The 461,373-nt window shown below is 53.6% G+C and carries 401 protein-coding genes, 2 tRNA genes, 3 rRNA genes, 1 other RNA gene and 12 pseudogenes (2 of these 419 only partly in view); 198 read left to right on the forward strand and 221 right to left on the reverse strand.

The genetic code is table 11. The features are described 5' to 3' along the window. The 3 genes in view from nirB to cysG are tightly spaced (at most 14 nt apart) and all read left to right on the forward strand, a layout consistent with a single transcriptional unit that may run on beyond the window. A protein-coding gene (gene nirB, locus V2154_RS20190; RefSeq protein WP_353503592.1) for a nitrite reductase large subunit NirB crosses the window boundary here: on the forward strand, window positions 1–562 show its 3' portion. Its footprint begins 1,991 nt before the window's first position; 562 of the gene's 2,553 nt are visible here — the last part of the coding sequence; its start codon lies beyond the left edge, outside the window; it ends in the stop codon at window positions 560–562. After that, window positions 559–885 carry a nitrite reductase small subunit NirD gene (nirD, locus tag V2154_RS20195; RefSeq protein WP_278877117.1) on the forward strand — a complete coding sequence of 109 codons (327 nt, stop codon included), beginning with the start codon at window positions 559–561 and terminating at the stop codon, window positions 883–885. The genes nirB and nirD overlap by 4 nt, the downstream gene beginning before the upstream one ends. A gap of 14 nt (window positions 886–899) precedes the next feature. After that, window positions 900–2,282 carry a siroheme synthase CysG gene (cysG, locus tag V2154_RS20200; protein ID WP_353503593.1) on the forward strand — a complete coding sequence of 461 codons (1,383 nt, stop codon included), beginning with the start codon at window positions 900–902 and terminating at the stop codon, window positions 2,280–2,282. 82 nt (window positions 2,283–2,364) lie between these two features. Here the strand turns inward: cysG and trpS are convergent, their stop codons facing one another. The 10 genes and pseudogenes from trpS to pilM all read right to left on the reverse strand — a co-directional run bounded on the left by trpS (window position 2,365) and on the right by pilM (window position 12,199). After that, on the reverse strand, window positions 2,365–3,378 hold the full coding sequence (gene trpS, locus V2154_RS20205; RefSeq protein ID WP_353503594.1) for a tryptophan--tRNA ligase: 1,014 nt from the start codon (window positions 3,376–3,378) through the stop codon (window positions 2,365–2,367). 2 nt (window positions 3,379–3,380) lie between these two features. Beyond that, window positions 3,381–4,093, reverse strand: a pseudogene (locus V2154_RS20210) (phosphoglycolate phosphatase). Next, complete coding sequence (gene rpe / locus V2154_RS20215) at window positions 4,086–4,775, reverse strand: ribulose-phosphate 3-epimerase (protein WP_100936412.1); 690 nt, start codon at window positions 4,773–4,775, stop codon at window positions 4,086–4,088. The pseudogene V2154_RS20210 and the gene rpe overlap by 8 nt, the downstream one beginning before the upstream one ends. Before the next feature lie 61 nt (window positions 4,776–4,836). After that, the gene (dam, locus tag V2154_RS20220; protein WP_353503596.1) at window positions 4,837–5,649 is read right to left on the reverse strand and encodes an adenine-specific DNA-methyltransferase; all 813 of its coding nucleotides are present in this window, start codon (window positions 5,647–5,649) and stop codon (window positions 4,837–4,839) included. Window positions 5,650–5,729: 80 nt separating this feature from the next. After that, entirely contained in the window at window positions 5,730–6,755 is a 1,026-nt protein-coding gene (locus V2154_RS20225) for an SPOR domain-containing protein (RefSeq protein WP_353503597.1), read from the reverse strand. 141 nt (window positions 6,756–6,896) lie between these two features. Next, the gene (gene aroB, locus V2154_RS20230; protein WP_034793819.1) at window positions 6,897–7,979 is read right to left on the reverse strand and encodes a 3-dehydroquinate synthase; all 1,083 of its coding nucleotides are present in this window, start codon (window positions 7,977–7,979) and stop codon (window positions 6,897–6,899) included. A 57-nt stretch (window positions 7,980–8,036) separates the two neighbouring features. After that, window positions 8,037–8,558 carry a shikimate kinase AroK gene (gene aroK / locus V2154_RS20235; protein ID WP_034793822.1) on the reverse strand — a complete coding sequence of 174 codons (522 nt, stop codon included), beginning with the start codon at window positions 8,556–8,558 and terminating at the stop codon, window positions 8,037–8,039. Between the two features lie 344 nt (window positions 8,559–8,902). Beyond that, window positions 8,903–10,174 (reverse strand): DNA uptake porin HofQ, encoded by a 1,272-nt coding sequence (gene hofQ / locus V2154_RS20240; protein WP_437342014.1) that lies wholly within the window; start codon window positions 10,172–10,174, stop codon window positions 8,903–8,905. A gap of 37 nt (window positions 10,175–10,211) precedes the next feature. After that, the gene (locus V2154_RS20245; RefSeq protein WP_353503598.1) at window positions 10,212–11,351 is read right to left on the reverse strand and encodes a PilN domain-containing protein; all 1,140 of its coding nucleotides are present in this window, start codon (window positions 11,349–11,351) and stop codon (window positions 10,212–10,214) included. Beyond that, on the reverse strand, window positions 11,339–12,199 hold the full coding sequence (gene pilM / locus V2154_RS20250; protein ID WP_353503599.1) for a pilus assembly protein PilM: 861 nt from the start codon (window positions 12,197–12,199) through the stop codon (window positions 11,339–11,341). Before pilM ends, V2154_RS20245 begins: the two co-directional genes overlap by 13 nt. A 121-nt stretch (window positions 12,200–12,320) precedes the next feature. Between pilM and mrcA the strand changes: the two genes are divergently transcribed. Beyond that, window positions 12,321–14,876, forward strand: a complete 2,556-nt coding sequence (mrcA, locus tag V2154_RS20255; RefSeq protein WP_353503600.1) for a peptidoglycan glycosyltransferase/peptidoglycan DD-transpeptidase MrcA — start codon at window positions 12,321–12,323, stop codon at window positions 14,874–14,876. A 99-nt stretch (window positions 14,877–14,975) separates the two neighbouring features. On the opposite strand, the gene nudE is transcribed toward mrcA, so the two are convergent. Then, window positions 14,976–15,533, reverse strand: coding sequence for an ADP compounds hydrolase NudE (nudE, locus tag V2154_RS20260; RefSeq protein WP_353503601.1), 558 nt, complete (start codon window positions 15,531–15,533; stop codon window positions 14,976–14,978). Window positions 15,534–16,007: 474 nt separating this feature from the next. Here nudE and V2154_RS20265 point away from each other — a divergent pair, with 474 nt between their 5' ends. The 5 genes from V2154_RS20265 to pckA all read left to right on the forward strand — a co-directional run bounded on the left by V2154_RS20265 (window position 16,008) and on the right by pckA (window position 22,210). Continuing rightward, entirely contained in the window at window positions 16,008–18,155 is a 2,148-nt protein-coding gene (locus tag V2154_RS20265; protein WP_353503602.1) for an intracellular growth attenuator family protein, read from the forward strand. Between the two features lie 154 nt (window positions 18,156–18,309). Then, complete coding sequence (yrfG, locus tag V2154_RS20270) at window positions 18,310–19,014, forward strand: GMP/IMP nucleotidase (protein WP_353503603.1); 705 nt, start codon at window positions 18,310–18,312, stop codon at window positions 19,012–19,014. A 9-nt stretch (window positions 19,015–19,023) separates the two neighbouring features. Next, complete coding sequence (gene hslR, locus V2154_RS20275; RefSeq protein ID WP_353503604.1) at window positions 19,024–19,428, forward strand: ribosome-associated heat shock protein Hsp15; 405 nt, start codon at window positions 19,024–19,026, stop codon at window positions 19,426–19,428. Window positions 19,429–19,458: 30 nt separating this feature from the next. After that, window positions 19,459–20,343 carry an Hsp33 family molecular chaperone HslO gene (hslO, locus tag V2154_RS20280; protein ID WP_353503605.1) on the forward strand — a complete coding sequence of 295 codons (885 nt, stop codon included), beginning with the start codon at window positions 19,459–19,461 and terminating at the stop codon, window positions 20,341–20,343. Window positions 20,344–20,590: 247 nt separating this feature from the next. Beyond that, window positions 20,591–22,210: a phosphoenolpyruvate carboxykinase (ATP) gene (pckA, locus tag V2154_RS20285; RefSeq protein WP_353503606.1), complete on the forward strand. Its 1,620-nt coding sequence runs from the start codon at window positions 20,591–20,593 to the stop codon at window positions 22,208–22,210. Between the two features lie 689 nt (window positions 22,211–22,899). Here the strand turns inward: pckA and envZ are convergent. Both envZ and ompR read right to left on the reverse strand, forming a co-directional pair. Then, the gene (gene envZ, locus V2154_RS20290; RefSeq protein WP_353503607.1) at window positions 22,900–24,261 is read right to left on the reverse strand and encodes a two-component system sensor histidine kinase EnvZ; all 1,362 of its coding nucleotides are present in this window, start codon (window positions 24,259–24,261) and stop codon (window positions 22,900–22,902) included. Next, a complete protein-coding gene (gene ompR, locus V2154_RS20295) occupies window positions 24,258–24,977 on the reverse strand; it encodes an osmolarity response regulator transcription factor OmpR (protein ID WP_009635740.1) in 720 nt (239 codons plus the stop codon). The genes envZ and ompR overlap by 4 nt, the downstream gene beginning before the upstream one ends. Window positions 24,978–25,261: 284 nt before the next feature. Here ompR and greB point away from each other — a divergent pair, with 284 nt between their 5' ends. From greB to V2154_RS20320, 5 genes are all read left to right on the forward strand, one after another. Continuing rightward, window positions 25,262–25,750, forward strand: coding sequence for a transcription elongation factor GreB (greB, locus tag V2154_RS20300; RefSeq protein WP_353503608.1), 489 nt, complete (start codon window positions 25,262–25,264; stop codon window positions 25,748–25,750). Window positions 25,751–25,863: 113 nt separating this feature from the next. After that, window positions 25,864–28,209 (forward strand): Tex family protein, encoded by a 2,346-nt coding sequence (locus V2154_RS20305; protein ID WP_353503609.1) that lies wholly within the window; start codon window positions 25,864–25,866, stop codon window positions 28,207–28,209. Between the two features lie 384 nt (window positions 28,210–28,593). After that, window positions 28,594–28,818 (forward strand): ferrous iron transporter A, encoded by a 225-nt coding sequence (gene feoA, locus V2154_RS20310; RefSeq protein WP_353503610.1) that lies wholly within the window; start codon window positions 28,594–28,596, stop codon window positions 28,816–28,818. 72 nt (window positions 28,819–28,890) lie between these two features. Continuing rightward, the gene (gene feoB, locus V2154_RS20315; RefSeq protein ID WP_353503611.1) at window positions 28,891–31,206 is read left to right on the forward strand and encodes a Fe(2+) transporter permease subunit FeoB; all 2,316 of its coding nucleotides are present in this window, start codon (window positions 28,891–28,893) and stop codon (window positions 31,204–31,206) included. Window positions 31,207–31,215: 9 nt separating this feature from the next. Further along, window positions 31,216–31,455 (forward strand): FeoC-like transcriptional regulator, encoded by a 240-nt coding sequence (locus V2154_RS20320; protein ID WP_353503612.1) that lies wholly within the window; start codon window positions 31,216–31,218, stop codon window positions 31,453–31,455. On the opposite strand, the gene V2154_RS20325 is transcribed toward V2154_RS20320, so the two are convergent. From V2154_RS20325 to bioH, 3 genes are all read right to left on the reverse strand, one after another. Beyond that, window positions 31,452–32,072, reverse strand: a complete 621-nt coding sequence (locus V2154_RS20325; RefSeq protein ID WP_353503613.1) for a malonate decarboxylase holo-ACP synthase — start codon at window positions 32,070–32,072, stop codon at window positions 31,452–31,454. The genes V2154_RS20320 and V2154_RS20325 overlap by 4 nt on opposite strands. Window positions 32,073–32,242: 170 nt before the next feature. Then, window positions 32,243–32,518: a YdgH/BhsA/McbA-like domain containing protein gene (locus V2154_RS20330; RefSeq protein ID WP_034793855.1), complete on the reverse strand. Its 276-nt coding sequence runs from the start codon at window positions 32,516–32,518 to the stop codon at window positions 32,243–32,245. Window positions 32,519–32,748: 230 nt separating this feature from the next. Continuing rightward, complete coding sequence (bioH, locus tag V2154_RS20335) at window positions 32,749–33,519, reverse strand: pimeloyl-ACP methyl ester esterase BioH (RefSeq protein ID WP_353503614.1); 771 nt, start codon at window positions 33,517–33,519, stop codon at window positions 32,749–32,751. Window positions 33,520–33,563: 44 nt separating this feature from the next. On the opposite strand from bioH, the gene gntX reads away from it, so the two are divergent. Both gntX and nfuA read left to right on the forward strand, forming a co-directional pair. Further along, a complete protein-coding gene (gntX, locus tag V2154_RS20340; protein WP_353503615.1) occupies window positions 33,564–34,253 on the forward strand; it encodes a DNA utilization protein GntX in 690 nt (229 codons plus the stop codon). Window positions 34,254–34,312: 59 nt separating this feature from the next. Continuing rightward, on the forward strand, window positions 34,313–34,888 hold the full coding sequence (gene nfuA / locus V2154_RS20345) for a Fe-S biogenesis protein NfuA (protein WP_353503616.1): 576 nt from the start codon (window positions 34,313–34,315) through the stop codon (window positions 34,886–34,888). Between the two features lie 57 nt (window positions 34,889–34,945). On the opposite strand, the gene malQ is transcribed toward nfuA, so the two are convergent. From malQ to ulaA, 8 genes are all read right to left on the reverse strand, one after another. Next, the gene (gene malQ, locus V2154_RS20350; protein ID WP_353503617.1) at window positions 34,946–37,024 is read right to left on the reverse strand and encodes a 4-alpha-glucanotransferase; all 2,079 of its coding nucleotides are present in this window, start codon (window positions 37,022–37,024) and stop codon (window positions 34,946–34,948) included. 8 nt (window positions 37,025–37,032) lie between these two features. After that, the gene (gene malP / locus V2154_RS20355) at window positions 37,033–39,453 is read right to left on the reverse strand and encodes a maltodextrin phosphorylase (protein ID WP_353503618.1); all 2,421 of its coding nucleotides are present in this window, start codon (window positions 39,451–39,453) and stop codon (window positions 37,033–37,035) included. 182 nt (window positions 39,454–39,635) lie between these two features. Beyond that, window positions 39,636–40,325: an L-ribulose-5-phosphate 4-epimerase gene (locus tag V2154_RS20360; RefSeq protein WP_185689053.1), complete on the reverse strand. Its 690-nt coding sequence runs from the start codon at window positions 40,323–40,325 to the stop codon at window positions 39,636–39,638. Beyond that, window positions 40,319–41,182, reverse strand: a complete 864-nt coding sequence (locus V2154_RS20365) for an L-ribulose-5-phosphate 3-epimerase (protein WP_353503619.1) — start codon at window positions 41,180–41,182, stop codon at window positions 40,319–40,321. Before V2154_RS20365 ends, V2154_RS20360 begins: the two co-directional genes overlap by 7 nt. A 10-nt stretch (window positions 41,183–41,192) precedes the next feature. Continuing rightward, window positions 41,193–41,849 carry a 3-keto-L-gulonate-6-phosphate decarboxylase UlaD gene (locus V2154_RS20370; protein ID WP_034793873.1) on the reverse strand — a complete coding sequence of 219 codons (657 nt, stop codon included), beginning with the start codon at window positions 41,847–41,849 and terminating at the stop codon, window positions 41,193–41,195. A gap of 18 nt (window positions 41,850–41,867) precedes the next feature. Further along, window positions 41,868–42,350, reverse strand: coding sequence for a PTS ascorbate transporter subunit IIA (gene ulaC, locus V2154_RS20375; RefSeq protein WP_353503620.1), 483 nt, complete (start codon window positions 42,348–42,350; stop codon window positions 41,868–41,870). Window positions 42,351–42,360: 10 nt separating this feature from the next. Continuing rightward, window positions 42,361–42,669 (reverse strand): PTS ascorbate transporter subunit IIB, encoded by a 309-nt coding sequence (ulaB, locus tag V2154_RS20380; protein ID WP_353503621.1) that lies wholly within the window; start codon window positions 42,667–42,669, stop codon window positions 42,361–42,363. Between the two features lie 47 nt (window positions 42,670–42,716). Beyond that, window positions 42,717–44,120: a PTS ascorbate transporter subunit IIC gene (gene ulaA, locus V2154_RS20385; RefSeq protein WP_353503622.1), complete on the reverse strand. Its 1,404-nt coding sequence runs from the start codon at window positions 44,118–44,120 to the stop codon at window positions 42,717–42,719. 418 nt (window positions 44,121–44,538) lie between these two features. On the opposite strand from ulaA, the gene ulaG reads away from it, so the two are divergent. The 4 genes from ulaG to V2154_RS20405 all read left to right on the forward strand — a co-directional run bounded on the left by ulaG (window position 44,539) and on the right by V2154_RS20405 (window position 48,309). Further along, the gene (gene ulaG / locus V2154_RS20390) at window positions 44,539–45,603 is read left to right on the forward strand and encodes an L-ascorbate 6-phosphate lactonase (RefSeq protein ID WP_353503623.1); all 1,065 of its coding nucleotides are present in this window, start codon (window positions 44,539–44,541) and stop codon (window positions 45,601–45,603) included. Between the two features lie 131 nt (window positions 45,604–45,734). After that, window positions 45,735–46,490 (forward strand): HTH-type transcriptional regulator UlaR, encoded by a 756-nt coding sequence (gene ulaR, locus V2154_RS20395; protein WP_353503624.1) that lies wholly within the window; start codon window positions 45,735–45,737, stop codon window positions 46,488–46,490. A gap of 84 nt (window positions 46,491–46,574) precedes the next feature. Further along, window positions 46,575–46,895, forward strand: a complete 321-nt coding sequence (glpE, locus tag V2154_RS20400; RefSeq protein ID WP_034793888.1) for a thiosulfate sulfurtransferase GlpE — start codon at window positions 46,575–46,577, stop codon at window positions 46,893–46,895. Window positions 46,896–47,118: 223 nt separating this feature from the next. Then, complete coding sequence (locus V2154_RS20405; protein ID WP_353503625.1) at window positions 47,119–48,309, forward strand: trans-sulfuration enzyme family protein; 1,191 nt, start codon at window positions 47,119–47,121, stop codon at window positions 48,307–48,309. Between the two features lie 6 nt (window positions 48,310–48,315). On the opposite strand, the gene V2154_RS20410 is transcribed toward V2154_RS20405, so the two are convergent. After that, entirely contained in the window at window positions 48,316–49,221 is a 906-nt protein-coding gene (locus tag V2154_RS20410; protein WP_353503626.1) for a LysR family transcriptional regulator, read from the reverse strand. Between the two features lie 137 nt (window positions 49,222–49,358). Here V2154_RS20410 and V2154_RS20415 point away from each other — a divergent pair, with 137 nt between their 5' ends. The 5 genes from V2154_RS20415 (at window position 49,359) to glpD (ending at window position 54,529) form a co-directional block, all read left to right on the forward strand. Continuing rightward, window positions 49,359–50,228, forward strand: a complete 870-nt coding sequence (locus tag V2154_RS20415; RefSeq protein WP_353504040.1) for a pirin family protein — start codon at window positions 49,359–49,361, stop codon at window positions 50,226–50,228. 90 nt (window positions 50,229–50,318) lie between these two features. Then, a complete protein-coding gene (ycaC, locus tag V2154_RS20420; protein ID WP_353503627.1) occupies window positions 50,319–50,945 on the forward strand; it encodes an isochorismate family cysteine hydrolase YcaC in 627 nt (208 codons plus the stop codon). Between the two features lie 192 nt (window positions 50,946–51,137). Continuing rightward, complete coding sequence (gene glpG, locus V2154_RS20425) at window positions 51,138–51,974, forward strand: rhomboid family intramembrane serine protease GlpG (RefSeq protein WP_353503628.1); 837 nt, start codon at window positions 51,138–51,140, stop codon at window positions 51,972–51,974. 9 nt (window positions 51,975–51,983) lie between these two features. Continuing rightward, window positions 51,984–52,742 carry a DeoR/GlpR family transcriptional regulator gene (locus V2154_RS20430; protein WP_034793903.1) on the forward strand — a complete coding sequence of 253 codons (759 nt, stop codon included), beginning with the start codon at window positions 51,984–51,986 and terminating at the stop codon, window positions 52,740–52,742. Between the two features lie 275 nt (window positions 52,743–53,017). Then, the gene (glpD, locus tag V2154_RS20435) at window positions 53,018–54,529 is read left to right on the forward strand and encodes a glycerol-3-phosphate dehydrogenase (protein ID WP_353503629.1); all 1,512 of its coding nucleotides are present in this window, start codon (window positions 53,018–53,020) and stop codon (window positions 54,527–54,529) included. A 63-nt stretch (window positions 54,530–54,592) separates the two neighbouring features. Here glpD and V2154_RS20440 read toward each other — a convergent pair whose 3' ends face one another. The 7 genes from V2154_RS20440 to asd form a co-directional block, all read right to left on the reverse strand. Next, complete coding sequence (locus tag V2154_RS20440) at window positions 54,593–55,393, reverse strand: NYN domain-containing protein (RefSeq protein WP_353503630.1); 801 nt, start codon at window positions 55,391–55,393, stop codon at window positions 54,593–54,595. A gap of 233 nt (window positions 55,394–55,626) precedes the next feature. Next, window positions 55,627–58,074 carry a glycogen phosphorylase gene (glgP, locus tag V2154_RS20445; RefSeq protein ID WP_353503631.1) on the reverse strand — a complete coding sequence of 816 codons (2,448 nt, stop codon included), beginning with the start codon at window positions 58,072–58,074 and terminating at the stop codon, window positions 55,627–55,629. Between the two features lie 40 nt (window positions 58,075–58,114). Beyond that, window positions 58,115–59,551: a glycogen synthase GlgA gene (gene glgA, locus V2154_RS20450; protein WP_353503632.1), complete on the reverse strand. Its 1,437-nt coding sequence runs from the start codon at window positions 59,549–59,551 to the stop codon at window positions 58,115–58,117. A 178-nt stretch (window positions 59,552–59,729) separates the two neighbouring features. Then, window positions 59,730–61,007, reverse strand: coding sequence for a glucose-1-phosphate adenylyltransferase (glgC, locus tag V2154_RS20455; RefSeq protein WP_353503633.1), 1,278 nt, complete (start codon window positions 61,005–61,007; stop codon window positions 59,730–59,732). Between the two features lie 74 nt (window positions 61,008–61,081). After that, window positions 61,082–63,073: a glycogen debranching protein GlgX gene (glgX, locus tag V2154_RS20460; RefSeq protein ID WP_353503634.1), complete on the reverse strand. Its 1,992-nt coding sequence runs from the start codon at window positions 63,071–63,073 to the stop codon at window positions 61,082–61,084. Then, window positions 63,070–65,256 (reverse strand): 1,4-alpha-glucan branching protein GlgB, encoded by a 2,187-nt coding sequence (gene glgB, locus V2154_RS20465; protein ID WP_353503635.1) that lies wholly within the window; start codon window positions 65,254–65,256, stop codon window positions 63,070–63,072. The genes glgX and glgB overlap by 4 nt, the downstream gene beginning before the upstream one ends. Before the next feature lie 384 nt (window positions 65,257–65,640). After that, window positions 65,641–66,744: an aspartate-semialdehyde dehydrogenase gene (gene asd / locus V2154_RS20470; RefSeq protein WP_353503636.1), complete on the reverse strand. Its 1,104-nt coding sequence runs from the start codon at window positions 66,742–66,744 to the stop codon at window positions 65,641–65,643. 291 nt (window positions 66,745–67,035) lie between these two features. Here asd and V2154_RS20475 point away from each other — a divergent pair, with 291 nt between their 5' ends. Then, the gene (locus tag V2154_RS20475) at window positions 67,036–67,629 is read left to right on the forward strand and encodes a YhgN family NAAT transporter (RefSeq protein ID WP_034793928.1); all 594 of its coding nucleotides are present in this window, start codon (window positions 67,036–67,038) and stop codon (window positions 67,627–67,629) included. A 32-nt stretch (window positions 67,630–67,661) separates the two neighbouring features. After that, window positions 67,662–67,985 carry a helix-turn-helix domain-containing protein gene (locus V2154_RS20480; protein WP_154145695.1) on the forward strand — a complete coding sequence of 108 codons (324 nt, stop codon included), beginning with the start codon at window positions 67,662–67,664 and terminating at the stop codon, window positions 67,983–67,985. Between the two features lie 73 nt (window positions 67,986–68,058). Here the strand turns inward: V2154_RS20480 and V2154_RS20485 are convergent, their stop codons facing one another. Further along, window positions 68,059–68,193: a hypothetical protein gene (locus V2154_RS20485; RefSeq protein ID WP_353503637.1), complete on the reverse strand. Its 135-nt coding sequence runs from the start codon at window positions 68,191–68,193 to the stop codon at window positions 68,059–68,061. Window positions 68,194–68,336: 143 nt separating this feature from the next. Continuing rightward, on the reverse strand, window positions 68,337–69,653 hold the full coding sequence (gene gntT, locus V2154_RS20490; RefSeq protein WP_353503638.1) for a gluconate transporter: 1,317 nt from the start codon (window positions 69,651–69,653) through the stop codon (window positions 68,337–68,339). A 246-nt stretch (window positions 69,654–69,899) separates the two neighbouring features. Here gntT and V2154_RS20495 point away from each other — a divergent pair, with 246 nt between their 5' ends. Next, complete coding sequence (locus V2154_RS20495; RefSeq protein ID WP_353503639.1) at window positions 69,900–70,418, forward strand: gluconokinase; 519 nt, start codon at window positions 69,900–69,902, stop codon at window positions 70,416–70,418. Window positions 70,419–70,539: 121 nt separating this feature from the next. Here V2154_RS20495 and licT read toward each other — a convergent pair whose 3' ends face one another. The 5 genes from licT to V2154_RS20520 form a co-directional block, all read right to left on the reverse strand. Further along, window positions 70,540–71,367, reverse strand: a complete 828-nt coding sequence (gene licT, locus V2154_RS20500) for a BglG family transcription antiterminator LicT (RefSeq protein WP_353503640.1) — start codon at window positions 71,365–71,367, stop codon at window positions 70,540–70,542. Window positions 71,368–71,519: 152 nt separating this feature from the next. Next, a complete protein-coding gene (locus tag V2154_RS20505) occupies window positions 71,520–72,929 on the reverse strand; it encodes a glycoside hydrolase family 1 protein (protein ID WP_353503641.1) in 1,410 nt (469 codons plus the stop codon). Window positions 72,930–72,948: 19 nt separating this feature from the next. After that, window positions 72,949–74,832: a beta-glucoside-specific PTS transporter subunit IIABC gene (locus V2154_RS20510; RefSeq protein ID WP_353503642.1), complete on the reverse strand. Its 1,884-nt coding sequence runs from the start codon at window positions 74,830–74,832 to the stop codon at window positions 72,949–72,951. 371 nt (window positions 74,833–75,203) lie between these two features. Further along, window positions 75,204–76,202 carry a gluconate operon transcriptional repressor GntR gene (gntR, locus tag V2154_RS20515; protein WP_353504041.1) on the reverse strand — a complete coding sequence of 333 codons (999 nt, stop codon included), beginning with the start codon at window positions 76,200–76,202 and terminating at the stop codon, window positions 75,204–75,206. Between the two features lie 204 nt (window positions 76,203–76,406). Next, window positions 76,407–77,102, reverse strand: coding sequence for a pirin family protein (locus tag V2154_RS20520; protein ID WP_353503643.1), 696 nt, complete (start codon window positions 77,100–77,102; stop codon window positions 76,407–76,409). A gap of 539 nt (window positions 77,103–77,641) precedes the next feature. Here V2154_RS20520 and V2154_RS20525 point away from each other — a divergent pair. Continuing rightward, window positions 77,642–78,169 (forward strand): GNAT family N-acetyltransferase, encoded by a 528-nt coding sequence (locus tag V2154_RS20525; RefSeq protein WP_353503644.1) that lies wholly within the window; start codon window positions 77,642–77,644, stop codon window positions 78,167–78,169. Between the two features lie 51 nt (window positions 78,170–78,220). Here V2154_RS20525 and V2154_RS20530 read toward each other — a convergent pair whose 3' ends face one another. Then, window positions 78,221–79,201, reverse strand: coding sequence for an alpha/beta hydrolase (locus tag V2154_RS20530; RefSeq protein WP_353503645.1), 981 nt, complete (start codon window positions 79,199–79,201; stop codon window positions 78,221–78,223). Between the two features lie 164 nt (window positions 79,202–79,365). On the opposite strand from V2154_RS20530, the gene olsF reads away from it, so the two are divergent. Then, window positions 79,366–81,081, forward strand: a complete 1,716-nt coding sequence (gene olsF, locus V2154_RS20535) for a bifunctional ornithine lipid synthase OlsF (protein WP_353503646.1) — start codon at window positions 79,366–79,368, stop codon at window positions 81,079–81,081. A 621-nt stretch (window positions 81,082–81,702) separates the two neighbouring features. On the opposite strand, the gene V2154_RS20540 is transcribed toward olsF, so the two are convergent. After that, window positions 81,703–83,076 carry a hypothetical protein gene (locus tag V2154_RS20540; RefSeq protein WP_353503647.1) on the reverse strand — a complete coding sequence of 458 codons (1,374 nt, stop codon included), beginning with the start codon at window positions 83,074–83,076 and terminating at the stop codon, window positions 81,703–81,705. Window positions 83,077–83,382: 306 nt separating this feature from the next. Next, window positions 83,383–84,300, reverse strand: a complete 918-nt coding sequence (locus V2154_RS20545) for a LysR family transcriptional regulator (protein WP_353503648.1) — start codon at window positions 84,298–84,300, stop codon at window positions 83,383–83,385. Window positions 84,301–84,792: 492 nt separating this feature from the next. Here V2154_RS20545 and V2154_RS20550 point away from each other — a divergent pair, with 492 nt between their 5' ends. Then, on the forward strand, window positions 84,793–86,001 hold the full coding sequence (locus V2154_RS20550) for an MFS transporter (RefSeq protein WP_353503649.1): 1,209 nt from the start codon (window positions 84,793–84,795) through the stop codon (window positions 85,999–86,001). A gap of 97 nt (window positions 86,002–86,098) precedes the next feature. Here the strand turns inward: V2154_RS20550 and V2154_RS20555 are convergent, their stop codons facing one another. Then, a complete protein-coding gene (locus V2154_RS20555; RefSeq protein ID WP_353503650.1) occupies window positions 86,099–87,295 on the reverse strand; it encodes a BaiN/RdsA family NAD(P)/FAD-dependent oxidoreductase in 1,197 nt (398 codons plus the stop codon). Between the two features lie 346 nt (window positions 87,296–87,641). Here V2154_RS20555 and pitA point away from each other — a divergent pair, with 346 nt between their 5' ends. Beyond that, window positions 87,642–89,156, forward strand: a complete 1,515-nt coding sequence (pitA, locus tag V2154_RS20560; protein WP_353503651.1) for an inorganic phosphate transporter PitA — start codon at window positions 87,642–87,644, stop codon at window positions 89,154–89,156. Window positions 89,157–89,279: 123 nt separating this feature from the next. On the opposite strand, the gene uspB is transcribed toward pitA, so the two are convergent. Beyond that, window positions 89,280–89,615, reverse strand: a complete 336-nt coding sequence (uspB, locus tag V2154_RS20565) for a universal stress protein UspB (RefSeq protein ID WP_034793963.1) — start codon at window positions 89,613–89,615, stop codon at window positions 89,280–89,282. A 348-nt stretch (window positions 89,616–89,963) separates the two neighbouring features. On the opposite strand from uspB, the gene uspA reads away from it, so the two are divergent. Next, window positions 89,964–90,413, forward strand: a complete 450-nt coding sequence (gene uspA / locus V2154_RS20570; protein ID WP_353503652.1) for a universal stress protein UspA — start codon at window positions 89,964–89,966, stop codon at window positions 90,411–90,413. A gap of 81 nt (window positions 90,414–90,494) precedes the next feature. Here the strand turns inward: uspA and rsmJ are convergent, their stop codons facing one another. Further along, window positions 90,495–91,241 carry a 16S rRNA (guanine(1516)-N(2))-methyltransferase RsmJ gene (gene rsmJ / locus V2154_RS20575; protein WP_353503653.1) on the reverse strand — a complete coding sequence of 249 codons (747 nt, stop codon included), beginning with the start codon at window positions 91,239–91,241 and terminating at the stop codon, window positions 90,495–90,497. Beyond that, window positions 91,238–93,313 carry an oligopeptidase A gene (prlC, locus tag V2154_RS20580; protein WP_353503654.1) on the reverse strand — a complete coding sequence of 692 codons (2,076 nt, stop codon included), beginning with the start codon at window positions 93,311–93,313 and terminating at the stop codon, window positions 91,238–91,240. The genes rsmJ and prlC overlap by 4 nt, the downstream gene beginning before the upstream one ends. Before the next feature lie 287 nt (window positions 93,314–93,600). On the opposite strand from prlC, the gene V2154_RS20585 reads away from it, so the two are divergent. From V2154_RS20585 to V2154_RS20615, 7 genes are all read left to right on the forward strand, one after another. After that, a complete protein-coding gene (locus V2154_RS20585) occupies window positions 93,601–94,203 on the forward strand; it encodes a histidine phosphatase family protein (protein WP_353503655.1) in 603 nt (200 codons plus the stop codon). 185 nt (window positions 94,204–94,388) lie between these two features. Continuing rightward, window positions 94,389–95,231 carry a 23S rRNA (adenine(2030)-N(6))-methyltransferase RlmJ gene (locus tag V2154_RS20590; protein WP_100936460.1) on the forward strand — a complete coding sequence of 281 codons (843 nt, stop codon included), beginning with the start codon at window positions 94,389–94,391 and terminating at the stop codon, window positions 95,229–95,231. 193 nt (window positions 95,232–95,424) lie between these two features. After that, on the forward strand, window positions 95,425–96,777 hold the full coding sequence (gene gorA, locus V2154_RS20595) for a glutathione-disulfide reductase (protein WP_353503656.1): 1,353 nt from the start codon (window positions 95,425–95,427) through the stop codon (window positions 96,775–96,777). A 271-nt stretch (window positions 96,778–97,048) separates the two neighbouring features. After that, on the forward strand, window positions 97,049–97,498 hold the full coding sequence (locus V2154_RS20600; RefSeq protein WP_353503657.1) for a GyrI-like domain-containing protein: 450 nt from the start codon (window positions 97,049–97,051) through the stop codon (window positions 97,496–97,498). A gap of 200 nt (window positions 97,499–97,698) precedes the next feature. Further along, window positions 97,699–98,010 (forward strand): type II toxin-antitoxin system HigB family toxin, encoded by a 312-nt coding sequence (locus V2154_RS20605; protein WP_034793981.1) that lies wholly within the window; start codon window positions 97,699–97,701, stop codon window positions 98,008–98,010. Next, complete coding sequence (locus tag V2154_RS20610) at window positions 98,007–98,426, forward strand: helix-turn-helix domain-containing protein (RefSeq protein ID WP_034793985.1); 420 nt, start codon at window positions 98,007–98,009, stop codon at window positions 98,424–98,426. Before V2154_RS20605 ends, V2154_RS20610 begins: the two co-directional genes overlap by 4 nt. 295 nt (window positions 98,427–98,721) lie before the next feature. Further along, window positions 98,722–99,744 (forward strand): DapH/DapD/GlmU-related protein, encoded by a 1,023-nt coding sequence (locus V2154_RS20615; protein ID WP_353503658.1) that lies wholly within the window; start codon window positions 98,722–98,724, stop codon window positions 99,742–99,744. 61 nt (window positions 99,745–99,805) lie between these two features. Here the strand turns inward: V2154_RS20615 and folC are convergent, their stop codons facing one another. Together folC and msrA are read right to left on the reverse strand one after the other, a co-directional pair. Next, window positions 99,806–101,071 (reverse strand): bifunctional tetrahydrofolate synthase/dihydrofolate synthase, encoded by a 1,266-nt coding sequence (folC, locus tag V2154_RS20620; RefSeq protein ID WP_353503659.1) that lies wholly within the window; start codon window positions 101,069–101,071, stop codon window positions 99,806–99,808. Between the two features lie 203 nt (window positions 101,072–101,274). After that, window positions 101,275–101,820 carry a peptide-methionine (S)-S-oxide reductase MsrA gene (gene msrA / locus V2154_RS20625; RefSeq protein WP_353503660.1) on the reverse strand — a complete coding sequence of 182 codons (546 nt, stop codon included), beginning with the start codon at window positions 101,818–101,820 and terminating at the stop codon, window positions 101,275–101,277. 322 nt (window positions 101,821–102,142) lie between these two features. On the opposite strand from msrA, the gene V2154_RS20630 reads away from it, so the two are divergent. Then, window positions 102,143–102,778 (forward strand): carbonic anhydrase, encoded by a 636-nt coding sequence (locus tag V2154_RS20630; protein WP_353504042.1) that lies wholly within the window; start codon window positions 102,143–102,145, stop codon window positions 102,776–102,778. A 50-nt stretch (window positions 102,779–102,828) separates the two neighbouring features. Here V2154_RS20630 and V2154_RS20635 read toward each other — a convergent pair whose 3' ends face one another. Further along, the gene (locus V2154_RS20635; protein WP_353503661.1) at window positions 102,829–103,584 is read right to left on the reverse strand and encodes a metallophosphoesterase family protein; all 756 of its coding nucleotides are present in this window, start codon (window positions 103,582–103,584) and stop codon (window positions 102,829–102,831) included. A 115-nt stretch (window positions 103,585–103,699) separates the two neighbouring features. On the opposite strand from V2154_RS20635, the gene V2154_RS20640 reads away from it, so the two are divergent. Then, window positions 103,700–104,617 (forward strand): LysR substrate-binding domain-containing protein, encoded by a 918-nt coding sequence (locus V2154_RS20640; protein WP_353503662.1) that lies wholly within the window; start codon window positions 103,700–103,702, stop codon window positions 104,615–104,617. Between the two features lie 27 nt (window positions 104,618–104,644). Beyond that, the gene (locus V2154_RS20645) at window positions 104,645–105,766 is read left to right on the forward strand and encodes a GNAT family N-acetyltransferase (RefSeq protein WP_353503663.1); all 1,122 of its coding nucleotides are present in this window, start codon (window positions 104,645–104,647) and stop codon (window positions 105,764–105,766) included. Window positions 105,767–105,787: 21 nt separating this feature from the next. Here the strand turns inward: V2154_RS20645 and V2154_RS20650 are convergent, their stop codons facing one another. After that, on the reverse strand, window positions 105,788–107,620 hold the full coding sequence (locus tag V2154_RS20650; RefSeq protein WP_353503664.1) for an ABC transporter ATP-binding protein: 1,833 nt from the start codon (window positions 107,618–107,620) through the stop codon (window positions 105,788–105,790). A 179-nt stretch (window positions 107,621–107,799) separates the two neighbouring features. Between V2154_RS20650 and V2154_RS20655 the strand changes: the two genes are divergently transcribed. Beyond that, window positions 107,800–108,612, forward strand: coding sequence for a Cof-type HAD-IIB family hydrolase (locus tag V2154_RS20655; protein WP_353503665.1), 813 nt, complete (start codon window positions 107,800–107,802; stop codon window positions 108,610–108,612). Between the two features lie 62 nt (window positions 108,613–108,674). Here V2154_RS20655 and V2154_RS20660 read toward each other — a convergent pair whose 3' ends face one another. Continuing rightward, window positions 108,675–110,213: an MDR family MFS transporter gene (locus V2154_RS20660; protein ID WP_353503666.1), complete on the reverse strand. Its 1,539-nt coding sequence runs from the start codon at window positions 110,211–110,213 to the stop codon at window positions 108,675–108,677. Between the two features lie 148 nt (window positions 110,214–110,361). Here V2154_RS20660 and V2154_RS20665 point away from each other — a divergent pair, with 148 nt between their 5' ends. Then, window positions 110,362–111,015, forward strand: a complete 654-nt coding sequence (locus tag V2154_RS20665) for a TetR/AcrR family transcriptional regulator (protein ID WP_353503667.1) — start codon at window positions 110,362–110,364, stop codon at window positions 111,013–111,015. A gap of 122 nt (window positions 111,016–111,137) precedes the next feature. Beyond that, window positions 111,138–112,340 (forward strand): MFS transporter, encoded by a 1,203-nt coding sequence (locus tag V2154_RS20670; RefSeq protein ID WP_353504043.1) that lies wholly within the window; start codon window positions 111,138–111,140, stop codon window positions 112,338–112,340. Window positions 112,341–112,439: 99 nt separating this feature from the next. On the opposite strand, the gene dcp is transcribed toward V2154_RS20670, so the two are convergent. Beyond that, entirely contained in the window at window positions 112,440–114,602 is a 2,163-nt protein-coding gene (gene dcp / locus V2154_RS20675) for a peptidyl-dipeptidase Dcp (RefSeq protein ID WP_353503668.1), read from the reverse strand. A gap of 139 nt (window positions 114,603–114,741) precedes the next feature. Here dcp and V2154_RS20680 point away from each other — a divergent pair, with 139 nt between their 5' ends. Together V2154_RS20680 and cytX are read left to right on the forward strand one after the other, a co-directional pair. Next, a complete protein-coding gene (locus V2154_RS20680; RefSeq protein ID WP_353503669.1) occupies window positions 114,742–115,398 on the forward strand; it encodes a Qnr family pentapeptide repeat protein in 657 nt (218 codons plus the stop codon). A 220-nt stretch (window positions 115,399–115,618) separates the two neighbouring features. Further along, a complete protein-coding gene (gene cytX / locus V2154_RS20685; RefSeq protein WP_353503670.1) occupies window positions 115,619–116,872 on the forward strand; it encodes a putative hydroxymethylpyrimidine transporter CytX in 1,254 nt (417 codons plus the stop codon). Between the two features lie 54 nt (window positions 116,873–116,926). On the opposite strand, the gene mqo is transcribed toward cytX, so the two are convergent. From mqo to V2154_RS20725, 8 genes are all read right to left on the reverse strand, one after another. Continuing rightward, on the reverse strand, window positions 116,927–118,594 hold the full coding sequence (gene mqo / locus V2154_RS20690; protein WP_353503671.1) for a malate dehydrogenase (quinone): 1,668 nt from the start codon (window positions 118,592–118,594) through the stop codon (window positions 116,927–116,929). A 359-nt stretch (window positions 118,595–118,953) separates the two neighbouring features. Continuing rightward, window positions 118,954–121,515, reverse strand: coding sequence for an SPM autocatalytic domain-containing protein (locus V2154_RS20695; RefSeq protein ID WP_353503672.1), 2,562 nt, complete (start codon window positions 121,513–121,515; stop codon window positions 118,954–118,956). Window positions 121,516–121,694: 179 nt separating this feature from the next. Continuing rightward, window positions 121,695–122,276, reverse strand: coding sequence for a hypothetical protein (locus V2154_RS20700; RefSeq protein WP_353503673.1), 582 nt, complete (start codon window positions 122,274–122,276; stop codon window positions 121,695–121,697). Further along, complete coding sequence (locus V2154_RS20705) at window positions 122,276–122,485, reverse strand: hypothetical protein (protein WP_353503674.1); 210 nt, start codon at window positions 122,483–122,485, stop codon at window positions 122,276–122,278. Before V2154_RS20705 ends, V2154_RS20700 begins: the two co-directional genes overlap by 1 nt. A gap of 268 nt (window positions 122,486–122,753) precedes the next feature. Beyond that, entirely contained in the window at window positions 122,754–123,551 is a 798-nt protein-coding gene (locus V2154_RS20710; RefSeq protein ID WP_353503675.1) for an anti-sigma factor family protein, read from the reverse strand. After that, the gene (locus V2154_RS20715) at window positions 123,548–124,003 is read right to left on the reverse strand and encodes a sigma-70 family RNA polymerase sigma factor (protein WP_353503676.1); all 456 of its coding nucleotides are present in this window, start codon (window positions 124,001–124,003) and stop codon (window positions 123,548–123,550) included. Before V2154_RS20715 ends, V2154_RS20710 begins: the two co-directional genes overlap by 4 nt. Window positions 124,004–124,093: 90 nt before the next feature. Beyond that, window positions 124,094–124,630, reverse strand: coding sequence for a tetratricopeptide repeat protein (locus V2154_RS20720; protein ID WP_396131812.1), 537 nt, complete (start codon window positions 124,628–124,630; stop codon window positions 124,094–124,096). A 37-nt stretch (window positions 124,631–124,667) separates the two neighbouring features. Beyond that, on the reverse strand, window positions 124,668–125,249 hold the full coding sequence (locus tag V2154_RS20725; protein ID WP_353503677.1) for a cytochrome b: 582 nt from the start codon (window positions 125,247–125,249) through the stop codon (window positions 124,668–124,670). Window positions 125,250–125,472: 223 nt separating this feature from the next. Here V2154_RS20725 and V2154_RS20730 point away from each other — a divergent pair, with 223 nt between their 5' ends. Continuing rightward, the gene (locus V2154_RS20730) at window positions 125,473–126,216 is read left to right on the forward strand and encodes a flagellar brake protein (protein ID WP_353503678.1); all 744 of its coding nucleotides are present in this window, start codon (window positions 125,473–125,475) and stop codon (window positions 126,214–126,216) included. Between the two features lie 14 nt (window positions 126,217–126,230). Here the strand turns inward: V2154_RS20730 and V2154_RS20735 are convergent, their stop codons facing one another. Next, a complete protein-coding gene (locus V2154_RS20735) occupies window positions 126,231–126,989 on the reverse strand; it encodes an SDR family NAD(P)-dependent oxidoreductase (protein WP_353503679.1) in 759 nt (252 codons plus the stop codon). 126 nt (window positions 126,990–127,115) lie between these two features. On the opposite strand from V2154_RS20735, the gene V2154_RS20740 reads away from it, so the two are divergent. From V2154_RS20740 to V2154_RS20755, 4 genes are all read left to right on the forward strand, one after another. Beyond that, window positions 127,116–128,015 (forward strand): LysR family transcriptional regulator, encoded by a 900-nt coding sequence (locus tag V2154_RS20740; protein WP_353503680.1) that lies wholly within the window; start codon window positions 127,116–127,118, stop codon window positions 128,013–128,015. Window positions 128,016–128,128: 113 nt separating this feature from the next. Continuing rightward, complete coding sequence (yhjD, locus tag V2154_RS20745) at window positions 128,129–129,145, forward strand: inner membrane protein YhjD (protein WP_353503681.1); 1,017 nt, start codon at window positions 128,129–128,131, stop codon at window positions 129,143–129,145. Between the two features lie 270 nt (window positions 129,146–129,415). Further along, the gene (locus V2154_RS20750; RefSeq protein ID WP_353503682.1) at window positions 129,416–130,738 is read left to right on the forward strand and encodes an MFS transporter; all 1,323 of its coding nucleotides are present in this window, start codon (window positions 129,416–129,418) and stop codon (window positions 130,736–130,738) included. Window positions 130,739–130,789: 51 nt separating this feature from the next. Next, window positions 130,790–131,563, forward strand: a complete 774-nt coding sequence (locus V2154_RS20755; protein WP_353503683.1) for a CDP-diacylglycerol diphosphatase — start codon at window positions 130,790–130,792, stop codon at window positions 131,561–131,563. A 5-nt stretch (window positions 131,564–131,568) separates the two neighbouring features. Here V2154_RS20755 and V2154_RS20760 read toward each other — a convergent pair whose 3' ends face one another. The 3 genes from V2154_RS20760 to pdeH all read right to left on the reverse strand — a co-directional run bounded on the left by V2154_RS20760 (window position 131,569) and on the right by pdeH (window position 135,073). After that, window positions 131,569–131,979, reverse strand: a complete 411-nt coding sequence (locus tag V2154_RS20760; RefSeq protein WP_353503684.1) for a helix-turn-helix domain-containing protein — start codon at window positions 131,977–131,979, stop codon at window positions 131,569–131,571. A 147-nt stretch (window positions 131,980–132,126) separates the two neighbouring features. Continuing rightward, window positions 132,127–134,190, reverse strand: coding sequence for an AsmA family protein (locus V2154_RS20765; protein ID WP_353503685.1), 2,064 nt, complete (start codon window positions 134,188–134,190; stop codon window positions 132,127–132,129). A gap of 106 nt (window positions 134,191–134,296) precedes the next feature. After that, complete coding sequence (gene pdeH / locus V2154_RS20770) at window positions 134,297–135,073, reverse strand: cyclic-guanylate-specific phosphodiesterase (RefSeq protein WP_353503686.1); 777 nt, start codon at window positions 135,071–135,073, stop codon at window positions 134,297–134,299. A gap of 229 nt (window positions 135,074–135,302) precedes the next feature. On the opposite strand from pdeH, the gene V2154_RS20775 reads away from it, so the two are divergent. Further along, complete coding sequence (locus tag V2154_RS20775; protein ID WP_485903062.1) at window positions 135,303–135,545, forward strand: 2-hydroxymuconate tautomerase family protein; 243 nt, start codon at window positions 135,303–135,305, stop codon at window positions 135,543–135,545. Window positions 135,546–135,761: 216 nt separating this feature from the next. Further along, the gene (gene kdgK, locus V2154_RS20780; RefSeq protein ID WP_353503687.1) at window positions 135,762–136,688 is read left to right on the forward strand and encodes a 2-dehydro-3-deoxygluconokinase; all 927 of its coding nucleotides are present in this window, start codon (window positions 135,762–135,764) and stop codon (window positions 136,686–136,688) included. A gap of 726 nt (window positions 136,689–137,414) precedes the next feature. On the opposite strand, the gene V2154_RS20785 is transcribed toward kdgK, so the two are convergent. The 4 genes from V2154_RS20785 to V2154_RS20800 form a co-directional block, all read right to left on the reverse strand. Then, the gene (locus V2154_RS20785; protein WP_353503688.1) at window positions 137,415–138,938 is read right to left on the reverse strand and encodes a M16 family metallopeptidase; all 1,524 of its coding nucleotides are present in this window, start codon (window positions 138,936–138,938) and stop codon (window positions 137,415–137,417) included. A 335-nt stretch (window positions 138,939–139,273) separates the two neighbouring features. Beyond that, a complete protein-coding gene (locus V2154_RS20790; protein ID WP_353503689.1) occupies window positions 139,274–140,557 on the reverse strand; it encodes a dicarboxylate/amino acid:cation symporter in 1,284 nt (427 codons plus the stop codon). 306 nt (window positions 140,558–140,863) lie between these two features. After that, complete coding sequence (gene hmsP, locus V2154_RS20795; protein WP_353503690.1) at window positions 140,864–142,843, reverse strand: biofilm formation regulator HmsP; 1,980 nt, start codon at window positions 142,841–142,843, stop codon at window positions 140,864–140,866. Window positions 142,844–143,417: 574 nt separating this feature from the next. Further along, window positions 143,418–144,115 (reverse strand): IS1-like element IS1A family transposase gene (locus V2154_RS20800; RefSeq protein WP_103215986.1). Its coding sequence is split into 2 segments (ribosomal slippage): window positions 143,418–143,866 and window positions 143,866–144,115, totalling 699 coding nucleotides; the frame shifts between segments, so codons are not numbered across the junction. Window positions 144,116–144,206: 91 nt separating this feature from the next. Between V2154_RS20800 and bcsO the strand changes: the two genes are divergently transcribed. The 7 genes from bcsO (at window position 144,207) to V2154_RS20835 (ending at window position 155,618) form a co-directional block, all read left to right on the forward strand. After that, window positions 144,207–144,812 carry a cellulose biosynthesis protein BcsO gene (bcsO, locus tag V2154_RS20805; protein ID WP_353503691.1) on the forward strand — a complete coding sequence of 202 codons (606 nt, stop codon included), beginning with the start codon at window positions 144,207–144,209 and terminating at the stop codon, window positions 144,810–144,812. Next, on the forward strand, window positions 144,803–145,606 hold the full coding sequence (bcsQ, locus tag V2154_RS20810) for a cellulose biosynthesis protein BcsQ (protein WP_353503692.1): 804 nt from the start codon (window positions 144,803–144,805) through the stop codon (window positions 145,604–145,606). The genes bcsO and bcsQ overlap by 10 nt, the downstream gene beginning before the upstream one ends. A gap of 30 nt (window positions 145,607–145,636) precedes the next feature. Next, a complete protein-coding gene (gene bcsA / locus V2154_RS20815; protein WP_353503693.1) occupies window positions 145,637–147,736 on the forward strand; it encodes a UDP-forming cellulose synthase catalytic subunit in 2,100 nt (699 codons plus the stop codon). Then, window positions 147,733–150,177 (forward strand): cellulose biosynthesis cyclic di-GMP-binding regulatory protein BcsB, encoded by a 2,445-nt coding sequence (gene bcsB, locus V2154_RS20820; RefSeq protein WP_353503694.1) that lies wholly within the window; start codon window positions 147,733–147,735, stop codon window positions 150,175–150,177. Before bcsA ends, bcsB begins: the two co-directional genes overlap by 4 nt. 48 nt (window positions 150,178–150,225) lie before the next feature. Continuing rightward, window positions 150,226–154,062, forward strand: coding sequence for a cellulose biosynthesis protein BcsC (locus V2154_RS20825; protein ID WP_353503695.1), 3,837 nt, complete (start codon window positions 150,226–150,228; stop codon window positions 154,060–154,062). A gap of 20 nt (window positions 154,063–154,082) precedes the next feature. Continuing rightward, window positions 154,083–154,562: a cellulose biosynthesis protein BcsD gene (gene bcsD / locus V2154_RS20830; RefSeq protein WP_353503696.1), complete on the forward strand. Its 480-nt coding sequence runs from the start codon at window positions 154,083–154,085 to the stop codon at window positions 154,560–154,562. 96 nt (window positions 154,563–154,658) lie between these two features. Further along, the gene (locus V2154_RS20835) at window positions 154,659–155,618 is read left to right on the forward strand and encodes a family 8 glycosyl hydrolase (protein ID WP_437342044.1); all 960 of its coding nucleotides are present in this window, start codon (window positions 154,659–154,661) and stop codon (window positions 155,616–155,618) included. A gap of 116 nt (window positions 155,619–155,734) precedes the next feature. Here V2154_RS20835 and dppF read toward each other — a convergent pair whose 3' ends face one another. From dppF to dppA, 5 genes are all read right to left on the reverse strand, one after another. Continuing rightward, window positions 155,735–156,751, reverse strand: coding sequence for a dipeptide ABC transporter ATP-binding subunit DppF (dppF, locus tag V2154_RS20840; protein ID WP_034794069.1), 1,017 nt, complete (start codon window positions 156,749–156,751; stop codon window positions 155,735–155,737). Further along, entirely contained in the window at window positions 156,741–157,766 is a 1,026-nt protein-coding gene (gene dppD, locus V2154_RS20845; RefSeq protein WP_353503698.1) for a dipeptide ABC transporter ATP-binding protein, read from the reverse strand. The genes dppF and dppD overlap by 11 nt, the downstream gene beginning before the upstream one ends. Before the next feature lie 10 nt (window positions 157,767–157,776). Further along, window positions 157,777–158,691 (reverse strand): dipeptide ABC transporter permease DppC, encoded by a 915-nt coding sequence (gene dppC, locus V2154_RS20850; protein WP_185688992.1) that lies wholly within the window; start codon window positions 158,689–158,691, stop codon window positions 157,777–157,779. Between the two features lie 10 nt (window positions 158,692–158,701). Then, window positions 158,702–159,721 carry a dipeptide ABC transporter permease DppB gene (gene dppB, locus V2154_RS20855; RefSeq protein WP_353503699.1) on the reverse strand — a complete coding sequence of 340 codons (1,020 nt, stop codon included), beginning with the start codon at window positions 159,719–159,721 and terminating at the stop codon, window positions 158,702–158,704. 207 nt (window positions 159,722–159,928) lie between these two features. Then, window positions 159,929–161,536: a dipeptide ABC transporter periplasmic-binding protein DppA gene (dppA, locus tag V2154_RS20860; protein ID WP_353503700.1), complete on the reverse strand. Its 1,608-nt coding sequence runs from the start codon at window positions 161,534–161,536 to the stop codon at window positions 159,929–159,931. A gap of 698 nt (window positions 161,537–162,234) precedes the next feature. On the opposite strand from dppA, the gene V2154_RS20865 reads away from it, so the two are divergent. Further along, entirely contained in the window at window positions 162,235–162,471 is a 237-nt protein-coding gene (locus V2154_RS20865; protein WP_034794079.1) for a ParD-like family protein, read from the forward strand. Next, complete coding sequence (locus V2154_RS20870; RefSeq protein ID WP_353503701.1) at window positions 162,440–162,769, forward strand: type II toxin-antitoxin system RelE/ParE family toxin; 330 nt, start codon at window positions 162,440–162,442, stop codon at window positions 162,767–162,769. The genes V2154_RS20865 and V2154_RS20870 overlap by 32 nt, the downstream gene beginning before the upstream one ends. An 82-nt stretch (window positions 162,770–162,851) precedes the next feature. Here V2154_RS20870 and V2154_RS20875 read toward each other — a convergent pair. The 9 genes from V2154_RS20875 to V2154_RS20915 form a co-directional block, all read right to left on the reverse strand. After that, window positions 162,852–162,980: non-coding RNA, RtT sRNA (locus V2154_RS20875), on the reverse strand. A 35-nt stretch (window positions 162,981–163,015) separates the two neighbouring features. Beyond that, window positions 163,016–163,092: transfer RNA gene (locus tag V2154_RS20880), tRNA-Pro, on the reverse strand. Between the two features lie 101 nt (window positions 163,093–163,193). Further along, entirely contained in the window at window positions 163,194–164,879 is a 1,686-nt protein-coding gene (eptB, locus tag V2154_RS20885) for a kdo(2)-lipid A phosphoethanolamine 7''-transferase (RefSeq protein WP_353503702.1), read from the reverse strand. A 223-nt stretch (window positions 164,880–165,102) separates the two neighbouring features. Continuing rightward, the gene (locus V2154_RS20890; protein WP_034794086.1) at window positions 165,103–165,525 is read right to left on the reverse strand and encodes an organic hydroperoxide resistance protein; all 423 of its coding nucleotides are present in this window, start codon (window positions 165,523–165,525) and stop codon (window positions 165,103–165,105) included. Between the two features lie 155 nt (window positions 165,526–165,680). Next, the gene (locus V2154_RS20895; protein ID WP_353503703.1) at window positions 165,681–166,145 is read right to left on the reverse strand and encodes a MarR family winged helix-turn-helix transcriptional regulator; all 465 of its coding nucleotides are present in this window, start codon (window positions 166,143–166,145) and stop codon (window positions 165,681–165,683) included. A gap of 190 nt (window positions 166,146–166,335) precedes the next feature. Next, window positions 166,336–166,668, reverse strand: coding sequence for a type II toxin-antitoxin system RelB/DinJ family antitoxin (locus V2154_RS20900; RefSeq protein ID WP_353503704.1), 333 nt, complete (start codon window positions 166,666–166,668; stop codon window positions 166,336–166,338). Between the two features lie 15 nt (window positions 166,669–166,683). Then, window positions 166,684–168,126, reverse strand: a complete 1,443-nt coding sequence (locus V2154_RS20905) for an alpha/beta hydrolase (RefSeq protein WP_353503705.1) — start codon at window positions 168,124–168,126, stop codon at window positions 166,684–166,686. A gap of 14 nt (window positions 168,127–168,140) precedes the next feature. Then, window positions 168,141–168,413 carry a type II toxin-antitoxin system RelE/ParE family toxin gene (locus V2154_RS20910; RefSeq protein ID WP_353503706.1) on the reverse strand — a complete coding sequence of 91 codons (273 nt, stop codon included), beginning with the start codon at window positions 168,411–168,413 and terminating at the stop codon, window positions 168,141–168,143. Window positions 168,414–168,428: 15 nt separating this feature from the next. Then, complete coding sequence (locus V2154_RS20915; protein ID WP_353503707.1) at window positions 168,429–168,875, reverse strand: antitoxin PaaA2 family protein; 447 nt, start codon at window positions 168,873–168,875, stop codon at window positions 168,429–168,431. A 270-nt stretch (window positions 168,876–169,145) separates the two neighbouring features. Here V2154_RS20915 and atzF point away from each other — a divergent pair, with 270 nt between their 5' ends. From atzF to V2154_RS20965, 10 genes are all read left to right on the forward strand, one after another. After that, window positions 169,146–170,993, forward strand: a complete 1,848-nt coding sequence (atzF, locus tag V2154_RS20920) for an allophanate hydrolase (protein ID WP_353503708.1) — start codon at window positions 169,146–169,148, stop codon at window positions 170,991–170,993. 11 nt (window positions 170,994–171,004) lie between these two features. Continuing rightward, the gene (gene uca, locus V2154_RS20925) at window positions 171,005–174,643 is read left to right on the forward strand and encodes an urea carboxylase (protein WP_353503709.1); all 3,639 of its coding nucleotides are present in this window, start codon (window positions 171,005–171,007) and stop codon (window positions 174,641–174,643) included. 23 nt (window positions 174,644–174,666) lie between these two features. Further along, entirely contained in the window at window positions 174,667–175,404 is a 738-nt protein-coding gene (locus V2154_RS20930) for a GntR family transcriptional regulator (RefSeq protein ID WP_353503710.1), read from the forward strand. A 41-nt stretch (window positions 175,405–175,445) separates the two neighbouring features. Continuing rightward, on the forward strand, window positions 175,446–176,714 hold the full coding sequence (gene urtA / locus V2154_RS20935) for an urea ABC transporter substrate-binding protein (RefSeq protein ID WP_353503711.1): 1,269 nt from the start codon (window positions 175,446–175,448) through the stop codon (window positions 176,712–176,714). 171 nt (window positions 176,715–176,885) lie between these two features. After that, window positions 176,886–178,463 (forward strand): urea ABC transporter permease subunit UrtB, encoded by a 1,578-nt coding sequence (urtB, locus tag V2154_RS20940; RefSeq protein ID WP_353503712.1) that lies wholly within the window; start codon window positions 176,886–176,888, stop codon window positions 178,461–178,463. After that, window positions 178,463–179,539 carry an urea ABC transporter permease subunit UrtC gene (gene urtC, locus V2154_RS20945; RefSeq protein WP_353503713.1) on the forward strand — a complete coding sequence of 359 codons (1,077 nt, stop codon included), beginning with the start codon at window positions 178,463–178,465 and terminating at the stop codon, window positions 179,537–179,539. Before urtB ends, urtC begins: the two co-directional genes overlap by 1 nt. Before the next feature lie 5 nt (window positions 179,540–179,544). Continuing rightward, on the forward strand, window positions 179,545–180,342 hold the full coding sequence (gene urtD, locus V2154_RS20950; protein WP_423784202.1) for an urea ABC transporter ATP-binding protein UrtD: 798 nt from the start codon (window positions 179,545–179,547) through the stop codon (window positions 180,340–180,342). Window positions 180,343–180,357: 15 nt separating this feature from the next. Next, a complete protein-coding gene (gene urtE, locus V2154_RS20955) occupies window positions 180,358–181,056 on the forward strand; it encodes an urea ABC transporter ATP-binding subunit UrtE (protein ID WP_353503714.1) in 699 nt (232 codons plus the stop codon). Between the two features lie 103 nt (window positions 181,057–181,159). Then, window positions 181,160–181,420 carry a type II toxin-antitoxin system Phd/YefM family antitoxin gene (locus V2154_RS20960; RefSeq protein WP_100936506.1) on the forward strand — a complete coding sequence of 87 codons (261 nt, stop codon included), beginning with the start codon at window positions 181,160–181,162 and terminating at the stop codon, window positions 181,418–181,420. 1 nt (window position 181,421) lies between these two features. Continuing rightward, entirely contained in the window at window positions 181,422–181,760 is a 339-nt protein-coding gene (locus V2154_RS20965) for a type II toxin-antitoxin system RelE/ParE family toxin (protein ID WP_353503715.1), read from the forward strand. Between the two features lie 49 nt (window positions 181,761–181,809). Here V2154_RS20965 and mazF read toward each other — a convergent pair whose 3' ends face one another. The 3 genes from mazF to V2154_RS20980 all read right to left on the reverse strand — a co-directional run bounded on the left by mazF (window position 181,810) and on the right by V2154_RS20980 (window position 182,811). Then, complete coding sequence (gene mazF / locus V2154_RS20970; RefSeq protein ID WP_353503716.1) at window positions 181,810–182,145, reverse strand: endoribonuclease MazF; 336 nt, start codon at window positions 182,143–182,145, stop codon at window positions 181,810–181,812. Window position 182,146: 1 nt separating this feature from the next. Further along, entirely contained in the window at window positions 182,147–182,392 is a 246-nt protein-coding gene (locus V2154_RS20975; RefSeq protein ID WP_034794194.1) for an AbrB/MazE/SpoVT family DNA-binding domain-containing protein, read from the reverse strand. Between the two features lie 170 nt (window positions 182,393–182,562). Beyond that, window positions 182,563–182,811, reverse strand: a complete 249-nt coding sequence (locus V2154_RS20980; protein ID WP_185688980.1) for a GlsB/YeaQ/YmgE family stress response membrane protein — start codon at window positions 182,809–182,811, stop codon at window positions 182,563–182,565. Window positions 182,812–183,219: 408 nt separating this feature from the next. Here V2154_RS20980 and bhsA point away from each other — a divergent pair, with 408 nt between their 5' ends. The 4 genes from bhsA (at window position 183,220) to V2154_RS21000 (ending at window position 185,231) form a co-directional block, all read left to right on the forward strand. Then, window positions 183,220–183,477 (forward strand): multiple stress resistance protein BhsA, encoded by a 258-nt coding sequence (bhsA, locus tag V2154_RS20985; protein ID WP_353503717.1) that lies wholly within the window; start codon window positions 183,220–183,222, stop codon window positions 183,475–183,477. 197 nt (window positions 183,478–183,674) lie between these two features. Further along, window positions 183,675–184,127 (forward strand): GNAT family N-acetyltransferase, encoded by a 453-nt coding sequence (locus V2154_RS20990; RefSeq protein ID WP_353503718.1) that lies wholly within the window; start codon window positions 183,675–183,677, stop codon window positions 184,125–184,127. 10 nt (window positions 184,128–184,137) lie between these two features. Then, window positions 184,138–184,770, forward strand: a complete 633-nt coding sequence (locus V2154_RS20995; RefSeq protein WP_353503719.1) for a LysE family translocator — start codon at window positions 184,138–184,140, stop codon at window positions 184,768–184,770. A 14-nt stretch (window positions 184,771–184,784) separates the two neighbouring features. Further along, on the forward strand, window positions 184,785–185,231 hold the full coding sequence (locus tag V2154_RS21000) for a GNAT family N-acetyltransferase (protein ID WP_353503720.1): 447 nt from the start codon (window positions 184,785–184,787) through the stop codon (window positions 185,229–185,231). A 60-nt stretch (window positions 185,232–185,291) separates the two neighbouring features. Here the strand turns inward: V2154_RS21000 and yfcF are convergent, their stop codons facing one another. Then, a complete protein-coding gene (gene yfcF / locus V2154_RS21005; protein WP_353503721.1) occupies window positions 185,292–185,924 on the reverse strand; it encodes a glutathione transferase in 633 nt (210 codons plus the stop codon). A 196-nt stretch (window positions 185,925–186,120) separates the two neighbouring features. Between yfcF and V2154_RS21010 the strand changes: the two genes are divergently transcribed. Together V2154_RS21010 and V2154_RS21015 are read left to right on the forward strand one after the other, a co-directional pair. After that, on the forward strand, window positions 186,121–186,678 hold the full coding sequence (locus tag V2154_RS21010; protein WP_353503722.1) for a hypothetical protein: 558 nt from the start codon (window positions 186,121–186,123) through the stop codon (window positions 186,676–186,678). 5 nt (window positions 186,679–186,683) lie between these two features. Next, window positions 186,684–187,157, forward strand: coding sequence for a GNAT family N-acetyltransferase (locus tag V2154_RS21015; RefSeq protein ID WP_353503723.1), 474 nt, complete (start codon window positions 186,684–186,686; stop codon window positions 187,155–187,157). Between the two features lie 10 nt (window positions 187,158–187,167). Here the strand turns inward: V2154_RS21015 and V2154_RS21020 are convergent, their stop codons facing one another. After that, on the reverse strand, window positions 187,168–187,620 hold the full coding sequence (locus tag V2154_RS21020) for a GNAT family N-acetyltransferase (RefSeq protein ID WP_353503724.1): 453 nt from the start codon (window positions 187,618–187,620) through the stop codon (window positions 187,168–187,170). A gap of 71 nt (window positions 187,621–187,691) precedes the next feature. On the opposite strand from V2154_RS21020, the gene V2154_RS21025 reads away from it, so the two are divergent. Continuing rightward, a complete protein-coding gene (locus tag V2154_RS21025; RefSeq protein WP_353503725.1) occupies window positions 187,692–188,876 on the forward strand; it encodes a benzoate/H(+) symporter BenE family transporter in 1,185 nt (394 codons plus the stop codon). 152 nt (window positions 188,877–189,028) lie between these two features. Then, a complete protein-coding gene (idnD, locus tag V2154_RS21030; protein WP_353504045.1) occupies window positions 189,029–190,060 on the forward strand; it encodes an L-idonate 5-dehydrogenase in 1,032 nt (343 codons plus the stop codon). 69 nt (window positions 190,061–190,129) lie between these two features. On the opposite strand, the gene V2154_RS21035 is transcribed toward idnD, so the two are convergent. Then, window positions 190,130–190,354 carry a hypothetical protein gene (locus tag V2154_RS21035; protein ID WP_353503726.1) on the reverse strand — a complete coding sequence of 75 codons (225 nt, stop codon included), beginning with the start codon at window positions 190,352–190,354 and terminating at the stop codon, window positions 190,130–190,132. Between the two features lie 282 nt (window positions 190,355–190,636). Between V2154_RS21035 and V2154_RS21040 the strand changes: the two genes are divergently transcribed. Beyond that, complete coding sequence (locus tag V2154_RS21040; RefSeq protein ID WP_353503727.1) at window positions 190,637–191,191, forward strand: cysteine hydrolase family protein; 555 nt, start codon at window positions 190,637–190,639, stop codon at window positions 191,189–191,191. A gap of 42 nt (window positions 191,192–191,233) precedes the next feature. Beyond that, a complete protein-coding gene (locus V2154_RS21045) occupies window positions 191,234–192,154 on the forward strand; it encodes a GlxA family transcriptional regulator (RefSeq protein ID WP_353503728.1) in 921 nt (306 codons plus the stop codon). On the opposite strand, the gene V2154_RS21050 is transcribed toward V2154_RS21045, so the two are convergent. Then, the gene (locus V2154_RS21050) at window positions 192,151–193,146 is read right to left on the reverse strand and encodes an acyltransferase (protein WP_353503729.1); all 996 of its coding nucleotides are present in this window, start codon (window positions 193,144–193,146) and stop codon (window positions 192,151–192,153) included. The genes V2154_RS21045 and V2154_RS21050 overlap by 4 nt on opposite strands. Window positions 193,147–193,391: 245 nt before the next feature. Here V2154_RS21050 and V2154_RS21055 point away from each other — a divergent pair, with 245 nt between their 5' ends. Continuing rightward, on the forward strand, window positions 193,392–194,630 hold the full coding sequence (locus tag V2154_RS21055) for an MFS transporter (protein WP_353503730.1): 1,239 nt from the start codon (window positions 193,392–193,394) through the stop codon (window positions 194,628–194,630). A 37-nt stretch (window positions 194,631–194,667) separates the two neighbouring features. Here V2154_RS21055 and exaC read toward each other — a convergent pair whose 3' ends face one another. Continuing rightward, entirely contained in the window at window positions 194,668–196,206 is a 1,539-nt protein-coding gene (gene exaC, locus V2154_RS21060) for an acetaldehyde dehydrogenase ExaC (protein WP_353503731.1), read from the reverse strand. Between the two features lie 178 nt (window positions 196,207–196,384). Then, window positions 196,385–196,990, reverse strand: coding sequence for a glutathione S-transferase (locus tag V2154_RS21065; protein WP_353504046.1), 606 nt, complete (start codon window positions 196,988–196,990; stop codon window positions 196,385–196,387). Between the two features lie 225 nt (window positions 196,991–197,215). On the opposite strand from V2154_RS21065, the gene fdhD reads away from it, so the two are divergent. From fdhD to yiiM, 4 genes are all read left to right on the forward strand, one after another. Continuing rightward, complete coding sequence (gene fdhD / locus V2154_RS21070) at window positions 197,216–198,061, forward strand: formate dehydrogenase accessory sulfurtransferase FdhD (RefSeq protein ID WP_353503732.1); 846 nt, start codon at window positions 197,216–197,218, stop codon at window positions 198,059–198,061. A 228-nt stretch (window positions 198,062–198,289) separates the two neighbouring features. Beyond that, complete coding sequence (gene sodA / locus V2154_RS21075; protein WP_034794232.1) at window positions 198,290–198,913, forward strand: superoxide dismutase [Mn]; 624 nt, start codon at window positions 198,290–198,292, stop codon at window positions 198,911–198,913. Between the two features lie 225 nt (window positions 198,914–199,138). Next, window positions 199,139–201,079, forward strand: coding sequence for a methyl-accepting chemotaxis protein (locus V2154_RS21080; RefSeq protein WP_353503733.1), 1,941 nt, complete (start codon window positions 199,139–199,141; stop codon window positions 201,077–201,079). Between the two features lie 116 nt (window positions 201,080–201,195). Further along, on the forward strand, window positions 201,196–201,876 hold the full coding sequence (gene yiiM, locus V2154_RS21085; RefSeq protein ID WP_353503734.1) for a 6-hydroxyaminopurine reductase: 681 nt from the start codon (window positions 201,196–201,198) through the stop codon (window positions 201,874–201,876). Window positions 201,877–201,998: 122 nt separating this feature from the next. Here the strand turns inward: yiiM and V2154_RS21090 are convergent, their stop codons facing one another. Together V2154_RS21090 and V2154_RS21095 are read right to left on the reverse strand one after the other, a co-directional pair. Continuing rightward, window positions 201,999–202,724: a winged helix-turn-helix domain-containing protein gene (locus V2154_RS21090; protein ID WP_353503735.1), complete on the reverse strand. Its 726-nt coding sequence runs from the start codon at window positions 202,722–202,724 to the stop codon at window positions 201,999–202,001. 238 nt (window positions 202,725–202,962) lie between these two features. After that, window positions 202,963–203,280 carry a phage holin, lambda family gene (locus V2154_RS21095; RefSeq protein WP_353503736.1) on the reverse strand — a complete coding sequence of 106 codons (318 nt, stop codon included), beginning with the start codon at window positions 203,278–203,280 and terminating at the stop codon, window positions 202,963–202,965. A gap of 346 nt (window positions 203,281–203,626) precedes the next feature. Here V2154_RS21095 and V2154_RS21100 point away from each other — a divergent pair, with 346 nt between their 5' ends. After that, window positions 203,627–204,220 carry a lytic polysaccharide monooxygenase gene (locus tag V2154_RS21100; protein ID WP_353503737.1) on the forward strand — a complete coding sequence of 198 codons (594 nt, stop codon included), beginning with the start codon at window positions 203,627–203,629 and terminating at the stop codon, window positions 204,218–204,220. A gap of 125 nt (window positions 204,221–204,345) precedes the next feature. Here the strand turns inward: V2154_RS21100 and V2154_RS21105 are convergent, their stop codons facing one another. Next, complete coding sequence (locus tag V2154_RS21105; protein WP_353503738.1) at window positions 204,346–205,989, reverse strand: BBE domain-containing protein; 1,644 nt, start codon at window positions 205,987–205,989, stop codon at window positions 204,346–204,348. Between the two features lie 404 nt (window positions 205,990–206,393). Here V2154_RS21105 and V2154_RS21110 point away from each other — a divergent pair, with 404 nt between their 5' ends. Next, the gene (locus tag V2154_RS21110) at window positions 206,394–208,232 is read left to right on the forward strand and encodes a fibronectin type III domain-containing protein (RefSeq protein WP_353503739.1); all 1,839 of its coding nucleotides are present in this window, start codon (window positions 206,394–206,396) and stop codon (window positions 208,230–208,232) included. Window positions 208,233–208,301: 69 nt separating this feature from the next. Here the strand turns inward: V2154_RS21110 and V2154_RS21115 are convergent, their stop codons facing one another. Both V2154_RS21115 and V2154_RS21120 read right to left on the reverse strand, forming a co-directional pair. Beyond that, window positions 208,302–208,664: a YibL family ribosome-associated protein gene (locus tag V2154_RS21115; RefSeq protein WP_034794235.1), complete on the reverse strand. Its 363-nt coding sequence runs from the start codon at window positions 208,662–208,664 to the stop codon at window positions 208,302–208,304. A 65-nt stretch (window positions 208,665–208,729) separates the two neighbouring features. Then, a complete protein-coding gene (locus tag V2154_RS21120; protein ID WP_353504047.1) occupies window positions 208,730–210,241 on the reverse strand; it encodes an aminotransferase-like domain-containing protein in 1,512 nt (503 codons plus the stop codon). A gap of 150 nt (window positions 210,242–210,391) precedes the next feature. Here V2154_RS21120 and V2154_RS21125 point away from each other — a divergent pair, with 150 nt between their 5' ends. Continuing rightward, the gene (locus V2154_RS21125) at window positions 210,392–211,000 is read left to right on the forward strand and encodes a LysE family translocator (RefSeq protein WP_353503740.1); all 609 of its coding nucleotides are present in this window, start codon (window positions 210,392–210,394) and stop codon (window positions 210,998–211,000) included. 24 nt (window positions 211,001–211,024) lie between these two features. On the opposite strand, the gene V2154_RS21130 is transcribed toward V2154_RS21125, so the two are convergent. The 6 genes from V2154_RS21130 to V2154_RS21155 form a co-directional block, all read right to left on the reverse strand. After that, entirely contained in the window at window positions 211,025–211,573 is a 549-nt protein-coding gene (locus V2154_RS21130; RefSeq protein WP_034794420.1) for an MltR family transcriptional regulator, read from the reverse strand. Between the two features lie 139 nt (window positions 211,574–211,712). Continuing rightward, the gene (locus V2154_RS21135; protein WP_034794239.1) at window positions 211,713–212,861 is read right to left on the reverse strand and encodes a mannitol-1-phosphate 5-dehydrogenase; all 1,149 of its coding nucleotides are present in this window, start codon (window positions 212,859–212,861) and stop codon (window positions 211,713–211,715) included. Window positions 212,862–212,948: 87 nt separating this feature from the next. Further along, complete coding sequence (locus V2154_RS21140) at window positions 212,949–214,862, reverse strand: PTS mannitol transporter subunit IICBA (RefSeq protein ID WP_353503741.1); 1,914 nt, start codon at window positions 214,860–214,862, stop codon at window positions 212,949–212,951. A 549-nt stretch (window positions 214,863–215,411) separates the two neighbouring features. Then, window positions 215,412–216,203: a DsbA family protein gene (locus V2154_RS21145; protein WP_353503742.1), complete on the reverse strand. Its 792-nt coding sequence runs from the start codon at window positions 216,201–216,203 to the stop codon at window positions 215,412–215,414. 199 nt (window positions 216,204–216,402) lie between these two features. Then, window positions 216,403–217,125, reverse strand: a complete 723-nt coding sequence (locus V2154_RS21150) for a DUF3053 domain-containing protein (RefSeq protein ID WP_034794254.1) — start codon at window positions 217,123–217,125, stop codon at window positions 216,403–216,405. Window positions 217,126–217,374: 249 nt separating this feature from the next. Further along, entirely contained in the window at window positions 217,375–217,698 is a 324-nt protein-coding gene (locus tag V2154_RS21155; protein WP_353503743.1) for a hypothetical protein, read from the reverse strand. A 435-nt stretch (window positions 217,699–218,133) separates the two neighbouring features. Here V2154_RS21155 and V2154_RS21160 point away from each other — a divergent pair, with 435 nt between their 5' ends. Continuing rightward, complete coding sequence (locus tag V2154_RS21160; protein WP_353503744.1) at window positions 218,134–219,063, forward strand: hypothetical protein; 930 nt, start codon at window positions 218,134–218,136, stop codon at window positions 219,061–219,063. 10 nt (window positions 219,064–219,073) lie between these two features. Here V2154_RS21160 and V2154_RS21165 read toward each other — a convergent pair. Continuing rightward, window positions 219,074–219,771 (reverse strand): IS1 family transposase gene (locus V2154_RS21165; RefSeq protein ID WP_230964523.1). Its coding sequence is split into 2 segments (ribosomal slippage): window positions 219,074–219,522 and window positions 219,522–219,771, totalling 699 coding nucleotides; the frame shifts between segments, so codons are not numbered across the junction. A gap of 159 nt (window positions 219,772–219,930) precedes the next feature. Between V2154_RS21165 and V2154_RS21170 the strand changes: the two genes are divergently transcribed. Genes V2154_RS21170 through V2154_RS21180 form a run of 3 tightly spaced genes read left to right on the forward strand, consistent with a single transcriptional unit; the run spans window position 219,931 to window position 221,599 of the window. Then, complete coding sequence (locus tag V2154_RS21170; RefSeq protein ID WP_353503745.1) at window positions 219,931–220,281, forward strand: hypothetical protein; 351 nt, start codon at window positions 219,931–219,933, stop codon at window positions 220,279–220,281. After that, the gene (locus V2154_RS21175; protein WP_353503746.1) at window positions 220,278–221,264 is read left to right on the forward strand and encodes a glycosyltransferase family 2 protein; all 987 of its coding nucleotides are present in this window, start codon (window positions 220,278–220,280) and stop codon (window positions 221,262–221,264) included. The genes V2154_RS21170 and V2154_RS21175 overlap by 4 nt, the downstream gene beginning before the upstream one ends. Next, the gene (locus V2154_RS21180; protein ID WP_353503747.1) at window positions 221,261–221,599 is read left to right on the forward strand and encodes a DMT family transporter; all 339 of its coding nucleotides are present in this window, start codon (window positions 221,261–221,263) and stop codon (window positions 221,597–221,599) included. The genes V2154_RS21175 and V2154_RS21180 overlap by 4 nt, the downstream gene beginning before the upstream one ends. 88 nt (window positions 221,600–221,687) lie before the next feature. Here the strand turns inward: V2154_RS21180 and glyS are convergent, their stop codons facing one another. The 5 genes from glyS to V2154_RS21205 form a co-directional block, all read right to left on the reverse strand. Continuing rightward, window positions 221,688–223,757, reverse strand: a complete 2,070-nt coding sequence (gene glyS / locus V2154_RS21185; RefSeq protein ID WP_353503748.1) for a glycine--tRNA ligase subunit beta — start codon at window positions 223,755–223,757, stop codon at window positions 221,688–221,690. A gap of 9 nt (window positions 223,758–223,766) precedes the next feature. Continuing rightward, window positions 223,767–224,681: a glycine--tRNA ligase subunit alpha gene (gene glyQ, locus V2154_RS21190; RefSeq protein WP_034794259.1), complete on the reverse strand. Its 915-nt coding sequence runs from the start codon at window positions 224,679–224,681 to the stop codon at window positions 223,767–223,769. 120 nt (window positions 224,682–224,801) lie between these two features. Beyond that, the gene (locus V2154_RS21195; RefSeq protein ID WP_353503749.1) at window positions 224,802–225,086 is read right to left on the reverse strand and encodes a type II toxin-antitoxin system RelE family toxin; all 285 of its coding nucleotides are present in this window, start codon (window positions 225,084–225,086) and stop codon (window positions 224,802–224,804) included. Further along, on the reverse strand, window positions 225,076–225,324 hold the full coding sequence (locus tag V2154_RS21200) for a type II toxin-antitoxin system Phd/YefM family antitoxin (RefSeq protein ID WP_353503750.1): 249 nt from the start codon (window positions 225,322–225,324) through the stop codon (window positions 225,076–225,078). The genes V2154_RS21195 and V2154_RS21200 overlap by 11 nt, the downstream gene beginning before the upstream one ends. Window positions 225,325–225,398: 74 nt before the next feature. Next, a complete protein-coding gene (locus V2154_RS21205) occupies window positions 225,399–227,408 on the reverse strand; it encodes an autotransporter outer membrane beta-barrel domain-containing protein (protein WP_353504048.1) in 2,010 nt (669 codons plus the stop codon). 203 nt (window positions 227,409–227,611) lie between these two features. Between V2154_RS21205 and V2154_RS21210 the strand changes: the two genes are divergently transcribed. The 4 genes from V2154_RS21210 to V2154_RS21225 all read left to right on the forward strand — a co-directional run bounded on the left by V2154_RS21210 (window position 227,612) and on the right by V2154_RS21225 (window position 230,642). Then, on the forward strand, window positions 227,612–228,178 hold the full coding sequence (locus V2154_RS21210) for a DNA-3-methyladenine glycosylase I (RefSeq protein WP_353503751.1): 567 nt from the start codon (window positions 227,612–227,614) through the stop codon (window positions 228,176–228,178). Beyond that, entirely contained in the window at window positions 228,175–228,618 is a 444-nt protein-coding gene (locus V2154_RS21215; RefSeq protein ID WP_353503752.1) for an N-acetyltransferase, read from the forward strand. Before V2154_RS21210 ends, V2154_RS21215 begins: the two co-directional genes overlap by 4 nt. 238 nt (window positions 228,619–228,856) lie before the next feature. Then, complete coding sequence (locus tag V2154_RS21220; RefSeq protein WP_353503753.1) at window positions 228,857–229,519, forward strand: OmpA family lipoprotein; 663 nt, start codon at window positions 228,857–228,859, stop codon at window positions 229,517–229,519. Between the two features lie 85 nt (window positions 229,520–229,604). Continuing rightward, a complete protein-coding gene (locus V2154_RS21225) occupies window positions 229,605–230,642 on the forward strand; it encodes a LacI family DNA-binding transcriptional regulator (protein WP_353503754.1) in 1,038 nt (345 codons plus the stop codon). Between the two features lie 34 nt (window positions 230,643–230,676). Here the strand turns inward: V2154_RS21225 and V2154_RS21230 are convergent, their stop codons facing one another. Then, the gene (locus V2154_RS21230; RefSeq protein ID WP_353503755.1) at window positions 230,677–230,898 is read right to left on the reverse strand and encodes a type II toxin-antitoxin system RelB/DinJ family antitoxin; all 222 of its coding nucleotides are present in this window, start codon (window positions 230,896–230,898) and stop codon (window positions 230,677–230,679) included. 263 nt (window positions 230,899–231,161) lie between these two features. Between V2154_RS21230 and V2154_RS21235 the strand changes: the two genes are divergently transcribed. The 5 genes from V2154_RS21235 (at window position 231,162) to V2154_RS21255 (ending at window position 236,718) form a co-directional block, all read left to right on the forward strand. After that, complete coding sequence (locus tag V2154_RS21235; protein WP_353503756.1) at window positions 231,162–231,911, forward strand: sugar phosphate isomerase/epimerase family protein; 750 nt, start codon at window positions 231,162–231,164, stop codon at window positions 231,909–231,911. Window positions 231,912–231,927: 16 nt separating this feature from the next. Further along, complete coding sequence (locus V2154_RS21240) at window positions 231,928–232,884, forward strand: sugar kinase (RefSeq protein ID WP_353503757.1); 957 nt, start codon at window positions 231,928–231,930, stop codon at window positions 232,882–232,884. A gap of 82 nt (window positions 232,885–232,966) precedes the next feature. After that, window positions 232,967–234,235 (forward strand): MFS transporter, encoded by a 1,269-nt coding sequence (locus tag V2154_RS21245; RefSeq protein ID WP_353503758.1) that lies wholly within the window; start codon window positions 232,967–232,969, stop codon window positions 234,233–234,235. An 88-nt stretch (window positions 234,236–234,323) separates the two neighbouring features. Further along, window positions 234,324–235,301: a glyoxylate/hydroxypyruvate reductase GhrB gene (gene ghrB, locus V2154_RS21250; RefSeq protein ID WP_100936533.1), complete on the forward strand. Its 978-nt coding sequence runs from the start codon at window positions 234,324–234,326 to the stop codon at window positions 235,299–235,301. A gap of 157 nt (window positions 235,302–235,458) precedes the next feature. Next, window positions 235,459–236,718, forward strand: coding sequence for a valine--pyruvate transaminase (locus tag V2154_RS21255; RefSeq protein WP_353503759.1), 1,260 nt, complete (start codon window positions 235,459–235,461; stop codon window positions 236,716–236,718). Window positions 236,719–236,787: 69 nt separating this feature from the next. Here V2154_RS21255 and ibpB read toward each other — a convergent pair whose 3' ends face one another. Next, window positions 236,788–237,225, reverse strand: coding sequence for a small heat shock chaperone IbpB (ibpB, locus tag V2154_RS21260; protein WP_353503760.1), 438 nt, complete (start codon window positions 237,223–237,225; stop codon window positions 236,788–236,790). A 121-nt stretch (window positions 237,226–237,346) separates the two neighbouring features. Further along, window positions 237,347–237,757, reverse strand: coding sequence for a small heat shock chaperone IbpA (gene ibpA, locus V2154_RS21265; protein WP_140475544.1), 411 nt, complete (start codon window positions 237,755–237,757; stop codon window positions 237,347–237,349). A 481-nt stretch (window positions 237,758–238,238) separates the two neighbouring features. Between ibpA and V2154_RS21270 the strand changes: the two genes are divergently transcribed. Beyond that, complete coding sequence (locus V2154_RS21270) at window positions 238,239–238,607, forward strand: YceK/YidQ family lipoprotein (RefSeq protein WP_353504049.1); 369 nt, start codon at window positions 238,239–238,241, stop codon at window positions 238,605–238,607. An 89-nt stretch (window positions 238,608–238,696) separates the two neighbouring features. Here the strand turns inward: V2154_RS21270 and V2154_RS21275 are convergent, their stop codons facing one another. Beyond that, window positions 238,697–239,977 (reverse strand): YidR family protein, encoded by a 1,281-nt coding sequence (locus V2154_RS21275; RefSeq protein WP_353503761.1) that lies wholly within the window; start codon window positions 239,975–239,977, stop codon window positions 238,697–238,699. A 70-nt stretch (window positions 239,978–240,047) separates the two neighbouring features. Then, a pseudogene (locus V2154_RS21280) lies at window positions 240,048–240,539 on the reverse strand (MFS transporter); the annotation flags it as partial. A gap of 55 nt (window positions 240,540–240,594) precedes the next feature. Here V2154_RS21280 and V2154_RS21285 point away from each other — a divergent pair. Further along, window positions 240,595–241,063 (forward strand): annotated as a pseudogene (locus V2154_RS21285) (IS1 family transposase). 10 nt (window positions 241,064–241,073) lie between these two features. Here the strand turns inward: V2154_RS21285 and V2154_RS21290 are convergent. Then, the gene (locus V2154_RS21290; protein ID WP_000861580.1) at window positions 241,074–241,265 is read right to left on the reverse strand and encodes a hypothetical protein; all 192 of its coding nucleotides are present in this window, start codon (window positions 241,263–241,265) and stop codon (window positions 241,074–241,076) included. 8 nt (window positions 241,266–241,273) lie between these two features. After that, on the reverse strand, window positions 241,274–241,660 hold the full coding sequence (stbA, locus tag V2154_RS21295; RefSeq protein ID WP_006796897.1) for a plasmid stabilization protein StbA: 387 nt from the start codon (window positions 241,658–241,660) through the stop codon (window positions 241,274–241,276). Window positions 241,661–242,240: 580 nt separating this feature from the next. Here stbA and V2154_RS21300 point away from each other — a divergent pair. From V2154_RS21300 to V2154_RS21345, 10 genes and pseudogenes are all read left to right on the forward strand, one after another. Next, window positions 242,241–242,597 (forward strand): annotated as a pseudogene (locus tag V2154_RS21300) (transposase); the annotation flags it as partial. Window positions 242,598–242,889: 292 nt separating this feature from the next. Beyond that, window positions 242,890–244,103 (forward strand): IS3-like element ISCfr6 family transposase gene (locus V2154_RS21305; protein WP_096221650.1). Its coding sequence is split into 2 segments (ribosomal slippage): window positions 242,890–243,184 and window positions 243,184–244,103, totalling 1,215 coding nucleotides; the frame shifts between segments, so codons are not numbered across the junction. A gap of 8 nt (window positions 244,104–244,111) precedes the next feature. Next, window positions 244,112–244,732: pseudogene (locus V2154_RS21310) on the forward strand (ABC transporter substrate-binding protein); the annotation flags it as partial. An 11-nt stretch (window positions 244,733–244,743) separates the two neighbouring features. After that, entirely contained in the window at window positions 244,744–245,625 is an 882-nt protein-coding gene (locus tag V2154_RS21315; RefSeq protein WP_001087990.1) for an ABC transporter permease, read from the forward strand. Next, window positions 245,625–246,410: an ABC transporter ATP-binding protein gene (locus V2154_RS21320; protein WP_016240370.1), complete on the forward strand. Its 786-nt coding sequence runs from the start codon at window positions 245,625–245,627 to the stop codon at window positions 246,408–246,410. Before V2154_RS21315 ends, V2154_RS21320 begins: the two co-directional genes overlap by 1 nt. A 114-nt stretch (window positions 246,411–246,524) precedes the next feature. Beyond that, on the forward strand, window positions 246,525–248,075 hold the full coding sequence (hutH, locus tag V2154_RS21325; protein WP_000741484.1) for a histidine ammonia-lyase: 1,551 nt from the start codon (window positions 246,525–246,527) through the stop codon (window positions 248,073–248,075). Between the two features lie 43 nt (window positions 248,076–248,118). Beyond that, the gene (hutU, locus tag V2154_RS21330; RefSeq protein ID WP_250298260.1) at window positions 248,119–249,801 is read left to right on the forward strand and encodes a urocanate hydratase; all 1,683 of its coding nucleotides are present in this window, start codon (window positions 248,119–248,121) and stop codon (window positions 249,799–249,801) included. A 58-nt stretch (window positions 249,802–249,859) separates the two neighbouring features. Next, window positions 249,860–251,026 (forward strand): histidinol-phosphate transaminase, encoded by a 1,167-nt coding sequence (gene hisC, locus V2154_RS21335; protein WP_000135555.1) that lies wholly within the window; start codon window positions 249,860–249,862, stop codon window positions 251,024–251,026. Beyond that, window positions 251,023–252,180: an alpha-hydroxy acid oxidase gene (locus V2154_RS21340; protein ID WP_000217345.1), complete on the forward strand. Its 1,158-nt coding sequence runs from the start codon at window positions 251,023–251,025 to the stop codon at window positions 252,178–252,180. The genes hisC and V2154_RS21340 overlap by 4 nt, the downstream gene beginning before the upstream one ends. A 33-nt stretch (window positions 252,181–252,213) precedes the next feature. Continuing rightward, a complete protein-coding gene (locus V2154_RS21345; protein WP_250298258.1) occupies window positions 252,214–253,299 on the forward strand; it encodes an iron-containing alcohol dehydrogenase family protein in 1,086 nt (361 codons plus the stop codon). Between the two features lie 89 nt (window positions 253,300–253,388). Here the strand turns inward: V2154_RS21345 and V2154_RS21350 are convergent, their stop codons facing one another. After that, complete coding sequence (locus V2154_RS21350; RefSeq protein WP_024191312.1) at window positions 253,389–253,700, reverse strand: hypothetical protein; 312 nt, start codon at window positions 253,698–253,700, stop codon at window positions 253,389–253,391. 53 nt (window positions 253,701–253,753) lie between these two features. On the opposite strand from V2154_RS21350, the pseudogene V2154_RS21355 reads away from it, so the two are divergent. The 3 genes and pseudogenes from V2154_RS21355 to V2154_RS21365 form a co-directional block, all read left to right on the forward strand. Beyond that, window positions 253,754–254,383 (forward strand): annotated as a pseudogene (locus V2154_RS21355) (IS5-like element ISKpn26 family transposase); the annotation flags it as partial. 63 nt (window positions 254,384–254,446) lie between these two features. Continuing rightward, window positions 254,447–255,151: an IS6-like element IS26 family transposase gene (locus V2154_RS21360; protein WP_001067855.1), complete on the forward strand. Its 705-nt coding sequence runs from the start codon at window positions 254,447–254,449 to the stop codon at window positions 255,149–255,151. 47 nt (window positions 255,152–255,198) lie between these two features. After that, window positions 255,199–256,008, forward strand: a pseudogene (locus tag V2154_RS21365) (Tn3 family transposase); the annotation flags it as partial. A gap of 32 nt (window positions 256,009–256,040) precedes the next feature. Here V2154_RS21365 and V2154_RS21370 read toward each other — a convergent pair. Continuing rightward, window positions 256,041–256,547 (reverse strand): annotated as a pseudogene (locus V2154_RS21370) (IS5 family transposase); the annotation flags it as partial. A 60-nt stretch (window positions 256,548–256,607) separates the two neighbouring features. Here V2154_RS21370 and V2154_RS21375 point away from each other — a divergent pair. After that, window positions 256,608–257,588 (forward strand): IS5-like element IS5 family transposase, encoded by a 981-nt coding sequence (locus tag V2154_RS21375; protein WP_000019402.1) that lies wholly within the window; start codon window positions 256,608–256,610, stop codon window positions 257,586–257,588. A 196-nt stretch (window positions 257,589–257,784) separates the two neighbouring features. On the opposite strand, the gene V2154_RS21380 is transcribed toward V2154_RS21375, so the two are convergent. The 7 genes from V2154_RS21380 to ltrA all read right to left on the reverse strand — a co-directional run bounded on the left by V2154_RS21380 (window position 257,785) and on the right by ltrA (window position 266,452). After that, window positions 257,785–258,482, reverse strand: a protein-coding gene (locus V2154_RS21380; RefSeq protein WP_225865976.1) for an IS1 family transposase whose coding sequence is annotated in 2 segments (ribosomal slippage) — window positions 257,785–258,233 and window positions 258,233–258,482 — 699 coding nt in all. Because the reading frame shifts where the segments join, the coding sequence is not laid out codon by codon here. Between the two features lie 343 nt (window positions 258,483–258,825). Further along, on the reverse strand, window positions 258,826–260,064 hold the full coding sequence (gene codA / locus V2154_RS21385) for a cytosine deaminase (RefSeq protein WP_016240391.1): 1,239 nt from the start codon (window positions 260,062–260,064) through the stop codon (window positions 258,826–258,828). Further along, complete coding sequence (locus tag V2154_RS21390) at window positions 260,061–261,296, reverse strand: PucR family transcriptional regulator (RefSeq protein WP_032676105.1); 1,236 nt, start codon at window positions 261,294–261,296, stop codon at window positions 260,061–260,063. Before V2154_RS21390 ends, codA begins: the two co-directional genes overlap by 4 nt. 2 nt (window positions 261,297–261,298) lie before the next feature. Beyond that, window positions 261,299–262,561 (reverse strand): cytosine permease, encoded by a 1,263-nt coding sequence (gene codB / locus V2154_RS21395; protein WP_016240393.1) that lies wholly within the window; start codon window positions 262,559–262,561, stop codon window positions 261,299–261,301. A 460-nt stretch (window positions 262,562–263,021) separates the two neighbouring features. Beyond that, window positions 263,022–263,930 carry a LysR family transcriptional regulator gene (locus V2154_RS21400; RefSeq protein WP_024195824.1) on the reverse strand — a complete coding sequence of 303 codons (909 nt, stop codon included), beginning with the start codon at window positions 263,928–263,930 and terminating at the stop codon, window positions 263,022–263,024. Between the two features lie 196 nt (window positions 263,931–264,126). Continuing rightward, window positions 264,127–264,824, reverse strand: a protein-coding gene (locus V2154_RS21405) for an IS1 family transposase (protein ID WP_230964523.1) whose coding sequence is annotated in 2 segments (ribosomal slippage) — window positions 264,127–264,575 and window positions 264,575–264,824 — 699 coding nt in all. Because the reading frame shifts where the segments join, the coding sequence is not laid out codon by codon here. 140 nt (window positions 264,825–264,964) lie between these two features. Continuing rightward, complete coding sequence (ltrA, locus tag V2154_RS21410; protein WP_162181324.1) at window positions 264,965–266,452, reverse strand: group II intron reverse transcriptase/maturase; 1,488 nt, start codon at window positions 266,450–266,452, stop codon at window positions 264,965–264,967. Between the two features lie 405 nt (window positions 266,453–266,857). On the opposite strand from ltrA, the gene umuD reads away from it, so the two are divergent. Both umuD and V2154_RS21420 read left to right on the forward strand, forming a co-directional pair. Continuing rightward, window positions 266,858–267,289, forward strand: coding sequence for a translesion error-prone DNA polymerase V autoproteolytic subunit (gene umuD / locus V2154_RS21415; protein WP_006796638.1), 432 nt, complete (start codon window positions 266,858–266,860; stop codon window positions 267,287–267,289). After that, on the forward strand, window positions 267,289–268,560 hold the full coding sequence (locus V2154_RS21420; RefSeq protein WP_032627083.1) for a Y-family DNA polymerase: 1,272 nt from the start codon (window positions 267,289–267,291) through the stop codon (window positions 268,558–268,560). The genes umuD and V2154_RS21420 overlap by 1 nt, the downstream gene beginning before the upstream one ends. Window positions 268,561–268,641: 81 nt before the next feature. Here V2154_RS21420 and V2154_RS21425 read toward each other — a convergent pair whose 3' ends face one another. After that, window positions 268,642–269,616, reverse strand: a complete 975-nt coding sequence (locus tag V2154_RS21425; RefSeq protein WP_000064119.1) for a ParB family protein — start codon at window positions 269,614–269,616, stop codon at window positions 268,642–268,644. After that, the gene (locus V2154_RS21430) at window positions 269,616–270,821 is read right to left on the reverse strand and encodes an AAA family ATPase (protein ID WP_006797591.1); all 1,206 of its coding nucleotides are present in this window, start codon (window positions 270,819–270,821) and stop codon (window positions 269,616–269,618) included. Before V2154_RS21430 ends, V2154_RS21425 begins: the two co-directional genes overlap by 1 nt. A gap of 129 nt (window positions 270,822–270,950) precedes the next feature. On the opposite strand from V2154_RS21430, the pseudogene V2154_RS21435 reads away from it, so the two are divergent. Then, a pseudogene (locus tag V2154_RS21435) lies at window positions 270,951–271,026 on the forward strand (hypothetical protein); the annotation flags it as partial. A gap of 83 nt (window positions 271,027–271,109) precedes the next feature. Here V2154_RS21435 and V2154_RS21440 read toward each other — a convergent pair. Further along, complete coding sequence (locus V2154_RS21440; protein WP_251867116.1) at window positions 271,110–271,700, reverse strand: hypothetical protein; 591 nt, start codon at window positions 271,698–271,700, stop codon at window positions 271,110–271,112. A gap of 137 nt (window positions 271,701–271,837) precedes the next feature. On the opposite strand from V2154_RS21440, the gene vapB reads away from it, so the two are divergent. Both vapB and V2154_RS21450 read left to right on the forward strand, forming a co-directional pair. After that, on the forward strand, window positions 271,838–272,068 hold the full coding sequence (gene vapB, locus V2154_RS21445; RefSeq protein WP_023293777.1) for a type II toxin-antitoxin system VapB family antitoxin: 231 nt from the start codon (window positions 271,838–271,840) through the stop codon (window positions 272,066–272,068). After that, window positions 272,065–272,481 carry a type II toxin-antitoxin system VapC family toxin gene (locus V2154_RS21450; RefSeq protein WP_251867114.1) on the forward strand — a complete coding sequence of 139 codons (417 nt, stop codon included), beginning with the start codon at window positions 272,065–272,067 and terminating at the stop codon, window positions 272,479–272,481. Before vapB ends, V2154_RS21450 begins: the two co-directional genes overlap by 4 nt. Before the next feature lie 350 nt (window positions 272,482–272,831). Here V2154_RS21450 and V2154_RS21455 read toward each other — a convergent pair whose 3' ends face one another. Then, complete coding sequence (locus V2154_RS21455) at window positions 272,832–273,800, reverse strand: IS5-like element IS903B family transposase (protein WP_084832609.1); 969 nt, start codon at window positions 273,798–273,800, stop codon at window positions 272,832–272,834. 74 nt (window positions 273,801–273,874) lie between these two features. Here V2154_RS21455 and V2154_RS21460 point away from each other — a divergent pair, with 74 nt between their 5' ends. Together V2154_RS21460 and V2154_RS21465 are read left to right on the forward strand one after the other, a co-directional pair. Then, a complete protein-coding gene (locus V2154_RS21460; RefSeq protein ID WP_228262889.1) occupies window positions 273,875–273,988 on the forward strand; it encodes a helix-turn-helix domain-containing protein in 114 nt (37 codons plus the stop codon). Between the two features lie 23 nt (window positions 273,989–274,011). After that, window positions 274,012–274,098 (forward strand): annotated as a pseudogene (locus tag V2154_RS21465) (hypothetical protein); the annotation flags it as partial. A gap of 322 nt (window positions 274,099–274,420) precedes the next feature. Here V2154_RS21465 and V2154_RS21470 read toward each other — a convergent pair. After that, a complete protein-coding gene (locus tag V2154_RS21470; protein WP_022652281.1) occupies window positions 274,421–275,401 on the reverse strand; it encodes an IS5-like element ISKpn26 family transposase in 981 nt (326 codons plus the stop codon). Window positions 275,402–275,463: 62 nt separating this feature from the next. On the opposite strand from V2154_RS21470, the pseudogene V2154_RS21475 reads away from it, so the two are divergent. Then, window positions 275,464–275,925 (forward strand): annotated as a pseudogene (locus V2154_RS21475) (EAL domain-containing protein); the annotation flags it as partial. A 152-nt stretch (window positions 275,926–276,077) separates the two neighbouring features. Here the strand turns inward: V2154_RS21475 and V2154_RS21480 are convergent. The 3 genes from V2154_RS21480 to V2154_RS21490 are packed head-to-tail and all read right to left on the reverse strand — an operon-like array spanning window position 276,078 to window position 286,583. Next, window positions 276,078–285,416, reverse strand: a complete 9,339-nt coding sequence (locus V2154_RS21480; protein WP_045620771.1) for an autotransporter outer membrane beta-barrel domain-containing protein — start codon at window positions 285,414–285,416, stop codon at window positions 276,078–276,080. 13 nt (window positions 285,417–285,429) lie between these two features. Then, window positions 285,430–285,621, reverse strand: coding sequence for a hypothetical protein (locus V2154_RS21485; RefSeq protein ID WP_311764714.1), 192 nt, complete (start codon window positions 285,619–285,621; stop codon window positions 285,430–285,432). Further along, window positions 285,603–286,583 carry an IS5-like element ISKpn26 family transposase gene (locus V2154_RS21490; protein WP_000019450.1) on the reverse strand — a complete coding sequence of 327 codons (981 nt, stop codon included), beginning with the start codon at window positions 286,581–286,583 and terminating at the stop codon, window positions 285,603–285,605. Before V2154_RS21490 ends, V2154_RS21485 begins: the two co-directional genes overlap by 19 nt. A 570-nt stretch (window positions 286,584–287,153) precedes the next feature. Here V2154_RS21490 and V2154_RS21495 point away from each other — a divergent pair. Next, window positions 287,154–287,851, forward strand: a protein-coding gene (locus V2154_RS21495; protein ID WP_226683650.1) for an IS1 family transposase whose coding sequence is annotated in 2 segments (ribosomal slippage) — window positions 287,154–287,403 and window positions 287,403–287,851 — 699 coding nt in all. Because the reading frame shifts where the segments join, the coding sequence is not laid out codon by codon here. Window positions 287,852–287,866: 15 nt separating this feature from the next. Here the strand turns inward: V2154_RS21495 and V2154_RS21500 are convergent. From V2154_RS21500 to dnaA, 10 genes and pseudogenes are all read right to left on the reverse strand, one after another. Beyond that, window positions 287,867–288,700: pseudogene (locus tag V2154_RS21500) on the reverse strand (MFS transporter); the annotation flags it as partial. 168 nt (window positions 288,701–288,868) lie between these two features. Then, window positions 288,869–290,017 (reverse strand): galactonate dehydratase, encoded by a 1,149-nt coding sequence (gene dgoD, locus V2154_RS21505; RefSeq protein ID WP_353503762.1) that lies wholly within the window; start codon window positions 290,015–290,017, stop codon window positions 288,869–288,871. Further along, window positions 290,014–290,649: a 2-dehydro-3-deoxy-6-phosphogalactonate aldolase gene (locus tag V2154_RS21510; RefSeq protein WP_353503763.1), complete on the reverse strand. Its 636-nt coding sequence runs from the start codon at window positions 290,647–290,649 to the stop codon at window positions 290,014–290,016. The genes dgoD and V2154_RS21510 overlap by 4 nt, the downstream gene beginning before the upstream one ends. Continuing rightward, window positions 290,633–291,532 (reverse strand): 2-dehydro-3-deoxygalactonokinase, encoded by a 900-nt coding sequence (locus V2154_RS21515; protein WP_353503764.1) that lies wholly within the window; start codon window positions 291,530–291,532, stop codon window positions 290,633–290,635. The genes V2154_RS21510 and V2154_RS21515 overlap by 17 nt, the downstream gene beginning before the upstream one ends. Next, window positions 291,529–292,242, reverse strand: coding sequence for a FadR/GntR family transcriptional regulator (locus V2154_RS21520; protein ID WP_353503765.1), 714 nt, complete (start codon window positions 292,240–292,242; stop codon window positions 291,529–291,531). The genes V2154_RS21515 and V2154_RS21520 overlap by 4 nt, the downstream gene beginning before the upstream one ends. A 181-nt stretch (window positions 292,243–292,423) precedes the next feature. Beyond that, window positions 292,424–293,239 carry a sugar-phosphatase gene (yidA, locus tag V2154_RS21525; protein WP_353503766.1) on the reverse strand — a complete coding sequence of 272 codons (816 nt, stop codon included), beginning with the start codon at window positions 293,237–293,239 and terminating at the stop codon, window positions 292,424–292,426. Window positions 293,240–293,424: 185 nt separating this feature from the next. Further along, window positions 293,425–295,839, reverse strand: a complete 2,415-nt coding sequence (gene gyrB / locus V2154_RS21530) for a DNA topoisomerase (ATP-hydrolyzing) subunit B (RefSeq protein WP_353503767.1) — start codon at window positions 295,837–295,839, stop codon at window positions 293,425–293,427. Between the two features lie 19 nt (window positions 295,840–295,858). After that, complete coding sequence (gene recF, locus V2154_RS21535; protein WP_353503768.1) at window positions 295,859–296,947, reverse strand: DNA replication/repair protein RecF; 1,089 nt, start codon at window positions 296,945–296,947, stop codon at window positions 295,859–295,861. Window positions 296,948–296,956: 9 nt separating this feature from the next. Further along, window positions 296,957–298,057: a DNA polymerase III subunit beta gene (gene dnaN, locus V2154_RS21540; protein ID WP_034794306.1), complete on the reverse strand. Its 1,101-nt coding sequence runs from the start codon at window positions 298,055–298,057 to the stop codon at window positions 296,957–296,959. 4 nt (window positions 298,058–298,061) lie between these two features. Next, on the reverse strand, window positions 298,062–299,453 hold the full coding sequence (dnaA, locus tag V2154_RS21545; RefSeq protein ID WP_353503769.1) for a chromosomal replication initiator protein DnaA: 1,392 nt from the start codon (window positions 299,451–299,453) through the stop codon (window positions 298,062–298,064). A 675-nt stretch (window positions 299,454–300,128) separates the two neighbouring features. On the opposite strand from dnaA, the gene rpmH reads away from it, so the two are divergent. The 5 genes from rpmH (at window position 300,129) to mnmE (ending at window position 303,992) form a co-directional block, all read left to right on the forward strand. Further along, on the forward strand, window positions 300,129–300,269 hold the full coding sequence (rpmH, locus tag V2154_RS21550; RefSeq protein WP_009637487.1) for a 50S ribosomal protein L34: 141 nt from the start codon (window positions 300,129–300,131) through the stop codon (window positions 300,267–300,269). A gap of 18 nt (window positions 300,270–300,287) precedes the next feature. Beyond that, window positions 300,288–300,647 carry a ribonuclease P protein component gene (gene rnpA / locus V2154_RS21555; protein WP_034794314.1) on the forward strand — a complete coding sequence of 120 codons (360 nt, stop codon included), beginning with the start codon at window positions 300,288–300,290 and terminating at the stop codon, window positions 300,645–300,647. Next, complete coding sequence (gene yidD, locus V2154_RS21560; protein WP_072009927.1) at window positions 300,611–300,868, forward strand: membrane protein insertion efficiency factor YidD; 258 nt, start codon at window positions 300,611–300,613, stop codon at window positions 300,866–300,868. Before rnpA ends, yidD begins: the two co-directional genes overlap by 37 nt. A 2-nt stretch (window positions 300,869–300,870) precedes the next feature. Beyond that, window positions 300,871–302,505 (forward strand): membrane protein insertase YidC, encoded by a 1,635-nt coding sequence (gene yidC, locus V2154_RS21565; protein WP_353503770.1) that lies wholly within the window; start codon window positions 300,871–300,873, stop codon window positions 302,503–302,505. 122 nt (window positions 302,506–302,627) lie between these two features. After that, window positions 302,628–303,992 (forward strand): tRNA uridine-5-carboxymethylaminomethyl(34) synthesis GTPase MnmE, encoded by a 1,365-nt coding sequence (mnmE, locus tag V2154_RS21570; RefSeq protein ID WP_353503771.1) that lies wholly within the window; start codon window positions 302,628–302,630, stop codon window positions 303,990–303,992. Between the two features lie 292 nt (window positions 303,993–304,284). Here the strand turns inward: mnmE and V2154_RS21575 are convergent, their stop codons facing one another. Then, window positions 304,285–305,571, reverse strand: a complete 1,287-nt coding sequence (locus V2154_RS21575) for a c-type cytochrome (RefSeq protein WP_437342015.1) — start codon at window positions 305,569–305,571, stop codon at window positions 304,285–304,287. A gap of 179 nt (window positions 305,572–305,750) precedes the next feature. After that, window positions 305,751–307,646 (reverse strand): methyl-accepting chemotaxis protein, encoded by a 1,896-nt coding sequence (locus V2154_RS21580; protein WP_353503772.1) that lies wholly within the window; start codon window positions 307,644–307,646, stop codon window positions 305,751–305,753. 323 nt (window positions 307,647–307,969) lie between these two features. Between V2154_RS21580 and V2154_RS21585 the strand changes: the two genes are divergently transcribed. Together V2154_RS21585 and V2154_RS21590 are read left to right on the forward strand one after the other, a co-directional pair. Beyond that, window positions 307,970–308,695 (forward strand): 4'-phosphopantetheinyl transferase family protein, encoded by a 726-nt coding sequence (locus V2154_RS21585; protein WP_353503773.1) that lies wholly within the window; start codon window positions 307,970–307,972, stop codon window positions 308,693–308,695. Between the two features lie 105 nt (window positions 308,696–308,800). Further along, on the forward strand, window positions 308,801–309,373 hold the full coding sequence (locus V2154_RS21590) for an NADPH-dependent FMN reductase (protein WP_353503774.1): 573 nt from the start codon (window positions 308,801–308,803) through the stop codon (window positions 309,371–309,373). Between the two features lie 75 nt (window positions 309,374–309,448). Here V2154_RS21590 and V2154_RS21595 read toward each other — a convergent pair whose 3' ends face one another. Continuing rightward, on the reverse strand, window positions 309,449–310,786 hold the full coding sequence (locus V2154_RS21595; RefSeq protein WP_353503775.1) for an NCS2 family permease: 1,338 nt from the start codon (window positions 310,784–310,786) through the stop codon (window positions 309,449–309,451). Window positions 310,787–310,973: 187 nt separating this feature from the next. On the opposite strand from V2154_RS21595, the gene yieH reads away from it, so the two are divergent. Further along, window positions 310,974–311,675, forward strand: a complete 702-nt coding sequence (yieH, locus tag V2154_RS21600; protein WP_353503776.1) for a 6-phosphogluconate phosphatase — start codon at window positions 310,974–310,976, stop codon at window positions 311,673–311,675. Window positions 311,676–311,736: 61 nt separating this feature from the next. Here yieH and phoU read toward each other — a convergent pair whose 3' ends face one another. The 20 genes from phoU to asnC form a co-directional block, all read right to left on the reverse strand. Next, window positions 311,737–312,471 carry a phosphate signaling complex protein PhoU gene (gene phoU / locus V2154_RS21605; RefSeq protein WP_034794334.1) on the reverse strand — a complete coding sequence of 245 codons (735 nt, stop codon included), beginning with the start codon at window positions 312,469–312,471 and terminating at the stop codon, window positions 311,737–311,739. 10 nt (window positions 312,472–312,481) lie between these two features. Further along, entirely contained in the window at window positions 312,482–313,249 is a 768-nt protein-coding gene (gene pstB / locus V2154_RS21610) for a phosphate ABC transporter ATP-binding protein PstB (RefSeq protein ID WP_017490418.1), read from the reverse strand. 109 nt (window positions 313,250–313,358) lie between these two features. Further along, on the reverse strand, window positions 313,359–314,246 hold the full coding sequence (pstA, locus tag V2154_RS21615; RefSeq protein WP_034794340.1) for a phosphate ABC transporter permease PstA: 888 nt from the start codon (window positions 314,244–314,246) through the stop codon (window positions 313,359–313,361). Beyond that, entirely contained in the window at window positions 314,247–315,203 is a 957-nt protein-coding gene (gene pstC / locus V2154_RS21620; RefSeq protein WP_353503777.1) for a phosphate ABC transporter permease PstC, read from the reverse strand. Between the two features lie 134 nt (window positions 315,204–315,337). Then, a complete protein-coding gene (pstS, locus tag V2154_RS21625) occupies window positions 315,338–316,378 on the reverse strand; it encodes a phosphate ABC transporter substrate-binding protein PstS (RefSeq protein WP_034794345.1) in 1,041 nt (346 codons plus the stop codon). A gap of 273 nt (window positions 316,379–316,651) precedes the next feature. Then, window positions 316,652–318,481 carry a glutamine--fructose-6-phosphate transaminase (isomerizing) gene (gene glmS / locus V2154_RS21630; protein ID WP_353503778.1) on the reverse strand — a complete coding sequence of 610 codons (1,830 nt, stop codon included), beginning with the start codon at window positions 318,479–318,481 and terminating at the stop codon, window positions 316,652–316,654. Window positions 318,482–318,701: 220 nt separating this feature from the next. Further along, window positions 318,702–320,072: a bifunctional UDP-N-acetylglucosamine diphosphorylase/glucosamine-1-phosphate N-acetyltransferase GlmU gene (glmU, locus tag V2154_RS21635; protein WP_353503779.1), complete on the reverse strand. Its 1,371-nt coding sequence runs from the start codon at window positions 320,070–320,072 to the stop codon at window positions 318,702–318,704. A 288-nt stretch (window positions 320,073–320,360) separates the two neighbouring features. Next, the gene (locus V2154_RS21640; protein WP_034794353.1) at window positions 320,361–320,783 is read right to left on the reverse strand and encodes a F0F1 ATP synthase subunit epsilon; all 423 of its coding nucleotides are present in this window, start codon (window positions 320,781–320,783) and stop codon (window positions 320,361–320,363) included. Window positions 320,784–320,810: 27 nt separating this feature from the next. Continuing rightward, window positions 320,811–322,193: a F0F1 ATP synthase subunit beta gene (gene atpD / locus V2154_RS21645; RefSeq protein ID WP_034794356.1), complete on the reverse strand. Its 1,383-nt coding sequence runs from the start codon at window positions 322,191–322,193 to the stop codon at window positions 320,811–320,813. 32 nt (window positions 322,194–322,225) lie between these two features. Further along, window positions 322,226–323,089: a F0F1 ATP synthase subunit gamma gene (gene atpG / locus V2154_RS21650; protein ID WP_034794358.1), complete on the reverse strand. Its 864-nt coding sequence runs from the start codon at window positions 323,087–323,089 to the stop codon at window positions 322,226–322,228. A 70-nt stretch (window positions 323,090–323,159) separates the two neighbouring features. Next, window positions 323,160–324,701, reverse strand: a complete 1,542-nt coding sequence (gene atpA, locus V2154_RS21655; RefSeq protein ID WP_034794361.1) for a F0F1 ATP synthase subunit alpha — start codon at window positions 324,699–324,701, stop codon at window positions 323,160–323,162. 12 nt (window positions 324,702–324,713) lie between these two features. Beyond that, window positions 324,714–325,247, reverse strand: a complete 534-nt coding sequence (gene atpH / locus V2154_RS21660) for a F0F1 ATP synthase subunit delta (RefSeq protein ID WP_034794363.1) — start codon at window positions 325,245–325,247, stop codon at window positions 324,714–324,716. A gap of 14 nt (window positions 325,248–325,261) precedes the next feature. After that, window positions 325,262–325,732, reverse strand: coding sequence for a F0F1 ATP synthase subunit B (gene atpF, locus V2154_RS21665; RefSeq protein WP_034794365.1), 471 nt, complete (start codon window positions 325,730–325,732; stop codon window positions 325,262–325,264). 65 nt (window positions 325,733–325,797) lie between these two features. Further along, entirely contained in the window at window positions 325,798–326,037 is a 240-nt protein-coding gene (gene atpE / locus V2154_RS21670; protein ID WP_034794367.1) for a F0F1 ATP synthase subunit C, read from the reverse strand. Window positions 326,038–326,086: 49 nt separating this feature from the next. Then, window positions 326,087–326,869 carry a F0F1 ATP synthase subunit A gene (gene atpB, locus V2154_RS21675; RefSeq protein ID WP_154145800.1) on the reverse strand — a complete coding sequence of 261 codons (783 nt, stop codon included), beginning with the start codon at window positions 326,867–326,869 and terminating at the stop codon, window positions 326,087–326,089. A 22-nt stretch (window positions 326,870–326,891) separates the two neighbouring features. Then, window positions 326,892–327,290: a F0F1 ATP synthase subunit I gene (gene atpI, locus V2154_RS21680; protein WP_034794371.1), complete on the reverse strand. Its 399-nt coding sequence runs from the start codon at window positions 327,288–327,290 to the stop codon at window positions 326,892–326,894. A 650-nt stretch (window positions 327,291–327,940) separates the two neighbouring features. Continuing rightward, window positions 327,941–328,561, reverse strand: a complete 621-nt coding sequence (rsmG, locus tag V2154_RS21685; RefSeq protein ID WP_353503780.1) for a 16S rRNA (guanine(527)-N(7))-methyltransferase RsmG — start codon at window positions 328,559–328,561, stop codon at window positions 327,941–327,943. Window positions 328,562–328,688: 127 nt separating this feature from the next. Further along, window positions 328,689–330,578 (reverse strand): tRNA uridine-5-carboxymethylaminomethyl(34) synthesis enzyme MnmG, encoded by a 1,890-nt coding sequence (mnmG, locus tag V2154_RS21690; protein ID WP_353503781.1) that lies wholly within the window; start codon window positions 330,576–330,578, stop codon window positions 328,689–328,691. Window positions 330,579–330,957: 379 nt separating this feature from the next. Continuing rightward, the gene (gene mioC, locus V2154_RS21695) at window positions 330,958–331,401 is read right to left on the reverse strand and encodes an FMN-binding protein MioC (protein ID WP_353503782.1); all 444 of its coding nucleotides are present in this window, start codon (window positions 331,399–331,401) and stop codon (window positions 330,958–330,960) included. Between the two features lie 89 nt (window positions 331,402–331,490). Beyond that, window positions 331,491–331,952 (reverse strand): transcriptional regulator AsnC, encoded by a 462-nt coding sequence (gene asnC, locus V2154_RS21700; RefSeq protein ID WP_100936558.1) that lies wholly within the window; start codon window positions 331,950–331,952, stop codon window positions 331,491–331,493. A gap of 154 nt (window positions 331,953–332,106) precedes the next feature. Here asnC and asnA point away from each other — a divergent pair, with 154 nt between their 5' ends. Beyond that, window positions 332,107–333,099 (forward strand): aspartate--ammonia ligase, encoded by a 993-nt coding sequence (gene asnA, locus V2154_RS21705; protein WP_353503783.1) that lies wholly within the window; start codon window positions 332,107–332,109, stop codon window positions 333,097–333,099. A 9-nt stretch (window positions 333,100–333,108) separates the two neighbouring features. Here the strand turns inward: asnA and viaA are convergent, their stop codons facing one another. Beyond that, window positions 333,109–334,578, reverse strand: a complete 1,470-nt coding sequence (viaA, locus tag V2154_RS21710; protein WP_353503784.1) for an ATPase RavA stimulator ViaA — start codon at window positions 334,576–334,578, stop codon at window positions 333,109–333,111. 3 nt (window positions 334,579–334,581) lie between these two features. Beyond that, window positions 334,582–336,090 carry an ATPase RavA gene (ravA, locus tag V2154_RS21715; protein WP_353503785.1) on the reverse strand — a complete coding sequence of 503 codons (1,509 nt, stop codon included), beginning with the start codon at window positions 336,088–336,090 and terminating at the stop codon, window positions 334,582–334,584. A 301-nt stretch (window positions 336,091–336,391) separates the two neighbouring features. Here ravA and kup point away from each other — a divergent pair, with 301 nt between their 5' ends. From kup to rbsR, 7 genes are all read left to right on the forward strand, one after another. Then, a complete protein-coding gene (gene kup, locus V2154_RS21720) occupies window positions 336,392–338,260 on the forward strand; it encodes a low affinity potassium transporter Kup (protein WP_353503786.1) in 1,869 nt (622 codons plus the stop codon). A 210-nt stretch (window positions 338,261–338,470) separates the two neighbouring features. Next, window positions 338,471–338,890 (forward strand): D-ribose pyranase, encoded by a 420-nt coding sequence (gene rbsD, locus V2154_RS21725; RefSeq protein ID WP_353503787.1) that lies wholly within the window; start codon window positions 338,471–338,473, stop codon window positions 338,888–338,890. A 7-nt stretch (window positions 338,891–338,897) separates the two neighbouring features. Continuing rightward, the gene (rbsA, locus tag V2154_RS21730) at window positions 338,898–340,403 is read left to right on the forward strand and encodes a ribose ABC transporter ATP-binding protein RbsA (protein ID WP_353503788.1); all 1,506 of its coding nucleotides are present in this window, start codon (window positions 338,898–338,900) and stop codon (window positions 340,401–340,403) included. A 6-nt stretch (window positions 340,404–340,409) separates the two neighbouring features. After that, the gene (gene rbsC, locus V2154_RS21735; RefSeq protein WP_034794402.1) at window positions 340,410–341,381 is read left to right on the forward strand and encodes a ribose ABC transporter permease; all 972 of its coding nucleotides are present in this window, start codon (window positions 340,410–340,412) and stop codon (window positions 341,379–341,381) included. A 23-nt stretch (window positions 341,382–341,404) separates the two neighbouring features. Beyond that, entirely contained in the window at window positions 341,405–342,295 is an 891-nt protein-coding gene (gene rbsB / locus V2154_RS21740; RefSeq protein WP_034794404.1) for a ribose ABC transporter substrate-binding protein RbsB, read from the forward strand. Between the two features lie 56 nt (window positions 342,296–342,351). After that, window positions 342,352–343,281 carry a ribokinase gene (gene rbsK, locus V2154_RS21745; RefSeq protein ID WP_353503789.1) on the forward strand — a complete coding sequence of 310 codons (930 nt, stop codon included), beginning with the start codon at window positions 342,352–342,354 and terminating at the stop codon, window positions 343,279–343,281. Then, window positions 343,282–344,289 carry a ribose operon transcriptional repressor RbsR gene (gene rbsR, locus V2154_RS21750; RefSeq protein WP_353503790.1) on the forward strand — a complete coding sequence of 336 codons (1,008 nt, stop codon included), beginning with the start codon at window positions 343,282–343,284 and terminating at the stop codon, window positions 344,287–344,289. It abuts the gene before it with no gap. On the opposite strand, the gene V2154_RS21755 is transcribed toward rbsR, so the two are convergent. Further along, entirely contained in the window at window positions 344,275–344,964 is a 690-nt protein-coding gene (locus tag V2154_RS21755) for a FadR/GntR family transcriptional regulator (protein ID WP_353503791.1), read from the reverse strand. The genes rbsR and V2154_RS21755 overlap by 15 nt on opposite strands. Before the next feature lie 512 nt (window positions 344,965–345,476). On the opposite strand from V2154_RS21755, the gene V2154_RS21760 reads away from it, so the two are divergent. From V2154_RS21760 to rrf, 4 genes are all read left to right on the forward strand, one after another. After that, a 16S ribosomal RNA gene (locus tag V2154_RS21760) occupies window positions 345,477–347,019 on the forward strand. 201 nt (window positions 347,020–347,220) lie between these two features. Beyond that, a tRNA-Glu gene (locus V2154_RS21765) sits at window positions 347,221–347,296 on the forward strand. A gap of 230 nt (window positions 347,297–347,526) precedes the next feature. After that, window positions 347,527–350,433: ribosomal RNA gene (locus V2154_RS21770) — 23S ribosomal RNA — on the forward strand. Between the two features lie 121 nt (window positions 350,434–350,554). Next, window positions 350,555–350,670: ribosomal RNA gene (gene rrf / locus V2154_RS21775) — 5S ribosomal RNA — on the forward strand. The 16S, 23S and 5S rRNA genes sit together here with 1 tRNA gene alongside, the layout of an rRNA operon. 129 nt (window positions 350,671–350,799) lie before the next feature. On the opposite strand, the gene mobB is transcribed toward rrf, so the two are convergent. Together mobB and mobA are read right to left on the reverse strand one after the other, a co-directional pair. Continuing rightward, the gene (mobB, locus tag V2154_RS21780; RefSeq protein WP_353503792.1) at window positions 350,800–351,321 is read right to left on the reverse strand and encodes a molybdopterin-guanine dinucleotide biosynthesis protein MobB; all 522 of its coding nucleotides are present in this window, start codon (window positions 351,319–351,321) and stop codon (window positions 350,800–350,802) included. Further along, window positions 351,318–351,902: a molybdenum cofactor guanylyltransferase MobA gene (gene mobA / locus V2154_RS21785; RefSeq protein ID WP_353503793.1), complete on the reverse strand. Its 585-nt coding sequence runs from the start codon at window positions 351,900–351,902 to the stop codon at window positions 351,318–351,320. Before mobA ends, mobB begins: the two co-directional genes overlap by 4 nt. 149 nt (window positions 351,903–352,051) lie before the next feature. Between mobA and V2154_RS21790 the strand changes: the two genes are divergently transcribed. The 5 genes from V2154_RS21790 (at window position 352,052) to spfP (ending at window position 357,466) form a co-directional block, all read left to right on the forward strand. Then, window positions 352,052–352,321, forward strand: a complete 270-nt coding sequence (locus V2154_RS21790) for a YihD family protein (RefSeq protein ID WP_034794454.1) — start codon at window positions 352,052–352,054, stop codon at window positions 352,319–352,321. Window positions 352,322–352,413: 92 nt separating this feature from the next. Further along, window positions 352,414–353,400: a serine/threonine protein kinase gene (locus V2154_RS21795; RefSeq protein ID WP_353503794.1), complete on the forward strand. Its 987-nt coding sequence runs from the start codon at window positions 352,414–352,416 to the stop codon at window positions 353,398–353,400. 47 nt (window positions 353,401–353,447) lie between these two features. After that, a complete protein-coding gene (gene dsbA, locus V2154_RS21800; RefSeq protein ID WP_353503795.1) occupies window positions 353,448–354,071 on the forward strand; it encodes a thiol:disulfide interchange protein DsbA in 624 nt (207 codons plus the stop codon). A gap of 378 nt (window positions 354,072–354,449) precedes the next feature. Then, a complete protein-coding gene (polA, locus tag V2154_RS21805; protein ID WP_353503796.1) occupies window positions 354,450–357,254 on the forward strand; it encodes a DNA polymerase I in 2,805 nt (934 codons plus the stop codon). Between the two features lie 164 nt (window positions 357,255–357,418). Beyond that, window positions 357,419–357,466 (forward strand): small protein SpfP, encoded by a 48-nt coding sequence (spfP, locus tag V2154_RS24975; protein WP_071892919.1) that lies wholly within the window; start codon window positions 357,419–357,421, stop codon window positions 357,464–357,466. A gap of 143 nt (window positions 357,467–357,609) precedes the next feature. Here spfP and yihA read toward each other — a convergent pair whose 3' ends face one another. After that, window positions 357,610–358,254, reverse strand: coding sequence for a ribosome biogenesis GTP-binding protein YihA/YsxC (gene yihA / locus V2154_RS21810; RefSeq protein ID WP_353503797.1), 645 nt, complete (start codon window positions 358,252–358,254; stop codon window positions 357,610–357,612). Window positions 358,255–358,832: 578 nt separating this feature from the next. Between yihA and yihI the strand changes: the two genes are divergently transcribed. Both yihI and hemN read left to right on the forward strand, forming a co-directional pair. After that, window positions 358,833–359,390, forward strand: a complete 558-nt coding sequence (gene yihI, locus V2154_RS21815; protein WP_353503798.1) for a Der GTPase-activating protein YihI — start codon at window positions 358,833–358,835, stop codon at window positions 359,388–359,390. Between the two features lie 188 nt (window positions 359,391–359,578). Beyond that, window positions 359,579–360,985, forward strand: a complete 1,407-nt coding sequence (hemN, locus tag V2154_RS21820; protein WP_353503799.1) for an oxygen-independent coproporphyrinogen III oxidase — start codon at window positions 359,579–359,581, stop codon at window positions 360,983–360,985. 77 nt (window positions 360,986–361,062) lie between these two features. Here the strand turns inward: hemN and glnG are convergent, their stop codons facing one another. The 3 genes from glnG to glnA all read right to left on the reverse strand — a co-directional run bounded on the left by glnG (window position 361,063) and on the right by glnA (window position 365,175). Continuing rightward, on the reverse strand, window positions 361,063–362,475 hold the full coding sequence (glnG, locus tag V2154_RS21825; protein WP_034794464.1) for a nitrogen regulation protein NR(I): 1,413 nt from the start codon (window positions 362,473–362,475) through the stop codon (window positions 361,063–361,065). Between the two features lie 7 nt (window positions 362,476–362,482). Then, the gene (gene glnL / locus V2154_RS21830; protein ID WP_034794669.1) at window positions 362,483–363,532 is read right to left on the reverse strand and encodes a nitrogen regulation protein NR(II); all 1,050 of its coding nucleotides are present in this window, start codon (window positions 363,530–363,532) and stop codon (window positions 362,483–362,485) included. 233 nt (window positions 363,533–363,765) lie between these two features. After that, a complete protein-coding gene (glnA, locus tag V2154_RS21835) occupies window positions 363,766–365,175 on the reverse strand; it encodes a glutamate--ammonia ligase (protein ID WP_034794466.1) in 1,410 nt (469 codons plus the stop codon). Window positions 365,176–365,670: 495 nt separating this feature from the next. Here glnA and typA point away from each other — a divergent pair, with 495 nt between their 5' ends. The 5 genes from typA to fabY all read left to right on the forward strand — a co-directional run bounded on the left by typA (window position 365,671) and on the right by fabY (window position 370,564). Next, window positions 365,671–367,494 (forward strand): ribosome-dependent GTPase TypA, encoded by a 1,824-nt coding sequence (gene typA / locus V2154_RS21840; RefSeq protein ID WP_353503800.1) that lies wholly within the window; start codon window positions 365,671–365,673, stop codon window positions 367,492–367,494. A 165-nt stretch (window positions 367,495–367,659) separates the two neighbouring features. Next, window positions 367,660–368,262 carry a glucose-1-phosphatase gene (yihX, locus tag V2154_RS21845; RefSeq protein ID WP_353503801.1) on the forward strand — a complete coding sequence of 201 codons (603 nt, stop codon included), beginning with the start codon at window positions 367,660–367,662 and terminating at the stop codon, window positions 368,260–368,262. Then, window positions 368,259–369,137, forward strand: coding sequence for a virulence factor BrkB family protein (locus V2154_RS21850; RefSeq protein ID WP_353503802.1), 879 nt, complete (start codon window positions 368,259–368,261; stop codon window positions 369,135–369,137). The genes yihX and V2154_RS21850 overlap by 4 nt, the downstream gene beginning before the upstream one ends. 23 nt (window positions 369,138–369,160) lie before the next feature. After that, window positions 369,161–369,598, forward strand: coding sequence for a D-aminoacyl-tRNA deacylase (gene dtd, locus V2154_RS21855; RefSeq protein ID WP_034794473.1), 438 nt, complete (start codon window positions 369,161–369,163; stop codon window positions 369,596–369,598). 33 nt (window positions 369,599–369,631) lie between these two features. Beyond that, the gene (gene fabY, locus V2154_RS21860) at window positions 369,632–370,564 is read left to right on the forward strand and encodes a fatty acid biosynthesis protein FabY (protein ID WP_353503803.1); all 933 of its coding nucleotides are present in this window, start codon (window positions 369,632–369,634) and stop codon (window positions 370,562–370,564) included. Between the two features lie 81 nt (window positions 370,565–370,645). On the opposite strand, the gene V2154_RS21865 is transcribed toward fabY, so the two are convergent. Both V2154_RS21865 and V2154_RS21870 read right to left on the reverse strand, forming a co-directional pair. Then, window positions 370,646–372,331, reverse strand: a complete 1,686-nt coding sequence (locus V2154_RS21865) for an AsmA family protein (RefSeq protein ID WP_353503804.1) — start codon at window positions 372,329–372,331, stop codon at window positions 370,646–370,648. 154 nt (window positions 372,332–372,485) lie between these two features. Then, window positions 372,486–373,877, reverse strand: coding sequence for a nucleobase:cation symporter-2 family protein (locus V2154_RS21870; RefSeq protein WP_353503805.1), 1,392 nt, complete (start codon window positions 373,875–373,877; stop codon window positions 372,486–372,488). A 238-nt stretch (window positions 373,878–374,115) separates the two neighbouring features. Between V2154_RS21870 and gltS the strand changes: the two genes are divergently transcribed. Continuing rightward, on the forward strand, window positions 374,116–375,327 hold the full coding sequence (gltS, locus tag V2154_RS21875; protein ID WP_353503806.1) for a sodium/glutamate symporter: 1,212 nt from the start codon (window positions 374,116–374,118) through the stop codon (window positions 375,325–375,327). A 34-nt stretch (window positions 375,328–375,361) separates the two neighbouring features. Here the strand turns inward: gltS and recG are convergent, their stop codons facing one another. The 5 genes from recG to gmk are packed head-to-tail and all read right to left on the reverse strand — an operon-like array spanning window position 375,362 to window position 381,222. After that, window positions 375,362–377,443 (reverse strand): ATP-dependent DNA helicase RecG, encoded by a 2,082-nt coding sequence (recG, locus tag V2154_RS21880; RefSeq protein ID WP_353503807.1) that lies wholly within the window; start codon window positions 377,441–377,443, stop codon window positions 375,362–375,364. Then, window positions 377,440–378,138 (reverse strand): tRNA (guanosine(18)-2'-O)-methyltransferase TrmH, encoded by a 699-nt coding sequence (gene trmH / locus V2154_RS21885; protein WP_353503808.1) that lies wholly within the window; start codon window positions 378,136–378,138, stop codon window positions 377,440–377,442. Before trmH ends, recG begins: the two co-directional genes overlap by 4 nt. A gap of 5 nt (window positions 378,139–378,143) precedes the next feature. Continuing rightward, window positions 378,144–380,249 (reverse strand): bifunctional GTP diphosphokinase/guanosine-3',5'-bis pyrophosphate 3'-pyrophosphohydrolase, encoded by a 2,106-nt coding sequence (spoT, locus tag V2154_RS21890; protein ID WP_034794480.1) that lies wholly within the window; start codon window positions 380,247–380,249, stop codon window positions 378,144–378,146. A gap of 19 nt (window positions 380,250–380,268) precedes the next feature. After that, window positions 380,269–380,544, reverse strand: coding sequence for a DNA-directed RNA polymerase subunit omega (gene rpoZ / locus V2154_RS21895; protein ID WP_034794481.1), 276 nt, complete (start codon window positions 380,542–380,544; stop codon window positions 380,269–380,271). Between the two features lie 54 nt (window positions 380,545–380,598). Further along, window positions 380,599–381,222 (reverse strand): guanylate kinase, encoded by a 624-nt coding sequence (gmk, locus tag V2154_RS21900; RefSeq protein ID WP_353503809.1) that lies wholly within the window; start codon window positions 381,220–381,222, stop codon window positions 380,599–380,601. 292 nt (window positions 381,223–381,514) lie between these two features. Between gmk and ligB the strand changes: the two genes are divergently transcribed. Then, window positions 381,515–383,227: an NAD-dependent DNA ligase LigB gene (gene ligB / locus V2154_RS21905; protein WP_353503810.1), complete on the forward strand. Its 1,713-nt coding sequence runs from the start codon at window positions 381,515–381,517 to the stop codon at window positions 383,225–383,227. A 17-nt stretch (window positions 383,228–383,244) separates the two neighbouring features. On the opposite strand, the gene V2154_RS21910 is transcribed toward ligB, so the two are convergent. Beyond that, window positions 383,245–383,862 (reverse strand): trimeric intracellular cation channel family protein, encoded by a 618-nt coding sequence (locus V2154_RS21910; RefSeq protein ID WP_034794484.1) that lies wholly within the window; start codon window positions 383,860–383,862, stop codon window positions 383,245–383,247. A gap of 369 nt (window positions 383,863–384,231) precedes the next feature. Here V2154_RS21910 and V2154_RS21915 point away from each other — a divergent pair, with 369 nt between their 5' ends. Further along, the gene (locus V2154_RS21915) at window positions 384,232–384,852 is read left to right on the forward strand and encodes a TetR/AcrR family transcriptional regulator (RefSeq protein WP_353503811.1); all 621 of its coding nucleotides are present in this window, start codon (window positions 384,232–384,234) and stop codon (window positions 384,850–384,852) included. Window positions 384,853–385,003: 151 nt separating this feature from the next. Beyond that, the gene (fabF, locus tag V2154_RS21920; RefSeq protein ID WP_353503812.1) at window positions 385,004–386,278 is read left to right on the forward strand and encodes a beta-ketoacyl-ACP synthase II; all 1,275 of its coding nucleotides are present in this window, start codon (window positions 385,004–385,006) and stop codon (window positions 386,276–386,278) included. A gap of 72 nt (window positions 386,279–386,350) precedes the next feature. Here the strand turns inward: fabF and V2154_RS21925 are convergent, their stop codons facing one another. After that, window positions 386,351–387,214 (reverse strand): YicC/YloC family endoribonuclease, encoded by an 864-nt coding sequence (locus V2154_RS21925; RefSeq protein WP_034794491.1) that lies wholly within the window; start codon window positions 387,212–387,214, stop codon window positions 386,351–386,353. Window positions 387,215–387,419: 205 nt separating this feature from the next. Between V2154_RS21925 and rph the strand changes: the two genes are divergently transcribed. The 4 genes from rph to V2154_RS21945 all read left to right on the forward strand — a co-directional run bounded on the left by rph (window position 387,420) and on the right by V2154_RS21945 (window position 391,632). After that, entirely contained in the window at window positions 387,420–388,136 is a 717-nt protein-coding gene (rph, locus tag V2154_RS21930) for a ribonuclease PH (protein ID WP_100935162.1), read from the forward strand. Between the two features lie 82 nt (window positions 388,137–388,218). Beyond that, window positions 388,219–388,860: an orotate phosphoribosyltransferase gene (gene pyrE, locus V2154_RS21935; protein WP_353503813.1), complete on the forward strand. Its 642-nt coding sequence runs from the start codon at window positions 388,219–388,221 to the stop codon at window positions 388,858–388,860. Between the two features lie 35 nt (window positions 388,861–388,895). After that, entirely contained in the window at window positions 388,896–391,109 is a 2,214-nt protein-coding gene (locus tag V2154_RS21940) for a DUF4401 domain-containing protein (protein WP_353503814.1), read from the forward strand. Continuing rightward, window positions 391,099–391,632: a GDYXXLXY domain-containing protein gene (locus tag V2154_RS21945; RefSeq protein WP_353503815.1), complete on the forward strand. Its 534-nt coding sequence runs from the start codon at window positions 391,099–391,101 to the stop codon at window positions 391,630–391,632. Before V2154_RS21940 ends, V2154_RS21945 begins: the two co-directional genes overlap by 11 nt. A gap of 78 nt (window positions 391,633–391,710) precedes the next feature. Here V2154_RS21945 and slmA read toward each other — a convergent pair whose 3' ends face one another. The 3 genes from slmA to coaBC all read right to left on the reverse strand — a co-directional run bounded on the left by slmA (window position 391,711) and on the right by coaBC (window position 394,190). Beyond that, on the reverse strand, window positions 391,711–392,307 hold the full coding sequence (gene slmA / locus V2154_RS21950) for a nucleoid occlusion factor SlmA (RefSeq protein WP_353503816.1): 597 nt from the start codon (window positions 392,305–392,307) through the stop codon (window positions 391,711–391,713). Between the two features lie 214 nt (window positions 392,308–392,521). Next, window positions 392,522–392,995, reverse strand: a complete 474-nt coding sequence (gene dut / locus V2154_RS21955) for a dUTP diphosphatase (RefSeq protein ID WP_353503817.1) — start codon at window positions 392,993–392,995, stop codon at window positions 392,522–392,524. Next, complete coding sequence (gene coaBC, locus V2154_RS21960; protein ID WP_353503818.1) at window positions 392,982–394,190, reverse strand: bifunctional phosphopantothenoylcysteine decarboxylase/phosphopantothenate--cysteine ligase CoaBC; 1,209 nt, start codon at window positions 394,188–394,190, stop codon at window positions 392,982–392,984. Before coaBC ends, dut begins: the two co-directional genes overlap by 14 nt. 179 nt (window positions 394,191–394,369) lie before the next feature. Here coaBC and radC point away from each other — a divergent pair, with 179 nt between their 5' ends. The 4 genes from radC (at window position 394,370) to mutM (ending at window position 396,669) form a co-directional block, all read left to right on the forward strand. Beyond that, a complete protein-coding gene (gene radC, locus V2154_RS21965; protein WP_353503819.1) occupies window positions 394,370–395,050 on the forward strand; it encodes a RadC family protein in 681 nt (226 codons plus the stop codon). Window positions 395,051–395,317: 267 nt separating this feature from the next. Further along, entirely contained in the window at window positions 395,318–395,554 is a 237-nt protein-coding gene (rpmB, locus tag V2154_RS21970; protein WP_004931195.1) for a 50S ribosomal protein L28, read from the forward strand. An 11-nt stretch (window positions 395,555–395,565) separates the two neighbouring features. Continuing rightward, window positions 395,566–395,733, forward strand: coding sequence for a 50S ribosomal protein L33 (gene rpmG / locus V2154_RS21975; protein ID WP_004392084.1), 168 nt, complete (start codon window positions 395,566–395,568; stop codon window positions 395,731–395,733). A 126-nt stretch (window positions 395,734–395,859) separates the two neighbouring features. Continuing rightward, window positions 395,860–396,669 carry a bifunctional DNA-formamidopyrimidine glycosylase/DNA-(apurinic or apyrimidinic site) lyase gene (mutM, locus tag V2154_RS21980; protein ID WP_353503820.1) on the forward strand — a complete coding sequence of 270 codons (810 nt, stop codon included), beginning with the start codon at window positions 395,860–395,862 and terminating at the stop codon, window positions 396,667–396,669. An 11-nt stretch (window positions 396,670–396,680) separates the two neighbouring features. On the opposite strand, the gene coaD is transcribed toward mutM, so the two are convergent. Genes coaD through waaA form a run of 3 tightly spaced genes read right to left on the reverse strand, consistent with a single transcriptional unit; the run spans window position 396,681 to window position 399,220 of the window. Beyond that, on the reverse strand, window positions 396,681–397,166 hold the full coding sequence (gene coaD, locus V2154_RS21985) for a pantetheine-phosphate adenylyltransferase (protein WP_353503821.1): 486 nt from the start codon (window positions 397,164–397,166) through the stop codon (window positions 396,681–396,683). Between the two features lie 6 nt (window positions 397,167–397,172). After that, complete coding sequence (locus V2154_RS21990; RefSeq protein ID WP_353503822.1) at window positions 397,173–397,943, reverse strand: glycosyltransferase family 2 protein; 771 nt, start codon at window positions 397,941–397,943, stop codon at window positions 397,173–397,175. Next, on the reverse strand, window positions 397,943–399,220 hold the full coding sequence (gene waaA / locus V2154_RS21995; RefSeq protein WP_353503823.1) for a lipid IV(A) 3-deoxy-D-manno-octulosonic acid transferase: 1,278 nt from the start codon (window positions 399,218–399,220) through the stop codon (window positions 397,943–397,945). The genes V2154_RS21990 and waaA overlap by 1 nt, the downstream gene beginning before the upstream one ends. Window positions 399,221–399,343: 123 nt before the next feature. Between waaA and V2154_RS22000 the strand changes: the two genes are divergently transcribed. After that, a complete protein-coding gene (locus V2154_RS22000) occupies window positions 399,344–400,360 on the forward strand; it encodes a glycosyltransferase family 9 protein (protein WP_353503824.1) in 1,017 nt (338 codons plus the stop codon). Window positions 400,361–400,386: 26 nt separating this feature from the next. On the opposite strand, the gene V2154_RS22005 is transcribed toward V2154_RS22000, so the two are convergent. Genes V2154_RS22005 through rfaQ form a run of 3 tightly spaced genes read right to left on the reverse strand, consistent with a single transcriptional unit; the run spans window position 400,387 to window position 403,696 of the window. After that, a complete protein-coding gene (locus V2154_RS22005; RefSeq protein ID WP_353503825.1) occupies window positions 400,387–401,487 on the reverse strand; it encodes a glycosyltransferase in 1,101 nt (366 codons plus the stop codon). A gap of 2 nt (window positions 401,488–401,489) precedes the next feature. After that, the gene (locus V2154_RS22010) at window positions 401,490–402,617 is read right to left on the reverse strand and encodes a glycosyltransferase family 4 protein (protein ID WP_353503826.1); all 1,128 of its coding nucleotides are present in this window, start codon (window positions 402,615–402,617) and stop codon (window positions 401,490–401,492) included. Then, window positions 402,614–403,696 (reverse strand): putative lipopolysaccharide heptosyltransferase III, encoded by a 1,083-nt coding sequence (rfaQ, locus tag V2154_RS22015; protein WP_353503827.1) that lies wholly within the window; start codon window positions 403,694–403,696, stop codon window positions 402,614–402,616. The genes V2154_RS22010 and rfaQ overlap by 4 nt, the downstream gene beginning before the upstream one ends. Window positions 403,697–403,911: 215 nt before the next feature. Here rfaQ and V2154_RS22020 point away from each other — a divergent pair, with 215 nt between their 5' ends. Together V2154_RS22020 and V2154_RS22025 are read left to right on the forward strand one after the other, a co-directional pair. Further along, complete coding sequence (locus V2154_RS22020) at window positions 403,912–404,877, forward strand: polysaccharide deacetylase family protein (protein ID WP_353503828.1); 966 nt, start codon at window positions 403,912–403,914, stop codon at window positions 404,875–404,877. Continuing rightward, window positions 404,870–405,970 carry a glycosyltransferase family 9 protein gene (locus V2154_RS22025; RefSeq protein ID WP_353503829.1) on the forward strand — a complete coding sequence of 367 codons (1,101 nt, stop codon included), beginning with the start codon at window positions 404,870–404,872 and terminating at the stop codon, window positions 405,968–405,970. The genes V2154_RS22020 and V2154_RS22025 overlap by 8 nt, the downstream gene beginning before the upstream one ends. 6 nt (window positions 405,971–405,976) lie before the next feature. On the opposite strand, the gene V2154_RS22030 is transcribed toward V2154_RS22025, so the two are convergent. The 6 genes from V2154_RS22030 to rfaD are packed head-to-tail and all read right to left on the reverse strand — an operon-like array spanning window position 405,977 to window position 412,381. Continuing rightward, window positions 405,977–406,960, reverse strand: coding sequence for a glycosyltransferase family 2 protein (locus V2154_RS22030; protein ID WP_353503830.1), 984 nt, complete (start codon window positions 406,958–406,960; stop codon window positions 405,977–405,979). Next, window positions 406,953–408,215 carry an O-antigen ligase family protein gene (locus tag V2154_RS22035; RefSeq protein ID WP_353503831.1) on the reverse strand — a complete coding sequence of 421 codons (1,263 nt, stop codon included), beginning with the start codon at window positions 408,213–408,215 and terminating at the stop codon, window positions 406,953–406,955. The genes V2154_RS22030 and V2154_RS22035 overlap by 8 nt, the downstream gene beginning before the upstream one ends. Before the next feature lie 20 nt (window positions 408,216–408,235). Beyond that, window positions 408,236–409,405 carry a glycosyltransferase gene (locus V2154_RS22040; RefSeq protein ID WP_353503832.1) on the reverse strand — a complete coding sequence of 390 codons (1,170 nt, stop codon included), beginning with the start codon at window positions 409,403–409,405 and terminating at the stop codon, window positions 408,236–408,238. Then, complete coding sequence (gene rfaC / locus V2154_RS22045) at window positions 409,405–410,367, reverse strand: lipopolysaccharide heptosyltransferase RfaC (protein WP_353503833.1); 963 nt, start codon at window positions 410,365–410,367, stop codon at window positions 409,405–409,407. Before rfaC ends, V2154_RS22040 begins: the two co-directional genes overlap by 1 nt. Beyond that, window positions 410,367–411,416, reverse strand: a complete 1,050-nt coding sequence (gene rfaF / locus V2154_RS22050; RefSeq protein ID WP_353503834.1) for an ADP-heptose--LPS heptosyltransferase RfaF — start codon at window positions 411,414–411,416, stop codon at window positions 410,367–410,369. Before rfaF ends, rfaC begins: the two co-directional genes overlap by 1 nt. Window positions 411,417–411,448: 32 nt before the next feature. Continuing rightward, complete coding sequence (gene rfaD / locus V2154_RS22055) at window positions 411,449–412,381, reverse strand: ADP-glyceromanno-heptose 6-epimerase (RefSeq protein WP_353503835.1); 933 nt, start codon at window positions 412,379–412,381, stop codon at window positions 411,449–411,451. Window positions 412,382–412,624: 243 nt separating this feature from the next. Between rfaD and V2154_RS22060 the strand changes: the two genes are divergently transcribed. Both V2154_RS22060 and tdh read left to right on the forward strand, forming a co-directional pair. After that, a complete protein-coding gene (locus V2154_RS22060; RefSeq protein WP_353503836.1) occupies window positions 412,625–413,821 on the forward strand; it encodes a glycine C-acetyltransferase in 1,197 nt (398 codons plus the stop codon). Window positions 413,822–413,830: 9 nt separating this feature from the next. Further along, window positions 413,831–414,856 (forward strand): L-threonine 3-dehydrogenase, encoded by a 1,026-nt coding sequence (gene tdh, locus V2154_RS22065; protein WP_034794554.1) that lies wholly within the window; start codon window positions 413,831–413,833, stop codon window positions 414,854–414,856. Window positions 414,857–414,922: 66 nt separating this feature from the next. On the opposite strand, the gene V2154_RS22070 is transcribed toward tdh, so the two are convergent. The 3 genes from V2154_RS22070 to gpmM form a co-directional block, all read right to left on the reverse strand. After that, window positions 414,923–415,873: a divergent polysaccharide deacetylase family protein gene (locus V2154_RS22070; protein WP_353503837.1), complete on the reverse strand. Its 951-nt coding sequence runs from the start codon at window positions 415,871–415,873 to the stop codon at window positions 414,923–414,925. 2 nt (window positions 415,874–415,875) lie between these two features. Then, window positions 415,876–417,141: a murein hydrolase activator EnvC gene (gene envC / locus V2154_RS22075; protein WP_353504051.1), complete on the reverse strand. Its 1,266-nt coding sequence runs from the start codon at window positions 417,139–417,141 to the stop codon at window positions 415,876–415,878. A gap of 226 nt (window positions 417,142–417,367) precedes the next feature. Beyond that, a complete protein-coding gene (gene gpmM, locus V2154_RS22080; protein WP_353503838.1) occupies window positions 417,368–418,912 on the reverse strand; it encodes a 2,3-bisphosphoglycerate-independent phosphoglycerate mutase in 1,545 nt (514 codons plus the stop codon). 303 nt (window positions 418,913–419,215) lie between these two features. On the opposite strand from gpmM, the gene V2154_RS22085 reads away from it, so the two are divergent. The 5 genes from V2154_RS22085 (at window position 419,216) to cysE (ending at window position 422,410) form a co-directional block, all read left to right on the forward strand. Continuing rightward, entirely contained in the window at window positions 419,216–419,647 is a 432-nt protein-coding gene (locus tag V2154_RS22085; protein ID WP_353503839.1) for a rhodanese-like domain-containing protein, read from the forward strand. Between the two features lie 49 nt (window positions 419,648–419,696). Continuing rightward, window positions 419,697–419,948, forward strand: a complete 252-nt coding sequence (gene grxC, locus V2154_RS22090; RefSeq protein WP_034794565.1) for a glutaredoxin 3 — start codon at window positions 419,697–419,699, stop codon at window positions 419,946–419,948. A 68-nt stretch (window positions 419,949–420,016) separates the two neighbouring features. Beyond that, entirely contained in the window at window positions 420,017–420,487 is a 471-nt protein-coding gene (gene secB, locus V2154_RS22095) for a protein-export chaperone SecB (protein WP_034794567.1), read from the forward strand. Continuing rightward, window positions 420,487–421,506, forward strand: coding sequence for an NAD(P)H-dependent glycerol-3-phosphate dehydrogenase (gene gpsA, locus V2154_RS22100; RefSeq protein WP_353503840.1), 1,020 nt, complete (start codon window positions 420,487–420,489; stop codon window positions 421,504–421,506). Before secB ends, gpsA begins: the two co-directional genes overlap by 1 nt. An 82-nt stretch (window positions 421,507–421,588) precedes the next feature. Beyond that, the gene (gene cysE, locus V2154_RS22105) at window positions 421,589–422,410 is read left to right on the forward strand and encodes a serine O-acetyltransferase (protein ID WP_034794571.1); all 822 of its coding nucleotides are present in this window, start codon (window positions 421,589–421,591) and stop codon (window positions 422,408–422,410) included. 63 nt (window positions 422,411–422,473) lie between these two features. Here the strand turns inward: cysE and trmL are convergent, their stop codons facing one another. From trmL to cpxR, 3 genes are read right to left on the reverse strand one after another with little or no spacing between them, the layout of a single operon-like run. Beyond that, window positions 422,474–422,947 (reverse strand): tRNA (uridine(34)/cytosine(34)/5-carboxymethylaminomethyluridine(34)-2'-O)-methyltransferase TrmL, encoded by a 474-nt coding sequence (gene trmL, locus V2154_RS22110; protein WP_353503841.1) that lies wholly within the window; start codon window positions 422,945–422,947, stop codon window positions 422,474–422,476. A gap of 36 nt (window positions 422,948–422,983) precedes the next feature. Further along, window positions 422,984–424,354 (reverse strand): envelope stress sensor histidine kinase CpxA, encoded by a 1,371-nt coding sequence (gene cpxA, locus V2154_RS22115; protein WP_353503842.1) that lies wholly within the window; start codon window positions 424,352–424,354, stop codon window positions 422,984–422,986. Further along, window positions 424,351–425,052 carry an envelope stress response regulator transcription factor CpxR gene (cpxR, locus tag V2154_RS22120; protein WP_034794579.1) on the reverse strand — a complete coding sequence of 234 codons (702 nt, stop codon included), beginning with the start codon at window positions 425,050–425,052 and terminating at the stop codon, window positions 424,351–424,353. Before cpxR ends, cpxA begins: the two co-directional genes overlap by 4 nt. A 151-nt stretch (window positions 425,053–425,203) precedes the next feature. Here cpxR and cpxP point away from each other — a divergent pair, with 151 nt between their 5' ends. From cpxP to V2154_RS22135, 3 genes are all read left to right on the forward strand, one after another. Continuing rightward, on the forward strand, window positions 425,204–425,710 hold the full coding sequence (cpxP, locus tag V2154_RS22125) for a cell-envelope stress modulator CpxP (RefSeq protein WP_353504052.1): 507 nt from the start codon (window positions 425,204–425,206) through the stop codon (window positions 425,708–425,710). 530 nt (window positions 425,711–426,240) lie between these two features. Further along, window positions 426,241–427,227 (forward strand): 6-phosphofructokinase, encoded by a 987-nt coding sequence (gene pfkA, locus V2154_RS22130; protein WP_353503843.1) that lies wholly within the window; start codon window positions 426,241–426,243, stop codon window positions 427,225–427,227. A 186-nt stretch (window positions 427,228–427,413) separates the two neighbouring features. Next, window positions 427,414–428,403 (forward strand): sulfate ABC transporter substrate-binding protein, encoded by a 990-nt coding sequence (locus tag V2154_RS22135; protein ID WP_353503844.1) that lies wholly within the window; start codon window positions 427,414–427,416, stop codon window positions 428,401–428,403. Between the two features lie 146 nt (window positions 428,404–428,549). On the opposite strand, the gene tpiA is transcribed toward V2154_RS22135, so the two are convergent. After that, window positions 428,550–429,317: a triose-phosphate isomerase gene (tpiA, locus tag V2154_RS22140; protein ID WP_034794587.1), complete on the reverse strand. Its 768-nt coding sequence runs from the start codon at window positions 429,315–429,317 to the stop codon at window positions 428,550–428,552. Between the two features lie 133 nt (window positions 429,318–429,450). Then, a complete protein-coding gene (locus V2154_RS22145; protein WP_353503845.1) occupies window positions 429,451–430,050 on the reverse strand; it encodes a DUF1454 family protein in 600 nt (199 codons plus the stop codon). A 149-nt stretch (window positions 430,051–430,199) separates the two neighbouring features. Here V2154_RS22145 and V2154_RS22150 point away from each other — a divergent pair, with 149 nt between their 5' ends. Then, window positions 430,200–430,619 carry a DUF805 domain-containing protein gene (locus V2154_RS22150; protein ID WP_353503846.1) on the forward strand — a complete coding sequence of 140 codons (420 nt, stop codon included), beginning with the start codon at window positions 430,200–430,202 and terminating at the stop codon, window positions 430,617–430,619. A 21-nt stretch (window positions 430,620–430,640) separates the two neighbouring features. Here the strand turns inward: V2154_RS22150 and fpr are convergent, their stop codons facing one another. After that, the gene (gene fpr / locus V2154_RS22155) at window positions 430,641–431,387 is read right to left on the reverse strand and encodes a ferredoxin--NADP(+) reductase (RefSeq protein ID WP_353503847.1); all 747 of its coding nucleotides are present in this window, start codon (window positions 431,385–431,387) and stop codon (window positions 430,641–430,643) included. A 316-nt stretch (window positions 431,388–431,703) separates the two neighbouring features. Here fpr and emrD point away from each other — a divergent pair, with 316 nt between their 5' ends. After that, window positions 431,704–432,888, forward strand: a complete 1,185-nt coding sequence (gene emrD / locus V2154_RS22160; RefSeq protein ID WP_353503848.1) for a multidrug efflux MFS transporter EmrD — start codon at window positions 431,704–431,706, stop codon at window positions 432,886–432,888. 78 nt (window positions 432,889–432,966) lie between these two features. Here the strand turns inward: emrD and glpX are convergent, their stop codons facing one another. The 3 genes from glpX to V2154_RS22175 form a co-directional block, all read right to left on the reverse strand. Further along, the gene (glpX, locus tag V2154_RS22165; RefSeq protein ID WP_353503849.1) at window positions 432,967–433,977 is read right to left on the reverse strand and encodes a class II fructose-bisphosphatase; all 1,011 of its coding nucleotides are present in this window, start codon (window positions 433,975–433,977) and stop codon (window positions 432,967–432,969) included. A 168-nt stretch (window positions 433,978–434,145) separates the two neighbouring features. Continuing rightward, a complete protein-coding gene (gene glpK, locus V2154_RS22170) occupies window positions 434,146–435,669 on the reverse strand; it encodes a glycerol kinase GlpK (protein ID WP_034794600.1) in 1,524 nt (507 codons plus the stop codon). Between the two features lie 44 nt (window positions 435,670–435,713). Then, window positions 435,714–436,565, reverse strand: coding sequence for an MIP/aquaporin family protein (locus V2154_RS22175; RefSeq protein WP_100935182.1), 852 nt, complete (start codon window positions 436,563–436,565; stop codon window positions 435,714–435,716). Between the two features lie 622 nt (window positions 436,566–437,187). Between V2154_RS22175 and zapB the strand changes: the two genes are divergently transcribed. Further along, entirely contained in the window at window positions 437,188–437,427 is a 240-nt protein-coding gene (zapB, locus tag V2154_RS22180) for a cell division protein ZapB (protein ID WP_100935183.1), read from the forward strand. Window positions 437,428–437,512: 85 nt separating this feature from the next. On the opposite strand, the gene rraA is transcribed toward zapB, so the two are convergent. From rraA to priA, 7 genes are all read right to left on the reverse strand, one after another. After that, window positions 437,513–437,998 carry a ribonuclease E activity regulator RraA gene (gene rraA, locus V2154_RS22185; RefSeq protein WP_034794610.1) on the reverse strand — a complete coding sequence of 162 codons (486 nt, stop codon included), beginning with the start codon at window positions 437,996–437,998 and terminating at the stop codon, window positions 437,513–437,515. 109 nt (window positions 437,999–438,107) lie between these two features. Beyond that, window positions 438,108–439,034, reverse strand: a complete 927-nt coding sequence (locus tag V2154_RS22190) for a 1,4-dihydroxy-2-naphthoate polyprenyltransferase (protein ID WP_353503850.1) — start codon at window positions 439,032–439,034, stop codon at window positions 438,108–438,110. A 94-nt stretch (window positions 439,035–439,128) separates the two neighbouring features. Further along, a complete protein-coding gene (hslU, locus tag V2154_RS22195) occupies window positions 439,129–440,463 on the reverse strand; it encodes an ATP-dependent protease ATPase subunit HslU (RefSeq protein WP_353503851.1) in 1,335 nt (444 codons plus the stop codon). Window positions 440,464–440,474: 11 nt separating this feature from the next. After that, window positions 440,475–441,005, reverse strand: coding sequence for an ATP-dependent protease subunit HslV (gene hslV / locus V2154_RS22200; RefSeq protein WP_353503852.1), 531 nt, complete (start codon window positions 441,003–441,005; stop codon window positions 440,475–440,477). A 113-nt stretch (window positions 441,006–441,118) separates the two neighbouring features. Beyond that, window positions 441,119–442,114: a cell division protein FtsN gene (ftsN, locus tag V2154_RS22205; protein ID WP_353503853.1), complete on the reverse strand. Its 996-nt coding sequence runs from the start codon at window positions 442,112–442,114 to the stop codon at window positions 441,119–441,121. A gap of 98 nt (window positions 442,115–442,212) precedes the next feature. Next, a complete protein-coding gene (gene cytR, locus V2154_RS22210) occupies window positions 442,213–443,283 on the reverse strand; it encodes a DNA-binding transcriptional regulator CytR (protein WP_437342016.1) in 1,071 nt (356 codons plus the stop codon). Between the two features lie 173 nt (window positions 443,284–443,456). Beyond that, window positions 443,457–445,652, reverse strand: a complete 2,196-nt coding sequence (priA, locus tag V2154_RS22215) for a primosomal protein N' (protein WP_353503854.1) — start codon at window positions 445,650–445,652, stop codon at window positions 443,457–443,459. Between the two features lie 203 nt (window positions 445,653–445,855). Here priA and rpmE point away from each other — a divergent pair, with 203 nt between their 5' ends. Continuing rightward, window positions 445,856–446,068 carry a 50S ribosomal protein L31 gene (rpmE, locus tag V2154_RS22220; RefSeq protein ID WP_353503855.1) on the forward strand — a complete coding sequence of 71 codons (213 nt, stop codon included), beginning with the start codon at window positions 445,856–445,858 and terminating at the stop codon, window positions 446,066–446,068. 236 nt (window positions 446,069–446,304) lie between these two features. Here rpmE and metJ read toward each other — a convergent pair whose 3' ends face one another. Further along, on the reverse strand, window positions 446,305–446,622 hold the full coding sequence (metJ, locus tag V2154_RS22225) for a met regulon transcriptional regulator MetJ (RefSeq protein ID WP_034794630.1): 318 nt from the start codon (window positions 446,620–446,622) through the stop codon (window positions 446,305–446,307). A 333-nt stretch (window positions 446,623–446,955) separates the two neighbouring features. Between metJ and metB the strand changes: the two genes are divergently transcribed. The 3 genes from metB to metF all read left to right on the forward strand — a co-directional run bounded on the left by metB (window position 446,956) and on the right by metF (window position 451,724). Beyond that, window positions 446,956–448,116, forward strand: coding sequence for a cystathionine gamma-synthase (gene metB, locus V2154_RS22230; RefSeq protein ID WP_353503856.1), 1,161 nt, complete (start codon window positions 446,956–446,958; stop codon window positions 448,114–448,116). A 2-nt stretch (window positions 448,117–448,118) separates the two neighbouring features. Then, window positions 448,119–450,554, forward strand: coding sequence for a bifunctional aspartate kinase/homoserine dehydrogenase II (locus tag V2154_RS22235; RefSeq protein ID WP_353503857.1), 2,436 nt, complete (start codon window positions 448,119–448,121; stop codon window positions 450,552–450,554). A gap of 255 nt (window positions 450,555–450,809) precedes the next feature. Beyond that, window positions 450,810–451,724 carry a methylenetetrahydrofolate reductase gene (gene metF, locus V2154_RS22240; RefSeq protein ID WP_353503858.1) on the forward strand — a complete coding sequence of 305 codons (915 nt, stop codon included), beginning with the start codon at window positions 450,810–450,812 and terminating at the stop codon, window positions 451,722–451,724. A gap of 75 nt (window positions 451,725–451,799) precedes the next feature. On the opposite strand, the gene ppc is transcribed toward metF, so the two are convergent. Together ppc and argE are read right to left on the reverse strand one after the other, a co-directional pair. Next, window positions 451,800–454,448, reverse strand: a complete 2,649-nt coding sequence (ppc, locus tag V2154_RS22245) for a phosphoenolpyruvate carboxylase (protein ID WP_353503859.1) — start codon at window positions 454,446–454,448, stop codon at window positions 451,800–451,802. Between the two features lie 277 nt (window positions 454,449–454,725). Then, the gene (gene argE / locus V2154_RS22250; protein ID WP_353503860.1) at window positions 454,726–455,880 is read right to left on the reverse strand and encodes an acetylornithine deacetylase; all 1,155 of its coding nucleotides are present in this window, start codon (window positions 455,878–455,880) and stop codon (window positions 454,726–454,728) included. Window positions 455,881–456,105: 225 nt separating this feature from the next. Between argE and argC the strand changes: the two genes are divergently transcribed. From argC to argH, 4 genes are all read left to right on the forward strand, one after another. Next, window positions 456,106–457,110, forward strand: a complete 1,005-nt coding sequence (gene argC, locus V2154_RS22255) for an N-acetyl-gamma-glutamyl-phosphate reductase (protein WP_034794648.1) — start codon at window positions 456,106–456,108, stop codon at window positions 457,108–457,110. A 55-nt stretch (window positions 457,111–457,165) separates the two neighbouring features. Next, window positions 457,166–457,939 carry an acetylglutamate kinase gene (argB, locus tag V2154_RS22260; RefSeq protein ID WP_185688876.1) on the forward strand — a complete coding sequence of 258 codons (774 nt, stop codon included), beginning with the start codon at window positions 457,166–457,168 and terminating at the stop codon, window positions 457,937–457,939. Between the two features lie 61 nt (window positions 457,940–458,000). Next, window positions 458,001–459,221: an argininosuccinate synthase gene (locus V2154_RS22265; protein WP_353503861.1), complete on the forward strand. Its 1,221-nt coding sequence runs from the start codon at window positions 458,001–458,003 to the stop codon at window positions 459,219–459,221. A gap of 69 nt (window positions 459,222–459,290) precedes the next feature. Continuing rightward, window positions 459,291–460,667 (forward strand): argininosuccinate lyase, encoded by a 1,377-nt coding sequence (gene argH / locus V2154_RS22270; protein WP_353503862.1) that lies wholly within the window; start codon window positions 459,291–459,293, stop codon window positions 460,665–460,667. A gap of 206 nt (window positions 460,668–460,873) precedes the next feature. Here the strand turns inward: argH and V2154_RS22275 are convergent, their stop codons facing one another. After that, window positions 460,874–461,373, reverse strand: the 3' portion of a protein-coding gene (locus tag V2154_RS22275) for a glutathione peroxidase (RefSeq protein WP_353503863.1). It continues 259 nt past the right edge of the window; the window shows 500 of its 759 coding nt (coding positions 260–759); its start codon lies beyond the right edge, outside the window; it ends in the stop codon at window positions 460,874–460,876.

Here is a 461,373-nt window from a genome sequence, read left to right on the forward strand (position 1 = left end):
CTACAAGGGCATCCGCACCCCGCACAAAATGAAATTCGGCGTTTCGGGCTGTACCCGTGAATGCTCAGAAGCTCAGGGCAAAGACGTGGGGATCATTGCCACCGAAAACGGCTGGAACCTGTATGTCTGCGGCAACGGCGGCATGAAGCCACGTCACGGCGATTTGCTGGCGGCGGATTTGGACAACGACCAACTGCTGCAATACCTCGACCGCTTCATGATGTTCTACATCCGCACCGCCGATAAGCTGCAACGCACCTCGGTCTGGCTGGAGAGCCTCGAAGGTGGCATTGATTACCTGCGCAAAGTGATCATTGACGACAAGCTTGGCCTGAATGAGCAGTTGGAAGCGGAACTCGCCCGCCTGCGCGACTCGGCGGTCTGCGAATGGCAGGAAACGCTGAACGACCCGGCGGCGCAAACCCGCTTCACCCACTTTATCAATAGCGCCCAGCGTGACCCGAACGTGCAGTTTGTCGGCGAGCGCCAGCAACACCGCCCTGCGCGGCCTGAAGAACGTATTCCCGTTAACCTGATTGACGCCGGGGAGGAAGTATTATGAGCCAGTGGCTAACCCTTTGTTCTGTTGAACAAATTTTGCCGGGCTGCGGCGTTTGTGCGCTGGCCGGTGAACAGCAAGTGGCGCTATTCCGCCCGCGCGCCGATGAGCAGGTTTTTGCTTTATCGAATATTGACCCTTTCGCCCAAGCCAGCGTATTGTCGCGCGGCATCATCGCCGAACATCAGGGCGAGCTGTGGGTCGCCAGCCCGCTGAAAAAGCAGCATTTCCGCCTGACGGACGGACTGTGCATGGAAGATGAGAGTCACTCGATCACCGCCTACCCGACGCGAGTTCGCGACGGCAACGTGCAAATTAATCTTTAGGAGCGCCGCGCGCGATGGACTATTTCCCGCTGTTTTGCCAGTTACACAACAAAGCCTGTCTGCTGGTGGGGGCGGGAGACGTCGCGGAGCGCAAGGCGCGTCTGCTGCTCGACGCCGGGGCTGACCTGTGGGTGAACGCCACGAGCTTTAGCGCGCAGTTCGACGTCTGGCAAGCTGAAGGGAAAGTGCGCCTGCTGCGCGGGCCTTTCTCTCCCCTGCTGGTGGATGAAAAGTGGCTGGTGATCACCGCGACGGATTCCGAAGCGGTTAATCAGCAAGTCAGCCAAGCCGCCGAACAGCGCCGGGTGTTCTGCAACGTGGTGGACGCGCCGGAAAGCGCCAGCTTCATCATGCCGTCGATCATCGACCGTTCTCCGCTGATGATTGCCGTCTCCTCCGGCGGCAATGCTCCGGTGCTCGCCCGCCTGCTGCGCGAACGGCTGGAGGCGATTCTGCCTCAGCATCTTGGCAAACTGGCCGACACCGCCGGGCAGCTGCGCCAGCGGGTGAAAACCCATTTTCAGGATATGTCGCAGCGCCGCCGCTGGTGGGAAAAGCTGTTTAATCATCATCGTCTGGCGCAGTCATTGGCCAACAATGACATCCAACAGAGCGACGCCTACATCGAAGAGCTATTTAGCCAGCCGGTGGAGCATCATGGCGAAGTGGTGCTGGTAGGCGCGGGGCCGGGAGACGCCGGTTTACTGACGCTAAAAGGTTTGCAACAGATGCAGCTGGCCGACGTGGTGGTGTATGACCGGCTGGTGTCTGACGCCGTGCTGAATCTGGTCCGCCGCGACGCCGAGCGGATTTTTGTCGGCAAGCGCGCTGGGCACCACTGCGTGCCGCAAGAGAGAATCAACGATATTTTGCTCGAGCAGGCCAGGCTGGGTAAACGCGTGGTGCGGCTAAAAGGCGGTGACCCCTTTATCTTCGGGCGCGGCGGCGAAGAGCTGGAAGCGCTGAAAGCCGAAGGCATTGCTTTCTCAGTGGTGCCGGGCATTACGGCGGCCTCCGGCTGCTCGGCCTACAGCGGTATTCCGCTGACTCACCGTGACCACGCGCAAAGTGTCCGGCTGATAACCGGCCACGCCAAGCAGGATGGCAAGCTCGACTGGGCCTGTCTGGCGCAGGGCCAGCAGACGCTGGTGTTCTACATGGGGCTGACGCAGGCGGCAGATATTCAGGCCAACCTGCTGAAAAACGGCCTCGCGGCCACCACGCCGGTCGCGCTAGTGGAAAATGGCACCACTCAGCGCCAACGGGTGATCACCGGCGAATTGTCCTCCCTCAGCCAGCTTGCCAAGCAGGTGGAAAGCCCAAGTTTAATTATCGTTGGCTCAGTGGTCAGTTTGCGTAAGCAGTTGAATTGGTTTGCCAGCGAGACTGTCAGTTAACCATTTAGACCAAACCGCGGCTGATTGACTGACATAAAAAAACCACGCCGAGGCGTGGTTTTTTATTGCTCGAGCCTAATGCTTACGGCGCGGCAACAAAGCCAATGGCTTCATACACTTTTGCCAGCGTAGACTTGGCGCGGGCGCGGGCTTTTTCAGCACCGTCACGCATGATCTGCTGCAATAAGGCTTCATCATTACGGAAATGGTGATAACGCTCTTGCAGCTCGGTCAGCATACCTGAAACGGCTTCAGCCACCGCGCCTTTCAGATGACCATACATCTGGCCTTCGAACTCAGCTTCCAGCTCTGGGATGCTTTTGCCGGTCACGCCAGAGAGGATATCCAGCAGGTTAGAAACACCCGCTTTCGTCGTCAGGTCATAACGCACTACAGGCGGCTCTTCGGAGTCCGTCATCGCGCGTTTGATTTTTTTGGTCACTGCCTTCGGATCTTCCAGCAGGCCGATAACGTTGTTGCGGTTATCGTCAGACTTGGACATCTTCTTGGTCGGCTCTTGCAGAGACATCACGCGCGCGCCGGACTTAGGAATAAACGGTTCTGGAACGGTGAACACGTCGCCGTACAGCGCGTTAAAACGGTTGGCAATATCGCGGCTCAGCTCCAGATGCTGTTTCTGGTCTTCCCCTACTGGCACCTGATTGGTCTGGTACAACAGGATATCGGCGGCCATCAACACCGGATAATCGAACAAACCTGCCGTGATACTGGCATTTTCATTCTCATAACGGGTTGATTTATCTTTAAATTGAGTCATACGACCCAGTTCACCGAAGTAGGTATAGCAGTTAAGTGCCCAACTCAGCTGCGTGTGCTCAGGAACGTGGGATTGCACAAAAATGGTACTTTTTTGCGGGTCAATGCCGCAGGCCAAGTACAGCGCTAACGTGTCGAGCGTCGCCTTGCGCAGCTGCGCAGGGTCTTGACGCACGGTGATCGCATGCAAGTCGACGATGCAGTAGATGCACTCGTAATCGTCCTGCAACTTAACCCACTGACGCAGCGCACCCATGTAGTTGCCAATGGTCAGTTCACCTGAGGGCTGTGCACCACTAAATACGATGGGTTTACTCATTTTTATGCTTCCTGATCTTTTAAGATAACAGCCCAAAAGTGGGCAAGAGGTCGGCGAAATGGTCCAACACGCTGTCGGGCTTGCTCAGCGCGATGCTTTCACCGTAGTTGTAGCCGTACGTCAAACCAACGCAGCGGCAACCGGCGGCCTGTGCCGCCTGAATATCATTACGCGAATCCCCGACAAAAACCAGTTCGCTGGCACGTAAACCAAGCTGCGCGAGCATCAGGTAAATCGGCACGGGGTGCGGTTTCTTTTGTACAACATCATCACCGCCGATCACCACCGAAAAATAGCTTTCGATGCCCAGCGATGCCAGCAGTGGCGCGACAAACGGCGTCGGCTTGTTGGTGATAAGACCCAACGGCAGGCCCTGCGCGTGCAAGGCGGCCAGCGTCTCTTTAACCTGTGGGTAGAGGCGGCTGCCACCGGCGGCGGTGTCGGCGTAGTAATGGTCGAATTTATCCCGCACCCGCTGCAAAGCCGCAGGAGACATATCCCCTTCGGCCCAGCGCACGGCGCGTTCAACCATGACATCAGCGCCGTTGCCAATCCAGGTGCTGATACGCTCAACGCCTGCTGCCGGTAAACCCATATCTTTCAGGGCCATATCTACCGCATCTGCCAGTCCCGGCGCGCTATCTACCAAGGTGCCGTCGAGATCAAAAGCGGCACCTTTAAGTGTCATAACGCCTGCGGGCAGAGAATCAGTCATGGGAAACCTTCGCCAGTTCGCTGCGCATATGGTCAATGACCGTGCGGTAGTCAGGCTGGTTAAAGATGGCAGAACCGGCGACAAACATGTCAGCGCCCGCTGCGGCAATCTCACCAATGTTTTCAGCTTTCACGCCACCGTCAATTTCCAAACGGATGTCATAGCCGCTGTCGTCGATCAGTTTGCGCACCTGGCGCAGTTTGTCGAGGGTGCCCGGAATAAACGACTGGCCGCCGAAGCCTGGGTTGACGGACATCAGCAGGATCACGTCGAGTTTGTCCATCACGTAATCGAGGTAGCTCAGAGAGGTCGCCGGGTTGAACACCAGACCGGCTTTACAGCCGTGCTCTTTGATCAGCTGGATAGTGCGGTCGACGTGCTCAGACGCTTCCGGATGGAAAGAGATATAAGTGGCACCGGCCGCGGCAAAGTCAGGGATCAGGCGATCAACTGGCTTAACCATCAGGTGAACATCAATTGGCGCGTTGATGCCGGATTTCTGTAGGTAATTATGCAGCGACTGGCAGACCAAAGGTCCGATGGTCAGGTTAGGCACGTAGTGGTTATCCATGACGTCAAAGTGAACGACGTCACCGCCAGCTTCCAGTGCTTTCACAGTGTCTTCGCCCAAACGCGCAAAGTCAGCCGAAAGAATAGATGGGGCAATTAAAAACTTTTTCATCCGCTTCTCCAAACTACTTATAGGTTTACAGAAATAATCGGTTTTATATCAACGAGAAAGATCAGCGATAAAGCGCTAACAGCTCATTCACTTTACTGCGTTGCGATACATTGCTGCTGATAGTCCGGCGGGCAGAAACCCGATGCAGCTTCGCTCCGGCGTACCACTCCAACGTGAGTGGCGTTTCATGGTTGGAGATCAACACCGGCACGTCGCGCTCTGAAGATAACTGATGCGCCAGACGGGCCAGATTCTGCTGATCTGCCATGCTGAAACTGTTGGTATGGTAAGCCGTAAAATTAGCCGTGGCCGATAACGGCGCGTACGGAGGGTCACAATACACCACCGATCCGGAAACCGCCTTCAGCAGAGTTTGCTGGTAATGCTCGCAAACAAACTGTGCATTCTGTGCTTTTTCGGCAAACCAGTAGAGTTCCGCTTCCGGGAAATAGGGCTTCTTATAACGACCAAAAGGCACATTGAACGCACCGCTAAGATTATAGCGACACAGCCCGTTGTAACAATGGCGGTTGAGATACAGGAACAACACCGAGCGACGGTAGATATCACTCGTCAGGTTGAATTCTTCTCTCAAGGCGTAGAAACGTTCTGATTGGTTGAATTCAGGAGAGAAAAGCACGCGAGCATCGCGCACGAATTCTGCGGTACGCGATTTAACAATGTTGTAGAGGTTAATCAGGTCGCTGTTGATGTCAGCCAGAATGTACGATTTATAGTCGGTGTTAAGAAACACCGACCCCGCACCAACAAAAGGCTCTATTAAACAATCACCTGCTGGAAGATGACGTTTGATGTCATCGACCAGCGGGTATTTGCCACCAGCCCATTTCAAAAAAGCGCGGTTTTTCTTCATGCCGTCAGTTAGCTACTTATACAATTCACAGCCGCGGATTGTACCCTGTTTTTAGACAGCAAATCGCGTTGAGATCAGATTCATTTTTTCAGGTCTTGCTGTACTTGATGTACAGGCTTAACCCACGGTTTTTTGGCTTGAACTTCAGCTGGCAAACGAGAAATTGCGCTCTTAGCTTCTGCAGAAGAAGCATAGTTGCCGCTCACCAGAACATACCAAGGCTTACCATCACGCGAAGTCTGATAAACCAGATAGTTTTTCAGGCCCTGCTGTTTAGCGAAGGCGTTCAGGGAGTTCGACTGAGAAGCCCCACTCAGCTGCAACGTGAAATGGCTGCCCGGTGCGGATTTAATCGCTCCGCCGCTGCCTGACGTTGGTGCACTCCCCGTAGCAACTGGCTTAGTCGTTTCTTTCGCCGGATGAGACGCTGTCGCTGCTGGCTTGGTAGCCGCAGGCTTATTGGCGTGCGCTGGGGCAGTGTGCGTGGCTTTCGGCTGCGCGGCTTTGTGCGTAGTCTGCTGCTGCGTGTTACGCGGCGCGACTGGCGCAGTGCCTTTGGCAGCACCATCAACGGTGGCTGGCGCGGTCGGCAATGAAGTCAGCGACTGTGCTCCGGCGTTAATGCCATCCTGCGCGGCAGAGTTAACCTGACCTTGCTGAGAAGAGAGCGCGTCAGACATATCTCCCGGCAAATCAACACGCTCTTTGGCCTGGCCGTTATCGGGCTGAGGCTGAGCTTCAGTTGGCGTAGAGGAAATAGGAGGCAGGCCGATACTTTTCGGCTGTGCGTCACCGCTCGCGGAGGCTGCATTTTGTTGAGCTTGCTCAGTAGGCTGAGTCGGCGCCGCTGCGTCATTGCCTGAACCCGACAAGTTGATGTCTTTCGGTCCATTATTGACTTGCGAAGCTTCATGCTTGGTTGGGGCTTTGAGGGCAGAACCAATACCGACAATCAGTAACAGCAGTACCAGAATGCCGACACCAATCATCACATGTTGGCGTGATACGGCAAGTTTAGGTCCAGAAGAAGGCGGTTTGCGTGAGCGCGTTGGGCGGCGATCGCTTGTGTCTGGCTTGAGATCGTCTTCCGGTGTTAAATCATCCATCTAAAACCTCCAACCCGGCTAAAGGCCAGCAAATGCGACCTTATGCGGAGCAACTATCCTGACTGATAAATATAACGCTTTGCTGGCAAAGGGGTAAAGGGTAGGCGCAAGCCTGTGACACGCAGCACACAGGCAGAGGCGTTACCGACAATCCTCAATCGATGCCAGCACCATTTCATGAGACACACCGGAGCGAACTTCAGACTGACCAATCGCTTTCGGCAACACCAGACGCAGCTCACCTGCCAAGACTTTCTTGTCGCGCATCATGTGCGGCAAATAGGCTTCAGCAGGCATTTCCTGAGGACCGGTAACCGGCAGTCCGGCACGCACGAGCAGATTTTTCACTCGGGCAATGTCAGCCAGAGTAAATTGGCCTAAACGATGCGCGGTATAACACGCCATGACCATGCCAGCCGCGACGGCTTCACCGTGCAACCAGTTGCCGTAACCCATTTCAGCTTCAATCGCATGCCCGTAAGTATGGCCAAGATTGAGCAAAGCGCGCATACCACTTTCGCGCTCGTCGGCGGCAACCACGTCAGCTTTGATCTCGCAGCAACGACGGATACAGTAAGCCAGCGCGTTCATATCCAGCGCTAACAGGGCATCCATATTGTCTTCAAGCCAATCGAAGAAGTCGGCATCAAGAATAATGCCGTATTTTATGACCTCAGCCAGACCGGAGGACATCTCACGGGCAGGCAGGGTGCGCAGGCAGTCGAGATCGACCACAACCGAAGCGGGTTGATAGAACGCGCCGATCATGTTTTTGCCCAGCGGATGGTTGACGGCAGTTTTGCCACCAACGGAAGAATCGACCTGAGATAGCAACGTGGTAGGCACCTGTATAAAGCGTACCCCACGCTGATAACTGGCGGCAGCAAAGCCGGTCAAGTCGCCCACCACGCCGCCACCAAGGGCAATAAGCGTGGTATCGCGACCATGAGGTTTTTCCAGCAGGGCTGAGAAAACATCATTAAGAACAGACAGGGATTTGTATTGTTCACCATCAGGCAGTATCACCTGATCAACACGAACGCCTGCCTGCTCCAGCACTGAACGAACAGAGTCCAGATAGAGAGGTGCCAGAGTCTGGTTTGTCACCAGCATGACCTGATCACCTGCCTTTACAGGCATAAAAGAAGCCGGATCGTGGAACAATCCGGCAGCAATCGTAATTGGGTAGCTACGCTCCCCTAAGGTTACGGTAATCCTCTCCATTTCGCGCTCAGTGACCTTCTTAACTTACACCTTCAGGCAATAACAGAATGCCAAAAATTAATTGCTTTCCAACATGTTAATGATTTGGTTAGCAACGACCTTGGCGCTTTGATCATCAGTACGGATAGTCACATCCGCAATTTCTTCGTACAGTGGGTTACGTTCTTTCGCCAGTGCTTCAAGCACTTCGCGTGGAGGTGAACTCACCTGTAACAATGGACGTTTTTTGTCGCGTTGTGTACGCGCCAATTGTTTTTCGATGGTAGTTTCAAGATAGACGACAACGCCACGCGCTGATAAACGGTTGCGGGTTTCGCGTGATTTAACAGAACCCCCACCGGTCGCCAGAACGATGCCTTGTTTTTCTGTGAGTTCGTTGATCACTTTTTCTTCGCGGTCGCGGAATCCGTCTTCGCCTTCTAAATCAAATACCCAGCCTACATCAGCCCCGGTACGTCGCTCAATTTCGTGATCGGAGTCGAAAAACTCCATATTGAGTTGCTGAGCTAACTGTCGACCAATAGTGCTTTTGCCGGCACCCATAGGCCCAACCAGAAAGATATTGCGTTTCTCTGCCATGTTTTTCGGTATTACTAAGACAATTCGTTGATGATAACCCGCCCCGCCAATCAAATTAGCGGCGGGACCTAAACTGAAACCTCATGAGCGATAGTGCGAGATCAGACAAAAATTATCTCAACACTCTTGGTAGTTTGGCAACCGAATAAATCGCATCGCGCGCCGCGGGAGGGAAACCGTACGTTTTTTATCGGCGTGTCAGCAGTCATTAAAAATCACGGTGCTCAATTCGGTAACCCTTGTAAGCTAAATCGACGGCAGCGTCAAACTCAGAAGCCTTTCAGGACGCAAAAAGTTGTATAAGCTCAGCACTATTTCTCTGTTTTTATTATAGCAACGGGTACCTATTGGCTGTTAATTAAGGTGGGAGTAATAAAAATCACCAGTTCGCGTCGTTTCTGGTTTTTTGCCTGATGTTTGAATAAAGAGCCCACCACCGGGATGTCGCCAAGCAGAGGAACTTTGTTTTGCGCGCTCTGATTGTGTCGTTGGAAAATGCCCCCCAGCACCACGGTTTCGCCGTCTTTAACAGTGACTTGAGTTTTTATCTCTTGTTTATCAATGGCCAGCGCCTCACCCTCGGCCTGTTTCACCGTTTTGCCCGGCATATTTTGGCTGATGTGTAAGGCCAGAGTGATATTGCCGTTGCGCTGAATTTTAGGCGTCACCTCCATGCCCAACACGGCCTCTTTGAATTCAATAGACGTGCGCCCCCGGCCGCCGCTGGAGACTTGGTATGGGATCTCACTTCCCTGCTTGATGCTGGCGGTTTGCATGTGGGCTGTCAGCAGGCGCGGGCTGGCGATGATATCCACCTGATTTTCCTGCTCCAGCGCGGTCAGCTCCAAATCCAGTATCCGGCCGCTGATGTGCGCCAGATTGAACCCCGCAGTAAAGGCCGGATTATCCACCGGCAGCCCCATATTGAAGCTATTCATCCTGACCGACTTGGTGACGGCAGCGTCGCCGCTAAACCCCCAGCGCACCCCGAGTTCGCGCAGGCTTTCGCTGTTCATGGTGACAATGTGCGCCGCCAGCTGCACCTGCTGCAAAGGCAAATCCATCTCCCTGACCCAGGGTGCGACGGTGTCCAGCGCTTGCTGGGTGTCGCGAATCAATATCGTGTTGGTGCGAATATCCGCCGATGCCCGGCCCCTTTCTGTGAGCAGCGAGCCTTTCTGCGCATTCAGGCTCGCCGCCGTCTCCGTCGCGTCGGCATAATGAAGAGGCAGCGTCATGCTGATGAGCGGCCTTTGGCGCAGCTCATTTTCGCTCTCTTCTTCCCTCTTGAGGCGCAGCAGCGCGGGATCGGGAGTAGGTGTAACCATCAACACGTTTCCCTGCCGATGGCTGCTGACCTTGCCCATCTGCAAAATAATATCCAGCGCCTGCTGCCAGGGGACGTCGGCCAGCCTGACGCTTAAATTCCCCTGCACACCCGGCGCAGTGACCAGATTCATTTGCTGATGATCTGCCAACGCTTGCAGGATGACGGTCAGTGGTGCGTTTTGAAATTCCAGCGTAATGGGCGCAGCGGCACTCGCCCGGCTCCACAAACTGATAAATAGCGCGAAACAGAGGAATGTCATTCCAAGAACGCCTTTTACTCGATTCATTATTATTCCTTTCCTTGGCATAGAATGAGCGGCAGCTTTACTGGCTGCCTAACTGAAGCTTAAATCGTTGTATGGCGCAGGGCGGATGGTCTAAATCAAACAGCACGCTGCCCGGCGTGACAGCATCCACCTGCCAGCCCGACGCGCCGTCGCGCCATCCTGGCGAAGCCTTTTGCCAACCCGCGCCCGGCCACATTAGCCATCCCTGGCGCTGCTCGCCGCTGCCGATAATCCCCGCCAGCAGCACCCCCTTAAAGCTGTGAACCGGGTCCGGGCAGGAGGCTGATGTCGCGGCAGCGAAGGGATCGCGAACGATGTTCTCCCAGCTCTTCATCCCTGTTAGCGCCTTGGGTTTAAAACTTTCTGCGGTTAAAGAGAACCTGACATCCAGTTGCCCGCTCCCTGCCCGCAGATTTAACTGATCCAAGCTCGGCGAGTTTGGACCATCGGCCAGCTCACTCATCAGCCTCATTAGATCAGTAAAGCTGGCCTTCACCGACAAACTGCCCCGTTCCGCCTCGGGTTCATCTTGCGGGGGGGAAACGCCACTCTCCTCTGGCAGCCATTTAACTAAGGTGCTTTTCGACTCACGCAGTGGCGCGGTTATCTGCTCTAACAGGGTAATAGGTTGAAACTCGCGGCTGGCAAGAAGCGGCCTTTGTTGCTGCAAAAGCACCGCCAGCGCGGGCTGAGTCAGCAAGTTGGTCTGTTGCTGTAAGATTGCCTGCTGTAAGTCAGCGTTTTGCTGTTGCCCTTCCTGGCGTTGCTGCAAAGAGGAGCTCAACAGCAAGAAGTAGAGGAGTGCGCCGCTCGCGCCCTCGTTAAGCTGAGTGAGCCACAGGCCGTCGGGAATATGCTGCGACAATAGCCCGAGCAGTTGCAGATAAGAGGCACTCTTCTCGTAGCGCTGCTGGCGCTGGCTGGCGGTTAGCTGTAGCGACTGTAATTGCAGCCGGGCCACATCCACCTTCTTAAGCTGGGTGCCTAAACGTTTTTGCCACTCACTCAACTGTTGCGCCGCCACCCTCTGCTCAGCCAGATCACGCTGAACAAGCCACCACCCCACTGCCGCCACCAGCAGAGTCAACATCAGGGTCAGCACCGTGAGGAAGAGCCAAAAGCGTTGTTGCTGTTGCCTCTGTTGGGCGCGCCATGGCAGTAAATTTACCTGCAACATCCGTTATCCCTCGCTCTAAGGGCTAAGCCCATCGCCAGCGCGAATGCCGCAGGATTAGCGGGCAGCGGCGGGGAAAACTGGGTCAATGCGCGAAAAGGCGACCAAGAGCCGACACCTTGCGGCAACTCTTCAACCCTCGGACTGCTGAACAGCAGCTGTTCATCGCAGAGTTTTGCGGCCCGGTACTGCTCTTTTGCCAGACTAGCGAGTTGGCTGATGTCTTTGACTTCCTGCGCGTCAAACACACCAAATTGGAAAGGCAGCCCGTGTGGCGACGCCCACAGCCAGCCTTCATCAAGCCGGTGCAGCAGCAGTTTTTCCGCGCTTTCCCCCGCGACGCTTGCCGCCAATTGCAGAGCACAGGGCGCCAGCTCCACCACTTCCGGCGTGAGATGAGATGCAGCCAGAAAACGCTGCCACTGCTGCAGCTCTTCGCGGCGGGCCGCCGTGACAATGATGTTTTGCGCGTCCATCGGCGCGGCGCGGTAGTCCATCACCAGTTGCTCAACGCTGAGCGGGAAGTGTTTTGCTCCACTGGCAAAGATAAAAGCGCTGCGGGCGGCGCCAGACAGCCGGACATCAGGCTGGGGGAGGCTGTGCTGCATAACCCGATGAGCAGGAAGGCAAATTCGCAACGAAATTTTTACAGGAAGGGTGCTGCGCCAATTCGATAAAATAGCTGAAAGCGCCGTGGTCTCATGTAAAATCCCCCCGCGTAAAGAAAGTGGGGGCAGAGGATGCTCCCACCACTGCCTCAGTTGCCAACCGTAATGTCGCCGTTGGACGGCGATCGCTCGGGCAAAACCAGCTTGAATATCCAGGCCTACCTGCCATGCTTGTGATCGCATTTGCGTCTGATCTCCATATCGTCAAGTTCATAAAAGAACGTATCCATGTCGTAGGCTTGCCTTTATACTACCGCGCGGTTGTTTATAAACTGCCCAATTGCCACTAAATGGGAAATCTCAGGTGAAGTTCGTAAAGTATTTTTTGATTCTTGCAGTGTGTTGCATTTTGCTGGGAGCAGCCTCGATATTTGGCTTGTACAAATATATCGAGCCACAGCTTCCTGACGTTGCCACGCTTAAAGACGTGCGCTTGCAAACACCTATGCAGGTTTATAGTGCTGACGGCGATTTGATCGCCCAGTACGGTGAAAAACGTCGTATCCCGCTGAAACTCGACCAGATCCCACCGGAGCTGGTGCATGCCTTTATTGCGACGGAGGACAGCCGTTTCTACGAGCACCATGGCGTTGACCCTATCGGTATTTTCCGTGCGGCTTCCGTGGCGCTGGTCTCCGGCCATGCGTCCCAAGGTGCGAGTACCATTACTCAGCAGCTGGCGCGTAACTTCTTCTTAAGCCCTGAACGCACCTTGACCCGTAAAATCAAAGAAGCGTTTCTGGCTATCCGCATTGAACAAATGATGAACAAGGATGAGATCCTTGAGCTTTATTTGAACAAGATTTATCTGGGCTATCGCGCTTACGGCGTGGGCGCTGCGGCACAGGTCTATTTTGGCAAAGAGGTGAATCAGCTGACGTTGAGTGAGATGGCAGTGATTGCCGGTCTGCCAAAAGCGCCATCAACCTTCAACCCGCTCTATTCTCACGATCGCTCGTTGGCCCGTCGTAATACCGTTCTGGCCCGTATGCTGGATGAGAAATACATCACGCAGGCCCAGTACGATCAGGCTCGCGCTGAGCCACTGGTTGCCAATTACCACGCCCCGCACATTGAGTTTTCAGCCCCTTACCTGACCGAGATGGTTCGTCAGGAAATGGTGAAACGTTATGGCGACAACGCCTATAACGACGGCTACATGGTCTACACCACCATCACCAAGAAAACCCAGTTGGCGGCGCAAGAGGCCGTGCGCACCAACGTGCTGAACTATGACATGCGCCACGGCTATCGCGGGCCATCGAACCAATTGTGGAAAGTGGGTGAAACGCCGTGGGATGAGCAGAAAATCGTTCAGTCGCTGAAAACCCTGCCAGTCTACGGCCCGCTGTTCCCAGCCGTGGTGACTCAGGTTGACGGCGAGCAGGCAACGGCGACCATGGCCAACCGCGCGGTGATTTCTCTGCCGTTTAGCGGCATGCGCTGGGCGCGCCCTTACCGTACTGACAACAGCCAAGGCCCGACGCCGAAGAAAGTCTCTGACGTGGTGCAGCCGGGCCAGCAGATTTGGGTGCGTAAAGTCGGTGACGTTTGGTGGTTGGCGCAGGTTCCTGATGTCAACTCGGCGCTGGTCTCCCTCAACCCGAATACCGGTGCTGTTGAAGCGCTGGTCGGCGGTTTTGATTTCAACCAGAGCAAGTTCAACCGTGCGACGCAGGCTCTGCGCCAGTTAGGTTCGAACATCAAGCCGTTCCTGTATACCGCGGCGATGGACAAGGGCCTGACGCTGGCAACCATTCTTAACGACATGCCTATCACTCGTTGGGATGCCGGTGCCGGTCAAGATTGGCGTCCGAAGAACTCCCCTCCAACCTATGCTGGGCCGATCCGCCTGCGTCAGGGTCTGGGAGAGTCTAAGAACGTGGTCATGGTGCGTGCGATGCGTGCGATGGGCGTAGACTACGCGGCGGAATACCTGCTGCGCTTTGGGTTCCCAGCGGCCAACATCGTTCACTCCGAGTCGCTGGCGCTGGGTTCTGCTTCCTTCACTCCGTTGCAGGTGGTTCGTGGCTATGCGGCTCTGACCAACGGCGGTTATCTGGTTGACCCTTACTTCATCACCAAAATCGTTGATGAGTCAGGTCAGGTCCAGTTTGAAGCGAAACCAAAAATTGCCTGCCGCACCTGTAATATTCCGGTGATTTACGGCGACACGCAGAAATCAGCCGTGCTATCTGACGACAACGTCGAAAACGTGGCGGTTTCCAGCGAAGGCAATAACAACAACAGCGTGCCGATGCCAAAACTGGAGCAAGTCCCAGCAGGCCAACAGCCTGCGGGTGAAGACCAGTATGCGCCGCACGTGATCAGCACCCCGCTCTCCTTCCTGATCAGCGATGCGCTGAACACCAATATCTTTGGTGAACCAGGTTGGATGGGCACCGGCTGGCGCGCGGGTCGTGACCTGAAGCGTAACGACATTGGCGGTAAAACCGGTACAACCAACAGCTCGAAAGATGCCTGGTTCTCTGGCTATGGCCCGGATGTTGTAACCTCAGTGTGGATTGGTTTTGACGATCACCGTCGCGACCTCGGCCGCACCACGGCTTCTGGCGCGATTCCTGACCAGATCTCAGGGGCGGAAGGCGGCGCGAAGAGTGCTCAGCCAGCGTGGGATGACTACATGAAAGCCGTGCTGGAAGGCGTACCTGTGCAGAAGCAGACGCCTCCGCCGGGTATCGTGACCGTCACTATCGACAAGCAGACGGGCAAACTGTCTGATGGCGGCGGTGCCAGCCGTCCTGAGTACTTTATCGAAGGAACCCAGCCAACCGAGCACGCCGTGCACGAGGTGGGGACAACGATCATGGACAACGGTCAGGAACACGAGCTGTTCTAATGGCCTAACGCCTGAAACAAAAAAGCCGGTCTGCATCATGCATGACCGGCTTTTTTTATGTCTATTGCTGGGAGAAAGCGGCTAAGTAAAGTCAGCGGCTTACATCGCGTTTCGCGTCAGGAAATCGTGAGCGAGGAACAGCGCGCTGACGTTACGCGCTTCATTGAAGTCAGGCTCTTTCAGCAGTTCCAGCATGCGGGCAATCGGCCAGCGCGTTTGCGGCAAAGGCTCCGGCTCATCGCCTTCCAAACTTTGCGGGTACAACCCTTTGGCAATCACGATATTCATCCGGCTGGAGAAATAAGAGGGTGCCATGGTCAGCTTCGAGAGAAACTCTAACTGATTAGCCCCGTAGCCCACCTCTTCCATCAGCTCACGGTTGGCGGCTTCAAATACCGTTTCGCCCGGATCAATCAGTCCTTTTGGAAAACCCAGCTCATAGCTGTCGATACCCACGGCGTACTCGTGAATCAGCAGCAGATCATCGCCGATAACCGGCACAATCAGCACTGCTTCGCGATTAGAGGGGCGCATACGCTCATACACGCGCTGCACGCCATTACTGAAGGAGAGATCGACGGATTCGATAGTAAATAAGCGAGAGCTGGCAACAGTCTCCACTTTTAGAATCTCAGGTTTTTGCAGGTGCTTATCCATGGTTTCCCCAATTTATTGTTCACCTGACACGGTGTCGCAATGGGTTTCAGTTCATTGTCACTTGATGGCATTGTGCGTTAATGCGAACCTTCATCGCAATATTTGTGCAACATAAATTCGGCAACCTCAACAAAGCTGAACAATTTCGCAGAAATAACTAGGTGATTTACGTCGCAATTTATATAAACACCCATTAACAAAAAGCACGACGCATAAAAATAGGATTATACCGATACCCGCTTCGTTAAGAATATTGGTATGATCCAAAGTGGCTGTTTTTACGTGATAAGTAGGCGGTATACGCCACATTCGGCTCACAAAAGAGAGCCGCTAAAAACAACCCATGAATTAATCCTTCCCAGCACAGTTTAAATCGTGCTGATGGATTTCATTGTTAAATCTTTGTTTTGATAGACTATTTGCACTTATGAATTCACAGCGTGTTGATACAAATCATCTTAATCAGGGGATCGGATGAGCACAGTAATCGTGACACTATTCTTATTGTGTATCACCGCAATTGCCGCAGGCGTATTCTTCTGGTTTATCGTCCGACGTCGCAATACTGCATCTTCAACCGTGCATTTCAGCAAACCCAATCAGCGCAAGCTTACGCAGCATGAAAGAGATGCCGTTGAGCAATATTTGCGTCAACACGAAAAACTGAGCCAAACGCCAATTACTCATCGCAGTAACCTGATGGTTTTGCGAGATAAACTGACGCTCACCGCCAAAAGTGAAAACGTCTACGCGGTCACGCGGGCGATCACCCGTTACGGCGTCGCCAGCGAAGATCCCAATAAATGGCGATATTTCCTCGAAACGACCGAAGTGCATCTGCCGCCGTTTTGGGAACAGTACATCGCGCAGGAAAACCACGTTGAGCTGATTAAAACCCAGACCGTCCCCCTGGTTATCTCGCTCAACGGCCATTCACTGGTCAATCATATTTACGAACGCTCGGCCCCGGCCCCTTCCGTTATCCCGACTCCTCCGCAAAACGCCTCGATTCGCCATGAAGAGAGTGAACACATTCAGTTGGTCAAAGTTCGCCATGAAACCCGCGAAGAGCACGCCCTGACGCGCTCCAACGGCGTGCGCGAAGCCATTGCTATCTCGGCCATTATGCTGCTGCTGTTTATTACTCTGGTAGGACCGGCGGTGATCCTGCCGTGGACGCTGGCTCTGGCGGTAGTGCTGGCGGGTTGGGTAAGCTGGCGCTACTTGGCTGAACGCCTGGGCAAGCATCGCAAAGAGATCCACTGTCTGCGCGGCCAGCCTAAGCGCTGGGGCCTGTTTGGCGAGTCGAAACAGGGTGATATCAGCAATATTTCTTTGGGCGCGGTAGACCTGATCTATCCGCCGCACTGGCAGCCGTTCATTGCCCGCGATCTGGGTCAGCCGACCGATGTTGAAGTCTATATGAACAGCCAAGTGGTGCGTCAGGGCAGTTACCTGTCGCTGCATGACGAAGTGAAAAATTTCCCGCTGCAACAGTGGGGTAAGAATCTGGTGCTGGCTGCCAGTGCCTTGGTGCTACTGCTGGTTTTGCTGATTTATGTCCCACTCGGATTACCTCTGAAACTCAGCGTCGCGTGGCTGCAAGGCGCGCAGAGCACCCAGGTTAACAGCGTGCAAGCGCTGGAGAAAACGCCGCTGCGGGTTGGCGACACGCTAAAAGTTCAGGGCACCGGCATGTGCTATGTGCCGCCAGAGAGCGCCCGCGCCGCGCCGACCAGCTTCATGCCATTTGACTGCTCTGGCATTTACTGGAACGAAGCCGCGCCGCTGCCAATACCGGAATCAGAATCCATCGACGCTGCCACCGCGCTGCTCACCACGGTGAATACTCAGCTGCATCCAAACGACAGTGGCACCGAGCAGAACATCAACCCACAGCTCGCCACCGCGATTGAAAAATCGGGCATGATCCTGCTGGACGACTTCTCAGATATCGTGTTGAAAACGCAGACATTGTGCAGTAACAGCGATGATTGTGTGCGGCTGAAAAACGCGCTGGTTAATCTGGGCAATGCCGACAACTGGGCAACGCTGGTTAAGCGCGCCAAATCTGGCACCCTGAAAGGCATGAACGTGTTACTACGCCCGGTAAGCGCCCAGTCGCTGAGCGAACTGGTCAATACCGCCACTTCGTCATTCTTCGCGCTGGAAACACGCCGCGCGGCACAGGCGCTCAATAGCCCACCGCCGGGCGGCTTCTTAATCAGCAATGATGAAGGCAAACAGTTGGTCGACCAGCCTGCCCCGCCGGTTTCCCTCTATGCCTATAGCCCGTTAAACCAGTGGAAACAGTTGCAGAATCTCTCTTCCATGCTGCTGCATACGCCATTCACTGCCCAAGGAGTGATCACCAGCATCAACGTTGACGCCAACGGCACGCGGCATATTTCACTGCACAGCGAGCCGGATATCTCGACGCTATGGCGCTATTTGGGCACCAGCTTGTTGTTGATTCTGTTAGTGGTTTGCTTAGTGGTGAACGCAGTGCTGTTGGCAAAACGCATGTTGAAAGACAAACATCGGATGAATGACATCCAGCATTACTACAACAACTGCTTCAATCCGACCATCGTCACGCCCGCGCCTCACACGCTGAATTAATCTTTTCTGGTTACAATGAACACCTGACTTCCCTCACGCCAGCCTCGGCGGCGTGAGGGAAGGATGTGCTACCCTGCCGCTTCCTCTGCCCTTTATGATATTTCTCTCCCAGCAACGGCACTCAAGTCGTTCACCGTGGAGATATGGAGCCTGTATGCCACCGGAGTTTGACTGGAATAACATTGATACCCTGCTGCTGGACATGGACGGCACGCTGTTGGATCTCGCCTTCGACAGCCAGTTTTGGCTGCAAGATGTCCCGCAGGCGCTGAGCCAACAGCGCAGCCTGAGCTTCGAAGAGGCGCGGCAATATATTCACGCCGAATACCTCGCCGTCCAGCACACCATGAACTGGTACTGCTTTGACTATTGGTGCAACAAGCTGGATCTGGATATTTACCAGATGACCACCGAGGTCGGCCACAGGGCGCGCCTGCGCGACGACACCCTGCCCTTTTTGCAGCATTTACGCGCCAGCGGCCGCCAGACCATTTTGCTGACCAACGCCCATCCGCACAGCCTTGAGGTCAAGTGCCAGCACACCGGTTTGGACCAGCACCTTGATTTATTACTTTCCACCCACACATTTGGTTATCCAAAGGAAGATCAGCGTTTGTGGCAGGCGGTGCAGCAGAAAACCGGTTTTGATCCACAGCGCACCCTGTTTGTGGATGATGGAGAACCCATCCTCAATGCGGCAAAAACCTTTGGTATCCGCTATTGTCTGGGTATAGAAAATCCCGACTCTACGCTGGCGAACAAAGCGTTTGAGGCCCATCCTTCGATCACTGACTACCTGAGCCTGCTGCCGTCCATTCAGCCCGTGACAGGCCGGGAAAGCCGATCGTTGCTGACCTAGGGGAGAAATATGAAAGGCAAAACGCCAGAGGATGACAACGGGGTTCGCCTCGACAAATGGCTGTGGGCCGCGCGGTTTTACAAAACGCGAGCCTTAGCGCGTGAGATGATTGATGGCGGCAAAGTGCATTACAACGGCCAGCGCGGCAAGCCGAGTAAGCTGGTTGAAGTGAATGCCGAAATCAAACTGCGTCAGGGAAATGATGAAAAAACCGTCGTGGTTCTGGACCTGACAACCCAGCGGCGAAGCGCCGAAGAGGCGCAAAAGCTTTATCAGGAAACTGAACTAAGCATTACCAGCCGAGAGAAAATCTCTGAGGCGCGTAAAATGAATGCCATGCCACATCCTGATCGGCGCCCTGATAAGAAGGAGCGCCGCAACCTGATTAAATTTAAATATGGCGATGCCGAATAAACGGAAAGTCGCTTAAGTAGAGAGAACAGTATGTCCAATCATGACCAATTACACCGCTACCTGTTCACAAACCACGCTGTGCGCGGTGAACTGGTTTCCCTCAGCGAGACGTTTGAGCAAATCGTCGCTGGCCACGACTATCCGGCAGAAGTTCGCACCTTGCTGGGTGAGATGTTGGTGGCGACCAGCCTGCTGACCGCCACGCTGAAGTTTGATGGCGACATCACCGTACAACTTCAGGGCGATGGCCCACTGAAGCTGGCGGTTATTAACGGCAACAACAAGCAAGAGATGCGCGGCGTGGCCCGTCTGCAAGGCGATATCGCCGCCGATAGCTCGCTGAAGCAGATGATTGGCAACGGCTACATGGTGATCACCATTTCCCCAACGGAAGGTGAGCGCTATCAGGGCGTGGTTGATTTAGAAGGCGAAACGCTGGCGGAATGTCTCGAAAACTACTTCCTGCGTTCAGAGCAGCTGCCAACGCGCATCTTTATCCGTACCGGCGAGTCCGAGGGTAAAGCCGCGGCGGGCGGCCTGCTGCTGCAAGTGCTGCCTGCGCAAGAGACTGACCCGGAAGAGTTCAGCCACCTGTCACAGCTGACCACCACCATCAAAGCGGAAGAGCTGTTCACCCTGCCAGCCACCGAAGTGCTGTACCGCCTGTATCATCAGGAAGAAGTGACGGTCTACGAACCGCAAGACGTCTGCTTCCGCTGCACCTGCTCCCGCGAGCGTTGTGCAGATGCCCTGATGACCCTGCCGGGCGAAGAAGTGCTCGAGATGCTGGAAGAAGATGGCAAAATCGAAATGCACTGTGATTACTGTGGCAGCGATTACGCGTTCGACGCCATGGACCTGGCAACCTACAAAGCCAGCGGCAATCTGCCGGACGCCGACAGCGCCGTTCACTAAACGCCATAAACACCATCAAATACGGAGCAATGTCTGACATTGCTCCGGCTTCATTCAATTACTTTACTTTCGTTACACCGTCTTCGTGCACTGTCTCTCAGAACTGCCAAAAAACCCGCCATAGATGCCATTCTTTGAAGAAAACCGCAGATAAAAAGCCATAAATCTTTACAATTGCAGTGCATTTCATTTTACATGGCGGCCACAAAGCCGTTCAGATTTGACCATCCGATCTAGGAGCAGGGACATGCCGACCCACCATCTCAGCAAAGAAAAACTGGCCACCTACGGTATCAAGGATACCCGCGAAATTGTTTATAACCCGGATTACGACCTGCTCTTCAAAGAAGAGACAGCACCCGGTCTGCAAGGTTTTGAGCGTGGTCAAGTCACTGAGCTGGGCGCGGTGAATGTTGATACCGGAATCTTTACCGGTCGTTCGCCAAAAGATAAGTACATTGTGCGCGATGACACCACTCGAGACACCGTCTGGTGGGCCGATCAGGGCAAAGGGAAGAATGACAATAAGCCGCTCAGCCAGGAAGTGTGGAGCGAGCTGAAAGCGCTGGTGACTCAGCAACTCTCTTCTAAACGCCTGTTCATCATCGACGCCTTCTGCGGCGCGAACGCTGATTCACGTCTGAAAGTCCGCTTTATTACCGAAGTGGCTTGGCAGGCGCATTTCGTGAAAAACATGTTCATCCGCCCAACGGACGCCGAGCTGGAAAACTTCGAGCCGGATTTCATCGTGATGAACGGCGCGAAATGCACCAATCCGAACTGGCAGCAGCAAGGTCTGAACTCTGAGAACTTTGTGGCGTTCAACCTGACCGAGCGCATTCAGCTGATTGGCGGCTCATGGTACGGCGGCGAGATGAAAAAAGGCATGTTCTCGGTGATGAACTACCTGCTGCCGCTGCAAGGTATTGCCTCCATGCACTGTTCCGCCAACGTCGGCGAAAAAGGCGACGTGGCGGTATTCTTCGGCCTGTCCGGCACCGGCAAAACCACTCTCTCCACCGACCCGAAACGCCAGCTGATTGGCGACGACGAGCACGGCTGGGATGACGACGGCGTGTTCAACTTTGAAGGTGGCTGCTACGCCAAAACCATCAAGCTGAGTAAAGAAGCCGAGCCAGACATTTATGGCGCCATCACCCGCGACGCGCTGTTGGAAAACGTGGTGGTAGATGCCGCCGGTAAAATCGACTTCGACGATAACTCGAAAACCGAGAACACCCGCGTTTCCTACCCGATTTACCATATCCAAAACATCGTCAAGCCAGTGTCGAAAGCGGGCCACGCGACCAAGGTGATTTTCCTGACCGCAGACGCGTTCGGCGTTCTGCCGCCGGTATCACGCCTGACTGCCGATCAGACCCAATATCACTTCCTCTCTGGCTTCACCGCCAAGCTGGCAGGGACCGAGCGCGGCGTCACCGAGCCCACCCCAACCTTCTCCGCCTGTTTCGGCGCAGCCTTCTTGATGCTGCACCCGACACAGTACGCCGAAGTGCTGGTAAAACGTATGGAAGCTGCCGGAGCTCAAGCCTATCTGGTGAACACCGGCTGGAACGGCACGGGCAAACGCATTTCTATCCAGAACACCCGCGCCATCATCGACGCCATCCTGAATGGCACCATCGATGACGCCGAAACCTTCACTCTGCCAGTCTTCAACCTCGCCGTGCCAACCGCACTGCCGGGCGTAGACACCCACATCCTCGACCCGCGCAACACCTACGGTTCCGCCGAGCAGTGGCAAGAGAAGGCGCACGACCTCGCACAGCAGTTTGTGACTAACTTTGATAAGTACACGGATACCGAGGCGGGAGCGCGGTTGGTCGCGGCGGGGCCAAAGCTTTAAAAAGCTTTTGCAAATTTTGAAGGTCAAGGTCGTGGGCACCGGCCCACACCGGCCTTAAGGTCAAGGTCGTGCGCTGCCGCCACACCGGCCTTAAGGTCAAGGTCGTGCGCTGCCGCCACACCGGCCTCAAGGGGCGCCTATCGCCGCGCCCCTTGAGAATCCCCGGCTCTTTTACTGCGCGCTTCGCTTGTTGGAGGGACATGTTTCAGTCACTTCAGTTCACACCGCAAAATGTCGCCGCTTAGGCGGTGCCTTCGCTTCAGGCTTCGAGCCTTTAGTCTCGAACCGTTCGCTCAGCGCCATTTTTGAGCGCGGTTTTGAGGCTTTTCAATCGTCCCTTTTCAGTAGGTTTAGGTTTGTTTTGCGAATTGAATGAAAAGGTTCGGTGTAAATGCCAGTAGGTCGCGTTCAGAAGTGACGCCGAGCAAGAGGTGGAAAACCGCGTGTCTTTTTACGCGGGTTGGAATCCCGCAGTGAGGGGACCGCCTAAGCGGCGGCACTTCGCGACGATCGCTGCGGCCGCTGAAACACGGCCATTCCGACCTTGCGCAGCCTCGATCTTACAGCAATAAAAAACGCAGGGTTCCAAGGGAGGCGCGTTTACGCCTCCCTTGGTCGGTGTGGGCCGATGCCCACGGTTTTGAATTTGAACTTAAGGCTGGGTTCACAGGAGACACATGCCCCTTACATTAAACCGTCTTCTGCGGAAGGGCTGTCGCTACAGCCTTCTCCACCGGCAAAGGAAGATATGCCCGAATGCGGAGTCCACCGCGCGGGCTGCGGCCGATATCTAGCGAACCGGCGTGGGCATCGATGATGCGCTGCACAATCGCTAAACCTAGTCCGGTGCCGCTGGTAGTACGGGCGCTGTCGCCGCGAACAAATGGCTGGAACAGGTGCTTCAGCTGGCTTGGTTCAATGCCGGGGCCGTCGTCTTCAACCTGGAACCAACCGCGCTGCAACTCCTTGCCGCTGCTAACTTTTATCCAGCCGTTGCCGTAGCGGGCGGCGTTCACCACCATATTCACCACGGCGCGTTTGATAGACAGCGGATGCACATTGACCAGCACTTCGCCGCTGACCAAATCGCTATCGATTTCACGCTCGTATCCACTTTCGGCGGCAATCACTTCGCCGAGAATCGAGTTGAGATCGCACTCTTCGGTCTGCAACTCCTGCCCGGTGCGCAGATAATCGATGAACTGCTCAATAATGGCATTGCACTCTTCGATGTCCTTGTTGATGGACTCCGCGAGGTAGCCATCGCCGTCGCTCATCATCTCCGTCGCTAAACGAATACGGGTCAACGGCGTGCGCAGGTCGTGGCTGACACCGGCCATCAGCAAGGTTCGGTCGTCGGCAAGCTGCTTCACGCCGGCGGCCATCTGGTTGAACGCGCGGGTCACCGAACGCACCTCAGACGCGCCGTACTCGCGCAGCGGGGCCGGGATTATCCCCTTACCCACCTGCAATGCGGCGTGTTCGAGTTCCACCAAGGGTCGGTTTTGAATACGGATAAACAGCCATGCGCCGCCTATGGCTAACAGCATAATCGCCAAGGTGTAGCGGAACAGCGGGGAGAAGTCGCCTTGATGAATTTCGGTCAACGGTACGCGCACCCAGATGTCAGGCGACAGCCAGGTTTTCAGCCACACGACCGGGGTATTCTTGTTCACTTCGACGCGAACATCGGTTGGGCCACCGAGCTGCTGCGCCATTTGCTGACTGAGGAATTCGTAATGTTGCGCCCAACGCAGCCCGCTCTCTTCAGCGGCAGAGTTGGTATAGAGGGAAATCCCCAGCTCGCGGTAGATTTCGCGGCGGAATGCCGGAGGAACGGCCAGCAGCGTGCCATCTTCCAGCTGCAACTGATCGGTCATGAGCATACGCACTTCGTAAGCCAAGACCTTATTGAACTGTTGCAGACTCGGCAGAATGGCGAAATTCAGCACGACCAAATAGGTCGTCACCAAGCTGACGAACAGCAAGGTGACGATCAACAGCAGGGTTCGGGCAAACGAGCTACGCGGTGAAAAGCGTATTCGTCTCATGCCTTACTGCCGTCCGGTACAAAGACATAACCCAAGCCCCAAACGGTTTGGATGTAACGTGGGTGTGCCGGATCTTCTTCCACCATGCGACGCAGGCGGGAGATTTGCACGTCGATGGAACGTTCCATGGCGCTGTATTCGCGGCCACGAGCCAAGTTCATCAATTTGTCGCGAGATAGCGGCTCACGCGGATGGCTAACCAAGGCTTTCAACACGGCAAACTCGCCGCTGGTCAATGGCATAGGCTCATCTTCACGGAACATCTCGCGGGTGCCGAGGTTCAGTTTGAACTTACCGAAGGAGATCACCGCTTCTTCTTGAGAAGGCGCGCCCGGCAGTTCATTAGCCTGACGGCGCAGCACGGCGCGGATACGGGCCAGCAGTTCACGCGGGTTAAATGGCTTAGGAATATAGTCATCGGCGCCGATTTCCAGACCAACGATACGGTCAACTTCTTCACCTTTGGCGGTAACCATAATGATTGGCATCGGGTTACTTTGGCTGCGCAGGCGGCGGCAAATGGACAGGCCGTCTTCGCCAGGAAGCATTAAATCCAGCACCATCAGGTGGAATGATTCACGAGTCAGCAAGCGATCCATCTGTTCGGCGTTCGCTACGCTGCGTACCTGAAAACCTTGTTCGGTCAGGTAACGTTCTAAAAGAGCCCGCAGGCGCATATCGTCATCAACAACCAGAATCTTATGATTCTCTTGCATTTTTATTACTCCCAAAGGCATGAATACCCGAAGTCTGTATTGTTAGAAATTCGTGCTAAAACAGACAGCTATTAATGGTATATATTCTAGTCGAAATTGTTACAAAGATTATGCTTTTCCTAATTTATCAACAATTTTCAGCGGCTACTCACGCCCCCGGTAACATAAATCAGCATGATTGCCACTTTACCTCTTTCCGGCTAATTTGCTCTAGCAATCTTGAGCCTGCAACCCGGCTATGAAAATATCCCCCTTTGGCGCACAGACTCACTCGTGAACAGAATATGAAAACCAAACTGATTACCCGCGAAGGTTATAACAAACTTAAGCAAGAGCTGGACTTCCTCTGGCGCGAAGAGCGGCCCGAAGTGACCAAGAAAGTCACCTGGGCTGCCAGCCTTGGCGACCGCAGTGAAAACGCCGATTACCAATATAATAAGAAGCGCCTGCGCGAGATTGACCGCCGGGTGCGCTATCTGACCAAGTGCCTTGAGCAACTGCGCATTGTCGATTACTCGCCGCAGCAAAAAGGCAAAGTGTTCTTTGGGGCCTGGGTTGATATCGAAAATGACGACGGCGACACCAAGCGTTTTCGCATCGTCGGCTATGACGAAATTTTTGGCCGCAAAGATTACATTTCTATCGACTCGCCGATGGCCCGCGCCCTGCTGAAGAAAGAGGTGGGCGACAGCGCCGTGGTGCAAACCCCGGTGGGCGAAGCCATGTGGTATGTGAATGAAATCAACTATGATGAACAAGCGCCGAGTTCGTAAACCTTCCATGACTCTCAAAACGCCGGTGAGAAGGGCCAGATAACTGGCATTTTTCACCCCCAAAACGTATAACTGTCCCCCAGTTTTTATGTCACTCAACGAATGAAAAGCCTATGAATGATCAACTGAGCCGCATTATCGCAACTGAATTGCAGGTTCGCCCGGAGCAGGTTGCTTCCGTGGTGCGTCTGCTGGATGAAGGTAATACCGTGCCATTTATTGCGCGGTATCGTAAGGAAGTCACCGGTGGGTTGGATGATACCCAACTGCGTCAGTTGGACAGCCGTCTGGGCTATCTGCGTGAACTTGAAGATCGCCGCCAAACCATTCTCAAATCCATTGAGGAGCAGGGCAAACTGAGCGATGACCTCGCCAAAGCGATTAACACCACGCTGAGTAAAACCGAGCTGGAAGATTTATACCTGCCGTATAAACCTAAGCGCCGGACTCGCGGGCAAATCGCCATTGAAGCTGGCCTCGAGCCGCTGGCCGACCTGCTGTGGAATGAGCCGCAAAACGAGCCGGACGCCACCGCAGCCAAATTCGTTGATGCAGAAAAAGGCGTCGCCGACACCAAAGCCGCCCTTGACGGTGCGCGCTACATCTTAATGGAGCGTTTCGCCGAAGATGCCAGCTTGTTGGCCAAAGTTCGCGACTACCTGTGGAAGAATGCCCACTTAGTCTCTCGCGTGGTCGATGGCAAAGAGCAGGAAGGCGCGAAATTTAGCGACTACTTCGACCATCACGAACCGATTTCCAAAGTCCCTTCTCACCGCGCGCTGGCGATGTTCCGTGGTCGCAACGAAGGCGTGCTGCAACTGGCGCTGAACGCCGATCCGCAGCATGACGAAGCGCCAAAAGAGAGCTATGCCGAGCAGCTGATCATTGAGCACCTCGGGCTGCGCCTGAACAATGCGCCAGCCGACGTTTGGCGTCGCGCGGTGGTCAACTGGACATGGCGCATCAAAGTGCTGTTGCACCTTGAAACCGAGCTGATGAGCACGGTGCGCGAGCGCGCCGAAGACGAAGCGATTAACGTCTTCGCCCGCAACATGCACGACCTGCTGATGGCCGCTCCGGCCGGAATGCGCGCCACCATGGGCCTCGACCCCGGCCTGCGCACCGGCGTGAAAGTGGCGGTAGTCGACAACACCGGCAAGCTGGTCGGCATTGACACCGTTTACCCACACACCGGTCAGGCGGCGAAAGCGGCCCAGCAGGTTGCGGCGCTGTGCATCAAACACAATGTTGAACTGGTGGCTATCGGCAACGGCACGGCTTCTCGCGAAACCGAGCGTTTCTTCCTCGACCTGCAAAAACAGTTCCCGGAAGTGAAAGCGCAGAAAGTGATTGTCAGCGAGGCGGGCGCGTCGGTCTATTCAGCCTCTGAGCTGGCGGCGCAGGAGTTCCCCGACCTCGACGTGTCTATTCGTGGCGCGGTTTCTATTGCCCGCCGCCTGCAAGACCCGCTGGCCGAGCTGGTGAAAATTGATCCGAAATCCATTGGTGTCGGCCAGTACCAGCATGACGTCAGCCAGACCCAATTGGCGAAGAAACTCGATGCCGTGGTGGAAGACTGCGTGAACGCCGTGGGCGTTGACCTCAATACCGCATCGGTGCCGTTGTTGACTCGCGTCGCGGGCCTGACGCGCATGATGGCGCAGAATATTGTTAGCTGGCGCGACGAAAACGGCCAGTTCCGCAACCGTGAGCAGCTGTTGAAAGTGAGCCGCCTAGGGCCAAAAGCCTTTGAACAGTGCGCGGGCTTCCTGCGTATCAACCACGGCGATAACCCTCTGGATGCCTCAACCGTTCACCCGGAAACTTACCCGGTGGTGCAGCGCATTTTGGCGGCCACCAATCTGGCGCTGAAAGAGCTGATGGGCGACTCCAACGCCCTGCGCGGCCTGAAAGCCAGCGAGTTCACCGACGAGCAGTTCGGCGTGCCGACGGTGACCGACATCATCAAAGAGCTGGAAAAGCCGGGGCACGATCCGCGCCCTGAGTTCAAAACCGCGACCTTTGCTGACGGCGTTGAAACCATGAATGACCTGCTGCCGGGCATGGTGCTGGAAGGTTCGGTGACTAACGTGACCAACTTCGGCGCCTTCGTGGATATCGGCGTACATCAGGACGGTCTGGTGCACATCTCTTCGCTGGCGAATAAGTTTGTCGATGACCCACACACCGTGGTCAAAGCGGGCGATATCGTTAAAGTGAAAGTGATGGAAGTGGACTTGCAGCGTAAGCGTATCGCCCTGACCATGCGTCTTGACGAGCAGCCGGGCGAAACCTCGGCTCGTCGCGGTGGCGGTTCGGCGGCACCTGCAGGTGGCAACGGCCGTGACGCGCAAAAGCGCGGTGCGCCGAACAAACCGGCCGGACGCGCGGCGTCTACGCCTGCGGGCAACAGCGCGATGGGCGACGCCCTCGCCGCCGCCTTTGGTAAAAAGCACTAAAAGCGCCAATTTCTGCTCTTACTCAAAGCCGCTGAATTTCAGCGGCTTTTTTATTATTCCCGCCAATACCCCTACTTCTTGAATGATTACTAATCACGTAATCACTGAGTTAAATCAATAAATCTGCCCCAACAGAGGAATAGGATAGCCCCATCGCGAAGGGAGTCTTTTAGGGAATGTCCCTTTTTTAACTCTCTTCGTGCGTACTAATTATGATAACTATTCGCATTTTTACTTCTAAAAGTAATTAGTCTGGCAAGGCTTCGTCGGACACCAACCAGACCCTATTTCGCAACGATTTACCCCAGTCAGGGGGTAATAACCGGGCAAGGAAGCACGGCGCTATCGCCGTCCCCATTCCGCCTGAACGCTTCGCGAGGACCTATGCAACTACTCTCTCAACGTGCTTATAAAATTACCGGCTTTTCACATGAAATCAGCCCGGCTTATCGGCAGAAACTGCTGTCACTGGGCATGCTGCCCGGCTCTCTGTTTAATATTATCCGCGTAGCGCCCATGGGTGATCCGGTACAAATCGAAACCCGTCGCACCAGTCTGGTCGTGCGCAAAAAAGACCTCGACCTGTTAAAGCTGGAAATTCAGGCCTGATGATTTTTTCAGCGCGGGCTCGCTTTAATTTAATGCCCGCGCCGCTCTCTTCTCTCACGTAGAAATCAACGTATGAAAGCACTGACTATTGGCTTAATTGGTAATCCGAACTCCGGCAAAACCACCCTTTTCAACCAATTAACTGGCGCACGTCAACGCGTGGGGAATTGGGCAGGCGTCACCGTCGAGCGCAAAGAAGGCCAGTTCTCCACGGCCGGGCATCAGGTCACGCTGGTTGATTTACCCGGCACCTACTCGCTCACCACCATCTCCGAGCAAACCTCGCTCGACGAGCAAATTGCCTGCCACTACATTCTCAGCGGCGACGCCGACCTGATAATCAACGTGGTGGATGCCTCGAATCTGGAGCGAAACCTCTACTTAACGCTGCAACTGCTGGAGCTTGGCATTCCCTGCATTGTGGCGCTGAATATGCTGGATATTGCCCAGACCCAGAACATCACTATTGATATTTCTGCTCTGGAAAAACGGCTGGGTTGCCCGGTCATTGCGCTGATTTCTACCCGCGCCAGCGGCATCAGCGAGCTGAAAAAATGCATTGATAGCCGCCCTGCCGCCTCTGACCTCTCTCGGGTGATTTACCCGCCGATTTTACAGCAGGAAGTGGACGCCATGGCCGACGCCATGCCCGACACTCTGCCATTACAACAGCGCCGCTGGCTGGCCTTGCAGATGCTGGAAGGCGACATTTATAGCCAGACTCACGCCCCGCAAGCCGCCGCGCTATTGCCCGCCGTGCGCCAAAGGCTGGTCAGCCAGCAGCATGAAGACCCGGCGCTGCTGATCGCCGATGCGCGCTATCAGAGCATCGTCAATCTGTGCGAGGCGGTAAGTAATTCACACCTGACCGCGCCGAATCGCATGACGCAACTTCTCGACCGGGTGATCCTCAACCGTTTCCTCGGCGTGCCGATTTTCCTGCTGGTGATGTACCTGATGTTCCTGCTGGCGATTAACATCGGTGGCGCGCTGCAGCCGATTTTCGATATCGGCTCGGCGGCTGTCTTCATTCAGGGCATGCAGTGGGTTGGCTTCACCCTGCACTTCCCGCAGTGGCTGACGATTTTCCTCGCGCAGGGGATTGGCGGCGGTATCAACACCGTGCTGCCCCTGGTGCCGCAAATTGGCATGATGTACCTGTTCCTCTCCTTCCTCGAAGACTCCGGCTACATGGCGCGAGCCGCGTTCGTGATGGACCGACTGATGCAGGCCTTGGGGCTGCCGGGCAAATCCTTCGTGCCGCTGATCGTCGGCTTCGGCTGCAATGTGCCTTCGATTATGGGCGCGCGCACCTTGGACGCGCCGCGCGAAAGGCTGATGACCGTCATGATGGCGCCCTTTATGTCCTGCGGCGCGCGTCTGGCGATTTTTGCCGTATTCTCCGCCGCGTTCTTTGGCCAGAGCGGCGCCTCCGTGGTGTTCTCGCTCTATCTGCTCGGCATTGTGGTCGCCATTCTCACCGGCTTGGTGCTGAAATACACCATCATGCGCGGTGAAGCTTCTCCCTTCGTGATGGAACTGCCGGTTTACCACATTCCGCATCTGAAAAGCCTGCTGCTGCAAACCTGGCAGCGCCTGAAAGGTTTTGTGCTGCGCGCGGGTAAAGTCATTGTTATCGCAAGTATTTGTATCGGCGCGCTGAACAGTTTCTCCTTTAGCGGCAAGGCGGTGGACAACATTAATGACTCGGCGCTGGCCAGCGTCAGTAAAGTGCTAACCCCGCTGCTGAAACCGATGGGCGTTCACGAAGACAACTGGCAGGCGACGGTTGGGCTAGTAACCGGCGCGATGGCGAAAGAAGTGGTGGTCGGCACGCTCAACACCTTATATACCGCCGAGCACATCACCACGCAGGAGTTTGATGCCGCCAACTTCAACCTGTTGGATGAACTGAATGGCGCGGTACACGAAACTTGGCAGGGTTTGAAAGACACCTTCAGCCTGAGCGTGCTGTCGAACCCGATTGAAGCCAGCAAGGGCGACGGCGAAATGGCTGCCACCTCGATGGGCGTGATGAGCAGTAAATTTGGCACGGCGATTTCAGCTTATAGCTACCTGATCTTTGTGCTGCTGTATGTGCCTTGCGTGTCGGTCATGGGGGCCATCGCTCGCGAAACCAGCCGTGGATGGATGTCCTTCTCCATCGCCTGGGGGCTGAACGTGGCCTATTCGCTGGCAACCCTGTTCTTCCAGACCGCCACCTTTAGCCAGCATCCGGCCAGCAGTCTGGGCATCATTCTCACCGTGATTGCTTTTAATGCGCTGGTGTTGGTGGCGCTGAGGAAAATGCGCAGCCGCGTGACCGTCACGCTGAAACCGCGCAACGTCGCCGCCTGCTGCCAGCCGGCAGTTAACGATTGCCATTAAGGAGTTGAGATGACTTCTCTGATAGCCGTTCGCGATAACGTCGCACTGGCCGGAATGGCCGATGCACGCCAGCTGAGCCTGCAACTGAAAGCGCCGCAGCCGCTGGTGCAGGCGATGCTCGACAAACTGGTAGCGATGAGAAAGCTGGAGGCCGTTGAACCTGATAACAGCTGCCTCAGCGGCAGCTGCAAAAGTTGTGCAGACGGCAAAAAATGTCTGACCGTCAGCTACCGGCTGATCCCCTCTTAACTCAGCGATTGCCACGGATCGCGGACTTGCACCAAGCCCGCGTCCGTTTCTAATTCCACCTCACCGCCCTGCAACCACTCGCCGAGGGCAAAGTCGCCCTGCGGCGTCACGATTTGTACATCGGTGCGGCACGGCAGCTGCTGCAAAGTATTGCTCAACTCACGGAACGCCTCTGGCGATACCGGCTGGTCACAGCGGATCAGCAAGTCGAGATTGCTGTCGGCGTGCATCGCCGGGATATCACTGGCCATAGTGTAGGCGCAGCTACCGATCACACCCCATGTCCACGGCCATTTCAGGCTGGCAAAGGTGATCAGCGACTGCATTGGAGGCAGGGAAATAAAGCGTGAATGCAGTAATGACACCGGATTGGCGACTAGCGATTCCGGCGTCACGGTACGCACGATGGAGGAAGGTGCCACCCAGGCCGTCGCCCGCTGAGTGCGCGTCATACCACGAATTCCCACGGCGATTGCGCCATCAGCACGCTGCCCCCGACGCACCACCAGCGGTAAATGCGTCCGCCAGTGGCTTACCCACTCGGGCAAGGCTTGATCACTTTCCAGCGCCGAACGGTCGGCAATCCAAATCAGGTCATGGGCACGCGGCAAACTCATCGTTTAGCTTCCTTATTATTCAAAGCAGCAAAAACCCCACTGCAATAAAGGGTAGTCAGCTAATGATACACAACCCGCCCGCGAACTTAACCTGAAGAATGCTCCATAAAAAAGGGCGCCCTTAGGCACCCTTCTCGTGAAGACCGTAAAACTTATTTGCCGTTAAAAACTTATTTGTCTTTAAAGACTTCAGCCGTTGCGCTGATTTTCTTCTTCTCTTGACCACCGATGATCACGAAGTATTTGCCGCCTTTCTCATCAGCCTGCTTGGACAGCTCTTCGCGCGCGTCCATTGGTGCAGTGTATTCATTGCTGGTCGTGATGGTACCCAGGCTAACCAAACCTTTCTCTTGTGCCACTTCTTTAGTGATCAACTCTGCCGCCATTGCGCTGGTTGAGAATACGCCTGCCAGAACGACTGCTGCCATAATTTTATAAGATTTCATGAAGTTACCTCTAAGAGTGATTATTTTGATAAAGCTCCCATGACAATACCGACGATGAAACCCGCGCTGGCGTAACCTTCCTGGCCTGACACCAAAATCCCCCAGAAACGCGGCGTGATGTCACCGAGCCATAGGCTGGCCCGACAATCACTGTTCGGTATTATCTGCCTAAGTATTAGTCACGCCCAAAAAATATCCAGTAGAAATGTATAAAATATTTACATGAAATTTCAATGTGTGACAGCGAACTGCTTTATCTGCTCACAAAAGGCTTCTGGGTGAGAAATAAAAGGCGCATGGGCCGATTTTTCAATGATATGCGACTCGCTTTCCGGCCACAGGGCATCCAATAACGGCACAATTTTGCGCGGCACCAGACCGTCGAGCGCGCCATAAATTCGCAGCATCGGCACGCTGAGTTGGCACATAGCCTGACGCAAATCCACCTGCCGCAAAATCTCTAATCCACCATTGAGCACCTCTACCGACGGCATCGGCTGGCCCAGCACAACCGACTTCAACATGCGGGCATCCTGACGGGCGCTGTCGCTGCCCAGCGTTTGCAGGGCCAGAAAACGCTCCACCGTGCGCTGGAAATCCTCACTCAGCTGGTGCTGGAAACCGTGCAGCACTTCGGACTTAATCCCCGGCCACTCGTCGTGGGCGGCAAAACAGGGGGAAGAGGCCACGGTGATCAGCTTTTCGACGCGCGCTGGCGCACTCAGGGCAATCTGGCTGGCGACCAGCCCGCCCAGCGACCAGCCTAGCCACACGGCTTTTTCTGGCGCGGCGGCGAGCACGGTGTCGGCCATCTCCTCAATACTCATCGGCCCAAAACCTTCACTGCGGCCATAGCCCGGCAGGTCCACCAGGTGCAGCCGAAAATGCGGCGCGAGTCGCTCGGCGGTGTAACGCCAGACTTCCGCATTCAGCCCCCATCCGTGAAGCAGCACAAGATCGAGATCGCCTTCACCAAAGGTCTGCCAGTAGAGCTTATTCATAGGGTAATGTCCGTTGGGTTTCGAAATCCACTGAGGGAAAAGTGATGTTAAGGATAACAATTCAGGCGCAGTGCTGGCTATGCCAACAGCCGCTGCATCTTGCGCGGCACGGCATCTGTAGCGTTTGCGTCAAATACCTCCCCGTGCCGCCGCCCTGCTGCCCGCGCTGCGGCCTATCCAGCAGCCACGCCAAACTCGACTGCGGGCGCTGCCTGCGCAAGCCGCCGCCGTGGGACGCCTTGGTGCAAGTGAGTGACTACATTGCGCCACTCAGCGGCTTAGTGATGCGTCTGAAATTCGCCAAACAGCCCGAGCTGGCCATACCGCTCGCCAGGCTGCTGCTGTTTCGCTGGCTGGCGCGGTTTCGGGCCGGCGAGTTGGTTCGCCCGGATATTTTGCTCAGCGTGCCTTTGCATCGCCGACGCTACTTTGGACGTGGCTATAACCAGAGCGAATTGCTGGCCGCGCCGTTGGCTCACTGGTTGCAATGCCAATTTCACCCCTATGCTTTGCAGCGAATTCGCGCCACGCCGCCGCAGCAACGGCTTTCCGAATCAGCACGAAAAATGAATCTACGCCGAGCCTTTATTTGCCGCGAAAACTTCCACGGCAAGCATGTTGCGCTGCTTGATGATGTTGTTACAACGGGGAGCACATTATGTGAAATCAGTAAGTTACTGAGAAATCAGGGGATTGCCTCGCTACAGATTTGGTGCGTTTGTCGCACCTTGTAGTCGGCTAAGTAAAGGGCGTATTATAACCAACTGGAGTAGTCAACTATTGAGCCAATGTTATGATTCTTATTACCGATGCTGCCCAAGCGCACTTTGCCAAACTGTTGGCAAGCCAAGAAGAAGGCACCCAGATCCGCGTATTCGTGATCAACCCCGGTACGCCGACCGCGGAGTGCGGTGTGTCCTACTGCCCACCTGACGCGGTGGAAGCAACGGATACTGAATTGAAATTCGAAAAGCTGTCCGCTTACATCGACGAGCTGAGCAAGCCTTATCTGGCTGATGCTGAAATCGACTTTGTTACCGACCAGCTTGGCTCACAGCTCACGCTGAAAGCCCCTAATGCGAAAATGCGTAAAGTTTCTGACGACGCGCCGCTGATGGAACGCGTTGAATATCAACTGCAATCTCGTATCAACCCACAGCTTGCCAGCCACGGCGGCCGCGTCTCTCTGATGGAAATCACCGATGACGGCATCGCGGTTCTGCAATTCGGCGGCGGCTGTAACGGCTGTTCAATGATTGATGTCACCCTGAAAGACGGCATCGAGAAAGAACTGCTGGAAAACTTCCCAGAGCTGAAAGGCGTTCGTGACCTGACCGAACACCAGCGCGGCGAGCACTCGTTCTACTAATAGAACAGCTTGCCAAGGCTAGAAAACAGAAGGGTTCAGCTAAGTTGAACCCTTTTTTCATGCCTTTTTGCGTCTTCGGTCCAAATCCTTTATCAGCCGATTGACCCACTCGTCGCTAAACATCTCCTCGAGACTGTGAGTCAGTTTGCGCTGCCAGTTGGGGTATTCCGTATTGGTGCCGGGCACGTTGACCGGCGTCGCCATGTCCAGCCAATCTTCAGGTTGCAGGCCCAGTAAGGCGCTGGCGCTGCCCGCCAGATATCGCTGCAAACCGCGATTTAACGCTGGGGTCATCGACATCCGGCTGGCCTGTTTTCCGACGCTTTTCGCTACGCAGCCCTGACGATGCAGCGCATCCAGCAGGTTCTGCTTATTGGTTTCCCGCTCGGCGCGCAGCCGCGCCAGCACGCTGGCATCCGGGTAAATCCCCAGCTTCTCACCGAGCGTGAGATCGCCCCCTTCCCAATAGCCGCGCAGAGTCGGTAAATCATGAGTGGTTACCGTGGCCATCGCCTGCGTGATGTACTCTCCCGGCGCGCGATAAACGCCTTTTTTCTCCTGCTCGAAATAGAGCACTTTGTAGGAGTAAACGCCGCTGTCGCGCAGGCTGGCGACAATCTCTTGCGGCACGATACCCAAATCTTCGCCAATCACCATGCACCGGTGGCGCTGGCTTTCTAAGGCCAGCACGCCGAGCAGGTCTTGCAGGGGATAACGCACATAAGCCCCTTTCGCCGCATGTTCGTGGGCGGGGATCCACCACAGCCGCAGCAGCCCCATCACGTGATCGATGCGCAGCGCACCGCACTGCGACATATTGGCGCGCAGTAAATCGATAAATGGCTGATAGGCGCGATCTTGCATTACGTGGGGATCTATCGGCGGAAGCCCCCAGTTCTGCCCCTGCGGCCCGAGCAGGTCCGGCGGCGCGCCGACCGTCGCCCGCAAACAGTAGAGGTTGGGGTCAGACCAGGTTTCAGCCCCGCCCTCGGCCACGCCAACGGCCAAATCGCGGTATAAACCTATGGGCATTCCCAGCTCAACGCTGGTTTCATAACAGTCAGAAAATTGCTCGTGGGCTAACCACTGCAACCATAAATAGAACTCTACTTCGTCGGCGTAGCGCTCGCGAAAAGCCACCACGTCGGGGCTGTTAATGTCGCGGTAGGTTTCCGGCCACACAGGCCAGCCCCACAGGCCCAAGTCCAAATCCCGCAGATGAATATGCAGGGCGTCGAAAACAGCAAGCTGATACAGACTTTCGCCACCCAAATGAACAAAACTGCGAAAGTCACGCTTGCGCTGACTGGCCTCCGGCGTGTCGACGAAGGTCTTCCACGCCAGTTTTAGCCCGTCAAATTTCAGCTTCATCACTTGCGCATAGTCGACATATTCCCGGCTGCGCGCCTGATGCAGCGCATCGCGGGTTTCCGGTTCTCGCCACCAGCCCTGGGCTTCTTCGCTTTCAATAAATTCAGGCACTTGGCTAACATCAATGTAAGTGACGTTCAGCCAGCGCCGCGACGATGGGCTGTAGGGGCTGGCGCTAAGCGGGTTGGCCGGATAGAGCGCATGAATCGGGTTGAGGCCAATAAATGCCCCGCCGCGCAGGGCGACCTGCTCCAGCATCTGCTTGAGGTCGCCGAAATCCCCCACGCCCCAGTTCTTTTCTGACCTGAGGGTGTAAAGCTGAACCGTCGCGCCCCAAAGCTTCTCGCCATTGAGTACGGCCTGCGGCTCGTAACAGCGAGACGGCGCGATAATGATGCGACAGCCCCACTGTTTCTTGCCGTGGCTGAGGGTTAACTGGTGATACCCCGTCGGCAGGTTTTTCGGCAAGCTTAGCGGCTGCTTGGCGAAACGCTCCCCGGAGGAAACATCGCCATTTTCCAAGGTTAGCTGCCAGTGCAAATCCGACGAATATTGCGGTGCTAACTCCACCGGCTGGTGCTCATGAAACACCAGCACGGCGGGCAGTGGCGACGCCGAGCCAAGATCCTGCTCGGCGCGCCCCATGGCGGAGAGCAGCGCCTGCTTGGTTTCATCAGAAACTGACTGCACTTCATCCTGCATATTGATAAAACTGTCTATAATACCTGCCTGCTGTGCCGCGTGTTCGAGTTGCTTGCCCTCCATTCCTGCTCCTACCGTTTGGCCTGCCAGATGCGTTGCTGATAATCGTGAATCGAGCGGTCGGCGCTAAACATGCCGACGCGAGCCGTGTTGAGAATAGCGCGGCGGGTCCACTCGTCGGCGTCGCGGTAAAGTGCATCGACGTTTTTCTGCGCCTCGCAATAGGCAGCAAAATCGGCCAGTACCAGATAAGGGTCGCCGCCCTCTTTGAAGCTATTAAGCATCAAATCAAAAGCGTGTTTATCCCCTTTGGTGAAGAAGCCGTTGGCGAGTTCGTCGAGAATGGCTTTGAGATGTTTATCCTTTTTCACCACGCTCTGCGGTTTATAGCCTTTCTTTTGCAGCGCCTTAACGCCATCAACGTCCAGACCAAAGATAAAGATATTCTCATCCCCCACCTGCTCGGCAATCTCAACATTGGCGCCGTCCAGCGTGCCGATCGTCAGCGCACCGTTGAGCGCCAGCTTCATGTTGCCGGTGCCCGACGCCTCTTTACCGGCGGTGGAAATCTGCTCTGAGACATCGGCGGCCGGGATCATCAACTCCGCCACCGACACAGAATAGTCGGGGATAAACACCACTTTCAGGCGATCGCCGACGATCGGATCGTTGTTGATCGCCTCGGCAACTTGATTGATGGCATAGATGATGTTTTTCGCCAAGTAGTAGCCCGGAGCGGCTTTCGCGCCGAACAGGAAAACGCGGGGGACGATATCCAGTTTTGGATTCTCGCGAATTTGCTTATACAGCGACAAGATGTGCAGCAGATTCAGATGCTGGCGTTTGTACTCATGCAGGCGCTTAATCTGCACGTCAAAGATGGCGTTCGGATTGAGTTTGATCCCCAGCCGCTGCCAGACGTACTCGGCAAGGCGCACTTTATTGTCATGCTTTATCTTGCGGTACTCTTTGCAGAATTTTTTGTCTTTTACGCCGCTTTCCAGCTGCTTTAGCAAGCTGAGATCGGTCACCCACGCGTCCGTCTCAAGACGCTTATCGATCAGCGCCGAAAGCGCCGGATTACACTGTTTAATCCAGCGGCGCGGCGTGATGCCGTTGGTGACATTGTGGAATTTTTCCGGCCACAGCTGGTGATACTCGGGGAACAGGTCTTTCACCACTAAATCAGAATGCAGCGCGGCGACGCCGTTGACGGCAAACCCGGCCACCACGCACAGGTTCGCCATGCGCACCTGCTTGTCATGATGAACCGCCAGTTTGGCCCACACCTGTTCGTCGCCCGGCCACTGTTTGTCGACCACTTTCTTAAAGTTGGCGTTGATCTGTTTGATTATCTGGAAGTGTCGCGGCAGCAGGCTGCGCACCAGCTTTTCATCCCAGGTTTCTAGCGCTTCTGGCATCAATGTGTGGTTGGTATAAGCAAAGGTGCGGCTGGTGATGTGCCAGGCATCATCCCAGCTAAGCTGGTGCTCATCGATCAGCACCCGCAGCATTTCGGGGATGGCGATGGTCGGGTGGGTGTCGTTGAGCTGAATCACCTCATAGTCCGGCAGCTCGGCAATTTTCCGCCCAAGGAAGTGGTGGCGGCGCAGAATATCGGCCACCGAGCAGGCGCACTGGAAATATTGCTGCATCAGACGCAGGCGTTTGCCCGCCTGATGGTTGTCATTGGGGTACAGCACCTTGGTTAACTTGGCGGCATCAACGCCCTGCTGCTCAGCTTTAAGGAACTCGCCGTCGTTGAATTTCTCCAAATCAAAGGGGTGCGGGTGGGTGGCTTCCCACAGGCGCAGCGGCTGGGTGACGCCGTTGCGATAGCCAATCACCGGCAAGTCCCAAGCCTCGCCACGCAGGGTAAACTCCGGCTCCCAGCGGCTAACGCCGGCATCGTTCTTGACGATTTTCCCGCCGATACCCACGCTGACGGCCAGCGAGCTGTTGTGGCGGAACCACGGATATTGGTTGCGATGCCAATCGTCCGGCGACTCTTTCTGCTGCCCATCGACAAAGCGTTGGCGGAACAAACCGTATTGATAGTTCAACCCATAGCCAATCGCAGGCTGGCCGACGGAGGCCATGGCGTCGAGGTAGCAGGCGGCCAATCGCCCCAAGCCCCCGTTGCCCAGAGCCGGGTCAATTTCCTCTTCCAGCAAGTCGCTTAGGTTAATATCAAACTGCTTCAGCACGTCAGCGACGGTGTCGAACCAACCTAGGTTAATCAGGTTGTTACCCGTCAAACGCCCCACCAGAAACTCCATGGAGATGTAGTTCACATGGCGCGTTATCTTCTGGCGCTTTTTGCTGGCGGGGACGGTATCATTTTGGGGAGGAAGCTGTTCGGCGACGGCGGCGCTAACGGCATGCCACCATTGATGTAAAGTCATGTCCTTGGCGGAAGTGAGCCCGAAGGCTTGCCATTGGCGGGTTAGCGCCGCCAAAAAAACGTCCTGCTTGAGAGTGGGCTTGGTCATAAGGCAGCTCTTTCCTTTTCGTTACACTACGGGAGAAGAAGTCTGTTCTGCATGAAAGCGAAATCTGTGATCTGGGATCAACTATAGGTATAAACCCAATAGGACAAAAAAGCTCATCGCGAGGGCGCGATAAGCTTAGGGATTTGTTGGTAAATATTACGGCTGGAGGCCAAGCAACAGCGCTAATTCTGGCCGTAATAAGCGTCCGGGCCATGTTTGCGAGTAAAATGTTTGTTCAGAAGATAGTCATCCATCGGCGGTAATTGCCGGTTAAGGGTGCCGGTTATCCACGCCATTTTTGCCACTTCTTCCAGCACCACGGCATTGTGTACCGCCATTTCAGGCGTGGTTCCCCAGCAGAAGGGGCCATGCTGCGAAACCAGAATGCCGGGCATATGCAAGGGGTCAGCGTCCCCCAGCGTTTCGGCAATCACGTGGCCCGTTTCCAGCTCATATTCACCCGTCACTTCAGCTCGGCTGAGTGGTCGAGTACAGGGGATCGCCCCCGCGAAGTAGTCAGCATGAGTGGTACCCAGCGCGGGAATAGGTGCATTGGCCTGCGCCCATGAAGTGGCATAGGTTGAGTGCGTGTGAACAATGCCGCCCAGCTCTGGGTAACGGGCATAGAGCGCGAGATGGGTTGCCGTGTCAGAAGAAGGTTTGAAATGCCCTTCGACCACATCACCCAGCATATTCACCACTACCATGTCGTCGGCACTCATCACTTCATACTCTACGCCGCTGGGTTTGATCACCATCAGGCCGGAGGTCCGGTCGATGCCGCTGACATTGCCCCAAGTAAAGGTGACTAAACCCCGTGCTGGCAGCGCCATATTGGCGTCGAAAACCTGTCTTTTCAGTTGCTCTAACATACTGCGGCCTCCACGTTTAACCCGGCTTTCTGCATTTTATCTACCACCCATGCGCGAGCTTCGCGCACCTCTTTGACAGGGTCAGCAGCGGTTTCACTCCACATTTCAATCAAATAGGGACCGCAATAGCCCGTGTCGAGCAGCGTTTTAAAGCAGCGTTCGAACTCCACCACTCCTTGGCCAAAAGGCACATTTTTAAATACGCCCTGCTGGGTATCTTTGACGTGTACCGCCACGATATGCCCTGCGCCACTCGCCAATTCCATTTGCACGTCGTTATCCCATGCCGATAAGTTGCCGATGTCTGGATAGAGCTGGAACCAGGGGTTATTGAGGTAATGGGCATAGCCCAAAGCTTTGCTGATGGAGTTCATCAGCGGGTAATCCATGATTTCCATCGCCAGCGTGACCTGCGCGCGACTTGCCATCTCCACGGCCTCCTTCAGGCCAGCGCGAAAACGCTCACGCGTATGGTCATTGGCATCTTGGTAATAGACGTCATAGCCCGCAAGCTGAATAACCCGAATACCAAGGTCTTGCGCCAGCACAATGGCTTTACGCATCACCTCCAGCCCCTGCGCGCGGGTGGCATCATCTTCGGACCCAAGTGGGAAACGGCGATGCGCACTGAGGCACATGGAAGGAATGCGAACACCGGTGCGGGCAACGGCATCTACCACCGCCATTCGCTGTTCGCGACTCCAGTCCAGCCGCGCCAATCGGTGATCGCTTTCATCGACCGACATTTCGACGAAATCAAAGCCTAGCTCTTTGGCCATTTTCAGGCGTGCGAACCAGTCTTCCCCCGCAGGCAGGGCCTTTTCATAAATACCGAGTGGAACGGCTTTGTGCATCATTGCGCTGTCCTTAGCCCCAAAGCTGGCTGATTGATTTTTTGAACTGGCGAGCGGCCTCGACCGGGTCTTTCGCATCACGAATACTGCGACCAGCGATAAAGACGTGCACCGGGATATCTTTAAACAGCGGCAGATCTTCCAGCGCCAGACCACCGGTGATGGTGACTTTAAAGCCCATGCTGGACAGGCGTTGAATTGCCGTAATATCGGCATCGCTCCAGGCTACGCCGGCGGCCTGTGCGTCACGGCTGCGGTGATACACCACTTGCTGAATTCCGGCAGCGCGCCACTCCTGAGCCTGTTCCCACGTCCAGTAGCCTGTCAGTTCAATTTGCACGTCGCCGCCAAACTCTTTTGCGACTTCCAACGCGCCCTTGGTGGTATTGATGTCAGCACAGCAGATAACCGTCACCCAATCGGCATTGGCTTCAAAGCACATGCGCGACAAAATTTTCCCTGCGTCAGCAATTTTGGCATCGGCTAATACGATTTTTTCTGGATACAGTGCTTTCAAATCACGGACGGCGCGAACCCCTTCCGCCACGCACAAAATGGTACCCACTTCGATAATGTCAACTTCATTAGCTATCAGGCGCGTGGTTTTGTAGGCGTCGTCCATCGACTGGTTATCAAGCGCAACCTGCAACATCGGTAATGTTTTAGACATGCTATGTTCCCTTTACGTTTAGTCAGTCAACGCAGCGTCAGAAGCTGCTGAGGTTTTATCTATTAAATCCAGCACTTGCTGAGCCGTGGTACAGGCGCGCAAGCGATCAAAGTTCTCTTCATCTTCAAACAGGTTCACCACCTGCATGATGCCCACCTCTTGATGGGCATTGGCATCGACCGCCGCCAGGGTGATCAGGATGTCCACCGGGTCGTTATCTTCATGGTTGAAGACCAAAGGTTTTTTCAAAGTGACCAGCGCAAACCCCGTTTTGAGCACCCCCTCTTCCGGGCGGCCGTGTGGCATCGCCAGACCGGGAGCAATCACGAAATAAGGACCGAAGCGCTCGACGCCATCGAGGATCGCCTGGTAGTAGCGCGGTTCAACCACGCCCGCCGCTACCAGCATATCCACCCCGATTTTCACCGCCTCCTGCCAGGTTTCAGCCTCGGCATTCAGGCGAATAGAGTCATTTTCAGCCAGAGAATGACGTAATTTCATGGCGTTATCCTTACTTCTTCAGATCGCTAGCGAAGTGCGCGTTAATCACTTCCATCACTTTCGGGCCAAAATCTGCCGCAGAAAGCATATTGCGCACGCCAACGACGTATTTATTGCCGCTCACGGTGATTTCATCCGCTACGTGGGTTGAAGCCACGATGATATCTGCCCCGCCGAGTTCAGATTTGTATTCCCCTACTGCGCAGCTGTTCATGGTGTGATCAACACCCTCTTGGGTGAGAAACTGGCCAATTTTCATTTTCATGATCATTGAACTGCCTTGCCCGCAACCGCATACCGCTAGAATTCGTACTGTCATGTGAAAATCTCCGGTCAATGTGAAATAGATAAATAAGAGTGAGTGACTTAGTGAGAAGCAGGCTGGCTAAGCGCCTGTTTTTCAGCATCTTCTTCGGCACGCAGGCTGCGACCGGCGAAGTACATATAAAGCAGCGCGATGACGACGATGACGCCCATAAAGGCCATGCCGATACTGAAGAAGCCCTGCATCAGTGGTGGTGCCAGAATCGACCAGTCGGCCATGCCCATCCAGGCACTCAGGCCTGTCAGCTTGATAGCCCAGACGCAGCCGAAGATCTCCAGCATGCCCATCACCAGACAGATTTTGAGCGCCGCGCGCCAGCCGCCAAAGTGGTTGGCGAACACGCCAATGGTGGCGTTGGAGAAGAACATCGGAATAAAGCCGGGAATGATCATGATGGAAGAACCGAGTGCGAACAGAATGCCCACGGCGATCAGTTGCCCGATGGTGCCCCACATAAAGCCCCAGACCACGGCGTTCGGCGCGAAGCTGTAAATCGCCGCACAGTCGATAGCTAAAACCGCACCGGGAATTAAGCGTTGGGAGATGCCGTTAAAGGCTTCGGTTAATTCAGCGACGAACATGCGCACGCCCTGAATAATGATGAAAATAGCGACCGCAAACATCAGGCCCGTTTGCAGGATATAGATAGTCCAGTGGGTTTTACCGGCCATCAGTTGCAAGGTATCAAGCCCAAACGAGCAGAGGATGATGCCGAAGAAAATCGTCATCACGATGGCCGTCGAGACGATATTGTCATGGAAGATATTCAACCAGCCCGGCAGCTTGAGGTTCTCGACGCTGTCTTCTTTTTTACCCAGATAAGGGGCGATTTTATAAGCAATCCATGAGGCGAATTGCTGCTGGTGCCCAATCGAGAAGCCGCTGTTTTCCGTCACGGCCTGAGTGGGTTTGTACATCATGTTGGAGGTAATGCCCCAGTAGAGCGAGACCAGAAACGCCGTCGCCCAAATGGTGGTCCACATCGGGTAGCCCATCACAAAGAAGAACACGGCGATAAGCCCGGCCTGTTGGAACATGATGTGGCCGGTCAGCATGATGGTGCGAATGCCCGTAATACGGCGGAAAACGACATACAGAATGTTGAGAGCCAGGGCGATTAGTACGGCATAGCCCACCCAGCTGTAGGCTTCACCCATTCTTTCAACCGTTGCCATCATTGAGGCGTAGGTGTCAGAAATGGCGCCATTAATGCCATACACTTCAGAAAGCTTGGCAACCACGGGTTTGAACGTGCTGGTCAAAATCCCCGAGCCGGCCTGTAGCAACATAAAACCGATGATGGTTTTGATGGTGCCCTTGATGACGACACTCACGCTTTTCCTAAGCAGGATGTAGCCCAGCATGGTGACAATACCCAGCAGCAGCGGGGCATTGGTCATGACTTGATTAAAAAATACGGTGAATACGGTGTAGAGGAATTCCATAAGACTCTCCGTTAACCTTCGAGAGACACGCTTTGAGAAGATCACGCAAAGCGATAGTCACAAATACTGTAAGGACGGATGCACAGTAACGCTCACAATAAATCATTAAAAGATTGAAGATGATTATTTGTGATACTCCTCGCAAGATATCCGCTTCAAGAATATCCACGATAAAACAAAAATTACATTTAAAGCTTTAAATTCATAAAGATATAACAATAACCAGCAATTACCTCAGTCAGTTAACTCTTGGCTTTCAAGCTCAAAGGTTGGCTCGACCAACAGATAAACTCTCAAAACCCATCTTGTATCGATGATTTATTGGTGCTAAGTTCGGCGCATAGCAATCATATGTAATCACCAAAAATCATTCAGACTAAAAATATCGACACATTGGTGTCATGAAGAGGGTCAAACCATGAGTAAAGTTCAAAGCATTACCCGCGAGTCGTGGATACTGAATACTTTCCCAGAGTGGGGAACCTGGCTTAATGAAGAGATTGAGCAAGAGCGCGTCGCGCCGGGGACCTTCGCGATGTGGTGGCTCGGCTGTACCGGGATCTGGTTGAAATCAGAGGGTGGGGCGAATATTTGCGTCGATTTATGGTGCGGCGTGGGCAAGCAAAATCACAGCAGCCCGCTGATGAAAACCGGCCATCAGATGCAGCGTATGGCGGGGGTGAAAAAGCTCCAGCCGAACCTGCGCACCACGCCATTTGTGCTTGATCCCTTTGCTATTAGAGAGATCGACGCCGTGCTCTCTACCCACGATCATAACGATCACATTGACGTTAACGTCGCCGCCGCCGTCATGCAGAATTGCTCATCAGACGTGCCGTTTATCGGCCCACAGACCTGCGTGGATCTCTGGATGAGCTGGGGCGTACCGGCTGAACGCTGCATCGTGATGACCCCGGGCAAAGTGGTGAAAATCAAAGATGTGGAAATCCACGCGCTGGACTCCTTCGACCGCACCGTGCTAATCACGCTGCCAGCAGACCAAAAAGCCGAAGGCGTGTTGCCAGATATGATGGACAAACGCGCGGTGAACTACCTGTTCAAAACGCCAGGCGGCAATCTGTACCATAGCGGCGACTCCCACTATTCCAACTATTTCGCCAAACATGGCAATGAGCATCAGGTGGACGTAGCGCTCGGCTCTTATGGCGAAAACCCGCGTGGCGTAACGGATAAAATGACCAGCGTTGATATTTTGCGCATGGCAGAATCTCTTAAAACTCAGGTAGTTATCCCCTTCCACCATGATATTTGGTCAAACTTCCAGGCTGACCCGCAAGAAATCCGCATGCTGTGGAATATGAAAAAAGACCGACTGAAATATGACTTTAAGCCATTTATTTGGCAGGTTGGCGGCAAATTTACTTATCCAAATGATAAAGATAATTTCGAATACCACTACCCGCGTGGCTTCGATGACTGCTTCACTTCTGAAACAGATTTACCTTTCAAATCATTCCTTTAATCATATTGGATACAGGCAGGGGCGACCTCCCTGCCTTTTCCAACAAAGAGGTGTAACAAAACTAAGGGTGTATGAATGATTGAATCACTCGATTATAATCACGCAATAATCATTTCCCTTGCGGAGCAATCATGACTGAACCCCAACGTCACAACGCGATCCTTAACCTCTTACAACGTAAGGGCCAGATCTCTGTCTCCGATGTGATCGACAGCTTCGATATTTCTCCGGCCACCGCGCGCCGTGATATCACCAAACTCAATGAGCTGGGGAAATTGCGCAAAGTTCGCAACGGTGCCGAAGCCGTCAGTTCGCCACGGGAGAACTGGACGCCGCTCAATATCCACCAGACTCACAATCTCGATGAGAAAAAACGCATCGCTCAGGCGGCAGCGCAGCTCTGCGAACCGGGTGAAAGTGTAGTGATCAACTGTGGCTCGACGGCATTTCTGCTGGGCCGCGAAATGTGTGGCAAAGATATTCAGGTGATCACCAACTATCTGCCGCTGGCTAACTACCTGATTGAGCAAGAGCACGAAAGCGTGGTCATCATGGGTGGGCAGTACAACAAGAGTCAGTCCATCACCCTCGCGCCACAAGATGGCGATGCGAGCCTGTATGCCGGGCACTGGATGTTCACCAGCGGCGCGGGCCTGACCACCGACGGCCTGTATAAAACCGACATGCTGACCGCCATGGCCGAACAGAAAATGCTCAATTACGTCGGCAAGCTGGCAGTTCTGGTTGATAGCAGCAAAGTCGGCCAGCGCGCGGGAATGCTATTTAGCCGCACCGAGCAAATCGATGTGCTGATCACCGGCAAGGAGGCGGACGTTGAAATCCTTGAACAATTGCGTCAAAAAGGCGTGAGAGTGATTCTGGTTTAAGTCTTAACCCTGTGGTTTGTCTGGTCTTGGTGAGCAAATAATTAGGTAGAATATGCCGATAACTGATTATTGAGGCTCGCCAGAATGGAACAATTTGAATCGATCAGCGTTGAACAAGCGCACACCCGCCTGAAACAGGGCGACGCGGTCATGGTAGATATCCGCGACCCGCAAAGCTTTGGCGCGGCCCATGCTCCGGGGGCATTCCACCTCAGCAATGAAAGCATGCTGGCGTTTATGGAACGCGCCGACACCAAAACCCCAGTGATGGTGATGTGCTATCACGGCATTAGCAGCCGCGGCGCCGCGCAATACCTGCTGACTCAGGGTTTTGAATCGGTTTATAGCATCGACGGCGGTTTCGAAGCCTGGTCAAACACCTTCCCTCAGGATGTAGAAGCCTAATCTCCCCTGCTTCCCCATTCGGCTGAGTCGCCGGTCACCCCAAATATTCCCCCAGTTTAAGTCGCTGCCAATATGGCGGCGGCTTCTCTACATATAACGAACACGTGTGGCGCTGGGGATATATCGTTTGGTTTGGTCCTGAGTGCCAAATGTTCTTAAGCGAAAACAGCTACTGCTTATAAGTATTGATATAATTTATCCCTGATATTTACAGGATATGAAGATGAAACATCTGGAAAACACCCGCCAATTGGGCATGCGTACGCTTGCTGTGCACGCGGGTCAACAGCCTGACCCTTTAACTGGCGCGATCACTACGCCAATCACCGCGACCTCTTCTTTCTCTTACGATGACTTTGACAGCGGCGCGCGTCGCTTCAGCGGCGAAGAGCCGGGCTACTCTTATAGCCGTTTCGCTAACCCAACCGTGGCGGTTGTTGAGCAGAAAATGGCGGCACTGGAAGGCGGCGAAAGTGCCGTGGCCTGTGCCAGCGGCATGGCGGCCATCAGCGCCGTGCTGTTTGCCCTGCTGTCGCCGGGCGATGAGATCATCCACGTGGGTACGCTGTATGGCGGCACCGAGGGTGTGATCCGCAACCTGTTGCCGCGCTACGGCATCAAACCGATTTACGTGGCGGACACCAAAGATCTGCAAGCCGCCCTGACGCCGCAGACCAAAATGGTGTTTGTGGAAACCCCAGCCAACCCCGTTTTGGGTATTGCCGATATTGCAGAAATTGCCCGTATCGCCAAGCAGGCTGGTGCTGTCAGCGTGGTGGATAACACCTTCGCCACCCCTTACCTGACCCGTCCGTTAGATATGGGGATCGACATCTCCCTGCACTCCGCCACCAAATATATCAGCGGTCACGGCGACGCCACCGGCGGTATCGTGGTGGGTAGCAAAGCGCTGATCGACCCAATTCGCGTGCTGTGTCTGAAGCAGTTCGGCGGCTGTTTAAGCCCGTTCGAAGCCGCTTTATTGATCCGTGGTTTGAAAACGCTGCCACTGCGCGTTGAAGCCAGCTCCGTCGGCGCGGCGCATATTGCCGAAGTACTGCATGCGCATCCGGCGGTGTCGCAGGTGTTCTATCCGGGGCTGAAAAGCCATCCGGGCCATGAGATTGCAGCGCGTCAGATGAAACTGTTCGGCGGCATCATGGCAATTGAACTGCGCGGCGGCCGTGAAGCAGCGCGCACCTTCCTCGACAAGCTGACGCTGATCACTCAGGCCGTTTCCGTCGGCGATACCGACTCTCTGGCATGTCACCCGGCAACCACTACGCACAGCGCGGTTTCGCCAGAAGTCCGCCGTCTGAGCGGCATCACTGACGGCTTGGTGCGCATCAGTATTGGCATCGAAGATGTGGAAGATCTGGTGGCAGACCTTGAGCAGGCGCTCGAAGGTCTGTAACAGGCTTTAGTCTTCTTTCAGGTTCGAAAAACGCTCGGCCAGCAGGTCGAGCAGTGCCCTGACGGAAGGCAAAAGTCCTCGTCGTGACGCGAAAACCGCATGAATAATTTCGCGTCGCGGCTGCCAACCCTGCAGCACCTGTATCAGCTCCCCTCGGGCAATCTGCTCCGTCAGCATCATGGTCGGCAACTGCACAATCCCTACGCCAGCCACCGCCGCAGCCCGCAATGCAGGCATACTGCGCGTCACTAAACGCGGCTGATGGCGAATCGCCGCCTGCTCGCCGTCCGGCCCATTCAACGTCCAAACGTGGTCGTTTTGCGGCACGCCCAAATCCAAGCTTGGCCAACCGATAAGATCAGCGGGAGTCAAGGGTAATCCCTGTTTTTCCAATAGCTTGGGGCTGGCCACTAAGCACTGCGCACGGTCCGCCAATACGCGCATCACCAGATCACTGTCTTCCAGCGGCGGCGGCCGAACTCGGATCGCTACGTCAATGCCTTCACCCACCACGTCAACTCGCCGATTGGTAGCTTCCAAATGCACATCCACCAGCGGATATTCGACCATAAATTCTGCCAGCATCTCCGCCACTCGCGCTTCTAGAAGCGCCACGGGGCAGGTGACTCGCACCACGCCGCGCGGTTCGGCGTAGCGCAGTGCAATAGCTTCGTCCGCCGCCTCGGCCTCAATCAGCATTGCGCGGCAGTGCTGGTAATAAACCTGCCCCACCTCGGTCACGGTAAAGCGCCGCGTGGAGCGCTGAATGAGCCGCGTCCCCAGCCTCTCCTCTAGTAGCGCAATGCGGCGGCTGAGCTTGGATTTCGGCATACCCAAGGCGCGCCCGGCCGGCGAGAAACCTCGATGATTCACCACTTCGACAAAATAATAGAGATCGTTCAAATCGCGCATCGCGCTCTCCATATCGTTCTATTAATAGAACACTGCGGACAATTTTAGCATCTACCGGACCAATCGTTGCAGATCTATCATCTTTCCATCAGCCAAGGCAACGTCGTTTTGGCCCCCTTTTTTGACTGGAGATGATGATGAAGAAAATCCTCGGCACGTATAGCGCACCGCGCCAGCACTGGGTTGGCGATGGCTTCCCGGTCCGTTCAATGTTCAGTTACGGCAGTCACGGCAAGCACGTCAGTCCGTTCCTGCTGCTCGACTACGCGGGTCCGGCGCAGTTCGCCCCAAATGATGGCCAGCCGCGCGGCGTCGGGCAGCACCCGCACCGTGGCTTTGAGACGGTCACCATCGTCTATCAGGGTGAAGTGCAGCATCGCGACTCCACCGGCGCGGGCGGCGTTATCGGCCCTGGCGACGTACAGTGGATGACCGCCGGTTCGGGCATTTTGCACGAAGAGTTCCATTCCGAGGCCTTCTCCCGCCAGGGCGGTGGGCTGGAAATGGTGCAGCTGTGGGTCAATTTGCCCGCCAAAGACAAAATGACCCAGCCCGGCTACCAGACGCTGACCGACAAACACATTCCGGCGGTTAATTTGCCGGATAACGCCGGGTATCTGCGGGTGATTGCCGGGGAATTCGACGGCCAACGCGGCCCGGCGCATACCTTTTCGCCGCTGGACGTATGGGACGTGCGGATGACGCAAAACGGTAAGGCGCGTTTCGATATTCCAGCAGGCAGAACCCTAATGCTGGTGATGCTGCACGGCACCTTGCTCATCAACGGCAATGACGTGGTACGCGAAGCGCAGTTGGTGCAGTTCGACCCGCAGGGCAGCAGCATTGAGCTGGAAGCCAATACCGACGCGGTGTTCTTGCTGCTCAGCGGCGAGCCAATTGATGAGCCAATCGTGGGGCACGGGCCTTTCGTGATGAACACGCAGGAGGAGATCAGAGAAGCCATCGACGATTTCAACAGTGGCCGATTTGGTCAGATGCATTCCTAACCTGATGAGTGGCGCTGGCAGCTTAACGCTGGCGCCCCTTCGCGGGTTGGCTTAACGCCTTCGGGCATTTTAACCTTAAAGGAGTTCCCCATGACTGTAGCTTACAAGCGTTTGAACAAAGATGATGTCGCCGTGCTGTTGGTCGATCACCAAACCGGCCTGCTCTCTCTGGTGCGCGATATCGACCCGGATAAATTCAAAAATAACGTGCTGGCCTTGGCCGATATCGCCAGCTACTTCAAGCTGCCGACCATCTTAACCACCAGTTTTGAAGAGGGTCCAAACGGCCCGCTGGTGCCTGAGCTGAAAAGCCAGTTCCCAGATGCGCCCTATATCGCACGCCCTGGGCAGATTAATGCGTGGGATAACGAAGATTTCGTCAAAGCCATCAAAGCCACGGGCAAGAAACAGCTGCTGATCGCCGGCGTAGTCACCGAAGTGTGCGTGGCCTTCCCGGCGCTGTCCGCCATTGAGGAAGGCTTCGAGGTCTTCGTGGTCACCGATGCTTCCGGCACTTTCAATGAAATGACTCGCCATTCGGCATGGGATCGCATGTCCAATGCGGGCGCACAGCTGATGACCTGGTTCGGCGTGGCCTGTGAGCTACACCGCGACTGGCGTAACGATGTGGAAGGGCTGGGCGCGCTGTTCTCCAACCACATTCCTGATTATCGCAACCTGATGACCAGCTACAGCAAACTGACTCAAAACAGCTGATTTTGCGACTTATCAACTTTCCCGCAGGGACGCGGGAATTTTCTTCACTCTGTTATCCCTCCTGCATAATTTGATTTTTCGACAACAACCTTGTCCGCTGACGTTATAATCGACTCTCTAAACGCTGGCAGAAAAGGTTTACCCTACAAATGTCTTTTAAAAATCAAACTACTACAGGACCAGCTGAATAATATGGTGCGCATTCTCAGCCTGAACAACCCCCGCCTGGCGCTGGCCTTTGTCGATTACATGGCAACTCAAGGGATAAAACTGCAGGTCAAAAATGAAAGTCAGGAAGTGCAGATCTGGCTGGAAGATGAAGCCCGGCTACCGGAAGTCGAGCAGCAATTAGCCCTCTTTCTAGAAGACCCGCTGCATCCGCGCTATCAGGCGGCCAGCTGGCAGACCGGCAACACCGGCGCTAACCTCAGCTATCAGCATTACTCCTACTGGCAGCGCATTCGCAGTCAGGCAGGCCCGCTGACCATGGTGATGATATTCTTGTGCATCGCGGTCTATATTCTGCAACAGATTTATGGCGACGAAAATGTCATGCGCACGCTGGCATGGCCGATGGACAGCAGCCAATATCTCGAGATTTGGCGCTGGTTCAGCCCGGCGCTGCTGCACTTCTCCCTGCTGCATATTCTGTTTAACCTGCTGTGGTGGTGGTACCTCGGCGGCCCGGTGGAAAAGCGTCTGGGCACTGGCAAACTGTTCACTATTACCCTGGTTTCGGCACTGGTCAGCGGCTGGGGACAGTCACTTTTCAGCGGGATCTGGTTTGGCGGCTTATCCGGCGTAGTATATGCCCTGATGGGGTATGTCTGGCTGACCGGCGAGTTAAAACCGGAACGCGGTATTTCTCTGCCACGCGGACTAATGGTATTTTCCATTGCCTGGTTGGTGCTGGGCTATTTCAACGTGATGGGGCTGGCTATCGCCAATGCCGCGCACGTTTTCGGTCTGGTGCTTGGCCTGCTCATGGCCTTTGTTGACACCCGTACGTCACATAAAAAACAGAATTAGGGGATTTCGGTGAAACAGACACAACGCCATGATGCCATTATTGAACTGGTGCGCCAGCAGGGTTATGTGAGTACGGAAGAGCTGGTTGAGCACTTTGCCGTCAGCCCGCAGACCATTCGCCGCGACCTGAATGACCTCGCCGAGCAGAACAAAATTCATCGCCACCACGGCGGTGCTGCCCTGCCTTCCAGCTCGGTGAATGCCGCCTATCACGACCGTAAAATCATGTGGTCGGAAGAGAAAGCGCGCATCGCCCAGCGCGTCGCGGCGCAAATCCCCGACGGCGCGACGCTGTTTATTGATATCGGCACCACGCCGGAAGCCGTGGCCCACGCGCTGTTGAATCACAAAAACCTGCGCGTAGTGACCAACAACCTCAACGTTGCCACCCTGCTCACCGCCAAAGAGGATTTTCGTTTGATCCTCGCCGGTGGCGAAGTGCGCACCCGCGATGGCGGCATTATGGGCGAAGCGACGCTGGACTTTATCTCCCAGTTTCGTCTCGACTACGGCATTTTGGGCATCAGCGGCATCGACATGGATGGCTCACTGCTGGAGTTCGACTATCACGAAGTGCGCACCAAGCGCGCCATCATTGAGAATTCGCGCTGCGTAATGCTAGTGACCGACCACTCGAAATTTGGCCGTAACGCCATGGTAAACCTCGGCAACATGAGTCTGATTGACTATATGTTTACCGATCAGAAGCCGCCAGAAAGCGTGATGAAGCTGATTGAGAAGTACGACGTCCAGCTCGAACTCTGCTAAATCCGCCCTATCCGGACGTGCGCCCTGCGCGTCCGGCTCCCCGTTCCCCCTTCTTTATCGTCTTAAACGAGCAATTACGAAAAGCACCGCGCGAATTCCTGCCATCTTTGTCTATTCTTTAATCTGATTGCGCTAAATCGCCAAAATTATGTTACCTGCATCACGCCTAAATGTTTTTATTTGGTTAACGCTTGGCTTGTTTGCTGTTTCTCGATTACAATCATGAGCGAAAACGAACATAAAAGAGCTATTACGAACATCTGGAGGAAGATGACGTGGAAACCAAAGACTTGATCGTAATCGGTGGCGGTATCAATGGTACTGGCATCGCTACGGATGCGGCTGGCCGCGGGCTGTCCGTTCTGCTGCTGGAAGCGCAAGACTTGGCCTGCGCAACCTCTTCAGCTAGCTCAAAACTGATTCACGGTGGCCTGCGCTACCTCGAACATTATGAATTCCGCCTGGTCAGTGAAGCACTGGCCGAGCGCGAAGTGCTGCTGCGCCTTGCGCCACACATTGCATTCCCAATGCGCTTCCGCCTGCCACACCAGCCTCACCTGCGCCCGGCCTGGATGATCCGCATCGGCCTGTTTATGTACGACCATTTGGGCAAACGTACCAGCCTGCCGTCCAGTAAAGGGCTGAAGTTTGGCGCGGATTCCGTGCTCAAGCCGGAGCTAACCAAAGGTTTCGAATACTCTGACTGCTGGGTTGATGATGCGCGTTTAGTCGTACTTAACGCTCAGGAAGTGGAAGAACGCGGCGGCGAAGTTCGTACTCGCACCCGAGTTACTCGCGCATGGCGCGAAGACGGCATGTGGATGGTGGAAGCCGAAGAAGTCGATACCGGCAAAACCTTCACCTGGCGCGCCAAAGGTCTGGTCAACGCGACTGGCCCTTGGGTGAAACACTTCTTCGACGACGGCCTGAAACTGAAATCGCCATACGGCATCCGCCTGATCAAAGGTAGCCATATCGTGGTGCCACGTGCGCACAATCAGCCGCAGGCCTATATTCTGCAAAACGAAGACCACCGTATTGTGTTCGTTATTCCATGGCTGGACGAGTTCTCGATCATCGGCACCACCGACGTGGAGTACCACGGCGATCCGAAAGACGTGCAGATCGACGAGAAAGAGACCAGCTATCTGCTGAAAGTGTATAACGACCACTTTAAGAAACAGCTGACCACCGAAGATATCGTCTGGAGCTACTCCGGCGTTCGCCCGCTGTGCGACGACGAATCAGATTCTCCACAGGCCGTGACTCGCGATTACACGTTGGACGTTCACGACCAAAACGGCAAAGCCCCGCTGCTGTCGGTGTTTGGCGGCAAACTCACCACTTACCGTAAGCTGGCTGAGCACGCGATGGAGAAACTGGGTAAATACTATCCGAAAGCAGGCCCGGCGTGGACCAAAAACGCCGTGCTGCCGGGTGGTAAACTCGGCGGTGACCGTGAAACTTACGCCGCCAATTTGCGTAACCGTTTCAAATGGTTGCCTGAATCACTGGCCCGCCGCTATACCCACACTTACGGCAGTCAGACCGAGTTGTTTATCGCCGACGCTACCAGCCTTGAATCACTGGGCGAAGATTTCGGTCACGGTCTGTACGAAGCCGAGCTGCGCTATCTGGTTGAGAAAGAGTGGGTTTGCGAACTCGACGACGCCATCTGGCGCCGTACCAAGCTCGGCATGTGGCTGGACAAAGCCCAACAGGCGCGCGTCGCCGAGTGGCTGGCAGCCAATAAGCAGCAGAAGAAAGACATCTCGCTTGCCTCCTAATCACTGGGGCTAGCAAGCAAAAAGGCATCCAGATGGATGCCTTTTTTATCTCTGAGACAACAGCTAACTCGCCCGCTGGCTACGTTTCTCTCTTCTACGATCAACATGTGCTTCCCACCATTCGGGTTTATGGGTTGGTTGAATCTTACAGATATCCGCAATAGCGACAACGATGTTGCTAGACTGAACACCATCAACATGTTCCGATAATGATGCAGATACCTTCTGATGCATTGGATCAAGAATAAAATCCACGCCTTTGATTCGAGCATGCTTTGCAGCAGGAACAAAATCAGCATCTCCTGCAAGCAGGATAATGACATCCACCAGTTTTTCATGGGCCAAAATAGTGATATCCATCCCTAACTTTATATCGACGGCTTTTTGCTTATATTCATAATAGAAATCATCGTTGGTGAGTTCATTCCAACTTACTTCATTATTGATAAGTTGCTTCAACCTTCTTTCTTTTACCTGCCACTGGCCCGTTGTAGATAACACTCCCATTCTTAAAGCAGTTTTGCGATTAAGCCTTAATTCTTCATGTAATTCATTGCGTAAAACATTTGGAGCATGGGCTTTAAAGTTTTTCGTAGAAGGTGTTTTATGGCCTTCAAGAGGAAGTGGAAATTTAATCTGCTTATCAAGAGGTGGGCAGTCATAATAATAGATACGATAAAGCGCGAGAGGCTCTAGCTCGGCATGTCTGCCGTGTGGGGAGTCCAAGTGAAATCTAACGATACGCCAAATGATTTTTACTAGCTGTGCCGCATCGATTGTCATTCCAGAAAAATGCTTTCTCAAAAAATAATCTATGCGGCGAATAAAATACCCGCCGTCGATCATAACTGCCGTTTTTTTCATTCTTATCAGTTCCTTTGATATGAAAAAGCCCAGAACCGTTGAGTAGATCCTAACTATTATCTACGAACAGTGCTGGGCTGCTGTGTGAAAATTAAGCTTTTATTCAGAGGCCGTCAATACAATTTAATCTTAATTTAATGGCTTTTAGATAAGCCTCGAAATAATAAAAGACACATTTTCATGTGCCTTTTATTCATCCAGCTAAGTTGTTCCGATAATTACCAATTACCTCATCACAACTTAATCGGCTTAATGTTCCAGATCTCATCCGCGTATTCTTGGATGGTGCGGTCGGAGGAAAAATAGCCCATGTTGGCGATGTTCAGCAGGGTGCGGCGGGTCCACTCTTCGGGCTGTTTGTAGAGTTCATCCACTTTATCTTGGGTATCGACATAGCTGCGATAGTCCGCCAATACCTGATAATGGTCGCCAAGGTTAACCAGCGTGTCGAACAGATTGCTGTAGCGTTTTGGCTCATTAGGGCTGAAGACGCCGGTGGCAATCTGAGTTAGCACCTGATGCAACTCAGCGTCCTGCTCATAGTAGCTGTGCGGGTTGTAGCCGTCGCGGCGCAGCTGCTCGACCTGCGGGGTAGTGTTGCCGAAGATAAAGATATTCTCTTCGCCGACGTGCTCCAGCATTTCGACATTGGCGCCATCCAGCGTGCCGATGGTTAGCGCGCCGTTGAGCGCAAACTTCATATTACTGGTGCCGGACGCCTCGGTGCCCGCCAGCGAGATCTGTTCAGAGAGATCCGCCGCCGGAATGATGATCTGTGCCAAACTCACGCTGTAGTTCGGAATGAACACTACTTTGAGTTTGTCGCGCACGCGGGGATCTTCATTGATCACCGCGGCTACGTCGTTGATCAGGCGAATAATTTGCTTGGCCGCGTAGTACGCAGAGGCCGCTTTCCCGGCAAAAATCACCGTGCGCGGCACCCAGCCAGCATCGGGATCTTCGATAATCCGGTTATAACGGGTGATGACGTGCAGCACGTTCATCAGCTGGCGTTTGTACTCGTGAATGCGCTTAATCTGCACGTCGAACAGGCTTTTCGGGTCCACCACCACGTCGAGCTTCTGAGCGATATACAGCGCCAGCCGCTTTTTGTTCTCCAGCTTGGCCTTGCGCAGCGCCTCGAGGAAGCTTGGGTAGTCGATATTCTGTTTCAGCTCTTCCAGCTGGCTGAGGTCCGTACGCCAGTTATGGCCGATGGCGTCATCCAGCACTTTCGACAGCGGCTTGTTGGCCAGCCCCAGCCAGCGGCGCGGGGTCACGCCATTGGTTTTATTGCAGAAACGGTCTGGATAGATGTGGGCGAAGTCGACAAACAGCGACTGCACCATCAACTCCGAGTGCAGCGCCGACACGCCGTTCACTTTATGGCTGGCAATCACCGCCAGCCACGCCATGCGTACACGGCGGCCGTTGCCTTCATCAATAATCGACACGCGGGAGAGAATGCCGCTGTCATCCGGCACTTTCACCGCCACCTCTTTGAGGAAGTGGTCGTTAATCTGGAAGATAATTTCCAGATGGCGCGGCAGGATTTTGCCAATCATATCCACCGGCCAGGTTTCCAACGCTTCGCTCATTAGGGTGTGGTTGGTGTAGGAGAAGACCTGCGTCACTGTCCCCCACGCCTGCTCCCACGTGAATTTATGCTCGTCAATCAGCAGACGCATTAGCTCAGGGATGGAGAGCACCGGGTGAGTGTCATTGAGGTGGATGGCGATTTTGTCCGCCAGATTCTCGTAAGTGTGGTGCGTGACGTAGTGGCGGTTGAGGATGTCCTGCACGGTAGCCGACACCAAAAAGTACTCTTGGCGCAGGCGCAGCTCGCGGCCCGAGTAGGTGGAGTCATCCGGGTAGAGCACCCGCGACACGTTTTCCGAGTGGTTTTTATCTTCCACCGCCGCAAAGTAGTCGCCCTGATTGAATTTGCCAAGGTTGATTTCGTTACTGGCCTGCGCACCCCACAGGCGCAGCGTGTTGGTAGCGTCGGTGTCGAAACCGGGGATAACCTGATCATAAGCCAGCGCAATAACTTCTTCGGTTTCTAGCCAGCGGGTTTTGCTGCCTTCATGCTGCAAACGCCCGCCGAAACGCACCTTGTAGCGGGTGCTGTGGCGCTGGAATTCCCACGGGTTGCCGTACTCCAGCCAATAGTCTGGGGACTCCATCTGCTGACCATTAATGATATTTTGCGCGAACATGCCGTATTCATAGCGAATGCCGTAGCCACGGCCCGGCAGCGCCAGCGTCGCCAGTGAATCAAGGAAACAGGCCGCCAAACGCCCCAACCCGCCATTGCCCAAGCCGGGGTCATTCTCTTCGCCGATCAGCTCCTCAAGGTCAAAGCCCATTTCATCCAGCGCCTGCTTGATGTCATCGTAGATGCCCATCGACAGCAGCGCGTTAGACAAGGTGCGGCCAATCAAAAACTCCATCGACAGATAATAAACCTGACGCACATCCTGCGACGTTTGCGCGCGGTTGGAGCGCAGCCAGCGTTCTACCATGCGGTCGCGCACGGCAAACAGCGTGGCGTTCAGCCAGTCGTGTTGGGTGGCGATAGAGGGGTCTTTGCCGATGATAAACATCAACTTATAGGCAATAGAGTGTTTCAGCGCTTCAACACTGACAGTAGGCGATGTGTAATTAAACGGTGAGGTCATAGCGTTGCGTTCCCAATCAAGTCATGCCGCTGCGCGGCCATTATGACAACAGGCGTTGATAAAGAGACAGATAGGCCTGAGCCGCTACCTGCCAGCCGAAGTCGATTCCCATGGCATGATGCTGCACGTGCCGCCAATGCTTTGGCCGGCTCCAGAGAACAAAGGCCCGACGAATAGCGTTACCCAATGACTTGCCGTTCGCCTCTTCGAAAACAAAACCGCTGGCGGTGCCGTCGGCCAGATTCTCCAGCGCGCAGTCCACCACGGTATCAGCCAGCCCGCCGGTGCGACGCACCAGCGGCAGCGTGCCGTACTTTAGGCCGTAGAGCTGAGTCAGGCCGCAAGGCTCGAAACGGCTCGGCACCATGATCACATCAGCGCCGCCAATAATGCGGTGCGAGAACGCTTCGTGATAACCCAGCTGAACGCCAACCTGCCCCGGATTGTCCGCCGCCGCCGCCAAAAATGCCTGCTGCAACACGGCATCGCCCGCGCCGAGCAGCGCCAATTGGCCGCCGCGTTCCAGCAGATCGGGCAGCGCTTCCAGCACCAGATCCAACCCTTTTTGACTGGTCAGGCGGCTGACCACGGCGAACACCAGCCGCGAGTCATCGACGTCCAGCCCCATCGCCCGCTGCAAATAGGCTTTGTTGATGGCTTTGGAGCGCAGGTCGTCGGCGTCGTAACGCGCAGACAGCAGCACATCATTGCGCGGCTGCCAGATAGCATCGTCTACGCCGTTGAGAATACCGGTGAGACGCCCTTCGCGCTCCAGCTCCAGCAGTAGCGACTCCATGCCGTAACCAAACTCCGGCCGGGTGATCTCCTTGGCGTAGGTTGGGCTGACGGTGGTGACGTGGTCGGAGTAATACAGCCCGGCCTTGAGGTAAGAAATCTGGCCGAAGAACTCCAAGCCGTGCATCTGGAAGAATTCTTGCGGGATTTGCAGCTGCTGCAAATGGTGGCTTTCGAACAGCCCCTGAAATGCCAGATTGTGCACCGTAAACACGGTTTTCACCGGCAGATTACGTGCGCGCACGTAGGCGGACGTCAGCCCGGCGTGCCAGTCATGGGATTGCAGAATATCCGGCTGCCAAGACGGATCGAACCCGGCACCCAGCTCCGCCGCCATCCAGCCCAGCAGGGCAAAGCGCAGATGGTTATCCGGGTAAGCATATAAAGATTGATCGTGATACGGACTGCCGGGACGGTCATACAAAATGGGCACGTCAATTATATAAATTCCCACGCCCTGATAGACGCCGTAGCGCAGCGTCACCTGCCCCGCAAAAGTATCAAGTTGCCCCACGACCTGCGTCTCGCCCAGCCCGCGTTTGATATCAGGGAACGCCGGAATCAAGACGCGAACGTCAGTCCCCCCTTCAATTTGTGCGGCGGGAAGCGCACCCGCGACGTCAGCCAGTCCGCCCGTTTTCAACAGGGGGAACAGCTCTGAACAAACATGTAAAACCTGCATTCGCGCTCCTGAGTCATCACCGCCATCACGGGATAAGGGCCGAAATGGCGAGCAAATATTATCGGGGCAGACGTCAATATTCTCCCTCTTGACCGTCCCGGACCACGTTCATTTCATCTAATCAGCTTTTCACTTCTTACCGGCCGACCCAACGCGTTGGGCTGCAAAATGCCGGGTATTACAATTTCGCGAGCATCGCCCTGGTGACGAGCACGACCCCGCCCTCTGAACGATAAAAACGTTTACTGTCTTCGTCGGCGTTTTCGCCAATCACCATGCCCTCAGGAATATGACAGGCACGGTCGATCACGCATTTACGCAAACGACAGGAGCGACCGACGTTGACGTCCGGTAGCAAGACTGTCGAATCAATATTGCAAAACGAGTTCACCCGCACGCGCGGGAACAGCACGGCGTTGACCACCACCGAGCCAGAGACAATGCAGCCCCCGGCTACCAGAGAGTTCATGGTCATGCCGTGGCTGCCCGACCTGTCTTGCACAAACTTGGCCGGCGGCAGCGGCTCCATATGGGTGCGGATAGGCCACGAGCGGTCATACATATCCAGCTCAGGCGTCACCGACGCTAAATCCAGATTGGCTTTCCAGTAAGCGTCCAGCGTACCGACGTCGCGCCAGTACGGTGGCTGCTCGCTGTTTTGCGTCACGCAGGAGAGGCTGAAGGGATGGGCCCAGGCCGCGCCCTGACGCGTAATTTTCGGAATAAGATCTTTACCAAAGTCGTGGCTGGACTCTTCGCTCGCCATGTCCTCTTCGAGCAGACGGAAAAGGTAATCCGCATTAAAAATGTAGACCCCCATGCTGGCCAGCGCCATGTCCGGCTGGCCCGGTATTGAGGGCGGATCCTGCGGTTTTTCGAGGAAGCTCTTGATTTGATAGTCTTCGCTGACGTCCATCACGCCAAATTCACTGGCTTCCGCCAGCGGCACGGCCAGACAGGCCACGGTGCAATCGCCGCCTTTTTCCACGTGGTCCACCAGCATGCGCGAGTAGTCCATTTTGTAGATGTGGTCCCCGGCCAGAATCACCACGTACTCCGCCTCATAGCGGCGAATAATGTCCAGATTCTGATACACCGCGTCGGCGGTACCTTTGTACCAATGCTCGGTGCTCTGGCGCTGCTGGGCGGGGAGTAAATCGACGAACTCGTTCATCTCCTCATTGAGAAACGACCAGCCGCGCTGAATATGCTGAACAAGGGTATGTGATTGATATTGCGTGATTACGCCGATGCGACGAATGCCCGAGTTCAGGCAGTTCGACAGGGCAAAATCGATGATGCGGAATTTGCCACCAAAGTGCACCGCAGGCTTGGCCCGCGTGGCGGTTAAATCTTTCAAGCGCGAACCGCGTCCTCCGGCCAAAATTAGCGCCACGGACTTGAGCGGCAGCTGTCTTGCCAGCATGACCGGGTCTCGATGTTCTGTTTTACTCATGATGAACTCCTTGCATCACTCTGCTGACGTTGCGCTGTGCCGAAGGTGTTGCCCGACGATTGGTTGTTAATCACTTATTCGCCGCTCTCCAGTACAGATAGGGTTTTCGCTTGCGCACACCACATTCCGCCCTCCCTGACCGGCGGTGCTCCCTCAGCGAATGGCGCAACCAGGCGCCAGTTCCCTGCGGGCAATTGCATATCAACATCGTTAAGCGATGCGTTGAGAACCACCAGCCAGCGCCGCGAAAGGCGGATTTGCAGCCACTGCTGCGGGCCATGCTCCCAACCCTCATTGCTCATCGGCTGGCCTTGCTGGTCCAGCCATTCAACGTCATCGCCCCCGGCCTGCCACCACGTAGAACGCGACAGCGCGGGGATCTTCTTGCGCAGCGCAATCAGCGCCGCCACGTAGGCCGTGAGGCTTTCATCGGCGTGATGCCAGTCGAGCCAGGTCAGCGCGTTATCCTGACAGTAGGCGTTATTGTTGCCCTGCTGGCTGTGGCCCTGCTCATCGCCTGCCAGCAGCATCGGCGTACCCTGCGACAGCAACAGCGTCGCCAACAGGGCGCGCTGGCTCAGCCCGCGCTGATGCTGCACCGCAGGCGAGGCGTTCAGCCCTTCTTCGCCATGGTTCTGGCTGTAATTCTCATTGTGGCCGTCGCGGTTATCTTCGCCGTTGGCCTGATTGTGCTTGTCGTTAAAGCTCACGAGGTCGCGCAGCGTGAAGCCGTCGTGAGCGGTAAGCATGTTCACGCTGGAATAAGGCGCGCGATCGTCATGATTGAACAGGTCGGCGGAGGCGGCAAAGCGCTGGGCGAACTGCCCCAGCGGCAGGTTGCCGTGCAGCCAGAATTTGCGCATGTCATCGCGCCACAGGTCGCTCCACTCGGCGAAAGGCGCGGGGAAATGCCCCAGTTGGTAGCCGCCGGGGCCGATGTCCCAGGGTTCGGCAATCAGCTTGCAGCCCGATAGCACGTCGTCGGCCTGAATTGCGGCAAACAGCGGCGATTGGGTGTCGAAGGTCGGCGTTCTGCCAAGCACCGTGGCTAAATCAAAGCGGAAACCGTCGACGTGGCACTCCCGCACCCAATAGCGCAGGCAGTCCACCGTCCAGGCAATGGTTTCGTCATCCACCAGACGCAGCGCGTTGCCGCAGCCGGTCACGTTGTCGTCACTGCCGTCTTCGCGCAGCCAGTACCAGCTGGCGTTATCGATGCCACGGAAGGAGATAAATGGCCCGTCGACGTCCAGCTCCGCGCTGTGGTTGAACACCACGTCGAGGATCACTTCGATTCCCGCCTGATGCAGCGCTTTGACCGCTGCTTTAAATTCGTTCAATGCCGATAGGTTTTTGTGGCGGCTGGCGTAGCGTGGTTCCACCGCGCAAGGGGCCAGCACGTTATAGCCCCAGTAATTGCTCAGCCCAAGCCGCTGTAGGCGCGGCTCGTCGGCGTGATGCTGCACCGGCAATAATTCAATGGCGGTAATGCCCAGATGCTGCAGATATTGCAGCATCACCGGATGCGCCAGCCCGGCATAAGTGCCGCGCAGCGCCGCCGGAATGCCCGGATGCTGGCGAGTCAAACCGCGAACGTGCGCCTCATAAATCACCGTTTCGCTCCACGGCGTGGCGGGCGGCGCGTCATCCCCCCAGTCAAAGGCGTCATTGACCACTACTGACTTTGGCGCGGCCACCGCGCTGTCTTTGTCATCCGGCGCGTCAATGCCGCCGGCGAGCCGCGCGTTGTCCCGCAGCTCTCCTTCTAGCGCCCGAGCGGCTGGATCGATCAACAGCTTTTTAGGATTGAAACGTAACCCCCGCGCCGGTTCAAACGGCCCGTAAACCCGATAACCGTAGCGCTGCCCTGCCTTGGCGTTTGGCAGAAAGCCGTGCCAGAGGTTGCCGGTTCTCCCCGGCAAGGTTAAGCGCTGCTCGCTGCCTGCTTCATCAAACAGGCACAACTCGACCTTCTCCGCGTGGGCGGAAAACAGGCTGAAGTTGACGCCATCTGGCTGCAACGTGGCACCAAAAGGCTGCGATTTACCGGGCTGGAGCTTATTCATAGATCCTCCCGCCTGAGATAGAGAGTCGCCAGCGGAGGAATGGTCAGCGATATGGAGTGATCGCGCTGATGGTGGTGGTGGGCATGGCTGTAAATATCACCGCCGTTGCCGACATTGCTGCCGCGATAGAAGTGCGAATCGGTATTCAGCACTTCGTGGTAGCGCCCCGGACGCCCGACGCCGATGCGGTAATCGTAGCGCGGCACCGGCGTGAAGTTGCTGACCACGATGATTTCGTTGCCGTGCTCGTCGCGACGAGCAAAGGCAAACACCGAGTTTTCATGGTCATCCACCACCAGCCATTCAAAGCCGCGCGGGTTGAAATCCAGCTCATACAGCGGCGACTGCTGGCGATAAACGTGGTTTAAATCGCGCACTAAATGCTGCACGCCGCTGTGCCAGCCATTTTGGTCATCCAGCAGGTGCCAGTCGAGGCTGTTGTTGAAATCCCATTCGCGCCCTTGGGCAAACTCACAGCCCATAAACAGCAGTTTCTTGCCCGGATGCGCCCACATAAAGCCGTAATAGGCCCGCAGGTTGGCAAACTTCTGCCAGGTGTCGCCCGGCATTCTGTCGAGCAGCGAGCCTTTGCCGTGCACCACTTCATCGTGCGACAGCGGCAAAATGAAGTTCTCGCTGTAGGCATAAAGCACGCCAAAGGTCATGAGGTGGTGGTGATATTTGCGGTGAACCGGGTCAAGCTGCATGTAATTGAGGGAGTCATGCATCCAGCCCATATTCCACTTGTAGTGGAAGCCGAGGCCGTTGGCGTCCGGCGGCATGGTGACGCCGGGGTAGTCGGTGGACTCTTCCGCCAGCGTCACTGCCCCGTCCAGCTCGCGGCCAATGGTCTGGTTGGTGTAGCGCAGGAAGGAGATCGCTTCGAGATTTTCCCGCCCGCCATAGTGATTAGGCACCCACTCTCCCGGCTTGCGGCTGTAGTCGCGGTAGATCATCGACGCCACGGCATCGACGCGCAAACCATCAATGCCGTAGCGCTCAATCCAGTAAAAACCGTTACCCGCCAGATAGTTGCGCACTTCGTGGCGGCCATAGTTGTAAATCAGCGTGTTCCAGTCCTGATGATAACCTTCGCGCGGATCGGCATATTCGTACAGCGCGGTGCCGTCGAACTGCGCCAGCCCGTGGGCGTCGCTCGGGAAATGGCCCGGCACCCAGTCGAGGATCACGTTCAGCCCGGCGTCGTGGGCGGCGTCGATAAAGGCTTTGAACTCTTGCGGCGTGCCGTAGCGACGGGTCGGGGCATACATGCCGAGCGGCTGATAGCCCCAGCTACCGTCGAACGGATGCTCGTTAATTGGCATCAGTTCAATATGGGTGAAGCCCATCCATTTGGCGTAGGAGACCAGCTGCTCGGCCAGCTCACCATAGCTCAGCCAGAAATTATCATCGGTATGGCGACGCCACGAGCCGAGATGCACCTCGTAAACGGAGATGGGCTGGTTAAAGGCATTGGCTTTCTTGCGTTCGGCGGAAAACGGCACCTTTTCAGGCAGTTGGCGCACCAGAGAAGCCGTCTCCGGGCGCATCTGGGCTTCAAAAGCATAAGGGTCGGCGCGCAGCGAAACATGGCCACGGCAATCAATAATTTCATATTTGTAGAGCTGGCCCTGCTTAACGGCGGGGATAAACAGCTCCCAAATGCCGTTTTCGCGGCGCTGGCGCATCGGGTGGCGCCGGCCATCCCAGTAATTGAACTCACCCACTACGGAGATCCGCGTGGCATTCGGCGCCCAGACGGCGAAACTCACGCCTTCGACGCCATCCAGCACCTGCGGGTGCGCGCCCAGTTGTTCATAAGGGCGGAGGTGCGTGCCCTCGGCCAACAGCCAGATATCCAGCTCCTGCAACAGAGTGCCGAAGCGATAAGGGTCGTCGAGGCGATGGGTATTTTCGCCCCAACGCACGTCCAACTGATAGCGAAACGGGTTCTTGCGCCGTGGTATTAACCCGACAAAAAAACCGCGATCGTCATAGCGGCGCAGCTCACACACCTGCGTACCCTTGTCGGCGTCCACCACCCACACTTGATCAGCGTCTGGCAGCAGAGCGCGAACTTCAATACCTGCCGCGACGGTGTGCATCCCCAGTAAGGAAAAAGGATCAGCGTAGTGTCCAGAAATAAGCTGATTAATAACGTGCTGATCGGGAAGTACTGACATGAATTTCGTCCTATGATTAATTAAATCAATAAATTCAATGACATCAGGCAGATGATTAATGTTATTTCTCAAATAAATTGTGCGCCCGTTTTCTCATGCGCCCTGTGATGCGCGTGCCGTTATTTTTTGCTTAAACGTGCTCGACGACGCTCATGTTCACAGTTTCTAAAAATGTGCTATTTCCCCCTTCTCAAATTCTAATGGGTCATCTACTAAGCATAGACAAAGGTCGTTAAAAGGCAGGGTGGATAAGCAGAGGAATTTTGGGTGTCTTGAAATTCAGGGGAAAGCGCTAGGAGGAGAGACAGGAACAGGGTGAAGTGCTTGATAAAAGGAGTTAAAACGGGACACCGTGCTGGTGCCCCGAGGGAGGATTATCAGGAGTTACAGCAAGATGCGCAGCATGCGGCGCAGAGGCTCAGCGGCCCCCCACAGCAGCTGGTCGCCCACGGTGAAGGCGGAGAGATACTGTGGGCCCATGTTCAGCTTACGCAGACGCCCAACCGGGGTGTTCATGGTGCCGGTGACCGCGGCCGGAGTCAGTTCACGCATCGACATTTCACGGTCATTCGGGATCACGCGAACCCAGTCATTGTGGGTAGCCAGCATCTGTTCGATTTCTGGAATCGACACGTCTTTTTTTAGTTTCAGGGTGAAAGCCTGGCTGTGGCAGCGCAGCGCGCCGATGCGCACGCACAGGCCATCCACTGGGATCACGCTTGAAGTACCAAGGATTTTGTTGGTTTCAGCCTGACCTTTCCACTCTTCTTTGGTCTGGCCGTTGTCGAGCTGCTTGTCAATCCAAGGGATCAGACCGCCCGCTAAAGGAACGCCGAAGTTGTCGGTTGGCAGAGTACCGCTGCGGGTCAGCGCAGTGACTTTGCGTTCGATATCCAGAATGGCCGAAGCCGGATCTTGCAGCTCTTTCGCCACGTTGTTGTGCAGCATGCCCATTTGGGTCAGCAATTCGCGCATGTGACGCGCGCCGCCGCCAGATGCCGCCTGATAAGTGGCGACAGAGGCCCACTCAATCAGGTCATTGGCAAACAGGCCGCCGAGTGACATCAGCATCAGGCTGACGGTGCAGTTACCGCCGGCAAAGGTCTTAATACCTTTGTCGATACCCTGATGAATTACTGCGCTGTTGACCGGGTCCAGAATAATGATCGCGTCATCGTTCATTCTTAAAGAGGATGCTGCGTCGATCCAGTAGCCATTCCAACCGATTTGACGCAGCTTCGGATAGATTTCATTGGTATAATCGCCGCCCTGACAGGTAATGATAATGTCCAACGCACTCAGTGCGTCGAGATCATAAGCATCCTGCAATGTGCCCTGCTGCCCGGTAAATGACGGAGCGGCCTGGCCGTGTTGCGAGGTGGAGAAGAATACCGGGCGGATGGCGTCAAAATCGCGTTCTTCAATCATGCGTTGCATGAGTACAGAACCGACCATACCGCGCCAGCCAATGAAACCTACATTTTTCATAATTACTGTCCTGACCTGAAAGGTGATAGCTGCGTAATGAGTTTGATTTTTTAGCGCTGACGACCCTGTCAACACAAAGGATTTGTCCCGGAAACCGTTCGGGCGACAGGCAAAAGACAGTACCTATTCGAAACAAACGAAGACGGGTATACCACCTTACAAAATGGTGTAGAAGTGGCAAGTGAATTTAATCGATAGTGCGGGCTTTTTTAGCAGCACAACTTATATAACAGGTAAAAATAATCCCTATATACCCACGGGTATAGGGGGTAACTCTCTTCTGAGGTAGTCATGACCGAAATGATTTCAGCAACTATTTTGCTGTTTTTAATTATGGACCCACTAGGTAACCTGCCGATCTTTATGTCGGTGCTCAAACATTTAGATCCTAAGCGTCGTCGGGTGGTGCTGATCCGCGAGATGTTGATCGCGCTGATCCTGATGCTTATTTTCCTGTTTGCCGGTGAGAAGATCCTCTCCTTCCTCAATCTGCGCACAGAAACGGTGTCGATTTCCGGCGGTATTATTCTGTTCCTGATCGCCATCAAGATGATTTTCCCTTCAGAAGAGAAAAGCAGCACCGGCTTACCGGCGGGTGAAGAACCCTTCCTGGTGCCGATGGCAATCCCACTGGTGGCCGGCCCGTCGATTCTGGCAACGCTGATGCTGCTCTCGCATCAATATCCGAATCAGATGTCGCACCTGACGCTGGCACTGTTCATCGCCTGGGGCCTGTCGATGTGCATCCTGTTGCTGTCAAACCTGTTCCTGCGCCTGCTCGGCGACAAAGGCGTCAGCGCCCTCGAACGCCTGATGGGTCTGGTGCTGATCATGCTTTCCACCCAGATGTTCCTTGATGGAGTTAGGGCGTATTTGAAGATTTAGTGAAAAGAGGCTCATGCAAAAGGAGATGCAAAATGAATGACCATATTGACGTCGAAGCAAGCAGCGGCAATGTTTACGCCGACATTGGTTTGCCTAATGCGGAAGAGATGTTAGTAAAAGCTCAGTTGGCACAAAAGATTGGCGAAATCATGAAAAGCAGACGTTTGACTCAAGTCGCAGCCGCCGAGCTTTTTGGCATGAGCCAGCCTAAGTTATCAGGCTTATTACGCGGTCAGTTCAGAGGTATTAGCGAAGCTAAAATGCTCGATTGCTTGAGCCGTCTGGGCCGAGATGTACAAATCGTCGTCGCTAAATCCAAACAAACCACCGGCACAATTAAAGTCGTCTTTGCATAAGCTTCTCACTCCGTACCAACAAAAAACGGCGAGTATATGGCTCGCCTTTTTTATTCCAATTCTTCTGATCTTATCAGGCTTTTAAAGGCTTTTTCCCCACTAGAGGCATCAGCACACGAGTGACATGCGTAGGTGCCATCGCGCCCTTACGGATCGCCACCATTTCCTCAGCTGATTGCCGAAGTTGTTCGAATAGTTGTTTATTCATGTTCATCTCCATTGAACCGCAACTTTACTCTCACAAGGTAAGAGTTCAACGCGAGTTTTTTGTCTTCCCCATAAAAAAACGGCGAGCACATGGCTCGCCGTTTTTATTGATAACCTGTTGTTTTTACTTCAACAGATAACGTTTTACACCACCATCGACAGCAGCAAACATCCGCCCAAGCCGCAGAGGGAGATGATGGTTTCCAGCACCGACCATGACTTGAAGGTCTCGACGATAGTCAGGTTGAAATACTCTTTGAACAGCCAGAAGCCTGGGTCATTAACGTGAGAGAAAATCAGGCTGCCGGAACCTACGGAAATAACCATCAGCTCAGGGCTAACGCCGGTGGTGGCAATCAGCGGAGCCGCAATGCCGCCAGCGGTAATGGCCGCCACGGTTGCCGAACCCAGCGCGATACGCAGCACTGCCGCAATCGACCATGCCAGCAGAATTGGCGACAGGTGGCTGCCGTTCATGATGTTAGCGATGTATGGCTCGATGCCGCTGTCTACCAGTACCTGTTTGAACGCACCGCCACCGCCGATGATCAACAGCATCATAGCGATGATTTTGATGGAGTCAGTCACGGTATCCATCACTTCTGTCATGGTACGGCCACGGTTCAGACCAAAGGTGAAGATAGCAATCAGCACGGCAATCAGGGTTGCCATCACCGGGTCACCGAAGAATTCTGCGTAAGGCAGGATAGCGTGGCCCTTCGGCAGCACCATCTCACACACCGCGCGGAAAGCCATCAGGATCACCGGCACCAGCGACGTCGCGACGCTCACGCCGAAGCTTGGCATCTCTTCTTCAGTAAAGGTTTTCGGGTTGAATAAGCCTTCTGGCACCGGCTTGTCGATTCCTTTGAGGAAGCGCGCAAACAGCGGCCCGGCGATGATAACCGTCGGTACGGCCAGCAATGAGCCATAGAGCAGGGTTTTACCCATATCTGCATGGAAGATGGTGGCAATCGCCGTTGGACCTGGGTGTGGTGGCAGGAAGCCGTGGGTCACGGACAGCGCAGCCGCCATCGGCACGCCGACATATAGCAGCGGCAGGCGCGCGGCGGCGGCGATGGTAAATACCAGCGGCAGCATCAGTACGAAACCCACTTCATAGAACAGCGCAAAGCCGACGATAAAGCCAGTCAGCACCACGGCCCATTGAATGTACTCTTTACCAAACTTCTTAATCAGCGTGGTGGCAATACGCTGCGCACCCCCGCAGTCAGCCAGCATTTTACCGAGCATGGCACCAAAGCCCATGATCAGCGCCAGACTTCCCAGCGTGCCGCCAACCCCGTTTTTAATCGAAGTGATAACTTTATCGACCGGCATACCCTGCATGATGCCGACCGCCAGCGCGACCAGAATCAGTGCGATAAACCCGTTGAGTTTGAATCGGATCATAAGCAACAGCAGTAGCGCGACGCCTACGGCTACAATAACTAATGGCATATCTTTTCCCCTTAATGCTTTCTCCAGCGCAGGTGATCAAACGCCGGTACATTATTTTTGATTTTCAATAAGTTGTAGGAGTTAACAGTGCAACGGGTACAGGTCGCGACCGCTAAATCAGCAGTGCATTCCTTTGTGATATTAATCACATCTCCATTTGTTACCGGTATCATGATACCGGTAACATGCTAATATTAGGACTCACTCCGCAGTCGAAATTTTCATTTTGGGATAGAGATCATACTTATGGCAGGACAAAGCATCATTCTGATGGGCGTGTCAGGCAGCGGTAAATCCACCGTAGGCGCAGCACTGGCGCGTGAAATCAACGCTAAATTTATTGACGGTGATGACCTTCATCCCCGCGCCAATATCCAGAAAATGGCCAGCGGCCACCCACTGAACGATGACGACCGCGCGCCGTGGCTCAAACGCCTGAACGACGCGGCCTATAGCCTGTACCATAAAAACGAAACCGGCATTATTGTCTGCTCCGCGCTCAAACGTCGCTATCGCGACGCGCTGCGTGATGACAATCAGGGCGTGGTTTTCTTGTATTTAAAAGGTAGCGTTGACGTTATTTCGGAACGCCTGAAAGCCCGCGCCGGGCATTTCATGCCGCTGGATTTGCTGAAAAGCCAATTCGAAGCCTTGGAAGAGCCGGGCGAAGACGAGCCAGATGTGCTGCGCGTGAATATCGACCACAAATTCGACGGCGTGGTAGATCGCTGCGTAGCGGCATTGCAGAAGCTGAATGCGAAATAGGAAAAAGGTTTGCTCCTTCTCCTCTCAGAGGAGAAGGCTGGGATGAGGAGTGGTTTAATTCCGCGCTCAATACAGCCAACCCCAACCCTCCCCTAAATAATGGAGGGACAAAAACAAAACATCAATCCGGCTTCAAGCGATTGATATGAATGGTTAAAAACATGATTTCATCCGTGGTCAGCTGACAGCGGTGATTCTTCAGCACGTAATCATTTATCTTTAACGCGCACTGATAAGCCACGGGCATGGCGTCCTGAATTCCGGCGTAAATACTTTTATCGTCATGATTCACTTCGGTGCGGTTTAATAAACGCAGCGAGAAGAATTTCAGGTGAGTGATAATGCGCTGATAGTCGATAGACTTTTCATCGTAATTGATGCGTAAATCATATTTGATGATGTTAAGAATATCTTTAATCATGCTGGCACTCTGCATGGTGCTTTGCATATTGTTGGTGGTCGCATTCGCCAGATGCAGAGCAATAAAACCGGCTTCATCCTCGGGCAGTTCACAATGTAATTTTTGGTTAATCATCGCCAAAGCCTCGAGGGCAACGGCAAACTCCGCCTGATAAAACTGCTTAATATCCCAGAGTAGGATGTTCTTTATCTCAATGCCTTTTTTATAGCGCTCAACGGCAAAACTAATATGGTCGCTTAGCGCGAAGAACAGCGTCTCCTGCGCCTCGATGTTGAGACGGCTTTTAGCTAACTTGATAATTTCCTGAGTAATAAATAAGCATTCCGTGGGGATAGCCGCCGTCAGTTGCGCCAGAATATCCGTCATGCCACTGGCCTTTTTCACAAACTGGCTCTCGATATCCGCGGTATTCAGACTGTCTCCCACCTGCTTGCCAAAACCAATACCACGGCCAATCGCCACCACTTCTTGTTGATCATCTTCCGTGGCAATCACCGCATTATTACTGAGTATTTTTAAGACTCTCATCCCAGTTTTCTCATGCCGGATAGATCCTTACTTTAGCGAGGGTTTTAAAAGGGTTATTGCCTATAAAAGCATTAAGGCGATAACGCGAAATGCGCTATCACCTTATTGGCAACAACAGACAGCTTATGGCGTTTATACGCCTTTAATCGCGCTTATAGCGCATTATTTTTAATCACATCCGCATACCAGTAAGAGCTTAACTTACGAATACGCTTCAGATCTTTTAAATCAAATTCGTCACGATTAACATAAATTAATCCATAGCGCTTAGAACAGCCCTGATGGGTGGAAATTAGATCCAACGCCGACCACGGCGTATAGCCAAATACCTCAACGCCGTCGGTGATGGCCAGCTGCATTTGCTCCAGATGGCGGCGTAAATAATCGATACGGTAGTCGTCGTTTATTTCCCCATTCTCATCCAGCTTATCGAAGGCCCCCAGGCCATTTTCGGTAATTAATAGCGGCAGGTGGTAGCGATCGTAGATTTCACGCAGCGTGTTGCGAAAACCTACCGGGTCAATTTCAGTGCCAAACTGGGTGCGCGGCAGGTGGTCATTCGCCGCGCCGCGATGCACGCCATCTTCCCCTGATTTCAACAGCTTATTGCCACCGCGAATCACTTCGTCGGTGCCGTCGCCCCGGCTGGCTTCCACCGCCTGGGTGGTGTAGTAGTTGAAGGCGATGAAGTCCGGCTTGCCGCTGCGCAAGATCTCCATATCCCCCGGCAAAATCTCCGGCGCATAGCCCTTCTCTTCCATATATCGCCAAGCCAGCGTGTTGTATTCGCCGCGCGCCGCCATATCCAGATAGAGCCAGTTGCGGATGGCGTTGTAGTTGAACGCCGCCAGAATATCTTCCGGTTTGGATGTCGCAGGGTAAATCACCGCAATGTTCGGCGCAGGGCCAATTTTCGCTCCCGGGACCTTATTGTGCAGTGAATTCATCACCTTGGCCTGCGCCACCAGCATATTGTGGTTTTGCTGGTAGAGGTTTTTCTTCTGATTCACCAGCTTTTCATCCAGCGTGCCCAGCGCCGCGCCCTGCAAAATCATCAGGTTTTGCTCGTTGATGGTCAGCCAATATTTCACTTTACTGCCGTATTCATCAAACAGCACGTCGGCGTAGCGGGCGAAGGCATCCACGGTTTCACGGTTGTACCAGCCGCCTTTTTCTTGCAGCGCCTGCGGCAGATCAAAGTGGTACATGGTGACGATCGGCACAATGCCGTGGCTGAGGATCTCGTCGATCAGCCGATGGTAGAAGTCGATCCCGGCCGGGTTAATTTCGCCACTGCCGTCGGGGATAATTCGCGTCCAGGCGATGGAAAAACGGTACGACTTCAGGCCAATTTCGGCGAACATCGCAATGTCTTCTTTGTAGCGATGATAGTGATCGCTGGCAACTTTAAAGTCGGTGGTGCCTTCCGGGTATTCGCGGCGGGCGTCGATAACCGACGGCCCTTTGCCATCTTCATCCCATGCGCCTTCCACCTGATAAGCCGAGGTGGAAGCGCCCCATAAAAAGTCTGTCGGGAAAGGTTTAAGTTCCGAATATTTCACATTTTTTCTCCTTTGAGCATCAAGACAGCGTCAACAAGACATCCCCGGTATTGGCGGCAGGCCGACGCGTTTTATGGAAGGTTTGATAGCGGTCTGAATTAGCGATGATCACCGGCGTGATGGTGTCAAAACCGGCTTTTTCGATAGCGGCAAGGTCGAAGTCGATCAGTAAATCTCCGCGCTTCACGCTCTGATTCTCCTTCACGTGCATGGCGTAGTGCTGGCCGTTGAGCTGGACGGTATCCAGCCCAATGTGGATCAGGATTTCAGCCCCGTTGTCGGACAAAATATGCAGCGCGTGGCCAGAATCAAATGTGGCGGTCACGACTCCATCGACCGGGGAATAGACCTTGCCCTCGGTGGGCTGGATCGCGATGCCATCCCCCACCACGCCGCTGGAGAATACTTTGTCGTTGACCTGTTCAAGCGCCACCACGCGCCCGGTGACGGGCACCATAATGTCTTCAGCAATATTGGCAGATATGGCGGTAACTGGCTGAGTTTTAGCATTTTTCCCAAGTGAAGCGCTGGGTGACGGCGCAGGAGCTGACTCATCAATCGGGTCTTCAAAGCCGACGATGTAGGTCAGTACCGCCGCCATCACGAAGGAGATCACGATGCCGAGGATCAGCCCGCCGAAGCCTTCGCCGTAGAAAATCGGCAGGGTCAGCAAGCTTGGAATACCGGTAGAAATCGCCGCGCTGTTGGAGTAACCCACCACGCCGCCGCCGACCGCAGCGGCAATTACCGCGCAGACAAAGGGCTTCTTCAGTTTTAGGGTTACGCCGTAAACCGCAGGCTCGGTAATGCCAAACAGCGCGGTGATAAAGGTACTTCCCGCCAGCGCTTTCATCTTTTTATTACGCGTTTTGCACATTACGCCGAGCACGGCCCCGGCCTGAGCAAATACCGCCGGTACCGTCGAGGCTTTTAAGGTGCTGCGCCCCAGCACGGTAATGTCGTTGATGATCACGGGCGTAAAGGCCCAGTGCATGCCGAAGATGACGAACACCTGCCACAGCGCGGCGAATAGCGCGCTGGCAATAATCGGGTTATAGCTGAAGATGGCAACGAAAACGCCCGCCGCCGCCTCGCTGGTGTAAATCCCCACCGGCCCCAGCGTGACTAGCGTCAGCGGCACCATCACCACCAGCAGCAGGAACGGCGTGATGATGTTGCGCACGGTTTCGTGAATGAATTTATTCAGCAGTCGCTCTAAGTGACACATGACGTAAACCGACAGAATGATCGGCACCACCGTCGAGGTGTACTTCATCATCACCACCGGAATGCCGAAGAAGGTTACCTCCACCTGACGGGTGAACAGGTCAATCATCGACGGATAAATCAGCGCCCCGGCAATCGACACCGCCACAAAGACGTTGCCCTGAAAACGCCGCGCCGAGGTAATGGCCAGCATGATTGGCAGGAAGTAGAAAAGGCTGTCGGAGGCGGCTTGCAGGATGATGTAAGTGGATTCGGTTTTATCCAGCCAGCCTTGGGAAGTGGCGATGTTCAGCAAGCCTTTCAGCACGCCAGCGGCGGCCATGGCCCCCAGCAGCGGGGTGAAAATCGCCGACACAATGTCAATCAGCTGCCCAATCCGGCTGCCGCTGCGTTTGGTCGGTTTTTCGCGGCTTTTGGTGTTGTCATCCAGCACGGAGGAGATCTCCCCCAGCTCGCGATACACCTCGGCTACCCGATTACCAATCACTATCTGGAACTGGCCGGAGCCGCTCACGGTAGTGATCACGCCGTCCAGCTGTTCTATCGCGGCGGTGTCGGCTTTTTCGTTGTCACGCAGGGAAAACCGCAGGCGCGTCGCACAGTGCACCACCGTCTCGACGTTACTTTCACCGCCGACTAGCCTTAATAAATTTTCTGCCAGAGATTTGATATTCATCGTTTTTATCCTAATCAGCGAACTGACTTGCCAAATTTCGGCCAAAAAAAAACCTGATTCGAAGGCTGCCAGTTAAGACAGACTTCGAATCAGGTTTCGCTCAGGGCACTGCTCTGATAACGTCCCGGAAGCTCGTTTATAGCGTTGTCTAAATCTTCAAACAACAGCAGAAATAGCGTTCTGTGATAAGGCTCATAGAATGAAATTTGTGCAACAGCACAAATTTTAGCTCAACAGATGCAAAGATGGGCCGTCAGTGGCGCAGCCAATTTGGATTCGGACTGCGCGCAAGAACCCGAGCGTACACGTAGTACGTGAGGGTTATGAGCACAGCGCGGATTCAAAGTGGCAAGCAAACTAGGCCCAAAGGACTAAATGCTACCACCAGCGGAGATGGTGAAACCTACATCCACCATCTTCGGCGTCACCGCCTCGCCGCGCAGCCTCGCCAGCATTCTCTCGGCGGTAATTTGCCCCATGCGTTCGCGCGGCGTCAGCACGCTGGCGAGCTGTGGCTCCATCGCCTGCCCCATGTTGTGGCCGTGGAAACCGGCAATCGCCATTTGCGAAGGGATATGCAGACCCTGACGCTGGCATTCGAAAAACGCCCCGGCCGCCAAGTCATCATTGGTACAAAAAATACTGTCGATTTGCGGCCAGTCCTGCTGCGCCTGCTTTAGCAGCTCGGCCCCGGCGGAATAACTCGACGAGCGGCTGGTCATCACGCTGTAAGGCACCAGCCCCGATTCGCGCATCGCCTGTTCGTAACCCTGCTGCTTAATCAGCGTTCGCTCATCCTGACGCGCGCCGAAATAGACCACGTGGCGATGCCCGCGAGCAATAATCTGCTGGGTCATTTGCCGCGCCGCTTCATAGTTGTTGAAGCCGACGGCTAAATCGACGCAGGGCGAGACGCAATCCATCATTTCCACTACTGGGATGCCCGCCACTTCAATCATCTTCAGGGTGCGCGGGGTGTGGTTGCGCTCTGACAAGATAAGCCCGTCGATATTGTAAGAGAGCAGCGACGTCAGCCGCTGTTCCTCGCGCTCCGGGCTGTAGCCGTAGTGCGCTAGCATGGTCTGATAGCCATGAATATCGGTGACGCTTTCAATGCCACGCAGCACTTCGGCGAACACTTGGTTAGTCAGTGAAGGCAGCAGCACGCCGATGGCGCGGCTCTTGGCGTTGGAAAGAATGTCAGGGGCGCGGTTCGGGATATAACCCAGTTCATCAAGCGCCGCGGAGATTTTCTCTTGCAGCACGGCAGAAACCTGCTCAGGGTTGCGCAAATAACGGCTGACCGTCATTTTGGTGATGCCCACTTTGTCGGCAACGTCCTGCAGCACTGGCCGTTTTTTCTTGGATATTTTCAATTAGATAAAGCCAATGAACGGGTTAAGGGTTGATGCCGTGATCTTAGCAAAGTTTCCACCTGACGGATAACTGTACGTCGCGGCAATCAGAGGCGGGTCAACAAAAGAAAGGGGGGCGAGCAATAAAAAAGCGACACCTAAGTGCCGCTTTTCGTTAGTTATCAGCGCTACTGGCACTGATTTCAGCTTACGTTGCCGTCACACCGGCGGCAGGTCAAACAGCAGGATTTCGCTGTCAACGTCGGCGTGAATCGACAGCGCGGTTTCATCCCAGATAGCAAAGGCGTCGCTGGTTGAAGCTTTCTGGCCGTTAATCTCAACGGTGCCTTTGACCACTTGGATCCACACGCGGCGCTCAGCCGAAATCTGATACACCGACTGCTCGTCTTTCTTTAGCGCCCAGCGAGAAAGCTCCATATCCTGGAACACTTTCAGCGAGCCGTCGCGCGCATCTGGCGACAGCACCAGCTGGCGGCCCTGAGGCGCATCGAACAGGCGTTGCTCATAACGTGGCGCAATGCCTGTTTTTTCAGGAATGATCCAAATCTGGTACAGGTGCAGCTTCTTATCTGCGCTGCCGTTGTACTCCGAGTGCGTCACGCCGGTACCGGCACTCATAATCTGGAATTCACCCGCGTGGATCTGCTCTTTGTTGCCCATGCTGTCCTGATGCTCCACGGTGCCTTCCAGCACGTAGGTCAGAATTTCCATGTCTTTATGCGGGTGCTTGCCAAAGCCTTGGCCAGCATCGATAAAATCTTCGTTAATCACCCGCAGCGCGGAGAAACCCATAAAGTTCGCATCATAATAATCGGCGAAGGAGAACGTATGCCAGCTATCAAGCCAGCCATGGTTTGCGTGACCGCGTTCTTGTGCTTTGCGTAAGTAGATCATGTTCAACTCTCCTCAATGTTTTCTCTAGTCTAGTCAACGCCGGAGAATAAGAAAGCGTAAAAATCTCACTCCTCTGTTCAAATAATATGAACAAGTGTAGACAGCTAAATTCAAAGGATTTGTTGGTGTTGAGAAGTAGGAGAGTGTGAAGAAAGATAACTATTTTTTCCTAAATAGTTTGAGTTGTGGGAAGGCGGCAAGGTTGCGAGTCCCCAGAAGCATACATTGGTATGTGACTGGGGTGAGCAACCGCAGCCAACGCATCCACAGCTCAAAATATGACGGAAAAAAAAAGCCAGCACCCGGCTGGCTAAGAAACACTGGAAGCAATGTGAGCAATGTCGTGCATTCTGGAGACCCGTTTGACCATGGTGTGTGGCCATCTCCGGAACACATGACAATAATAATCATTATCATTCGCACTTGTAAAGCACTTTTTTTCGCCAAACTATTGATTGACTCTTTTTTAAAGACGGATAAATTCAGAGGTTATTCAAGCAGTAAACACCACATCCACTCTAAAAAAAAAGGAAGTTGCTATGAGCGAGAACGAGTCCGGCAAATCGAGTCAGTTCAGCGTCCGTCATTCATTACCAAGCGATGCTGCGCAGCTTAATCATCTTTATGCCCAGACTCAGCTCTACAGCGACACCCTGCAACTCCCTCTGCCGACCCTCGCCCGCTGGGAAGAGCGGCTAGCCGACACCTCCCCTAGCCTTTTCAGCTATGTGGCGTGCGACGGCGATCGGATCGTGGGGCAGATAACCTTAAGAATTGAGCCAAACCTGCGCCGCCGCCACGTTGCTTCTTTCGGCATGGGCGTTGACGCGAGTTATCACGGCCAAGGCGTCGGCAGCCTGCTGCTGAAAACCATCACCGACCTTTGCGATAACTGGATTAACGTGCGGCGCATCGAGCTGACCGTGTTTGTCGACAACCAGGCGGCGCTGGCGCTGTATCAAAAGTTTGGGTTTGAAATCGAAGGCACCAGTCCCTGCTATGCCGTTCGCGACGGAAAATTCGTGGATGCGCACCATATGGGGCGAGTAACGACTGGCGCTGTTTGATGGTTTTTAGGTTTTGCTCCTCCCTCTTGTCAGGGGGAGGAGCAAAAGGCCCTACTCCAGATAATGCCTCAACGCGCCGGCGGCCTGGGCCAGCGCGACTTTCACGGCGGGAATTTCAGCCAGCGGGTTGAGCAGCCCATAGTCATGAATCAGCCCGTCATACCTGACCAGAGTGACCTCCACCCCGGCTTCATTGAGCTTGCGGCCATAAGCTTCCCCTTCATCGCGTAAAACATCATATTCGGCGACTTGGATCAGGGCTGGAGGCAGGCCCGCGAGCTGTTCGGGTTTGGCTTGAAGCGGCGAGGCGTGCAGCTCTTGGCGTTTTCCGGCGTCGGTGGTGTAAGCGTCCCAAAACCACTTCATCATATTACGGGTCAGGAAGAAGCCTTCAGGGTAACGCTGGTAGGATTCTGTCTCGAAATTGGCGTCAGTGACCGGCCAAAGCAGCAGCTGGAAGGCGATATGCGGCGCGCCTTTTTCTTTCGCCATCAGGGCCACGGCGGCGGACATATTCCCCCCGACGCTATTACCGGCCACTGCCAGCCGCGAACTGTCGACGTTGATTTCATCTCCGTGCTCCGCCACCCATTTAGTCGCGGCGTAAGCCTCGTTGATCGCCACCGGATACTGCGCCTCGGGGGATGGCGTGTAGTTAACGAATACCGCCACCGCGCCGCTGCCGACCACTAAATCACGGACCAAACGCTTATGGGTTGGGAAGTCACCGAGGATCCAGCCACCGCCGTGAAAGAACATAAACGCCGGAAGCTTTTTGCTATGACCAATCGGGCGAACGATGGACAGCGTCACCGAGTGATCATCAACAATAATCACTTTTTCGCTGGTTTCGATGCCACTGAGGTTCACTTCCACCGACTTTTGCGCATCCACCAGCACCTGCCGCGCTTCTTTTGGCTCCAGCTGCTCCATCGGTTTCCCTCCGGCGCTGTTGAGTTGGGTCAGGAAATCTTCAATATGCCGATTGGTAGCGGCGTTTTCGGGCGATAAGGCTTTTTGAACTTGGCTCATCTCTGCTCCTCGGTATTTCCAGAATTCAGTGAGTGAGGAGTAAGTATAGAAGTGGATGACCGCCCTTGCAGAAAGGGCAAACTTCCCCGTTCTGTCACTTACCTGCCATTTTACTGTCATCCGCGCTGCTTATGTTCTGATTAACTTCACCGGAGGACAAGCCTATGTTTAGCATGGACACCGTACTTCAGGATCTCGACCCGCAGCGTAAAACCCCGTCATGGCAGCTTAGCCTGCTGAAAACTCTGTTCCACGAGAAAGACTTCCACCAGCTTGCCGACCAGCATCGCCACCTAAAAGGCATGGATATGGTCGAGCAGGTGCTAGAATATTTCGATATTCGCTGTGAACTGGCCGAACGCGATTTGGAGCAGATCCCAAGCTACGGTCCGGTGGTGGTGATTGCGAATCACCCGATTGGCACATTAGACGGTCTGGCATTGCTGCATGCCGTGGCCTCGGTGCGTCCGGATGTCAAAGTGATGGCCAACCGCCTGTTATCGCGCGTGGAGTCCATCAGCAGCCTGATGATTCCGGTGGATAATATGGGCAATCGCACACAGCGCTCGCAGGTCTCCGCGATGCAAGAGCATTTGGAAAACCAGGGCGTGCTGGTTGTCTTCCCGGCGGGCGAGGTGTCGCGCCTGAGTTCGAAAGGGGTGCGCGACGGCCGCTGGCATACCGGTTTTATTCGCATGGCCGCCAAGGTGCGCGCGCCCATTGTGCCGGTGCACATCAGTGGCAATAACAGCGCGCTGTTCTATCTCAGCTCGCTGGTTTATCGCCCGCTCTCTTCGCTGCTGCTGGTGCGGGAAATGTTCCGCCAGCGCGGCAACAGTTTGAAATTGCAGATTGGCGCGCGGATTCCTTATGCCAGTTGGCACGACGGACACACCCACGCCAATGATTTAGCCGAGCGTTTTCGTCGCCACGTTTATCGCCTTGGGCAAGGCAAAGAGGGGCTGTTCCAGTCAGAGTCGGCCATTGCCCGCGCCGAAGACCGCGCCGTGCTGAAACGGGCGCTTGAAGGCAGTGAAAAGCTGGGGCAGACGCCGGACGGCAAGCTTATCTATCTTTATCGCCGCAACGGCGAGGACTATGTGCCGATCCTGCGCGAGCTGGGGCGTCTGCGCGAAATCGCCTTCCGCGCGGTGGGTGAAGGCAGTGGCCGTCGCCGCGACCTCGACAGCTATGACGACAGCTATTATCACCTGGTGTTGTGGGATCCGCAGGATTTGGAAATCGTTGGCGCCTACCGTTTTATGCCGACCGCGGATCACGTGCAGGAGCACGGCATCGACACTATTTATAGCCAGAGCCTGTTCCATTACGGCCATCAGATGGACCCGATTTTAGCCCAGGGCATTGAGCTTGGCCGCAGCTTTATCCAACCCGCCTACTGGGGGAAACGCGGCCTCGACTACCTGTGGCTGGGCATTGGGGCCTATCTGGCGAAGTATCCGCAAACCCGCTATCTGTTTGGCCCGGTGTCGATTTCCGGCGGCCTGCCTCTGGCGGCTCGCGACCTGCTGATTGCCTTCTACCGGATTTACTTTGCTCCGACCCTGCCGCTGGCGACTTCGCGCCGCCCTTATCCGGCTTCGCTGCCCGACGTGCTGGCGCAGTTCTCCGGCGAGGACTATGCCGAAGACCTTCAGCGCCTGAAAAGAATGTTGAGTAATCTGGGCTGCGCCATTCCGCCGCTGTACAAGCAGTACACCGAGCTGTGCGAGGCGGGCGGCGTGCAGTTTATCGACTTCGGCTCAGACCCGGCGTTCAATAACTGCATTGACGGACTGGTCTTGGTGGATTTGAGCCAACTCAAAACTGCCAAGTTTGAGCGTTACATTGGCGTGCATCAGTGTCAGAAATCCGCCTAAACGGCACTTTCCTACCGATTTATCATCCTTTTCCTTATCTTCAGATGCGTCCTACAAGCAGGTAGGACGCGCCTGACTGCCGACGTTATCTCCATTCTCTATATTGCGTGACAGCACCACTCAGTACGCCAGCTTCGCGGCGCGCCGGGTGTTTTCATCCCACATTCCGCGTGGTGGTCAATGGCAGTAATGCGAAGGTATCTTAATCAGCAGCGGGGCCAATCCCTGGCGCTCAAAAATATGCTAGTTTCCGATGATAACGCGGCCGTCACTGCGATGGCTGGCTCAGGGCTTGATCTGACAGCCGATGGCTCATCATTGCCAGGGTCGGGGTGAAGGTTAGTTTCTAGAAGCGAGTAGAGTCAACATCACGCCAGAGGCGCAGGAAACTGCGCCTTTTTTATTTCACTTCGCAACTGTTCCCTTTTCTCTGCAATGCGTTGTTGGCTTTCGGGCGACTGCTTCGCCACGAGTTGTTTGAAGTTCCCCATTTTCCTCTCCCTATAAGTCTCATATGCCTAAAATATGACCTATCAGCTATAGTTTCAATACTCATACAAGTAGTTAGGGGATGATAAATGGCGAAAAAGGCAGCTTCCCCATCGCGAAGCTGCCCTGTTGTTAAGCCCGCAATCTCACGTTGGCGTCCATTCCCATGCTGCGCAGACGCGAGTCGAGGGCTTTCATGCATTTGTCATAGCCGCCGGGGCCTTGCAGCGGATCGGGGAGGTCCGCCAGATAGCCAAGTTTTCTGCCGATCATCAGGGTTTCCATAACGCTGTGATGTCCGGAAAGCGTCATCAGCGCGGCGTACATTATCAGGATTTTTTCCCGGCTTTGCTTCTCTTGCGACGAACACTGGGCGAAGGGCTTCGACATCTCCAGATGCTGAATAACAAACTGCCCCGTCCCCGACGCACCGGCGATAAATGGCGTGCCGCTGACCTTAAAGCGCTTGGCCGTGTCAGAGGTTGGGATGCGCTCATTGCTCGATTTTGCATGGTTGATGCGCTGCGGGAAAAAGTTCTCCGTGGAGGGGCGTCGGTTCAACGTGTCGACAATCCCCGCGTGGCGGTTTTCGCGACTGCTGCTGCGCACCTGGTCGGAACGAATCTTCTGCCTGCCGCGATCGGTAAACACCGATTGGGAGCGAATTTGCTGGGAGACGGCGGGCTTGTAGTAGTTCATCGCGCTACCCAGCACGTCGATGGTTTGCTTGATGGAGCCCTGCAAACGGTTAGCCAGCACGGCGCTGCTTTCGCCTGAACGCGACCAATCTTTTAATTCGCGCTCCAGCTCCCCGGCCTTCCTTAAACCCCGGTGCAAATCGGCCACCGTCGCTTTGTCCATGCCCGCAGTGAATTCGCTGAAACGGCTTTCGCACGAGCGCAGGGTGCCAATCATCTGGTGCATATGGTTGACCAATAGGCTGGTCTGACTGCTGCTCATATTGCTCCATAAATGTACTGCCCAGCGCGACTCCCGCTGCGTGGCGGCGACATCATTGCCGCGCACGTCAAACTTCGGCGGCGTGGCGGCAAGGGTGTTGGCGCGAGGGCGCGAGCTGCTTTGCGCCGGTGGAGCAGCAGGCGGTCGGCTGGTGGAAGGTAGCGGATTGCGCCTGACTTCCTGCTGGGCCAGCGGATGTAAATTATTCTGGCGCGGCGGCTCATAGGCAGGCAGCGGAATGATTTTCGGGTGCGGCGGCGGTGGCATCGGCACATAGTCGTACTGCCGATGATTGCTGGTCGACGCATAGAGACTGTTAATCGGCGGTGGTGGCATCGGCACATGCACCGGCGGCAGCGGCACATTCCCTGGACGCGGTGCGGCCGGCATCGGTCCCCAATTACCATTATTAGGTTGTTGATAAATCTGCTGATTATTCGGCAGCGCAGGCTGCTGATAAATATAATTTTGCGGATGAGCAGGCGGTTCGGGCGGCCGATAAATGTAATTATTATTCGGCATTCCGTAGTTATATGGGTTTGGCATGGTGAGTATCCATTCGATTCGATGATGAATATCAAAGTTGTCTTCAGATGACGAAGATTTGAGTGGATAATCGTTTGGGTTAGTTCCGCCCGCTGTGCAGATGTTAATCAGCCTACCCAATAATGAGCCAAATCGCCGTACTCGGCCTTGGCGCAGGATCTCGGTCAGGAAAATATGACCAGCTTCGTGAAGCTGTTTAGTTAAAACCAGTCAGTGCGCTAACCAAAAGCCGCGAAACGGCAGCCTTTTTATTTTTACTGAGCGCGGCGCATATTCCGAATAAGGTCTAAAAGAAATTTCGGTTATTTATTCCAGCCATTTTGGCTCGAACATCGCTGGGTTGGCACGCACTTCATTAATAATGAAGTCTACAAAAGCCCGGACCTTGGGAGACAGATGCCGATTAGAGGGCCAAATAAGTGATAATGAACCAAGGGGAACCATAAACTCGGTGAGTATCGGTTGCAGAAGTTTATTTTTTATCGCGCTTTCCGCAACATAAACAGGTAAATGGGCAATACCGAGTCCATCAATGGCAGCGCGTAACCCGGCATCCGTATTATTAAAGATAAGATTACGGGGAAGACTTAAGTGTGTATTAGGCGCTGAAAACGACCATTGGGCGAGGAGACCATTTGAGGGATATTTAAAATGGATACAATTATGTTTGACGAGATCGGTAGGGTCCTGGGGAGTACCCTGTTTTTCTAAATAACTTTTAGAACCACAAACAACAAAATGCTGCTCCCCTAGCCGATGACCAATCAATCGCGTATCCCTGAGCTCCCCACTTCTCACCGCAATATCTATCCCTTCGCCAATTATATCAATCACACGATCCTCAAAATCGATATCGAGTTCGATTTCTGGATACACCTTTAGGAACTCAGGTAGCAATGGCATAAGCAGATTGTGGCCGAAGATCTGCGGCACGCTCACACGCAGTCTGCCCTTAGGACGCGACCGCGTGGACGAAATCATCGCCTGTGCGTCGTAAATATCATCCAGTATATGCTTACAACGCTCATAAAAAATCGCACCTTCTTCCGTTAGCCCAATACTGCGGGTTGTTCTGTAGAAAAGCCTAACCCCCAGCTCGTTCTCAAGTCTGGCTACACTTTTAGCAATGGCGGAAGAAGAGACACCCAGAACTCGGCCCGCACCTGCATAACTGAGAAGCTCAGCGGCAGAAACGAACGCGGTCATCCCCTTAAGGCTTTCCATAATGACCTTATACGCATTAAAGACATTTTTTCTTTAGTGTAAGGTCGGTTAGAGGGATTTACAAATCATTACGTTGAATTTATTCTCCAATTACCATTTATCATCGGTCATACCTTGATAGAAAATTAAATTAACAGTACTGCATATCAATAATGGAATAGTTAACAAGGAGACTCAGCGTTATTCTTGTTGCAAAGAAAAAACGCATCTAATACACAGCGCGTTATTTCAGGCACACATTCCGCATATGCAAATTAAATATAACGGTAAATAATATAACTCAACGAGAAGTTCTCGGCTTTATACTATGGGTATCAACAAGGCCTATTATTGATCAGGAACCCGTCAGAATAGCGAATGGAATGACTGAGAGTGACCTGAAAGAAGCGATTCTTCTGGCCGAAAAAAAGATGATCTATCGGGCTGTCCGGGCATTTCTTGAAGGCCGAATAACGCTTAACGAGGACAAGGTCATTTACGAGGAAAATAGTCATGTATAAGATAAAGAATAATATTATTGCTGCGAGCTGCGTCGCGAGCATTCTTTTTATCGCTATAACAACACTTGGATTATCCCTCGCGACATTGCCTCTATATATTAATGAGTCCTTGGGGTATTCCGCTTTTTATGTTGGTCTGGTTGTCGCCACTGAATCATTATCAACACTGTTTTCTCGAGCAGCCGCTGGTCGATATTCTGACAATCATGGACCACGAAAAGGTATGGTGCTGGGACTGTCCCTCACCTTGCTGGCGGGGCTATTATGTTTATTTTCATTCGGTTTTATTGATTCAGCTAAAGTCGCTTTATCTGTCATTATTTTTTCGCGAATACTCATGGGTATTGGCGAAAGCTTAATTTTTACTTGCAGTGGCACATGGCCTATTGGCCTCGTCGGTCGAGAACATGCCGGGAAAATTATGTCTTGGGTGGGTATTGCCATGTTCCTGGGCTTAGCGCTGGGTAATTATGCAGGTACATGGTCGTATTACCACACTGGTATTACTATTTCTGCTATTGCTATGACGGTTCTACCTGCGTTTGGTCTTTTGCTCGTCGCCATCATTAAACCTGTGGCAACGCATCCCGAAAAAAATCACGCGAAACTTTCCTATGCGATCCAAAGAATATGGAAAGCGGGATCGGGATTCTCGCTGGCCAATATAGGTTATGCCTCTATTACGACGTTTCTCGTGCTCTATTTTATTAAAAATGGATGGGGAAGTCAGGCAGCCGTCGCCTTAGCTCTATTTGGCGTAGGTTATGTTGTTTCAAGACTAACCTTGGGGTGGAAAGCAGACAGTTCAGGTTTAAAACTGACACTGTTTTCAATTGCCATTGAAGCCATTGGTTTATTATTGATTGCACTTTCATCTCATCCCTACGAGGCAATGCTGGGCTCTTTCTTAACAGGATTCGGCCTGTCAATGATTTACCCCTTGCTTGCCCTTCCGGCATTAAAAAGTATGCCTGATGAAAATATCGGTCTGGCGCTGAGTACCTATGAGTCTTGTTTTGATATAGGGATCTTAATTGCAGGACTGGTGGGCGGAGGCATTGTGTCACTATTTGGCTATCCCGCCGTATTTCTCTTTGCCTTCGTCTGCTGCCTGTTAGCCTCTTTTTCATCGGTATTGGCTTACAAGCAAATATCCAACGAAGACCCCAAGCTGATGCGTGAAAAGGCCACTCTTAACTAAAAATAAGAGTGCCACTCAGTCCAGCACGTCGTGGAGTTGATTAGATGAGCGACCCAATCGACGTTCTGGGCTGAGCTACCTCAGTGCGATTTTATGATCATCCGGCGCGCACCAGCTCCTGCGCGCAGGCCCACGCCGAGCTCCAGGCCCACTGGAAATTGTAGCCGCCGAGCCAGCCGGTGACGTCAACCACTTCGCCGATGAAGTACAGGCCGGATACCTTGGTGGCGCCCATGGTTTTGGATGACAGCTCTTTGGTGTCGACGCCGCCGAGGGTGACTTCCGCCGTGCGATAGCCTTCGGTACCGTTCGGCTGAACGCGCCAGTTTTGTAGCTGTTCGACTAATTCTGCCTGCTGCGGCACGTTGAGCTGCTTGAGGGTGACATCGGGAATTTGGCCGAGGGTTTGCAGACACTCAACCAGACGCTTCGGCAGCTGCATCGCCAGCGTATTTTTCAGGCTTTGGTTAGGGTGCTGCTGGCGCTGATCGTTCAAAAAGCCGGCTAAATCTAGCTCAGGAAGTAAGTTAACGCTCACAAACTCGCCTGGCTGCCAGTAGCTGGAAAGCTGTAAAACCGCCGGGCCGGACATGCCGCGATGGGTGAACAGGATGCTTTCGCGAAACACCGTGCCGTCTTCGGCAGTCAAAACCGACGGCACCGAAACGCCGGACAGGGTCTGCAGATGGTCCAACAGCGGCTTATGCAGCGTAAAGGGCACCAAGCCGGCTCGGGTTGGTAGCACTTTCAGGCCAAATTGCTCCGCCAGGCGATATCCCCATGGCGATGCGCCGAGGCCCGGCATGGATAATCCGCCGCTCGCCACAACAAGTGAGTGAGTACTTACAGTTGAGCCGTTCACATTGATTTCAAAGCCAGTTTCGGTTTTCACCACCGAGGTGATTTCGCTGCGCAGGCGGATTTCCACCTTGCCCTTCGCGCATTCACTCTCCAGCATAGCGACGATTTGCTGCGCCGAGTCATCGCAGAACAGCTGGCCGAGGGTTTTCTCATGCCACGCGATGCCATGGCGGTTAACCATGTCGATGAAATCCCACTGGGTGTAGCGCGCCAGCGCCGATTTGCAGAAATGCGGATTGTTGGAAAGATAAGCCGCCGGTTCGGCATACAGATTGGTGAAGTTACAGCGCCCACCCCCTGACATGAGGATTTTTCGGCCCGCTTTTTTGCCGTTGTCGAGCAGCACAACGCGGCGGCCACCCTGACCCGCCAGCGCGGCACAAAACATGCCCGCAGCGCCTGCGCCAACCACGACTACATCAACCTGTTCCACATCGGCCTCACTTTTTTCTGATCTTCAACTACGTTTAAAGTTGTACTGATTGCTGTACTTTTTTTGACAGAAAAGCAGGCTAAATAGTCGCCAGAAACCTGTCACGGGCGGCGATTGTAAGGTGCGGAAGGAGCTGATGCCAGCCGGGAAAGTAAATAGATGGCGCTGGTAACGAAATGTGTCATGAAAGACGGAGGAGTAACCTTCTGATTTGAAAAGAGTTACTTCGAACAAGCTACAAAATCAACCTGCTTTTAGTCAAAAAAATGTCATATTTTCCTTTTACCGTCGCCCCGTTCTCGCAGATAATGCGCGGCGTTCATGACCACAAACTGGCGTAACAATTATGCTGCATTTATTTGCCGGGTTAGACATCCATACCGGTTCGTTGTTGATCCTCGCGTTACTGTTTGTGCTGTTCTACGAAGCTATCAACGGCTTCCATGATACGGCTAACGCAGTAGCTACCGTCATCTATACCCGTGCAATGCGCTCGCAACTTGCGGTCGTTATGGCTGGGGTATTTAACTTCTTAGGCGTTATTCTCGGCGGATTGAGTGTGGCTTATGCCATCGTTCACCTCTTGCCGACTGACCTGCTACTGAATGTCGGTTCCACCCACGGTCTGGCCATGGTGTTCTCCATGCTGCTCGCCGCCATCATCTGGAACCTCGGCACTTGGTATTTTGGCCTTCCGGCCTCCAGCTCCCATACCCTGATTGGTGCCATCATCGGCGTCGGTTTGACTAATGCATTAGTGACTCACAGCTCGGTGGTCGATGCGTTAAACATTCCCAAAATGATAGGTATTTTCGCGTCGCTGATTGTCTCTCCACTGGTGGGGATGATTATGGCGGGGGCGATGATCTTCATTTTGCGTCGCTACTGGAGCGGCACCAAGAAACACGCGCGTATTCACCTGACGCCTGCTGAGCGTGAAAAGAAAGACGGCAAGAAGAAGCCGCCATTCTGGACCCGTATCGGCCTGATCCTGTCTGCTATCGGCGTGAGCTTCTCACACGGTGCGAACGACGGTCAGAAAGGCATTGGTCTGATTATGCTGGTGTTGATTGGTGTTGCGCCTGCGGGCTTCGTGCTGAATATGAATGCCACCGGTTACGACATCGCGCGTACCCGTGACGCAGTGACTCACTTGCAGCAATATTATCAGCAGCACAGCGACGCCCTGCCGCACGTGGTGGCGCTGACGCCGCTGGTGCCAACGCCGGACGAAGCGGCGGCTGATGCCGCAGATACGCAGAAAGAGAAAGTGTTCCACTGCGATAGCTCACACGCGCTGGACGCTATCGATCGCGCGCAATCACTGCTGGCGAATCTGCAATCTTACAGCGACCTGTCGCCAGAGCAGCGCAGTCACATGCGCCGCCTGCTGATGTGCGTGGCCGATACCGCAGACAAAGCCGCGAAGTTGGAAGAAACCTCTTCAGCCGATAAACGCTTCCTGGGCAACCTGAAAGGCGACATTCTGCAAACGGTAGAGTACGCGCCGCTATGGATCATTATTGCCGTCGCACTGGCCTTGGCGCTGGGTACGATGATTGGCTGGAAGCGCGTTGCGACCACCATCGGCGAGAAGATTGGCAAGAAAGGTATGACCTACGCGCAGGGCCTGTCAGCCCAGCTGACCGCCGCACTGTCGATTGGCGTGGCAAGTTATACCGGTATGCCGGTATCCACCACCCACGTACTCTCTTCAGCGGTTGCCGGTACCATGCTGGTTGACGGCGGCGGCGTGCAGAGCAAAACCGTGAAAAGCATCGCCATGGCATGGATCTTAACCCTGCCGGTGTCGATTGTGCTTTCAGGTAGCCTGTACTGGATCGCGCTGAAACTTATCTAATTTGATAAGTTGATTTGAGTTAGGTTAATAAATGCAAAAGGCGACTTGTTAATAGCAAGTCGCCTTTTTTATTGGCTGGAAAAGCAAAACCCCCTCCCTTAGCTGAACAATAAAACCTGTAGATTAGAACCAAATGAGCATCGCTAACATACTGACGAGGATTAGCCCGCACAGCGCCGTGGTTAACATAAACTGACCGCGCACTCGCTCACAACGGCGAATAAACTCAGGGTCGTGATGATCGGTATAGCGCTGAGCATAGATGTAGCTCACCAGTCTAATTTGCTTACTCGGCTGCCCGTGGGTGGTGAAGAATCCCCGCCCATCGACGTACTGATAAAGCAGCGGATCGCAGTCACGCAGCACCACCAGTAGCGCCCGCAAAGAAGAGTAATAGCGCAGCATATTCACGACGAAGACAAAACATAAAGCCCAAAACAGCGCAACGGGACTGATCATAATTCCCCCTCAAGACGGGTTCATCACGCAGACAACCATCAGAAAAACGGGCTGTCCTTAGTGATGACGCTTTGCGACCCCGCCCAACCTCTTATGACATCACACCCCCCGGGCAACCTCTCGCCCGCCCTCCTAACTCGTGCAGAAACTCGGGGGCGCAGGCATATTGCGTCGGCCCCCTAATATTGAGTGTAGGAAACGATATAAAAAAGTGGGGAAGTATTTATCTCTTGCCAGAAACGCGGGCGATGCGCTTGATTTATCTGTCCGTTTTAGCGCTATACTTAAGACATGGAACTCGCATGATGCTGAAATGGTTATTAACTGACTTATGGAAGGAGTTTTCTCATGTCTTACAAACACATACTCATTGCGGTTGATCTTTCCCCTGAAAGCAAAGTACTGGTAGAGAAAGCGGTTTCTATGGCGCGTCCTTATAACGCCAAAGTGTCACTCATTCATGTTGACGTAAATTATTCCGACCTGTACACCGGCCTGATTGACGTGAATTTGGGAGACATGCAGAAACGCATTTCTGAAGAGACTCACCACGCGTTGAACGAGCTGTCCCAGAATGCCGGCTATCCGATTTCAGAAACCCTGAGCGGCAGCGGTGATTTAGCCCAGGTGCTGGTTGATGCTATTAAGAAATATGACGTCGATTTGGTGCTGTGCGGCCATCATCAGGACTTCTGGAGCAAGCTGATGTCCTCCGCGCGCCAGCTGATCAACACCGTACACATCGATATGCTGATCGTCCCTCTGCGTGACGAAGAAGACGAAGCCGCCATCGACTAATCCCGCCGGTCCCGCGTTACATGAAGAAAAGGAGATGCTTAGCATCTCCTTTTTTATGGTGTCGCAGAACACGATGAAGGCTCAAAGCGGCGTATAAATATCAAACCGGTGGCTTTTGGTGACTACCGCGGCCTGCGCGGCAATGTCCGCCATCGGCGGGGCGTAGTCTGGCCGTTTCACCACGATACGCTTGGTTGCCAGACGGCGCGCCGGTTCCAGCAGGCCATCGGCATCTTCGTCCGGCCCCACCAGCCCCTGAAAGACGCGCATCTCTTTCTTCACCAGTGCGCTTTTCTGCTTATGTGGATACATCGGGTCGAGGTAGACCACTTCCGGCTTCGGCGTCAGCTCCGACAAGGCGGTCAGGCTCGACGCGTGCAGCAGCGTCATGCGCTCGCGCAGCCACGGGCCGATTTCAGCATCGCGATAGCCTCTTTCCAGACCGTCATCGAGCAGCGCCGCGACCACCGGATTACGCTCCAGCATGCGCACGTGGCAGCCCAGTGACGCCAGCACGAACGCGTCGCGTCCGAGGCCTGCTGTGGCATCCACCACATTTGGCAAATAGCTGCCTTTGACGCCGACGGCTTTCGCCACCGCTTCGCCCCGCCCGCCGCCGAACTTGCGGCGGTGCGCCATGGTCCCGCCGACGAAATCGACGAAAATCGCCCCCAGCTTTGGCTCGTCCAGCTTGCGCAGTTCGAGACGCTCAGGGGTGAGCACCAGCGCCATATTGGCGTCGGGGACAGAGGTCAGGTTCCAGCGCTCGGCCAGAATAGATAAGGCGCCCTGAGAGGCGCCTTCTTCACAGATTAAACAGACGCTCACGAGGTGACGCTTTCCTTAATTCCATAATGGCGCAGCATAGCATCTAGCTGAGGCTCGCGCCCACGGAAGCGTTTGAACAGCTCCATTGGCTCTTCAGAACCGCCGCGCGACAGAATGTTGTCGAGGAAAGACTGGCCGGTTTCGCGGTTGAAAATCCCCTCTTCTTCGAAGCGCGAGTAAGCATCGGCAGACAGCACTTCGGCCCACAGATAGCTGTAGTAACCCGCCGCGTAGCCACCGGCGAAAATGTGGCTGAAAGCATGTGGGAAGCGGCCCCAGCTTGGTGAAGGCACAACCGCCACCTGCTTTTTGATTTCCGCGAGGGTTGGCAGGATCTGCGCGCCCTTGGCCGGGTCATACTCGGCGTGCATGCGGAAGTCGAACAGGCCGAACTCCAGCTGACGCAGGATAAACAGCGCCGCCTGATAGTTCTTGGCTGCCAGCATTTTATCCAGCATGTCGGTCGGCAATGGCTCGCCGGTTTCGAAATGGCCGGAGATAAACGCCAGCGCTTCCGGCTCCCAGCACCAGTTTTCCATAAACTGGCTTGGCAGTTCGACGGCGTCCCACGGTACCCCGCTGATCCCCGCGACGCCCGAGACGTCGATTTTGGTCAGCATATGGTGCAGGCCGTGGCCGAACTCATGGAACAGCGTGGTGACTTCATTGTGAGTAAACAGCGCCGGGCCGTTACCCACCGGGCGGTTGAAGTTACAGGTCAGGTAGGCCACCGGCTTCTGCACTTCGCCGTTGGCTTTGCGCAGGCTGCCCGCGCAGTCGTTCATCCATGCGCCGCCGCGTTTGTGTTCGCGAGCATAGAGGTCGAGGTAGAAGCTGCCGCGCAGTTCGCCGCTGTCGTCAAACAGGTCGAAGAAACGCACGTCTTTGTGCCACGTGTCCACGTCTTTGCGCTCTTTGGCGGTGATGCCATAAATGCGTTTCACCACCTCGAACAAGCCTTCCAGCGCACGCTGCTCAGGGAAGTACGGGCGCAGCTGTTCGTCATTGATAGAGAACAGGTGCTGTTTCTGTTTTTCACCGTAGAACGGCAGGTCCCAGGCTTCCATCTCATCCACGCCGTAATGCTGTTTGGCGAAGGCGCGAAGCTGGGCCAGCTCTTGCTCGGCCTGCGGACGGGCGCGCTTTGCCAGACCATTAAGGAAGTCGATCACCTGAGACGGGCTTTCGGCCATTTTAGTGGCCAGAGACTGGTCGGCAAAGGATGTAAAGCCCAGCAGCTCGGCCAGTTCGTGGCGCAGCGCCAGCTCATCGGCCATCACTTGGCTGTTGTCCCACTTACCGGCGTTCGGGCCTTGATCCGAGGCGCGGGTCAGGAAGGCGCGATACATCTCTTCGCGCAATTCCCGGTTTTCCGCATAGGTCATCACCGGCAGGTAGCTCGGGATATCCAGCGTCAACAGCCAGCCTTCTTGCTCTTTCGACTCTGCCAGCGCTTTGGCAGCGGCCAGCGCGCTCTCCGGCAAGCCTTTCAAATCCTTCACATCGGTGATCAACTTGCTCCAGCCCATGGTGGCGTCGAGCACATTGTTGCTGTAGGTCGAACCCAGCTCGGACAGGCGAGCCGAGATTTCGCCGTAGCGCTTTTGCTTCTCTGGAGATAAACCGATACCGGACAGCTCAAAATCACGCAGCGCATTATCGACAGATTTTTTCTGCGCCAGCGTCAGTTGGTCGAAGTTCGCGCCCTCTTTCAGCTCGCGATAAGCCTGATAAAGCCCCGCGTGCTGGCCCATCCAAGTGCTGAATTCAGAAATCAGCGGCAGACATTGCTCATAGGCTTCGCGCAGCTCTGGGCTGTTTTTTACCGCGTTCAGGTGGCCGACCGGCGACCAGATACGGCTAAAACGATCGTCACTTTCCGCCAGCGGCTGGCACAGGTTTTCCCAGCTAAAAGGCCCGGATTGCGCCACAACCTCTTCCACCGTCTGGCGGTAATCTTCAATCACGGATTTGATGGCAGGGACAATGTGTTCAGGACGGATCGCAGAAAACGGCGGCAGGACAAAAGGTTTCAGAAGCGGGTTGTTCGACAGATTTTGCTGTTCAGTCATAGGGGCCAGTCCTTTTTGTGTCGCTAAGGGCGATAGCGTCGTGCGCTTATCGCCTTGGGTCTGATGCGCGGCGCGGTATTTGGCGTCTTCGCGCGTCAGTCATAAATTCGAATTGCAATAAAAATGGCGTAATTTCTAACATGAGGCCAGTTTCGGCGAAAATCAATGGCTGGAAGAGATGTAGGCTGTTTCAACCGGTAACGAAAATTAAGCCAGCTGGCATTCGCGCCGGCTTTGGGCCCGGGTTAGGATGTGCTCAAATCAACAAAAACAGAGCAAAGGATAAAATGATGAAAGCGATGAAGTTAGGAATGTTGGCCGCTGGCCTGCTCTCGCTGGTGATGACCAGTCAGATGGCCAGCGCGCAAGAAACGCTGATTTTTGTCCGTCACGGCGAAAAACCGGCGAGCAGTAGCGGCCAGTTGACCTGCAAAGGGCTGAACCGCGCGCTGGCGCTGCCGGGCGTGTTATTGCCGCGCTATGGCAATCCTGACCACATTTTTGCCGCAGGCCCGAAAGAGCAAAAGCTGGGTAACTCGCTGCGCCCGCTTTCCACCATCATGCCGACCGCCGTGCGCCTCAACCAGCCAATCAATATTCATTTTCACGCCGACGACGTTGACGGCGTAACCAAAGAGTTGCAGGACGATAAGTACAAAGACGCGAAGATTTTTGTCTCCTGGGAGCACAAGAACCTCGACAAAATCGTGAAAAATATCGTCAAAGAGAACGGCGGTGACCCAAGCGTGGTGCCGGAGTGGCCGGGCAAGGATTTCGACAGCATCTTTATCCTGACCTTAGATAAGTCCGCCGCGACGCCAAAAGTGACCTTTAAAATCGAGCAGGAAAACCTGAACGGCGTGTCCGACACCTGCCCGAACGCCTCCTAATCTGTCCAAGCCGCTGGCGATGAGGTAAGGCTTTTGCCAATTTCTTCGCCAGACAGTTTATACTAAGCCCCATTCAAGGCGCGTCGCGACAGCTGGCCGCCTTCTTCATATTCCCAGTACAGTATAAACTTTCGGTAACCCACTGATTTTACTGTCTACATTCATTATTCGGAAACGTAAAACCTATGTTGAGTTACCGCCACAGCTTTCACGCTGGCAACCACGCCGACGTCCTGAAACACACTGTTCAGAGTCTGATCATCGAATCTCTGAAAGAAAAAGAGAAACCTTTCCTGTATCTCGACACCCACGCGGGTGCAGGTCGCTACCTGCTGAGTGGCGAACACGCCGAACGCACCGGCGAATATTTGGAAGGCATCGCGCGTATTTGGCAGCGTGAAGATCAGCCTGCGGAACTGGCGGCCTATATGTCGGCCATCAAGCATTTCAACCGCAACGAGAGCCTGCGCTACTACCCAGGCTCGCCGCTGATTGCCCGCCAGCTGCTGCGTGAAGAGGACAAACTGCACCTGACCGAACTGCACCCGAGCGACTTCCCGCTGCTGCGCAGTGAGTTCCAGAAAGACAACCGCGCCCGCGTCGTGCGTGAAGACGGCTACCAGCAGTTGAAGGCCCAACTTCCACCACAGTCACGCCGTGGTTTGATTTTGATGGACCCGCCTTACGAGCTGAAAACCGATTATCAGGACGTGGTGAAAGGCATTCAGGAAGGTTACAAACGCTTCGCGACCGGCACCTACGCGCTGTGGTATCCAGTAGTCATGCGTCAGCAAATCAAGAAGATGCTGCGCGACCTCGAAGCCACCGGCATTCGCCGCATTCTGCAAATCGAGCTGGGTGTGCGCCCGGACAGTGACCAGCGCGGTATGACCGCCTCGGGCATGATCGTGATTAACCCGCCGTGGAAGCTGGAACAGCAGATGAACAACGTGCTGCCGTGGCTGCTGGAAACGCTGGTGCCATCGGGCACGGGCCACCAGTTGGTGAAATGGGTGGTGCCAGAGTAAATTCTGCCAGCCTCACTCTCCCCTGGCCAGAGCCGCCTCCCCCAAGGCTCTGGCTATCAAAACGTTCCACACCTATTACAATCATTGATGCAACCTTTGCGACAAAGCGAATTCTCACGTTAAACTCTTAGGCAATTTTTTAAGATTCATGACGCCCATTGAGGCCCATTCACTTTCTCTAACGGACTAACCGATGACTAAACATTATGACTATCTGGCAATTGGCGGCGGCAGCGGCGGTATCGCATCAATTAACCGTGCCGCCATGCATGGGCAAAAATGTGCGCTGATCGAAGCAAAAGAGCTTGGCGGCACCTGTGTCAACGTAGGTTGCGTTCCTAAGAAAGTCATGTGGCACGCGGCGCAGATTGCTGAAGCAATCCGTAACTACGGCCCAGATTATGGCTTCGATACCACGGTCAACAGTTTCAACTGGAAGACGTTGGTCGCTAACCGTACTGCCTACATCGACCGTATTCACACCTCGTACGACAACGTGCTGGGTAAAAATAAAGTGGATGTGATCCGCGGCTTTGCTCGCTTCATCGACGATCACACTGTGGAAGTTAACGGCGAGAAGATCACTGCCGATCACATCCTGATCGCCACCGGCGGCCGCCCTAGCCACCCGAACATTCCGGGTGCGGAATACGGTATCGACTCAGACGGTTTCTTTGACCTGACTGAAATGCCAAAACGCGTTGCGGTTGTGGGCGCAGGCTATATCGCGGTTGAGATTGCTGGCGTGATGAACGCGCTGGGTGCAGAAACTCACCTGTTCGTGCGTAAACACGCGCCGCTGCGTACTTTCGATCCACTGATCGTTGAAACGCTGGTTGAAGTGATGAACACCGAAGGCCCGGCGCTGCATACCGAGTCGATTCCAAAAGAAGTGGTCAAAAATGCCGACGGCAGCCTGACCCTGAAACTGGAAAATGGCAAAGAGTTTGAAGTCGACAGCCTGGTGTGGGCGATTGGCCGTGAGCCAGAGACTGACAACTTCAATCTGAAAGCCACTGGCGTGAAAACTAACGACAAAGGCTACATCATCGTCGATAAGTTCCAGAACACCAGTGTTAAAGGCATTTACGCGGTGGGTGATAACACCGGTGCCGTCGAGCTAACGCCAGTCGCCGTTGCGGCGGGCCGTCGTCTCTCCGAGCGCCTGTTCAACAACAAGCCGGACGAGCATCTGGACTACAGCAACATCGCGACCGTGGTCTTCAGCCACCCTGCCATCGGCACCGTGGGCCTGACCGAGCCGGAAGCTATTGAGAAATTCGGCGCGGACAATGTGAAAGTGTACAAATCTGCTTTCACCGCGATGTACACCGCCGTCACCCAGCACCGCCAGCCATGCCGCATGAAGTTGGTCTGCGTGGGTAAAGAAGAGAAAATCGTTGGCCTGCACGGCATCGGTTACGGCATGGACGAAATGCTGCAAGGCTTCGCGGTAGCCATCAAAATGGGCGCCACCAAGAAAGACTTCGATAACACTGTCGCAATTCACCCAACAGGTGCTGAAGAGTTCGTGACCATGCGTTAATTACTCAATCTGGAATTAATTAAAAGCCGCAGGTTTATCTCTGCGGCTTTTTTGTTTTTGGGATATCGAGAATAAAAAAGCCCGCCGACAGGGCGGGCAAAACACAGCAAGCAGCTTCTATATTATTCTTAAGATAATGGGAAAGAATGGGACAAATCGACGGCGGCTGTAGGCCGTGGCCCACAACGCTCTACCCACTTCCTTTCCATAATTTTAAAAGTCATCATCTGCTTTTGGTTTCACTTTATCTCCGTGCAATAAAGGAATGAATATGCAGACCCAACAGATTGAAAAATTTACGGTATTTGGTTTTAAGACACGGACAAAAAATCAGGATGAGAGGGAGGCTGAAACCGCAAAAATCGGCCCGCTGTGGCAGCAGTTTTTCGCGCAGGCTGCACCTCGCTTGCAACCCACATCGAAAGTTTATGGGGTTTACTCGGGGTATGAGTCAGATTTCAATGGCAGCTTTGATGTCTATGCCGCAGCGAATACGCTTTCCACACAAGACGACTCTGAGTTGGAAGCCGTAGAGATTCAAGAGGGTAATTATCTGGTCTTCTCTGCCGAAGGTGAATTGCCGCAAGCCTGTATCGATTTATGGGGCGAAGTCTGGCGTTATTTCCAGAGCGAAGAAGCTCAATATCAGCGGGCTTATACTACTGACTTTGAATATTACTCGGGTGAACAAAGTATTAGTATTTATATTGCGGTGAAATAGGTGCCATAAATAATTATCCCCGATGTGTTGGGGATTATTATTTGCTCGCAGAAAACCCACGTATTTGTAGACTTTGTAAAAGAGGATTGAGGACGAGATTTGCGTAGCAACGTGAGGCGTCGCTCAGCCACACATGTTCCAACTTGGAAACGTATAAAAAGTGCGCTATCATGTTTCCAAGTTGGAACAGGGAGTGAGCCATGCACGTTGTATCAAAGGGACCATTTGATGAAGCAGCACAAAAGTTTCCCAACGATGCTAAAGCGCTAAATGATGTCTACAGAGCGTTCAAGCGAGGAAATTTTAGTGATCCAGATGAGATGAGGGAGGTTTTTCCCAGTCTGGATAGGATGAAGTACAGAGATAAGTGGTGGGTAGTTGATGTAGGCGGCAATAACCTCAGGTTAATGTTCTTCGCTGACTTTGAATACGGGCGGTTGTTCATCAAATCAATATCCACTCACGCTGAATACGATAAGTTAGTGAAGAAATATCGGGAGAACCCAGCATGATTAGCGAAGCAATCAAAGCCTCACAACAGTTGGTTAGCATTGTACCTCTCTTAGGAGGCAGCACGTCTAAGGCTGACTATAAAGAAGCCGTTGAGCTTGCTGAGTACCTTGTAGAATTTGATCCAAGCAACCCGCTCATTGAGATGTTAACGGCCAAAATCGATCGTTATGAAAATGAGTCGCCCGATTTTGCTGAATTTAACGCTTTGCTGGCGGCCACGCCTCCGGGCGTTTCCATGTTACGCGTTTTAATGGATCAGTATGGACTCACGCAGAGCGATTTTGAGAATGAAATTGGCCAACGCTCATTAGTCAGTCGCATTTTGAATGGCGACAGGAATTTAACGGTGGAGCACATGAAAGCGCTGGCAAAACGCTTCAATCTGCCTGTTTCGATATTCGTCAACGAAGACTAAAAAATGCCCCTGCTTCTTAGCGGGGGTTTTTATTGGCGAGCAAATTAAAGGGGGTAGCTAATTCGTAAAGCTAATCTGCTCTTATAAGGCAAAAATCAACTTTACCGCCCCCAACCGTTAAAATCATTAAAATGGTGGCGAAAGCGTGGCGAAAAATCGTTTTTAGTTCCCTTTTTTGATAAAAATCCGTGTCTCACATCCGATTACATAATTCTTTAATCGCGCCCTATTCTCTCTTTGTGACGAACCTGCCATTTTGTGAATTCCGTTATCCTTACCAAAAGAACAAGAACACATGACAGACAATTATGTTGCTCAAGGGGCCAGTGGACACGGCCTGGCAACGGTTGCCGAGAATGGAGTCGTACTGGATAGTTGGTTTGCCGAAACAACCTTGCAGTCGGTGACAGAAATTTCAGAAACACGTTATCTTTCCGCCAGTGAAGCACAAACACAATTCCAATTAGCAACGCCGGACCACGACACAATGCGTCGGGTGCGAAGCATTGCCATCCACACCACCATTGCTGATTTACGTCAGCCACCCCGCGACCTGCATGACCTGTATCTGCGCCTGCATTTGCTGAGCCAGCGCAAGATTAAGCCGTGGCAGGCCAACCTCGCCGGTTTTACCGAACTGCTGATCGATGTGGCCTGGACATCTCACGGCCCCTGCCTGCCGCAACAGCTGAAAGAGTTGCAAAAAGTCAGTAGAAATACGCCGGGCAGGCCGACGGTGTATAGCGTTTTCAGGCTGCCGCGCATGGTCGATTATGTGCCAGCCACCGACGTCTACCTACTCGATCCCAACAAAATCATGCTCGGGGCTTATCTAGCGCCGGGTACTTTTGTCTCTTCGGCGGGTTTTTGCAACATGAACTCCGGCACCCTCGGGCCTTGCATGGTCGAAGGGCGCATCAGCCTTGGCGCCACTATTCAGGGCGGTTCGCACATCGGCGGCGGTGCCTCGATTATGGGCAGCACCTCGGGTGGCGGGAAGCACGTGGTGTCGATTGGCGCCAACTGTCTATTGGGCGCCAACTCCGGGGTGGGTATTTCGTTGGGAGATAACTGCGCGGTGGAAGCCGGTCTGTATATCACCGCTGGCCTGCCGGTAACCAAAGCCGACGGCAGCACGGTGAAAGCCATTACGCTGGCCGGCAAGTCAAACTTGCTGTTCCGCAGAAACGCGACCACGGGGACGGTTGAAGTGGTAGATCGCCCCGGAGAGCAAAGCCTGTTATTACCGACATTGCATCGCTCGGGGCAGAACCCGACCTATGTTCCAGATGATGTTTGGCAGACATTCGCTGAGTGATTAGAAACAAAAACGCCCGCAGGCATCGTAACCTGCGGGCGTTTTTATTTAGGCAGCCGGTTTATTTAGATTCAGCATTCAACGCGTTCAACACCGGCGCGACGGAGAAGAATGACCCACAGACCACAATAACATCCCCTTCTTGCACATCGCGTTTTGCGGCTTCCCAGCCCGCCAAAATATCGGCGAATTTTTGCGCCTGAGGTAAATATTGCGCGACATCTTCCGGCTTAGTGCTTCGCGGCCCGGCCTGCACCCCGCAGCAATACCATTTATCAGATAAAGTTTTTAAATGGTCGACGGTACCTTTGATATCTTTATTAATAAGCATGCCGATAACAAAACGGTAATTTCCCTTAATTGGGAATTTGCGTAATCTTTCCGCTAAATAAGCCGCCGCGTGTGGGTTATGCGCGACATCTAAAATAGTGGTTGGGCTATTGCCAATAATTTGGAAGCGACCCGGTAAATTGGCGTGAAGAATAACCTCTTGCAGAGCGGCAGGCGTGAAATTTAATCCGCTGGCGCGCAGAGCGGCAATTGCGGTCGCCACGTTTTCTAGCGGCATTTTTGGAATCGCTAAGTCAGTCAGTTCACCAGTGGCATCGCTGAATGACCACTGGTTTTCCTGCACATCCAGTTGCCAATTGGCTTCGCGCTGATAAGTCAGCGCACCAATTTTCTGAGCGTAGGCCAGCAGCGAGGCGGGCGCACGCGCCTGCCCAATGATGGCCGGTTTACCGGCGCGGAAAATACCGGCTTTGATCTCGCCGATGGCCTCGGTGTCTTTGCCCAACCAGTCTTCGTGGTCCAGCGCAACGTTGGTTATCACCGAAATGTCTGGCTCGATGATATTGGTCGCGTCATCACGCCCGCCCATACCAACTTCGATAATCGCCACATCCACCTGCGCCTGCTTCATCAGCCAGAAAGCACCTAAGGTGTTGAATTCAAATGGCGTGAGCGTAGTGTCTTGACGGGCATGGTTAATGGCAACAAAGGCGGCAACGTGCTCGCTTCCGGCCAGCTCTTTACCCTGAATGCGCACGGTTTCGGTGTAATTGATCATGTGAGGCGAGCTAAACACCCCCACTTTATAGCCGGAGAGTTGCAGCGTTTTTTCCAGCGTATGGCAGGTGGTGCCTTTGCCATTGGTGCCACCCACTAAAAAAATAAATGGCGCAGGTTTTAATACCTCTAAAGTATTAGCCACCGCTTTAATTCTATTAAGACTCATATCTATAACTTGCGAGTGGAGACTATCAATATAGGACAGCCAGTCATGCAAATCGGAAGTTGCCTGTGGAACACCGACTCTTTCACTCATGTTATATTTTCCTCGGATAAGTAATCTTCAATTTTTATATTTTATAAACCCTGTAGAGCAGAAAGTTTATACAACATGTCCCCCTGCCCAACAACATGAGTGAAATGTTTTCTCACAATGAAAAAACGCGCCGGTTGGTTTCCCCACGGGCGCGCTAATAAATTTAACATTAAGGCTTTTTCTCGCCATTAGGCGAAGAAAATTCACGGCTGTTGCAGAGATTTCACCTTGGCCGCATAGCTCTTACGCAGCTTTTGCAATTTCGGAGGGATCACTGCCAGACAGTAACCATTGCGCTGGCCCGCGCCGTCCCAGTAGTTCTGGTGGTAATCTTCGGCGACATAGACTTCACCCAGTGGCTCGATGGTGGTGACCACCGGCTGGCTGTTGTCGGCCTGGGCGCGCTGAATAGCAGCCTCGGCTTCGGCCTGCTGGTGCTGATCTGCCGGGAATAAAACCGAGCGATACTGCGTGCCGATGTCGTTGCCTTGACGGTTCAACTGGGTCGGATCATGGGTCACGAAATGGATATCCAGCAGGTCGCCGTAGCTCAGTTTCTCTGGGTCAAAGCCAACGCGAATGGCTTCTGCGTGACCCGTCGCGCCGCTGCATACCTGCTCGTAAGTTGGGTTTGGACGGCGGCCACCGGTGTAGACACTCTCAACCGATTCGACACCAATCACGTCTTTAAAAACGGCTTCGGTACACCAGAAACACCCACCACCGAAGACGGCATATTCGATTGTCATACAGACTCCTTCACATTGGGATACGACCTCTTATGTCATAAGACTAGTCGTTCAGCGTTCATAAAGGAATAACAACAGAAAAAGGGCGGAATGGCTGCGCGAAAAGTGCCGCGAGCATTGCGCAAACCCTGCTGCAAGCTATACCGCAAATAAGCCACAACCTTCTTATGGATAATAATAGAGTAAAATATCAGGAAAATCCTGATATTAATCGGCGACGGGCCATGCAGTTAATGACATATAATTACACATATTCGCCACTGATTGATTTGCCCTGTTTTTCGTGGCAACATCGCTGCAATTAATATATATGGAATTCATGATGAAAGACGTAATTGAAGGTTTTTTAAGATTCCAAAAAGACGCATTCCCACAGCGTTCTAAGCTTTTCAAAAAGCTCGCATCTAATCAAAACCCTAAGACCCTTTTTATATCCTGCTCCGACAGCCGTTTAGTTCCGGAATTAGTCACCCAGCGTGAGCCCGGCGAACTGTTTGTTATTCGTAACGCAGGTAACATCGTGCCACCTTTTGGGCCTGAGCCTGGCGGCGTGTCCGCCACCGTCGAATACGCCGTGATGGCGCTCGGCATTCGCGATATCGTGGTGTGCGGTCACTCAGACTGCGGCGCAATGACCGCCGTGGCAAACTGCTCCTGCCTCGACCACATGCCTGCCGTGGCCCACTGGCTGCGCTATGCGGATGCGGCGAAAGCCATCAATGACTCCGCCGGGCATGAAACTTCCCAAGCGCGCGTTAACGGCATGGTGCATGAAAACGTCATCGCCCAGTTGGGTAACTTGCGCACCCACCCTTGCGTGGCGCTGGCATTAGCCAAGGGCCAAATGAACCTGCACGGCTGGGTTTATGATATCGAGTCTGGCTCGATTGAAGCATTCGACAGCAAGACCAAGACCTTTATCTCACTGTCTGACAATCCTGAAGCGACGGCGACCTAATTCGCCATTTAATAAGTCACCTTGCAAGGTGACTTATTATTTCAGCAGGTTCAACCGAGGGAGTGAGTTATTAACTCCCTCGCGTAGAAATCAGGGATTGGGCTATGAATAATGGCCGATGCCGTTTCCACCACGTTATATTCCACTGCCACAATCTCTGCTGAAATATCACCCTCTTCCCAAGTACAGGTCATATAGGTTGCCAAAGGCTGCCCCAATTTTATTCGCCCGGTGGCGCCGGTATTGCCAATTAATACGCTTTTCCCACTCGCCGTCGCGAGCTGCCGGAGATAGGCACAATGCGTGTGGCCCATTAGTATGCCGTCGGCATGATTGGCCGCGCACATCTCGGCTAACGCGCTTGGACTATGATCTTGATAGATATATTCGTGAATGGCGTTAGCACTGGCATGCACCAACAGCAGGCTTTTTGCCTTATCTCCCTCCCCCAGCACTACCTGCCGCTTAAAGGGTAAATCGCGCAGGTAGGCCATATTTTCGGCGCTAATCGTCGCTTTACTCAGCGCGATAGCTTCTACTCGCGCCTCGCGCTCTTGCGGCGAGTGCTTTGCCATTGGCGTCACCGGGCGGTCAAATGCCACACGGTCATCATGATTGCCCATCACCGTGGGAATTTGGCGCTGGCGCAGCAGCTCAATCACCTCGTTCGGCCAAGGGGCAAAATCTACCAAGTCGCCAAGGCAGTAAATCTCAGCGATATGTCGCGCATCAATGTCCTCAAGCACGGCCTTTAACGCCGGCAAGTTGGCGTGTACATCACTAAAAACGGCAATTTGCCTGATCATTTTTTGTTTCCATTTTTCTCAAACTATCGCAATACGATGCGATCGTAGACTGTTAACTTCAATCATCAGGATCGTTAGAATAATTAGGTAAAGACTAATTATTAGGAGGAATGCCGTGGAGCTGAGACATTTGCGCTACTTTATGGCGGTGGCCGACCAGCTGCATTTCGCCGCGGCGGCTGAGAGTCTGAATATCGCGGCCCCCACGCTGTCAGTGCAAATCAAGCAACTGGAAGAGATGGTCGGCACGCCGCTGTTCGTGCGCACAAAACGCGCTGTTCATCTGACCCAAGCTGGGGAATTATTTCGTCACGAAGCTGCCGCCACTCTGCTGCAAGCACAGCGCACGCTGGACACCGGACTGCGCGCCGCGCGGGGTGAGATTGGGCAGGTAGCGCTGGGCTACGTGGGTTCAGCTTTGTGGTCAGGCTTGCTCGGCCAGCTGGTGTGCGAATACAAGCAGCAGCGGCCGCAAGTCGCGCTACTGACCCGCGAGAGGCCGATGGCGTCGCTGCCGCAGGACGTGCTCGACGGCTCGCTGGACGTCGCGCTGGTCCGTGGCCCAACGCCGCTGCCGGACGGCCTGCAAATGCGCGCCCTCCAGCGAGATAATTTCTGCCTCGCGCTCCCCGCCTCTCACCCGCTGGCGGACGCTGTCGAGCCCATTGCTCCTCTGCAGTTGGCAGGAGAAGCCTTCGTGATGGCCGAACAGACCTCAGGGATGCACGAAGTGGCGCGGCGCGGCGGCTTTTCGATTCGCCAGCAGTATCCGTCGGGTGGCTTGGTGGACGTACTGGCGCAGGTGGCCTTTAACGTCGGCATCGCCGTGATCCCGGCCAGCCTGTCGCGAGTGATCTCCCTGCCCGGCGTGGTCTACCGGTCGATTCAGCCGCCGGAGATCCCCTCGTGCATTGTGATGCTGTTCCGCCAGTGGGAACGGACCCCGGCGATTGTCAATTTCATTCGTTTTGTCGAGTCGATGCAGTTTGATGACGCCCTGATTGACCCGCAGGGCCACCCGATAAAACCTTAATTCGCTACCAAGACAGAGAGAATTGCCATGCCCATTACCGCGTTGAACCGTCTGGCCGATTTCCCCGCCGAGCAGTGGGACGCCATGGTGCCCGCCGGTCAGCCCTTCCAGCGTCACGCCTTTCTTTCTGCTTTGGAGGAGAGCGGCAGCATCACGCCGCGCACGGGCTGGCAGACGGAACACCTGCTGTGGATGGAGGGCGAACGCTGTCTGGCGGCCATTCCCGGCTATCGCAAAATGCACTCTGCCGGAGAATATGTCTTCGATCAGGGATGGGCGGAAGCCAGCGAGCGGGCGGGAATTCGCTATTACCCCAAGTGGCTCGGCGCGGTGCCTTTTAGCCCAGTGACCGGCGCCCGCCTGCTGGGCGACCCCGCCGCCGCCGCGCAACTGCTCGACCAACTGCCGGACTATTTAGCCCAGCAGCAGCTCTCCGGCGGGCATATCAACTTTACCGACGCGGGCAATCATGGGCTGTTTGCTGGCCGAGGCGAATGGCTACAGCGCACCGGCTTGCAGTATCACTGGCACAATTGCGGTTATCGCGACTTTCAGGATTTCCTCGACACGCTGGCTTCGCGCAAACGCAAACAGATGCGCAAAGAGCGCGAACTGGTGGCGGCTCAGGGCTTTGAATTTGCATGGCTGGAGGGCGCGCAGGTCACTGAAGCGCAGTGGGATTTCGTCTACACCTGCTATGCCAATACCTATCTGGTGCGCGGCCGCGCGCCTTATCTGACGCGGGAATTCTTCAGCCTGCTGGCCGAACGTATGCCGCAGAACCTGCGTGTCGTCCTCACCACCCTCAGCGGCCAGCCGGTGGCGATGGCCTTTAGTCTGGTGGACGGCGATACCTTTTATGGCCGCTACTGGGGCTGTCTGGCGGAGTTCGACCGGCTGCATTTCGAAACCTGTTTCTATCAGGGGATGGACTACGCGATTGCCAAAGGGCTGGCGCGGTTTGACGCCGGGGCGCAGGGCGAACACAAGCTGCTGCGCGGCTTTGAGCCGGTGATCACCCATTCGTGGCACCATTTACGCCACGGCGGGTTACAGGCTGCGGTGGAGAATTTCTTGCAAGAGGAGCGCGCGGCGGTGTTGCAGTGGGAAGAGGAAGCGCGTCAGGCTCTGCCTTATCGCAAAGCCTGACGTGTAGATTTCAAACCAATATTAATCGGTGCCGACAAAGCCCCCGGTCTGATGCTGCCACAGGCGGGCATACAGGCCGTTGTGGGCCAGCAGCTCGGCGTGGGTGCCGGCTTCGACAATTTTGCCTTTCTCCAGCACCACCAGACGGTCCATTTTGACGATGGTCGACAGGCGGTGAGCAATGGCGATCACCGTTTTGCCCTGCATCAGATCTTCGAAACTTTCCTGAATCGCCGCCTCGACCTCGGAATCCAGCGCCGAAGTGGCTTCATCCAGAATCAGAATCGGCGCGTTTTTCAGCAGCACGCGGGCAATGGCAATACGCTGGCGCTGGCCGCCGGAGAGCTTCACGCCGCGTTCGCCGACGTGAGCATCCAAACCCGAACGACCCTGCGGGTCATACAGCTCGGGGATAAACTCATCGGCGCGGGCGCGGTGAATCGCCTGCCAAATCTCCTCATCCGTGGCGTCCGGGCGACCATACAGCAGGTTGTCGCGAATTGAGCGGTGCAGCAGCGACGTGTCCTGGGTGATCATGCCAATTTGCGCCCGCAGGCTCTCCTGCGTGACCTGCGAAATATCCTGCTGATCGATAGAAATCCGCCCACCGTCAATGTCATACAGTCTCAGCAGCAGGTTCACCAATGTCGATTTACCGGCACCCGACGGCCCAATTAGGCCAATTTTTTCGCCCGGACGAATATTCAGATTCAGCCCGCCAATCACTTGACGCTCTTTGCCGTAGTTGAAATTCACCTGATCGAAACGAATCTCTCCGCTGTGAACGTCCAGCTGTTTTGCGTCCGGCTTATCACTCACTTTGATCGGCTGGGCGATGGTCTTCAGCCCGTCCTGAACCATGCCGATATTTTCGAAAATGCCGTTCACCACCCACATGATCCAGCTGGACATGTTAACAATGCGGATCACCAGCCCGGTCGCCAGGGCAATAGCCCCGACGCTAATCAGCGACTGGGTCCACAACCACACCGCCAGACCCGTAGTCCCAACAATTAGCAGGCCGTTCATGGTGGTGATGGCTACGTCCATGCTGGTCACCACGCGGCTGGCCATCTGAGTTTTATGGGTCTGCTCAGTAATGGCATCGCGGGCGTATTGCTGCTCGAGGTCGGTATGTGCAAACAGCTTGAGCGTGGTGATATTGGTGTAGCCGTCGACAATGCAGCCCATCAGTTTAGAACGCGCCTCGGAGGACTCCACCGAGCGAGCCTTCACGCGCGGCACGAAATAGTAGAGGCAGGCAATATAGCCCAGAATCCAGATAATCAGCGGGATCATCAGCCGCCAGTCGGCTTCGGCGAACAGCACCAGGGCGCTGGCCGCGTAAATCAGCACGTGCCAGATGGCGTCCACTGCCTGCACCGCCGAGTCACGCAATGAGTTACCGGTTTGCATAATGCGTTGCGCGATACGCCCGGCAAAATCGTTCTGGAAGAAGTTCAGGCTTTGGCGCAGCACGTAGTTGTGGTTTTGCCAGCGGATCATGCTGGTCATGCCCGGACTGATCGTCTGATGCACCAGCAGGTCATGTAGCCCGAAGAAGACCGGACGCAGGATCAGCGCCACCGCCGCCATCCACAGCAGCTCCGGCCCGTGCAAGCTGAAGAACTGCGCCGGAGGCGTGCTATTAGTTAAATCGATAATACGGCTGAGATAGCTGAACAGTGCCACTTCGATTAATGACGCCACCAGCCCGACCACCAGCAGCGCGGCGAACATCGGCCAAACCTGACGCAAATAATAGAGATAGAAAGCGCCCACTTTGTCGGGTGGCGAGTCCGCAGGCGCTTTGCGGAAGATATCGATAATTCGTTCAAAACGGCGGTACAACATAGAGAACCTCTAAAGTTATTTAGTCAGAGCTGTCCTGCCCTGATATTTCGCCGGTGAATTGGCAGTGGTGACGTGCAACAAGCTATAAGAGTAGACCCTTTTTGGTGGCCTTTTCGTTTGACCTTTATACGATAGCTTTTATGATGAAAGTTACATTTTGAGCGCAACGAGAGGGATTTATGTCAGTAAAGTTAATCGCAGTGGATATGGACGGCACGTTTCTCGATGATGATAAAAAATACAACAAAACGCGTTTTTTGTCGCAATATACCCAATTAAAACAGCAGGGTATTAAATTCGTCGTCGCCAGCGGTAACCAATATTTCCAGCTTAAATCCTTCTTCCCTGAAATCGCCTCTGAGATTGCCTTTGTCGCCGAGAACGGCGCTTATATTGTAAATGAAGGGCAGGACGTGTCAGTGGCGGAAATCCCTGCCGAGTCCGTCGAGAAAATCCTCAATTTCCTGCATGAAATTCCCGGCGTGCGCACGGTAATTTGCGGCAAGAACAGCGCCTATATTCACGCGTCCCGCCCTGAAGATTTTTACCAGAAGATGAAACGTTTTTACCATCACCTGATTCAAATCGACAGCACCAGCGAAATCAACGACACCATTTTCAAATTCGCCCTGAATATTTCCGACGAGCATCTGGCGGAGCTGATGACTTCCATTGACCGCGAGCTGGGCCATATTGTCACCCCGGTTTCCAGCGGCCACGGCTCTGCCGACCTGATCATTCCCGGCCGCCATAAAGCCAACGGGCTGCGCATTTTGCAGGAGCTGTGGGGCATCGACGATAGCGAAGTCGTCACCTTCGGCGACGGCGGCAATGACATCGAAATGCTGCAACAGGCCGGGTTTGGCTTCTCAATGTCGAACGCCATGGCCTCGGCAACCGCCGCCGCCAATTACGTCGCTGGGTCGAACAATGAGGAAGGGGTGTTGGATGTGATTGATAAGATTATCAAGCACGAGAAACCTTTTGCCTGATTGAGGAAGTGTGGCGGTTCTGGGTTTGATACCTCCCCTTTCAGGGGAGGTGCAGCACAGTTTTATCTCGACACTTTCCCGCGCAGCGGCACGTCCTTCATCATCAACGCCAGCCCGAACCCGACAATCATCACCGCCGCGGCGATGTGATACACCGAGTGGATCGCCGAGCCAAAGGCTTGGAAATAGTCCTCGCGGATGGTCGGTGGCAGCTCGTGCACTGTCTTCGCTCCTAACGCGCGGGGCAGCTGGGTGCCCGCCGGGATCAGCGCTTCCAACTTGTTTTGCAGCACATGGGTGAAGACCGCGCCAAAACCGGCGACGCCAATCGAGCCGCCAATTGAGCGGAAAAGCGTGGTGCTCGAAGTCGCAACACCAATCATCTTCAGCTCGACGCTGTTCTGCGCGGCGAGGATCAGCACTTGCATCACCATCCCGATCCCCAGACCCACCATCGCCATATAGAGATAAAGCGTATACAGCGGCGCGTCGAGCTTCATGGACCCCAGCAGCATCATGCCGATAAAGGCCAGCAAGGTGCCGACTGGCGGGAAAATACGGTACTTGCCGGTCTTACTGATAATCCGCCCGCTAAGAATCGAACTAAAAATAATCCCGCCCATCAGCGGCAGCATCTGCATCCCCGCTTCGGACGGCGTCGAGTCTTTCACCACCTGCAAATAGAGCGGCAGGAAAGTCACCGAGCCGAACAGCGCCATACCAATGATGAAGCTAATCAAGCAGCTCAGCATAAAGGTGCGCTGGCGGAATAAATGCAGTGGGATGATGGGTTCAATCGCCAGCCGCTCTTCGTAAATAAAGCCGCCCACCGAGACTAACCCGAAGGCCAAAATGCACCACAGTTGGCCGTCTGACCATGACAGCACGGTGCCGCCTTCGCTGGTGAACAGAATGATGCAGGTCAGCGCGGTCGCCAAATACGCCGCGCCAATGTAGTCAATCTCATGCTTAACGCGCTCTACCCGCGACTGGAATGCCGCACCGATAATTAACAGCGCCATAACCCCCAACGGCAGGTTGATGTAGAAAATCCAGCGCCAGCTGAAGTGCTCCACTAGGAAGCCACCGAGCAGCGGACCGATCACCGTTGCCAGCCCAAATATCGCCCCGAAGAAGCCCTGATATTTGCCGCGTTCGGCAGGAGAAACAATGTCCCCCACTGCCGCCATCGCCACCACCATCAGGCCGCCGCCGCCCAAGCCTTGCAAGGCGCGCATCAGGATGAGTTCGGTCATGTTCTGCGCCAAACCACAGAGCGCCGAGCCGACCAAAAACACAATGATCGCCGTTTGCAGCACGATTTTGCGGCCAAACAGGTCGCCGAATTTGCCGTACAGCGGCACTACGATGGTCGATGCCAGCAGGTAAGCCGTGACCACCCAAGACAAGTCGGACAGACCGCCCAGCTCGCCGACAATGGTGGGCAGCGCGGTAGAAACGATAGTCTGATCTAACGCCGCCAGCAGCATCACCATCATCAGCGCGAAGAAGACAATGCGGAAAGAGGGTTGGCTCTGCGCCACCGGGGCTTTCTCTGCTTGTCCATTGCCGATCAGGCTGGATTGATTCTCTAGTGTCATAAAAGGAGTCTGACTTGTAATTAATTAACTGGATAATTAATATATGAGAAACTCAATCATCTGGTCAATGGATCAAAGTGAATATATCGCCGTCAAAAAGTGGTAAAACGTCTTAATCAGAATCCACCTACACCTCTCAGGGAAAGTCATGACAGAGAAACAACCGCGTCGTCCGGGCCGACCGGCAGGCACCAGTAAAAGCGCCGATAAGCGCGATCTTTTGTTGGATACCGCCCTGAAAATGTTTGCCCAGCAAGGCATTGCCGAGACCCCACTGAGCGCCATTGCCCGCGAGGCTGGCGTCACCTCCGCCATGCTGCATTACTACTTCAATACCCGCGAACAGCTGCTGGACGTGCTGATCGACGAGCGTTTTCTCCCCGCTCGCGCCTCGGTCGGTAGCCTTTTTGAAGCGCACCCGAATGACCCTGTGGCAGCCATTACCGCGCTGGCCCAGCGTTTTATCGACATTTCCGTCAAGCACTCTTGGTTTGCGCCGCTGTGGATACGCGAAGTGCTCAGCGAGAGCGGTTTGCTGAAAGAGCGGATGGATGCGCGTTTTGGCGACAATGAAAAAAAAGCGGTTCACCAGTGCATGTTGGGCTGGCAAAAACAGGGTTATTTGAACCCAGACATTGAGCCGGAGCTGGTCTTTCTCTCCCTGTTTGGCCTGACGCTGCTGCCGATTGCCGCCATGCAAAACCAGCGTATCGCGGGGAAAACCAAGCTGACGGCCGAGGATTTATCCCGCCACGTCGCTGCCTTATTACTTCGTGGCATTGCACCCCAAAATAAGGAATAAACGCAGCATTTTATATGCGTAATACCTTCATTTTTAACTTTTTTACGACACAAAAAATGCTCGAGATGAGAGTAGAGTGTTTGGTCTGGATGTTAAAAATTTGAAGGATGAACGTTAAAAAAATGAAGGGAATGCCGCCGATTATTCTTGCTTTACTCGCCAGTTCATTGGTCCTGACCATTGGGCGTGGTATTACGCTACCCTTCATTACCATCTATCTCACCGAGCATTACCATCTGCTGCCCAAAAGCGTCGGCGTGATAATGGGGGCTAGTCTGGCCCTGGGCATCCTCAGCAGCCTGTACGGCGGCTATCTGGTGGATAAATTTAACCATCGAACGCTGATCGCCGCCTCGATAAGCTTCTTCTCACTCAGCTTTTTCCTGCTGCCGGTCCTGCCCTCTATCACTGGCGTGCTAGTGGTACTGGCGCTGCTCAACTCCTCCTATGCGCTGCTGAGCATCACCCTAAAAGCCTGTATTGCCAGCTGGTTACCCGTGGATAAGCGTGTGAAAGCCTTTTCAATGAACTACACGCTGATTAACGTCGGCTGGGCGGTCGGCTCTTCCCTTGGCGTATGGCTGGCAGGTTTTAGCCCAATGCTGCCGTTTTTGATCTCCGGCGGATTGGCACTGGTCACGGTGATCACCCTGAGCTGGGGCATTCGCAATATCCCCAATCGCCCGGCACAGGCGGAAATCGAACAGAAGCCGCTACCGAAGCCGAACTTGCGCCAAACCCTGAGCATTTTGGCCCACGACCGCCGCCTGATTTACTTCACCCTTGGCAGCACGCTGGGTTCGATCGTCTTCGGCCAGTTCACCGGCTACCTCTCGCAATACCTGATTTTGACCTCCGACGCCGTGTTCGCCTACAAGGTGATCGGTGCGGTGATGATCACTAACGCCCTGATTGTGATTGTTTTTCAGTATGCCCTTAGCAGCCGCATGCGCCAGGCCACCCTGCTCAGATGGCTGTTCCTCGGCACAGTATTTTTCATGATTGGACTGGCAGGCTTTATGCTGGCTGGGTCGTCGGTACTGATTTGGGTGATTGCGATGGCGATTTTCAGCTTCGGCGAGCTAATCGTCATTCCGGCGGAATATATGTTCATCGACTTTATTGCGCCGGACAATATGAAAGGCAGCTATTACGGCATGCAAAACCTGAGCAACCTCGGCGGGGCCATCAACCCCGTCCTCTGTGGTTTCCTGCTCAGTTACGCAGCCCCGCCGGTGATGTTTATCGTCCTCATCGCCTCCGCCGCCGCCGGCCTGCTGTTCTTCTGGCTGGGGCATAGATTGGCGGTGCGGGAGGCGGTTTAATAAAGTCTCGCCGCCGCAGATTAAAGAAACAATCTTTTGATTTTATTGTTTTTTCAAGATCAAAAAAAGGCCCAGAAATAACTCCGGGCCTTCCATCCATTACTCCTCCTTCAACCCACGATTTATCAGCATTGGCTCAATGGATGGAGCCTTGCCGCGCCAGGTTTCATAGAGCTTTTCGAGGTCTTCGCTGTTGCCGCGAGACAGGATTTGGTCACGGAACTTCTGTCCGTTTTCGCGGGTCAGCCCGCCCTGCTCTTCGATACCCGCGAAGGCATCATCGGCCAGCATTTCGGTCCACAGATAGGCGTAATAACCGGCGGCGTAGCCATTGCCCCAGATGTGTTGGAAGTAGCTGGAACGGTAGCGCGGCGGCACATAGGCTAGATCGATATTGTCTTTTTTCAGCGAAGCCGCTTCGAATTTATCCACGTCCTGCTCTGGCTCACTGGCGCTCAGGCTGTGCCAGTGCATATCGAGCAGCGCAGCGGCCAACAACTCGGTCATCTCATAGCCTTTATTGAACTTGCTGGCTTTCTCGATTTTGTCGCGCAGCGCCTGCGGCATGGCCTCGCCGGTTTGGTAATTCTTGGCGAAGTGAGAGAAGACTTTCGGATCACTCGCCCAGTGCTCGTTGAACTGGGATGGGAATTCAACGAAGTCACGCGGGGTCGCGGTTCCGGAGAGACTTGGATACTGCTGGTCGGCGAACAGGCCGTGCAGCGCGTGGCCGAACTCGTGGAACATGGTGATCACGTCGTCCCATGACAGCAGCGCGGGCTTGCCCTCTGCCGGTTTTTGGAAGTTGGCGACGTTATAGATCACCGGCTTGGTGCCAAACAGGTTGGACTGATCGACGAAATTGCTCATCCACGCACCACCGCCTTTGTTATCGCGCTGGTAATAATCGGCGTAGAACAGCGCCATGGATTGGCCATCTTTGTCGAACACCTCGAACACCCGCACGTCAGGGTTATAAACCGGCAGGTCATGGCGCTCTTTGAAAGTCACCCCGTAGAGCAGGTTGGCAGCATAAAACACGCCGTTTTCCAGCACATTGTTCAGCTCGAAATAGGGTTTGATCTGCGCGTCGTCGAGGTCATATTTCTCTTTGCGCACCTGCTCGGAATAGTGCTGCCAGTCCCATGCCGCCAGCTTGAAGCCGCCTTTTTGCTTATCAATTAGCGCCTGAATGTCCTGTGCTTCTCGTTCAGCGCGAGCAGTAGCGGCTGGAACAATTTTATGCATGAAGTCGAGCGCGGCCTGCGGCGTTTTCGCCATCTGGTTTTGCAATTTCCATGCAGCATAAGAAGGGAAACCCAGGATCTGCGCCTGCTCGGCGCGGACCTTCGCCAGCTTGGAAATCAGCTGGCGCGTGTCGTTAGCATCGCCGTGTTCAGCACGATTAATCGACGCCTCATACAGGGCTTTGCGCATGTCACGGTCTTCCAGTGGCTGAAGCAACGGCTGCTGGGTGGTGTTCTGCAACACCAGCAACCACGCGTCGGTCAGCTTGCGGTCTTTTGCCGCCTGAGACGCGGCGGAAAGCTCGGCTTCACTCAGACCAGCCAGCTGTTTTTGGTCTTTCACCGTCAGCCCGCCCGCCTTGCTGGCCGCCAGCAGCTTATTGGTGAATTGAGTGCTGAGCGTCGCCGCCTGCTGATTCAGGGCTTTGAGTTTTTCTTTGTCGGCATCAGACAGGTTGGCACCCGCCAGCTCGAAATCTTTATAAGTGACTTCAATCAGACGCTGGGATTCAGCATCTAATTTTAAGGAGTTACGCTGCTCATAAACCGTTTTCAGGCGATCAAACAGCTTGCTGTTGAGATGAATGCTGTCGGACATGGCGGCCAGTTTTGGCGAAGTGTCTTCGTCAATTTTCTGCAAACCGTCAGTGGTGTTCGACGAGGTCATCGCATCAAACACGCTCAACACGCGAGTCAGCAGCACGCCGGACTTCTCCAGCGCCACGTAGGTATTCTCAAAGGTTGGCGCAGCCGAGTCGTTGGCGATTTTATCGACCTCAGCCAGCTTCTGCTTAATACCTTCGGCAATCGCCGGGGCGTAATCACTCTCTTTATATTTGTCGAACTGCGGAGCCTGATAAATCAACGGGCTGCGTTCAAAGAAAGGGTTTACCGTTTGTTCGGGACTGTTCATGACATTTTCCTGCTTTGAGGTCGCCGTGGAAGGGGTCTCCGCCACTGCCACGTACGAGCTGCATGCCAAACTGATAGCCAAAAAGAGGTTTGAAAGACGCATTGAAGGATTCCTTTGCCTAATTTCCGTTAAGTCCTTGAGCATAGTAACAGCTCGCTGGATCAGCAAAATCGTGATGAGATTATTGTGAATTCTGCTGTTCATAGGTTATAACACCTGTAAATAATTACAGGTAACTCTCATGATAAAAAATCAGATCTTCATTCAGAAACGCATCAGCCAGTTGCAATTCACCGGTGAAATTTTAGAGGATTGCCGCTTTCTGCAATGCCGTTTTGACGGCGCAGATCTGAGCGACACCGCCTTCCTCAATTGCAGCTTTTATGATGATGAGAACCAGAAAGGCTGCTCTTTCCAGAACGCCCAAATGAAAGATGCCAGCTTTAAACACTGCGATTTGACCATGGCGGATTTCAAATATATTCAGGCGTTAGGCCTGGAAATGCGCGAATGCAAAGCGACCGGCGCAGACTTTGCCGGGGCTAATTTCATGAATATGATCACCCCTCGCAGCTGGTTTTGCAGCGCCTTTCTCACCAAAAACAACTTCAGCTACACCAATTTCAGCAAGGTGGTGCTGGAGAAATGCGAACTGTGGGAAAACCGCTGGAGCGGCGCCAATCTGCGCGGCGCAAACCTCAGTGGCTCCGACCTTTCCGGCGGCGAATTCACCGAATTCAACTGGAATGACATTAACGTCACCCACTGCGACCTGACCAACTCAGACCTCGGCGAACTCAACCTGCGCATGGTGGATCTCGACGGCGCGAAAATCGACGACTGGCAGCAAAGCCATTTGCTGGAGAAGCTCGGGGTGATTGTGATTCATTCTAAGTAGGGGGTGGGGGGAATGGTCAAGACAATGCATAAAGCTGGGTTAAGTACTCTTTTCCGTCCATCGCAGTTGTCAACTTACGGTTGACAACTGCCTCCTCAGACAACTCTTCCTTAGAGAATATGCTAATAGCACCGAAAAGTGCGTTTCCTCCCCCTCTGTCATCTGAACCCACAGCAGATATGCTATAACAGCCGTTCGCTGTGATAACGAAATTAACCTCATGAAAGATAATAGTATTTACTCGCCTCAAACGTCGATTCCTGAGAAGTCTCGGGTGCTCGGCTGGTCTGATTTATTCTCGCTGTGGTTCTCGCTCGGCATGGGTCTGATGGTGCTGCAGGCGGGCGCGATTCTGGCGCCGGGCCTTGGGCTGGCGGGTTCGCTGGCGGCCATTTTGCTTGGCAGCGCGGTGGGCGTGGCGCTATTGGCGCTGGTCGGCGTGATTGGCGGGCAGACCGGGCTGTCGTCGATGGCCTCGCTGCGGCTGACCCTCGGCAAGCGCGGCGTTGCCCTGCCGGTGCTGTTTAACCTGATACAGCTGGTCGGCTGGGGCGCGTTTGAAATCGTGGTGATGCGCGATGCAGCAAGCCTGCTGGCCCAGCGAGCTTGGGGAAGCGGCACGCCTTGGGCGAATTCGACCCTGTGGACCTTTATTTTTGGCGCGGTGGCGACACTGCTGGCGGCCAGCGGCCCTCTGGCATTTATTCGCGTAGTACTACGCCGCTGGGGTATCTGGCTGCTGATGGCAAGCTGCGCGTGGCTGACGGTTTATCTATTCCAGCACGCTGACCTCGCCGCCCTGTGGCACAAAGCCGGAGACGGTTCGATGCCGTTCGCGCTGGCCTGCGATATCGTGGTGTCGATGGCCTTTTCGTGGCTGCCGCTGGTGTCGGATTACACCCGCTTTGGCAAATCGGCGCGGCAGAACTTCTGGGGAACTGCCTGCGGGTATTTCCTTGGCAGCTGCTGGATGATGTCGCTCGGCGTGGCCTACACGCTGGCTTTCGTCACCAACTCGGCTGACGCCAATGCCCTTCTGCTGGCCCTTTCGGGCGTCGCCTTGGGCATTCCTCTATTGCTGATTTTGGTCGACGAACATGAAAATGCCTTCGCGGATATTCACTCGGCGGCCGTGTCTGCCGGCACCTCGCTGCCTATTAGCATAGGCAAACTGACGCTAGGCATTGGCCTGCTGTGCACGCTAATCGCCTGGAGCGTGCCGCTGACCCAGTATGAAAACTTCCTGCTGCTGATTGGCTCGGTGTTTGCGCCACTGTTTGGCGTGGTGTTGACCCATCACTTCATTTTGCGCCGCCACGCTCACCACGACCTGAATATGCGCTCGCTTGCAGCTTGGGTAATAGGTATCGCGGTGTATCACCTGATGGCGCATTTCCTGCCCGACGTCGGGGCTACGCTACCGTCACTGTTGGTTGCCGCACTGGTCTGCTGGGGGCTGGGGCGTAAAGCGTAAGCATAAAAAAACCGCCCCTAAAGGCGGTTTTCATGCATCAGAATAGAACGTAACTTACAGCGCGATATCGGCTGGTTGTTTCTGTTCTTTCTTCTCGGTATTGCCCTGTGGAGCCGGAGCAGCTTCTGCCGCCGGTGCCTGCTCAGCAGGTTGCGCTGCTGGCGTTGGGTTGTCGAGTTGCAGAACGCGGCTGGTGTAGCCCAATTCTTTCTCGGTCGCTTCCACGTTGCCGTTCAGTTTGGTGCCGTATGAAGGAATGATCTGCTTCAGTTTGGTCTGCCATTCTGGGGTAGCAACTTTATCTTTAAACACGGTTTCCATCAGGTGCAGCATGATTGGAGCCGCAGTTGATGCGCCCGGTGATGCGCCTAACAGCGCCGCGATGCTGCCATCTTTAGAGCTAACCACTTCGGTACCCAGACGCAGCACGCCGCCTTCTTTCGGGTCTTTCTTGATGATCTGAACACGTTGGCCCGCAGTCCACAGTCTCCAGTCTTCTTTCTTCGCGTCTGGGAAGTACTCTTTCAGCGCTTCGTAACGGTCGTTGTCGCTCAACATAACTTGGCTAATCAGGTATTTAACCAGATCGAAGTTGTTGATACCGACGTCAGTCATCGGGCCGATGTTAGAGAAGTTCACGGAACCGAACAGATCCCACAGAGAACCATTTTTCAGGAACTTGCTGGAGAAAGTCGCGAACGGTCCGAACAGCAGAACGCGTTTACCGTTGAAAACACGAGTATCCAAGTGTGGAACGGACATCGGAGGCGCGCCAACAGAGGCTTTGCCATACACTTTCGCCAAGTGACGGTTTACGATTTCTGGGTTTTCAGTCACCAGGAATTGGCCGCCAACCGGGAAGCCGCCGTAGTTGTCAGCTTCTGGAATACCGGATTTTTGCAGCAGGGTCAGAGACGCGCCGCCCGCACCGATAAACACGAATTTCGCCTTCACAACGCTCTCTTTGCCGTTGTTTTTCAAGTCAGCAACGGTCACGTTCCAGCTGTTGTCTGGGTTACGTTTGATATCGCGAACTTCGTGGCCAAGGCTCAGGGAGAAGTTTTGATTTTTTTGCAGCGATGCCACTAACTGGTGGGTGATTTCACCAAAGTTAACGTCAGTACCAATTGGAATGCGGGTCGCAGCAATTTTCTGATTAGGATCACGACCTTCCATGACCAGTGGGATCCACTCTTTAATTTTGGTTGGATCCTGAGAGTATTCCATGCCACGGAACAGGGTGCTTTTTTGCAGAGCCAAGTAGCGTTTGTGCAAGAAGTCGACGTTGGCGTCGCCCCATACAAAGCTCATGTGCGGCACGCTGTTGATGAATGAACGTGGGTTGTGCAGCACGCCATTCTCAACTTGATAAGACCAGAACTGGCGGGAAATCTGGAAACCTTCGTTGACTTCGACTGCCTTGGAGATATCGATTGAACCGTCGGCTTTTTCCGGCGTGTAGTTCATCTCAGCCAATGCCGAGTGGCCCGTACCGGCGTTGTTCCAGCCGTTAGAACTCTCTTCGGCAACGCCATCAAGACGCTCGACCATGTTGATCGACCAGTCTGGCTCAAGTTCCTGGAGGTAAGTACCCAGAGTGGCACTCATGATTCCTCCGCCGATCAGTAACACATCGACGGATTTTTCTTCTTCTGCTGCAAACGCGCGCGGGGTTAGCGCCATAGCGTTAAGGCAGAGGATCATGACGAGTAACTTTCTCATGACGTCTGTATCTCTTAAGTTTAGTTTTGTCTTTCAGGTGAAAAATGCCCAGATTTCATTGTAGTTGGTGAAATCAATAACCTGATGCGTACAGAGATAAGCGATTATCCCTGACAGAATGAAAGGGTTTTATTTACTGCGGAATGTGTTAACAAATTAAACACACATTGTTGTTGCTAGATATTCCAAATATCGACCTTTCGCAACCAATGTAACATTAACGCTACGTCAGCTAAAAATAACTTTAATTATTAAACTAATTCAGCAAAGTAGTTTTGCAGGTAAATTAGTTATATATCGTCGATTAAGAATTCGCTTGTGAACACTCCTCACGAGGGTGAGAAGGGTTCACTTCATCTTTAGTTAAAGGAGATTCCTCGCCCCGCAAGATCTGCCTCGGTTAGAATCGCGTCGTCGAAGACAAAATTGATCTCCCGATAAGCCTCGTGGGTCAGATAATAACTGACCGTCACCAGATCATCACCGCCGTAGGCTCTGACTAATAAATGGCCATCCTGGGATGAGAACTTCGCGTCATTAGCCTTCGCGCCTTCAAAACGCAGGGTGTTTTTAGCGCTCTCTTCTGGCCGGGCATATTCATAAACAATGTCCTGCCCATGCCCGCGCTGGAATATATAGATATCGGCATTGTCACCGCCGTGCAGCTCGTCATTACCGGCGCCGCCATCGAGCAGGTCGCAGCCCGCTTCGCCGTATAGCCTTTCGTCACCACTATCGGCTATTAATAAATCAGATTTACTGGTACCTGCTAATAAATGGGATTGCTCATCACCGAAGATATAATTTACTTCTGAAAAGAAGTCCAAGTCTCGTCGAAATGCTACATCATCTAACAAATTTTTATCCCGATAGATATCAATATATCTACGCAACCTTTTAATTAATGGCAATATATGAGCAGATGTACAATCCAGAGAAATTAAATCAATAAGATCAAATGTAGTATTATTCGGATTACTAGAAAAATTTCGATCAAATAATGCCAGTGTTCCTTGCAAGTCAAGTTTAACATTATCATCGCCAATCACAATTTTCACACTTTTTAAGTAAGGCTTCATGCGAGTTTGCACCAACAATGACTTATAAATAAAAAATGCCAACCCATCATAGGTAGCGAGCGTTTTTTGACATAACGACTTTACATCCTCTTCCGAGGTGTAATACAAATTGCTCCCCGACATACCTGAAAATGAATTAATAATGGCAATCAGAGGCTTGAGCTGATTCATTTGGTCAGTTATTTCTGAGGATATTTCTATTGTATCGGGCCGTAAAAAAGCATCCATAGATGTCAAACCAACCCCACTTCCCTCTGAATCAGTTTGTTGGAACGCAGGCAGTATCTCATTTTTATCATTGAATTTAGGGTCTGTTTTTGCCCAAGCGAGAATTAAGGCAGGAAGAAGCTCTCGTTGCTGATTTTTAGTATTGGCACGCGAATATTCAGCCACGATCTGATTTAACTCTGTCGATAATAAAGCAGCTTCGCGAAGATCTCTTAAATACCCCATACCCGCTATATTGATTACTTTTTTCTGCTCTGAAGTCAGTAAAATCACTTCAGTAAATAATCGGGATGCTGAATCAAAGCTAAAATTAACATCCCCCATTATACCGGTCGATTTATCAGCTTTTTCATAGCTACCTAAGGCAGCAAGCGTATTGCCACCATCAAGGTTAGTATTAACTTGTTGATGTTCCAAATTTAGTTGAGCAATCTGTAACTCAGTGAGGATAAATAACTCATCTGGCTGGCTGATACCATCTTGATTAAGATCCCGCCACACTTTTATTTTTTCAAAATGAGTATCATTTTTATTAATTACACCATCGTGATTACTGTCAAACTCTCTCAATGCACTATAACCATCAGCTAACCGGCTACCATTTTGTGATAGTCCCTGATCACCAAATAACTCGGAACCGTCATTGATCATGCCATCTTGATTCAGGTCGGAAACTAACAAGCCATCATCAGATTTAAGCCAGCCAGTACTGGTTCTGATTCCATCACCGTCGTGATCAAATAAGGCTCCAGCATAACCGTTAGTAGCTGTGGTTTCGATTCCGTCACCATCAAGGTCCAAACACAATGGATCATAGACATAGGTAAAGTATGTGCCATTACGGTTTTCACGCTTCCAGTCATTCAGTCTTTTGGCTAAATCATCAAACCCGAACAAACTGGCCAAAGGAGCAAAAAATGACTGGCCAGGATACATCCCAATCAATTCACCAAGATTAAGTTTGTCCCATAAGTAACTCATCAAAGCACCTCCAGCCACACCTGCGATAATAGGAATTAATCCTCCTATTATTGGGGCAGTAGCCCACGCCCCCATAAATAACACTCCTGCAACCATTCCCGCACCAAGCGCAGTGGCTGTCTTCATAATGTCATTTTGATCATCTTTTGCATAAGCGTTAGCGAGTTGAAGTAAGCTAAGAATAGACCCCGTATTTTTAAGGGTATTGTAGGCCGCATTTGCTGTAGCGCTAGATAGACCCTTTAAATTTGAGGTATATTTATTAATATTAGCATCGTTCTTTTTAATATCATTCAACGCGGAATTATATTTGGCCCTTTCATTTTCATATAAAGTCGACTCTACCCCTCCGTTTGAGGGTGAATACTTATTCATTTCGGCCTGATAGCGCGTTGCCTTCGCTGCATTTATCTCTCTATCAAGGATCTCCATATGAAGTTTTGATGCCATGCTACTTTTTGCACTTTCAAGATCGTTAGCACCATAATTATCTTTTATAAACTCATCAATACTGGACTTAATAGTTCCTGTATATAAAGTAGTGCTGTCTGTTGCTATAGAATTGTCAACATACTCCCTGATAAGGGTGCCTATTTCGGCCAAATCATTTTTTTGCTTTTCACTAAATATCATTATTTTACATCCTTATAAAATTGAAATTAATGTTACTGTTAAAAGACATACAAACAAATACGGTGCATGACTCTTTGGAAATCAACCATCTCATTATTAATCCACAACCAATATATAATAAAACCCTCTCCTAAATATTTAACCCCTGATTACAACACATCAAACTTAAGTCCATATGATTACTCTGCTTTGTTAACAAAATCGGGAAGAGTAAAGAATGGGGCCATAAAAGAAATAACTCCAATTTGTAACATGCTAAACATTAGAGTATGTAGGAAATAATTATTATCATCAGATATAAAAAGTGAAGAAAAACAACGATAACCGCATGTGATATCTTCAGAAAGTGCAAGGTAGAATCCTAATAATGAAAGCACCACAATAATAAAACAACATATGTTACGCTTTAGCATTTTAAATCTTATCTTAAATGAATAATTGACTTTTATAACAACCTTAGGTTTGTTATAAAAAAATACAGCAATTGACGATATGCTTATCAGAATAAAGCTATAATACAACAACCACATATTAGCATTCTGCGAAATGCGGCCGCTAAAGCCAAATCTCTCGAGTATATCCCTGTAAGTTGGTGAAAACCCCTCAAAATAATCGAATGCCATCGGATTAGATAAAATAAATGACAAACAAAGTCCAATAACCAAAGGGACTATAAAAAAGCACTTTGCTATTAATTTACCATTTTCATCTGAAATAATTACATTTAACTCACGAACAGATTTCTCATCGTTAAGGTCCATTAAATCCACTCTCCTTTCATTAAGAATGGCGGGAGAAAAAAACATTCAAATGCCATTTGGTTTGATAAAATAATAGATAAAAATACCACAGTGACTACAGGGATTTTAAAGAGATATCGATAAGAAAGTTTCTCATTCTTTTCTGCAAATGAAATATTCTGCCTTACACTTTGTTGCCTAGGGTCCAGCTTCTTATCATTGACATCCATGCCTTGCCCTCCCTGTTAACTGATAGCCATTCTCAATAAGCTATAACTAAAAACAAGGCGGCACCAACATTTTTTATAATTATTTATCCTCTAGCCATAATTATTAATATTGATATGGATTTAAAAGTTAACTTAAATTAAAACATTCACAATAGTTATAAATAATGATCTTATTTAGCACTCTCCCCGCTTAATATAACTCATTAAATTAACCACTAAGTTATTATGGGTTCCCCATAATACTAAAGAAAAATATAACATCTCACACTCAACTCAGCGCACTCAACAATATTTGTCCACGCAAGGCCATTTGGTCGGCAGGATTATGTCCAATTAACATGTAGTTAAAACCTTTGGCGCGCCAATAAATAACATTCATACCCCGGCGGATTTCACTTTGCTGGGAGGTGTCGCCGCGCTGGGATGAGCGAGTGATACACAGGGCCATCGGGCCGTGGGTGGCGTCGAGATAGGTGATCTGCGCGATATTGTACTGGTCATAATTGAGCAGGCGGGCATTTTTCAGCGTCGCCCCCTGTAGAGCGAGTCTATCGGGGGTCAGGGTGGTACCCAGCGAGGCATTCACTCGCTGCAATTCTTGTTGCTGCTGCTCTGGAGATTCATGGATATCAGCCAGCGTGTCGGCGGAATAGAGCGACATATATTCTGCGACCAGATTGCGCCAGCCGAGATCTTGCTGAGGCTCGGCAAAAGGCACGGCGTAGCGCCCGACGGCAATCCCTACTGCAAGGAAACTCACCGCGGCGGCCAGCAGGTGGCGACGACTAACGCCCTGTTTATTCGCAACTTTTGGCGCACTAACGGGATCTGGAATGGCATCCAGCCGGGCCTGCAAGCTGGCAATTGGCGCTTCGGACAGCAAAGGCTCATAGGCTTCATGGAAAGGCAGATTGCTGTAAGAGAGCTGATTGAGGCGATCGGCCAAAACTTCGTCACTCTGTAATCGCTGAGCAACCTGTTCGCGCTGGGCTTCGCTCAGTTGATTGTCGAGCCAGGCCACCAGCACTTCATCAGGGAAAGGGATCGGCAGACGTTCTTGCGTCATTTTTTCTCTCCCTGTTGTGGTTGGAAAGGCGTCACGGCGGATTTCGCCAAGGTTTGTCTGGCGGTTGCCAGCCGACTCATGATGGTTCCCACCGGCACAGCCAGCGTATTGGCGGCCTCTTGATAGGTAAAACCTTCGACATACACCAGAAAAACCGCGTTTCTCTGGGCTTCGGGTAAGCCGCCGACCTGCTGCATCACCTGCAATTGCCAGCGGCGGCTTTCAAAATCACCGGACTCACTTGAGGTGCTCACGTCATCAATATCCACAAATCCCTGTCCCTGACGAACTTGCTGCGCCCTAAGCTCGTTGATCCAAATCGAATGCAAAATCGAAAATAACCAGCGATCGATGCGCGTCCCCTCTTCGAACTGCGCGCTGCGCTCAAGCGCCCGCACGCAGGTCGATTGCACTAAATCATCAGCCACATCGCGTTTTCGCGACAACACCATGCCGTAACGCCAAAGACGCGCCAGACAGAGGCTTAATTCATGCCGGATCTCGGTGGATGTGATTTTTCACTACCTCGTGGTCAATCGATTTTATGATTCCGGGTGGCCCTCGATCGCGGCATTCAGGTCGCGATACTCTTCACAGCCGGTGCCGCAAATCCCTTTAATCGTGGCGAGCTGCGCCTTAGCCAAGTCCGGACGGCCTTTGATCATGTACGCTTCGCCAAGGTATTCACGCACTTTGGCGTAATGCCCGTCGAGCGCGATGGAACGCTGATAATAGCCGATCCCTTCATCCGTGCGCCCCAATTTACGCGTGGCATAGCCGCGATAATTCCAGGCTTCGCGGGTGTTGGGCTGTTGCAGCGTATCGAGCAAATTTAAGGCTTCCTGGAAGCGACCGGTTTTTGCCAGATGATAAGCATATTGGGTCTTATCCTGATCGGAAATCTTACTGCCTTTTTCTACCATACAGCTTTTGGTTTTACTGTCATAAACCTGACCTTTCGGGCAGTCCGGCGTTTTCTCCGAGTCATCGCCCATGGCGTGGGCCGCGATTGAGAACATCGACAGGCCCGCGCACAGGCACAGGGCGGAGAGCGTGGTGAGATTATTATTTTTTTTCATTGTAGGGTCCTGAGTAGCAAGGTGTTGGCTTTGTTTCTTATGAGCGGCCGTGGCTGCCCGGTAGCATGCGACGCAGCGTGCCGTCGCGTAAGACGTAATGGTGGAATAGCGCCGCCAGAGCATGCACCCCGGCCACAATAATCAGTGCCCACGCCACGTTGTTATGCAGCATGCCGAAGGTGCGCGGCATCACGCTGTCGAAATCGAAAACGTCGGGGATCGGGAATAAACCGAAGAAGTAGAACGGCTCGGCCTGCGCCCAGCGGAATAAAAAGCCGAGCACTATTTGCGAAATCAGCAGCAGATAGAGCACCAGATGGGTCAGGTGCGACGCGGCTTTCATCGCCGTCGGCATGGCAATAGGTTCCTGCTTGCTGCGGCCGGTGCTCACGGTGAATAAGCGCCACAGCAAACGTCCGATAATGATCACCGCCAGCAGGATGCCCACGGAGATATGCACGGATTGCAGCCCTTTGCGCAGCGGGGTGCCGCGATCCAGCAATTCCCAAATATGCGCGCTGGCAAACATGAAGATAACAATGAGCGCGGTGGCCCAGTGCAGAGTGATCGTCAGGCCGTCATAGCGACGGCGCAGCGTTGGAGCTGAAGTGTTTTGCATAAAGAAAGGCCCATAAGTGTCCGATTTGTCAGTAAACACTTGAGTGGTGATTTTTATTCGATGGTTTTAGAAATTTTTTTCGATTTTTGTATTGGCGGCGATTTCGCAATAAAGAGAAAAAAGCATCAAGCTTCCATCAGGCCTGCCGATAACCGTTATGCACATCCTTTAAGTCAAATTAAAACCATTACAATCATAAAAACTGTCAGGTGGGGTATCGCTGGTGAACGAAGCATCTAAAGAGCAGTTTGTCCGTCGCAATAAGTTGGGTATTTTGGCCGTCCTGCGTGATTTGAAGAAGAACAACACGCTGGTCATGGTGTCCCACGGGCGCGGGCAATTTATCAGCAAAATTCTGGACGTTTTGCCGGATACCAACCAATTGCTGTTTGATCTGGGCAGTGGTGATTACGACAACCAGCTGGCAAAAGAGGCGCAAACCCTGAATTTCGTGGCGGAACCGGCAGGAGCGAAAGTCGAGTTCACCTCGGGACAGGCGCAGGAAATCAGCTGGCAAAATCTGCCGACCTTTAGCTGCGAAATCCCGCCGGAGCTCTATTTCATTCAGCGCCGCGAGTATTTCCGCGTCAATATTCCGCTGCAACCGACTTATGTCTGTCGCGGCAAATTCCCCGACACCAGTGATTTCAGCTTTCGCCTGAAAGATATCTCGCTGGGAGGCATCGGCCTGCACGTCGACAAAGTGATGCCACTGGCGATTGAAGCTGGCACGGTGATTAAAGACTCTCTGGTGGAATTAGCCGAGTTTGGCTCTTTCAAACTGGATTTGGAGTTTATCAGCGCGATGGACCGGCAAACGGTAAGCAGTAAAGGAGAAACGGTCACCAGCCAGCGGCTCAGTTTCCGTTTTCCTTATTTATCCCCCGCGCAGGAGCGCGACCTGCAACGGGCGATATTTGAGCTGGAAAAGCAGCAGCATCAGAAAGCGAAACGCTTCCGCGATTAATGACTCAATCAGTCTTATAAGAACATGCCGCCCGATGCTTCCACGCGTTGGGCGTTCATCCAGCCACCCGCGTCACTGAGCATCAGCGCCACCATGTGGCCGATATCATCCGGCAGGCCGACGCGCCCCAGCGCGGTGTTGGATGCCACAAATTTATTCACGTCAGGATTATCTCGTACTATACCGCCGCTGAAGTCAGTGGCAATCGCTCCCGGAGCCAAAACGTTGGCCGTTATCCCACGTGCGCCCAGCTCTTTAGCCTGATAACGCGTCAAGACCTCAATACCGCCTTTCATCATGGCGTAGGCTGAAGAACCCGGCAGAGCAAAACGCGCTAGCCCACTGGAAATATTCAATATACGGCCACCATCAGCCATCAAAGGCAGCAGTTTTTGCGTCAGGAAAAACGGCCCTTTAAGATGAATATTCATCATTAAATCAAACTGTTCTTCGGTTGTTTCACTGAACAGAGAATGGTTGCCAACGCCTGCGTTATTCACCAGAAAATCAAAGCTTTCGCGCTGCCAGGTATCCGCCAGCAGGGTCTTCACCTGCGCGGCAAACGCGATAAAAGATGTGCTGTCGCCGACATCCAGCTGCAACGCCGCGGCTTTGCCTCCTTTGGCCTGCACGGCGCGGACAATGCTGTCGGCTTCTTCACGCTGGCTGTGATAAGTCAAAATCACATCCACGCCCTGATCTGCCAGTTTTTCTACTGCATTCTTGCCCAAACCACGGCTTGCGCCGGTAACGATCGCGATTTTATTGCTCATAGTAGACTCCGCAGTGAATATCGTGGGTACACGTTGTATGAAATAGAGTCTATTGGCAGAATGGATAACGATAAACAAGGGTAAATGAGTTTCACTGTTCCATATAAAACAACAATGGATGGAAATGTGGATAAAATTCAATCGATGCAGGTGTTTGTTCGCGTCGCAGAGCTGAACAGTTTTACTCGCGCCGCCGAAAGTTTGAGTCTTCCCAAGGCCAGCGTCTCGCGGCTAATTCAGCAATTGGAAAGCCAACTTGCCGTGCGCCTGCTGCATCGCTCCACCCGCCGGGTGCAACTGACGCAGGACGGTCAGGTCTATTACGACCGCTGCAAAGAGCTGCTGGCCAGCGTCGAGGAGATGGAAACCCTGTTTCAGGCTAACCCTGCGACCATCAGCGGCCGCCTGCGGGTAGATATGTCGGTCGCCATGGCGCGCGATTTTGTGCTGCCAAAGCTGGGCGAATTCCTCAACCGCTACCCGGCCATCGAGATTGAACTCAGCAGCACCGACCACCGGGTTGATGTCATTCGCGAAGGTTTTGACTGCGTGATCCGCGTCGGCACGCTGAAGGATTCGGGGCTGATCGCTCGCCCGCTCGGGCAACTCAACATGATAAATTGCGCCAGCCCGGCTTATCTCCAACGCCACGGCACGCCGCTGCATCCGGACGATTTATCCCAGCACGCCATGGTGCATTACGAGCAGACGCTGGGCGCGCGGACTTCCAGCTTTGAATATTTAGAAGGCAAAACGCTGCGTTCTGTGAAGACCGGCGGCGCGGTGACGGTCAACAGCACCCAGACTTACTCCAGCGCCTGTCTGGCGGGTTTAGGCATTATTCAGGTGCCGCTGATGGGGATGCGCGAGTACCTTGAGACGGGCCAATTAGTCAAAATCTTGCCGCAGTACAACGCGCCGCCAATGCCTATCTCACTGGTTTATCCCCATCGGCTGAATCTTTCCAGGCGAGCCAAAGTGTTCATGGATTGGCTGACCGAAATCACCCATGCCCATCTCAAATAGGGCCGGCCTCTTGAGCAGTGGCTGAGCAATCAGCCATTGGCCCGGCAGCGGGCGCGATTGAGCAGCTATACTAAACTGATGGAAAATCTCAAAAATAAGGACTCCGTGGATTAATGCCAACCACCAATAAACCAGAAACGCTCGAACAGGAAGACGCTAAGCCACTGATTAATATCAAAACCGGCAATCACGCTGTGGACAAAAATATTACCCGGGCTTCGAAGCTGGTGACGCGCATCCAGTCATGGGGCTGGGTCGCCCATTTGCTGCGGGCCACGGAGCGATTCAACGATCGCCTCGGCAGCCAGTTCGGCGCGGCTATTACCTATTTCTCCTTTTTGTCGCTGATCCCGATTTTGATGGTGTCCTTTGCCGCCGTGGGTTTCATTCTGGCCTCCAACCCCGACCTGCTGGCGCGACTGATTGGCAAAATCGTCAACAGCATCAGCGATCCCAACCTTGCCAGCACGCTGAAAAACACCGTCAACACGGCAATTCAGCAGCGCACGGCGGTGGGGCTATCCGGTTTGCTGATTGCACTTTATTCCGGGATTAGCTGGATGGGGAATCTGCGCGAAGCGATCCGCGCCCAGTCCCGCGACGTGTGGGAGCGCAATCCGCAGGATAAAGAGGTGATTTACAAGCGCTATATTCGCGACTTCATCTCGCTGACCGGCCTGGTGCTGGCGCTGATCATCACACTGTCGCTAACCTCGATTGCCGGTTCGGCGCAGAAATCGATTGTTGATGCTTTAGGCCTTGGCGGCATTGAGTGGCTTCGCCCGGTGATGACCTCGGTCACGCTGGTGATTTCCATTGCGGCTAACTATTTATTGTTCCTGTGGATATTTTGGATGCTGCCGCGCCACAAGCCGCGTAAAAAAGCCCTGCTGCGCGGCACTTTGCTGGCAGCTATCGGCTTTGAAGTGATCAAGTTCGTCATGACCATGACCTTGCCACGGCTGGCAAGCTCGCCCTCCGGCGCGGCTTTCGGCTCGGTTATCGGCCTGATGGCCTTCTTCTACTTCTTCGCCCGGCTAACGCTGTTTGTCGCCGCCTGGATCGCCACCGCGCAATACAAAGGGGATAAGGAAATCGAGCAGCCTGAGACTCATAACGCCGCTCAATAAGTGCCCTGATTTATATCGTGCCAGACAATATTCGTTGTCTGGCATTTTATTTGGCCATTTACCAGTGAGTTGTTCTAACCTTTATCCATTTATTGAACAGATAAACCTGATATCACTTCAGATGGAAAACATTCCCCCATTTGGTGCAATTGCGCCGTTCTCCCTCCGCCCTCTGGCGTTGAAAACGTCACATTCCCTGCTTAATATGCCTTTAGCAAACATTTCTTTACATAACATCCATCCTTTCAATCACAATAAGAATCATCGCTTATGCAAGCCTCAGTCACACCAGAATTAGCAGCTGACGCCCACCTGGTCAGCCAAAACTCCCGCGGCAAAGTCATCGTTGCGTCGCTGATCGGCACGGCCATCGAATTTTTCGACTTCTATATCTACGCCACGGCGGCGGTGATCGTTTTCCCGCATATCTTCTTCCCGCAGGGTGACCCAACGGCGGCAACGCTACAGTCTCTGGCGACCTTCGCCATTGCCTTTATCGCTCGCCCAATTGGCTCGGCGCTGTTCGGCCACTTCGGCGACCGCGTTGGCCGTAAAGCCACGCTGGTTGCCTCGCTGCTCACCATGGGGATTTCAACCGTGGTGATCGGCCTGCTGCCAACCTACGCCAGCATCGGCGTTTTCGCTCCTCTGCTGCTGGCACTGGCGCGTTTTGGTCAGGGCCTGGGTCTGGGTGGTGAATGGGGCGGCGCGGCGCTGCTGGCGACAGAGAATGCGCCAGCCAAGAAGCGCGCGCTTTACGGCTCTTTCCCGCAGCTTGGCGCGCCGATTGGCTTCTTCTTCGCCAACGGCATGTTCCTGCTGCTGTCGTGGTTACTGACTGAACAGCAATTTATCGACTGGGGTTGGCGCGTGCCTTTCCTGCTCTCCGCCGTGCTGGTACTGATTGGCCTGTATGTCCGCGTTTCTCTGCATGAAACGCCGGTGTTCGCTAAAATTGCTAAGGCCGGAAAACAGGTTCGCATCCCTATCGGCACCCTGTTTAGCAAGCACCTGAAAGCCACCGTACTGGGCATGTTCATCATGGTGGCGACTTACACCCTGTTTTACATTATGACTGTCTATTCATTGAGTTACGGCACGCAGCCGAAGCCGCTGGGCTTGGGCATTACCCGTAATGACTTCCTGCTGATGCTGATGATTGGCGTGGTTGGTTTTGGCGTGATGGTGCCGATTGCCGGCCAGCTGGCGGACTCCTTTGGCCGTCGCAGAACCATGATTTGCATTACTCTGCTGATGATTGTCTTTGCCCTGCTGTTCCCTTCCCTGCTGGGTTCGGGTTCACAGACGCTGGTAATGATTTTCCTGCTGTGCGGCTTTGTGATGATGGGGCTGACCTTCGGCCCGATGGGCGCCCTGCTGCCAGAACTCTTCCCGACCGAAGTTCGCTATACCGGCGCGTCATTCTCTTATAATGTGGCATCGATTCTTGGTGCATCGGTTGCGCCTTACATCGCGACCTGGCTGGCAACCCGCTACGGCCTGTTCTATGTCGGCGTCTATTTGGCTTCCATGGCGCTGATCACCCTGATCGCGCTGCTGCTGTCGAAAGAGACTCGCGACCAGTCACTCTGATTGATTCCCCCGCATCACTCGGTGCGGGGATTTTCTAAGGACTTATCCCTCATGCGTTTGACTCGCCGTTCCCTCATTCCGCTGGTGATTTTGGCCGTCATTATCGCCGCCGGTTTATGGTTTTTCCTGCCCAATAAATCCAACCCAAATGCCCTGTGGAACATCATTAGCCAGAAGTGTGTGCCCAACCAGCGCGCCAACGGGCAGCCCGCTCCCTGCTCTCAGGTAGATGAAAAGCAAGGCTTTGTGGTGATGAAGGACAGAAACGGCCCGCTGCAATTCCTGCTGATGCCGACGGCTAAAGTCACCGGCATGGAAAGCCCGGCGCTGCTGGAAGACGCCACGCCGAACTACTTCAGCCAGGCGTGGGAAGCGCGGCACTATATGGCGGATAAATACGGTAAACCTATTGATGACAGCAATGTCTCGCTCGCCATTAACTCGCAGTATGGCCGCACCCAAAACCAGCTGCATATCCATATCTCCTGCCTGCTGCCAGAGGTGAAAAACACGCTGGTGAAAGACGCCGGGCAGATAGGTTATCGCTGGCAAGAGCTGCCGGATCAGCTGATTGGCCACACCTACTTAGTGCGCAAAGTCGCGCCTGCCGAGTTGAATCAAAAAGGAGCTTTCCGCCTGCTGGCCGAGGGTGTTCCGGAAGCCCGCGAGAAGATGGGGCATTTCGGTATGGCGATGGTGAGCCTGTCTGGCGGGGATTTCCTGCTGCTGGCGAACCAGCGTAACCTGCTCAAAATGAACAACGCCTCGACCGAAGAGATTCAGGACCACGATTGCGCAGTCCTGAATCCGGTGCCGAAGTCTTGATCACGTCAGATAAACAGAGCGGGTGAGATTTCAAACCGTTTTGCCAGTTTATCAATGTGGTCAACGGTGAGCTGACGTTGACCACTCAGGATACGAGAGACGAGGGATTTGCCTCCAATCTCGTCCTGAAAATCGGTCTGTTTCAGACCATATTGCTCCATTAACGTCGCCAACACGGCAACCCCGCTCGGCAGCGCTTCAATCTCAGCCCGGAAGGCAACCACCTCTGGCAGACTATTTTCATATTCGCGGATTTTATTGCTGACAATATCCAACAGCGGGCTGTGTGGGTTATTCATCAATAAATACTCCACCAGCTCCAACGCTTCTCGATAGTCCTTTTCGCTGGCGTGCTGCCCGAGCAAAGGTACCGCGTTAACCAATTCTTCAGTCGCTTTGATGGCGTCGCTAATCATTTCTTTTTACCTCGATGTAAATGGGTAAAGCAATCCGTGGCATTTGTAGATCACAACGAGCCATAAAATAAACAATTTGCATGATTTTTGCACTGATTAAACCCTCTCCTATAAGAGAGGGTTTAGAAGGGCATGCCAGTGTTGCTGTTACTTCTCTTTCATCTTCTGCAAGATTGGGCCGCACTGGTTTTGCTCATTATCACTTGGGGAAATCAGCGCCAGCAGGGCGGCGGCTGGGGCAACGACCGCGCCGAGGGCGACGGCGGCGGCACCGCGAGCAATCAGCGGGCCGGGTTTCACACCGGCATCCGGGCTTTTATAGGTACCGCGCACGTAGAGCGGCGAGCGCAGGGTCAGCACGCGAACTCCCTTACTCTCAGGATCGATGGTTAAATCGAGACGCTCGGTTGCCATGTTGGTGGTGCCGGTAATGTTGATCACCGCATTTTCCGTGTCGAAGACGAACAGCCGTGGCGAAACCAAACCATTTTTGATATTCACATTGGCCGCCGCGCAGTTGATAGCCACTTCGTCATCGCCGAAGATTTTACCCACTACGTAGTTACCGACGTTCAGGCCGACGATCTCCATCAGGCTGCGGCTGATGACCCCGTCATTGATCAATAGCTTCATGTCGCCGTTACTGCTGCCCAGCAGCGCGGCTACCGAGTTGCCGGTGCCCGACAAAGTAGCATCACCATTCAAATCACCCAGACTGCGCTCCATCGACTGGACGTTCGGCAGCAGCTGTTTCAGCTTCAAGCCGCGCGCATGCATATCCACCCGGCCGCGCATTGGCGACTTGTCCCCCTCCAGTCGCACGGTGGAGTTGAGATTGCCGCCCGCCACGCCAAAGCGCAGCGGATCCATCAGGATAACGCCGTTGTTGAGTTTAAGATGGGTGCTCAGGTCGCTCAGCGGCAGCGACTTACCGTGTTCAATGCGTTTGGCGCTGAACTTCACGTCAGCATCCATCACGTCCCAACTCTTGGTATCAAACTTCTCAACCGGCAGCACTTTGTCTGAAGGCTGACGGGTTGTTTCGCCACGCTTGACCTTGTCTTTGTTGGAATCAGCACCAACCAGCGGCGCGAGGTCAGCAAAGCGCAGCTGCTTGGATTCCACACTGCCGCTCAGGCTAGGGCGAGGTTTACTGGCGCGATAGGTCAGCGAGCCGTGAATATCACTGTCACCAATCTGGCCATTGAAGTTCTGATAGCGATAAACCGCGCCATCTTTGTCGTGCAGCGTCGCGGTTAAATGGCCGTCGGTGGAATAGGAAGGAGTCTGCGGCAAGAGCACGCCCGTCAGGCCGTAGAGGTCGGATAGCGTCTGGCCGGAGAATTTAAGGCGCAAATCCAGAGCGCCAAGGTTCATCGGGTCGGTCAGTGTCCCGGCGACGGAAACGCGGGTGTTGCCCGAACGCACATCAGCCTGCAGCGGGAAGCGGGAGTCTGGATCTTTCAGCGCCAGCATGCCGCCGATTTTGCCGCTACCCGACAGTGGCTCGCCGTTGTACTTACCGTCCACTTTCCAGCCGAAAACGTAATCTGGCGTTTTGCCTTTATCCGCCGTCTTCTTGTCGCCCTTCTCGCCGACCACTTCGGTGAAAGGCAGCGGTTTGCCTAGGGGATCAATCACCGCGCGGAAATCCGCCTTGAGCGGCGCGTCTTTGTAATCAATCTGCCCACGGTCAAACACGATGTCATTAAGGGTGAAGGACCACGGCGAGGCGGGCTGGTCTTTATCTTTGGTGTCGCTGTTCGCCAGATTAAACGTCCAGTTATTTTTACCGTTGGCGAGGCGGATCAGCGAAGCATTCGGCTGTTTGAGCCAAATACGCGGAATAAGCACTTCTTTATGCAGCAGGGCCAGCGGCGCCAGACTGGCGTCTACGCGGGCCAGCGTGACCATTTGTGCATCTTTGGTGGCGCCCGGTACGTCTTCAGGATTTCCTAAGACAATATCTTCGGCATGCACGTGCGGCCAGGGCACCCAGGCCCGCCAACCTGCTTCATCTTTTTGACGCGACCAGTCGACGCCGAGGTTTCCGCGTATCGCAAAGCTGCGGTTTAATTCGGCAGAGACGTTCTGATTGATGGTGGGTTTCAGGCGATTCCAGTCAAACAGCGAGATGAAAATCACGATGGCAATCAATAAAATAACGATGATCCCCACCACCCAGCTAACCACTTTACCTGTGCGCGTCATTAGTCTATTCCTATCAGAGAGTTAACTGATTCATAGACCTAACCATAGTTGAGTTTGCCGCAGCTTGCATAATCGGCACGGGAGGGAAAAACGTGACAGAACGTGATTATTCTGGGAAATGTATAGGCAGTTTATCGAGTTGATCGAAGGTTTTCGGCCGCGATAAGTAGTATCCCTGAGCCGCCAGCGCATCAGATTCACGCACCATCGCCCACTCTTGCGCCGTCTCGACACCTTCGATAATCACCCCTTTACTGTAGCGATTCATCAGCGTGACAAGGGTGAAAAATAGCCTCGACCCCTCTTCACTCTGGCGCAGCAGAATAAACAGGTCGCGCGCGATTTTGATGTATTCGTAATGCCAGGTGGTAAAGGAAGAGAAGTTAGCGATGCCCTGACCGAAATCATCGAGCCACAGGCGGTCTGATTGCTCAATTTTGGAAAGTGGGATGCTCAGCGCGTGTTCAGCGCTTTCGACTAACTCGAAGCGCACGTAGGGCATGGTATTGATCTGCCGCTTCAGGGCGCTATCGGACTGCAAAGCCTCCAGCACTTGCCCATCAACGTTAATGGAAGCAAGCAGGCCGTGCTCGATAAACAGTTGCTGCCATTGCTGCAATAAATCGAGTTGTTCTTGAACGATTTGTACACGTTTGCCTATCGCAACGGCGACAAAGTACTCTTCTGGCGAGACAAATTTCTGTGGTGCCGACGGATGGAAAATCCCGGTAAGTAATTCAATACCCAGTAACTTTCCAGACGTGCGGTAAATGGGCTGAAAGCGATACACCCTCTGACATTGGCGCCAGTAGGACTGTGCCCTGACGCGTTCGATGACAGAAAATGTTGGCATCATCAGACCTAACATCATCTTCGTTATCATATTTTTATGCCGCCATACTTTCTGTTGCCAGAAATAAAAATCATCCAATCAGGTCACATGCGGCAACATGCTTTGCGTGGCTCTACGGACAGCCCGCCCCCCTGCTTCCACTTCGTAGTGATAACTATCGGCGTCGCCGGAGGAAACTTTAATCACCTTGCCCGCTACCGCGCGCAGCAGCACAAAATAGCCCGCTATCAGGCTAGACGTCTCCCCTCTCAGGCTCTACATTGATGACTTAACAACGCTTATAAATATGGAGAAAGCCATGCCTTACGTGAATATTAAAATTACCCGCGATGGTGCCACCGCTGAGCAAAAAAAGGCGCTAATTGAAGGCGTTACCCAATTATTGGTGGATACCCTCGATAAAAACCCAGCCACCACCACGGTCATCATCGACGAGATCGACACTGACAACTGGGGCATTGGCGGGCAGAGCGTGACCGAGCGTCGCAACGCAGCCAAATAAGCTTCACTTCTCGTCACCAAGATAACGGCGAAAGCTCTCCGGCTTTCGCTTTTTTAATGGCTATTTTTCACTTCTTCGAGACGCCTCGAAAAAAAGTAAAACTGCGTTTTAATAGTATTGACTGCCCCCTCGTCAGCGAAGAGACTACGTGCATGATTTCGCCAGCTTGATTGCGCCAAACAGTCGCTTCCATCTCTTAAGACAAGGCCCGTTTCAATGACCAGAAAAATTGCCGTTATCGGCGAGTGCATGATTGAACTGTCTCAGAAAGGCTCCTCCCTGCATCGCGGCTTTGGCGGCGACACGCTCAACACCTCGGTTTATATCGCCCGCCAGGTTCCCGCAGACGCGCTGGAAGTGCAGTACGTCACGGCATTGGGCACGGACAGTTTCAGCAATGAGATGCTGTCAGCATGGCAGCAGGAAGGGGTGAAAACTGATTTGACCCAGCGTCTCGATAACAAACTACCGGGTTTATATGTGATTGAAACTGATGAAACGGGCGAGCGTACCTTCTATTACTGGCGTAATGACGCCGCCGCGCGTTACTGGCTCGACAGCCCGAAGTCCGCCGAGATCTGTCAGCAACTGGCTGAATTTGATTACATTTACCTCAGCGGCATCAGCCTCGCTATTCTTAACGATAAAAGCCGCGAGCGACTGATGACTTTATTGCAAGCTTGCCGCTCACGCGGCGGCAAAGTCATTTTCGATAACAATTACCGCCCACGCCTGTGGGCCAGCAAAGAGCAAACCCAGTCAGCTTATAACGCGATGCTCTCTTGCACCGACATCGCCTTCCTGACGCTGGATGACGAAGACATGCTGTGGGGCGCGAAGCCGTATGACGAAGTTATCGCCCGCACTCACGCGCTCGGCGTCAGCGAAGTGGTGATCAAGCGCGGCGCAGAGAGCTGCATCGTCTCCGCCTCCGACGGCAAGCTGTATGACGTGCCGGCGGTGAAGCTGCCAAAAGAGAAAGTCATCGACACCACCGCCGCCGGAGACTCCTTCAGCGCCGGCTATCTCGCCGTCCGCCTGAACGGCGGCAGCCCAGAAGAAGCCGCCATTCGCGGCCACAAGACGGCCAGCACGGTTATCCAATATCGCGGGGCTATTATTCCGGGGGATGTGGCTTTTTGAAAAAAGCTGGGTAAAAAGTTTTAGGGGAAGGTTAAAACCTTGCGTTGCCACGCAAACTGGCCTTTAAGGTCAAAACCGTGCGCTGCCGCCACACCGCCAAAACCTTGCGTTGCCACGCAAACTGGCCCAGAAGGCGCGTAAGCGCGCGCCCTCTGGACTCCCGCGCTTTTGTTGCTGTGTTACCGAGGCTGCGCAGGGTTGGAATGGACCTGTTTCAGCCGCCCCAGTGATCGCCACGAAATGCCGCCGCTTAGGCGGTTCCCTCAGTTCGGGCTTCGAGCCATAGGTCTCGAACCACTCCCTCGGCGTCACTTCTGAACGTGGCTTACTGGCATTTACGCCGTGCCGTTTCATTGGGTTTTGACTTGCTCCCTCCCCTAATTAGGGGGAGGAACAGAGCAGCACTTCAATGAAACGGCACGGTTGAAATACCTCAAAACCGCAGTCAAAAATGGCGCTGAGCGAACGGTTCGAGACCTAGGGCTCGAAGCCTGAAGCGAAGGCACCGCCTAAGCGGCGACATTTTGCGGTGGATAACGGAAGTACCTGAAACATGTCCGCCCAGCGAGCGGAGCGTGCAGTAAAGAGCCGGGGATTCTCAAGGGGCGCGGCGATAGGCGCCCCTTGAGGCCGGTGTGGCGGCAGCGCACGGTTTTGACCTTAAGGCCAGTGTGGGCGGCGAGCCCACGGTTTTGGGGAACAGGGGCCGAAGCCCCCTCTAAAACTTTATTGCCCCTGCACCGCCCCCGCGGCATTACTCGCCGCATCGGCAGGTGCCGCCTCAGGGGCTACAGCAGGAACCATGATTTGATCGTAGGTTTCCTGCAACAGCTTGACGCTCATCTCTGGCTCGCCTTTCGGCTGGACCAGCAACAAGGCCGGGTCGCGAGAAAGCTGCTGTTTCAGCTCCTGATTCAATACCGGCAGGGTCAGGGAAGAGAGGAACTCCTGACGCAGTTTCTGATATTGCTCTGGAGCGATATCCACCACGCCATTCTGCTGGGAACGCAGGCGTTGGCTCATGAGCACGTCAGTGTCGGTGCGGGCATAAGTCGCAAACAGCTTGCTGAGCTGATCGTTCTTCTGCGCAATCAAGGCATCAAACTCGGCCTGTGACAGTCCGGTATCGCGCACTTTGAGCAGCTCTTGTGACAGGTGCTTCAGCGAATCAAGCATCTTGTCTTGGGCGGCGTCCATGCGGATTGCACACTGGGCGCGCTGGTATTGCACGCGGCAGTCGAAACTTAAGTTAGGCACCGGCATATCGGCGCTGGCTTTTGACTCTTTACCGTCAGGCGAGGTTTTCAACGCCTGCTGTAAATGCCAGAACAAGGCTTCCCGCGCTAAATCGCTGCGCCAGTAAGTGCTCAATGCCTGTGAGTCTTGGATCGGCTGCCACGGCGTATCCCACAATAGCGACAGCTTATCCTGCGTGATGGAGTCATCCATCAGCGTCATGGCTTTTGGCGGCAGGCTGGCGAGCGTTGGTAGTGTCTGCGGCGTCTCGCGAGTGCCCTTCAGCTTGGAGAAGGTTTTATTGATCTGCTCGCTGAGGTTGCGGCTGCTATCAACATTCCCCACCACGTACAGCGTCATGGCGTCCGGGGTGTACCACTGATGATAGAACTGGCTCAGCGCCTTGGCATCGACCGGATGTGCCGGAGGCTGGCTTGGGTCATGACCTAATAATGTTGAACCTTTCAGGCGATAACGCCACCAGGCATCCTGAGTATCCATCGGGATCGAGCCCACGGGATCAGGGGAAATGCGCGCGCCGTCGCTAACAGTATCTGGAGTGATAGGCAACTGACCGGCGGTTGACGCCAACCATGACAGGGCTTCTTTCAGCAGATCAGCACGGCCGTTTGGCAAGCTGATGTTGTACATGGTGAAATCATAAGAAGAGACGGCTGGCGGAAGAGGTCTTACGGTGCTGATAGCCTGTTGCCAGAAAGACTGTAATTGTGCGCTGGTAAACCCTTCGGAATGCGTTAAGGCGATACGAGGAAGGAAATGCGCGAAGCCAGTTTGCTGGCTTGATTCGGCTAAAGAGCCGGTACGGACAATAAGACGTAATTCAATGCGATCGCTTGGGCGTTGCGGCGTTGCCAGCATCTGCCAGGTAAAACCATTGTCTAATTTACCCTGTTGCCAGGCTGGGTCGGGTTGTAGCGCCTCAGCCTGAACATTGCTTGCGGCAACTGCCAGCAGCAATCCACCAACGAGTAAACGAATTTTGGTGCCCTGCATGTGAACCCCTACGTAATGACAATCCAATTTTCAATTTGTCTGTCCTGCCGGTGTCTGACGACTGGCCCACAGGATATCGATGTGTTGAAACGAAGACGGCAAAGTTTAGCACTGTGTTAGACCGCACGTTTTCGCCGATGTCACCGTTCACATGAAAATTTTTAAGAAAAAACTGCCGCAGGGACATCGGGGATGCACATTATGAAGATAATCTTAGGGTTACATCAAGCAACCGTTGGATTTATAGGGAAATTAAGCATGAAAAAGGCAGGTTTGGAGTGATCCAACCTGCCTTTTTACAACTTCTAATCAACTTTTAAGAAGAACGGATCCGATTAGACCGTTTTCCCCGCCGCAAGCTCGTTATTTTTACCGGACAGCTCGGCGTTCAATTGACCTTCATCCAGTTGGTCACACCATTTGGCGACCACGATAGTGGCAACACCGTTACCCACCAGATTGGTCAAGGCGCGCGCTTCGGACATGAAACGGTCGATACCCAGAATCAGCGCCAGGCCGGCAACCGGTAGGTGGCCGACTGCTGACAGGGTTGCTGCCAGAACAATGAAGCCACTGCCGGTCACGCCCGCCGCACCTTTAGAGGAGAGCAGCAGCACCACCAACAGGGTGATTTGGTGCCAGATATCCATGTGGGTATTGGTTGCCTGAGCAATAAACACCGCCGCCATGGTCAGGTAAATCGAGGTGCCATCAAGGTTGAAGGAGTAGCCGGTTGGGATAACCAGACCCACCACTGACTTCTTACAGCCAAGGCGCTCCATTTTATTCAACATGCGTGGCAGAACGGATTCAGACGAGGAGGTGCCGAGAACGATCAGCAACTCTTCTTTTATATAGCTGATAAATTTGAAGATGCTAAAGCCGGTGAAGCGCGCAATCAGCCCCAGCACCACTACCACAAACAGCACGCAGGTCAGGTAGAAGCAGAGAATAAGCTGGCCCAGCTGCACCAGAGAGCCAACGCCATATTTACCAATGGTAAAGGCCATCGCGCCGAATGCACCCAGTGGAGCAAGGCGCATGATCATGTTGATGATGCCGAAAATGACTTTTGAGAAGCTGTCGATGAAGTTGAAGACCAGTTGGCCTTTGTCACCCAGACGGTGCAGCGCGAAGCCGAACAGTACAGCAAACATCAGCACTTGCAGGATGTTACCGCTGGCAAAGGCACCAATCACGCTACCCGGAATAATGTCTAACAGGAAAGGAATGATCCCCTGACTCTGCGCTTGTTCCGCGTACACCGCGACGGCTTTGGCGTCCAGCGCGGCGGGATCAACGTTCATGCCCGCGCCCGGCTGGACGATGTTGACGATCACCAGACCAATAATCAGCGCGATGGTGCTGACGATTTCGAAATAGAGCAGAGCAATGGCGCCAGTGCGGCCCACGGCTTTCATGCTTTCCATTCCGGCAATGCCGGTCACCACGGTACAGAAAATCACCGGAGCGATGATCATCTTGATTAATTTAACAAAGCCGTCACCTAACGGCTTCATCTGTGCGCCTAGATCCGGATAGAAATGCCCAAGCAACACGCCCAGCGTAATTGCCGTTAATACCTGGAAATAGAGGCTTTTAAAGAGACTTTTTTTCATTTATTGCCCACCCTGTATAGATACAACAGCCGTGATAAATACCAAGGCTACCGCTCAAAATTGATAGGCGGAAAAATAACACCGCCATAACAAGATGGAAATAACTTGTTCCGCTTTGTAATTATCTTTGTTTTAAAATAAGAGCTGAAACGATTCAGTTAAAAAGTAATAGGCGAGAAAATACATAAGAACTGTTGCCCCACGGGGGGAAGTCACTAAAACCTTAACGCTATTTTTGCTATTAAAAGAAGGGAGGCATTTATTGGAGATAAATAACTCGCGCTAACTTTAGTTTTAAAACTAAAGTTATTTCCCGCAAAACTTACTTTCGAATTCAGCTTGCGGCAATGGGGGAGAGAAATAATAACCCTGACCAAAGATAATATTGTTTTCCAGCAGCCATTGGCGCTGCTCGTTGGTTTCGACGCCTTCGGCAATCAGTTGAATATCCATGGCTTTACCGATGGAAGCCACAATGTTCACCATCACATCATCCTCTGGCAGCACGTTGATAAAGCTGCGGTCGATTTTGATGACATCAATTGGCAAGCTGCGCAGGCGATTAAGATACTCCAGCCCGGAATAGCCCAGGCCAAAATCATCCAGCTCAATAGAGACGCCGGCGGCGCGCAATTCACTTAACAGGATTAAAGCGCGATCCAAATCCTCAATGCGCGCCGTTTCGGTGATTTCTAACACCAGTTGGCCCGGATTGATTTTATAACGGCTGAGCAAACTGCGCAGTTCAGGTAAGAAATTTCGCTGCTGGATTTGAATTCCAGACAGGTTAACCGACAGCGGCAGAGTAATTCCCCTCTGCTGCCAATCCGCCAAAATGCCGCAGCCTAATTCCAGCACTTTATAACCCAACAGCCCCATCACGCCTATTTCTTCCGCCAGCACGATGAAATCACTCTCCAGCCCATAACTGCCGTCCACCATTCTGCGCCGCAGCAGGGCTTCGGCCCCCATCACTTTGCCGGTCTGCATATTGAACTGGGGCTGAATAAACAGGATGAAGTCGTTTTGGCCGACGGCGTGCAGGATTTCGTTTTCCTGTAATAGCCGTTTTTGAATTCGGTCGGTCAGCTCTGGCTCGAAGAACAGAATCTGATTTTTGCCTTGTTGGTAGGCGGAAACGCGCGCCGCGCGGGCATTCGCCATCAACTGCGTGGCGGTCACTGGCGCTTCACCATCATAATGCACAATGCCGATACTGCCCGTCGGGTGCAGCGCCAGCGGCGTGACATCGCTCTGCTGCGGGGCATTGATGCGCTCCATAATATGGCGCGCCAGCCGCATCGCCATAAAAGGGCGGGGAATGTCACTCGCCAGCAAGGCCAGCTCGTTGTAACTCAGCCTTGCCAGCACGCAGTTGGCAGGCAGCACGTCAATAATAGCGTTAATCAGCGGGCAGCTCAGATGGCCATCGTCGCGCAGGCTTTCAATACCAATCAGCAGCAGATGGAAATCTTTCTCCTTCGTCGTGGCGTTCAGCCGCATCTGCAATTGCGCCATAAACTGCGCTTCATTGTTTAACGAGCTGTCGGTCGTCGAGGTGATGTCCTGCATCTTCTGCTGCATTTTAAGCAGATGCTGCTGATTGCGGTTATAACTGCGGATCAGCATACCAAACTCATCATCCTCGTGGCGTGGGGGCAGAGCCAGCTGATGGCTGCAAATTTCGTTTTCAGGCAGGGATTCCAACTCTCGCGCAATGGCCCGCAAGGGTTTTACCACCAGACGATTCACGCACCAGCTCACAGAAATAGTCAAAATCAGCGCCAGCAAGAGATAAGTCGTCAGCATGGTGGAGAGCGCGCTGATGATGAACTGGTACATCCGATAGGAGTCGGCTTGCAGCACTAAATACGCTAAAGGTTTGGGATCTTTCGGGCTGGCCGCCGCCGAATAGAGCGGCACGGAAATCTTCACCGGCAGGTTAAAACCGCGAGTGATCCATTCAGGCACGGGGCGGCCCGCGGGGAAATTAGTATGCAGCGCGGCAATTTCATTGGGCATCACCACGTCAGCGCGGCTGAGAATACCTACCGGACGCAGGGTATTGAGAATGTCTTGTGTTTCATTCAGGTTGACATCAAGCACCGCCTGAGAAAGCGGCTTTCTCACTGAATGCGCAATATTTTCAAGCTGTTGGGCGTAATCCTCCCTCCGCTGCTGCACAAAGTGAAACAGTTGGATGAGGATAAAAATACAGATAGTGATCACCGCAACGGTGGATACCGCCGCCATCTGTTTAATGGTTAATGAACGCCTGACCCGCAACCTAATTCTCCATGACTTGCCAACCTGATCAACCCGCCTATCCTAACAGTGCAAACGGGGGAACAATAGCTTGGCGCAGTATACCTGATAAGCCCCCTTTCTCATGCCTTAAGCGAGGGTTTTATGCATTAAAATTCTCTTTTTATATCAAAGAATAATAGTGACTTAATCCCTGAAGGGTTCATGGTATCCCTATTATAAATAGTTAATATTAATCGCCTTAGCCATGCGGCGGCTAATAACGTGAGCAAAATCGGCTATTAGTCTAACGCGGGGGATACCAAAGGGGTTAGTGTGCTATATAGGCAGTGAAAAACGAGATGAATGAATGGTTCAGCAGCAAACAATAGCAGAACACGCCTAACTCACTGTTTAACATTGAGTTACTTTGAAATCGACATGTTTGAGGCAGATGCATATTTTTCGTAAATACTGGTTCAAACTGTACGATAACTGTTACATTAAGATTATTCCTACGTCATAAATAATCTAGATTTTAACTAAGACATTCTGAAAATAGTGGCTTTAAGCAGGGAAGTCTTACGCCTAATACCTCTTAGGTAATGACTCCAACTTATTGATAGTGTTTTATGTTCAGATAATGCCCGATGACTTTGTCATGCAGCTCCACCGATTTTGAGAACGACAGCGACTTCCGTCCCAGCCGTGCCAGGTGCTGCCTCAGATTCAGGTTATGCCGCTCAATTCGCTGCGTATATCGCTTGCTGATTACGTGCAGCTTTCCCTTCAGGCGGGATTCATACAGCGGCCAGCCATCCGTCATCCATATCACCACGTCAAAGGGTGACAGCAGGCTCATAAGACGCCCCAGCGTCGCCATAGTGCGTTCACCGAATACGTGCGCAACAACCGTCTTCCGGAGCCTGTCATACGCGTAAAACAGCCAGCGCTGGCGCGATTTAGCCCCGACATAGCCCCACTGTTCGTCCATTTCCGCGCAGACGATGACGTCACTGCCCGGCTGTATGCGCGAGGTTACCGACTGCGGCCTGAGTTTTTTAAGTGACGTAAAATCGTGTTGAGGCCAACGCCCATAATGCGGGCAGTTGCCCGGCATCCAACGCCATTCATGGCCATATCAATGATTTTCTGGTGCGTGCCGGGTTGAGAAGCGGTGTAAGTGAACTGCAGTTGCCATGTTTTACGGCAGTGAGAGCAGAGATAGCGCTGATGTCCGGCGGTGCTTTTGCCGTTACGCACCACCCCGTCAGTAGCTGAACAGGAGGGACAGCTGATAGAAACAGAAGCCACTGGAGCACCTCAAAAACACCATCATACACTAAATCAGTAAGTTGGCAGCATCACCTACCTCTTATAACAAAATTCCTATCAGGCAAAATATATGAATAATTATGACGACATTAAGCGTTTCATGGAAAAATCAAAAACAGAAGACATTGATTATAAAGAAATAAATGCAAAGTCGATGGGCAATGGCATTACCAGCTCGATGAATAAATGGACATTGATTAAGCAGATTTCCTCTGGCGATGAGCCTCAGGGGGCGCTGGACAATGGCCGAACCACCCAGCCCACGCCACAGCCGGTGAACCGGGAAGAGTTCAAAAACCTTGCACCCGCCGCGCATAAAACCGAGATCCCGTCTCCGATCTCCGTGAGCATTACCAATGCTAAAACCGAGCCTAAAAATGTCTCGCCCGACATCGTTAGCTCGTCGATTGTCCCCGCAGAAATGAATATTCTGGACACGCTGCGCGCCGCCCTGCCGGAGCCTGATGCCGCGCCGCCGGTCGCGCAACCGCTTGCACCTCAGGCCGCCTCACCTTTCGCTGCCAGCCAAGCCCCTGCGGCTGCCACACAGCATAAAGAGGCAGGCAGCCAATTTCGCCAAATGTTTAAACAAAAAGCGCCGCAGCGCGAGGAGAACACTCTGCCTCGCGACACGCCGCTTCAACCCTTGTTAGAGATGATTGCCTCATGCCGTTAGTTTGTGTGTGTTCCCCAAAAGGCGGGGTCGGTAAAACCACGGTCGCGTCGAATCTGGCGTATTCACTTGCTCGCAGCGGCAGCAAAGTGCTGGTTATCGATTTCGACGTACAGAACGCCCTGCGCCTGCACTTTGGCGTGCCCATCTCTGACACACGCGGCTTTGTCGCTGGCTCAGGGAATGAATCCGACTGGAGCCAGTTTATCCTCAAAGCCGGTTCAAACACTTTCGTGCTGCCTTACGGAGAAGTCACCGAAGAGCAGCGGATGGAGTTCGAGCAGCAGTTAACCCTCGATCCCCACTTCCTGCAGCGCGGTCTGAATACCGTGCTGAACTATCCAGGCTTGGTGATTATTGCTGATTTCCCTCCCGGCCCAAGCCCGGCGTTGAAAGCCGTGCAGGCGCTGGCCGATCTCCACGTGGTGGTGATGCTGGCGGACACGGCGTCGCTGTCGTTATTACCTTTGATGGAAAAAAATCGGCTGATTGGCACACCTTTGAATAATAAAAAAGGTGAGTATTACGTTGTGAATCAAAGTGACAATCGCCGGACACTAAGCCGCGACGTCACCCAATTCTTCGAGCAGCGTTTGAATGAACGCTTGTTAGGCACCATCCACAGGGATGAATGCGTGCCAGAGGCCAATGCCTCGCAGCGATCGATTATTGATTTCAGCCCGGTATCGGCTTCGGCCTTTGATATTGAACTGATCAGCAAAAAAGTCGCCGCTATTTTAGGGATCAAAGTCGGTGATGGGGAATTACATGCCTCTCCAAAACCAGATAATTATTAATAGCTCCAGCAGAAAGCGATCCTAAAAGCGATGAATAAATTCCTATTCTCCCTGCTCGTACTTCTTTTACTGCCCGTTGCGGCAGTTATTATCATTACCCCTATGGATAGCCAGAAACAGTATATTTTTGGCTTAATCAGTATCGGCCTGTTATTTATTCTGGGTCGAATCAAACACCGCCGCATTTCTATTGTGCTGGTCATTCTGTCGGTACTGATGTCCACCCGATATATCTACTATCGGGCCACTGAAACCCTGCATTTCAACTCCACTATTGAAACCATTTTGGGCCTGGGCCTATTCCTAGCGGATATTTATGTCTGGGTGGTCTTAATGCTGGCCTATTTACAGACCATGTGGCCATTAAATCGCCCCATCGAACCTCTGCCTGCCGACATGTCGTTATGGCCGACGGTGGATATTTATATCCCGAGTTATAACGAAAGTTTGGACGTGGTGCGCGATACCGTGCTGGCGGCACAATGCATTGATTATCCACAGGATAAGCTGAAAATTTATCTTTTGGATGACGGCAAGCGCGATGAATTTGCGGTGTTCGCCGCCGACGTCGGCGTGGGTTATATCACCCGTAATAATAATGCCCATGCCAAAGCCGGCAATTTAAATAATGCGATGAAATTAACCCGTGGCGAGCTTATTTGTATTTTCGACTGCGACCACGTGGCGACCCGGGTCTTTTTACAGGCCACCGTGGGCGGTTTCCTGAAAGACGAAAAATTGGCGCTGGTGCAGACTCCGCACTATTTCTACTCCCCCGACCCTTTCGAGCGCAACCTGTCAATTGGCCGCAATATTCCCAAAGAAGGCTCGCTGTTTTACGGCCCAATTCAGAAAGGAAATGACAACTGGAACGCCACCTTCTTCTGCGGCTCCTGCGCGGTTATTCGCCGCAGCGCGCTGGATGAAATTGGCGGCTTTGCCGTAGAAACCGTCACCGAAGATGCCCATACCGCGCTGAAAATGCAGCGTCTGGGCTGGAAGTCGGCCTTCTTGGCTATTCCGCTGGCCGCTGGCTTAGCCACCGAGCGACTGGGCCTGCACGTCATCCAGCGTACCCGCTGGGCGCGCGGCATGACGCAAATCCTGCGCATGGATAATCCATTGTTTGGTCGCGGGCTGACCTTCCCACAGCGCCTGTGCTACCTGAACGCGATGATAAGCTTCCAGTCCGGTTTGCCGCGCGTGGTGTTCCTGACCGCGCCGATCGCCTTCCTGCTGTTCAACCTAAATATCATTGCCTCTTCTTCGAGCCTGATTTTTGCCTACGCCCTGCCGCATTTGGTGATGTCGATTTATATGAACTCGCGGCTTAACGGCAAATTCCGCTACTCCTTCTGGGGCGAGGTGTATGACACCGTCATGGCCTTCCACCTGATTATCCCTACCCTGCTGACGCTGGTTTCGCCGAAAAGAGGCAAATTCAACGTAACGGACAAAGGCGGGCTGCTCGACAACGGCTTCTTCGATTTCCACATCGTTAAGCCGCACATCATCGCGCTGACTCTGATGCTGATGGGCATCGGCTGGGGGCTTATTCGCGTGGTGTTCCACAACTATTTTGATGTCGATCCGAGCGTCATCGCGCTTAACGTGGCGTGGGGCAGCTTTAGCGTGCTGATCCTGCTGGCGGCCATCGCCGTGGCGAAAGAGACGCGTCAGGTGCGCAAAACCATTCGCGTCGAAGCCGCCATTCCGGCCATTATTCACTACGCCAATGGCATCTCCCTGCGCACCCAAACCATTGATATGTCGATGGGCGGCGTGCAGTTGGTGACGCCGGACGAGCGTTATATCAATGAAGAGATTGAAGAGGTGGAAATCCAGCTGGCCTCGGGCGCAGAGAGCTTCCCGGTCAGCCAAATCAGCGCCAATAAAGACCGTATCCGCCTGCAATTTGAAAATCTGCCGCTGGACAAACGCCGTGAGCTGGTGCGCGTGGTGCTGTCGCGCGCCGATGCGTGGATTGGCGATGAATACCCGCAAGACCGCCCACTGCACTCGCTATTTGGCATTGTGCGTTGCGTCTTTGACCTGTTCTTCGGCACCTGGCGCGAGCGCCGCGCCAAAAACAAGCTGCAAAAATCAGCCACTAAGAGTGAGGCAGCATGAAGTCATTACCTCATAAATCAACAGCTTCTGGGTTCTATCGCCGAGTATCTCAAGGCGTGCTGCTGGCCTTAGGCATGCTGCCGCTGGCCCAAACCAACGCGGAAGAGGCCCCGCCGGCCGCCAACGCTGACGCCAGCGCCCTGCCTGCGGCCCCCTCGTGGATGCCACCCGCACCGGCGGCATCCGCCGTGGAAACCGCGACGCCGCTGCCGGACGTCCCTGCACCTGTTGAAACCGCTCCTGCGCCCGTCGAAGTCACGCCAGCTCAGGTAGAAACAGCGCCTGCGGCCATGGTTCAGCCCTTCGCCAACAGCATCAGCGTGGCCGATATGGGCCAGAAAAACGGCTTAACCCTGAGCGGCGGTCAGCTACAGTCGGGGATTATTTTCACCCTGCCGACCGATCAGGTGATAACCAACGCCAAGCTTTCACTGGCTTTGAAAATCTCCCCGGCGCTGATTGCCCGCAATACCACGCTAGAGCTGATGCTCAACGGCCAGCCGCTGGGCAGCCTGCCGCTGAGTGAAGAGAGCAGCGCCGGCGACCTGTTCGAGCTGGATATTCCGTCAGCCATGGTGGTGTCGCGCAACAACCTCAGCTTCCGCGTGCATGACAACAACACCATGGCCTGTGAGAAGGACCAGTCGGACAAGTATTGGGTCCAAGTGCTGCCTACCTCGCATCTCAATCTGGAAGGCCAGCAGCTGAATATCGGCCGCGACCTCGGCAAGTTCCCGCGCCCGTTCTTCGACGCCCTGCAGATGCAAGAATCCATCGTGCCGATGGCTTTCACCTCGTCGCTACAGCCGCAGGATGTCAGCGCGGCGGCGATGGTCGCCTCCTATTTGGGCGTGTTGTCAGACTATCGCGGCGTGGATTTTCCGGTGGTGCTGAATGATTTACCCCAGCAAAGTGGCATTATCTTTGGCAAGCCGGGGGATAAAATCGGCTCGCTAACGCTGCCTGTCAGTCAGGGGCCGCGCATTCAACTAATTGATAACCCAAACAATCCGGTCTACAAACTGCTGCTGATCACCGGCAATGACGAAAACCAACTGCGCCAGGCCGCCTATCGTCTGATTAGCGCCCCGCTTCCGGCCAATACCGAATATCTCGACGTCACCCAGCAGACCATTCCGGCGCGCCAGCCTTACGATGCGCCGCACTGGATTGACACCACGCGCCCGGTCACGCTGGGCGAACTGGTTGCCCGTGACCAAAATCCGCTGACCGCCACCGGCATTTACCATAATGAAATCCACGTTCCGTTCCGCGCCGCGCCGGACCTCTTTATGTGGGATGGGCACACCATTCCGGTGAAAATCGATTACCGTTTCCCAACGGAAAACTGGATTGATGAAGATAACTCGCAGCTCAATGTGTCGATTAACGGCACCTTCCTGCGCAATCTGACGGTGAATAAAGTCGGCCTGCTGGAGAACGTCTGGCGGCGCATTGGCTTCGACAGTCGCCAGGAGAGCTACAACCTACAGCTTCAGCCGTACCTGATTTACGGTGATAACCAGCTGGCGTTCTACTTCGACATTCAGCCGAAAAAAGACGCGCCGTGCAGCATCACGAGCAGCGACAACATTAAGAGCCGCATCGACCCCAACTCTTACATCGATCTGAGCAACAGCTACCACTTTGCCCAGCTGCCGAACCTCTCTTACTTCGTCGGCGCGTCCTTCCCTTTCTCCAAACAGGCTGACTTCGCCGACACGCTGATGCTGCTGCCAGAAACGCCGTCGGCCGGGGAGGTTCATACCCTGCTGAACATGGCGGCGCGCGCGGGCAATGCCACGGGCGTGCCGGTAAATCACGTGGAAGTGGCTTTTGGTTTGAAAGGCAATGAGCAGGATAACCCACTGTTTGATAGAAATATTTTGGCTATTAGTACGCTGGGAGATTCGCCGTTTAATCAGCAATTGCTGCACGACTCGCCGTTTGTCATCAACAACAGTTCGCTAAGTGTGAAAACGCCGAGCCAGTGGCAAAGCGTGCTCGATGCCCTGACCGGCGACTGGTATCGCCAGCCTCTGGATGCTGACCGTTATCTCTCTTCAACGGGCGCGTGGCGCGGCTTTGCCAGTTATCGCTCGCCCTGGTCGCCGTCCCACGTGGTGGTGGTTGCCACCGGCACCGATGACCAGCAGCTGCTGAAAATCCACAGTGACCTTAAATCCTCGAAGATTAACGCCGGGGTGCGCGGCGATTTAGCCATTGTTACGGATGAAAACGGCATTCGCAGCTTCACCGTCGGCAAGCAGTTCCCGGCCGGGCAGATGCCGTGGTACATGATGGTCATCTGGTACGCCAGCTCGCATATCGTGATCTTGTCGCTTATCACCGTGGGTATCTCCCTGCTGCTTGGCCTCAGCCTGTATGTCCTGCTGGCAAGGCACGCGGCGAAGCGTCTGGGTAAGAAGCCGACGCAATGAACATAACAATAACGATGATATCTGACTCGGCGATCACCGGAGTTAACCATGAAAAACAATAAGCTATCTCTGGCGGTGTTCAGGGCGATTTATCTGGTAGGGATCGCCGGACTGGGAAGTGCTGTGCTGGCGGCTCAAGCGGCGGACACCTCAAATCCGGCGTTGAAAGCCTTGTTCGATCAGGCGGCCTATTGGCACGATCGCGCCCACGACGATTTAGCCAAAGACGCGCTGAACAAAGTGCTGCTGGTTGACCCGAATAACGCGCAGGCGCTCTATTTGATGTCGCTCTATTCCCTGCAAAGTGGTGACAAGGCCACCGCCAACCAGTGGCGGGACAAGCTGAGCGCCGTGTCGCCGCAGGATCCGCGTCTTGCCTCGCTAAGCAATGCGAAAGCCGTGCAATCTATTCCCCCGGCCCAGCTGGCCGCCGCACGGCAGATGGCGACGCAGGGCAATATCAGCGGCGCGCTGACGGCGTACCGCACGCTGTTCAATGGCGATCAGCCGCTGGACAGTCTGGCGAACGAATATTACCTGACCATGGCGGGCGACAAGTCACTGCAACCTCAGGCGATTCAGGGTCTGCAACAGCGCGTGGCCCAGCATCCTGAAGACGCCACGGCGCGCCTCGCGCTCGGCAAAGTGCTGACTTATCAAGAGTCTACCCGCCGCGACGGCATTAATCTGCTCGGCAGCATGGCGGCCAATAGCCCGGAGGCCGATCGCTCGTTGCGTCAGGCGTTATTGTGGATGGTGCCGCGCGAAAGCGACCGCGAGCTGTATCAGGGTTATCAGGCGCGTCACCCCAATGACACCAGCGTGATGGCCTACTTCCAGAAGAATATTGGCGGCGCGGCGAAAAGTCAGGGGTTCGATGAGCTGAATAGTGGCAATGTTAATGATGCCAAAACCCGGTTCGAGACCGTCTTAAATGGCAATCCAAACGATGCCGATGCCCTCGCCGGGCTGGGTTATATCGCGCAGCGCAATGGCGATTTTGCGGCGGCGGCGGATTACCTCTCCCGCGCGGCGCAACAGGGCGGCACCAACAGCGCCCAGTTGGCGACACAGGCGCAGGACTCGCAGTTTTATGCCCAACTGAGCAAAGCCAAAAATGACGCCGGAGCGGGCAATTTCGACGCCGCGCTGGCCAGCCTCACGCCGCTGACCCAGGCCGGTGGCGACAAAGGGCTGTCCGCCAGCCTGCTGCGCGCCGACATTTTGCGCCGCAAAGGGGATCTGGCCGCCGCCGAGCAGCAGTACAGCCAGCTGGGTGACAATCCCGATGCCCGCGCGGGGCTGTACTACGTTTTACGCCAGCAGAATAAAACCGCCGAGGCCAATCAGGTACTGCAAACCCTGCCGACCGCGCTGCGCAATAAGCTGCAACCTCCGGCGGTGGCTGACGTCATCGAGCCAATGCGCCGTCAGGCCGCGCAGGCCGTCGCCAACAACGACCCGCAGCGCGCCCTGATGATTCTGCAACAGGCGCGCGAGAGGCAGCCGAACAACGTCTGGGTGAAGCTGGACATAGCGCGCATTCTGCAAAAACAGGGGCAAACCGCGCAGGCGCAGTCACTGATGGCGGGCGCGAATCAGCCGGGCGCGGGGGCCACCGAGCTATATGCCGCTGCCCTGTTCGCTTCAGAAACCCAAAACTGGTCCAGCGCCAGCGCCCTGTTGGCGCGCATTCCGCGAGCCAGCCAGACCACCGCCATGCGTGAACTGGGCCAGCGGGCGAATTTCAATCAGCAGATGGCTTCGGCAGAAACCTACTTACGCCAAGGGGATAGCGCCGCTGCCGCCAACACCCTGCGCGCCTTAGCGCAGAACCCGCCATCGGCTCCTGCCGATGCGGGCGTGCTGGCGAAGAACTTAGCCGCCACCGGGCAAATTCCGCTGGCGGTGCAGGTTGTGCGCCAGAATATGCGTCAGGGCGTGCAGGGCAATGCCGGAGACTATGCCGACCAAATCACCGTGCTGAATCAGGCGGGGCTGAGCGGCGAGGCGCAGGCATTCCTGCAAAACCCTCAGATTCAGGCCAGCTCGACACCAACGGAAATGGCCGGTATGCGCAACGGCTTTGTGATTAATCAGGCCGACGACCTGCGCGAGCAGGGCCAGTACGCGGCGGCTTACGACAAGCTGGTTGTCGCCCTGCAGGCCGATCCGCAAAACCGCGACCTGATGCTGGCGATGGCCCGTCTGTACCAGTCCGGCAAAATGAATAAACAGGCCGGTCAGGTTTATAACTACCTGATGAGCAACGACACGCCGACGCAGGACGCCAGGGTGGGTGCGATTAACATCGCGCTGGCAGAAGGCGATACCTCGCGGGCGCAGCAATTGATGAACGGTTTGACCGGCCCGCGCACCCCAGAGCGACTGCTGCTGGCGGCGCGAGTGGCCGAAGCCGAAGGCGACCATCAGCAGGCGCTGGCGCTGCTGCGTTCGGCGAAAGGCAAGATGATTGGGCTGGAAGGCGCTGACGGCGGCTCGTCGCAGATCGCCGGTTTGCAACTGAGCGACAACCCGTTCATCAACCGTTCTACCCGCACCTCGCGCAGCACCACGCAGTCGGTGTATGGCACGGTGATGCCGTGGCAGCAGCCGGATCAAGTCTCCTCCACCAGCACCGTGCCTCTGCCGGGCGCAGCGCCGACCGCCGTGGTTCAGCGCAACGCTACTGAAAAGCAGATCGACGACATGCTCGACCAGCTGCAAGACAGAACCGCCAACTGGGTACAGGGCGAACTGTCGGTGCGCGGGCGCGATGGTGAAAGCGGCCTGAGCCAGTTGACCGAGGCCAAAGCGCCGATGAGCTTCTCCTTCGTGCCGTTCGACTCGTCGCGCGTCACGCTGGGGGTCACGCCGGTCACGCTGGACGCCGGTTCAAGCAGCGACAGCGCTAATAATCGCTTTGGTACTGGCGCGCTGCACGGCGAGCTCAGCCCGCTGGCTCAGGCGCAGCAAAATGCTTCCAACACTCCGGCCTCGCCGTCGCAGTACATTGCCAAAGAGTCTTCGGGTTCGCAGAGCGAATCCGGCGTCGAGCTGAACGCCGCGCTGAGTGGCGATAACTACAAAGTGGACGTCGGCTCCACGCCGCTGGGTCAGGATTTAACTTCACTGGTCGGTGGCGCGCAGTGGGCACCTAAGCTCGGCGACTTCACCACCCTGACCGTGACCGCCGAGCGCCGCGCCGTTAACGACAGCCTGCTCTCTTACGTCGGCACCCGAGATGCCTACACCGGCGACAAGTGGGGGCAAGTCACCAAAAACGGCGGCAGCGTCAATTTATCCTATGACGATGGCGACGCCGGTTTCTATGCCGGTGGCGGATACTACAGCTATCTGGGCGACCACGTCACCTCGAACAAGGCGGTTAACGCCAACGTCGGTTTATATATCCGACCTTATCGTTATGACGACCGCGAGCTGAAAACCGGGGTAAACGTCGGCTATATGAATTTCGACAAAAACCTCAGCTACTTCAGCTATGGTCAGGGTGGCTACTTCAGCCCGCAAAACTACGTCAGTGTGTCATTCCCGGTGGAATACACCCAGAAATATAACGACTGGGACCTGAAACTCAGCGGCTCGGTCGGCTATCAGTCTTACACTCAGGACGAAAGCCCGTACTTCCCGGAAGACGCAAACCTGCAAAGCCAGTTGGAACAGCTGGTTGCCGACGGCAAAGCGCAGGAAGCCTTCTACTCCGGCGGCTCGAAAAACGGCATCGGCTGGAACGCGGGTGTCGGCGGCAACTACCACCTGAACAAAAATATGCAGATTGGCGGGCAAGTGGGCTATGACACTTTCGGCGACTACAATGAAAGCAAAGCTCAGCTCTACTTCCGCTATCTTATGGGCCAGAATTGATCTCAGTGATGGAAAAAACCATGCAACAACAAGACTATACACGGGTCGAGCAGCAGTATTATCGCCAGCGTAAACAGACGTCTGGCTGGCAAAATCTGGTGCAGGTGCTGTTCTCAGGGATCCTTTCCTCAGCGGATGATGAAGACGGGCGACGCTTTCTGGCACTGATGGGCAGCAATTTAGCCAGGCAGTATCCTCTCGCTGCGGCCGCAACCTTGGGCGAGTTGGAAGACCAGCTCAATCAGCTGCTCGGCCAGTTCGACTGGGGCGTGGTGAAGATTGAGGCGACCAACCAGCAGCTGACGCTGGCCCATATCGCCTGGCCTGCGGCCCCGCAGGGCAGTGATGAGGCCCTGTGGCAAATCGCGCTGGTTGCGGTACTGGAAGGGGCATATGGCGAATGGCTACTGGCCCAGGGCGGGCAGGCTTCGGTATCACTCCGCTGGCAGGAAAGCGGCCGTGAAGGTGTGCTGCTTTTCCGTTATCAAAATGGATTGTAAGGAATTTTTATGTTGTCAGTTCGGGCACGTCGCCTGCTGTTGTGGCTTGGCGTTTTCTGCTCGCTGGTTTCAGCGACGCTGTTTTCAACGGCTGTAATGGCACAGAACAGTGGCTGGTCGCAGAGCAATGGCTGGTTAGAGTATAAAAGCCGATTTCTGCTGGCCGACGGGCGTATCACCGACACCGCCAACAAAGGCGTGAGTCACACCGAGGGGCAGGGTTTCAGCATGCTGCTGGCGGTGTACAACAATGATCAGGGGACCTTCGACCAGCTGTGGCAATGGGCCAATAAGAACCTGTATCGCAAGGATATTGGCCTCTATTCGTGGCGCTACGACCCGAATGCCACTCCCAAAGTAGCGGACAAGAATAACGCCTCTGATGGCGATACCTTAATGGCCTGGGCGCTACTGCTGGCGGGCGATCGCTGGCATGACCCGCGCTACACGCAGGCTTCGGACAAGCTCCAGTCGGCGCTCATCAAGAAAACGGTGATCGACTACGCCGGATATAAAGTGATGCTGCCGGGCGTTTCGGGCTTTAACCAGACCAGCTCGATAACCCTCAACCCGTCCTATTTCCTGTTCCCCGCGTGGCAGGCGTTTTACCAGCACAGTCATTTGAAAGTGTGGAAAGATCTCGATGAAAGCGGCGTCGCGCTGCTCGGCAAGATGACCTTTGGCGAACTGCGTTTGCCGACCGACTGGGTGACGCTGCAAGCCGACGGCACTCTGCTACCCTCGAGCAAATGGCCGCCGCGCTTTAGCTACGACGCGGTGCGCATCCCGCTCTACCTCGGCTGGGCACACGCTGGTAGCCCTGGGCTCGCGCCTTATATCCAGTGGTGGCAGAAATCACCACGCGACGCCACGCCTGCCTGGGTTGACGTCATGACCGGCACCAAGGCGGAGTACAATATGTCCCCCGGCCTGCTGGCAATCCGCGATTTCACCATGGCAAATCGCAGCGCCATCAGCCCCGACCTCGCACCAAAAGATGACTACTACTCCTCGACCCTGCAACTGCTGGCTTGGTGGGCGAGTCAGGGGAAATAATTGTATAAATGCAATGGATTGGCTGAGTATCCATTGCATATTTAATATGATTTGGACGAAAAAAAGCCCGCAATCGCGGGCTTTTTGATTTTCAGCAAAGGAGTCGAAGCCGGTTGTTAGGCCACGGTTTGCGTCTGGCCGTTTTCGTCTTGGTCGACGGCGAAGCAGGCCACCAGCTGGTCGCCGTACTGTTTGAGCTGCGGCTGGAACTGCTTGCAGGTGCTGAAGGCGCGGCGGCAGCGGGCGTTGAACGCGCAACCGGCCGGTGGGTTCAGCGGGCTTGGCAGTTCGCCGGTCAGCTTGATGCGCTCGCGGCGTTCATCCGGATTCAGGCGCGGCGTGGCGGAGAGCAGCGCTTGGGTGTACGGATGGCGCGGATTGTTGAAGATGGCGTCTTTCGAGCCTTTCTCCACGCAACGGCCGAGGTACATCACCATCACTTCGTCGGCGATATGCTCTACCACCGACAGGTCATGCGAAATGAAGACGTAAGACAGACCGAGGTCTTTCTGCAAGTCCATCATCAAGTTCAGTACCTGCGCGCGCACCGAGACGTCCAATGCAGAAACAGGCTCATCGGCAATCACCACGTCTGGGTCTAACATCAGCCCGCGGGCAATGGCGATACGCTGACGCTGGCCGCCGGAGAACATGTGCGGATAGCGGTCGTAATGCTCGGTTTTCAGGCCCACTTTGGCCATCATTTCGAGGGCTTTTTCGCGGCGCTCTTTGGCTGACAGCTTGGTGTTGATCAGCAGCGGCTCTTCGAGGATCTGCCCGACTTTCTTACGCGGGTTCAGCGATCCGTAAGGATTCTGGAACACGATTTGGATCTTCTGGCGGCGCAGCTTTTCGGCCGTGGCGTCTGGCTTGAGCAAATCCTGACCGCGATAGTAAAGCTCACCGCCGGTGGGGATTTCAATCATGGTCAGCAGGCGGCCCAGCGTGGACTTACCACAGCCAGACTCGCCCACCACTGCCAGCGTTTTGCCGCGTTCGAGGTCAAAAGAGACGCCGTCGAGGGCTTTCACCGTGCGCTCAGGAGCAAACAGCCCCTTCTTCACCGGATAGTGTTTCTTCAGGTCAATCGCCTGCAGCAGCGGCTCTGACTTCACAGAATTATCATGACTCATAGGTTGGTCTCCCGGCATCATCGAGCGGGTAGTGGCACTTCGACTGGCGTCCATTGCTCAAGTCGCGCAGTGCAGGTTCTTCTTTACGGCAGCGATCGTTAGCATACGGGCAGCGCGGGTTGAGCAGGCAGCCGTTCGGGCGGTCATATTTACCCGGCACGACGCCCGGTAATGACTGCAAACGGGCCTTGTCCGCCGCAAATTCCGGCAGGGAACGCAACAGGGCTTGGGTGTACGGGTGGCGCGGCGCGCGGAAAATTTCCGAGGCGCGGGCTGATTCCACCACCTGCCCGGCGTACATCACGATGATGTGCTGCGCGGCCTCGGCAACCAGTGCCAGGTCGTGCGTGATCAGCATCAGCGCCATGTTCTCTTTCTGTTGCAGCTCCAGCAGCAGCTCAATGATCTGCGCCTGAATGGTCACGTCGAGCGCGGTGGTCGGCTCATCGGCAATCAACAGTTTTGGACGGCAAGCAATCGCCATGGCAATCATCACGCGCTGGCTCATGCCGCCCGAAAGCTGGTGCGGATAAACATCAAGGCGTGAAGCGGGATCAGGAATGCCCACCAGCGTCAGCAGGTCAATAGTGCGCTGACGACGCGTTTTGCGGTTGCCGCCCTGATGCACCTTGATGGCTTCCATGATCTGGAACCCTACGGTGTAGCACGGGTTGAGGCTGGTCATCGGGTCCTGGAAAATCATCGCGACTTCGGCACCGACAATCTGACGACGCTCTTTTTCGCTCATTTTTTGCAGGTCGCGACCACCAAACTCAAGCGTCTCAGCCATCACTTTGCCGGGGAAGTCGATCAACCCCATCAGCGCCAGTGAACTGACGGATTTACCCGAGCCGGACTCGCCAACAATGCCGACCACTTCGCCCTGTTTAACGCTGTAGCTGATACGGTCAACCGCGCGGAACGGCGTGCCTTCGTCACCAAAGTGAACGGAAAGCTTATCTACGGTCAGCAGGGTTTTGCCAACCGGTACATCTTTAATCAATGTGGTTTCCATCTCTCGTCCCTTACTGCTTGAGTTTAGGGTCAAGGGCGTCGCGCAGACCGTCACCCATCAGGTTAAATGCCAGTACCGTCAACAGAATGATCACGCCCGGGAAGGTCACCACCCACCACGCGCTCTGAGCAAACTGCAATACGTCGGACAGCATAGTGCCCCACTCAGGCGTTGGCGGCTGTGCGCCCATGCCGAGGAAGCCGAGAGCCGCCATATCCAGAATGGCGTTGGAGAAGCCGAGCGAGGCCTGAACAATCAGCGGCGCTAAGCAGTTAGGTAAAATGTTCACAAACATCTGGCGTGCGGAACCTGCACCCGCCACGCGAGAAGCCGTCACGTAGTCACGGTTCACTTCGACCAACACCGCAGCGCGGGTCAAACGCACATAGTGCGGCAGGGCGACGAAGGTCAGAGCCAGCGAGGCATTGACTATAGACGGGCCAAAAATCGCCACCAGTACCAATGCTAACAGCAAGCTTGGCAGCGCCAGCATGATGTCAACAATACGCATGATAGTGGCGTCAACCACGCCGCCGTAGTAACCGGCGAACAGGCCGAAAATCACGCCGAGGATCAGCGACAGTACTACCACCAGACAGCCCACCAGCAGCGACAGGCGCGCGCCGTACATCAGGCGAGACAAGATATCGCGGCCCACGTCGTCGGTGCCTAACAGGAACTTCCAGCTGCCGCCTTCCTGCCAGACCGGCGGGCGCAGCAGCGCATCACGGAACTGTTCCGCTGGGCCGTGGGGTGCAATCACGTTAGCGCCAATGGCGATAACCAGCATGATGATGATGTAAACCAGGCCGGTCACGGCCCCTTTGTTGCGCTTAAAGTAGTGCCAGAATTCGCGCATTGGCGGCATCGGCGTCGGCGCTGCCGTCACTATTTCGTTAGCAACGGGCTCTGTAACTTGAGACATAGTGAGCCCCTTATTTTCTGTGGCGAATACGCGGGTTGACCACGCCGTAGAGCACGTCTACCAGCAGGTTAACCACGATAATCAGAATGGCGACCAGCAAGACACCGCCCTGCACGACCGGATAGTCGCGGCGTTGTAATGCATCAATCAACCAGCGGCCGAGTCCTGGCCAAGAGAAGATGGTTTCGGTCAGGATGGCACCGCCAAGCAGCGTACCGACCTGCAAACCAATGATGGTCACGACCGGCAGCAGCGCATTGCGCAGTGCGTGGACCACGATGACGCGCATACGGCTCACGCCTTTGGCACGCGCGGTGCGGATGTAGTCTTCGCCCAGCACTTCCAACATGGAAGAGCGGGTCATACGCACGATAACCGCCAGCGGGATAGTCCCGAGCACGATGGCAGGGAGGATCATGTGCATCACGGCGTCTTTGAAGTCACCCGGCTCGCCCCAGATTAAGGAGTCGATCAGCATGAAGCCGGTCAGCGGCTGGCTGTCATCAAGGAACACGGTGTCGCTTATTCGCCCCGACACGGGCGTGAGATTAAGATGCACCGAGACCAGCATCACCAGCATGATGCCCCACCAGAAGATAGGCATTGAGTATCCCGTCAATGAGATACCTACAGCGGTGTGGTCAAAGATGGAGCCGCGCTTCACCGCCGCCAATACCCCCACGGGTATACCGACGATCACCGCGAAAATCATGGCGCAAATGCCTAATTCCAGCGTGGCTTTGAAACGTGGCACAAACTCCTGCCAAACAGGGACGCGGCTTTTTAACGAGACGCCAAGGTCGCCGTGCAGCACCCCTGTCACATAGTGGAAGTATTGTTGATACAGCGGCTTGTCGAGGCCCATTTCGGCCATCAGCTGTGCGTGGCGCTCAGCAGAAATACCGCGTTCTCCGGCCATGATGGTCACCGGGTCGCCTGGAATCATGTGCACGAAGGCAAAAGTCAGCAAAGTGATGCCGATAAACGTTGGGATAACTAACCCCAGACGTCGGAGTATGAACTGAAACATATCCCGTACTCTCTTGTATAAAATGCCCGGAGAACCGTAGCTCGCCGGGCTTATTGTTAGCTCACATTTATTTCTTTACTAATGGATTCAAGGCTGTAGTGAATGGCCCGCGAACAAGGCGGAGGAGCACAGCAATCAAGACATACCATTAGGTAGGCGAAGATTGCGAGCACCGCACAACGCGGTTCCCGGGTCATTCAGTAAGCTTTACTCCACAGAAACGTTTTCGAAGTGGTGCTTGCCCAGTGGATCTACCACATAGCCTTTGACTTCTTTACGCACTGGCTCATAAACGGTGGAGTGAGCCACGATCAGCGCAGGCGCTTGGTCATGCATCACAACCTGAGCCTGTTGGTACAGCGCAGCACGTTTGGCGTGATCGGATTCAGCACGAGCTGGCTGGATCAGGTCTTCAAACGGCTTGTAGCACCAGCGAGAGTAGTTAGAGCCGTCTTTCGCCGCTGCACAGCTGAACAGGGTGGCGAAGAAGTTGTCTGGATCCCCATTGTCGCCGGTCCAGCCCATCATCACTGCCTGATGCTCACCCGCTTTGGCGCGTTTCAGATACTCGCCCCACTCGTAAGTCACGATGTTGGCTTTCACGCCCACTTTCGCCCAGTCAGCCTGAATCATCTCAGCCATGCGGCGAGCGTTCGGGTTGTATGGACGCTGAACAGGCATTGCCCACAGGTCGATGGTGAAGCCGTCAGCGTGGCCAGACTCTTTCAGCAGCTCTTTGGCTTTAACTGGATCGTATGGGTAATCAACGATGTCTTTGTTGTAGCCCCACATAGTTGGTGGGATCAGGTTCTTAGCAGCAGAGCCAGCACCCTGATAAACCGCGTCGATGATGGCTTGTTTGTTCACAGCCATGGTCAGTGCTTGGCGCACTTTCACGTCATCCAGCGGTTTTTTCTCAACGTTGAAGGAGACATAACCCACGTTCAGACCCGGTTGTTGCATCAGGTTGATGGTTTTGTCTTTCTTCATTGCCGCGATGTCAGCTGGGTTAGGGAACGGCATAACCTGACATTCGTTTTTCTGCAATTTGGCATAACGCACAGAAGCGTCAGGCGTGATGGAGAAGACTAAACGGTCGATCTGCGGCTTGGTGCCCCAGTATCCTGGGAAGGCTTTGTACAGGATGCGGGAGTCTTTCTGGTATTGCAGCAGCTGGAATGGACCAGTACCGATTGGGTTCAGGTCAACTTTCTCCGGCGTACCGGCTTTCAGCATGTTAGCCGCATATTCGCCAGACAGGATTGACGCGAAGTCCATACCCAGGTCAGCCAGGAATGGCGCTTCAGGGCGGTTCAGCACGAACTGCACGGTGTAATCGTCAACTTTGACGATTTTGCTGATCAGGTCAGGCATGCCCATGCCTTCGAAGTATTCATAGCTGCCGCCAGAAACGCCGTGGTATGGGTTGTTTTTGTCTAACTGACGCTCAAAGGAGTAAACCACGTCATCCGCGTTGAAATCGCGAGTAGGTTTGAAATCTTTGCTGTCTTGCCACTTCACGCCTTTGCGCAGGTGGAAGGTGTAGGTTTTGCCATCTGGGGAGATGTCCCACTTCTCAGCCAGACCCGGCTGCAATTCAGTGGTACCAATTTTGAACTCTACCAAACGGTTGTAGATAGGCACGGAGCTGGCATCGTAAGTCGTACCAGAGGTGAACAGCTGTGGGTTAAAGCCTTCAGGCGAGCCTTCAGAACAATAAACTAAAGTTTTGGCTTGGACGCTGGCGGCCACGGTCAGCGCTATCAGGCCCATACTGAATTTCAGTAGCCCTGCTTTACCCAAGGAGATTTTCATCGCTTGTGCTCCATCTATTAATGGTGATGTGGATGTGTGTGTTGTATTTGCAGCTCACGCCTCCCTTTATTTTTTATAGACGGGAGGCTGTGTTGCCCAATTCGCTGCGGAAAGTCTTTCCAGAAAAAGGGAGGAACGCCGAGGAGGCGTTTTCTCAGGCAAAACTCGTAAACTTAGCGTTACAAAAAATTACCGGAAAAATCTTCTGGTCTTACTTCGGGCTATCAATTTGGCAACTCTGATGGATGACGTCAATATAACCAATAGGCATTTACAAAGACTGTGAGTAACAGCAAACAAACATAAAAAAACCTTTCTTTAACATATGCAGGATGAAAGTTCAGTTATATGGCAGAAAGTCAACACATTCACCTACCTAACAGAATCATCTCAGCGCTTTACCCCGTTTTCTTTCGAAAAAAATTTCTTGCCAAATGATGATTATATGAACGGTTATTGGTGTGATCGGGCCATAAGCCAGCGGAAAATGCTGAGGACGGATGAGATAATTTGCCGCGAACGCGCCAGAAAAGGGTGCAGATGGACGCCAAAATAGGGCCTGCGCTCTATTTTGGTGCAGAGGGGGAAATAGTGATTGTTTCCGAGTGAAAGAATTTTATTTGCGACATTTTGTTGCATATAGCGACATTATACCGCAACCTGAGTCTCAGCATGCACACATGAAAAAAGGTGAAATTATGGCAACCAGCATCAGGCTTGATGATGATTTTGTCAGTGAAGTAAAAATCCACGCAGAAGCCACCCATCGCAGTATTCCAAAGCAGATCGAGCATTGGGCGAAAATAGGCCGGATTGCCGAAGATAACCCTGACCTTACCTATCGATTTATTATGGAAACCCTCTTAGCCAAAAGTGAAATTGATAACCACAAGGTAACGCGTTATGTCAGAAGGACAGAGCGGTCAAAGGATTGATACGTTTGAGTCTCATCGTTTCTCAAAGGCATTAAATCGCTTACCGCAACAGCAGCAAGCCGTGGTGGAGGATGAGATTGAGCGCATACAGGACAACCCGACTATCGGCGAGTTAAAGAAAGGGGATTTAAATTACCTGCGGGTGCACAAATTCCAACTCAACAACCAGCTCGCGCTAATAGGCTACAGCTGGGTAGAAGATAAAATTGCACTGTATTTGCTGAGTCTGGATTCTCATGAAAACTTCTATCAGGATCAGAAGAATCATCGGAAGGCTGATTTAAAGCTAATGAAATAGCTCCCAACCTCCTTCGGAGGTTCTCATCCTCATAAACTCCAGACGAAAAAAAACCTGCTTTAAAAAGCAGGTTTTTCAAATGTGGTCGGCGAGAGAGGATTACGCGCATCTGCGATGCTTGCCCTGCGGGCCGTTGCTAAAGCAACGTGGTCTCGCTGCGCTCGGCTCAAACCTCCTTCGGAGGTTCTCATCCTCATAAACTCCAGACGAAAAAAAACCTGCTTTAAAAAGCAGGTTTTTCAAATGTGGTCGGCGAGAGAGGATTCGAACCTCCGACCCACTGGTCCCAAACCAGTTGCGCTACCAAGCTGCGCTACTCGCCGAATTGGGCCGCATGTTACTGCTGCTGATTCAGAGCGTCAACGCCTTTTTATGACAACTCTGCTGACTGCTTAGAAATTCAGCGGAACCGGCATTTTCAGCCTTAAATACTGTCAGCAGACTGAGGTTTAGCACACCAATTATTGGCGGGATTGATACCACCGTCGGGCGAGGTATATCCCAGACAACCCAGAATTGAGTCGAATAACTCCTCGTGGCGTTTTTTACCCCCCACGCGCTGCTGGGCTTTTAACCTGTCGAAAGCTTCCTGATGGTCCGGCTGGGCGAGGAAGCTGTCGGACGCCCAGGCAATCATAGGTACGCGGAATTGCTCGTCAGGAGCCATCTGGCGCGGCGTGCCGTGCAGGTGGGAATTCTCATCAATCGACTCGCCGTGGTCGGCGGCATAGAACACCACGGCCTTTTTATCGCGCAGTGAGTCAATTACGTTGCCGATGAAGGTGTCGGTATACAGGACGCTATTATCAAAGGCGTTAATTAGCTGCGCCTTTGAACAGGAGCGATCTACGCCCATGCACTCGGGCGTGTAGCGCGCAAAGCTGCGCGGATAGCGCTGCGAATACTGATAGTGCGAACCTTTGGTGTGCAGAATGACTAAGTGTTTGCCCTGCGGATGGTTTTTCACCGACTCTTGCAATTCGTTCACCAGCAGCATGTCATCTACCGGCTTGCCGTCATTGCGCTTTTCCGAGGCGATGATTTCGCGGAAAGAGTAATTGTCAGTATTGGTGTTGTTGTAGAACCACACTTCACTTTGCATCGCGAACAGCTCAGAGCTGAATCCCAGCGACTTAAGCACAGAAAACACATTCTTCTCTTTCAAAGTTCGCTGTGGATTATCTTCCGCCCCGCCTTCCCGCACGAACATACAGCGCAGGGAGAGCTTAGTGGCGGTGTCGCACGAGGTACCACGGAAAGCCACCAGATTCTCTTCTTGCGACAAACGCGGCGTGGTATCGCGCTCGTAGCCGAGGATGCCCATGTGGTCCCAGCGGGTGGTCTCGCCGATGATAAACACGACATAAGTGTCATCAATGCCCGCCGGCGGAATGTAGGTAAACTTTTTCGCCGGGTCTAACAAGTTACTGGCGTCATTGCTTTCATCCACCTGCGTATAGGCAAAAAGCCCCAGCGCAGCCAGCCAGTTAGAGGGTAAATAAGAGTGCGCGACCACGCCGCCGTAGCTCGGCAAGTCAATGTTGGTCAGTTTTTCATTCAAACTCTGCTGGCGATCCAGCATGCGCAGCGGCAGCCATACCAGCGCCACCACGGCGAGCAAAATAGCCAGCGGGAGCAGGCGCTGACCCGGCGTTTTCATCTGCTCAATCAGCGTTAGCCGCAGGTCATTTTTCCAAATAAGTATCAAAGGAATGATGCTGACAACGGCCATCCACAAGAAGAAATACCAGCCAATCACTTCTTTACTCAGGTCAATGTCGGTGGTCATGACCGAGGCAATAATGCCGTAGCCAATGACGACGTTGAACATCACCATGTAGTAGCTGGCGGCCACCGATATCAGCAGCAAAAAGCTGGCAATGATGCGGAAAAACAGGCGCCCGCCCAGTGATAACAGGCGCAGCAAGAAGAAGGTGAACAGCACGATGGCAACCACTTCTGTGAAGGCTTGAACCACTTCAGTCAGATTGAGGTTATGGGCCATCGGTGCAAAGCGGCGGTAAAACACGGAGACATTGAGGAAAATGCCGATGTAAATCGCTAACAAGAAGGAGAGATTTTGCTGCGATAGAGTCTTCACTCTATTCATGTAATGTGGTTTTCCAGACAGTTTTAGAAAGATTCTGAATCATTGTGACATGTTTGTTGGCCGGTGGTTCACCCATATTGGTTAGAAACGAGATTTGGCTAGGATTTCCAGAATGATCTGCATTAGGCGAAGCCCCAAACGAGAAAAGGAGGCCGAAGCCTCCTTTGTGGGTAACCTGGTGTGGCAAACGCGTGACTAATAGGTTTCCACTGATGCCATTATTTTATTTTACGTTCAGAGTGACATCAATGTTGCCGCGAGTGGCATTAGAGTAAGGGCAGACATGGTGCGCTTTCTCAACCAGAGCTTCGGCTTCGCTGCGTTCGATACCTGGCAGAGTGATATCCAGCTGCACTTCTAAGCCATAGCCACCAGGGATTTCACCAATACCCACGGTCGCTTCGATTTTAGCGTCGGCAGGGATTTTCACTTTTTCTTTCGCGCCAACGGCTTTCAGAGCACCGAGGAAACAGGCTGAATAACCCGCGCCAAACAGCTGCTCAGGGTTCGTTGCACCACCCAATCCCCCCATCTCTTTCGGCAGGCCCAGTTTGACATCCAGCAGGCCATCGTCAGAAACCGCACGGCCATCACGACCACCGGTGGAAGAGACATGAGCGCGGTACATTACTTTTTCGATAGACATATTTCATTCCTTTAAGACAGGTTGGGTTTAGGGTAAGAATTAATATCGCTATTTAATAGCGCACGACTTGTTAATCATTCGCAGACAAACTCGAAGCTCTACTCCGGACTTGTCTGCTGACTACAAAGAATTTCTCGCTGCCTGATATTCAGCAATCAGGACTTATCTTTCAGCCTTTCACGCAGGGACTCAAGCTGGCCCTTCAAGGCTGACATTTCATCGATATCACATTCAGTGGCGCACATAATCGCCTCCGGGATACCTTTTGCTTTTTCTTTCAGCGCCTTGCCGGCATCGGTCAGGGTAATAATCACCTGGCGCTCATCGGTTTTAGCCCGATTACGAACCAGCAGACCGGCAGTTTCCAAACGCTTTAACAGCGGCGTCAGGGTCGCGGAATCAAGGAATAGCTTTTCGCCAATTTCCGATACGATCACGTCATCACGCTGCCACAGCACCAGCATCACCAGATATTGCGGATAGGTCAGGTCAAGCTCACCCAGCAGCTTACGGTAGACTTTATGCAGTGCCAGATTCGCGGAATACAGTGCAAAACACATCTGTTGATCCAGATGGAGCAGAGCATTGGTCGATATTGGTGATTCAGTTTTCGTCTTCATGGGCCTCAATATATATAGTGCGCGATTTTATCGCAAGCATTTTTTGACGGCATTTTGCTCGAAAGCTATTCGGGCCATTGCCGTGCGCTGTGTAAAACACGCAATATCTTGATCTTGTTAGGAGTTGATGGAAGAACAGCATAGACCACAATGAAGTGTGTTTCCGGAACAATCAGTTCGCGGGTTTCCGCTAAACGATCTTTTCTTCCCTGCGCTTGGCGAAATACGCCTCCACCTCTTTATGAGGTATGCCCGGCGTGTCGTCTTCCAGGGACTCCCGAACTTTAGCCTTAAACCATATATCGTAAGCTTTTGAATCCGAGACAAACCCGGCTGGCAACCCTCCTTCATTGGCGACTCGCGTCAATAAAATCCTCACAACATCAGAGAGGGTCAAACCAAGACTTTCAAGCACTACGCTTGCTTTGTCCTTAATTTCTGAATCGATACGCGCCTGAACCAGAGCATTTGGCATCATGTTTTCCTCATTGGGCATTAAGCCCTTATTGTCATTCATTTGCATGACAACACCCACCCTTCATTGCGCAATTCTTTGCAGCATGTAGGGATAGAAGGGGTTCGATGACACGCGCATTAACTGATCCATACTGACCACCAGCGCCCCACTTTCACCTCGCGCGGCTAAGCGCCCAAGATGAATACCGTATTGTGGTGCGCCTTGCGGATTTCGCCCGTACAGCGAGTCGTCCAGCGGGAAAGGCAGCGCCACGTGGGATAGGGAATAAAACTCCGCAGGATAATCGATGCCGAGCGCCGTAGTGATTGTCTGAGTCTGCCCCGCCTCGGTGATTTGTGCCACCGTCGCTGCCTGTTCTGGCGACGCGTTGGTGATAACCGTGGTTTGATAGTGTCGCGGCCCGGCGGGCAACAGCCGCTCAATGGCCGTTTCACTGGAGGTACGTAACAACGGCCCGACATAGGCATTGCGGTTAATATCAATGAGCACCAGCTGGCTGCCATTGGGGGGTAACAGATTAAACAGGTGCGTGACCACCGCGCGAGTGCTGACGGTGGAATCCAGCACGGACTGGAAAGCCAGAATCGGCGGCAGTTGCGCCAGTTTGCCTGATTTAGCATCGGCGCCGACCTGCTTTTGCAAGGCGCGGGTCAATAGATAGGACTGTCGCGCGCCGTTCACCGGAAATGAGTTGTATTTGAATGGATTGAACTCCGGCAAAATATTTAACCACGCCGTTTTGGCAAAGGCGGGGAAAATCGCCGGCCAGCCCGCGATACCGGCAAAGCGCGCAAAGCTAGTGACGCCGATCATCGGCGAGATAAGCACTAAACGCGCAGGCTGCTCAAGCGATGCATCCTCCAGCGCATCCAGCGTGTACTTCACCGCCAGCGCCCCGCCGTTAGAGAAACCGACCATTTGCAGCGGGACATCGGGACCCGCTGCGCGGCGGGCTTCGCGCACGGCGAGCCTTGTCGCGGCTAGCCACTGCGGCCAATCAACATTGGTCAGCCCGCCCGGCACGGTGCCATGGCCTGGCAGACGAATGCCCACCGCCACGAAACCGCGCCGCTGATAATCCTGAGCGATGTGCCGCAGGCTATAAGGCGAGTCGGTCAGGCCATGCAGCAGCACCACTGCGCCTCGGGGCTTCCCCTCGGGCATCAGCTCGTAAGACCGATTCCAGTCAGTGGCAAAATGCTCGGGATAAATCGGGCTACGGTTGTAATAGCGATTCAAAGGAATGCGATCTTCAGGTTCCAGCTTATCCGTAACCTGCTGTTTTACCTCTTCAAATGCGCGCTGTTCTGCCTTGAGATAATCCGCCCAGGTGCTTTTATCAAGCTGCACCTCGGTCAGTTCTTCCGGCACTAAACGATGCCACGGCTCCAGCGGTGCTCCTTGAAGGGAGTCATAAGCACGGACGCCAAACAGGGTTAGCGCCACCAGCAACAGGGCAAATAGCGCTCTTTTCAAACGGCGCGACAATTTTCGAAAGTGCATGAAGTCAGTATTCCCTAGGGCCAGCGCTGGGCAGTGTGAATGATTCTAACGATATGAAGTTCAACGTCCCGTATCTGATAAATCATAATGTAATTTGGCCGAATCACTGCCTCACGCAAACCCGCGACTCTACACTCTCTATAAATTAGCGGGTCGATACAGACCCGCTCAGAAAAGAGGTCAAACTCATCATCAAGCGCTATCGCAGCCTGCACATTCTGGGCTGATAACCAGTCAAAAATGCGTTCACGGTCCTCGAGTGCCATTGGTTTCCATACCAGTTGCATAGTTTTCCTTAACGTTTATTCACTCTCTTTTTTATTCAGCACGGCTTTACGGGCTGCGAAGTAAGCTTTGACGTCTTCATGAGCAAGGGTTGGCCGCGGGTCATCAAGTGATTCTTGGACCTGTTCGCGCAGCCAAGCATCAAGAGCCGCTGCCTCGTGGGCGCGTTTGAGGGCTTCGGAACGATCCGGGCGGATTACTCCTCCACCGTTTGCGGGGTCAAAGTCGGTAATATCCACTTCAAAGCGATTGATACCGAACTCTTTTAAGTAGGCGGCGAGCGTCTCAAACCGTTTGAAAACGCGCACCTTACCACTGCGTTGGGCCATAAGGGCCGCCTGACTTGCGCCATATTTAATCATTACTGTCCATCCTCCATGTTGGGCTATCACACTTACCTGACTCACTACGCCCGCCTCGTTCAAACGGGTAAGTAATGCGTGGTCAATCATCTCTTGTGCCATAGGTCAGCTCACTTTCCTGTAATCTACAATAAATCATCCATGCAATTATCTATACATCGCAGGGAATAGGAAGCCGATTTTATCTGTTTTGTGCGTGGCAACTCGCAAAATTCCCGCGCCATTTTCGGTCATTTGCATTGCAACGTTGGTGCAACATTTGTGCAGTAGGGATCTAACCTCTTACAAAGTCCTTTAAAATCAGAAAGTAAAAATATGGCACAGCCTTTGCTTTGTTGAATTCAATCTTGTGTACCAGATGGAATTCAACCAATGAACGACAGCAAAAGCTCGGTAACTCCCCCTTTTCATGCCTTCACGTTATCTGACTGGCAACGGCACTACCTTTCTGCACCGGACAGTTTGCGCACTTCGCTGTCAATGGTTGTAGCCAGCCTGAACCCGCAAGACACCGCCTGGCTCTATCTGGCGACGCCCGCCCAGCTTGAGGCACAGTTTGCTCATCTGGAGCAGCTGCGCCGCGACGCCAATGGCTCGCTGGCTTCCCTGCCGCTGTTTGGCGTGCCTTTCGCGGTTAAAGACAACATCGACGTCGGCGGTTGGCCCACCAGCGCCGCCTGCCCTGAATTCACCTACGTCGCCCAAGACGACGCCACCGTGGTCGCCAATCTGCGCGCCAAAGGGGCGATCGTGGTCGGCAAAACTAACCTCGACCAATTCGCCACCGGCCTGGTGGGCACTCGCTCTCCGCGCGGGGCGGTGCGCAACACGTTCAACCCGGATTACGTTAGCGGCGGCTCAAGCTCCGGCTCGGCCTCGGTGCTGGCACGCGGGCTGGTCGCGTTCTCTTTAGGCACGGACACAGCAGGCTCTGGCCGCGTACCGGCCGGTTTTAACAATATTGTGGGCCTGAAACCGACCAAAGGCTGGCTGTCGAATAAAGGCGTGGTTCCGGCCTGCCGTTTGAACGATGCCGTCTCCGTTTTCGCCCTCACCGTGGAAGATGCCCAAGCCGTGGCGCACGCCGCCGGCGGGTATGACGCCGCCGACGCCTATTCGCGCGCCAACCCGCACACCGCGCCAGCCGCCATGTCGGCCCATCCGCGCTTCGCCGTGCCGAACAGTTTGGAATTCTTCGGCGACGCGCTGGCGGAGTTTGAATTTGACCAGGCCCTTGAGCGCCTGTCGGCCAGCGGCGTGACGCTGGTACCTATCGACTTCACGCCGTTCCGCGAACTGGCGGAGCAGCTCTATTACGGCGCGTGGGTGGCCGAGCGCACAGTGGCAGTGGGCAAAATCTTTGAAGAAACGCCAGAAGTGATGGACCCCACGGTGCGCGGCATTGTGGCGAATGGCCTGAATTACAGCGCCTGCGATGCGTGGCGGGCCGAATACCTGCGGGCCGAGCTGGCGCGCAAAATCAATCTGGCGCTCGAAGGTTTCGACGCGCTGATCGTCCCGACTTCCCCGACCATTCGCACGCTGGAAGAGATGGCGCAGGAGCCAGTACGCTACAACTCACAGTTCGGCACCTATACCAACTTCACCAATTTGGCGGACCTTTCAGCGCTGGCGCTGCCTGCCAGCATTCGCGCCGACGGCCTGCCGTCCGGCATCACGCTGATTGCTCCAGCATGGCACGACGACGCGTTAGCTGCCTTTGGTCGCCAGTGGCAGCGCAGCCTTTCTCTGCCTCTCGGCGCAACCGGTCGCGAGCTGAGCGCCAACGCGCTTATGCACGCCATTCCGGTCAGTAAAGGTCACGTGCGCGTCGCCGTGGTGGGTGCCCATCTGACCGGCATGCCGCTGAACTTCCAGCTGACCCAGCGCAAAGCCGTGCGGGTCGAGCAGACCACCACCGCCGCCAACTACAAGCTGTTTGCGCTGGCCAACACCCAGCCGCCAAAACCCGGCCTGGTGCGAGCCGAGGGCGGCAGCGCCATCATCGTCGAGCTGTGGGACATCCCGCTGGCGCGCTTCGGCGAGTTCGTGGCGGAGATCCCCGCCCCGCTGGGCATTGGCTCGCTGCAACTGGCCGACGGCCGCACGGTGAAAGGCTTTATCTGCGAGCCGTGGGCGATTTCCGACGCCACCGACATCACCCATTTTGGCGGCTGGAGAAGCTACATCTCCCACCTCGCCTCCCTGAATCACGCCTGAGGATCACGACAATGCTGACTACCGTACTAGTGGCAAATCGCGGTGAAATCGCCTGCCGCGCAATTCGCACCCTTAAACGCCTTGGCGTGACCAGCGTGGCGGTCTATTCCGACGCCGATCGCAATGCGCCACACGTCACCGACGCCGATATCGCCATTGCGCTGGGCGGTGAGAAAGCCAGCGACAGCTATTTGGTGATCGACAAGATTCTGGCCGCCGCCAAAGAGACCGGCGCGCAGGCGATTTATCCGGGCTACGGCTTCCTGTCCGAAAGCGCCGAGTTCGCCGACGCCTGCGAGGCAGCGGGCATTGCCTTTATTGGCCCGAGCGCGGCGCAAATCCGCGAGTTTGGCCTTAAACACCGGGCGCGAGAGCTGGCGGGGGCCGCCAATGTGCCAATGACGCCGGGCACCGGCCTGTTGGATAGCATTGAAGAAGCAGTGAGCGCGGCGGCGGAAATTGGCTACCCGATTATGTTGAAAAGCACTGCGGGCGGTGGCGGTATCGGCCTGACTCGCTGTGACGACGAAGCCGCTCTGCGCGCCGCGTGGGACAGCGTGAAACGCCTCGGCGAGCACTTCTTCCGCGACGCGGGGGTGTTTTTAGAACGCTTTGTGGATCGCGCGCGCCATGTAGAAGTGCAAATTTTTGGCGACGGTAAGGGCCGCGTGGTGGCCCTCGGCGAACGTGACTGTTCGCTGCAACGTCGCAACCAAAAAGTGGTTGAGGAGACGCCAGCGCCCAATCTGCCGCAGGCCACGCGCGAAGCCTTGCACCGCGCCGCCGTGCAGCTCGGGGAGTCGGTCAGCTATCGCAGCGCGGGCACCGTGGAGTTCATCTTCGACCCGGCGCGCAACGAATTTTACTTCCTCGAAGTGAACACCCGCCTGCAAGTTGAGCATCCGGTTACCGAAATGGTCACCGGGCTGGACCTGATTGAGTGCATGCTGCGCGTGGCCGCCGACCAGCCGCTGGACTGGGCCGCGATGGAAAAAGCCCCGCAGGGCGCCTCGATGGAAGTGCGTATTTACGCTGAAGACCCGCTGAAAAACTTCCAGCCAAGCCCCGGCGTGCTGACGGAAGTGGTGTTCCCTGACGACGTGCGCGTCGACGGCTGGGTCTCTACCGGCAGTGAAGTTTCAGCATTTTATGACCCGATGATCGCCAAGCTTATCGTTCACGGCAAAGACCGCGAAGAGGCTCTTGAGAAGATGTCCCGCGCACTGGCCGCCACCCGCTTGCACGGCATCAGCAGCAACATTGATTATCTGCGCCAGGTGGTCGCCACGCCGGTGTTCCATCAGGGCGAGATGTGGACGCGGATGCTCGACAGCTTCGAGTACGCGCCGCAGGCCGTCGAAGTGATTGCGCCCGGCACCTACAGCAGCATTCAGGATTACCCCGGCCGCCTCGGCTATTGGGATATCGGCGTGCCACCTTCCGGCCCGATGGACGATTTTGCCTTCCGTCTGGCTAACCGCATCGTGGGCAACCACCTCGACGCCGCCGGGCTGGAATTCACCCTGCAAGGCCCGACCCTGCGTTTCCACTGCGACGCCACCATCGCGCTGACCGGCGCACTCTGCCCGGCAGACCTTGATGGCGAAGCCGTGAGCTATTGGCAGCCGGTGCAGGTCAAAGCCGGGCAGATATTAACCCTCGGCCGCGCCACTCAGGGCTGCCGCACCTATCTGGCGGTGCGCAACGGCTTCGACGTGCCGGTCTACCTTGGCAGCCGCTCGACCTTCGCCCTCGGCCAGTTTGGCGGTCACGCGGGCCGCACGCTGCGCGTCGCCGATATGCTCACCGTTTCCCAGCCTGAGCTTGAGGCCTGCACCACCCCCGCGCCGGTAGATTTGCCGCAGGCCGCCGCGCCGCACGTGGTGCCGACTTACGGCAATATTTGGAATATTGGCGTGCTTTACGGGCCGCACGGCGCGCCGGACTTCTTCACCAAAGAGTCCATCCACGCCTTCTTCGAGGCCGAGTGGCAAGTGCATTACAACTCCAACCGCCTCGGCGTGCGCCTGACCGGACCAAAGCCGCAGTGGGCGCGGCTGGACGGCGGCGAAGCGGGGTTGCACCCGTCCAACGTCCATGACTGCGAATACGCCATTGGCGCGATCAACTTTACCGGCGACTTCCCGGTGATTTTGACCCGCGACGGGCCGAGCCTCGGCGGTTTCGTCTGCCCGGTGACCATCGCCAAAGCCGAGCTGTGGAAAGTCGGTCAGGTGAAACCGGGGGATAAAATTCGCTTCCACCCTATCAGCTTTGAGCAAGCGCAGGCGCTGGAGCTGGCCCAGCAGGGCACCATCGACTCATTAATGCCGGTCGAGGCCATGGCGCTGGCCACGCCGTCTCTGCTACCTGACACCACGGCGTCCGCCACCGTGCTGGCTGAACTTCCGGTCAGTGCCGAGCGCCCGTCGGTGCAATATCGTCAGGCCGGTGACGGCTACATTCTGATCGAGTACGGCGACAACGTGCTGGATTTGGCCCTGCGCCTGCGCCTTTATCTGCTGATGAAGGCCATTCGCGAAGCCGCCGAGCCGGGCATTGAGGAGCTGTCACCGGGCGTGCGCTCGCTGCAAATTCGCTATGACAGCCGGGTGATTCACCAGTCGCGCCTGCTTCAGCACCTGTTGACGCTGGAGCACGACTTGGCCGACGTCAGCCAGCTAAAAATTCCTACCCGCATCGTGCATATGCCGATGGCGTTCGAAGACTCCGCCACCCTTGGCGCGGTGGAGCGCTACCAGCAAACCGTGCGCGCCGAAGCGCCGTGGTTGCCGAACAACGTCGACTTTATCCAGCGCACCAACGGGCTGGCGAGCCGTCAGGAAGTGAAAGACATCATCTTCAACGCCAGCTACCTGATCCTCGGGCTGGGAGATGTCTACCTCGGCGCGCCGTGCGCCGTGCCTGTCGACCCGCGTCATCGCCTGCTGAGTTCCAAATATAACCCAGCGCGCACTTACACCGCCGAGGGCACCGTCGGCATTGGCGGCATGTACATGTGCATCTACGGCATGGACTCGCCGGGGGGCTACCAGTTGGTGGGCCGCACCCTGCCGATTTGGAACAAGTATCTGAAGAACGCCCAGTTCAAAAACGGCGAGCCGTGGCTGCTGCACTTCTTCGATCAGGTGCGTTTCTATGAAGTGACCGAAGAAGAACTGGACGCCCAGCGCGACGCCTTCCGCGAAGGCCGCGCGCAGGTGCGGATTGAAGAAACCGAGTTTGATTTCGCCCAATACACCCAGTTCCTGGCGGATAACGCGGAGGATATCGCCGACTTCCGTTCGCGCCAGTCCGCCGCCTTCACCGCCGAAGTCGCCCACTGGGCCGCGCAGGAGAGTGCCGCCGTGGAAGCCGCCGCCAACGCGGTGCAAGTGGTTGAAGACCAAAGCGAACAGGACGGCCATCTGGTGAGCGCCGACCTGAATGGCAACGTGTGGAAGATTCTGGTCGAGCCGGGCCAGCAGGTGGAAGAGGGTCAGGCGCTGATCGTGGTGGAAGCGATGAAAATGGAGCTGTCGGTCTACGCCCCTTGCGCGGGCCGGGTGAGCAAAATCAGCTGCCAGCAAGGCCGTCCGGTAGGCCCCGGCGACGCACTGCTGTGGCTAGACGTCGCGCAATCGGCCTAAGCCCCGAAGAAGTAGGAGCCAAGATGCAACTGACTGATTCACGCAACGCTGCGGATAAAAAACGCACCAAAATCCGCCCGGAAGGGCTGGCCGAGCGCATTTATTTGCAGCTCAAGGACGACATTTTCAACTTTCGCCTGCTGCCGGGCGACAGGTTCAGTGAGAACGATGTTGCAGACCGCATGGAGACCAGCCGCACGCCGGTGCGTCAGGCACTGTTTTGGCTGGAGCGCGAAGGCTATGTCGAGGTGTTTTTCCGCAGCGGTTGGCAGGTCAGGCCGTTCGACTTCGACTATTTCGAGCAGCTTTACGACCTGCGCATCGTGCTGGAGCTGGAGGCGGTGAAACGCCTGTGCGCCCTGCCTGCGGGCTTGCAGCCGGTGCAACTCGGCCAGCTAAAAGCGTTCTGGGTAGACGCGCCGCGCCTCGAGGACGGGCAGGAAGTTTCGCGCTATGACGAGGCTTTCCACATGACGCTGGTCGAGGCGGTGGGCAATGCCGAAATGGCACGCATTCACCGCGACCTGACGGAGAAAATCCGCATCATCCGCCGCCTCGATTTCACCAAAGGCTCGCGCATTGATGCCACGTATCACGAACACGCGAGCATCCTGCTCGCCATCTTGCACCAGCAAACCGAGGAGGCTCAGCGCCAACTTCACGACCATATCTCGGTCAGTAAGGCCGAGGTACGCAAAATCACGCTGCACATGCTGCATCAGGCTCGAAATGATGAGGGCAACCCATCAGGACTTTTATAAAAATTTTTCGACTTAAACCAATAACTAACAGGGGTTTTACTATGCATCGTCGACATTTTATTAAAGCTTTTGCTCTCTCTGCGACCGTGGTCAGCATGGGTCTGGCCTGGGGCGCGCAGGCCGCCGACACCATCAAGGTTGGGATCATGCACTCGCTCTCCGGCACCATGGCGATTTCTGAAACGCCTTTAAAAGACGTGGCGCTGATGACCATTGACGACATCAACGCCCACGGCGGCGTGCTGGGCAAAAAACTCGAGCCGGTGGTGGTTGACCCAGCGTCCAACTGGCCGCTGTTCGCCGAAAAAGCCCGTCAGTTGCTGACGCAAGACAAGGTGGCAGCGGTGTTCGGCTGCTGGACATCGGTGTCGCGTAAATCAGTGTTGCCGGTGTTCGAAGAGCTGAACGGCCTGCTGTTCTACCCGGTGCAGTACGAAGGGGAAGAGATGTCGCCAAACGTGTTCTACACCGGCGCAGCGCCAAACCAGCAGGCTATTCCGGCGGTGGAATACCTGATGAGCGAAGACGGCGGCGGTGCCAAACGCTTCTTCCTGCTGGGTACTGACTATGTTTACCCGCGCACCACCAACAAAATTCTGCGCGCCTTCCTGCACTCTAAAGGGGTGAAAGACAGCGATATTCAGGAAGTCTATACGCCGTTCGGCTACAGCGATTACCAGACTATTGTCTCCGACATTAAGAAATTCTCCGCCGGGGGCAAAACCGCGGTGATCTCCACCATCAACGGCGACTCAAACGTACCGTTCTACAAAGAGCTGGCGAATCAGGGCGTTAAAGCGACCGACGTGCCGGTTGTCGCTTTCTCCGTGGGGGAAGAAGAGCTGCGCGGTATCGACACCAAGCCGCTGGTTGGCGACCTCGCCGCGTGGAACTACTTCGAATCCGTGGATAACCCGGTGAACAAGAAATTCGTCGCCGAGTGGAAGGCTTACGCCAAGGCCCACAAGCTGCCGAACGCCGATACAGCCGTCACTAATGACCCGATGGAAGCCACCTACGTGGGTATCCATATGTGGGCGCAGGCGGTGGAAAAGGCCGGGACGACGGATGTCGATAAAGTCCGCGCCGCCATGGCCGGGCAGACCTTCGCCGCGCCGTCTGGCTTCACGCTGACCATGGATGCCACCAACCACCACCTGCACAAACCGGTGATGATTGGCGAGATTGAGTCCAACGGCCAGTTCAACGTGGTATGGCAGACCGACAAACCTATCCGCGCCCAGCCGTGGAGCCCGTATATCGCCGGTAACGACAAAAAGCCTGACACTCCGGTGAAAAGCACTAACTGATTGGATTGCTCCTTCTCCCTTCACGGGGAGAAGGCTGGGATGAGGGGTGGTTTTGGGCGCCGAGTCGCCTAAATACCCCACCCCAGCCCTCCCCTTACCAGGGGAGGGAGCAGATCGGTGCTCCACTTTACGAAGTAGCCAGAAATACACTTTGGGCAACGGGAAAACACCATGACGACCAGCTTAATGAACTTCAGGCCACTGCTTTTCCTGCTTTGTTGCCTGCCGTTTTTGGCTCAGGCCGGGGCGGCGAATGACTTTGCGGCGGCGAATCGCAGCCAGCAAGCCACTCTGTTACAGCAGTGGGCCGCCGACCCGCAGCCGGAGCGTTTGCCGCTGCTGGAAGCGCTGAAGCAGGAAAACGTGATGATCGACGACGCCAAACACGCCTTTGTGCAACAGGGCGACGCGCTGACCCCGCTAGATGGCGATGCCAAGCCGCAGGGCGACACCAAAAAGGTTTGGCTCAACAACCGCTTACGCATTTTGATTGCCAACGCGCTGTCGGCGCATCGTCTGGTCAGCACTGACAGCAATGTGCGGCTACAGGCGGCCAAATCCTTGCAGCGCGAGGCGCAGGCCGACCAGTTGCCGCTGCTGACCCATCGTCTGGCGCTGGAAAAAGACCCGGCGGTGCATGATGCCCTGAATATCGCGCTGGCGAATTTGCAGCTCGCCGATGCTAACCCGCAGGTGCGGCTGAAAGCCGTCGAGCTGCTGGGTGCCTCGGGAGATCCCGACACGCAGGGCCGCCTTCAGGCGCTGACTGACCCGAAAACCGAAGCCGACGCCGATGTGCGCAAAGCTGCGCAGGCCAGCCTGAAAGCCGTTGAGCACCGTTTGCTGATCGGCGACCTGATTGGTCAGGCGTTTACCGGCCTGTCGCTCGGCTCGATTTTGCTGCTGGCGGCGCTGGGTCTGGCGATCACCTACGGCCTGCTGGGGGTGATCAACATGGCCCATGGCGAAATGCTGATGCTCGGCTCCTACTCCACTTATATGGTTCAGTCGCTGTTCCAGCACTACGCGCCGGGCCTGCTGGCGCTCTACCCACTGGTCGCGCTGCCGGTGGCCTTCTTTATTACTGCTGGAATTGGCATGGCGCTAGAGCGCACGGTGATCCGCCATTTATACGGCCGCCCGCTGGAAACCCTGCTGGCAACCTGGGGCATCAGCCTGATTTTGATTCAGGCAGTGCGGGTGCTCTTTGGGGCGCAAAACGTCGAAGTCGCCAACCCCGGCTGGCTGTCGGGCGGTATCCAGCTGCTGCCGAATCTGGTGCTGCCGTATAACCGCATCGCGGTGATCATCTTCGTGCTGCTGGTGCTGGCCCTGACCTGGCTGCTGCTGAACAAAACCCGTCTGGGGATGAATGTGCGCGCCGTGACGCAAAACCGCGCCATGGCGGCCTGCTGCGGCGTGCCCACGGGCCGCGTAGACATGCTGGCCTTCGGCCTCGGCTCCGGCATTGCCGGGCTGGGCGGCGTGGCGCTGTCGCAGCTGAGCAACGTCGGCCCGGAGTTGGGTCAGGGCTACATCATCGACTCATTCTTAGTGGTGGTGCTCGGTGGCGTGGGCCAATTGGCAGGCACGGTGGTCGCCGCCTTTGGTCTGGGCATTGTGAACAAAATTCTTGAGCCGGAAATCGGCGCGGTTCTGGGGAAAATCCTGATCCTCGCGCTGATTATTCTGTTTATTCAAAAACGTCCGCAGGGACTCTTCGCCTTCAAAGGCAGGGTGATCGACTGATGAATCAACCGCTCACTGTTTCTGGCGTACAAAAAGCGCCGAAAGCCGCCCTGACGATTGGCGCACTGGTGTTTATTGCGCTGATTGTCATGCCTTTTCTGGCATTACTGCCAGCGACTAACCCGCTGGCGGTCTCCACCTACACGCTGACATTAGTCGGCAAGATCCTCTGTTACGCGATCGTCGCGATCGCCCTCGATCTGGTGTGGGGCTATGCCGGTTTGCTCTCCCTCGGTCACGGCCTGTTTTTCGCCCTCGGCGGCTACGCCATGGGCATGTACCTGATGCGTCAGGCGGCGGGCAGCGGCCTGCCAGACTTTATGTCATTCCTCTCGTGGAGCGAGCTGCCGTGGTTTTGGGCCGGAACCCAGCATTTTGCCTGGGCGCTGTGCTTGATTGTATTAGTGCCGGGCGCGCTGGCATTTGTCTTCGGCTACTTCGCTTTTCGCTCGAAAATCAAAGGCGTCTACTTCTCGATCATGACGCAGGCGCTGACCTACGCGGGCATGCTGCTGTTCTTTCGCAATGAAACCGGGTTTGGCGGCAACAACGGCTTCACCGGTTTCACTACCCTGCTCGGCTTTCAGGTCACGGCAACCGGCACGCGCATCGGCCTATTTTTGATGACCGTTATCGTGCTCGCCGCCAGTCTGGCACTGGGTTTCGCCCTGGCGCGCAGCAAATATGGCCGAGTGCTGACCGCCGTGCGCGACGCCGAAAATCGATTGATCTTCTGCGGCTATGACCCGAAGGGCTTCAAGCTGTTCGTCTGGACGGTTTCCGCCATGCTGTGTGGCATCGCCGGGGCGCTGTACGTGCCGCAAGTGGGCATTATCAACCCCAGCGAGATGTCGCCGACTAACTCAATCGAGGCGGCAATCTGGGTGGCCCTCGGCGGGCGCGGCACGCTGATCGGCCCTATTCTCGGCGCTGGCATCGTCAATGGCGCGAAAAGCTGGTTCACCGTCGCAATTCCCGAGTATTGGCAATTTATCCTCGGTGGCATGTTTATTCTGGTGACGCTGTTCCTGCCGCAAGGCGTGATTGGGTTGCTGCGTAAGAGAAAATCCTCATGAATTCAATGACTATGACCGAAGAGCTGTTCACGCAATCCTATCCGTCTGACCGTTTTCGCCAGCAGACCGACCCGGTTTTGCTGCTGGAAAATATCAATGTCAGTTTCGACGGCTTTAAGGCGCTGACCAACCTGTCATTGCGCATCGGCGTGGGCGAGCTGCGCTGCGTAATTGGCCCTAACGGCGCGGGGAAAACCACCCTGATGGACGTGATCACCGGCAAAACTAAGCCGCAGAGTGGCCGGGTATTTTACGACCAGACCACTGACCTTACCCAGCTTGATCCAGTGCGGATTGCGCAATCAGGCATTGGGCGGAAATTTCAGAAACCGACGGTGTTTGAAGCACTAACCGTGTTCGAGAACCTTGAGATCGCCCAGAAAACCAATAAGTCGGTGTGGGCCTGCCTGCGCGCCAAACTGAACAGCGAACAGCGCGACAGAATCGACGAAATGCTGGTGACGCTGCGCCTTGCCGGTGAGCGCCATCGGCTGGCGGGGTTGCTGTCTCACGGCCAGAAGCAGTTTCTGGAAATCGGCATGCTGCTGGTGCAGGAGCCGCACCTGCTGCTGCTCGACGAGCCCGCCGCCGGGATGACCGACGCCGAAACCGAATACACCGCCGAGCTGTTCAAGCAGCTGGCGGGCAAGCACTCGCTGATGGTGGTCGAGCACGACATGGGGTTCGTGGAGAGCATCGCCGACCACGTCACCGTGCTGCATCAGGGGCAAGTGCTGGCGGAAGGCTCATTGCAACAGGTGCAGGCCAACGAGCAGGTTATTGAAGTCTATTTGGGACGCTAAAACTGAGGAACCATTATGCTGCAAGTCAATGAACTGAATCAGTTTTACGGCGGAAGCCATATTCTACGCGGGTTAAGCTTCGAGGCGAAAATCGGCGAAGTCACCTGCCTGCTCGGCCGCAACGGCGTCGGCAAAACCACGCTGCTGAAATGTCTGATGGGGCTGGTCCCAGCCAAGTCCGGCACCATCAACTGGCAGGGAGAAACCATTAATGGCCGCAAACCCCACCAGCGGGTGCAGGCGGGCATTGCCTATGTCCCGCAGGGTCGCGATATTTTTCCGCGCCTGACGGTGGAGGAAAACCTGCTGATGGGCCTGTCGCGCTTTCCCGGTAGCCAAGCTAAGCAGGTGCCAGACCATATCTATCACCTGTTCCCGGTCCTGCTGGAGATGAAGCATCGCCGGGGAGGCGATCTGTCCGGCGGCCAGCAACAGCAGTTGGCGATTGGACGGGCGCTGGCTTGTAAACCGAGCTTGTTGATCCTCGACGAGCCTACCGAGGGTATTCAACCCTCGGTGATTAAGGAGATCGGCGCCGTTATCAAGCAGCTTGCTGCTCAGGGCGATATGGCGATCCTGCTGGTCGAGCAGTTCTACGATTTCGCTGCCGAGCTGGCTGACAGCTATCTGGTAATGTCGCGCGGCAGCATTATTAAAAGCGGGCGCGGCGATGAGATGGAAGCCGAAGGCGTGCGGGGGTTGGTGGCGATTTAATGCGAGGCTGATTCCTAAGTTGATGTTTAATTCACCAGACGATATTTAATCAATGCTAGAATATATCGATTAAATCGAACGAAACGTCTGAAAGGAGTCAACGATGAAATCTCTTAATGCAAATGAAGTTAAAACACAATTTGGTGATGTTCTGCTGCAAGTCCAGCGGGAACCATTACAGATCAACCGCAATGGCAAACCCGTTGCGGTGATGTTGTCGATGGAGGATTATCAAATGATGGATGAGATCAAGCTACGGATTCTTAAAGAAAAAATAGCTCGCGCAGAGGCAGATATTGCCCGTGGGGATGTCATGGATGGCGATGCGTTTTTTGCTCAATTGATGCAAGGAAGACAAATCTAAGATGGGTAAATACCAGATAGCCAAGGAGGCACGGGAGGATCTTATTAAGATTCAGCGCTATACACAGGAACACTGGGGAATTACACAGTCTGATAAATACCTCGCAGAGATCTTTAAGCTTTTCTCACTGGTAGCCATACATCCTGAGATAGGGCGCTCTGTGGCGTTCCGTGATGATGTTTTCCGGTTTCCTCATAAAAGTCATGTGGCTTACTTTTTGAAGAAATCGTCAGGTATTATTTTTATCTCAGTGATGCATAAGAGTCAGTTACCAGAGGATAATCCCGCGCTATCACTACATGAGCCAGAAGTGGTGTTTACATTAACCACGGTAAAGTGAGTAACACAAAAAAGCCGCGTTCAACGCGGCTTTTTGCTCAAAGCTAGGGTTAACCGTCAATCAGCGCTTTTACCTTTGCTCTGACTTCATCAAGCTCGAGCAGGCTCACGGTTCCTTTTTTGACAGCATTTCTTTTACGCCAGTCCAGACTTTTTATCTGATCTGACAACACCGCGCTCTGCCTAGTGCCAGCAATTAACACCTCGAAAGGGTAGCCTTTTATCTTGGTGGTCATCGGGCAGCACAGCAGCAACCCCACTCGATCATTATATGCAGCAGGACTCAGAACGACGGCTGGCCTATGCCCGGCCTGTTCGTGACCGGCTTGTGGGTCAAAATCCAGCCAGATAATGTCTCCGGCGTCAGGAATAAAAGGCTTCACCATGTCACAAGACCTCTCGGCCTGTAGGGGAACCGAAATCGGCCTCTTCATGCATATTGCTTTCCGTCACTCCCCCTAGAAGGGAATCGAGTGAATAGGTTTTAGCGCGAACTGGGACGATGATGATTTTGCCGTCTTCTACTGCAATCTCGACAGTATCATCGACCTTGAGAGAGGCTGCTTCCATGATAGCGACCGGTAGGCGCACAGAAGGGCTATTTCCCCATTTTTTCACAATGACCTGCGGCATAGATTTTCCTCAAGGAAGTATCAACAATGATGATACTGTGAGACAAAGCCCTCTCAGTGTCAACAATGTTTATACAGGGTAATGGATGGGAGGAGCTTCAGGGGGGATCTCAAGACACAAAAAAGCCGCGTTCAACGCGGCTTTTTTAGAAATAATCTAGGTTGGTGTTATCAACTGCGGACTTTGCGGTAGATAAACAGCACCACCAGCGCGCCGATCACGGCGACGACGAAGCTGCCGAAATTGAAACCGTCCACGCGGCCAAAGCCAAACAGTGTACTGATGTAACCACCGACGACGGCACCGACAACACCAAGAACCACGGTCAGGATGAACCCGCCACCATCTTTACCCGGCATGATCCATTTCGCCAGAATACCTGCAATCAGACCAAAGATAATCCAGGATAAAATTCCCATTTTTTGACTCCTCCAAATAAATTTCCGTACCGTGAATATTGTTGAGCCAATGCGGCTAAACAAGTGCGAAGGAGGTTGCTCCTCGCATGATCGCCTGCTGAAATTCCACCAGAGACGGCTTTTTCTTGCACTGCACTTATAGCGTAGCAGAAAACCAGAAACTCGCCCAAAATCAGCAGGAAGGGTAATAAAACGTCAGTTTGTGCTCGGTTTTTAAACCGGTGTCAACGTCCGAACCCGCATTGTCAACCTCTCGCAGCCGGCTGTAAATTCGCGTAAAATCTTCAACTAATTTTTTGAATGACATTCTCAAATCAATCCGTTTTTCATCTGCATGCCACAGGTCTATTATTCACTCATCGAAAGGCAACCACCTTTCTATCTAATAACCTGAATGGAATATACATCATGAAAAACGTCAAAATTTTTGCTGTAGCTGCAACCCTTTCTCTGATTTCTTTCGGTAGTTTTGCTGCTCAGCAGGTGAGTCAGCCGATGGACGGTCAACAAAAACTGGGCGTGATTTCTGCCTCTGGCCCAACCACTATTGGTGGTCTGGAAAGCAAACTGGCAGCTCAGGCAAGTGATGCTGGTGCCTCTTCTTACCGCATCATCTCCGTGACCGGTAATAACCGCCTGCACGCCGACGCTGAAATCTACAAATAAGCTTTCGCCAGTCAGTTAATACCCTCAGAAATCAAGAAGCCTGTGGAAAGCGTCTTAGCGGCGCATTCCACAGGCTTTTGTCATGATTATCAGACACTCTCCTGATCTCACTTTAAGACTTTCTTTACGCTTCCCATTGCATCCCTCAAGGCCGGTTACTATTCTGGACTGTCATTTTTTCAGCAAAGGGAACCGCCATGAAAACACGCCTCACCGCAGCACCGACGGCCGATGATGTCGACGAAATAAAAACGGCCCTCCGCACTTTCAATCTCAATTTTATTCACCGGCCTAAACTCCGTGAGCTGGGTATTTTTGTCGAAGATGAACACGGCAAAAAACAGGCCGGTATTGTGGCGGAAACCGTCGGGAAGTGGATGTACATCCAGATGCTGTGGGTGGATGAGTCCCTGCGCGGAAAAGATGTCGGCACGCAGCTTATCAGCGAAGCCGAAGAAGAAGCCAAAGCCCGCGGCTGCCTGTACTCACTGGTGGATACCTTTAGTTTCCAGGCGCGCCCGTTCTACGAGCGTATGGGTTACAGCGTGCAGATGACGCTGGAAGATTACATTGAAGACGCGCGGGCGCCGCAGGGGGAATCCACCACGCATACCCGCTATTTCCTGAGCAAAAAGCTCACCACAGCATAGAGACAACGCCGTGACCCTGACCGAATCTTTGGTTTCTTACGCCTTTGCCGCCGGTATTCTGACCCTAACGCCGGGTCTGGATACTGCTTTAGTGTTACGCACCGCCGCCAGCGAGGGCAGCAAGAAAGCCGTGCTGGCCGCGCTGGGCATTAGCACGGGTTGTCTGGTTTGGGGTGCGGCAGTTGCGCTGGGTTTAGGGGCGCTGCTGGCGGCGTCAGAGTTGGCATTCAATCTGCTGAAATGGATTGGCGCAGCCTATCTGTGCTGGCTTGGGGTGCAAATGCTGCTAAAACCGCGTGAAAGCATGTCGTTTAGCGCACAGGACAAAGCCAAGAAAAATCCACTTTTCGGCAGTTGGTTTATCAAAGGTTTGTTCGGCAACGTGCTTAATCCCAAGGTCGGGGTATTTTACGTGTCGTTTCTGCCGCAATTTGTTGCTACCGGTTATTCGGTTCCGCCATACATTTTCGGCCTGGCGGCCATGCACGCGGTGATTGGCACCCTGTGGTCATTGACCATGATCGCCGCCACCCGACCACTCTCTCGCTGGCTGCAACGCCCGAGCGTGGTGAAAACCTTAGATCGCCTGACCGGCACAGTATTTATCGCTTTTGCAGTTCGTCTCGCGACGACAAAACGTTAACAAAGGAAAGAGTTATGAAAACGCGCATGACCGACACGCCTACTGAGGCTGACATCACTGACATTATCGATGGCCTGCGCGGCTACAATAAAGGCTTTATCCCCGAGCAATCATTCCGGGATTTAGCGATTTTTATCGAAGATGATCAGGGCAAGAAGCAGGCTGGCATTATTGCGGAAACAGTGGGTAACTGGCTAAAAATCATTTACTTATGGGTTGATGAGTCTCTGCGTGGTCAGGACATCGGCACCAAACTGTTGCAGGATGTCCAGCAAGAAGCGCTACAGCGCGGCTGCCGCTACGCCATGGTCGATACCTTTAGTTTTCAGGCGCGCCCGTTCTACGAGCGCCACGGCTTCCATATGCAAATGGCGTTGGAAGATTACATCAAGGATATCCGTGCGCCTGATGAAGCTCCTTCAACCCACACCCGTTTTTATTTAACCAAACGTCTGGGCTGATGGCTGCGCGCGGCGGGGTTCTTCCCTGTCGCGCCACCTATCTTTTCCCATTGTCGCATTTTACTTGGCCGACAGCGCCAGCCACTCTTTGACCGCCGGACGCTGCCACTGGGCATCGGCATAGGCCGCCAGCTTCTCGGGAACGGCATCGCCATTCAGATGTAACCGATTGATCATCAAAGCCAAATCCACGTCAGCAATACACCACTCGCCAAACATATTCTCACGCTCACCGAGCAAACGCTCCGCCGCGCTAAACAGCTTTTCCGCCGCCATTTGGCCACTTTCGCTCAAAGGGGGGAATTTCTTACCGGCGAACACCACTTCGGTGGAACGCTCTTGGCGAATCGGCATTAAATCACTGCGCAGCCAAGCCTGAACTTCGCGCGCTTTGGCACGATTTTCCGGGTCTGCGGGATAGATTGCCGGGAAGGTCGGCGCGGGGAACAGCTCTTCCACATACTCATCAATCGCCGAGGACTCCGACAGCACGAAAGTACCATTGGTCAGCGTCGGGACGCGGCGCGTCAGCGAAACCGCCGAATAGTAATCATGCAGATTTTCATCCACTGCCAAATCGATGGTTTCTATCTCAAAAGGGATGCCTTTTTCGGTCAAGGCGACAAAAGCGGACATCACGTAGGGGCTGAAAAACTGTGCATCAGAATATAACTTCAGCGCGGACTGGCTCATCGACTCTCCTGAGAATGCGGAAAAATATTAATAATTAAAAACATAGCGCAAAACGTCGGGGGTGTCGCAGGTTCTTTCAGCGTCTGAATGTTACAAGTTTATGTCATACGCATATTTAATCTTTCTCATCCTCGATTCATCTCCCTATACTGCAAAATCGGCCGTGAGGTAAGACGTGACTCTTTCAGGAAAACCCATGAAAAAACGGACATTTGTGCTGGCAATACTGCTTCCCCTGTTGGTGAGCGCCGCTCAGGCAGCCCCTTCACCCGGCTCGTCTCCGCAGGCGATCAAAGCGCGGTTTAATCAGTTTCAGATTGGCGACAAGACCATTTGTTTGGATGAGTTTACTTATCCCAACAACCAGAAAATGAAGTCATTCGAAAGCGGCTATGTGATCGCCAAACAGAAAGATGTGCTGACTTATGAAATAGTTAGCATGTTTCTACTGGGTAACGACGTGACCGCGACGGTCAAGGCCGTGGTGGAAAGCCGCCTAAAGCCAAAAGGCATGAGCACCGAGTTTAAGCAGGCCTATATTGACGTAAACGGAATGGACAAGCCCGAGCAGGCTGCGGCGAAAAGCAACCTTATTCAAGAGTTTCAGAAGATGATCAGCGTGAAGCAGGATGATCTGCCTTACGGCGCCATCGTGATAAACGAGCAGGGTTATGTCATTACTACCGTTGAGAAAAATGGTACTAACGTCAGCGAATGCTTTGTCACGCCGGTGAAAAAAGCGGAAAAGGAATAAACCTAATGACCCAGTTATGTGCAATGAGTGCAGACTATTTCTCACAATTTCATCAGCAGCTGGCGGAAGATTACGCCAGAGAGAACGTCAAATCGGGGCGCTGGCTGGAGCACAATGCGCTGGCGCGTGCTCAGGGAGTCATGGAGGAATTGCTGCCGCAGGGCGTCGCCACGCCAGATAACTATCTGTTTGTAATCAAAACTGATCAAGGTGAAACGGCTGGCTGTATTTGGTTAGCCGACGTCGAGCGCCAGGGCGATCGCAGCGCGTTTATTTATGAAGTATCTGTTTACCCGGCGTTTCGCCGTCAGGGCCATGCTCGCGCCGCTTTTCTTCAGTTAGAAGAGAAAGTGCGCGAGCTGGGTTTGAAGTCCATCGGCCTGAACGTGTTCTATCACAACAGCGGCGCACAGGCGTTGTATGCCGGTCTGGGCTATGCGCCAACCAATCTGACCATGGTAAAAAACCTAGCGGATTAATAACCTCCCCTCAGCGCTGATATTTGATGAATTCAGTCTGCGTGCCAATCCGGTCATACAGTTTGCGCGCGGTATGGTTGGAGGTTTTGGTAGTCCAGTAGACGTTGGCTTTGTCGTTCTGATCGGCATAGTCATAAACCGCTTCAATCAGTTTCTGACCAATGCCGAGCTTGCGCGCGCTGTCATCCACGAATAAATCCTGCAAATAGACCACCTGCTGCATGTGCCAGCCGTGATCGTGGTTGATGCAATTGACCAAGCCCACCAACTTGCCCTGATACTCCGCCACATAGCCAAACATGTCGGGATAATCGCTCTGCGACAGACGCTGGAAGGTGTAATCAAACTGCGCCGGATCAAGCTCTGACTGGTAGAAGTCGAGATAGTCGCGCCACAGCGCTTCCCACCCTTGGCGGTCAGCAGGGGTCAAAGTACGAATTTTCACCTCATTTGATTGGCTCATTGCGTTCTCTCTGTTAAAAATAAGTGGATGCTTTCGCTTAAATTAATCGTCTATTGCAAGGATTTCCAGCCATGTTGCCGCGCCTTAGCCTCAAAGATGTGACCTTTTCCGCCATCCTCGCCGGTTTTGTGGCGGTACTCGTCGGCTACACCAGTTCGGCGGCCATTATCTTCCAGGCGGCGGAAGCGTCGGGTGCCAGCCCCTTGCAGATTGGTGGCTGGCTGACCATGCTGGGTCTCGGCATGGGGCTGACCTCCATCGGCCTCTCTTTGTGGTATCGCACGCCAATCGTCACAGCGTGGTCGACGCCGGGCGCGGCGCTGCTGGTCACCAGCCTGCCGGGCACCTCGATGAATGATGCCATTGGGGTGTTTATTTTTGCCAGCGGCCTGATGCTGTTATGCGGCGTGACAGGCCTTTTTGCCAGACTGATGCACTACATTCCGCAGGCGCTGTCCGCCGCGATGCTGGCCGGAATATTGCTGCGTTTCGGCCTGAACGCTTTCACGTCGCTGCAAAGCAATTTTGCGTTGGCAGGGACGATGTGTCTGGTCTATCTGCTGGCTCGCCGTGCTCTCCCGCGCTACGCCATCGTGCTGACACTGGCCGCCGGGCTGATTGTGGCGGGATTGCAGGGAGACATTAGCCTGCACGGGCAAAGCCTGAGCTTCGCCGTGCCGGAATTCGTCACCCCGCACTTCTCGCTCTCGGCGCTACTGGGCATCGGCATTCCGTTTTTTGTGGTCACTATGGCGTCGCAAAACGCGCCGGGCATCGCCACGCTTAAGGCTCACGGCTATCAGGTGCCGGTTTCTCCGCTGATTTCATGGACGGCGCTGACCGCCCTGCTGCTCGCGCCTTTTGGCGGCTTCACCTTCTGCATTGCCGCCATCACCGCCGCGATTTGCATGGGAGAAGATATCCACCCTGATGCCAAAAAACGCTATATGGCCGCCGTGGCTGCCGGGGTGTTTTACCTGCTGGCCGGGCTGTTCGGCGGCTCTATCGGCCTGCTGTTCACCGCGCTGCCCACGCCGCTCATCCACACCATCGCCGGATTGGCGCTATTGGGGACCATTGCGGGCAGTTTGCAGCGCGCACTGGCGGAAGAGTCTCACCGCGACGCGGCAATCATTACTTTCCTGATCACCGCCTCTGGCGTCACGCTGCTGGGCGTCGGTTCGGCATTCTGGGGGCTGGTTGGCGGGGTGATAGCCCACTGGGCGCTGACTTTCGGCAAGCAAAAGGCGCTGTAAATGTTGAGGGCCTTCAAGTTCTGGGTAACAGGATTTAGTAACACGCCTTAAGGTGATGGCGATCACATTTCTGACGCCATAAACCCTCTTTACTGGCAGCATTCCTGCTGTAAAACGCAGCGGCAAAGCACCTAATAAAGAGCAAAACTATGATGAAGATTGACACCCAATCCTGCGTGGTCACCGGCAAAAAAGATGTCTCCGTGGTCGAGCAGCAGATCGATTATCAGGGCCAGGGCACGCTGGTAAAAGTCACTCGCGGCGGCATCTGCGGTTCTGACCTGCATTACTACGAGCATGGTCAGGTTGGTGATTTCAAAGTGCGAGAAGCCATGGTTTTGGGCCATGAAGTGGTTGGCGTGGTGGAAAAATCAGACACCGCTCGCCTTAAACCCGGCCAAAAAGTGGCGTTGAACCCCAGCAAGCCCTGTAAATCCTGTAAATACTGCCTTTCTGGTGATGAAAACCAGTGTACTACCATGAAATTCTTCGGCAGCGCCATGTATTTCCCGCACATCAACGGGGCTTTCACCCAATATAAAATTGTCGACAGCGAGCAGTGTATCGCCTTCGATAATCAGGTTAGCGATCGCCTGATGGTGTTTGCCGAGCCGCTGGCCGTGGCTATCCACGCCGTTAATCAGGCTGGTGATATCAAGGGTAAAACGGTGTTTGTCTCAGGCGTTGGGCCAATTGGCAGCCTGATTGTCGCTGCCGCCAAAGCCAAAGGCGCGAAGGAGATTGTTTGCGCCGATCTGAGTGAACGCTGCCTGAGCCTGGCACAAGAAATGGGTGCCAATATTGCACTTGATGCCGCAAAAGGCGACTTCGCGCCCTATCAGGCGGAAAAAGGCTATTTTGACGTCTCTTTCGATGCCTCAGGCCATCCGTCGTCTATCCGCCGCTGTCTGGAGTTAACCCGCGCGCGAGGCACGCTGGTGCAGGTGGGTATGGGTGGTGCGGTGAATGACTTCCCGCTGATGATGTTGATTGCTAAGGAAATTAACTGGGTCGGCAGCTTCCGCTTCACGGAAGAGTTCAAAACGGCGGTTGAGTGGCTGGCAAATAAAACGGTTGACCCGATGCCGCTGCTGTCTGCGGAGTTCCCACAAGGAGATTTGGTGGAAGCGCTGGAATTCGCGATGGATAAATCCAAAGCCTCTAAGGTGCAGCTGGTGTTCTAATGGATGTTCCGGCGAGTTAGGCCTTTAATCGTCAAAAAAGGGGAGAGCCAAAACTCTCCCCTCCATTTATTATTTACGCTTGAAGAAGCCGCAGAACATGTCAGCTACAGATTTGATTGTTGATTCAACAATATTACCCACTTCAACGCCGAAAGTATTAGTACCCGTCGGCTTGGTGGTGCCGTTAATCAGAGAGCCGATTTGATCTAAACCGTTATCCAGCAGAGCGCCCACATCACTTAACAGACCGGCGCCAGACACTTCGTTCAACTCATGCTTTTCTAATGTACGCATTTTTACATCTCCATTTAGATTGATATTGGTAAATCGCAGAACAACCTTGTTCTGCCGAATCACTTTAATACTCAAGTCAGGGGGAAAACCAATAAACTCTATTTAAACAATGCATTACAGGATTAATCGCGAGACATAATTAGAATTGTCCTTAACTAAAACCCGCCGAATTATCCTCATCGCAGTTCGTCCCTTTCCGCCAGCATGATGTCCGTTTTTGGCATGTCCTTCCCATCTTTTCAGGCGCACACTGGTTTCACACCCATGAGATGGAGTCCTAAAATGACCCGCAGCGCTTTATTAAATATCGACGTTCAACGCTCCTTCGAGCACCGCCCTTTCTGGCAAGAAGAGGATTTACCCGCATTCCAACAGGCGTTGAACCGACTGATCGACGGCTGCCAAACGCGCGGCGTGCCGGTTATTGATGTCTTCCACGTCAATCCTGAAGGCGTGTTCTCGCTGGAGTCCGGGCTGGTTACGCCGATGCCCTTCCTGCGACATACGCCAACCAAAGTCTTCCACAAGCACGTGCACAACGCGTTGCTGGAGTCCGGTCTACACGAATGGCTGCAAGAACAGGGTATTACTCACCTGATTATTGCCGGAGCGCGCACCGAGCAGTGCTGCGAAACCACCACCCGCGTGGCGTCTGACATCGGTTATGCCGTGACTTATGTCACTGAGGCGACGCTGACCTTCCCGATGACCCACGCCAGCGGGGAAACCTTCTCCACGGATGCCATTAAACGTCGCACCGAGCTGGTTCTGGCGGACCGATTTGCCACCATCACCGACGTCGACGGCGCGCTGGCGGAGCTTGACCAAGCTGTGTGAAGATGGGATTTCGCAGCCGTGAGTTAGCCAAGAGGTTTCACCATGCAAGACGTTTACTTTGTCACGCTCCCGGGCGTGATGGCGCTGGATTTAGTCGGCCCCGGCGAGGCTTTGCGCCTGACCGGGCAGTTTCGTCTGCATTACATCAGCCCGCTCACCGAAGCAGAAACCTCCACCGGGCTGAAAGTGGGCAGCCTGCAGCCCTTACCGACCTCCTTCGCCAGTGGAAGTATCATTGTTATTCCGGGCGTTGAGCATTCGGCGGAAAACTTCGCCACGCCCGCCGCAGTGCAAGTGCGCGACTGGCTCAAACAGCAAAAAGCGGCGATTGAACAGGGAGAGGTGACGCTGGTGTGTATCTGCTCCGGCAGCCTGTTGGCGGGTCAAGCGGGATTGCTCGACGGCTACCAGTGCACCACTCACCACGACGTGATCGCGCGTCTAAAGCAACAAGTGCCCAGCGCGCAGGTGAAAGACAATCGCATTTTTGTCGAAGACCGTTTTGTGCTGACCAGCGCGGGCATCACGGCGGGGATAGATCTGACGCTGCACATCATTTCCAGCCGGCTAGGCGCGCAGGCCGCGCTGGACGTGGCCCGCGAGATGGTGGTCTATTTTCGCCGCGCCGGGGATGACCCGCAGCTTTCGCCGTGGCTGAGATATCGCAATCACATTCACCCCGCCGTGCATCGCGCGCAAAACCTGATGTCAGCCACGCCAGAAGCGCCGTGGCAGCTGGAGGAGATTGCCGCGAAGGCCCATGTCAGCGGGCGGCATCTGACGCGCCTGTTCCGCCAGCACCTGGGGATCAGCGTGCGCGACTACCATGAGCAGTTGCGTATCGCCGTCGCCCAGCAGCGGCTGCAACAGGGTTTTGGGGTTGAAAAAGCCGCCCTCGCCGCCGGATTTACCTCCGGCAGGCAGTTACGGCGGGCACAGGAGAGATGGCCGAGTGGGCACTAACTGACCCATTTTCGGCGGTCGATTTTCGCCAGCAGCACTGCCAACCCAAGGCCTCCCAGCAGGCCGCACAGGAACAGGAAGGCGATATTGACCAACGGCCACTGCGGAAAGCCAATGTGCGCACCGCGCAGGCCGATGATGATCAGCGCGTGAAAGCCGTAGATCGCCAGTGAATGGCGCGAGATGATTCCTAGCCCGGGCAGCACTCGCGAATCCAGCGCGTTCTTGCCGATAACGAAAAGCGAAATCGCCGAGATAAACACCAGCGGGCCGGTGTAAACATAGTAGGTGTCGGCGAAATTCTGGTTGATCAGCGACTGGTGGAATGTCCCCCAAGCCACGCCCAGCGTGCTGAGGATAAACAGCCCGCAGGCCACGGGCGTGACGCCGCTTTTCTGCGTATTCATCATGCCCATCGCCCGCCCCATCAGCGCATAGAGCACGTAATAGAAGGTGTTGCCGCCGATATACAGGTTGAGTGGCAAAATCGCCACTCGGTCAATGCGCAGCGCCGGAAGCTGTGGGTTAGCCAGCACGCCAAGCAGCAGCCCGGCCACCAGCAGATACTTACCCGACACCTGTTTGACGTTGATCAGTGGGGAGAGCAGGTAAATCACCACAATGGCGTAGAAGAACCAGAGGTGGTAAAACACCGGCTTTTGCAGAATAAGACGTAAAGAAGGCCAAAAACCAACATTTGTAAAACTTAAGATGTAAATCAGCGACACCGCGCTATAGAACAACAGGCATAAACCGATACGCAGGAAATGGCGTTTCTCCGCACTTTTTTCGCCGAAAAACAGATAGCCCGAAATCATGAAAAACAGCGGCACGCAGACGCGCGAGGTGGAATTGAGCAGATTAGCGAGGGTCCAATCAAGAGTATGGATGGCGGCGAAATTCACTACCTGCGCCGTGCTGGCGTGGATCATCACCACCATCATGCAGGCCACCGCTCGCAAATTGTCTATCCAGCTGATTTTCTGATTCATTAAACTCTTTATTCCTACAAAGACCTTCACTTTCTACCTTTATTAGCAGGTTAATGAGCTTTAACTGGGCTAACAAGCTAAAAGTGACATTCTCAGAAAGTGCTAAACACAAAAAGAGGATTGCGCTTAGTTCAAAAAATCGGCAAAATAGCCGCCATTACTGCCCCGCCTGCGTTACCCGCCCGGACAGTCCCTATTTTCTTGCTAGTTTCCCATGATCTAGCCTTACGTCGTGAAATAACAACATGCATAACTCTCCAAATACCGCGTCCCTTTTGGATCGGCGGGCGCTTCTGTTCCCGCTTTGTCTGGTGCTTTTTGAATTCGCCACTTATATCGGCAACGATATGATCCAACCCGGCATGCTGGCCGTGGTGGCGAATTTTAACGCTGGCGAAGAGTGGGTTCCAACCTCGATGACCGCCTATTTAGCTGGCGGCATGTTCCTGCAATGGCTGCTCGGGCCGCTGTCGGATCGCCGTGGGCGTCGGCCGGTGATGCTGGCCGGGGTCGGTTTCTTCATCGTAACCTGTCTGGCGATTTTGTTCGCCCAAAGCATCGAGCAATTTATGGTGATGCGCTTTTTGCAGGGGATTAGCCTGTGCTTTATCGGCGCGGTGGGGTATGCAGCGATTCAGGAATCTTTCGAAGAGTCGGTGTGCATTAAAATCACCGCCATGATGGCTAACGTCGCGCTGATAGCGCCGCTACTCGGGCCGCTGGCCGGAGCCGCGCTGGTGCAGTTCGCGCCTTGGGAAACCATGTTCGTGCTGTTCGCCCTGCTGGCCGCCATTGCCTTCTGGGGCCTGTGGAAATCAATGCCGGAAACCGCATCGCGCCTGGGCGAAAGCTTCTCCATGAAGAGCCTGTGGAAAGACTATAAAGAGGTGCTGAAAAACCGTCAGTTCCTGTGCGGCGCGCTCGCCATTGGCTTTGCCAGCCTGCCGCTGCTGGCGTGGATTGCCCAATCTCCGGTGATTCTGATCAGCGGCGAAGGCCTGCCACCGTTTGAGTACGGCCTGTTGCAGGTGCCGATTTTCGGCGCGCTCATCATCGGTAATATCACGCTGGCGAAGCTGACCGGCAAACGCAGCGTCGAGCAGTTAATCAAGCTGGGTGCCGGACCCATGGTAGTCGGACTGATTATTGCCGCGGCGGCCACCCTGCTGTCGGGCCACGCCTACTTCTGGATGACCGCAGGGCTGAGCCTCTACGCTTTCGGCATTGGGGTGGCTAACGCCGGCTTATATCGCTTAACGCTGTTCTCCAGCACCATGAGCAAAGGCACGGTATCCGCCGCGATGGGGATGATCAGCATGGCGGTGTTTACGCTGGGCATTGAGCTGGCGAAAGTGGCTTACGTCGAGGGGGGAAGTGGTTTATTTAACCTTTTCAACCTGATAAGCGGACTGTGCTGGTTAGCCTTAGTGGCCGTGTTTATCCGCCGCCGTCAGGTGTTCGTCGCACCGAATAGCGTGGTGTAGCAGAAAAAGGTCCGCAATAGCGGACCTTCTTTTATGCTTAAAACAGCCCCATCGGCTTGTCGGAATAACTGACCAGCAGGCACTTGGTCTGCTGATAGTGGTCCAACATCATCTTGTGGGTTTCGCGCCCGATACCGGACTGTTTATAGCCGCCGAAGGCCGCATGGGCCGGATAGGCATGGTAACAGTTGGTCCAAACGCGCCCCGCCTGCAAGTTCCGCCCCATGTGGTAGGCCACGCTGCCGTCGCGGCTCCACACCCCAGCTCCCAGCCCGTAAGCCGTATCGTTGGCAATCTCCAGCGCCTCGTCCATGTCTTTAAAGGTAGTGACCGCTAGCACCGGCCCGAAGATCTCCTCCTGGAACACGCGCATGTTGTTTTTACCCAGCAAGATGGTCGGTTGCAGGTAATAACCCTCATTGAGCGAGCCTTCCAGTTTCTTGCGTGCACCGCCGGTCAGCACCTGAGCGCCCTCTTTCTTGCCGATTTCGATATAGTCCAGAATGGTTTTCATCTGGCCCGCCGACACCTGCGCGCCCATCTGGGTATCCGCGTCCAGCGGGTTGCCGGTGCGAATAGCCTCCACGCGCTTGATCGCCCTTTCCATAAAGCGTTCGTAAATTGACTCTTGCACCAAGGCGCGGCTCGGGCAGGTACAGACCTCGCCCTGGTTAAAGGCAAACAGGGTGAAGCCCTCCAGCGCCTTGTCGAAGAAGCTGTCTTCTTTGTCCATTACGTCCGCAAAGAAGATGTTCGGCGACTTGCCGCCCAGCTCCAGCGTGGCGGGGATCAGGTTTTGCGCGGCGTATCCGGCAATCTGCTGGCCCACTTCGGTGGAGCCGGTAAAGGCCACTTTGGCGATGCGTTTAGACGTCGCCAGATATTCGCCAATCTCGCCCCCCGCGCCGTTAACCACGTTGATGACTCCAGCGGGCAGAATGTCTTTCAGCAGATCCATCAGCAGCAGCACGGAAAGCGGGGTCAGCTTGGCAGGTTTCATCACAATGCAGTTACCCGCCGCCAGCGCCGGTGCCATCTTCCAGCAGGCCATCAGCAGGGGAAAGTTCCACGGAATGATCTGTGCCACCACGCCCAGCGGTTCGTGGAAATGGTAAGCCACGGTTTCGCTGTCGATTTCACTGATGCCCCCTTCCTGCGCACGGACGCAAGAGGCGAAATAGCGGAAATGGTCAATAGCCAACGGCACATCGGCCCCCGAGGTTTCGCGGATCGGCTTACCGTTATCCCAGGTTTCGGCATTCGCCAGCAGCTCGAGATTTTGCTCCATACGGTCAGCGACTTTGAGCAGCAGATTGGCGCGCTCCTGCACTGAGGTCTTGCCCCATGCGGCTTTGGCGGCGTGGGCGGCGTCCAGCGCCAGTTCAATATCATCTTTGCTGGAGCTGGCCACTTCGCACAGCGCCTCGCCGGTAATTGGCGTCAGGTTGGAATAGTATTCGCCCTTCACCGGCGCGACCCACTCGCCGCCGATAAAGTTGTCATAACGTTTTTTCAGTTTCAGCGGGAAACCATACTCTTCGGGTTTTACGGCGTGCGGGGTCTTGTCATAAGCCATGGTGAATCTCCTTTATGCTGCCTTGAGCGAGAGTAAAACGCAGAATGCTGTATAAAGCGTAGGCAGTGAGGAGATGGAGGGCGGGATGTAAAGGGAACTCTTCGAGCGGCCTCACAACTTTTCAGCCGGAGGCGCACGAGATGCTCAAAGGGGGATGAATCTGCAAGAAGAGGCTGGATTAAGGCGGCGCAGTGCGGGAAAAGCTTTCGCGCTGGAACAGGCGCTCTACCAGCGAAACCAGCTTCGGGCGCTCGACGCACCAGCCGGGCGCCACGCGGCGATAGTTGATATATCCCAGTGCGCAGGCGACGGCGATATCCGCCACGTTCAGGCTTTCGCCATTCAACAACGTGCAGTTTTTGGCATGCTGCTCAAGGGTGTCGAGGCCGCGCAGCACCTTGGCGCGCTGTTTCACCACCCACTCTTCATTACGTTTGTCAGCATCGCGCTTGCTCTCTAACACCAGCGCCACGGCGGCGTCGGTCACGCCATCGGCCAGCGCCTCAATCTGTTTAACCCGCAATGCCTCCAGCGGCTGCCAGGGCAGCAGCGTAGGGGAAGCATTCTGCAACTCGATAAACTGCACGATGATCGGCGAATCGTAAAACACCTCGCCCTCGTCAGTGACCAGCGCGGGCACTTTGCCCAGCGGGTTATAGTCGGTGATTTTGCTGCCCGGCTCGCTCGGCGGGTCATTCACAAACTCAAAAGGAATGCCCTTCTCCAGCAGCATGACTGAGATTTTACGCACGTATGGACTGGTGTAGCTGCCGACTAGCTTCATCATATTCTCCCGCGTTAAGACCTATTTTAAAGCTAGCAGCCAAGCCCCGCTTTACCAAACTACGCCGCGCAAAGCGCCATTTTTAAGAATTGCCCTTCACGCGTCCTACACCAAAAATGCCTTTCTGCCGCGTCAGCCTCGGTTTTGCGCAATCAGGCTTTCCCCTCTGAGAAGCGAAGCGTTAAAATATTGTTTAAATTTCGTAGTGTTTAAAAGGTTATTTCGATGGATGTTCTGCGCCAGAACCCTTCTGACGAAAAAGGCGATCAGACCCTGACGGCGATTGTCGGGGCGACCCGCAAGCCGGTGATGCAGCGCGGGCATCTGGATGCGCCAGAAGATGACTGGATCGCCGAAGAAGTGCCGGTCGCACTGGTCTACAACGGCATCTCTCACGTGGTGATGATGGCGTCGCCAAAAGATCTCGACGCCTTCGCGCTCGGATTTTCTTTATCAGAAGGCATTATCGAATCCGTCTCTGACATGTACGGTATGGATGTGTCATCCAACTGCAATGGCATCGAAGTTAACATCGAGTTATCAACCCGACGTTTTAGCGGTTTAAAAGAGCGCCGCCGCGCGATGGCCGGACGCACCGGCTGCGGCGTGTGTGGCATTGAGCAACTCGGCGATCTGTTCCGCCCGCTCAAGCCGCTGCCCTTTACTCAAACCTTTGATTTAGCCCTGTTAGATCAGGCGCTGAGCCAGTTGAAATCGGTGCAAACCATCGGCCAGCTCACCGGCTGCACTCACGCCGGCGCATGGATTAGCCCTCAGGGCGAACTGCTCGGCGGCTGTGAAGACGTCGGTCGCCACGTCGCGCTGGATAAAATCCTCGGCGTGCGGGCCAAGAAAGCCGACTGGCAGCAGGGCGCGGCGCTGGTATCGAGCCGCGCCAGCTATGAAATGGTGCAGAAAGCCGCAATGTGCGGCGTCGAAATTCTGTTTGCCGTCTCCGCCGCCACGCAACTGGCGGTGGATGTCGCCGAACGCTGTAACCTGACGCTGGTCGGCTTCAGCAAGCCGGGGCGGGCGACGGTCTATACTCATCCACAGAGGTTGAGGGGCTGAGCCCGCGTCGGATTGCTCTCAATTCAGCGTTAGATTGTTTATTACCAGCTTATTTGTACTTGCTCTAAGGGCGGCCGAAAGCCCCGCCTGACGGGCCTGAGACAATACCCGCACAAAGTGCGGAGCATAGATAATCATTTTCAATATCATTTAATTAACTATAATGATCCTACTGATTACGCGGTGCTCACAATGACGGTGCCGCCCTACACTATGGAGACGATGAACATGAGTTATTCACTGCCATCACTGCCTTACGCATACGACGCACTCGAACCGCATTTCGACAAACAGACGATGGAAATCCATCACACTAAACACCACCAGACCTACGTTAACAACGCTAACGCTGCGCTGGAAAGCTTGCCAGAACTGGCAAAACTGTCTGTTGAAGAACTGATTGCCAACCTGGACAAAGTGCCAGCTGACAAGAAAGTTGCTCTGCGCAACAACGCAGGTGGCCACGCTAACCACAGCCTGTTCTGGAAAGGCCTGAAAACCGGTACCACCCTGCAGGGCGACCTGAAAGCGGCAATCGAACGTGACTTCGGCAGCGTTGACGCTTTCAAAGAAACCTTCGAGAAAGCAGCAACTACTCGTTTCGGCTCAGGCTGGGCGTGGCTGGTGCTGAAAACCGACGGCAAACTGGCGGTAGTTTCTACTGCTAACCAAGACAGCCCGCTGATGGGTGAAGCAATCTCTGGCGCATCTGGCTACCCTCTGCTGGGTCTGGACGTTTGGGAACACGCTTACTACCTGAAATATCAGAACAAACGCCCTGACTACATCAAAGCATTCTGGGATGTTGTGAACTGGGACGAAGCGGCAAAACGTCTGGCTGAAGCGAAGTAATTTCGCGCCCCTTGGGGTTCAGCAACGCACATTAGGCGGGGGCTTCCCCGCCTTTTTTACGCCCATTTTTCGCCCCCTTATTGCAGCCTTTTCTCTCAATTTTCAGACCTTGCTCGCACTTCTTAAATATCCTGCCTCACCCCCCTAAAGTTTGGCTTAAGTCATTCCGATAGACCCTTCACAAAGGCATCTCTTTTTAAGCATGGACGTTGGGGGAAAATACTGATGGGAATGGGTTTAGTACAACGCATCGATAATCTAAAAGTCGGCACCAAACTCGGGCTGGGCCTGGGGTTTATTTTGCTGATTGCCGTGGTGATATCCGCCGTGGGGATGATGAAGTTCAAAAGCATCGACCAGCGGGCCGATAAGGTCGATTTCAGCAATCAAATTAATACCTTATTGCACGACGCACGTCTTAATCGCACCTTATACCAATTCAATTACGACCCCGTTTATCTGGAGAAAAACCAGCAACTTATCGGCCAAGTTGAGCAGTTACTACAAGAGTCCAAAGGCAAGATGAGCTGGGAGCCGAAGAATCAAGCCAATTTAGATCAGGTGCCAGTAAAAATTAGTGAATACAAACAGGCGCAGGCGGCTTTCAAACACGCGGTGGATGAAAAAGACGCGGTGCGCAAGAGCTGGAACTTGTCGGACACTGAGGACATCCTCAAACGCTTGCAAGAACAGCTGCGGGTAGAAGATGTAGATCCGTCGATTCGCATGTCGCTTTCTGAAGTGATTCAGAAGCTGATCAGCATCCGCTATTACGTCCGCGGGCTGCTGCTCAGCCCAACTCAGGCGTCAGAAGTGCCATTATTGCAGGCGATTGACGATACCAAGGCCAATGCCACCAAGCTCAACGCCCTGCTGTTGCCAAACCAGCAAGAGACGCTGGCGCCGCTGATGAACGCGCTGGCGAGCTATAAATCACACGTCGTGGCTTACCTGCCTGCCGTCGAGCGCGAGAAGGCGGCCTCGCAAATCTTGGCGGTAAAAGCTAATGATATGAACGCATTAGTGGCTGATATCTTCAAAAACGAGCTGGAGAGCACCCACGCCGACATCAACAAAGCGCTGATGCTGATGGGTATTATTACGCTGGCGGTGCTGGTTATCGGCACCCTGTTCTCGTGGCACATCACCCGCCAGTTAACCCATCCGCTGCGCGCCACGCTGGCCACCGCCGAGCTGATTGCCAAGGGGGATCTCACGGCGGCGCAGCCTACCGCCCGCCGCGACGAGCTGGGCATGTTAATGAACGCCGTGGCCGGAATGAGCCAGAACCTGCGCAATATGATTTATGAAATTCGCACGGGGGTCGGTCAGGTGTCCCACGCGGCGGCGGAAATTGCCGCGGGGAATACTGATTTATCCTCGCGCACCGAGCAGCAGGCGGCGGCAGTGGAAGAGACCGCCGCCAGCATGGAGCAGCTCAGCTCGACAGTGAAACAAAACGCCGAGAACGCCCACCATGCCAGCAAACTGGCCTCTGACGCCTCGCAAACCGCCACCCTCGGCGGCAAGCAGGTCGGCGACGTGGTGCTCACCATGCAACAGATCTCCAGCAGCTCCAAGCGCATCGCCGAGATAACCTCCGTTATCAACGGTATCGCCTTCCAGACCAACATTCTGGCGCTGAACGCGGCGGTGGAAGCTGCCCGCGCCGGTGAGCAAGGACGCGGCTTCTCGGTGGTGGCTTCTGAAGTTCGCACGCTGGCCCAGCGCAGCGCGCAGGCCGCCAAAGAGATTGAAGGGTTGATTGCCGAGTCGGTCGAGCGAGTGAATACCGGGGCCAAGCTGGTCGAAAGTACCGGGCGCACCATGCAGGATATCGTGCAGTCGGTGACCAACGTGCGCGACATTATGGGCGAGATTGCCTCCGCGTCTGACGAGCAGAGCCGGGGCATCACGCAGATTTCCCAAGCCATTGTCGAGATGGACAGCACCACCCAGCAGAACGCCGCGCTGGTTGAGCAGTCTGCCGCCGCCGCCGACTCTCTCGAAGAGCAGTCACGCCTGCTGACCGAAGCCGTGTCGGTGTTCCGCCTGTCGGACAGTGACAGCAAGAGTGCGTCAGTCACTCCGCGCGCGCCGCAGTTGCAGTCTCCGCTGCTGCCGCGCCCGGCGGGTGTCAGTCAGGATAATTGGGAAACTTTCTAAGCCTGTCGCCCTCCCCGTGAAATGCGCCCCATCGGGCGCATTTTTTTCGCCTGTTTAGCCGGGCAATTGCGGGGTATGCTGAAGCACCAGGGGCAACGACATGACAGGAGGTTTTTATGCATTACCCGGACGTGTATATCGGCGCGGTCAAACCCTATGACAATGACCGACCGAGCGACATCGGCAAGCGGCAGGTAGACGGTATTTTACAGCTCAAAGCGCTAGGGTTAGAAGGTGACGAGCAGGCCGAAAGCAGCTACCACGGCGGGCCAGATCGCGCCTTATGCCACTTCCCCCGCGAGCACTATGCGTGGCTGCGCCAGCACTTTCCCGAGCAGGAAGAGCGTTTCCATCCGCCCGCCTTTGGAGAAAATTTATCCACCCTCGGCCTGACCGAAGCTAACGTCTTTATCGGCGATATTTTCCGTTGGGGCGACGCGCTGATTCAGGTCACTCAGCCGCGATCCCCCTGCTACAAGCTCAATACCTTTTTGCACTGCCCGCAGATGTCGCAGGTGCTACAAGACACCGGTAAATGCGGCTGGCTCTACCGCGTGATCGCCACTGGCAGCGTGAGCGGAGATAAACCCTTTGAATTGATGACCCGCAACAGCGACGTGTCGGTGGCTGAGGCGATTTCCATCGCTTTCAACATGCCTTTCGACGAAGAGCAGTATCGCCGATTAATGAACGCAGCGGGGCTGTCCGCCAGCTGGAATAAAACCATGCAGATGCGGCTGATTAATCGCAAGATTGAGGATTTTGGCAGAAGGTTGTTTGGTTCGGCGGGTAAATAACGTCATGTTAAATAGCTGAAAAAGACATAATGTTAACCCATATCAATATCGTGGTATCTGGTGGGGCAACTTAACTTCCCCACCAGAGGACGTGTCGAATCAGGTGAATATAATAATTACTGCTATAAAATTTTCTGGTTTTCAAAATCGCTATTACAAATAAAAACGTCTGCATCTGTTGTAGATTCAATATCGCTTGGCTTACAGGTCTGTAAATATTTCTTAGTATTGATCTTGTGATCTTTATGCATTGACTCGAGTCGCGATATTCTCTCTTTACTCCCAATCAGATATACATCATGCTCCTGAAGACCAATATATAATATGATCGACAGGGAAAAAAGAATTACTGCGAGCATTGTGCTTTTTAATACTGGTGGTGGTACCCGGCTAGAAATCATTGTTATTGCATTTTTACTCTCAAGCCCTGTAACGGGAGGTTCTGTATATTGTTGTACAAGGCAATTATTATGCATCTCAATCGCCTCTCCTGCAGAAAGGAGCTTCTCTGATAAAATACTTATCTCATAGTTGGGATTTATCTTATAACCTAACCGTGGGGAGGTAAGTATTATATCCTCCAGCCCTAACTGTTTTAACTCCTTACGTAAAGAATATATAGTTTGTAGAAGACAATTATCGTTGGAATAAAAACCAAACTTTTCCCATACGTCAAAATGAAGTTGTTTTTTAGTCGTAACCTCATTATCCTTTGATTCTAACAATACGAGAAGACAACGCCCTTTCACCCCAGCAAGGCATCGACAAGTATTGTTGGTAATACTGGTAACTGTAAAATCATCCGCATCAAAACAGATGATATTATTTATAATAAACTTGCTATTCATTATATAGTTCCATGTTATTTATCCACCTGCATTTTAGTGACAACAACTAGCATGTCACTAGCTTTTTATGATTATTCATATGAAGATGTAAGAAAGTAGATTAATGAGTGAGTTATATTCCATAATAATTATATTATGTTTCTATATGTAAAAAAAATAAGTTTTCATAATATCAGTTAATGTTAAAAGATCACGCTTAGTGCTACATGGTTGTGAGGTATGTTACTGTATTTCGTTTTTATTTCACATTAATCAATCGACCAATAATAATTCTTAAAATATGACCGATATAATCAACTCCCAAAAAACCAATTATTACACTTACGATATCGGCCCACTCCAAACCCCATCCCATTATCATAATAATGTCTCTGGCTCCCCATGCGAAAAGCCCGCACATCGCAGCATCTAAAAAACATCTACGCAATCTCATATTACGATAAATATCGTGCAGAACTGCCATCGAAACAGATAACAGGGCATCAATCATTGATTGCCGACTTTCTGAAGAAAAACCTGTAAACAAGCCGCGAACTAGACCTATATACTTATGCATCACTGACTCCGTCAATTATAACTCGGACTCTATGGGGACATATTACCCCTTCAATATAAGCATGCACCTCTTATTTTATTAAAAAAATAAATATTGTATAAAATAACATTCAAGCCAACAAACCTCACGCAGTTAAATAAAACATGGGAACAATTAATAATTATTTATATAGAATGCTTTTTTATCATTTTTAATTTTAAAAAATGAATTTACATTAAAAATCGTCGTTACTATTCATGCAACATCATTTATCAATTAGCTATTCTCACACCCACTTCTCACACAGAGAAATAAGGATAAGATATTTTCAACGAGGAATACCCCTCGTATAAAAAAGGAAATACCAATGAAAACTACATTCAACGAAAAAAACATTCTGTCTGTGGCTATCGGCGCCGCACTTTTATTGTCAGCAGGTGCTGCCAGTGCTCACGGTTATATTAGTTCCCCAGCAAGCCGATCATTTTTATGTAGTCAGGGAGGCAACGTAGACTGCGGTTCAATCCAGTATGAACCCCAGAGCCTTGAAGGGCCAAAAGGTTTCCCGCAAGGAGGGCCGGCTGATGGACACATTGCCAGCGCTGGTAAAGATCAATACCATGAGTTAGATGCTCAAACACCCACACGCTGGAAACAAGTAGATCAAAAAACGGGAGACATGAACTTTGTCTGGACCCTTACCAAGGAACATGCAACTGAAAGCTGGGATTACTATCTTACTAAACCAGACTGGAATCAAAATAAACCACTCACTCGCGCAGATTTCGATTTAACACCTTTCTGCCACTATGATGGTAAAGGCCAAGTCCCCACTACGCCTGTTGTGCAAAAATGTACTATTCCCGCTGACCGGAAAGGCTATAACGTTATTCTGGGTGTCTGGAGTATTTCTGATACCAGCAATGCTTTTTATCAGGTTGAAGACGTAAACCTGAAATAATATTCCCTCTCAGGGAAAATTATTTAGTTAATTTTAAAAACAAACCACGTCTCGGGGCGTGGTTTTACATGGGTAATAAAAAAGCCCTGACGCCCTTAAGGAAGCCAGGGCTTTACTTTATTTTATTACGGTTTAATTAATGGAATAGAAAGTTCATTACGGAAAATATTGTGAGGATCAACATTATTCTTTGTGGCGATAAGCTGAGTAGATTTATCTCCGTAGTAGAGTCTTAACCAATTTTTATCTACTGTATAGCGAGACTCATCTGTATATTTCATGTCAATATCAGGATAGTTGATATAGCACCCCTCATAGTTATCTCCAAGCATTGGCTTACCGCCAAATTCTGCGAAGTAAGCGGCATAAAAACCCTGCATCCAGCCGATAAACATCTCATCATCATTATAATCTTTCCAATATATCTGGAACTGTGCTTTTAGTAATGAGCTACGCTGGAAAACAGAAGTCGGGTTGTTGATTTCATCATTAACATTGACACAGCCACCATAAGAATCAAACTGCACCAGCATTTGATTCATTTCGGGACGGCCTGTAATGTTCAGATAATTCCACAGCGTATCCAATTCCCTCTGGCCAAACTGAGCCTTCTGATAACAGGACTTATACTTCCCGCGTTGGTTATCTCCTGAGCCATTAATAGTTTGTGTAAGATATAGCCAGTCCATCAGACGCGCATCTTTAACAGGATGGCCTTTTGAAGCGCTCATTTCTGCGTCACCGCGCAAAGCACCGTGTAAACGTATTTCATGGCGAACCTGTGGAGTAAAACCCGCAGCGGCGTTCATTGTATTCACAAAATCAACAAAGGGCTGATCTTGAATTCCACCGACGGTGCCATTGATTCCTGTATACTGCACCACCAAATTAATATCACCGGTTGAACGATGCTGAACTTTCAGTAACGCAAACAACCCTCCATTAGCTTTCGCCAGATCCGCGCTATTCCAGTCGGCATCATTATCAGCGAACCACTGCCAGTAAGCGCGCATGAAATTATCGAACTGATCCTGACTAATGAAGTCAGACCAGGGATAGGAAAGTGTCAGCAAATAGGCCTTCTGAGGGGCAACCGGCAAATCTGCAAAATAGTAATTCAGCACAATGCCAAAATTACCACCGCCCCCCCCACGACAGGCGATAAATAAATCACGATCATTACCCTCGCTAGACAAATTGACATGTTTTGCCACCATACCGTTCCCGCAGGTATTAGGGATAAGAATATCAACCCCGGAAAGCCAATCGACAGTCAGGCCATGCATACGGGAAAGCAGACCATAACCGCCTCCGGTTATATGACCACCTGCCCCGACAGAATAACAAGATCCACCAGGAATGGTGCGATTTGCGCCTTTATACAAATTGACATAGCCGTCCCAGTTCTGATTTCCACTCGACAATGAGAATTTGTAGGTTGCAGATTGATCATAAGGAGAAACGACATCACCTTCCTCACGATAAATCATACCGGTCATCAGGCTAATATCAATAATGGCTAAAGGCTGTTCTCCCTCTCCGGATAATTTATTCGCTACAAAACCTTCGTAACAATGTCCCCCACTGCGCACGGTGATTCGGTTTCCTTTTAACAGTGCATCGTTGGCGGCATCTATAACATCCTGTGTCGAGTGGCAAACATAAATATAATCAGCTCCATTACCACTGGTTGGCCATCGTAAATTAAACCCCTTCTGCAAAGTGCTATAACGCGTATCTTGTTTATCTACCAAAATAAAATCAGACATAATATCTCCCTTTGATATGACTATATAGGTTATGAATTTAATTCCTCTGCCAATTTACAAGGGCAATAAGCAGCGGAGATTAAAGACTAACAGTTAGCCTAATAGTGACAACACGTGAAGATAAAGGCTGATAAGGTCTAATAGAACAAGAGAAAACCTGTTGCGGGCTAACCGTATAAATTTAAAGAATGATAGCGCTAATGATCTAAAACACAAAGATCACACATAATAAAATCAATCTCATGCAATCAAAATGATTATGAGATCTGATGATTCTTCATATTTAATTATTATGTTTATACCCCAGTGACAATTACTAAGAAACCCTGATTACCTTATCACAGAATTACGGATTACGTTGATTACGTCTTAATAAGAGACAACCACATAAATGGAGATTCGAAATGTCTGAACAAATTAACGTAACCTTTAAATCTCGCTGGAATGGTGCAAGTGCATGGTCCGGTACTCTTGAATTTGATATGACTAATAATACAGGTGCAACGATAGTTAATCCTGAAATAAAAATTCAACTTGGCCAACACTTTACTGCATCAGCGAATACCGGTTTCGATTTCATCCAGACTGGCGATATGCTTATCGGCCATCTGGTGTCACATCTGCAAAATATCGCCAATGGTGAAACCTTAGCCTTCTCCGTAAATGCAAGTTTCCCCAACGGCGGCAATATGAACGTATTGCCAGTGGCTTATTGGGTTAATGGGAAAGATGCCATTAACGGTAATGCCAACCCAGATACCACTGCGCCAACGGCTCCTGATGGCCTTAAATCGCTCAGCGTAACCAGCAATAGCGCCTCTTTGAGCTGGAATGCTTCTACCGATAATATCGGCGTTGATCACTACGTCGTGTCTTATCAGGCCGCAGGTTCAACGGCAAAAACTCATGTGGCAACAGGTACAACCGCTGTACTGCGCAATCTTGCCTCAGCAACGACTTACACTGTTTCAGTTGTTGCGGTAGATGCAGCAGGTAATACCTCCACACCTTCTGCTGCCATTCAGGTCACCACCGAACAAGTTATTATCGACACCACAGCACCAAGTGTACCGACGGCCCTGAGCGTCAATAATGTGACTGATTCTTCAGTATCCCTGAGCTGGAATGCCTCTACGGACAACGTTGCAGTCACCGGCTATAAAGTGAAATACACCCCCGAAGGCGGCGTTAGCCAGACTATCGACGTAACAACAATAGCTTGCAACCTGAACGATTTATCTGCCGATACGCAATACAGTTTCTGCGTAGCTGCCTTTGATGCTAGCAAGAACATCTCGGCCTATAGCGAGGCGATCTCAGCGAAAACATTGCATCCTGTGGCGACCTCAATCAGCTTCGCACCTTATGTTGATGTCACCATCAATGCTAACTGGACCACCACCCCTCCCGCGATCAACACCAAATATGTCACCGAAGCATTGGCCCTCGGCGTGAAGAAATTCCATTTAGCCTTCTTGGTCGTTGATAACGGGACTAAGCAACTAATGTGGGGTAACTCTTACTTCCCTTACAACGCGATTAAGCCAATCAGTGACATCATTAATCGAGCTGGCGGTGAAGCTATCGTGGCCTTTGGTGGCGCAAGCGGCGTTGACCCTTCAGTTTGTAAAACTCAGGCAGAGCTGACCAAAATCTATCTAGATCTTAAAAAAGATTTCAATGTTAAACATATTGATTTCGATTTTGAAACCCCTAGTCAATATAACTACAAGGTGGCTTTCCCTGCCGCACTTGATGCCCAGAAACAAGAGCCATCACTGTGGTTTAGCCTGACACTACCGGTTGCGACCACTGGCCTGACAAGCGAAGGTCTAGCGATGATCAACTACGCCAAAGAAATTGGCTTAACGTTGAGCATACAGATTATGGCGATGGACTACGGTCCAGCGAATCTGGATATGGGCGATGCGGCAGTGAGTGCGATTGAAGGAACCAAGGCCAATCTGGCACAGATTTATCCGGCAAAATCAGAAGCCGATCTGTACAAGATGATTGGGGTGATCCCAATGATTGGTCAGAACGATGCAGCGGGCGAGATGTTCAGCTTCCAGGACGCAACGCAGACCGCGCAATACTCCAAACAGAAAGGGCTAAATCTGGTATCTATCTGGTCGCTGGTACGTGACTTCCCAGGGATGGGCGATCTGGCAACCTGTACTCAAAATCCTCAGCAAACTAAGGATTACGAGTACACCACAACCTTCCTGGATGCTTTGAAATAAGGTAATAAACCTAAAGTTTAGGTGTGCAACCGCACCCCGGATCTCACAAGATTCGGGGTGCAACGTTGATCAAAAGGCTTTTTTGGCGTAACCGGTCACCACTTTCAGGCCCATTTCGCGGCCCAGCGCGGTCATCGGGTGAACCACCACGATGCCACGCACGGTTTTCTTCAGCGTGCCCATGTCGGCCTGCTCTTTCTTAGTGATTTCGCGGCTAAATGGCAGCGTTTCCAGCTTTTGCGCTTCTTTGCTCAGCTTCTTAACGCGCACGTCTTTCAGGCGAGCGATTTCGGCCGCCAGCTTCTCTTTCTCTTCTTCATGCTTGGCAATCAGCTCAGCGTTACCCTGTTGGATAACGGTCGCATCTTTGTGGTTCAACGCGTCCAGCATGTCACTGAGGCGTTTGATTTCGGCTTTTTCGACTTCTTTCATAGTATTTTCGACCCGTAGGTGCCGCAGCGGGCACGATGTTGCTAAAGACAATAGCCGCTAGTGTATCAGGAAGTGCGGGTTTCATCAGCCCGCGCATCATCGGTAGTTTCCGCCAGCCCCGGCGGCAAGCCGCTCATCTCACAGGCTCGCTGCCCCAGGCGCGCCAGCGCGGCGGTGTAACGCACGTCGAAAGGGTAACAGCAGGAGAGCCGCAGGCCATTGCTGTAGCGCCCGCTCGGCGAGTACAGCGTGCCCGGCGTCAGGCAGATTTTCTCTTCAATCAGCTGCTTAAAGAGTGCCACGGTATCCACGCCCGCCGGGAAATCTACCCAAAACACAAAACCGCCCATCGGCCGAGTGGAGCGAGTTCCCTGCGGGAAATATTGCGCAATCAGCGCTCGCGCTTCGTCGACCTGCGCCTCATAGCGGCGGCGTAAACTGCGCAGATGGTGGTCGTAACCCCCTGACTCGAGGAACACCGCCAGCGTTTGCGACAGCAAAGAGGACTCGGTCATCGACGACACCGCCTTCAGCTTGCGAAGTTTGTCGGCGAAGCGCCCGCCCGCAATCCAGCCAATGCGAAAATCGGGGGCCAGCGTCTTGGTGAAGCTGGTGCAAAACAGCACCCAGCCGTACTTGTCGAAGGATTTCACCGCCGGAGAGAGCGCGTCGCTAAACTGAATTTCGGCATACAGTCCGTCTTCTATCAGCGGCACGCGATGATCGTTCATCAGGCGCGCCAGCCGTTTTTTCGCCGCCAGCGGCATGGTGAAGCCCATCGGGTTTTGCGCGGTTGGCATGGCGATCACCGCGTTTAGCCGCTTCTCATTGAGCATCAACTCGAGGGCGTCGAGGGACAGGCCGGTCTGCGGATCGGTAGGGATTTCCACCGCTTTCAGCCCAAGGCTCGCCAGCAGCGGCAGCAAATAGAAGTAGGTCGGCGTCTCCAGCCCGACGCTGTCGCCCGGCTGGGTGGTGACGCGCAGCGCCAGTTGCAGCGCTTCCATACAGCCGTGGGTCAGAGTGATGTCGGAGGCTTCCAGCATCATGCCCAGAGCCAGCGAGCGCCGGGCGATTTGCTGGCGCAGCGGCAGATTCCCCGGCGGCAGCGCGTACTGGCCAATCAAGTGTGGCTGGCGGCGCAGCAGCGAGGACATGATGCGCCCCAGTTTCGCGCCGGGGTAGAAGTCGTTGGCCTGTGGGCAAGCCAGCGAGAGATTGGTGTAGGCCGGGTTGATTTGCGCGGCAAACACGGTATCGATCAGGTCCAGCACGTTGTCGGCTGGCTCCGCCGCTGGCCCGTGGGGCAAGTGCCGCACCTCCAGGGCCGGGAGCGCCGTGCGCACGTAGAATCCCGACTGCGGCCGCGCTTCAATCAGCCCGCGATCTTCCAACCGGCGATAGGCCGCCACCACGGTATTAATGCTGACCGAATAGGTCTGGGCCGAGCGCCGCACCGAAGGCAAACGGCTGCCAGCGGGCAAGGTGCCGCGCCGAATCGCCTCAGCCAGATTATCGGCCAACAGGTTGTAGCGCGTGTCGCCCGCGCTGTTTGCATCGATCAAAGGGGTTAGCATCTCGGCCATGGTGTCAGTTCCGCAAAATTGAATGAGTACAGTTTATTTTTAGTACAACTGTAACCATGACAATAGCTTATTTTTGGTTCTGTTACCTAACTGACTGACTGTTTACTCTGGCGGTACAGATTTTTTTCCGAGGAACGCCCTATGCTGGACACCGCTTTTGTCAGTTACGTCACCGTCATGTCGATAACGCCCGGCCCGAATAACATTTTACTCGCCGCCTCTGGCGTGAATTTCGGCCTGCGCCGCACCGTGCCGATGATGCTCGGCATCACCCTTGGCTGCGTGATCCAGTGCGCACTCACCACCTCTCTTTTGGCGATTTTACTCAGCTGGATGCAGGTGATCCGCCTGCCGATGGCGGTGTTGGGCTGCGCCTATCTGTTCTGGCTGTCGTGGAAAATTTATCGCTCCGGCACGCCGGGAGAAGGTGCGGAGCAAGCACCGATGAAGATGATCCACGGCGCGCTGTTTCAGGCGGTGAACCCCAAAGCCTGGCTGATGGCGACCAACGTGGCGATCCTCTTCACCCCGCGCGAAGGGGCATTGTTAAGCCATACCTTGATGATTTGTATCGGTTTCGCGCTGATCAACCTGCCGTGCATTCTGGTTTGGGTGGTGATGGGCGACCGTCTGCGCCAGGCCCTGCGGGTGACGTGGAAGCTGAAACTGTTCAATAGCATCATGGCCGGGCTGATGGCGATCACCGCCGTCTGGCTGATGTTTGACGAGTTACGCCATGCTTTTAACTAGCGCGTTTTCTAAGTAACAAAGGGATTAACGCTGAACGGGAGAGAGCCGCGACGGCTGCTGATTGCTGATATGAGCAATCAGCCCGGTAATGGAAAGCACCATGGTGGAACGGACAATTTGCTGATAGCGCTGCTGCTGCATGGCGATCAAGGATTCGTCGGCTTCACCGGGTTTGAGGAAGGTTGGCGCAGGGGGGAGTGCGGCTACGCAGTGCAGTTCGCCAAAGGGGCCAAGGATTTCATCGTCGGTAAAACGATAGTCTTCACCGTCATAATTTAACTCTTCGCGCAGCGCCATTAGCAGCTCGGCGTCTTCATATTCATGGCGGCTGATCACGCCCAGCGCATAAATCAATTTGAGCCTGACGGACAGATCGCCCAGCGGGCCGTTGCCGGTCAATAAAGGCTCGACGGCATATTTCACCGCGTAATCGTCTTTGCGGAATACCTGAATCACCAGAATATCCAGCGCTTCAGCCAGTAATTCTACGGCAGTCATCAAGAAGCTGCGCACAGATTTTCCTGCGTTCAGTTTTTCCAGTACCCGGTTTTCAAACGCCTGTGCTTTTTCCATCGAGTTACTTACGTTAAGAATCGCGTCATGAATTACGGCTTCTGATGTGTCCATAGTCATCCGTGAGTCCCAGTTGTGTTTGAAGCTACAACGGCGCGAACCGCTGTAGCTTCATCACTTGGGCATTAATTTTTGAAAATTAGTGCTTTTTCTCGTAGATGCTCACGGCTTGGGCGACAACTTCGCCGTCTTCTGGCAGGCCTGAAACCTGAGCCAGCGCCGCTTTTGGACCGACTTTTTCCAGCAACTCTGCCCACTCTTTAGCTTGCTGATCTTCATCGCTGCGGTAGTGCATTGCGGCGGCGATACCGATCACCAAATTGTTGTGTGGCAGATTATATTCCAATGTACCCAGCAGTGGCTTGATTAAACGATCGCCCGCGCTCAGTTTACGCAATGGCTGGCGGCCAACGCGCTCAACGTCGTCATGCAGGTACGGGTTTTCGAAACGGGTGATGATTTTTTCGATGTAAGCGAAGTGCTTTTGCGGGTCAAAGCCGTAACGGTTGATCAGCACCTGACCACTCTCTTCCATCGCGCCGCGCACCACCAGACGGATTTTTTCGTCGAGAATTGCATCACGGATGGTGGCATGGCCTGCCTGCTGGCCGAGATACGCGGTGATCGCGTGACCGGTGTTCAGGGTAAACAGCTTGCGCTCGACGAACGCCATCAGGTTATCCGTTGGCTCCATACCGGCGATAGTCGGCAACGGGCCTTTGAACTGGGTCTGATCGACAATCCACTCGCTGAAGGTTTCAACCGTCACTTCCAGCGGATCCGTGGTGCCCGCCGCAGCCGGAGGCACGATACGGTCAACGGCGGAGTCAACGAAACCAACGTGGGCTTCAACCCAAGCTTTCTCATCTTCTGGCAGCGCGTTGAACACGTGCTGTTTGAACTGGCTGGTGCCACGCACCATGTTTTCACAGGCGATAATGTTCAGCGGAGACTCATTGCCCTGCTGGTGACGCAGAACCAGACCTTTCGCCACGTTCGGCGCGATTTTCTCCAGCACGGTTGGGCCAACGGCGGTGGTCACTAGGTCGACTTTAGCGATCAGGTCGATAGCTTCCTGACCTGCGCTGTTGACCGCGTTAACGTTTTTCACTGGCTCGACGCTGGCCTTCTCGCCAACCACGTGCACGTCGTAACCATGACGGCTGTTTAAGGCTTCCAGCAGCACAGGGCTGACGTCAGCGAAGGTTAATTCAACTTGCGCATCGGCCAACAGTTTACCGATAAATCCACGGCCAATATTGCCCGCGCCAAAATGTAGTGCTTTCATAACAATATTTCCTTCGAGTCCGAATCAACAAGCGGGTCTCGAAAGACCCGCTTAGTAATACTCTCGACCGTTTCCCTTGTTGGCTGATTAGCCGCGAAGGATGGTCAGAACCTCTTCAACGCTGGTGGTGTTGGCCAGACGGTCAATCACGCCATCTTCGTCCAGCGCCGTGGTCAGCTTGGTGATCACGTTGATGTGCTCATTATTACGCGCCGCGATACCAATAACCAGACGGGCTGAGTCATCTTCGTCATCGCCCCAGCGAATGCCCGCCGGGTACTGGCAGAACACGATACCGGTTTTCAGCACGCGGTCTTTCGCTTCGATAGTCCCGTGCGGTACTGCGATAGATTCGCCGAGGTAAGTCGAGGTCAGCTGCTCACGAGCCAGCATCGCTTCAACGTACTCCTGCTGAACGTAGCCGCCTTTCACCAGTTGCTCACCCGCGAAGCGGATCGCGTCTTCTTTGTTGCTCGCCTGCAAGCCGAGGAAGATGTTGCTTTCGCTCAGGCGGAACAGGTGTTCGTTCTCTTGCTCACTCACCAGGCTGTCGCTCAGCGTGGTGTTCACTTTCTCTTTGTACTGGCTGGTTTTATTCACTTCAACCAGACGGGCAGTCAGATCAGTGTACAGGCCGCTGTCGAGGAAGTTAGTCAGTGAAATGTGCTGTGCGTGTGGCACTTGGCGCATTGCACGTTCGGTCAGGTCACGGTGGGTGATAACCAAGTCAACGTCGTCCGGCAGGCTGTTAATTGCGCTGTTGGTGACGCTGATGTTAGTCAGGCCAGCATCCTGCACTTTCTTACGCAGCACGCCTGCACCCATGGCACTTGAACCCATACCTGCGTCACAAGCTACGATGATTTTACGCACGGTAGACAAGTCGCCAGCCACGCCAGCGGTAGAAGCTTTGCCGCCTTTAGACTGTGCTTTCATGTCTTGAACGCGGCGAGTGGCTTCGTCCAGATCGTCGCCCTCTTTCACTTTGCTGGTTTTCAGCAGGAAAGCAGACACGATGAAGGAGACCGCGAACGCCGCCACGATTGCCGCGATGTTAGCGAAGTAAGTGCCTTTTGGCGTCATCGCCAGAACCGCGAGGATAGAGCCCGGAGATGCAGGAGAAACCAGGCCGCCGTTCAATACGGTCAGGGTGAACACGCCAGTCATACCGCCCAGAATTACCGCCAGCAGCAGGCGCGGGTTCATCAGAACGTATGGGAAGTAAATTTCGTGGATACCACCGAAGAAGTGGATGATTGCCGCGCCGCCAGCTGACTGTTTAGCGCTGCCACGACCGAAGAACATATAGGCCATCAGTACGCCCATACCCGGACCTGGGTTAGCTTCGATCAGGAAGAAGATTGATTTACCGGTTTCAGTCGCCTGCTGGATACCCAGTGGAGAGAAGATACCGTGGTTGATGGCGTTGTTGAGGAACAGGATTTTCGCTGGTTCAACAAAGATAGAAGCCAGTGGCAGCAGGTTATGGATAACCATGATATGCACGCCAGCCGCCAACACTTTGGACAGCGCTTCCACCAGCGGGCCGATAGCTAAGAAGGCGAGGATCGCCAGCAGCATACCGATGATACCGGCTGAGAAGTTGTTAACCAGCATCTCGAAGCCGCTTTTGATTTTGCCGTCAACCAGACGGTCAAAGCGCTTGATACACCAGCCGCCCAGCGGACCTGCAATCATCGCACCGAGGAACATCGGCATGTCTGCACCGACGATAACGCCCATGGTGGTGATAGCACCCACCACGCCGCCACGGTCGCCGCCAACCAGACGTCCACCGGTGAAACCGATCAACAATGGCAGCAGGTAAGTGATCATCGGGCCAACCAGCTTCGCTAACGTTTCGTTAGGCAACCAACCCGTTGGGATGAACAGCGCCGTGATGATACCCCAGGCAATAAATGCCCCGATGTTAGGCATCACCATGTTACTCAGGAAGCGGCCAAAGTTTTGAACTCCGACCTTAACGTCTGGTGAAAACATAAAACGCACCCCTATTGATACGCGCTAACAATAAGAGCGCGTGATATCTGTTAATTATCGGTGACGGTTAATACGGTTTTCGTGCCACTGCTTTAAAAATCCGTCCGTCGAATTGCTGTCTGCGAGGCGGACTCTACCACGTGATTATGGCACCGCGTAGACGCTGCGCATTACGTGAGCAAGATCACGCAGCCCACCCCGTCACACCCCACTTTTTAGTGACTTTCATCACAAAAAACCCCTGAAACTTAGGTACAACGAATAATTTTTGCGCGTTATCGCCCTTAAAATGTGATTAAAATCACACTTTTACTTTGTCGCTTTGTTATTAAAATGTGACATTCATCACAATTTATTTTTCGATGACGACAAAAAATCTGTATAAAAAGCGGCCAGCTGTATGAGCGCCGTCAATGAACCGGTTTACGAGGGGAAGGTTGAAAGAAAATTACGGTTGGGGAGAGGTGAAGAAAAGAGGTCGGGCAACTCACGAGATGCGAAAAAATATCAGGCCCCCCAATCGAGGAGCCTGAAGGTGTGGCTAGCGGGTTATTTACCCTGAGCTTTGACGATGGCGGCCTGTAACTCCTCGGCAGACACGGCACCTGGCAATACGGTGGTGTTTGCAGCGGTGGCGCCAGAGGTTGGCATCACGACGAAGCCCGGCGTGCCGCCGAAGCCTAAAGTACGCGCCAATTCGTCATTGGATGCCAGAGCTTCATGGGTCGCTTTCAGCTGTTCTGCGCTTGGCGTGCTGGCTTTCGCTGCTTTCACCGCGGCGGCAATATCCGCGTTGGTCAGCTTACCTTCGTCATGGCCAGTGCGATAAAGGCTGTTGTGATAGTCGAAGTAAGCCTGAGAGCCCTTCTCTTTCCACACTGCCATGCCGGTTTCAGCGGCCGTGATCGACTCTTTCCAACGATCGCCGAAGATTGGCCACTCTTTAAACACGAAACGCACCGTTGGGTTGGCCTTCACCGTTTGCTCTACCAGCGGGGCCATACGGCTGCAATACAGGCATTGGTAATCGAAGAACTCCACAAACGCGACTTTGGCATCTTTCGGGCCATAGCTTGGCGTCGCCGGGTCATTCACCAGCGCTTTGGCGTTAGCCAGCACGGCATCCTGAGCCTGTTGCTGCTGCTGGTCAGCCTGCTGGGCCTGCAACTTCTGGCTCACCTGCACCAAAATTTCTGGGTGCGCGACCATGTAATCGGCCGCAATCTTGCCAATCGCTTCTTGCTGAGCCGGGGTGAAATCGGCGGTGGTGGCATCAGCCGCCATCGCTAGCGTCGGGGTCATTACCAGTGCGGCCAGCAAAGTCATCGTCTGACGTTTCATTCATAGATCCTTAATCGATAAAGTCGGGAAAGAGGAAAATGTATTGCTGAAAAGTAGAGTAAATCGCAGCCAGTTGCAGGTGAGAAATTGTTATTTTTTATAAATTTACAGATCCTGACGCTGGCGCGAGAGACAAAAAAGCCACGAGGTTTCCCACGTGGCTCGATTATTTAACAATAATTCAGCGAGTTACCAGAAATTAATGGCTGTAATCGCCTTGCGCGACTTTCTGCGCGCTGAGCAGCGTCTGCTGTTTGCCCACCAGATTCGACATCATGGTGTTGTACTGCGTTGCCTGCTGCTGAGTCGGGAATTGCACGCCGCCATTGGCGAAAGCCACCTGATTGCCCTGCTGTTGCAGGTAATCGCCCACGGCAATGATGTCCTGAGTGAAGCTGCTGAGCGCAGGCACCAGCGGTGTCAGCACGTTAGCAGGTTCGGTCACGACATTGGAATAAACCTGACCATAAACCGCTTTCAAATCGTCCGGCTGCTTCAGCGCGGCCATCGCGGTATCCGCTTTGTTCTTCGAATCACGAATTTGCGCACTCAGAAGATTTAACGAACCCGCCGCCTGTTGCAGCGCAGAGCGTTGCGTCATGTAGTCCTGCGGAGCACGAATCTGACCAATGGCGCTAACCGCCGGCACCAGACCGCCTTCAACCGATGACTTCAGCTGACGCGAGAACGACAGAATGATGCCGTAATCATTAGCGTAATTGCCGAACTTCTGTTTTTGATCTTCGCTCAGCGACGGCAGATTCTGCCCGCTGCGCATCACGGTATTTTGCAAATAATCGATAAAAGCTTTGCGTTGCTCCGGCTCTTTATCGCCGCATGCCGTGAGTTGAAACACGACCAGCAATGCCACAAACGGCGCTAACCAACGCCCGAATGCCCTGCTTCTGATCCCTACAGCCATGAGTCCTGACTCCTGATTTCAATGTTCTTTTTACCGGCCAGTTCCGTGCCGATCTGGGCTTTCCATGCGAGTAATAGAATAGAACATCTGGGGGGAATGCGATACAAACAACAACTTGGCGGTTAAAAAAATGTGATACAGCCTTAAGAGGCGTTATTGTCGAAAAAATAGGCCTGCACAAAAAATTAAAAAGGCTTAAATCTTATTAAAGAAATAAGCCCAGAGGTTATATAAAAACTATCAACAAAATTATTTAGACAGGGTCATCCTAATTTGGTCACCTGTTTTTAATTTATAGTCACAATAGGTTAACCCATTATTTTTCGTCGGCTCCCCATTAGGGTTTAAGAGAGTCTCAACCTCACTCCCTTTTTCAGCCATAGGGTCATACCCTTTCCACTTACAATCATCTGCAGATGGAGAGCAATAAACCATACTCATGACTTTATCACTATCTTCTTCTTGCTTTGTGGCTACGACCGTTTCAGGTTTTGGGCATTGCTCCGCCGCCGCCGCAATACCGGCAAAGGAAGTTAACCCGATAAAAACAGATAATATAATTGTTTTATTCATAATAGTTCTCTCTCTTTGTTTACTTGACTTAACCCAAATTAAAAGTAGCCCAGCCTTTTGAATCCTTCCATCTTAATATATAGATTATACCTATCACTTCGAGTTAACGTAAAAGGTGGAGTGGTAGATAGCGAATATGAATCATTAACAGACTAACTTATTAAATTAAATTAGCCCGCAACTTACTATTAAATCAGGGGATTATTTTTAGCTCTATCTTTAACCAGAATCATATATATACAAAGGTAAAATAAAATTTAGTGACTCCATATCTTGAAAGATTTTCTTCCAAAATTTAGTGAGTGCCTCTTTTCATTAGTAAGGTTGAGCATATGCGAGGCGACAACTACGCTTGTTAAAGCTTTACTTCGCAAGATATGTAGATAGCCACTGGCAAAGCCCTGTTTTCGTCGTGCGCGACAAGGAGTTCATCCAATGGAATCAGATAATAAGACCATCAGCCGGCGCGCCAACCTTTTCATTGTTTCTTTGCTTGCTCTTGGCTGCTGCATTTTCTTTTCCTGGTATTTCAATCCAGGATTTATGTCGGTGGATAGCCTGTCGCAATATCGTCAAGCTGCCGGTTTGCAATCTATCAACGACGCCCATCCCGTCATCATGGTTTACCTTTGGCGAGGCTTACTTAACATCACGGGCTTCATCGGCAGCATGCTGATGTTTCATCAGTTTATTTATTGGCTTTCGCTGCTAATGCTGGTCACGCAGCTCACGCGAAGTCTTGCTGCGCGTTTGATATTACTATTAGTGATAGGTCTTTGCCCGCCATTGATTATAACGTCTCTGCATGTCTGGAAAGACGTCGGCATGATGAGTGCCTTGGTATTATGTGTCGCCGCACTGCTTGGCTATGGTAACCATGCTCACTGGGGATGGATCACCGTCGCGCTAATTGCACTATTCTATGCCATTTCAGTACGCATCAATGGGTTCATTCCCGGTGTGATATTACTGCTATTTTTGAGTTTCCAATTCAGCAAGAAATTAACGCAATCACTCCGCCGCCTCTGGGCCTTAACTCTGACCTATTGTTTCATCGTGCTGATAGCAATGACCGCTGTCAGCTCATTGATAAAACATAAAACTGTACGCATATATTCGACCGGCACCCTGTTAATTTGGGACATGGCCGCCATTTCTATTGCCGAAAATAAAAACTTGCTGCCGGATTATCTACCAAGAATAGATCCTCAACGCGATATGTTCAGTTATCTGCAGGAAAGGTATTCACCCAATGTCAATACCACCACCTTTGAGGTGGTTTCACCCTATCTCGAGAAAAAGGAGCAATCGGCCCTCTTTCATGATTGGTTAACACTGGTATTGGCACATCCCGGTGACTGGTAATGACTCCAACTTACTGATAGTGTTTTATGTTCAGATAATGCCCGATGACCTTGTCATGCAGCTCCACCGATTTTGAGAACGACAGTGACTTCCGTCCCAGCCTTGCCAGATGTTGTCTCAGATTCAGGTTATGTCGCCCAATGCGCTGAGTGTAACGCTTGCTGATAACGTGCAGCTTTCCCTTCAGGCGGGGTTCATACAGCGGCCAGCCATCCGTCATCCATACCACGACCTCAAAGGCCGACAGCAGGCTCAGAAGACGCTCCAGTGTGGCCAGAGTGCGTTCACCGAAGACGTGCGCCACAACCGTCCTCCGTATCCTGTCATACGCGTAAAACAGCCAGCGCTGACGTGATTTAGCACCGACGTAGCCCCACTGTTCGTCCATTTCAGCGCAGACAATCACATCACTGCCCGGTTGTATGCGTGAGTTTACCGACTGCGGCCTGAGTTTTTTAAGTGTCGTAAAATCGTGTTGAGGCCAACGCCCATAATGCGTGCACTGGCGCGACATCCGACGCCATTCATGGCCATATCAATAATTTTCTGGTGTGTACCGGGCTGAGAGGCGGTGTAAGTGAACTGTAGCTGCCATGTTTTACGGCAGTGAGAGCAGAGATAGCGCTGATGTCCGGCAGTACTTTTACCGTTACGCACCACGCCTTCAGTAGCTGAGCAGGAGGGACAACTGATGGAGATGGAAGCCACGGGAGCACCTCAAAAACACCATCGTACACTAAATCAGTAAGTTGGCACCATTACCCCGGTGACTATCTGCAACACCGGCTCTATATATTTACGCGACTTTTAGGTGCTGATCGCGAGCCGGTTTATAATCCCTATCAACCAGGTAATCGCGCTGAATATATGGGTATCAATTTCACTCATCTCTCCATGGAGGATGTGGGAAAGTTATTAACTATTTTTGATACTTTTACTTCGTCGATTATTTACCGAGCGTGGCTCTATACTCTGCTGGCTATTATTGCACTGTTAATATCAGTGCGTCGAGCTCTCAACCATGATGATAATAAAGGCCGGTGTGGGTTAGTTATTGCGGTCAGTTTAAGTGGCTTAGTTAATACAGCTTCGCTCTTTTTTATCGCTACTGCTGCAGATTTCCGCTACATGGTCTGGAGTCTTTGCTCAGCCTTAATAGCAACCTTAATTCTGCTAAATGATAGACAGCAATATAAGAAAAAGGGGAGCCAAGAGTGATACCGAACATAGCCGTCATTATTCCCTGCTACAAAGTCAGGGAGCACATTCTTCAGGTAATTGCTGCTATTGGGCCTGAGGTGAAGCTTATTTTTGTTGTGGATGACTGTTGTCCAGAGCAGAGCGGGGATTACGTTCGGGAAAATACCCGCGATCCGCGTATTCACATTGTCCGACACCCGGAAAATAAAGGGGTCGGCGGAGCCGTGATGACCGGCTATCGTCTGGCGATTGAGCAGAAAATGGAGATATTGGTAAAGATAGACGGTGACGGGCAAATGGATCCTGCACTGTTAATGGACTTTGTTAAACCCATTCTGCGCGGCGAGGCAGATTATACCAAAGGTAATCGATTTCATAATCTGGAAAATCTCCTCACTATGCCGCGAATTAGGCTTGCCGGTAATGCCGTACTTTCCTTTATGACCAAACTCTCGTCTGGATATTGGAATATTTTTGACCCTACAAATGGTTATACCGCGCTGCATCGCGATGTGGCCATTCAGCTCCCTTTAGACAAAATCAGCAACCGCTACTTCTTCGAAACAGATATGCTGTTTCACCTCAATATATTACGAGCAGTAGTGATGGATGTCCCCATGCACTCGAAATATGGGAATGAAATAAGTAATCTAAAAATTCCCGCTATCATTGGTGGTTTTTTGGCTAAGCACTGCCGCAATTTTATAAAGCGTATTTTTTATAATTATTATCTTCGAGACATGTCGCTTGCCTCTGTCGAGCTACCTATTGGGATAATCTTTCTATTATTTGGTGTGATTTTTGGTTCGATTAAATGGATAAGCGCTGAGGACACTGGCCTACCCACGCCCGCCGGTACGGTGATGTTGGCAGCGATGCCCATCATTATAGGTATTCAGTTTATTTTGGCCTTTATCGGCCACGATACCACCTCCATCCCGACGCGGGTTTTACATCAGCGGGATAGCCTCCCCTCCCACTCAATAGAGGATAAATCGTGACGTACTTCGTGGCATTGCTGTGCGTTTTGGGTATTTCGGCTGGGCAAATACTGTTCAAACTCAGCGCGATGAGCTTCCATCATGCTGGCTCATATACCTCTGTTCGCGGACTGCTTATCCTGACGGCAGCTTTAGCTCTCTATGGGGTAACAACGCTGGCCTGGGTATGGGTTTTACAAAAAATAGCCCTAGGGCATGCATATCCTTTGATGGCACTGGCGTTTATTTTAGTCCCTCTGGCGAGCTATTTTATTTTTCAGGAGCGTTTTACTGCGCAATACGCCATTGGCGTGATCTTAATTATTCTGGGCGTAATAACCGTTTTCTCCCGCTAAGTTTTTCGCCAAAAAAGAGGGGGCAACGATTGTTGCCCCCTCTGGTGCTATGGGCTGAAACCCATGCAGCATGGTGATAAATAGCTTTTTACTGCAGCAGAGAAATATCCGCGACTTGCAGGAACAGCTCACGCAGTTTGGACAGCAGCGTCAGGCGGTTCACACGAATAGCTTCATTCTCATCCATAACCATCACGGTATCGAAGAAGCTGTCGACGGTTTCACGCAGCGCGGCTAACTCCACCAGCGCTTCCTGATACTGGCCTGCTGCGAACAGCGGTTCCAGTTTGTCGCGCAACACCACCAGATGGGTCGCCAGCTTCAGCTCTGCCGCTTCTTTCAAGACTGAAGCGTGAACGTGGTCCAGCAGGGTGTCGGTAGACTTAGCAAGGATGTTGGAAACGCGTTTGTTGGCAGCGGCCAGCGTCGCGGCTTCATCCAGCGTACGGAAGTGACTCACGGCTTTCACACGGGCGTCGAAATCAGCTGGTTTGGTCGGACGGCGCGCCAATACGGCCTGAATAGTGTCGACCGCGTGACCTTCTTCCTGATACCACGCGCGGAAACGGCCGAGCATGAAATCAACCACTTCATCCACAGCCTTGGCGTTAGTCAGCTTGTCGCCGTACAGGCGAACGGCTTCTTCGGTCAGGGTTTGCAGGTCGAGAGGCAGGTTTTTCTCAACGATAATGCGCAGCACGCCCAGCGCAGCACGGCGCAGAGCGAATGGGTCTTTATCGCCTTTTGGATGTTGGCCAATCCCGAAGATACCGGCCAGCGTGTCCATTTTGTCGGCGATCGCCAGCGCACAGGCCACCAGCGATTCTGGAAGTTGGTCGCCAGCAAAGCGCGGCTGATACTGCTCGTTCAGCGCCACGGCCACTTCTTCCGCTTCGCCGTCATGACGCGCATAGTGCATGCCCATCACGCCCTGAGTGTCGGTGAACTCAAACACCATGTTGGTCATCAGGTCGCACTTAGACAGCAGGCCAGCGCGCTTGGCGTTCTCAACGTTGGCACCGATTTTATCGGCGATCCAACCTGACAGCTCTTCGATACGGTTGGTCTTGTCACGCAAAGTGCCGAGCTGTTTCTGGAACAGAACGGTTTCCAGACGCGGCAAGTTATCTTCCAAACGCTTTTTCAGGTCAGTATTGAAGAAGAACTCGGCATCGGCCAGACGCGGACGAACCACTTTCTCGTTACCGGAAATGATTTGCTGCGGGTCTTTCGACTCAATGTTGGTCACGAAGATAAAGTTCGGCAGCAGTTTGCCCGCGGCGTCGTACACCGGGAAATACTTCTGGTCGCCCTTCATGGTGTAAACCAGCGCTTCGGCAGGCACCTTGAGGAATTTCTCTTCGAACTTGGCGGTCAGCACGACCGGCCACTCCACCAGCGAGGCCACTTCTTCCAGCAGGCTTTCGCTCAGGTCAGCAATACCGCCAATCTCTTTGGCAGCTTTCTCGGCATCTTGCTTGATGAGGGCTTTACGCTGCTCATAATCGGCAACCACTTTGCCGCGTTCCAGCAAGATTTGCGGGTACTGGTCAGCATTGTCGATGGTGAATTCAGCTTCACCCATGAAGCGGTGGCCGCGAAGCGTGCGCGCAGACTCGATGCCCAGAATGGTGCCTGGGATCAGCTCATCGCCCAGCAGCAGGGTTACGGTGTGAACCGGACGCACAAACTGCACGTCGGAGTCGCCCCAGTGCATCAGTTTAGGGATTGGCAGCTTGGCCAGCGAGTTAGCGACCATCGGTGCCAGCAGGTGTTGCGCGCTTTCGCCTTTGACGTGCGCACGGTAAACCAGCCATTCACCTTTGTCAGTCACCAGACGCTCGGCCTGATCGACAGTAATGCCGCAACCGCGCGCCCAGCCTTCGGCCGCTTTGCTCGGTTTGCCTTCGGCATCGAAAGCCTGAGACACGGCCGGGCCGCGTTTTTCGACTTCGCGATCGGCCTGAGTGGCGCTCAGATTGGAGACTTTCAGCGCCAGACGGCGCGGTGCTGCGAACCATTTTACGTCGCCGTGTGGCAGATTTGCCGCATCCAGCTCCGCAGTCAGGTTAGCCGCAAAAGATTCAGCAAGGCTACGCAGAGCCTTCGGTGGCAGTTCTTCAGTACCGATTTCCACCAGAAAAGTTTTTTCAGTCATCACTGTTTCTCACTTCTCGTTCTTTTTGCACATCGGGAAGCCCAGCACTTCGCGGGAAGCGTAATACGCCTCAGCAACCGCTTTAGTCAGGGTACGGATGCGCAGAATGTAGCGCTGGCGTTCAGTCACGGAGATGGCTTTACGCGCGTCCAGCAGGTTAAAACAATGCGCCGCTTTCAGAATGCGTTCGTAAGCAGGCAGTGCCAGCGGCTTCTCAAGAGCCAACAGGGTTTGCGCTTCTTTCTCATGCTGCTCGAAACAGGTGAACAGGAAATCAACGTCGGCGTATTCGAAGTTATAAGTCGATTGCTCAACTTCGTTCTGGTGGAACACGTCGCCGTAGGTGGTTTTACCCAGCGGGCCGTCGCTCCAGACCAGGTCGTAAACGCTGTCTACGCCCTGAATGTACATCGCCAGACGCTCCAGACCGTAGGTAATTTCGCCGGTCACAGGCTTACATTCCAGACCGCCAACCTGCTGGAAGTAAGTGAACTGCGTCACTTCCATGCCGTTCAGCCACACTTCCCAACCCAGACCCCATGCGCCAAGCGTTGGGTTTTCCCAGTTGTCTTCAACGAAGCGGATGTCGTGGATCAGCGGGTCAATACCCAGCTCTTTCAGCGAGCCGAGGTACAGCTCCTGTATGTTGTCCGGGGAAGGTTTGATCATCACCTGGAACTGGTAATAGTGTTGCAGGCGGTTTGGGTTCTCACCGTAGCGACCGTCAGTCGGGCGGCGTGACGGCTGGACATAGGCTGCCGCAAAAGGCTCAGGGCCGAGTGCGCGCAGGCTGGTCATCGGGTGCGAGGTACCCGCGCCGACTTCCATATCCAGTGGTTGAACAATGGTGCAGCCCTGCTGCGCCCAATAATCCTGAAGTGTCAGGATCAGGCCCTGAAAGGTCTTGGTATCAAACTTTTGCATGTTGGTTTCGCACGCGAGACAGTGAGTTTAAAAGAGTCGGACAGTATACCCGCTGAGCGGAAGATAATCAGCCAGAATGACACAACAGATCGGTTGCAGTCGGTTTCGGCCTCTCTGCGCTCATCGACTGGCGGCTAATCGGCAGGCTGCATCGCCTTCCCGCTTGCCTATCGCCACCACCACGACCACTATTTGCTGGTCTTCCACCTGATAAACCAACCGATAACCCAGACTTTTGAGTTTAATTTTATATCGATTGGCTTTTGGCCCGGATAAGCGAGCTGAAGGGACATGGGGGTTTTCCAGCCGCTCGGCCAGTTTTTTCTTGAATTGCTCTTTGATGGGGGGAGCCAGCGCCTTCCATTCCTTGAGCGCCGACTTTAAAAAATCGAGTTTATAGGTCATCCAGAGTCAGCCTTATCCTTTCTTCACCCTGCCGCTTATCCATAATGCGGTTCAGTTCAACGTCTTCCGCCAAACTCATGAGGTAGGCATAGACGTCAGGCGGGACACAGTAAAAAGCCGGCTCGTTGCGATTGAGAATCGCCACGGCTTCGCCTTCTCCTGCGCTAAACGTCCCCATCGGGTCACGTTTTAATTCAGTAATGCTGGCAGCTGATGAGGTGAGTATTTCAAACGGCATAGTTTTTCTCCTGTCAGACTATGCCGTAATTATAGCCTTTAAAGGTGCTTTTAAAAGCACCTTTAAAGATTCTTTTAGAACCTTGCACTGATACCCGCGTTGTAAGAGGTCTGTTCGCCTGAATCCAGTCCAGTGGTCTGGGAAACGGCGGCGAAGGCCGCGACGCTGTCGGTTATCTGGACGTTGGCGCCGAGGGTCATATCCACCCAGTCTTTATCCTGATCTTCCGTGGTGCGGCTAAAGCGCGTGCGGGTCGATTTAATCGCGCCGGTGGCGGTGTAGTTGTTATCACCGAACTGACGGTCATAGGTGACCTGCGCATACGGGTTGACGATGCCCAGCTGTGCGTTCAGACGCCAGCCCAGCGCACCAATCTGCGAGTGGGAGGTCTGGTCGCCAAAGCGCATCGAGGTGCTGGTGTTGTCCTTCTCGGCGTAGCCGTTAACGCTGCTGTAATCCCAGCTGTATTGCGCCACCGGGCCGGTAGTCAGCACCGGCAGGACGGGGATATCCCAACCGGCGGTCACGCGCCCGCCGATGTTTTTACCGTCGGTATCGCCCTGCTCGGTGCGGGTCGCCGGGCCGAGGGTGATGCTGCGCTTGATGTCGTCATAGTTCAGCGAGCCATAGTGGAAATCGCCGTTTATCCAGCCGTTTTCGGCGATTTTCACTCCGGTGAAGGCCGTCGCCATCCAGCCACGCGTGCGATAGCTGTAGTTGTCGGTCGGGTACTGCTTGTCGCTGGAGCCGGAGATCATCAGGCCCATCATCCAGTTGTCGGTCAGCTGATAATCCAGCCCGATATTGCCGGAGTTGGTAGTGGTATCGCCATTACTCAAGGACGAATTCGCTTTATTATCAAAGTGCTGCCCGGCATAACCGCCGAACATGCCGAAGGTACCGGCTTTGTTATCCTGCGTGCGCAGCTGCTGGTAGCGGCTGTCGAGCAGCCCTTGGGTATTACGCGCTAAGGCCAGTGAACCTTGGTTCAGGGCAGTAACTTCCAGCGGGCCGTTGATCACCGACTGCATATACTGCGCGATCAGCGCGTGGGCCTGCGGCGTTGGGTGGAAGTGGTCGGCAAACAGGAAGTTTTTGCTGCTGTCGAAGCCCGGCAGGTTCGAGGTACATTCTGACGCCGAGGTGCCGACCGGACAGGCGGTGCCCGCTGTGTTAGCGAAGCCGTACATCGCCGGGTTGGCGATCACTTCGTTGAACAGGCCGTTGATGTCCACGCGCGCGATGTTGCCGCCGGTCTGGGCCAGCGCGATATCTTCGGTGGTGTTGTAGGTTTCAGTCAGTCCCTCCGCCACGCCTCGCAGCGCGTCGTAGGCGGCAATCATCCCCTTCGACACCAAGTCCTGCACGATCTCTAAGTCTAATCCTGCGGTGGTCGAGGCTTTTAAGGCGTCGTGAATCGCCTGAGTACGAGCATCGGTGCTCGGCGTATTTTGCGCATTGAGGTACTTATAGGCCGCCTCCAGCGCTTTTTGCTGCACTGGCAGCATACCGACCTGAATAATGCCTTCCATTAATACCGGCGTCAGGCCGATGTTTGGCACCGTCGGCACCACCACGGTTCCTGCTCCGGCTTTCAGCAAATCATTGACCTGCGACGCGGCCTGAGTTGCGCTGTTGGTTGCAATATCCAAGGCTTTGAGGGGGTTTAGCGCCGCAGCTGCCAGGTCATTACCGCCAATCCAGTGGATATACAGGCCATTCGGGTCAGCTTTCCCGCCGGTCGATGCCAAATAGCTTTTTACCTGATCCTGCGTGGTGTAGTCCGAATCCAGCCCCGGCACGGCCACGCCGCCGCCTTCGGCATAGTTCAACCCGCCTTTGGAAGAAGGGCTTAAGGTGGTGCCGATATTGCCAGCCAAAATTTCGTCATACAGCTGATGGGTGTTGCTGTCGAAGGTCCAGCGGCCGATGTTGCCGGTGTCACTCAGGCTGTCGCCGAAGACGTAGAGCTGGTCATAAGCATGGGCAGAGGCGCTAGTACCTAACAAAATGGCGGTAGCCAGCGCGCATAGGCTCAGGCGCGAAAGAGGTTTTTTCTTCTTATCCATCAGAGGTTTGCTCATCATATTTTCCATCATTAACGAGAGGTCGAATTCAATCAATATGTAAGGATTGCGTAATTTGTGGTTTTGACTATGGTTCAGAATGCCGGGGAGTCAAGGAAGAGAACGCAAAAGCGGGAAGTTGCAGAGTAGTCTCATGAAGTTGCAGACTCGCCCCATTAGTAGGACTATGGGCCACCGCCATGACGATAAGGATTAACGTAATGACACGTTGTAGTTGGGTATCAAAAGAGCCCATTTATCTGGAGTATCACGACAAAGAATGGGGCGTTCCGGTGAAAGATGGCCGCGAACTGTTCGAAATGCTGTGTCTTGAGGGCCAGCAGGCCGGTCTTTCCTGGATAACCGTGTTGCGTAAACGTGATAATTATCGCCGCTGTTTTCACCAATTCGACCCGGTTCGCATCGCAAAAATGACTGATGAAGATGTGGAAACGCTGGTCCTAGACGCGGGCATCATTCGCCATCGCGGTAAAATCAAAGCCATCATCTCCAATGCGCAGGCGTATTTAGCAATGCAAGCCGGCGGCGAAGAGTTCTCCGCGTTCATCTGGCAGTTTGTCGATAACCAACCGGTCATCAATAACCCCCTCGGCCCAGAAGGCATTCCGGCCAAAACCGCGGTGTCCGACAGCATGTCCAAGGCTTTGAAGAAGAAGGGCTTTAAGTTTATCGGCTCAACAATTTGCTATGCCTTTATGCAAGCTGCCGGGCTGGTGAACGATCATCAATCTTACTGCTTCTGCCACCCTAAAAACCGCCCGGCATGATCCGCCTCGCCGCGCTCGACGACACGCAAGCCATTATGCTGCTATGGCTGAAAAGCACCCTCGCCGCCCACCCCTTTATCGAGGAGTCGTACTGGTTCGAGAGTGCCGCGATGGTGCGCGAAGAGTTCTTACCTAAAGCAATAACCTGGGTTTCTTGCGACGCGGCGGGAGAGATTGAGGGCTTTATCAGCGTGCTTAACAAGCAGTTTATTGGCGCGCTGTTCATCAAGGAAAGCCTTTATGGTCAAGGTGTTGCTCAACAGTTGATGCAGCAAGCCAAGGCTAATTTCCCACTGCTGCTGTTAGAGGTTTACCAACAAAATCACCGCGCGGTGGCGTTTTATCGCAAAGAGGGTTTTTTGGTGGTCAATGAAACAACTCATCCCGGTACTTCTCTCCCCACTTGGGTACTGCGCTGGCAAAAGCCTTTAGCGCCGTAGTAAGTTTTAAAAAGTTCCGTAAAAATCCGCAGAAGTGACAAAAAAAGAGAACCAGAATTCTCCTACTGCTTAACGCAGCAAAATTCCGCATAAAGAGCGCCAGAACGCCGAAATCCCTATGACAGCCGGTTTCATTTCTTTATGTTTTGACACCTTTTTATGTGCAACTTATGACGAATTGCGGCGTCATAATCAAAACGATTCGGCTTGAAATAAAACATCCCTAAAGGAAATTAAGATGAACAGAAGACTTCTTGTGGTCGCGGGCGCACTTTGCGTCACTATGGGCCTGTCAGCCTGTACCACCAACCCGTACACCGGCGAATCTGAAGCAGGAAAATCAGGCATCGGCGCGGGTCTTGGGGCCGCACTGGGCGCGGGCGTAGGGATGCTTTCATCATCTAAACATGACCGCGGCAAAGGCGCCCTGATCGGTGCGGCGGCAGGCGCAGCACTGGGCGGCGGCGCGGGTTATTACATGGATGTGCAGGAATCCAAACTGCGTGACAAAATGCGCGGTACCGGCGTTAGCGTGACCCGTCAGGGCGACAACATCGTGCTGAACATGCCAAATAACGTCACTTTTGACTCCAACAGCAGCACCCTGAAACCGGCCGGTGCCAACACCCTGACCGGCGTGGCGATGGTACTTAAAGAATATCCGAAAACTGCCGTTAACGTCGTCGGCTACACCGACAGCACCGGCACTCGCGCGCTGAACATGAAACTGTCCCAGCAGCGTGCTGACGGCGTGGGCAGCGCGTTGATCACCCAAGGCGTGGCTGGTAGCCGCGTGCGCACTCAGGGCGCAGGCCCGGATAACCCAATCGCCAGCAACAGCACCGAACAGGGCAAAGCGCAGAACCGTCGCGTAGAAATCACCCTCAGTCCGTTGCAGTAAGTCGCGTCGATTTGGTAATTACGGGGCCTAATGGCCCCGTTTTTTATGCTAGTCTCCTGTGGTTATGCATTTTGAGGATAAGGTTGTGAGCAGAAAAAAGGAGCCGGGCAACGCCGTCCGCCCCACGATACGTGATGTTGCCAGTGCGGCTAAAACCGGTAAAACCAGCGTTTCACGCTATCTGAATGGCGAAAAGAATCTGCTTTCCGACGATCTGAAAGAAAGGATTGAGCGGGCCATTACCTTATTGGATTATCAGCCAAGCCAGATGGCGCGCAGCCTGAAAAGTGGGCAAACGCGCTTAATCGGCCTGATTCTGGCGGATATCACCAACCCCTATTCTGTCGAAGTGATGCGCGGCGTCGAAGCCGCCTGCCGCCAGCAGGGCCTGACGTTGCTGGTGTGTAATACCAACAATCAGCTCGATCAAGAAAAGCACTATCTTCAGCTGCTCAGCAGCTATCGGGTCGATGGCATGGTGGTTAACGCGGTGGGTATGCGCGAAGCGGCGATTTCGACGCTGCAACAGGCCCAACTGCCGATGGTACTGATTGACCGCAAAGTGGAGAACTTCTCCTGCGACGTCATAGGCCTAAACAATGCTCAGGCCACCAGCGAAGTCACCGAACATCTGCTAGAGCAAGGCTTCGAGGCTATTTTGTTCCTCAGCGAGCCGATGACGGTCAACACTCGTCTTGACCGTCTACACACCTTTCTCAAACGCATGCAGCGCGAGCCGGACCGCATTGCCGAACAGGGCGAAGTGGAGCTTAGCGACACCGCCGGTCTGGAAGCTTTGTTGCACGATTTCGTCTCCCGCCACCCGCACAAATGCAAAGCCGTGCTGGCCGCCAACGGCGCCATGACGCTGCTGGTCGCCCGCGCCATGCGCCGGATGGAGCTGGTGTGGGGTCAGGACATTGGCCTGTTGGGCTTCGACGAACTGGAATGGGCCGAGCTGGCTGGCGTGGGCATCACCACCCTGAAGCAACCCACCTATGACATGGGCGTCGCGGCGCTAGAGCAGTTGGTCACCCGCATTCAGGGCAGCCAAGACCCCATCCGCGAGCAAGCCTTCGCCGGAGAACTGATTGTGCGTGGTTCGACATTAGGAATGAATTGATTAGCCGAATAGCTTACCCACCCCGCGCGGTAGGCTATTTCTCTTTATGACTCTCGATTTCCGCCGTTTCTTTCAATGCCGTCTTCATACTCTCAGACGGATATCTCCTGACTTCAAATGGCAGCCCTCCTGACTTAACCACTTGTTCGAGAAACAGCCTGATTGCCGTGCTCACGTTCAGCCCACAATCATGCAGAACCTCGGCCGCTTCGCGCTTAAGCTCCTCTGACACGCGGGCTTTGATACTGGTTTCCATAACGCCTCCGGTTATTTGTGGGCACAATGAGTCCACATATAGTGTTGAGCATATACCCTATTGCCGTGAAATCCAGTTTTTACTTCGTGAGCGGGATCATACTTTTCAGCCTTACGGCTTTCGAATGGTACCGGTCCCAATTACTGTGGAAAAGGCGTTAAAAAGGTACAGCAAGTGCTTAACAAAAAACGGCACTGCGTTTAACCGTCTAAAATTGAACGTTGACCCACGTGACTGGGCCATTTCTAACAAGGATCATCAAGATGAAAAGAGACATTGTGGTAGTGATGGCGGCCTATGGGAACGACGACGTGAAGGCGCTGGGCGGCCAGGCGGAGCTGCTATCGGTGGTTGCCGACGCCGGTGCCGATGGCGTAGAAATTCGTCGCGAACTGTTTGATGACGCCGACTTTAATTCACTGTCCGAATTGGCCGAAAAGATCCGCCAGAAAAATTTATTTACGGTTTATTCGGTACCGGAATCCCTGTTTGTCGAGGGTGGAAGAGTGAACCCGTCGCTGCCGACCTTTTTAAAAGAAGCCGAAACGCTAGGCGCGCGCAGCTTGAAATTGGCACTGGGCCATTTCAACGTGGGCGCAGACCTGACGCCGCTGAAAGTCACGCTGGACGCCAGTCCGGTGAAACTGGTGGTGGAAAATGACCAGACGTCGGATTGCGGCATTTTGTCATTGATGAACTCGTTTATGTTTGCCGCCGAGTCCCGCCATTTACCTCTGGCGATGACGTTCGACATGGCTAACTGGCTGTGGGTCGGGCAAGACCCGATGGCCGCCGCCGATCGTCTGGCAAGCCATGTGGGCTATGTCCACGTCAAAGCCGCCGAAAAACGCGGTGACAAGTGGCACGCCGTGGCCCTCGACGACAGCGATGGCAGCTGGAAACCTCTGCTGGCGAAGCTACCGCAGGACGCGCCGCGCGGCATCGAATTCCCACTGGTGGGCGAAGATCTGACCGCCGTGACGCGCCACTATGTGGATTTACTCCGCGACTAAGCCAAGGAGCAATAAGATGTCGAAACTGTCGCAACCCGACGCGCTGGATGTGGTCACCGTCGGCGAAGCTATGGCGATGTTTGTCGCTTGTGAAACCGGTCCTTTAGAGGACGTCAGCCAGTTTACTCGTCAGGTGGCGGGGGCGGAGTTGAACGTGGCGATCGGCCTGTCGCGCCTCGGGCTGAAGGTCGGCTGGGCCAGCCGCGTGGGTGATGACGTATTTGGCCGCTTTGTGCTTAAACAGCTGGAAAAAGAGCAGATTAACGCCGGGCAGGTGACGGTGGATAAGCGTTTTCCGACCGGCTTCCAGCTCAAATCCAAAGAGCTGGGCGGTAAAGATCCGCGCGTCGAGTATTTCCGCAAAGGCTCGGCGGCCAGCCATCTGTCGGTCGCAGACTTCAATCCGGACTACTTCGGCGCTGCGCGACATTTGCACCTGTCCGGCGTCGCCGCTGCGCTGTCGGATACCTCTCTGGCACTGTCGAAATTCGCCGCCAGCGAGATGCGTAAAGCAGGCAAAACTATCTCGTTTGACCCCAATCTGCGCCCAATACTGTGGAGCAGCGAGGAGACAATGCGCAAAGAAATTAATGCCTTAGCCTTTGCCGCAGACTGGGTTCTGCCCGGCCTTGGTGAAGGCCAGCTGCTGACTGGTCAACAAACGCCAGAGGGCATCGCCGACTTCTACCTCGAGCAAGGCGTGAAAGCCGTGATCATCAAAACCGGCGCGGACGGCGCGTGGTTTAAAAGCGCCGGCGGCGAGCAGGCAGACGTTGCGGCCTGCAAAGTGGAAAACGTGGTGGATACCGTCGGCGCTGGCGACGGTTTCGCGGTTGGGCTGATTAGCGCCCTGCTGGAAGGATTAAGCCTTGAGCAAGCCGTGAAGCGCGGCAATAAGATTGGCAGCCTGGCGGTGCAGGCGGTGGGCGATAGCGAAGGATTGCCGACCCGCGAGCAACTGGGCCAAGCCTAAAATACCCTGTTTGCTACACTTAGTTAGCACCCTATATAACATCAAATAATACTAATCAGTCGCGAAACTGAGGATAAAAGTCATGAACGAAGCCAAAATTGCCATCAGACGATGGTGGTATATCATGCCCATCGTTTTTATTACCTACAGTCTGGCCTATGTAGATCGCTCGAACTTCAGCTTTGCCTCGGCCGCGGGCATCAATGACGACCTTGGCATCACCAAAGGCATGTCTTCCCTGCTCGGCGCACTGTTTTTCCTCGGTTATTTCTTCTTCCAAATCCCCGGCACGATTTACGCCGAACGGCGTAGCGTCAAAAAACTGATCTTCTGGTGCCTGCTGCTGTGGGGCGGTTTTGCCTCGCTGACCGGCGTGGTCAACAACATTCCGATGCTGGCGGTGATCCGTTTCGCCCTCGGCGTGGTAGAAGCCGCCGTGATGCCCGCCATGCTGGTGTATATCAGTAACTGGTTCACCAAATCCGAACGTTCGCGGGCCAACACCTTCCTGATTTTGGGTAATCCGGTCACCGTGCTGTGGATGTCAGTGCTCTCCGGCTATCTGATCCACGCCTTCGGCTGGCGCGAAATGTTCATCTTCGAGGGCATTCCGGCGGTGATCTGGGCCTTCTGCTGGTGGTTCCTGGTGAAGGACAAACCGGAGCAAGTGAGCTGGCTGTCGCAGGACGAAAAACAGGCGCTGGCCGCGCAGTTGGCCAAGGAGCAGGAGGACATCAAGGCCGTGCATAACTACGCGGAAGCCTTTAAGTCGCGCAATGTGATTTTACTCTGCATGCAATATTTTGCGTGGAGTATCGGGGTTTACGGCTTCGTGCTGTGGCTGCCGTCGATTTTGCGCAGTGGCATGCAGATGGGCATGGTGGAAGCCGGCTGGCTCTCCTCGGTGCCTTACCTGGCGGCGACCATCGCCATGATCCTGGTGTCATGGGCGTCGGATAAAATGCAAAACCGCAAAATTTTCGTCTGGCCGCTGTTGCTGATTGGCGCGCTGGCGTTCTTCGCGTCGTGGGCGATTGGGCCGAATAATTTCTGGATCTCCTACTCGCTGCTGGTGGTCGCCGCCGCCGCGATGTATGCGCCTTATGGCCCGTTCTTCGCCATCATCCCTGAGATGCTGCCGAAAAACGTTGCGGGTGGCGCGATGGCCTTAATTAACAGCCTCGGCGCGCTCGGCTCTTTCTTCGGCTCCTGGTTCGTCGGCTACCTCAACGGCAACACCGGCAGTCCGGCGGCCTCTTTCATTTTCATGGCCGTCTCCCTGCTGGTGTCCGTGATACTGACCCTGATGGTGAAGCCGGAACGCGATGCCGCCAAGCCGCAGTCGGCCTAAGCCTGTGCTATGTTTAGACATTACCTTTAAATCGCTATCCCAGCCATTTCAATAAGTTGGGTACATTCATTCGTTTCTGGAGTCCGTAATGAAGCCGTCTATCGTTTTATACAAAAAACTACCTGCCGACCTGCATCAACGTCTGGAAGAGCATTTTTCAATTGTCGAATTCGACGGAATTAATGAAGGAAACCGCGCCAAGGTGTTCGATGCCCTGCAACAGGCTGAAGGGCTGATTGGCTCGGGCGGCGCGGTAAACAAGGAGCTGCTGGACCACGCTCCGCGCTTGCGCGGCGTATCCACCATTTCCGTGGGTTACGACAATTTCGACGTGGACGAGCTGACTCGCCGCGAAATCCCGCTGATGCACACCCCGACCGTGCTGACCGACACCGTGGCCGACACCGTGATGGCGCTGGTGCTCTCCACCGCGCGCCGCGTGGTCAACGTTGCCGAGCGCGTCAAAGCGGGCGAATGGACCAGCAACATCGGCGCAGACTGGTTTGGCGTTGACGTGCACCACAAAACTATCGGCATTATCGGCATGGGCCGCATCGGCATGGCGCTGGCCCAGCGCGCCCACTTCGGCTTCGACATGCCGGTGCTGTACAACGCCCGCAGCCAGCATAAAGCGGCGGAAGAGCGTTTTGGCGCGAAAAAGTGCGAGCTGGACGAACTGCTGGCTAAATCTGATTTCGTCTGCGTGCTGCTGCCGCTGACTGACCAGACCTTCCACACCATCGGCAAAGAGCAGCTGGCGAAGATGAAATCCAGCGCGATTCTGATCAGCGCCGGTCGCGGCCCGGTCATTGATGAAAAGGCGCTGATCGCCGCGCTCAAGGACGGCACCATTCACGCCGCAGGTATGGACGTGTTCGAAACTGAGCCGCTACCGAAAGATTCTCCACTGCTTAGCCTGCCGAACGTTGTCGCGCTGCCACACATTGGCTCTGCCACTCATGAAACCCGCTACGGCATGGCCGCCTGCGCGGTGGACAACCTGATTGCCGCCCTGACCGGCGATGTGAAAGAGAATTGCGTCAACCCGCAGGTTCTAAATAAGTAATTTTCTTCCGCCTTTTCTGCTGTAAAAACCGCGCCACTTCACCTCTCCCTTCGCCTTGCGCGGGGAGAGGAATTCATGCAAAAACCTGCACCTGATTGCACTGTTTTAAAGCAAGCGTTAAGGTGGTCATCACATTCTGATAACACAAAGTTTGACTATGACGTTTTCTGTTTTCGGCGATAAATTTACCCGTTCCACAGGCATTAGCCGCCTGATGGGTGATATGAACGAAGGTCTGCGCACGCCGGGCGCTGTGATGCTCGGCGGGGGGAATCCTGCGCAAATACCTGAAATGCAGGACTATTTCCAGACGCTGTTTACCGAGATGTTAAGCGAAGGCAAGCTGACAGAGGCCTTGTGCAACTATGACGGCCCGCAGGGTAAAGACGTGCTGCGCCACTCGCTGGCGGCGCTATTGAAGAAAGAGCTGGGCTGGGAGTTAGATGCAAAAAACATTGCGTTAACCAATGGCAGCCAGAGCGCGTTTTTCTATTTATTCAATCTGTTCGCCGGTCGTCGCGCAGACGGTTCAATGTCCAAAGTGCTGTTCCCGCTGGCCCCAGAGTATCTGGGCTATGCCGACGCCGGATTGGACGAGAGCCTGTTTATCTCCGCCAAACCAAACATTGAGCTGCTGCCCGAAGGGCAGTTTAAGTATCACGTTGATTTCGACCATCTGAACATCAATGAAGAAGTTGGCTTGATCTGCGTTTCACGCCCGACCAATCCGACCGGCAATGTGATAACCGATCAGGAATTACAGCGCCTCGACGCTCTCGCCCAGCAGCACGACGTGCCATTGCTGATCGACAACGCCTATGGGGTGCCTTTCCCGAGCATTATCTTTAGCGAAGCCACGCCGCTGTGGAATCCGAACATCATTCTGTGCATGAGTCTGTCCAAGCTCGGCCTGCCGGGTTCGCGCTGCGGTATTGTCATCGCGGATGAGAAAATCATTACGGCAATTAGCAACATGAACGGCATTATCAGCCTCGCGCCGGGCAGCGTAGGGCCAGCCATCGCCAATGAAATGATTGCTCGCGGCGATCTGCTGCGCCTCTCCGAGGAAGTCATTAAACCGTTTTACTATCAGCGCGTGCAGGAAACCATTGCCACTTTACGCCGCTATTTGCCGGAAGATCGCTGCTTAATTCATAAACCCGAAGGGGCGATTTTCCTCTGGCTGTGGTTCAAAGATTTGCCGATCAGCACTGAAACGCTCTATCAGCGCCTAAAACAGCGCGGCGTGCTGATGGTGCCGGGGCATTTCTTCTTCCCCGGCCTTGAGCACCCGTGGCCGCACACTCACCAGTGTATGCGCATGAACTACGTGCCGGACGCCGAGCAGATCGAACGCGGGGTGAAGATTCTGGCGGAAGAAGTCGAGCGAGCACACGCCGAAGGGCTGATTCGCTAACTGCTGGAAAACGCACATAAAAAAGGAGGACGTGATGTCCTCCTTTTTCATTTCTGCTGCTTTTGGCTGTTATTCAGCCGATTGATTCTCTAACGCAGGCTTCTCAGTGCCGATGGCGATTTTCTGCGGTTGCAGCGCCTGCGGAACATCGCGCACCAGACTGATATGCAGCAGGCCGTTGACGAACTCGGCCGCCGATACGTGCATATGTTCGGCCAGCGTGAAGCTCAGGCTGAAAGGCTTAATCACCAGCCCCTGATGCAGATATTCCACTTTTTTATCCGCCTCAGCCGGGGTGCCGCTGACGGTCAAGCGCGGGCCTTCGACTTCAATATTCAGTTCGCTCTGCTGGAAACCGGCCAGCGCCAGTGAGATGCGATAATGGTTATCGTCTGATTTCTCAATGTTATATGGCGGGAAGCCTTGTTCAGCGCCCTGCATGGAGCTGGCGAGTTTGTCGAAGCCAATCCACTGACGCAGTAATGGGGAAAGATCGTAGTTACGCATATTTAAAACTCCTTCTGTGAAGCGAGATAATGTTTATTCATCAAGCGCCACGTTATTCATCGGCGTGACGCTGCTGCTCCCTGACGGCGAGCAAGGTGGAAAATTTAAAATTCGTTAGAAATTAGCGAATGTCTATCCGACGCGGTTTTGAGGACTCGGGGACCACGCGTTCGAGATCGATATACAGCAGACCATTCGCCAAATTGGCGGATTTAATTTGAATATGTTCTGCTAACTGGAATTTGCGCTCGAAATTACGCTCAGCGATACCCTGATATAAATAGGTACGCTCTGCGGCTGCATCTTTATGCGCGCCCTTGACCAGCAACATATTATCTTGAGCAGTAATATCCAGCTCAGACTCAGCAAAACCGGCGACCGCTATCGCGATGCGATAGTGATTTTCATCTACCAGTTCAACATTATAAGGAGGGTAGCCGCCACCCTGATTTTGACCAGATTCAATCAAATTAAACAGGCGATCAAAACCAATAGCGGAACGGTATAGAGGGGATAAATCAAAATTACGCATTTATTACTTCTCCTGATTATGCAGCGAGTCGGTTAAACGACCTTCCTCATGGACAGGTCTGCGACGCTTCATACCCTGTCGGCGTATGCTTTTCCTGCGTCGTATGATAAAAATGGCGACGGAAAAAAGATTTTCAAGTCAGGGAAAGAAAAGTTTTTTATCAGTGCATGTCAGCAGGGAGCTATAGATGTCTAAACAAAGCTTAAACCCTATAAAAATTGACATTGGGCGGCAGGATCTCAGTTATCTCTTACACTATAACTAACGCTGTAATTTTGTGACAAAGCCAAAACAGATAACCCAGCGAAATAATTAGGACAGATCGCTGCGACATTTATAAACACGATTCAAGGATGAAAAAGATAAATTGGGATGGCTAGCACAGAGCCGCGCTTTGCTTTGTTAAATCTTTTAGCTGAATGATATAAATCAACGTTGACGAAATATCCTCAGCCCGACAGCATGAGATGAGTTCTACATGATGAAATCAGTTTTATTACCGCTCGTGACGGGATGCGCGTTTTTATCGGTTAGCGGTTGCTCTAGCGTAATGAGTCATACCGGCGGCCATCAGGGTTATTATCCGGGCACACGCGCCGACGTATCGATGATTTCAAGCGACGACACCAGCTGGGCCATGACGCCACTGCTGATTGTCGATCTGCCTTTTAGTGCATTACTTGATACCCTGCTGCTGCCTTATGACTATTACCGCCAGGACAAACTCAACACGCGGGATCGTATAAAAGCCAGCGAGGAGCAGAATTTAGCGATCAGCCACGGCATTGATATTGACCACGTGCCGCCAATGACTGAGTCGACGAAGCAGAAAAAGCGGGCGTCACATTAATATTCCCCACCTCAGCCTCTTTTATTAAAAACAGACCGGCCCATTCATCAGGCCGGTTTTTTGCTTTTTATGCAGCCAAGCTTCTTTATTTAGCCTACATTCTGCGCCACAAAAAGCTGGGCAAACTGGCCGCACTGGCGCATATAGGCGACTTTCGCCCCGTCGGGTGAAAACACCACCGCGTCGCCGCAGGGCGCGATTTCGCTGCGCTCGGTCAGGCGGCGCATCTCGCCACTCGCCACGTCCAGCACCATCACGCTGTTATCGCAAACCAGTGCTAACGCATTGCCATTGGGGTGCCAGCTAAATGCCGACTGAATTCCGGTGGTGGTTCGGCTGATTTGCTGCGCCTGGCCGCCGTTCGGCGAAACCGTCCACAGTTGAACTACGCCGTTGTTATCCTTCATCAAAAAGGCGATTTTTGAGCCGTCCGGGGAAGCACGCAGCCAGTGGCGCGGCTGCAAGGCGACGCCGGGGAAAGCCTGCTGCGCGGTGAAGGTTATGCGGCGTTGGCGCACTCCCTTGGGCGGCGCGGGAAGCGAAGCAGCAGTGCCCTGTAACGGCAACTCTCCGGCCTGCCGATAGCTGGCGTCATCTTCTGGTAAATCAACCACAAAGACTTCCGGTAGCTTCTCGCCGCTGGCCGACAGTGTGTCGCCGATAAACGCCAGCGCCCAGCGTTGGCGGCTGCCGTCCGGCTTGAGATAGCCCTCGGTGCCAATCCAGCCCTCTTCATAGGCGCGGGTAATATCATCGCTGCCCGGCTGAGGGTCCGGCGTGGTGTGGCTCACCAGCACGCTGAAGTGGCTGCCGTTATATTCACGCGGATGATGTTTAGGAGAAACTACGCCCGAGGAAGAGAGCGCGATGCCGACATTACGCTGATCGAGCCGCAAATCCAGCTCGTGCAAAACGTGGTCGTTATAGGTAAAGCTCAGGCGGCTGCCGTCGGGGCTGAAGACGTGAACGTGGGTGCCGCCGCGCAGCGCGCCGGGGGTGAAAGGTGCCGTAATATCAAGGGCATCGAGAGTAACTGCTTCAGCTTCTGGCTCAGTGACAATCACCCCACGGCGATGATGAAAATCATATTGCCACTGTGCATCTGGGTTTTCTGGCCCGTGGATGAAGGCATAACGCACCGGCAGCTGCGCGCTGGTCGTGACCACGCCGACGTGCGCCGCCTGCCTGGCCTGATAAATCACCTGCACTTCGCCGGTTTCGACATTCACCCGCTCAATGGTTGAGCCGGTAAATGAACCGCCGTGCGGCCGGACATCATAGACCAGCCACTGGCCGTCCGGCGTCCAGACGTTAATGTTGGTCAGCTGATGCCCGCGAGCATCGTCGGTTAACTGCTTTTCACCCACCACGTTTGCTTCCTCTTATTCTCTGCCCCTGTGCGGCCTTGTTTAAGAGTAAACGTTTTTGTTTATGGGAACACTATTTGGCGGCGGGCATGGCCCCTTTGCCCGCATTCACCAGCATGGAGCGTTTGCGGCCCAGAACCAGCCCCAGCAGACCGCCCAGGATCAGCGCGGCGGCCACGGCAATCAGCGCCGCGTCGTAGCTGTGAGTCACGTCTTTGATGCGTCCCATAATCGGCGGGAAGGTTAACCCGGCAATGTTCGCCACCGCGTTAATCAGCGCAATCGAGGCGGCACCCGCCACGCCCGCCACCGTCTCAGTGGTCACCGCCCAGAAGATGGGGGTGATGGCCCAGTTCAGCCCAACGGTCAGCACCAGCATGATGTAAGCCAGAACCAAGTTATGGGTGAAAATCGCCCCGAGCAGTAAGAAGCCCGACACAATCAGTGGCAGCCCAAGGTGCAGGGCGCGCTCTTTGGTGCGGTCCGAGTGGCGACCATTCAAATACATGAAAATACAGGCGAAAAGGAAAGGTACCGCCGACAGCAGGCTGACAATCAAATTACTGGTAATGCTACCAACTTGCTGATTTAGTGTATGATGGTGGTTTTGAGGTGCTCCAGTGGCTTCCATCTCCATCAGCTGTCCCTCCTGCTCAGCTACTGAAGGCATGGTGCGTAACGGTAAAAGTACTGCCGGACATCAGCGCTATATCTGCTCTCACTGCCGTAAAACATGGCAGCTACAGTTCACTTACACCGCCTCTCAGGCAGCAGTCGGTAAACTCACGCATACAACCGGGCAGTGACGTCATTGTCTGCGCTGAAATGGATGAACAGTGGGGCTACGTCGGCGCTAAATCACGCAAGCGCTGGTTGTTTTACGCGTATGACAGGATACGGAGGACGGTTGTGGCGCACGTATTCGGTGAACGCACGTTGGCCACGCTGGAGCGTCTTCCGGGCCTGCTGTCGGCCTTTGAGGTCGTGGTATGGATGACGGATGACTGGCCGCTTTATGAATCACGCCTGAAGGGAGAACTACATGACAAAGTCATTGGACATTATCTGAACATAAAACACTACCAGTAAGTTGGAGTCATTACCCCTCAATCAAACGTGAGAAGTCGTCACCTTTAAAACTGGTCACATTTTCAATACCCAGATCGGAAGCAGACTGGTTGATAGTCTCTACCGCATAGAACTTTGCACCAGTCAGGCGCGGGGCTAACAGGTAAGATGAAATTAAGGTTTTACGAACACTGCCACTGTAATTAATTACCGCTACTTTCATAAATCACCTCAGAATTTTTTGTTGAACTTCTTAGGGTCGAAATTCTCACCGATTTTCTTGAAGAATTCTTTATCAATAATGCCGGGACTCTCTGCTTTTTTACTTTCCTGCGCTTCAGGCTCAGACGGTTGTGTATTGTGCAATACACTTTCCGCTGCACCCTTCGCGCTACTCTTATCATGTGTATTGTGCAATACATTTTTTCGGTTTTGCCGCGTTCTATACAGTGCCATCTCAAGCCCTTTGGCTGTTACCGAAAAGCTGTATTCGCTGTCGAGGATTTCAGCAATTTCATGCCGCGTTAGCCCTCTGTCCAGCCAGTTCTCGATTTCATTTAGGCGCAATCTGACAGCAGCCGATAAGTTGCGGGGTTTCAGATCTGCTGGTTTATTCATAACCCCCTCCGTTGTATGAAAATGACTCTACAACACTCGTAAGAAGGGGTCAATCGAGTTTTGTAGTTTATCTGTAGTTTTATTGTAGTCTATTTGTAGTCTGTCACGTTTTTTGTAGTTTATTTGTAGTTTTATTGTAGTCTATTTGTAGTCTTACAACACTAAGGCAAAACGTTTTTTGTAGTTTATCTGTAGTTTATCTGTAGTTTTTGGTTGCTCAGATGGTCATGCAAGCATGACCATCAAAGAATAGGACGCTTTTTAGCCAAATGCCCCTTAACCTACGGAGATCGCCCTACCAAAAAAAGATGATTTTTTATCCCTTAACCTGCTATACACCTAACGCAGCGTGATAAATCACGCTATCACACTGATTTAAAAGGAAAAAAACAAAATTTAGCCATGCTGCGGTATTACCCAGGTATTACAAATCCAATCTAAATTACTGATTTAAATAACTTTTTATTTATTACTTTGGTAATACTATGATTTCACCGTATTAGACACCCTTTTTTCGTTTAAAAAATGCACAAATTGAGGACTGAATGGGCTTTGTTGAATAAATCGAACTTTTGCTGAGTTGAAGGATCAGATCACGCATCTTCCCGACAACGCAGACCGTTCCGTGGCAAAGCAAAAGTTCAAAATCACCAACTGGCCCACCTACAATAAAGCCCTCATCAACCGTGGCTCCATAACTTTCTGGCTGGATGATGAAGCTATTCAGGCCTGGTATGAGTCAGCAACACCTTCTTCACGAGGCAGACCTCAGCGCTATTCTGACCTTGCCATCACGACTGTGCTGGTCATTAAACGCGTATTCAGGCTGACCCTGCGCGCTGCGCAGGGCTTTATTGATTCCATTTTTTCTCTGATGAACGTTCCGCTACGCTGCCCGGATTACAGCTGTGTCAGCAGGCGGGCAAAGTCGGTTAATGGCCTGCTGTTTATTGTCCAGCCTGTTTTGCATAACAAATCTCCGGGTGTATTGCGAAAAAGAGAAGGGCGTGCGCCCTGATACCGGCAGTGTATGCAAAGCAGGATTCAATGATAATACGGGTAAATATGCATGGACTTATGCATGGCGCTCATTAATGCGGGGATGACATCAGCAGAATACCAAAGATGGCTCCCGGGTTAATGGCATTTTGGCTTGAGGCAGACCGGATATTGGGTGCCTGCCTCATGGCATGTGTAGTGGCACACTAAATTTGGCCACCTGATGAAAGGTGATATTCTCACCACAACACAAAACAGGTGACTTAATGAACAAGAAAACCAAACGAACCTTCCCCCCTGAGTTCAGGCTGGAATGTGCACAGCTGATTGTTGATAAGGGCTACTCATATCGACAGGCCAGTGAAGCGATGAATGTCGGTTCAACCACGCTTGAGAGCTGGGTACGCCAGCTCAGGCGAGAGCGCCAGGGGATTACGCCCTCTGCCACACCCATTACTCCAGACCAGCAACGTATCCGCGAGCTGGAAAAGCAGGTTCGCCGTCTGGAGGAACAAAATACAATATTAAAAAAGGCTACCGCGCTCTTAATGTCCGACTCGCTGAACGGTTCACGATAGTTGCCAGACTGAGCGACAGCCACACGGTTGTCAGCCTGTGCTCCGCGCTGGAAATACACCGCAGCAGTTACCGGTACTGGCGAAAACGACGCGATATGGTTAATCCGGTACACGTCAGGTTGTGCAGCGAAATACGTCGGGCGTGGAACCAGAGCCGGGGCTCTGCGGGGGCACGCACTTTGGCTGACATGCTGACCCAAAACGGCGTCCCGATGAGCCGTTACCGTGCCGGACGCCTGATGAAATACCTGAACCTGAGCAGTTGCCAGCCCGGAAAACATCAGTATAAAAATGCCCGTCAGGAGCACACCTGCCTGCCGAATCTGCTCGGGCGTCAGTTCGCTGTGCCCGAGCCAGACCGGGTGTGGTGCGGAGACATTACGTATCTCTGGGCAGGAAATCGCTGGTGCTATCTGGCGGTTGTTATGGATCTTTTTGCCCGCAGGGTTATCGGCTGGAGTCTGTCAGCGCATGCCGATACCGCACTGATAAGCAGTGCCCTGCGGATGGCCTATGAGACGCGTGGCCAACCCCGGGATGTCATGTTCCATAGCGACCAGGGAAGCCAGTATACAGGCCTTAAATATCAACAACTTCTCTGGCGTTGCAGAATAAATCAAAGCGTCAGTCGGCGGGGAAACTGCTGGGATAACAGCCCCATGGAACGCTTCTTCCGCAGTCTGAAAACAGAATGGGTGCCAACGAATGGTTACGCAGGCAAGGACGAGGCCCGGCAGCAAATTAATGATTACATATTGAACTACTACAACAGCGTCAGACCTCACCATTATAACGGTGGGCTGACGCCGGAAGAGTCAGAGAACAGATACCATTTTTACTGTAAAACCGTGGCCAATATTACTTGACCACTACAGTACGTGGGGGTATCAATAAAGTGGCTGACCTGAAAGGGAAAACCATCAGTGTCGATGCACCAGGAACCTCCTCCTATTTTCTGCTGGCCTGGATCCTCGATAAAAACGGCATGACGATGAAAGACGTCAAACTGGCAACCCTGGGGCCGGATGCCGCCGCTCATGCCTTTATTGCCGGGCAGAACGATGCCGCTGTGACGTACGAGCCGTATCTCTCCACCATCCGCCAAAGCCCGGACAAAGGCAAAATTCTGACCACCACACTGGATTATCCCATGGTGATGGACACCCTGGGTTGTACGCCATCCTGGCTGGATAAAAACCCCAAAGCGGCTCAGGCACTGGTAAATAGCTACTTTGAAGCCCTGGATATGATCAAAAAAGATCCGGATAAAGCCAATGAGATTATGGGGGCGGCGGTCAAAGAAACCGGCAAACAGTTTGCTGAAGAGTCCAGCTATCTGCGCTGGCAAGACCGTGATGCGAACAAGAAGTTCTTCAGTGGCGAGATTGTCACCTTTACCAACGAAGCGGCGCGTTTGCTGACGGAAATGAAAATCCTGCATAAAACGCCGGATATTAATACGTTGTATGACGCGAAGTATGTGACTCAGCCATGAAGGACCACAAGATGAACAGTCCTGTCAGTCAGGCCGCGGAATTTCCCGCCAGTACGCAGTCAGTTTTACGTGAGCCGGCGCCTCTGCCGGCAAGTAAAAAGGTCTGGCACAACCCGATGATGGTGCCACTGCGCCCCGTGGCGTCCCGTCATCGCTGGTTTTTGGGCTTCTGCTTTTTTGTGCTGTTTTTCGCGCTGTGGGCGCTGGTGACTTTTACCGGGCTGGTGTCGCCGACATTCCTTGCCAGTCCGGCCAGTATGTTGCAGGAAGGGGGGCTGTTATTTACCGATTTTGATTTCACAACAGATATCGGTATGACGGTAATGCGTGTACTGGGCGGCTTTATTCTGGCGTGCATTATCGCCGTGCCGCTGGGTATTCTGATGGGCTCATACAAACTGATCGAAGCGTTTTTTGAGCCCTTCGTTTCGTTTTGCCGCTACCTGCCCGCATCGGCGTTTGTCCCCCTGCTTATTCTGTGGGCAGGGATTGGCGAAATGCAAAAAATACTGGTGATCTTTATCGGTTCGTTCTTTCAGATAACCCTGATGGTTGCGGTGGCTGTCGGCGCGGCGCGGCGCGATCTGGTGGAAGCGGCGTATACCCTTGGCGCGACCAACAAGAGCGTGGTGCGTCGGGTGATAATCCCCGGGGCGGCGCCGGAAATTGCGGAACTGCTGCGCCTGGTGCTGGGCTGGGCATGGACCTATGTCATCGTGGCGGAACTGATTGGTTCATCCAGCGGGATAGGTCACATGATTGTCAATAGCCAGGCGTTACTCAATACCGGGCAAATGATTTTCGGCATTATCGTGATTGGCTGCATTGGATTGCTGTCTGATCTGTTGTTTAAAGCGGTGAATCGCCGCCTGTTTGTATGGAGTTCGCTGTGATGAGCTATCCGAAGCTGAGTGTTCGCCAGGTGGAACGCGTCTTCAGTGGCCCGAAAGGCGAGAAGACCCAGGCATTACTGCCCGTGGATTATCAGGTCAATGAGAACGACTTTATTACCATTCTCGGGCCTTCCGGGTGCGGTAAATCCACACTTTTACGCATTGTTGCCGGGCTGGATCAGCCCACCCGCGGCGAGGTCTGGCTGGATGGCGTGCTGGTCGATGGTCCGGGCGCGGATCGCGGCATGGTATTCCAGAGTTACACACTGTTCCCCTGGTTGACGGTTGAGCAGAATATCTGCTTTGGCCTACAGGAACGCGGCGTGAGTAAAGCGGCACAAAAAGAGCGCAGCGACTACTTTATTAATAAGGTCGGTTTACGTGGGTTTGAGCAGCATTTCCCCCGTCAGTTGTCCGGCGGTATGCAACAGCGCACAGCCATTGCCCGCGCCCTGGCCAACGACCCGAAAATTCTGCTGATGGATGAACCTTTCGGCGCACTGGATAACCAGACGCGCGTCATGATGCAGGAACTGTTGTTGTCGATATGGGAATCTTCCCGCAAAACAGTCCTGTTTGTGACCCACGATATTGATGAGGCCATTTTTATGGCCAATAAAGTGGCGATTTTCAGTGCGCGCCCCGGGCGAATCAAAACGGAAGTGGCGGTAGATTTTCCGCACCCGCGTGATTATACCCTGAAAACATCACCAGAATTTATGGCATTGAAGGCGCGTATCACGGAAGAAATTCGTACGGAAACCCTGCAAACCATCGATCACTAAGTTCGCGGTATGCAGCGCAGTTAATCATGTTTTAGCGTGAGTCAGGTTGTGCATAAACACCCGGTGTTACACCGGGTTTACTTCCCGTTTTACTTGTATATACAGGAATAGATTATGGCTGCTTCATCCACCGATTACACCCTTTGCCGCCTGCAACCCGGGCATGTCCATTTGCCCATGTTGCGACAAATATACCAGGGTAATGTCCGCCTTGCGCTGGCCGAAGAGGCCCGTGCCGATGTGCTGGCCTCCCAGGAAACAGTCACCCGCATTGTGGCATCGGGAAACGTGGTGTACGGCATTAATACCGGGTTTGGCAAACTGGCGCAAACCCGTATTCCGGCGGAACGTCTGACCGAACTGCAACGAAACCTGGTGCTGTCCCACAGTGTGGGCACAGGCAAAAACCTGGCGGATAACGTTGTTCGCCTGGTGATGGCGACGAAAATTCTCAGCCTCTCCCGGGGTCATTCCGGTATTCGTATTGAGGTGATTGATGCACTGATAACGTTATTTAATGCGGGTGTGTACCCCTGTATTCCGGAAAAAGGATCCGTCGGCGCTTCGGGCGACCTGGCGCCGCTGGCGCATTTGTCATTGATGCTGATTGGCGAAGGGCAGGTGACACTGGGTGGCGAAACGATGTCCGCGGTTGAAGGCCTGGCTGCCGCAGGGCTGAGCCCCTTTGAACTTGGGCCGAAAGAAGGTCTGGCATTACTTAACGGCACCCAGGTATCGACATCCCTCGCGTTGTCAGGTTTGTTTGAAGCAGAACGGGTGTTTTCCGCAGGCCTGGTGGCCGGGGCATTATCACTGGAAGCGATTAAAGGCTCAGTTAAACCGCTTGACCCGCGTATTCATGAAGCACGCGGCCAGGAAGGCCAGATTGCTGTCGCCGCTGCGCTGACGGCGATCCTGGCCGGTAGCGATATTGTGACATCCCATGCTAACTGCGGCCGGGTTCAGGACCCTTATTCCATTCGTTGTGTCCCTCAGGTTATGGGTGCCTGCCTTGATAACCTGCGACATGCGGCCCGCATTCTACGTATTGAAGCAAACGCAGCATCCGATAACCCTCTGGTTTTTGCCGAAAATGGCGACGTGATTTCTGGCGGGAATTTCCACGCAGAACCCGTGGCTTTCGCCGCGGACATCATTGCGCTGGCGGTTGCCGAAGTGGGGGCGATTTCTGAACGCAGAATGGCCTTATTGTTGGACAGCGGTTTGTCCGGCTTGCCGCCTTTCCTGGTAAACGATGGCGGCGTTAACTCCGGCTTTATGATTGCGCAGGTCACGGCCGCCGCGCTGGCATCAGAAAATAAATCGCTGGCACATCCGGGCAGTGTCGACAGCCTGCCCACCTCCGCCAATCAGGAAGATCACGTTTCAATGGCGACCTATGCCGCCCGCCGTCTGGGCAATATGTGTTTTAACACCAGTGTGGTTGTCGGTATCGAAGCCATGGCCGCTGCCCAGGGACTTGATTTTCATCGTCCGTTGCAAAGTTCCGCCACACTGGAAAGCGAAATGAAGGCGATTCGGCAACATGTCGCTTTTCTCGAAAAAGATCGTCTGATGGCGCCGGATGTCGAAATGATGCGTTTGTGGGCGTCCCGTGAACACTGGCCTGCGGCCATTGAAGCATTACTGCCGAGCTTTGCCTGATAACGCTTTACATAAATTTCATTTTTTATAGAAGGATATGACCATGAACGCGCCACAGAAAAATGCCGCCGCCCATGTCGTTCGCGCTCCCCAGGGAACAGCGCTGAGTTGTCAAAACTGGTTGATCGAAGCGGCTTATCGCATGATCCAAAACAACCTTGACCCCGATGTTGCCGAACGCCCGGAAGACCTGGTGGTCTATGGCGGTATTGGTAAAGCCGCCCGCAACTGGCCTGCCTTCGAAGCCATTCTGGACAGCCTGCGGGCGTTGCGTGAAGACGAAACCCTGCTGGTACAGTCCGGTAAGCCGGTCGGTGTTTTTCGCACCCATACCAATGCGCCGCGCGTGTTGATTGCTAACTCCAATATTGTGCCGCACTGGGCCCACTGGGACCACTTTCACGAACTGGATAAAGCGGGCCTGATGATGTACGGCCAGATGACAGCAGGCTCCTGGATTTACATTGGTGCGCAGGGCATTGTGCAGGGGACGTATGAAACTTTTGCCGAAGCGGGCCGACAGCACTACAACGGCGACCTGCGGGGCAAATGGATTCTGACGGCAGGGCTTGGTGGTATGGGCGGCGCCCAACCGCTGGCTGGCGTGCTGGCAGGGGCCTGCGTCCTGGCCATTGAATGCCAGGAATCCCACATTGATTTCCGTCTGCGTACCCGTTATGTGGACTATAAGACCCGCAGCCTCGATGAGGCGCTGGCGATGATTGAAAAAGCCTGTGCGGAGAAAAAAGCCATCTCTGTCGGCCTGCTGGGCAATGCCGCTGAGTTGATGCCGCAACTGGCGGCGCGGGCAAAAGCGGGTGGCCTGCGTCCGGATATTGTGACCGATCAGACCTCCGCTCATGATCCGCTTAATGGCTATCTGCCGGAAGGCTGGAGCCTGGAAAAATGGCAGGCCGCCCGTCAGTCAGATCCGCAATCCGTGGTGAAAGCCGCCCGCGCTTCTATGGCAAAACATGTCCAGGCCATGCTCGATTTTCACCATATGGGGATCCCCACCGTCGATTACGGCAACAATATCCGCCAGGTCGCCAAAGAAGAGGGCGTTGAAAACGCCTTTGATTTCCCGGGTTTTGTCCCGGCCTACATCCGCCCGCTGTTCTGTGAAGGCAAAGGGCCATTCCGTTGGGTTGCCCTTTCCGGCGACCCGGAAGATATCTATAAGACCGACGCGAAACTCAAAGAACTCTTCCCGGACAACACCAATCTGATCAACTGGCTGGACATGGCGCGTGAGCGCATTGCCTTCCAGGGGCTGCCTGCGCGTATTTGCTGGCTGGGCCTGGGTGAACGTCACCGCGCCGGGCTGGCGTTTAACGAAATGGTGCGTAACTGCGAACTGAAAGCGCCGATTGTTATTGGCCGTGATCATCTGGATACGGGGTCAGTGGCATCGCCGAACCGTGAAACCGAAGCGATGAAAGATGGCTCTGATGCGGTATCCGACTGGCCATTACTCAATGCATTGCTCAATACCGCCGGGGGTGCCACCTGGGTCAGTCTGCACCATGGTGGCGGTGTTGGCATGGGCTTTTCACAACATGCCGGGATGGTGATTGTGTGCGATGGCACTGAAGATGCCGATGCCCGACTGGCGCGTGTGCTGTGGAACGACCCTGCCACCGGGGTGATGCGCCATGCGGATGCTGGCTATGAACAGGCAAAAGCCTGTGCTGAACGTCATCATTTGAATTTGCCGATGATCTGATGCCTGAATGCCGGATGGCCTGGTGTTGTGCCTCCGGCGTTTTTTTGAGGGATATGCAATGGCTTCTGATGTAGCAGTTTCCAGTTCACTTGTTGATTCACAACAGCAGATACTGAAAAACCTCGCCAGGCCCACAGCGCGGTCATTAAGCCTGTATAACGCCGGGTTGTCGGCGGAAGCGGTACGACAGCAATATGGGTTGAGCCATATCGCCAAACTGGCCAGTAATGAAAATCCGCTGGGCGCCAGCCCGCAGGTCATCGCGGCACTGCAGGCGGATGCCGGTTTCAGCGCAGTCTATTCGGATGCTGCCAGTACAGCGCTGCGCGATGCGCTGGCAACGTATACCGGTGTGCAGGCCGGGAATATTGTTATCGGGAATGGTTCAGAAGATATCCTGCATATGCTGGCACTGGCCTTTCTCAACCCCGGGGACCGCGTGGTCACATTGCGACCTTCATTTGGTCTGCATGAGATTTTCCCGCGCATGATGGGCGCGGACGTCACCCTGGTTGACGTGAATAAGCAGCATCAGTTCGATATCGCCGCCTGGACTCAGGCACTTTCGATGCCCGCCAAAATGGTGATTTTCAGCAACCCGTCGAATCCCGTGGGCTGCATGCTCGACAATGCAGGTTTTGAGCGCATCATCGCCGCGGCACCTCAGGACTGTGTGCTGGTGATTGATGAGGCCTATTTCGAATATTGCCGGAACAACCCGGATTATCCGGACAGCCAGCGTGTGCTGGCCGCGCAGTCGCGCCCCTGGATTGTGCTGCGTACTTTTTCGAAAGCCTACGGCCTGGCGGGATTGCGGGTGGGCTATGGCTTAGCCAGTCACCCTGAACTGGTCAATCTGCTCAATCGCGTTCGCACACCGTTTAATATTAACCGTTCGGCACAAGCGGCGGCCGTGGTAGCTCTGGGGGATCAGCAACATGTTAATGACAGCATTGCGCTGGTCAGTGCGCAGCGCGACATGATGTCGGCGCAGCTCACGGCGCTGGGTTTCCGCGTTGCGCCATCCTGCGCCAACTTCCTGTTTTTTGACTGCGGGCAGCCTGCGGCAGAACTGGCGCAGCGTCTGCTGTGCGATGGCGTCATTATCAAGCCATGGCGGGAGAAGGGGTATGAACACTGGATCCGGGTGTCTGTGGGGAATGAACAGGATAACCAGCAGTTTATTCGGAGCCTGAAACGTATCCTGGCGGAGGATGCCGCGTGACAGTGTTGAACATTGATGATTTACGTCGGCAGGCAAAGCGCACGCTTCCCCGTTTTGCTTTCAGTTATCTGGAGGGTGGGGCCGATGATGAACAAACGTTACAGGATAATCGCCGTGTTTTCGGCCGCTGGCGCTTTATTCCCCCTGTGCTGACAGATGCTACGCAACGGGATTTATCCGTCACGCTGTGTGGACAGAAGCTGGCTGCGCCCTTGTTTATCGCCCCGACAGGCTACAACGGCATGCTGCGGTTTGGCGCAGATGTGATGCTGGCGCGGGCCGCCAGAGAGGCGGGCATCGGCTATATACAGAGTACGGTTTCGACGGCCTCCATTGAAGAGATCGCCGCAGAAAACATTCCCCGACACTGGTTCCAGCTCTATGTGCTGAAAGACCGCGCCGTCACGACAGGGTTACTGACCCGGGCCCGGGCGGCGGGTTGTACGACCCTGGTGGTTTCTGTGGATGCGGTGCACTTTGGCAACCGTGAAAAGGACAAACGGAATTACCGACGGCCCATGGAACTATCTCTGCCGAGCATGCTGGACATTGCGATGCATCCCGGCTGGGTGTGGCGAGCCATCAGGCCCGCAGGCATCCCTGGCTTTGGCAACCTGAAATCTTATGTTCCGGCTGACAAACAACGAGGCGCAGGTGGCGCGAGCTATTTTGCCGAACAGATGGATACCCACCTGGACTGGGCCACACTGCACTGGATCCGCACACAGTGGTCAGGTCCCCTGTTAATTAAAGGTATCCTGGCGCCTGAAGATGCCCGGCGCGCTTTTGCCGCGGGCGTGGATGGCATTGTGTTATCAAACCATGGCGGGCGACAACTGGACGGTTCAGTCAGCCCCATGGAAGTACTGCAGGAGATTCGTCAGTGCTGCGGTCCTGATGCTGTCATCCTTATCGACAGTGGATTTCGCCGTGGCACCGATGTGGTGAAAGCACTGGCGCTGGGCGCGAATGGCGTGCTGATTGGCCGACCTGTGCTCTATGGCGTCGCTGCCTTTGGTGAGGCGGGTGCGAAACAAGCGCTGAACATTATTTTGCAGGAGATGGATCGCACGCTGGCGCAACTGGGATGCACTTCGATTGCCCAGTTAGGGCCGCATTTGCTGCGTTTTCAGCCTGCTATGGCGGGGTTTTAATATGTACACCATCGTTATCACGGAGCATCAGTTATGCAGGCACAAAATATTATCTTCCCGGCGCAGATCCTGCGTGGCGCAGGTGCGGTTTCGCGTATCGGTGAGGTCTGCGGATTATTGGGTTCACGGGCGCTGATTATCGGCGGCCATAGTGGCCTGGCGGCGGTGGAAGCGCATATCCGCTATCAACTGGCGGCATCATCGGTGACGGTGGTTGGCCGGGAGTGGTTTGGCGGCGTGTGCAGCGAAAGCCATATTCATCGTCTGGCGCAAGTGGTGCAGGCCACCGGCGCAGACCTGGTCATTGGCGTGGGTGGGGGAAAAGCCCTGGATACCAGTAAAGCCGTGGGCGTGGGGACCCGTGTCCCGGTGGTCACCGTGCCAACCATTGCGGCAACCTGCGCGGCGGTGACGCCACTCACTGTCCGTTATCACGATGACGGCCATTTTCGGGATCTCTTTCCACTGAATCAGGCGCCTGCTGTGGTGATTATTGACACAGAAATCATAGCCGCCGCGCCGCTGCGCTGGTTGGCGGCAGGCCTTGGCGATACACTGGCGAAATGGTACGAGTTTCGCGCTATCAGCGCCGGGCTGGACAATCACAGCGGTATCGCCCGGGCGTCCATTGCCAACAGCCGTATCTGCTATGACCTGATCAATACCCACGGCCCCGCCGCCTGCGATGCAGTTCGCAAAGGGGTGCCCGATGCTGCGCTGGAGCAAGTACTGGATGCGATATTTATGTTTGCCGGACTGACCTCATTAATGAGCAGTGGGGCACATGCTGCTGCCGCTCATGCAATTTATGAGGGGTTTACCGTATGCGATAAAACCCGCGAATTTGGTCATGGCTTATTGGTGGGATTTGGCAACCTTTGCCTGCTGGCGCTGGAGAACCGCAGCGATGAGGAATTGCTGGAGGCCATTGGCCTGGCCCGCGCGTGCGCTATCCCGCTCAGCCTGCGGGAAATTGCTGAACTGGACAGCACGGAACTGGCGGGGATTATTGATATGGCATTGCATGCGCCGGATATGGCGAACATGCCGGCTCCGGTCACAGCGGGCGCACTGTATAGCGCCATTGCGCGTGTGGAACATCAGGCCGGGTTGTTGTAGTACCCTCAGCAGCGTATCCCGATGGTGGAAAACGTGAATACGCTGTTTCCCTGTTGTCGGTCTTCGTTCGCGCAGGTGCCCATTGTGAGTCAGTGAAACGCATAACGCCCTTCGCCCACCAAAATGGTTTGACCCTTGAGCGCCGCCGTGTCGGTGAGAAAATCGAGTTGCACCAGCGCGTTGCTGTTCCCTTGATTGAACTGGAAATACTTATCGCCAATACGCAGCGCCGGATTGCCCGCGCGCGTTGTCATCGGGAGGTCGAAGAGCGCGCTCCAGCGCCTGGCTGTGGCGTACGGGTTCTCCACTTCAAACTCGGCGGCGGACAGAGCAACCTCACCGGCAGGATGGGGCTGGATAATCCCTTGTTGGTGGAGGTGCTCCAGGGAAGGTGCGAACAAGTTCCTGATATGAGATCATCATATTCATCCGGAGCGCATCCCAGAGGGACATCATGAGCCATCAACTCACCTTCGCCGACAGTGAATTCAGCACTAAGCGCCGTCAGACCCGAAAAGAGATTTTCCTCTCCCGCATGGAGCAGATTCTGCCATGGCAGAATATGACCGCTGTCATCGAGCCGTTTTATCCCAAGGCGGGCAATGGCCGACGGCCCTATCCGCTGGAGACCATGCTGCGTATTCACTGCATGCAGCATTGGTACAACCTGAGCGACGGTGCCATGGAAGATGCCCTGTACGAAATCGCCTCCATGCGCCTGTTTGCCCGATTATCCCTGGATAGCGCCCTGCCGGATCGCACCACCATCATGAATTTCCGCCACCTGCTCGAGCAGCATCAACTGGCCCGTCAATTGTTCAAGACCATCAATCGCTGGCTGGCCGAAGCAGGCGTCATGATGACCCAAGGCACTTTGGTGGATGCCACCATCATTGAGGCACCCAGCTCTACCAAGAACAAAGAGCAGCAACGCGATCCGGAGATGCATCAGACCAAGAAAGGCAATCAGTGGCACTTTGGCATGAAGGCCCACATTGGTGTCGATGCCAAGAGTGGCCTGACCCACAGCCTGGTCACCACCGCGGCCAACGAGCATGACCTCAATCAGCTGGGTAATCTGCTTGGCACTGTTGCAAATAGTCGGTGGTGATAAACTTATCATCCCCTTTTGCTGATGGAGCTGCACATGAACCCATTCAAAGGCCGGCATTTTCAGCGTGACATCATTCTGTGGGCCGTACGCTGGTACTGCAAATACGGCATCAGTTACCGTGAGCTGCAGGAGATGCTGGCTGAACGCGGAGTGAATGTCGATCACTCCACGATTTACCGCTGGGTTCAGCGTTATGCGCCTGAAATGGAAAAACGGCTGCGCTGGTACTGGCGTAACCCTTCCGATCTTTGCCCGTGGCACATGGATGAAACCTACGTGAAGGTCAATGGCCGCTGGGCGTATCTGTACCGGGCCGTCGACAGCCGGGGCCGCACTGTCGATTTTTATCTCTCCTCCCGTCGTAACAGCAAAGCTGCATACCGGTTTCTGGGTAAAATCCTCAACAACGTGAAGAAGTGGCAGATCCCGCGATTCATCAACACGGATAAAGCGCCCGCCTATGGTCGCGCGCTTGCTCTGCTCAAACGCGAAGGCCGGTGCCCGTCTGACGTTGAACACCGACAGATTAAGTACCGGAACAACGTGATTGAATGCGATCATGGCAAACTGAAACGGATAATCGGCGCCACGCTGGGATTTAAATCCATGAAGACGGCTTACGCCACCATCAAAGGTATTGAGGTGATGCGTGCACTACGCAAAGGCCAGGCCTCAGCATTTTATTATGGTGATCCCCTGGGCGAAATGCGCCTGGTAAGCAGAGTTTTTGAAATGTAAGGCCTTTGAATAAGACAAAAGGCTGCCTCATCGCTAACTTTGCAACAGTGCCCGGCACATTACGAGATTCCATTTTTGTGCTGGAAGGCCTTCTGGAGCAGCAGACAGGGCTGAATCCGGTTGAGATCATGACAGACACAGCCGGTACCAGCGACATTATTTTTGGCCTCTTCTGGCTGCTGGGATACCAGTTTTCCCCCCGGCTTGCCGATGCCGGTGAAGCGGTATTCTGGCGAGTGGATAAATCGGCAAATTACGGTGCACTGGACGAACTGGCACGTGGTTGTGCCGATCTGTCGAAAGCCGAGGATCAGTGGGATGAGATGATGCGAACCGCCGGTTCGCTGAAACTGGGCACCATTCATGCTTCAGAACTCATTCGCTCTTTGCTGAAAAGCTCGCGCCCATCAGGGCTGGCACAGGCGATCATGGAAGTGGGGCGCGTCAACAAGACGCTGTACCTTCTTAATTATATTGATGATGAGGATTATCGTCGGCGGATCCTGACGCAGCTAAACCGGGGGGAAGGCCGCCATGCTGTGGCGAGGGCGATCTGCTACGGGCAGCGCGGTGAGATCAGAAAGCGCTATCGTGAAGGTCAGGAAGATCAGCTGGGGGCACTGGGCCTGGTCACTAACGCAGTGGTACTGTGGAACACACTTTATATGCAGGAAGCCCTGAGCTGGATACGCAGTAATGGAGAAGAAATCGGGGTTGAAGATATCGCCCGGTTGTCCCCACTGATGCACGGGCATATCAATATGCTGGGGCATTATACGTTTACGCTACCGGAGGATATTTTGAAGGGGGAACTGAGAGAACTAAATTTCAATTTAAACAATGAATTAACTTCTTAGCGTACGTTTTCGTTCCATTGGCCCTCAAACCCCTCAACGGCGAGATGCAGCTTACGCCAGATACGGCGGCGTTCCTGGCCATGCTTTTTGACTTTCCACTTTCCTTCACCGAAGACCTTCAGCCCGGTGGAATCAATTACCAGGTGTGCGATTTCACCCCGGGTGGGCATTTTGAAACTGACGTTAACCGACTTTGCCCGCCTGCTGACACAGCTGTAATCCGGGCAGCGTAGCGGAACGTTCATCAGAGAAAAAATGGAATCAATAAAGCCCTGCGCAGCGCGCAGGGTCAGCCTGAATACGCGTTTAATGACCAGCACAGTCGTGATGGCAAGGTCAGAATAGCGCTGAGGTCTGCCTCGTGAAGAAGGTGTTGCTGACTCATACCAGGCCTGAATAGCTTCATCATCCAGCCAGAAAGTTATGGAGCCACGGTTGATGAGGGCTTTATTGTAGGTGGGCCAGTTGGTGATTTTGAACTTTTGCTTTGCCACGGAACGGTCTGCGTTGTCGGGAAGATACGTGATCTGATCCTTCAACTCAGCAAAAGTTCGATTTATTCAACAAAGCCCATCTGGAGCCATGGAACAGGGTTCATCATGAGTCATCAACTTACCTTCGCCGACAGTGAATTCAGCAGTAAGCGCCGTCAGACCAGAAAAGAGATTTTCTTGTCCCGCATGGAGCAGATTCTGCCATGGCAAAACATGGTGGAAGTCATCGAGCCGTTTTACCCCAAGGCTGGTAATGGCCGGCGACCTTATCCGCTGGAAACCATGCTACGCATTCACTGCATGCAGCATTGGTACAACCTGAGCGATGGCGCGATGGAAGATGCTCTGTACGAAATCGCCTCCATGCGTCTGTTTGCCCGGTTATCCCTGGATAGCGCCTTGCCGGACCGCACCACCATCATGAATTTCCGCCACCTGCTGGAGCAGCATCAACTGGCCCGCCAATTGTTCAAGACCATCAATCGCTGGCTGGCCGAAGCAGGCGTCATGATGACTCAAGGCACCTTGGTCGATGCCACCATCATTGAGGCACCCAGCTCGACCAAGAACAAAGAGCAGCAACGCGATCCGGAGATGCATCAGACCAAGAAAGGCAATCAGTGGCACTTTGGCATGAAGGCCCACATTGGTGTCGATGCCAAGAGTGGCCTGACCCACAGCCTGGTCACCACCGCGGCCAACGAGCATGACCTCAATCAGCTGGGTAATCTGCTGCATGGAGAGGAGCAATTTGTCTCAGCCGATGCCGGCTACCAAGGGGCGCCACAGCGCGAGGAGCTGGCCGAGGTGGATGTGGACTGGCTGATCGCCGAGCGCCCCGGCAAGGTAAGAACCTTGAAACAGCATCCACGCAAGAACAAAACGGCCATCAACATCGAATACATGAAAGCCAGCATCCGGGCCAAGGTGGAGCACCCATTTCGCATCATCAAGCGACAGTTCGGCTTCGTGAAAGCCAGATACAAGGGGTTGCTGAAAAACGATAACCAACTGGCGATGTTATTCACGCTGGCCAACCTGTTTCGGGCGGACCAAATGATACGTCAGTGGGAGAGATCTCACTAAAAACTGGGGATAACACCTTAAATGGCGAAGAAACGGTCTAAATAGGCTGATTCAAGGCATTTACGGGAGAAAAAATCGGCTCAAACATGAAGAAATGAAATGACTGAGTCAGCCGAGAAGAATTTCCCCGCTTATTCGCACCTTCCCTAAATCAGTAAGTTGGCAGCATCACCCACATTTAGGTAATGACTCCAACTTACTGATAGTGTTTTATGTTCAGATAATGCCCGATGACTTTGTCATGCAGCTCCACCGATTTTGAGAACGACAGTGACTTCCTGCCCAGCCTTGACAGATGCTGCCTCAGATTCAGGTTATGCCGCTCAATGCGCTGCGTATATCGCTTGCTGATAACGTGCAGTTCTCCCTTCAGGCGTGATTCATACAGCGGCCAGCCATCCGTCATCCATACCACGACCTCAAAGGCCGACAGCAGGCTCAGAAGACGCTCCAGCGTGGCCAACGTGCGTTCACCGAATACGTGCGCCACAACCGTCCTCCGTATCCTGTCATACGCGTAAAACAACCAGCGCTGGCGTGATTTAGCGCCGACGTAACCCCACTGTTCGTCCATTTCCGCGCAGACAATCACATCACTGCCCGGTTGTATGCGCGAGGTTACCGACTGCGGCCTGAGTTTTTTAAGTGTCGTAAAACCGTGTTGAGGCCAACGCCCATAATGCGTGCACTGGCGCGACATCCGACGCCATTCATGGCCATATCAATGATTTTCTGATGCGTACCGGGTTGAGAAGCGGTGTAAGTGAACTGTAGCTGCCATGTTTTACGGCAGTGAGAGCAGAGATAGCGCTGATGTCCGGCAGTACTTTTACCGTTACGCACCACGCCTTCAGTAGCTGAACAGGAGGGACAGCTGATAGAAACAGAAGCCACTGGAGCACCTCAAAAACACCATCATACACTAAATCAGTAAGTTGGCACCATTACCCGCTTCTCTGCTGCGTGATAACAGACATATGAAAGATCAGGTCGTGCCGTTTAACGTTGTCACCAATACCCATCACTACCGGAAACAGAAATCGGGCGTAAAAATTCACCCTTTACGGGCCATGGCGAAAAGGGCTACCCGTATTGTTATGATGTCAGATGCAAAAGCCGATGAGTGACTGCCTGGCAGGCGAGCCGCATGATCCTTATCTGCGCGATGATGAAAACCAGCGGCTGTGGTGATGCTTACCAGGCCCGACAGATTAACCGGCCGGGCGAGGGGAACGTGTCAGACCGGGTAGCAAATCTCTTCCGGCTGGCGCTGCATGATGACTTTACCGTGACGAACAGAGGTCAGCACTTTGGCCTGGCGGCACACCGCATCGTAGTCATTTTCCGCATCTAGGATAAGCAGGTTCGCCGGGCGCCCTTCGGCAATGCCGTAGTTATCACCTAAGCACAGCGCACGGGCACTGTTATCAGTAATCAGATCGAGGCAGCGCTGCAAATCCTCATATCCCAGCATGTGGCAAATATGCAGACCGGCATCGAGAATACGCATGATGTTGCCGTTGCCCACCGGATACCACGGATCCTGAATGGAGTCCTGCGCAAAACAGACGTTGATCCCGGCGCGGTCCAGCTCTGCCACCCGTGTTACGCCGCGACGTTTCGGCCAGGTGTCGAAGCGTCCTTGCAGGTGAATGCTTTCGGTTGGACAAGAGATAAAGTTGATGCCCGACGCTTTAAGCAGGCGGAACAGCTTCGAGCAGTAGGCGTTATCGTAAGAGCCCATGGCGCAGGTATGGCTGGCGGTGACCTGTGCGCCCATCCCACGCACCCGGGCTTCTTCCGCCAGCACTTCCAGGAAGCGTGATTGTGGGTCGTCGATTTCATCGCAATGCACATCGACCAGACAGCCATGGCGCTGGGCCAGATCCATCAAAAAGCCCAGCGAACTGACGCCTTTATCGCGGGTATTTTCGTAGTGCGGAATGCCGCCCACCACGTCGGCGCCCATCTCGATAGCGCGCGTCATCAGCTCTCGGCCACCGGGGAAGGATTCAATGCCTTCTTGCGGAAAGGCGACGATTTGCAGGTCGATAAGCTGGGCCGCCTCCTTTTTCACTGCCAGCATCGCCTCAAGCGCCGTCAGGGAAGGATCGGTCACATCAATATGGGTGCGCACGTGCTGCACGCCGTTATCGCGTAACATACCGATGGTTTTCAGCGCCCGCTGGCGCGTATCTTCAACCGTTACGCTCGCTTTGCGCTGGCTCCAGCGGGCGATACCCTCAAACAGTGTGCCGCTCATATTCCACTCCGGCTCGCCCGCGGTCAGGGTGGCATCAAGATGGATATGCGGCTCGACGAACGGCGGGATAACCAGCTTTTGTTGCGCGTCGATATCGCTGGCGTCAGCCGTCTGCACGGCGGCCTGCGGAGTGATGCTCTTGATCACGCCGTCATCTAAGTCGAGGGTATAAAGCGATTCTTTATGGCGCAGGCGTGCGTTGATAATTTTCATGAGTATTCCCGTAAATGGTTTTGTGACATACGCCAGATCGTTAACGCGACCGAGGCGTTGAGGTGGAATTGCGGATGGCTAATCAGATAGCTGGTCAGCTTTTCAATACGTTGGATGCGTTGATGTAACGTGTTGCGGTGAATGCCAAGCCGCTCGGCTGCTCTGACCACGTTCCCGTTCTCCTGGAGCAGTGTTTCCAGCGTCTCCATCAATAGCCACGGACTTTTGCGATCGCGTTCTATCAGGCAGCCAAGGGTGTCGTGCATAAAATCGCTCAGCAGCGCAGGGTCGCCGATGGCAGAGAGGAGCTTGATAAATCCCAGTTGTTGATAGTCGGTAATGCGCTGGGCCGGGCGCAGAGTATCGCTAAGATCCAGGGCCTGACGCGCCTGCGACAGCGCGCGCTGATAGTCCTGTAATTGCTGCACCCGAGCGGAAAGGCCACACAGTAGCGACAGCCTGTCGTCACCTTCCGCCAGCGCGAGCAGCCACTGTGCTAACCACTTTTTCTGCTGATAAAACTCACCGTCCTCATCCGGCAGCAGGAAGATAAACATATTGCTGCGCTCGACCAGCGGAAAGGGGTTCTCCTGTTGATTGAGCTGCTGCTGCAATCGCTGACGGATGGTACGTCGCGCCTGCTGTAACCAGGCCTCGGCCTGCCCGGGTGGAAACTGGCGAAACAGGTTTTGTATCCCCTCAAGACGCAATGCCACTACCCGCAGGGGGCGGCTAAAATCCAGTTGTTGGTGGATAGCTCGTTGCTGCAGGATGTGCAGATCGGGAAAATCGCCGGTTAACAGTTGCAACAGAATATCGCGCTGCGATTGCAGGGCATTTTCACTGCGCACCAGCGCAGTGCCGATGCGTTCGGTGACAATCACCATCTTTAGCAGATAGGGCTGTTCGATCAGCGGAATGCCCAGCTCGTCGGCCAGTGCGATCAGGCGAGGGGGGATCGCCTGAATATACGCATCGCCGGTGAGGATCACCATCCCGGCTATCCCGCGCTGTTTGCCTTCCATCAGTAAATGGATCAGGTTGTCTTCATCGCGGGGATGGTTGATGCCGGTGATAAAGACCAGCTCCCCGCCCATGATCCATTCGGCGATATTTTCATTTTCCGCCACGTAGTACCAGCGAACCGCCAGTTGCAGCCCCTGTTTACCGGCACGCAGGCGCATGGGGGAGAGTTCCTCCAGGGCGAGGATTTCGCTGACCGTCAGGCTCATAACTACTGCTCCGCGACCGAATCAGCGGCGGGCTGACGTTTGCTCAGACGCGTCAGGGCGATGTAGAGCAGCGCGGAGACGGTAATGCCGACCAATGGGGCGATCCACGGCGACAGATACGCCACCACTGCGCCCACGGCATAGGCGCCCAGTCCCAACCAGTTGAAGCGCGGCAAACGGGCCGTTTGCAGCAGAGGATAACGACCGCCGCGATAAAACCAGTAGTCGGCAAGGATCACGCCGCCAATGGGCGGAATGATACTGCCCAGGAGAACGAGGAATGGGATTAGCATTTCATACATACCGCCAATCGCCAGCACAATGCCGACGCCAGCGGCGACCACGGTTAGGGTACGGCGGCGCTCGCTGCGCAGCAGATGGCAGGCGGCGGCCGAGACGTTGTAAATCGTCGGCCCCTGAATAGTCAGCAGGTTAAGGCACAGCATTACCACCGCGGCGATCGACAACCCCTGCAAAATCAGCACTTCCACAATATCGGCCTGCTGATAGACGATAGCGCACCACGCTCCGGCAACAATCATCAGCCCGTTACCGATGAGAAAGCTACTCATACTGGCAACGATAGCGGTGCGGCTGGAATTGGCCAACCGGGTCCAGTTTGTTGCCTGGGTCGCGCCGCTGGCGAAGGTGCCAAAGACCATGGTGATAGCCGCAGACCAGGTCATGGTTTCGCCCGGTTCAATTTTGGTCATCGCCTGCCAGCCACCGGCGTGATTGGCGGCCAGGTACATCGACACCACCAGCAGAATAAACATCAGCGGCACCGACACGCGAGACAGCGCGTCCAGCCCTTTGTAACCCACCAGCGCAGTGACGCAGAACAGGATGCCGAACAGGATCATCAGCGGGATGGTCATGGCGGCGGGCAGGGCGAGGATTTTGACCAGTGAGATGGCGACCGTTGCGGTCCCCCAGGCGTACCAGCCCAGTTCGGCAAAGCCGAGAATAAAATCGGCGAGTTTGCTGCCGATTTCTCCGAAGCAAAAGCGGCCCATCAGTACGGTATTCAGCCCGCTACGGGCGGCAATCCAGCCGAGCGAAGCGGCGTAGAGGGCCAGCAAAAAGTTACCGATAACCGCAATCCATAAAAGATTGACGATAGAAAAGGAGACGCCAAGTTTGCCGCCTGCGAACATCGTGCCGGTAAAAAAAGTAAAGCTGAACAAAACCATGGAGATCGAAAATACGCCTTTACGTCCGGAGGCGGGCGCTTCGACGAGCGGAAAATCATTGCTGTTTGACATTGTGAAACCTCTGAGTGGCTATCTGAATGGCTATGCAAGAAATAGCAAGAGGTATGCCAAAAATAGCCGGGCAGAGTTAACACAACGAAGTGTGCACATTGCACATAAACCTTGAGTAATCGGCAGGTCATTGTCAGGAGAGTGTGCATGGTGCAATTTTTCGCACCATAACAGAGCAGCGCCGCAGATACCTGTTTCGCTGTATATCCACCTGGTAGAGAGATAGGGGGTGCGCCCGGAAACGGGGACATTTTCATCTCCGGGCTGTGATTCAGGCTGTGGTGAGTATCACATTCACGGTTTGAAGCTGTTCATACTAATGATCAAAGCAATACGTAAATTGAGGTGTCTTAATCAACGGGACAGAACGGTTAAAAGGCGGCGCCGACATCATCCTGTTCGGGGCGAACTCAAGCCCGCCATTACGGTCAACAGCAGCGCGGCAATCGCGACGGGATTGTTACATACCTGCATTATTGATATATGTCTGTAAGCCCGCGGCGAGAATATCGAACACCGTTTTACAGGCTTTACTGTGGCGCAAGTCCTCATGCATAACCAGCCAGGTGTCGAGATGATAGGCAAAGAAACCAGGCATCACTCGCTCCAACGGAACAGGGAAATATGCCAGTTGAACCTGACACATTCCTATACCCGCACCTGCGCGGATAAGGTTCAATTGCGCCACATCGCTGTCAGTGCGTACGGTAAAGCGTTCACGATTCAACTGAGGAAAGTGTTTCAGTGCCTGTAAAATAAAGGGCGTCGTTTTATCAAAGCCCACAAGCGTATGGGTGAACAACGCGTCAATACTCTCCGGCGTACCGTGGCGTGCCAGATAAGACGGCGAGGCATGCAAACCAATTTCAATACTGCCCAACCGACGCGCAATCAGTTGTTCCTGCACCGGTGTGCTCATGCGTACCGCAATATCCGCTTCCCGGTTCAATAAATCCTGCATTCGGTTAGAGATCACCAGTTCCAGGGTAAGCTGCGGATAATCTTCTTTAATTCGTGCAAACAGAGGTGGCAGCACCTCAGTGCCGATGATTTCACTCGCCGATACGCGAACCACGCCATGTAACCCGGCGGAGTGGGCACTGAAGCTGGCAGCCGAACGCTCAATCATACTGGCCGTGTTTTCCATCGCTTGCGCATGGCCTTGCAGCGCGACTGCCGCATCCGTAGGCTGCAGGCCCGTTTGCGAACGTGTAAACAAAACCAGGCCAAGGGCGGATTCCAGCGCTGCTATGTGTCGCCCCGCAGTGGGCTGGGTGATGGCAAGCATGCGTGCTGCCCCCGAGAGGGAACCTTCTTTCATCACCGCCAGGAAGGTTCGATACCATTCCCATGGAATATTTAGATTCATACAAAAATGCATACCTGCTGCCTGATGTCATGCAATTACATTTAGCTCGCACAGACACTACGATGTCAAGCAGACATCCGGCAGAGGTAAGACAATGAAAAACACAAACAAGGTACTCATCCTGGGCGCAACAGGCGGAATCGGTGGCGAAATCGCCCGTAAACTCATCCGCGAAAAATGGGGTAATGACTCCAACTTACTGATAGTGTTTTATGTTCAGATAATGCCCGATGACCTTGTCATGCAGCTCCACCGATTTTGAGAACGACAGTGACTTCCGTCCCAGCCTTGCCAGATGTTGTCTCAGATTCAGGTTATGTCGCCCAATGCGCTGAGTGTAACGCTTGCTGATAACGTGCAGCTTTCCCTTCAGGCGGGGTTCATACAGCGGCCAGCCATCCGTCATCCATACCACGACCTCAAAGGCCGACAGCAGGCTCAGAAGACGCTCCAGTGTGGCCAGAGTGCGTTCACCGAAGACGTGCGCCACAACCGTCCTCCGTATCCTGTCATACGCGTAAAACAGCCAGCGCTGACGTGATTTAGCACCGACGTAGCCCCACTGTTCGTCCATTTCAGCGCAGACAATCACATCACTGCCCGGTTGTATGCGTGAGTTTACCGACTGCGGCCTGAGTTTTTTAAGTGTCGTAAAATCGTGTTGAGGCCAACGCCCATAATGCGTGCACTGGCGCGACATCCGACGCCATTCATGGCCATATCAATAATTTTCTGGTGTGTACCGGGCTGAGAGGCGGTGTAAGTGAACTGTAGCTGCCATGTTTTACGGCAGTGAGAGCAGAGATAGCGCTGATGTCCGGCAGTACTTTTACCGTTACGCACCACGCCTTCAGTAGCTGAGCAGGAGGGACAACTGATGGAGATGGAAGCCACGGGAGCACCTCAAAAACACCATCGTACACTAAATCAGTAAGTTGGCACCATTACCCGGCAGGCGATCTGGATTATCGTCACGCTGTTAAATATGTCGCCCGTTACCGGATACCCCCCGCACAGATCCCGGCGTGCGCGATTTACGCACCGGGCTCCTGCCTCGGGTGTCTGGCGGTGAACCGCTCCACAGGCCATGGATGAAGAACCCGAACCCTTGGTAGCCATGCGGCTGCCAGTTTGTTTGCTTTCGTCCAGGTCGTATCATCCTTCTGGCTCCTGCGCCTGAGCGCCCGGCGCCAGAGGTTTGTTACGTGTGTCCTGAACTTCTGCATGGTGGGGAAGTTGCCCGGTACCGAGTGATAGTTCAGGTATCCCTGAACCACTCTCCTGAGCCATTTTCCCTGTTCGGGGATTGAGTAATGCCAGCGCCTTCGCAGACCGTCTTTGATGGCTTTCAGAGTTGCCGTCATCCGATCCCGGCGGGTCTTTCGTATCAGCATGAACCTGCCGTTGCGATCTTTCCCGCTGATGTGCGTGAACCCGAGGAAGTTGAACGTTTCTGGTTTGCCTTTTCCCCTGATGGCACGGTTTTCGGCAGCGAAGCGGCCGAACTCCATCAGACGGGTTTTCTCCGGGTGAACCGTGAGTCCGAACTTCCTCAGTCTGCGCTGCATGGCTATACGGAAGCGCCGGGCATCGTATCGTTTGTCGAACCCGATGACGATGTCATCGGCGTATCTGACCATTACCACATTGCCTGTGGCATAGCGACGTCGCCACTGATGCGCCCACAGATCGAAGACGTAGTGGAGGTATATGTTTGCCAGCAGCGGTGAGATGACCGCACCCTGTGGGGTGCCTTCCTCCGTTGCTCGCCATTGACCCTCCTCCGACGTCCCGGCTGTGAGCCACTTACGTATGAGCCTGATTACCCTCCGGTCGCCGATCCGATGCTCTGTGAACCTGATCAGCCATTCGTGGCTCACCCTGTCGAAGAACTGACTGATGTCGGCATCCAGTACCCAGTTTACGTTAGTGCGTACCAGCCCTGTGGCCAGTGCGTCCAGTGCATCGTGCTGGCTTCGCCCGGGTCTGAACCCGTATGAGAACCCCATAAAGTCGTTTTCATAGACTGCGTTCAGGATTTTCACCAGCGCATACTGGACGATCTTGTCCTCCAGCGAGGCGATGCCGAGCGGGCGTTGTTTTCCATCCGCTTTTGGGATGTAGTGACGCCTGCCGGGCTGCGCCCTGTAGCTGCCCTGATGTAGCCTCCGGTGCAGATCTGTTATGTTGTTCTTCATGTTTCCGGCGTAGTCCATCCACCTGATGCCATCCACTCCCGCGGCCGCTTTCCTGCTCAGGGAGAGGAATGCGGCTTCCAGTGCTTCTACTGTCAGCAGGTGGAACAATGCTGTAAACCGTTCTTTCTTCCGCTGCTTCGCAGCTTCCCGCACGCGTGACAGCCTCTGTGACATGCTTTCCCGGCTCTGTGTCCGGCGCATGTGTGGCTGTTCCGCGTTCCCCTTGGCCCCGCTCCTTCGCTCCACTGACTCCGCTCCTTTCGGGTTGTTCGCCTGCTTCGCCGCTACTATGAGCGAGTCCGACTTCTCCTCTCCGTACATCACCGGCTATGACTCCTCGTCTTCCCGGTGCGGGCCATCTCCGCCACTGGCAGATGGTCAGAGGGGAGATCTCCCGGTTCCCGCGTAGAGATCGTATTGACATGCCAGGGTCTCAGACCCCGCCGGGTCCATGTGGCACTCGCAGTATCGCACCCTATGATTTTGCCTTCCGTTAACAGTACAACGTCGGCACCCGGTAATTTAATATACATTTCGTGGCTCAATGGCTGGCCTGTCAACACCCCTGTCAACGCTTCGCCCCATACCTCGCGGTATGCAACGCATGACTCGGGGACCTTGTGGATTGCTGGTCCTTCAATGGTCGGGGACTTTCACCCCTTGATCTCTACCGGTCTCCCGGCGCACACTGTATGCATAACCAGTAAAATTAGAGTATCAGGAGGAAAGATGAAGCTACAGCTTTTCAGCACCGGGAAAGAACACCCGCCACAGGCCCATCCATTGTTTGCCGATCTGGCCAGCTGCGGTTTTCCCAGCCCTGCCGCTGACTATGTCGAGTCCGATCTGGATCTCCATGATTACTGCATACGGCATCCGAGCGCGACGTACTACCTGCGTGCCAGCGGAGACAGCATGGCGGACGGTAGTCTGTACAATGGCGATCTGCTGGTTGTGGACAGTGCTGAAAAGCCGCGGCACGGCGATATCGTTGTCGCCAGCGTACAGGGGGAGTTTACGGTTAAACGGCTTCTGCTGACGCCTCGACTGACGCTGCAGCCCATGAATGCCTCCTGGTCGCCGATTTATCCTGACCCCGACGAGCTGGATATCTTTGGCGTCGTCACGCATATCATCCACCGCCCGAGGGAGATGTACTGATGTTTGCCCTGGCCGATGTGAACAGCTTCTATGCCAGCTGTGAACGTGTTTTCCGACCGGATTTGAAAGGAAAGCCGATAGTCGTCCTGAGCAACAACGACGGGAACGTAATCGCTCGCAGTGCCGAGGCGAAGCCCTGGATCAAAATGGGAACTCCGTGGTTTCAGATAAAAAACGAAAGGTACCCGGAAAAAATATATTCGTTTTCAAGTAACTATGAACTTTACGCCTCGATGTCGGCGCGCGTGATGAACTGCCTGGAGGAACTGGCCCCCAGAGTGGAACAGTATTCAATTGATGAGATGTTCCTCGATTTGACCGGCGTGGAGCACTGTATGGAGCTTGAGGACTTCGGCCGGCAGCTGCGTCAGCACGTGTATGACTGTACCCACCTGACCATTGGCGTGGGCGCCGGACCAACGAAGACCCTTGCAAAATCAGCCCAGTGGGCCTCAAAAGAGTGGAAACAGCTTCGTGGCGTACTTGCTCTGACCAGGGGAAATCCGCAGAGAACGCGGAAACTGCTTTCACTGCAGCCGGTTAAAGAAATCTGGGGGGTGGGTAACCGTATTGCACGCAAGCTGAATGTGCTGGGCATTAAGACCGCGCTCGATCTCGCCCTGACGAACCCGGCCTTCATCCGCAAAAATTTTTCTGTGGTCCTTGAGCGAACGGTACGTGAACTGAACGGGGAAAGCTGCCTTTCGCTTGAGGAAGCCCCTCCGACGAAACAGCAAATTGTCTGCAGCCGCAGTTTTGGCGTGAAGATCACGGAGTACGAGTCACTCCGTCAGGCTATCTGTCAGCACGCAGAGCGGGCCTCTGAAAAGCTGCGTAAAGAGCACCAGTATTGCCGGCATATTTCCGTTTTCATCAAAACGTCTCCGTTCGCCGTTAAAGAACCTTACTACGGCAACGTGGCTACGGAAAAACTTCTTACACCCACTCAGGACACCAGGGACATCATTGCAGCCGCCACAACGGCTCTGGAGCGTATCTGGAGGGATGGACACCGGTATGCCAAAGCCGGAGTTATGCTGAATGACTTCACCGGCTCCGGCGTTTCGCAGCTGCAGCTGTTCGACGAACGCCCGCCACGCCCTTACAGTGCTGAGCTGATGAAGGTTCTGGACGGGATCAACAACTCAGGGCTGGGTAAAGTATGGTTTGCGGGGCGGGGTATTGCCCCGGAATGGCAAATGAAACGGGAGATGCTTTCTCCTGCTTATACGACACGATGGTCAGATATTCCTGCAGCGAAACTGGCGTAAAACTTTGGCGATTTCACCTTGAAATTCTCAGCCTAAACTGCCTAATTACAATAAGTTAGATGTGAAATCGCCATGGCGAAATTATTGACTCAAATTTCTGTCAAGGACCTCGTTGATAGCCTTGTCCAGTTCATCCTGAATCACTTTTGACATACGGCTAAACTCATAAGTCAGCGTACGCCCTTTCACACGCTTACGCGCGAACTTGTCCTTTTCTTCAAAAGACCAGAGTGGGGAAACCACTGACTTTTCCTTGGGAGATGGATCTATCAATGCCTGAGATGCCTGAGAAATCAGCTTCAGTATACTGGCTTTCTGTTCGTCTTCTGGTCGCTCGCCTTCACTCAAAATTGCATCGAGCTGAGCTGATACAGACTGAATGAGTTCTTCAGGCGTTAATCCCTTTTCACTGAGTTTTTCATTAACTTCTAAAAGAAGTTTATAGTCACTAAACGATAGCTCCGACTGAACCGGGAACAGAGAAATCAAGTCTTGCGGTACGGCCGCCGCCTGCAGCGCCCTGGTAACTTTAGCTTGAGATAACCCCTCCAGTTCAGCAATTTCCTTTTGATTAAATCCGGACTCTTTAAGAGCGATCAATCTCAGGCCAATCTCCCGAAGATTATGTTCTTTAGCTGTCTGGATATCTTTAGCCAGTTGGCGAGCTTCATCAGCTGATAAATGCTCTTCGGTAACCATTACATCAAGGCCTGTACGGACAAAAATTGCTGAGGCTCGCCGTCTTGAACCATCCAGTATCTCAATCCTTTCACTTTGCTTAATACCAATACAGGGAAAGAACTGCTGAAACTTAATCGTCTGGATAATGGATTTCAGGGACTCCCTGGTCAGTGCCAGTTGATCTCTTCCGTTGTTTTCCTGGTTTACGAAGGTCTTACTTTCAACTTCAGATGCAGGCACCCGAACAAACCTGAACGTTACCTTCCTGCCGGTTTTTAAGGTAAATACCTGGCTTCTACCGGTGTCCGTCATTTCCGCAATTGACGCCTGGGTATTTAACTGTCTGCCGATGGTTTTTCTTTTCTCATTCGACATCACATACCTCCGTTAGTACGAATGAACTCGATGCGATCAAAGACTGCCTTCGCAAAGTCTTCCGCTGCTGATTTTGCGCTTTTTAGTGCCTCTGTACTTCCATCATAGGTTGCTGGATTTGCTGAAATAACTGTGTCAAAAGTCTCCCCACAGCGTTCGAAACCATCCAGTCTCGGCAGAACCATGTCTAGCATATCGGCACCGAAAACCTCTTTGGCCTGACTATGGCAAATTTTGTGATCAGACTTGTTCAGGATCTTGGACATGAAGCCGACATTACCGATGAGATTGCAGGTGTGCCCATCCATTTCAATGGAATCTATGAGGGCAGGGAGGCTGGCCACAAACTTCAGGGAAGAATGAAAATCAACCGTAGCCGGTGGAAGAGGGGTCAACATCAGGTCTGCCGCCCCAATACAGTTTTTCAGGAACGCATCAAGGTGAGGACCACTATCAAGGAAAATAAAGTCGTAGTCATGCTGGAGCTTATCGATAATGTTATCTTTAAGCACAGCATGAATATTTTTCCCTGGAAGATGTTCTTCACACAATCCCTTCCAGCCTTCAGCAAGGAATGCATCGTCAATGGAAGCGGGGATTACATCAACACCAGGGATAATAGACGGTACTATAAAATCGGAAAGTAATTCTTCACGAGACACGTTCTGGAGCATGGCCTGAGCAGCCGTATTTTCAACCAGGCCCACTGAATTTTCATGGCTCAGGAACATTGTCAGAGATGCCTGCGGATCGAAATCGATGGCCAGAATACGTAGGTCTTCGAACAGAAGCTGAGGATGAGCTCGAAAAGCATGTGATAATGAAGCGGTAGAAACTGTCTTGGAACCACCACCTTTAAGATTACATACAAAAATCGTAAAGGCTTTATCAAAGCGATCCCTGTACTTGGGTACTTTACGGTGGTTATACAGATCGATGACATTCTGAATCGTCATCGCGTATTTCATCGTATTACCAGAAGGTTTCTTTTTGAAAATGTAGCCACCGGCTTCCATTTCGGCCACAGCATACTCAACACTGCCTTTACTGAGCTTAGGCAGCTTATACAGAGCGGCTTTGCTGTATTCCTGATAGAACTCGGTAAGCTTCAATTCCTCTTTTTGCTGGCGGATACTCTCGCTCAAAGATGTCAGAAGCTTACCTGCACGTGTAGCAACTTTCCGTAACTGCTCAATATTGTTCATTTATCACCTCATGACGTTTTTTGTCATTTTGAACAAAAAGAGTCATGTTTCAAGCAAAAAATCATATTGTTTTGATTTCGCTCTCAACAGGAGGGGGGAGAAGTTCGACGGGCGTGCCACTCAATCACAGTGCCGCAACACGCAGACGCACTTATGACCATCACACAACAAGTCGTACAAAAGGGTATAGAGAAAGGTATCAGCGCTCGCCGCAGCCATGTAACCGAGCGTAGCGAGCGAACTGGCGAGGAAGCGAAGAGGAACCGTTCCGGCAGATAGCTCTTACGCTCAGCACAAGAAGAGTTTTCCATCCTCTGTGGGAAACAGGTCAACTTTATGGACGCTCAGGACTATGGGAAACAGGTCAACTTCGCGGACGGCCCGGACTATGGGAAACAGGTCAACTTCACGGACGGCCCGGACTATGGGAAACAGGTCAACTTCACGGATGGCCGGGAGTGTGGGAAACAAGTCAACTCCGCGGACGGCCCGGACTGTGGGAAACAGGTCAACTCCGCGGACGGCCAGGACTGTGGAAAACAGGTCAACTTTACAGACATCCGGGACTGTGGGAAACAGGTCAACTTTGCAGACGTCCGGGACTGTGGGAAACAGGTCAACTTTGCAGACGTCCGGGACTGTGGGAAACAGGTCAACTACGCGGACAGCCGGGATTGCGGGAAACAAGTCAACTCCGCGGACGGCCCGGACTGTGGGAAACAGGTCAACTCCGCGGACGGCCAGGACTGTGGGAAACAGGTCAACTCCGCGGACGGCCAGGACTGTGGAAAACAGGTCAACTTTGCAGACGTCCGGGACTGGGAGTTTTCGGATCTGCGGTGGAAAAATGAGAAAGCAGGATATGCACAGCATATCCATATGCCGCGCATCTGCATAGGGCAGACATACGCATATGCCAGTCATCTGCATATGTTACACCTATACAAACCCATCCGGCAGGCATATACTGCACATATGCACTCATACATCATGCATGATCAGCCGGAGGAACATCCATGCGCACAGTATCGATATTTAAAAACGGCAATAACCGCGCCATCCGTCTGCCCCGGGACCTGGATTTTGACGGCGTCAGCGAGCTGGAGATCGTCCGGGAAGGGGACAGCATCATTCTGCGTCCCGTCCGGCCGACCTGGGGCTCGTTCGCGCAGCTAGACAGGGCCGATCCGGACTTTATGGCGCAGCGTGAGGATGTGGTCAGCGACGAAGGACGCTTTGATCCATGAAGAAAACCTGGATGCTCGACACTAACATCTGCTCGTTCATCATGCGCGAGCAGCCGGCAGCGGTGCTGAAGCGCCTGGAGCAGGTGGTGCTGCGCGGTGATCGCATCGTGGTCTCGGCCGTGACGTATGCCGAGATGCGCTTCGGCGCCACCGGCCCGAAGGCCTCGCCGCGCCATATTCAGCTGGTCGACGCGTTCTGCGCGCGCCTCGATGCCATCCTGCCCTGGGACCGGGCTGCGGTGGACGCCACGACGGACATCCGGGTGGCGCTGCGCCTCGCCGGGACGCCGATCGGCCCGAACGACACCGCCATTGCCGGACACGCCATCGCGGCGGGCGCCATCCTGGTGACGAATAATACAAGAGAGTTTGAGCGGGTGCCGGATCTGGTTCTGGAAGACTGGGTTAAGTAACGTAGTCAGGCCGCTATCCATCGGCCTGACAGTTTCTCTGCGATGTTATTTGTATTCCTTTTCACCGTTACTGAATGGCTCTACACGGATACGTGTTCTCTCATGTGTGAGTTTTGTCGGCCTGATGAATTTAGATATCCCCAGCTGGACGGCCAGAGTCCACATTTCGTCTGAATAAACGATACTGCGGTGATGCTTCTCAATGAGGAAAGCGTCATAATCATGATGACGGAACGTCTGTAACACCGACCTGACAAATGCCTGTGATGCCCAGCCTTCTTTCAGGCACTGGATGGCTTTGTTGAATAAATCAGATTTCGGGTAAGTCTCCCCCGTAGCGGGTTGTGTTTTCAGGCAATACGCACGCTTTCAGGCATACCTGCTTTCGTCATTTTGTTCAGCGCTCGTACCAGGGCCATAGCCTCCGCAACCTGACCATCGTAGTCACGCAGCGTCAGTGAACCCCCGAACAGCTGTTTTACCCGGTACATCGCCGTTTCCGCTATCGAGCGACGATTGTAATCTGTTGTCCATTTCCACCGCGCATTACTCCCGGTCATTCGCTGATTAGCCACTGCACGGTTACGGTCTGCATATTCACCGGGCCAGTAACCCGCACCTTTTCGGGGAGGGATAAGCGCGCTGATTTTCTTACGCCGCAGTTCATCGTGACATAGCCGGGTATCGTAAGCGCCATCGGCGGCGGCTGACCTGATTTTCCGGTGGGTTTGCCGGATTAACCCGGGGAAGGCCTCTGAGTCCGTAACGTTGTTCAGCGACAGGTCAGCGCAGATGATTTCATGTGTTTTACTGTCAACGGCGAGATGCAGCTTACGCCAGATACGGCGGCGTTCCTGGCCATGCTTTTTGACTTTCCACTTTCCTTCACCGAAGACCTTCAGCCCGGTGGAATCAATTACCAGGTGTGCGATTTCACCCCGGGTGGGCATTTTGAAACTGACGTTAACCGACTTTGCCCGCCTGCTGACACAGCTGTAATCCGGGCAGCGTAGCGGAACGTTCATCAGAGAAAAAATGGAATCAATAAAGCCCTGCGCAGCGCGCAGGGTCAGCCTGAATACGCGTTTAATGACCAGCACAGTCGTGATGGCAAGGTCAGAATAGCGCTGAGGTCTGCCTCGTGAAGAAGGTGTTGCTGACTCATACCAGGCCTGAATAGCTTCATCATCCAGCCAGAAAGTTATGGAGCCACGGTTGATGAGGGCTTTATTGTAGGTGGGCCAGTTGGTGATTTTGAACTTTTGCTTTGCCACGGAACGGTCTGCGTTGTCGGGAAGATGCGTGATCTGATCCTTCAACTCAGCAAAAGTTCGATTTATTCAACAAAGCCCGTCAGGCCGGAGTGCGACCAAAATCAGACCGACTTTTGCCTATGGTGGTTGCGATGAGGGCCGAGGGACGCAGCTATCGCTGGATCGCACGCGAGCTCGGTATCAGCAAGAATACCGTCGCTGACATCGTGCAACGACACAGAGCTAACGCTTAGGGTGTCATTTCGCCCTCAGCCGGAACCGACCCCTCACTTGTGCTCTGGCAAACAAGCTGGCCAGAATAGCCTGGGCCCTAACGGCACGACAGCAAACTTATGTAGCATAACGGCAGAAATACACCGGTTTAAAGAATTACTGATCTGGTTTTGCGAATACTGATATTGATGATACTAACGGCCCACCGGCCTGTTGAGGAACCTGTAAAACGGAAAGGCTCATTGAAGCCGTATATTTTCTGGAGGTTCATCAGGCGCGGAACTCATCAAGGCGCGGGAATAAAATCCCATTCAGACGCCGGATAGATTCAAGCAAGCCAACTTGTCGTCAAAATCGGTGTTGCAAAAACGGGAGTGACCATAGATTCCGTTTTCCAAGCGGACCCCTATTTAGGCTATTTTTTCCACCATTTCTGGCGTTATTTCCGGTTTTTACTGAGATCTCTCCCACTGACGTATCATTTGGTCCACCCGAAACAGGTTGGCCAGGGTGAATAACATCGCCAGTTGGTTATCGTTTTTCAGCAGCCCCTTGTATCTGGCTTTCACGAAGCCGAACTGCCGCTTGATGATGCGAAACGGGTGCTCCACCCTGGCATGGATGCTGGCTTTCATGTATTCGATGTTGATGGCCGTTTTGTTCTTGCGCGGATGCTGCTTCAAGGTTTTTACCTTGCCGGGACGCTCGGCGATCAGCCAGTCCACATCCACCTCGGCCAGCTCCTCGCGCTGTGGCGCTCCTTGGTAGCCGGCATCGGCTGAGACAAATTGCTCCTCTCCATGAAGCAGATTACCCAGCTGATTGAGGTCATGCTCGTTGGCCGCGGTGGTGACCAGGCTGTGGGTCAGGCCACTCTTGGCATCGACACCAATGTGGGCCTTCATGCCAAAGTGCCACTGATTGCCTTTCTTGGTCTGATGCATCTCCGGATCGCGTTGCTGCTCTTTGTTCTTGGTAGAGCTGGGTGCCTCAATGATGGTGGCATCCACCAAAGTGCCTTGGGTCATCATGACGCCTGCTTCGGCCAGCCAGCGATTGATGGTCTTGAACAATTGACGGGCCAGTTGATGCTGCTCGAGCAGGTGGCGGAAATTCATGATGGTGGTGCGATCCGGCAGGGCGCTATCCAGGGATAATCGGGCAAACAGGCGCATGGAGGCGATTTCGTACAGGGCATCTTCCATGGCACCGTCGCTCAGGTTGTACCAATGCTGCATGCAGTGAATACGCAGCATGGTCTCCAGCGGATAGGGCCGTCGGCCATTGCCCGCCTTGGGATAAAACGGCTCGATGACAGCGGTCATATTCTGCCATGGCAGAATCTGCTCCATGCGGGAGAGGAAAATCTCTTTTCGGGTCTGACGGCGCTTAGTGCTGAATTCACTATCGGCGAAGGTGAGTTGATGGCTCATGATGTCCCTCTGGGATGCGCTCCGGATGAATATGATGATCTCATATCAGGAACTTGTTCGCACCTTCCTTACCCCAACGCGTCAGACAAAATCTTGCCACCTCCGGATTGCCGGTCCATCGATGCCAAATAGAGGTCACCGAAACGTCACCGCTGTACGACAGTCAGATTGCGGCTAAAAATATGACGGAATTAAAGGCGATAGGGGTCAAGCTTGCGCTTGATGATTTTGGAACCGGTCATGCTAATCTTAATTACCTGTTGAAATATCCTTTTGATACCTTAAAAATTGATAAGGAATTTGTCACCGCTATTGAGCCCGACACCCGATCGACAAAGATTGTTGAGGGTATTATTTCACTGGCGCATAATTTTGGTATCGAAGTTCTTGCCGAAGGGGTGGAAACCCAGTCCCAACTGGACCGGTTGATGCAGATTGGTTGTGACAAAATTCAAGGCTTTTTCATTTCTCCCCCGGTGCAGGCACAAGAGATCCCTTCACTCTTAGCGCAATATAATCGTTAATCCTTCCGTATTTACGTTTCCCAATCCCTTGATTGTTCCACGTTGCTGGTAAGTCTGTAGGCCTGATACGCGTCGCGCATCAGCCACCCCTGTAATACTATAAGCAAAAAAAAGCCCCCTGCTAAGCAGGAGGCTGGCGAGTTTATGTCAGCTTAGAACGATTTCTTAAAGCCGATAGAGGCATTGACCGGCGCTTCGATCTGCGACTTACTGCCGCCGTTGCTGAATTGCGTACCCAGCTCACCGTAGACCTGCAGGTTTCTGTCGATAGACCATGACAGGCCGGCTGCAACTTCAGTGCTGGAGTACTGCTGTGAAGATTCCAGCGTAGTGGTGGCTACCGCATTGCTAAAGTGCGTTTTGTCTTTTGAACCCAGACCCTGCCAGACGTTAACCCTGCCGTACGGCTGGAATTTGCCATGGTTGGTGTCATAGTCAGCGACCAGACGCACGCCCAGACGCGCGGTAAAGGAGTCTGCGGTATCCATTTTCACTTTCGTTGGGGTCACACCATCCAGCGTGCTGTTATCAAAGTCGCTGTACTGGTAGATCAACTGAGCCTGAGGCTCCAGACTCCATGCGCTGGCGCCTAAACGGAACGATTTACCCACCTCTGTCGACGCCGTCAGCGTGTTGCCTCTGACGGTATACGAGCCATTGTTACCGGTCGCCGCCAGGCGGGATTTATGGTTACCGTACTGCAGGACGTTATCAACATACATACCGTCACCCGAGAACCAGGTCGCATAGCCACCGACGTAAAATGCGTTGTCGTCGATGTTACCGCCTTTGCCATCGCTGCCTGTCTTCGTGCCTTTCACGTTGCTGTCGATATCAAGGATGCTGGTATACATCCCGGCTTTCCAGCTTTCGTTAGCATACATATCAACGCCGACCTGGATACCCATGGTATGGGAGCTGGTTTGCGTACCGGCAGCATCATCCAGTTTGGTTTTACCGGAGTAGCCAATCATTCTTGCCCAGGCGCGATTGTCTTCATCAATGCCCGGTTTAACCTCGTCCCCCATACGTTGGTGCATGTTACCTAACAGGCTAATATCACCCTGACGTACTACGCTGGCGAGGCCAGAATACAGCATGGTTTCTGGACGGTATTCACTTCTCAGATACCAGTTTTCACCCTGGCCCTGAGCATTACCCGCATGTAGTTGGTACTCAAACGCACCTGCAGCCATACGATCGGCGGCAAGATGGAAGGCATCCCGCGACGTTTGCGCGGTTGTGGTTGCGCCATTGAGCGCAGTCACCACTTCGATACCATCCCCAATGGTCGGCGCGCCAAGACCAGAACCATCGACATCCAGCAGTGTGCTACCGCTGGCTTTACCGCCATCGATAATCAGACGGTCGGCAATGCCTGCTCCGCTACCATTCTGGATAGCTGCCATGTTGATAGTCCCTTTTTCGCCGGTGTAATCCCCTTTGACGGTTAAGGTTGTGCCAGTCTGCTGACCGATGAGCGAGACATCGCCACCGTTGCTCAGGCCCGCTACCGTCTGGTTATAGCCCTGCGTGTTCAACGTGGTGTCTGCGACTACATAGTGGTGTGATGCGCTACTCAGGGTGTTGGTATTACCCGCTTGCAGCACGCCGTTGGCGATCAACGTAGCGCCGCTGTAGCTGTTTTCACCTTGCAGCTCGGTAATGCCGCTACCGGTCTGATGCAACTGGCCTTTACCACTGATATTGCCGGTCAGCGCCAGGGTATCGCCACGATTGACGTTGAGTACGCCGTTATCAACGACATCCCCCTGAATGCTGCCAATATCACCGCCGTTACCCAGTTGTAAAACACCTTGTTCGATGGTGGTGCCACCGGTGTAGGTGTTATCCAGCGTCAGGGTGAGGGAGCCTTTACCGGTTTTGGTCAGTTGACCGTTACCTTCGACTTCCGTCAGCAGAGAAACGTCATGCCCGTTGGTGTCGAATGTCCCGCCGCCGGATTCCAGCGTCACCTGACGGGCAGTATCAAACGCTTCGCCATACTTCAGCGTACCGCCATTAAAGGTAATTCCCGTATCTGCCGCACCCAGGTTGGTATCACCCGCCACCTGCAGCGTCCCTGAGGTGATGGTGGTGCCACCGCTGTAAGTATTGTCGCCGGTGAGAATCAGCGTACCGAGATCGCCTTTATTCAGGCCGCCGGTACCTCGGATAACGCTGTCGATAGTGGCGGTGTAACTGGCGCCGTCTACTGTGCCATCGCCGACACGAATCAGGGTGTTTGCCGTGTCGGTGGTAATGGCTTCTCCGCCCACACGATAACCATCGGTGGCGAACTGCGCGCCGCTGATGATGACATCGCCTTTGCTGTTATCGACGGTTACGTTGCCCGCTTCACCCTGGAAGACGGCGAATGCGGCATCGGTAAACGGTGCGTTCAACGCGCCTTCTGGCGTCGATTCATCGGTGGTCCAGTTGTCGTTACCCTGGCTGGATTGCCAGATACCGTCGCCGCCGTTAATGACGCCGTTATTTTTCAGCTCGCCATTCTCACCGCCGGTGCCGTCCCAGAAGCGCAGCGTCAGTCCGGCGTGGTTGACCAGGTTGACCTGATTTTTCACCGATGTCTGCACGTACAGGCTGTCAGCTGCTTCCGGTGCGTTAGCAATATCCATCACATTGTTGGTCAATGTGCCGGTGTAGTTGATGACGCGGTAAACGCCCACATCAAAGCTTCCGCCTGGTGAGGTTTCAATGTTGAGCTTACCGTCGAGCGTCAGATCGCCATTTACGTCAATCAAGTCGTTGAAGGCACCGCCCGGGGTATAAGCCTGACCAAACTGATAATCCAGTTGGGCGTTATCACTGAGCGTCAGAGAACCGGTAGTCAGTTTACCCACACTGTTGATAGCTGCACCTGCGGTAATATGCGCGTCGTCCAGCACATCAACCGCGCCGCCGATAATACCGTTACCGCCGAGCGTTGCCCCGGATTTCACCGTCACCTGGCCGGTAGCCGCAGACTGATTACCGTTGACCAGCAGCACGCCTTCATTGACGTCTGTGGTGCCGGTGTAAGTGTTATCGCCGGTCAGCGTCAACGTACCGTCACCGATTTTCACCAGGCTGCCGTCGTTGCCGCTGATAATACCGCTGATGGTGTCATCAAGATGCAGATTACCCAGCGACAGTTCTTTATTGCCCAGTTCGACATTACCCGCGCCGGACAACGAGCCGATAGACGTTGCGCTGTCGACTGCGCTGATATCGACCTTACCGCCAACCAGGTTTTTAACGACGGTGTTCTCTGCCATCGCATAGTCAGCAAAGGTCATCAGTCCGCTGTTATTCACGGTGGCATTGCCCCCGCTGGCATTTTCTTCCAGCGCCAGGGTACTGTCTTTTGACACGTTAACCGTCGCGTTGCCCGCGCTGGCGTTGTTGGTTAACACCGCTTTCGCCGTGCCCGTCAGGTTCAGCATTGCGCTTGCGGCGGTGACGTTATCCGCCAGCGTTAACAGGCTGTCGGCGATGTTCATAGTCAGGGATTTCAGGCTGGTATCTGTCCCGCTGACATTGAGCGTCGCACCCTTATTGACGTTCACGGTGCTGCTTTCATTACTGCCAAAGGCTCCGGTTTTGCTGACGTTGACCGTCACATTGTTGGCGTTTCCGGTACCGGCAATTTCGGTGTCGCCTTTGTAGCTGTTTGCGCGGTCGAGCGACAAGGTGCTGCCCGCATCACTAGAGCTGCTGGTAACTTTCAGTTTACCCTCGCCGGTAATCTCACCGGTTGGCGTGAAGTGGTGCGAATTAAGGTCAAACACCGCAGCATTCTCATTCGCTCCCAGCTCAATGGTGCGATTGCTGGTCAGGTCCGCGCCCAGTTGCAGCGTTGAACCGTTATTGATGGCCAGGTCAGTTCCGCTCTGGCCGAGATTGCTGTCGGAGGAGATCTGCAACGTGCCGCCATCAATGCGCGTGCCGCCGCGATATTCGTTGTCACCGCTGAGGATCAGACGGCCAAGGTCGGTTTTCACCAGCGTCAGCTTGTCAGCAGTACTGGCCTCGCGGATAACGGACTCAATGGTCGCGGTATAGTTTTGCCCCGCGCCACCAGCGCCAACGCGCACCAGCAGTTCGCCAGTCCCCGGCGTCTGGCCTGCGTGGGTCGCGTTTTCCGTGGTGGCATACGCGTTAAGCGCATCGCCTTTAACGACATAGCCATCGGCATCAAACTGTGCTCCGGAGAAGTTAACTTCTCCCGCGGCGTTATCCACGGTAACGGTACCGCCTTTGGTGGTGAAGACGGCGAAGGACTTCTGTGCCCAAGGGGCGTTACCCTCACCGGTTGCGGTGGTCCAGTTGTTATCACCCTGACTGCCGATTGCCATCCATTTGCCATCGCCACCGTCAATTTTGCTGTCGCCTTCAATGCCCGACGCGCCGTGGCTCTGATTAACGGTTGCGCCGTCCCAGAACTGCAGGGTAACGCCGTTGGCATTCACCAGGTTGACCTGTTTGTCGATGGAGGTTTGAACAAAAATATTGCTCTTATCCTGGCTATTCGGTATCGCGCCTAATTCCAGCGTCTGGTTATCCAGCGTGCCACCGTAGTTATAGATACGGTACACGCCCGGTCCGAAGTTACCACCCTGTGAAGTGGTGACGTCCAGAGTCCCGTCCAGTTGCAGATCGCCTGCGACGTTAATCAGATCGTTTAGCGCGCCGCCTGGCGTATAGGCTTGACCCAGTTCGAAAGCGGAGGTCGTTTTGCTGCCAAGCTGCAGATTACCGTTAATGGATAACGTACCCGCACCGCCGTCACCGGCGCTGAGGGTAGAGGCATCGTTCATCAGCACGTCGCCGCCGATCACCCCGTTACCCCCCAGCGTCGCCGTACCGCTTACTTTGGTCACACCCGTCGCGGCACTCTGATTCCCTTTCACCAGTAGCGTACCGCTGGTGACGGTCGTGTCGCCGGTATAGGTGTTATTGCCCGTCAGGCGAGTAATACCGTTACCAATCTGCTGTAACGCACCGATCCCGGAGATTACGCCGCCAAGCAGCACATCATTGGCCCGATTAATCGCCAGCACGCCATTGTCGATGATGTCAGACACGGCGTTGACTCCGCCTGTATTTCCGCCGTCACCCAACTGCAGCGTACCGGTTTGATCAATAGTGGTGGAGCCGGTATAGGTGTTGTTGGCGGTAAAGACAGTGGTGCCGCCTGCCGCGCGTTCAAACTTCCCATCACCGCTGATGACGCCGTTATAGATCTGCGCAGCCGTCGTGTCGCCCTGCGTGTCAAAGATGACCCGGCTGCCTGTACCCTGAGTCGTCACATTGTAGTCAGCGATGGTCGCGGCAGTGCTGGTGGACTCGCCGTGATCGCCGGTACGCAGCGTTGCGCCATTGGTAACCGCAATGGTTTTACTTGCCAGTTGCAGACGATCGACGATGCGCATATCTGCACTTGAACCGCTAATGGTCAGTGAGTCCCAACCCGTGCCGATGTTGGTACCGGTGGTCAGGTTATCGCTGCTCAGACTGCCAATTTTCGCACTGTTACCGTGTGTATTGGTGAAGGTGAGGGCGTTGCCACTGCCGGCTTCGGTAGTGATATGGCGCGTTTTATCCAGCGTCACATTGCCGATGTTGGCTTTATTGTTGCCGCCGGTTCCGGCGAAATTCACCTCGCCCGCAAAGGTTCCGCTTTGCCAGTTAAAGGTGTCCTTGCCTTCTCCAGTGTTGATCACGCCACTGGTGATACCCTGGCTGATATCAATGGTGTCATTGCCCTTGCCAGATTGAATCGCCACTGCCGTATCGTTGATAGCCTGAAGGGTACCGGTATTGGTGATTTTTTTATTGCTGTCACCGCTGGCATCAATAACGGGTGCGGTGGTGCTGGCAGAGGTAATTTTTCCGCTATTGGCTATTGCGCTAACATTTTTAGCGATGATTGCAGAACCACCTGCGCTGTCGTAGACGTTGATATTGGCATTGGTGGTGACCTTACCGTCCGTATTGGCGCGGATACCGCTGCCTTCGCTGTTATGCACCTCAACGGTATAGCCTTTACCGATGGTCAGATTGCCTGTCACTGCGTCACCATTGCGCTGCTCAAAGGCGAAGCCGGTACCTTTACCGTTAACGTTCAGAATGTTATTCAGGCCATCTTTCATGTTTAACGCGACGCTGGTACGGATCCCCGGACCGTCGTTGGCATTGATGGTGACATCATTGAGTGTTATATCGGTATTGTTGGCATCGTTTTGAATGCCCGCGCCAGTACCTTCGGCGCTAATAATCACCCCTTTGGCAGCCAGCTTACCGGCTCCGGTGTCCAGGCGAATACCGTCAGCAGTGCCATTGGTGGTGATGGCATCGCCAGTATTACCAGTAATATTCAGGCTGGCACCGTTGGTCAGCAGAACCCCTGCGGTTCCATCATCAACTTGAATCTGACCCAATTTTTTAATCTGTGCGTTCGAACCAGAAGCTTGTACGCCAATGCCGTTACTCACATGTAAGGCAGCGGTCGCGTTATTGGTTAAACTCCCGCCTTGTTGCACGTTAACACCAATGCTGTCGGTGCTGGCAAGATCGATAATTGCCTGGGTATCGAGGATCAGGCTGCCCTGGTTCCTTGCCACATAGGCAATAACCTTGTTGCCGCTGGCTTCTGAAGTGATTTTTGCGTTTGAAGTGAGGATGGTCGGAGTGGCGCTACCCTCTGCGTTGCCATTCAACTGGTGAGCCTGACCGTCCACTACCCCGGCAATGGTTCTTTCACCGGTTAAATTGATGGTGGTTTTATCGCTGATGTTACCTGTGGCACCGCCTTCAATCAGCAGCGCGGCGGAGTCGGTGCCCTGCACGGTGAACGTGGCTTCGCCGGTATCCACACTACTGCCTGTGCCCGTCGCTAATACGCCAACGGACTGTTCGCCGCTTAAGGTCAGGTCAAGGTTTGAGCTGGGCTGACCGTCAGGAGTGGTGGTGTTACCGGCCAGCATTGCGCCGTTGGCAATACGGAAAATGGTGGTGCGATCCTGCCCGTTGTCATTCATTACCGCCTGACCAATATTCGCAGTTGCGCCTTTACCATACAGGTAATAGCCAATCTGATCGGTGCTGTTGAATGCCGGGCTACTCAGGCTGTCGACGTTAGCGACGGCGTTATCACGCACGTGTACGCCGATGTTCCCGGCTTTGTTTAGCGTGATGTTGGAATAGACGTTGATCACTGCCTTTCCATCTTTGCCACCTTCAGCCCAGACGGCATAGTTACGGTTACCGACACTACCTTCACCATCAACTACGATAGAGCCTGAAGCGCTGGTCGTGGCTTCGGCATTTTTGTTAGTTGCGCTGACGTGGATGCCGACGTTGTTGGTGCCGTTGACGTTAATCTTGCCGTCGTTGCGAATTTCCTGATTATTTTCCGCGCCGCTGTCACGCACGGTGATACCGTAGTTCCTGCTACTCCCCGCGCTGGAATCGCCATTGATCACGATATTACCGGTATTGATGACGTTGCCGGTCGCGTTACCAATCAGCATACCCGCGGCGTTACGTACGCCGGTTCCCAGCGTGATAAGGCCGTTGTTAATCACCTCTTTGGCGCTCTTGGTCATGATCCCGGCGCTCAGACTTGAACCGCCTGACATGGTGACATCTTTAGACGGATCACTTGCGTTACGGCCAAGATAAATAGAGGCACCTGCGCTGTTGGTAAAGGTGGCGTTGTCGGCGACTTCTACGCCATAGGCGATGCCGCTGCCGTAGGATGCACCGTTTTTGCGCCCGTCCACGACGTTGATATCGCCGTTGTTGACCCCTTGAGCATTGTCAGACAGTTGCATACCAATGGCCAGCGTCAGCTCGCCAGCGGGTTTGTCCTTACTCCAGGGATCGGCGGCAGAAGCGGTACCGAAGTTATCGGTGGTGATCGCCTGGTTGATGGTGCCTTCGTTGGTGATTTGACTGGCGCCTTGCCCCTGCATACCAAATGCGCCATAGCTGTTGACGTTTTGGTTGCCGTCTTTATCAATAAACAGCCCGGAGTTGATGATCCCGTTGTTGGTTGCCGTCGCGTCTTTTGCCAGCATGCCAATCGCCAGGCTTTGCCCGGTAGACGTGCGTAATGCGTTCAGCTCACCAAGGTTAGTGATAACCCCACCATTAATGGCTTTCATCACGCCATTAATACTGCCGTCAACGGCAATAATCGCGTCTTTGTTCAAGGTGCCTGAGGTGCCTGCGCCGTTGGCGTAGATGGCATGTAACTCACCACGGCCAGCGGTCGCGTTGTTGGTATGTGACAAACCGTCGGTCCAGACGTCGTAATCCCAGCTGAGTATGTCAGCTGGCTTACCGGAGGTGAGCAGATTTTCAATCAGCCCGGCGTACTTTGTTTGTGCTGCGGTGACGGTTGTGACTTCCTCCGCATCTATCCACAGCTGGATTTGGCTGACTTTTTCACCATCAGGGTTGAGTGCCGCGTCGTCGCTTTTGCCCAACAGCCAGTCATTGAATTCGGCCAGTTCTTGTGTGTTGGTAATGGTAAATGTGCGCTCCCCGGTTTTGACGACCTGACCATCCTCGTCATAGCCATAGGTCATCAGCGTCACATCATCGCCAAACACGGAGGTTTGCGCTGAACCGGTGAACGTTTTTTCAGGGATCACCGGGGCTGCGTTAAATTTTATATAGTTATCTGACTGCCAGTTCACCTGGCTTGCAGTACCTTGTGCTTCCAGCAGCGAGGAATCTTTTGCCAGCATTTCAATGGTATTGGCTTTGTCACGCACATTGAGGGTGTCGTTGCCAATATTCAGATTGGCAATGGAGCCATTTGTCGCCAGTGCGATACCAAATTGCTTATAGATTTCTGATTTCTGAGCATCAAAGGTGTTTAATACCGCATCGCCGACTTGCGCTTCGGTAAGAAAACCATTTAACTCATTGGTATCAAAGACTTTGATGGTCGTTTTTTCGCCGGGAAACGCCGGATCGTTGATATCAAATTCTGTGCTCTGCGAAGGCGTTGACGACTGGTTGTAAGTCAGGTATTCCGCCAGTTCTTCAGAGTTGGTAATGGTTTTTACGCTCTGGTCAGGGCTGGTCGCCAGCAGGGTGATTTTGCCGCTTTCCAGCAGTTCCCGGATAGTGGTTGATTCAACAACGCCGCTTTGACCCGGGCTAAATGTTGGGATTGCACCACTGATATTCAGTGCCTGACCAGTTGTGTTATCTTCATATAAGAAGCCGTAGTCGTGGATACCCTCATAAACCCCAGCGGAAATACCTGTCTTGAAGTCTTCATGAATATCGTGTTCACCCGTTGCGGTAATCTGGGCTGCAGAAGCCAGCAATGAAGCACCGCTTAATGCGCCAGCTGCCAGTACGGCGACAGTTTTACGCGAACTGCTTTTTTTCTTTCCTTTCGTTAATTCAGAAACGACCACCCAGATACCGAGCGCCGCGTTCCAAATAATGCTGTAAACTTTGTTCATATATACCCCTTGTCTACATTCCTGTTATGTATGTGTTAAGGAAGGTGCGAATAAGCAGGTCATTTCTTCCCAAGCTGACTCGCTGATTAAAATTTCGCGGATCTGGGCCGATTTTTTTCCCGCAAACACATCGAATCAGCCTATTTAGGCTATTTTTTCCACCATTTCTGGCGTTATTTCCGGTTTTTACTGAGATCTCTCCCACTGACGTATCATTTGGTCCACCCGAAACAGGTTGGCCAGGGTGAATAACATCGCCAGTTGGTTATCGTTTTTCAGCAGCCCCTTGTATCTGGCTTTCACGAAGCCGAACTGCCGCTTGATGATGCGAAACGGGTGCTCCACCCTGGCACGGATGCTGGCTTTCATGTATTCGATGTTGATGGCCGTTTTGTTCTTGCGCGGATGCTGCTTCAAGGTTTTTACCCTGCCGGGACGCTCGGCGATCAGCCAGTCCACATCCACCTCGGCCAGCTCCTCGCGCTGTGGCGCTCCTTGGTAGCCGGCATCGGCTGAGACAAATTGCTCCTCTCCATGAAGCAGATTACCCAGCTGATTGAGGTCATGCTCGTTGGCCGCGGTGGTGACCAGGCTGTGGGTCAGGCCACTCTTGGCATCGACACCAATGTGGGCCTTCATGCCAAAGTGCCACTGATTGCCTTTCTTGGTCTGATGCATCTCCGGATCGCGTTGCTGCTCTTTGTTCTTGGTAGAGCTGGGTGCCTCAATGATGGTGGCATCCACCAAAGTGCCTTGGGTCATCATGACGCCTGCTTCGGCCAGCCAGCGATTGATGGTCTTGAACAATTGACGGGCCAGTTGATGCTGCTCGAGCAGGTGGCGGAAATTCATGATGGTGGTGCGATCCGGCAGGGCGCTATCCAGGGATAATCGGGCAAACAGGCGCATGGAGGCGATTTCGTACAGGGCATCTTCCATGGCACCGTCGCTCAGGTTGTACCAATGCTGCATGCAGTGAATACGCAGCATGGTCTCCAGCGGATAGGGCCGTCGGCCATTGCCCGCCTTGGGATAAAACGGCTCGATGACAGCGGTCATATTCTGCCATGGCAGAATCTGCTCCATGCGGGAGAGGAAAATCTCTTTTCGGGTCTGACGGCGCTTAGTGCTGAATTCACTATCGGCGAAGGTGAGTTGATGGCTCATGATGTCCCTCTGGGATGCGCTCCGGATGAATATGATGATCTCATATCAGGAACTTGTTCGCACCTTCCAAAGCAGATGTAAAGAATACCGCTTTGTTAATCTGGCTTTTAGACTTCTTTTGGATTGTATCATTTTCACTCATAATCATTTATTCCATTAATTAAAATCCGCACTGTATAGAGGGTACTACATCTCAAAGATTAGCAAACTTCAACTTACGATGCGGCGTCAATCGGAATGCAGAGTGCAAGAGTGGCCATACAGATATCCTGTTGATAGTCTGCCAGCCGTCTTCTGGAGCATTTGATTTGCATAAATTGCATCAGATCTGGGGATTCACTTTGATTAGAGCAATATTGAGAATGACTTACTAACGTCTGATGTTGCGTAAAGCGGGCTTTAAGGATGGTCGCAATGTCAGAGGTAAGGACAGACGTTCAGGATGCAAATAATCAGTGCCGGTTCGTCGCTGATTTTCCTTCAGGCTGACTTGTCCAAAACGAGTAACAATCGCCGGTGATGCTGCCAACTTACTGATTTAGTGTATGATGGTGTTTTTGAGGTGCTCCAGTGGCTTCTGTTTCTATCAGCTGTCCCTCCTGTTCAGCTACTGACGGGGTGGTGCGTAACGGCAAAAGCACTGCCGGACATCAGCGCTATCTCTGCTCTCACTGCCGTAAAACATGGCAACTGCAGTTCACTTACACCGCTTCTCAACCCGGTACGCACCAGAAAATCATTGATATGGCCATGAATGGTGTTGGATGCCGGGCAACCGCCCGCATTATGGGCGTTGGCCTCAACACGATTTTACGTCACTTAAAAAACTCAGGCCGCAGTCGGTAACCTCGCGCATACAGCCGGGCAGTGATGTGATTGTCTGCGCTGAAATGGACGAACAGTGGGGCTACGTCGGTGCTAAATCACGTCAGCGCTGGCTGTTTTACGCGTATGACAGGATACGGAGGACGATTGTGGCGCACGTCTTCGGTGAACGCACTCTGGCCACACTGGAGCGACTTCTGAGCCTGCTGTCGGCCTTTGAGGTCGTGGTATGGATGACGGATGGCTGGCCGCTGTATGAATCCCGCCTGAAGGGAAAGCTGCACGTTATCAGCAAGCGTTACACTCAGCGCATTGAGCGACATAACCTGAATCTGAGACAACATCTGGCAAGGCTGGGACGGAAGTCACTGTCGTTCTCAAAATCGGTGGAGCTGCATGACAAGGTCATCGGGCATTATCTGAACATAAAACACTATCAGTAAGTTGGAGTCATTACCCAAATTACTCTGCTCTGACACCACGCCTTTGACGATCAGCGGCAAAAATAGCGTGATACCAATTGTCCCAAAAGCTTGTAATAACCACAGTAGACTTAATGCCCAGACCTTTTTACTTTTTAATGCTGCTGACCAGCGATGGTCTTTATTTATCACTGACTCACCCGCTTCGCGATTTAATTGCTGCGTTAACGCATTACGCTGCGCCTCGCTTAGCCATTTGGCTTTCAGCGGTGAATCATCTAAATAAAACCAGGTCACTATACCTAAAAGAAAGGCGGGAATACCTTCCAGCAGGAATAACCAGCGCCAGCCCTCGACACCTAAGAAGCCGTGCATATTAAGAATCGTGCCCGAAATAGGTAAACCGACCACTGACGCCAGCGCAGCACCAATATAAAACAGCGACATGGCCCGCGCTCTGTCACTGCGCGGATACCAACAGGAGAGATAATAAATGATCCCCGGCGTGAAGCCCGCCTCCGCGGCACCCAGCAGGAAACGCATGACGTAGAGCTGTACCGGCGTCTGTACCAGGCTCATCCCGGCGGCCAGCAGGCCCCAGGTGATCATGATGCGGGCTATCCATAATTTCGCGCCAACGCGGGTTAAAATCACATTGCTCGGCACTTCGAAAATAATATAGGAGATATAAAATATCCCGGCGGCTATACCGTACATTTCGGCGGTAAGCGCTAAATCCGCATTCATCTGCAACGCCGCTACCGAAATATTAGAACGGTCGATATAAGCAATGAGATACAGCAACATAATAAAAGGAATGATCCTGATATTCATTTTTTTAATGGTCGAGGAGTACAATTCATTATTCATCGTACGCACCTTGGTGTTGAATTACGTGTAGGGGAGCCCCTATCCCGTTAAGCGGAATAAAAACCCGTAGGTATTATTGTTTTAAATAAAAATAACCTGCTTATGCCCTAAATAATTCGAGCTGTAGGAAGGCAGCCAACGCCCCTACGGCTCGAAGTATGCCGGGCATTACCACTCGGCGACCGAGCCATCCTCATACCGCCACACCGGATTGCGCCAGTCCGGAGCCTGCTTGCTGCGCTCAATCACCAACTCTTCATTGATCACCACGCCCAGACCCGGCTTGGTCGGCGGCAGGAAGAACGCCCCTTCCATGGAGAAATCCTCTTTATTCAGCACGTAATCGAGCAATTCCGCGCCCTGATTGTAGTGGATCCCCATGCTTTGCTCCTGAAACACCGCGTTGCGGGAAACAAAGTCGACGTGCAGGCAGGCCGCCAGCGCGATAGGCCCCAGCGGGCAGTGTGGCGCGAGGGTGACGTCATAGGCCTCGGCCATCGCGGCGATTTTGTAGCACTCGGTGATGCCCCCGGCGTGGGAGAGATCGGGCTGAAGAATTGCCAATCCGCCCTGCTCCAGCACGCGTTTAAACTCGAAGCGTGAATACATGCGCTCACCGGCGGCAATCGGGATATGGGTCTGCGCGGCCAGCCGTGGGTAATATTCCGCCTGCTCGGCCAGTACCGGCTCTTCAATAAACAGCGGGCGATATGGCTCCAGCTCTTTGATCAGCACTTTTGCCATTGGCGCATTCACCCGGCCATGGAAATCCAGACCAAACTCAATGCTGTTGCCGAAGGCTTCGCGGATTTGCGCCACCACGGCGACGGTGGCATCGATTTTGCGCGAACTGTCGATAAGTCCCATCTCTTCGCAGCCATTTAGCTTGAACGTATCGAAGCCAATGCCCTGTAATTTGCGAATGCCTTCAATCACTTCCGCCGGACGGTCGCCGCCCACCCAACTGTAGGCTTTGATTTTATCTCGCACTAAACCACCAAGCAGTTGATAGACCGGCACGCCGAGCGCCTTGCCTTTGATGTCCCACAACGCCTGATCGATGCCGGAAATGGCACTCATCAGAATAGGGCCACCGCGATAAAAACCGCCACGATACAGGGTTTGCCAGATATCGTTGATGCGCGCCGGGTCTTGCCCAATCAGGTATTCACCCAACTCATGCACCGCTGCTTCCACGCTGCGGGCGCGGCCCTCAATCACCGGCTCGCCCCAGCCGCTGATGCCTTCGTCGGTGTCGACTTTCAAAAACATCCAGCGCGGCGCCAGACGGTAAGTGGTCAGTTTGGTAATTTTCATTGCAGTGCCCCCCGATAGGCGTCGATAAAGGCGCGGGCCTGTTGTTGCGTGCGCGAAACCGGCTGCCCGGCGCGGTATAAATCGCTGCCCAGGCCAGCGCCGACGCAGCCTGCCGCCATAAACAGATGCAGGTTTTCCGGCGTGACGCCACCGACGGCGAACACCGGGATCGCCGGCGGTAACACCGCTTTCAGGGCTTTGATGTATTCAGGGCCGAAGGCCGAAGAGGGGAAAATTTTCAGCCCCTGTGCTCCAGCTTCCAGCGCGGTAAAGGCTTCGCTGGCCGTGGCACAACCGGCGCAGACCACCATGCCCAGCTCGACGGCGCGGCGGATCACAGGCGCGGAGGTGTTTGGCGTCACCACCAGTTTGCCGCCCAATTCGGCCAGTTGGTCGACGTTCTGCGGCGTCAGTACGGTGCCGCCGCCAATCAGCGCGCGCGCTCCATACTTGGCGCTGACAGCCTTGATGCTGCTCTGCCAGTCGGGTGAATTCAGCGGAATTTCGATGGCGTTGAAACCCGCCTCAATCAGCACCTCGACGTGCTGCTCAGCCTCGGAAGGAGTAATGCCGCGCAGGATGGCGATCAGTGGCAGCAGTTCGCCGTCGAATACCTCAGTTTTCCAACTCATTGACAATGCTCCTTATTCCCGCCTGAAAAGCCGTATCGCCCTCGATAACCAAGGCCTGAATCCCCGCCATTTTCAGCGCGGGGAGATAACGTTGGGTCAACGCCGGGCTGCCCACCAGCACCAGCGGGCCGTGCTCTCGGCTGAGCGAGTAGTGTTGTTGCATTTGTGCCACTTCGTGGCCGATTAATAGGCCGGAGAGCCAGTCGCTGACTGAGGTTTTCGCCAGTTTTCCCAGCACTCGCGCGGCCCTGACTTCAAACAGTCGGCGCATCAGGCTGCTGTCGTAGAAGCCCTGCTCCATGCCTTTGGCGAAAGCCGCGCTGTCGGCGGTTTGCTCCGGTAGGCCGCTACCAATCAGCGAATGGGTCAGCAGCAAGTGGTGCAACTCGCCGGTCATCACGGTAGAGAAATCCACTACGCTGTCGCCCTCAAGGCGCACCCATTTACTGTGAGTGCCGGGCAGCAGGTAAAACTCGGCGGGCCGCGTGGCATAAGCTCCCACCAGCTGGGTTTCCTCGCCGCGCATCACGTTGAGGTTGTCTTCACTTTCGATACAAATACCCGGAATAATGCGCACATTGGCCGACGTAGCCTGCTCGACAGGCGTCAGCCGATGAGGGATTTCAGAAAGGCTGATCGGGCAACGCAGATAGGGCGCTGGCACCCAGCCCGCGTCGCTGCCGACCATTCCCGCCATCAAGACCGGCAAACCTTGCTGTTGCCACGGAGCAATAAGTTGCTGGAAAACCTGCGCCGGCGTTCGTCCTTCAAGGCGCGTAACCCCGGCGGTCGACTGCTGGCTGTCGACGCATTTGCCGTCGCGGTAAAGCCAAGCGCGCAGGTTGGTGGAGCCCCAGTCAACGGCGATATAGCTGTGGTTCATGGCATCTCCTGCAAACGGCGGGTGGTGCTGGCAATCATGGCTAACGCCGCCTGCTCCGCCTCATCTGGATGTTGTAAGCGAATGGCGTCGTACAGAGACTGATGCTCGCGCAGGGTGCGCGGCATGTTGTTGGCGTCGGGCATGTAAGTTCTTTCGAAAACGGCGCGTTGCAGAGAACTGATGACCACGCTGAGCTGCTGCATAATCGGGTTATGCACCGCCGCCAGCACGGCTTCGTGGAAACGGACATCGGCCTCGTTAAACGCCTGACGCTCCTGAGCAAATGCCACCATGTCGTTGAGCGCGGCTTCAATTCGCATCAGATCGGCGGCCGTGGCGCGCGCAGCGGCCCAGCGAGCGATTGCCGGTTCCACTAAGTTGCGGATTTCACTCATGGCTGCGATAAGCTCGGGTTTATCACCCTGCGCCAGCGACCACTGCAAGACGTCGGTATCGAGGAAATTCCATTGGTCGCGCGGGGTGACGAACGCGCCGCGATAGCGTTTGATATCTATCAGTCGTTTGCCGGTTAGCGAGCGCATTACTTCACGGATAACGTTTCGCGAGGTTTGAAACTCTTCGCACAGCTCAGATTCAGGCGCCAGCGCGGCGCCCGGTGGGTATTTGCCCGCCACAATCTGCTCGCCTAATGCCAAAATAATGCGATCGGTTTTGCTCAACAGGCTGTCTTCATTCACCACAACGTCCATGCCATCTCCGGCTAAAAGTCATTCAACTTGTGAGCGATTGTAGTACCCAATATTTGGGTTGTACTACAATTCAGATCACATTTTAGACAATCAGCAACATTGAATTAACAATTGTGTGAAGTGGCGACGAATGGCGGGCATAAAAAAAGCGGCCAGTGGCCGCCCTGTTCATCAGTCTATATCAGACATTTAATACAAATTTTTCAACGGCATAGGCCACGCCGTCTTCAAGGTTGGTTTTGGTCACGAACTGGCTGACGGCCTTCACGCTGTCCAGCGCGTTACCCATTGCCACGCCGATACCGGCATATTCCAACATGGCGATGTCGTTTTCCTGATCGCCAAGGGTCATGACGTTTTCACGCGGAATGCCCAGTTTTTCCGCCAAGGCTTTGACGCCTTCGCCTTTGTTCACGCGCTTATCGAGGATCTCGAGATAGTACGGCGAACTTTTCATGATGGTGTAATTTTCCCGAGCTTCAGCAGGGATTTGCGCGATAGCGCGGTCGAGCAGCTCGGGATGATCGATCATCATCACTTTCGGGAAGGTCATCGCCGCGTCCATCTCTTCTGCCGGGCAGAAGTGCAGGGGAATGCCGGTGACCGCCGACTCATGAACAGTGTACTGGCTGATATCGCTGTTGGCGGTAAACAGCTCGGTGCGGGTCAGCGCGTGGAAGTGAACGCCCAGCTCGCGAGACAACCTCTCAAAGTAGTGATAATCATGGATATCCATAGCTATTTCGGCAATCACGCTGCCATCCTGCGCGTTATGCACCAAAGCGCCGTTATTGGTAATGCAATAACAACCCTCTTGCTGCAAATCCAGCTCCATCAGGTAACGCTGCACGCCAACGAACGGACGGCCGGTCGCCAGAACAATCTGCACGCCTTTGTCGCGAGCGGCGGACAGTGCCTTTTTCACCGCGGGTGTCACTTCATGCTGCGGATTGAGCAACGTGCCGTCCATATCAATTGCGATTAATTCAATAGCCATAGCATCCTCTGAATTGTCGGTATCTAGCCCAATGCTAGCGCGATATGCCGAGTTGATCACGGATAAAAAAAATCCGAAGTGATTTCTCACTCCGGACTTAGTTTCATAACACTCTACTACCCAAAATCATTCGTGCTGTATCAAGGCAGCCAACGCCGAGACAGCGCGAAGGATGCCGGGTATTTTTAGATGTCGATATTCGCGGCTTTCAAGGCATTATCTTCGATGAAGGCACGACGCGGCTCAACGGCATCACCCATCAGGGTGGTGAACAGCTGGTCGGCGGCGATAGCATCTTTGATAGTTACGCGCAGCATGCGGCGTTGCTCTGGGTCCATGGTGGTTTCCCACAGCTGTTCTGGGTTCATTTCACCCAGACCTTTATAACGCTGTACTGAAAGGCCGCGACGGGACTCTTTCACCAGCCATTCCAGCGCCTGCTCGAAGCTGGAGATTGGCTGACGGCGTTCGCCACGTTCGATGAAGGCATCTTCTTCGATCAGGCCGCGCAGCTTCTCACCGAGAGTGCAGAGTTTGCGGTATTCGCCACCGTGAACGAACTCGAAATCAAGATCGTAATCGGTATCCACGCCGTGAGTACGGATACGCAGAACCGGCTCGTAAATCTGGCGTTCGCGGTTTTCACGCACAATGGCGCTGTAGCTGCTGCCGTGCTGCTCTTTTTCATTGAGCAGAGCAACCAGCGACTCCATCCAATCCTGAACTTTAGCCTGATCGGTGAGATCGGCTTCGTGCAGCGTTGGCTGGTAAACCAGACGGTTCAACAGAGCACGCGGGTAGCGGCGCTCCATGCGGCCAATCATCTTCTGCACGCTGTAATGTTCGGCAACCAGTTTTTCCAGTGCTTCACCTGCCAGCGCCGGAGCGTGGGCATTGGTGTGCAGCGTTGCGCCGTCCATTGCGATGGTGATTTGATACTGATCCATCGCTTCATCATCTTTAATGTACTGTTCTTGTTTGCCTTTTTTGACTTTATACAACGGCGGCTGAGCGATATACACGTGACCACGTTCGATAATTTCAGGCATCTGACGGAAGAAGAAGGTCAGCAGCAAGGTACGGATGTGAGAACCATCGACGTCGGCATCGGTCATGATGATGATGCTGTGGTAACGCAGCTTGTCAGGGTTGTATTCGTCACGGCCAATGCCGCAACCCAACGCGGTGATAAGCGTCGCAACTTCCTGAGAAGAAAGCATTTTGTCGAAACGCGCTTTCTCAACGTTCAGGATTTTACCTTTCAGCGGCAAAATGGCCTGATTCTTACGGTTACGGCCCTGTTTGGCTGAGCCGCCCGCTGAGTCCCCTTCCACTAAGTAGAGTTCAGAGTGGGCTGGGTCGCGTTCCTGGCAGTCAGCCAGTTTGCCCGGCAAGCCGGCCAAGTCGAGCGCGCCTTTACGACGGGTCATTTCACGCGCTTTACGTGCAGCTTCACGCGCACGGGCGGCATCAATGATTTTGCCTACGACGATTTTGGCGTCGGCTGGGTTTTCCATCAAGTAATCAACCAGTTTCTCGTTCATCAGCGACTCAACGGCAGTCTTCACTTCGGAAGAAACCAGTTTGTCTTTGGTCTGAGATGAGAACTTAGGATCGGGCACTTTAACGGAAACCACGGCAATCAGGCCTTCACGGGCGTCGTCGCCGGTGGCGCTGATTTTCGATTTTTTGCTGTAGCCTTCTTTATCCATATACGCATTCAGCGTACGGGTCATCGCAGAGCGGAAACCGGCAAGGTGAGTACCGCCATCGCGCTGAGGGATGTTGTTGGTAAAGCAGTAAATGTTCTCTTGGAAGCCATCGTTCCACTGCAATGAGACTTCAACGCCGATATCGTCTTTCACGGTAGAGAAATAGAACACCGTTGGGTGGATTGGCGTTTTGTTCTTATTCAGATATTCCACGAAAGCCTTGATACCGCCTTCGTAGTGGAAGTGATCGCTCTTATCGTCGCGCTTATCCAGCAGACGAATTGCCACACCGGAGTTCAGGAACGACAGTTCACGCAGGCGTTTCGCCAGAATGTCGTACTGGAATTCGGTTTGGTTAGTAAAGGTCTGGAAGCTCGGCCAGAAACGCACGGTAGTACCGGTAGTTTCCGTTTCACCGACCACTTTCAGCGGGGTTTGTGGCTCGCCGTGCACGTAAGTTTGCTCATGCACTTTGCCTTCGCGGCGGATAACCAACTCGAGTTTTTCTGACAGGGCGTTAACGACGGAAACACCCACGCCGTGCAAGCCGCCAGAGACTTTGTACGAGTTATCATCGAATTTACCGCCGGCATGCAGAACGGTCATGATGACCTGAGCAGCTGAAACGCCCTCTTCTTCATGAATACCGGTCGGAATACCACGGCCATCATCCTGAACGGAGACAGAGTTGTCTGCGTGGATAGTGACTTGAATCTCTTTACAGTGGCCAGCGAGGGCTTCGTCGATAGCGTTGTCCACAACCTCGAATACCATGTGGTGCAGACCAGTGCCGTCATCGGTATCGCCGATATACATGCCGGGGCGCTTACGCACCGCGTCCAGCCCTTTTAATACCTTGATACTTGAGGAGTCATAAGAATTCGACATCAACGTTTCTCGCTCATTTTTAGTCCTGTGATAGAACGGCTATTTTACCTTGTTCCACGCGGAACATCTTGCCCTTTTCACCCATCATGTCGGTTACTTGCTCAGCAGCAATGGCGCTGACAAATACCTGAGCCTGGGTGGCTTTCAGGCGATCGGCCAGTAACCGACGTCGGTCGGCATCCAGCTCGGAGGCAAAATCGTCAAGAAGATACAGGCAACGCCGCCCGCTCTGTCGGGTGAGAAACTCACCCTGCGCTAATCGCAGCGCACACATCAGTAATTTCAGCTGCCCGCGAGACAGTAAATCCTCCACCGGCGTGCCATCGGCACGGATGCGGAAATCGGCTTTATGCGGGCCTGATGCGGTATAGGTTAAGGCTCTGTCGCGCTCAAAGTTACGCTCCAGCAATTCACCATACTCAGTCTCTTTATCCCATCCTCGCTGGAAAGAGAAACTCAGGGCAAACTCAGGCAGGAACTGGGCGCAGGTCGCGCTGATATCAGCGGCGATTGCGTCACTGTAGGCTGCCCGCCATTCGCTAATGCGCTCGGCTAGCGGGATCAACTCCTGATCCCAGGCACGAATCTGCGCATAGCGACTCACCTGACGCAGCGCGGCGTTGCGCTGCTTGAGTAACCGACGTAGGTTGCTCCAGGCGATAAAAAAACAGGGGTCATGATGGAAACAGCCCCAGTCGAGGAATGCTCGTCGGTACTTTGGCCCGCCGTTCAGCAGGGTAAAGCCCTCGGGAGTGATCAGCTGCATCGGCAGCAGTTGCGCCAGTTCAGACACCTTGTGGCCGTCGCTGCCATCAATGCGCACTTTGCTGTCACCCTGGCGGCTTTTACTTAGCCCAACGGAAATATCACGCTCGCCGCCTTCATCGATACGGCCATGCAGAATGAATTCCGCCTGATCGTGACGAATTACTCTTCCCGCCTGCAAACTGCGAAAAGCGCGCCCGTGCCCTAGCGTATAAACCGCTTCTAACACGCTGGTTTTACCACTGCCATTGGGGCCGACCAGAAAATTGAAGCCGGGCGACGGGTCTAAATCCGCCGCCTCGATGTTGCGGAAATCTTTTATCAGTAATCGGGTGAGGGCCATTAATTCAGATCACAGCCTCATTGGCATAACAACGTAGGCGGCTGACTGGCTGGCGGCATCTTCAATCTGCACGCTGGATACTGAGTCAGTCAGCAGCAGATTCACGTCTTCGCACTTCAGCGCATTCAGCACGTCGAGCACGTAACTGACATTAAAGCCGATTTCCATTTCAGTGCCGTCATAGCCGACGTCGAGAATCTCTTCGGCTTCTTCCTGCTCTGGGTTGTTGGCCGTAATTTTCAGCTGGTTATGGCTGACATACAGGCGAACACCGCGGAATTTCTCGTTGGAAAGAATGGCGGCGCGAGCAAAGGCTTGCTTGAGCAAGTCACAGCCCGCTTGCAGCGTTTTGTCCGGATTTTTCGGCAATACGCGGCGATAATCAGGGAAACGGCCATCAACCAGTTTCGAGGTGAAGATGAAGTCGCCGACGTGCGCACGGATGTTATTGCTGCCAATTTGCAGCTGCAATAGAGCGTCGCCGCCATCCAGCAGGCGAACCAATTCCATCACGCCTTTACGCGGTACGATCACCGAATGCGACGGCAACGCCTGCCCGATAGGCATGGAGCAGACCGCCAGACGGTGGCCGTCGGTAGCCACAGTGCGCAGCTCTTCGCCTTCCGTCTCAAACAGCATGCCGTTTAAGTAGTAGCGAACGTCCTGATGCGCCATGGAGAACTGAGTGGCTTCAATCAGGCGTTTTAAGGTCGCCTGTGGCAAAGTGAACTCGACTTCGCTCTGCCAGTCGTCCAGATTGGGGAAGTCAGTCGCAGGCAGGGTCGACAGCGAGAAACGGCTGCGGCCCGAGCGAACTAACATGCGGTCACCGTCCAGCGCGACGGAAATTTCCGCGCCGTCTGGCAGACCACGGCAAATATCAAAGAATTTACGCGCCGGAACGGTGGTCGCGCCCACTTCATGGGGTTGAGACAGGGCCACCTTCGCCACCATCTCCATCTCTAAATCGGTACCTGTCAGCAACAGCGAACCCTCAGTCACCTGTAAAAGCAGGTTGCCGAGAATAGGTAAAGTTGGTCGCCCACCCAGCGGGCTACTGACCTGTTGCAGCGGTTTTAGCAAATGCTCACGTTCAACAATAAATTTCATAGCGCTAGGAGGATAATGTTCTGATTAAGTTGGAGAAATCTTCTTTGATGTCGTGACTTTCTTCACGCAGCTGCTCGATTTTACGGCACGCGTGCAACACCGTTGTATGGTCGCGACCACCGAACGCATCGCCGATTTCTGGCAGGCTGTGGTTGGTGAGCTCTTTCGCCAATGCCATCGCCATCTGGCGCGGGCGGGCTACCGAACGAGAACGCCGTTTGGAGAGCAGGTCTGCAACCTTAATCTTATAATACTCGGCCACCGTTTTCTGAATATTATCAATGGTGACCAACTTCTCTTGCAGCGCTAATAGATCGCGCAGCGCTTCACGAACGAAGTCGATAGTGATCGCCCGGCCAGTAAAGTTGGCGTTGGCAATGACGCGGTTCAGCGCCCCTTCCAGCTCACGAACGTTAGAACGCAGACGTTTAGCAATAAAGAAGGCGACTTCACCCGGCAGGCGAATATCATTTTCATCAGCCTTTTTCATCAAGATGGCGACGCGCGTTTCAAGCTCAGGTGGCTCAATCGCCACGGTCAAACCCCAGCCGAAGCGGGACTTAAGCCGGTCTTCAACGCCGTTAATCTCTTTCGGATAACGGTCAGACGTCAGGATAATTTGCTGGTTACCTTCAAGCAGGGCATTAAAGGTATGGAAGAACTCTTCCTGAGAACGCTCTTTATTAGCAAAGAATTGAATGTCATCGATCAGCAGTGCATCGACCGAACGGTAGTAACGTTTAAACTCTTCAATGGCGTTGTTTTGCAGGGCTTTAACCATGTCCTGAACAAAACGCTCGGAGTGCATGTACACCACTTTGGCATTGGCTTTGCGCGCCATGATGCCATTGCCGACCGCGTGCAATAAGTGGGTTTTACCGAGACCGGTACCGCCATAAAGGAAAAGAGGGTTATAGGCACCGCCAGGATTGTCCGCAACCTGACGTGCAGCCGCGCGAGCCAGCTGGTTCGATTTACCTTCGACGAAGTTGTCAAAAGTGTGCTTGGGATTCACATTCGAGCGATATGACAACTCGGGCTGTGCCGCCGAGCTGTCCCAGCTTGGGCGCGAAGGCGCAAGCCGTGGTGCAGGTTGAGTGGCAGGCGAACTCACGCTGGCGGTAACCGGCTGGTTAACGCGTTGAATCAGCGGCTTGCTGCCGACTTCAAAACGCAATAATGGCGCATCAGTGCCGCAAAAATCGTTAAGCAAACCATTGATATTGTTTAAATACTTGTCTCTCACCCAATCAAGGACAAAACGATTAGGTGCGTAAAGCGCCAACGTATTGTCACTGAGTTCCGCCTGCAAGGGGCGTATCCACATACTGAATTCTGTGGCAGGTAACTCATCCTGCAAACGGGCAAGACATTGCTGCCAAAGCGAAAGTGACACGGCGGACTCCACTCGAACAAGATCAAAAAAAGAAAAGGATCAGGATATTTTTTAAATCATGATTTTTGACACACGTACCGCCCGGCGTTGCGGGGGATGAGTCTTCAATCACCCTGTCAGTGATATGAATTACCGTGCGAACCGCTTTTTACGGTTTTGTCGACAACGAGCGTGCTGGGATCGCTGTCGGAATGGCGGATCATAACGCAATCCGACACAGAGATCCTCCCCTTCCTGACAGATTAGATCCTTTTTATCCACAGGCTACGATCAGCAAGTGGGTAAGCTTAGCCGATCCTAAAAAAATTAGGTGTCGTAATCATCACTCACTGCAAAAAATAAGATTTATTCGCTATGTTTTTAATCAGCCTGATCGTCAGATCACATAACTAAAGTGGAAGGATCTGCGGTCGATCCTTGCGCTTTAGGGCGGAGTCCGTATAATCCTCAGCCCTACGTGTGATGCCTGTGTTCCTGATGGTCATAGCCTGATGGGATTAAGCGGTGACCACGGGCCATATATGGTAAACATCTGGTAATGTAAATTGACTCAGGACTGTACAGTTATTACAATCCCGCTTCTTTATATGTTGCGATAAAGGCATCGGTTGTTTTTTCACCGACAGCCAACGCGTTTACTGATCAGTAATAATTTAAGTTTAGGTAGAAATCGCTATGAAACGCACTTTCCAACCGTCCGTATTGAAGCGCAACCGTAGCCACGGTTTCCGTGCTCGTATGGCCACCAAGAATGGTCGTCAGGTTCTGGCTCGCCGCCGTGCGAAAGGCCGTACCCGTCTGTCTGCTTCTAAGTAATAAAAGCTAACCTATTTAGTGGTTAAGCTCGCTTTTCCCAGGGAGTTACGTTTGTTAACTCCCCGTCATTTCACTTTCGTCTTCCAGCAGCCACAACGGGCTGGCACGCCGCAAATCACTATACTCGGCCGCCTGAACGAGCTGGGGCATCCCCGCATGGGTCTCACCGTCGCAAAAAAACACGTCAAACGCGCTCATGAGCGTAACCGGATAAAACGCCTAACCCGCGAAAGTTTCCGGCTACTTCAGCACAAGCTGCCTTCGATGGATTTTGTGGTAGTGGCTAAAAAGGGTGTCGCCGATTTAGACAATCGTGCGTTGACGGAAGCGTTGGAGAAATTATGGCGTCGACATTGCCGGCAGGCTCCCGCATCCTGATCGGGTTGATACGTGGTTATCAGCTTTTTATCAGTCCCTTGCTTGGGCCACATTGTCGTTTTCGACCAACCTGCTCTCAATACGGTATTGAGGCCATTGGTCGTTTTGGCATGTTAAAAGGCAGTTGGTTGACATTGAAACGCGTATTAAAATGCCATCCTTTGAACCCAGGTGGTGATGACCCCGTGCCGCCGAAAACCGACAATAACAGAGAACTCTAACGATGGATTCGCAACGCAATCTCTTTCTCATCGCTCTGCTGTTCGTGTCTTTCATGATCTGGCAGGCCTGGCAGACGGACCACGCTCCGCAACCAGCCAATCAGACCACGCAACAGACTGCGAATACTGCTAACGGCGATGCTGCTAACCAGGCTGTTCCTGGCAGCGGACAGGGCAAAATGATCACCGTCAACACTGACGTGCTGTCATTGAGCATCAACACCCGTGGCGGTGATATTGATCAGGCTTTACTGACTGCTTACCCAACGTCTCTGGGTTCAAGCGAACCTTTCCAGCTTCTGGAAACCACTCCTAATTTCGTCTATCAGGCTCAAAGCGGTCTGACGGGCAAAAACGGCCCAGACAACCCGGCTAACGGCGAACGTCCTCTGTATCAGGCTAGTCAGGACAACTTCACCTTAGGCGAAGGTCAGGCTGAACTGCGTATCCCTCTGACTTATACCGCTCAGAACGGCGCAGTGATCACCAAAACTTTCGTTATCAAGCGTGGTTCTTACGCCGTGAATGTTGAGTACAACATCAACAACACCACTGCGACCCCACTTGAAATGACGCTGTTTGGCCAATTGCGCCAAACCACCGAGCTGCCGAAGCACAAAGATACCGGGAGCAATAACTTTGCCCTGCATACCTTCCGTGGCGCTGCTTACTCGTCTAGCGATGATAAATATCAGAAGTACGCGTTCGATAAGAGCGAAGCGCTGAACGTCACCACTCAAGGCGGCTGGGTTGCCATGTTGCAGCAGTACTTTGCAACCGCGTGGATCCCTTCAGCGAAAGACACCAACAACTTCTACACCACGACCAATAACGGCATTTCCGCTGTTGGCTTCAAAGGTGCACCTTTTGTTGTTCAACCTGGCGCGCAGCAACAAGTGGCTTCTACCCTGTGGGTAGGCCCAGAGATTCAGGATCAAATGGCCGCCATCGCGCCGCACCTTGACCTGACTGTTGACTACGGCTGGTTGTGGTTCATTTCTCAGCCACTGTTTAAACTGTTGAAATTCATTCACGGTTTCATCGGTAACTGGGGCTTCTCCATCATCATCATCACCTTTATTGTTCGCGGTATCATGTACCCACTGACCCGCGCTCAGTACACGTCGATGGCGAAAATGCGTATGCTGCAGCCGAAACTGGCCGCGATGCGTGAACGCATTGGTGATGACAAACAGCGCATGAGTCAGGAGATGATGGCGCTGTATAAAGCAGAGAAAGTGAACCCGTTGGGTGGCTGTCTGCCGCTGGTTATCCAGATGCCAATCTTCCTGGCATTGTATTACATGCTGTCTGGCTCCATTGAATTGCGCCACGCGCCGTTCGCCTTGTGGATCCATGACCTGTCAGCGCAAGACCCGTACTACATTCTGCCGATCTTGATGGGTATCACGATGTTCTTCATTCAGAAGATGTCGCCGACTACCGTCACAGACCCAATGCAGCAGAAGATCATGACCTTCATGCCGGTCATCTTCACCGTGTTCTTCCTGTGGTTCCCATCCGGTCTGGTGCTGTACTACATCGTCAGTAACCTGGTAACCATCCTCCAGCAGCAGCTGATTTATCGCGGGCTGGAAAAACGTGGTCTGCACAGCCGCGACAAGAAAAAATCATAAGTCAGTCTCTGGGGCTTCCCGCCCCTGAAGCTCTAAACTTGTGAAATTCTGAACTTGTGTAATTAACAGAAAAGGCGATCATTTGATCGCCTTTTGTACATTCAAAATAGAGATAATTCGCTATGAGCACCTCAGATACCATTGTTGCCCAAGCCACGCCTCCCGGCCGCGGCGGAGTCGGCATTCTGCGCGTTTCCGGCCGCGCGGCGAGCCAGATTGCGCAGGAGATCTTAGGTAAGCTGCCCAAGCCGCGCTACGCCGACTATCTGCCCTTCCGCGATGCGGACGGCTCGACGCTCGACCAAGGTATTGCCCTGTGGTTCCCCGGCCCGAACTCCTTCACCGGCGAAGATGTGCTGGAGCTGCAAGGCCACGGCGGCCCGGTTATCCTCGATTTGCTGCTTAAGCGTATTATCTCGCTGGACGGCGTGCGTATCGCGCGCCCGGGCGAGTTCTCTGAACGCGCCTTCCTCAATGACAAACTGGACTTAGCCCAGGCCGAAGCCATCGCTGACCTGATTGACGCCAGCTCCGAGCAGGCCGCGCGTTCGGCGGTGAACTCCCTTCAGGGCGCATTTTCCAACCGTGTTCACCATTTGGTGGAAGCACTTACTCACCTGCGAATCTTTGTGGAAGCGGCTATCGACTTCCCGGATGAGGAAATCGACTTCCTGTCTGACGGCAAAATTGAAGCCCAGCTCAATACGGTGATCGGCGACCTTGATGCCGTGCGTGCCGAAGCGCGTCAGGGCAGCCTGCTGCGAGAAGGGATGAAAGTGGTGATCGCCGGTCGTCCAAACGCCGGAAAATCTAGCTTGCTCAATGCGTTAGCGGGGCGCGAGGCGGCCATTGTCACCGACATCGCCGGTACCACCCGTGACGTGCTGCGCGAGCACATTCACCTCGACGGCATGCCTTTGCACATCATCGACACCGCCGGTCTGCGCGAAGCCAGTGACGAAGTAGAGCGAATTGGTATCGAACGTGCGTGGAATGAGATCGAACAGGCGGACTTAGTGCTATTTATGGTTGATGGCACCACCACCGACGCCACCGAGCCTGCGCAAATTTGGCCGGAGTTTATGGCCCGTCTGCCAGAGACATTGCCGATTGTCGTGGTGCGCAACAAGGCAGACATCACAGGTGAAACGCTGGGTATGACCGAAGTGATTGGTCACTCACTTATTCGCCTTTCGGCACGCACCGGCGACGGCATAGACCTGCTGCGTGAGCATCTAAAGCAGGTTATGGGCTTCAATCACAATATGGAAGGGGGCTTCCTCGCCCGCCGCCGCCACCTACAGGCGCTGGAACTGGCGGCAGAACACCTGATCCGCGGCAAAGAGCAGCTTTTAGGCGCACGCGCCGGGGAATTACTGGCGGAAGAGCTGCGCATGTCCCAGCAAGCGCTAAGTGAAATCACCGGGGAATTCACCTCGGATGACCTGCTAGGCCGTATTTTCTCTAGCTTCTGCATCGGTAAATAAGCCAGAAACTCAATAAGTTTGTAAGTAAACACTAACCGCGTTAACTCTCTGTTACTGCGGTTTTTTTTCGACGAGTATCTCGGTATGGATTTTAAGCTGCTTGAGCTGAGTATGGGGATGAGCGAGAAGCAGATCGAAAAGCTGCTCTGAGTTGATTTATCGAAAGAAAAATCCATTGTGGAGCAGGTTTACCCTCACTCTTTTATGCCGTAAGAGGCAATCAAAACCACGCTTCAGTGCTACCACCAGCATTTATGCCGCATGCCAACACTGGCGGCAGACCCCCTACAATTTAGCCCTTATCCGGCCCCATCAACTCACGCATGGCTTTAACCTGTGCGGCGCTGACCTTTTCGGCCTGATTTCCCCAGCCGTTGCGGATGAAGTTTACGACGTCGGCGACTTCTTGATCTTCCAGTCGGTGGGCGAAGGCGGGCATTTTCGCGCCTTTGCCGGACGTGGCGGTGACCGGCGAGTGCGCGCCGCGCAGCACGATATTTATCATCGACGAAGGGTCGGCGCTGACCACCACCGGGTTTTGCGCCAGTTGCGGATATTTGTTCTTTTCACCCTGCCCGCTGGCTAAGTGGCAGTCGGCGCAGTTATCTATATAAAGCTGCGCGCCGGTAGCGGCGACGTCGCCTTTCTCTAAGGCCTGTGCGGTGGCGCTGTTATAGACCTGAACCCTAAATTGACCATCGGCCGGCAGCGATTTGAGATACACGGCAATCGCCTGCCGGTCGGCGTCGGTCAGGTATTGGGTGCTGTCCTGCACCACGTCCACCATCGAGCCAAAGGCGGTGCTTCGCGCCGTGTGGCCCTGCTGCAAGAACTGGGTGATATCGCCCTCGGTCCATTGCCCCAGCCCCGTGGTGGCGTCGCCGCGCAGGTTGGGCGCATGCCAACCGTCCAAGGTGCCGCCAGAAAGATAGGCGCGATCGCCGTTATCCAAAGCCTTCTCTTGGAAGCCGACGCCGCGCGGGGTATGGCAGCTGCCACAGTGCCCCAGCCCTTGAACCAGATAGGCACCGCGGTTCCAGTCGGCGGTCTGTTGAGGGTCCGAGTAGTAAGGCTTCTGTTGCAAAAACGCCTGATTCCACACTGCTAGCGGCCAGCGCATATTGAGTGGGAAAGGAATGTCGCTCGGCCGATTGGTTTGGGCGACGGGCGCGACCCGCTGGGTGAAGTAGAGGTATAAGTCGCGGGTGTCGCTGTCGGTGATTTTGTTGAATGAGGGGTAAGGCATCGCCGGATACAAGTGGTGGCCGTCTTGGGCAATGCCTTGGCGCAGCGCCCGGCTGAAATCCTGCTCGCTGTGAGTCCCAATGCCGGTCTGCCTGTCCGGCGTGATGTTACTGGCATAGATAGCCCCCACCGGCGTCATCATTTTCAGGCCACCGGCAAAAGGCCTGCCGCCCGGCGCAGTGTGGCAGGCAGCACAATCCCCGGCGCGCGCGAGATACTCGCCATGTTTAATCTGCGCGGCCAGGTCGCTGTCGGCATGGGCCGCCTGCGCCAGCCCGCTCAGCGCCATAGCGAGCCACAGCCCGTAAGACTTTATGGTTATTTTTCGCGTCATCCGGTGAGTTACTTTTGGGTCACAGTGAATGTCTGCCATTATGCCGCCGAGCGGGGCGAAAAATCACTCAATTCACGACACGAATTAAGGCCAGATCGTAACCAAGGGTTTATGGCTGATTTTGAGCATAAAAAAAGCCCAGCGCGCTGGCCGGGCTTGGGGGAAAAGTCAGGAGAAAATTAGAGTTTGAAGCCCGATACCACGGTTTCCAGTTGCAGGGTTTGCTCCTGCATGGCCTGCGCGGCGGCGGACACCTGCTCCACCAGCGCAGCGTTCTGCTGGGTGGTGTTATCAAGCTGGGTGATCGCCACGTTCACCTGCTCAATCCCCAGACTCTGCTCTTGGCTGGAGGACATGATTTCATTCATCAGCGTGGCAACATTGTTCACCCCGGTCATCAGCTCATCCATGGTGCTGCCTGCCGTGGCGACCAGCTGGCTGCCGGAGGTAATATCCGCCACCGAATCCTCAATCAGCTTTTTGATTTCACGGGCTGAAGTGGCGGAACGCTGGGCCAGACTGCGTACTTCCGAGGCCACCACGGCGAATCCGCGCCCCTGTTCGCCCGCGCGCGCGGCTTCTACCGCGGCATTCAGCGCCAAGATGTTGGTTTGGAAGGCAATGCCGTCAATCACGCTAATGATATCGACGATTTTCTTCGACGAGTTAGTGATCGAGCCCATGGTATCCACCACCTGACGCACCACCCGCGTGCCTTTCTCGGCAACGTTGGAGGCATCGCGCGCCAGCTGGTTGGCACTTTCGGCGTTGCCTGCGTTCTGTTTCACCGTGCTGGTCAGCTCTTCCATCGAGGCAGCCGTCTCTTCAATCGAGCTGGCCTGCTCCTCGGTACGCGCCGAGAGATCCAGATTACCACTGGCAATCTGCCGCGACGCCGAGGCTATCGCCAGCGAGCTGTCGCCCACCTGCTTGAGCAGCGACTGGAGGAAGTCGAGGAAGTTGTTGAAGCTGCTATTCACCGCGTTGAACTCAGGGCTGCTGCTTTGCGGCAGGCGCTGGGTCAAGTCCGCGCCACCGGCCGAAAGCTGGCTGATGTTGCGATTCAGCGCGGCGAGCTGGCGCATAAACAGCTTGATGCCGGCAATCAGCACAATCAACAGCAGCAGAACCATCGGGATCTGCACCAGGCCGAGGCTCGCCAAAATGCTGTGCGTGCGCTGTAACAGCTGGCTGGTTGGCATATCAGTGGCGATGTACCACGGTCCTTGAATACGGCTCATGAACAGGGTGTGGCTGGTGCCGTCATTGTCATAATCCGCCACCAGAGTGCTGCTGTCTTTTATCCCATCGAGACTTTTTCTAATTTGCCCGGCCAGTGCAGACTGATCGCCCAGTGAGGCCAGTTTCGGCAGTTTTTCATCGCTGCTGTGGCTGGTACCGACAATGGTGCCATCCTGCTGAACGATATAAATCGTGCCGTGAACCTTTTTCTCCATATCAGCCACCAGCTGATTGAAGAAGCCCAGCGTGACATCAATGGTGGCCACGCCCCAAGGTTCAGACCCTTTGTAAATCGCCATCGCACAGTTGGTGCGCGGCTGGGTGCTGGCATCATCGAAATAGGCCGGAGCCCAGACGCACTGGCCCTTTTCACCTTTTAAAGCCCCGACGTACCACGACTGCTCGAAGTAGTTTGGCGACTCCGCGCTGTTCCAAAACGTATTTTCGGTTAGCTCATTGCTGCCATTGCGGGCAAAGAAGGTGCTGAACTTCACTTTGGCCGGATCGCGCTTGTTGGGCAGAGGCCAGATACCGCCGCCGAACACCGCGCTGTCGCCATACTGATCCACAAGTGGCGGCAGAAGTTTGTCGATGGAGGCGCTGTCCATCTGCGCCACGCTCTGGGTAATGCTTCGAACCTGCGACTCAACTTTATTCAGGCGATCGTTGATAGCAACCGCAATATCGTCAACCTGATTGGCGACTTGCGTGCTTTCGGCCTGTTTCAACTTGGGAGAGATATACACCTGGATGACGATAAGCGTAACGATAACCAGCACAATAAAAAATAAGCTGATCAAGGCGATAAAGCGTGATTGCGTTGTTTTTAACATTTTCGCGGTACTCACAGGCAAAGCAGCGAGAGCGCTGCTTAAGTACTAACGGCATTTTCTGAGGTTTCTTTATGTGCTGTTAGCAGATATATCTTGTAAGTCAGTTTCGGTCAGAAAACGCCAGAACATCCTTCGGACAGCGAAATTTGTTAGTTGTGGGGGATTATCGTGATGTAGCTCACCTTTTTGGGATGGAAAGCGCATTTTTAAGCAGTGGAAATGCGATTAAAGGCGGTTTTTAAGCAGTTTTTAATGATTTCTCTTAATGTTATCCTTCCTTTCTTAATAGAAAATAAGCCGAACCATTAATCATGGAGTGAACAATGGCGTGCCATTTTGCTAGATGGGTTGCAGCGGAGCCTGAGCCGGATACTCACCGCCTTCCCCCGAACGTACTTTTATCTGCCAAAAGCCTTTCCGAAAAACAGCGTAAACGCTTTCTAAGTGGCCGCGTGCTGCTGGCCGAAATGATGTTTTACCTGTACGGCATTACCGAACTGCCCGCGATCATTACCCTGCCCAGCGGCCGCCCGAGCTTTGAATCGCAAAACCTGCCTGATTTCAGTCTGGCTTACGCCGGAACCACGGTCGGCGTGATGTTGAGCAGCGAAGGCAAGGTCGGGCTGGATTTGGAAGTGATCCACGCCCGCAGCGCGTTAATCAATTCGCAGCAGCAAGCCCAGCTGTCTGCCGTCGAACAGACATGGATCGCGCTACAAAGTGACCCGGTGGAGTCGGCGCTGCAACTGTGGTGTATTCGCCAAAGCATGCTGAAACTCTCCGGGCTGACGGAATACGGCGAGAGGAGCCTGAGCCTGAATCCGGCGTCGGGCCGCCTGCGCTCGGCCATCACTCCTGAAGCTCAGGTGATGAGTGACATCGATGGCTCTCTGACGTGGGCCTGTGCGCACTCTCCGGCTATCGCCCGTCTACTGTGCTGGCGATATTCACCCGAAAGTGGCTTTACTCGCACTCAAGCTCTCTCCATACAGCAGCAGCCCAACTCGCCGCATTTTATGAAGTTCACCAGTCTGCCTCCGGCAAAGTAATGATTGCCTGCGAAAGCGCCGTGCGGATCGCTGTCCGGCGCCAGCAATCTGGTATAGATTTATTCTGAGCCTCATTCAAGACATTCCCCATAACAGGAGTCATTCATGTCAACGCAACCCCTGAAGTTTGTCACTCTGTTAGGCAGCCTGCGCAAAGGCTCGTACAACGCGATGGTCGCGCGAACCCTCCCTAAACTTGCACCTTCCGGCGTGAGTATTGAAGCTCTGCCGTCGATTGGCGCCCTGCCGCTGTATGACGCAGACGTGCAGCAAGAAGAGGGTTTCCCGGCGGATATCGAAGCCATTGCCGAGCAAATTCGTCAGGCTGACGGCCTGATCATCGTGACGCCGGAGTATAACTATTCGGTGCCGGGCGGGTTGAAGAATGCTATCGACTGGCTCTCGCGCCTGCCAAACCAGCCAATCGCGGGCAAACCGGTGCTGATCCAGACCAGCTCAATGGGGCCGATTGGCGGCGCGCGCTGCCAATATCACCTGCGCCAGATTTTGGTGTTCCTCGACGCCCAGGTGATGAACCGTCCTGAGTTTATGGGTGGCGTGATCCAGAGCAAAGTGGATGAGCAAACGGGCGAAGTGATTGAGCAAGGCACGCTGGATTTCCTCACCGGCCAGCTGAATGCCTTCGCCGACTACACGCGCCGCGTCACGGCCAAATAACGCCAGCGGTAAGCCAAACGCCAAACGGCCCGTCACTCACATGACGGGCCGTTTTTTTATGTATCGATGCCGGAGTTAGTGGCTATCGACAAACACAATTTTCAGCACGAACAGCAGCGCGACAACCACCACGCACGGGCTGATCTCTCTCCAACGGCCGGTGCCGACTTTCATCACCACGTAGGAGATAAAGCCTAAGGCGATACCTTCGGTGATGGAGAAGCTGAACGGCATCATGACGGCGGTGACGAAAGCCGGAACAGCCTCGGTGAGGTCATCCCACGTGACGCGCGCCAGGCTTGAGGTCATCAGCACGCCCACGTAAATCAGCGCACCGGCGGCGGCATAGGCTGGCACCATTCCCGCCAGCGGGGAGAGGAAAATCACCAGCAAGAACAGGATGCCTGTCACCACGGCGGTCAGGCCGGTGCGGCCCCCTACGGAAACGCCTGAGGAGCTTTCGATGTAAGCCGTCACGGAAGAGGTGCCGACAAAAGCCCCGGCGACGGAGCTGATGCTGTCGACATACAGCGCCTGCTTCATCTGCGGGAATTTGCCTTGGGCGTCGGTCAGCCCGGCTTTGTCCGTCACGCCAATCAGCGTGCCTGAGGAGTCAAACAGGTTCACCAGCATGAAGGAGAAAATAACCCCCGCCAGCCCGATGTTTAACGAGTTTTTCAGGTCAACTTGCCCCACAACGGAGGTGACACTCGGCGGCATAGAGAAGAAGCCGGTGAAGTGTACGTCGCCGATAATAAGACCGATCACCGTCGTCACCACGATGGACACCAGCACCGCCGCGTGGATGTTACGCGAAGCCAGTACGGCAATGATGAAGAAGCCCAAGGCTCCCAGCAGCACGTTGTGCGAGGTCAGATTGCCGATGGTGACGATGGTGTCCGGGTTCGGCACAATAATGCCGGCATTTTTCAGCCCCATCATGCCGATAAACAGCCCGATACCGGCCGTGATGCCAATTCTCAGGCTCACCGGAATATTGGCAATCATCCAATAGCGAATGCGGAAAATGGTCAGCAAAAGGAAACCGATTGCGCCCCAGAAAATAGCACCCATGCCGATCTGCCATGAAATGCCCATCGCGCCAACCACGACAAAGGCGAAGAACGCGTTCAGCCCCATCGCTGGTGCCAGCGCCACCGGCAAGTTAGCCACCACGCCCATCAGGATGCTGCCGAACGCGGCAATCAGACAGGTGGTCACGAACACAGCCTGTTTATCCATACCGGCCACGCCAAGGATCTGCGGGTTCACGAACACGATATAGACCATGGTCAGGAACGTCGTCAGCCCGGCGATAGTTTCAGTACGTACGGTGGTGCCGTGCTGCGTCAGTTTAAACAGACGTTCGAACAGGCCCTGTCCGCTGGAGACATTGCTTTGTGGTTTACTCATTGAGTGGGTTCCGAAGAAGGGAAAAAACAGTCGACGGCTATCCTACCCCAAAAAGTGCTTTTTGGATGCCACTCGGCAGGATTTTTTCTGGCACGAAAAGCAGCACATTTTGTCGCGTACAGGATAGAGTTGAGGTCAAAGATCCTAAATTCATGATGCCATGACAAAAATCTCTGCCGGAGGAAATATGTCCGTAAGCCAAAATATTGAAAACAATGACCCGTTGCCGATCGACTGCGTGCTTTTTGACTGTGACGGCACGTTGGTGGACAGCGAACTGCTGTGCTGCGAAGCCTACGTGGAGATGTTCGCGCACTTTGGCGTTACCGTCTCCTTTGACGAGATGTACAAGACTTACAAAGGCGTCAAGCTCTACGAAATCATCGCCATCATCAATAAACAGCACGGGCTGGATGTGCCGAAAGAAGAGATGGAAGTGATTTTCCGCCAGCACGTGGCGCGGCTGTTTGATAGCAAACTGACGGCCATCGACGGCGTGCACCAGCTGTTAGAGCAGATTCAGGTGCCTATGTGTGTAGTTTCCAATGGCCCGGTGAGCAAAATGCAGCTTTCACTCGGCAAAACCGGCCTATTGTCGTTTATGGGCGATAACCTGTTCAGCGGCTACGACTTGCAGCGCTGGAAGCCCGATCCGGCCGTGCTGTATAAAGCCGCCGAGGTGATGAAGGTGGACATCAAACGCTGCATTCTGGTGGAAGATTCCGTGGCAGGCGCGCAGGCGGGGATCGCCGCCGGCATTCCAGTCTTTTACTACTGCGCCGACCCGCACAACCCGCCTCTCGACAACCCGCTAGTAACTACTTTCCACGATATGCGCGAACTGCCCGCACTGTGGCGCGCCAAGGGTTACACCATTACAGCGCGCTAGAAAGCAGAAAAGCAAAAGGCCTCGCGAGGAGGCCTTTTCGTTCGAGCAGAAAGGGAAGCTGTTAGTCTTCTTTCTTCTCTTTTTTGCTGTCAGTCAGCAACTTGTCCAGCGCGTCGCCGCCCACGTGACGGAAATCCTGACCCTTCACGAAGTAGAAGATGAATTCGCAGATATTCTGGCAACGGTCACCGATACGCTCGATAGAACGGGCGCAGAACAGCGCGGTCAGCACGCTTGGAATGGTGCGCGGATCTTCCATCATATAAGTCATTAACTGACGCACAATGCCTTCGTATTCCTGATCGACTTTCTTGTCTTCGCGATAAATACGCACCGCTTCGTCGAGATCCATACGGGCAAAGGCGTCCAGCACGTCATGCAGCATCTGCACCGTGTGGCGGCCCAGAGACTCCAGGCTGACCAGCAGCGGCTGATGCAGATGGGAGAACTTCTCCAGCGCCGTGCGGCAGATTTTATCCGCCACGTCACCAATGCGTTCAAGCTCGGAAATGGTTTTGATGATCGCCATCACCAAGCGTAAGTCGCTGGCGGTCGGCTGGCGTTTCGCGATGATGCGCACGCAAGCTTCGTCGATAGCCACTTCCATCATGTTAACTTTGTCATCACCTTTGATGACCTGCTGAGCCAACTCGCCATCCTGATTGTGCATGGCGGTAATGGCGTCAGTCAATTGTTGCTCAACCAGACCGCCCATCGCCAGCACCTGAGTACGGATGTGCTCAAGCTCTGCATTGAACTGGCCGGAAATATGTTTATTTAAGTTCAGGTTATCCATTTTTCTTACCTCAACCGTAACGGCCAGTGATGTAGTCTTCAGTTTGTTTGCGCGCCGGTGACGTGAACAGCGAGTCGGTGTCGCTGTATTCAATCAATTCACCTAAATACATGAACGCCGTGCGGTCGGAACAACGCGCAGCCTGCTGCATGTTGTGCGTCACGATAACCACGGTGTAGTCCGATTTCAGCTCGGTGATCAGCTCTTCAATGCGGCCGGTAGAGATTGGGTCCAACGCCGAGCATGGCTCATCGAGCAGCAGCACGTCTGGGCGGATCGCGATACCGCGCGCAATACACAGACGCTGTTGCTGACCACCAGACAGGCTGTAGCCGCTCTGATGCAGTTTATCTTTAGATTCGTTCCACAGCGCGGCCTTGGTCAATGCCCACTGAACGCGCTCGTCCATGTCGGTGCGAGACAGCTTCTCAAACAGGCGAACGCCGAAGGCGATGTTGTCATAAATCGACATCGGGAATGGCGTTGGCTTCTGGAATACCATGCCGACTTTGGCGCGCAGCAGCGCGATGTCCTGCTTATCCACCAGAATGTTTTCGCCGTCGAGCAGGATTTCACCTTCCGCGCGCTGTTCTGGGTAGAGCTGGTACATTTTGTTGAATGTGCGCAGCAGCGTCGATTTACCGCAGCCGGATGGGCCGATAAAGGCGGTGACTTCATTCTTGGCGATATCCAGGGAGATATTTTTCAGCGCATGGAATTTGCCGTAATAAAAGTTCAGGTCGCGAACCTGGATTTTGCTGTTGGATGCGTCAGTCATTCGACTCATTAAGACATCTCTCTTTTATCTTTCGCGCGCCGCAGCTGCGACGCCGGGTAACTGTGATGGCGGCCGGAGCCACCCTCAATAAATGTTATTTTGCTCTAACTTACTGTTTTTTCTTGGCGAAAATCACACGCGCCAGAATATTCAGCAGCAGGACGCAGACGGTGATCAGCAATACACCTGCCCAAGCCAGCTCTTGCCACTCGCTAAACGGACTCATCGCGAATTTGAAGATGGTCACTGGCAAGTTGGCAATCGGCTGCATCATGTCGGTGCTCCAGAACTGGTTGGAGAGCGACGTAAACAGCAGCGGCGCGGTTTCACCGGCAATACGGGCAATCGCCAGCAGGATACCGGTCATGATCCCCGACACCGACGCTTTCAGCGTAATAGCAGAAATCATCTTCCACTTTGGCGTACCCAGCGCGTAGGCCGCTTCACGCAGGCTGTCCGGCACCAGTTTGAGCATGTTTTCCGTGGTACGGATAACAATAGGTATTTGCAGCAATGCCAGTGCCAGCACGCCAGCCCAACCGGAGAAGTGACCCATTTTCGCCACCACGATGGTGTAAACGAACAGGCCAACCACGATGGAAGGCGCGGAGAGCAGAATGTCATTGATGAAGCGAATCACTTCGGCCAGCGGCGATTTACGGCCATATTCAGCCAGATAAACACCCGCCATCACGCCGAGCGGGGTACCAATCACGGTCGCCCACAGGATCAACAGGCCGCTACCGGCAATGGCGTTCGCCAAACCACCACCCGCGGTGTTCGGCGGAGGGGTGTTTTCGGTGAACAGCGCCAAGGACATGCCGTCGACACCTTTCACTACGGTGGTGAATAAGATCCACACCAGCCAGAAGAGGCCGAAAGCCATGGTTGCCATCGACAACAGCAGGGCAACGCGGTTCTTTTGACGGCGCCACGCCTGACGTTTACGGCGTGACTGTAATAAAGCTTCGTTGCTTTGCATTTCCATCGTGGTCATTTAGCGGCCCTCTTTCTTAGCAAGACGCAGAATCATCACTTTGGACAAGGCCAGAACGATGAAGGTGATAACAAACAGAATCAGACCGAGTTCCATCAGCGCCGAGGTGTGCAGGCCAGCTTCGGCTTCGGCAAACTCATTCGCCAACGCGGAGGTAATACTGTTGCCCGGCATATACAGCGATGCGCTGTCGAGCTGGTAGGTGTTACCGATGATAAAGGTCACCGCCATGGTTTCACCCAGCGCACGGCCAAGACCCAGCATGATGCCGCCGATAACGCCGTTTTTGGTGAAAGGTAGCACGATGCGCCAGATAACTTCCCACGTCGTACAGCCGATGCCGTACGCGGACTCTTTCATCATCACCGGCGTCTGCTCAAACACGTCACGCATCACGGAGGCGATATAAGGGATGATCATGATGGCGAGGATCACGCCAGCGGCCAGAATACCGATACCAAAGCCCGGGCCTGCGAACAGGGCGCCAACGATAGGAATACCGGAAAGGACTTCGCCAACGGGAGTCTGGAAATAGGTAGCAAACAGCGGCGCGAAGATAAACAGGCCCCACATGCCGTAAACAATGCTGGGGATAGCCGCCAGCAGTTCAATCGCAATCCCCAGCGGGCGGCGCAACCAGTTAGGTGCCAGCTCGGTGAGGAACAGTGCGATACCAAAGCTGACCGGAACAGCAATCAGCAAGGCGATAATCGAGGTGACAACCGTGCCGTAAATTGGCACCAGTGCGCCGAATTGTTCGTTCGGTGCGTCCCAGGTTTTCGTCCACAGGAAAGAGAAACCAAATTTCTCGATGCTTGGTAATGAGGCAATAAACAGCGAGACGATAATACCGCCCAGCAGCAATAGCACAATCAGCGCTGCCAGCTTAACTAGCGCGCCGAAGATGATGTCACCGTTTTTACTTGGTGCTTTGATAGACGGCTTATATTCAGCCATACCACTCTCTTCTTGTTCAGATTTAATTCCCTCTCCGGACGGAGAGGGAATGAGGCAGAAGACCTGTACTCTAACTCAAAATCATTTATGTTCCATCAAGGCGACCAACGCCGAGACAACTTAAAGATGATTGATTAGTAAAGAGCTTTACCGCTGCTGTCTTTGATGTTGGATTTCCATGCTGCGCGAACTTGTTCAACAACAGATTCTGGCAGAGTGGCGTAATCCAAATCAGTAGTCAGCTTGCCGCCGTTTTTGTAAGACCAGTCAAAGAACTTCAGCACTTCAGCGCCGTTGGCTGCGTTAGCCTGCTCTTTGTACACCAGAATGAAGGTGGTAGAGCTGATTGGCCACGCGTTGTCGCCTTTCTGGTTAGTCAGGTCCTGAGCGAAGGTTTTCTTCCAGTCAGCGCCTTTAGCTGCCGCGCTGAAAGAAGCTTCAGTTGGGCTGATTGACTTACCGTCTGCATCCACCAGCTTGGTGTATGCCAGATTGTTTTGTTTAGCGTATGCGTATTCAACATAACCGATTGAGCCTGGCAGACGTTGAACGAAAGCGGCAACGCCGTCGTTACCCTTGCCGCCCAGACCTACAGGCCAGTTTACAGTTGAACCTGCGCCAATCTTGTCTTTCCACTCAGAGCTAACTTTTGTCAGGTAGCTGGTGAACACGAAAGAGGTACCTGAACCGTCAGCACGGCGCACAACCGCGATGTTGGTGTCTGGCAGTTTCACGCCTGGGTTCAGCTTAGTGATTGCCGCGTCATTCCATTTTTTGATTTTGCCCAGGTAGATATCACCCAGCGTTGCGCCGTCCAGCGTCAACTGACCTGATTTGATGCCCGGGATGTTAACAGCCAGTACCACGCCACCGATCACGGTTGGGAATTGGAACAGACCGTTCTTTTGCAGGTCTTCTTCTTTCATTGGCGCATCAGAAGCACCGAAGTCGACAGTTTTAGCGATGATTTGCTTAACGCCGCCGGAAGAACCGATACCCTGATAGTTAACCTGATTACCAGTAGCTTTTTGATAAGCGTCAGCCCATTTGGCATACACAGGTGCAGGGAAGGTGCCGCCAGCGCCAGTCAAGTTACTAGCAGCGAAAGCAGACATTGCTGTGAGGGAGAAAGTCGCTGCCACAATACCGGCGACGGTGTTACGCATCAATTTCATGTTCCACTCCTAGTGGTTTCTTATTTGTTCGATCTTGGGTTCGACCCAGCTCGAGGCTACTTAAAGTGTTTGGCACAGGAGGAAAATAGGACAGTTTGGTGACAGTAAAATGTACGTTATATGACAGTTTTATGACAAAGGTCACAAAATAGCCGATGCGGGCAGGTTCTTGAGATTTGGAGGGTAAAAAGCCGACCCGGAGGTCGGCTTAAGCTGTCACATTCCAGTAATACCCTAAATCATTCGCGTTGTAGCGCGAAGGATGACGGGTATTTATTCTACGGTGACAGACTTCGCTAGGTTACGTGGCTGATCGACGTCGGTACCTTTGATCAGGGCAACATAGTAGGAAAGCAGCTGTAACGGCACGGTGTAGAAGATGGGGGCGACGATTTCTTCCACGTGTGGCAGTTGGATAATCTTCATGCCGTCTGAGTCGGTGAAACCCGCATCCTGATCGGCGAAGACGTACAACAAGCCGCCGCGCGCGCGCACTTCTTCAATGTTCGACTTCAGCTTTTCCAGCAATTCGTTGTTAGGTGCTACAACGATTACTGGCATATCAGCATCAATCAGCGCCAGCGGGCCGTGTTTCAACTCACCCGCGGCATAGGCTTCAGCGTGAATATAAGAAATCTCTTTCAGCTTCAGCGCACCTTCCATCGCGATCGGATATTGGTCGCCACGGCCCAAGAACAGGGCGTGATGCTTGTCAGAGAAGCCTTCGGCCAGAGATTCTATAGTTTTATCCAGCGACAGCATCTGTTCGATACGCGCAGGTAAGGCCTGCAGCGCGTGCACGATGTCGTGTTCGACCTGAGCGTCCATCCCTTTCAGGCGGCCCATACGCGCCACCAGCATGAGCAGAACGGTTAATTGGGTGGTGAACGCTTTGGTGGATGCCACGCCGATTTCGGTGCCCGCCTTGGTCATCAGTGCCAGATCCGACTCACGCACCAGCGAAGAACCCGCCACGTTACACACGGCCAGCGAGCCCAGATAACCCAGCTCTTTGGACAGGCGCAGCGCTGCCAGCGTGTCAGCCGTCTCGCCGGATTGCGACAGGGTGATGATCAGGCTGTTCGGGCGCACGGCGGATTTGCGGTAGCGGAATTCAGAGGCGATTTCGACATCACAAGGCATGCCAGCCAGAGATTCAAACCAGTAGCGCGCCACCATGCCGGAGTTGTAAGAGGTCCCGCAGGCAATAATCTGCACATGCTGCACGCGAGACAAGATCTCGTCGGCTTTCTCACCCAGTTCGCTCAGATTCACCTGACCCTGGCTGAAGCGACCTTCCAGGGTGTTTTTAATCGCCAGAGGTTGCTCGTAAATCTCTTTTTGCATGTAGTGACGGTAAACGCCTTTATCACCGGCGTCATATTGCACTTTAGATTCGATTTCAGCGCGATGTATCGCGTGACCCTTATTGTCAAAGACGTTCACCGTGCGGCGGGTAATTTCCGCCACGTCGCCTTCTTCAAGGAACATGAAGCGGCGAGTGACAGGCAACAGGGCAAGCTGGTCAGACGCGATGAAGTTTTCACCCACGCCCAGACCAATCACCAGCGGGCTTCCGGAGCGCGCGGCCACCAGCACGGACGGATCGCGACGGTCCATCACCACCGTGCCATAAGCGCCACGCAGTTGAGGAATAACGCGCTGAACCACTTCCAGCAGCGTGCCGCCCTGCAATTGCTCCCAATGAACCAGATGGGCAATAACTTCGGTATCTGTTTCAGAATCAAAGCGATAACCGCGTTCGATCAACAGAGCACGCAGAGGTTCGTGGTTTTCGATAATACCGTTATGCACCACGGCAATGTAATCAGACACATGCGGGTGGGCATTCGCTTCAGAAGGCTCGCCGTGGGTCGCCCAGCGGGTGTGCGCAATGCCGGTGCCGCCGCTCAAAGGCGTTTGTGCCAGAGCATCAGCCAGCATTTGCACTTTACCTACGCGACGTAGACGATTCAGCTTGCCATCGGCATCGACCACCGCCAGACCCGCTGAGTCATAACCGCGATACTCAAGGCGGCGTAAACCTTCTAACAGAATTTCTGCAATATCACGTTGCGCTACTGCGCCAACAATTCCACACATCAGTTTTATTCCTATTTAAAGCCTGTTCACAGACCTTATTTTTGTCGCCTGACCTGATTGATATCCGGATTTTTTCCGGGTTCCCCGAGCCTTGTAGAAGTTGGGGATTATTATGTTTTGGTCTGCATTTCCGGAGAAAACGCAGACCAAAACATAAGTCTGGTATCAGAAAAGCACGCCGAAACGTGCTTTGTCTGAGTTAACTATAGCGGCTTAAGCATTACTTCTTTTTCACCGGGCGCTGCCAGTCAGGCTTATGCACCTGCTGTACGCGGCTGATGACCAAGCCGTTTTCTGGCACGTCGCGAGTCACCGTAGTGCCTGCGGCGATAGTCACGTTGTTGCCGACGGTAACGGGCGCCACCAGCTGGGTGTCTGAGCCAACAAAGACGTCGTTGCCAATCACCGTTTTAAACTTGTTTACGCCGTCATAGTTGCAGGTAATGGTGCCCGCGCCGATATTCACGTTATCGCCAATTTCCGCGTCGCCAAGGTAGGAGAGATGGCCAGCTTTTGAGCCTTTGCCCAGTCGCGCTTTTTTCACTTCGACAAAGTTACCGACGTGCGCGCCCTGCGCCAGCTCGGCACCCGGGCGTAGGCGGGCGAATGGCCCCACGGTACATTCAGCTTCCAGCACGGCGTTTTCGAACACGCTGTACGGGCTGATTTCGCAGTCATCGCCAATCACGCAGTTTTTCAGCACGCAGCCCGCGCCGATTTTCACGCGGTCGCCAAGCTTGACGTTGCCTTCGATGATCACGTTGGCGTCGATCTGCACATCAATGCCGTGCGACAACTCGCCGCGCAAATCAAAGCGGGATGGGTCTAATAGCATGACGCCCGCCAATAATAGGCGCTCGGCCTGCTCACTCTGATAAACGCGCTCAAGGCGGGAGAGCTGGAGGCGGTTGTTCACACCATCCACTTCGCTATTACGGGCTGGGTGAACCGTGGCAATCTGGTGCCCTTCTGCATGGGCCATGGCAATAATGTCGGTGATGTAATACTCACCCTGCGCATTATTGTTGTTGAGTTGCCCCAGCCAGCGTTTTAGCGATGCGCCTTCAGCCACCAGAATACCGGTGTTAATTTCTTTGATTTTCAACTGCTCGGCGTTGGAGTCTTTCTGCTCAACGATGCCAGTCACCGTGCCATTTTCACGCACGATGCGGCCATAGCCCGTTGGGTCATCCAGCACCACTGTCAGTAAACCAATGCCACCGTCCGGTTTGGCTTTCAGCAGATTATCCAGCGTTTCAACAGAAATCAGCGGGACATCGCCATACAGCATCAACACGTTTTCATCATCGGCAAAGTGCGACGCGGCTTGCTGCATCGCGTGCCCGGTGCCCAGCTGCTCGGCCTGAAGCACCCAATTCAGCCCCTCTTCGGCCAGCGACTGCTTCAGCAAATCGCCACCGTGGCCATAAACCAGATGAACGTTATTCGCACCTAGATGGGTCGCAGCATCGATTACGTGCTGAACCATCGGCTTACCAGCCAGAGGATGAAGAACTTTAGGAAGGTTGGAGTACATGCGAGTCCCCTTGCCTGCGGCAAGGATCACAACACTCAATGCGCTGTTAGACATAGGTAACCTGACAAATCCAATTTGAGGGACAAAAGTAACCTGTTAAGCAACAGAATTACTACATATTTCGCTTTGAAAAATGCCCGCAAGCCGCAGCCCGCAAGGCCTGAGCAGGGCATAGCCAATATAAATGAAATCGGCGATAAAATGCCTGATTTACGCAGTAGTATTCCATTTAATGGCGGGCCTTGTCATAAGAATAAGATGCAAAACCCCCCTTATTTATTGCCCAAAAAAAAGATAGCCAAAAAAAAAGCGACCCGAAGGTCGCCTTTTCAACTGATGTCGTTACATCGCTTTTCTGGTCAACTCGATAACGCGAAGTTTCGCGATCGCTTTAGCCAGTTCCGCAGACGCCTGAGCGTAGTCGACGTCGCCGTGAGAACCACTGATGTGTTCTTCCGCTTTACGCTTAGCTTCAAGCGCTCGCGCTTCGTCGAGGTCTTGCCCACGGATTGCAGTGTCAGCCAACACGGTCGTTGCGCTCGGTTGCACCTCAAGGATGCCGCCGGAAAGATAGATATACTCTTCTTCACCGTGTTCTTTAACAATGCGCACCATACCAGGCTTGATGGCGGTGAGCAGCGGAGCATGCCCCGGGAAAATACCCAGTTCGCCTTCGCTACCCGTCACCTGGATCTTTTGTACCATGCCAGAAAACATTCTCTTTTCCGCACTGACAACATCCAGATGGTAAGCTTTTTCAGCCATGTCATCCTCTCTCACAACAAGCTAGCGTTACAGTTTCTTGGCTTTTTCCACTGCTTCTTCAATGGTGCCAACCATGTAGAACGCTTGTTCCGGCAGGTGATCGTAGTCGCCGTCCATAATGCCTTTGAAACCACGAATGGTATCTTTCAGCGATACGAACTTGCCCGGAGAACCGGTGAAGACTTCGGCCACGAAGAACGGCTGGGACAGGAAGCGCTGAATCTTACGCGCACGGGATACAACCAGCTTGTCGTCTTCTGACAGCTCGTCCATACCCAGAATCGCGATGATGTCTTTTAGTTCCTGGTAACGTTGCAGAATAGACTGCACGCCACGAGCCACATCATAGTGTTCCTGACCAACAACCAGTGGATCCAGCTGACGGCTGGTAGAATCCAGTGGGTCAACCGCTGGGTAGATACCCAGTGACGCGATCTGACGGCTCAGTACCACGGTCGCATCCAAGTGGGCGAAGGTGGTGGCTGGAGATGGGTCAGTCAAGTCATCCGCAGGGACGTAAACGGCCTGAACGGAGGTGATAGAACCACTTTTGGTCGAGGTGATACGCTCTTGCAGAGCACCCATCTCTTCCGCCAGCGTTGGCTGATAACCTACCGCCGATGGCATACGGCCCAGAAGTGCGGACACTTCGGTACCCGCCAGGGTGTAACGGTAAATGTTGTCAACGAACAGCAGTACGTCACGACCTTCATCACGGAATTTCTCCGCCATGGTCAGGCCGGTCAGTGCAACGCGCAGACGGTTACCTGGTGGCTCATTCATCTGACCGTAGACCAGGGAAACTTTGTCGATAACGTTGGAGTCAGTCATTTCGTGGTAGAAGTCGTTACCCTCACGAGTACGTTCACCCACGCCTGCAAACACGGAGTAACCGGAGTGCTCGATCGCGATGTTACGGATCAGCTCCATCATGTTTACAGTTTTACCAACACCCGCACCACCGAACAGACCGACTTTACCGCCCTTAGCGAACGGACACATCAGGTCCATAACTTTGATACCGGTTTCCAGCAATTCTTGGGAGTTAGCCAGCTCTTCGTAAGAAGGTGCTGGACGGTGAATTGCACGACGTTCTTCTTCGCCGATTTCACCTTTCATGTCGATTGGTTCACCCAATACGTTCATGATACGACCCAGAGTCGCTTTACCAACCGGAACTTCAATTGGGTGTTCCAGGTTGTTCACTTTCAGACCGCGACGAAGGCCGTCTGAGGTACCCATTGCGATACAACGAACAACGCCGCCGCCTAACTGTTGCTGAACTTCCAGAACCAGTTTGGAGGCACCGTTTTCTACCTCAAGAGCATTGTACACGTTCGGTACTGCATCCTGAGGGAACTCGACGTCCACCACGGCGCCGATTACCTGGATAATCTTTCCAGTAGCCATCTTGAATCCTCTACGTAATTCGTAAACCTAGCTTAAACCGCGGAGGCTCCCCCGACGATCTCGGTGAGTTCCTGAGTGATGCTGGCCTGACGAGCTTTGTTGTATACCAACTGCAGCTCTTTGATCAGGCTGCCGCCGTTATCGGTTGCGGCTTTCATCGCTACCATTCGCGCGGCCTGTTCGCTGGCCAGGTTTTCTACGACGCCCTGATAAACCTGAGATTCCACATAGCGACGCAGGAGGGTATCCAGCAGTGCTTTAGGATCTGGCTCATACAGGTAATCCCAGGATTTCTTCGCCAGTTCGCCATCTTCTGCCGGTGGCAGAGGCAACAGCTGAACGATGCGTGGTTCCTGAGACATGGTATTGACGAATTTGTTGCTAACAACGCATAACTTGTCTAAACGACCTTCATCGTAAGCCTGCAACATCACTTTTACCGGTCCGATAAGTTCTGACAGAGAAGGGTTATCCCCCATGCCAGTCACTTGGGCAACAACGTTGCCACCTACGGAACCGAAGAAAGAGGCTGCTTTGGAACCGATCAGGGCTAAGTCAACCTCAACGCCTTTCTCGGACCAGCCTTTCATCTCTGCCAGCAGTTTTTTGAACAAGTTAATGTTCAAGCCGCCACAAAGACCACGGTCGGTAGACACCACCAGATACCCAACGCGTTTAATTTCACGCTCATCCAGGTACGGGTGCTTGTATTCCAGATTACCTAACGCGAGGTGACCGATCACTTCACGAATGGTTTCTGCATAAGGACGGCTGGCCGCCATGCGATCCTGCGTTTTACGCATTTTGGAGGCGGCGACCATCTCCATCGCTTTAGTGATCTTTTGCGTGTTTTGCACGCTGCTGATCTTACTACGTATCTCTTTTCCGCCGGCCATCTCTGCTTCTCCTCATTACCAAACGGCCTGCTGCTGGTCTGCTAAAGCAGGGCAGCAGGACCGCTTAGTGTTACCAGGACTGGGTTGCTTTGAAGGTATCGAGGATATTTTTGAATTTACCCTCGATCTCATCGTTGTACGCACCAGTTTGGTTGATTTGTTGCAGAAGCTCTGCGTGCTCGCGGTCAGCGTAAGCCAACAGCGCAGCTTCAAAGCTACCGACTTTAGACAATTCAACGTCTTCCAGGTAACCACGTTCTGCTGCGAAGATAATCAGTGACTGCGCTACGATTGACATCGGCGCGTACTGTTTCTGTTTCAGCAATTCAGTCACTTTCTGACCGTGGTTCAACTGTTTACGCGTTGCTTCATCCAGATCGGATGCAAACTGGGAGAACGCAGCCAGTTCACGATACTGTGCCAACGCGGTACGAATACCACCGGACAGTTTTTTCATGATCTTGGTCTGAGCTGCACCACCAACACGGGATACGGAAATCCCTGGGTTTACCGCAGGACGGATACCGGCGTTGAACAGGTTTGATTCCAGGAAGATCTGACCATCGGTAATCGAGATTACGTTGGTTGGAACGAACGCTGAAACGTCGCCCGCTTGCGTTTCGATGATTGGAAGCGCAGTCAGGGAACCGGTTTTGCCTTTCACTTCACCCTTGGTGAATGCTTCAACGTACTCGGCGTTAACACGCGCAGCACGCTCCAGCAGACGGGAGTGGAGATAGAAAACGTCGCCTGGGTAAGCTTCACGACCTGGTGGACGACGAAGCAGCAGGGAAATCTGACGGTAAGCAACAGCCTGTTTAGACAGGTCATCATAAACGATCAGTGCGTCTTCACCGCGGTCACGGAAGTATTCACCCATTGCGCAGCCGGAGTACGGTGCCAGGTATTGCAGTGCAGCAGATTCTGATGCAGTCGCAACAACAACGATGGTGTTTTCCAGTGCGCCGTGCTCTTCCAGTTTACGAACCACGTTAGAAATGGTGGACGCTTTCTGGCCGATAGCCACATAGATACATTTGATGCCGGAATCGCGCTGGTTGATGATCGCATCAATTGCCAGAGCAGTTTTACCAGTTTGACGGTCACCGATGACCAATTCACGCTGACCACGACCGATTGGGATCATGGCATCAACGGATTTGTAGCCTGTTTGCACAGGTTGGTCTACGGATTGACGTTCGATAACGCCCGGTGCGATAGCTTCAACAGCTGAGAAGCCGTCGTGTTCTACCGGACCTTTACCGTCGATTGGCGCACCCAGGGTGTTAACAACGCGACCCAGCAGGCCACGGCCAACTGGAACTTCCAGGATACGGCCAGTACATTTAACTTTCATACCTTCGGCGAGGTCAGCGTAAGGGCCCATTACAACGGCACCTACGGAGTCGCGCTCCAGGTTCAGGGCGATAGCGTAACGGTTACCCGGCAACGCAATCATTTCGCCTTGCATGACATCGGCTAAGCCGTGCACGCGGATGATCCCGTCACTGACGGAAACGATAGTACCTTCATTGTGAGCTTCGCTCACCACATTGAACTGAGCAATGCGCTGCTTGATCAGTTCGCTGATTTCGGTGGAATTCAGTTGCATGCTCCAGTCCCCTTAAGACTGCAAGACGTCTGCCAGGCGTTCAAGACGACTGCGAACGCTGCCATCAATCACCATATCACCTGCACGGATTACGACACCGGCAAGAACAGACTTGTCAATTTTGCAATTCAGCTTAACTTTGCGAGACAGACGTTTTTCCATCGCAGCAGCAATCTTAGCCTGCTGATCTTCGGACAGTGGAGTTGCTGAAGTAACTTCTACTTCGGCAATGGCCTCTAAAGAGGCACGCAGTTCGATGAACTGTTGCAGCACTTCCGGAAGAACGCGTAAACGTCCATTTTCAGCCATAACCTTAATCAGATTTTGGCCTGCGTCGTCGAGTTGTTCACCACATACCGCGATAAACGTTTGAGACAGAGTTTCTGGTGCTAAAGCCCCGGAAAGCAGTTCTTCAATTTGTTCATTGCGTGTGACTTCAGCCGTGAACGCCAGCATGGACTGCCAGCGATCTAAGCTTTGGTGCTCAACGGCAAAGTCAAAAGCTGCTTTGGCGTAGGGGCGAGCTACAGTTACAAATTCAGACATCAGCCCCTCCCTCCTTACAGTTCAGCGACCAGTTTATCAACGATGTCGCTGTTAGCAGCTTCATCCACGGAACGTTCGATGATCTTCTCGGCGCCAGCAATGGCCAAAATCCCGACTTGCTTACGCAACTCTTCACGGGCGCGTTGGCGTTCGGCGTCGATCTCTGCCTTAGCTTGCGTCACGATCTTGTTACGTTCCTGCTCGGCTTCGGCTTTCGCTTCGTCGACGATCTGCGATTTACGCTTGTTCGCCTGTTCGATGATTACCTGAGCTTCAGCTTTAGCTTTTTTCAGTTGGTCGGTCGCATCGGCTTGCGCTAAGTCCAGCTCTTTTTTTGCACGTTCTGCGGAAGACAAACCTTCAGAAATCTCTTTCTGACGTTTTTCGATGGCAGCCATAATTGGCGGCCATACGTACTTCATGCAGAACCAGACAAACAGGACAAACGCGATAGCCTGGCCGAGGATTGTTGCGTTAAGATTCACAGCACAATGCCTCTTTCAAAGTGAATTATTTGATGTAGTTCGAATAACAGTGAGCGAGCTCAGTGTTACGCGACAGCAAACATCACGTACAGACCCAGACCAACAGCAATCATTGGGATTGCATCGACCAGACCCATAACGATAAAGAACTGTGTACGCAACAGAGGGATCAGGTCAGGCTGACGTGCAGCACCTTCCAAGAATTTACCACCCAAGATGCCGATACCGATTGCAGCACCGATTGCCGCCAGGCCCATCATCAATGCGGCAGCCATGTACAGCAGATCCATACTCAGGTTTTCCATGACAGTCTCCAGTTTGTTTCAGTTAAAACGCAGTAGTGTTGAAAGAAAATCAGTGTTTTTCAGATGCCATCGAGAGATAGACAATCGTCAGAACCATGAAGATAAAAGCTTGCAGCGTAATGATCAGGATGTGGAAAATGGCCCAAGGCACACTCAGAATCCACTGTGACCACCACGGCAGCAGGCCAGCAATAAGGATGAAGATCAACTCACCCGCATACATATTGCCAAACAGTCGCAGACCCAGTGAAACTGGTTTGGACAGCAGGCTGACACCTTCAAGAATCAGGTTAATCGGAATGAAAACCGGATGATTGAATGGCTGCATTGTCAGTTCCTTAACGAAACCGCCAACGCCTTTCATCTTAATGCTATAGAAAAGAATCAGAATGAATACGCCAAGCGCCATCGACAACGTGATGTTCACGTCGGCCGTTGGTACAACACGCAGAGCAGGCAAACCAAGTAATCTTTCACCGATGGTCGGTAAAAAATCGATTGGCAGCAAATCCATCATGTTCATTAAGAACACCCAGACGAAGACAGTCAGAGCCAAAGGGGCGATGACTTTGCTTTTGCCGTGATACATGTCACGCACGTTGCTATCGACGAAACCTACAACCAGCTCGATGGCCGTTTGCATTTTTCCTGGGACACCACTGGTGGCCTTTTTAGCGACGCGATGGAAAATAACCAGAAAGAGTACCCCGAGGACCACGGAGAAAAACATCGAATCGATGTTAATCGACCAGAATCCCGTCCCTACCTGAAGCTGTGTCAGATGGTGACCGATATACTCTTGTGGAGTAGAGATTTCTCCTGATGCAGACATGATGCCTCTTACCCTTTAGTAGTTAAGTACGGTAACTGTTAATGACGGCCGGTGCTAAAATCTGAGTCATCAACACCGATAAATAAGCCAAACCAAGCGGAGCAAAAACCGCCTTAAACAGGCCCAGCGCGATAATCATCAAGATAATCGTTATCAGAACCTTCAGCGCTTCTCCGATGGCAAAAGTCCAGGCAACTCGTCCAGAAACCGCTGTTTGCCCCTGCTGACGCATTGCGAAAAGCGTGAACAATACATTCGGTAGCCATGCGGCCATTCCGCCCATTAAGCCAGAAGTGGTCCACGTCAGGCTTTTAAAGCCAAATGCAGCACTGAGCAGAACAAAGGTCAGTAACTGCAGTATTAACAGCTTTCTGGCCACCTTCGCGCCGTTCTTGCTGTACAAAATACCTGATACAGACATGACGTTTGTTCTCTCCGTACTAAGTACCTAGCTGGAGGTATGCTGAGTGCCGTATATCATAGCCTTTACGGTTTTGAGTCAAGCAGCAAAAAACGAGCAAATTATACGGGCCACTCAAACGAATTCAATGGATAAGTAGCGAAAAGGTGAACAATTATTTAAATTTTAAGCTTTATGGCTATTTTCATAAGCAAACTATAGTCGTAAATGGCCTTTCGGCATTTGTACGAGTATTCCATTGCTTAACAAAGAAGCGTGCGCCCGATCACATAATTACTATTTTCAGCTGCTAATACATCATCGGTAAAGCTAATCCTTAGCTATTCTGGCCTTTTAAAAGTAATAAAAATCAATAGGATGGTTATTTGGTAGCCTTAATTAAAACGGAATGCAAAATAACTGCACTTCCCTGAAACAATAACCCAACAAATAACAACATTTTCATTACATGAGTTTTATCTTAGCCAGTGCCACTTTTTATTTTCAACCGTAACTATTTCCTGCCTGATTAGATCTGAAAGGTCATACAACTGCTATCAGAGTGTAAAAATGAGGTAAAACTCAAACGGACGGCATTAATTTAATTAGCCTGCTTATTTTACCTTTCATACACATTTGAAATTTTGACGATTTATTGACTCATCGCAAATTTAGTTTGCCTTAAGGACAACTAAATGACGCTCGCCTTCCAGTTCCGGAACCTTTAATTTTACGATCTCTTCCAGAGTAACCCCATCTGGTAACGAGTCTAGCTCATCATCCGGACGCACGCCCTTCAACGCGTAGAAACGCCCCTGCCCTTTCGCCGGCAAATGGTGACACCACGACAGCATATCTTGCAGCGAGGCGAAGGCGCGGCTAATCACGCCGTCAAATGGCGGCTCGGGGATAAACTCTTCCACGCGGCTCTGTACCGGCTCGACGTTCGTCAGCCCCAGCTCATGCTGCACCTGGCGTAAGAAACGCACGCGCTTGCCAAGGCTATCGAGCAGAGTGAAGTGGGAGTCAGGGCGAACGATAGCCAGCGGGATGCCCGGCAGGCCAGGCCCCGTGCCGACGTCAATAAAGCGCGAGCCGGTCAGGTGCTTATTCACCACGATGCTGTCCATGATATGGCGAACCAGCATCTGCATAGGGTCACGAACCGAAGTCAGGTTGTAGGCTTTATTCCATTTGTGCAGCATCTCGACATAGGCCACTAACTGCTGTTTTTGCTGATCGGGTAACGATAATCCAGCCGCAGCCAGCAGCGAGTCTAATTTCTTATGCACAATGAGGTCCTCTGACAAAAAACATGTCCGTTCGAATTGGTGAAGAATGATAAATCAGCTGATGGAGCGGGAAAAGCGAGATTTGGCCACCAGACTGAAATCATCTGGCGGCCAGAACGAGAGGAAATTAGGCGCTGCGGCGCAGCAGACCTTGCTTTTTCAACCAGATAAGCAGAATCGAGATAGCCGCCGGTGTGATACCCGAAATACGGGTCGCCTGACCGATCGACGTCGGTTTGTGATCGTTAAGTTTGGCGATCACTTCGTTCGATAAGCCATTCACCTGACGATAATCGAGATCCAGCGGCAACAGGGTATTCTCGTTGCGCTGTTGTTTTTCGATCTCATCCTGCTGACGAGCGATATAACCTTCGTATTTGACCTGAATTTCAACCTGCTCAGCAGCCTGAACGTCCGGCACTGAAGGGCCAAACGGCGTAAGGCTGGTCAGCAGCTCGTATGTCATCTCAGGACGACGCAGCAACTCTTCGGCACTGGCTTCTTTCGACAGCGGCGCGGACAGATGCGCGTTAACCAATTCAACTTGCTCAGAGCGTGGGTTCACCCAAATGCCGCGCAGGCGCTGGCGTTCAAGCTCGATCATCTCTAATTTTTGGTTGAAGCGAGCCCAGCGAGCGTCATCAACCAAGCCCAGTTCACGGCCTTTTTCAGTCAGGCGTAAATCGGCATTGTCTTCACGCAGCATCAGGCGATATTCAGCACGCGAGGTAAACATGCGGTACGGCTCTTTGGTGCCCAGAGTGCACAGGTCGTCAACCAACACGCCAAGGTAAGCCTGATCGCGACGCGGCGCCCAACCTTCTTGCTCAAAGGCGTAGCGCGCAGCGTTCATGCCCGCCAATAAGCCTTGCGCTGCTGCTTCTTCGTAACCGGTGGTGCCGTTGATCTGTCCGGCGAAGAACAGGCCTGGAATGAATTTGCTTTCCAGCGTCGGCTTCAAATCACGCGGATCGAAGAAATCGTATTCGATGGCATAGCCCGGACGCACGATAACGGCGTTCTCCAGACCCTGCATGGAACGAACGATCTGCATCTGCACGTCAAACGGCAGGCTGGTGGAGATACCGTTTGGATAGACTTCGTTGCTGGTCAGCCCTTCAGGCTCAAGGAAGATCTGATGCGAGTTACGATCTGCGAAACGCATGACCTTATCTTCGATCGACGGGCAGTAGCGCGGGCCGATCCCTTCGATGATCCCTGCGTACATCGGGCTACGATCCAAATTATTGCGGATCACATCATGGGTTTTCTCATTGGTGTAGGTCATGTAGCAAGGGATCTGACGCGGATGCTGTGCCGCGTTACCCATGAATGAGAAAACCGGCGCCGGGTTGTCACCGTGCTGAGGCGCTAATGCGCTGAAGTCGATAGAGCGTGCATCGATACGCGGAGGCGTACCGGTTTTAAGGCGATTTACACGCAGTGGCAGTTCACGCAGGCGCTGTGACAATGAGATTGCTGGTGGATCCCCCGCACGGCCGCCGCTGTAGTTCTCCAGACCAATGTGGATTTTTCCATCCAGGAAGGTGCCAACGGTCAGAACGACAGACTTAGCACGGAATTTAAGGCCCATTTTGGTCACGGCGCCAACCACTGCGCCATTCTCAACAATCAAATCTTCAACAGACTGCTGGAAGATCATCAAGTTTGGCTGGTTTTCCAATGCTGTGCGAACGGCTTGGCGATACAAAACGCGGTCTGCCTGAGCACGAGTGGCTCGAACGGCTGGACCTTTACTCGCGTTTAGTATCCTAAACTGAATCCCCGCATGATCGATCGCCGTGGCCATCAAACCGCCCAGTGCGTCCACTTCTTTAACCAGATGTCCTTTCCCGATCCCACCAATCGCTGGGTTACACGACATTTGTCCTAGCGTGTCGATATTGTGGGTCAATAACAGGGTTTGACGTCCCATTCTGGCTGAAGCCATAGCGGCTTCGGTGCCTGCATGGCCACCACCGATGATGATGACGTCAAATTGTTCCGGATAAAACATGGTACTGCACCTCGGAGTTCATGCGATGAAAGGGTGTGTGGTGTTGGGAGGAGGGATTCTACTCAAGTTTTGAGGTTCCACAAGTCCCGGGGGATCGTCACTAATTAAAAGAAGATCTTTTTTATTTAAAGATCTCTTATTAATACTTCTATTAGGATCACGATCCTCTGTGCATAAGTCTTTATTGTCGATGAAGATCAACAAGCTAAGCACGATCGAATGCTGTGAATGATCGGTGATCCTGTTCAGTATAAGCTGGGATCAGAATAGAGAGTTATGCACAGCATGAAATGCGACCTAAGGTTGTTATAGGGATAACTACCGGTTTTACCCTGCTTTACAGCCTAGTTATCCACATCTGATCGCTGAATATTTACACTTATTTGAGCAAATTAATCCAATTGATCACCCAAATCTCAGCGGGATCTTCAGGAATTTCATGTTGGGTCACATCGATTTCCATGCGATCGCCAATTCTTTTCGCGCCCAACGCTGTCAGTTTTTGATCCAATGAACGGATCGCGCCACAAAAAGTATCGTATTCGCTGCTGCCAAGACCCAATGCCCCGAACTGTACTTTAGACAGATCCGGCTGCTGCTCTTCCAGCTGTTCCAGGAAAGGTTGAAGGTTGTCAGGAAGATCTCCTGCACCATGTGTTGAACACACCACCAGCCAAATACCTTCGGCCGGGACTTCATACAGCTCTGGACCATGCAATGTCTGAGTACTAAAACCGGCTTCTTCCAGCTTTTCTGCAACGTGTTCCGCTACATATTCGGCACTGCCAAGCGTACTGCCACTGATCAGGGTAATGGTAGACATAATGCTCTCACCTGATAAAAGAAACGACATTGTACGCTGTGAATCAGCTGGGATCTACCTGTGGATAATAGGGGTATATAAATTCGGCCTTATGGCTTGATGGTGCGCATAATGGGGTTCTGCAGGGAGATCAGCGTCTCCGTGGACTGAATCTCATCAATGGTCTGGATCTTGTTGATAAGTACGTGTTGCAGCGAATCAATCGAGCGGCACATGATCTTGATGAAGATGCTGTAGTGGCCGGTGGTGTAATAGGCTTCGACCACCTCTTCAATGCTTTCAAGCTTAGCCAGCGCGGAGGGGTAGTCTTTGGCGCTCTTGAGAATGATGCCGATAAAGCAGCAGACGTCGTAACCTAGCTGCTTTGGGCTGACGGTGATATTGGCACCGGTGATGATTCCTGCCTGTTTCATCTTCTCAACGCGAACATGGATGGTGCCGGGGCTGACGGCGAAAACCTTCGCCAGTTCGGCATAGGCCGTGCGCGCGTTAACCATCAGGGCGTTTAGGATGGCGCGATCGAGATTATCGATCTGATAAATTTCGGTCATTTTTTTCCTCTCATATTCTCGTATCAACAATTTATGCTGCCTAAAAATGAGGGATTAAAAGCCTTAAGGCAATATTTATTGTTGGATATTGAATCTATCTCTTACTTTGTTGCTTAATCAGTTCTATTGAAGACAAGGGAATGAGAAAACAACAATGAAAACCCAATTTATCGAGAAACAGCGTCAAATTAGCTTTGTGAAATCCACCTTCTCCCAGCAGCTGGAAAAGCAGCTAGGCCTGATTGAAGTGCAGGCACCTTTATTAAGCCAGCTGGGCGACGGCACGCAGGACAACCTCTCCGGCAGCGAGAAGGCGGTTCAGGTGCATGTGAAATCCTTGCCAGACTCGACCTTTGAAGTGGTTCACTCTCTGGCGAAGTGGAAGCGCAAAACTCTCGGCCAGCACGACTTCAGCGCGGGCGAAGGGCTGTATACCCACATGAAGGCTTTGCGCCCAGATGAAGATCGTCTGTCGCCGGTACACTCTGTCTGTGTCGATCAGTGGGATTGGGAACAGGTGATGGGCGATGGCGAACGAACGCCTGAGTTTCTTAAAGCCACGGTGCGTAAGATCTACGCCGGTATAAAGGAAACCGAAGCGGCGGTGAGCCGTGAGTTTGGCCTGACGCCGTTCTTGCCGGAGGAGATCCACTTTGTCCACAGCGAAACTCTACTACAGCGCTTTCCGGAGCTGGACGCCAAGCAGCGCGAGCGCGCCATTGCTAAAGAGCTGGGCGCGGTGTTCCTGATGGGCATTGGCGGCAAACTGTCTCACGGTAAATATCACGACGTTCGCGCGCCGGACTACGATGACTGGAGCAGTAAAGGTGAAGCCGGGCTGTCTGGCCTGAACGGCGATATTTTGGTGTGGAACCCGATTTTGGAAGATGCGCTGGAACTGTCGTCGATGGGCATTCGCGTTGATGCCGCGACTTTAAAGCACCAGCTAGCGTTGACTGATGACCAAGCTCGCTTGCAGCTCGACTGGCATCAAGCATTGCTGCGCGGTGAGATGCCGCAAACCATCGGCGGCGGAATTGGCCAATCTCGTTTGGTGATGCTGTTGCTGCAAAAGCCGCATATCGCGCAGGTGCAGTGCGGCGTCTGGTCGCCACTGCTGCACGACAGCGTTGAAGGCGTGCTCTAAAACTACCGTTTAAGGCCGCTGCCAGCGACGCTGGACGCGGCTTTTCATCCCGGTATCAAAGCGCCAAATGTGGTCGAAGATGCGCATGATGCCGGGCTTGCCGTATTGCGACATCGCCAGAGCATGGAAACGGTGATGTTTATCCTGCTGTAAATGCTTCACTCTCTTCTTAACTTCTTCCGGCAGCCGCTGGGCGATGAAATCCGAGATGATCACCGCGTCGGCGTCCTGCCACTCGGGTGATGACAGCTTATCTAAGGTGGCGGTCAGGCAGGCAGCCAAGTCGGTACCGCCCCTGAAATGCTGGCCGAGAAAGCGCAAAGCCTGATCCAACCCGTTGGAAGAGGTCAACTCGTAATGAATCACCTGACTGGCGAACAGCATGATGTAGCAGCGGCGGTTGTCGGCCAGCGCAATTCTCAGCAGCGCCAGGCAGAACGCTTTGGCGCACTGCTCATTAAATCCTCCCATTGAACCCGAAGTATCCACGCAGATGACAAAAGGCCCGCGCGGCTGGGGTTCTTGCTGCTGATGCACCACCGGGCGTTTGACCACTTTTTCGCGCCACACGTCGCCTTGCAGTCGGTAGGTCATTAGGCGCTTTTCCAGCAGGCGTCGGTAAAACTCATACTCCAGCTCGGGGATCCCCAACGTCCCCAGCTCGGTGGGCATCAGGCGCAAAATATCGTCGCTCTGATGAATGCCGTTCACCTCTTCGGGCACCGTGGCGGGCTCGCGCACCATCAGCCGATGTTCTTCCATCTTGGCATCTTCGTGCGGGCTGGTTTTGGCTTTCTGACTGCGACCCAGCTGCTCGGCGAGCCTCTGCAACTCAGGCTGCTGCTGCAAAAAAGCGCCGTAGCGCGACAGCGACTGCACTTCGCCACGCTGCCGCTGGCCCTTGCTCATATCCCACAGCCGTCCGGCGGCGGCATCGTTCTCTGCTAATAAAGGAGAGAGTTCGCCGCTGAGTTCCAGCCGCTGCTGTAGCTCTTCCTGCAACTGTTCCTGTTCCTGCTCGAGCAGCTGATGATGAACGGTCACCGTCTGGAAAGTAAGATTCAGCCGCCAGCGCTGGAGAAACAGAGTGTGGAAGCTATTGCCGGTTTTCGGGACTCGCGTCTCCTCGGCGTTTTGCTGCAACGAGCGCGCCTCGGTAATAAAGGGAGAGTTTAGCGACTCAAGCTGCTCAATCAGCGCAGGCAGCTCGGCCTGAAAGGTGGCGGCGTCAATCTGCTGGCAGTGCTGATAAAGGTAGAACTCTTTGGCGAGGTCCGGCGGCACCGGCGTATCGTGGATGCGCTGGCGCAGTCTGAACTTCCACTCGGGCAGGTCTTTGGTCAGCGCGCGCTTCAGTCGTGGGAACTTTTCGAAGAAAATCGCCAGCTGCGGCGTGGCCAGCAGGCCGATGATCAGCTCCTCGATCAGCTCACCTTCGCTGATCGACAATAAGAGATCGAGGGATTCCAGACTGAGCATGGATCAGTGTCCGCTGAACAAGTCTTGCTGGTGGCGGAGTTGCTCCGACACCGCCAGCAGGCTGGCTTCAATCTTCGCGGCCCACTCGGCGGCGACAAACAGGCAGTTTTGATGCTGGCTGAACTCGTGGCGCTGCTGGTTAAACTTGGCATTCAGCCCTTCCAGCCTGCTTTTCATCTCATCGGGGACGGCAATCTGCTCTTTGCCCGGCAGAGTCAGCGGCGTCGACTGGCGGCTGATATCCAGCACCAGAAGCTGCAGCTTGTCATCCACCTCCGCCTCAATGTTCTGCGCGAATCCCATGCCGTTGAGCTTCACCTTCAGAACCCCTCCTTTATTAAGCCACTCGTCGAGCACGCTTCTTTCCACCAGCAGATGGGAAACCTGAATATCGTGCAGATGAAGCGGGGTTTGCAGCAGTAGGGTCAGGCTGCTAGCCGCCAGCGTATCCGGCAGGCTGTATTGCGGCTTACGGCTGAAAATACCCGCCTTTTTGAGCACTTTGATCGACTGCCTGGAGCTTTGCTGCTGCTGATACTGCATCCATTCCTGATTCAGCTGGCGCAGCTTCATTAATAGCGTCTGCTGTTGGTAAGCCTGTTCGGTGATCATCTGCTCGATTTGGGTTTGCAGCAGGTGGTAGGTGTTCAGGTCGTGCCACAGGCAATCTTTCAGCAAAATCAGGTCGATAGGCGTGATGGCCTGACGGCCGCTGAAGAAGGCGCAGGCTTGCAGCAGGCGCAGGGCTTTCTTCCAGCGGCGGTCCGAAACATAGGGCGCGGTGTCCAGCGCGTCCAGACGCTGGCGCAGTTGGAAAATCAGCTCGAAGCAGGATTCCGGCAAGGTCACCTTATCTATTTCAGGCTGCCACTGCTGATACTCTTCATCGCTAATGCTCAGGGCTTCCGGCACCAGATTGGCGCTTTCGTTTGGCCGGGAAGTCAGCAAAGAGCGGAAATTCTGTTTATCCTGCACCTTGTCCAGCCATAGGCGGATTAGCATACGGTCATAGAGTGCCTCAAGGCTGCCGTCGGCCTCAGGCAGTTCATTGGAGGCGCTGACCAGCAGGCGCATCGGGATAGCATCCTCGCGCTCGCCGTTACGAAAGCGTCGCTCGTTAATGGCGGTCAGCAGGGTATTGAGGATGGCCGGGCCGGCTTTCCAAATCTCATCCAGAAAAACAATCTCCGCCTCGGGCAAATAGCCGGAAGTCAGGCGTAGATAGCGGCCTTCGTCTTTCAGGGCTTGAATCGACAGCGGGCCAAAAACCTCTTCTGGGGTGGAGAAGCGCGTCATCAGGTATTCAAAAGCGCGGGCGTGGCGGAAGGCAAACTTAAGGCGGCGGGCAATCAGGCTTTTAGCGATGCCGGGCGGCCCGAGCAGAAACACGCTTTCGCCGCACAGCGCGGCCAGCAGGCACAACCGGATGGCTTCCTGACGCTCGTACAGTCCGTGTTCTAAAGCATTGGCAAGACGGGCAATCCGTTCTGCAAGTAAAGGAGAATGCGCCATACTGAATCTTCCGGTTTCCGTGAGTAAATGAGATCAGTGAAATTACTGGGCTGGGAATGATAATAAACCATGGCCTATTTTTATTGATATAGCTTACGGATATAGATTGTTGATTACACAAATCTTTCTATTATAGATACTGTGGGTTTATCTGCGTTAATCGCCAATTCCTTGTTTATATAGGGGTAGGCAATTGGATTTATTCGTGCATACTGTGCGCCGTTTAGTGGGCATTCAGCCCTGAGCGCATCTTTCGCTTACGGAATTCTTTGCATAAAAGAGCAGCAAAAAGAAACCAATTATGAGCACAGAACATAAACGGTCACTCCCCGCAGTAACCCTGGCCGCCATTGGTGTGGTTTATGGTGACATTGGCACCAGCCCTCTCTACACCTTGAGAGAGTGTTTTTCAGGCCACTACGGCTTTAACGTTGAACCCAGCGTTGTCTTTGGTTTCCTTTCCCTGATTTTCTGGATGCTTATACTTATTGTCTCGCTGAAATACCTCACTTACGTGATGCGCGCAGACAACGCCGGTGAAGGCGGGATCTTGACCCTGATGTCCCTCGCGGGCCGTAACACCTCGGCGCGAACCACGGCGGTATTAGTGATCCTCGGGCTTATCGGCGGCAGCTTCTTCTATGGCGAAGTGGTGATCACCCCGGCGATTTCGGTGCTGTCGGCGATGGAAGGCTTAGAGATTGCCGCCCCGTCGCTCGACCCTTATATCGTGCCGCTTTCTATTACCGTCCTGACGTTACTGTTCATCATCCAGAAGCACGGCACCGGCATTGTCGGCAAGCTGTTTGCCCCGGTGATGCTGCTGTGGTTCCTGACGCTGGCGGTGCTAGGTATTAACAGTATTGCTCAAAACCCAGAAGTGCTGCGGGCCATGAACCCGATGTGGGCGGTGAACTTCTTTATTGAGCATAAATCCTTCTCCTTCTTTGCGCTCGGCGCGGTGGTGCTTTCCATCACGGGTGTTGAGGCGCTGTATGCCGATATGGGCCACTTCGGCAAATTCCCTATCCGTCTGGCGTGGTTCACCGTGGTGCTACCTTCGCTGGTGCTGAACTACTTCGGGCAAGGCGCACTGCTGCTCAAAAACCCCGAGGCGATTAAAAACCCGTTCTTCCTGCTGGCACCTGACTGGGCGCTGATCCCACTGCTGATTCTGGCGACCCTCGCCACCATTATCGCCTCGCAGGCGGTGATCTCCGGCGTGTTCTCCCTGACTCGTCAGGCAGTTCGTTTGGGCTATCTGCCTCCAATGCGCATCATCCACACCTCAGAAATGGAAGCCGGGCAGATCTACATTCCCGCCATTAACTGGACGCTCTATTTCGCAGTGGTTATCGTCATCGCCAGCTTCGAGCATTCGAGTAATTTGGCCGCCGCCTATGGTATTGCCGTGACCGGCACCATGGTGCTGACTTCGATTCTCTCCTGCACCGTGGCGCTGAAAAACTGGCACTGGAAAGCTTTCCTGGTCGGCATTCTGCTGGTGGTTCTGCTGTTTATCGACGTGCCGATGTTCGCGGCGAACGCCACCAAGCTGTTCTCCGGCGGCTGGCTGCCTCTGACCCTCGGCCTGTGCATGTTTATCGTGATGACCACGTGGAAAAGCGAGCGTTTCCGCCTTATGCGCCGGATGCACGAACACGGCAACTCGCTGGAAGCCATGATCGCCTCGCTGGAGAAATCGCCGCCGGTGCGCGTGCCGGGCACTGCGGTTTATATGTCCCGCGCCACTAACGTCATTCCGTTTGCCCTGCTGCACAACCTCAAGCACAACAAAGTGCTGCACGAGCGCGTGGTGCTGCTGACGCTGCGCACCGAAGACGCGCCTTATGTGCACAATGTTCGCCGGGTAACTATCGAGCAGCTCTCACCGACCTTCTGGCGCGTGGTGGCGAGCTACGGTTTCAAAGAGACGCCAAACGTTGAGGAAGTGTTCCACCGCTGCGGGCTGGAAGGTCTGCCGTGCCGCATGATGGAAACTTCGTTCTTTATGTCCCACGAGTCGCTAATCCTCACCAAGCGGCCTTGGTATCTCTACTTCCGCGGCAAGCTGTTTATGGCTCTCAGCCGCAACGCGCTGCGCGCGCCGGACCAGTTCGAGATCCCGCCTAACCGCGTTATCGAGCTAGGGACGCAGGTGGAAATCTAATTCGCCTGTGGTGAACAAAGGGCACTTTCGAGTGCCCTTTTGCTTTTCTAAACGCCGTGAAAAGTCATTAACTCAAATTTAGCGCGGCTTTCAAAAACGCGTAGCGAAACGTTTCGACGGCGATCACAATTTCATCACAAGGCGATTGCCAGTTTCTAGCATCGTCATAAACTCAGCAGTGAGCGAAACGTTTCGCTGTCGGAGTTCACAATGAAGAAATCACCGCTTTTAAATGCCGAAATCTCCTATGTCATTGCCAGGTTAGGTCATACCGATCAGCTGGTTATTGCCGATGCCGGTTTACCGGTACCCGCATCTTCCCAACGCATCGATCTGGCGCTAACTGCCGGTGTTCCTACTTTCTTGCAAGTTTTCAAGGTAGTGACCCATGAGATGCAGGTTGAGCGCGCGATTCTCGCCGAGGAGATCGTCGAAAAAAATCCTCAACTCCATGAAGCGTTACTCGCGCAGTTGAAACAGCTTGAGCAACACCAGGGAAACACCATCAGCCTTGAGTACATCAGCCATGAGTCATTCAAGGTGCAAACCGAACACAGCCGGGCCGTGGTCCGTAGCGGGGAATGTTCGCCGTACGCGAACGTTATTCTTTGTGCTGGCGTAACCTTCTGAGGCCTTTATGCAACCTTTGCTGCAACTCTCAGGGATTGATAAAGCGTTTCCCGGCGTTAAAGCGCTCTCCGGCGCGGCGCTAAGCGTCTATCCGGGCCGCGTGATGGCGCTGGTGGGTGAAAACGGCGCCGGTAAGTCCACCATGATGAAAGTGCTCACCGGCATCTATCAAAAGGATGCCGGTTCACTGCGTTTTCTGGGAAAAGAGGCCTCTTTTAACGGGCCTAAAGATTCTCAGGAAGCCGGCATCGGCATTATTCATCAGGAATTGAACCTGATCCCCCAGCTGACTATCGCGGAAAACATCTTTCTTGGCCGCGAGTTTGTGAATGGGTTTGGCCGCATCAATTGGAAGAAGATGTACGCCGAAGCCGACAAACTGCTGGCGCGCCTGAACCTGCGTTACAGCAGCCATCGTCTGGTGGGCGAGTTATCGATTGGTGACCAGCAAATGGTGGAAATCGCCAAGGTGCTGAGCTTCGAGTCCAAGGTCATCATCATGGATGAGCCGACCGACGCCTTAACCGATACCGAAACCGCCTCTTTATTTAACGTCATCCGCGAGCTGAAAGCGGCGGGTTGCGGCGTGGTCTACATCTCGCACCGCATGAAGGAAATCTTTGAAATTTGCGATGACGTCACCGTGTTCCGCGATGGCCAGTTTATCGCCGAGCGCCCAGTAAGCGAATTGCAGGAAGACACGCTGATCGAAATGATGGTTGGCCGCCGCCTTGAAGAGCAATACCCGCGCCTCAAGCAAGAGCGCGGCGCGCTGCGCCTGCAAGTGCGCAATGTCTCCGGGCCGGGCGTCAAAGATGTCAGCTTCAACTTATATGCTGGCGAAATTCTCGGTGTCTCCGGACTGATGGGCGCCGGTCGTACCGAGTTGATGAAGATTCTCTACGGCGCGCTGCCGCGTAAAGCGGGTTATGTCGCCCTTGATGGCCGCGAAGTTGTCACCCATTCCCCACAGGACGGGTTGGCGAACGGCATCGTTTATATCTCTGAGGATCGTAAGCGCGACGGCCTGGTGCTCGGCATGTCAGTCAAAGAGAACATGTCGCTGACCGCGCTGCGCTACTTCAGCCGCGCGGGTGGCAGCCTGAAACATGCTGATGAGCAGCAGGCGGTCGGCGATTTCATTCGCATGTTCAACATCAAAACACCATCCATGATGCAGCCTATCGGCCTGCTCTCCGGGGGTAACCAGCAGAAAGTGGCGATTGCTCGCGGGCTGATGACGCGCCCAAAAGTTCTGATCCTCGACGAACCAACGCGCGGCGTTGACGTCGGCGCCAAGAAAGAGATTTACCAGCTTATTAACCAGTTCAAGCGCGAAGGTTTGAGCATCATTTTGATTTCGTCAGAAATGCCAGAAGTTATCGGCATGAGTGACCGAATCATGGTGATGCACGAAGGCCATTTAAGCGGTGAATTCCCGATAGAACAGGCTACGCAAGAAGTGTTGATGGCAGCCGCTGTCGGCAAGCAATACGGCGTGACGCAGGAGTAATCAACTATGAGTTCTCAGACTATGCCAGCCAAAAAGGGCTGGTTCACAAAAGAATGGTTGTTAGAGCAGAAATCGCTGATTGCGCTGCTGGTGCTGATTGCCGTGGTCTCTTCCATGAGCCCGAATTTCTTCACACTGAACAACCTGTTTAACATTCTTCAACAAACCTCGGTCAACGCCATTATGGCCGTGGGCATGACGCTGGTTATCCTGACGTCGGGGATCGACTTATCCGTCGGTTCGCTGCTGGCCTTAACGGGCGCGGTGGCGGCATCGATTGTGGGCTTAGAAGTGAATGCGCTGGTGGCCGTCGCCGGTGCGCTGGCCTTGGGGGCGGCGGTAGGTGCCGTCACCGGGGTGATTGTCGCTAAAGGCAAGGTTCAGGCGTTTATTGCCACACTGGTGATGATGCTCCTGCTGCGCGGTGTCACCATGGTGTACACCAACGGTAGTCCAATCAGCACTGGATTCACCGATGTTGCTGATACATTTGGCTGGTTTGGTATCGGTCGCCCGCTGGGCATCCCGACGCCGGTCTGGCTGATGGTGGTGGTGTTTGCGCTGGCGTGGTACATGCTGCATCACACCCGTTTAGGACGTTATATCTACGCGCTGGGCGGCAATGAGTCCGCGACGCGTCTGTCAGGTATCAGCGTTGATAAAGTTAAAATTATCGTCTACTCCCTGTGTGGTTTATTAGCGGCTTTAGCCGGCATTATCGAAGTGGCGCGTTTGTCCTCTGCGCAACCGACTGCCGGTACCGGTTATGAGCTGGACGCAATTGCCGCTGTGGTGTTGGGAGGAACCAGCCTGTCGGGTGGTAAAGGACGTATTGTAGGAACGTTGATCGGCGCGCTGATCCTCGGTTTCCTAAATAACGGTTTGAATTTATTAGGCGTATCCTCCTACTACCAAATGATAGTCAAAGCAGTCGTGATATTGCTGGCTGTTCTGGTAGATAACAAAAGCAACAAATAACCTCCCCTACAGGAATTATGACCATGAATATGAAAAAACTGGCAGTTTGGGTTTCCGCAGCAGCAATTACCGCCTCTTTCAGCGCCAACGTATTGGCTAAAGACACCATCGCGCTGGTGGTTTCTACGCTGAACAACCCGTTCTTCGTTTCCATGAAAGACGGCGCGCAGAAAGAAGCTGACAAGCTGGGCTACAACCTGGTGGTGCTGGATTCCCAGAACAACCCGGCGAAAGAGCTGGCAAACGTGCAGGACCTGACGGTTCGCGGCACCAAGCTGATGCTGATCAACCCGACTGACTCCGACGCCGTGGGTAACGCCGTTGCCATGGCGAACCAGGCTAAGATCCCAGTGATCACCCTTGACCGTCAGGCAAGCAAAGGCGAAGTGGCGAGCCACGTGGCTTCTGATAACGCCTTCGGCGGTAAAATGGCCGGTGATTACATCGCTAAAAAAGTTGGTGAAAACGCCAAAGTTATCGAACTGGAAGGTATTGCCGGGACTTCCGTTGCCCGCGAACGTGGCAAAGGCTTCGCTCAGGCGGCTGAAAAGCACCACTTCACTATTCTGGCTAGCCAGCCGGCAGACTTCGACCGTACTAAAGGTCTGAACGTAATGCAGAACCTGCTGACTGCACACCCAGACGTGCAGGCGGTATTCGCTCAGAACGACGAAATGGCGTTAGGCGCGCTGCGTGCCTTGCAGACCGCGGGTAAAACTGACGTTCTGGTGGTCGGTTTTGACGGCACCGAAGATGGCATCAAAGCGGTTAACAGTGGCAAGATGGGCGCAACCGTGGCCCAGCGTCCAGACCAGATTGGTGTGATTGGCGTTCAGACTGCTGATAAAGTGCTGAAAGGCGAAAAAGTGCCTGCTGTTATTCCAGTAGATCTGAAACTGGTTGCACAGCCGTAATTGACAGACTCTGCGCCGCTCCTGTTGGGCGGCGCAACATGACTCAGGGAACGCAAATGGATACAGGTAAACTGGTGGTTCTCGGCAGTATCAATGCCGACCATATTCTCAATATCAATCAATTCCCTCAGCCTGGCGAAACGGTGATCGGTAAACAATATACCGTGGCCTTTGGCGGCAAGGGAGCTAACCAGGCGGTCGCCGCCGGGCGCGCGGGCGCGGATATTTCCTTTATCGCCTGCGTCGGTGATGATGATATTGGTGAGCGCGTTCGTCAGCAGTTGGCCAGTGACAACATCGATACTTCTCCCGTTGAGGCAATCGCCGACACCACTACCGGCGTGGCGCTGATCTTCGTTAATGCCGAAGGCGAGAATGTTATCGGTATTGATGCCGGTGCGAATAAAGCCGTGACGCCTGACTACCTGAATCGTTATCAACAGAATATTGTCGACGCCTCGGCGTTGCTGATGCAATTAGAGTCTCCGCTAGAAACCGTGATCGCTGCGGCTAAGCTGGCGAAGCAGCACGATACTCAGGTTATCCTCAATCCTGCTCCGGCCTGTGAACTGCCCGATGAACTCTTGTCGCTGGTGGACATGATCACGCCGAACGAAACCGAGGCCGAGCGCCTGACCGGCATTCAGGTGAATAATAATGAAGATGCCCAACGCGCCGCGAAAGCGCTGCATGATAAAGGCATCGAAACCGTGATTATCACGCTGGGCAGCAAAGGTGTGTGGCTAAGCCAGCACGGCGAAGGCAAGCAGGTCAGCGGTTTCCGCGTCAAAGCCGTGGACACCATCGCGGCCGGGGACACCTTCAACGGCGCATTGGTCACCGCCCTGCTCGAAGGCGCAGCCATGGACAAAGCCGTGCGTTTTGCTCACGCCGCCGCCGCCATCGCCGTGACTCGCCCGGGGGCGCAGCCTTCTGTGCCGTGGCGTAATGAAATCGACGACTTCCTTGCGCGTCAGGAGTCCTGATTGGCCACCATGAAAGATGTCGCCCGCGTCGCGGGCGTCTCAACCTCCACCGTCTCTCATGTCATCAACAACAATCGCTTTGTCAGCGAGGCTATCCGCGAAAAAGTCACCGCGGCGATAGATAGCCTCAACTATGCACCTTCCGCCCTCGCCCGTAGCCTTAAACTGAACCAAACTCGGACGATTGGCATGCTGCTCACCGCCAGCAGCAACCCCTTCTATGCGGAAGTAGTGCGCGGCGTGGAGCGCAGCTGCTATGAACGCGGCTACAGCCTGATTCTCTGCAACACCGACGGCGACGCCGAGCGCATGAACCGCAGTATGGAAACCTTGCTGCAAAAGCGCGTCGACGGTTTGCTTTTAATGTGTACCGAGAATCATCGGCCGTCGCAGGACGCCATCAGCCGCTATCCGTCATTACCTATTGTGATGATGGACTGGGCACCTTTTGGCGCGGCGAACGATGTCATTCAGGATAACGCTCTGCTCGGCGGCGTGATGGCGACGGAGTATCTGATTAGCCAAGGATACCAGCGCATCGCCTGTATCACCGGCCCGCTGGATAAAACCACCGCCGTACAGCGACTGGATGGTTATCGTCAGGCCATGCATCAGGCGGGACTGCCGGTGTTACCGGGTTATGAAGTCACCGGGGATTTTGAGTTTGCCAGCGGCCTGCCCGCCATGGAGCAGTTGCTCGCCCTGCCGCAGCGCCCCGAGGCGGTTTTCGCCAGCAACGACGCGATGGCGGTTGGGGTTTATCAGGCACTATATAAAGAAGGGCTGCGCGTGCCGGATGACATCGCGGTCATTGGCTATGATGACATTCAGCTGGCGCAATATATGACGCCGCCGCTGACCACCATTCATCAGCCGAAAGATTCACTGGGGGAACTGGCCATCGATGCGCTTTTGCATCGTTTGAAAGAACCTGAAGCTGAGCCTCAGGTTCTGGTCTTAACGCCAGAGCTAGTGGTGCGCGGCTCGGTTGGCTCAATCCACCGCTAACAGCAGGTTTTGGCATGCCAGCAGAGCACCCTCGGGATCACTGGCCAGAATGGCATCAACCAGGGCCTGATGGTATTCCAGCTTAATCACCTCATTCCCGGTGATGGCTCTAAAGTAGCTTTGATAAACCGAGCTGAACAAATTGGAGAATGAGGTTAGGAAGGGGTTCTTTCCGGCTTCATAGATAAGCTGGTGGAATTGTGTATCGACTTTAATCCAGCGCTCGCGGTCAAAGCGATAATGCAGCTCTTTCATCTCCGACATATATATAGAAAGAAGTTCCTTCTGCTCTTTCGTCGCCGTGGTGGCCGCCAGTGCGCAAGCCTGGGGTTCGAGCGCGCGGCGCAAAATCACAAAGTGCGCCATCACCTGATCGAAGTTCTCGCGAGTCATCCACCAGTTCAACAGCTCCTGATCGAGGAAGTTCCAGTTTGATTGCGGCATCACCCGCGTCCCAATCCGTGGGCGGGGTAACAGCATCCCTTTGGCGGCCAGCGTTTTCACTGCTTCGCGTACCGCCGTCCGGCTTACCCCGAAAATATCCCCCAATTCAATTTCGCCGGGCAAGATGCTGCCCTCGGCATATTCACCAGATAAGATGCGCTGGGCGATTTTCTCCGCCAATAGATAAGAAAGATTGCGCTGGGCGGCTTGTTGTTGGGCGTTAAGGGGCATTAAAAGGGCATCCTGAGATTCAGTGGTCTTATTATAGAAAAGAGTTTACCCCAGTGTTACGGGTCGAAAAGGCCATTTTGTGTAGAAAACTGGGTGATTGTTGTCCGTTTTTGCGATGTTTGTTGAAAAAAAGAACGGTCAGTAATTAATTTGAAATTAGGGGTTGCGGCCTTCTGAGAACTCCCTATAATGCGCCTCCACTGACCGGGAACAACGACTGAGAAGTCGCTCGGTGAGGAAGATAAAGAAGACGATTCGAATGAATAATCTCTTGACTCTTCAGCGGGAAAGCGTATTATCTGCCTCCCGCGTTACCGAGAGTTTTCCGGTAACCAACGCTCTTTAACAATTTATCAGACAATCTGTGTGGGCACTCACAAGACGATATCAGCCACCCCGGTGGCAAAAAATATCAAGTCTTAAAGAGTGACCAAGCAGTAATTCATTTAAGTGAATTATTACGAAAGTTAATTTTTGAGCACCGCTTCACGAGTTGAAGCAAATCGAACTTTTAATTGAAGAGTTTGATCATGGCTCAGATTGAACGCTGGCGGCAGGCCTAACACATGCAAGTCGAGCGGCAGCGGAAAGTAGCTTGCTACTTTGCCGGCGAGCGGCGGACGGGTGAGTAATGTCTGGGAAACTGCCTGATGGAGGGGGATAACTACTGGAAACGGTAGCTAATACCGCATGACCTCGAAAGAGCAAAGTGGGGGACCTTCGGGCCTCACGCCATCGGATGTGCCCAGATGGGATTAGCTAGTAGGTGAGGTAATGGCTCACCTAGGCGACGATCCCTAGCTGGTCTGAGAGGATGACCAGCCACACTGGAACTGAGACACGGTCCAGACTCCTACGGGAGGCAGCAGTGGGGAATATTGCACAATGGGCGCAAGCCTGATGCAGCCATGCCGCGTGTGTGAAGAAGGCCTTCGGGTTGTAAAGCACTTTCAGCGAGGAGGAAGGGTTCAGTGTTAATAGCACTGTGCATTGACGTTACTCGCAGAAGAAGCACCGGCTAACTCCGTGCCAGCAGCCGCGGTAATACGGAGGGTGCAAGCGTTAATCGGAATTACTGGGCGTAAAGCGCACGCAGGCGGTTTGTTAAGTCAGATGTGAAATCCCCGAGCTTAACTTGGGAACTGCATTTGAAACTGGCAAGCTAGAGTCTTGTAGAGGGGGGTAGAATTCCAGGTGTAGCGGTGAAATGCGTAGAGATCTGGAGGAATACCGGTGGCGAAGGCGGCCCCCTGGACAAAGACTGACGCTCAGGTGCGAAAGCGTGGGGAGCAAACAGGATTAGATACCCTGGTAGTCCACGCTGTAAACGATGTCGATTTGGAGGTTGTGGGCTTGACCCGTGGCTTCCGGAGCTAACGCGTTAAATCGACCGCCTGGGGAGTACGGCCGCAAGGTTAAAACTCAAATGAATTGACGGGGGCCCGCACAAGCGGTGGAGCATGTGGTTTAATTCGATGCAACGCGAAGAACCTTACCTACTCTTGACATCCAGAGAATTCGCTAGAGATAGCTTAGTGCCTTCGGGAACTCTGAGACAGGTGCTGCATGGCTGTCGTCAGCTCGTGTTGTGAAATGTTGGGTTAAGTCCCGCAACGAGCGCAACCCTTATCCTTTGTTGCCAGCGCGTGATGGCGGGAACTCAAAGGAGACTGCCGGTGATAAACCGGAGGAAGGTGGGGATGACGTCAAGTCATCATGGCCCTTACGAGTAGGGCTACACACGTGCTACAATGGCATATACAAAGAGAAGCAAACTCGCGAGAGCAAGCGGACCTCATAAAGTATGTCGTAGTCCGGATTGGAGTCTGCAACTCGACTCCATGAAGTCGGAATCGCTAGTAATCGTAGATCAGAATGCTACGGTGAATACGTTCCCGGGCCTTGTACACACCGCCCGTCACACCATGGGAGTGGGTTGCAAAAGAAGTAGGTAGCTTAACCTTCGGGAGGGCGCTTACCACTTTGTGATTCATGACTGGGGTGAAGTCGTAACAAGGTAACCGTAGGGGAACCTGCGGTTGGATCACCTCCTTACCTAAAGATACGCATTGTGCAGTGTCCACACAGATTGTCTGATGAAATTAATGAGCAAAGAAAACCTTGTGGTATGGGTAAGTGCCGGAAAGTTTGTGGCTGTCTAGTGCAGTGACAAACGACAATGGCGCTCGACTTTTCACGAAAAATCTCACCTTTACCCGAAATTATCGAATCAGTGATTCGATAAGCCAATTTCGGGTCCCCATCGTCTAGAGGCCTAGGACACTGCCCTTTCACGGCTGTAACAGGGGTTCGAATCCCCTTGGGGACGCCATTCCGATAATGTGTGAAAGACATTATCACCGGTCTTAACGGACCAGAATACCTTAAAGATGACTCTCACGAGTCGTGTTTAAGATATTGCTCTTTAACAATCTGGAACAAGCTGAAAATTGAAACGACACAGCTGAAACTTATCTCTCCGTAAATGTACTGAGATAAGGAGTACCCTGTGTTGAGTCTCTCAAGACTCGCAAACCGAAGTGAAACACCTTCGGGTTGTGAGGTTAAGCGACTAAGCGTACACGGTGGATGCCTAGGCAGTCAGAGGCGATGAAGGGCGTGCTAATCTGCGAAAAGCGTCGGTAAGGTGATATGAACCGTTATACCCGACGATACCCGAATGGGGAAACCCAGTGTGATACGTCACACTATTGCATGGTGAATACATAGCCATGCAAGGCGAACCGGGGGAACTGAAACATCTAAGTACCCCGAGGAAAAGAAATCAACCGAGATTCCCCCAGTAGCGGCGAGCGAACGGGGAAGAGCCCAGAACCTGAATCAGTTTGTGCATTAGTGGAAGCGTCTGGAAGGTCGCACAGTATAGGGTGATAGTCCCGTACACAAAAATGCACTTATTGTGAGTTCGATGAGTAGGGCGGGACACGTGACATCCTGTCTGAATATGGGGGGACCATCCTCCAAGGCTAAATACTCCTGACTGACCGATAGTGAACCAGTACCGTGAGGGAAAGGCGAAAAGAACCCCGGCGAGGGGAGTGAAATAGAACCTGAAACCGTGTACGTACAAGCAGTGGGAGCCTACTTGTTGGGTGACTGCGTACCTTTTGTATAATGGGTCAGCGACTTATATTTTGTAGCAAGGTTAACCGAATAGGGGAGCCGTAGGGAAACCGAGTCTTAACTGGGCGTCAAGTTGCAAGGTATAGACCCGAAACCCGGTGATCTAGCCATGGGCAGGTTGAAGGTTGGGTAACACTAACTGGAGGACCGAACCGACTAATGTTGAAAAATTAGCGGATGACTTGTGGCTGGGGGTGAAAGGCCAATCAAACCGGGAGATAGCTGGTTCTCCCCGAAAGCTATTTAGGTAGCGCCTCGTGAACTCATCTTCGGGGGTAGAGCACTGTTTCGACTAGGGGGCCATCCCGGCTTACCAACTCGATGCAAACTACGAATACCGAAGAATGTTATCACGGGAGACACACGGCGGGTGCTAACGTCCGTCGTGAAGAGGGAAACAACCCAGACCGCCAGCTAAGGTCCCAAAGTCATGGTTAAGTGGGAAACGATGTGGGAAGGCATAGACAGCCAGGATGTTGGCTTAGAAGCAGCCATCATTTAAAGAAAGCGTAATAGCTCACTGGTCGAGTCGGCCTGCGCGGAAGATGTAACGGGGCTAAACCATGCACCGAAGCTGCGGCAGCGACGCTCAGGCGTTGTTGGGTAGGGGAGCGTTCTGTAAGCCGTCGAAGGTGGCCTGTGAGGGCTGCTGGAGGTATCAGAAGTGCGAATGCTGACATAAGTAACGATAATGCGGGTGAAAAACCCGCACGCCGGAAGACCAAGGGTTCCTGTCCAACGTTAATCGGGGCAGGGTGAGTCGACCCCTAAGGCGAGGCTGAAAAGCGTAGTCGATGGGAAACAGGTTAATATTCCTGTACTTGGTGTTACTGCGAAGGGGGGACGGAGAAGGCTAGGCTGGCCGGGCGACGGTTGTCCCGGTTCAAGCGTGTAGGGGTGTGGTCCTGGTAAATCCGGACTGCTTTAACCCTGAGGCGTGATAACGAGCCACTACGGTGGTGAAGTAGCTGATGCCCTGCTTCCAGGAAAAGCCTCTAAGCTCCAGGTAACACGAAATCGTACCCCAAACCGACACAGGTGGTCAGGTAGAGAATACTCAGGCGCTTGAGAGAACTCGGGTGAAGGAACTAGGCAAAATGGTGCCGTAACTTCGGGAGAAGGCACGCTGGCGCGTAGGTGAAGAGACTTGCTCTCGGAGCCGAAGCCAGTCGCAGATACCAGCTGGCTGCAACTGTTTAATAAAAACACAGCACTGTGCAAACACGAAAGTGGACGTATACGGTGTGACGCCTGCCCGGTGCCGGAAGGTTAATTGATGGGGTTATCCGCAAGGAGAAGCTCTTGATCGAAGCCCCGGTAAACGGCGGCCGTAACTATAACGGTCCTAAGGTAGCGAAATTCCTTGTCGGGTAAGTTCCGACCTGCACGAATGGCGTAATGATGGCCAGGCTGTCTCCACCCGAGACTCAGTGAAATTGAACTCGCTGTGAAGATGCAGTGTACCCGCGGCAAGACGGAAAGACCCCGTGAACCTTTACTATAGCTTGACACTGAACATTGAGCCTTGATGTGTAGGATAGGTGGGAGGCTTTGAAGCGTGGACGCCAGTCTGCGTGGAGCCAACCTTGAAATACCACCCTTTAATGTTTGATGTTCTAACTCGGCCCCCTGATCGGGGGTGAGGACAGTGTCTGGTGGGTAGTTTGACTGGGGCGGTCTCCTCCTAAAGAGTAACGGAGGAGCACGAAGGTTAGCTAATCACGGTCGGACATCGTGAGGTTAGTGCAATGGCATAAGCTAGCTTGACTGCGAGAGTGACGGCTCGAGCAGGTACGAAAGTAGGTCATAGTGATCCGGTGGTTCTGAATGGAAGGGCCATCGCTCAACGGATAAAAGGTACTCCGGGGATAACAGGCTGATACCGCCCAAGAGTTCATATCGACGGCGGTGTTTGGCACCTCGATGTCGGCTCATCACATCCTGGGGCTGAAGTAGGTCCCAAGGGTATGGCTGTTCGCCATTTAAAGTGGTACGCGAGCTGGGTTTAGAACGTCGTGAGACAGTTCGGTCCCTATCTGCCGTGGGCGTTGGAAGATTGAGAGGGGCTGCTCCTAGTACGAGAGGACCGGAGTGGACGCATCACTGGTGTTCGGGTTGTCATGCCAATGGCATTGCCCGGTAGCTAAATGCGGAAAAGATAAGCGCTGAAAGCATCTAAGCGCGAAACTTGCCTCGAGATGAGTCTTCCCTGTGGCTTTAAGCCACCTGAAGGGACGTTTAAGACTAAGACGTTGATAGGCTGGGTGTGTAAGTGCAGCGATGCATTGAGCTAACCAGTACTAATGACCCGAGAGGCTTAACCTTACAACACCGAAGGTGTTTTGGTCTGAGAGACGAGACGAGATTTTCAGCGAAGTTCCGAGATTGGTTCGCATGGCGTGCGAGGGTGAAAGCCTGAGGATGCGGTGGGGATAACAAGAATTTGCCTGGCGGCACTAGCGCGGTGGTCCCACCTGACCCCATGCCGAACTCAGAAGTGAAACGCCGTAGCGCCGATGGTAGTGTGGGGTCTCCCCATGCGAGAGTAGGGAACTGCCAGGCATCAAATAAAGTGAGAAACCCCAGCCGAAAGGCCAGGGTTTTTTGCTATGTGGGAAACGGCAAAGTGCAAAACAAAGAAGCCCCCCTGCTCTGGCGAGCCGGGGGGCTTCTTGCGTTATGGCTTAGTGATCACCGCGCGCGATTGTTAAGCCAGTGGATCACAAACTGGCCAACGTCCTCTATCTTATTGATATCTAAGGATGGGAGAGCGTTGTCGAGTGGTGTATCGCTGCATACCGCGATAGCATTGTTGTCTATCAGCCCTTCAAATGCTTTAGTGGCGCCCTGCCGATACAAGACGATTTTATCTATCTCTTCATGCTTAAAGCCTTCAACCAAGATCAAATCTAATGAATTGCTGTCGAAACGGCTGGCAAGATAGTGAAGATCAAGGGAGTCAGCCTCTGGCGTTTCTGTCATTAATGCCCAGCGCTGGCTGCTGGCAACCATGGTCTGATGGGCACCCGCCTTCCTTAACTCAAAACTATCTTTGCTGGGTGTATCGACATCTACGTCATGGTGGGTATGTTTGATAAGTCCGACTCGCACTCCTTTAGCCTTTAAATAAGGGATGAGTTGCTTGAGAAGCGTTGTTTTACCCGTGCCGCTGTAAGCCACGACGCCAAGTAGTGGGATAGATAACTTATTCATGGTAACTGGCCTAATGTCTTTTCCCACAGGGCGACATCTGCTGGAGTATTTAGATTAGCGAAAGCCTTAGGATCATCGAATATCACGGGTAGCGCGTTGATCTGCTTGAAGAAAAACATGACCTTTCTTTCACCTTTTGCTAAATAGCTCTCCAGCTCAGGAATGATTCTTTTGTCCAGCAAGCACAGTGTGGGGTGATCTCTTGAAACGTCTCGCGCATAGACAGCAGAGTGTTGGCAGCTATGCGCAGTAAATTGCTCGGCCAAGTCACGTGGGAACGATGGGACATCGCACGGGACAAACAGCGCCCATTGAGTATTAACAGCTTTTAAACCTGCCAGCATCCCGGCAAGAGGGCCGGCATAATCTTGAGTGATATCAGGAATCACGGTGAAGTGTTGACCATAAACCCGTGGATTTTGGTTCGAATTAATCACGATATCACCCACCATCGGGCGTAGCCTTTCGGCAATATGCTCAAAAAGCATCTTACCTGCGGCTCGGATCGTGCCTTTATCCTGCCCCATCCGCGTCGAGCGCCCGCCAGCTAAAATGACCCCCGTTATCTCGTCCGTGCTCATTCTCTTCACCCTTCTTGACCCTCTTTCCTGCGATTGTAACGCCAAACATTGTGATGAATCAGGTTTTAATCGGCTGTTTTAACTCTCCCTTCCCCTGAGGAAATAAGCCTGATATTTTGTGTGACTACTGCCAATAAAAGGACATTATTATGAAAGAGCATCGCCTAAATGAGCTTATTGAACTGCTTCATCCAGCATGGAAGAACGATTCTGATATGAATTTGCTGCAATTTTTGCAGAAACTGGCCACCGAGTGTGGATATCAGGGGCCGCTCGCTGAGCTAAGCGATGATATGTTGATATATCACCTCAAAATGCGCGGTAGCGAGAGCACGGCAGAAATTCCGGGCCTCAAGAAAGATTATGAGGATGATTTCAAAACCGCCATTTTACGTGCACGTGGAATTATTAAGGATTGATGTAAACTTATGTGAACTTCATGCGACTCGCCAAAAATCGATGATACTATTTCGTATTGTCATTTTTCCGTACGGCCTATCTGAATGAAGTTATGAACAATTCCGCTTTCAATTTCCAGGCCTTGTCGCCAGATCTGATCCTCGATGCGTTAGAAAGCGTCGGATTAATGGCAGAATCTGGCCTCACCGCATTAAACAGTTATGAAAACCGCGTCTACCAGTTTCTTGGTGAAGACAAAAAACGTTATGTGGTGAAGTTTTACCGGCCGGAACGCTGGAGTGAAGAACAAATCCTTGAGGAGCACGCTTTCTCGCAGGATATGCTCGATGCGGAAGTTCCAGCAGTTGCTCCCCTAAGTATTCAGGGAACGACTCTCCATTCTTACCAAGGCTTCCTCTTTACGGTGTTCCCAAGCGTTGGCGGGCGTCAGTATGAAATTGATAATCTCGACCAATTAGAATGGGTTGGGCGTTTTCTTGGGCGTATACATCAGGTAGGCAGTGAAAGCCTGTTTGTGTCCAGGCCAACCATGGGGTTGGATGAATATCTGAATCAACCTCGCATTACTCTCGAAAACTCATCTTTAATTCCTGCACGCCAGCGCGCGGCATTCCTTGCAACGACCGACAGCCTGATCGCCACCATTGGTGAGTATTGGCATCAGGATTGGAGGCCACTGCGCCTGCACGGTGATTGCCATCCGGGAAATATCCTTTGGCGTGACGGTCCGATTTTTGTCGATTTGGATGATGCGAGAAACGGCCCGGCAGTGCAGGATTTGTGGATGCTGTTGCATGGAGACCAAAGCGATCAGCGGCTACAGCTGGATATCTTGCTTGAAGCTTACAGCGAATTTGCTGACTTCGACGCCAGTCAGTTATCACTCATCGAACCTTTGCGAGCAATGAGGATGGTCTATTATCTCGCATGGGTTGCGCGTCGTTGGGAAGATCCTGCTTTTCCAAAGAGCTTCCCTTGGATGAAAGATGAAGACTTTTGGTTTAATCAGTCTGCCGTATTTAACGAGCAGATTAAGAAATTACAGGCGCCACCTTTACAGCTGATGCCAATGTACTGAGTCGTGAATAAACGCTAAATATTTAATTAAATGGAGATAGGTTTGATATGAAAAAGATATTCCTGGCACTGATTGGTATGGTTATGGCCTTCAGCGCATCAGCTGCACAATTTTCTAATGGCACGCAGTACGTAACGCTTGATAAGCCAGCGGCCGGTGAGCCTCAGGTTCTTGAGTTCTTCTCATTCTATTGCCCGCACTGCTATCAGTTCGAACAAGTTTGGCATGTATCTGACAATATTCGTAAGAACCTGCCAGAGGGGGTTAAATACGCTAAATATCATGCTGAATTCCTTGGCCCATTAGGCAAACAGCTGACCCAAGCTTGGGCTGTGGCCATTGCGCTGGGTGTTGAAGATAAAGTTAGCCCGCTGATGTTTGAAGCGGTGCAAAAAAAGCAGACGGTTCAAAACGCTGATGATATTCGCAAAGTCTTTATTGAGGCGGGTGTTAAAGGCGAAGATTATGACGCGGCGCTGAACAGCTTCGTGGTGAAATCTCTGGTCGTACAGCAAGAGAAAGCAGCACAAGATTTGAATCTGCAGGGTGTGCCATCTGTATTCGTGAACGGTAAATACATGGTCAAAAATGATGGTCTGGATACCACCACTATGGATATCTACACTAAGCAATTCTCTGATGTTGTTAACTTCTTAGCGAAGCAGAAGTAATTTCTAAATCGAAATGCCAGCATTAAGCTGGCATTTCTTTTATCCAGGCATTACCCATTAAATAGATGCCATAGAAATATAAAACCGCAGCATATTAATAACGGAGAATTATAATATCCACATTAACCGTTAAACTTCTATGACAACTGTTTTTAGATTTAAAACGGTTTAACTGCATGAAACCCGTAGCTAAAAATTAATACCCTCTTACTCGATTTCATAATAATTTCTCTGATATTAATTTTACTCACAAAGTTATCCACAGGGTGATCCCGCGAGATCCCTCGCAAGTTTGTTATCAATTTATCTCTCAAGGTTCGCCTTTATCCTCAGCTATGGCATCCTTAGAGCATGTCAGATCACGAATAAAGAAGAGTTATGGCCCAGATAGCAGAAAACCCACTTATCCTGGTAGACGGTTCGTCTTACCTTTACCGCGCCTACCACGCGTTCCCTCCGCTGACCAACTCGGCCGGGGAGCCAACCGGTGCGATGTACGGCGTGTTGAACATGCTGCGCAGTCTGCTGCTGCAATACACTCCGAGCCACGTTGCCGTCGTTTTTGATGCGAAAGGCAAAACCTTCCGTGACGAACTTTTCGATCAATATAAATCGCACCGTCCTCCAATGCCGGACGACCTGCGGGCTCAAATCGAGCCACTGCACCAGATGGTGAAAGCCATGGGCCTGCCGCTGCTGGTTGTCTCTGGGGTTGAAGCCGATGACGTCATCGGCACTTTGGCATTGGAAGCTGAAAAGGCTGGCCATGCCGTGCTGATCAGTACCGGCGATAAAGACATGGCGCAGCTGGTGACGCCGGGCGTGACCCTGATCAACACCATGAATAACGCGATTCTTGGCCCAGACGAAGTGGTTGAGAAGTATGGCGTTCCACCTGAGCTGATCATCGATTTCCTCGCACTGATGGGCGACTCTTCCGACAACATCCCCGGCGTTCCGGGCGTTGGCGAGAAGACCGCGCAGGCATTGCTACAGGGGATTGGCGGCCTGGATGCGCTGTATGCCGATCTCGATAAAATCGCAACGCTGAGCTTCCGTGGTGCTAAAACCATGGGTGCGAAATTGGGTGAGAATAAAGAGGTGGCTTACCTCTCTTACCAGCTGGCTACCATCAAAACTGACGTTGAGCTGGACATCACCTGTGGCGAGCTGACTGTCGCCGAGCCTGACGCCGCCGAGCTACAAGGCCTGTTCGCCCGCTATGAGTTCAAACGCTGGCTGGCCGATGTGGAAGCCGGCACTTGGCTGTCTGGCAAGAAAGGCGCGGCTAAACCCGCGGCCAGCAAGAAAAAGGGCGGTGAAGAGATTGAGATTGCCGTCGGCGAGCCGGTGGAGCGCGCCCAGCTGTCTCAAGAGGGCTATGTCACCATTCTGGATCAAGAGACGTTGGATGAGTGGATTGGCTATCTCAAAGCTTCCGACGTTTTTGCTTTTGATACCGAAACCGATGGTCTGGATACCCTGACAGCCAACCTGATTGGCCTGTCATTTGCCGTCGCGCCGGGCAAGGCCGCTTACCTGCCGGTGGCCCATGACTACCTTGATTCGCCAGCCCAGCTCGACCGCAGTGAAGTGCTGGCACAGCTCAAGCCGCTGCTTGAGGATGAAAAGCAGCTGAAAGTGGGGCAGAACCTGAAGTTCGATCGCGGTATTCTGTTGCGCTATGACATCGAGCTGAAAGGCATCGCTTTCGACACCATGCTCGAGTCTTACGTGCTGGACAGCGTGTCCGGCCGCCATGACATGGACAGCCTGGCCGATCGCTACTTAGGCCATAAGACAGTCAGCTTCGAAGAAATTGCCGGTAAAGGTAAGAACCAGCTGACCTTCAACCAGATTGCACTCGAGCAGGCTTCCCCTTACGCCGCGGAAGATGCTGATGTCACGTTGCAACTGCATCAGGCCCTGTGGCCAAAGATTCAGGAAAGCGCCACGCTCACCACGGTATTCAATGAGATTGAAATGCCACTGGTGCCGGTGTTGTCGCACATTGAGCGCACGGGCGTGTTGATTGACCAAAATATTCTGGCGGCTCACTCCAAAGAGCTGACAATTCGCCTGGCCGAGCTGGAAACCAAAGCGCACGAACTGGCGGAGGAGCCATTTAACCTCTCTTCCACCAAGCAGTTACAGGCCATTCTGTATGAAAAACAGAAACTGCCTATTCTGAAAAAAACGCCGGGCGGCGCGCCTTCGACTAATGAAGAAGTGCTGGCGGAACTGGCGCTGGACTACCCACTGCCGAAAGTCATTCTCGAGTATCGCGGCTTAGCCAAGCTCAAATCGACCTATACCGACAAGCTGCCGCTGATGATTAACCCGCAGTCCGGCCGCGTACACACCTCTTACCATCAGGCGGTGACGGCAACCGGGCGCTTGTCTTCGAGCGATCCAAATCTGCAAAACATACCGGTGCGCAATGAGGAAGGGCGGCGTATTCGTCAGGCGTTTATCGCGCCGAAAGACCACTGCATCGTGGCAGCGGACTACTCGCAAATCGAGCTGCGCATCATGGCTCATCTTTCCAAGGATGAAGGTCTGCTGAAAGCGTTCGCCGAAGGCAAAGATATCCATAAAGCCACGGCGGCAGAAGTGTTTGGCACGCCGCTGGACAGCGTCACTGGCGAGCAGCGCCGCAGCGCGAAGGCGATTAACTTTGGTCTGATTTACGGCATGAGCGCGTTTGGTCTGTCTCGTCAGCTGAATATTCCGCGTAAAGAGTCCCAGCGTTATATGGATTTGTACTTCGAACGCTATCCGGGCGTGCTGGAGTACATGGAACGCACACGCACTCAGGCTTCTGAAAAGGGCTACGTTGAAACCCTCGATGGTCGTCGCCTGTATCTGCCAGATATCAAATCCAGCAATGCGATGCGTCGCAAAGGCGCCGAGCGTGCAGCAATCAATGCCCCAATGCAGGGTACCGCGGCTGACATCATCAAACGCGCGATGATCAAAGTCGCCGATTGGTTACTGCAGCCCGATGCCCCACGAGCGCGCATTATCATGCAGGTGCACGATGAATTGGTATTTGAAGTCCACAACGACGATGTTGAGGCCGTGAGCGAGAAAGTCCGCAGCCTGATGGAAGGAAGTATGGAGCTGGCCGTGCCGCTGAAGGTTGAAGTGGGCGTCGGTAAGAATTGGGACGAAGCACACTAATAGTGCAACTTTTGATCTCATTCTGTAATTAAGCTACATAATAGTGCGGTCATTTCATGAGGGTGATCGCATAAAATACAATTTTTGTGTAAGTAAACTACAAAAAAGTCTTTTTCCTTTTTTAGAAATAGGGTAAAGTCTCGCTCGTAGGGTACAGAGGTAAGATGTTCTATCTTTCAGACCTTTTACTTCACGTAATCGGATTTGGCTGAATATTTTAGCCGCCCCAGGCATTTATGTCTGGGGCGTTTTTTATTGTGCTTTTGCGACCTTTTCGCGGCTTTTCGCCACAAAAAAGGGTGACCCGCAGGCCACCCTTTCTCTTCGCTATCTCTAGCAAATCTCTAACACAGCATTACTCGCCAGACAGGCCATCTTCCAGCACTTCAGGCGGCAGCTCGCTGAACCAAGTGTCCAACTTTTGACTCAGTTTATCGACGCCCTGCTTTTTCAGCGAAGAGAAAGCTTCGACCTGAATATCGCCCATATACTCTTTAACGGCTTCGCGAACCATTTTGACCTGAGCCTGACGCGCGCCGGACGCCAGTTTATCGGCCTTGGTCAGCAGCAGCATAACTGGCGTGCCCACCGCGACAGCCCATTCAATCATTTGGCGGTCGAGGTCTTTCAGCGGGTGGCGAATGTCCATCAGCACGATCAGACCCTTCAGGGAGTTACGCATCTGCAGGTATTCACCCAAAGAGCGCTGCCACTTGATCTTCATCTCTTCCGGAACCTGCGCGTAGCCATAGCCCGGTAAGTCGACCAGACGAATGCCCGGCTCCACTTCAAACAGGTTAATCAGCTGAGTACGGCCCGGCGTTTTACTGATACGCGCCAGCGCTTTTTGCTGGGTCAGGGTATTTAGCGCACTGGATTTGCCGGCGTTTGAACGACCAGCAAATGCGACTTCAATGCCTTCATCACTTGGCAGATGCCGGATGTCCGGGGCGCTCATGACGAAATGGGTCATATGATAGTTGTAAGTTTGGCTGGTCAAAACGTGCTTCTCCGAAATGCTTAGGTATCTGGCTGGCGATTATAGCTGCAACAGGGGCGGGATGCGTTTCTGTTTTTGTGATCCGAATGATGATGAGAAGGGGTCATAGAAATGAAGGTGTAGAAAATATTCCTTCACGATGTAAGACATTTGCCATTCAAAATGCGGGCTATCACGCTTTATTTCGCGCCGTGATTTATAAAAATATTTAAATTCAGTGAGATATCAGAACACCCAGGAAATCACACTCTCTTCATATGCTGCGTATCTTGAGCCTTAAGCTGATTGGGGTAAAGTAATTCTTACGCGATGAAGGAAAGAATGGAAGCAAGGATGAATCAGCCTTCATGGATCATAGGAACTGCATCGCAATCATGGATGAACAAAGCTGGACGCTTTGAAAGGTAAGGGAAAAATTGGGACGTTGAGACCAAACATGGAACGTAATGTAAGGATAACCTTCTTCGGAAGGAGATAAAAAGGCAGCAAGGCTTACTTGCTGCCTTTTTTCTTTGTTCGCTTTCTGCTAGATTCCGCCGCAAATCTATACTAATTGAACACACCTAAGAGCAGATGCCATGAAACAGCCAGCGAAAGCGCCGAGCGCCAATACCGCGACAGCAAAACCTAAGAAGAAAAAAAATCGCGTTGAACTCGATATCGAAGCGCGCCAACGCAAGCGTGATAACAAACGCCGTGGCCGTAAAGCGGGTTCACGGGCTAACCCAGATGCAGCAAAAGACCAGAATGCAGCAGGCGGCAAGAAGGCTGACCCGCGCATTGGCAGCAAGAAAGCCGTGCCGCTGGTGGTTGAAACTGTTTTCAATAACGCGACTAAAGCCAAGAAAACCGCAAAACCCCAGGCCGAAGCCAAACCTCAGCTGCCGCCAGAAGAAGAGCTGACGCTGCTGGAGAACGATCCGCGCCTCGATAGCCTGCTGGATAAGCTGGACGACGGCGAAACCCTGAGCGCAGAAGATCAGTCTTATGTTGATCAGACTCTTGACCGTATCGACGTGTTGATGGAGTTGCTGGGTATTGAACTTGGCGATGAAGACGACGAAGTTGACGAAGAAGAGAAAAAAGAAGACATGATGCAGCTGCTTAAGCGCGGGAATCCGAAAGAAGATTTCTAAAAATTGCGCTGGGTCATCCCAACGGCAATAGCCTTACTCTTTGCATGTTATATGCTTTGGTTATTCGTTAAACTACGCCGGTTATCGAAAACCAAAGCACGTTTGCGTCATGCGAGCACGATGCGGCAGGCTAAACACCTGCCCGTTATGCGTTCGCGCAGGAGCAGACGTCGCAAGGAGTGAGCATCATGAACTCAACCAGCGCTGCGTCATCGGCTTCTGAATCGCCATCCACCGCCGTGTGGGATTTGGCCCTGATCCAAAAATATAACTATTCCGGTCCGCGCTATACCTCTTATCCCACGGCTCTCGAATTCAGCGAAACCTACGACGACGCTGCTTTTCGTCGCGCCGCCCAGCGCTACCCCGATCGCTCACTCTCCCTGTACGTCCACATCCCGTTTTGCCACAAGCTTTGCTACTTCTGCGGCTGCAACAAGCTGGTCACTCGGCAGCAGCATAAAGCGGAAGAGTACCTCAATGTCTTAGAGCAAGAGATTCGTCAACGCTCCGCGCTGTTTAAAGGCCGTCAGGTGAGTCAGCTGCATTGGGGAGGGGGTACGCCCACTTATCTGGATAAAGCGCAGATAAGCCGTTTGATGGGCCTCCTGCGGGATCATTTCGACTTCCAGCCCAACGCCGAGATGTCGCTGGAGCTGGATCCGCGTGAAATCGAGCTGGACGTGCTCGATCACCTGCGCGCCGAAGGCTTTAATCGCCTGAGCATGGGCGTGCAAGATTTCAATAAAGAAGTTCAGCAACTGGTGAATCGCGAACAGGATGAAGACTTTATTTTCGCTTTGATTGCCCGGGCTAAAGCGCTGGGATTCAATTCGACCAATATCGACTTGATCTACGGTTTGCCGAAGCAGACGGCGGAGAGCTTCGCCTACACCTTGCAGCGCGTGGCTGAACTCAGCCCCGACCGCCTCAGCGTGTTTAACTATGCCCATATGCCCAAGCTGTTCGCCGCCCAGCGTAAAATCAAAGATGAGGATTTGCCGGGTGCCGAAGAGAAACTGCGCATTCTGCAAGAAACCATCTCTTCGCTGACCGACTCGGGTTATCGCTTTATCGGCATGGACCACTTTGCTCGCCCGGACGACGAGCTGGCTATCGCCCAGCAGCAAGGCAAGCTGCACCGCAACTTTCAGGGTTACACCACTCAGGGCGACAGCGACCTACTAGGACTTGGCGTCTCGGCCATCAGCATGCTTGGCGATACTTACGCGCAAAATGAGAAAGACTTAAAAACCTATTATCGGCGCGTCGCAACCGACGGCCACGCGCTGTGGCGCGGCTTAGAGATGACCGACGATGACTGCCTGCGCCGCGAGGTAATTAAGTCGCTGATTTGCCATTTTGCGCTGGATTTCGAGCCAATCGAACAGCGTTATGCCATTGATTTCTCGAGTTACTTTGCCGAGGATCTGAAGCTGCTTCAGCCATTAGCCAAAGACGGGCTGGTGGACATCAGCCGAACCGGCATTCAAGTTACGCCGCGCGGGCGTCTGTTAATCCGCAACGTTTGCATGTGTTTTGATATCTATTTGCGCAAACAGGTGCGCCAGCAGCAATTCTCTCGCGTGATTTGACCTGCGTTCCGCCGAAATGAAAACAGCCGCTAATGCGGCTGTTTTTGTCTGCGAGCAACGGGTTATTGCGGCCCGCTTTACTCCATTCCCAACTCTTTTAGCTTGCGGGTCAGGGTGTTACGCCCCCAGCCCAGCAGCCGTGCGGCTTCCTGCTTGTGGCCCTGAGTGTGGCGCAGCGCGGTGGTCAGCAGCGTGCGCTCCATTTCAGGTTGAGCTTCCGACAGCAGGTTTTGATGACCGGAACGCAGCGCGCGGTCCGCCCACTGTGCCAGCAGCGTCGCCCAGCTGTCCGGCAGGCTTTGCCCGCTAGACTCCGGCGCGGAGCTTTCAAACAGTTCGCTCGGCAGGTCCTGAATCAACACTTCTTGCCCGGCGGCCATCACGGTCAACCAGCGGCAAGTGTTCTCCAACTGGCGCACGTTCCCCGGCCATGGCAGGCGAGTCAGCGCAGTTTCGGTTTCAGGATGGAGGTTTTTCGCTTCCACACCCAGCTCTTTGGCTGCCACTTGTAGGAAGTAGCGCGCCAGGCGTGGAATATCCTCACGGCGCTCGCGCAGTGGCGGAAGATGGACGCGAATCACGTTCAGACGGTGGAACAGGTCTTCACGGAATTTGCCCTCCTGCACGCGCAGCTCAAGGTTTTGGTGCGTCGCGGCAATAATGCGCACATCGACTTTCACCGGCGCGTAGCCACCCACGCGGTAAAACTGGCCGTCGGCCAACACGCGCAGCAGGCGAGTCTGCACATCCAGCGGCATGTCACCGATTTCATCGAGGAACAGCGTGCCGTTGTCGGCTTGCTCAAAACGCCCCTGACGAATGGTGTTTGCGCCGGTAAACGCGCCTTTTTCATGGCCGAAAAGTTCGGACTCAATCAGGTCTTTCGGAATAGCCGCCATATTCAGCGCGATAAACGGCGCTTTGGCGCGCGGGCTGTGGCGATGCAAAGCGTGCGCCACCAGCTCTTTACCGGTACCAGACTCACCGTTGATCAGCACGCTAATGGAGGAGCGTGAAAGGCGACCAATGATGCGAAACACGTCCTGCATGGCAGGGGCTTCGCCGATGATATCTGCTGTTGGGCCGCTGGCAGGCTGGCTGCGCGGTGGCTGCTGCTGCTCCTGATAGTGGCTGATAGCGCGCTCGACCAGAGCCACGGCTTCATCAATATCAAAAGGTTTTGGCAGGTAGTCGAAGGCACCCTGTTGATATGCACTAACCGCCGCATCCAAATCAGAATGCGCTGTCATTATGATGACCGGGAGCATCGGGTGGCGCTGCTTAATCTGCTTTAGCAGCGCTAAACCGTCCATGCCGGGCATGCGAATATCGGACAACAACACGTCAGGGGTTTGGGTGGCGATGGCTTCGAGCACATCATTGCCGCTGTCAAAAGCGGTGCAACTTAAGCCCGCCCCAGTGAGCGCTCGTTCAAGAACCCAGCGGATGGAGCTATCGTCATCGACGATCCAGACTATCCCTCGTTGCATAAGAACCTCACTGGCGAATAGGCAGGTAAACCGAGAATTCGGTATGTCCTGGCCAACTGTTAAATTCAACTTTACCCGAATGCTGGTCAATCAAACTGCGCGCGATAGACAGGCCCAGTCCTGTTCCCCCCTCGCGGCCACTGACCATTGGGTAAAAAAGTGTATCCTGCAAATGCGCCGGCACGCCGGGACCGGTATCTTCGATATCGATACGGGCGGCTAAGCGGTAACGCACGCCATGCAGGGTTATCTGGAAGGCGGTGCGTGTGCGCAATGTTATGGTTCCGCCTTCCTCACCCAGAGCCTGCAAGGCGTTGCGGGTAATGTTCAGCAGAATTTGTTCTATTTGATCAGGATCGTGCGCCAGCTCGGGCAGGCTCGGATCGTAATCACGTATTAGCTCAACATTGTCCGGCTTTTCCATCGAGACCAGCTGGCAAACGCGCTCAGCCACCTGATGGATACTCTGAGTCACGTGCTGGCTCGGGCGCTGTGGGCCGAGCAGTCGGTCCACCAGATTGCGCAGCCGGTCTGCCTGCTCGATGATGACTTTGGTGTATTCCAGCAGGGCGGGATCGGGCAGGGCGCGTGATAAAAGCTGCGCCGCGCCGCGTAATCCACCCAGCGGGTTTTTAATCTCGTGCGCCAATCCGCGAATCAAATCACGGGCGGCCACTTGTTGGGCGTGTTGCAGCTGCTCTTGGCTCAGGCGACGCTGATTGTCCATCGGGGCCAGTTCGACCAGAATAAAACCTTCTGGCAAAGCCTGCGCCGTCAAGGACAGGACGTGTGCCCGACCATCAACCACTAACGTCACTTCACTGTCTGTAAATCCTTGACCTGCCTGTAAGTTTTCGCGCATCAACTCAATATTGAGTGAAAAATAGCCCACCAGTTCCGGCAGCGGCGTGCCAAACAGTTTCCGGGAGCTTTGCGCCAACAATTGTTGTGCGGCAGGGTTGGCATAATGCACAGCCAGTTCGTCATCCAATAGCAGAACGCTATTGATTAGAGAATTCAAAATCTGCCCCGAATCAGGCAGCTTACCAGTTGCCATACCGCTGTCTCCCGCACCGTCGTGGTGCATTTTATCCGGCTACCCGGCAGATTCACGGGTCAGATTGGTTAAGCAGGAAAGAGTGTGGAGAAAAAAGCCCATCCGAAGATGGGCTGAAAGTTTCCACGGCAACAAAAAAATGTCTTACTTATTTTAAGACGCTGAAGGTCTTCACACTGCTGGCCTTCAGTCGGGTGTTTCTTGAGCGCCAGCTGCCCGGCGCTCATTAGCGATTAAACGCTGTAGTACAGTTCGAACTCAACTGGGTGTGGAGTCATGCGAACACGATCCATCTCTTCTTTACGCAGAGCGATATAAGCGTCGATAGCATCGTCAGTGAACACGCCGCCACGAGTCAGGAACTCACGGTCTTCGTTCAGCGCGTTCAGGGCTTCTTCCAGAGAACCTGCAACTTTTGGAATCTCTGCTTCTTCTTCCGGTGGCAAGTCGTACAGGTTTTTGTCCATCGCATCGCCAGGGTGGATCTTGTTGATAACGCCATCCAGGCCAGCCATCAGCAGAGCGGCGAACGCCAGGTATGGGTTAGCTGCTGGATCTGGGAAGCGAGCTTCGATACGCACAGCTTTAGGGCTAGATACGTGTGGAATACGGATAGACGCAGAACGGTTACGCGCAGAGTAAGCCAGCATAACTGGCGCTTCGTAGCCCGGGACCAAACGCTTGTAGGAGTTGGTAGTCGGGTTAGCGTAGGCGTTGATCGCTTTCGCGTGCTTGATGATACCGCCGATGTAGAACAGTGCCATTTCAGACAGGCCGCCGTATTTGTCGCCAGAGAACAGGTTGTTACCGTTCTTAGACAGAGACATGTGGCAGTGCATACCTGAACCGTTATCGCCAAACATTGGTTTTGGCATAAAGGTCGCAGTTTTGCCAAATGCGTGAGCCACGTTGTGAACCACGTATTTGTAGATTTGGATTTCGTCAGCTTTTTTGGTCATGGTGTTAAAGCGGGTTGCCACTTCGTTCTGACCCGCTGTTGCCACTTCGTGGTGGTGAGCTTCAACAACCAGGCCCATTTCTTCCATGGTCAAACACATGGTAGAACGCAGGTCCTGAGAGGAGTCAACCGGAGGCACTGGGAAGTAACCGCCTTTCACCGCTGGACGGTGGCCTTTGTTGCCGCCTTCGTATTTGGTGCTGGAGTTCCATGCGCCTTCGATATCATCGATAGCAACGTGGGAACCGGAGATGCTGCTGCCGAAGCGCACATCGTCAAACAGGAAGAACTCTGGCTCAGGTCCGAACAGAACGGTGTCCGCGATGCCTGAAGAGCGCAGGAAGTCTTCTGCACGTTTTGCAGTAGAGCGTGGGTCACGGTCATAACCTTGCAGCGTAGTTGGCTCAAGGATGTCGCAACGAATGATCAGCGTGGTTTCTTCGTAGAATGGGTCAAGAACAGCAGTGCTGGCATCTGGCATCAGAACCATGTCAGATTCGTTAATACCTTTCCAGCCACCGATTGAAGAACCATCAAACATTTTGCCTTCTTCGAAGAAGTCAGCGCTCACTTGGTGAGATGGAATGGTGACGTGCTGCTCTTTGCCTTTGGTATCAGTGAAACGTAAATCTACGAATTTCACTTCATGCTCATTCAGCATCGTCAAAACGTGTTCAGCGGACATACTAGTTCTCCCGAAATTCTCATTATCGTCGTGGAACGAATAACCAATTAGTTGGCATTTATTTGTAAACAACAACCCTAGTGGAACTGGCGTGTGGCCTAAACAGCTTTTATTTATCCCGCGTAATTTTAGGTTGCCGCCTGGGTGGCAACTTCAACGTACTGGGGAATAGCTCTGATAAGACTTTTTTCACCCTTAAAAGTAATAGCGAAATCTGTGCCAACTTTGAGAAAATGCAAACAACGCCATTTTAAAGGGCTTTTGCACCTTTTGAGTATGCACCATAACGGAGTTTTTGCACCTTTTTGGTGCTAGTGGCCAGATCTGAAGCACCAAATTGGTGCGCCAAGCGAGTGCAAAGGCCCGTTTGCACCGTGAAAGGGATCACAAAGTAACCATCATCGAGTTGTTTCGATAAGATCATTGTGATCTTGTTTAGAACCTCGCTTAATACGTGTACAATAGCGCGCTATTTCTAATGCCTGAGGCAAAGCTGTGATCGAAAATTTGCGTAACATCGCCATTATTGCCCACGTTGACCATGGTAAAACCACCCTGGTCGACAAGTTGCTGCAACAATCCGGTACTTTCGGAGAGCGTGTAGAAGCAACTGAACGCGTAATGGACTCCAACGATTTGGAGAAAGAGCGTGGGATTACCATCCTCGCAAAAAACACCGCCATTAATTGGAAAGACTACCGCATCAACATCGTTGATACCCCAGGACACGCCGACTTCGGCGGTGAGGTAGAGCGTGTGATGTCTATGGTCGACTCGGTGCTGCTGGTTGTGGATGCAATGGATGGCCCAATGCCGCAAACCCGTTTCGTGACCAAAAAAGCATTCGCTAATGGTCTGAAGCCGATCGTGGTAATCAACAAAGTTGACCGTCCGGGCGCACGTCCTGACTGGGTTGTTGACCAGGTCTTCGACCTGTTCGTTAACCTCGACGCGACTGACGAGCAACTCGACTTCCCAATCATCTATGCATCTGCATTGATGGGTATCGCGGGCACCGACCATGCTGATATGGCCGAAGACATGACCCCGCTGTACCAGGCAATCGTAGACCACGTTGAAGCACCTAAAGTTGACCGTGACGGCCCACTGCAGATGCAAATCTCTCAGCTGGACTACAACAACTACGTTGGCGTTATCGGCATCGGCCGTATCAAACGCGGCGTGGTTAAGCCTAACCAACAAGTCACTATCATCGATAGCGAAGGCAAAACCCGTAACGGTAAAGTCGGTAAAGTACTGGGCCACATGGGTCTGGAGCGTATCGAAACTCAACTGGCTGAAGCAGGCGACATCATTGCTATCACCGGCTTGGGCGAGTTGAACATCTCCGACACCATCTGTGATCCACAGAACGTCGAAGCGCTAACTCCACTGAGCGTTGATGAACCAACCGTTACCATGTACTTCAACGTAAACACCTCTCCGTTCTGTGGTAAAGAAGGTAAGTATGTGACTTCACGTCAGATCCTTGACCGTCTGAACAAAGAACTGGTGCACAACGTGGCACTGCGTGTTGAAGAAACTGAAGATGCTGATGCGTTCCGCGTATCTGGCCGTGGTGAACTTCACCTGTCAGTTCTGATTGAAAACATGCGTCGTGAAGGTTTCGAAATCGCTGTTTCTCGTCCAAAAGTTATCAACAAGATGATTGATGGTCGTAAACAAGAGCCATTCGAAAACGTAACGCTGGATATCGAAGAACAGCACCAGGGTTCAGTCATGCAAGCCATGGGTGAGCGTAAGGGCGACGTTAAGGACATGATCCCTGACGGCAAAGGTCGTATCCGTCTGGATTACCTGATCCCAGCGCGTGGCCTGATCGGCTTCCGTACTGAGTTCATGACCATGACTTCTGGTACTGGCCTGCTGTACTCCACCTTCAGCCACTACGACGACGTTCGTCCGGGTGAAATCGGTCAGCGCCAGAACGGCGTTCTGATTTCTAACGGTCAGGGCAAAGCTGTAGCGTTCGCACTGTTCAGCCTGCAAGACCGCGGCAAATTGTTCCTGGGCCACGGCGCAGAAGTGTATGAAGGCCAGATCATCGGTATTCACTCACGTTCTAACGACCTGACCGTGAACTGCTTGACCGGTAAGAAGCTGACCAACATGCGTGCGTCCGGTACTGACGAAGCGACTACCTTGGTTCCTGCTATCAAAATGTCTCTGGAGCAAGCTCTGGAATTCATCGATGATGACGAACTGGTAGAAGTGACTCCTCAGTCTGTACGTATCCGTAAACGTCACCTGACTGAGAACGATCGTAAACGTGCAATGCGTGGTCCTAAAGAAAGTTAATTTTCTTCCTCGCTAGACGTTTTCAATCGAACAGGGCGCCTTTGGGTGCCCTGTTTTTTTTGTGTTTTTTACTCAATTTACCTCGCAACCCTGTGGGCCTCTCCCTGTTCATACGACCCTTTTCCCGCTAAAGTTAAGCATCATCTTTGAAATCAGGAGCGTGCAATGCTGTACATTTTTGATATGGGAAACGTCATTATTGATATTGATTTCAAACGTGTGCTTGGGGTGTGGAGCAACCTCAGCGGTACGCCTTTGGCGATACTCAATGAAAGATTTTCAATGGGCGACGTGTTCAAGAAGCACGAACGCGGCGAAATCAGCGACGAAGAGTTCGCCACCTCGCTGTGCGAAGAAATGGGCATTGCGCTCAGCTTTGAGCAATTCAGCGCGGGCTGGCACGCGGTGTTTGTTGGGCTGCGCCCAGAGGTGATTGAGCTTTTCAAAACGCTGCGCCAGCAGGGCCATCGCGTGGTGGTGCTGTCTAACACCAATAGCCTGCATCTCGACTACTGGCCAAAACACTTCCCTGAAATCGCAGAAAATACGGATGCTATTTATCTGTCGCAAGACTTAGGGATGCGTAAGCCCGAAACCCGCATTTTCGAATACGTGCTGAATAAAGAAGGCGTTAGCGCCAGCGAGGCGGTGTTCTTCGACGACGTGCTCGAGAACGTCGAGGCCGCACAGTCCGTGGGTATCAGAGCCGTGCTGGTGGAAGACAAAAAAACCGTACCAACCTGGTTTTCTGCCGCGGAGCATGGATGAGAGTACTGTGGCGTCGAGTAAAAGCGGGCGGGCATTTTGTACACCTGCTGCTTAAGCGTGCCGATAAGGATGGCCTGACGTTACTGGCGGGCCATCTGGCCTACGTTTCGCTGCTCTCATTGGTGCCATTAATCGCGGTTGTTTTCTCGCTGTTCGCCCTTTTTCCGGTATTTTCCGAGATAAGCGAGCAGCTTAAAGCCTTTATTTTCAATAATTTCATGCCCGCCACCGGCGACGTGATCCAGCGCTACCTCGAGCAGTTTGTCGCCAACTCCAGCAAAATGACCGCCGTCGGTACCTGTGGGCTGATTATCACCGCGCTGCTGCTGATCGCCTCGGTGGACAGCGTGCTGAATAAGATTTGGGACAGCAAAAACAAACGCCCGATCGTCTTCTCCTTTGCCGTCTACTGGATGGTGCTGACCCTCGGCCCAATCCTGCTGGTAGCCAGCGTGGCGATCAGCTCCTACCTGCTCTCACTCAACTGGCTGAGCAACGTGACGGACGTGCATTCGGTGATCGACCGCGTGCTGCGCGTGCTGCCTCTGCTGATTTCGTGGATCTCCTTCTGGCTGCTTTATCAGGTCGTCCCGACGGTGCGCGTGCCGCCAAAAGACGCGTTAATCGGCGCTTTGGTCTCAGGCATATTATTTGAGCTAGGCAAGAAGGTGTTTGCGCTCTATATCCAGCTTTTCCCCTCTTATCAGCTGATTTATGGCGTGCTGGCGGTGATTCCGATCTTGTTCCTATGGGTCTATGTGAGCTGGTGTATTGTGCTGCTGGGGGCGGAGATCACCGTCACGCTGGGTGAATACCGCTCACTGCGCAAACTGCGCACTTCGGACACCGCGGCTTTAAATATCAAAGAACCCTAATGGCGTAACACGAAAGGATTTTTATGATTGCATTAATTCAACGCGTGCTGAATGCCAGCGTGACGGTTGATGGCGAAGTTTGCGGTGAGATTGGGCCAGGATTACTGATTTTGCTGGGTGTCGAACAGGGTGACGATGAGCAAAAGGCAAAAAAACTGTGCGATAAGGTGATCGGATACCGTATCTTCAGTGATGAGAACGGCAAGATGAACCTTAACGTGCAACAGGCAGGGGGCAGCCTGCTAGTGGTTTCGCAATTCACCCTGGTGGCCGATACCCAAAAGGGCAATCGCCCGGGCTTTTCGCGAGGCGCAGCGCCTCAAGAAGCCGAAAGACTGTATGACTACTTCTGCGGGGAATGCAGGGAGAAAGGCATTCCGACTGAAACAGGGCGCTTCGCCGCCGACATGAAAGTGGCACTGGTGAATGACGGACCCGTGACCTTCTGGCTACAAGTCTGATTTAAAAGGCATCGCGCCGGAGAGAATCTACCTATGTATCATTTGAGAGTTCCTGTAACCGAAAAAGAACTGGCGGCGTATTACTCCTTCCGCTGGGAGATGTTGCGTAAGCCGCTGCATCAGCCCGAAGGCTCAGAACGTGATGCCTATGACGCCATGGCACACCACCAAATGGTGGTGGATGAGCACGGCAACACCGTGGCCGTGGGGCGTTTGTATATTAATGCGGATAACGAGGCGTCGATTCGCTTTCTGGCCGTAGACCCGAACGTCCAAGGTAAAGGCTTGGGGACGCTGGTGGCGATGACGCTGGAGTCCGTTGCTCGTCAGGAGGGAGTGAAGCGCGTGGTGTGTAGTGCGCGCGAAGACGCTGAGGCATTCTTTGCCAAACTGGGTTTCGTTAACCAGGGGGAAATTACTACCCCGCAGACCACGCCAGTGCGCCACTTCTTAATGATCAAACCGATTGAGACGTTGGACGACATTCTGCACCGCCCCGACTGGTGCGGGCAGTTGCAACAAGCTTGGTATGACCATATTCCGCTGAGTGAGAAAATGGGTGTGCGCATTAGCCAGTACACCGGCCAGCGTTTCGTCACCACCATGCCGGAAGCGGGAAATCAGAATCCGCATCATACGCTGTTCGCCGGCAGCCTGTTCTCATTGGCGACGCTGACCGGCTGGGGGTTAATCTGGTTGCTGCTACGCGAGCGCCACTTGGGGGGAACCATTGTTCTGGCCGATGCCCATATTCGCTACAGCGCGCCCGTCACCGGCCGTCCGCGCGCCATCGCCGACCTCAGCTCTATCAGTGGCGATCTCGACCGGCTGGCGAAGGGGCGCAGGGCCCGCGTTCAGTTGGAAGTGAATCTGTTAGGCGATGAGCCTAACGGAGCAATTTTTGAAGGGACCTATCTCGTTTTACCGGCGTCACCGGATGCTCCTCTCGAGCCGCAGATCAACTGATAACGGTCATCCTGCGAGCAGCGCCTGCCTTGGGCACTTCAATCATTCCAGTCACTTACGGTGTAAGTGACTGGAAGTCATTCAGTTACTGCCTGCTACTATTCCCTGACTCATTTGCTGGTCGATTTGCTTGCCATCGGCGCTGAGGGCGTGAAGCTTGCCGTTGAGCGTCGGTTTGAAATCGACATTCGCCGGAAGCTGCCCTTGCAGATTGAGCTGCAAGTTAGCATTGCCCTCTAGCGGCAGGTGAGGCCATCCCCAGTTTTCTAACACGTTCGACGGCACGGCGCGCCCTGTCAGATTGAGGGAGAAATTGCGCTGCGGCTGTTGGTCAACGTTGCCCGTGGCTTCCAGCAGACCTTCTTTAGTGAAGGCGCTCATTTCGGTGATTTTGACCTGATTGTCTGCGGCTTCCAGTGCCAGAGAGGGCCGACGAACGTCGACTTTATTGAAGGTTGCGTCGCTGGCATTAAGGTTGAGTTTGCCGGACCAGATGCCCCACTCGTGGTTACGGGCCAGAAGTAAATCGCTGCCGTAGCCGTCGAGCGCGGTGAGCTGGAAGGGGAACTGCGGCGAAATATCGATGATCAGATTGCGGTTGGTCATCAACTTGCCGACATACACCTCGGACAGCCAAGACGGCAGGGTTTGCAGCCAAAGCTGGCGCCAGTTTTGCGGCAAAGTGTATTCCAGCGCGGCAACCGTCAGTTCATCTAACTGTAAGCGCTTGTTGGCGCGAGTCCAGCTGCCGGTGGTGCGCAGCAGGCCGCCTTCCCAGCGCCCGCTCACTTGGCGAATGGCGATGCCCTGCGGCGAAAGGTCCAAATTCACTAACGGGTCGATGACATGCAGACTGCCATTGATCATCTCGGTGGCGTTGAGTGAGATTTCACCATCTTCGCTCTGCCAGTCACCGTCTTGCAGATTGACATCTTTCACTGACAGGTCGACATCGCTGAACGCCCAGTCTTGCCCTTGCAGGCGAGCATCAATCAGGTCAAAACGCTTAATACTGACTTTTGGTAACTTGTGGGCGTCTTGTAAGAACACCGACAGCGGCTCGGCGGTTTGCAGGCGGACATTGCTCAAACGCACGTTGTCGATAGTCCAACTGCCATCTGCCGCTCGGCTTGCCTTGCCGGTTAACTGGCCGCGAGCCAAGTCGCCGCCGAAGTTGTTCAGCGTGAGTTGATTATTGTTAATCTGACCTTGAACCAGAATGTTTTCAGCAGGAATGCCGTTGAGGGTCAGCGCAGAGGCACTAAGCTGGAACTCGGCATTTTCGCCAAGCACGCGCCCGGCCTTGGGCTGCCAAGGATAGATGCCAGCATTCACTTTTTGGCCATCAATTTCCCAGTCGTTCACATCACCGACCAGCGCCATTTTGCTCAACTGAAGCGTGTTGGCCTGAATCGGCAAATTCAACGCGGAAGGGTTGAGATTGAGACGCCCGTTGATGAGCGTGATGCGATCGAAGAATTTGGGATCGGTGATTTGGCGCCAGCTCAGGTCGAGATTTACCTGTGCCGCATTCAGCGCGTCCGGCTGGTTTTTGGCCCCCAATGTCACATCATTGAGCACAATGCGGCCTGGTTCTGACCAGCCGTGATCTATTTTTCCGACTGATAGGTGGTAGTTACTGTTGCCAGTGATCCATTGGCTGACTTGCGTCGCCGCCCAGCGCGTTTGCAACAGCACATAGAGCAGCACAACCGCCAGCACCAACAGCAGGACTAATGTCAGCAAAACTTTACCGATAAATTTCATCGTCTAAATCCGTATCCGTCGGGAAAGGAGTGTAAGAGTACCTTGTTTATGCCGTAAACAGTGGCCTTTCTCAATAGGTTAGCATGACAGAGACAAGAAAATGCGGCGAGGGTTCCAGACCTCTCGCCGCAGTTGCAGGGGTTACAGCGGATGTTTATTTTTCGTGCGGGAAAATCAGGTTCAGCACAATGGCGGTAATGCCGCCAGCCGCAATACCCGAGGAGAGCAGGGTTTTCAGCCAGTCCGGGGCGAATTGCAAAATCAGCGGCTGCTGGGAAACGCCCATGCCGACGGCCAAAGAGAGCGCCATGATCATAATCGCCCGGCGATTCAGGCGCTCGCGGGAAACAATGCGCACACCGGATGCCGCGATAGTACCGAACATCACGATGGTCGCGCCGCCCAGCACCGGCTCAGGAATATGCTGCACAAAGCCCGCCACGGCGGGGAACAGGCCCAGCGCGATCAGCATCAATGCCACCACAAACCCGACATAGCGACTGGCAACGCCGGTTAACTGAATCACGCCGTTGTTCTGGCCGAAGCAGGAGTTAGGGAAGGTGTTGAACACGGCTGAAAGCATCGAGTTCAGGCCATTGGCTAATACGCCGCCTTTGATGCGCTTCATATACAGCGGGCCGCTGACCGGCTGCTCGGAAACGTCAGAGGTGGCGGTAATGTCGCCGATGGTTTCCAGCGAGGTCACCATGAAAATCAGCATCAAAGGAATCAGTAAGTTCCAGTCGAAGCCCAGCCCGTAGTACAGCGGGGTCGGCAGCGTAACCAGATTGGTCTGTGTCGCCGGAGCCGAGTCTGGCAGCATGCCCATCAACCACGCGGCGACGTAGCCCACGGCCATTGCGATCACCAGCGAGGCGACGCGCAGGTAAGGGTTTTTCTGGCGGTTGAGCAGGATAATTACTACCAGAACCACGGCGGCCAGCAGCAAGTTCTTCGGCGCGCCAAAGGTGTGATCGCTCATCGCCGTGTAGCCGCCGCCAATTGACGTCAGGCCAACTTGAATCAGCGACAGGCCGATAATCATTACTACAATGCCCGACACCAGGGGCGTGATCACCCGGCGGGCCAGATGCAGGAAGCGGGAAAGAATGATTTCGGTGCAGGACGCCACCATTAGGGTGCCGAACAGCGCCGCCATCATGGTTGGGACATCCGCGCCGCCGTTTTTCAACGCCATACCGCCCATGATTAACGGCGCGACAAAGTTAAAGCTGGTGCCCTGAATGGAGAGCAGCCCGGAGCCGACCGGCCCCCAGGTTTTAATTTGCAAAATGGATGCGAGGCCGGACGCAAACAGCGACATGCTAATAATGTGCTGAGTATCCTGCGCCGGCAGGCCGAGTGCCTGACAAATAAGCAGCGCGGGGGTGATTACGGCCACGAACATCGCCAATAAGTGCTGACAGGCGGCAAACAGGGTTTGCGGCAGCGGCGGGCGATCTTCAAGGCGATAAATCAGTTCACTGTGCTGTGGGCGGGAAAGTTCGGCGTGCTGTGCGTCTGTCTCGGCAGATTGCGTACTCATGATTTGGGCGTCCATAAAGCGGCAAAGCGGGCATTTTTCATGAAAACCTTTCCAAAAGCAATCGATTGCGAAACCAAATTTTTGAGAGAAAACGCTAATTCTCGTCGCACGTTGACACTGTTTTTCTTGCACTGAATTGCCTATCTGACTTCTAATTCCCTCTCAAGAAAACAACAGCGATCCGGAGTTCTTATAACTCAATAATAATTATGGATTTTTGCACACATGGAGCATTTCAATGATTCATCTCGATACCTATGGCACGCTGGTTGCCGCGACGTTAGTCCTCCTTTTAGGCCGTAAGTGCGTCCAATCAATCTCTTTCCTTAAAAAGTACACCATTCCCGAACCCGTTGCGGGCGGTTTGCTGGTGGCTTTCTTACTTTTACTTGCTAACCAACTCTTTGATTGGGAAGTGAGTTTTGATATGTCGTTGAAAGAACCGCTGATGTTGGCCTTCTTCGCCACCATCGGCCTGAATGCCAACCTTGCGAGTTTGCGGGCGGGAGGTAAGGCACTGGCCTTGCTGGTATTCGTGGTGCTCGGGTTACTGCTGCTGCAAAACGCCATCGGCATTGGCATGGCGAAACTGCTCGGTCTCGACCCGCTGATGGGCCTGCTGGCTGGCTCTATCACCCTTTCCGGCGGGCACGGAACGGGGGCGGCGTGGAGCAAGCTGTTCGTAGAGAAATACGGCTTTGAGAATGCCACCGAAGTCGCGATGGCCTGCGCCACCTTCGGCTTAGTGCTGGGCGGCATTATTGGCGGCCCGGTAGCGCGCTATCTGGTGAGCCACTCTTCGACACCCAACGGCACGCCGGACGACGCGGCTGACCCTAGCGCATTCGAAAAACCGGCCGTCGGGCGCATGATAAGCTCAATGGTTCTGCTGGAAACCATTGCCCTGATTGCTATCTGCCTGACGGCGGGCACTCACGTTTCCAAGCTGCTGCAAGGCTCGGCCTTCGAAATCCCGACCTTTGTTTGCGTGCTGTTCGTCGGGGTTATCCTCAGTAACCTGCTGGCGTGGTTGGGGTTCTATCGCGTCTTCGACCGCGCGGTTTCCGTACTGGGTAACGTCAGCCTTTCGCTGTTCCTTGCGATGGCTTTGATGAGTTTGAAGTTGTGGGAGATGGCGTCGTTGGCGCTGCCGATGATGGCAATCCTCGGCGTTCAGACTCTGTCGATGGCACTGTACGCGATTTTTGTGACTTACAGGGTGATGGGGCGTAACTACGACGCGGCGGTACTGGCGGCGGGACACTGTGGCTTTGGTCTGGGAGCAACGCCGACCGCGATCGCCAACATGCAGGCGATCACCAACCGTTTTGGCCCGTCGCATTTGGCGTTTCTGGTGGTTCCAATGGTAGGAGCATTCTTTATTGATATCGCGAACGCGATTGTCATCAAGCTGTTCTTACTGCTGCCTGTTTTCCCAAGCGTGGCGTGATGTGATTGAGTGCCAGGGACGGCACTTAACTCATCTAGGCGTTGGTGTAGCGCACTCTTTCAGGCAGCCAGCGCTCAATCAGCGCGTGTGCATGTTGCGGGAACTGCTGTTGCAGGTAACGCGCAATGCGCTGCACTTCGGGGATCATCGCTTGATCGCGCAGTAAGTCTGCCACTTTAAACTCTGCACTGCCGGTTTGTCGGGTGCCCAGTAACTCGCCCGGCCCACGAATTTCTAAATCTTGTTGAGCAATCACAAAGCCGTCGTTGCTATCGCGCAGCACTTGCAGGCGAATCTGCGCCGTTTTGCTCAGCGGCGTTTTATACAGCAGCACACAGTGCGAGGCGACAGCGCCACGGCCGACGCGCCCGCGCAACTGGTGAAGCTGCGCCAGACCTAGTCGCTCAGGGTTCTCAATAATCATCAGGCTGGCATTTGGTACATCAACCCCTACTTCAATCACCGTGGTGGCGACCAGTAATTGCACTTCGCCCTGCTTGAAAGCCAGCATTACCGCCTGTTTTTCTTGAGCTTTCATTCGCCCATGAACCAGCCCAATTTTTAGTTCGGGCAGGGCTTCTTTTAAGCCTTCCCACGTCGCTTCGGCAGCCTGGGCTTCCAGCATTTCCGACTCTTCAATCAGCGTACACACCCAGTAAGCCTGACGATTTTCCTGCTCACAGGCGCTTTTCACCCGCGCAATGATATCGCTGCGGCGAGTGTCTGGAATGGCGACCGTGGTCACCGGCGTTCGGCCCGGCGGCAGTTCGTCGATGACGGAGGTATCAAGGTCGGCATAGGCAGTCATCGCCAGCGTTCGCGGGATGGGCGTGGCGGTCATGATCAGCTGGTGCGGGTGGAATCCCTGCTGTTTGCCTTTTTCCCACAGCGCCAGACGTTGATGAACCCCGAAACGGTGCTGCTCATCGATAATCACTAAGGCGAGAGAGGAGAAGAGGACCTGCTCTTGAAATATGGCGTGCGTGCCGACGACCATGGAAACTTCGCCGCTGGCGATAGCCTCTTGCTGAGCCTGGCGGGCTTTGCCTTTCTGCTTTCCAGCGAGCCAGCCCACCTTAATACCCAGCGGTTCGAACCACTGGCGGAAGTTATTGGCATGCTGTTCGGCCAGCAGCTCCGTCGGCGCCATCAGCCCAACCTGTTTACCTTGCGCAATGGCGCAGAGCGCGGCCAGTGCGGCAACCAGTGTTTTACCCGAGCCAACGTCGCCCTGAACTAATCGCATCATCGGGTAGTTTTTGGCTAAGTCCTGTTCGATTTCGGCCACCACGCGCTGCTGCGCGCCGGTAGGGCTGAAAGGCAGCGAAGCTAAAAACTTATCTTTCAGGCGGTCATCGTGCTTAAGCGGCAAGGCTTTATAGCTTTGAGTGCCGGCCCGGACGGCGAGCATGCTGAGGTTATGAGCGAGTAACTCCTCCATAATCAGCCTGCGCTGCGCGGGGTGCTGGCCTTTTTCCAAATCGGCTAACTGAATATCTGGGGGCGGCCGGTGCAGAAGATGCAGGGCTTTCGGCAGTGAAATCAGCGTCCCGCTGAGTTCATCGGGCAGCAGTTCGGCAATCGGCACGGTGTCGAGTAGCTCAAGGGCTTGATCGGTGAGCTTACGCAGGGTTGCCTGGCGGATACCTTCCGTCGTCGGATAGACCGGAGTCAGAGACTCTTGCAGCACGACTTCGCTATTTTCGCCCTGAATGCGATATTCAGGGTGAATGATTTCTGCGCCGATGGTGCCACGCTTAATCTCGCCATAGGCGGTAACGCGCCTTCCGGGAGCGAGGCTGTTTTTCATTGCCGCATTGAAATTGAAGAAACGCAAAGTGACCATGCCCGTGCCGTCACTAATCTGGCAGGTCAGCATTCGGCGTCGGCCAAAGCTGATGTCGCTGCGCAATACTTCCCCTTCTATGGTCGCAAAAATGCCCGGAAGCAGGTCATTGATGGCATAGAGGCGGGTGCGATCTTCATAGCGTAGGGGAAGGTGGAGCAGTAAGTCCTGAATGGTTTCGAGGCCGAGTTTAGCCAGCTTATCAGCCTGACTAGCCCCAACGCCGGAAAGCGACGTCAGAGGGATGGCATCGAGCAGGCGGCCCTTCATCTTCTTTTAACCGTCATTTGCATTGCAGACCACCATTCGTCATCAGCCACGATTTGCCCGGTTTCGTCGATCAGCGGGCGAGGAAGTTTTTTGCGTTTCGCGACGTTAGATAATACAGGATAGCCCCCCTCAAAAAGCAGGCGCTGCTGCTCTTTGTGAGCTAACGGACTGATTTCACGCTGATACATCCCGGCATTTTGCCGCTGGCGCTGTGCTTCATACAGGATGAGTGCAGAGGCGACGGAGACATTCAGCGACTGAACCATGCCCACCATGGGGATAACGATATCGCTATCGGCTAACGCTAAGGCTTCGGGGCTGATACCGGTTTTTTCCTGACCGAGCAGAATGCAGGTCGGGCGAGTGTAGTCGATGGTGCGAAAGTCTACCGCTTTGTCGGAAAGGTGAGTGGCCAGCACTTGCATCCCTTTCGCTTTCATTTTGGCGACGGCGGATTCAATGGTTTGGTGAGTTTTCACCTGCACCCAGCTGTTACTTCCTGCAGCGGAGGAAACCAGCGTACGCATGCGACTTGAGGGCCAAACCGCGTGGACTTCGTGAACGCCAACGGCATCTGCCGTGCGGATAACCGCGGCGATATTATGCGGCTTATGCACTTCTTCCATGCATGCCGTCAGGTCTGGCTGCCGGGCTGCAAGCATTTCGCAGATGCGCGCATAACGTTCAGGAGTCATGACGGCTAGTTTCGATTACGGCTGACTTTAATCACGTCCGGCATGATGCGGATTTTGCGCATGATATTTGCCAGATGCACGCGGTCGCGGGTCGTCAGGCGAATAAAGGCGCTATAAACCCGTCCATCTTTTTCTTCGGTACTCAGACTCTGAATGTTCGACTGGGCAGCATTGATAGCAGCCGTCAGGTTCGCCAGCGCGCCCTGATGATTGAACATATCAACTTTGATTTCCGCGATAAACTCTTGGTCTGTTTCTTGGTCATCCCAATCTACAGCCATGAATTTCTCAGGCTCTTTCTGGTATCCGCGAATGTTACGGCAGGATTCGTGGTGAATAACGAGACCTTTACCCGGGCTGACGTGGGCAATAATCGGGTCGCCAGGAATAGGGCGGCAGCACTTCGCGAAGGTGATCAGTACGCCATCTGCGCCTTTGATTGGCAGATTGCGCGTGCCGCTGCTCGCCATAGACGACTGGTCGCCCATGAGATTTTTGGCAACCACCACGCTCATGGCATTACCCAAGCCGATTTCAGCCAGCAGGTCATCCATCGCGGTGAGCTTCATGCGATCCAGCTCGTTTTTGATGTTTTCTGGCGGCAGGTCGGAAATCTTTTTACCACTACCCAATGCGTGATTGAGCAACCGGCGACCGAGTGAAACGGAGTCATCACGTTTCAAGTTCTTGAGCATTTGGCGGATTTTGGCGCGAGCGCGTGAGCTCACCACAAAGTTTAACCATGCCGCATTAGGACGCGCGCCAGGTGCCGTAATGATCTCGATAGTCTGGCCGCTGGTCAGTGGTTGCGAAAGCGGGTAAGGCTGTCTGTCGACGCGCGCACCGACACAGGCGTGGCCGATGTCAGTGTGAACTGCGTAGGCGAAGTCGACAGGCGTCGCGCCAGCAGGCAGTTCAACAATGCGGCCTTCTGGGGTGAAGACGTAAATTTCATCAGGGAAGAGGTCTGATTTTACGCTTTCAATGAATTCGAATGAGTTACCGGCACTTTGCTGGAGCTCAAGCAGGCTTTGCAGCCAGCGCTGGGCGCGGATCTGCGCCGTCGTGCTATTTTCACCATTCTCTTTGTAGGCCCAGTGAGCGGCAACACCCATTTCGGCCATCTGGTCCATATCTTCGGTACGGATTTGCACTTCAACCGGCACGCCGTGGGGGCCAATGAGTGAAGTATGCAGAGATTGATAGCCGTTGGCTTTTGGAATGGCGATGTAATCTTTGACTCGGCCCGGGCGCGGTTTGTACAGGCTATGAGCCTGGCCTAACACGCGGTAGCAGGTGTCGAGTTCTTTGACGATGACCCGGAATGCATAGATATCCATGATGGAATGGAAACGCTGCTCTTTCAGGTGCATCTTGCAGTAGATAGAATAGAGGTGCTTTTCGCGACCACTCACCCGACACTGAATTCCGGCTTCGGTCAGACGCCCTTCAATTTCAGAAAGTATCTTCTGAATCATCTCTTTACGATTACCGCGAGCGGCTTTCACCACTTCTTTAATGACGCGATAACGGTTTGGATACAGGGCTTCAAAACCTAGCTCTTCGAGCTCAGTTTTCAGATGGTGAATACCCAAACGGTGTGCCAGCGGGCTGTAAATTTCCAGCGTTTCGCGGGCAATACGGCGACGTTTATCCGGGCGCAAAGAGCCCAGTGTGCGCATGTTATGGGTACGGTCAGCGAGTTTGATCAGAATGACGCGGATGTCTTGCACCATCGCCATGATCATTTTGCGGAAGTTTTCCGCCTGCGCTTCTTTCTTATCTTGGAACTTCAGCTTGTCCAGTTTTGAAACGCCTTCGACCAGTTCGGCAACGCTTTTGCCGAACAGTTGCTCCATATCCTGGTATGTCGCAGGCGTGTCTTCGATGACGTCATGTAATAACGCCGCCATCAGAGTCTCGTGGTCGAGCCTCATTTCAGCCAAAATACAGGCTACCGCTACCGGGTGAGTAATGTAAGGTTCACCGCTCGAGCGAGTCTGCCCCTCGTGCGCGTCCCGCGCGACGAGGTAAGCCTGCACGAGGCGCTTGATTTGCTCCTCTGGCAGGTATTTTTGAATCAGTTGATTCAGGCTTTCAAAGATGTACAAGTGAGATCCGTTTCGTTAATTAACGACGGCCTTCAGCGATGGCAGTCACTGCCTGAATCTCTGCGGCTTCCTGCTCTTGTTGCTCCTGACGATCGCGAACGTCGAGGATCTGATTAGTAATCAAACCTTCTTCGATTTCACGTAGGGCAATAACAGTGTATTTATCGTTTTCTTCAGCAACCAGTGGATCTTTACCACCAGATTGCAGCTGGCGTGCGCGACGAGCAGCCACCAACACCAGGTCAAAACGGTTACCAATTTTCTCTACAGCGTCTTGAACAGTTACGCGTGCCATATATGTGCTACTCCACAGGGTGACGAAAGACTGGGCATAATACTGAAAGTGACTTCAGTCTGCCAATAGTTTGGTGATTAATCCGTCATGGCGAAGCTTTTGACGGCTCAGACGCAGACGTTCGGCGCGAATAATGGTTTTTAAATCCGATAAAGCCAGATCAAAATCATCGTTCACAATTAAATAGTCGTACTCAGCAAAGTGGGTCATCTCCGCGACGGCTTGCGCCATGCGTTTAGCAATGACTTCTTCGCTATCCTGTCCGCGGCCACGCAGGCGGCGATCCAGTTCGTCTTTCGACGGCGGCAATACAAAAATGCTGCGCGCTTGCGGCATCTTTTTACGAATTTGCTGCGCGCCTTGCCAGTCGATGTCCAAAAACACGTCAACGCCTGATGCCAGAACTTGCTCAATCGCTTCGCGCGAAGTTCCGTAGTGGTTACCGAAAACTTCAGCGTGTTCGAGGAAAGCATCTTTAGCGATCATCTCGCAGAATTCTTCTTTCGAGACGAAGAAATAGTGTTCTGCATGTTTCTCTCCCGGGCGAACTGCGCGAGTCGTATGGGAAATGGAAACTTGAGTATCGTAAAGAGGCTGAGTTTTCAGCAAAGCCTGAATCAGACTTGATTTACCTGCTCCACTGGGTGCGGAGATAATATATAGCGTGCCTTGGACCATGATGACGTTTCAACTGAATAGGTTGATAGGAAGTGTGCGAAGAGTGATCTTCCGCACAGTATACACGCTAGCCGCTTCTGGTGCAGCGTTGAGACGTATTTCATCGCAACATCTGTGGATAAAACAGCGCTAAAAGTCATTTTTCCACGATGGATTCCAAAATTTTTTCCTGTTGCAGCAACAAAGTCGAATGTCAGGAATGCATATCGCAAGCTTTTTCATCGGCGATGGCGGGACAAAGCAGTTCGATGTCTACTCACTGGGTTTAAGTCAGGCCCACAAGGAGGTGCCGATGCGCCGGATAGTTAAATTGCTGCTCTTGCTGTGTTTTCTGCCAACCCAGAGTTTTGCCAGCTGTCCAGACTGGCCTCAGTCACGATTAGACCTCGAAACTCAGGCGCTGACCGAGCAGCTATTACATTGGGATACGCGTTATCACCAATATGGGCAGAGCCTGATAAACGACGCGACCTACGACAGTTTGCGCCATAAGCAGAGTGACTGGCTGCGATGCGCGGGCCGGCCACTCTCTGAGGCTAACCCACCGCGCGACGCCTCTTCAGCCTCAAGCCCTCTGATTCAGCATCCTTTTGCTCATACCGGATTGAAGAAGCTGCGCGACGAATCGGCTCTGGCTCGCTGGATCATTGGTCGTCAAGACCTTTGGGTGCAGCCGAAAATAGACGGTGTTGCTGTGACTTTGGTTTACCAGAAAGGAAAGCTGATTTCTCTAATGAGCCGTGGCGATGGCCTGATGGGGCAGAACTGGACATCCAAAGCGGCATTTATTCCCGCTATTTTGCCGAAGATTGCCGACACCCGCGAACAGTTGACTCTGCAAGGTGAGCTGTTTCTGCTGATGAACGGTCATCAACAGAAAGAGTCGGGGGGTGTGAATGCTCGCTCGAAAGTCGCGGGTGCCATGATGCGCCATTCTCCATCAGCGACCTTAAGCCAGTTGGGACTGTTCATCTGGTCTTGGCCGGATGGGCCGAAAACAATGGAGGTAAGGCTCAGCGAGCTGACAAAATTAGGTTTCCCTCTCGCGGAATCCTTTTCCCAGCCAGTGACCACCTCTCAGGATATAGCCCACTGGCGAGAGGCGTGGTTCAACCAGCCTTTGCCTTTTGTCACAGACGGCGTGGTGGTGAGGCAGGGGCAAGAACCCGCTGGCCGCTATTGGAAAAATAATACGGCAGACTGGGCAATTGCCTGGAAATACCCGCCCGAGGCCCAGCTTGCCGAAATCAGGAGTATTGAAACGCTGGTCGGCAGGCGAGGCAAACTGACGGTGATCGTGCATCTCAAAGCGATAAAGCTTGATGACAAAAGGGTCACAAAAGTCAGTATTGGTTCTCCACAGAAGCTTCGGGAGTGGGATCTCGCGCCGGGCGACCACGTTTCTATTGTTCTGGCCGGGCAGGGTATACCCGTGCTGGAGAAGGTTGTTTGGCGGGTGAAGCAGCGGCCTAACTCAGATGCTATCCTCATGAACGATTACACGCCGCTCACCTGCTTTAAACCCACGGCGGGCTGCGAGCAGCAATTCCTATCTCGCCTCACATGGCTGAGTGGCCCGAACGCCTTAAAATTGAGAGGGCTGGGGGAGGCCACTTGGCGGTCACTGATGAATGATAAGAAAGTGACGGATTTGGCAGATTGGTTGAGTCTGACGCCTGAGAGCATTGCTGCATTGCCTGGGCTAGGTCCGAAGCAGGGGCAGAACATTTATGCTGAGTTGCAACTCGCTAAACAGAAAACCTTCAGGCAGTGGCTTTCGGCCATTGGCTTCCCCACCTTTGCACTGAACGTGGCTGCAACTCAGAAGCACTGGCGGGAAGTTGAAAGCCTGACGGCAGAAGGTTGGCAAAAATCGGTGGGAATTGGCAAAAAGAGAGTCGGGGATATTTTAGCGTTCATCCATCACCCAGACGTCCAAGAGTTGGCTGGGTTTCTGGGCCAACAGCGCATACCTGCCTTTGATTTAACAGGTATGCCCGAATAGCAATTGAGTTGGGTTTTTCAGTGATCGGAATGCGGATAGTTAAATACCGGCAGCCCCAGACGGAAACGCAGGGCGATCAGACGGGCAATAAAGCCAACCAGCAGGGTGATAATTACCACCAAATTGTGTGGCAAAGAGAAGTACTGCAAACCGATGTATATCCAAGCCGACGCGAAGGAAATACCGGCATAAATCTCTTTTTGGAAAACCAGCGGGATCTGGTTGCACATCATATCGCGCAGTACGCCGCCGAAGACGCCGGTTATCACCGCACACACCGAGGCTATGATGGCGCCGTGCCCCATATCCAACGCAACTTGGGTACCTATAATAGAAAAGACCACTAGGCCAAGGGCGTCTAAAACCAAGAACAGTCGGCGCAGGTGACGCATCAGCGGCGCGAGGAAAGTTGTCAGCAGTGCCGCTGCCGCCACAATCACAATGTACTCAGGATGCTTCACCCAGCCCAGCGGGTAGTGGCCCAGCAGCATGTCGCGGACCGAACCGCCGCCAATGGCGGTCGCCGCAGCGATGATAATGACGCCAAAGGTATCCATTTTGCGACGTCCGGCCGCTAAGGCACCTGTCATCGCTTCGGCTGTAATACCAATGATATAAAGAACGGTAAGCAACATAGTTTTCGCTGGTCTTAAAAAAGGTGAAGTGTGGGTCGGCGCTCAGAGTAGAGAGGTTTGATTGTTTGAGCGATTGAGTTTTTCTGACAGATGGCTCATCGGATTATAAAAAATAATCCGTGGGCACAGATAATCCCTTTCTTTAAAAGGATACACAAAGATTGGTCCATCTTCACATTAGAAATAATAAATCGAAATTTTATCCCGATAGGCTGACCTAATCCCCCTTCAATCAACTTCCATAGTGCCTTTTGCACTTTACCGGTAGCGCAAAGTCGCTGTGCAGGTTACGATTATTAAAAATCATCACTCATAACATTGATGTTTGGTGTTGCCTTGAGTTACTGACATGCTCGTCTGGAGGAATGCATGAAACCTGAAAATCCAGTTGCGTTAACGCAGCGCGGACCAGCTGAACATGAAAGACGTGAGCAGATAATCAATGCTGCTTTTGACCATTTTCGTCATTTTGGATATGCCAAAACCTCGGTGGCCGACTTGGCTAAGGCGATTGGTGTCTCAAGTGCCTATATTTACAAGTTTTTCGAATCAAAACAGGCGATTGGCGAGGCGGTCTGCTCCCAGCGTGTAGGGCAGATTGGGCTGGCATTGCGCGAAATTGCTGACAGCGACCAAACTGCCACTTTGCGCTTACGCACCATCTTTAAAGCCTTGATGACGAAAAGCCTGGATTTATTCTTTGAAGACAGAAAGTTGCATGACATTGCCGCCGTAGCTGCAGCCCAGCATTGGAAATCTGCCCTTAACCATCGCGCGGAGCTTTACAGCATTGTTCAGCAAGTGGTAACAGATGGCCGCGAGTCTGGAGAGTTTGAGCGCAAGACACCTTTAGATGAAGTCTGTCTGGCGATAACCAGCGTGATGACGCCTTTCTCCCACCCGTTGATGCTTGAGCAAAAAACGCCTGAACAACTGGAAGAACGCGTGATAGCTATCACAAGTTTAGTGCTGCGCAGCCTTTCGAATTAAGAAAGGATACATAAATTTGCAGGTTACGAGTTTACAAAATCGTAATTCATCACATACTGTCACTCAAGGTGACAATAATCCCGCCGACGCTGGTTTGCGATAAAAAACCGGCAAGGCAATATGAACTTTAAGAACGAAAGAGGAACGTTTTATGACTCATCGTCGAGTGGTTATTACCGGCATGGGGGCTGTGAGTCCTCTTGGCTGCGACATTGAAACCATCTGGAAGCGTTTACTGGCTGGTCAGTCAGGCATCCGCGTTTTACCTGATGAAATCGTAGAAACCCTGTCTGTGAAAATTGGCGGTCAGGTCTTAACGAAAGAGCAGGACCCGGAATCAGGCTTTGATCCCGATGAATCAGTCTTGCCTAAAGACCAGAAAAAGATGGACCGTTTCATTCTTTTTGCGATGGCCGCAGCAGATAAAGCCATTGCAGACTCCGGCTGGAAAGCAGAAACCGCAGAGCAGCAAGAGCGCACCGCAACCATTATTGGTTCTGGTATCGGCGGCTTCCCGGCGATTGCTAACGCCGTGCGCGTGAATGACAGCCGTGGTGCTAAACGCTTGTCGCCTTTCACCATTCCTTCATTCTTGGTGAATCTGGCCTCTGGCCAAGTTTCGATTAAACACCAGTTCAAAGGCCCAATTGGCGCGCCGGTAACGGCTTGCGCAGCTGGCGTTCAGGCTATCGGCGATGCCGTGCGTCTGATTCGCAACGATGAAGCAGACGTAGCCCTTTGCGGCGGCGCGGAAGCAGCCATCGATACTGTAAGTCTGGGTGGTTTTGCTGCAGCCAAGGCAATGTCCTCAGGCCACACCGATCACCCTGAAAAAGCCTCTCGCCCGTTTGATAGCGCGCGTGATGGTTTCGTGATGGGCGAAGGCGCAGGCATGCTGGTGATTGAAGAGCTGGAACATGCGAAAGCCCGTGGTGCAAAAATTTTGGCAGAAATCGTCGGTTACGGCACCAGCGGCGATGCATACCACATGACATCCGGCGCCGAAGACGGCAACGGTGCTGGCCGCGCAATGAAAATTGCTCTGCGCCAGGCTGGTTTGCAGCCATCCGACATCCAACACCTGAATGCGCACGCGACGTCGACTCCGGTGGGCGATCTCGGTGAAATTAACGCCATCAAAACCCTGTTCGGCACCGACGGCAAGCTGGCGGTAACCTCAACTAAATCTGCAACCGGCCACTTGCTGGGCGCGGCGGGCGGTCTTGAAACCATCTTCACCATTCTGGCTATTCGTGACCAGATCGTGCCACCAACGCTGAATCTGGACAATAAAGACCCGGCGGCGGAAGGTTTGAATATCGTCGGTAATAAAGCTCTGCCTTACGCGATCAACTACGCGCTCTCCAACGGTTTCGGCTTCGGCGGTGTTAACGCCTGCGTGCTGTTAAAACGCTGGGAAGACTAAGCAAAACTGAGCTTTACACATGAAGCAGATATGAAAAAGCCCGCGAAAGCGGGCTTTTTGTTGGGGGCGAAATCACTCAATATTCTGAATCTGCTCGCGCATCTGCTCGATCAGCACTTTCAGCTCGATGGCTGAGGTGGTGACGTCAGAATTGATGGATTTGGAAGCCAGCGTGTTTGATTCGCGGTTGAACTCTTGCATCATGAAGTCCAGACGGCGGCCGACGGCTTCTTCCTTTTTGAGGATTTTATGCGTTTCTTTTACATGCGCATCAAGGCGGTCCAGCTCTTCTGCCACGTCTACGCGCTGAGCCATTAACACCAGCTCCTGCTCCAGACGGGTGTTTTCCAGCTGAACTTGCGCATCTTCCAGTTTACTGACCAGACGCTCGCGCTGCCATTGCAGCACGTTTGGCATCTGGGCGCGCACTTTGACCACTTCAGCACTGACGCCGTCGAGGCGCGTTTCAATCAGCGTCTTCAGGGCGGCGCCTTCGCTTTCGCGGGCGGTGATGAAATCGTCGATGGCGGTTTCCAGCGCAACCAGCAGTTCATTGCTGATCGCATCTAAATCTTGCTCTTCGGCCAGCATCACGCCTGGCCAGCGCAGAACTTCTAGCGGATTGATTTCGCCTTCGTCGCTCTGCATTTTTACCCATTGGGCGGCGGCAACCAGCTGTTTAGCCAGTTTTTCATTCAGTTGCAGGGTGCTTTGTGCGCTTGGGTCGAGATCAAAACGCAGGTTACATTCGACTTTCCCACGGGTCAGGCGGGAGCGAAGACGCTCGCGGATCACCGGCTCGAGGCTGCGGAACTGCTCTGGCAGACGGATGTAGGTTTCGAGATAACGTTGGTTCACCGAGCGGAGTTCCCACGCTGCGCTGCCCCAGTCGCCCTTGATTTCACGTCGGGCATAAGCGGTCATACTACGGATCATGTCTGCGTACCTGTTGATGTAAAGATGGAGCGATTATAGCTTCCGTGGGCGGGTCATGATAGGCATTCCCTGAAACCCGCGCGCATATTCAGGCTCTTTATACAGATATTATCGGGCGATTTACTCACTCGCCCGCCAGATGCAACGCGAGTGAATTTCTGTATAATGCGCAGCCAAACACGATTCGCGACCCGGAGATCAACCCATGCGTCCAGCAGGCCGAAATGCACAACAGGTGCGCCCCCTGACACTGACCCGTAACTATACCAAACATGCTGAAGGTTCAGTTTTAGTGGAATTTGGTGATACCAAAGTGCTTTGTACCGCCACGGTTGAAGAAGGTGTTCCGCGCTTTCTTAAAGGCCAAGGGCAGGGTTGGATCACTGCCGAATACGGCATGTTGCCGCGCTCTACCCACACGCGTAACTTCCGTGAAGCTGCTAAAGGCAAGCAGGGCGGGCGTACGCTTGAGATCCAACGCCTGATTGCTCGCTCGCTGCGCGCCGCCGTAGATTTGAAAAAGCTCGGCGAATTCACCATCACGCTCGACTGCGACGTTTTGCAAGCTGACGGCGGCACCCGTACTGCTTCTATTAGCGGCGCCTGCGTGGCGCTGGCCGACGCGCTGAATGCGCTGGTTGCCGCTGGCAAGCTGAAAGCCAACCCAATGAAAGGTCTGGTGGCGGCAGTGTCAGTGGGTATCGTTAAGGGTGAAGCGCTGTGCGACCTCGAGTATGTAGAGGACTCTGCGGCTGAAACGGATATGAACGTAGTAATGATGGAAGATGGCCGCATGATTGAGGTGCAGGGCACCGCAGAAGGTGAGCCGTTCAGCCATGAAGAGCTACTGAGCTTGTTGACCCTCGCACGAGAGGGAATCGACACTATCTTCCAGGCGCAGAAAGCGGCGCTAGCGGAATAATTTTTAAGGCGACTGAGAAGTCGCCTTTTTTATGGCCTAAAGGCCGACGACCGACTGAGAACAGAGTAGACAGGAGACCCCCATGAAAGCTTATCAGCGCCAGTTTATTGAATTTGCATTAAACAAACAGGTTTTGAAGTTTGGTGAATTCACCTTGAAATCAGGCCGAATCAGCCCGTACTTCTTTAATGCCGGTTTATTTAATACTGGGCGCGATTTGGCGTTGCTGGGCCGTTTTTATGCCGAAGCCTTAATGGATTCTAAAATCGATTTCGACTTAGTATTTGGCCCAGCCTACAAGGGTATCCCGATTGCGACCACCACCGCCGTGGCGCTGGCCGAGCATCACGACCGAGACGTGCCTTACTGCTTTAACCGTAAAGAAGCCAAAGATCACGGCGAAGGCGGTTTGCTAGTGGGAAGCCCGTTGCAGGGCCGAATCATGCTAGTAGATGATGTGATCACCGCCGGAACGGCGATCCGTGAATCCATGGAGATTATCGCGGCGCATCAGGCCACTCTCGCGGGCGTGCTGATTTCTCTCGACCGCCAAGAGCGCGGCCGTGCCGATATTTCTGCGATTCAGGAAGTCGAGCGCGACTATCATTGTAAGGTGATTTCGATTATCACTCTGCAAGACCTGATTGCTTATCTGGAAGAGAAAACGGAGATGGCCGACCATCTGGCCGCCGTGCGTGCTTACCAGCAGAAGTACGGGGTCTAAACTCTATTAAGTATCGCCACTGAAAGGGAATCAGTATGGATTTGTCGTCGCATAAGCATGGTGCAATGCCCAGTGGGGCGGCAGAAAACCTGTGCCGTTCCCTTTCAGCTCTTCGCAATAACCCCTTGTCTGAGGGAAATCGCCTCAGCCCGGCGGCCTATCAAAAAATTCTGCATTACTGCGGTGTGCGGCCCGATCTTGCGGGCTGGCGCAGATTCCTCCTGCTTTGCCTCTCTCTGCTGGGCTTTTTAGCCTTGGCCTGCGGCGTGGTGTTTTTCATTGCGTGGAACTGGGCATTGATGCCCAAGATGGCCAAGTTCGCCGTGGTGGAATTGTGGATAGTCGCGCTGGCCGTGGTGGTCTGGTGGCGCTGGTATGACAGCGTTGCGCAATCCGCCCTGTTGGCGCTAGGGCTGAGTTTTGGCGGCCTATTTGCCTTGTATGGGCAGGTCTATCAAACCGGAGCCGATAGCTGGGAGCTGTTCCGCGCGTGGGCCATCGTGCTGTTGCCGCTGGCGTTAATTGCCCGCCGGAACGGCCTGTGGTTCTGCTTCTGGGTGGTTGCTAATCTGGCTTTCCAACTCTATTACGTGGGCCGAAGTTCAGCTTTCTTTAGCGATATACCTTTCGCTAATCTCGGCTGGTTCAGCGACTCCACTCTCTATATCTACATTGCGATCCAGGCGTGCTGCCTGATTCTGCGTGAGGCTCTGGCGGAATATGCGCAAAAACGCCGCCCCGATAGCTGGCTGACCAGCCGCTGGTTGCCGCGTTTGATGGCAGCATACCTATTGCTGACCCTGACGCCGCTGGCCGCCGAGGCCATCGTCGCCGCGGACTACAGCACTAAATTAGGTTTACTGCTGTGGGCGATGACGATTCTGGTGGGCTATTTCTACTACCGCCACCGTCGCCCGGATTTATGCATGCTGACGCTGGGCGTAATTAGCGTGGTGTTCATCGGCTGCATACTTATCATGCAGCTTTTCGACCGTCTCTGGGATCTTGGCAGCCTGTTTTTCGCCTGCTGCTTAATGATGTTATGGCTGATGGCCGGGGGCGCGGTGCTGCTTCACTGGCGGAAACAGCTTTATCAAAGGCAGGCGAAGGATAGTAAGCCTGATGCCCTGAGCGGCCTGCTGCACGAGCTGACTGAGCGGCAGTTATTGAGTGAAGAGCAGAGTGCCGAGCTGAAGAATTTCGACCACGCCTCGCACCTGCCTTGGTATCTGCGCGCGGTGCTGGCTCTGGGGGGCTGGGCCGCCGCGCTGATTATTTTGGCCCTGCTGGCATTGTTGCTGTACGCCACTGACCTGCTCGATTCGATGAATGGCATCACGCTGCTGGTGCCTTCCTTGATTATTGCCGCGCTGGCGGCCGGGCTGCTTCGCGCCAAGGGGATTGGTCAACAGCATATCGGCCTCGCGTGGGCCATCGCCGCAACCTATGGCCTATGTTTTAGCCTTTACCTATTTATCGATCCCGACTGGAACAGCCACTTTATTATTGATTCGCTGTGGTTTCTGCCGGTGCTGGCGGCGATGGCGATTTTCATGCCGAACCGCGCCTACCGTTTTATGGCGGTGACGGCGTTCTTATTTATTCTGGTGTTCTCGCTCGGCTACCTGATGAGCTTACAGGTTCATCCCGCTGTTGCGACAGCAGCCACGTCGCTAGTGGTGGCAATGATTGTGGCGGCGTGGATTGGCGTCATTGCCCGGCAAGACCAGCCGCAAACTAAGGCCCGCAGCGAGCTGACCCTCAGCCTGCTGCATGGCATTCCGGCGGCTTTGATGCTGCTATGCCTCGCTGGCGTGCATTCCGACCTGCTCGACGATTTATTCTGGAATAGCTCCGCGCCGATATTTTTGCCCATGAGTTTGGGCGCGGGCATTGCGGCAGGCCTTATTCTGGCAGGAGTATGTCAGGCGGTGGTGTTCCGCTCGCCAATGACGGCGGTTTACCTGCCCGCCGCCTGCGTTTGTGCTGGCGTGGCGCTGTTCTCGCCGGGCATGGGCTTTGGACTATTGCTGCTGCTGGCCGCGCGCCGTCAGGGCAGCAAAGAGTGGCTGGCGATGGCTGGCGCATTCCTGCTGATCTATCTCACCTATTGGTACTACTTCCTCGGCATCAGCCTGCTGCATAAATCACTGCTGTTATTGATGACCGGGTTGGTCTTGCTGGGGCTGGCTCTGGCGGCGAAGAAGTTACTGCCAGCAAAAGGCGAGGGGGCAGTTTATGAAAACTAAATCAGGGCTGAAATGGCTGGCGGGAGCTGTCGTGCTGCTGGTGCTCGCGGCGGCTAACCTCTCTATTTATCACAAGGAGCAACTGCTCAAGCACGGCGCGGTGGTTATTCTCGAGCTGGCGCCGGTTGACCCTCGCTCGCTGATGCAGGGGGATTACATGGCGCTAAACTATGCGCTGGTTCAACCCTTGCAGCAGGGACTGTATGAGCAGGGTGAAACCTGCCGCACCACCGGCGGACAGTGCCTCCCCTCTAATGGCAAATTGGTTGTCACCCTGGATGAGCAGCGGCGAGCGGTGAGCGCGGTGATGGACCAAGGGCAGCCTTTGCATAAGCAGGAGAGGCTGCTGCAATATCATCTGTCTGGAGCCCGTTTGAATATCGGTACGCCGAGTTACTTCTTTCAGGAAGGTCATGCCGAGCGTTTTGAAAAGGCGCGCTATGGCGAGTTTCGGGTGGCTGATGACGGCACGGCGCTGCTGACCTATATGCTCGATGAAAAGGGCGCGCGCATCCTTCCTTGAGCTTTCTCATTGAATTCTCAACAATAAAAAAGGGCCTTTCGGCCCTTTTTACTGCAAACGCTTTAACTGCCAAACGCATTAGATCAGCTGCGCGGCAATAAGCGGCCAGCGCGCATCAAAATCCTGCGTCGGGCGATACTTAAACTCGGAACGCACAAAGCGCGACAGCATGCCTTCGCAGTAAGCCAGAAGCTGGCTCGCCAGCAGCGTCTCGTCGGTGCTGTATCCACTACCTTCACGCATTTTCTTTTCACGCAAAACCTGTTTCAACTGCACCTCAATTCGCTCGAAAAGCTGATTGATGCGGCCCTGAAGGCGGTCTTGTTCAAACATTAATGCGTGGCCGGTCATGATGCGTGTCAGGCCCGGGTTGCGCTCTGCAAAACCCAAAATTAGCAAAAGGATAAGTCGCAGCCGGTTCAGCGTCTCTTTCTCATCTTGCAAAATCAGGTTGATGCGGGTGATTAAGCTGTCTTCGATAAACTCAATTAAGCTATCGAACATCCGCGTTTTACTTGGAAAATGGCGATAAAGTGCAGCTTCCGATACCCCAACGTTGGCGGCAAGTTTAGCCGTTGTTATCCGCTGGCTGCCGTCGCTGGACTGAAGCATTTGCGCTAATGCCTGCAAAATCTCCTCGCGCCGATTCCTTTTGGTAGTTTCTTTTTCTGCCATGTCTGAATAGACCCTTGCTAAAAACGGCTTAAAACATGAGAGACCGCACAATTGCCGCATGAATCTTGAAGATCCTGCGGCTTATTAGTTCACTTATCGTGTTTACCCTTCGCATTCGATGCACTTAGCATTGATAGCATTGGGTTTTTAGTGCGGTCTATAGTGATAAGAATCTGTTCAATATCGCGTTTCAAGCGCGGTGCTGAACAGGTTCTTATTGGCGACCTGAGTGGCCAAAGCCACCTGCGCCACGTTCGCTGCTTTCGAAGTCTTCAACCAGATTAAACTCGGCTTGGACAACGGGTACGAAGACCATTTGAGCGACGCGTTCGCCCGGCTCAACCATGAAGGTTGTTTGACCACGGTTCCAGACTGAAATCATCAATTGGCCCTGATAGTCAGAGTCGATCAGGCCAACCAGATTGCCCAAAACTACCCCGTGTTTATGACCAAGACCCGAACGCGGTAAAATCACCGCCGCCAGATTAGCATCACCGATGTGAATAGCCAGACCGGTCGGCAATAAGGTGGTTTCGCCCGGTTTTAACTCAACCGCGGCATCAAGGCAGGCGCGTAAATCTAAGCCTGCAGACCCTGGAGTGGCATACGCCGGTAATGGAAAAGTCGAACCAATACGTGGGTCGAGAATTTTAATGTCGATTTTTTTTAACGGACTAGTTGTGTTCATAACGGCTGACTATCTCATCAAGTAAACGTTGGCCAAGAAGTGCTTTATCGCTGAGCGGTAAAACTTTCTCCCCATCCTGCCAAAAAAGATGCAAAGCATTGGTATCACTATTAAAACCGTGCTCAGCAAGGGAAACGTCGTTAGCGCAAATCAGGTCGAGATTCTTTCTTATCCGTTTTTGCCGAGCGTATTCTTCCACATTCTGGGTTTCTGCGGCAAACCCGACCACATAAGGACGATGGGATTTCATTGCCGCAACACCGGCGACGATGTCGGGGTTTTTGACCAATTTCACTGACATTTCATCGCCTTGCTTTTTGATTTTCTCATCGGCGATTATTTCTGCGCGGTAGTCCGCGACGGCGGCGCAGGAGATAAAGATCTGCTGAGTCGAAATGCTGGCTTCAACCGCGCGTTGCATCTCCAGTGCGCTTTCGACGTCGATTCTGGCGACATGCGCAGGCGTCGGCTGATTAACTGGCCCGGCGATAAGGGTTACTTTCGCCCCGCGATCGGCGGCGGCTTTGGCGATAGCAAAGCCCATTTTCCCCGAGCTGTGGTTGCTGATAAAGCGAACCGGGTCGAGCGCTTCGCGGGTTGGGCCTGCGGTTATCATGATATTAAGATGGGCTAAGTCGCGGCGTGGGGCGAAGTGCTCAACCGCCATATCCACGATAACCAATGGGTCGAGCATGCGGCCCGGGCCGACGTCACCACAGGCTTGGCTACCGCTGTCTGGCCCCCACACCAAGGTGCCGCGCTGAGCCAGCTGTTGCAGATTCTCCTGGGTCACCGCCGCGCGATACATCTGCTGGTTCATGGCCGGAACCACCGCGACGGGGGCGGCCGTTGCCAGACACACCGTGGTCAGCAGGTCATTAGCCATGCCCGCGTTCATGCGCGCCAATAAATCGGCGGTAGCAGGAGCAATCAGCACCAGATCGGCCCATTTGCCTAATTCAATGTGCCCCATCGCAGCTTCAGCAGCCGGATCGAGCAGGTCGTCTGAAACCGGATAGCCAGAGACTGCTTGTAGACTCAGCGGAGTAATAAAGGACTTAGCAGCTTCCGTCATCACTACCCGAACGTCTGCACCTCTGTCGCGTAAGCGGCGTACCAGCTCAGGTGCTTTATAGGCGGCGATGCCACCACTCACACCGAGCACAATATGTTTGCCGGAGATCCCCGTCATCATGATTGTCCGATTCAAAGCCGAAAGAAGCGACATTTTAGCATAACGGCGGTTGATGACAGCAATCCGCTGCTTTCCTCAGCAGGAGAATAAATTATTTGCGTGACGCCTCGCAGGAGTTAAAACCGGCGAACACAGATGCGGCGCGGCGTGCCAATATGTCGCCGCGAAAAGGAGAGCGCATGAAAATAAAAGATGACGGTTGGCAGGGAGAGCTCGCACCGCGCGAGAAATTGCTGAAATTTGGCGCATCGGCCCTGTCTGATCAGGAGCTGTTGGCGATATTTTTGCGCACCGGCGGCAAAGGGTTACACGTGATGACGCTGGCAAAGAATATGCTCGAGCATTTTGGTTCGCTGCACAGTTTGATGTCGGCAGCTTTCGAGGACGCGAGCAAGGTAAAAGGGCTCGGTCTGGTTAAATTTGCCCAGCTGTCTGCGGTGTCAGAACTGTCCCGGCGCAGCTTCGCTTGCCATTTATCGAGCCAAAATGCGTTGCTAAGTCCGTCAATAATCCAGCAGTATCTGCAAAATATCCTCAGTCACCGAGAAAGAGAGGTGTTTTTGGTACTTTTTCTCGACAATCAACACCGCGTTATTCGCCATGAGGAGATGTTTGCTGGTACCATTAGCAGCGTCGAAATTCATCCCCGTGAAATTGTTCGCGAGGCAATGAAGGTTAATGCGGCAGCCATAATTCTGGCGCATAATCACCCGTCCGGCGTGGCTGAGCCGAGCACAATGGACAGAATGGTAACCGAACAGATAATAAAAGCGTGCCAACTGTTGGGTATCCGCGTCCTCGATCATCTGGTCGTAGGTCACGGAGAAACGGTGTCTTTTGCCGAACGCGGTTGGCTGTAGCCCCATTTTTTGAAGATCCTTGAGGATCTTTAGCTGTTCGGGACTTGAGCACTTACGCTACAGAGCGTATACTACGCCACCTTTGAGAATCTTGGGTTTGGCGTTAAGAGCCTATCTCAGCAGGTTTCGTACCTGATGAATTGGTTTTTTACCCGACGACAGTGAGTCGGTTCTCAGTGGAGTTTGCTGAGATGGGCTCTAAAAGCCTGACGAGGCGGCCATACCCTATACGAAGCTCGAGCTGATTTGATTTTTGGAGATATAGACATGTCCCGAGTCTGCCAAGTTACTGGCAAGCGCCCGGTGAGCGGTAACAACCGTTCCCACGCAATGAACGCGACCAAACGCCGTTTTCTGCCAAACCTGCACTCACACCGTTTTTGGGTTGAGGCTGAGAAGCGCTTTGTAACTCTGCGCGTATCTGCTAAAGGTATGCGTGTTATTGATAAGAAGGGTATTGAGACGGTCTTGGCCGATCTGCGTGCCCGCGGTGAGAAGTATTAAGGAACTGAATCATGGCTAAAGGTGTTCGCGAGAAGATCAAGCTGGTTTCTTCTGCTGGTACTGGTCACTTCTATACCACTACGAAGAACAAGCGTACTAAGCCGGAAAAATTGGAACTGAAGAAATTCGATCCAGTTGTCCGTCAACACGTGATCTACAAAGAAGCTAAAATTAAATAATTTTAGTGGATTAATAAAACCCGGCTCCGGCCGGGTTTTTTATTGCCTGTTATTCGTGGATAAGTATGCTTTAGCGCTACAAGCAGCTAGCCTGATGTGACTTTTCAATGTTCCGTGGGAGAAATAATGCCTGAATTACCTGAAGTAGAAACCAGCCGCAGGGGCATCGAGCCTTATCTTGCCGGGCATACCATTGTCCATGCCATTGTTCGCAACCCAAGACTGCGCTGGCCGGTTTCTCAAGAAATTCTCGCATTGAGCGATCAGCCGGTGATTAGCGTGCAACGGCGCGCCAAGTATCTGCTTGTTGAACTGAAAACCGGCTGGATCATCATTCACCTCGGTATGTCGGGCAGTTTGCGCATGCTGCGTGAAGAGACAGAAGCAGGCAAGCATGACCACGTCGATTTAGTGATGGATACCGGCTATGTCCTGCGCTACACCGATCCGCGTCGATTTGGCGCCTGGCTGTGGACCGATGACTTAGAAGGCAGCAGCGTGCTGTCGCATCTTGGCCCGGAGCCACTGAGTGAGGATTTCTCCGCTGATTACCTGTTTGAAAAATCGCGCAGCAAAAAGTCGCCTATCAAACCTTGGCTGATGGACAACAAGCTGGTGGTGGGCGTGGGGAATATTTATGCCAGCGAATCGCTGTTCGTGGCGGGGATTTCGCCCGACCGGCCGGTGAATAGCCTCAAGCCAGATGAAGCCGCGCTTCTCGTCGCCACCATTAAAGCCGTGCTGTTGCGCTCCATTGAGCAAGGCGGAACCACGCTGCGGGACTTCTTACAGTCGGACGGCAAGCCAGGATATTTCGCGCAGGAACTTCAGGTTTATGGTCGGGCGGGGGAGCCTTGTCGGGCCTGCGGTACGCCGATCCTGAGTAAAAAACATGCTCAGCGCACCACCTTTTACTGCCCAAAATGCCAGCGATAGGATGAGGAAACTCAGCCCTCAGCAATCTTCTTCAACAGGGCTTTAGTGATATTGTCGGGCAGGAAGGGCTTGATATCACCACCGTGGCGCGCCACCTCTTTCACCAGCGTGGAAGAGATAAACGACCACTCTTTCGACGGCATCATGAACACGCTTTCCAGCGTTGGCATCAGATGCCGGTTCATATTGGCCAGCTGCATCTCATACTCAAAATCCGACACAGCGCGCAGTCCACGGACCAGCACGGTCGCATTGTGGTTTTTGGCGAACGTCGCCATCAAGTCACCAAATCCAATCACTTCGACATTGCTCAGGTGCGAGGTTGCCGCCGTTGCCAACGCCACGCGCTCATCCAGACTGAACATCGGTTTTTTACTCGGGCTGGCTGCAATCGCTAAAATCACGTGATCAAACATCAGCGCGGCGCGGGTGACTAAGTCCAGATGGCCATTAGTCATGGGGTCGAATGTGCCTGGATAAATTGCCTTAGTGCTCATAATGGCTCACTTCTGCAGTTGATGGCTTAGCGCCCACAGGGCCGCATATTTGTTGAACGTGTATTGTGCGTTGACGCCCGCCAGAATGAAACCCTGCTTTCCGTCGAGGAATCCAGCTCGCAAAATCCATGTTTTAAAGAATGCGCCCAAGGTATGACTAATAATCGAGAAGAAGCCACAGCGACGGCCCTGCTGATGGCGCTGGTTAGCCCAGGCTTGAGCATAGTTCATCTGTTTGCGTTGGAAAGAGAAGAAGTCGCGGCAGGTCAGATGCAGCAGGTCGCCTTTTAACGACACAACCTTGGCGCTGCCGGTGTTCAGCGACTCATGCACTAGATCGTCGTTGTAGCGGAAATCAGCCGCGCTGTATAAACGGTTTACGCGATCCGGGTACCATCCGCTGTGACGCATATAGCGGCCAAGGAACAGATTGAGGCGGCCCAGACTGTAGACTGTATCAGTGGGAAAATCTTGCAGAACGGATTCGATAGATTGACGCAGCTCTGGCGTGACGCGCTCGTCGGCATCGATCATCAAAATGACCTCGCCGGTGGCGTAGCTTTGCGCCAGTTGCCGCTGTTTACCAAAGCCTTGCCAGTCAACGTTTTGGTAAAATTTGGCACCTAACTGCTCGGCGACTTGTTGGGTGGCGTCGGTACTGCCTGAGTCCAAAATCACAATCTCATCGGCCCAAGAGACCGAGGCCAGACAATCAGGCAATAAATCGGCTTCATTGCGGGCGATGAGCACCACGGAAAGGCGCTTTCTGTTGGTCATCAGTGGCTCCGTTGAGGCAGGTAAGGCTCCAGCAAGTGCAACAGGCGCTGCAATGCACCTTGGTTTTGGCGCAGAACTTCCACCGCGTGGCGGCCGTAGTACAGGCGATAGTCTTCGTCAGTCAGCAAGGTTGAGATCTCTTTCACCAACGACGCGGTATCGGTGACGGTGATCAGCCCGTCGGCTTGAGTCAGCTTGGCACAGATATCTTTGAAGTTGAACGTGTGCGGCCCCATCAACACCGGAATAGCGTGGGCGGCAGCTTCAAGAGGGTTGTGGCCCCCGCGTTCGACCAGGCTTCCGCCAACAAATGCCAAATCGGCAATGCCGTACAGCAGCATCAATTCGCCCATGGTGTCGCCAATAACTACCTGCGTGGACGCGGCGGGTACTTCGCCCGTGCTGCGCTGAGTGAAGGTCAAACCGGCTTTTTGCGTCAGTTCGCGCGCGGTGGCGAAACGTTCTGGGTGGCGCGGAACCAGAATCAGCAGCAGGTTAGGGAAGGTTTTCAGCAGCTCTTTATGGGCTTCTAACAGTAAGGTTTCTTCCCCGTCGTGGGTGCTGGTGGCAATCCACACTTTGCGGCGCGAAGCCCATTGGCTGCGCAAAGCAATGGCTTTTGCGGCCAGCTCAGGCGTCACGGAAATATCAAACTTCAGGCTACCGGTCACCGCCAATTGGCTGCGTTTCAAGCCAAGTGACAGGAAGCGAGTACCGTCTTCTTCATTCTGCGCGGCAATCAGGGTGATTTTTTGCATGATATTGCGGATAAACTCGCCCAACTTTTTGTAGCCGTTGCCAGAGCGTTCTGACAGGCGAGCGTTGGCGATCACCAGCGGGATTTGTCGCGAGTGCAGGGCGCGGATCAGGTTCGGCCACAGTTCGGTCTCCATGATAATCACCAGCTTCGGGTTAACTTCGTTCAGAAAACGGTTAACGGAGCCAGCGAGATCATAGGGAAGATAAACATGGTGTACGTCTTTACCAAAAGCAGATTGGACGCGCTCGGAACCTGTCGGCGTCATCGTGGTCACAGTAATCGGTAAAGAGGGGTAGCGGTGGCGCAAAGCGCGTACCAAAGGGATTGCCGCCAGCGTTTCACCGACCGAGACGGAATGCAGCATGATACCGCCTGGAGCGACCTTGCCTTTGCAGAAGCCATAGCGTTCAGCCCAGCGTTTACGGTAAGCCGGAGATTTACGGCTACGTAAAAGCAAACGGATCCAGATAAGGGGCTGAATAAGGTAAACTAATACCTGATATAAACGCAGTAACATGCTTTAAATTTCATTTATATGGGGTATCGGAATAGTATCATACCTCAGTAGGAAAGGCGCTAACCTTGCGTGGTTTCCACCGCGGGAAAGGGGGGCAATGTTGACATCGCTAACGAGAGTAGAATGAAAAATATACTAATTATTCGGCGGGATAATATAGGTGATTTAGTCTGTACAACGCCGTTAATTGAAGGGGTAAAAAAAGCCTATCCCAATGCTAACGTTTATTTATTGATTAACTCAGTTAGTCAAGATGTCATTAAGAACAATCCTTTTATTTACCGCACCTATATTTATAAAAAAGCCAAACACAGAGCCAAAAATCAAACGGCTTTAGGCGTTTATTTAGAGCGCGCGAAAATTATCCTCAAACTTAGATCTATCCGTTTCGATGCTGCGATTCTCGCCAACCCTACCCCCTGTAAATACAGCCTTCGTATGGCAAAACTTGCTGGCGTAAAAAATATTATTGGGGCGGATTCCGGCGGGAAAGGTCTTACCAAAGCTTTCACTGAATCCGATTTTACCGGTAAACATCAGGTCGAGAAAACCTTTAGCTACCTAAGTGCAATCACTAATAAAAACATTAGCATACCTAAAGTAAATGTCTTCCCTGAGGAGCATGAACTCGCCGATGCACAGAAGAAATGTGCCTCATTATTGCCTCAGGCGAAGAGGGTTTATGGTGTCCATATCAGCAGCCGCAGCCCTAAAAGACGTTGGTCACCCGAGAACTACGCCGAGATTATTCATCGCCTCACGGCGCACAAAGACGCTGGCGTACTCATTTTCTGGTCACCTCAGGGGACGCTATCCCCTGATGATATTGGTGATCGGGTGCGTGCTGATCGCTTGATGGAGTTATGCGCTGGCCGACAAGTTGCGCTGTATCCTACAAGTTCAATCCGCGAGCTTATTGGCGGCTTTGCACAGTGTGAAACCATTCTGTGTAGTGATGGCGGGCAAATGCATTTAGCGTCAGCATTACATAAAAATCTGGTAGTGCTGTTTGGCGATACCGATATTGATGCCTGGCACCCTTGGTCCGGTAAATATCAAATTTTACAGACCCCTTCGGGCGAATGTATGGATGTTAGCGTCGAAGATGTTTGGCAATCATTTATTGCCGTCGAAAAATAAAATGAGGCGGGCTTCCCCGCCTCGCTTTATTTGTTCACTAAAGATTTATATTTTCCGCAAATATACTCAATGCCATACACATCTAGCTTTTCTTTATGAATTTCGGGAGGGTTGTTATAAACCTCCAGAATCTTTTGGCTCAGTGATTCTGCATTGACTTCTGCCAATCCTCTCTCCATTCCCGTTTTTTCGAGGATCTCGACCGGGCCGCCAGGGCATGCCGTGCTGACCACCGGAGTGCCGCAAATTAAGGATTCAACCAGAACGTTACCAAAGCCTTCACTGTCAGAACTCAAAATGAGCTGCTGGGCGTGTTTAATGTAGGAGAAGGGGTTGGACTTAAATCCGGCAAAAATCACGCGATCGGCGATATTAAGATGCGTGGCTAATTTTTTGATTTTATTAGTGTAATCTTCACTTCCTGTGCCGATGAGCATCAAAGGCGTTTGCAGATTGGTCTGCGCGTAGGCTTCTAATAAGCGATCGTGCCTTTTTTGTACATGGAAGCGACCCACGTGAACCAAATAATCTTGACCCGCCATCTCGCAAGGTTCGTCGGCTAATGACTCGATTTCTTCGATATTAAAAGGATTATTAATCACTTCCAACTTTCTGATGGTGGCCTGAATATTATTCTTTAAATCAAAACCCACGGCCTCAGAAACGGTAACCACATTTTTATTATTATAAACTGCCGCCATTTTGCGACGCTTATTCCAACGATCGAATCCTTTTCTATGGCCGAGGTAGGTGGTCGAGAGAATGCCGTGAATACAGAACCAAAGTCGGTCGGAGCTATAAATATGGCTCTTCATCACGATGCGATCGGTTTTGTGCAGATTGGATAAAATTAAATCAAACTTCCCTTTCTCTTGTTCGCACTCATTAATGGCTTGATCTAACTGCTTAGCGCGACGCGAAAGTTCGGTCAATTTTCTCCATGGCGAACGGGAATTATCCGCCACGACTTTGTAAGTCACGTTTTCAGGGATCGGATATTGGCACACATCGCGCAGCGAAATCAGCGTCACGTCGGTGTCTGCCGACTGTAAACCCTTACAGAGCGTCAATACGACTTTCTCCGCGCCGCCGCCGGGCAACCCATCAATAATGATTAAAACTCGCATGGTTAATCCAGTATTTTTGTATAGAGGTCAAGGAGTTGCCCTGAAAGGCGGGCAGGCGTTTCTTCTATAATTCTTGCGCGGGCGGCGGCGGCCATGTCGGAGCCTAGAGCCACGACAGGCAGTTCGCGGATGGATTCTGCCAGCGATGCGATATCCAGCGCATCAAAAACAAAGCCATTTACACCCTGTTGAATGAATTCCGCGCCGCCACAGGTCTGGCTGGTGATCACCGGCAGCCCGCAGGACATGGCTTCCAGAATCACGTTAGGGAAGGGGTCATATAGCGTAGGCAGCAGCAACGCGTCGGCCGCCTGATAAAAAGGCAAAGTCTGCTTTTGCACGCCCATAAAGCGAATTCTCTGCTCGCAGCCCAAAGACTGCGCCAGTCCGCGATAGCGTTTTTCATCTTTATCCTGCCCCACGACCAGCAAAATGCTGTTCGTTGCCGCGACGGCGCGAATGGCGGCCTCAAGCCCCTTGCGTTCAAAACCTGAGCCAACAAAGATCAGGCAGTGCGCCTGTTGGGGAATGTTGAACTGCTGGCGCAGCTGATGACGCAGCGCCTCAGTCGCCGGCAGGAACTTCTGATTATTGATCGCATTATAAATGACGGTGATTTTCTCATCAGGCAGACCGAAGTCGGCCATGATTTCATTTTTAATCATTTGCGCGTTACAAATCACCGACTTCAGCTCCGGCGCTGCGTACATCTCTCGCTCGGCGCGCATCACATAACTGTGGAATCTGTCAGTGAGCAGGCGTTTACCGCGCCATGCTGGCAGCAGGCGGCTACGCTGCAACAGCCAGCGGCGATGCACCCCATCCCCTGCGCGATAAATATCGCAGCCGGGAATGCGCTCATGGCTTTGGACTATATCGAATTTCTCCTGCTGCCAGATTTTGCGCGCGGCGTTGGCAAAACCGCGCTCGCGGCTGACGCGGCCCCATTTCATTGGGTCGCAAAGATGGATATGCCAGTTCGGGTTGACGTCGCCCTGCCATTCGCGAGTGATGACGCTTAAGTCGAGGTCTTGATCCTCAAGGGCCTCAAGAGCGCGGGAAACAAAGCGCTCGGCGCCGCCGTCTGGGCGATATTTTTGGCGAACTAACGCCAGTCGAAAATGCTTCATAGGAGTCGCTTTCTCGCTGCGTCGATAACCCTTTGCGTCGGAATGGCGTCAAGGTATCGCTCGGAAGTATGGGTATCGATATCATCCGGGTCCGGCAGTTCGCAGAAATCCCCTGCCCAGATAACCTCGCCTTTTGCCTGCCATGGCGACCAGAAAACGCGCTTTGATGGGCCAAACAGCGCCACCAGTGGCGTTTGCAGGGCGGCGGCCATGTGCATTGGGACGGAGTCCACCCCAATAAATAGGCTAGCTTTATCAATCAGCGCGGCCAGCTGGCGTAATGACAACTGGCCGGCAAGGGAAACCACCCCGCCTTTTGGACTGAGAGCCAGAATGCGGTCGATCATTTGTAGCTCGTTTTCCGCCGGGCCGCTGGTTAAAACGATGGTTTTACCCTCACCGTGCAGGGCGGTGATCGTCTCGGCCATTTTTTCATCAGTCCAGCATTTGAAGAACCAGCGCGAAGTGGGCTGAATCACCACAAAATCACCATTAACCTGCTGTTTCTCCAATAATTTTGCGACATAGGCAGCATCCTCTTGGGAATAGCTCATGGTCACGCGCGTATCGACCGAAGAGAGTTGCAAAGGGGCTAGAATGGAAAGGTTCTGCTCAACGGTATGCAGTTGATGGTGATTGGACACATCGACTAAATGTGTGTGGCAAAACTGCCATAACTTGCCTTTGCGTTTAGGCAGGTGGAAGCCCAATCGGACAGGCGCACCCGTGAGCTTCGCCACCAACGCACTGCGCCATTGGTCGGCAAGATTAACCACTAAATCATATTTACGTGCGGTCAACTGCTTGATAAGGCGCGATTCATGACGCAGGTGAGCGAGGGTTCCCTGCTTTTTCCAGGTACGGTCGATGGTAAACAGATTTGTTAAATCGGGTTCGCTTGCCAACATATCCCGGGTTTCGAGGTACATCAGCATGTCAATTTCAGCTTCAGGATAGTGTTGTTTCAGCGTACTGATGACCGGCGTCGTCAGTAACATGTCGCCATGATGACGCAGTTTGATGATCAGAATACGCCGCGGTGGCGCGAATTGCTTAATCGGTTGGGCATTTGCCATCATTCATCACTATCTATGAAATCAAAGCTTGATTCTAAAGGACGCTGGAGGATGTTGCCATACTTCCACGCCTTTCTTGCCTTGCTGGGGAAAATACCAAAGAATAAGCAACAAAAAGTGCAGAGCGTTGTCCAAATCGACTCATGGACACACTACATTATGTATTATTCCGTGCGAATGGGTCATTTGGCCCCAACAGTTTTCATCAGGCATGTTTTATGACAAAACCCGCATTTATCATCACGATTGACACCGAAGGCGACAATCTTTGGCAAAATCATGAGCATATTCTCACGAAGAACACGCATTTTTTGCCGCGTTTTCAGGCATTGTGTGAGCGTTATGGCTTCAAGCCGGTCTACCTCACCAATTATGAAATGGCGAAAGATGCCGAGTACGTGGAGTTTGCTCGTGACGTGATTGCCCGTGGTCAGGGCGAAGTGGGTATGCATCTTCATGCCTGGAACAGCCCACCTATCTCTCCGCTGACGGATGATGACTGGCGTCATAAGCCTTATCTTATCGAATTCCCTCGTGAAGAAATCCGAGCGAAAGTCGAGTATATGACGCGGTTGCTGGAAGATGCATTCGAGACAAAAATGCTGAGTCACCGCGCGGGTCGCTGGGCGATGAATGAGTATTATGCTTCATTGCTGCTGGAATTCGGTTATCAGGTCGATTGTTCGGTCACGCCGAAGGTGAACTGGCAGACTTCGCCTGGCGCGCCCGAGGGCAAAGGCGGGACGGACTATCGCCATTTTCCATCTCATTCCTATTTTATCGATCCGGAAAATATTGCCCAATCAGGCCAGTCAACGCTGCTCGAAGTCCCAATGAGTATCCAGTATAAATATCCACATTGGATTAATGGCTTAAAGCAGGGCATTAACGCACTGCGCGGCAAGAAGCGTCCTGATTCTGTGCATTGGCTGCGCCCTTCGGGCGGCAATGCCGAAAACATGAAGCGGGTTGCTGCCAAAAGTCTGCAGCAGGGCCACGATTTTGTTGAGTTTATGCTCCATTCCTCTGAATTTATGCCCGGCGGCAGCCCGACGTTTAAGACGCCAGAGGATATTGAGATCTTGTATCAGGATTTAGAAAGTTTGTTTGAATGGCTTAAGGAACGTACCCAAGGTATGACGCTGGCAGAATATTATCAGACGAAAGTGAATCAAGATGTCTAAAAAGTGGAAAGTAAAGTTAACCAATTGGTTCTTGCGTCGTTACGTTCCAAGAAAAGGTAGATTGCTCGATAAATCTACCCTGAATGCACAAACGCATTTCGACAGCATTGTGATTTATTCTACGACGGCACTGGGTGATTTTATGTTTAACACCCCAGCAATTCGTGAAGTTAGACAGCGTTATCCGAACGCTTATATCACCCTGGTTGCTCATAAAAAAAATCAGCAACTGGTGGAAAATGGCATTCATTACGATCGCGTTGTTTATTGGGATAACAAGATTAAATCATTGCCTGTTCTAGTTAAGTCACTGAAAGAACATCAGCCTGACCTGGCTTTGATTCTCCATTCTCATCTGCCTTATGATGTCATTAGCGCCGTCATGGCGGGCGTTAAATATATAATTAGAGATAATTATATGAATGGTATTAGCGGGCTCGAAGAGTGGCTTTCAAATTATGTATTTTATTATTACGGTCACTTCGTACGTAGAAAAATGGAACTCGTCAGTGTACTGGGGTGCGATCCGAATGCTGTCGCAATGGAAATTCCCTCGCCTTATCAGCCCGGAATAAAAGATCCCGACGCGACGGTCATTGGTATGCAAATTGGCGCTTCCACTGAGTCGCGTTGCTGGCCGATAGCTCATTTCGCTAAGCTGATTGATATGATTGCTCAGCGTCACTCGGCGGTCAAAATAGTACTGATTGGCGGGGGCACTGACACAGCTCGCGGTGAAGAACTGCTTCGCCAGCTTTCTGATAAAAATAAAGAAATCGTGACTAATCAAATTGGGAAGACTGACTTACAGCAGCTGATCACTTTGATTGATGGTTTTGATGTTTTAGTCACCGGCGATACCGGCCCATTGCATCTTGCCGTGGGTGTGAAGACCAAAACCATCAGCCTGTTTGTTACCGCAGATTCAAGATCTACTGGTCCTATCCAGGATACTGAGTTGCATCGGATCATTCAGGTATCACGGACCGGCTACACCATAGATTTGGAAGAAATTAGCCCTATGGGGGTTATTCAGCCTGAGCGAGTCTATGCTGAACTGGTTTCACACGTTGGGCTAAAAAATAAACAGTGAGAGCAATTATCGTCTAAGTCTTACGTGATAATTTATTTTCGAGATGAAAGTATCCATGAATGGATACTTCATCTGGTAATATTTCTTTTTAGAAAGAGATGTGTTTTTGCATAGCTCGGCAGCGAGTTTGAAAAGCGCGATATTTTCAGGCGTATAATAGTAATAACCATATACTTTCTTAGTCATTTTTTTTGCTTCAATAAAGCAATTTTCAATCATTGGCGCGACAATCTCCGCAACTTTATCGCGATTTGGACATGTTTGGATATATGCAAGCATCTTACTCATCGCGAATAAGATATCATCAATGTCTTTGGCTTGAATATTTCTCGTAATACCTGAGTTATTGACCCGATAGTAATAAAGTACTTTGTCTATATGAGCAATTTTCTTGGTTTTAAAATATTGGAAGGGCGTGAAAATCACGTCTTCGTAACGACAGCCATTCTCAAAACTCTCTCCATTGAGTATTTCCCTGCGGAAGATCCTGCTCCACAGATGCCAGTTTGAACGCTCAAATACCGGCTTTAAGTAATAACTTTCGGGCTGCAAGCAGTCATAGGGTATACAGCGATGTGTTTCATCTGAAACACCCGGTGGCACGGTGTCGGTGAATTGCAGGAAGTTGAAATCGATAATATCAAACTCACCTTGATGTAAATAAGGTGCTAGCGTCGCATAGTAATCCGGGCTCAGAATATCATCGCCATCCAAAAAGGTGATATAGGTGCCTTTTGCATGATGTAAACCTACATTTCGCGTCGCCGCAATGCCTTGATTTTCGTGGCTGATGAAAGAGAAGTTAGAGGCCTTCAGCGTCTGAAGGAGACGATCCACTAAAGTCTTAGAGTTATCTGTAGACCCATCATCAATTATAACAACCTCAACATCGTCATTGATTTGAGAAAACAAGGATCGTAATGCATCTACAATGAAGTTTTCATTATTGTAAAAAGGAACGATAACTGATAACAATGGTTGCTTAGACAACGACATTTTTCTCATTTTCCCGAAGCTGCGACTGTTTTTTTATCGCCGTATTACCAATTAATACACTCAAAATTGTCGCAAGTCCAAAGATTGCAGCTGCTTCGGAGCTAAAGAACAGTACATCACTTAAACCGTAGGTCATCATGGCTAATGTTATCGCCAAGAGAGCGGCATTTTTTTGTACTCTAAACGCAAGGATTAACAACGCTATATACAGCGCTAATAAGAGAATCACCCCCCAAACGCCACGAAGAGAGTAGTTATCAATAATCTCATTATGCAGGTGAATAGTTACATAGGGTACGGCATCTGCTAATTCGGGGTCTTTAAGTGCTATCGCGGCGATATCCTTACCGCGTTGTTCAGCCGATTGGCCAAGTAAATGTTTATTACCGGTAATAATTCCCGCTTTCAACATCGCGATCCGATCCCCCACTGAGTTTTCACGCGTCGAGATCGATTGTTGAGCTATATCTGCTCTAAATGCTGCTATTCTTTTTTCAATAACATCTTTAAGAAAGTAAGAGCTTAAGGCTATCAGTACAACCACGGCTATGCCGTAAGTGTATTTCTGTTTCGTCGAGACGTTTCTAGAAAAGGTGAACATCAATACACTGACTACTGGGAAAACAAGTATTGCTGCGCGTGTCTCTGTATGAATAATTGAAACGAAGCTAATTAAGAAGCCCAAAGAAAAGAAGATGGCATTGAATTTGTTTTTAAGCTGAAGTAGGGAATAGAGCATTAAAATATTAATGGCCGTTATTATATAAGCTGCAACGGTTGCTCTATCAAAATTTAACTCAATACGTAAAGAGGTAGCATGCATCGACTGGTATATAGCGTAACCGTTTACAGCGATGCCCAAGGTGATAAGTGCTGGAATAAGCCAGTTTTTTACTTTTAACTGCTCATTAAGTGCAATGAGTAATATAAATCCTGTTGCAATTAATATTTTCCCAGTTACAAAATATGCCCGATAGAGGTCAATGTATTCGTCAGGTTTTTTGAAAGCTTCAACCCAAAAAAGGTTGGCAAGTCCTAGCACCACAAAGGACAGAGGGGCTAATAATAAACACTTTTGACGAGTGTAGTATTTGAAGTTAAAAATAAGCGCAATAAAAGCAATGTAGCTGGTGATAAACAAAATGTTGCGGCCGTTGCCCCAGTCAAATGAAACAGTACAAATGCTGAGCAGGCATCCAAAATATATCGCGTAACTAAAAATTGGATGAGGCGTTTCTCTTCTGATCATCTATTTATATTCCAAATAGCCTATTCTTCGGCAACGTAACGAGCGAGGATAGCTTCAAACTGTTTTTTGAAGGCGCTGTAATCTAAAGATTGCGTTGTGAACCTGTGCGCGTTTTCTCGTAATTTTTGATAGTTAGGTTCTTGAATCATTTGTTCAAACGCATCTGCACACTCTAAATGACAAAGCAGTTTTGGTGTAACTAATTTATCTTCAAGCGGATCATAAACCTCATAAGGGAAATCAACTTTAATCCCCGTCAGTTTTTGGTGCTCTGCAACGCTGACTTTAGGGACTAATCCCAGCCCACACTCTTTATCTTTCACAGCCTCGGGCTGCCCATCCACAAAGGGAAAAATAACCGGCACGCTAAAATAGAGCGCCTCAACGCAGGAGAGACCAAATGGCTCGGTCACCGGCGTGCTCATGTAGACATCGGTGCGATTGAAGAATTCACTCACATTGTCCTGAAAACCGCTAAAGGTAACGTGATTTTTCAACTCAAGCCTTTCAGTCAACTCTTCCAGCAATTGCCGGTCTGGACCTTTACCGGCAATCTCCAGTTTCACCTTGTGACCACGGTTGAGCAACTCGCGCATCATGAGAAGCGAGACGCTGATTCCTTTTAGTGTGACCAATCTTGAGGCAGTACCAATCCGAACAGTCTCAGGCAGCGTTTTGGCTTCGTAATGTACGCCGGGTGGTGTTTCAATTCTGTTCGGTACCACTTCACATGCAATCGGCAAGTTGAATCGTAGCTCCATCACGCGTTTCGAGGCCCATGAGGCAGACATCACGCCATCTAACATAGCGAAGAAGCCCAAGGTTTTGCTGTTTTTGGGATAGCGCCACGAACAGCCATGATCGTAATAAATGAACTTTCCGCGTTTCGGTTTTGCGGCAAGTACTGGCACTAAGTCCCATACGACAATCACATCAGCATTGGCTTTTTCGATTTTATGTTTAAGTACAAACTTTCGCAAAAACTGAGGGTAACGCGTTGAGAAGCCGTTGAATATCCGGTTGGCATATGACACTTTTTTTCCGGCCAGCTTTTTCTCTATTTCGCTGCCTACCTGACTGTTTATACAAAGAATCTCATTAATGTTGTCAGGATCATTATTAATGTATTGAAGGAAAAGGCGTTCAACGCCTCCCATCTTTTCCAAATTAATAACATGCAGCTTCTTCATTAGCGTTGCCCACCTAAAGCTTCAAATACCCTCGCCGCCGAAATAGACGACATGTCCTTGTCTTCCGCAGTTAAAGACTGCTGATTCTTGCCATAACCGCCAATCAATCCTGGGTCGGTCGGGCCATAAATCGTAATGTTAGGCCTATCGAGGGCCGCGGTGAGGTGGCTCAAGCCGGTATCTACTGACACCACGGCTTTCGCGCCGGCCAGCACGCTGGCGACCTGTTCGAGACTCATCTTCGGCAGTACCACGACGTGCTCGAAACCCTCCGCCAGACGGCAAGCGCGCTGATGTTCGTGCTCCGCGCCCCAAGGCAGTTTAATCACAATGTCCTGATTGCTGAATAAACCAATCAGCTCGCGCCAGTGACTTTCAGGCCAGTGCTTATCGGCTCGCGTGGTGGCGTGAAGGAAAACCAGATAGCGGTTGGCATCGGCAGGCGGGTTTGCCAAAAAGCGTGCAGCGATAGCGTAATCGCCCTGAGTCTCTGGCTTCTCATAGCCAAGGCTTTTGGCGAACAGCTCGCGCGTACGCTCGACGGCGTGCTGCTGCTTGCTTATCTCGTGGCGTTGGTTGAAAAACCAGCTGGCGAAAGGCTCGCGGGCGCTTTTGGCGTCTTGCCCATGTTTACGGCCCTTGGCGACGCGGGTGATCAGCGCCGCGCTCTTGATTAAGCCCTGTGCGTCAATCACCGCATCATAGGTGCGCGATTGCAGTTCTCTTTTGAAATCACAGCGTTGCTGACGCGTTTCCGAGCCAAACCAGTTTTTTCTCCAGCGACGAATGGCCACCGGGATAACGCGATCGACAGCCGGGTGCCAGCTAGGAATTTGTGCAAACCCTTCTTCCACCACCCAATCGAATGAGATACCCGGAATGGCGTTCATCGCATCAGTTAACGCAGGAAGGGTGTGCAGGACGTCGCCCATTGATGATGTTTTGACAATCAGTACCCGCATTACAAATCCTTTCCTGAAACCAATAGCTGCGACAACTCTTGATATACCTGCTCGGGTTGAATGTCGATCAGACTTTGATGATAACCCTGCTCGGCATCCCCTTTACGCACCTTGTGATAGCCGGTGATCAGGCGAATCACTTTGGCATGCTGGCTGAGCGGCGGGGTGAAGTCAGGGCTGCTCGGGCCATAGAGTGCGACCATCGGCTTGTTCAGCGCGGCTGCGACGTGCATCAGGCCTGAGTCATTGCTGACTACTGCCTGACAGGCGGCAATCAGCACTACGGCCTGATCGAGCGAGGTTTTCCCCGCCAGATTGAGGCACAGCGCCTGCGCGGAATCCGTCAGCGCAGCGCGAATATCTTCACCCGCCGGATGGTCTTTTGCCGAGCCAAAAAGCACCACTTGATAGCCATCGGCAATCAACTTTTCGGCCAATGCGGCGTAGTGGTAGTGCGGCCAGCGTTTCGCCGGGCCAAACTCGGCGCCGGGGCAGAAGCCAATCACCGGCCTTGCAGCAGACAGCGCGAAGGCCTGGCTGACGTTGGCGACTTCGGTCTCCGTGACGCGTAACTGCGGCCACAGCAGAGGCTGAGGCAGGTCGGCCGCAGAGTGAATCTGCTTGGCGTCATAGGCCAGCGCCACGTAGCGCTGAACCATCAAGGGAAAAGCGGGCTTATCCAGTACGCGAATATCATTGAGCAGGCCGTAGCGCATCTCGCCTCGCCAGCCGGTTCTTTGCGGAACCTTGGCGAAGAAGGGCACCAGTGCGGACTTGAAGGAGTTAGGCAGAACGAAGGCGCGCTGGTAGTGATTTTCACGCAGGGCAACGCCCAAACGCCGACGCTCACCCAGTTCCAGTGCCCCGTGCCCTAGAGGCATCGGCAGGGCGCGGCTAACTTCTGGCATTCTGTCGAGCAGCGGACGGCACCAGGCCGGTGCCATCACGTCGATTTCTGCCGCTGGCTCAATGGCCTTGATGGTGCGGTAAAGACTTTGCGACATCATCATGTCGCCCACCCAAGAAGGGCCAATGACCAGCATTTTCATTACTTACACATTCCTTAACTCAACACTGAGTATCAGACCGCGCGGTTAAGCCACGTCATGTATTCAGCCACGCCTTCGGCAACGGTTTTGAACGGTTTGTCATAACCCGCGGCGCGCAATGCAGACATATCAGCCTGAGTGAAAGACTGGTAGCGGCCTTTCAGTTTTTCAGGGAATGGAATGGTTTCAATTTGGCCTTTCTGGTGATGTTCGATCACGGCTTCCGCCACGGCCTGGAAGGACTCTGAACGGCCGGTCCCGCAGTTGAATATGCCGGAAACGCCATTCTGCCAGAACCACAGGTTCACTGCGGCGACGTCACCCACGTAGATGAAGTCACGTTTGAAATCTTCACTGCCAGCGAACAGTTTTGGATTCTCGCCCGCGTTGATCTGGTTGTTCAGATGGTAAGCCACGCTGGCCATGCTGCCTTTGTGGCCTTCGCGCGGCCCATAGACGTTGAAGTAACGGAAACCACAAATCTGTGACTGGGCGTGCGGCAGAATTTCACGCACATATTGGTCGAACAGGAATTTGGAGTAGCCATAGACGTTCAGCGGCTGTTCGTATTTACGGTCTTCCACAAAGCTGGTGCTCTGGCTGCCGTAGGTGGCCGCAGAAGAGGCGTAGAGGAACGGAATTTCGCGCTCAAGGCAGAAGTGCAGCAGGTCTTTGGAGTACTGATAGTTGTTATCCATCATGTACTTGCCATCCCACTCGGTGGTGGATGAGCAGGCACCTTCATGGAAAATTGCGTCGATATCACCAAGGTCATCCCCGGCAACGATGCTGGCGATGAAGTCTTCTTTGTCGCAATAATCAGCAATATCGAGGTCAACCAGATTGACGAACTTGGTGCCGTCTTTCAGGTTATCGACCACTAAAATATCGCGATATCCCATATCATTAAGCGATTTAATAATGTTGCTGCCGATAAAACCAGCGCCGCCAGTGACGATTATCATGAGACTCACCTTTAATCATTTAGAAAACCGCGCACCATGCGCGGTCTATTCAGTTGGCAATATCATAACACTTCATTATGTCAGTCACATTCGGAAGCTATCTGATTCGTTGGATTCTAGTGCATCAGGGCTTAAGGCGTGAACTATGCTACAAAATAAAGAAATTCTGACAGCTTCACTCGTTATTCGTTAGCCGGATTAGTAATGTGTCTGACGAATGAGTCATTTTCAGGAGATAACGTTATGTCCGCTTCGTTTTACCGCCAACTGGAAGAAGAACTTGATCAGGCGCGTGCCGATGGTCTGTTCAAGGAAGAGCGAATTTTGACCTCAGCACAGCAGGCGGAAATTACCGTTGCTGGTGGTGAACCGGTCATCAATTTCTGTGCTAACAACTACCTTGGACTCGCCAACCACCCTGAGCTTATCGCCGCCGCCAAGGCCGGTTTAGACAGCCACGGTTTCGGTATGGCCTCGGTACGCTTTATCTGCGGCACCCAAGATGCCCATAAAGAGCTGGAAAGTCGCTTGGCCGACTTCCTCTGCATGGACGACGCCATTCTCTATTCTTCCTGCTTCGATGCCAACGGCGGCCTGTTCGAAACGCTGCTGGGGCCTGAAGACGCCATTATTTCGGATGCACTGAATCATGCGTCGATCATCGACGGCGTGCGCCTGTGCAAAGCCAAGCGCTATCGCTACGCCAACAACGATTTAGCCGAACTCGAAGCCCGTCTCGAGCAGGCCAAAGCCGAGGGCGCGCGACATATCATGATCGCCACCGACGGCGTATTCTCCATGGATGGCGTGATTGCCAACCTGAACGGGATTTGCGATTTGGCCGAGCGTTTTGACGCGCTGGTGATGGTCGATGACTCCCACGCCGTGGGCTTTGTCGGCGAGCACGGTCGCGGCACCCACGAATATTGCGACGTGATTGGTCGCGTGGACATCATCACCGGCACCCTCGGCAAAGCCATGGGCGGCGCGTCTGGCGGCTACACCGCGGGGCGCAAAGAGGTGATTGACTGGCTGCGCCAGCGCTCGCGCCCGTATCTGTTCTCCAACTCACTGGCACCTTCCATCGTCGCCGCCTCGCTGAAAGTGCTCTCCATGCTGGAACAGGGCAGTGAACTGCGCCAGAAGCTGATGAGCAACGCCCAGCTGTTCCGCGAGAAAATGACCGCCGCCGGTTTCACGCTGGCTGGCGCTGACCACGCGATCATCCCGGTGATGCTGGGCGAAGCGAAGCTGGCGCAAGAGTTTGCGGCGGCCTTGCAGCACGAAGGCATCTACGTCACCGGCTTCTTCTTCCCGGTGGTACCAAAAGGTCAGGCGCGCATTCGCACCCAGATGTCTGCCGCGCACAGCACCGAACAAATCGAAAAGGCGGTGGACGCCTTCACCCGTATTGGTAAAAAGCTTGGCGTGATTGCCTGAGGAACCTACATGAAAGCGTTAGCAAAATTAAAGCGTGAAGAAGGTATCTGGATGACGGATGCGCCAGTGCCTGAGCTTGGCCATAACGATCTGCTGATTAAAATTCGTAAAACCGCCATTTGCGGTACTGACGTGCATATCTATAACTGGGATGAATGGTCGCAGAAGACCATCCCGGTGCCGATGGTGGTCGGCCACGAATATGTCGGCGAAGTGGTCGGCATCGGTCAGGAAGTCAAAGGCTTCAACATTGGCGACCGCGTCTCTGGCGAAGGCCACATCACCTGCGGCCACTGCCGCAACTGTCGCGGTGGACGCACCCATCTTTGCCGCAACACGCAGGGCGTCGGGGTGAACCGTCCGGGGGCCTTTGCCGAGTATCTGGTGCTGCCAGCCTTCAACGCCTTCAAAATTCCAGACAACATCTCTGACGACCTCGCCGCCATCTTCGACCCACTGGGCAACGCTGTGCATACCGCGCTCTCCTTCGATTTGGTCGGCGAAGACGTGCTGATCAGCGGCGCTGGCCCGATAGGTATCATGGCGGCGGCAATCTGTAAGCACGTGGGCGCACGCCACGTGGTCATCACTGATATGAATGAATACCGTCTGGATTTGGCGCGCAAAATGGGCGTGACCCGCGCGGTCAACGTCAAAAATGAGACGCTAGAAGAGGTGATGACCGAGCTGGGTATGACCGAAGGCTTTGATGTCGGTCTGGAAATGTCGGGCGCGCCACCGGCCTTCCGTTCCATGCTCAACGCCATGAACCACGGCGGGCGCATCGCGCTGCTGGGTATTCCGCCTTCCGACATGTCGATTGACTGGAATCAGGTGATTTTCAAAGGTCTGTTTATCAAGGGCATTTACGGCCGCGAGATGTTTGAAACCTGGTACAAGATGGCGGCGCTGATCCAGTCTGGTTTGGATCTCACCCCGCTTATCACTCACCATTTCTCTATCGATGATTTCCAGAAAGGCTTTGACGCCATGCGTTCCGGCCAGTCGGGTAAAGTGATTCTAAACTGGGAGTAAGTTCCAACTGCACCAAAGACAAAGGCCAGCATTTGCTGGCCTTTTGCATTGATAACGCAGAGTGTTTTACGGCTTTTGCGGGCTATTCGGCTTGTCGGCAAACCACGTGTTCCACGTGCGCTCAACAAAGGTGACGGCAGGCAGCTGTGCCACGCTCTCACCAATAACCTTGAACATGGTATCGGCATACACCGGCGCCACAGGTTTCTTGCTGGTACAGAGGCGCGCCCCTTTAAACACCGTTTTCGGCGGCGTGACTTTGGTCGGGCTTTTGCCCGGCGGCGCGCTGCGGGTCGGCTCATTCAGCAGATCGCTTGGACGCACCAACACGATATCAGACGGCAAGTTCGGTAACATTTGCTGCAACACGCGCACCGTGGTCGGGTGCGGGTGGCCGATGGCGATGGCATAGCCATTGCGGCGCGCAAGCTGGATGGCGCGCTCAAACTGTTTGCGGATCTCAGCTTCATTCTGCACATCATCTAAAAAGACGTTTCGCTTGATGACGCGCACCTGAGTCCCGGCGGCGGCCTGCACTGACTTGGTATTGCCGATGGTCATACTGTCGAGGAAAAACAGGCTGTGGGCGTTCATCGCCTGCATCACCTTCTCCATACCCGGCAGGCTGGAGGTCATGGCGCTGCCCATATGGTTGTTGATGCCGACGGCGTAAGGGATGCTCTTAATCGCTTGATCCACAATACGTTTCACCTCTTCGCTGCTCATCGACGGCGTTAAGGTATCTTTTTCCAGCGGCTGTTTACTCAGGGGCGCCATCGGCAGGTGGATCAGGATCTCACGGCCCTGCTGGTGGGCTTTCTCCATCATGATGTGCGAATCGGGCGCATTGGGGAAAATCGCGATGGAGACGGCCTTGGGCATCTGCAACACCTGATTTTCATTCTGTTGGCGGTAACCAAAATCATCAATAAGGATGGCTAATTTCGCTGCCTGAGCCTGACAGGCAAACAGGACGGTGCCGCACAGCGCGGCTAAAACGGACTTTTTATATCGCAATGCTATCTTCCCAACCACGGCTGTGGGTTAACGGCCTGGCCCTGACGACGAATTTCAAAATACAGCGATGGCTGGCCCTGACCTCCGCTGGTACCCACCAGTGCAATGGCTTGACCGGATTTAACCTGATCACCCACGTTCACCAGCGCGCTTTGGTTGTAACCATAAAGGCTCATATCACCTTTACCGTGCTCGATAACCACCACCAGACCGTAGCCCTGCAGCCAGTCGGCCAGCAGAACGCGGCCATCGGCGACGGCTTTGACTTCGCTCCCTTCCCGAGCCGAAATCACGATGCCTTTCCAGCGTAGCTCACCCTGCAGCTGTTCGCCGAATCGGTGCAGAATAGAGCCGCGAACTGGCCAAATATCTTGCCCCGCTGGGCGACCCAGCCCGCCGGTACGCGACACCAGCGCCTGCTCGCCCTGCGTCGGTTTGTAGGTGGAGCCCTTCTTCTTGGCTTGCTGCTCTTTGGCGCGAATAGCCGCGGCCTCTTTGGCCTCTTTCTCTGCGCGAGCGCGGGCGGCGCGCTCGGCGGCGGCAATCTTGTCACGCAGGCGCGTTTCGTTGGCCTTCAGTTCGGACAGGCTCTGCTCGTCTTTTTGCAATGAGCTTTCCAGCGAACTTAGCGTCTGTTTACGCGCTGCGCGGGCCTGTTCGAGCTTTTGCTGCTGGCTCTGCTGCTCGCTCAGTAAGCTTTTCTGCTGGGTCTGTTTGGCTTCCAGCGAGACGCGCTGCGCGGCCAGCGTGGTGCGCGTTTGCTTAAGCTGCTCGATAGACTTCTGACGGGCTTGGTTGAAATAGCCGAAATAGGCCAAAATGCGTTCACTGCGCTCGCTCTCTTCGCCACTCAACAGCAGTTGTAACCCACTGTGCTGACCGACGCGGAAGGCGGCATCCAGCTGTTTCGCCAGAATTTCTTCTTGGCTTTTTTGCTGTTTTTGCAGTTTGTCTATCGAGGCATTTAAATTGGCGATGTCTTTATTGAGGGTGGCGAGGGTCGATTGAGTATCACGTAGCCCACGGCTGGCCGAGGCGATGATCTTTTCCTGCGCCTGAAGCTGATCCTGCAACGAGCTGCGCTGCTGTTTCTGCTGCTTAACGCTTTTCTCTTTTTCGGCGATGCTTTGCTGGAGAGTTTTGAGCTGGTCTTTATTGTCGTCAGCGTGAGCAACAAAAGCAGGAACGAGTAACGAGGCGCAAAGCAAAAATGCGGACGCCGGGCTGCCTGATGTCGTCTTATCATTAATAGAAAGACGATTTTTCATTGCGCTGAAATTGATGAATTTGCTCAAACTTTTTCCTGCTTGCCGACCGTGGATGATAGACAATCTGGCTGTCCTTCAGGTTATCGTACCACTAATCAACAGCCTGATGCACAAACAAAAAAGGCGTACTAGCCGCGCTAATACGCCTTAAAACTGTAGTGCATAACCGACGTCCTTTAAATGGCCGCAATGCTTAAAATGCGGCCCGTTTAGACGTCGTTCAGGACTATTTAACGATAAATAGCGGCTTACCGCTCATTTCCGCTGGGGTTTTCATACCCATCAGCGACAGCATGGTTGGCGCGATATCGGAAAGCTTGCCGCCTTCGACCACCTGCGCGTCTGCGCCGATATAAATCAACGGCACCGGCAGATTGGTGTGCGCGGTGTGCGCCTGCCCTGTTGCCGGGTCGCGCATTTGTTCGGCATTACCGTGATCGGCCGTCACTAGTAGCTGGCCGCCCACCTGTTTCACCGCCTCGACCACTTTGCCAATGCACTCATCCAGCGTTTCCACTGCTTTTACCGCCGCTTCATACACGCCGCTGTGACCCACCATGTCGCCATTTGGATAGTTACAGATGATGGTGTCGTACTTGCCGCTGCCAATGGCGGTGAGCAGTTTGTCGGTCAGTTCCGCCGAGCTCATTTCCGGCTGCAAATCATAAGTTGCGACATTCGGCGACTTAATCAGAATGCGATCTTCACCGGCGAACGGGTCTTCCATGCCGCCGTTGAAGAAGAAGGTGACGTGAGCATATTTCTCCGTTTCGGAGATGCGTAGCTGGGTTTTGTTGTGGGCCATCAGCCACTCGCCCAAGGTGTTTTTCAGTGAAGCGGGTGGATAGGCGCACTCGGCATCGATATCGGCGGCGTATTCCGTCAGCATCACGAAATCGCCGAAGTTAATCACCTTTTCGCGGGTGAAGCCGTCAAAGTCGGGGCTGATAAATGCGCGGGTGATTTCACGCGCACGGTCGGCACGGAAGTTCATGAAAATCATCGCGTCGCCGTCTTCCAGCGCGGCATCGGCTTCGCCCGCGCGGCGCAGCACGGTGGCTTTGACGAACTCATCGTTTTCATCGCGAGCATAGGCGGCTTGCAGGGCTTCCACGGCGTTATCGGCGGTGAACGCGCCTTTGGCCTGCGTCATCAGATCATAAGCTTGCTGCACGCGGTCCCAGCGATTATCGCGGTCCATGGCGTAATAACGGCCAATAATGGAGGCGATACGGCCAGTGCCCAACTGCTGGAATTTTTCGCTAAAGCGCTGGAGTGAGCTTTCGGCGCTGCGTGGCGGGGTGTCGCGACCGTCGAGGAAAGCGTGCAGATAAATGGCTTTTGCGCCGCGACGATGGGCCAGTTCAATCATCGCCATGATGTGGTCTTCGTGGCTGTGAACCCCGCCCGCAGAGAGCAGGCCCATGATGTGCACGGCTTTACCCGCGGCTACGGCGCGGTCGACAGCCCCGGCCAGCACGGCATTTTCGAAGAAATCACCTTCTTTAATTTCTTTATCGAGGCGAGTCAGGTCTTGATAAACGATACGTCCCGCCCCCAGATTGACATGACCGACTTCGGAATTGCCCATTTGGCCGTCGGGCAAGCCAACGTCCAGACCTGAGGCGGCGATCAGCGTGTGCGGGTAAGTCTGCCACAGGCTATCCATCACCGGCGTTTTGGCATTCAGAACGGCGTTGTCTTGTGATTCCTCGCGGTGCCCGTAGCCGTCCAGAATCACCAGTACCATAGGTTTTTTGTTGCTCGACATGTCAAAAGCCTCATTAAAAGAGTAAATGTTGAATAGGCTCGCCGTGGCCCGCAGCACGGGTTTGGCGTGGCTATTCCCACTTTTTGCGAGAGGATTTTACGTCAGAGTGAAAACACAAATAGCCCTGAGAGATCAAAGTTGGGCAATGTATGGATTAACAAGTGGGATAAATGCGTGTTAATTTTCCGAGATATGCCGCAGTTTGTGGCATTAGGAGATGCATACTGGCTGTATTTGCCGCAGCGCGCAGGTATACTCTCAAGCCTTGAATTTTCCCCCAACTGACGGGAGTTGCTACACCCCATGCAAGATATTATGCCGTTCATTAGTGCGCATCCGGTTCTCAGCCTAGCGTGGGTTGCGTTGCTGATTGCAGTAATTGTGACCACCTTTAAGACGCGTTTTTCTAAAGTAAAAGAGATCTCCCGTGGTGAAGCGACCCGCCTGATCAACAAAGAAGACGCCGTTGTGGTTGACGTGCGCGCACGCGAAGAATTCCGTAAAGGCCATATCTCCACGTCTTTAAACGTGTTGAGCGCCGACATTAAGAGCAACAACTTGGGTGAGCTGGTGAAGCATAAAGCACAGCCAGTTATCGTGGTTTGCGCCAACGGCACCTCTTCCCGCGCTGCGGCAGAAGGCTTAGTGAGTGCTGGTTTTGAACAGGTTTATACCCTGAAAGACGGTATCTCTGGCTGGAGCAGCGAAAACCTGCCACTGGCTCGCGGTAAGTAATTGCTTCGAATTACGCAGTAATACATCTACGACACTTGAGGTGGCTACCATGGCTAAAATTGAAATCTATACCAAGGCAACCTGTCCTTATTGCCACCGTGCGAAAGCGTTACTTAACAGCAAGGGCGCGGCTTTTGAAGAAATCGCCATTGATGGCGATGCGGACAAACGTGAAAAGATGATCGCGCGTACTGGCGGTCCTTCTACCGTTCCTCAGATTTTTATCGACGGACAGCACATTGGTGGCTGCGACGATTTACATGCACTTGATGCCAAAGGTGGCCTTGATCCGTTGCTGTGAGCGACATCAGGCAGTTGTGTAATTTAATCAAGTGTTTAAAGGACTATTAACTTAAGGGTACTACTTACATGTCAGAACAAAACAACACCGAGATGGCTTTCCAGATCCAGCGTATCTACACCAAGGATATCTCCTTCGAAGCGCCAAACGCGCCTCAGGTTTTCCAGCAAGACTGGCAGCCAGAAGTTAAACTTGATTTAGATACTGCTTCAAGCCAGCTGGCTGATGAAGTGTATGAAGTGGTACTGCGTGTGACCGTGACTTCTTCACTGGGCGACGACACTGCTTTCCTGTGTGAAGTGCAACAAGGTGGTATCTTCACCATCTCCGGCATTGATGGGAACCAACTGGCACATTGCCTGGGTGCTTACTGCCCGAACATTCTGTTCCCATATGCTCGTGAGTGCATTACCAGCCTGGTTTCTCGCGGTACCTTCCCGCAACTGAATCTGGCACCTGTGAACTTCGACGCGCTGTTCATGAACTACTTGCAACAGCAGGCTGAAGGCGAAGGTGCAGAACCACATCAGGATGCCTGATGAAAACCGTCAATGCTTCAATGACTGTGATCGGTGCCGGCTCATACGGCACCGCTTTAGCCATAACGCTCGCCAGAAATGGCCACAACGTGGTGCTGTGGGGCCATAACGCCGATAACATTCGCACGTTACAGGCTGCTCGCTGCAATCAGGCATTTCTGCCGGACGTTCCTTTCCCTGACAGCCTGGTGCTGGAAACTGACCTCGCCATTGCGCTGGCCGCTAGCCGCAACATTTTGGTGGTAGTGCCGAGCCACGTGTTTGGTGACGTGCTCCAGCAGATTAAACCTCATCTTCGCGCTGACTCTCGTATCGTCTGGGCCACTAAAGGCCTCGAGGCGGAAACGGGCCGTCTGCTGCAAGACGTTGCTCGCGAAATTCTAGGCGATGACATTCCGCTAGCCGTGGTTTCTGGCCCGACCTTTGCCAAAGAGCTGGCAGCCGGCATGCCTACCGCGATAGCGCTGGCCGCCACCGACGCAGAATTTGCTGAAGATCTGCAACAGCTTTTGCACTGCGGTAAGAGTTTCCGTGTCTACAGCAATCCCGATTTCGTCGGCGTGCAGCTTGGCGGCGCCGTGAAGAACGTGATTGCCATTGGTGCCGGGATGTCCGATGGCATCGGCTTTGGTGCCAATGCGCGCACCGCGCTTATCACCCGTGGCTTAGCAGAAATGAGCCGCCTTGGCTCAGCACTTGGTGCTGATCCGTCCACATTTATGGGCATGGCGGGGCTGGGTGATTTGGTGTTAACCTGCACAGACAATCAATCTCGTAATCGGCGTTTTGGCATTATGCTGGGCGAGGGGATGGATGTTCAGGGCGCGCAGGATAAGATTGGTCAGGTGGTCGAAGGCTACCGTAATACCAAAGAAGTCCGTGCGCTGGCACAGCGTTATAACGTTGAAATGCCAATCACTGAGCAAATCTATCAAGTACTGTATTGCCAGAAAGATGCCCGCGAAGCGGCAATCAGCTTGCTGGCTCGTGCCAGTAAAGACGAAAAAAGCAGCCACTGATTGTAAGCCGGGACAGAGCCACTCTATTGGTCACCCGATAGAGCGGCTTTTTATTATCTTATCGAAGCCGTAAGGAACAGTAATGTCGTTAGAAGAGCTGGAACTGGTCTGGAAAAACATTAAATCAGAGGCGAGAGCGCTGGCTGAGTGTGAACCTATGCTGGCGAGCTTTTTTCATGCGACGTTGCTCAAGCATGAAAACCTCGACGGGGCATTAAGCTACATTCTGGCTAACAAGCTGGGCAGCCCGATTATGCCAGCGATTGCCATTCGTGAAGTGGTGGAAGAGGCCTATCGCAATGACGCCCAGATGACGCTGTCCGCCGCGCGCGATATCCTTGCGGTGCATCAGCGCGATGCGGCAGTGGATAAATACTCCACGCCGCTGCTCTATTTGAAAGGTTTTCACGCGCTGCAGGCTTACCGAATTGGTAACTGGCTGTGGAAGCAAGACCGTCAGGCGCTGGCCATCTATTTCCAAAATCAAATTTCCGTCACCTTTGGCGTGGATATCCACCCGGCAGCGCGAATTGGTTGCGGCATCATGCTCGACCACGCGACGGGTATCGTCATTGGTGAAACGGCCGTGGTCGAAAACGACGTCTCAATCTTGCAGTCAGTCACGCTGGGCGGGACAGGCAAGACCTGCGGCGATCGACACCCAAAAATCCGCGAAGGCGTGATGATTGGTGCGGGTGCCAAGATTCTGGGTAATATCGAAGTCGGGGTAGGTGCCAAGATTGGTGCTGGCTCAGTGGTGCTGCAATCCGTTCCAGCACACACCACGGCGGCAGGGGTTCCTGCCCGCATCGTCGGTCGCCCAGAGAGCGAAAGGCCTTCGATGGACATGGATCAGCATTTCAACGGTATTACGCAAGGCTTTGAGTTCGGCGACGGGATCTAAGTCTGGCTATCAATGGCATGTGTTCACATGCCATTTCTGCTTTTACTTCTACTTAAAACACACTCAGCTTTTAATCAGCGCGCCGGGGTAGTCCATTTGGCGCCAGGCTTCGTATACCACCACTGACACCGCATTCGACAAGTTCATGCTGCGGCTCTCTGGCTGCATTGGAATACGGATTTTTTGATTTGCTGGTAGGTTGTCCAGAATCACCGGCGGTAGCCCGCGCGTCTCAGGCCCAAACAGCAAATAATCCCCGGCTTCATAGCTCACCGCGCTGTGCGCTGGCGTGCCTTTAGTCGTGAGGGCAAAAATTCGCTGCGGGTTCTCACTGCTGAGAAAGGCGTCATAGTTAGCATGATGCTTAATGTTGGCGAATTCGTGGTAGTCCAAACCGGCACGGCGCAGCTTTTTGTCATCCCAGCCGAATCCAAGAGGTTCGATGAGATGTAACTGGAAGCCGGTGTTGGCACACAGGCGGATAATGTTGCCCGTATTTGGCGGGATTTCTGGTTCAAAAAGTACGATGTTAAGCATGCGCCCCCCTGTGAGAGGGCGCAGAATAGCAGAATCTTAACGCTGATGCAGCGGTAGCCAGATGATTAGTCGCAAGCCGCCCAACGGGCTATCTTCGGCTTTCACCCAACCACGGTGCTGTTGTACTGCGGTGTCGACAATCGCCAAACCTAACCCCGTGCCGCCGGACTCCCGATCACGCGCCTCATCGGTACGGTAGAACGGACGGAAAATCTGCTCGCGGTCGGCTTCGCTCACGCCCGGACCGTCATCATCCACCGTGATGGTGATGCCTTCACTGTCGCAGGCGAAGTTCAGCGCGATACGGGTATTGGAGTAGCGAAGCGCATTGCGAACGATATTCTCAAGGGCGCTATCCAGCGCCGCCGGATTACCAAACAGCTTCCACGGACCCGGAGGTACAGGGACTTCCAGCGTTTTGCCCATCTGCTCAGCTTCAAACTGGGCATTTTCAATCACGTCGGCCCATAGCTCATTGGCTTTTAGCGTCTCCCTCGCCAGTTCGTTCTTATGCTGACTGCGGGAAAGCACTAACAGGTCGTTGATCATGCTGTCGAGGCGCTGTGCTTCCGTCTCTATACGCTGCAACTCTTTGCCTTCACCGTGACGGCGGCGCATCAGTGCGGTCGCCAGCTGTAGGCGAGTCAGCGGGGTTCTCAGCTCGTGTGAGATATCCGAGATAAGCCGCTGTTGAGCTGTAACCATGCGTTCAAGCGCGCTGACCATCTGATTGAAGCTGGCCCCGGTCGCCAGAAACTCCTGCGGCCCCGCTTCCAGTTCTGGATGCTGCTTGAGATTGCCTCGCGCCACGTCGTCCGCCGCGTTTTTCAACTTACGAGCAGGTTTTGCCAGACTCCACGACAGCCAGAGCAGCAGCGGAGAACTGATTAACATGGTGACAATCAGCAGCAGGAATGGGCGGTCAAACATCAGGTTGATGAAGTCCCACTGCGGGCTGCTGGCCGGGCGAATCAGGTAAAGTTGATAATTGTCTTCACCATCGCGAACGGAAAAAGGCCCGACCATTTCAAGACGGCCATACTTTTTCTTTTTCGGACGATCTGAGTTATCTGACTGCCCGATGAAGTTACGCACCACCTGCATTTCATTGCGCTGCGCACCAATGACACGGCCTTCGCTGGTCACCAGCAACAGGCGCTGGCCCGGCGGAGCCCACTTTTCGATAGCGCGGAACAGCCGACGCCACCACATCAGGTCATTCGCCGGGTCGCCTGCCAGCTCGGCTTCGACATGCTGTTCAATCATCAGGCCTTGCCGCTGTTCACTATCGAGCAGCGGTGTAAGTTGGCGTGAATCAAGCTTGGGCACCATTAAAACCAGCATCAAAACTAAGGCAACGGTAAACCAGAAAATCGCAAAAATGCGTGCCGTTAGGCTGTTGATCATGTAGCGGATACCATCAAATAGCCGCGTCCGCGCAGCGTTTTAAACCAAGGATGGCCATCCTGACGATCGGGAAGTTTGCGGCGAAGATTGGAGATATGCATGTCGATGGCACGGTCAAAAGGCGTCAGGCGTTTGCCCAGCACTTCTTGGCTCAAATGCTCACGCGACACCACCTGACCTAAATGCTTCGCCAGCAGATAGAGCAGGGTGAATTCAGTCCCGGTAAGGTCTAGCGCGACGCCGCCGAAGCTGGCTTCCTGACGACCCGGATTCAGTTGCAAGCCATCCACTTCCAGCGTCGGTGAGCCGTTAGATTCGCCGGTTTGTTGCTGTTCGCTCCAGTTGGAACGGCGCAGCATGGCGCGAATACGCGCGACCAGTTCGCGATCGTTGAAAGGTTTAGGTAAATAGTCATCAGCACCAAGCTCAAGACCCAGCACGCGATCCAGCTCGCTACCGCGCGCAGTCAGCATGATGACCGGCGTTTGGTGGCGTTGGCGAAGTTCTTTTAAGGTTTCAATGCCATTTTTCTTTGGCATCATCACGTCGAGCAAGAGCAAATCGATACTGTTATCCAGCTTTTCAAGCGCCTGCTCACCATCGTAAGCAACCACCACATTAAAGCCTTCCATTTCGAGCAATTCTTTTAAGAGTGAAGTCAGTTCACGGTCGTCATCAACCAACAAAATTTTATTCATTGTATTTACCTCTAAGACGCAAAATACGTCATCAATTGCCGCTATTCCATGACTTTACGTACTTTTACATGCACTGACGCATGTTTGCAGCGACCGGTTTAGACTGATTTCCAATGATTCGCGATAAGCGATAAAGATATAGGAGTTAATGATGTCCAAGGTAGCTGCATTAGTTACGGCCTCAATACTGACACTGAGTTCGGGTGTCGTTTTAGCGGATACCGCTAATGTGACGCCAGTGGCACCTTCAGCTCAAGATACCAACATGCTGGACAAGCCTCAGGAACGCAACACCATGTTTGATGGCGTTAATCTGACTGAGCAGCAGCGCCAGCAAATGCGTGACTTGATGCATCAGGCTCGTAAAGACTTACCCCATATTAATGTAGATCAGATGGAAACCATGCATCGTCTGGTCACCGCTGAGAATTTCGATCAAAAAGCTGTTCGGGCACAGGCCGAAGTCATGGCTCAGGAGCAAGTGGATCGCCAGGTTGAAATGGCCCGCATTCGCAATCAGATGTTCAATCTTCTGACTCCCGAACAGAAAAACGTATTAAACCAGAAACATGAGCAGCGCATGCAACAGATGCAGCAGCAAATGGCTGGCTTACAACCTACTTCTGCCCAGAAGCCAAGTAGTATCAGTACCCAGTAATACCCCTGTTTTTCCTTGCCATAGACACCATCCCTGTCTTCCCCACCGAAAGGTGGGGTTTTTTTTGCGGTAAAGCCCACACATTGGCGCATTAAATCTGGCGGGGGGAACTCCGTTCTTTTTCTCACCTTAGATAAGACATATCTCGTATTATCAGTCAGATGTCGCTTAGAACAATGCTATTCTTAGGATAGTCGCTAATAAAGACGCTGTTTAAAGCCTGCGCGGGTTCTTTTGGCTTTCGCGATTGGCGTCTACATTTAAAGCTCCCTTGAAAGGCCATCAAAGCTCCGCTTTCTGCGAGGAAAATGCCGGAAATATGTTGTAAAAACAGGGTGAATCATTAAATTGCCAAGGGTCAACGCAGTAAGCGTATTCTTGCTGACTTGAATCAATTCAGCGATGGTGTTTTGTTATACTATAAACATCAAACGCCATTAGCCATTTAGTAGTAGTGCCAGCTAGTATCCGGGCCAATAGGCATGCTCAAGAATTCTTAAGAAATTGCATCTACAAGTTCAGAGGTGGTCATGATTAAAAAAATCGGTGTACTGACAAGTGGCGGCGATGCGCCAGGCATGAATGCCGCGATTCGCGGCGTTGTTCGTGCTGCTCTATCTGCAGGATTAGAAGTTTTCGGTATTGAAGATGGCTACTTTGGCTTGTACGAAAACCGCATGCGACCACTGGACCGCTACAGCGTGTCCGACATGATCAACCGTGGTGGTACTTTCTTAGGTTCTGCTCGCTTCCCGGAATTCCGCGATCCTGAAAACCGCAAGGTTGCTCTGCAAAACCTGAAAGACCGTGGTATCGATGGCTTAGTGGTTATCGGCGGCGACGGTTCTTACGCTGGTGCTGACCTGCTGACCAAAGAAGGCGGCATTCGCTGTATCGGTCTGCCAGGCACCATCGATAACGATGTAGCGGGTACTGACTACACCATCGGCTTCTTCACCGCGTTGGGTACTGTGGTTGAAGCGATCGACCGTCTGCGCGACACCTCTTCTTCTCACCAACGTATTTCCATCGTTGAAGTGATGGGTCGCCACTGTGGCGATTTGACTCTGGCTGCTGCGATTGCCGGTGGTTGCGAATTCATCGCCATCCCAGAAGTTGAATTCAAACGTGATGACCTGGTTGCTGAAATCAAAGCCGGTATCGCCAAAGGTAAAAAGCATGCCATCGTTGCTATCACAGAAAAACTGGATGATATCGACGAGCTGGCTAAATACATCGAGAAAGAAACCTGCCGTGAAACTCGCGGTACCGTTTTAGGCCACATTCAACGTGGTGGCGCACCAGTCGCTTACGACCGTATTCTGGCTTCTCGCATGGGTGCTTATGCTGTTGACCTGCTGCTGGAAGAAGACCGCGACTACACTCAGGGCGGTTTCTGCGTCGGTGTTGAAAACGAAAAAATGGTTCATGAATTAATTTCTATCTGTATCTCACCAGAAAATAAGAAAAGTAAATTCAAAGAAGACTGGTACGACACGGCTAAAAAATTATTCTAAAACAGATAATTACTTAGCGATAAAGCCTCCACGCGTGGGGGCTTTTTTTTGCCCGAAAAACAGTTATTCCTGAATGGAATAGAAAAATACTTTTTAGTCTTTAGTTGTTCGATTTTTCTCTGGCAGGCTCTAGGCATCTAATACGATAAATCCAATCCATTGAAAAAATTTCTGGGAGAGAGTGAGATGCGTAAATGGGGTGTAGGTCTGGCATTACTGCTGGTGGCGACGGGCGCAATTGCGAAAGATGTTCAGATTCTGAACGTGTCTTATGATCCAACGCGTGAATTCTACGAGCAATATAACAAAGCGTTCAGCAAATACTGGCAGGGTAAAACCGGCGACACCGTAACCGTGCGTCAATCTCACGGCGGCTCTGGCAAGCAGGCGACCTCCGTTATCAATGGTATCGAGGCTGACGTCGTCACCCTCGCGCTGGCCTATGACGTAGATGCGATTGCCGAACGCGGGCGTATCGACAAAAACTGGATCAAGCGCCTGCCGGACAACTCCGCGCCTTACACCTCCACCATCGTTTTCCTGGTGAAGAAGGGCAACCCAAAACAAATTCACGACTGGAATGATCTGATCAAACCGGGCGTGTCTATCATTACGCCAAACCCGAAAACCTCGGGCGGCGCGCGCTGGAACTATCTGGCGGCGTGGGGCTACGCCCTGCATCACAACAACAATGACAAAGCGAAAGCTCAGGAATTCTTGAAAGCCTTGTTTAAAAACGTTGAAGTGCTGGACTCCGGCGCACGTGGCGCAACCAACACCTTCGTTGAGCGCGGCATCGGCGACGTGCTGATTGCATGGGAAAACGAAGCCTTGCTGGCAACCAAGGACCTGGGCAACGACAAGTTTGAGATTGTGACGCCAAGCGAATCCATTTTGGCTGAGCCAACCGTCTCCGTGGTGGATAAAGTGGTCGACAAGCGCGGCACTCGCGAAGTGGCCGATGCTTACCTGAAGTATCTCTATTCCACTGAAGGTCAAACCATCGCGGCGGAAAACTACTACCGTCCGCGTGACCCAGCCGTTGAGAAGAAGTTTGCCGCTGAATTCCCTAAACTGAAGCTGTTCACTATCGATCAGGTGGCAGGTACTTGGGCCGAAGCGCAGAAAGAGCACTTCTCGAGCGGTGGGATATTCGACCAAATCAGTAAGCGCTAATGCCCGTCATACTTGGCGCTGTCTCGGCGTTGGCTGCGGTTGCTTACCCGAATCACTGACCAGATATCGCTGATAATAAAAAACCCGGCTCTGTGAAGAGGCCGGGTTTTTTTATGCTGACGCCGCAAGTGCGTCAGAAAAGTGGATTAGGCTTTTTTCGCTTCAGCAGCGGCTTTCACGATAACCGCGAAGGCATCAGCTTTCAGAGAAGCACCGCCAACCAGCGCGCCATCGATGTCTGGCTGAGTGAACAGTTCTGCCGCGTTAGCTGCGTTTACAGAACCGCCGTACTGGATGATCACTTGTTTAGCGATTTCAGCGTCTTGTTTAGCAACGTGGTCACGGATGAATTTGTGAACCGCCTGAGCCTGAGCTGGAGTGGCAGATTTGCCGGTACCGATAGCCCAAACTGGCTCATAAGCGATAACCGCGCCTTCGAAGGCTTTAGCGCCCAGCGTGTTCAGCACGGCGTTCAGCTGTTTTGCACACACGGCTTCAGTTTGACCCGCTTCGTTTTCTGCTTCGGTTTCACCGATGCACAGCACTGGGATCAGGCCAGCATCTTTCAGCACGCCGAATTTCTTAGCAATGAACTCGTCACTTTCTTTGTGATAAGTACGACGCTCAGAGTGACCGATGATGATGTATTTCGCACCGATGTCTTTCAGCATGTCGGCAGAAGTTTCGCCGGTGAATGCGCCAGACAGGTTGGTGTCAACGTTCTGTGCGCCAAGCGCGATGCGGCTGCCCGCCAGCGCGTGTTTAGCCTGTGACAGGTAAACTTCTGGTGGTGCGATAGCAACGCCACAACCTTCAACCGTGCTCAGCTCATTGCGCAGCGCAGCGATCAGTTCGTTAACCATGTGGGTGCTGCCGTTCAGTTTCCAGTTACCCATCACTAATGGATGTCGCATGTTTTTTCCTCCAAAAGGGGACGCGAGTGTCGATTAAAATTTCTGCCAAACAAGCAGATTACCTGCCCAATAGTATAGAGAGGATCACAACTAAAGGCTTTGCTTTTTGTCATTAATTGCCGTTATCCAAGGCTTATGAAAGCGCGAGTTTTACCGGCTCTACGGCGAAGGTCAGCCCCTTCTCGCCGTTATCTGAAATCACGTAACGAATCGCGCCGACCTGCTGTTGGTAGAACTGCTGGCCTTTGCCTTTGTCGATCAGCGACGCCACTTTTGCCACGCTTTGCTCCACTGTCAGGGTACCGTCAAACTCGCGCATTAGGTTCGCCATGTAGCTGATAGCCAGCGTGCGCGCGGCTTTGGCCTCCGGCCCTTGGATGGGCAGGTAGGTGATTTGCAGGGTTTTGATTTTCCCGGTGCCTTTCTCCAATGCTGTAGAAGCATAGAGATTCTCATTAATCTTGCTGGCAGCGCGGGTCAGCAGGTCATTGCCGGTTTTGTCGGTAATGGCGCGGAATTCGCTGATCTGCTGACTCGGGTTGGCCGCGTTATATTTTTCGCGAAAGCTCACCAGCGTCATTTCGAAAGTCGGGGCGCCCGCCAGTAGATAAGGCGCTTTCGGCATCTCCTCGACGGTCTGGTGCTCGGCGGGTGGTTCCGCATTGGCCTGATTCAGCCCTGAAATCAGCAGCAGCGCGGGAAGCGCGAGGCGAAGAATGAAGTTTGCAGTCATAAGCCTGTTCTGTTTTGAAGCGATACCCGATTAGAGCGGGGATCAGGGGGCAATGTCAAAAGGAGTGCGTAAACATTGTCGGCATCTGGCCGGGCTGGGTTACACTTTGCGGCAGTTTTCTGACCCGACTTTGATGGAATGCTTCCCCGATGACCCTGCAACACGCACTCTTTTCATTTAATGGCCGCATGGGCCGCCGTGAGTTTTGGATTTGGATGGTCAGCTGGCTGGTGCTGATGGTGGCGGTGTTCACCTTTGCCGACAGACAGTGGATCGAAATCCAATCCGCCGCTTTTGCCGTGGTGGTTTTGCTGTGGCCCACCGCCGCGGTGATGGTGAAACGCCTGCACGACCGCAATAAATCGGCCTGGTGGGCACTGCTGTTTATTCTGGCGTGGATGCTGGCGGCGGGGCATTGGGACATGATCCCGACGCTGTGGCAGTGGGTGGTCGGCAGGCTGCTTCCGGCGGTGATTTTCGTGATGCTGATTATCGACTGCGGCGCCTTCGTGGGAACGCCGGGCACAAATCGCTTTGGCCCGGAAGCAGAGAGCGTCAGGTTCAAATAGCCTGCGGCTCTAATCTTGATTTTACCAGTAATGCTCGCTGGTCATATGGCCCGGTTTGCGTTTCAAATGCTTACGCATTCCGCGGCTGTCTTTGAGGATTTGCTGGGTATCGCGCACCATCTGCGGGTTGCCGCACAGCATAATATGGCTGTCTTCAGCATCCATTTTCAGCCCCACGGCGGCTTCCAGCGAACCATCTTCAATCAGCGCCGGTACGCGACCTGTCAGCGATCCCGCCACTTCTTCACGGCTCACCACGGTCTGAATATGCAACTTGCCGTTATAGCGCTGCTGGAGCTGCTGCATCAGCGGCAGGTAGCTGAGGTCTTGCGAGAAGCGCGCGGCGTGCACCAGCACCATGTTCTTAAAGCGATCTAGGCCGATGCCTTCCTGCAAAATGGATAAGTACGGGCCAATGGCCGTGCCGGTCGCCAGCATCCACAGGGTGTCGCATTCTGGCACTTCATCAATGACGAAAAAGCCCGCAGCCTCTTTAGTGACCTGAATCTCGCTGCCAATCTGCATGTCGTTCAGGCGAGGGCTGAGCTTGCCTTCCGGGACAGTCACCAGATAGAACTCAAGATTGGGATTGCTTGGCGCATTAACGTAGGAATAGGCGCGCTGGACGCGTTCACCGTCGATTTCTAACGACAGCTTAGCGAACTGGCCCGCGGTGAATGCATCAATGGGCGCACTCACCTGAATACTGAACAGGGCATCTGTCCAGCGGTCGACTTTGGTGATGCTGCCTGTAACCCAATCAGCCATAAAAAAGTACTCCGTGTTAAGTCCATGGTGCAGCGCGTCGGCGCTTCATTTACCTCGCTGATTTTATTTCACATTCACCGAATCCATTATCGATTAAATGTTATCAACCTGTTTACGACGGGTAAGAGATGCTCGCGTGTCGTACCGTTATCTTTACGAAACTGGCACTAAAGCCCGCCACTGGCGTAAACAGAGTTTTCCGCCTGCCTCTCGCTTATTCCTACGGTTTTGTTAATTTATGCGCCGACTGCTTACCCCACCGAAACTGGCTCAATATGCTGGTATTCGGATGCCTTAATGGTTAATGAACTAGAAAATGAAAAAACTGGAAAATATTCACCTGCTGGTGATGTTGATTTTGCTGGTGGCCGTAGGGCAGATGGCGCAAACCATCTATGTGCCGAATATCGCGGATATGGCATCAAGCCTGGCCGTAAAACCGGGGGCGGTTCAGCGAGTGATGGCGGCCTATTTAATCGCTTACGGCTCGTCACAGCTCATCTACGGGCCGCTGTCGGATAAGATTGGGCGCAAGCCGGTGATCCTCACCGGGATGATGATTTTTCTGGTCGGCGCCGCCACCGCCATGATGGCGCAGAGCCTGACGATTTTAATTATTGGTAGCGCCGTGCAGGGTATGGGCACCGGCGTGGCGGGCGTGATGGCGCGCACCATGCCGCGCGATTTATACAGCGGTGGCGCGTTACGTCAGGCCAACAGCCTATTAAACATGGGGATTTTGGTCAGCCCGCTGGTCGCGCCAATCATTGGCGGCGCGCTGGCGGCGTGGCTGGGCTGGCGCGCCAGTTTTGGTTTCCTGTTATTGCTGTGCGCCGGCGTGGCGTTTTCCATGTATCGCTGGCTGCCAGAGACGCGCCCGGTTAACGATGAGCCGCGCGGTATGCTGAGCAGCCTTCACCTGCTACTGGCGGACGGCAACTTCAGCCGCTATCTCGTGATGCTGGTGGGGGCTTTGGCGGGCGTGGCGGTGTTTGAAGCCAGCTGCGGGGTGCTGATGGGCGGCGTGTTGAAGCTCAGCGCGATGACCGTCAGCCTGTTGTTTATTCTGCCTATTCCGGCGGCCTTCTTCGGCGCGTGGTATGCCGGGCGGGCGGAGAAGAGCTTCAACCAGCTGATGTGGCACTCGGTGATCAGCTGCCTGCTGGCGGGCGTGCTGATGTGGATCCCTGGCTGGCTGGGCGTGATGAACATCTGGACGCTGATTGTTCCGGCGTCGCTGTTCTTCTTCGGCGCGGGGATGCTGTTCCCGCTGGCGACCACCGGCGCGATGGAGCCTTTCCCCTATCTCGCTGGCGCGGCCGGGGCCTTGGTGGGCGGCATTCAGAATATCGGTTCCGGGCTGGTGGCGTGGATGTCAGCCATGCTGCCGCAAACCGGGCAGTTCAGCCTTGGCCTGCTAATGTTCGCCATGGCGCTGCTGATTCTGCTCTGCTGGTGGCCAATGGCCAATCGCCAGCAGGAGCAGGGGCATACCATCTAACTCAGCGCGCGAAACATAAAAAAAGCAGAGCTATGGCTCTGCTTTTTGCTTGTATGGCCGCGTTAAACCCATCAATTATTAGATGATGAACTCGTGCAGAGCAGCATCTTTGCGGTCAAGGAAGTGGGTAGAGCGAATGCGGCGAATGGTGCGCGATTTGCCGCGGATCAGCAGGGTTTCGGTGGTCGCCATGTTGCCTTTGCGGCTAATGCCTTCCAGCAGGTCGCCCTTGGTGATGCCGGTTGCCGAGAAAATCACGTTGTCGTTGCGCGCCATGTCGTCGAGTTGCAACACCTTACCGGCCTCAATACCCATCGCCTTACAGCGCACCAGCTCTTCTTCGCCAATGCGGCGGTTTTCTGGGGTGTCGCCTTTCACATCGTGACGCGCCAGCAGGCGGCCCTGCATATCGCCGTCCAGCGCGCGGATCACCGCCGCCGAAATCACCCCTTCCGGCGCGCCGCCGATGCCATACAGCACATCAACTTCGCTCTCCGGCATACAGGTCAGAATGGTTGCGGCGACGTCGCCGTCGGGGAAGGCAAACACGCGCACGCCGGATTGCAGCATGGCGCGAATAGCCTCGTCGTGGCGCGGTTTGGCCAGGGTCGCCACGGTCAGTTCGCTCAGTGGTTTACCCAAGGCTTTGGCGATATTTTGCAGATTTTCCGCCAGCGTCAGGTCTAAATTAATCGCGCCTTTAGCGCCGGGGCCGACGGCGATTTTTTCCATGTACATGTCAGGGGCGTTGAGGAAGGAGCCTTTGTCACCGACGGCCAGCACGGCCAGCGCGTTGGACTGGCCCATGGCGGTCATGCGCGTGCCTTCGATGGGGTCAACAGCGATATCCACCGCGTCGCCCTTGCCCGTGCCAACCTGCTCGCCGATGTAGAGCATCGGCGCTTCGTCAATCTCACCTTCGCCAATGACGATTTGCCCGTCGATGTCGACCTTATTCAGCATAATGCGCATTGCCTGCACGGCGGCGTTGTCGGCGAGATTTTTGTCGCCACGGCCGAGCCATTTGTAGCCAGCCAGCGCGGCGGCTTCGGTGACGCGGGAGAACTCGATAGCTAATTCACGTTTCATGGATAAACCCATTCGAAGAAAAATAAGGTGGGTGAGGCAAATGCTCATCGCTGGGGCGGATTTTAGCATAGGGGCAGGGCAGAAAAAGCGCATAAAAAAACTCCCCGTTAAGGGGAGTTTGCTTGGAGCTGATGATGGCGGGTTCCGCGAGAACCCGACCGGACGCGATCACTCGTCGTGATCTTCCCATGAACGCACGCGCGCCACGGCTTTCTGCCAGCCTTTGTAGCGGAAGTTACGCTCGGTGGTTTCAATGCTTGGGCGGAATTCACGTTCGATAGTGGCTTTGCTGCGCACTTCGTCCAGATCATTCCAGAAGCCCACTGCCAGACCCGCCAGGAATGCGGCACCCAGCGCGGTCACTTCCAGCACCGCCGGACGCTCAACGCGCGTGCCGAGGATGTCAGACTGGAATTGCATCAGGAAGTTGTTAGCCACCGCGCCGCCGTCCACGCGCAGAGCCTGCAGGCGTGCGCCCGAGTCAGCTTGCATGGCGTCCAGCACGTCGCGAGTCTGGTAAGCGATAGATTCCAGCGTGGCGCGAATGATGTGGTTGCTGTTGGCGCCACGGCTCAGGCCGAAGATAGCGCCACGGGCATACGGGTCCCAGTAAGGTGCGCCGAGGCCGGTGAAGGCCGGCACCACGTACACGCCGTTGGTGTCTTTAACTTTGCCAGCGAAGTACTCGGAGTCGGTGGCGTCGCTGATCAACTTCAGCTCGTCGCGCAGCCATTGAATGGACGCGCCGCCGACGAATACCGCACCTTCCAGCGCATAGTTCACTTCGCCGCGAGGGCCGCAGGCGATGGTGGTCAGCAGGCCGTTTTTGGAGGTTACAGCTTCAGTACCGGTGTTCATCAGCAAGAAGCAGCCGGTGCCGTAGGTATTTTTTGCCATGCCTTTCTGCACGCAAAGCTGGCCGTACAGAGCTGCCTGCTGGTCACCGGCGATCCCGGCGATAGGAATACGCGTACCGCCTTTACCACCAATGTTGGTCTGGCCGTAAACTTCAGAAGAAGGGCGAACTTCCGGCAGCATTTCGCGCGGAATATCCAGCACTTCCAGCATGCGCTCATCCCACTTCAGGTCATGGATGTTGAACAGCATGGTACGGGAGGCGTTAGTGTAATCAGTAACGTGAACGCGTCCCTGAGTCATCTTCCACACCAGCCAGGTGTCGACGGTACCGAACAGCAGCTCGCCACGCTTAGCGCGCTCGCGGGAGCCTTCTACGTGGTCCAGAATCCACTTCACCTTGGTACCGGAGAAGTAAGGGTCAACCACCAAGCCAGTGTTTTCACGGATGTACTCTTCCATTCCGTCCTTTTTCAGCTTCTCACAGATGTCAGCTGTACGACGGCACTGCCAAACGATGGCGTTATAAATGGGTTTACCGGTCTCTTTTTCCCACACGATGGTGGTTTCACGCTGGTTGGTGATACCAATACCGGCGATTTGGTCAGAGTTGATGTCCGCTTTTGCCAGCACTTCTACCAGCACTGAGCTTTGCGAAGACCAGATCTCCATTGGGTCATGCTCGACCCAGCCGGATTTCGGATAAATTTGGGTAAATTCGCGCTGGGAAACGCTGACGATATTGGCGTCATGGTCAAGCACGACCGCGCGGGAGCTGGTGGTGCCTTGATCGAGCGCGACGATGTATTTTTTTTCGTGAGTCGTATCTGCTGACATAATAATATTCCTACGAATTAGAGAGCTGTGAACAATATAGCCAATTACGCTTTACGCTGTTTTGATGCCTGCTGGGCCGCTTTCTCTTCCGCTTCCTCATTGATTTCGTAAGGCAGGTGGCGACCAACCAGCGTCTTATAACCTACAGCACCCAGAGATGCGCCAATCAGCGGGCCAAAAATCGGGACTAAGAAGTAAGGGATGTCACGCGCGCCTGTGAAGGCCACTTTGCCCCAGCCTGCGAAGTAGGCGAACAGCTTAGGACCGAAGTCACGAGCAGGGTTCAGGGCGAAGCCGGTCAATGGACCCATTGAAGCACCGATAACAGCGATCAGGATACCGATTAACAGCGGAGCCAGCGGGCCACGCGGGATGCCGTTGCCGTCGTCAGTCAGGCCCAGAATCAGCGCCATCAGCACGGCGGTGATCACCACTTCAACCAAGAATGCCTGCAACACGCTGATGTGTGGGTTCGGGTAGGTAGAGAAGATGCCTGCCAGATCCAAACTCTCGACGCTGCCGCGCACCATATTGTGGCTTTGTTCGAAATCGAAGAACAGGTTGTAGTACAGACCGTAAACCAGAGCGGCGGCGCAGAAAGCCCCCGCAACTTGCGCGATGATGTAAGGCAGAACTTTGCGTCCTTCAAAGTTCGCGAACAGGCAAAGCGCGACAGTGACTGCTGGGTTAAGGTGAGCGCCAGACACGGCTGCGGTCAGGTAGATGGCCATCGCCACACCAAAACCCCAGACGATACTAATTTCCCACTGGCCAAAGCCTGCGCCGGCAAGCTTCAATGCAGCAACACATCCTGCACCAAAGAAAATGATAAGCCCGGTACCTAGAAACTCAGCGATGCACTGACCTTTTAATGTGGAACTCATGGTTTGGCTCATAGTCGGATCCTATAAAGGATAATGTTAAGGGTTAGTTATAATTTTTCTTACTAGACGTACGTGAACGTAATCGGAATAAGACATTCATCAGTAAATGAGAATGTAATGTGAATTTATCGTTAACGAGCATAAACGAGAAATAGCGAAATCAAATTTTGTGTGTTGTGTCATAAAAATGAGCGATTTCGAATGCCAGACTGGTTAGACCAACCGCAAAAAGCGGTTTTTGGCGCGCGTTTGACCCGCGTTTATCCCTATTTCTTCCCTGATTGCGTCCCTAACGCGCACAAGGTCATTCGGATGCCTTCCGCTCGTCAAACCCCTTGTTAGACTGACTTTAGGCGAAATTGCTGGCGTGATCCTTCGACTCGTCTCGCTTTTTAAGCATTTGCTGATAGTTTTGTCGTTAAAATTGCAACAGACTGCGTGTAGGGCAGGGTTGTTGCTAGACAGGGCAGTACTGGCTACATACAATCGTATTTCAAGACATCCGCAGATTTGACGGCGTTTCCTTCCCGAAATATCAATAAAATCTGCGTGGTGCGAGAATTCAGAGTCGTGTCCGGACGATGCGACAGAACTTACCAGATGTACGCCTTGCGAACATGAAGAGGACCGAAGAATGTCATTTGAAGTATTTGAGAAATTAGAAGCGAAAGTTCAGCAAGCGATTGATACCATTACTTTATTGCAAATGGAAATCGAAGAACTGAAAGAACAGAACAACAACCTGTCTCAGGAAGTTCAGCAAGCCAGCGGCAACCATGAGTCACTGGTGCGTGAAAACGCGCAGCTGAAAGAAGAACAACACGTGTGGCAAGATCGTCTGCGCGCACTGTTAGGGAAAATGGAAGAAGTCTGATCCAGCCTTCTTTGCATAACTTGCTCCCATAAAAAAAGCCCGCGCTGCGGGCTTTTTTATTGCAGAAGCATCTGCGTTTAGGGAATCACTCGAGGTCGAGTGCATCCTCTGACAGGATGATGCCGGTGTTATCAGCATACAAATGGTCACCGGTGAAGAAGGTTACACCGCCGAAGTTGACGCGGATATCACTCTCACCAATGCCTTCGCTTGCTGCGCCAGCAGGGATAGCGGCCATCGCCTGAATGCCGATGTCCAAGTCCTGCAAGTCATCCACCTGACGCACCGCGCCGTAAATCAGGATGCCTTCCCACTGGTTTTCCAGTGCCAGCGTTGCGAGGTCGGCGTCGAGCAGAGCACGGCGAACCGAGCCACCGCCATCAACCACTAACACGCGGCCTAAACCGTTTTGCTCCAACAGATCATAAAGCAAGCCATTGTCTTCAAAGCACTTCACCGTGGTGATCTGCCCGCCAAATGAAGTACGTCCGCCAAAGTTGGAGAACAAGGGTTCAACGACATTCACTTCTTCGTGATAGATGTCGCATAGTTCGGAAGTATCGTATTTCATAGGATTTCATCTGGTTGCTGCATGAATGTGCAGTATATCCCTTTCTGAAGGCTGTTGGCAAAAGCATCAATTGTTAAATTTCGCTTTCAGCCAGACTTAGCTTGGATTGCTAATTGAGTAACAGGCCGACGGCAAACAACACGTTAGTCAATAAAGCGACCTTCACCATGTTCTCCAACAGGGGACGGATACCCTCAGCAGTGGGTTCGCGCATCACCGTGAGGACGTGTTTAGCCAGCAGCGGCAGCGCCAGGATAAAGAGCCAACCGAAGCCGTTGTGCAAGTGCAGTAGGGCAAACAACGCCAGACAGAGCACGGCACCGCTAATGATCAATGCGTGATAGCGACGGGCATTTTTCGGCCCAAGGCGCACGGCCAGCGTGTTTTTGCCGTTGGCGCTGTCAGTTTCGATATCGCGCAAATTATTGATATTCAGGACGGCGGTGGCTAATAAGCCAGTCGCCGTGGCGGGCAGCATAACAACCCAATCAAAATACCCGGCCTGCAAGTAGAAGGTGCCCGCTACGCTTATCCAGCCGAAGAACACTAAGACGGAAATGTCGCCGAGGCCCATATAGCCGTAAGGGCGCGTGCCGACGGTGTAAGTGATAGCCGCGCCAATCGACAGCGAACCGAGGATCAGGAAGCCGACCACGTCGCTGGGTTTCTGGCAGGCGACGGCAATCAGCGCGATACCCGACAGCACGGCTAACACCACGGTCAGGATAATGGCGCGCTTCATCTGGCTGGCGTTGATTAAACCTTTTTGCATGCCGCGCAGTGGCCCGATGCGGTCCGGCGTATCACTGCCTTTTTCAGCATCGCCATAGTCATTGGCGAGATTGGACAGAATTTGCAGCAGCCCGGCCGTGAGCAGCGCGAGGAGCGCCGTTAACGGGTGAAACACGCCTTGCAGGCTGGCGACAGCGGAACCCATCACTATGGAGGCGAAGGCCAGAGGCAGCGTTCGCAGGCGGAGACTTTCCAGCCAGGCTTTGGTCGGCGATGTCGTATTGCAGGGGGTTATCATGCTCATATTTTTTTCGCTCAATAAACTGATGTTTCGCCCAGAAATAAAAAGGGAGGCATAAACGCCTCCCAATGGATAACTTTCGAAACGTATGAGCGAATTATAAGATGAAACGGCTCAGATCTTCATCAGCAACCAGCTGATCAAGATGGCTACGAACATAATCTGCATCAATGTTTATGGAGATACCGTTACTTTCGCTCGCGTCGTAAGAGATATCTTCCATTAAACGCTCCAACACGGTGTGCAGTCGACGCGCACCGATGTTCTCTGTGGTTTCGTTAACTTGCCATGCCGCTTCGGCGATACGACGGATACCGTCAGCAGTAAAATCAACGGTCACGCCTTCGGTTGCCATCAAGGCTTTGTACTGGTGAGTCAGCGACGCACTTGGCTCAGTCAGGATGCGTTCGAAGTCTTCCGTCGACAGAGCTTGCAGCTCGACGCGGATCGGCAGACGACCCTGCAATTCAGGGATCAGGTCTGACGGGCTGGCAGTCTGGAAAGCGCCGGAAGCGATAAACAGAATATGGTCAGTTTTCACCATGCCGTGCTTGGTCGAAATGGTGCAGCCTTCAACCAGTGGCAGCAGGTCACGCTGCACGCCTTCGCGGGAAACGTCAGGGCCGGAGCTTTGACCGCCGCGTTTACAGATTTTGTCGATTTCGTCGATGAACACGATGCCGTGCTGCTCAACGGCTTCGATAGCCTGCTCTTTCAACTCTTCCGGGTTAACCAGCTTGGCGGCTTCTTCTTCGATCAACAGCTTGTACGCTTCTTTGATCTTCATTTTGCGCGGTTTCTGCTTCTGCCCGGCCATGTTTTGGAACATAGACTGCAGCTGGCTGGTCATCTCTTCCATGCCCGGAGGGGACATGATTTCGACGCCCATTGGCGCGGCGGCGACATTGATTTCGATCTCTTTGTCGTCGAGTTGGCCTTCACGCAGCTTTTTGCGGAAAGACTGGCGTGCCGCAGAAGGTTCCTGCGTTTCGTCGGCCTGGCCCCAGTTGTTTTTCGCCGGTGGAATAAGCACGTCGAGAATGCGCTCTTCGGCCAGTTCTTCGGCGCGATAGCGGTTTTTCTCGATGGACTGCATTCGCACCATCTTCACCGCAGAGTCGGTTAAGTCGCGAATAATAGAGTCGACTTCTTTACCCACGTAGCCCACTTCGGTGAACTTGGTGGCTTCGACTTTGATGAACGGCGCGTTAGCGAGCTTCGCCAGACGACGAGCGATTTCGGTTTTACCGACACCGGTCGGGCCGATCATCAGAATGTTTTTTGGAGTGACTTCGTGACGCAGCGTCTCTTCAAGCTGCATACGGCGCCAGCGGTTACGCAGTGCAATGGCGACGGCGCGCTTTGCTTTGTCCTGCCCAATGATGTAGCTGTCGAGTTCGCTGACTATCTCGCGCGGGGTCATTTCAGACATGTTTTCGATCCTTACGCTTTAGAAGACAATTCTTCGATGGTGTGGAATTGGTTGGTGTAAATACAGATATCCCCGGCAATGCTCAGCGACTTCTCAACGATGTCACGAGCGCTCAGTTCTGTATTTTCCAGCAACGCGCGAGCAGAAGCCTGAGCGTAAGGACCACCGGAGCCGATAGCAATCAGGTCATTCTCAGGCTGAATCACGTCGCCGTTGCCGCTAATGATTAGCGAGGCATTTTCGTCAGCGACGGCCAGCAGCGCTTCAAGGCGGCGCAGCATACGGTCAGTACGCCAGTCTTTCGCCAGTTCTACGGCGGCTTTGACCAGATGGCCCTGGTGCATTTCCAGTTTGCGTTCGAACAGCTCAAACAGCGTGAAGGCGTCAGCCGTACCGCCCGCAAAGCCTGCGATCACTTTGTCGTTATACAGGCGACGCACTTTCTTCACGTTGCCCTTCATCACGGTATTTCCCAATGTGGCTTGACCATCACCACCAATAACGACCTGGCCGTTGCGGCGTACACTTACAATTGTTGTCACGAGCAGTTCCTCGTTGCAGACGGAAAAGATCCCCGCACTCTTGTGTTACACATCAGTGTCACACAAGAGCACGAGGCATATTGAAGTTATAGATTGGGGAGGAAAATAGGTTTTCAACCCCCAGTTGCGAGGGGAATGCAACCGGAGATGCCAGCGTTTTTAAGACGCGACAGGGTGCCGTCAGCGCCAGCACGATTATTGTAAGGGCCGATAACGACGCGATTCCAGCCGCCACCGGTGGTGATTCGGCCTTCAAAACCTTCAAATGCCAGCTTGGCGCGCTGCGATTCTGCCTGCTCGCTACCTTTGAAAGAACCGCACTGAACCATAAAGCGCTGGGTTTTTTCCTGCTCTTTCGGTTTGTCCTTCGGTTTTTCCGGCGCGACTTCAGTAATGGCAGCAGGTTGCTGCTGAGGCTGCTCTTTCGGTTTCGGCTTCGGCGCCACAGGCTGAGTTTGTGCCTGAGTCTGAGGAGCACGAACCGGCTGCTGCGTCTGCTGCACGTTTCTCGGCGTAGTCTGCTGAGTATTGTGCTGCACATTCTGTTGCTGCTGTTGCACAGGCTGCCGCTGAGTGTAGGTCGGCTGCACGTTCTGTTGAGAATAAGTCTGCTGAGGCTGCTGCGTATACGGCTGTTGCGACGTGGTCTGACGTTGGGCAGGCTGCGTGCGCGTCGCCTGCGTTGGGTCGTTATACGGCACTTCGGACAGCGTGGTCGGCTGCTGGCGCATGTCGGCCTGCATCTGGTCCAGCAACTGGCGCTGTTCCGGCGTCAACTGCGTTTTAGTCTGCACATTGCCACCCGCCGTCGGCTCAGTCGGGGTAGACACGCCCATCTGACGATTTTCCAACTCTTTGATATAACGCCAGCGTTCTTCAGGTTTTGGCGGCAAGCCGTTGCCCGGCCGAACAGGGTGCGTCGGCAGAATCGCTGCATCTTCAGGTTTATTGTGCGTAATAAAATAGAGGCCACCAATGAACACCACCAGGACCGCAACGGCTAATACCACCATGGTTTTGGAGATCATCGGGGAACTGCGTTTTTTTCGGCTAGTTGGTTTCCGCCGCGCTCCTGAGCGCCCACGGCTTACATAGTCTCTTTGTGCCACTATCGTTTCGCTGCGTCGTAATGATGGAAGAAGTGCGTCATGTTACTGAACCTTGAACCTTATCTGAAACGAAAACTTAATGAAGTATAAACATATAATTAGCGTTTGGGTGCGGCGGTACTACCGCGGATGACCAGTTCGCTTTCCAACAAACGTGAGCCACTTTGTACTGAATGCCCATTGAGCTGCTCAAGCAATAATAACATGGCCTGACGACCAAGCTGGAATCTTGGTTGAGCCACCGTGGTTAAAGGCGGGTCGAAGTACTGACTTTGCTTGATATCATCAAAGCCTACCACCGATAAATCTTCTGGAATGCGCAGACCCATCTTCTTGGCCTGGAACATCGCGCCGATAGCCATCACGTCGTTGTGGCAGAAAATCGCCGTTGGCGGCACTGGCTGCGACATCAAATCGATCAGCGCCAGCGCGCCCGACTCATAGCTAAAATCGCCTTTCGCCGAGTAGTCTGCTTCCACATTTAATCCACTGCGGCGCAGCGCCTGAATATACCCCTGAGTGCGGTACTGACACAGCGGCATTTGGTCCGGGCCGGTAATGCAGCCAATGCGCTGATGGCCCAAGCCAATCAAATAATGCACGGCTTCATAGGCGGCGGTCAGGTTATCAATGTGCACGGTCGGCAATTCCAGCTCTGGCGCGAATTCATTGGCCATCACCATTGGCGGCAAATTGCGCTGTTCTTCTTTGCTGGCGTCGAAAGGCAGGTCCGAGCCGAGCAGCAGCATACCGTCAATCTGCTTAGTAATAATCAGATTAATAAAGGTTTTCTCTTGCTGGTTCTGCTGGGCGCAATCGCCAATCAGCACCAGATAACCATGTTCAGCCGCGGTGTGCTCGATCCCTTGGATCACATCCGCAAAGTAGGGATCGCAGATGTCGGGGACGATCACCAGAATAGTGCGGGATTCGTTGCGTTTTAAGTTCCGTGAAAGGGCGTGAGGAGAATATCCAACGGCGAGCACCGCCTGCTCGACCTTTTGGCGAGTGGGCGCTGAGACCTTTTCCGGATTCATTAATGCACGAGATACCGTCGCGGTCGAAACACCGGCCATTTCAGCTACGTCTTTCATCGTCGCCGCGTTTAAATCTTTCTTCTCGTCCAACGCATCTCCCCTTGCAACAGCATCATTCTGATACGACAACATGGATGTTCCTCTCAACGCGACACCCTTCTGGGTGCGCCTAACCTATCCGGCTTTTGGCGGCTGCGTAGCTCATCACATTCTAAACAGATTGTGGTTAGGATTTGTTACCTAATTTGCATCAAAAGTGTGACGCAGATGCTTTTTTTAGATCCATCCCGCATAAATGCAATCGATTAGCTGTCGATAGGGTCGACATCCAGCGTCCATTTAACCTTTTTCGCTTGGGGCAGGGCGTTAATCAGCGACTGCGAGCTTTTCAGCAGCTGCTGCAAAACGCGGCGTGAAGGGTGCTGCAATAAGAGCTGCCAGCGGAAACGGCCGTTGCGCTTGGCGGCCAGCGCCGGGACGGGGCCGAGTATCCACAGCGACTCATCTTTTAGCGGGCTGGATTCCAGCAAATTGCGTAACTGCTGCAAGAACAGTTGGGATTGCTGATTATCGTGATCCTCGGAGCGAATCAGAATATGGCTGGTGTATGGCGGTAAAAAGACGCTTTTACGCTCGGCCAGCGTCTGCTTGGCGAAGGCGTCATAGCCCTGCTCCAGCAGCACTTTCAACAGCGGATGCTCCGGATGGTGGGTTTGTAGCACCACCTCCCCCTGCTTGCCAGCGCGGCCCGCGCGGCCTGAAACCTGGGTATAAAGCTGGGCGAATCGCTCGGCGGAGCGGAAATCAGCTGAGAACAGCGCGCCATCGACATCCAGCAAGGAGACCAGCGTGACGTCGGGGAAGTGGTGCCCCTTAGCCAGCATCTGCGTGCCAATCAGGATGCGCGCGCCGCCGCGATGCACTTCCGCTAGATGCTGCTCCAGCGAGCCTTTGCGGCTGGTGGTATCGCGGTCGATACGGGTAATTGGCGTGTCGGGGAACAGCGGGGCAAGCTCCTGCTCGAGCTGCTCTGTGCCGACACCCACCGAAACCAGCTGCGTCGAGCCGCAGTGCGGGCACTGGTGCGGCACCGCGCGCTGGCTGTCACAGTGGTGGCAGCGCAGCTGACGCTGGTTTTGGTGCAGGGTGTAGTAGTGGTCGCAGCGCTGGCACTCGGCTATCCAGCCGCATTCGTGACACAGCAGCGCGGGCGCGTAGCCCCGGCGGTTAAGGAACAGCATCACCTGATTATCGGCTTTCAGATGCTGCTGCATGCGCTGGATCAGCGGCTGAGAAAGGCCAACCTTGAGTGGCATGCCTTTTAAATCAATCAGCTGCTGCTGTGGCGGCTTGGCATTACCGGCGCGCTTGGTGAGTTTTAACTGGCGATATTTGCCCAACTCGACGTTGTTGAGTGTCTCGAGAGCCGGCGTCGCCGACCCCATAATGATCGGAATATTTTCTTCGTGGGCGCGGAACACGGCCAGATCGCGCGCGTGGTAGCGCCAGCCTTCCTGCTGCTTATATGAGCCGTCGTGCTCTTCATCGATGATGATCACGCCCAGCCGGGCAAAAGGGGTAAATAAGGAGGAGCGGGTGCCAATCACAATCCCGGCTTCGCCATTGCGGGCGCGCAGCCAGACGGCGAGGCGTTCGCTGTCGTTCAGGCCAGAGTGCAGCACGTCCACCGGGGCGCTAAAACGCTCGCGAAAGCGCGCGATAGTCTGTGGCGTCAGGCCGATTTCCGGCACCATCACCAGCGCCTGTCTCCCCTGCGCCAGAATATTTTCCAGCACGCTTAGATAGACTTCGGTTTTGCCTGAACCCGTCACACCGGCCAAAAGCCATGCCGAGAACTGCTGATCTTCGCTGCGAATCGCCCCGACGGCGGTGGCCTGTTCGGTGTTTAATCGCAGGCGTTCGCCCACCACGCTGAAGTCGCTGCGCCAGTCGTGAGTCTCGGGCGCAATGCTGCGCAGGTCGGCCAGCCCTTTGGCCCGCAGAGCCTGTAGCGCAGCGTCGGTTAGCTCAAGGTCGCTGACCTGATGGCGATAAATTCCGCCCTGCATTAAGGCCGCCATCGCCTGCTGCTGTTTCGCCGCGCGTTTTAAGCTCTCAAGGGGCGTCGCCCGCCCTTGTTCGGTGGCGAACCACTGCCACAGCGGGGTTAATTCAGCAGGCTTTCCCTGTCTCAGTAAGACGGGCAGGGCGTGGAACAGCACTTCGCCAAGGGGAAAATGGTAATAGTCGGCGGCCCACAGCAGGATGCGCCATAAATCTGGGGTAAACAGGCTGGAGGCGTCGAGCACCTCGCGCACCGGTTTGAGCTTGTCGATGCCAAACTCGCTGCTGTCGCTGACCGCGACGACAATGCCAATTGCATCGCGTTTACCGAAGGGTACGCTGACGCGACAGCCTTTTACTACCACCATGCCATCAGGCAAAAGGTAGTCAAACGTGCGGGCGAGCGGGACGGGTAAAGCAACGTGGGCAACAGGCATTAAGGGGTCCAGACTTTAAAAAAATGACGAGATAGTGTACACTGTGTCGTTCGAAATGCATGAACATCATTGCGCGGCATAAATAGATTCTGTATGATTCGCCGCCTTTGGTGCATTTCGCATCAAAACCTAATCATCCACTACGCGTGGTGTCCGACGAAACAGGGTTGGATAGCGACGCGGCCTTAAGAAGAGGTTTTCCCATGAAAGACGGTATCCATCCTAAATACGTAGAAGTTACTGCAAACTGCTCATGCGGTAACGTGATCAAAACTCGCTCAACAGTGGGTCACGATCTGAACCTGGACGTTTGTGGTAACTGCCACCCGTTCTATACTGGTAAACAACGTGAAGTTGCTACCGGTGGCCGTGTTGACCGCTTCAACAAGCGTTTCAGCGTGCCATCCAGCAAGTAATATTTGCTGTAGAGCAAGAAAAGGCGCCAATGGCGCCTTTTTTGTTGCCTGCTATTTAGCAAAAGGTTGGTAAACCACAACCCGTTTCACTAAAACGCTTCGCTTATCCATTTCACGCACAGCCTGCACGAACAGAGCTCTCTTCCACTAAAACGCTCTTCCACTGAAAAACACTCTGCCACTAAAAATGATCCCTGCACGGCGTGGCCGCACAGGTCTTCATCATCAGCTTTTACTTAGTATTCCCAAGTATCAGGGTCAACGCCCAGCTCGCGCATCAGGATTTTCGCTGCTTCTGGAATTTCATCGCTGCGCTCTTTACGCAGGTCTGCATCGTTCGGCAAAGGCTGGCCGGTAAAGGCATGCAGGAAAGCCTCACACAGCAATTCACTGTTGGTCGCATGGCGCAGGTTGTTCACCTGACGGCGAGTACGTTCGTCAGTGAGAATTTTAAGAACCTTCAGCGGAATGGATACCGTGATTTTTTTTACTTGCTCGCTTTTCTTACCGTGTTCAGCGTAAGGGCTGACATATTCGCCGTTCCACTCAGCCATGGGACACCTTAAATTTATCAAAAAAAATAATGTTCTGAAAACCGGGGGATTATGCCCGATTTTCACTGATCTCACTAAATAAATGTCCCTTCAGGACCGGTAATTTCAGAGAAATGTGCGCTGGGTTATTCATTCAGCCACTGAATGCCAGTCCGGCTCTTCCACGCTGCACAAGGCCAGAGGACTCTGATACCTACAATTTTAGCGGGTATTCCCCTGACGCTCAATCTATACGCAAAGAAGTTTAGATGTCCAGATGTATTGACGTCTATCTTGTCAGCGATTAATCTTTGTTACCTCATCCTCAGCACCCCCGGCAGGGAGAAACAACGTATGACGCTCAAGCAAGCGACGATAGCCGTCGGAAGTGGCCTCAATAGTGACCAGCAATATGGCTGTGTGGTTCCACCGATTAACCTTTCCAGCACCTATAATTTCGAAGATTTTAATCAGCCACGAGCCCACGACTACTCCCGACGCGGTAACCCGTCGCGCGATATCGTGCAGCGCGCGCTGGCTGATCTCGAAGGCGGTGCCGGTGCGGTAATGACCAGCAGCGGCATGTCGGCCATTCATCTGGTGTGTACGGTGTTTCTTAAGCCTGGCGATCTGCTGCTAGCGCCTCACGACTGCTACGGCGGCAGCTACCGCCTGTTCGACAGCTTGAGCAAGCGCGGTGCCTATCGCGTGAAGTTTGTGGATCAAGGCGACCCGCAGGCTCTGGCGGCGGCGCTCGAGGAAAAACCTAAGCTGGTGTTGATTGAAACCCCAAGCAATCCGCTGCTGCGCGTGGTAGATATTCAGGCCATTTGCGATGCTTCGCACGCGGTCGGTGCGCTTACCGTGGTGGACAACACCTTCCTCAGCCCGGCTTTACAACAGCCGTTGAAACTTGGCGCGGATTTAGTAGTCCATTCATGTACTAAATATCTGAACGGTCATTCAGACGTGGTGGCTGGTACGGTGATTTCGAAAACTGCCGAGCACGCGACCGAACTGGCGTGGTGGGCGAATAACATCGGCGTGACCGGTGCGGCTTTCGACAGCTATTTATTACTGCGCGGCCTGCGCACGCTCACCGTGCGCGTGAAACAGCAGCAGGAAAATGCGTTAGCTATTGTTGCTTATTTACAGCAGCAACCGCAGGTGAAAAAGCTGTATCATCCTTCTCTGCCAGAAAACCAAGGGCATGAGATCGCTCGCCGCCAGCAGTATGGTTTTGGCGCGATGATCAGTTTTGAATTCGACGGAGATGAAGCCCATTTGCGTCATTTCCTCTCGGAATTGAAGTTATTTACCCTCGCGGAGTCTCTGGGCGGGGTGGAAAGTCTGATATCCCACACGGCCACCATGACTCACGCAGGCATGGCACCTGAAGCGCGCAAAGCGGCGGGGATTTCCGACAGTTTGCTCAGAGTTTCTGTAGGTCTCGAAGACAGTGAAGATTTGATTGCTGATCTGGAACACGCATTCCAGGCAGCGGCAACGAGGTAAGAATGAATGCAATAGCGGTAGCAGCGCCGGCAGGAAGTCGGCAGTTGCACAAATTTGGTGGTAGCAGTCTGGCCGACGTGAAATGTTATTTGCGCGTGGCTGGGATCATGGCCGAGTACGGCAATCCGGGCGACATGATGGTGGTGTCGGCGGCGGGCAGTACCACCAACCAGCTGATCAGCTGGTTGAAGCTAAGCCAAAGCGATCGTCTGTCGGCACATCAGGTGCAGCAGGCGCTACGTCGCTATCATACTGAGTTGATCACAGGGCTTCTGCCGCCAGAAATGGCAGAACCGCTTATTGCTCATTTCATTCAAGACCTTGAGCGTCTGGCCGTGTTGCTTGATGGTAAGATCACCGACGCGGTTTACGCCGAAGTGGTCGGGCATGGCGAAGTGTGGTCTGCCCGCCTGATGGCCGCCGTATTGTCGAAAAAAGAGCTTCCTGCCGCGTGGCTCGACGCGCGCGAGTTCTTGCGCGCCGAGCGCGCCGCTCAGCCACAGGTGGATGAAGGTCGCTCTTATCCTTTATTACAGCAACTGCTGGCGCAACATCCTCAGCATTATCTGGTAGTTACCGGCTTTATCTCGCGCAACGATGCGGGCGAAACCGTGCTGCTGGGGCGTAACGGCAGTGACTACTCGGCCACGCAAATTGGCGCGTTGGCGGGGGTGAATCGCGTCACCATCTGGAGCGACGTCGCCGGTGTTTACAGCGCCGACCCGCGCAAAGTGAAAGATGCCTGCCTGCTGCCGTTGCTGCGTCTGGACGAAGCCAGCGAGCTGGCCCGTCTTGCCGCGCCAGTGCTGCATACCCGTACGCTTCAGCCGGTGTCCGGCAGCGATATCGACTTGCAGCTGCGCTGTAGCTATCAGCCGGAACAAGGCTCGACGCGCATTGAGCGCGTGCTGGCTTCCGGCACGGGCGCGAAAATCGTCACCAGCCACGACGATATCTGTCTGATCGAAATCGCTATCCCTAGCGAGCACGATTTCCAGCTGGCGCATAAAGACGTCGAGCTGCTGCTCAAACGCGCGCAAATCAAACCACTGGCCACCGGCATCCACCCGGATCGCAACCTATTGCAGCTTTGCTACACCTCAGAAGTGGTAAACAGCGCGCTGCTGGTGCTGGAAGAGGCCGGTCTGCCGGCGCGTTTATCGCTGCGTGAAGGTTTGGCGATGGTCGCGCTGGTGGGGGCCGGGGTGTGCAAGAACCCGCTGCACAGCCACCGTTTCTATCAAGAACTCAAAGACCAGCCGGTGGAATTCATCTGGCAAGCCGAAGATGGCATTAGTCTGGTTGCCGTGCTGCGTCTTGGGCCAACTGAGCATTTGATTCAGGGGCTGCATAAGACCCTGTTCCGCGCTGAAAAGCGTATCGGCCTGATGCTGTTTGGCAAAGGCAATATCGGTTCGCGCTGGCTTGAGCTGTTTGCCCGCGAGCAGAAAAACATTTCCGCCCGCAGTGGTTTTGAATTCGTGCTGGCCGGCGTGGTGGACAGTAAACGCAGTTTGCTCAACTACGACGGGCTGGACGCCAGTCGCGCCTTGGCCTTCTTTGAAGACGAAGCCCGCGATCACGATGAAGAATCGCTGTTCCTGTGGATGCGTGCTCACCCGTATGACGATTTGGTGGTGCTCGACGTCACCGCCAGCGGCGATATTGCAGACCAGTATCTGGACTTCGCCAGTTACGGTTTCCACGTGATTAGCGCCAACAAACTGGCCGGGGCCTCTGACAGCAACAAGTACCGCCAAATTCGCGACGCCTTCGCCAAAACCGGCAGCCACTGGCTGTACAACGCCACCGTGGGCGCGGGTTTGCCGATTAACCACACCGTGCGTGACCTGCGCGAAAGCGGCGACAGCATTCTGGCGATTAGCGGGATATTCTCCGGCACGCTGTCATGGCTGTTCCTGCAATTTGACGGCACCTTGCCATTTACCGAGCTGGTGGATCTGGCGTGGCAGCAAGGGCTGACTGAGCCTGACCCGCGCGTCGATTTGTCCGGTCAGGACGTGATGCGCAAGCTGATTATTTTGGCGCGTGAGGCGGGCTACGATATCGAGCCGAGCCACGTTCGCGTCGAGTCTTTAGTGCCGGAAGGCTGCGAAACCGGCTCGGTTGACCAATTCTTTGAAGATGGCGAAGCGTTGAATCAGCAGATGCTGCAACGTCTGGAAGCGGCGCGCGAAATGGGGCTGGTGCTGCGTTACGTGGCGCGTTTTGATGCCAACGGTAAGGCGCGCGTTGGCGTGGAAGCCGTGCGCGATGACCATCCGCTGGCGTCGCTGCTGCCTTGCGATAACGTGTTTGCTATCGAAAGCCGCTGGTATCGCGATAACCCACTGGTGATTCGCGGGCCGGGCGCGGGGCGCGATGTTACCGCCGGCGCGTTGCAATCTGACCTTAACCGTTTGAGCCAGCTGCTTTAATTCCTACTATCCCCTTCCGACGCCTGTCGGGAGGGGCTTCATGCCGTTTTTTCCTCCTCGCCAATACTTTATTCCCCAACTTGAAATTCATTCAATTTGAGTGAAGATTAATCATAGTTAGACGCTTTTTTGTCGTTGACACATTTGCTCGCATCCTTCATTGTCTATCCATACGTTTAGGTGTTTAGACGTCTAGATGCTTACAAATCTAGAACAAATCAATAACAAGATGTCGTGAGCCACGAGGTAGAAAGCATGAGTTTTTTCCACGCCAATCAACGCGAAGCTTTGAACCAGAACCTGTCAGAGTTGCAGGGCCAGTTTAACGTCTCTTTTGAGTTTTTCCCGCCGCGCACTAGCGAGATGGAAGACACGCTGTGGAGCTCTATCGATCGCCTGAGCAGCCTTAAGCCGAAATTCGTTTCCGTGACCTACGGCGCGAACTCCGGTGAACGTGAGCGCACGCACAGTATCATCAAAGGCATTAAAGAGCGCACCGGGCTGGAAGCTGCGCCGCATCTGACCTGCGTGGACGCCTCCCGTGAAGAGTTGACGCAAATCGCCCAGGATTACTGGGACAGCGGCATCCGCCACATCGTGGCGCTGCGCGGTGACCTGCCTCCGGGCGGCGGCGTTCCTGAGTTATACGCCACGGATCTGGTGCAATTGCTGAAAGGCGTGGGCGACTTCGATATCTCCGTGGCGGCGTATCCTGAAGTTCATCCTGAAGCCAAAAGCGCGCAGGCTGACCTGATTAACCTGAAACGCAAAATCGACGCGGGCGCTAACCGCGCCATCACCCAGTTCTTCTTCGACGTCGAAAGCTACCTGCGTTTCCGCGATCGCTGTGCCGGACAGGGCATTGATGTGGAAATCGTGCCGGGTATCCTGCCAGTCTCTAACTTCAAACAGCTGACGCGCTTTGCCACCATGACCAACGTGCGCGTGCCGCACTGGATGACGCGCCAGTTCGAAGGCTTAGACGATGACCCGGAAACCCGCAAAATGGTGGGAGCCAACATCGCCATGGACATGGTTAAAATCCTCAGCCGCGAAGGGGTGAAGGATTTCCACTTCTACACCTTGAACCGCGCCGAAATGAGTTACGCCATCTGCCACACGCTGGGGGTGCGTCCGGGCCTTGCCACTCCATTGAGTGCGGCCGTTTAACCATTCAAATCTTATGCATAAAAAAACCGGCTTAATCGCCGGTTTTTAGTTTTTGCTTCTCTTAACTTGTCAGCACTAGCCGGTGTTGCGCATACCCGCCGCCACGCCCGCAATCGTCACCATCAACGCCTGCTCAACGCGCGCATCTGGCGTACTGCCTTCTTTCTCTAACTGGCGTGAGCGGTGCAGCAACTCGGCCTGCAGCACGTTCAGTGGGTCAGTGTAGACGTTACGCAGGGCGATAGACTCGGCAATCCACGGCAGGTCAGCCATCAGGTGGTCATCGTTGGAAATCGCCAACACCACTTTGATGTCGCTTGCCAGCTGGTCGCGCAGCTTCTGGCCCAGCGGCCACAGCTCTTTATCCACCAGACGCTGGTCGTAATACTCCGCCAGCCACAGGTCGGCTTTGGCGAAGACCATCTCCAGCATGCCGATACGCGTCGAGAAGAACGGCCAGTCGTGGCACATCGCCTCAAGTTCATCGCGTTTACCGGCATCTACCACGGCTTGCAGGCCCGCACCCGCGCCGAGCCAGGCTGGCAGCATCAGGCGGTTTTGCGTCCAGGCGAAGATCCACGGAATGGCGCGCAGGCTTTCGACGCCGCCGTTGGCCTTGCGCTTCGCCGGGCGTGAGCCCAATGGCAGTTTGCCCAGCTCTTGCTCCGGCGTCGCCGCGCGGAAGTAAGGCACGAAATCTTTGTTTTCGCGCACATAGCCGCGATACATGTTGCAGGAGACGTCGGACAGCTGCTCCATAATGTCCACCCAGGCTTTTTTCGGCTCTGGCGGCGGCAACAGGTTGGCTTCCAGGATCGCGCCGGTATAGAGTGCCAGACTGCTGATGGTGACTTCTGGCAGGCCGAACTTGAAGCGAATCATCTCGCCCTGTTCGGTGACGCGCAGGCCACCCTTTAGGCTGCCCGGAGGCTGAGAGAGCAAGGCCGCGTGGGCCGGAGCGCCACCGCGACCGATAGAGCCGCCGCGTCCGTGGAACAGCGTCAGCAGCACGCCCGCTTTCTCGCAGGTTTTGATTAATGCGTCCTGAGCGCGGTATTGCGCCCATGAAGCCGCCATCACGCCAGCGTCTTTCGCCGAGTCGGAATAGCCAATCATGACCATCTGTTTGCCCTGAATGGTGCCGCGATACCAGTCGATATTCAGCAGCTGAGTCATTACGGAGTCAGCATTGTTCAGGTCATCAAGGGTTTCGAACAGCGGCGCTACCGGCAGAGTGAACGGGCAACCCGCCTCTTTCAGCAGCAGGTGAACGGCCAGCACGTCAGACGGCGTTTTCGCCATAGAAATGACGTAAGCGGCAATTGAGCCTTCCGGCGCTTCGGCAATTACCTGACAGGTGTCGAGCACCTCTTTGGTGTACTCGCTCGGCTCCCAGAAGCGCGGAACCAGCGGGCGCTGTGAGTTCAGTTCGCGGATCAGGAAGGCCTGTTTGTCAGACTCTGACCAGCTTTCGTAATCGCCCAAACCAAGGTAACGGGTGATTTCGGCAATGGCGTCGGTATGGCGGGTGCTCTCTTGGCGGATGTCGATACGCACCAGCGGCACGCCGAAGCAGCGCACGCGGCGCAGGGTATCCAGCAACTGGCCGTTGGCGATAATGCCCATTCCACAGGCAACCAGTGACTGGTAGCAGGCGTAGAGCGGCTCCCACAGCTGGTCATTGTTGACCAATAAATCGTGAGGCTGTGGCAGGCGTTCGCCTTTCAGACGCGCTTCCAAATAGACCTGCGTGGAGGTCAGCTGGCTGCGCAGGCGCTTCATGATCACGCGGTAAGGCTCAATGCCTTCTTCACCACCGGCGCGCTCGCGCAGTTCATCAGTGGCTTCGGTCATGGAAAGCTCGGAAATCAGCACCGCGACGTCGCGTAGGAACAGATCAGTGGCTTTCCAGCGGCTCAGTAAAAGAACGTGGCGCGTGATGTCTGCCGTGACGTTTGGGTTGCCGTCGCGGTCGCCACCCATCCAAGATGTGAAGCGAACCGGCACGGCTTCTACTGGCATTTTGTAGTCCAGCGAGGTTTCGAGCTGTTCGTTGAACTCGCGCAGGAATGACGGCACGCCTTCCCACAGGCTATTCTCAACGACCGCAAATCCCCATTTGGCTTCATCAACCGGGGAAGGGCGGTGTTTACGAATTTCATCGGTATGCCATGACTGGGCAATCAGCTGGCGCAGGCGGCGCATAATCTGCTTGCGCTCGTAATCCGCCAGATCGTTATGGTCGAGCTGCTTGAGGCAGTTATTCACTTCCACCAATTTGTGGATCAGCGTCCGGCGGGCAATCTCTGTTGGGTGAGCCGTCAGCACCAGCTCGATAGAAAGCTCTTCAACCGCGTCACGCAGTTGCTGATCGGTCAGATTTTTGGCTTTCAGGCGCTCAATTAGCTGCGCCAGTACTTCAGGGTTGCTGGCCGCTTCGCCATTAGGCGAAATGCTGTGGTACTGCTCGGCCACGTTGGTCAGATTGAGGAATTGGCTAAAAGCACGGGCCACTGGCAATAACTCGTCGTTGGACAAGTTTTGCAGCGTGGAGAGCAGCTCTTGGCGATCTGCTTCATTTCCAGCGCGTGAGGATTTGGATAACTTACGAATTTTCTCAACACGATCAAGGATATGTTCTCCCAACGTATCTTTGATGGTGTCGCCAAGCAGTTTACCTAAGGTACTGACATTACTGCGCATTGCGGAATATTGTTCGTTCATATTACCTCTGTTGACCTCGGACCCGATTTTTATAATTTGTAGATAACTTTCACCCGTAAGGCTGTGACGCCTTTTTCTGTCTGCCAAACCTTCTCTTTTTTTAATTACACAACTGTTTTACCGCAAAAACGTCGTTTCCTTCACTAAAAAAAGGCATTTTTCGTCAATGTGGCTGAAATTTAATTACAGCTCACAAGGTATCAGTTTGTCTAATCAGCATATTGTCCAGTATCAAGAGCGCCCTGCGACGCCCTTGATATGGCTGCTCTTTCTTCACTTATACGTGATGGCAGAAGTGATGAACCACTTGCGCGATCAGCTCGCGAGTCGGCTTGATGAAGGCGGTATCGATGTATTCATCCGGCTGGTGCGCCTGCTCAATCGAACCAGGCCCTAAGACCAGTGTCGGGCACAGCTCTTGGATAAACGGCGCTTCGGTACAGTAGTTAACAATCTCCGTTTCCACGCCCAGCAGCTTCTCCACCACCTGCACCAGCTGGTGGTCCGGCGGGCATTCATAGCCCGGAATCGGCGGATGCAGCTCTTCGATGGCGACGCGGCCCGGCCAGCGACTGCTAACTGGCTCCAGCGCTTCTTGTAACAGGCCGTCGAGATCAGACAGCGTCAGCCCCGGCAGTGGGCGGATGTCCATATGCAGCTCACAGCAGGCGCAAATACGGTTGGCCGCATCGCCGCCGCTAATGTGGCCGAAGTTCATGGTTGGATAAGGAATGACAAAGCCGCTGTGGTTGTAGCGCTCTTTCAAAGTGTTACGCAGGCCAATCAGCTGGGTAATGGAGTCATGCATCAGGTCGATAGCGTTCACGCCGCGCGCCGGGTCGCTAGAGTGGCCCGATTGCCCGGTGATGCGAATCGCATTCGAAATATGGCCTTTATGCGCACGAACCGGCTTCAACGACGTCGGTTCGCCGATGATCGCGCAGTCTGGGCGAATGGCGGTATTTTTCGAAAAATAGCTCGCGCCTGCCATGGTGGTTTCTTCATCGGCGGTGGCAAGGATATATAGAGGTTTAGTCAGTTTGGTTGTATCAATATCCCGCAGCGCATCGACGATAAAAGCGAAGAAACCTTTCATGTCGGCGGTACCCAGACCATAGAGCTTATTTTCATGCTCGGTCAGGGTGAAAGGGTCGCGAGTCCAGCGGCCATCGTCGAAGGGGACGGTATCGGTATGGCCCGCCAGCAGCAGGCCGCCAGCGCCTTGGCCCACGCTTGCCAACATATTGAATTTATTGCGAGTATTCGGCACAGGTTGGATTTCAACCTTAAAACCTAGATCGCGGAACCAGCCTGCTAACAGGTTGATTAGCTTTTCGTTGCTTTGATCTAATGCGCTGTCTGTGGCACTGATCGAAGGTATCGCGATTAATGCCCGATAAAGCTCAATAAAAGGAGGTAATTTCATCTTCACTGTTGACAGCCTTTAGTTAGGGTAGTATTCATATTCATGCAGTTTATGTGAATAAAAATACAATATGCCAGCGCGTAAGGGAACCGGAAATAACGGTCGGTTTAACCCAACGCAGTTGCTGAGAATCTCGCGGGTGAACGGCGTATGACGCGGTGAACCCTGTTACCTAAGAAGTACGCTGTATCGCAAAGCCATACAGTTAAGTTGAGAAGGTGAACAGACCCCATGTTGAATACGCTGATTGTTGGTGCCACAGGCTATGCCGGAGCTGAACTCGCTGCCTACCTGAATCGCCACCCACAGATGAACATAACCGCTTTAATGGTTTCAGCGCAAAGTGCAGATGCAGGAAAATTGCTTTCTGATTTGCACCCTCAGTTAAAAGGCATCCTCGATCTGCCTGTTTTGCCAATGAAAAACGTGGAAGACGCGGCGAAAGATATCGATGTGGTTTTTTTAGCCACTGCCCATGAAGTCAGCCACGATTTGGCGCCGCAATTTTTGGCCGCGGGCTGCGTGGTGTTTGACCTGTCCGGTGCCTTCCGCGTCAACAAGCCTGATTTCTACTCCGAATTTTACAGCTTTGAACACCAGCACCTCGACTGGCTGGACAAGGCGGTGTACGGCCTTGCTGAATGGCAAGCCGACAAACTCAAAACCGCGCAACTCATCGCGGTCCCAGGCTGCTACCCAACGGCGTCTCAGCTGGCGTTAAAACCGCTGGTGGAAAATGGCCTGTTGAATGAAGACCAGTGGCCGGTGATTAACGCGACCAGCGGCGTGAGCGGCGCGGGGCGTAAAGCCTCTCTCGGCACCAGCTTCTGCGAAGTCAGCCTGCAACCTTACGGCCTGTTCAATCATCGTCACCACCCAGAAATTGTAGAGCATCTCGGCGTGCCGGTGATCTTTACCCCGCACCTGGGCAACTTCCCGCGCGGCATTCTGGCCACCATCACTTGCCGCCTGAAAGCGGGCGTGACGGCGCAGGACGTGGCGGAAGCCTTCCATAACGCTTACCACGACAAACCTCTGGTGCGTCTCTACACCAAGGGCGTTCCGGCGTTGAAAGACGTGGTGGGCCTGCCGTTCTGCGACATCGGTTTTGTGGTGAAAGGCGAGCACCTGATTGTGGTTGCGACAGAAGATAACCTGCTAAAAGGCGCGTCGGCGCAAGCAGTGCAATGTCTGAACCTGCGCTTTGGTTTCCCAGAAACCCAATCGCTGCTTTAATTTATCTTGGTCTAAAATCAAACATTTACTTAAATCGATTGAGGCGCGAACAGCTATGAATCCGTTAGTTATCAAATTAGGTGGTGTGTTGCTGGACAATGAAGAAGCGCTCGAGCGCCTGTTCATGGCGCTGGTGACTTATCGCCAGCAATATCAGCGCCCATTGGTGATCGTTCACGGCGGCGGTTATCTGGTCGATGAGTTGATGAAGAAACTCAACCTGCCCGTGGTGAAGAAGGCTGGCCTGCGCGTAACCCCTGCGGACCAAATCGACATCATCACCGGCGCATTGGCCGGTAGCGCCAACAAAACCCTGCTGGCGTGGGCGGTGAAAAACGACATCAACGCCGTTGGCCTGTCTTTGGCAGACGGCGGCTCGGTGGTGGTAACGCAACTGAGCGAAGAGCTGGGTAATGTCGGCAAAGCAGAAGTCGGCTCTCCGGCGCTGATTAACACCCTGACTGGCGCAGGCTACCTGCCGATTATCAGCTCCATTGGTATCACCGCCGATGGTGAACTGATGAATGTGAATGCTGACCAAGCCGCGACGGCGCTGGCAGCCACGCTGGGCGCAGATTTAATCCTGCTGTCAGATGTGAGCGGTATTCTCGACGGCAAAGGCCAGCGCATCCCGGAAATGACCACGCAGAAAGCGGAACAGCTGATTGAGCAAGGCATCATTACTGACGGCATGATTGTCAAAGTTCACGCAGCGCTAGACGCCGCGCGCTCTCTTGGCCGCCCGGTGGATATCGCCAGCTGGCGTCACGCCGAGCAGCTTCCGGCACTGTTTAATGGCACGGCGATCGGTACGCGTATTCTGGCGTGATCTTCATGCTTAACCCATTGACTGAATTATTAAATCAATAAAATTTTTAAAGGAAATCATCATGGCAGCAACCAAAGGCATCAAGAAAATCGTTCTGGCTTACTCTGGCGGTCTGGACACCTCGGCAATCATTCCATGGCTGAAAGAAAACTACGGCGACTGTGAAGTGGTGGCTTTCGTTGCAGATATCGGTCAAGAGCGTGCTGACCTCGAAGGAATCGAGCAGAAAGCCCTGCGCACCGGTGCTTCTGAGTGCCACGTGGTTGACCTGCGTGAAGAGTTCATCAAAGACTACGTTTACCCAGTGCTGAAAAGCGGCGCGTTGTATGAAGGCAGCTACCTGCTCGGTACCTCAATGGCGCGTCCGTTGATTGCTAAAGCACAGGTTGAGCTGGCGTTGAAAGTGGGCGCTGATGCACTGTGCCACGGCGCGACAGGTAAAGGTAACGACCAGGTGCGTTTCGAAACCACCTACACCGCGTTGGCTCCACAGCTGAAAGTGGTCGCTCCTTGGCGTGAGTGGGACCTGCGTTCTCGCGAAGCCCTGCTGGATTACCTGAAAGAGCGTAATATCCCGACCACCGCGTCGCTGGAAAAAATCTACAGCCGTGACGAAAACGCGTGGCACATCTCTACCGAAGGCGGCGTGCTGGAAAGCCCATGGAATGCAGCAAACAAAGATTGCTGGGCATGGACAGTCGCGCCAGAAGACGCGCCAGACGAAGCTGAGCTGGTCACCGTTAAAGTTGAGAAGGGTGCAGTGGTGGCGGTTAACGGCGTAGAGCTGACACCATTCCAGTGCCTCGAAGCGCTGAACGTGCTGGGCGTGAAACACGGCGTTGGCCGTATCGACATCGTGGAAAACCGCTTGGTAGGCATTAAGTCTCGTGGTTGCTACGAAACGCCGGGAGGCACCATTATGATGGCTGCGCTGCGTGGCGTTGAGCAGCTGGTTCTCGACCGTGACAGCTTCAAATGGCGTGAGCAGCTGGGCCATGAAATGTCTTACGTGGTTTATGATGGTCGTTGGTTCGCTCCGCTGCGTGAATCCATCCAAGCCGCCGCTGACGCGCTGGCAGAAGATGTGAATGGCGAAGTGGTGGTGAAGCTGTACAAAGGCACCGCGACGGCTATCCAGAAGAGTTCTCCGAACAGCATGTACTCTGAAGAGTTCGCTACTTTCGGTGAAGATGAAGTGTATGATCACAGCCACGCGGGCGGCTTTATCCGTCTGTTCTCGTTGTCATCCAGAATTCGTGCGCTGAACTCAAAGAAGCAGTAATTCGCGCGTAGAAAATATTTTAAGGGCGCACAGGCTGCGCCCTTTTGCATAGATCAAGGAGTACAGGTTATGGCACTTTGGGGCGGGCGTTTCACTCAGGCGGCAGACCAGCGTTTTAAAGAATTAAATGATTCCCTGCGTTTTGATTACCGTCTTGCCGAGCAGGATATTATTGGCTCGGTGGCGTGGTCGAAGGCGTTGGTGACGGTTAACGTGCTGACCGCCGAAGAGCAAATTCAGCTGGAAGAGGCTTTGGGCGTGCTGCTGGAAGAAGTTCGTGCTAACCCGCGCGCTATCTTAGCCAGCGACGCAGAAGACATTCACAGCTGGGTGGAAGGCAAGCTTATCGACAAAGTCGGTAACCTCGGTAAGAAGTTGCACACCGGCCGCAGCCGTAATGATCAGGTCGCCACTGACTTGAAACTATGGTGCAAAGAGCAGGTGCTGAGCCTGCAAGAGGCCGTGCGCCACTTGCAGCAGGCGCTGGTCGCCACTGCGCAAGCGAATCAGGACGCGGTCATGCCGGGCTACACCCACTTACAGCGCGCCCAGCCGGTAACTTTCGCACACTGGTGTCTGGCCTATGTCGAGATGCTGGCGCGTGATGAAAGCCGCCTGCAAGATACTCTGAAACGTCTGGACGTCAGCCCGTTGGGCAGTGGCGCACTGGCGGGCACGGCGTACCCAATGGACCGTGAGCAGTTGGCCGGTTGGTTAGGATTTGCCTCTGCCACCCGCAACAGCCTGGATAGCGTTTCGGACCGCGACCATGTGATGGAGCTGCTGTCGAACGCCTCTATCAGCATGATCCACCTGTCGCGCTTCGCCGAAGACCTGATTTTCTTCAACAGCGGAGAAGCGTCGTTTGTAGATCTGTCCGACCGCGTGACCTCTGGCTCATCCCTGATGCCACAAAAGAAAAACCCGGACGCGCTGGAGCTTATCCGTGGCAAGTGTGGCCGCGTGCAGGGCGCACTGACGGGCATCATGATGACCATGAAGGGCCTGCCGCTGGCGTACAACAAAGACATGCAGGAAGACAAAGAAGGTTTGTTCGACGCGCTCGACACTTGGATGGACTGTCTGCAAATGGCGGCGCTGGTGCTGGACGGTATTCAGGTCAAACGTCCGCGTTGTAAAGAAGCCGCGCAGCAAGGCTACGCGAACTCCACCGAGTTGGCGGATTATCTGGTCGCCAAAGGTGTGCCATTCCGCGAAGCCCACCATATTGTCGGTGAAGCCGTGGTGGAAGCCATTGCTCAGGGCAAAGCGCTGGAAGCTCTGCCATTGGCCGATTTGCAAAAATTCAGCAGCGTGATTGGCGATGACGTCTACCCAATCCTTGAACTGCAATCTTGCCTCGACAAGCGCGCAGCCAAGGGCGGCGTGTCACCACAGCAGGTTGCTCAGGCGATCAGCGATGCCAAAAGCCGCCTGGGCGAGTAATCGCTCACGGCGTCAGACCAAAAGGCTCCTGTTCAGGGGCCTTTTCTTTAGGTGAAAAACGGCAAAAAAAAGGCGGACATAAAGTCCGCCGAATGTTCACGTAGTCTCTCACTCGCCATCAGGTTACTTGCCTTGCAGCAATACCCTGATTTTGAGCTTCTTTCATTTTACTTATGTTAATTCTCTTACAATCTTTACGCGTCGTCTTATTGTGCCACTTCGCACACGTCTGCTTCGCTGTTCAGATAGACATCCAGATCGTCGCTTCCCCCGATGTGGCGACCACCAATAAAGACTTGTGGCACAGTTGCACGGCCTGTTACAGCGCGCAGGCTGACCGTAGTCGCGTCTTTACCTAATACAATTTCTTCATACTGAATGCCGCGCTCTTGCAGCATTTGTTTCGCTTTAGAGCAGAAAGGGCAGCCCGGCTTGGTGAACACGGAAACCGATTCCTGCACTTTATAATCCGGCGCCAGATACTTCAGCATGGTATCGGCATCAGACACTTCAAACGGGTCGCCCGGCTTGTTTGGCTCAATAAACATCTTCTCTACCACGCCGTTACGCACCAGCATGGAGTAACGCCAAGAGCGCGGGCCGAAGCCTAAATCAGCTTTTTCAACCAGCATGTTCATGCCTTTGGTGAATTCGCCGTTGCCGTCAGGAATGAAGGTGATGTTGGCGGCGCTTTGCTCAGCCTTCC

Source organism: Ewingella sp. CoE-038-23 (genome assembly GCF_040419245.1).
Lineage (GTDB): Bacteria > Pseudomonadota > Gammaproteobacteria > Enterobacterales > Enterobacteriaceae > Ewingella > Ewingella allii.

Bases quoted from the DNA above. Each gene is read 5' to 3' on its own strand.
- urtC (WP_353503713.1), top strand. From the start codon at position 178,463: ATGAATCAACCGCTCACTGTTTCTGGCGTACAAAAAGCGCCGAAAGCC.
- atpH (WP_034794363.1), bottom strand. From the start codon at position 325,247: ATGTCTGAATTTGTAACTGTAGCTCGCCCCTACGCCAAAGCAGCTTTT.
- tpiA (WP_034794587.1), bottom strand. From the start codon at position 429,317: ATGCGACATCCATTAGTGATGGGTAACTGGAAACTGAACGGCAGCACC.
- V2154_RS21290 (WP_000861580.1), bottom strand. From the start codon at position 241,265: ATGAAAGTAGCGGTAATTAATTACAGTGGCAGTGTTCGTAAAACCTTA.
- V2154_RS21315 (WP_001087990.1), top strand. From the start codon at position 244,744: ATGAACAGTCCTGTCAGTCAGGCCGCGGAATTTCCCGCCAGTACGCAG.
- V2154_RS22040 (WP_353503832.1), bottom strand. From the start codon at position 409,405: ATGAAGAAGCTGCATGTTATTAATTTGGAAAAGATGGGAGGCGTTGAA.
- dnaN (WP_034794306.1), bottom strand. From the start codon at position 298,057: ATGAAATTTATTGTTGAACGTGAGCATTTGCTAAAACCGCTGCAACAG.
- ulaG (WP_353503623.1), top strand. From the start codon at position 44,539: ATGAGTAAAGTTCAAAGCATTACCCGCGAGTCGTGGATACTGAATACT.
- bcsA (WP_353503693.1), top strand. From the start codon at position 145,637: ATGAATAAATTCCTATTCTCCCTGCTCGTACTTCTTTTACTGCCCGTT.
- V2154_RS20915 (WP_353503707.1), bottom strand. From the start codon at position 168,875: ATGGCACAAGAGATGATTGACCACGCATTACTTACCCGTTTGAACGAG.
- nirD (WP_278877117.1), top strand. From the start codon at position 559: ATGAGCCAGTGGCTAACCCTTTGTTCTGTTGAACAAATTTTGCCGGGC.
- yhjD (WP_353503681.1), top strand. From the start codon at position 128,129: ATGCCAACCACCAATAAACCAGAAACGCTCGAACAGGAAGACGCTAAG.
- V2154_RS21520 (WP_353503765.1), bottom strand. From the start codon at position 292,242: ATGGACGTTGTGGTGAATGAAGACAGCCTGTTGAGCAAAACCGATCGC.
- atpB (WP_154145800.1), bottom strand. From the start codon at position 326,869: ATGTCTGCATCAGGAGAAATCTCTACTCCACAAGAGTATATCGGTCAC.
- gpmM (WP_353503838.1), bottom strand. From the start codon at position 418,912: ATGTCGAGCAACAAAAAACCTATGGTACTGGTGATTCTGGACGGCTAC.
- V2154_RS21050 (WP_353503729.1), bottom strand. From the start codon at position 193,146: ATGAATCAGAAAATCAGCTGGATAGACAATTTGCGAGCGGTGGCCTGC.
- glpG (WP_353503628.1), top strand. From the start codon at position 51,138: ATGGTGCGCATTCTCAGCCTGAACAACCCCCGCCTGGCGCTGGCCTTT.
- cysE (WP_034794571.1), top strand. From the start codon at position 421,589: ATGTCGTTAGAAGAGCTGGAACTGGTCTGGAAAAACATTAAATCAGAG.
- V2154_RS20305 (WP_353503609.1), top strand. From the start codon at position 25,864: ATGAATGATCAACTGAGCCGCATTATCGCAACTGAATTGCAGGTTCGC.
- V2154_RS20705 (WP_353503674.1), bottom strand. From the start codon at position 122,485: ATGGATGTCAATGATAAGAAGCTGGACCCTAGGCAACAAAGTGTAAGG.
- rfaF (WP_353503834.1), bottom strand. From the start codon at position 411,416: ATGAAAATGCTGGTCATTGGCCCTTCTTGGGTGGGCGACATGATGATG.
- asnA (WP_353503783.1), top strand. From the start codon at position 332,107: ATGAAAACCCAATTTATCGAGAAACAGCGTCAAATTAGCTTTGTGAAA.
- bhsA (WP_353503717.1), top strand. From the start codon at position 183,220: ATGAAAAACGTCAAAATTTTTGCTGTAGCTGCAACCCTTTCTCTGATT.
- rfaQ (WP_353503827.1), bottom strand. From the start codon at position 403,696: ATGATGGCAAATGCCCAACCGATTAAGCAATTCGCGCCACCGCGGCGT.
- V2154_RS20485 (WP_353503637.1), bottom strand. From the start codon at position 68,193: ATGAATAAACAACTATTCGAACAACTTCGGCAATCAGCTGAGGAAATG.
- V2154_RS21160 (WP_353503744.1), top strand. From the start codon at position 218,134: ATGGAATCAGATAATAAGACCATCAGCCGGCGCGCCAACCTTTTCATT.
- V2154_RS20755 (WP_353503683.1), top strand. From the start codon at position 130,790: ATGCGTTTGACTCGCCGTTCCCTCATTCCGCTGGTGATTTTGGCCGTC.
- V2154_RS21945 (WP_353503815.1), top strand. From the start codon at position 391,099: ATGAAAACTAAATCAGGGCTGAAATGGCTGGCGGGAGCTGTCGTGCTG.
- recG (WP_353503807.1), bottom strand. From the start codon at position 377,443: ATGAAGGGCCGCCTGCTCGATGCCATCCCTCTGACGTCGCTTTCCGGC.
- V2154_RS21235 (WP_353503756.1), top strand. From the start codon at position 231,162: ATGAAAAGAGACATTGTGGTAGTGATGGCGGCCTATGGGAACGACGAC.
- secB (WP_034794567.1), top strand. From the start codon at position 420,017: ATGTCAGAACAAAACAACACCGAGATGGCTTTCCAGATCCAGCGTATC.
- V2154_RS20410 (WP_353503626.1), bottom strand. From the start codon at position 49,221: ATGCGCGATTTGAACGATCTCTATTATTTTGTCGAAGTGGTGAATCAT.
- V2154_RS21595 (WP_353503775.1), bottom strand. From the start codon at position 310,786: ATGAGTAAACCACAAAGCAATGTCTCCAGCGGACAGGGCCTGTTCGAA.
- urtE (WP_353503714.1), top strand. From the start codon at position 180,358: ATGCTGCAAGTCAATGAACTGAATCAGTTTTACGGCGGAAGCCATATT.
- V2154_RS20325 (WP_353503613.1), bottom strand. From the start codon at position 32,072: ATGAGTTTGCCGCGTGCCCATGACCTGATTTGGATTGCCGACCGTTCG.
- V2154_RS21035 (WP_353503726.1), bottom strand. From the start codon at position 190,354: ATGCGTACATTAGAAAAGCATGAGTTGAACGAAGTGTCTGGCGCCGGT.
- pstA (WP_034794340.1), bottom strand. From the start codon at position 314,246: ATGACCACGATGGAAATGCAAAGCAACGAAGCTTTATTACAGTCACGC.
- yidC (WP_353503770.1), top strand. From the start codon at position 300,871: ATGGATTCGCAACGCAATCTCTTTCTCATCGCTCTGCTGTTCGTGTCT.
- glnL (WP_034794669.1), bottom strand. From the start codon at position 363,532: ATGGCAACTGGTAAGCTGCCTGATTCGGGGCAGATTTTGAATTCTCTA.
- ulaA (WP_353503622.1), bottom strand. From the start codon at position 44,120: ATGGAATTCCTCTACACCGTATTCACCGTATTTTTTAATCAAGTCATG.
- V2154_RS20870 (WP_353503701.1), top strand. From the start codon at position 162,440: ATGTCAGAAGGACAGAGCGGTCAAAGGATTGATACGTTTGAGTCTCAT.
- V2154_RS21240 (WP_353503757.1), top strand. From the start codon at position 231,928: ATGTCGAAACTGTCGCAACCCGACGCGCTGGATGTGGTCACCGTCGGC.
- glnA (WP_034794466.1), bottom strand. From the start codon at position 365,175: ATGTCCGCTGAACACGTTTTGACGATGCTGAATGAGCATGAAGTGAAA.
- V2154_RS21155 (WP_353503743.1), bottom strand. From the start codon at position 217,698: ATGAATAAAACAATTATATTATCTGTTTTTATCGGGTTAACTTCCTTT.
- waaA (WP_353503823.1), bottom strand. From the start codon at position 399,220: ATGTTACTGCGTTTATATCAGGTATTAGTTTACCTTATTCAGCCCCTT.
- V2154_RS22020 (WP_353503828.1), top strand. From the start codon at position 403,912: ATGACAAAACCCGCATTTATCATCACGATTGACACCGAAGGCGACAAT.
- V2154_RS20660 (WP_353503666.1), bottom strand. From the start codon at position 110,213: ATGACACTAGAGAATCAATCCAGCCTGATCGGCAATGGACAAGCAGAG.
- dppF (WP_034794069.1), bottom strand. From the start codon at position 156,751: ATGAGTCATGATAATTCTGTGAAGTCAGAGCCGCTGCTGCAGGCGATT.
- atpE (WP_034794367.1), bottom strand. From the start codon at position 326,037: ATGGAAAACCTGAGTATGGATCTGCTGTACATGGCTGCCGCATTGATG.
- V2154_RS20835 (WP_437342044.1), top strand. From the start codon at position 154,659: ATGGCACAGAACAGTGGCTGGTCGCAGAGCAATGGCTGGTTAGAGTAT.
- uspB (WP_034793963.1), bottom strand. From the start codon at position 89,615: ATGATCAGTCCCGTTGCGCTGTTTTGGGCTTTATGTTTTGTCTTCGTC.
- priA (WP_353503854.1), bottom strand. From the start codon at position 445,652: ATGCCTGTTGCCCACGTTGCTTTACCCGTCCCGCTCGCCCGCACGTTT.
- V2154_RS20630 (WP_353504042.1), top strand. From the start codon at position 102,143: ATGAAAGACGTAATTGAAGGTTTTTTAAGATTCCAAAAAGACGCATTC.
- gntT (WP_353503638.1), bottom strand. From the start codon at position 69,653: ATGCCATTAGTTATTGTAGCCGTAGGCGTCGCGCTACTGCTGTTGCTT.
- gmk (WP_353503809.1), bottom strand. From the start codon at position 381,222: ATGGTCCAAGGCACGCTATATATTATCTCCGCACCCAGTGGAGCAGGT.
- dam (WP_353503596.1), bottom strand. From the start codon at position 5,649: ATGAAGAAAAACCGCGCTTTTTTGAAATGGGCTGGTGGCAAATACCCG.
- V2154_RS21210 (WP_353503751.1), top strand. From the start codon at position 227,612: ATGACACGTTGTAGTTGGGTATCAAAAGAGCCCATTTATCTGGAGTAT.
- V2154_RS21390 (WP_032676105.1), bottom strand. From the start codon at position 261,296: ATGAGCCTGACGGTCAGCGAAATCCTCGCCCTGGAGGAACTCTCCCCC.
- glgX (WP_353503634.1), bottom strand. From the start codon at position 63,073: ATGAATAAGCTCCAGCCCGGTAAATCGCAGCCTTTTGGTGCCACGTTG.
- V2154_RS21090 (WP_353503735.1), bottom strand. From the start codon at position 202,724: ATGAATAGCAAGTTTATTATAAATAATATCATCTGTTTTGATGCGGAT.
- ibpA (WP_140475544.1), bottom strand. From the start codon at position 237,757: ATGCGTAATTTTGATTTATCCCCTCTATACCGTTCCGCTATTGGTTTT.
- metB (WP_353503856.1), top strand. From the start codon at position 446,956: ATGACGCTCAAGCAAGCGACGATAGCCGTCGGAAGTGGCCTCAATAGT.
- coaD (WP_353503821.1), bottom strand. From the start codon at position 397,166: ATGAGCACTAAGGCAATTTATCCAGGCACATTCGACCCCATGACTAAT.
- V2154_RS21220 (WP_353503753.1), top strand. From the start codon at position 228,857: ATGAACAGAAGACTTCTTGTGGTCGCGGGCGCACTTTGCGTCACTATG.
- emrD (WP_353503848.1), top strand. From the start codon at position 431,704: ATGAAAAAACTGGAAAATATTCACCTGCTGGTGATGTTGATTTTGCTG.
- glgB (WP_353503635.1), bottom strand. From the start codon at position 65,256: ATGTCAGTACTTCCCGATCAGCACGTTATTAATCAGCTTATTTCTGGA.
- hutU (WP_250298260.1), top strand. From the start codon at position 248,119: ATGAACGCGCCACAGAAAAATGCCGCCGCCCATGTCGTTCGCGCTCCC.
- umuD (WP_006796638.1), top strand. From the start codon at position 266,858: ATGAAGCTACAGCTTTTCAGCACCGGGAAAGAACACCCGCCACAGGCC.
- cytR (WP_437342016.1), bottom strand. From the start codon at position 443,283: ATGTTGTCGTATCAGAATGATGCTGTTGCAAGGGGAGATGCGTTGGAC.
- cytX (WP_353503670.1), top strand. From the start codon at position 115,619: ATGAAAGATAATAGTATTTACTCGCCTCAAACGTCGATTCCTGAGAAG.
- V2154_RS20665 (WP_353503667.1), top strand. From the start codon at position 110,362: ATGACAGAGAAACAACCGCGTCGTCCGGGCCGACCGGCAGGCACCAGT.
- V2154_RS20715 (WP_353503676.1), bottom strand. From the start codon at position 124,003: ATGGTGTTGTCGCGAAAACGCGATGTGGCTGATGATTTAGTGCAATCG.
- yihI (WP_353503798.1), top strand. From the start codon at position 358,833: ATGAAACAGCCAGCGAAAGCGCCGAGCGCCAATACCGCGACAGCAAAA.
- rpoZ (WP_034794481.1), bottom strand. From the start codon at position 380,544: ATGGCACGCGTAACTGTTCAAGACGCTGTAGAGAAAATTGGTAACCGT.
- hslR (WP_353503604.1), top strand. From the start codon at position 19,024: ATGAAAGGCAAAACGCCAGAGGATGACAACGGGGTTCGCCTCGACAAA.
- yiiM (WP_353503734.1), top strand. From the start codon at position 201,196: ATGCATTACCCGGACGTGTATATCGGCGCGGTCAAACCCTATGACAAT.
- V2154_RS22190 (WP_353503850.1), bottom strand. From the start codon at position 439,034: ATGAGCATGATAACCCCCTGCAATACGACATCGCCGACCAAAGCCTGG.
- glyQ (WP_034794259.1), bottom strand. From the start codon at position 224,681: ATGCAAAAGTTTGATACCAAGACCTTTCAGGGCCTGATCCTGACACTT.
- yieH (WP_353503776.1), top strand. From the start codon at position 310,974: ATGTCCGTAAGCCAAAATATTGAAAACAATGACCCGTTGCCGATCGAC.
- uspA (WP_353503652.1), top strand. From the start codon at position 89,964: ATGTCTTACAAACACATACTCATTGCGGTTGATCTTTCCCCTGAAAGC.
- dtd (WP_034794473.1), top strand. From the start codon at position 369,161: ATGATTGCATTAATTCAACGCGTGCTGAATGCCAGCGTGACGGTTGAT.
- V2154_RS21045 (WP_353503728.1), top strand. From the start codon at position 191,234: ATGCAAGACGTTTACTTTGTCACGCTCCCGGGCGTGATGGCGCTGGAT.
- trmL (WP_353503841.1), bottom strand. From the start codon at position 422,947: ATGCTTAACATCGTACTTTTTGAACCAGAAATCCCGCCAAATACGGGC.
- dut (WP_353503817.1), bottom strand. From the start codon at position 392,995: ATGAACACAACTAGTCCGTTAAAAAAAATCGACATTAAAATTCTCGAC.
- rpmH (WP_009637487.1), top strand. From the start codon at position 300,129: ATGAAACGCACTTTCCAACCGTCCGTATTGAAGCGCAACCGTAGCCAC.
- polA (WP_353503796.1), top strand. From the start codon at position 354,450: ATGGCCCAGATAGCAGAAAACCCACTTATCCTGGTAGACGGTTCGTCT.
- envC (WP_353504051.1), bottom strand. From the start codon at position 417,141: ATGAAAAATCGTCTTTCTATTAATGATAAGACGACATCAGGCAGCCCG.
- rbsA (WP_353503788.1), top strand. From the start codon at position 338,898: ATGCAACCTTTGCTGCAACTCTCAGGGATTGATAAAGCGTTTCCCGGC.
- V2154_RS21870 (WP_353503805.1), bottom strand. From the start codon at position 373,877: ATGAGTACGCAATCTGCCGAGACAGACGCACAGCACGCCGAACTTTCC.
- V2154_RS20635 (WP_353503661.1), bottom strand. From the start codon at position 103,584: ATGATCAGGCAAATTGCCGTTTTTAGTGATGTACACGCCAACTTGCCG.
- V2154_RS21580 (WP_353503772.1), bottom strand. From the start codon at position 307,646: ATGTTAAAAACAACGCAATCACGCTTTATCGCCTTGATCAGCTTATTT.
- licT (WP_353503640.1), bottom strand. From the start codon at position 71,367: ATGAGAGTCTTAAAAATACTCAGTAATAATGCGGTGATTGCCACGGAA.
- V2154_RS21170 (WP_353503745.1), top strand. From the start codon at position 219,931: ATGGGTATCAATTTCACTCATCTCTCCATGGAGGATGTGGGAAAGTTA.
- V2154_RS20695 (WP_353503672.1), bottom strand. From the start codon at position 121,515: ATGATATTTAGTGAAAAGCAAAAAAATGATTTGGCCGAAATAGGCACC.
- urtD (WP_423784202.1), top strand. From the start codon at position 179,545: ATGACTATGACCGAAGAGCTGTTCACGCAATCCTATCCGTCTGACCGT.
- nudE (WP_353503601.1), bottom strand. From the start codon at position 15,533: ATGGATAAGCACCTGCAAAAACCTGAGATTCTAAAAGTGGAGACTGTT.
- yrfG (WP_353503603.1), top strand. From the start codon at position 18,310: ATGCCACCGGAGTTTGACTGGAATAACATTGATACCCTGCTGCTGGAC.
- V2154_RS20520 (WP_353503643.1), bottom strand. From the start codon at position 77,102: ATGATCTACTTACGCAAAGCACAAGAACGCGGTCACGCAAACCATGGC.
- atpD (WP_034794356.1), bottom strand. From the start codon at position 322,193: ATGGCTACTGGAAAGATTATCCAGGTAATCGGCGCCGTGGTGGACGTC.
- V2154_RS20440 (WP_353503630.1), bottom strand. From the start codon at position 55,393: ATGAAAAAAACGGCAGTTATGATCGACGGCGGGTATTTTATTCGCCGC.
- V2154_RS20330 (WP_034793855.1), bottom strand. From the start codon at position 32,518: ATGAAATCTTATAAAATTATGGCAGCAGTCGTTCTGGCAGGCGTATTC.
- ulaR (WP_353503624.1), top strand. From the start codon at position 45,735: ATGACTGAACCCCAACGTCACAACGCGATCCTTAACCTCTTACAACGT.
- atzF (WP_353503708.1), top strand. From the start codon at position 169,146: ATGAACGACAGCAAAAGCTCGGTAACTCCCCCTTTTCATGCCTTCACG.
- pstC (WP_353503777.1), bottom strand. From the start codon at position 315,203: ATGGCTGAATATAAGCCGTCTATCAAAGCACCAAGTAAAAACGGTGAC.
- V2154_RS20710 (WP_353503675.1), bottom strand. From the start codon at position 123,551: ATGACGCAAGAACGTCTGCCGATCCCTTTCCCTGATGAAGTGCTGGTG.
- V2154_RS20510 (WP_353503642.1), bottom strand. From the start codon at position 74,832: ATGAATATCAAATCTCTGGCAGAAAATTTATTAAGGCTAGTCGGCGGT.
- V2154_RS21790 (WP_034794454.1), top strand. From the start codon at position 352,052: ATGAAAGAGCATCGCCTAAATGAGCTTATTGAACTGCTTCATCCAGCA.
- rraA (WP_034794610.1), bottom strand. From the start codon at position 437,998: ATGAAATACGATACTTCCGAACTATGCGACATCTATCACGAAGAAGTG.
- V2154_RS20900 (WP_353503704.1), bottom strand. From the start codon at position 166,668: ATGCAAATGAATGACAATAAGGGCTTAATGCCCAATGAGGAAAACATG.
- V2154_RS21510 (WP_353503763.1), bottom strand. From the start codon at position 290,649: ATGAGTTGGAAAACTGAGGTATTCGACGGCGAACTGCTGCCACTGATC.
- dsbA (WP_353503795.1), top strand. From the start codon at position 353,448: ATGAAAAAGATATTCCTGGCACTGATTGGTATGGTTATGGCCTTCAGC.
- V2154_RS21025 (WP_353503725.1), top strand. From the start codon at position 187,692: ATGTTGCCGCGCCTTAGCCTCAAAGATGTGACCTTTTCCGCCATCCTC.
- dppC (WP_185688992.1), bottom strand. From the start codon at position 158,691: ATGTCTCAAGTTACAGAGCCCGTTGCTAACGAAATAGTGACGGCAGCG.
- V2154_RS22060 (WP_353503836.1), top strand. From the start codon at position 412,625: ATGTCCGCTTCGTTTTACCGCCAACTGGAAGAAGAACTTGATCAGGCG.
- ulaC (WP_353503620.1), bottom strand. From the start codon at position 42,350: ATGAAATTACGTCATTCTCTGGCTGAAAATGACTCTATTCGCCTGAAT.
- V2154_RS21450 (WP_251867114.1), top strand. From the start codon at position 272,065: ATGAAGAAAACCTGGATGCTCGACACTAACATCTGCTCGTTCATCATG.
- V2154_RS21375 (WP_000019402.1), top strand. From the start codon at position 256,608: ATGAGTCATCAACTTACCTTCGCCGACAGTGAATTCAGCAGTAAGCGC.
- V2154_RS21430 (WP_006797591.1), bottom strand. From the start codon at position 270,821: ATGAACAATATTGAGCAGTTACGGAAAGTTGCTACACGTGCAGGTAAG.
- folC (WP_353503659.1), bottom strand. From the start codon at position 101,071: ATGAGTGAAAGAGTCGGTGTTCCACAGGCAACTTCCGATTTGCATGAC.
- pitA (WP_353503651.1), top strand. From the start codon at position 87,642: ATGCTGCATTTATTTGCCGGGTTAGACATCCATACCGGTTCGTTGTTG.
- V2154_RS21400 (WP_024195824.1), bottom strand. From the start codon at position 263,930: ATGAATCTAAATATTCCATGGGAATGGTATCGAACCTTCCTGGCGGTG.
- V2154_RS20550 (WP_353503649.1), top strand. From the start codon at position 84,793: ATGTATAAGATAAAGAATAATATTATTGCTGCGAGCTGCGTCGCGAGC.
- V2154_RS20975 (WP_034794194.1), bottom strand. From the start codon at position 182,392: ATGCCGCAGGTCATTGTGAAAAAATGGGGAAATAGCCCTTCTGTGCGC.
- bcsQ (WP_353503692.1), top strand. From the start codon at position 144,803: ATGCCGTTAGTTTGTGTGTGTTCCCCAAAAGGCGGGGTCGGTAAAACC.
- dppA (WP_353503700.1), bottom strand. From the start codon at position 161,536: ATGAAAATCTCCTTGGGTAAAGCAGGGCTACTGAAATTCAGTATGGGC.
- V2154_RS20790 (WP_353503689.1), bottom strand. From the start codon at position 140,557: ATGAAAAAAAGTCTCTTTAAAAGCCTCTATTTCCAGGTATTAACGGCA.
- V2154_RS20655 (WP_353503665.1), top strand. From the start codon at position 107,800: ATGTCAGTAAAGTTAATCGCAGTGGATATGGACGGCACGTTTCTCGAT.
- cpxR (WP_034794579.1), bottom strand. From the start codon at position 425,052: ATGAATAAAATTTTGTTGGTTGATGACGACCGTGAACTGACTTCACTC.
- feoA (WP_353503610.1), top strand. From the start codon at position 28,594: ATGCAACTACTCTCTCAACGTGCTTATAAAATTACCGGCTTTTCACAT.
- V2154_RS20890 (WP_034794086.1), bottom strand. From the start codon at position 165,525: ATGTCTATCGAAAAAGTAATGTACCGCGCTCATGTCTCTTCCACCGGT.
- glmU (WP_353503779.1), bottom strand. From the start codon at position 320,072: ATGTCTAACAGCGCATTGAGTGTTGTGATCCTTGCCGCAGGCAAGGGG.
- bcsB (WP_353503694.1), top strand. From the start codon at position 147,733: ATGAAGTCATTACCTCATAAATCAACAGCTTCTGGGTTCTATCGCCGA.
- glgC (WP_353503633.1), bottom strand. From the start codon at position 61,007: ATGAGTAAAACAGAACATCGAGACCCGGTCATGCTGGCAAGACAGCTG.
- V2154_RS20370 (WP_034793873.1), bottom strand. From the start codon at position 41,849: ATGTCTAAAACATTACCGATGTTGCAGGTTGCGCTTGATAACCAGTCG.
- argH (WP_353503862.1), top strand. From the start codon at position 459,291: ATGGCACTTTGGGGCGGGCGTTTCACTCAGGCGGCAGACCAGCGTTTT.
- cpxA (WP_353503842.1), bottom strand. From the start codon at position 424,354: ATGATCAACAGCCTAACGGCACGCATTTTTGCGATTTTCTGGTTTACC.
- V2154_RS21100 (WP_353503737.1), top strand. From the start codon at position 203,627: ATGAAAACTACATTCAACGAAAAAAACATTCTGTCTGTGGCTATCGGC.
- rfaD (WP_353503835.1), bottom strand. From the start codon at position 412,381: ATGATAATCGTCACTGGCGGCGCTGGTTTTATCGGCAGCAACATTATT.
- bcsD (WP_353503696.1), top strand. From the start codon at position 154,083: ATGCAACAACAAGACTATACACGGGTCGAGCAGCAGTATTATCGCCAG.
- V2154_RS21640 (WP_034794353.1), bottom strand. From the start codon at position 320,783: ATGGCTGAAAAAGCTTACCATCTGGATGTTGTCAGTGCGGAAAAGAGA.
- V2154_RS21915 (WP_353503811.1), top strand. From the start codon at position 384,232: ATGAAACCTGAAAATCCAGTTGCGTTAACGCAGCGCGGACCAGCTGAA.
- glgP (WP_353503631.1), bottom strand. From the start codon at position 58,074: ATGACCTCACCGTTTAATTACACATCGCCTACTGTCAGTGTTGAAGCG.
- uca (WP_353503709.1), top strand. From the start codon at position 171,005: ATGCTGACTACCGTACTAGTGGCAAATCGCGGTGAAATCGCCTGCCGC.
- pdeH (WP_353503686.1), bottom strand. From the start codon at position 135,073: ATGATAACGAAGATGATGTTAGGTCTGATGATGCCAACATTTTCTGTC.
- V2154_RS21145 (WP_353503742.1), bottom strand. From the start codon at position 216,203: ATGAAACGTCAGACGATGACTTTGCTGGCCGCACTGGTAATGACCCCG.
- V2154_RS20750 (WP_353503682.1), top strand. From the start codon at position 129,416: ATGCAAGCCTCAGTCACACCAGAATTAGCAGCTGACGCCCACCTGGTC.
- V2154_RS21440 (WP_251867116.1), bottom strand. From the start codon at position 271,700: ATGGATATGCTGTGCATATCCTGCTTTCTCATTTTTCCACCGCAGATC.
- rpmG (WP_004392084.1), top strand. From the start codon at position 395,566: ATGGCTAAAGGTGTTCGCGAGAAGATCAAGCTGGTTTCTTCTGCTGGT.
- V2154_RS20720 (WP_396131812.1), bottom strand. From the start codon at position 124,630: ATGAAAAAAAATAATAATCTCACCACGCTCTCCGCCCTGTGCCTGTGC.
- cysG (WP_353503593.1), top strand. From the start codon at position 900: ATGGACTATTTCCCGCTGTTTTGCCAGTTACACAACAAAGCCTGTCTG.
- V2154_RS21000 (WP_353503720.1), top strand. From the start codon at position 184,785: ATGAAAACGCGCATGACCGACACGCCTACTGAGGCTGACATCACTGAC.
- fpr (WP_353503847.1), bottom strand. From the start codon at position 431,387: ATGGCTGATTGGGTTACAGGCAGCATCACCAAAGTCGACCGCTGGACA.
- V2154_RS21040 (WP_353503727.1), top strand. From the start codon at position 190,637: ATGACCCGCAGCGCTTTATTAAATATCGACGTTCAACGCTCCTTCGAG.
- V2154_RS21345 (WP_250298258.1), top strand. From the start codon at position 252,214: ATGCAGGCACAAAATATTATCTTCCCGGCGCAGATCCTGCGTGGCGCA.
- V2154_RS20525 (WP_353503644.1), top strand. From the start codon at position 77,642: ATGAGCGAGAACGAGTCCGGCAAATCGAGTCAGTTCAGCGTCCGTCAT.
- trmH (WP_353503808.1), bottom strand. From the start codon at position 378,138: ATGACTCCTGAACGTTATGCGCGCATCTGCGAAATGCTTGCAGCCCGG.
- V2154_RS21360 (WP_001067855.1), top strand. From the start codon at position 254,447: ATGAACCCATTCAAAGGCCGGCATTTTCAGCGTGACATCATTCTGTGG.
- viaA (WP_353503784.1), bottom strand. From the start codon at position 334,578: ATGCTCAGTCTGGAATCCCTCGATCTCTTATTGTCGATCAGCGAAGGT.
- V2154_RS20405 (WP_353503625.1), top strand. From the start codon at position 47,119: ATGAAACATCTGGAAAACACCCGCCAATTGGGCATGCGTACGCTTGCT.
- V2154_RS21150 (WP_034794254.1), bottom strand. From the start codon at position 217,125: ATGGCTGTAGGGATCAGAAGCAGGGCATTCGGGCGTTGGTTAGCGCCG.
- V2154_RS20585 (WP_353503655.1), top strand. From the start codon at position 93,601: ATGATGAAAGCGATGAAGTTAGGAATGTTGGCCGCTGGCCTGCTCTCG.
- V2154_RS20365 (WP_353503619.1), bottom strand. From the start codon at position 41,182: ATGATGCACAAAGCCGTTCCACTCGGTATTTATGAAAAGGCCCTGCCT.
- sodA (WP_034794232.1), top strand. From the start codon at position 198,290: ATGAGTTATTCACTGCCATCACTGCCTTACGCATACGACGCACTCGAA.
- V2154_RS20610 (WP_034793985.1), top strand. From the start codon at position 98,007: ATGATTAGCGAAGCAATCAAAGCCTCACAACAGTTGGTTAGCATTGTA.
- phoU (WP_034794334.1), bottom strand. From the start codon at position 312,471: ATGGATAACCTGAACTTAAATAAACATATTTCCGGCCAGTTCAATGCA.
- mazF (WP_353503716.1), bottom strand. From the start codon at position 182,145: ATGGTGAAGCCTTTTATTCCTGACGCCGGAGACATTATCTGGCTGGAT.
- yihX (WP_353503801.1), top strand. From the start codon at position 367,660: ATGCTGTACATTTTTGATATGGGAAACGTCATTATTGATATTGATTTC.
- V2154_RS22005 (WP_353503825.1), bottom strand. From the start codon at position 401,487: ATGCGAGTTTTAATCATTATTGATGGGTTGCCCGGCGGCGGCGCGGAG.
- rbsB (WP_034794404.1), top strand. From the start codon at position 341,405: ATGAATATGAAAAAACTGGCAGTTTGGGTTTCCGCAGCAGCAATTACC.
- V2154_RS20320 (WP_353503612.1), top strand. From the start codon at position 31,216: ATGACTTCTCTGATAGCCGTTCGCGATAACGTCGCACTGGCCGGAATG.
- V2154_RS22265 (WP_353503861.1), top strand. From the start codon at position 458,001: ATGGCAGCAACCAAAGGCATCAAGAAAATCGTTCTGGCTTACTCTGGC.
- V2154_RS20735 (WP_353503679.1), bottom strand. From the start codon at position 126,989: ATGAGCAATAAAATCGCGATCGTTACCGGCGCAAGCCGTGGTTTGGGC.
- hofQ (WP_437342014.1), bottom strand. From the start codon at position 10,174: ATGAATCGAGTAAAAGGCGTTCTTGGAATGACATTCCTCTGTTTCGCG.
- V2154_RS21200 (WP_353503750.1), bottom strand. From the start codon at position 225,324: ATGCCGTTTGAAATACTCACCTCATCAGCTGCCAGCATTACTGAATTA.
- V2154_RS21850 (WP_353503802.1), top strand. From the start codon at position 368,259: ATGAGAGTACTGTGGCGTCGAGTAAAAGCGGGCGGGCATTTTGTACAC.
- atpA (WP_034794361.1), bottom strand. From the start codon at position 324,701: ATGCAACTGAATTCCACCGAAATCAGCGAACTGATCAAGCAGCGCATT.
- V2154_RS20865 (WP_034794079.1), top strand. From the start codon at position 162,235: ATGGCAACCAGCATCAGGCTTGATGATGATTTTGTCAGTGAAGTAAAA.
- V2154_RS22145 (WP_353503845.1), bottom strand. From the start codon at position 430,050: ATGACTGCAAACTTCATTCTTCGCCTCGCGCTTCCCGCGCTGCTGCTG.
- msrA (WP_353503660.1), bottom strand. From the start codon at position 101,820: ATGACAATCGAATATGCCGTCTTCGGTGGTGGGTGTTTCTGGTGTACC.
- V2154_RS21460 (WP_228262889.1), top strand. From the start codon at position 273,875: ATGGTGGTTGCGATGAGGGCCGAGGGACGCAGCTATCGCTGGATCGCA.
- V2154_RS21010 (WP_353503722.1), top strand. From the start codon at position 186,121: ATGAAAAAACGGACATTTGTGCTGGCAATACTGCTTCCCCTGTTGGTG.
- slmA (WP_353503816.1), bottom strand. From the start codon at position 392,307: ATGGCAGAAAAAGAAACTACCAAAAGGAATCGGCGCGAGGAGATTTTG.
- V2154_RS20980 (WP_185688980.1), bottom strand. From the start codon at position 182,811: ATGGGAATTTTATCCTGGATTATCTTTGGTCTGATTGCAGGTATTCTG.
- V2154_RS21230 (WP_353503755.1), bottom strand. From the start codon at position 230,898: ATGGAAACCAGTATCAAAGCCCGCGTGTCAGAGGAGCTTAAGCGCGAA.
- V2154_RS21420 (WP_032627083.1), top strand. From the start codon at position 267,289: ATGTTTGCCCTGGCCGATGTGAACAGCTTCTATGCCAGCTGTGAACGT.
- V2154_RS20530 (WP_353503645.1), bottom strand. From the start codon at position 79,201: ATGAGCCAAGTTCAAAAAGCCTTATCGCCCGAAAACGCCGCTACCAAT.
- V2154_RS21470 (WP_022652281.1), bottom strand. From the start codon at position 275,401: ATGAGCCATCAACTCACCTTCGCCGATAGTGAATTCAGCACTAAGCGC.
- V2154_RS21110 (WP_353503739.1), top strand. From the start codon at position 206,394: ATGTCTGAACAAATTAACGTAACCTTTAAATCTCGCTGGAATGGTGCA.
- metF (WP_353503858.1), top strand. From the start codon at position 450,810: ATGAGTTTTTTCCACGCCAATCAACGCGAAGCTTTGAACCAGAACCTG.
- mnmG (WP_353503781.1), bottom strand. From the start codon at position 330,578: ATGTTTTATCCGGAACAATTTGACGTCATCATCATCGGTGGTGGCCAT.
- malP (WP_353503618.1), bottom strand. From the start codon at position 39,453: ATGACCAAGCCCACTCTCAAGCAGGACGTTTTTTTGGCGGCGCTAACC.
- olsF (WP_353503646.1), top strand. From the start codon at position 79,366: ATGTTTAGCATGGACACCGTACTTCAGGATCTCGACCCGCAGCGTAAA.
- V2154_RS20645 (WP_353503663.1), top strand. From the start codon at position 104,645: ATGCCCATTACCGCGTTGAACCGTCTGGCCGATTTCCCCGCCGAGCAG.
- rph (WP_100935162.1), top strand. From the start codon at position 387,420: ATGCGTCCAGCAGGCCGAAATGCACAACAGGTGCGCCCCCTGACACTG.
- V2154_RS21120 (WP_353504047.1), bottom strand. From the start codon at position 210,241: ATGCTAACCCCTTTGATCGATGCAAACAGCGCGGGCGACACGCGCTAC.
- mobA (WP_353503793.1), bottom strand. From the start codon at position 351,902: ATGAGCACGGACGAGATAACGGGGGTCATTTTAGCTGGCGGGCGCTCG.
- V2154_RS20480 (WP_154145695.1), top strand. From the start codon at position 67,662: ATGAATGACCATATTGACGTCGAAGCAAGCAGCGGCAATGTTTACGCC.
- rpmE (WP_353503855.1), top strand. From the start codon at position 445,856: ATGAAAGACGGTATCCATCCTAAATACGTAGAAGTTACTGCAAACTGC.
- V2154_RS21270 (WP_353504049.1), top strand. From the start codon at position 238,239: ATGAAATCAGTTTTATTACCGCTCGTGACGGGATGCGCGTTTTTATCG.
- hemN (WP_353503799.1), top strand. From the start codon at position 359,579: ATGAACTCAACCAGCGCTGCGTCATCGGCTTCTGAATCGCCATCCACC.
- dgoD (WP_353503762.1), bottom strand. From the start codon at position 290,017: ATGAAAATTACCAAACTGACCACTTACCGTCTGGCGCCGCGCTGGATG.
- V2154_RS21020 (WP_353503724.1), bottom strand. From the start codon at position 187,620: ATGAGCCAATCAAATGAGGTGAAAATTCGTACTTTGACCCCTGCTGAC.
- glpE (WP_034793888.1), top strand. From the start codon at position 46,575: ATGGAACAATTTGAATCGATCAGCGTTGAACAAGCGCACACCCGCCTG.
- nfuA (WP_353503616.1), top strand. From the start codon at position 34,313: ATGATTCTTATTACCGATGCTGCCCAAGCGCACTTTGCCAAACTGTTG.
- V2154_RS21130 (WP_034794420.1), bottom strand. From the start codon at position 211,573: ATGGAAAAAGCACAGGCGTTTGAAAACCGGGTACTGGAAAAACTGAAC.
- V2154_RS20360 (WP_185689053.1), bottom strand. From the start codon at position 40,325: ATGTTAGAGCAACTGAAAAGACAGGTTTTCGACGCCAATATGGCGCTG.
- V2154_RS20605 (WP_034793981.1), top strand. From the start codon at position 97,699: ATGCACGTTGTATCAAAGGGACCATTTGATGAAGCAGCACAAAAGTTT.
- atpG (WP_034794358.1), bottom strand. From the start codon at position 323,089: ATGGCCGGCGGAAAAGAGATACGTAGTAAGATCAGCAGCGTGCAAAAC.
- yfcF (WP_353503721.1), bottom strand. From the start codon at position 185,924: ATGAGCCAGTCCGCGCTGAAGTTATATTCTGATGCACAGTTTTTCAGC.
- V2154_RS20245 (WP_353503598.1), bottom strand. From the start codon at position 11,351: ATGTTGCAGGTAAATTTACTGCCATGGCGCGCCCAACAGAGGCAACAG.
- V2154_RS20700 (WP_353503673.1), bottom strand. From the start codon at position 122,276: ATGGACCTTAACGATGAGAAATCTGTTCGTGAGTTAAATGTAATTATT.
- trpS (WP_353503594.1), bottom strand. From the start codon at position 3,378: ATGAGTAAACCCATCGTATTTAGTGGTGCACAGCCCTCAGGTGAACTG.
- aroB (WP_034793819.1), bottom strand. From the start codon at position 7,979: ATGGAGAGGATTACCGTAACCTTAGGGGAGCGTAGCTACCCAATTACG.
- V2154_RS21065 (WP_353504046.1), bottom strand. From the start codon at position 196,990: ATGAAGCTAGTCGGCAGCTACACCAGTCCATACGTGCGTAAAATCTCA.
- gltS (WP_353503806.1), top strand. From the start codon at position 374,116: ATGATTCATCTCGATACCTATGGCACGCTGGTTGCCGCGACGTTAGTC.
- yidD (WP_072009927.1), top strand. From the start codon at position 300,611: ATGGCGTCGACATTGCCGGCAGGCTCCCGCATCCTGATCGGGTTGATA.
- dcp (WP_353503668.1), bottom strand. From the start codon at position 114,602: ATGCGTCTTTCAAACCTCTTTTTGGCTATCAGTTTGGCATGCAGCTCG.
- ghrB (WP_100936533.1), top strand. From the start codon at position 234,324: ATGAAGCCGTCTATCGTTTTATACAAAAAACTACCTGCCGACCTGCAT.
- V2154_RS20825 (WP_353503695.1), top strand. From the start codon at position 150,226: ATGAAAAACAATAAGCTATCTCTGGCGGTGTTCAGGGCGATTTATCTG.
- mioC (WP_353503782.1), bottom strand. From the start codon at position 331,401: ATGTCTACCATTACCCTGATCAGTGGCAGTACGCTTGGCAGTGCCGAA.
- grxC (WP_034794565.1), top strand. From the start codon at position 419,697: ATGGCTAAAATTGAAATCTATACCAAGGCAACCTGTCCTTATTGCCAC.
- ycaC (WP_353503627.1), top strand. From the start codon at position 50,319: ATGACTGTAGCTTACAAGCGTTTGAACAAAGATGATGTCGCCGTGCTG.
- V2154_RS20415 (WP_353504040.1), top strand. From the start codon at position 49,359: ATGAAGAAAATCCTCGGCACGTATAGCGCACCGCGCCAGCACTGGGTT.
- V2154_RS22025 (WP_353503829.1), top strand. From the start codon at position 404,870: ATGTCTAAAAAGTGGAAAGTAAAGTTAACCAATTGGTTCTTGCGTCGT.
- V2154_RS20895 (WP_353503703.1), bottom strand. From the start codon at position 166,145: ATGAAGACGAAAACTGAATCACCAATATCGACCAATGCTCTGCTCCAT.
- V2154_RS21125 (WP_353503740.1), top strand. From the start codon at position 210,392: ATGCTGGACACCGCTTTTGTCAGTTACGTCACCGTCATGTCGATAACG.
- V2154_RS21755 (WP_353503791.1), bottom strand. From the start codon at position 344,964: ATGCCCCTTAACGCCCAACAACAAGCCGCCCAGCGCAATCTTTCTTAT.
- ompR (WP_009635740.1), bottom strand. From the start codon at position 24,977: ATGCAAGAGAATCATAAGATTCTGGTTGTTGATGACGATATGCGCCTG.
- glmS (WP_353503778.1), bottom strand. From the start codon at position 318,481: ATGTGTGGAATTGTTGGCGCAGTAGCGCAACGTGATATTGCAGAAATT.
- V2154_RS21140 (WP_353503741.1), bottom strand. From the start codon at position 214,862: ATGTTTTCACCAGACGTTAAGGTCGGAGTTCAAAACTTTGGCCGCTTC.
- mutM (WP_353503820.1), top strand. From the start codon at position 395,860: ATGCCTGAATTACCTGAAGTAGAAACCAGCCGCAGGGGCATCGAGCCT.
- fabY (WP_353503803.1), top strand. From the start codon at position 369,632: ATGTATCATTTGAGAGTTCCTGTAACCGAAAAAGAACTGGCGGCGTAT.
- V2154_RS21095 (WP_353503736.1), bottom strand. From the start codon at position 203,280: ATGCATAAGTATATAGGTCTAGTTCGCGGCTTGTTTACAGGTTTTTCT.
- mobB (WP_353503792.1), bottom strand. From the start codon at position 351,321: ATGAATAAGTTATCTATCCCACTACTTGGCGTCGTGGCTTACAGCGGC.
- bcsO (WP_353503691.1), top strand. From the start codon at position 144,207: ATGAATAATTATGACGACATTAAGCGTTTCATGGAAAAATCAAAAACA.
- V2154_RS20265 (WP_353503602.1), top strand. From the start codon at position 16,008: ATGAGCACAGTAATCGTGACACTATTCTTATTGTGTATCACCGCAATT.
- prlC (WP_353503654.1), bottom strand. From the start codon at position 93,313: ATGACTGAACAGCAAAATCTGTCGAACAACCCGCTTCTGAAACCTTTT.
- codA (WP_016240391.1), bottom strand. From the start codon at position 260,064: ATGAAAATTATCAACGCACGCCTGCGCCATAAAGAATCGCTTTATACC.
- V2154_RS21255 (WP_353503759.1), top strand. From the start codon at position 235,459: ATGACGTTTTCTGTTTTCGGCGATAAATTTACCCGTTCCACAGGCATT.
- feoB (WP_353503611.1), top strand. From the start codon at position 28,891: ATGAAAGCACTGACTATTGGCTTAATTGGTAATCCGAACTCCGGCAAA.
- V2154_RS21215 (WP_353503752.1), top strand. From the start codon at position 228,175: ATGATCCGCCTCGCCGCGCTCGACGACACGCAAGCCATTATGCTGCTA.
- mqo (WP_353503671.1), bottom strand. From the start codon at position 118,594: ATGAGAAAGTTACTCGTCATGATCCTCTGCCTTAACGCTATGGCGCTA.
- argB (WP_185688876.1), top strand. From the start codon at position 457,166: ATGAATCCGTTAGTTATCAAATTAGGTGGTGTGTTGCTGGACAATGAA.
- V2154_RS21795 (WP_353503794.1), top strand. From the start codon at position 352,414: ATGAACAATTCCGCTTTCAATTTCCAGGCCTTGTCGCCAGATCTGATC.
- rbsK (WP_353503789.1), top strand. From the start codon at position 342,352: ATGGATACAGGTAAACTGGTGGTTCTCGGCAGTATCAATGCCGACCAT.
- dppD (WP_353503698.1), bottom strand. From the start codon at position 157,766: ATGGAAACCACATTGATTAAAGATGTACCGGTTGGCAAAACCCTGCTG.
- pckA (WP_353503606.1), top strand. From the start codon at position 20,591: ATGCCGACCCACCATCTCAGCAAAGAAAAACTGGCCACCTACGGTATC.
- V2154_RS21015 (WP_353503723.1), top strand. From the start codon at position 186,684: ATGACCCAGTTATGTGCAATGAGTGCAGACTATTTCTCACAATTTCAT.
- V2154_RS20725 (WP_353503677.1), bottom strand. From the start codon at position 125,249: ATGCAAAACACTTCAGCTCCAACGCTGCGCCGTCGCTATGACGGCCTG.
- V2154_RS21585 (WP_353503773.1), top strand. From the start codon at position 307,970: ATGGCGTGCCATTTTGCTAGATGGGTTGCAGCGGAGCCTGAGCCGGAT.
- V2154_RS21205 (WP_353504048.1), bottom strand. From the start codon at position 227,408: ATGAGCAAACCTCTGATGGATAAGAAGAAAAAACCTCTTTCGCGCCTG.
- V2154_RS21320 (WP_016240370.1), top strand. From the start codon at position 245,625: ATGAGCTATCCGAAGCTGAGTGTTCGCCAGGTGGAACGCGTCTTCAGT.
- V2154_RS20615 (WP_353503658.1), top strand. From the start codon at position 98,722: ATGACAGACAATTATGTTGCTCAAGGGGCCAGTGGACACGGCCTGGCA.
- gorA (WP_353503656.1), top strand. From the start codon at position 95,425: ATGACTAAACATTATGACTATCTGGCAATTGGCGGCGGCAGCGGCGGT.
- recF (WP_353503768.1), bottom strand. From the start codon at position 296,947: ATGGCCCTCACCCGATTACTGATAAAAGATTTCCGCAACATCGAGGCG.
- gntX (WP_353503615.1), top strand. From the start codon at position 33,564: ATGTTAAGGATAACAATTCAGGCGCAGTGCTGGCTATGCCAACAGCCG.
- V2154_RS21425 (WP_000064119.1), bottom strand. From the start codon at position 269,616: ATGTCGAATGAGAAAAGAAAAACCATCGGCAGACAGTTAAATACCCAG.
- envZ (WP_353503607.1), bottom strand. From the start codon at position 24,261: ATGAGACGAATACGCTTTTCACCGCGTAGCTCGTTTGCCCGAACCCTG.
- urtB (WP_353503712.1), top strand. From the start codon at position 176,886: ATGACGACCAGCTTAATGAACTTCAGGCCACTGCTTTTCCTGCTTTGT.
- pilM (WP_353503599.1), bottom strand. From the start codon at position 12,199: ATGCGATCACAAGCATGGCAGGTAGGCCTGGATATTCAAGCTGGTTTT.
- cpxP (WP_353504052.1), top strand. From the start codon at position 425,204: ATGTCCAAGGTAGCTGCATTAGTTACGGCCTCAATACTGACACTGAGT.
- urtA (WP_353503711.1), top strand. From the start codon at position 175,446: ATGCATCGTCGACATTTTATTAAAGCTTTTGCTCTCTCTGCGACCGTG.
- exaC (WP_353503731.1), bottom strand. From the start codon at position 196,206: ATGGCTTATGACAAGACCCCGCACGCCGTAAAACCCGAAGAGTATGGT.
- zapB (WP_100935183.1), top strand. From the start codon at position 437,188: ATGTCATTTGAAGTATTTGAGAAATTAGAAGCGAAAGTTCAGCAAGCG.
- V2154_RS21865 (WP_353503804.1), bottom strand. From the start codon at position 372,331: ATGAAATTTATCGGTAAAGTTTTGCTGACATTAGTCCTGCTGTTGGTG.
- V2154_RS21490 (WP_000019450.1), bottom strand. From the start codon at position 286,583: ATGAGCCATCAACTCACCTTCGCCGATAGTGAATTCAGCACTAAGCGC.
- stbA (WP_006796897.1), bottom strand. From the start codon at position 241,660: ATGAATAAACCAGCAGATCTGAAACCCCGCAACTTATCGGCTGCTGTC.
- codB (WP_016240393.1), bottom strand. From the start codon at position 262,561: ATGTCAAACAGCAATGATTTTCCGCTCGTCGAAGCGCCCGCCTCCGGA.
- mnmE (WP_353503771.1), top strand. From the start codon at position 302,628: ATGAGCACCTCAGATACCATTGTTGCCCAAGCCACGCCTCCCGGCCGC.
- bioH (WP_353503614.1), bottom strand. From the start codon at position 33,519: ATGAATAAGCTCTACTGGCAGACCTTTGGTGAAGGCGATCTCGATCTT.
- V2154_RS21515 (WP_353503764.1), bottom strand. From the start codon at position 291,532: ATGAACCACAGCTATATCGCCGTTGACTGGGGCTCCACCAACCTGCGC.
- V2154_RS20965 (WP_353503715.1), top strand. From the start codon at position 181,422: ATGGGTAAATACCAGATAGCCAAGGAGGCACGGGAGGATCTTATTAAG.
- V2154_RS21080 (WP_353503733.1), top strand. From the start codon at position 199,139: ATGGGAATGGGTTTAGTACAACGCATCGATAATCTAAAAGTCGGCACC.
- ligB (WP_353503810.1), top strand. From the start codon at position 381,515: ATGCGCCGGATAGTTAAATTGCTGCTCTTGCTGTGTTTTCTGCCAACC.
- V2154_RS20785 (WP_353503688.1), bottom strand. From the start codon at position 138,938: ATGCAGGGCACCAAAATTCGTTTACTCGTTGGTGGATTGCTGCTGGCA.
- V2154_RS21940 (WP_353503814.1), top strand. From the start codon at position 388,896: ATGGATTTGTCGTCGCATAAGCATGGTGCAATGCCCAGTGGGGCGGCA.
- V2154_RS20905 (WP_353503705.1), bottom strand. From the start codon at position 168,126: ATGCACTTTCGAAAATTGTCGCGCCGTTTGAAAAGAGCGCTATTTGCC.
- rpmB (WP_004931195.1), top strand. From the start codon at position 395,318: ATGTCCCGAGTCTGCCAAGTTACTGGCAAGCGCCCGGTGAGCGGTAAC.
- V2154_RS21135 (WP_034794239.1), bottom strand. From the start codon at position 212,861: ATGAAAGCACTACATTTTGGCGCGGGCAATATTGGCCGTGGATTTATC.
- V2154_RS21105 (WP_353503738.1), bottom strand. From the start codon at position 205,989: ATGTCTGATTTTATTTTGGTAGATAAACAAGATACGCGTTATAGCACT.
- V2154_RS20670 (WP_353504043.1), top strand. From the start codon at position 111,138: ATGAAGGGAATGCCGCCGATTATTCTTGCTTTACTCGCCAGTTCATTG.
- metJ (WP_034794630.1), bottom strand. From the start codon at position 446,622: ATGGCTGAGTGGAACGGCGAATATGTCAGCCCTTACGCTGAACACGGT.
- V2154_RS20475 (WP_034793928.1), top strand. From the start codon at position 67,036: ATGACCGAAATGATTTCAGCAACTATTTTGCTGTTTTTAATTATGGAC.
- fabF (WP_353503812.1), top strand. From the start codon at position 385,004: ATGACTCATCGTCGAGTGGTTATTACCGGCATGGGGGCTGTGAGTCCT.
- hslO (WP_353503605.1), top strand. From the start codon at position 19,459: ATGTCCAATCATGACCAATTACACCGCTACCTGTTCACAAACCACGCT.
- rbsD (WP_353503787.1), top strand. From the start codon at position 338,471: ATGAAGAAATCACCGCTTTTAAATGCCGAAATCTCCTATGTCATTGCC.
- glpX (WP_353503849.1), bottom strand. From the start codon at position 433,977: ATGAAACGTGAATTAGCTATCGAGTTCTCCCGCGTCACCGAAGCCGCC.
- V2154_RS20990 (WP_353503718.1), top strand. From the start codon at position 183,675: ATGAAAACACGCCTCACCGCAGCACCGACGGCCGATGATGTCGACGAA.
- pfkA (WP_353503843.1), top strand. From the start codon at position 426,241: ATGATTAAAAAAATCGGTGTACTGACAAGTGGCGGCGATGCGCCAGGC.
- V2154_RS20600 (WP_353503657.1), top strand. From the start codon at position 97,049: ATGCAGACCCAACAGATTGAAAAATTTACGGTATTTGGTTTTAAGACA.
- rfaC (WP_353503833.1), bottom strand. From the start codon at position 410,367: ATGCGGGTACTGATTGTCAAAACATCATCAATGGGCGACGTCCTGCAC.
- V2154_RS21115 (WP_034794235.1), bottom strand. From the start codon at position 208,664: ATGAAAGAAGTCGAAAAAGCCGAAATCAAACGCCTCAGTGACATGCTG.
- pstB (WP_017490418.1), bottom strand. From the start codon at position 313,249: ATGACTGACGCATCCAACAGCAAAATCCAGGTTCGCGACCTGAACTTT.
- atpI (WP_034794371.1), bottom strand. From the start codon at position 327,290: ATGTCTGTATCAGGTATTTTGTACAGCAAGAACGGCGCGAAGGTGGCC.
- V2154_RS20545 (WP_353503648.1), bottom strand. From the start codon at position 84,300: ATGGAAAGCCTTAAGGGGATGACCGCGTTCGTTTCTGCCGCTGAGCTT.
- V2154_RS20760 (WP_353503684.1), bottom strand. From the start codon at position 131,979: ATGATTAGCGACGCCATCAAAGCGACTGAAGAATTGGTTAACGCGGTA.
- V2154_RS20225 (WP_353503597.1), bottom strand. From the start codon at position 6,755: ATGGATGATTTAACACCGGAAGACGATCTCAAGCCAGACACAAGCGAT.
- V2154_RS22135 (WP_353503844.1), top strand. From the start codon at position 427,414: ATGCGTAAATGGGGTGTAGGTCTGGCATTACTGCTGGTGGCGACGGGC.
- V2154_RS21590 (WP_353503774.1), top strand. From the start codon at position 308,801: ATGTCAACGCAACCCCTGAAGTTTGTCACTCTGTTAGGCAGCCTGCGC.
- V2154_RS20590 (WP_100936460.1), top strand. From the start codon at position 94,389: ATGTTGAGTTACCGCCACAGCTTTCACGCTGGCAACCACGCCGACGTC.
- V2154_RS22235 (WP_353503857.1), top strand. From the start codon at position 448,119: ATGAATGCAATAGCGGTAGCAGCGCCGGCAGGAAGTCGGCAGTTGCAC.
- asnC (WP_100936558.1), bottom strand. From the start codon at position 331,952: ATGACCGAAATTTATCAGATCGATAATCTCGATCGCGCCATCCTAAAC.
- V2154_RS21195 (WP_353503749.1), bottom strand. From the start codon at position 225,086: ATGACCTATAAACTCGATTTTTTAAAGTCGGCGCTCAAGGAATGGAAG.
- hslU (WP_353503851.1), bottom strand. From the start codon at position 440,463: ATGTCTGAAATGACCCCGCGCGAGATAGTCAGCGAACTCGACAGCTAC.
- V2154_RS20540 (WP_353503647.1), bottom strand. From the start codon at position 83,076: ATGCCAAACCCATATAACTACGGAATGCCGAATAATAATTACATTTAT.
- yidA (WP_353503766.1), bottom strand. From the start codon at position 293,239: ATGGCTATTGAATTAATCGCAATTGATATGGACGGCACGTTGCTCAAT.
- dppB (WP_353503699.1), bottom strand. From the start codon at position 159,721: ATGTTTCAGTTCATACTCCGACGTCTGGGGTTAGTTATCCCAACGTTT.
- aroK (WP_034793822.1), bottom strand. From the start codon at position 8,558: ATGGCAGAGAAACGCAATATCTTTCTGGTTGGGCCTATGGGTGCCGGC.
- malQ (WP_353503617.1), bottom strand. From the start codon at position 37,024: ATGGAGGGCAAGCAACTCGAACACGCGGCACAGCAGGCAGGTATTATA.
- V2154_RS22000 (WP_353503824.1), top strand. From the start codon at position 399,344: ATGAAAAATATACTAATTATTCGGCGGGATAATATAGGTGATTTAGTC.
- V2154_RS21990 (WP_353503822.1), bottom strand. From the start codon at position 397,943: ATGACCAACAGAAAGCGCCTTTCCGTGGTGCTCATCGCCCGCAATGAA.
- idnD (WP_353504045.1), top strand. From the start codon at position 189,029: ATGAAGATTGACACCCAATCCTGCGTGGTCACCGGCAAAAAAGATGTC.
- V2154_RS22035 (WP_353503831.1), bottom strand. From the start codon at position 408,215: ATGATCAGAAGAGAAACGCCTCATCCAATTTTTAGTTACGCGATATAT.
- glgA (WP_353503632.1), bottom strand. From the start codon at position 59,551: ATGCAGGTTTTACATGTTTGTTCAGAGCTGTTCCCCCTGTTGAAAACG.
- V2154_RS20650 (WP_353503664.1), bottom strand. From the start codon at position 107,620: ATGTTGTACCGCCGTTTTGAACGAATTATCGATATCTTCCGCAAAGCG.
- glpK (WP_034794600.1), bottom strand. From the start codon at position 435,669: ATGTCAGCAGATACGACTCACGAAAAAAAATACATCGTCGCGCTCGAT.
- V2154_RS21925 (WP_034794491.1), bottom strand. From the start codon at position 387,214: ATGATCCGTAGTATGACCGCTTATGCCCGACGTGAAATCAAGGGCGAC.
- ravA (WP_353503785.1), bottom strand. From the start codon at position 336,090: ATGGCGCATTCTCCTTTACTTGCAGAACGGATTGCCCGTCTTGCCAAT.
- eptB (WP_353503702.1), bottom strand. From the start codon at position 164,879: ATGAATAGAGTGAAGACTCTATCGCAGCAAAATCTCTCCTTCTTGTTA.
- V2154_RS20765 (WP_353503685.1), bottom strand. From the start codon at position 134,190: ATGACGCGCACAGGTAAAGTGGTTAGCTGGGTGGTGGGGATCATCGTT.
- V2154_RS21055 (WP_353503730.1), top strand. From the start codon at position 193,392: ATGCATAACTCTCCAAATACCGCGTCCCTTTTGGATCGGCGGGCGCTT.
- gpsA (WP_353503840.1), top strand. From the start codon at position 420,487: ATGAAAACCGTCAATGCTTCAATGACTGTGATCGGTGCCGGCTCATAC.
- kdgK (WP_353503687.1), top strand. From the start codon at position 135,762: ATGACCAGAAAAATTGCCGTTATCGGCGAGTGCATGATTGAACTGTCT.
- V2154_RS22150 (WP_353503846.1), top strand. From the start codon at position 430,200: ATGACCCTGCAACACGCACTCTTTTCATTTAATGGCCGCATGGGCCGC.
- fdhD (WP_353503732.1), top strand. From the start codon at position 197,216: ATGGATGTTCTGCGCCAGAACCCTTCTGACGAAAAAGGCGATCAGACC.
- coaBC (WP_353503818.1), bottom strand. From the start codon at position 394,190: ATGATGACGGGGATCTCCGGCAAACATATTGTGCTCGGTGTGAGTGGT.
- glyS (WP_353503748.1), bottom strand. From the start codon at position 223,757: ATGACTGAAAAAACTTTTCTGGTGGAAATCGGTACTGAAGAACTGCCA.
- greB (WP_353503608.1), top strand. From the start codon at position 25,262: ATGAAAACCAAACTGATTACCCGCGAAGGTTATAACAAACTTAAGCAA.
- glnG (WP_034794464.1), bottom strand. From the start codon at position 362,475: ATGCAACGAGGGATAGTCTGGATCGTCGATGACGATAGCTCCATCCGC.
- rpe (WP_100936412.1), bottom strand. From the start codon at position 4,775: ATGAAAAAGTTTTTAATTGCCCCATCTATTCTTTCGGCTGACTTTGCG.
- pstS (WP_034794345.1), bottom strand. From the start codon at position 316,378: ATGAAATTGATGCGTAACACCGTCGCCGGTATTGTGGCAGCGACTTTC.
- ppc (WP_353503859.1), bottom strand. From the start codon at position 454,448: ATGAACGAACAATATTCCGCAATGCGCAGTAATGTCAGTACCTTAGGT.
- V2154_RS22085 (WP_353503839.1), top strand. From the start codon at position 419,216: ATGCAAGATATTATGCCGTTCATTAGTGCGCATCCGGTTCTCAGCCTA.
- tdh (WP_034794554.1), top strand. From the start codon at position 413,831: ATGAAAGCGTTAGCAAAATTAAAGCGTGAAGAAGGTATCTGGATGACG.
- pyrE (WP_353503813.1), top strand. From the start codon at position 388,219: ATGAAAGCTTATCAGCGCCAGTTTATTGAATTTGCATTAAACAAACAG.
- V2154_RS21245 (WP_353503758.1), top strand. From the start codon at position 232,967: ATGAACGAAGCCAAAATTGCCATCAGACGATGGTGGTATATCATGCCC.
- radC (WP_353503819.1), top strand. From the start codon at position 394,370: ATGAAAATAAAAGATGACGGTTGGCAGGGAGAGCTCGCACCGCGCGAG.
- vapB (WP_023293777.1), top strand. From the start codon at position 271,838: ATGCGCACAGTATCGATATTTAAAAACGGCAATAACCGCGCCATCCGT.
- gyrB (WP_353503767.1), bottom strand. From the start codon at position 295,839: ATGTCGAATTCTTATGACTCCTCAAGTATCAAGGTATTAAAAGGGCTG.
- V2154_RS21910 (WP_034794484.1), bottom strand. From the start codon at position 383,862: ATGTTGCTTACCGTTCTTTATATCATTGGTATTACAGCCGAAGCGATG.
- V2154_RS20910 (WP_353503706.1), bottom strand. From the start codon at position 168,413: ATGCAACTGGTATGGAAACCAATGGCACTCGAGGACCGTGAACGCATT.
- V2154_RS20930 (WP_353503710.1), top strand. From the start codon at position 174,667: ATGCAACTGACTGATTCACGCAACGCTGCGGATAAAAAACGCACCAAA.
- rbsC (WP_034794402.1), top strand. From the start codon at position 340,410: ATGAGTTCTCAGACTATGCCAGCCAAAAAGGGCTGGTTCACAAAAGAA.
- V2154_RS22175 (WP_100935182.1), bottom strand. From the start codon at position 436,565: ATGAGCCAAACCATGAGTTCCACATTAAAAGGTCAGTGCATCGCTGAG.
- V2154_RS21480 (WP_045620771.1), bottom strand. From the start codon at position 285,416: ATGAACAAAGTTTACAGCATTATTTGGAACGCGGCGCTCGGTATCTGG.
- V2154_RS22010 (WP_353503826.1), bottom strand. From the start codon at position 402,617: ATGAAGCATTTTCGACTGGCGTTAGTTCGCCAAAAATATCGCCCAGAC.
- V2154_RS21575 (WP_437342015.1), bottom strand. From the start codon at position 305,571: ATGACGCGAAAAATAACCATAAAGTCTTACGGGCTGTGGCTCGCTATG.
- hisC (WP_000135555.1), top strand. From the start codon at position 249,860: ATGGCTTCTGATGTAGCAGTTTCCAGTTCACTTGTTGATTCACAACAG.
- V2154_RS20960 (WP_100936506.1), top strand. From the start codon at position 181,160: ATGAAATCTCTTAATGCAAATGAAGTTAAAACACAATTTGGTGATGTT.
- kup (WP_353503786.1), top strand. From the start codon at position 336,392: ATGAGCACAGAACATAAACGGTCACTCCCCGCAGTAACCCTGGCCGCC.
- ulaB (WP_353503621.1), bottom strand. From the start codon at position 42,669: ATGACAGTACGAATTCTAGCGGTATGCGGTTGCGGGCAAGGCAGTTCA.
- asd (WP_353503636.1), bottom strand. From the start codon at position 66,744: ATGAAAAATGTAGGTTTCATTGGCTGGCGCGGTATGGTCGGTTCTGTA.
- hutH (WP_000741484.1), top strand. From the start codon at position 246,525: ATGGCTGCTTCATCCACCGATTACACCCTTTGCCGCCTGCAACCCGGG.
- argC (WP_034794648.1), top strand. From the start codon at position 456,106: ATGTTGAATACGCTGATTGTTGGTGCCACAGGCTATGCCGGAGCTGAA.
- V2154_RS20495 (WP_353503639.1), top strand. From the start codon at position 69,900: ATGGCAGGACAAAGCATCATTCTGATGGGCGTGTCAGGCAGCGGTAAA.
- ibpB (WP_353503760.1), bottom strand. From the start codon at position 237,225: ATGCGTAACTACGATCTTTCCCCATTACTGCGTCAGTGGATTGGCTTC.
- V2154_RS20680 (WP_353503669.1), top strand. From the start codon at position 114,742: ATGATAAAAAATCAGATCTTCATTCAGAAACGCATCAGCCAGTTGCAA.